The organism is Nocardia arthritidis (assembly GCF_011801145.1).
GTDB classification, from domain to species: Bacteria; Actinomycetota; Actinomycetes; order Mycobacteriales; family Mycobacteriaceae; genus Nocardia; species Nocardia arthritidis_A.
On sequence record NZ_CP046172.1, the window covers coordinates 2,988,676 to 3,440,919 of the forward strand.

The window sequence follows — 452,244 nt, forward strand, 5'->3', positions numbered from 1 at the left end:
GTGTCGAAGTCCCCGGTACGAACGGTTCGGTCTGGTCCAGCATGCCGCGCTGGCTTTACAATTCGCAGGTCGGATGCTCGCGAACTCCGCGGTGCAGCGGATTTCGGCTCCTGGATCGCGAGCGCGCGGGCCCGGCGCGAAGTAGGCTCGGTGTGTCGAATCATGCCGCGACAGCGAAGTATTGGTTTCCGTGAGGGGGAACAGTGGACACGCTGAAGCTCGACCCGGCGGCGATGGCCGCCTACACGAAGATCGCGGAGACGGTTTCGCAGCAGCTGGCATCGGCGGCGCAGGTCGCGGGCGGCGCGGTGAATCCGGAGCGATTGTCGGCCGATCTCGGATTGATCGGCGCCCAGTTCGCCCAGCGGTTCACGGCGGCGGTGACGGAACATCAGCAGGCGCTGTCCACCGCGGGCCGCCTGGTCGCCGCCTATGGTGCGGTGCTGCGCGGATACAGCGCGGATATGCACGCCTCCGATGTGGATACCGCCGCGAAGCTCGACCGGGCGAAAGGGGAACTGGCATGAGGAGATTGGCCACCCTGCGGCGGCGCCCCGCCGCGGCGCCCACCCGAGAACCGGTCCGCCGGACAACTTCCAGCGATCCCGAGGTGGATCCGCCGATCGTCGCCGCGCTCGTGCAGCCGATGCTGCGGCTGCGCGCATCGCTCGGCACCGGCGCGTCCACACCCGATCCGGCCATCACCCGAGCCCTTTCCGCCGCGTCGGCGCAGGCGGCCGATACCGAGGGCCCGCACCGCGACGGTCTGCACGCCCTGGAATCGACCTGGTCCTCGACCGGCGCCGACGCCGCCGTGCCCGCGCTGCGCACCACCCAGACCCAGATCGGCGACATCTCCGATCGCGGACCGGCCTACCTGTCGGTGCTTTCCGCTGCTCAGTCGACGAGTTCGCGTGCGGCGCAACGGGTCGACCAGATCATCGCCGACTTCCGCAGGGATGCCAAGCAAATTCTGGGCAATGCTTCGTCGGCGCCGGAGGCCGATGCCGTGATCGCGCGGGCCACCCAGGCGCTGCGCGATGCCGTCAGCACGGTGCGGGCCGCGCAGACCGAAATGGACACCCACACCCAGACCCTCGACGGTATGGGCCCGCTCACCGTCACCCAACCGGCGGGCATCGGTACGACGCCGTCCACCCAGTACGTCCCGGGCACCGGAATCGGCACGGGCGTCGGCACATACGGCACCGGCGTTCCCGGTCAGCAGCTCGATCCGGTGCAGGCCGCGCAGTTGCAGGTCCAGCAGCAGCTGATCTCGGCGGGCGTGCAGGTCGGCACCGCGGCCATCAATGCGGGCGTCAACATCGGCACCCACCTGATCGATAAGATCGTCGAAATCGGCACGCACGCCATGGATACCGTCGGCTCGTCGGTGGACAAGGTGATCGATAAGGCGATTCCGGAGTTGATTCATCCCGGTTCCACCCAGCCACAGGGTACGAGCGGCGACAATCCGAGCACCGGCACGCCGGGTACGCCCGGGGTTTTCGACTTCGGCAAGGGCACCGGGACCGGTAACGCCTCCGCGCCCGCGCCGTCGTCACCCCTTATCGCGCCGAACGCGCCGAAACCGGCCCCGAATCCGGCGCCGTCCCAACCGCCCTTCCAAACTCCCGCCGCCGCGGATCGACCACCCGCTCCCGCACCTGCCAAACCCGATCCGGCACCCGCGCCCGCGCCCAAACCGTCGGCCGACACTCAGGCCCAGCCCGCACCGACCGGCGGCATGGTGGTGCCGGCGGTGCCGGGCGGCGGCGATCAGGAACACAAACCGAAGGACGGTCAGCTCGGGGTGACCGTGCCCGCGGCGCAGGAGACGGTTCCGGTCGCCGTAATCGGCGACTTCGGCGATGACACGCTCTGATTCGAACGAGCCCGGCCAGGAACACAATCCGTTCGACACCGGTCTACCCATGCTGCGGTTGCCCGCCAAGTCGCAGCCGAAGCGCAAGGTGCGCCGCGGTTCCGGCCGGCGCGCGCCGCGACCGGAGCCGAACCAGGGAGTGAGAGCGGTGCGCGGCGACGAGGATTGGCAGCGCTGGCTCGATCCGGCGCCGGAAAAGCCGGTGATCGAGCCGGAGCCGGAGCCGGGCCGGTACCGACGCGACCCGGCCGACGCCGAACCGTATGAGGAGAACCGCACCGTCGTGCCGTCGATCATCGACCGCACCGGCGGCAATCCGGGGCTCGGGCTGCGGCGGCCGCGGCGGCGCGACGAACCGGCGAGCAGCGGGAATCGGTTGCTGCCGGTATTGATCGCGCTGGGCGTGACGGTGGCGATCGTCGCGGTGGTGCTGGTGGCGTTCAAGGCGTCCGGCAAGACGAAACATCCGTTGGCGCCGACCACCTCGTCGGTGGCCGCGCAGCCGACGGCGGGTTCGTCGGCCGCCGCGACGAGCGAGCCGGCGTCGGCGGTGGCGACGCCGGGCTGCGCGCAGCAGCGGACACCGGATGTGGTGTCCGGTACCGATCCCGGCGGCACCGGTGATGGACCGTCGGCGATCCTCGCCTTCGAACGCGCCTACTACGTGCAGCGTTCCGGATACGCGGCGCGCGCCGTCGTCGCCCCTGACGCCACCGTGCCCCCAGCCGAACAGATCCAGCGCGGGATCAATCAGATCGCGGACGGCACCCGCTACTGCGTGCGGATCACCCCGACACCCGGCGGCGACGGCGGACAGACGCGGTGGCAGGTGCAGCTCACCCAACAACAGCCGGGGCAGGATCCGCAGACCTTCACCCAGGTGATCACCACCCGCACCACCGCGGATCGCACGCTGATCACCGCGATCAGCGCCGGCTGACGCACAGCCCACAGAATTGGTTGTTGCGCAAGCCTTTCCGGCTGATTAATGTCGCCGGTGGACGCGCGAAGACACAGTTCGGTATGGGTTAGTCCGAACGGCGCTTGTCGCTCGAGCAGCGCACCCCCCACGGGTGCCACCTGTGCGTTCCTTCCATTGTTGCGTTATGTGAAGGGACGAATTCGTCATGCTCCATGTCATGATCGCCGGCGCCGGATTGGGCGGGATGGCGCTGGCCCAGGGGTTGCGCCGGGCCGGAATCGAGGTCACCGTCTTCGAACGGGATGCGACGCTCACCGCGCGGCGGCAGGGTTACCGGCTGCATATCGATGCGCTCGCCCACGCGGCGCTGCGCCGGCTGCTGCCCACCGAGAACTTCGAATTCCTCGACGCCACAGCCGGTTTGCCGAAACCTCGGTTCACGGTGCTGGACCGAGACAGCCTCGACGCGGTCTTCGTGCAGGACTCGACCGAGCCCATCGATCTGGCGGTGGACCGGCTGCTGCTGCGGCAGACCCTGCTCGCGGGCATCGAGGACCGGGTCGTCTTCGGAAAACAGCTGTGCGACTACGAGATCGGCTCCGACGGGCGGATAACCGCGCGATTCGCGGACGGCGACACGGTCACCGGTGACGTGCTGATCGGCGCCGACGGTGTGAATTCCGCTGTGCGCCAACAATATCTGCCGAACGCCAGGGTGGTCGACACCGGGCTGCGGGCACTGTACGGAGTGGTACCGCTGACGGCGGAGGTGCGAAACCTGTTGGACGACAACATGTTGGGCATCTTCACCATCGTTCCGGGGCCGGAGCGGACGCATTTGGGCGTCGCGCCGGTCGAATTCCGGGAATCGCCGGAAACCGCGGCGGCACGGTTGACGCCGACGCTGCGTCCGCTGTCCACCGCCGACTACCTGACCTGCTCCTTCGGCGCCCGCGCCGAATGGTTCGGCCTGCCGGACACCCGGCTCCTCCGCGAGCTCGACGGCCCGGCCCTGCATTCGATAGTCGTTGCCGCGGTAGCGAATTGGCATCCGCGGTTGCGCGCCGTCGTCGACCGGATCGATCGGTCGGCGATGTTCGCGCTACAGATCCGCTCCGCCGTCCCGATCGCCCCATGGCCGACAACCCCCATCACGCTGCTCGGCGACGCCATCCACGCGACAAGCCCCGCCGCGGGCGCGGGCGCCTGCGTGGCCCTGCGCGACGCCGCCAACCTCCGCGACGCACTCGTCGAGGCCGCCACGAACGGCAACCTCATTGCGGCCCTGCGCAATTACGAACACCAAATGATCGACTACGGATTCGCCGCCGTCCGCCTCGGCGCCACCAACGGCACCCGCTTCCTCGGCCAGGACCCCCTCCCGATCGACTGAGCGCGGCCCGTCGCGTCGGGGCCCTACTCCTCCGGCTGCTCGAATTCGGCTGCCCAGTCGGTATTCTCGGCCGCGACGATGGCCTCGACGCGCTCGGCCAGCAGCGTGCGGCGGTTGCCGCTTCGATAGGGGCCGCTGTGCGTCAGGTAGAGGTGCTTCTCCCGTTTGAGCGCCTCGGCGGTCAGGCGGTAGCGCAGCCAGTTGGACTGCCACTGATACAGCTGCTGCGCCCCCTCCGCGACGACGATCGAGGCCGCGATGATCGCGGTGAGCACGGCGGGCGCGGCGAGGGCCGCGACCGGCACCGCCGCCCCGACCACGATCTGCCCCAACTTCACCAGCTTGTACATTCGTTGCGCCGCAGCGCTTCTCGCGCTGTACCACTGCAATTGCTCAACAAGCCGTAACCACACCGGGTCGGTCTCGACGCCCGGTCCAGGTGTCTCCACACACCACTCATAGCACGGGAATCCGCCGCGCGGGTGCGAAAAACCATCCGGGCACTAGCATTGTTCGTACGACGCGGCTGAGGGGTGCGGGAGGTGCGTCAGCATGGGTGAGGAGATCGAGGCGGCCGACGGCATGTTGAATATCGCCGCGACTGCGCTCGCGACGAATTCGCTCGGCCCCGGTCGCCGGGCCGTCGTCTGGGTGCAGGGCTGCCCGTTCAGCTGCCGCGGATGTATTGCGCCGGAATGGATTCCGTTCCGGACGCAGCGGCTGGTCCGGCCCGGTGAGCTGGCGGCCGAACTGTTGCGCGGACCAGCGTTCGACGGGCTTACGCTCAGCGGTGGTGAGCCGATGGCGCAGGCCGCCGGGCTGGCCGAGTTGGTGCGGCACGTGCGCGGTGAAAAGGATGTCACCGTCGTCTGTTTCACCGGCTTCACGTTGCGGCGGCTGCGGCGCGACCCGCCACTGCCCGGGGTTGCGGAGCTGCTTTCGGTGGTCGACGTGCTGATCGACGGCCAGTACGTGGTCGCGCGAAACGACGGGCGCGGGCTGCGCGGCAGCACCAACCAGCGGGTGCACCGGCTGACCGATCGGCTCCGGGACTGCGGCTACGACTTCGAAAATCGGCCGAGGTCTGCCGAATTGCGAATAGACGAGCGGGCGGTGACGCTGATCGGTGTCCCGCCGCCCGGACTGTTGGAAACGCTGGACGAGGTGATCGACGGTTTGCCGGGCGGTGCGCGATGACCGGCGCGGTACGGGTGTTCATCTCATACGCCAAGGCGGATCGGGCGCACTCCGACGCGGTACGAAACCTGTGGAACTTCTTGCGGCAGAACGGAATCGACGCCAGGCTCGACCTTCCCGCCGCCGGTCGACGACAGGATTGGCCGGTCTGGATGCAGCGTGAGATCGAGGCCGCGGATTACGTGCTGGTGGCAGCTTCGGCCGCATATCGAGCCAGCTCCGACCGGCGGGCCGCGAACGGAGCGGGCCGGGGCGCGAACTACGAGGCCGCACTGCTGCGCGAATTGATCTACGCCGATCGGGAAAAATGGTACGGCCGCATTCTTCCGGTGCTGCTGCCCGGCGCGACGGCCGACGATATTCCGGTATTCCTCGGCCCGTACTCGGGCAGCAAGTACACGGTGCGGGATTTCACCGTCGCCGGCGCGGAGAAGCTGCTGCGGGTACTCACTCGGCAACCGGAGGATCCGGAACCGATGATGGCGAAAGGCGTTCCGAAACTGCCACCGCGTTCGAGCGGATTACCCGGGGCTACCGGAGAATTGGCCGTCGCGTTTCTCGGTGCGAGTCCCTTCGACATCGCGCTCGGCCGGGTGCGCGGCGATCGGGAATTCCAGGCGATTGCCCGGGTCGCGCGGCGGGGTGGTTTGCGGGTCGCGGCCCGAACATTGAGTACTGCGGGCGATATCGGGAAGCTGCTGGAGGAACGGCCGGATATCGTGCACTGCTGCGGCGCATTCCGCAGCGCGGACCGCGCGATCCTGCTCGCGGATCCGACCGCGCAGCCGCACGTCATCTCGATCGACGGGCTGGTCCAGCGGATCGGTCTGGCGAGGGAATATGGGCGGCCGCTACCGCGGGTGATCGTGTTCTCCATCGGTGCGAGTGCGGAATTCGCCACGGATTTCACGGATTTCGCCGAGACCGTGATCGCGTGGCGCGGTGCGATCGACGCCGACTGCGCTCGTTCCTTCGGTTCCGTGTTCTACGGGGCGCTCGCTCGCGATCCGCACTGCGATATCCGCGGCGCCGCGCGGTTGGCGGCCCGCGATACGGCGGCAGGTAACGGTTGCGACACTTTTGCCGACCAGATGGTTCTATTGGGTGACTGAGTCCCGTTCTCTCGCCGGATAATTCGCGGGAAGTGTAAAAGTCAACCCATCGGAAACCGGGGCGAACTCCCGTATACTCGCGCTGGCAACGAAGCGCGGAATTCGACCGCGCCGATCGCCGAAGTGGGGTGGGAGAGCTATGAGTGGCCGTAAGCGAATCTATGTCGCGGAAGCGGATTGGAATAGGTTGCAGGCCGATGCGCGCAAATTGGCGCAGGTGAACCGAGATCTGCCGAAGCTCGTCGATCAGCTACGCACGCAGACCGAGCGGGACCTCGCGCATTCCATGGCCGAGGTCGAGGCCAGACACGATCGCTTCGAGACGGCGCTCACCGACTTGAGCGATGCGACCCGGGCGGCCGAGGAGCGCACCGCGCGGCGGCTACGCGACACCTCGTCGGCGATCCTGTCCCGGGTGCGCGATCAGCATGCCCGCCTGCGCGGTGAAACCGCCGCGGCGCTTCGCAAGGACCGGGAAACCTGGCAGCGCGAACTCGCGGACGAACGGGCAAGGCGCACCGAACAATTGGCGGAATTGGATCGCAAGGTGACCGCGCTCGCGGACGATCGGTCGCGCGCCGCGCGGCTCACCGAAACCTATCTGAACGACGCAGCGATACTGCGCGCCCAAGTGGCCGAGTTGCCGCACGAACGGTACTTGCCCGGCAAATTGGCTGAACTGGATGCGAAACTGCGGTCCTTGCAGGCCGATCGGGACGGCGGCGGGTTGGATGCGTTCCTGCTCGCCAACGCGCGGGACTTCTGTCAGGAGATGGGCGCGCTGCGCTCCGAACTCGTGCTGCTCGACACCGAATGGCGCGCCTGCCGCATCGCGGCGGAGACCGAACTGCTCCGCCTGCAGGGCGTTATCGAAGGCAATGCGACGCTGGACCCGGAAATCATCTTCGAAACGGGCGAGGCGGTGGCGCGGCCCGATGTCGACTACTGGTCCAGGGGCGCACTGAAAAGGCTTGCCGCAGAAGTGACTACGCTGCTGGCGCAGGTGCGTGACGATGAGCTGCCGCTGACGACCGATGCGCTGCGGGAGCTACTCGCGAGCCGGGTGCCGGAATTGGACCGGCGGCTCGATTCGGTGGTGGAGCAGGCGGTTACCGGATTGCGCTCCTCGCAGCTGCGCGCGAATCTTGCCGACCTCATCGCCGATGCGCTGGACCGCCGCCACCATTATCAGGTGGTCGAGAGCGATGTCGGCTACGCGGACGCCGATCAGCGCGGGGCATTTCTGGCCAAGAGCGCCAACCACGTCACCGGCAGCGAGATCGTCATCGAGGTGGCGCCGGGGGAGACCGACGACCGCCCGCCGACGGTGCGGCTGCACAACTTCGACGGCGACGTCGCCGAGGAGGAGCGGACGGTGCGCACGGTATCGATCCATGACAGCGTCCTGGAACGTACGGGCATCGATCTGCGGTCCGCGGAGGAGGCGTCGGAGCCGGATGTTCGGGTGCGGGACGTCGCACAGTTGGTCCGACGGAAGGGCATGGCCACCGAGGCGGTGTGAACAGGGGCGAAGCGATGACCGAGTATCCACCGGGGCGACCGGCCGCGCCGATGGCGATGCCCGAGCGGCTGACCGGCGCCACCCGGCCGCTTCCCGGCGAACCGTTCTGGGTTCTGCACGGCTCCGGTTTGTCCGATCTGCTCGTCGGCGCCGATCTGCGGCCGCGGTCGGTGGAGGAAATGCTTTGGGAAATATTGCATTTCGAAGGCTACGAGCGGATCGTCTTCAGCGACTACCGACAGCCGGTGTACTTTCGGGATGCGCGCTCGCGCGGGCTGACCCGCGGCGCCGATCCACCGCCTTCCGAATCATCTAGGCGGACAAGTCGTTTCGCTGGACCACTCGGCAAAGCGATGCTGTTGGATACCCGGACGGCCGAGCGGGTCGCGCCCGCACTGCCGCGCGGCGCCGCCACCGACACCGAGCGGCTGCGGATGCTCGACGGTCTGATGACACAGCCCGCGCCGCGCACCGCCGTGGTGGTGCTCGCGGCCGAGACCTGGCTGCCCGATATGCCGCCGGAGGTGCAGCGCTCCGCCGCGGAAATGTTCGTCCGGTGGAGCTCGGGCCGGGCGGCGACGCGCAATACCTGTGTGCTGCTGTTCAATCGAACTGAATTCGCCGGCGTCGTAGAACTGCTGCATCAGCAGAGCTATGCGCCGCAACTGGCTGATCGAATGGCCGAATTGGCGAGCCGCCCTGTGCCGGTGATCGGCCGGATCGACGACCCGGCCGAGGCCGAACTCGGCAGGCTGGTGCACTACGTTCGACTGCTGAACGGATTGCGCATCGGCGATTGGGCCGGCCTCGGTCACCTTATGAGAGTGATGGCGGCACAACGGCTTCAGGTCCGGAACTGGTGGCCGGAGTTGGTGTCCTGTGCGGAACGGGATATACCGCTGACCGTCGCCGCGCTGGAACGGGACGGGCTGATCAAGGTGGTAGTGCCGGAGAGCCGGGATATCTGGCGCGAACTCGATGGCATGGTCGGGCTACGGCCGGTCAAGGAGTTCTTCGTCGCGCATCGCAGCGCGCTGGCGGCCGAGGCGGCGTTGCGAGTGGCCGGACGCGGCACCGGACGCGAACCGGTTTCGCCACATCTGATCTTCCGTGGCAGTCCCGGAACCGGAAAAACGATGGTGGCCAGGATGATCGGGGAACTCTACCGCGATCTCGGGCTGCTGCGCCGCGGGCACCTCGTCGAGGCGAAGGTTTCGGATCTGGTGTCGCCGTATGTCGGTGACACGCCGACCCGAACAGAAGCGGTGGTGCGGCGCGCGCTCGACGGCGTGCTGTTCATCGACGAGGCCTACCGGTTGAACAGCGACCGCGGTCTGGAAGCGGTGAACGTACTGCTCGCGGATATGGAGAATCTGCGGGACCGGCTGGTCGTCATCTTGGCGGGCTATCCGGACCGGATGGCCGACCTGCTCACCTGGAATGAGGGGCTGTCCAGCAGGATCCCGCCCGGCAATCGGGTCGAATTCCCGGATTTCGAACCGGATGAGCTGCTGACGATTCTGCGTCAGCAGATCGAGGACCGGATCGGGATTCCTTGTGCGCCTGAACTTCTCGAAGAATTGCGGGCGGTCACCCGCAATCTGTACCTCACCCGTGACGAGACATTCGGCAACGCACGCACGATGCGCGAACTCGCCGCGGACATCCTGCGGGGTTGGGCGGTGCGGACGCGCCCGACACCCGGCTGCGATATCGCACCGGCCACGATCGACGACATTCCGCCGCATTACGAGAAATACCGTAAGCACGCCGAATCGCTGGATCTGGTACTCGCCGAACTGGATCCGATGATCGGCCTGGGCGCGGTCAAGCAGGCCGTGCGCGAACTCGCGCTGGTGCTGCGGCTGCGCCAGCAGCAACCGCACCGCCGCAGTGAACTCGCCGCGCCGCACATGCTCTTCCTCGGTCCGCCGGGTACCGGCAAAACCACGGTCGCGCGGTTGATGGGCCGGATCTTCGTCGCGCTGGGTCTGCTGGTCAAGGGGCATGTCGTGAGCGTGACGCGGGCAGATCTGGTTGCCGGCTACGTCGGGCAGACCGCCGAGAAGACGCGGGCCAAGGCGATGGAGGCGCTCGACGGCGTGCTGTTCGTCGACGAGGCGTACGACCTCGCCGGACGCGGCGCCAACGATTTCGGGTCCGAGGCCATCACCGAACTGGTCGCTCTCATGGAGAACTATCGCGGCCGATTGTCGGTGATCGCGGCCGGTTACCCGCGGGAGATGATGTTGTTCGAACGAGCCAATTCGGGATTGGCGTCGCGGTTCACCCACCGCCTCGAGTTCGCGAATTACACGGTGCCGGAACTGCGCTCGATCTTCGAATACATGGCGCACCACGAACATTTCGAACTCGCCGAGGGGACGCAGGCCAGGGCGGTGCGCTGGCTGGAGGCGGAGCGCGAGGCCGAGGGCGAATACTTCGGCAACGGCCGGTCGGTGCGGAAATTGCTGGGCCTGGTCGAGACTCGGCTCGCGGTGCGCATCGGCGGACTGCCGCCGGATCAGCTGGCCGCGCACAGCACGCTGATTCTTCCCGTCGATGTGCCGGAGCCGGAATGACCTCGACCGTCATGACCTGTCCGGTATGTCTCGGCGCGATCGGCGACGAGGCGGCCTGCGCACGGTGCGGGTGGGTGCTGTCCGCCGGACCGTGGCTCGGCCCGATCGGCGACGCGGTGCGCGACCGGTTCGATCGGGAAATCGCAACGGTGGCACGGCGTTACGACCTGTCGGCGGTCGCGCGGGCAGGAGTGCTCGGTGTCGCGGATGAGTTGGTCGCCGAAATGTGTGCGCTGGTGCGTGGCGGCGAAGCCGCCGAGGACGAGCTGGCCGCGGTGCGGGTCGGGGTCGAAGTCCCTGCGCGGCAGTCGGTTTGGGAGGCATCGGTGCGGGCGCTGGTGTGGGTGAGCATGGAACCGTTGCGGCGCACGCTGGTTCTGATCGATATCGGATACGAGGACGTCCGGGTGCTCGAGTTGTCCATCGATCCGTTGGGTGCGCCCGTGACCGATGGTCCGCCGCACCGGATTCAGTGGGGGTCGCTGTTGACCGAGCGGCCCGAGTCGGATGCGGCGGCGATGCTGCTGCTGGCGGGCGGTATCGGGGAAGGCTATCCGCCCGGATACGGCATCGACGCCGCCGCATGCGCCCGGCTCCTGCCGACGGCATCCGGTTCTCATTCCAAAGTGCAAGTACTGCACCATCTTTCGGGATGGGCGATGCCGGACCGGATCGCCGCCCGGTTCGCTCCGACCGTTGCATGGGTGCATGGGCCGGTCGATGACCGGTTCGCCGCCGCCGGGGTGCGTGGGCGGCAGCTCGATGACCGGGTCGCGGTCGCCGAGGTGCACGGGCCGCGGCTCGACGAACGGTTCGCCGGGGTGCTCGCCGCGCAAATGCCGCTACTGACCCAGCACGGGCTCGTCGTCGTCGAGGTCGATGCGGCCGGGAATACCCGTCCACGGGTGCATCCGCTGTTCCGGGCGGGGGCCACCGCGGCATCCACGCGAGTCGCCTCGGCGGACATCGCTGTTCCGGGCGATGCGAGCGAACTCGTGCTCGCCGTTGTCGCCGGCGCCGTGGACACCCCGCCGCACCGGTGCACACCGATCGTCGTTGCCACCTGCCCGATGCCCGACGAGCCCACCGCCACACTGGAATTCATGCTAGGCGGGCCGGGCGAGGTGATCATCTCCAGACCACAAGGGAGCCGCACCGACTCGGTCGCGCTGTCCGGCTGGCCCGCCGTACTCGATGAGATCCCACCGGTCCACCGGCCGTTGCGACACGCATTGGATCTGGTCTTCGCCATCGAATTGGGTGGTACCGAAACAGCTTTGGCGCACCGCCGGAAGCTGATCACCGCGACGATCGATCTGCTCGCCGATCGGCGCCCCGGTCAGGGCGCGGTGCGGGTCGCGCTCATCGGCTATGCCGACCACGTGGGACACGGCAGGCAGCGAGTGCTGCGGATACATAACTTCGAAGCGCTCGACACCGCCCGGAGGGCCGCCGAAAACCTCAGCGCCACACCGCTGATCGAGCCATGGGCGGCCCCGCTGGAGGACGCCCTCGCGGCCGCGGCCCGGCTGGCCTGGCGGTCGTCGCCGGTCGAGCGGCGCATGGTGATCGTCGGCAGCCGTCCACCGCACCTGCCGACCCACGACGACGCGGCGCGCTGCCCCAACGGCCACGACTGGCGCGAACAACTGAAACGCGGAAAGGATTCGGGTGTGCGATATCTCGCGGTCTGGGATCCGCCGGCCGGGATGGATGCCGATAGCGCGACCACCAGGCGAGCCATCAAGGTGTGGCAGCAGCTCAGCGCGCCGCACCGGACGATTCGACTCAGCGGCGCCGTCGCCGAATTCGTCGCCATCCGCGCCGATCTACTAGGGCGAGTGGAACGCACCGCGCCCCTGCGATTTCCGATTGTGCCCGGGCGAACAGATCAGGAGAACATTCGATGACCGGCCCACAACAGCCACCGCCGCCCGCCCAGATGCGCCTGGGCATCTGGGGTCCGCCCGGCAGCGGGAAGACCACCTACCTCGCCGCGCTCAAACTCGCCACGCTACGCAGCGAACTGCCCGGGAACTGGATCATGAACGGCGCCGACGATGTTTCGACCGCCTTTCTCGAGGAGTCGATGCGCAAACTCACCGAGGATCGCACCTTTCCGACCGCCACCGAGAAACATAAACATATGCTCTTCCGCTTCACGGGTGAACAGCACATGGTGCGCGGAACCCTCATCAAGCGTGATGTAGTGGAGCGCAACGCGTTCGAGTTGGATGTGCTCGATGCGCCGGGCTGGCTCTTCGGCCTGCAGGAGGATCGGCCGCAGCACGACGCGGATGCGTCGGCGATGAAACTGCCGGATGACGGGGGCCTCGCCTTTCCGGACGAGCCGGAGAGTGAACTCGAATTACCGGATGCGGTGACCAACGATATCGAGGAGCTCGTCGATCACCTGCAAATGTGTCAGGGCATCATCTATCTGTTCGATCCGGAGCGTGACAGTCGCGAGGGCGACGCCTTCAAGTACTTCCACCCGATTCTGGAGAAACTGGCCGCACGGATCTTCCAGGGCGGCTATCCGGGTACTCGGCTGCCGCAATGGGTCGCCGTATGCATCACCAAATTCGACCAGCCGAATATCTATAAGCTGGCGCGCCACGGCGGGTTCACCGTGCAGAGCTCGCAGCCACCGTATCTGCCGATGGTGGAGAACTGGCGGGCTCCGCACTTCTTCGAATGGCTGTGTAAGGATGAGCAGACCAACACCGATCTGGTGGCGCGAGGGCTGCGAAACCACTTCGATCCGGCCCGTCTCGGCTATTTCGTCACCTCGTCCATCGGGTTCTACGTGACCAACGGCCGGTTTCGGTTGCATGATTTCCTCAATGTGGAGCGGGTCGGCTCCGGTACCGGCAGCGACTTCCGTATCCGGGGCAAGGTATATCCGATCAACGTGCTGGAGCCGCTGATCTGGTTACACGAAAGCCTGCGAGCGACGCGATGACGGATTCCGAGGCGCTGGCGGGTTGGGCGATCGTCAGCAAACCACCGGGGAGTTACGCCGACTATTCGGTGCTGGCCGCGAGTCGCGCTCCGTATTCGGAGCGCGATATCAAAGTGCTTGTGCTCGGCCGCAACCCGGGCAACAGCCCGTCGCCACAGGATCCGGAGCCCGCTGCGCTGCCATGGGTATGGTTTCAACCCGCGGCGATCAATGACATCAGCTATCTCGGCATCACCATCCGGAGCTGGACAAAGGAGGTGGACGCCACCAACCGGCCCATTGCGATCAATCACTTCTGCTGCTTACCGCTGGATGAATTCATCACCGCGGGTTGGGGTTTCATCGATTTCTATCAGGCCGCGATGCGCTTGCGACCGACAATCGACGCGATGCGGCCCGGCGACGACCAACAGATCCCGGTCCAGCTGTCCGCACCGCAACCACGTCCGACCGGGAGCTGGAACGAGGACGCGTTGCGTTATGCCGCCGCCGCGCTGCTCGACAAGGAGCGCAACGTCGCGTTACTCAGCGGCCCAACAAAGCTGGAATCGCGGCTGGCACTGTTGGATTCGATAGCGGAGTTGCTGCCGCGCGGGGCCAGAGGGTGGTTGACCGCCAGCGCATGGGCGGAGTTCGGCGGCAAATACCGGATCGCCCTCACCTTCGCCCAGGGGGGTCGAGCCGGTGACGTGACCGTCGATGTGCGGACCGCCGCGGTGACCGGACCGGTGCTCTCGCCGGCGGCCGCGAATTATCAGGCCGCGCTCGGATTGCTTTGCGCTAAGCACGGAACCGATGGGCTGGCGCACCGTCTCGCACAACTGACCGGATTGCGTGAGCGTGGCGCGGGATCGGCTCTGGCGGCCCTCGAAGATATGGACCTGCCCGATATCGTCCACAGCAGCGCGGTGAGACGGTGTCTGCGACTGGAACAACTGCGCAAGCTGTGGGCGCAGGGGAAGGCCGAAACACTCGGCGTGGACCGGCTCGGTGCGGTGCTGACAGCCTATCTCGACCGCGCGGGGGTGGTGGATATGGTGAACGACCGGGAAAACTTCACGAGGTCTTGGAATTTCGTTGTTCGAGAGGTCGGCACATCGACGTTACACGAGGCGCTGACGCGGGCGTTCGGACGACTGTTGCGCGCCACGCCTGGGGAGGAAACCCTCTGGCGGCTAGCCGATTTCGCGCGGAGACTGGATGCCGGGCGCGCATTCGCCGAAGTGCTGCGGACAGAATCGTCTTCTGATCTGTTCGGTCGCGACGAAGTAGCCGGTGCCATTGTCGACTTGGTGGCGGAATCGTATTGGACCACGCTGCTGGCGCCGACGATTGTCGCGGCACCGAGGTTGACGGCGGCGGCGATCCGAGCCGTCTTCGTGACGAAGCAGGGCGCTGGGGCGCAATGGCCGCACGAGCTGGACCAGGTGAGTAGTTCGGATGCGTTGTGGCAGCGGGCAAGTCGCCTTTTCCAAGGTCTCGCGCGCCGGACCGGCGGTCTGCAGCCCGCGGATATCGAGGAGCTGTGGCGGGCGGATCCGACGCTGGTCCACGAGCTGCTGAATATCGCCCGCGCCGAACGGTCGGACCAACTCGGCATTCTGGTGAGCGCGTTATTGCCACTCGCGGAAGGGAATTCGGCAATCGCACTACCACAGTCGTTGATCGACGCGCTTTGTTCGCTTCCGGTGTCCGACCCGGCCCAGCAGGCGCGGATCGACTTTCTCGCCTATCGCAATGGCGGGCACCCAAAGCGTGGGCTGGAAACCGGAGAGGCGTACCGCAGAGCACTGCTGGACATTTCACGCCGAGAACGGTTGACCACAGATGAGCGGGCGATCTTGCTCGACTTCGTGGCCGATCGGCTCCAACCGGGTTGGGCCACAGAGGATGGTGGGTCGATACTCGATCTGCTGTGGCAGCTCAGTCATCCGGATGGTGCGACGAGCGTCGTCACCCACCTCCTCCGGAGAGCGGTCGCGGAGGAGGTGGGGCGCTCCGGCGATCGCCTGATCGGCGAGCGTGCCATGCATTTGTGGATGACCGAAATCGATAAGGATCCGGAGTCGGCGCGGATCGCCGTACAACTGCGGGTGCGTCGGCTTTCGGCCGAAACGCCGCTCGACGACGTCGCCGCGATCGTGGCCGACCTCTACCGCCACGAAGTACGGGAGCATGAGCTGATCGCGATCCTCGAGCAACGCGGTTGCGTGTGGCATCCGACTCAGTGCCTCGAAATAGCCGCCAGAACGACCGCGATTCTGGCGTGGCAGCGGCTCGAGGAGCCGCCGCACACGCCGGGGATGTGGCTGATAGCCGCGCGCATGGAGGGCAGGCTCGGCGGCAGGCCGAGTTCGGACGACGTGCGGGCGCTGGATGCGGTGGCGCAGGCGAAACTCGATCTGTGCCGGGCAGTACTGGCGGCGACACGAAACTCGGGCGAGGCTACCCGCATTCGCCGGGCGGCCGATACAGTGCGTCAGTTCGTGCCCGGGCTGGGTAGCAAGGATTCCGGTGCGGATCGCTGAGCAGCCGTGCACGCCGATCGGAATCGACATCGGAACCGTGTATACAAAGATCGCGACCGATCCAGGAACACCACCGTGGCAAGAACCAACACCATGGCGCGACGCGGGGCCGGACGCCGCGATCGCTGACCTGCTGCGATTGCTGACCGGTCGCGGGCCCGGCACGCTGGAACTCGTTGTCGCGGTACCGGATCGGTGGACCTACGACGGTCCGGACGAGCCGCTTCGCGCACCGGAAGACACCGCCGTCGGCAATCGGTGGCGCACCGCGCTGCTGGCGGCGGGGTTCGCGAGGGTGCGGTTGGTCGCGCGCCTGCACGGCTTGGCGGCCGTGCTCGGCGGACCTGACGGTTGCCGCCTGCTGTGCGATATCGGATCCGGCAACATGTCCGCCGCCGTCGTCGAACGGTCCGGGTCGGCCGTACGACTCATCGATGTCGCGCACCGGGATATCGGTGAATTCGAGCCTGCGGCAGCCATGCTCGGCCCCGGCCGGACACCGGGGCTACTGGCCGCGCTGCACCGGGAGCGCCTGATCCGCAGCCGGCGGGCGCAGCTGGTGCTCGACCGGGCCGAGCGGATACCGCGCTATCTCGGCACGACGGTGTATCTGCCCGGCGCACATGGCGATTCGATCGACGCCGAATCGGCGGGTGCGGCGCTGCGCCCGATCGCCGACCTCGCTGCCGGGCTGCTGCGCGAGTTGCTGGCCGCGACCGGCGATCCGCTGGACGAACTGGTTTTGACCGGTGGAAACGCGCTCGGCTCCGTGGTTTCCAGTGCGGCGGCCGCCGTATCGGACCGGATCCACTCGGTCCGCGTGCTGCCACCGGGCACGAACGCCGAAGGCGCGCTGCGTATCGCGCGCGGAGAGGTCGTACCGATGACCGGATACCCGCATACGATCGGCCTGGTTTCGCACCGGATCCGGTACGGGCGGCTGGAATCGGTCATACTGCCGGTTCCGGCCGCGGGTGCGGCGTTGGAAGTGGAAGTCGTCGAGAGCCAGGGGGTTTCGCCGGTGATACGGATGCGACCGAACAATGCCGGGGCATGGGTCGATTGCGCGCCGAGCGAGCTACGGGTGCCGCCGGGGCGCTATCGGGTGCGGGTACTGACGCGGCGCTCGCGCGACGGGATGCTGAGTTTCGCGGACGCGCACGGGGACGCGGTGCTGGAACTGCCCATCGCGGCACAGCGGCGTCCGGCATGACCGATGACCCATGTGCCGCGATTCGCGCGATCGTCGGCAACGGCACGGATCCCCTTGCGGCGCTTCGGGTGCTGCGGCACGCCATCATATGGTCGGCGGCCACCGTCGCCGCGGCGCTCTCCGGATCCGGCGATGAGCCGGGAACCGACGATGCCGCACTGGAATTGGTGATCGCCGTCGACGACGCCGTGGCCGAGGCCGACCTGCTCGTCGACGTGGTCCCGAGACTCGCGGACCACGCGCTGGCCGGGGTCCGGGTCACCGAATATCTGCGGCGCCAGATCGACGCGCTGGTAAGTCTTTCCGACCAGGTCGCCGCCGCCGGGCATGAGTATGAGGCGGTGCGCGATGTGGAGGCCGAGCTGATAGCCAGTGGCGCCGAACACGATCGGCTCACCGCCCGGCTCGCGGAGCTGACCCGGCTGCGCGAACTCGCCGACTCGCTGCCCGAACTGCGGGACATGCATGATGAGCTCACCCGGCGGGAGTCGGCGATGCTGGCCGAGACCGACGCGGCCGAAGCGGCCCTGCTCGCCACCGCCGAACGGGTCGGCGCGCTGAGCGCCGAACGGCTTTCGCGGCTCGGGACCAGCACCGCCGAAGCGCTTACCCGACTGCGCGACACCGAATCGCGTTGGGCGGCGGTGGCCGCACAGTTCGCCGACGCCGAGCGCAAGGTAACCAAGCTGCGCGACGAATACCTGGTGCTGTCCGCCGCTTTGCGAGCGCATGCCGAGGTCGACGCCGATCTGACCGCCAGGCTCGACGGCGCTGAGCGCGGCTCGGTAACCGACCGGGTCCGCACCGTGCTGGCCGACGTCCAGTCGCTGCTGGATCAGGTAGACACCGCACTCGGCGATACGCTCGCCCGCTACGACCGGATCAATGCCGAGGCCCATCGGGAACTGCACTGGCGGGAGGATTCCTGAGTTCCGCCGCAATGATTTCGGCGTCCGCACGGCAGCGCGAATGGTCGGCGCCGCCCGTCCGTCGGTAGATCGCGACGGCGATCGCGATCTGCCCGTATGCCGCGGCGAGGAATCCGAGATCGCGCAACGCCAGCGCATAGCGGTGTCGAATCGCGGCCCGGTCGATATCCGAAACATTCGGATGGACAAGCAATTTCGCCATATCCCTGCGCAGGGTACGGGCGTCGCGCCGACCGGTTGTCGATGGGCGGCCGATCGCTGGGTACGGCAGTCGATTTGTCGGCTCGATCAGGGGATTGTTTTCGCCCGCAATTGCTTTCGAGTTCGAATCGGTCGCGGTCGGCCGCGCTTCGAGTAGATCGGCGGGCCGCGGATCCGCCGAGGAGTCAGGTGCATCGCCGCACGTCACAAGCGCATTCGACTCGGCCGATGTCGAATCCGATTCCCTCGTACCAGGTTCCGGAACCGGCTCGGCCGAGACGGGCCGGTCGCCATCGCCGCGCAGGTAGGCGGACCACGGATCATCCACGGAATCAGGCAGATCGACAGCCGGGCCGCTAGGGGATACCGGAGACGCATCCTCGGATTCGAGGTCGATGACAGGCGGCGTGGCGGGTTCTGCGGCGTTCAACTCCTGCGCGATCACGCTCAGCCCCCGGCGGATTCGGGCCGCGAGAGGACCGTCGCGGTCCTCGGGTGCGAGCTCGGCGAGGGCGAGTTGCAATTCCCGTTCCGCGTCCGCGTAGTTGCCGCACTCGTGCGACAACTCGCCGAGATCCATATGCGCGGCGGCCGAATCGACTCCCGTATCGCCTAATTCGGCGAGTCGCGCGGCGACGGAGGTGAGCAGTTCCAGTGCCTCGGCATGCCTGCCGCCCTGCGCGCGGATCGCATCGCAGAGTGCCCAGCGCACCACCTCGATGTCGTGCTCGGAGTCGGATAGTGAGCGCAGCGTGGACAGCACCTCACGTAGCTCCCGCTCGGCCTCGGCGGGCCGGCCAAGCGTCAAGTGGATCAGCGCGAGCATGACCTGAGCGGGCAATGGCCGTGCCGCGTCGCCGTCGAATCGCAGCGAGTCGATGAGCGAGATCAGGTCGCGCTCTGCATCCAGGAAGCGTCGCTGCTCACACAGCACTTGAACCAGCGTCGAGCGCAGCGACCAAATGGTCTCGTGATCCCTGCCGTACAGGCGTCCCTGGACATCAATCGTGTCCCGCAGCAGCTGCTCGCATTCGGCGAGATCGCCGTTGCGCCGCGTGATGTGCGCGAGCGCCGAGCGGGCGTACACGGTCTGCGGATGATCGGTGCCGAGCGCTGCGATCTGATCGCGCAGCAGTGCGCGCAGCATCGCCTCGGCCCGCGGATTGTCCCGATCGGATTCGATGATCAATTGGGCGTAGACCAGACGGTTGTTCAACACCATCAGATCGTTCGGCCCGAAGAGCCGGGTCTGCCGTTCGATCAGCTCCTCGATCGCCCCGGCACCGCCGACGGGATCGTAGCGAAAATGCCTGAAGGCCGCGCTCATCCGGATGTTGACCACGGCGCTGCTGTTCTCGCCGACGGATTTCGCCATCGCGTCGGCGATGGCGAGCACCCGTTGTTCGTCGCCGACCGGATCCTCGTCGGCGAGGTCAGCGCCTCTGGTGTTGATCAGGGCCGCCAACCCGAGCAGCGCCATCGGATGTTCCGGATTCAGCGCGTCGCGCTGAATCCGGAGCAGTTCGCTCAGCTGAATCTCGGCGCCGCCGGTATCGTTCAGCAGCCGCAGTATCGCGAGCAGCGCCATGCGGGTGGCGAGGGTGTGCGGACTGTCCGGTCCGTACCGCCGCTCCTGCACCCGCAGCACCGCACGCAGCTCGTCGCGCGCCTCGCCCAGCCTGCCCTGCCCCGCCGTGACCTCGGCGAGCACCGCACGGATGACCAGCACCGCCGGATGGTCGCGGTCCTGGTCGACCTCGGCGAGCCGGGCGTCCAGTGCTAGGCCCAATTCCCTTGCGGCCTCATCATATCGACCGGTCGTATTGAGCAGGCGGCCGTAGCCGAGGTGCGTTTCGGTCGCCGCCTCGGCGCAGATGCCGCGGGCATGATCGTCGAGCAGCTCGCGGTACATGGACTCGGCCTCCGCCGTGCCACTGGTCGCCAGGGCCTGCGCAAGTTGCAGTCGAACGCCTATCAGCAGTTTGTCGTCGGGTGGTAACAACGCGCGGGCATCGGCAAGCAGGGTGCGCAGTTCGCTGCACACCACGGTGGCATTGCCCTCGGCCCCGTTCACCACCGCGGCGCCGAGCCGGGATTCCAGGTGGACGCGGATATGGTCGACATCGTGCCCGAGCGCGAGTGCGGCCGACCGAAGCAGGGCGAGTTCGATCAGCGTGTGCGCATCGCGCAGCGCGCCGTCCACGAATAGATAGCCGGCACACGTGCTTGCCGCGTCGACCGCGCGGGCGAGTGTGTCGGCGGATTCGTCCGGCAGGCGCTCCAGCACGCCGCGATGCAGCGACGGCAGCGTCGACCAGCGTCGTTCACCATCGGATGGCTTTGTCACCGAAGTGAATTCGGCGAGCAGACCGACCGCGGTGGTCCACACGGCCGCGCGGTCTGGACCGCTGTCCCTGCTCGCCGCGACGACCTCGGCGAGCAACGGATGCAATGCGACGCAATCGCCGTGCGCGGTATCGTCCTCGGTTGCCGCCAACTGATCCAGCAGCGCGTGGGTTCGCATATTCCGGACGATCTGATCCAGGGCGGTCTGAGTGAGATCCGCGGCGGGCGGGCCGAGCGGGGCCAGCGGCGCACCGGCGACGAGCAGCCCGAGATCGATCGGATGCGGCGAGCCGTAACACGAAAGCAGTTGCAGCAGTTGGCGAGCGGCCGGCATACCGTGTTCGGCCAGCAGGCGCAGCGTCAGCTCCCAGGTCAGGCGGACGGAGCGGCGAGCGTCCGCCTCGTCGTCCGGGTCGGCCGGTGTCGGCTCGCCGGCATCGAGCAGTGCCAGATCGTCGCGGACCGCGGCGCCGTATGCGGCGAAGGTGCGGTATCTGGCGAGCGGATCGCAGAGATAGCCCCCCGCCAGGCGCAGGGCGAGCGGCAGTCCGCCCAACTGTGCCGAGAGCAGCGCCGCATCCGTCGGATCACCGGCGTTCGGGGCCCGCTCCAGCAAAAGTGCGGCGCCGTCGGCGTTTTCGAGCGGGTTCACCCGGTGCAGCCGCGCCGCGTCGCCCCACGGATGCTGGTCGCCGCGCCGCGTGGTCACCAGCACCAGACCGGCCCGGCCGGGCCGGATCCAACCGGTTCCGTCGTAGTGGTCGGCCGATGCGCCCAGCAGTTGACCGCGGCGCAGATCGTCGACATTGTCGAAGACGAGCAGCCAGCGCCGGTCCGCGGATTCGAGGCCGCGCCAGACCAATTCGCGCACCTGGCCGTAATCCGACTGTGCGGCACGCAGTTCGCGCGGTGGGACGCCGCATGCCGCGGCCACCGCGAGCATCGACCGCGCCACCTCGGCGCCGCGGACCCAGTACACATCGATGCCTTGATCCCTGGCTTGCACCGCGAGCCACAGCGCGAGCGAACTCTTTCCGCCGCCGGCGATTCCGTGCAGCACGATGATCGGCGCGCCGTCTTGTCCGAGCGCCGCGTTGAGCGTCCGTTTGAGGGTGTCGCGGCCGTGCAGGACGGGTGGTGTCAGGCCGAAGGGCGGCTCGGTAGTCGGTTGTCCAGCCGATGCCGGACCGTTCGCGAAGGCATCGGCGAGACCGCCCGCGGCGGTGTAATAGTCGAACAACCCGGGGCGGGCGGGCGCCACGGCACCCTCGTCGGTCATCCGAATCCCCCAATCGGTTGAGCGGCCGCGAATCGGCGATCGATTCGTCCGCTGTATTTCCTTGGACGACATCATGATTGTCCGCCTCGATCCGCCGAAAGATACCGGATCGGCGCGGTTCGGGCGTCGCTGAAACGGTGTATCCTGCTGATGTAGCGGGGAGTTCGTTCGAGATCTATTGGTGCTCGGCTATTTTCGGGGGCTATCCGCTGCGGCCTACTCCGCGACGTTATGAAAAATACTGTTTTACATGTCGAATGTGCTGCATTGCCGACAGTCGTCCGATTGCCGCGATCCACTGTGCCGAGATAGCGCGCGAATTACTCGGAGCGCAACGAACGGTCACGGCGGTCCACCGCCACCACGCGTGGTATTCGATATCGATTCCGCTGTCGTACCGGTCGGTGCGACGGTGACGGTTGGTTGGTCCGCCGATGAGCCACACCGGGTTCGGGTCATCGCGCCCGACGGCCAGCGGGCCGACACCGGGAGTTACGTCTGGGCTGGGCAGCACCAGATCGTCGTGCGACGGCCTGGTGTGCTTCGCGCCGAGGCGTATGCACCGACCGGTCGGATTACCTGCGCGTGTACCCGAATCGTGGTGTACGACAACGCTCCCGAGCGATTGCGTCCCCGGATCGGCCGGGCCGATGGGCCATCGACGACGATCGCGCGGTTGCCGGGTCTGACCGAACTCGCCGCGACCGAGACCGCGCCGCGGCCGCTGATGCCCGCCATCCATCCGCTGCCGGAATGGGCGAGTCCGCCACGCTTTTGGCGAATCTTGTTGTCCGGCAAACTCTTCACACCGGCATTCCGTCCGGCGGGGCGCTGCTGGCCGGAATCCGACCGCGCGTTCACCGACTTCATCGGAAAAGGCAGGGGGACACGATGATCCGGCGTTGGCTGGTCGGGCTGATCGGAGTACGCGCGGAGTTGCTGCGCGAAACCCCGGGCGACACGTTCCGCTACATCGCGATGGCAGGGGTGCTTTTGACCACCGCCGCGATAGCCGCTGTCTCTGCGACTTTCGCTCTGCAAATGGCGGTGCACGTGGCGTTGCCATGGGCGATATTGCTTGGAATTGCCTGGGGCATAGTCATTCTCAATCTCGACCGGCTGCTGGTCATCAGCATGACCAGGCACAGCGGCTGGAAGGCGAATCTGCTGGCCGCGGTGCCGCGGCTGGCGCTGGCCATCCTGCTAGGCGTGGTGATCTCGACGCCGCTGGTGCTGCGGATCTTCGAGCCCGAGATCAATACCGAGATCCAGGTGCTCAACAGCGCGAAGAAGGCGGACTTCGAGAAGCATCTCGACGGGGTGCAGCGCTACAACGAGATTCCCGGCCTGGAACAGGAGTTGGCGAAGCAGAACGCCGTCGCGGCAAAGGATCCGAATGCGGTCGAGCAGAACCCGGCGGTCGTCGACCAGCAGAAGCGCGTGGACGCGGCGCGTGCCGCGCACGATAAGGCGTTTGCCGACGCCTACGGTGAGATAGTCGGCACTTCGGGCACGCACGTGCCCGGTGTCGCCGAGGCGGCGCGCGAGGCGCAAGCGAAGGAGCAGCACGCCAAAGCGGAATTGGATCAGGCCGAGGCCGATCTCGCGGCGGTCAAGGCCGACGCCAAGAACGCGGCGCAGACGGATTCGGCGAATGCCAAAGCGGCCGCCGACCGGATCCAGCACGATATCGACCAGCGGAATTCCGAAAAGAACAGGGAGATCCAGGAGTTCTCTGCCTCGGTGAGCAACGATGACGGCCTGCTCGCCCGGTTGGAAGCGCTGAACGCGCTCAGCGACCAGCGCCCGGACCTCGGCACCGCACAGATGGCCCTGTTCCTGCTGTTCCTCTCCATCGAGGTCCTGCCGGTCTTCGTCAAACTGCTGCACCTGTTCGGCCCGCTCACCGAATACGAAAAGCTCAGTGCCAGAACCGAAGCGGCCGCGGAACGGGAAGCGGCGAAGTCGATGGCCCGCCGCGAGAACACCAATGATTTCCTGGAGAACCTGCGCATGGATCTCGAACAGGACCAGGCGCAACGGCAATTCGACGCGGGCGTGCAGGCGAACAAACTACTGGTCGATGAGCAATTGGCGATCGCTGAGCAGGAGATCCGCCGCTGGAGCGCCCGGGAATCGGAGCGCCGCAATTACCGTGCGCCACGGAGTTTCGATCCGCCGCCGGAATCGCCGATACCCGGCCGGGACGGAAGCACCTTCCGTCCCAATTGAATTCAGCGGCGGATGTGTTCGGTTTGGGCTTCGGCGATGTTGCCGGGCGGGCGGGGTGGGGGTGTGGTGGCGGAGCGGGCGTCGTGGGAGATGCGGATGAGTAGGGCGACGATGATGTAGTTGGCGAGTAGGGATGAGCCGCCGTAGGACATGAAGGGGGTGGTGAGGCCGGTGAGCGGGATGAGTTTGGTGACGCCGCCGACCACCACGAACAGCTGCCAGGCCAGGGTGAAGGCGAGTCCGCCGCCGAGCAGTTTGCCGAAGGCGTCGCGGGTGCTCAGGGCGGCGGTGAAACCGCGGATGGTGAGCACGAGGAAGACGGCGATGATCGCGGTGAGCCCGACCAGGCCGAGTTCTTCACCGATGGTGGAGATGATGAAGTCGGTTTTGGCGAATGGGACGATCTGCGGGCGGCCCGCCCCGATGCCGGTTCCGGGTATGCCGCCGGTGGCGAGGCCGAACAGGGCCTGCGCGATCTGATAGCCGGTGGTGTTGTAGGTGGCGAACGGGTCCTGCCACACCTGGACGCGCACCCGGACGTGCCCATATAGGTTGTAGGCCAGTATCGCGCCGACCGCGAACATGCCGATCCCGATGAACAGCCAGGACACCCGGCCGGTGCCGATATAGAGCATGGCCAGCACGGTGCCGAAAATCAGCAGCGAGAAACCCAGGTTCTTCTCGTAGACCAGCACGATCACCGCGACGAACGTCACCAGCAGCAGCGGCCCGAGATCCCGCAGTCGTGGCACGGTCATCCAGAGGAACCGTTTACCCGCGATGGTGAACAGATCCCGGTTCGCGACCAGGAAGGCGGCGATGAAGATCAGCAGCAGCACCTTGGCGAATTCGCCGGGCTGAATGGAGAACCCGCTCAGCAGAATCCAGCTTTTACCGCCATTGACCTCGCTGAACCTGCTCGGCAGCACGGCGGGTATGAGCAGCAGCACCACACCGGCCAACCCGCAGGTGTACCCGTATTTCGCCGGTTGGCCGTGATCCTTCACCACGATCAGCGTCGCCGCGAACAGGGCGACGCCGATCCCGGTCCAGATGAGCTGACGCATCGCATCGGACGACGAGCCGCCCGCCCCCGTATCGTCCGACAGCGCGGCGGCCCGGTCCAGCCGCTCGATCAGCACCAGACCGATCCCGTTCAATGCCACGACGCACGGCAGGATCACCGGATCCGCGCGCGGCGCCCAGAACCGCACCGCGAGGTGCGCGCACAGCGCGATCGCCGCGAATACGCCGAGCGCCGACACCATCGGACCCGCGCCGATGCTGGTGCTCAGCGTGAATCCGGCGAATGCGGTGAGCGCGACGGCGGCGACGCACAGCAGTAGTTCGGCGCGCCGTGGATGCGCCATTCCGGTCCGTTCCGGGACCCGGTCGCGAAAGATGGTTTCGGGGTGCATCGTTCACCACCCTGCCGGGTCGAGGTGCGGCCGGGGACACGGCCTTGCGCCGAACATCACCCCTCGACCCTAGCGTGCGCGCGCGGGCGGTGGCGTCCGCCGGGACACTCGCGCCCGATGGTCGCGCCGCGTGTGGATCGGCGCATACTGCTCGAGTGAGCTGGATCGAGACCCCGCTGACCGGCGGCTCCGCATTGACATCGTGGCATTGGGACACCTCGGCCGTACTGGTCACCGCGGTACTCGGCGCGGCCTACTGGGCGGCGTGGTCGGTGGCCCGCAGGCGCGGGACCGCGGTGCGCGGTGGGCGGGCCGCATCCTTCCTCGCGGTGGGGCTCGGCGTCTGGCTGCTCACCGGGATCAGCGTGATCGGCGTCTACTCGGACACGCTGTTCTGGGTGCGCGCGCTGCAGATGCTGCTACTGCTGTACGTGGTTCCGTTCGGGTTGGCCGCGGGCAAGCCGGTGACGGTGCTGCGTGATGCGCTCGGTCCCGCCGGACAGGCCCGCGTCGACCGCGTGCTCGCGAGCGGATTCGCCCGTGCCATCACTTATCCCGCGGTGTCCTCGCTGCTGATCCTGGCGACACCGTGGCTGTTCTACCTGTCGCCGTGGTTCGAGGCGGTGCTGCGTAACGGCTGGGCCGATGTGCTCACCAGGCTGCTGGTGGTGGTGATCGGATTCCTCTACTTCTATTCCCGGTTACAGGCCGATCCGGTGCCGCGCCGCTTCACCCAGTCGATTTCGCTGCTGATCACGGTGTTCGAATCGCTGGCCGACGGCGTGCTCGGCATCGTGCTGTGGCTGGGTCCGCTGCTGGCCGCCGGCTACTACGCGGAGGTCGGCCGCACCTGGGGGCCGGATGCCCGGATGGATCAGATCATCGGCGCGGGCGTCATCTGGCTGCTCGGCGATGTGCTCGGCCTACCCTTCCTGCTGGTGCTGATGCGATCGTTCGCGGCCGATGAGCGCCGCAAGGCCGCTCAGGTCGACGCCGAACTGGATGCGGCGGAAGCGAAGCGGCGGTCGCGGCGCACCGTGCGCGCCGCCGCGCCGGAACCGGAGGACGAGCCGCAGGCGTCCGGGCTCTGGTGGGAAAACGATCCGCAACTGCGCGAACGTTTCCGGCGTTGAGGGACCCGAATTCCGTTGCGGCGGTTCAGCCGAGGCCGACCAGCTGATAGCTGACCTCGACCAGGCGGCGGGTCAGCTCGTCGTCGCGTGCGCGGCGGGAGGGCGTTTTCGGTTGCCGCCGTTGGAAATAGCGGCCGGTGACATCGGCGAGGTCGGGGTCGGCGGCCAACTGGGTGAGCGCGCGCCCGCCCTCGTCGGCCGAGATCATGAAGATCCGTTCGGCGACGGCCAGGAACGGTTTGGCGAACCAGGGCATGGATTTCCAGATGCCGGTGGCGACCGCGCCCGGATGGAAGGCGTTGACCGTCACCCCCGAGCCGGCGAGCCGGTCCGCCAGCGCGCGTGCGTACAGGATGTTCGCCAATTTCGAACGGCTGTAAGCCTTTTCGCCGGAGTATCCGCGATGCATGCCGAGATCGGCGAAGTCGATGGCCGCGCCGTAGTGCATGACCGAGGAGGTGAACAGGATGCGCGCCGGTGCGCTGTCGCGCAACAGATCCACCAGCAGTTCGGTGAGCAGGAAGCCGCCGAGGTGATTGACCGCGAAGGTGGCCTCGATTCCGTCGGCGGTCTCGGTGCGGCTGCCGAAATAGCCGCCCGCGTTGTTGGCGAGCACATCGAGCCGGTCGTACGTGGCGAGCACCGTCTTCGCGAGCGCGCGCACCTCGGCCTGTATCGCGAGATCGCAGCCGATGGTGTCCACCGCGCCCGCGCCCGCCGCGCTCACCAGCGCGGCGGCGTCGGCCAGCTTCTCCGGATTGCGCCCCACCAGGACCAGTCGGTCGCCGTATGCGGCCAGCTGTCGCGCGGCGGCCAAGCCGATGCCCGAGGTCGCTCCGGTGATGAGGATCGTCCGCACGGGATTCACCATGGCACAGGGCGCGGCCGCAGAATGATCACGAATAGCACTGCTGTAGTGGGGATTCGGGGTGAATGCGCTGGTCGGTTCCACCTGCCCGGTGTGGCAGGCGGACCGGGACTCCGGCGGTAGGGGTGTGTTCAGGGGCCGCGACGGCTGTGTCGGATCACAGTCCAAATCACGAAAGTTGTTGCGGCGGATCGTATGCGGGACATACCCGGGTCCGGGTAGGGTGGTTGCACCCGGCAGCCGTGCCGAACCTGTTGCGTACCGGCTGGATTCAACGGGCTCAGATGCCCGCGCTGCGACGATGCTGCTCTTGCGCGCACCCCAGCTCCACCTTCCGGGGTGCCGTATACACCCAGTCGGCGCACCCGATCCACGAAGGACCGAGTATGTTGCAGCACAACGGTTTTACCGCCGAACTCCTGGTCGACGCCGACCGGCCCGAACCGGTCGGCGCACTGCTCAGCGACGCCGAGACGGCGGCGGCGCACGACGAGATCGACCGCGCCGTCGAATTGTTCGAACGGGCGTTCCGCGCGAGCGGACGCGAAGGTGGCCGCGCGGCGATCTGCACCCGGCTGGTCGCGCTCGAATGGCGGACGAATCCATCGACCCGCACCCGGAATTTCACCCGGCTCGCCGCCGCGCTGTCCGCCGGTGAGGTGCCGGACGCCGAACTGCCCCAGGTGCTTCCGCATCTGCTCTGGCACGGCTGCGGCGCCGAGGCCGACCGCGTCCTGCTGCGGTTGACGCGGCCGTCGGCCGCAATGCCCGCGCCGGAGCAACTCGAATTCCTGGGCCACTGGCTGCGTTACACCTATCCGGTGCATGCCGAACGACATCCGGCCCTGGTGAACCGCACCGCCAGATCGGTGGATATCGGCGCCGGCGACGATTCGCCGCACCGGCAGGCGGCGGCCATGCTCGGGGCGATGTTCACCGGTTCGGTGGAGCGGTCGGTCGCGCTCGCACAGCGGGTGCTCGCCGGGCACCGGCTCACCGAGCCCACCGTGGAACCCCTTGCCGCGGCGGTGTATTGCCTCATCTACGGCGGCAGGCTGGACCGCGCCGAGGCGTGGTGTGAGGCGCTCGCGGCGCAGGCGCAGGCCAGGCACGCGCCGACCTGGCGGGCCATCTTCACCGGGCTGCGTGCGGAAACCCTGGTGTGCAAGGGCAATCCGGGCGCGGCGGTGCGCTATGCGGCGCTGGCGCTGAATCAGGTGCCCGCCGAACATCTCGGCGTCTGGATCGGGACGCCGGTCGCCGCGCTGGTGCGGGCGCTCACCATGCTCGGCAGGTACGGCGAGGCCGATGCGCAACTGCGTAGGCCGGTGCCGCGGGCGATGTTCGAATCCCGTTTCGCCCTGCCGTATCTGCGGGCACGCGGACGGCACAGTTTGGCGACGGGGCGGATCGGGGAGTCGCTGCGCGCATTCCGGCGCTGCGGGCAGCTGATGCGGCGTTGGCGGATGGATTATCCGTGGCTGGTGCCGTGGCGCAACGAGATCGCGGCCGCCTACCTGAGCGCCGGAAATCACGACCAGGTACGGCGATTCGCGACCCTGCACCTGGATCTGCTCGGCGGTCCCGACGGGCATCCGACCGGCGGCACCTCGCTGCGGCTGCTGGCCGCGACCGCGGACCGGTGCAGGCGCATCGGCATGCTGCGGCGTTCGGTGGCGATCGCCCGCACCGGCGGCTGCGACCTCGAATTGGCAACGGCGCTCGGCGAACTCGGACGCGCCCACCGCGCTGTCGGCGACAACGAGAAGGCGTGGGCGTTGCTGCGCGAGGCCACCGGCCTTGCCGAATCTTGCGGCGCGGCAATGCTGTCGCGCGAGTTGACCGGTGAGCCGCAGCGGCCGACGCCGCCCGCCGAACCGCAGGCGCCCGCGAATCTGCTGACACCCGCCGAGCGTCGCGTCGCCGAACTCGCCGCCGTCGGCAGGCGCAACCGGGAAATAGCCGCCGCGCTCTCCATCACCACCAGTACCGTCGAACAACACCTCACCCGCGTGTACCGCAAACTGGCCGTCTCGCGCCGGGGCGAACTCCGCTTCGCGCTGCCCGCACAGCCGTATTGATCGAGCTCTGTACCAGCGGCGGGAGTTTTGTCCGTTAAGTCCTTGCCGGTTATGGGGACAAGACCGCGCGCAATGGATACTGTCCGAGGTCATTACGAGGCGACTCGCCGACACCCGATGGTTCCGCCATCGGCGTGCCGCACGGGTCTCCTCGCCATGCAGTATCGGGAGAGCATTTTGAGATTCACCAGAGTAAGTACCCTGGCCGCCATCACGGTGATGGTGGCGAGCTTCGGGTTGGCGGCCTGCTCGTCGAGCGACAGTGCCGAATCGGGCGTCGTCACCGTGAACGCGGGCGAACCGCAGAACCCGTTGGTGCCCACCAACACCAACGAGAATATGGGCGGCCGCGTCGTCGACCGGTTGTTCGCGGGCCTGAAGTACTACGACGCCGACGGCACGGCGCACGACGAGATGGCGCAGTCGATCGAGACCAGCGACCGGCAGCACTACAAGATCACCATCAAGCCGGACTGGAAGTTCTCCGACGGCACCCCGGTGACCGCCAAGTCCTTCGTCGACGCCTGGAACTACGGCGCACTCGGCACCAACGCCCAGCTGCAGAACTGGATATTCGCGCCGATCGTCGGCTTCGACGACGTGCAGGCGAATCCGCCCAAGGCGCAGACCATGTCGGGTCTGAAGGTGGTGGACGACAAGACCTTCACCGTCGATCTGACCCACCCGTCGATCGATTTCGTGCTCTCGCTCGGCTTCGCGCCGTTCTATCCGCTGCCCGATGTGGCGTTCAAGGATATGAAGGCATTCGGCGAGAACCCGGTCGGCAACGGCCCGTACAAGTTCCAGAAGTGGGACCACAACGTCAGGATCGAGTTGCGGCCCAATCCGAACTATCACGGCGGCCGCCCGCCGAAGAACAAGGGCCTGGACTTCGTGATGTACCAGACCTACGAGACCGCGTACGCGGATCTGCAGGCCGGTAACCTCGACGCGCTCGACACGATTCCGGACAACGCGCTGACCACCTTCAAGAAGGATCTCGGCGACCGCGCGATCAGCAAGCCGACCGCGCAGAACCAGCACATCGGCATCCAGTCCAACGTGCCGCACTTCGCGGGCGAGGAGGGTGCGCTGCGGCGCAAGGCGATCTCGATGGCGATCGATCGGGCGACCATCTGCGACAAGATCTGGAAGGGCACCAAGATCCCGGCCCGCGACTTCACCGCGAGCACGCTGCCCGGCTTCCAGGCCGATCTGCCCGGCTCGGAGGCGCTGAAGTTCGATCCGGAAGGGGCCAAGAAGCTGTGGGCCCAGGCCGATGCCATCTCGCCGTGGTCGGGCAAATTCGAGATCGCCTACAACTCCGACGGCGGCCACCAGGCCTGGATCGAAGCGGTGGCCAACAGCGTCAAGAACACCCTCGGCATCGACGCGGTCGCCACGCCGTACCCGACGTTCAAGACCATTCGTGATCTGATCAACAAGAAGTCGATCGGCAAGGCCTTCCGGTACGGCTGGCAGGGTGACTACCCGGCGATGATGGAATTCCTCACCGCCTTCTACCTCAGCAGCTCCGGCACCAACAACTCCGACTACAAGAACCCGCAGTTCGACCAGCTGCTGGCACAGGCGCAGGCCGCGCCCACCGAGGCGGAGTCGTACAAGGTGATCGGGCAGGCACAGACGCTGCTGTTCAAGGAGATGGCCGACATCCCGGTGCTCGACTACGTCGCGAACGCGGGCCGTTCCGACAAGGTGAAGAAGGCGCCGCTGGCCTGGTCCGGGCTGTTCGATTTCGAAAATATCGAGAAGTAACCGGTTCTCGGTGTGTCCGGCTCACCGAGCGGTGAGCCGGACACGGAATCGGTTGTCTACGGACAGGTTTCGCGCCAGGCGTCGAGTCCCCGATGTTTGTGTATCGAGGACAGACCCAGGCTCTTCGAGATCGGGCAGAACTCGTCGAGGCCCAGCTTGTACTCGGCGTGGAACACCGGTTTGTTCTGTGCGATAAAGGGTTTCAGCGCATCGCATTCGCCCTGCTCGGCGCATTCCTCGTTGACCTCGAAGTCGTAGCTGTCGACGAGATCGGTGATCTGTTCGAGGTCGTTCTTGAGGCCGATGGCCAGCCCGCGCTCATGAGCCAGGCCGACCAGCATCTTGTTGTAGGCCAGCTGGTCGTCGGAACTCAGCTGTTTGCCGCCGAACAGCGCGTCGGGTTGCGCGAAGACGTCCTGCAAATCGGGTTCGACACCGTCGAAACCCTTTGCCTTGCACTGATCCATGCGGGCCGCCATGATCGGCTGCAGCACGCTGATCTGGCGGATGTCCAGCCACTTCTCATCCGGCCAGTCCTTCAGGTTCGGGCCCTTCACCGAATCCGGGAACTTGTCGCTGTCCGGCCTTTTCGGCTCCCAGGAGCCCGCCGACATGTAGCAGATCGCTTTGCGTCCCCGCTGGTGCAGGGTCTGCACGGTATCGGCGGGGTTCTCGAACAGGTCGATGTCGTATACCTGTGCGTCGATGGACAGGTCGGTGACCTTGTCGTGCAGGTTCCACTGCCAGGTCAAACCCTTTGCCGGATGCCACCATCCGCCGGGGTCGGCGTTTGCCGCCGAAGCGCCACAGGTCGTGGCCACCGCCGCGACGGCGACGGCCGCGAACCGCAACCATTTTGTAGATCGAGTGAAAAGCATGGCGCGACAATAGTTCCGGAAATTTGCTGCCGCCTTCCCACATTTGGTGGGTCTTGGTATGGCGGGGCCCGCCGACTTGTGACTCACGGCGTCGCGCCGTCGGCTACCGTGACCGGGTGATGCTCTGTCGGATCCTCGGACCGGTCGCGGTCGAGGTGGACGGCGCGGCCGTCGAACTCGGTGGCCCGGTGCCGCGGCGGCTGCTCGCGGCGCTCTCGACGGGTATGGGCGCACCGCTGGACGGCGCCGAACTCGCCGAGCTGGTGTGGGGTGCGCAGCAGCCGAACGACGTCATGAAAACCATTCGGGTGGTGGTGCATCGGCTGCGGGCGGCGCTGGGGCCGCGCGGACGCGAATGGATCGCCCCGGCACCGGGCGGGTACCGGCTCGCGGCCGGGCCGGGCGGCGTCGATCACGAGCTGTTCGCCGACGGGGTGGCAACCGGTTTGCGGGCGCTCGCCGCGGGCCGGGCGGCCGAGGCGGCCGAAGCGCTGGAGTCGGCGCTGCGGCTGTGGCGCGGCAGGCCATGGCCGGAATTCGACGAATCGGCGGCGGTGGCGGCGAGCCGGGCCCGGCTGCTGGAATTGCGCGAGGTGGCGCTGGAGGAGTTGCAGGCGGCGCGGCTGGAATGCGGTGAAACCACCCAGGCCGTTGTCGCGTTGAGCGGTGCGATCACGGAGACGCCGTATCGCGAACGCCGGTGGGAATTACTGGCATTGGCGCTCTACCGCAGCGGGCGGCAGGCTCAGGCGCTCGCCGAACTGCGTCGGGTGCGCGACCTGCTCGTCGACGAGCTCGGCGTGGAACCGGGACCGGCGCTGCGCGAGCTGGAACGCCGAATGCTCGGGCACGATCCGGAGCTGTTGCTGGCCGGATCACCATCCCACCGCATCGAGACCACCGAAAGCGCTGGCGCGCAGCGTGTTCCGATGGTGCCGCGGCCGCTGTCCGCGCTGATCGGGCGGGGCGGCGAACTGCGCATGCTCGATGAGCTGCTCACCGCGCGGCGGTTGGTCACGGTGATCGGGCCCGCCGGCGTCGGCAAGACCCGCATCGCCGTGGAATACGCGGCCGAGCGGCCGGATGTCTGGCTGGTCCGGCTCGCCGACATTCACGGCTCGGCGGCCATCGCGCCGACGATCGCCGCCGCGATCGGATTGTCCGGCGTCGCGGGTGATCCGATGACGGCGGTATGCCGCGCGCTCACCGGGCAGCCGGGGCTGCTCGTGCTGGACAACTGTGAGCATCTGGTCGACGAGCTCGTCCCGATCGTCTCCGAATTACTCGCGCACGCAAGCGGTTCGCGCGTGCTGGCGACCAGCAGGCAAGCGCTCGGCATCGCCGGTGAACAGTTGATGCCGTTGCGGCCGTTGTCCGTCGACGCGGCGGACGGCCGGGCGGGTGCGGCCGTCGAGCTGCTGTTCGAGCGGGTGCGTGCCGGTCGCGCCGACTGGCGACACACCCCGGCCGACGCCGCGGCGGCCCGCACCATCTGTCGCGCGCTCGACGGTCTGCCGCTGGCCATCGAACTCGCCGCGGCGCGCGAGCGCGCACTCGGATTGTCAACTATCGCAACGCATCTGCACGACCGCGTCGACGTGCTCGCGCCGACCGCGCGCGGCTCGCTCTCACCGCACGATTCGCTCGGCGCCGCCATCGAATGGAGTATCGATCTGCTCGACTCCGCCGATCGCGCGCTGCTGCTGCGGCTCTGGCCGTTCGAGGGCGGATTCACCTGGCAGGCGGTCGAATCCGTGCGAACCGACCGCGGTGGCGCGGTGCTGGCCGGGCTGGCGGCGCTGGTGGACCGCTCGGTGCTCACGGTCGACCTCGGCAGCGGCCGATACCGGCTGCTGGAGACCATCCGGCGCCACTGCCGCGACGCCGATCCGGATCCGACGGCATCGCTTGCGGCGCACGCGGTTTGGGTGCGTGAGCTGGCGCGCGGGCAGGCGGCGTTGCTCACCGGGCCGCGGTCGAGCTCGGCGGCCGCGCTGCTAGCGGCCGAAATGGCCAATATCCGTGCGGGTTTCGACCACGACCTGACCCATCATCCGATCGAGGCGCTGCGCACGGCCGGTGCGCTCGGAAATATGTGGGTCACGATCGGGTCCGTGCCGGAGGGCATGCGGTGCATCCGGGCCGCGCTGGCCGCCTGCCCAGACGCGGCGGCCGTCGACCGGGCCGGTGCGATGATCGCGCTGTCCATATGCGAACTGCATGCGGGTGACGCGCGAACCGCGCTGCGGCTGGCCGAATCGGTGATCGAATCGCTCGACGAATCCGATCCCGCACATGAGATGCCGCTGCTGAAGGCCTATTCCCGCCAATGCAATGCGCTGGCCGACCTGGTCGATCTGGCGGCGCTGCGCCCGGCGCATCGGCGTTTCCGGATGGCCGCGGCGAGCCCGAACGCGCCCGACGATATGCGGGTCAATGCCGGGCTCGGTGTGGCCATCATGCGGTTCCACGACGGGGATGTCGACGGCGCGGCCGAAACCATGCGCGCCAACGGTGAATTCGCGCGCGAGTGCGGATATCTGTGGGGCGAGGGCATTTCCGAACTGCTGCTGGCCTGGCTGCTACTCGGCCGGGTCGTCGCCGAGCCGGACCGGATCCTCCGGGTATTCGCGCACCTCACCTCGGCGGTCGCGGCATTCGAACGCCAGCCCAACGCATCCGAGGTGCTGGTCTGTCTCTACGCGGGCGTGTGCGCCCTGATCCTGTCGGACCGCGCGGAGATCGCGCTGCGCCTCTACGCGGCGGTGCGCGCGCACGCCGCCCGGATCGGCATCGATCCGTGCCGCTATCTGCGCCTCGCCGGACCCGAGGTGGCGGCAAGGGTGAACGCGGTGCTCGACGCCGCCCAGCCCGCCGCCCGAACCCCGGCCTGGCAGACCATGATCGGACTCTTCCACGACGCGGTCGGCGAGCTCGAAACCCGCGGTACCTAGGCCGGGCGCCGCCCGACGACGGTGACGATCAGCTGCGGAATATCGTGCCAGCCGGGCGATCCGGCGATTTCGTAAAAGCGGGCGAGGTCTTCGGCACTGCCGCCGCTTCCGAGTCCGGTCATTCGCGCATCATCGCACGCCATTGCGTCGCAACGGGATTCAGACGTTGCTCACGGCGTGGGCCAGCAGGGCGCGCAGGATCGGTTCGGGTTCGGTCCACAGCAGCGCGCCGCCGATGCCCGCGACCAGGTGCCGGGTCGCGGACGGGATTCGTTGGGCGAGACCGGCGCCCAGGTCGGGGGAGTGGCTGGTGTCCTGTTCGCCATACCAGATGTCGACCGGGATCCGGATCGCCGCCAGGTCGATATTCCAGTGGTCCATGGCGAGCGCGGTATCGCGCGCATAGCCCGCTGGACCCTGCGCGAAGGCCTCGTCCAGCGCCGAACGGTATGCGGCGGCGAAGGTTTCGTCGCGGTAGACCGCGAGATCGCTGTCCGGGCTGCCCGCGAGCACCATGTCCACCATGGCCTGCGGCGTGAACTCGGCGAAAATCCGCTCGGCGGCAACGGGATCGGTGATCGCGGTATCGATCAGCTGTCGCAGCTGCTGCGGCAATACGTCGGCGAACCGCGGTTCGGCCACCTCGTCGGCGGGGGATACCAGCGCAAGCGCGGTGATGACCCCGGCAGCGGCGCAGGCCAGCGCGAACGGCGCGCCCTGCGAATTGCCCACCATCAGCGGCCTGCCGAGGTCCCTGCTCCGGGCGAATGCGGCGATATCGGTCGCGAAATCGGTGAACGTGCGGCCCGGATGCGGCGTCGACGCGCCGAGTCCCGGCCGGTCGACGGCGATCAGGCGGATATCGAGCGCATCGACCACCGCGGCGCCGAATCCGAGCCGCCTACTGGTCGCCGCGCCGGGCGAGAACAGCACCGGCGTACCGCCCGCCGGGCCCCATTCCGCCCAGCCGAGCGACCTTCCGTCCGGGAGGGATTCGGTACCGGTGCGGGCTGGCTCGACGACGAAGGTGCTCATGGCCCCCATTCTGTCGCCGACCTTTTCGACGAGTTCACCACGGGGCCGCACAGTATGACCGGCGCCACTGACCATCCGACGGCGGCATTGCGCCGCAACGGGATTCAGATCCGGTACGGCGGGAAGTAGTGGGCCCAGACCTGGCCGAGGGCGCGCAGTAGCTCCTCGGGGAGCAGGTGGGCGATCTCCGGGCAGAGGTGCGCGTGTGCGCCGCAGGTTTCGCACCAGACGCGGGTCATCCTCGGGTCGGCGGCGAGCGCCGCGGCGATCCAGTCGGGGCGCAATCGCTCGTTGGTGAGGGTGGCGACCCAGCGGTCACCGTGTCCGTCGGAGTCGCGGTGGGTCGCGTTGACAACCGTTACCGGAAAGAGCGGTTGGTTCCGCACGTTGATCATGGCGGATAACACCTTTCGGAAAAGGTATGGGTAATTCTGGCCGGTATGCGGTCTGGTCGATAACGGAAAAATTGCAGGTGGTAACCGCAATCAACGGTAACTCGCGCGGGTGCCCTGGACAAGGGGACAGCGAGGTGCCGGAATTGTCCTGAAATTCGGGGTTTCAGAGTGTGGAATGTCCGTAATTCATTGTCGGCCAGCGCGGCCCGGCCTCGGTCGGATAGCCGAGTTCGGCAAGGTAATCACGGTAGGCATCCTGTGTGGCCTGCAGCCGATCGAGGCGCAACCGCCCGGGATCCCGCGCATACATATCGAGGCCGAGCCGGGTCCACAGCCGCGTCGGCGGCAGTTCGGCGCCGCCCGGCGGTATGAATTTCCGCACCTCGTCGAGTGCGGCGATGGCGCTGGCCAGCCAGGTCGCCACCTGGTCGCGTTCGGCGCCGTCCAGCAGATACGGATTCGGCGGTACGGCGGCGGCGTATTCGTCGGCCACCCACAGCCAACCGCCCGCATCGATCAGCTGGGATGGCAGCGCGCCGCCGAATTCGAGATCGCCCGAAGGGGTTTCGGTGTCATCCGGCAGCAGGAAGGTGAATTCGCGAGGCTCGAAGCAGGTTTCGCAGGTTCCGGTGTATCGCCGGACGAATCTTCCGTCGGCCAGCGGATGGAGAGCATCGGCGCGTTCGAATCTGGTGTCGCCGCAGTCGCACGGCGTCATGTCCATGAAGACGTGCGCCTCGCGGGTGGTGCGGGAGATGGGCAGGTCGAGGTCGGGTTCGCCCGCGGCGTGATCGGAACCGGAGTCGAACCAATCCGGCTCGTCGGTCAGTAGTGGGTCGCGCCATTCTGATTCCGTGGCGGCGTGATTCGGTGGGGAGCTGAACCTATCCGGCTCATTGGTCAGTAGTGGGTCGCGCCATTCTGATTCCGTAGCGGCGTGATTCGGTTGCGAGTCGAACCTATCCGGCTCGGCCACCGGCAGTGGGTGGCGCGCTTCCGGTTCCGCCGCAACGGTATCCGGTTCCGGCGTGGGTGCGGCAGGTGGCAACCGTAGCGCCGCCGTCGCCGGGAATTCGGCTTCCGGCAGGCGCAGCGCCGCGGTCGCGTCCGGCGCGGGCCCAGCCGAATCAGCTTGCGCCGCATACGCGTTCGGCGGCTCTGCGGCGCCTGGCTGCCAGGTGCGGCGCTCCGCGAGCGTCAGCCCCATCGCGGTGGCCGCCGAGATCGCCCGGTCACCCCACCACGGCACCTCGGTGCCCGCGACCTTCATGGTGGTCGGCACGTCGATGCTGACGGCCCAACCGGCGCCGTCGCGCCACAGCTTCAGCGCCATCGAGTTCGTATTTCGTTCGGGGCTGCCGTGATCCGGGATCTCCCTGGAGCCGAACGCGCCCGCGGACTGTTCGGCGAGCCGGACATTGCCGCGCAGCCCGAGCCGCTGCCGTAATTCGTCCAACCGGGTTTGGTCGAGCTGACCGGAAAAGGTCAGCAGTAGGCGACGTTCCACCGTCATCGTTTCTCCGAGCTCCCGCACGCCATCCAGCATTACCATTCCATCCGGTCGGCGCGACTCGAGCATAGCGGGCAATACGTTGCGCGGACCGTAATTCGGCAATCCGAGTGACCCGAATCGTGCCGCTATGGCAGCCGAAAGTGGTTGTCGAGCACCGGAACCGGATCGAGTTCGGCGATCTCGTGGCCCGCGTCGCAATGTTCGGTGAAATCCTTGCCGTCCCGGGCCTGGAGGATCCGGATATCGCGGACCAGCGGACGCAGCGTCGCGGCGACCCGGGCGGCGTGCCGGTATCCGGGGGCGTCACGGTCCGCGACGATCAGCACCCGCCGCCCGCCGCGGAACCAACTCGCGTGCGCCGGTTGCCAATTGAGCGCGCCACCGGCGTTGCAAGTGGCGGTGAGCCCGGCGTGGTCGGCGGTGCGGACATCCTCCTCGCCCTCGCAGACATAGATGTCGACGCCGTTCGCGACGGCCGCGAGCAGGCCCGGCAACAGGAACGGTATGGGTGCGAATCCACCGGGCCGCCAACCGGATTCGGTCATCCTGGCCTGCCAGAAGGTTTTCGACCTGCCGGATTCGTGCGGCGTGTGCATGCGCACCACCATGCCGACGGGCCGCCCGCCGGGATCGCGGTAGAAGTACCGCGCCACCATGCGCGGCGGGCCGAGCGCCCGGCCGGGATCGGTCCGGTGGCTGGTGAGCGGCAGGCCCGCGGCGAGCAGCGCTCGATCGACCAGGGACCGCTCGCCGGTACGGGCCGAGGTACGAGCCACCGGATGCGCGCCCGGCTGGTCGTACAGGTCTCGTACCGTGAGCCCGAGCCGCTCCAGCACCATTTCGTCGGGGCATCCGGCGAAGCAGCGGACCACGGTCTTGCCGCGCTGCCGGTTGTAGATCACCCCGAGCGACGGATGATGCCTGCGGCCGTCGCCCTCGTGCACCGGGCACAGGTAGCGCAGCCAGTCGCCGCTGCGGGTACCTCGTCCGGCGATCCGATCCAGTGCGTCGGTAATCGTTTCCCAGGACATGGCGCTCCTCCTCGCCACCATCAATTGTCCAGGGAATGCGCGATCCCGGCCAGCCGCTTTATTTGAGCGCGGTGCCCGGGGATTCCGGCACGGTGCGGGTGATCTGGTCGATGCCGAGCACTCGGCCGTCGGGCGCCAGCCGCCCGAACATCCAGATCTCGGTCCGGATGACCGCATTGTCGCGCATGGTGCCGGAGAGTATGTAGTGCGCGGCGATGCGATCGCCGTCGACCAGCGCGTCGTGCACGTTGTCCGGCTGGTCCGCGAGCAGTGGCCTGGTCACCGTGCCGCACTCCATCTCGTGCCCGGACACCGTCGGGCACCGGTCGGCAGCCGCGGGTTCCGCGGTACCGCATCCGACGACCAGAAGCGCCGTCAGCAGCGCGGTGCACAGCGACCCCAGGATCTTCCTGCGCGTTCTCCGAACTCCTTTCACCACAACACCGGAAACCAGCCTCGGGCCCGGTTGTCGGGGCGGGTGCAAAGCAGTGGCAAAGGGAGGTCAGAACTGGATTCTTACCTGCCTTTGTCATTCGGCTAACCGGCCGTTGTCGCGGCGCGGACAGGGTTGCCCTATGACGAAAACGCAGCCGATGGTGACGGCGGTCACGAAATGAACGATCCGGTACCGGCATTATCGCTACCACCCGGCAACAATGACGCGGTGAGCACTCCGAACTCCCCGGCCTCGGTCCTCGTGGTCGAGGACGATCCGCATGTCCGCAGCACGCTGGACCAACTGCTGCGTTTCGAGGGCTACCGGGTACATCTCGCCGCCGACGGCATCGAGGCGCTGGAGCTGCTGGAAAAGCAGCGCCCGGATCTGGCCGTCGTCGATGTGGTGATGCCGCGCCTCGACGGCCTGTCGCTGTGCCGGAGTCTGCGCAGGCGCGGCGACCGGCTGCCGATTCTGGTGCTCACCGCGCGACATCAGGTCGGTGACCGAGTCGCCGGACTCGATGCGGGCGCCGACGACTATCTGGCCAAACCGTTCGCCGCCGACGAACTGCTGGCCCGGCTGCGGGCGCTGCTGCGGCGCAGCGTATTCGACGCCGATCCCGGCACGCTCGCGGTCGGCGATCTGGTCCTGGACCCGGCCACCAGACAGGTGCGCCGCGGCGAGCGGCCGATCGAACTCACCAGAACCGAATTCGACGTGCTGGAGCTGCTGCTGCGCAACGAGCGAATCGTGTTGAGCCGCAACGCGATCTACGAGCACATCTGGGGTTACGACTTCGCCACCGATTCGCGGTCGCTGGATGTGTACATCGGCTATCTGCGGCGCAAGACCGAGGCGGGCGGCGAGCCGAGGCTGATCCACACCATCCGCAACGTCGGCTACACCATCCGAGCCGAATGATGTTGCGCGCCAGGATAACCCTCGTCGTCATCGTCGTCGCCGTCGCGGCGATCGCGTTCACCATGGCCAGCTCCTATCGCGGCGTCCGCGACCTGGTCGCGGACCAACTCGATCGCGGACTGAACGACCGTCTCGACGCGGTGTCGGCGCTGCTCGATACCGGCCGGACGCTGCCGCCGCGCTCCGATATGACCGAACAACTGCTGCTGCCCGACGGCTCGGTCCGCCCGCTCACCCCGGGCGCGGCCGCGCTGCCGGTATCGGCCGCCGACCGCGCCGTCGCCGACACCGGAATCGGCACGGCCGCGGCCGATATCGAGCTGGACGGCGAGCCGTGGGGCACCCTGACCAAACCGCGCCAGGGCGGCGGCGCGATCATGGTCGGTCACCGGTATGCGATATCCGATCGGATCGAGAACGAATTCTTCTGGCGCACAGGCGGAATCACCGCACTCGCGGTCGCGGTGTCGGCGTTGCTGAGCTGGTTGGCGATCGGCCGCATCCTGCGCCCGGTGCGGCGACTGCTCACCGCGACCGAACACATCGCGGCCACCAACGATCTGACGACCCCGCTGCCGAAGGCGGGCCGTGACGAAATCGGCAGGCTCACCGGAAGTTTCGCGGCCATGCTGACCGCGCTGCGCCGGTCGCGGGACCAGCAGCACCGCCTGGTGCAGGACGCCAGCCACGAGCTGCGCACCCCGCTCACCTCCATCCGCGGCAGCGCCGAACTGCTGCAGCGCGCCCGCGGCAGGCTCGACCCTGCCGACGAGCGGCAGGTGCTTTCCGTGCTCGTCCAGGAGTCGGCCGCACTCGACACCCTGGTGGCCGAGCTCGTCGAGCTGGCCACCGACCAGCACACCGCCGAGGAGCCGGTGCCGGTGGATCTGCCGGAGCTGGCCGAGGACTGTGCCGCGAACCATCGCATGCGCACCGGCCGCACCATCACCGTCACCGCGGCGGAGCCGCTGCCGGTGCGGGCCCGGCCGCGCGCCATCGCCCGCTGCGTGGACAACCTGATCGGTAATGCCGCCAAGTTCAGCCCGGCGGATACGCCGGTTCGCATCGTCATCCGGGGCGCCGAACTCGCGGTGCACGACGACGGACCCGGTATCGCGGCCGCCGACACCACCGCCGTCTTCGACCGCTTCTACCGGTCCGCCGCCACCCAGGGCACCCCGGGATCCGGACTCGGGCTCGCCATCGTCGCCGATATCGTCGCGGCGCACGGCGGCAGCGTCTTCGCCGAGCCGGGGCCGGGCGGGCGGGTCGGTTTCCGGCTGCCACCGCAGGATCGACCGCGCCGCACCGGGCTGCTCCGGCGCACCTAGGGCGCGTCCTCGAAGTCCCATCCGGCGCATCCGGCCGAACTTCGAGGACGCAGCCTAGCCGGGGAGTGAATTTCTACAAGACCGATGCGAATCGCCGGGGCAGACTCTCGGCCATGCGGCGTCCACCGGGATGCCGTGCCTCGTCCCCGACCGATGAGAGTGGCGAAATGGCCGAAGAACTAGGTGTTGCCTCGGTGAACGGAATTCGCGTTCACTACCGGATCAGCGGATCCGGCCCCGCGCTGGTGCTGCTGCACGGCTGGCCGCAGACCGGACTGTGCTGGCACCGGATCGCGCCCGACCTGGCCGCGACGCATACGGTGATCGCGCCGGATCTGCGCGGCTACGGCCGCACCGACAAACCGGTCGGCGGCTACGACAAACGCACCATGGCCGCGGATATCGCGGGCCTGCTCGAACACCTCGGCGTGCGGACCGCGGCGGTGGTCGGGCACGATCGCGGTGCGCGAGTCGCGCACCGGTGGGCGCTCGATCGTCCCGATCAGGTCACCAAATTGGCGGTGCTGGATGTGATTCCCACCCGCGAGGTGTGGCGGCTGATGAACGCCGATATCGCGCGCCGCTATTTCCACTGGCTGTTCCACCTCCAGCCGGATCTGCCGGAACTGCTTGTGGGACAGAATATTTCCGGCTATCTGCGGTACTTCTTCGAACATTGGACGGTGAACAGGCACGGGTTGACCGAGGAAGCCGTCGACGAATACATCCGCGCCTTCAGCGTGCCGGGCGCGCTGCGCGCCGGATTCGACGACTACCGCGCCGCCGAACTGGACGCCGAACACGACGACGCCGATGCCGAGCGGTCGCTGCGGCAGCCGGTGCTGGCCCTCTGGGGTTCCGGCAGCTTCCTGGAAAAGCTTCCGGCACTGGATATCTGGCGCAAGTACGCCGACGACGTGCAGGGCGGCCCGATCCCGGACTGCGGCCACTTCATCGCCGAGGAGCGCCCGGAGGTGCTGGTGGACCGGTTGCGCGCCTTCCTCTGATCAGGACGGCGGCGCCCCGATCATCTGCACATGCGTTCCGTCCCAACGAAATTGGACGTGGGTGTAGGTGCCGTCGGGGCAGGCGTCGCAGCTGCCGGGCGTCTTGTAGGTGAGCCCGACCGTCTCGTCCGTGGTGTGTTCGGGGTCGAATGCGGTGAAGCCGTAGGCCTTCGGGGTCGCGGTGCCGATGTATTCGCCCTTGTGGAAGAGCAGTGCGTGTTCCGGTGAGCTGGCGGTGGCCTTCTCGATCGGCACGATGGCGACCGATAGCGTCGCGCATGTATCGAAATCGCCTGTATACGAGCGTGATTCGGTGGACCACCGGGCGCCGGTGACCGACTCGGCGGGTAGTCGGGAGACGGCGGATCTGACGATGGGCGAGCCGAGGTTCACCCCGCACTGCTGCCCCGGCTGCCCGGATTGCGATGCCGCGGCGGTGGATCCGGGCGGCGCGGCCACCGGAGCCTGTCTGTTGGTCTTGACCGGTTTCGCCGGTTCACCGGCCGAACCGCAACCGGCGAGTTGGCCGGCGCCGAGCAGAATCGCTGCCACGATCACCGTGCAACGCAACATGATTCGATAATCCCTTCCGCGGTTGCCGCCGACCTGATCGACCCCGCGTCATCGTGTTCGCAAGCAATGATCCGCCGGACGGGGGTTCCGTGCACGGTGGTCCGTTCCCGGGATGGAGGGGATTCCGGGAACGGGCCGGACGTTCAGTGAACAGAGCGGATCAATGCGCCGAGCCGCTGCTCGCCGAACCGGTATTCGTCGCGGGCCCGGTCGCCGGAACGACGCTGAAATCGGTGCACCAGCCGCCGGCGCCGCCGGTGGACTGGCAGGCCACGTACAGTGTGGGGCTCGTCGCGGTGAATGTGCCGCTGACCACCGTCGGCGTCGAAGAGCCGACCTGCTGACTGACGTAGGGGATGCCGTTCGGCCCGTCCAGTGCGATGGCGAGCACCGATCCGCCGCTCGGGTCGGCCCAGACCAGCACCGAGAAGATGTAGCGCCCGCCGGTGACCACCCCGACATCCTGGCCGACGTAGCCGTTGTCGCCGGTGCGCGCCGCGGTGCGGCCGTCGACGGAATCCGTTGTCGCATTGTAGATGTGGGCCGACCACCGGCCGAGGCCGTTCGCGAAGTCGGGATCGGCGACCAGATTGTCGGCCGGGCTCGCACCGCCCGCGACCGCGGCCGCCGCGCATAGATATCCGGCCGTGGCCAGTGCGGCCGCGCCGCGGGTTGCGCACCGGAACACCTCGAGCATCGGGTCCTCCTCGATTCGCACAAGCCAAACCGCAGGTCGCGGCAGTCTATCCCGCTGCGGGGCGGTGATCCGGTAAGCCGGCGCGCCCGGCGCGCCCGGCTCAGCCCAGTGATTCGGCGGCGGCCGCGGCGATGGCGGCGGCGACGCCGGTGAGCGCGGGGGAGTCCAACCGCCACTGCTGCCAGTACAGCGGAACGTCGATATGCGAATCCCCGTCGATCCGGACGAGGTCGGCGGTGAGTTGGGCGTCCGGCAGCATGCCCCAGCCGAGCCCGAGCCGCACCGCCGCGGCGAATCCGGCCGACGACGGCACATAGTGTCGCGGCGGATCGACGGGATGCCTTGTCCGCCTGCGGATTTGGCGATCCTGTAAATCGTCCTTGCGGTCGAACAGCACCACCGGCGCGGTGGCGTATGCCCGGGCGGCGGGCCGATCGGCGAACCAGGCGTCGGCGAATTCCCGGTTCGCCACCGGGCGGTAGCGCATCGCGCCGAGCCTGCGCACCCGGCAGCCCTGCACCGGCTCGGCCGTCGAGGTGATGGCCGCCATCACGGTGCCATCGCGCAGCAGCCGGGTGGTGTGCTCCTCGTCCTCGCGGTGGATTTCGAAGCACACCCCGGCGGGTGCGGCCGCCAGCGCGGGCAGCACCCAGGTCTCCAGCGAGTCGGCGTTCACGGCGATGGGGACGCGGACCGGCCGGTCGGTGGGGCGATCGTTATCGCCGAGCTCCCTCGCGGTGTCCTCGGCGAGCAGTGCGACCTGCCGGGCCATGCGCAGTACGGCGAGCCCGGATTCGGTGGCGCGCACCGGTTTCGTGCGCTGCACCAGGATGCGGCCCGCCGCGTCTTCCAGCGCCTTGATCCGCTGACTCAGCGCCGACGGGGTGATTCGCAGCCTGCGCGCCGCGGCCTCGAAGGTGCCCTCGGTGAGTGCGGCGTCGAGCGCGCGGAGCTGGTCGAATTGCAGATCCATATTCAGAGATTCTAATGATAGTTAAGAATATTTAGTTTGCCTGCCGATCGTTTACGGCCGTAGGTTCGATGGCATGACGGCTTCATCGGCGGTACTTGCGGCCGTCTCGGGTTTGGGTTTCGGGCTGTCGCTGATCGTGGCGATCGGCGCGCAGAACGCGTTCGTGCTGCGTCAGGGGTTGCGCGGGCAACACGTCTTCGCGGTGGTCGCGGTGTGCGCGGTATCGGATATCGTGCTGATCGCGGCGGGTATCGGCGGCTTCGGTGCGGTGGTCGCCGCCGTGCCCGCGGTGCTGGTGCTGGTGCGCTACGCGGGCTCGGCGTTCCTGGCCGGGTACGGATTCCTTGCCGCGCGAAGGGCTTTCGCGAATTCGGCGCTTATCGCCGACGCGGGGGCGACCATGGCGCTCGGTGCGACCGTGGCCACCTGCCTGGCGCTCACCTGGCTCAATCCGCATGTGTACCTGGACACCGTGCTGCTGCTCGGCTCCTTCGCCAACGGGCACGCGAGTCAGGACCGCTGGTTCATCGGTCTCGGGGCGATGGCCGCCAGCGTGCTGTGGTTCGCCGGCCTCGGTTACGGCGCGCGGCTGCTCGGCCCGCTGTTCGCCAGGCCGATCGCCTGGCGGATCCTCGATTCGCTCATCGCGCTGGTGATGCTCACCCTCGCCGTCGGTCTGCTGCTGTCGCGGTGAACATTCGGTGTGCGGCCCGCGGCGCGCTCACTTCGAACCTGTGAATCGCGTCGCGACAGTTTCGCCGCGGTGCGCTAGTTTCGTGCCCGACAACCGCATGCCCGTCCGTTCCGGATGGGTGACGGCAATGCTTTTGCCCGGGAGGAGCACGCTCAGTGGGGATCCATCGGATGATGGGATCGGTTCGGGGTTGGTTGATTCGGTGCGGGGTGGTCGCCGGTGAACAGTCGGTCGTTGGTGCTGTGCGTGGCCGTCATCGCGGTCATGGCGGCGTGGGTGATGCGCTCCCGGCGCAATAGCGAAATAGATTGCGAGCGTGACGATTTCGGTTCGGAACTACTTCTCGGGCGGTGACCTGCCCCGGGGTGGCCTACGGTGGGGCCATGGAATTTTGTTTGCCGCGAGCGGGTTTGGTGATCGCCGCGTCCGGCGCGCTCCTCGGCGGTTGCGCGGGTGAGGCGGCGCAACCGCCGAACCCGCCGCCCACCGGCGCGCCGTCCTCAACCGCCGGTGCGCCGTCGTTCACTCCGGTCGCCGCGCAGCGGGTTGTCGTGCTCGATCCCGGCCACAACGGCGGCAACGGCGCGAATCCGGCGGCGATCAATCGGCAGGTCCCCGACGGTCGCGGAAAAACCAAGGCGTGCAATACCACCGGCACCTCGGCCAGGGACGGCTATCCGGAGCACGCGTTCAACTGGGCGGTCGCCGAACAGGTGCGGGATCTGCTCACCGCGCGCGGCCTGCGCGTCGTCATGACCAGGAACGACGATTCCGGCGTCGGTCCATGCGTCGACGAGCGGGCCGCCATCGGCAACCGCGGCGACGCGGCGGCGGTGGTCGCCATTCACGCCGACGGCGCGGATGGCGCCGGTGCGCACGGCTTTCATATCGCCTATTCCGCGCCGCCGCTCAACGCGGCGCAGGGCGAACCGTCGGTCCGGCTGGCGAACACGCTGCGCGACACCATGGTCGGCGCGGGCTTCGCGACGTCGAGCTACGTCGGCTCGGCCGGACTCGATCCACGGGCCGATCTGGCCGGGCTGAATCTGTCGGAGCGACCCACCGCGCTGGTCGAATGCGGGAATATGCGCGATCCCGGTGATGCGGCGCTGCTCGAATCCCCGGATGGCCGCGCCCGCATCGCGGCGGCCATCGCCGCCGGTATCACCGCTTATCTGGGTTGACAAAAATCGGCCTTGTTAGCAAACTCTATAGTAATTATACGGACGACCAGTTTATTGCTGATCGTCAGCCTATATAACTGGGGAGAATTTCTCGAAGGTCCACTTCCCTGCCGGTCCGGCGCGGATTTTCCTCTGAAAATAGGGATTCTCACATCCTGTCCGCGCAAAGGATAGGCAACTCGGTCATGTAAGTAAAGCTTCTTTTACGCTTTCTGGCCGCCACGCACCCCTTCGTGGGCCAATTTGGACCGGCTGACCTGCGAATATGGTCGATTGTGATCTGCATTATGTTGACCAGGATTCTGGACAAATCCACGATTACTCCATGACCTTCGGCAAACTTTCAGCAAAAGTTGGACGCCGGGCCCCGCGCATCAGCGCGGGCGTTATCGGTGGAACCGGGCTGTTGTTGCTGTTCGCGGCCCAGGCCGATCTTCTGATCGCTGCGCCGAGCGCGGTCGCCGATCCGGAAATCCCGGGATGCTCCTCGGATTACTCGGTGTCCAACGAAATGACCATGAAGTGTGAGCCGGGCTCCGGACAGGGGCAGCACGCCTTCATCCGGTGCCGCGATCTCGTCGGCATCGCACACACCCACATCGGTCCGACCATCGGGTCGGATGGCGGTTGGTCCAGGGCGGTCTGTGCCCCGGGCGAAAACGGTCCGGCCTGAACATTTTCCGGACCCAGCTCTGCCTTTTCGCGCCGAATGCCCGTAATGCGGTAGCCCAGGGCGATGGCGCGTTCGCAGCCCAAAGAAAGGCTCGAATCATGCGCGTTGTGATGGAACGTTCGCGAGAAACCAAAGCATCGGCGAAATGCCGCAGGGACGCCAAGCGCGCCCGCCGCGGCATGTACGCCGCCGCCACCTTCGCCTCCATGGCCACGGTCATGATGGCCGGACAGGCCGCCGCGGAGGCGCCGGACGGCCAGCAGGCGCCGGTATCCCCGCAGGCGCCCGGTATGAACCGGGGCGCGGCCGTGGGCCAGACGCTTCCCGGCACCGCGGGCGCCGTCGCCGGACAGTTGCTCGATCCGTCCCAGCAGGCCGCGCTGAACGGCGCGCTCGGGGCGGCGGCCCAGGTCGTCGCGCCGACGCCCATCGGCTCCCAGGTCGGCGCGGCCATCGACGCCTTCCAGGCGGGTGGCGCGCCACAGGCGCCCGCACCGATGCAGCGGCCCGAACCGGCCCAGGCGGGCCAGCCCGCGACCACCCCGGTCGTCGGCGGCACACCCGCGCCCGCCGGTTCGCCCGCGGCGATCGCGAACCAGGTCGTCGGTATGGTCCCCACCCCGGTGGCCGAACTCGCCGCGACCGCCGCACAGATCGCCGTGGCCAAACTGCCGCTGGAACAGCTGGCGGGCTGGGCGAACACCACCTTCCCCGACGGTCCGATGCGCGGTCCGGTCGATGATCTGCTCGGCTTCGTCCAGCAGGCCACCGAACTCGCGGGCGCACGCCGCGAGCGCGCGAACCCGACCATCGACGATCTGATCGATCAGGCCCGCACGGTCTTCGGCTTCCCGAAGGACGGTCCCGACCCGACCCAGGCGCTGCGCGACCTGCTGGTCGGCCCGGCCGTCGGCAAGAACGACCCGATGGCGGGCATCGCGCCCGGACTGGCCGCGCTCGTCGCGCCGGTGCTCGGTTTCGCCGCGCCGCACCTCGACGGCCTCGCCCCGGTGCTCGGCTTCCTCGCGCCGCTGCTGGCCATCGCCTCGAATCCGGTCGGCGCGATCGGCGCGGTGCTGACCACGCTGCGCGATCAGGTGCAGGGTTTGCTCGGCGACAGTAGGCACAATGCGGCGCTGCCCCTGCTGACATTGCCGGTGGTCGGGCTGTTCGCGCTCGTGCCGCTGCTGTTCGCCGGCGGTATCGCGGTCGTCGGGGCGCTCGCCCTCGGCGCGGTGGTGCTCGGCGCGCTCCTGTTGGCGCCCTTGGTGATCGGTGCGCTCGTCATCGGCGGCGCGATCCTGGCCGTGCTGGCCATCCCGGTGCTGGTGGTGCTCGCGGTGATCGCGATACCGGTGCTGATCATCGCGCTTCCGGTCGCCTTCATCGCGTTCCAGGTGCTGGCACCGTTCATCCTGGCCGGTGGCCTCGCCCTGTTCGCGGCGGCGGTGGTCGGCGGCGCGGCGGTGGCGGTCGTCGTGCTGGCACTCGGGCTGGCGGTGCAGATCACCGGATTCGTTCTGTTGACCGTATTCGCCGCGCTGGCAACGATTTTCCTGCCGTTCCTGGGCCTGATCATCGCACCGCTCGCGTTTACCGCCGCGCTCGCCTGGCTGGTGCTCGGTGGAATCGGCGTCGCCGTCGCGTTCTTCGGCGTCCTCGGCATCGCCGCGCTGGTGAGCGCCGCGGTGTTCGCGGTGGTCGGTGTGCTGTCGCTGTTCACCCCGTTCGGGCTGATCGCGATTCCGATCCTGCTCGCGCTCGGTGCGGCCGCCGTGATCCTGATGGGTGCGGTCGGACTGGCCGGTGGTGCCATCTTGGCCGCGCTCGGCTTCGTCGAGCTCGTCGCGCTGGGCATTGTCGGCGGGGCCGCGGTGACCGTGCTGCTGGCACTGGTTCTGGTGGTCAGCACCATTCTGGCGGCGGCCGACGTGGTCGTTTGGGCCGCGTTGTCGGCCGCGACGCTGATCGTCGGCGCCCTCGGCATGGCGGCGACCGCGCTCGCCGTCGCCGGCGGGCTGATCGCCACGGTCGCGATCATGATCGGCGTGCCGATCATCGGGCCGCTGCTGGCACCGCTGCTGTTCATCGCACTGGTCGCCATCCCGGCCTCGTTGGGCCTGGTGTTCCTGTTCGGCGCGTTCACCTTCGGGGCGATGCTCACGTTCGTGTGCACGAGCCTGATCCTGTTCGGCATCGCGAACCTGGCCGGCGTCGCGCTGGTCGCCTCGCTGGTGTTCATGATCACCATGCCGTACGCGATTCCGATCATTCTGTTGGCCGACCTGGCCTTCGCGATCATCGTCGGTGCCGGGCTGGCCGCGCTCGCGGCGGCGAACGTGGTCTTCACCTGGTTCTTCGGCGGCGCGGCCGCGCTGGCGGTGCTCGCCTTCGGACTGGCCGCCGCGGCGACGGTGTTCGCCGGTGGGCTGGCCATCGGCGTGGCGTCGTTCGCCCTGCTGACCCTGGGTGCGTTCGCGTTGATCATCATGAACCCGCCGCTGGCCCTGCTGGCGCTGCCGGTGATCTTCGGCGGCCTGTTGCTGAGCGTGCTGGCCACCCTCGGCACGGTGGCCGTGGTCTCCAGCCTGGTGACCGGGCTCGTGGCCTTCCTCGGGTTCGGCCTCATCGCATCCTGGGTGGGCTTCGGCATCCTGCTGCTGGGCACCTTCATCGCGGTGTCGTCGGTGTTCCCGCCGTTCCTGCTGGTCAGCATCCCGGTGGCGGCCGTCGCGTTCGTGGCCATCATGGCTCTGGCCATCGCGACCGGCATTGTCTTCGGCGCCGGTATCGGGGCAATCCTGCTGGCGGGCAACGTGATCGCGATCGCCCTCGGCATCGCCGCGGTGATCGCCACCGCCGCGGTCGGGTTGGCGGGATTCGTCTTCGCCGCCGCGCTGACGCTGCCGTTCCTGATCTTCGGCCCGCTGGCGCCGGTGGTCTCGACGGCACTGATGCCGATCATCGCGCTGGCTCTCGCGGCCATCTGGTCGCCCGTGCTGGCGGCCGGACTCACGGTGGCCGCCGCCGCCATCGCGATCCAGCTGTTCGGTCTGATCGGCCTGCCGATCCTGGCGGCGATCGTGCTCGGCGGCCTCACCTTGGCGGCGAAGGGTCTTTTCCTGACCCTGCTCCTGGTCACCGCGCCGCTGAGCTTCGTATCGCTGTTCCTGCTCGCCGCGATCGCGCTGCCGATCCTCGGGCTGGCCGCGGTCGGTGCTCTTGCGCTGCTCGCGCTGCCGGTGCTCGCGGTGATCGGTATCCCGCTGCTCGGTTTGGCCGCGCTCGGTGCGCTCGCCGTGCTGGCGGTGGGTGCCGCGGTGGTGCTCGGCCCGCCGGTGCTCGCGGTCCTGGCGGCGATCGCGATCCCGCTGCTCGGTCTGGCCGCACTGGCCGCCGTCGCGGTGGTGGGCGGTGCGTTCGTGGCGGGCATCGTCGCGGCCGTCGGCGCCGCGCTCGTGGTCGGCGTTCCGCTGGCCCTGCTGATCGGCGTGCCGCTGCTGGCGCTGGCCGCGGTGGGAGCGCTTGCGCTGCTTGCCCTTCCGGTGCTCGCCATCGGCGCGGTCATCGCCGCGCTCGGTGCGGCCGCGCTCGCGGTCGCGGCATTCGTTGCCGGTGCCGTCGTCGCACTCGGTGTCGCCCTGGCTATCGGAATTCCGGTGGCGCTGGCGGCATTCGCGGCCGGTGCGGTGCTCGCGCTCGGTGCGGCGCTGGCGATCGGCATTCCGATCGCCATCGCGGTCGGGCTGCCGCTGCTGGCGCTCGCGGTGGCGGGCGGTGTCGCGCTGCTGGCCCTTCCGGTGCTGGCGCTGGCCGCCGCGGTCAGCGTTCCGGTGGCGCTCACGGCGGGCGCCGTGCTGCTGGGCCTGGCCCTGGCATTGCTGGTGCTGCTCACCCCGCCGGTGCGGGTGTGGCTCATCTCCGCCATCCGCGCCGCGGTGCCCGCGTTCGGCTCGGGCGGTGCGGCGGCGACCGGAACGCAATTCCTCGACAACATTCCCGACAACCCGAGCCTGGAGCAGCTCATCACCTCGCTCCAGCAGGCGCTGGGCCCGAAAGCCAGTGCGGCGCCTGCGAATCCGGTGGCTCACGCGGACATCCCGTACACCGGAAACGGTGCGGCCGACGGCGTCACACACGACGCCCGTCAACTGGTCAGCATCGCCGTCTGAACCGGATACCCACTGTTCCAACACATCTCAGGTAAAGGAGCACGATCATGACGCACGCGATGCAGGACGGTGTCGGCACCACCGAAGCGACCATGCACCTGGAGTACCTCTACGGCCCGCAGTGGCGCGACGTACTCGCCATCATCGAACGCTCGGGCCAACTGCGCCCCGGCGAGCGGGAGAAGTTGAACGCCGAGGCGTCGAAGTTCCTGCAGCAGCGCTATTCCGGGCTGCAGGGCGGCGCGGAGGGCGGATTGGCCGGGCTGCTGGCGGGTCTGCAGGGCGGGGCCCAGCAGACCGAACCGCTGAACATCGCCACCGCCACCGCCAAGTCGTTCGGCCGCTCCCGCAATGTGCAGGTCGCGGGAATGATTGCCGGACAGGCCGTTTCGCCCGGCGCTTCCGGACTGTCGAACGGCGATCTCAGCGGGCTGTTCGAATCGCTCGGCTCGCTCGGCGCCGTGACGGTGGTCGGGCAGGCGGTCACTGCGGCGGTGCTCGGTGATCTGGTCGGCCGCGGTGATTTCACCAAGGCGGTATACGACGAGCTGATGCGGCCCTGGCTGAACAGCATCGAAGCCTGACGAAAGGAGTTGGCGCCATGTTCGATTCACGCAACGTTGGTTCCGGGCTTCCGGTCGACTCGTTCGCCGGGCTGCTCGAGCTGGGTGACAACCAGATCGGGTACGGGTACTACGACAGCAATGAAATCGCCGCGGCGCCCGCGGTGGCCTGGAACACCCGTACCAGGACCGGTGCCATCGGTTGGTGGAACCGGCACCGCACGATTCAGGCCGCGGTCGGGATGACGATGGTGTTGACGATCGGCTTCCTGCCCGCAACGCAGAACGCGATCCTGTCGGTGATCACCCATGCGGGCTGACCGGATCGTGCGGCCGGGGCGCCGCGGACGACTCGTCCGCGGCGCGCCCGCCCTGGCCTTGGGTGTGCTCGGGCTCGCCCTGTTGACGGGCTGCGCGGGCACGGGGCCGTCGGCGCAGCAGAGCCGCGCGGGCGACCCGGACACCGTCGACTGCGCAGTGGGTGGCCGAGCCATCTCCGGGCTGCAGAACACCTTCCGCGGACTGTCCGATCAGCTCAACGGGATCGGGCCCGCATCGGCCCGCGGCGACCTCGCCGATGTGAAAAACCGTATCGGCCAAGGGATGCGGCTCGCGGCGCAGGTCCCGGCGAGTATCCAACCCGCGACGGCGACGATGAATTCGCCGCTCATCCGCAACACCTATCAGGATGTCGGGCAGGCGGGCGCGCGGCTGCACGACGCGCTCGGCGACCTGAACGCCGCGCTGGACAGCGGGCGGCCCGCGCAGGGCGTCACCGATTCGCTGTCCGCGGCGCTCGACTCGCTGAACGGTGCGATGAACCGCATGCGTGTGGCCTGTTCGTCTGTTTTCCCGGAACCGGCTGCCCGAATACAGACCGTGCAGCAAGTGGGTAGCTGAGTGCGGTCCGCCGGTCCCCGTGTCTCCCCCGTGGCACGGGGATCGCGCGTGCCCGCACCGAATCACGCTGTGCCGCAACCAACCACACCGGGCGGGGGAAACGCCTGGGAAACCGGTATGTTTGCGCTACCCTTCCCGCATGGCCAAGTCCAGGAAGGTGAGCGTCACCATGCCCGCGGAACTCGCGGACACGCTGACGCGCTGGGCCGAGGACGGCCGCATCCTCTCGGTATCGGGCTATATCGCCGAATCGGTGCGGGCCAGGATCGGCCGTGACGTGTCGCTGGCGCGATTGGAGGAGGTCTTCGGCGCCAAACCGCCCGCCGATGCGTTGGCCAAGGTATTGCGCAGGCTCGGGCGCCCCGACCTGATCGACGGCGCCGCGTGAAATACGCCGCGATCGGCGGATACGTACTCGACGTCGCCGCGCTCATCGGCGCGTGTCGCCGCAAACCGTATCCGGAATCGGTGATCTGGGGCACCGTCATCACGCACGGCGTGCTCGTCGTGCCCGCCGCGGTGCTCGGTGAGGCGAGGGCGCGCATCCCGCGCTCCGGCCTGGACATCCTGGATGTCGTACTGTCCCTGCCGAATACGGTGATCGCCGACCTCAACGACGTGGTCGCGGCCCGCTGCGGCACCCTGCTCGCCGCCGTCTCCGACGATGTGCGCGGGCAGCTCTCGGCCGCGCACGCCGCCATCGAGGGGGTGAACCGCGGCTGGCCCATCGCCACCGACCGGGCCGGACTGCTCACCCGGCTGCTACCGGCCGCCGACGTGGACCAGCTGCCCTGAATCCGCCCTGTATGTAACCGCTTCAGTCGGTGTACAGTGCGCGCAGCTGCCGCTTGTACACCTTGCCCGAATCGTCGCGGGGGAGTTCGGCGACCACGCGAATCTCCTTGGGCACCTTGTAGTCGGCGATCGATCCGGTCAGCGAGCCGCGCACGCCCGCGGCCGTCAGCTCGGCACCGGGTCGCGAAACAATATGGGCGGCAACGATTTCCCCGAGATCTCCGGAATCCGGTATCCCGAATACGGCGACGTCCTCCACCCCGTCGAGCGCGCCGATCGCCGCCTCGATCTCGGCCGGGTAGATATTGACCCCGCCGGAAATGATGATCTCGCTGGACCGGCCGGTCAGGTACAGGTAGCCGTCGGCGTCGAGATATCCGGTGTCCCCGACCGAAATGAAATCCGGTATCGGGCTTGTGTTTTCACCGTTGCGATGCAGGTAAGTGAACCGGGGCCAGTAGTCGGCCCCGCGCACGAACACCTGGCCGATCTCGCCGGGCGGCAACGGTTTTCCGTCCGCGGTGGCGACCACCGCCGCCGAACCGTCCGCCCCGCGCCCGACGCTGCCCGGATGCGCCAGCCACTCCGCCGCGCCGATCCAGGTGATGGTGCCCGCCTCCGTGCAGCCGTAGAACTCGGTGAGCGCGTCGCCGAACCAGTCGATGGCGGCCCGCTTCACCGACGGCGGGCACGGCGCGGCCGAATGCACCAGGTGGGTCAGGCTGGACACGTCGTAGCGGGCCCGCACCGGCGCGGGCAGGGACAGCAGCCGCGACAGCATCGTCGGCACCACCTTGGCCTGGGTGATGCGGTGCCGCTCGATCAACTGGAGAAAGCGTTCGGGACGCCAGCGCGGCATGATGGTGATCTCCGCACCCATCCGGAGGGCAAGTACCGCAACGGCATTCGGGCTCGTGTGATACAGCGGGCCCGCGACCAGAACCCGGCTGCCCGGCACGAGGCCCATCCGCTGTGCGGTGGCGCCCGCGATGGACAGCAGCTGCTGCGGCGTCATACGTTCGCGCAGTACGCCTTTCGGCGCGCCGGTGGTGCCGGAGGTGTAGATCAGGCCCATCGAATCGGCGATCGCGCCGTCGAGATGGCCGAGTGGTTCGGGCTGTCCGTCGATCCACTGCTCCAGCGTCGGGTATCGCCCCGTCGGGGTGGTCAGCTGCCGATCGAGGCCCGCCTCCTCGACCAGTTCGGCGGGCATGGCCACCTCGACCACCGCCGGATCGGCATCGGCGCGGCCGGCGGCCGTCTCGACGCGGTCGATGAATTCGGTGTGCGCGAAGACAATTCGCGCGCCGCTGTCCCGCAGCACATGCTCGATCTCGGCGGGCTGCCACCGGGTGTTCACCGGTACCGGGTTGCCGCCACAGGCGGCGATCGCGAGGGAGATCTCCAGGAATTCGATATCGTTGCGCAGCATCACCACGACGCGCGCACCCCGCGCGACGCCGGCGGCCGCGAGCGCCGCGGCCAACCGCCCGGCGCGATCCTGTGCCGCCGCGTGGGTGCGCGTCCGGCCGCCGCAGGTGATGGTCGGGGTAGTCACGCCCCGAAGGTAGCCATGGATGTGGCGCGGCGCAATTTCAGATCGTGAGGCCGAAGTACTCCGCGAAGACGGTCACCGTATCCGGTTCGGGCGCGACCGGCCCGCGCAGCCACGTGCCCGTCGTCGATACGCCTGGAATGTGATGTCCGCCACCGAATATCGAGTACAGCGTGACCGGAGGTCGGCCGGTGGCCCGGTATTCGGTTCGGCACACCCGTCCGCCCGGCAGCCAGTGGAAGGACGGCCCGGTGTCGATCCCGTTGCGCGCGGCGAAATATGCCGCGGTTTCCGCGGTGGCCAGGTGCCCGCCTTTCGGGAACAGACCGTAAAGGCTCACCGTGCCACCGGAATACGGTGACACCGGATCGGCGGTGCCGTGGAATATCAAGAGCGGCAATGGGACCGGCGGCTTGGTCGAGGCCGCGAGGTTGTCCGGCGCCGGTTGGTTGCAGGCGATCAAGGCCGCACCCGCCAGGAGTTCGGGCGCGTCGTGCAGCAGACGGATCGTCATCTGCCCGCCCAGCGAATAGCCGATCACGAAAACCCGCCGCGAATCGATCAGGCCGGATGTCGCGAGCTCATTGATCAGCGCGCGCAGAAAACCGACGTCGTCGACGGATTTCGCGCCGCGCCAGAACATCACGGCCTTGCGCGCGCCGTTCCATTCGCGCCGCACCGCACCCGGGTACGCGATGACGGCCGCGCCGGTGGCGGCCAACGTCTCGAAGGCCCGGTTGCTGAATTCCCTGATGGAATCGCCGGTTTCGCCGGTGCCGTGCAGCACCAGCACCAGTGCGGCGCCGGGTTTCGGGTCGGCGGCGTGCACCAGCCGGTAATCGCGGCGGCGACCATCGTGTGTGATGGCGCCGCGCCTGTCGACGAGCTCGGTGAGGGATCGCACGATATTCGAGTCTGCTACATCCCGATCATGATCGGCGCGCGGGCCGCCTGCCGCGCACGACCGTGTGGAATCGCTTGGTGATTCTGATATTTCGGAGGCAACCGATGGCGATGACAACTGTCCACAGCAGCAGGACGGCGAGCGCGAGACCGAGCGGATAGTTTCGGTCGAGCACGGTCGGGTTGTCCGGATGCGCGTGCGCGCGGTTCAGTACCGGGGCGGCGATCAGCACGAGCGTCACCGTGCCCACCGCGCCGGTGGCGGCGAGCGGCCACCACCGCGCGGGCAGCTCGCCTCGTCCGGCCAGTCCCACCGCGGCGGCCAGCGGCGCGAATACCGCGTCGTGCAGCAGGATTCCGGCGCCGAACCACAGCCCGATCGAGATGAGATCCGCTGTCCCGAAACCGGTGAACAGGTCGAGACCGTACGCGAGCGCAGCAAGGCCCGCCAGCAGCAGTACGGCGCGGATGACGATCACGACAGCACCTCGATTCCGGAAAGCCATTTGGTCTGTAGCACGCCGGGACGATTCGGCGCGATCAGGCGGCACGGGTAGCCGTGGTCGATATCGAGCGGTGCACCGTTGAGCGACAGCGCGATCAAGGTGTCCGGATCGGTCGCGTGGTGGTGCGGCAGCACCGAGGTGGCATAGAGACCGCCGCGTTCCAGCGAATCGAAGCGAATATCGCCGCCGCGGTATGTGCCCACCGCCGCGAGCAGTTCGGACAGCCGCACCCCCGACCAGTGCGCCCCGGCGGACCAGCCCTCGACGCAGGCGATCGGCAACTGCGCCGAAGTCTGTGGCAGCGCGAGCAATTCGGCCCGGCTGAACCGGCGGCGCAGCCCGCCGACCGTGACGGTCAGCCGGTATTCCGGATCGCGGGCGAGCTCGTCGACGCCCGCGGCGAGCGCGCTGCGATTCACCGGAACGCCCTGTGGCCCTTGACCGCTGCGCGGCGCCAGCACCGCGGCCCAGCGCAGGAACGGTACGGTCTGCCCGGCGACGGCCACCGCGGCGGCGCCCGCCGAGACCGAGGCCGCGGTCAGCACGGCCCGGCGAGAAACACCGTCTCGCGGGCCGATTTCATCCGTTTGCTCGCTGGAATCCTTGTCCCGCAACGCCGTTCGCACCACCGGCAGCTTCACTGCCAGATGTACCGCGAGCGCGCCGACCGCGACATAGGCCATGGCGTAATGCGTGGTGGTGAAGAAGAACTTCCAGGGGTAGTACTGCGCGATATTGATCAACCCGGTGCCGAGCTGAAATATCGTCGAACCCACCAGCAGCGCAATGGATCCGCGCTCCAGCATCCGCAACGGCGAGCCGAATACCGGGCGGTTGAACAGCCTCGGATACACCGCCCAAAGCTTCACCAGGAGTAGCGGAATCGCCGCGACTCCGGTGATGACGTGCGTGCCCTGAGTGACCCGATACAGCCACACCGGATGTGCGGGCCACTGGAACCAGGACGGTGGATGCTGAATCCAATGGCTCAGCAGCCCGGTGCCGAAACATATGAGAACGGCCGCGCCGAGGGCGATTCCGACCCGGCTGGCCACCTGCGGGCCGCGCGCCGACGAAGTGAGTGGCCGGTGTCTCGTGCTCGTGGTCGGTGGCGGCGTGTGGGATGCGCGTTGGGCCGACTCGCTCATGCCGCCCCCGCTCCGTCGCTCGGCGGCGTGTCGATGATCGGTTCGGAAGCTCGACCCAACCATGCGATATGCCGTCCGCTCACCGCGGCGGTCTCCAGCACCCGGAACCCGGCGGGATCCGCGATCGCACCGATCCGGTCGACGGCGACCTGAGCCCACGGGAACCATTCGCCGACTCGCCCGCGCGACTCCAGCCGAATGGGTCGCGATACGATACCGGATCCGGGGCGGGCACATTCGACGATGGCGATACCGTTGGGGGCCAACAATTCTCGAACTCTGGTCAATAGCCGCACCGGATCGCCGCCGATTCCGACATTGCCGTCGGCGAGTATCGCGTACGCCCACCGTCCGCTGCCGGGCAGCGGACCGAACAGGTCGCGCCGCAGCGCGGGCGCGCCGCGAAATCTGGTGATCGCCACCGCCATCGGCGAAATATCGACGCCGAGCGCGATCACGCCGCGCCGCAGCAGCGCCGCGACGAGCCGCCCCGGCCCGCAGCCGAGATCGAGCGTCGGCCCATCGCAACGCGCCGTGAGCGCGTGGTCGGCGGCCGGATCCACCTCGGCCAGGCCCAGCCAGCGCCCGGTCGGCAGCCGGTGCCGTCGTCCGTCGCCGGTGCGCGCCCAGCAGGCCGTTCCGGTCAGCGCCCAGTCGAATAGATCGGGCGAATGCTCCTTCATCGCAAGGCCATTCGCCGGTCGGACAACTCGGTGAGCACGTCCGTGAACCGCCCCCGGGTCTCTGCGGCGACGAGCAGGGCATCGTCGAAGGTGTCGACATCGCGATACAGCGGCAGATTCCGTACGCGTAATCCGCGGTCGCGCACCGCCTTACGTGTCAGCGCACCGGTGCGGTCGGTGGACATCGGCACCGTGACGAGCGCCCGCGCGGGCTGCGGCGACGGCAGGCCCAGCGCCCACCAGCCGCCGTCGGCGGCGGGCCCGAGCACGGCGTCGCCCGTTCCGGTCAGCAGACGGGCCGCCGCGGTCAGGGTGGCCGGGGCGAGTTGCGGTGTGTCCATGCCGATCTGCAATACGGGTGCACCCCAGCGGGCCGCGTCGGCGTGCGCGTTGGCCAGCCGCTCGCCGAAGGTGCTCCCGCGCTGCGGAACGATCTCGAATTCGCCGAGCATCCGTGATAATTCGGCACCGCTCTCGGCCGCGGCGATATCGCCGGTGAACGCGACGACGCGGTGCCGAATCCCACTGCGCCGCACCGTATCCAGGGTGTCGAGCAGCGAAGCCGCCGCCACCGTCGCCGCCTCGGCCGGGGTGAGCGGCGGAGTGAGACGGGTTTTCGCGAATCCGGCGACGGGCGCCTTGGCGATCACCAGTAGGGTCGCGGCGACGGTTTCACTCATGCCCGGCCCCCAGCACCGACCAGAAGTCCCGGACCGCACGCAGCGACCCGCGCAGCGATCCGGACACCTTCGACACGCCGCCCGCTCGCGGTCGGTAGCTGATATCTCGTTCCACCACTTGCCATTTCGCCCGGGCCGCGGCGATGAGCAGGGCCAGCGGATAGCCGTAGCGCGCATGCAGCGGGCCGAGCGCGAGCAGCGCATCCCGCCGCGCCACCCGCATGGCGGCGATATCGTGCACGGGCACACCGAATTCGCGGCGCAGCCTGCCCGCGATCAATCGATTGCCCAGCCGCGCGTGCCATGGCCAGGCGCCCCGGCCGACGGCCCGCCGCCTGCCGACCGCGAGATCGGCACCGCCGCGCACGAGCGCGACGAGCGTTGGCAATTCGGCGGGGTCCATGGATCCGTCGCCGTCCAGTACGGCGATCAGCTCGGTATCGGCGGCGGCGATACCCGCCTGCACGGCCGACCCGTAGCCGGGCCGCGGTTCGCCGACGACACGGGCGCCCGCGCGCCGGGCGACGGCCGCGGTGTCGTCGGTGGACCCGTTGTCGACAACCAGTGCGCGATAGCCGGGCGGAATTGCGGAGAGGACGTTCGGCAACGCCTCAGCTTCGTCGCGGCACGGGATAACGACCGTCACACTGCTCGGTTGGTTCACGGTTTCGGTCACCTGTCCGACCGTAGGCCGCACCGGCCGCGGCGGACCCGAAAAAACGGTGACGAAACGCTGACATCGTCAAGAGCCACCGCGTGACCGGGGCGGACCGGCTTAAGGTGAATTTCGTGCAACTCGGCACCGAAGTACTGCCCCGAACCTTCCGGACACACCGCTCCGGCCTGATCGCCGCCGCGCTGGCCGCAGCGTTGGTCGCCCTGGCCTTCATCGTTCCGCGAATTTCCGGCGAACATTTCCGGAGCTCGCTCTACGCGGGCGCAGCACCGATATTCGGCAACTGGCTGCCGCATATCGGCTGGGGGAGCGGGCCTGCGATCGTGATCGCGCTACTGGTCATCGGTTACGGCCCGGCGCTCGCCGCGCGCCTTTCGTGGCGACCTCTACTGGGCGCCGCCTATCTGACCTCGCTCGGGTGGGCCTTCGCGCTGGCCATGGTCGACGGCTGGCGGCGTGGCTTCACCGACCGCCTACTCGACCCCAACGAATATCTGAAGGAGGTGCGCGGCGTCACCGATATTCCGGCGATGCTGCGCGGTTTCACCGGCCGGATCCTCGACTTCCAGCCGGACTCCTGGACCACCCACGTCTCCGGTCATCCGCCGGGCGCGCTGCTGTTCTTCGTGCTGCTGGACCGGGTCGGCCTCGTCGGCGGCGCCTGGGCGGCCGTCGCCTGCCTGCTGATCGGCTGTAGCGCCGTGCTCGCGGTGGCGGTGACGCTGCGTGCGCTCGGCGCCGAGGATCGGGCCAGGGCTGCGCTGCCGTTCCTGGTGCTCGCGCCGGCCGCCATCTGGATCGCGGTATCGGCGGACGCCGTCTTCGCGGGCGTCACCGCGTGGGCGGTGGCGCTGCTCGCCTGCGCCACCAGCGAAAAGCCAAGGGTGGTAATGGCATTGGCGTCTGGAGCGCTCTTCGGGCTCGGTATCTACCTGAACTACGGCCTGGTGCTGATGGCGCTGCCCGCCGCCGCTGTGCTGTTGTCGCGCCGGGCGCTGTGGCCGGTATTCCCGGCGCTGGTGGGCGCGCTGCTGGTGGTGGCGGCCTTCACCATCGCCGGATTCTGGTGGCTCGACGGCTATCACCTTGTGGTGCAACGGTATTACCAGGGCATCGCGAGCGAGCGCCCGTTCGGGTACTGGTGGTGGGGCAATCTGGCCGCCACCGTGTGCGCGGTCGGGCTGGCGACACCGGCCGCGCTGCCCCGGGTGTTGACGCGGAATACGTTGCGCGCCTTGAATCCGGCGGCATTACTTGTCGCGGCGAGCCTCGCCGCCATCCTGGCCGCGGACGCGAGCGGGCTGAGCAAGGCGGAAACCGAACGGATCTGGCTGCCGTTCACCGTCTGGCTGCTCGCCGCCACCGCTTTCCTCCCCCGGCCCGCCGCCCGCGCCTGGCTGGCGGTGCAGGCGGCGGGCGCGCTGCTGCTCGTCCATCTCATCCTCACGAATTGGTAAGGGGCCATGGCCATTCTGGTTGCCGACGACGATCCGGTGGTACGCGAGGTCGTGCGCCGCTATCTGGAGCGCGACGGGCTTTCCGTCGTCGAAACCGGGGATGGGCCGACCACTTTGGCCGCCCTGGCGGAGCGCGGTGCGGAGGTCGAGCTGGCCGTGCTCGATGTGATGATGCCCGCGCCCGACGGCATCGAGATCTGCCGCGCGGTGCGCTCGGGCCCGCGCCCCGGCACGCCGATCATCCTGCTCACCGCGCTGGGGGAGGAGGACGATCGGGTGATCGGCCTGGAGGCGGGCGCCGACGATTACGTCACCAAACCGTTCAGCCCGCGCGAACTCGCGCTGCGGGTGGCCTCGGTGCTGCGGCGGTCGACACGGGCCGAACCGCCCGAGACGCCGCAACAGGTTCTGCGCGACGGCCCCATCGAGGTGCGCCCCGCGGCCCGGCTCGCGCTGATCGACGGTGCGCCCGCGGAATTGACGCCGCGCGAATTCGACCTGCTGATCTTCCTGCTGAATCATCCGGGGCAGGTGTTCAGCCGCGAGGACCTGCTCGCCCAGGTGTGGGGCTGGGAATTCGGCGACCTGTCCACGGTCACCGTGCACATCAAACGCCTGCGCGCCAAGCTGGGCGGGCGGCACCGCATCGAGACCGTGTGGGGCCGCGGTTATGTGTGGGCGCGCAACGGATCCGAGAAGGAAGCGTGAAATGGCCGAGAACAGTGCGGATCTGATCGCGTACACCCTGGCCGGATCGGTGCCGGTGGTCGCGGTGGGCGCGGTGCTGCTGCATATCAACCGGAATCGCTCGCTGGTGCTGAGCATGGTTGTGCTGGTGCTGATTCCGATCGTATCGGCACTGGTCGGCATGATCGTGGTGAGCGGGCTGATGTTCACCGACGCGCTGGAGCGCACCCTGATCGTGCTGGCCGTCGTCGCCGCCGTCACCGTGCCCGCCGCCGTATTCCTCGGTCGACAGCAGGCACGGAAGATGGTGTGGGAGAAGCAGATCCGCGAACAGGAACGCGCCGCGGAACGGTCGCGGCGCGAGCTGGTGGCCTGGGTGAGCCACGATCTGCGCACCCCGCTGGCCGGTATCAGGGCCATGGCCGAGGCGCTGTCCGACGGCGTTGTCACCGAGGGCGCCGATGTCGCCCGCTATGCCGAGCAGATCGGCCGCGAGACCAACCGGCTCTCCCATATGGTCGACGATCTGTTCGAGATGTCGAAGATCAGCGCGGGCGCGCTGCGCCTGCAATTGGAACCCGTCGACCTGCGCGAGCTCATCGACGAGGTGCTCGCCGCCAACCGCCCGACCGCCGAACGCGCGCATGTCGACCTGCACGTCGACCAGCCGGATGCGCGAATCATGGTGTCCGCCAACGACCAAGCCCTCGGCCGAGTGCTGACGAACCTGGTCTCCAACGCCATCGCGCACACCCCGCCGGGCGGGCGGGTCGACATCTCCGCGGGCGCCGCCGACGACCACGCCTGGGCCCGCGTCGACGACACCGGCCCCGGCATTTCGGCGGAGGACCTGCCGCGCATCTTCGAGGTGGCCTACCGCGGCACCGCGGCGCGATCCCCGGTCGCATCCGACGGCGTCCCCGCGGGCAGCGGTATGGGCCTCGCCATCGCGGCCGGTCTGGTCGCCGCGCACAACGGCGAGGTCACCGCCGAAAACCGGGACCGGGGTTGCCGTTTCGAGGTCAGGCTGCCACTGAGCACGGCAGGGGCCTAGAGCGCGGGCGCGCCGACACCCGCAGCGGAACGCAGTGGGGCGAAGGCGAATTCGGCGAGACCGGCCATCGGTGTGATCTGTGCGGTGAATCCGAGCGCGCTGCGGGCGCGTTCCGGGCTGGCCACGATATGCCGCACATCGCCAGCGCGATAGCGGCCGGTCACGATCGGCGCCGGGCCGCCGCGGGCGGCGGCGAGCAGCGCGGCCACCTCGCCGATGGTGATCGGGTGGCCCGAAGCGATATTGAGCGGTACGAATCCGTCCAGCGGCCGCTCGACCGCGGCGAGATTGGCCGCCGCGATATCGTCGACGTGCACGAAATCCCGCGCCTGCCGCCCATCCTCGAACACCTCGGGCGCCCGCCCGGACTCCAGCGCCGACCGGAAGATCGCCGCCACCCCGGAATACGGTGTATCCCTTGGCATTTCCGGCCCGTAGACGTTGTGGTAGCGCAGCGCCGTCACGCTGCCGCCGGTGGCCGCGGCCCAGGCGGCGGCGTAATTCTCCTGTGCCACCTTGCTCGCCGCGTACAGGCTGCGCGGCCGCGCGGGCGCGTCCTCGGACACCGGCGACCAGTCCAGCGCCGCACCGGTTTCCGGTGACCGGTACTCGAAAAATCCGGCGGCCAAATCACTTACGGTCCGCTTGGTCACCGTCGCGGGCACACCATCGGCGGTCACATAGCTGCCCTCGCCGTACACCACCATCGAGGAGGCGAGCACCAACCGGCCGCAGCCGGCCCGGTCCATCGCCGCGAGCAGCACTGCGGTGCCGAGATCGTTGTGTCCGGCGTAGGCCGGGGCGTCGCGCACGCTCACCCCGGCCCCGACCACCGCGGCCTGATGACACACCACATCGATGCCGCGCAGCAGCGGATCCAGTGCGTCGGCGTCGCGAATATCCCTGCGCAGCACGCCCATCGGCGTTTTCGCGGCGATACCGTGCGCGGCGGGCAGCATCACATCGATGGCCGTCACCTCGTGCCCCGCCGCGAGCAGCGCACGATGGATCCGGCCGCCGATGAATCCGGCGGCGCCGGTGAGCAATACGCGCATGGGGGCCGTCCTGTCGATGGGCATGGACCGATTCTGTCCATTCCGGCCCGCCGAGTCGCCCGGCGCGGCCGCTCCGTCACACTTTCGTCAGCAGTTGCTCGGCGCGGGCTCGCCGCGGAACCGCGCATCGATCCAGGCGACGGCGGTGGGCGCGCCCATCACCGCGGTGCTCAGATGGTCCGGGCTGGTGTAGAGGTCGGCCTCGACCGGAACTCCGGCCGCGCAGTAGCGGTGCATGGTGTTATCGATGGCATCGGTCGGGATGAGCGCGTCCTCCCGGGCCCGCCATTCGTAGACCGGAGCGTTCGGCACGCCGTCGTAGAGTTCGAGGCTGTTGTCCTCCAACACCTTTCGCGCGGTCGGGTCGTATGCCATCGATGTCTCGGTGGCCACGTCGAGTACGCCGTGGCCCGCGCCCGCGGCCAGGATCTCGTTGGTGCAGCCGTTGGCGATCTGGTTGCGCAGCACGATGCCCAGCCCATTGAGGTGATCGCTGATCGGCAGTTCCTTCGGGTATTCCCGCTCGAGGCCGATGGCGGCGGCCAGTGCGAGGCCGAATACCGGGTGGTGGTTGTAGCCGAGGCCCTCGACCATCTTCACCAGGTTCATCGGTACGCCGCCCTCGGCCGCCCCGACGATCGGCAGTTCCGGCGCGTAGGTCGGGGCCAGTGCCGCCGCCCAAGCGGTGGCCATGCCGCCGCCGGAGTAGCCGAGCATGGCCATCCGGCTGTTCGCGAGCCCGAGCTCGCCCACCTGCCGCACCGCGCGCAGGCCGTCCAGGGTGATCTGGCCGCCGAGTTTCGCGGCGCCGTAGGCGAAGTTCGGGCCGAGGTGGTCGGGCAGCGCGATGGACCAGCCGCGCATGAGCACGGCGTTGAGCACGGGCGCCTCGCGCACCTGCAGATTCGGGTCGGGGGTGTAGAGCACCCTGGATACCGCGCACTGCGCGCCGAGGCCGTTGATGATGTGCTGATAGGACAGCAGCGGCCCGTCGGGTTGGTGGCTGCGCGGGGTGAGCACCGTGGTGGTGGCCGCGATCGGCTGGCCCGTCGAACTCGTCGACCGGAACTTCACCAGGGTGACCGTGGTGTCCGGAAACGCGATGATCGGCGGCATGGGCCGCACCGCGAGCACCTCACCGGGTTTGGCGTTCTCCAGACCGGGCGGCGCGGCATAGAAAGGATCCGGATCGGGCATCGGATAGATCGGTTGCGCGGCCGCGATTCCCGGTATTCCGGCCAGCAGTGCCGCGAGCAATCCGGTCAACGCGAAACCTTTTGCCGCGCCCGTCCCGATGCGCACGATCATCGACCTCACGGGTACGCCTCCTCATTTGGTTTGACAATTAACTGGAATATTGCCGCGCAAATTCTCGAAGGATGAAGGGAAATTATCGACACGCGACACGCCGATGTTGCCGAGAATTCATCTCATTCGGCGAGTGCGGCGGCTATCGCGGGCCAGGACTCGTGCAGGTCGATCTGCCAGTACGGCCACGAGTGGGTGCCGACCTCGCGATAGACGAAGGTGGCCGGCACGCCGAGCAGGCCGAGCCTGCGCTGGAATTCCTCGGTGCACAGCCGGGCGGCGTATTCGAGCAGCGCGCCGAAGGTGACCGCGGCGGGCATCTGCGGATCGGACCAGGTCTCGGGTCCGGAGGCGCCGTTGCCGACGGATACGTAGATGGTCTTGCCGCGCAGCGCCTCGGCGTTGGCCAGCGGATCATGCGCCTGCCAGGCCGGATCGTTATCCGGGCCCCACATGTTGTCCGGATTGCCGCCCACCCAGCTGATCGATTCGCGGATGGCCAGTTTGGCGTTCGGCTCCAGGGTGTCGATGCAGCCGCTGAACGTCGCGAGCCCGCGGTACAGGTCCGGGTGGCGGGTGGCCAGGATCGCCGCGGAGGCCGCGCCCATGGACAGTCCGCCGATCGCGTTGCGGCCGTTGCCGTCGAATACCTTGTCGATGAGCGGCGGCAGCTCGTCGGTCAGGAATGTCTCCCACCTGAGCTGGCCGCCGAGGTGTGGGTCGGGGCGCTCCCAATCGGTGTAGTAGCTGCCCTCGCCGCCCACCGGCAGCACGACGTTGACCTGCTTGTCCGCGAAGAACCGCACGATATCGGTGTGCTGGGTCCAATTGGTCTCCGGCGGTTCGGAATCGACGCCGTCGAGCAGGTAGTAGGCCGGGCGCGGCTCGTCGTTGTCGGGATGCAGCACGTGCACCTCGACGACGCGCTGCATGGCGGGCGAGTCGATCAGCATCTTCGACCTGGTCGGGCCGAGTTGATCGATGCGAACGACCGCCGCGGCGGGTGTGGTGTCCGCGGTCGCGGCGCCGATGCCGGAGATCAGCGGTATGAGGGCGGCGCCGGCCGTCATCACTTTGCGTAGCACGATTTCGACTCCCATTCATCACAGCGTTTTCCGGATGTTTGCGGAGGTGAAGTCGATTAACCGTTCGCGACTTTACATACCGTTCAGTCGGTGCTCAACCGCGGCCCAGCGTATGGGCTCGGGAGAAATTTCGCCGCCCGCCGCGCCGAATTATGCCGAGTTGCGCATATCGGAATCGGTCGGGCGGCGTGGAATTCAGGAGAACTGCTTGTACGGGATACCGACGGTGAGACCGCCGTCGATGACGAATTCGGCGCCGGTGGAGTAGGACGACTCATCGCTGGCCAGGAAGGTGATCAGGGCCGAGACCTCCGTCGGCGCGGCGGCGCGCCCCAGCGGGATCTGCAGCAGATCGGCCGGGATCTTCTCGGTCATCGTCGTGGTGATCAGGCCGGGATGCACCGAGTTCACCCGAATTCCGTACTGCGCCAGTTCGAGTGCCGCCGATTTCGTCAGCCCACGCACCGCGAATTTGGTCGCGGTGTAGCCGTGCAGACCCGCGGTGCCGCGCAGGCCCTCCACCGAGGAGATGTTGATGATCGAACCGCCGTTGCCCGCCTCGATCATCGCCCGCGCCCCGGCCTGCATGCCGAGGAAGGTGCCGGTGAGGTTGATGTCGACGATCTGCTGCCACTTGTCGAGTTCGAAATCGGCGAGCAGGTTGCCGTTCGCGATGCCCGCGTTGTTCACCAGGACGTTCAGTGCGCCGAAGCGCTGCACCGCCTCCTCGACGGCGGCCCGCCACTGCTCGGGCTCGCGCACGTCGAGGTGCACGTAGGTGGCGTTGTCGCCGAGTTCCTTGGCGACCGCGGTGCCCTCCTCGTCGAGGACATCGCTCAGGACCACCCGGGCGTCCTCGGCCACCATGGCGCGTGCGTGCGCGGCGCCCATCCCGCGGGCCGCCCCGCTGATCAATGCCACCTTGCCGGTCAAACGCCCCATTGCGGGACCTCCTTGTCTCGTCACCGAATCCCCGTCAACCTACCTGCGAAATTCCCGGTGCGCGCCCGCCCGTGGTCGGATCCATTCCGGTGTGGCCGAACGGATTTCCCCGCTACCGTGGCGATATGAGTGAGCCGATCACCTTCACGATGGCGACGCTGCGGCAGGCCGCGGGCACCGATCTCGGCGTGAGCCGCTGGCTGACGGTGGCGCAGGAGCGCATCGACGCGTTCGCCGCGGCGACCGAGGACCGGCAGTGGATCCACGTGGATCCGGAGCGCGCCGCGGCCGGTCCGTTCGGCACCACCGTCGCACACGGCTATCTCACGCTCTCGCTGCTGCCGCCGCTGATGGCCGACCTGATCGCGATCACCGATGCCTCGGCGCGACTCAACTACGGGCTCAACAAGGTTCGCTTCCCGGCGCCGGTGCCCGCCGATTCCCGGATCAGGGCCCGGGCCGTGATCGTCGGCGTCGACGAGGTGGCGGGCGGGTTGCAGGTGGTCGTTCGGGCGAGCATCGAACGGGAGGGTGGCGAGAAACCGGTGTGTGTCGCGGAGTATCTGGTCCGCGCGCTGGATTGAGCGGTAGCATCCGTTGTAGAACCTGTTTCATTTTCGGGCCGGGTGAAGGAGGCGCCGGATGCGATCGAGCCGCCTGCGCGAACAATTCGGCGTACCCGGCAGCGGCGCGGTGCCCGGCGGCCGGCTCGTCGAATTGCCCGGCGGCCGAACCTATGTCGTCGACATACCGGGCCCGGACAATGCGCCGACGCTGCTGCTCCTGCACGGCGCCGGGTGCACCGCCTATCTCAACTGGTTTCCGGCGCTGACCGAGCTGGCCGCGCGTTTCCGCGTGGTGCTCTACGACCAGCGCTGGCACGGTCGCGGCATCCGCGCGGACCGGTTCCGCACCGCGGACTGTGCCGACGACGTGGTCGCGGTGCTCGACGCGCTCGGCGTCGACGGTGCGATCTGCGCCGGTTATTCGCTCGGCGGTGTCGTGGGATTGCTTGCCGCGCACCGTTATCCGGACCGGGTGCGCGGGCTGGTGCTCTGCGCGACGCCCTACCGTTTCCAGGAGAAGTGGCGGGAGCGGGCATTCCACGGGGCCTACGGTGCGCTCGCCGCCGCGTTCGGGCCGTACGCCTATCGCCGCGCGTCCGAGTACTGTGCGCGGTTACCTGAAATGCCCGAATGTTCTTGGGCCCCCGATGGATTCAATGCCTGGGCGCTCGGCGAGCTGCGCAGTACCAGCGGCTGGGCGGTGGCCCAGGTGATCGCCGAGGTCGGCCGGTTCGACGCCGGTCCGTGGCTCGGCGCACTCCGAGCGCCGACGGCCGTGGTGATCACCACCCGCGATCACGCGATTCCGGTGTACCGGCAATTGGAGATGGCGACCATGATTCCCGGTGCCACGATCCATTTGGTCAGCGCGGGGCATGCGGCATGCGTACTGCGCGCGGACCGCTTCGTGCCGGTGCTGGTTCGTGCCTGCGCCGATATCGCCGCGCGGCAGGCGGATTCGGTGGAGAGCCTGTCCGGCGCCGACGACGAACAGGACGTCCCGGACGTCAGTTGAAATGCCTTGCTGCATCGAGTAATTCATCGACAACCTCGGGTACCGCCGCGGCGAGCGCCGCGATATCGGGCACCAGTTCCTTACATGCGATGAACCCGAAATCGAGATCGCCGTTGTTCGACAGCACCGTGACGGTCAATCCGGCGCCGTGGAACACCGGCCCGAACGGATACATCCCGTCCACCTTGACGCCGAGGAAGTACAGCGGCATCGGCGGGCCGGGCACATTCGACACGACCAGGTTGTGCACCACCGGATGGTGTTCACACAGCTTCAGCGAGGAATACACCCGGGCGGCGAGTTGAAAGGCGTTGGGCGGAGCGTACTTCGACCAATCCTGTAGGAAATCGGCGCCGATCAGGTCGTGCTCCTCCTTGGCGCCGCGATTGGCCTCGGCCACCTGGCGCAACCGCTCCACCGGATCGGCGATATCGGTGCCGAGCCGACAGAACAGCGTCGACACCTTGTTGATACCCGCGGTGTGCCTGGTGGATTCGTGCACCGACACCGGCACCGAGGCGATGAGCGAGGTCTCCGGCAGCTCGCCGTGCTTTTCGAGATAGCTGCGCAGCACGCCGGCCACGATGGTCAGCACCACGTCGTTGACCTTCACCCCGAATGCCGTCTTGATCTCCTTGATGCCGGCGAGTTCGGTTTCGGTGAACGCGACCGAACGGTGCGGGGTGATCGCGAGATTGAACGGTGTGCGCGGTGCGGTGAACGGCAATGCCATGCCCGTCTTGTTGTTTCGCCGCCGCCGCGCGAAACCGGCCACCATGCCGAGAGTTCTAGGCACCATGCCGAGCATGCCCGCCTTGGCCGGGAAGCGAAGAGCGGCCTGTGCGAACAGCTTCCAGTCCTCGGGCGTCGATTCCGGTTGCCACGGTTCGGGTTCCGGCCTGCTCGTGCCGGGCTCCAGATCGCACAGGTGCATCATCATATTGGTGCCGGTGATCCCGTCCACCGTGGCGTGATGGTATTTGCAGATCACCGCGATCTTGCCGGATTCGAGGCCCTCGACCACCGTCATCTCCCACAGCGGCCGGTCCCGGTCCAGCGGTCTGCCCGCGATATCGCCGACCAGTTCGGCCAATTCGGCGCGCCCGGCCGAACCCGGCAGGCCGACTCGGCGCACGTGGTAGTCGAGGTCGAAATCGCCATCCGCCACCCAGACCGGATGGTCGAGGTTGAACGGCACCTCGTGCACCCGCCGCCGCATCTGCGGAATCAACGGCAGCCGCCTGGCGAGTTCGGCCTTGAACGTCTCGAAAGAATACTGCCCCGGTTCGGGATCCAAGATCAGCAGCGCACAGACGTGCAGATGCTGTGTCCCCGTTTCCAAATAAAGAAAGCTGGCATCAAGCCCGGTCAATCGCTCCATAGCGAAAGACTACTAGAACAGGTTCTAGAAATTCGCTTTGTGGCGAGAGCGGTTGCGGCGCGGGCGGTTTAAGCTCGATCCGTACAGTCCGATCAGGGGGCCGCGCGATGTTGCGGATACAGTGCACCGCCGATGATCTGCTTCGGGTGACGATCGCCGGGCAGCCGTTACCATTCGCCGAAGCGGCGATCGCGATGGCAATGATTCAGCGCCGGGATGCCCATCCGGTCTTCGCGCCGTGGCGGCAGCGGGTCCTGCGGGGATTGCCCAGCCAAGCGCGCCCGCTGCTGCAGCTGGTGTCGCCGCGCGGCGCGGGTCCCGACTTCCTGGAGCCGCCCAGCGTCGATTTCGACGAGGGTATCGATCGGATCATGTCGACGCCGCTCGCCACGGTGCGAGCCGAACTGCGGTGGATGTGCGCGATAGATCGTCCGGTCACCCCATGGGTTCGCCTGCTCGCGGAGCGGGACCGAGACGCCTGGCGCGAGCTCGAGCAGGCGCTGAAGAGCGGCTACCGTGCCGTTCTGGCCGAGCGGTGGCCCCGGCTGCGGACCGCCTTCAATGCTGAAACCGCCTGGCGGACAAGGGTTCTTGCTCGCGACGGCCTGCACGCCGTGCTCAGTGGTCTCGTCCCGTCGATCCGCTGGCGCGACAGCACAACCCTCGAAGCCGACTCGCCGAACGACAGCACCATCACGCTCACCGGACGTGGCATCATCCTCTATCCGACCCTGCTGTGGGCGGGGCATCTGCTCGCCGGGCAACACCCGGACGGCAGACTCCTCCTCTTCTATCCGGCTGCGACGCCACTGCCGCTGCTGGACGCGCCGGCGCCCGCCGAGCCGATCACGGCCCTGCTCGGCACCACCCGCGCCCGCGCGCTGCGGGCGCTGGTGCATCAGCGCACCACCAGCGAGCTCGCCCGCGATCTCGATGTCACCGTGCCTGTCGCATCCCTACAGGCCAAGACGCTTCGCGAGGCCGGTCTGGTCATCTCCCAGCGGGACGGCAAGGCGGTCCTGCATCAGTGCACGCCGCTCGGTTTGGACCTGCTCACCGCGGGCGCGTAGTCGTACCGCTGTCCCGGCGTCGCCGGAATGCTGCCATTCATTTATTCCGCTGTGGCGCAACGGAAGTCGCTTCTCCTACGGTTGAAGACCGAGTCTGCGGGAGTCAGCGATGAAGCGCGTTCTTTTTCTCGTGATGGCGGTTATCGTCGCCATATCGGCCTACGACTACGGCACAGCCGCGGACCACTACGTACTGGTCGTCGCCGGTGGATTTCTCACCGCGATGTTCCTGATCGGCAAGTTCATCGAATAGCCCTGCCGTACCGAATCATGAACCCTTGAAGAACCGCAGATAGAACGCCACGAACAGCAGGACGATCCCGATATTCGCGGCCAGCCGCGCCCAGAAATATCCTCTGAAGAACAGGATGTCCACGGCGACCACGACGGCCACCAGTGCGAGCACGAAGATCACGACACCTATCTGTCGTCCCATCCTCTATTTGTACTACGAGGCCTGCCTGCGCGATATCGATGCCGTGCTGGCCGCGCGCGGGGTAGACCGGCGATTCGTCGTGGCCTCGGGATCGGCCCTGGGCGCCGCATCACCGGATTACTCGGTGGCGTCGCGAATGGTCTGTTGCCATGATGGGCGAGTGGACACGGGTCTGGGGGAGCGGTTGGAGCGGATCGAGAGTCGGCTGGCGTATCTACGTGAGCTGGATGTGCCTCGGCCAGGCGCATCCAACCTCGTCGGTGACGACGGCCAGCGGCTCCCCGGCTATGTGATGTTCGGTGCCGATCTCCATCGCCACGAGAACCGAGCGGTACCGGAACATGCGCTGCAGCGTCTCGAGGCTGCGATGAAATGCCCGCTCCCCGAGGGCTTTCGAGGTTTCCTGAGTCGGATCGGCACCGGTAGTGGTCCGTACTACGGGATTCCGTGGTCGAAGTTGGAGCGTTGCGCGAGTCCGGCGTGCGCGCAGGCCTTTCCAGCGGGAAGCAGCGGCCCGATCTACCGCGACGAGGATGACGAAGGTATCGAGCATGGTTACCTGGTGATCACCGACATCGGCTGTGGGGACGTGGTGGCGGTGATCACCGCGGGACAGTCTCGCGGACACGTGGTGTCCCTGCTGTACAACAGCGCCGAATGGCAGCTGGGCCCGGAATTCCTCGACTTCTATGAGAGCTGGATCGAGCGCGGTATCGAGGGCCTGAGCCGGCAGCCGCGACCGCGGATGATCGTATAGCGGAACGCGGGCCCTAGCCGTGCTTCCCATAGCCGCAATACATTTCGAACGGCGCGAGCGCTCGTGCCATGGTGTCGGCGATGGCGTCTCGAGGAGTTGGCGGTACGAACGTTCTCGGCACTGGACCTGCCGACCTGCTCACCGACGCAGGCCGATTGGTGTCACGGTCGTGAGCAGCGGAATGATCTAAAAGTTAGGTCTGAGGGTAAACGGGTCACGCCCAGCCGCCTATGATACCGAGCGGTCTGAATCAGGGCCGAGAACCGTGTTCGAGCACCCCGAGGCTGTGATGACAGAGCAACCCACCAATTCCGCGCCGGATGAACAGGCGCAGGTAAAGCAGCCCGGTGCCCTTGGGGTGCTACGGCGGCGGATAGTTACCTTGATCGTGGTGGTGGCCTTGGCTGTGGGGGCGGTAGTGGGGGTTATCGCTATCCGGCTGCTGGTACCGCGGACGGGGTCACCGGCGGCGGCTGCTGAGTCCTCGCGCCCGATCGCCGGGTTGGCCGGCGGGCAATCCGGTCGGATCGGTCCGTGGCTGCTCACGCTCTCCGACTACGCAACGATGGGGGATCGCGAGGTGGTGACGGTGAGCGCCCAGAACATCGCGAACGCCGGGGTCATCGACAAGACGCCTGCGGATCTGGCCAAGCTGCGATTCTTCATGATGATCCGTGACGACCACGGTGACGGTGGCGGCTCCTCCTTGCCGCATATGATCGACTGCGCACCCGAGGATGGCAGTCCGCTGCCCCGTACCGGTTTCGTGGATCCCGGCGCCACCGTGACCGGACGCGTGTGTTTGCGCAAGGTGGGGGGAGGGCCGATCAACGTCCCGCTGTGGGCCCAGATCAGCGCCTACGTCGCCGACCCGGAATTGGTGCAGGGTAACGCTTATTTCCCGGCTGGCAAGGGCGACTCGAATAGCGGCAGTAGCCTGTTCTGGACGATCACCGACATCCGTAACGATGGTCCGGACACTCGAATCACCTCCGTCATCGCCGCCGCGCCCCCTATCGACCATCCTGACTGGCTACTCGCCTCCGCCGCTGTCGACTCCTTCGACACCGCCACACAGGAATGCCAACCCGGAACAGCAGTGGCACCGGTCCCGAAGATAGCGGAAACGTCACCACGGCTGATCGGAGTGACCTCCGAACTCTGCATTCGCGGCACGTTCAATGGTTACAAAGCCGGATTCTTCCCCCGGGTGTTCTGGGATTTCCCGCACCCGACGCTGAGGTAGGCGCGATGCGCATCTCGTTCTGCTCGGCCGGGGTGCGCGGCCGACGCCACATAATCGACATGGGCGTGCATTGGGAAGTCTTGCCGGACAATCGATCCGGAGTGACTCAGTGCTGCTGATCAACGCGCGCCAGTAGCATCACGGTGCGTCGGGCCCTGGTTTCGGTGCGACTGTTCGGGCAGGTTGGGTGCTGTTGTCTGAACAGCTGGTTGGTGGGTCGATCGGCGGTCCAGGCTGCCCGGACGGTTCACCCGGGCTCGACTTGGGGCCGAGAGTCGTGTTGTCGCACATCGTCGGGCACCGCGAGGAATAGCGGCCGTCGATCGATGTGGGCCGTGTCGGCGGGTGCGCTGTCGGAAGCCTTGTGCTCATGACTGAACAGCTGGGCCCGGGGTTGTTCGTCGCTCACAATTGTCTTTCTCGGTTGTTGTGACATGTGGGTTTCGCGTGGCCCCGGTTGTACTTCGCCCGCGCTACTTCAATTCGGACAAATCGAGGCCGAGCATGGCCAGCAGTTGCGCGCACTCGGCAGCGTCCTGTGCGTGGACGGCGGTCGTCCTCGCCGCCAGCGAGTTCCGCTCGAGATGCGCCGCCTTCTCAGCGGCACGAACGTCCGCGAACGGTATTGCCGGATCGATGAAACAGCTGCTTCGAGCCGATGCCATGAAGACTCCTTGCGGGTAGCCCCGACCGAACGCCTGATGCCCGCGATCGAGGGCCGATACTCGACCACGACCCGCCGCATCCTGCATGACGGCCGAAGATCGTGTTCGATTGATGTCGACGTTACCCGCTCGGCTGCCGCGGTACTCGGCTACCCCTTTACCGGCCCCGTAGCCCGTCCTGCTCGGCAGCGGGCAACCTACCCTCGCACTGACGGATCGCCGCCTCGAGCATCGGGTAATCAGCAATTGGCGGATATCGGAAAGCATTGTCAGCCAAGCGATCTGGATGATCGACCAACACTTGCTCGGCGGCATGACCGTGCAAACCGCCGAGTCGTCGTTGCCGCTGCGAGCAGCAGTGCAGCACATCCGGATGTGCTGCGCCGCAGTCGATCTCGTAGCGGAGCGCCCGATCGACGGGAGATGCGGAAGGAGGGTGTCACAGGCGACGGCATCGCCGGGGCGCGTATTCGAGCCGCCGGGCTCGCGTGATCGACGCCCGGCTACCGTCCGGCGAGCTCGGCGACGATCGGGGCGAATCTTTCGGCGAAGTCGGCGCCGAAGACGAAGTAGGAGAAGCCGATTTCCTCGCGGCGTCGCTGGATTTCCTCGGCGGCGGCCGCCGGGTCGTCGGGAAGTACGGTCAGTGCGTCCGCGGCGTGGAGTGCGGCGGTGTCGGTATCGGGGGGCGCCATATGCGGTGCGACGGTGTCGCCGATAACCGGGACGGCGAGCGCGAGCTCGACATCGGCGAGAGCGCGGAAATCGCTTGCCAGCCGCGCGACTTCGTGCCGAGGGTGATCGCCCAGCACGAAGGTGACGGTATCCGCGACCTCGGCCGCCAACGCCTGGGCCTTCGGGCCGAGTACGGCCATTGCCACGGGCGTGTGCAGGTCGGGGCCGTCGAGTTCGCGCAGTGTCCGGACGGTTTCACGGATCTGTGCCAGCCGCTCGTGCGGCGGCGGTACGGCGGGCATCCCCTTGTCGCGCAGCTCGTCCTCGATTCCCGGTCTGCCGGTGCCGATGCCCATCTCGAAGCGGCCCTCGGTCAGCAGCGACAGCGAATGCGCCTCCCACGCCGTCAGCCAGGCCGGACGCAGCGGAGAGGCGTACACCCACGTGCCGACGCGCAGGTCGGTCAGTGCCGCGACGGTGGCCAGCATGGGACCGGGCGCCGGTTGCAGCTGCGGGAAGTCGGGCACGAGCAGCGTCGAGTAGCCGCTGTCGGCGATGCGGCGCACGCGATCTCGCCACGTCGGCACGTCGGTTCTGAGCGGGGCGACGACCCCGAATCGAAACGGTCTCGTCATGACCGAATTCCTCTCCGCAATCGGTGAGACCAGCCACTCCTGACGGACCATGATCTCATTCGGTATTCAGAGACATCGACGGCTGATCCGCGCGAAATTCATCGGTGCGGCCGAGCGTGAATCCACCGCGGCGGTCGCGCGGACGGCTCAGCGCGGTGGCCGAAGTACCTTCATCGCGGCTTTCCTGACCGGTTCCGGCACATGGTCTTTCATCTTCAATGCCGCGGTCGCGGCCCTGGTCCGGATCTCGGTGCCGCGGCCGAACATCTTGTTCAGCGGGCCGCCCGACGGCTCGAGTCCGAAATGCATCGGCGGTTTGCCGCCCGCCGCTCCCAGGGCGCCGGAGATCACGATGCGCTGGATCTCGCTGGTGCCCTCGAAGATGGTGTACAGCTTCGCGTCTCGGTACCACTTTTCGACCGGATGATCGGTGATGTAACCCCATCCGCCCATCGTTTGGATGGCGCGTTCGGTGGTTTGCACCGCGACCTCGCTGGCCGCCAGTTTTGCCATCGAGCCTTCGCCGCGTTCGAAGGGCACGCCGTTGGCCGCCATCCAGGATGCCCGCCAGGTCAGCAGCCGCGCGGCATCGATTCGCGTCGCCAGATCCGCGATCGGGAAGCCGATGCCCTGATGGTCGATGATCGGCGCGCCGAACGCCTCCCGCCGGTTGGCGTAGTCGGTCATGTATTCCAGTGCGGCCCTGGCGATTCCGAGCGCTTGCGCGGCGACCATCGGGCGGGTCTGCGCGAAAGTGCCCATGGTGGCCGAGTCGCCGCGACCATCCTGGGCCGACGCATGCGCTCGGGCCAGCCTGTGCTCGAGTTTCTCCGGCCCACCGAGCAGGTGATCATTCGGCACCCGCACCTGATCGAATTTCAACTCGGCGGTGTGCGATGCCCGGCAACCCAGCTTGTCCAGCTTTCGCACCAGCTCCAAACCCGGTGTGCCGCCCGGTATGACGAACAGCGCCTGGCCGCGGTGCCCGAGCCGGGAGTCCACCACCGCGTTCACCACGTGCACATCGGCGATGCCGCCGTTGCCGATCCACATCTTGTGTCCGTCGATAACCCAATCGCCGCCGTCGCGGACGGCGCGCGTGCGCAGGTTGCGCACGTCGCTGCCGCCTTCGGGTTCGGATATCGCGAGCGCAGCGAGCTTCAAATCCCCTGGGGTGCCGAAACATTCGGGCGCCCAGCGCAGCATCTGCTCGGGGGTGGCGGCCTGGCCGATCGCCGAGAGGGCCAGCGCGGGCATCACGATCGCCAATCCGATACCGGCGCAGCCCCAGAACAGTTCTTCCATGAACATCGGGAGCGACAAACCGGTTCGGTCACCGATGAGGTCGCGGTAGAAAAGCGGGCTGTAGAACCCTCGCTCGGCGGCTTCCTCGAGCACCGGCCATGGGAACTCCTGGGTCCGGTCGTAGTGTGCGGCCACCGGCCTGATGCGGTCCTGCGCGAATTCATGTACGCGCGTCACCAAGTCGTGCTGCGCGACCGTCGGTGTCAAGTCGAACGTCACGATTTCTCGATACCCGGCCAGCGCCGGTCGACACCTCGCCCGGTCCGGCGCGGGCTCGATGTCGCGTGAACGCGGTTCTCGCCGGGGACCCGTTTTGGCGTTATCGCCGTGTATTCGCCACGGCGATAACGACATTCGGTATTAGCCCGAACCCTGGATGCCGTCCGTCGATACCGAACCACCACCGGTATCGAGGGTGACGGCCGAGGCGGTTATCGCGACCTGACGTAACAAGTTCGTACCGTGTCGAGCCGGGCCGTCGGGCGCCTCGGTCGGTACGCTCGCGCGTGGCCTGCGAAAGGAGCGTTCATGAGTGCCGCCACCGCCGTCGATCGGTTGGCCGACATCGCGTTTCCGTTGCCGCCGTGTCCGGACCTGAGCCGGGCCTTCCACGAGGAATGGCCGGTTCGGTTGGGAGACACCGACGGTGAGCAGCGGCTACGGCTCGACGCGGCGGCCAGATATCTCCAGGACATCGGGTACGACCATCTGAAGGTGGTCGAGGAGGGGGACCTGCATCCCGGCTGGATCGTGCGCCGCACCGTGATCGACGTGCTGCGGCCGATCGAGTTCGGCGACCGGGTGCATCTGCGGCGTTGGCCGTCGGCGCTGTCGAATCGGTGGTGCAACATGCGCATCCAGGTTCGCAGCGAGAACGGTGGCCTGATCGAGACCGAGATGTTCCTTATCCACGTCGATATCGAAGCCGGGCGCCCGGCCCGGATGAGCGACCGATTCATGGCGCCGATGCTCGCGGCGACCACGGAACACCGGCTGCGGTGGAAAGCCGCGTTGGCCGAACACACCCGCGCCGACGCCGAGACATGGCCCTTTCCGCTGCGGGTGACCGATGTCGACCACTACGGGCACGTCAACAACGCCGTGCACTGGGAAGCGGTGGAGGAGGCGCTCGCGCGATTCCCCGATGCGCACACGCCGCCGTACCGGGTGATCGTCGAGCACGTCGGCCCGGTGATGGCGGGTGACGACGTGCTCATCCGCGCCTGGCGGTCCGATTCCGCACTGCACGTGCAGCTCGAAGTCGACGGCGGCGCACGGACATTGGCGCGTGTCGAATCGCTTCGGTCCTGAGCGGTCCGCCGCAGGTTCGGGCGTCGAGTCAGCTGATGTCGATCGTGCCGTCGAACACCATCGGTGTCGGTCCGGGCTGGCAGTCCCGGAACATGTTGGTGGGCATGGGCAGTCCGTAGCCGATCATGTTGGGCGCACCGTCGCGGCCCTTGGCGACGGTGATCTGGATCGCCATCGAATCGGGTGCGAACACCATGACCGGTTCACTGGTGGTGATCGGGTAGATCAGCGAAACCGTGTCGCCTTCGACACGCAGGCAGGTCACGGGGCCGGTGACCCGCACCGGCAGCGGCATGCCGCCCAACTGTGCGGTGGCCAGGTAGGTGCCGGTGGCGGGACCGTCTCCCTGCCCCTGCGCGTCGACGTGCAGGATGCTCAGGCCCATCACCTGCATATTGCCGTTGATCGATACGCTCGCCGGCGCTGCCGCCGCCTGCCCAGTCGTCGCGACCGCCGCCGCCGCGACCATGGCGGTCGTTGCGGCGAAGCGGATAAGCCGAGTAGTCATACGAACTTCTCCTCCGGTGGATTTCGTCCGCCGGATACCCGATGCGGGACAGCTTATTCCGCGCCCGGGCGCGCCCTCGCCGATTCCTGATCGGAGGCGCGGTCTCACCGGTCCCGGTGGTTGTCGGTGACGTGCACGATCCGCCCCGTGGCCGCTGGTGGATCGCAGCGGCCGGAAGGGGGACGCAGCGCGCCGGTCGCCGCGAAGGCAATGGTCGACGCGACACCCAGCACGATGGCGAGCGCGGCGAGCAGGCCGATCGTCACGCCGCGCGGCAGCCTGGTCACCGGTGTTCTCGCAGCAGGCTCAGCCGTGCGCGGTATTCGTCCTCGTCGATCTCGCCGCGGGCGAAGCGCTCCGCGAGCAGTCGCTCGGCCGATCCGGTGATCGTTGGACCAGACCCTGTTGTCGCGGTGCGGTTTCCGCCGAAGTAGCGCACCGCGGCGACGATCGCCGCGATCACCACTCCCCAGAACAGCACCATCATCACGGCCATCATCATCCAGCCGCCCCAACCCCAGCTGTCGCCGTAGCCCCACATCATCGGCATGCACCTTCTCGCGTCGATCCGGACACCGTCAGGGTGCGCGTCACAGGTGCGTTGTGGGCAGGGGCGATGGTCCCCGACCGGATCGACTTTCCGCCCCGCAATGTCTCGTACGCGTGAGATGCGGCAGGCGACCTCGTGGATCCCGCCGCCGGGTCATTCGGCGAGCAGGGGGATGATTCCGCCCGCGAGCACCGCCTGGATTTGGCGTTCGGACAACCGGTGACGCAGCGGGATGTCGTCACCTCGGCCGCCGGTGATGTGCACCGAAATCGGGGTTGCCATCTGTAGTGCTTTGCGGAGCCCGTCGATATGCAGCACGTCGCCTTGGGCGATCCGGTCGTAGTCGTCGGGGTTGTCGAATTCGAACGCCAGGATGCCGAAGTTGGCCAGGTTCTGCCAGTGGATTCGTGCGAACGACTTGGCAATGACGGCCCGCAGCCCCAGATAGCGGGGTGTGATCGCGGCGTGCTCGCGGGAGGAGCCCTGGCCGTAATTCTCGCCGGCGACGATGAAATGCCCGGTGCTGGAAGCGATCTCGGCGGCCCGCGCCGGGTAGGTCTCGTCGATTTGGGTATAGGTGAACTCGGCCAGTTTCGGAATGTTCGACCGGAACGGCAAGGCATGGGCCCCGGCGGGTGAGATTTCATCGGTGGAGATGTTGTCGCCCACCTCGAGCAGCACCGGCGCCTCGATCACATCCGGCAGTGGCTCGAAGTCCGGCAGTGCGGAAATGTTCGGTCCTTTGACCAATGACACCTGGCGGGCCTGCTGCTCGGGTAGCGGCGGCACCAGCATGGCGGTGTTCACCGACGCGTGCGCGGGAAGGGCCAGCTCCGGGTAGGTCAGCTCGAGCTGCTCGGCGAGGTCTCGGGGATCGGTGATCACCCCGGTCAATGCCGAGGCCGCGGCGGTCTCCGGCGAGCACAGCCACACCGAGTCCTCCCGGGTGCCGGAGCGGCCAGGGAAGTTTCGCGGCATGGTGCGCAGCGAGTTTCGCCCGACCGCGGGTGCCTGCCCCATCCCGATACAGCCCATGCAGCCGGACTGATGGATGCGGGCCCCGGCGCGGATCAACTCGAACGTCGCACCCATCCTGGTCAGATCCTCGAAGATCTCCCGCGACGACGGGTTGATGTCGAAGCTGACGGCAGGATCGGTCTGGCGCCCGGAGACCATCGCGGCGGCGATCGCGAAGTCGCGCAGGCCGGGGTTGGCCGAGGATCCGATGACCACCTGGGCGACCGGTTCCCCGGCGACCTCGCGGACGGGCACCACATTGCCCGGTGAGGACGGCTTGGCGATGAGCGGTTCGATGGTCGTCAGGTCGATCTGCTCGTGGATGTCGTACGTCGCTCCCGCGTCGGCGATCAGTTCGGTGTAGTCGTCTTCGCGGTCCTCGCCTCGCAGAAACTCCCGCACCATGCCGTCGGCGGGGAACACGGTGGTGGTGGCGCCGAGCTCGGCGCCCATGTTCGCGATCACGTGTCGGTCCATCGCCGTCAAGGTCGCCAGGCCGGGGCCGTGGTATTCGACGATCCGGTTGAGCCCACCCTCGACTCCGTGGCGGCGAAGCATTTCCAGGATCACGTCCTTGGCCGAACACCATTGCGGCAGTTCACCGGTCAGCTCCACGCCCCAGATCTGCGGCATCCGGATGTAGAGCGGTCGTCCGGCGATCGCGAGGGCTACCTCGAGTCCGCCGACGCCGATCGCGAGCATGCCCAATGCCCCACCCGCGGGGGTGTGTGAGTCGGAGCCGACCATGGTGACACCGGGCCTGCCGAAACGCTGCATATGCGTTGGATGTGAGACACCGTTGCCCGGCTTGGAGAACCACAGGCCGTACCGGCGGCACGCCGACAGCAGGAACTCGTGGTCCTCGGCGTTCTTCTCGTCGGTCTGCAGCAGATTGTGGTCGATGTATTGCGCGCTGAGGTCGGTGCGGACCCGGTCGAGCCCGAGCGCCTCGAGTTCCTGCATCACCAGGGTGCCGGTCGCGTCCTGGGTCAGCGTCTGGTCGATCCGCAACCCGATCTCCTCACCGGGACTCATCACCCCGGACACCAGATGGGACCGGATCAACTTGCGCGCGACGTTCTGGGGACCATTTTCAGGGAGCTTGTCGATTGCCATCTGCACTCCTAGTCAGCGCCTGCTTGCCCCGCCGGGGTGAGGGCTGCCGTGGTCTGTGGGCCATCATGGAGGAAGTCCAACTCCCGGTCATGTATGACATACCCAGCCGCGATGACGTCACCAAGGTCGTCGTCACCAAGGAGACCGTGATGAACAACGTCATGCCCACCGTCGTCCCCCGCGGACCGCTGTGTCGAGAGCGCCGCGACACCGGTATAGCGGTATAGCGTGTTCATCGACCTGTCGCATCCCGTAACCAACGGGATGACAACCTATCCCGGGCTGCCGGAACCATTGATCACGACGCATACCTCGCGGCGGGATGGCCCACTGGTCGACATTTCATACGAGATTGCGCGAGTTGATCTGGTTGGTAACACCGGCACATATGTCGATTCCCCGTTCCACTTCGACGCGGACGGTGCCGACATGGCAGATCTGCCCGTGGAACGACTACTCAATGTGCCCATCGTGATGATCCGTGCGGCCGACGAACGCACGGTGGGACCAGACCTGCTCGGCGACCCTGCACGGTTGTGGGGCAAAGCCGTTCTCGTGCACACCGGGTGGTCCAGTCGCTGGGGATCACCCGCGTATAGCGAACCCGATCATCCCTATCTCGTCTCCGACCTGGCGGACGCGTTGGTCGCGGCCAATGTCGCCGTGGTCGGCATCGACTCGCTCGACATCGACGACACGTCTCGGCCCACGAGACCGGTTCATCACACCCTGCTCGGCGCCGGGATACCGATCATCGAGCATTTGACGAACCTGGACCGGGTGCCGGATATCGGTGCCCGGCTCACCGCGCTTCCCCCACCGATCCGTGGGATGACGTCCTTCCCGGTCCGCGCCATCGCCGCCGTGGGCTAGAACTGCGCCGCCCCCGCGCCCCAGCCGACGGGCACCGGGGGTCTACGCGCACATCGGCAATATCGCTCACTCTTGCTTGGTAGAGCCTGTGTGCTCGGCTACGTCTCGGGCGGTGATGATGGTGTGGTTGTTGAGTTTTCGCCAGGCTGCCAGGGTGAACACCACTGCGCAAGCGAGCCCCATCCAGAAGGGTGCGGCGAGACCGAATCGGCTGGCGAGCAGTCCGCCGAAAACTGCACCGACGAACAAGCCGGTAGCACCGACGAGGCGGTACGCGCTGTGCACTCGACCGAGAAGCTCCACTGGCACGAGGGTTTGGCGGAGTGAGGCTCCGATGGTGGTGAATACCGACAGGTGGATGGAGAAGGGGATGAGGATCGCCACGGCGACGGCGGCGCTGTGGGTCAGAGCCATTCCGACGTATGAGGCCATTTCGATGAGCAGTCCGAGACGCAGTGTGGTGCCTGGGCCGAGTGCGGCGATGATGCGGGGTGCGGTGAGGCCGCCGCAGACGCCGCCGACCGCGGCAGCGATGAGCAGCATCGCGTAACCGGTGTTGCCGACGCCGAGCCGTTCGCGGGCGATCAGGACCAGAAGCGAAAAGATGGCGCCGAGACCGATGTTGGACAGTCCCACGGTGAGAGTGAGGGTGCGGACCAGGGAATTACGCCACAACCATCGTGCGCCGTCGACGACCGCAGCAGCGAGGTGCTGCCGGGCAGCGACAGGGGCGCGGCGATTGACGCTGGCAGGCAGTGTGGTTGCCAGTACGGCGACGGCGGCAAGGCCCACGGTGTCAACGAGAAACGGTGTCCAGGCGGTGATTCCGAACAAGGCGACGCCGAGGGGCCGGGCGAGCACTTGTTCGGTGACCGAGCGGGTGGCCTGAAGCCGTCCGTTGGCGCGTTCGAGCTGGGTGGGTGCGACCAGACTGGGAATGGCTGTCGTGGAGGCGTTGTCGAAGACCAGACCAGCGCAGCCGACCACGAAGAAGGTGATGTAGAGCAGCGGCAGGCTCGTGTGGCCGGTGGCGACGGCGGCGCTGACGGTGGCGAGCATCGCGATGCGGACGAGGGTCGCGATGGTCATGAATCGTCGCCGGTCGAGCCGGTCCACGAGCGCTCCGCTGGGCAGGCCGAACAGCAGAAACGGGGTGATCTGGGCGATCATCAGTCCCGACACCGCTATCGGATCGCGGGTGATCGACACAGCCAGCAGGTTGGCGGCGATCTGGGTCACCCCGTCGCCGAATCCGGAAAGGGTTGCGGCCGACCATAATCTGGCGAATCCCGCACCGAGGCGTGTTGTCGCGGGGGTCGTGCGCTCCATCGGCACAACGTTATCGCTACCGGATGCTCTGTTGGCGAAGGAATCCGGACGGTCGACAGGCGGCTCGCCGACGCCCCGCTCATCGGCTACTTAAGACTTGAGGCAGGAAGACTTGAGGCAGGACCGGTTCCCGGCCAGGATCTGGTCCAGGTGCCCGGTGAGATGCTCTCGCAGCGGCTGCCCACTGTGGTTATTGGTGTGGCTCTCTAATGGCTTGCCTCTCATCGGGCATCGTGCCGGGAATGGCTGAAGAGGGGTCTGCCCAGCTCGAAGTAGCGGTGCCTTCCCGCGCGACACCAACGATGTCGAATTGGGGAAGGAAATGTGCTGGTGACGGTCATCATCGGGATGGACCCGCACAAACGCTCGGCCACGATCGAGGCCATCGACCCCGCCGGGAAGGTGCTGCGAACAGGCCAATACGGCACCGACACTGCGGGATACACCGAAATGCTCACCACGGCACGGCGATTGGGTGAGCGGGTGTGGGCAGTCGAGGGTTGCAATGGTGTCGGTCGGCACTTGGCCTATCGCTTGCTCCACGACGGCGAGGTCGTGGTCGATGTGCCTGCGAAACTGTCCGCGCAGGTGCGGGTGTTCGCTACCGGCAACGGCCGCAAAACCGATCCGGTCGACGCGCATTCGGTCGCGTTGGCGGCGCTGCGGTCGCCGAATCTACGCCGGGTGCAACTAGATTCGGACCTCGTCGCGTTGGGGATGCTGGCCGACCGTCGTGAGGAGCTCGGCCGGTCCCGAACCGATACCGTCAACCGGTTGCATCGGCTGTTGCTGGAATTGCTGCCCGGTGGGGCGAAGAAGTTTTTGTCGGCCATGCAGGCCCGCGAACTCGTCGCGACCGTGAAACCGCGGGATCCGGCGGGCAAGGTCCGCCGCCGCCTGACCGTCGAGTTGATCGAGGATCTGGAACGGATCGACCGCAAGATCAAGGCCGCGGACAAGGAACTGCGCGAGCTGGTCACCGAACGCGGTCCGGGCTTGATCGAGCTGAAAGGCATCGGACCGGCCGGCGCGGCGCGGCTGCTGGCCGATGTCGGTGATATCCACCGGTTTTCCGATCGGGGCCGGTTCGCGTCTTGGAACGGCACCGCACCGATCGATGCATCCTCCGGCGAGCAGAAACGACATCGGCTCTCCCGCGCGGGGAACCGCAAGATCAACCGTGTCCTGCACACCATGGCCATCGTCCAACTACGCAATCCCACCGCGGGACGGGTCTATTACGACGGCAAGAAAGCCGCGGGAAAGACGTCGATGGAAGCGATGCGGGCGTTGAAACGGCGCCTGTCGAACGTCGTCTACACAGCCATGCTCACCGACCAGCGCAATCGTGAAACGGCAAGCCCGGGAGGGCAATCGGGGGCGACTACCGACTCCTGCGCGACCGGCCTGACCCCGGACACCGGCCCTTCGGACAAGCCACACCCCGGACCTACCAACACCCACCATAGACCCGACCCGCACACCACGACTTGACAAGAGAGGGGAGCCAATACCGGACGTTCGTGAGGCGCCGAGCCGCTGTTCATCAAACGCGACAACACTGAGCTGCCGACAGCTCCTATCGTTCGTCGTGTTGTGCTCTGCCTCGAGCCAACTTCAGTGACCTGGTTTGATCGGGTTGCGGCGGCTGACGTTGTTGCCGCTGAGGGTGTGTCGTTGGTCCTCAGAGCTGGTCGGCCCGCTCCGAGGTCGGCATGCGTGGTCTCCCGTGTGGAAAATATGACACCGCCTATTGGGTGACACGTCCTGGTGTTGTGTCATTGCAACGCTAGCTCGTCGCGGGCTCACTCGTCTCGGGCCGGTGCTGCCGTTCACTCAGCACGAGCGCGCCCGCCGCCAGCAGGTAGACCGGCGACATGAACAGCCAACCCGATACCGCCGTGGTTCCCTGCTCGAGCACCGACATCTCGAGATATCCGCCTACCGCGCCGAGAACGGCCAGAATACCTGCGGCCCAGCGCGTTCCGACCCGGGCATACCTACGCGGCAGCACGAATACGACTGCGGGCAGCAGCACCACGAGGCCGGACTCCGCGACAAATTCGACCCATTGCTCGAGCAGCGGCGGCGACGACATGTACGACGCCACTGCGAAGTCCGTGACCTCGCTGTGGCTCGCCCCGGCGTCGCTGTCCGGCAGCTCCGGGAAGTGTGCATTGAGCACCTGTGGTAATACGACCAAGACCAAGGTCAACATGCGCCAGCAGGTGACGGAGCGCCACCACCGCCCCAGCGACACCATCATGCCTCCGTCCCGTCTGACCGACCTCTCCGCAGGCGACGCTACCCGCGCAGCCCATCCGCAGCGAAATCCCTGTACGAGCCCGCCGAGGCCCTGAAACAACCCCACTGTCATTCCGGCGTGCCTTCGGCCGAAACCCACAGGCCCACAAAGGATCCCGTCAGAAGGAATGCCGGATGACGAGATGGGTGCTGGAGACTGCGAACGCCCGGGACACCAGAGCTACGCCACCCGGAGAAGGTGCCGCCCGTGAGGCGGGTCAGCAGTACAGGGCGGCCGTGCGCGACGCGGCGGAGGAAGTAGGGCCGCGACTGGTCCGATTACGGTTGTTCGTTCGGGAACACATAGACGTCGCCGTCGTGTACCTCGACCCGGTGCGGGCGGGTGTCCTCGGTTGCGGGCGGGCATTGCACCGCACCGGTTTTCAGATCGAACATGCTCGAATGTCGCGGGCATTCGACGCATCCGCCCTCGACCCAGCCCTCCGAGAGGGAGGCGGTGTCGTGGGTACAGGTGTCATCGAGCGCCCACACGGTGCCGTCGTCGTCCCGCAGCAGGGCGATATCGTCGGCTGTGCCGGTGACGCTGCGATCGATCGCGATACCCTCACCGACCGGAATATCGTCGAGAGCAGCGACGCGGATGCCGTTGTCATTCATCGATCTTCACGCCCCTCCCGTGTAAAATCGGCTGCGCGGCAATGGTTTCGGCGTTCAGGTTGGGGGATGACGGTGATTTGGTCTCCGCCTCCGATGCCGGCGATGACCCCGCGGATCGAGTGATCGGCGATATCGGTGGCGGATACGGCAGAGCCATATGGTCGAGGCTACGACGGTCTCGCGATCACGGCGGTGAGCAATCTTTTCACGGAGCGGGCGGTTTCGAGGACACGGGATCGGGCATAGCGGGTGACGAGCGCACTCGCCCGTGGCGGAGTGTGATGCCTTCCGGTAAGGAGGAAGTCGTGGACTCGATTGCCGTGGTCGTCGTGGTCGTATTGATCGCGATCGTGGCGATACTCGTACTGCCCGCGTCGATTCGAGTGGTTCTGCAATATCAGAAGGGTGTGCTGTTCCGGTTGGGGCGTGTGATATCGGTGCGGGAGCCCGGGTTGAATGTGATCATTCCGGTGATCGATCGGCTGCAGCGGGTGTCGATGCGCATCGTCACCGTGCCGATCCAGTCGCAGGGCATCATCACTCGCGACAATGTCAGCGTCGATATCTCGGCGGTCGCCTACTACCGGGTGATCGACGCGCGGCAGTCGGTGGTAGCCATCGAGAACGTGCGTGCGGCCATCGATCAGATCGCCCAGACCACGCTGCGAAAGGTGGTCGGACAGCATCCGCTCGACCGGGTGCTCTCGGAAACCGACGCCATCAATGCCGACATCCGCAAGAGTCTGGATGCCACGACCGTGGAATGGGGCGTGGAGGTCACTTTGGTCGAACTCAAGGACATCCAGCTGCCCGGCACCATGAAACGGGCGATGGCCAAACAGGCCGAGGCCGAACGCGAGAAGCGCGCCAAAATCATTGCCGCAGAGGGCGAATCGATGGCCGCCGCGGCCCTCGGCGACGCCTCCGACACCATGATGGCCCACCCCCTGGCCTTGCAACTGCGCAACCTGCAGACCCTGGTCGAACTCGGCACCGACAAGAACAGCACGGTGGTGTTCCCCGCACCCCTGATGAGCGCCATCAGCGATATAGGAGCGTTCTTCGCCCGCGAAACCGCCGCGGTCCGCTCCGAATCCCCCGGCGACCGGCGGATATTCGGCCGGAGTACGGAGTAGCGGGTATCCGGGTCAGTAAACCGTCTCGTATTTGCCGGTCTGCTCGGATGTGGTGGCGGCCAAGCGTTGGTCGATGCGGTCGAGGGTGTCCGACAGCGATGCCACCGACCGTTCCAAGCATTCCAGTCGGTCGGTGATGGTGTGATCGGCGGCCGGGCGAGGCGGTGCCGGTTCGGCGGGCAGGAGTAGTTCGCGCAGTGCGGGTGGGAGTTGTCCGAGCGCGTGTTCGAGTGTGCCGGGGGCGAATCGGTTCCGCAGGGCGGTGCTCACGCAGGTCACCGCGTGTTCGACGTCGCTGAGGGAGATCATGGCTTCGGTGGCGTAGTGCTGCGTGAATTCGGTGGCGTCGTAGCGGATGGGCAGGTCGCTGGGCCGCCAGCCCTCGTAGTACATGCCGCGCAGCAGTTCGGGCAGTTGTGCGCCCAGATGTGCGGCGGAGTCCACCGTGAGGCGATCGCGCACCAGGTGCAGCCAGGCGCGCAAGACGCGGTGGGCGTAGTGATAGTCGCCGGTGTCCAGACATTGCATGATGGCGTCGAGCCAGGTTCGTGCGTTCTGTTCGGCGCGGGCGAATGGGTGACCGTTGCCTGTCATTGTCGCGTTCCTTTCGATGGTTCAGGAGGGGGCGCGTCCGGTCGCGGGTGCGGGGGCGAGGCGGGTGCGGAACCAGTCGCGCGCCAGTTCGGCGACCTGTTCGAGGGCGCCGGCCTCGGTGAACAGGTGGGATGCGCCGTGGACGACGCGGAGTTCGGTATCGACCGGGAGTGTGTGCTGGGCATGGCGATTGAGTTCCAGGACCACCGGGTCGCGGCCGCCGACGATTAGCAGGGTTGGGGCCCGCATCCGGTTCAGTGCGTCGCCGGCGAGGTCGGGACGGCCGCCGCGGGAGACGATCGCGGCGATGTCCAGGCGTGGGTCGGTGGCCGCGCGCAGGGCCGCCGCGGCACCGGTGCTGGCGCCGAAGTAGCCGATCGGCAGTCCGGCGGTGTGGGGCCGCTCGGCGAGGGTGCGGGTGGCGTCGACCAGGCGGCGGGCGAGCAGCGCGATGTCGAAGACGTTGTCGCGGTGGGCTTCCTCGGCGGGGGTGAGCAGATCGAACAGCAGCGTGCCCAGCCCGGCCTGCTCGAGCACCTCGGCGACGTAGCGGTTGCGCGGACTGTGGCGGCCGCTGCCGCTGCCGTGTGCGAACACGACCAACCCGATCGGATGCTCGGGAATGGTGAGATGTCCTGTCAGTTCCACGGTTTCGGCCAGGAAGGAGATCTCCTCGTCGTGCGGCGGCGGGTCGGCGGCTGAAACGGGGTGTGGCACCGTGGTTTCCGCCGCGGCGGCGCGCAGCAGTTCGGCCACCTCATGGTCGCTGGTCTGGCGGAAGTGGCGGTACCACTGCCCGACGGCGAGGAACACCGGCGGAGCGTGCAGGCAGATCACCTCGTCGGCGTCGTCGCGCAGGGTGGCGAGGGTGTCGCGAGCGGCGACGGGAACGGCGAGCAGGACCCGGGCCGCGCCGCGGGCGCGGGCGACGCGGCAGGCGACACGGACGGTGGCACCGGTGGCGATGCCGTCGTCGACGACGATCGCGGTGCGCCCGGTCAGGGGAATCGGCGGATCGGGTCCCCGCAGCCGTTCGACTCGACGGGAAAGCTCTTCACGTTCACGAGCTTCCACGTCCGCCTTCTCGGCGTCGGTGAGTTGCGCCGATATCCGCGGGTTGAGCACGCGGACCGCATGCTCACCGATCGCGCCGAAGGCCAGTTCGGGTTGGTGGGGCGCCCCGAGCTTGCGCACCACCAGCACATCGAGCGGCGCGCCCAGTGCCCGCGCGATCTCATAGGCCACCGGAACCCCACCGCGCGTCAACCCGAGCACCACCGCATCCTCGCCGCGCGGCAGCGACAGCCGTTCGGCCAACAGGCGCCCGGCCTCTCGGCGATCCTTGAACAATCGATCCTTGAACACGATGCGCTCCATTCCGACCCTCGGTTACGGCCTTCCCGTGTCGCGATGGCGGAAACATCCCCTCGCCGAACACTGTGAGCGGTTGCGGTTTTCGGCCCGATATTCGTGGTTAATCGCCTCATGACCGCACTGCGGTCGGGCGCGATATCAGTGCCCGGCCGGACCGGAGGGCGGAATCTACTCGGCGACCATCTCGCCCACACCCTCGGCCGCGGCACGGTGCCGTCATGATCGACGACCGGAACGAACGGAGGCTGACATGGCCGAAAGCATTGTGGATGACCGCTTGTGGACCGATTTCCACCACGCGGTGAATATGACCTCCCGCGAGCTGCGGGATTGGTTGCGCACCAATGCCGCGGGCCCCGAGACCGAGCCGCTACCCAACGGCAGAGCCACCGAGCTGGGCTATCGTGTGCTCGCGATTCTCGCCAAACGCCGCACCGATCTCGACGCCGACGATGCCGAGGTGATGCGAGCGGTGGTGTGGGAGGTGACCGACGAACACGGAGCTGAACCGGAATCCATTGCCGGACAACCACAGTGGCGGCATCGGTTGATGTCGATCGGACATGACCCGCTGCGCGCTCGCTGACCGGAACGGTCACCCTTCGTGGCGGAGAGCAGTGCCGTCGCATAGCTCAGGTCGAATCGGGGCGCAGCCGAGGCAGGCGCTGGCGGGGGCGGGTGAGTGAGCGCGCGTGCCGGGACAGGTCGGCCCAGGGGTCGCGGTGTTCGGCGAGGCGCTCGGCGATGTCGCGGATGGTGTAGCGATCGGATCGCAGTGCGCGATCATCGAGTTCGGCCCAGTGCAGTGGCGTGGCCACCGGTGCGCCGGGGCGGGCTCGCACCGCGTACGGGGCGACCGAGGTCTGCGCGTAGGCGTTGCGCATGACGTCGATGTACACGCGATCGCCGCGCTTGTTCTTGCGGATTTCCACTGTCCGATGCCGCGGATCGTCGGCGGCCACCACCTGGGCGACGCCGCGGGCGAACTCGCGCACGGTGTCGAAGTCGGCGTCGGCCCGCAGCGGTACCACGACGTGCAGTCCCCGTGAGCCGGTGGTCTGGACGAAGGCCGCCAGGCCGAGATCGCCGAGAACGTCGGCGCACGCGCGGGCGGTCGCCCGTACCGCGGAGAAGTCGTCGCCGGAGGGGTCGAGGTCGAACACCAGCCGATCGGGTTGGCGGCCCTGTCGGGACAGCCAGCTGTGCACGGTGATGCAGTCCTGGTTGGCCAGCCAGATGAGTGCTTCGCGGCGGTCGGCGACGGGATGTACGACGGTTCCATCCTGCTTGCCGACTTCGGCGCGGCTCATCCAGTCCGGCATCGTGTCAGCGAAATCCTGTTGGATGAAGCCCTGTTCGCCGATGCCTCGCGGAAACCGCTGCAGGGTCAGCGGCCTGTTCCGCAGGTGGGGCAGCATGACCGGCGCGATGTCGGAGTAGTAGTCGACGAGTTCGCCCTTAGTGATGCCGTCGTCGGGGAAGAGCTCCCGGTCGGCATGGGTGACCTCTACATCGATGCGAGCCATCAGGGTGCCCTGAAGGGGCCATTCCGGCCGGTCAACTCCTGCAAGCTGGTGATTCCCATACCGCGTGGTTACCCCCGGTCTTCGGCCCGAACCAGGAACCCGGCGGCACACATCACGGTCTGGGGCAGTACACCCGATGCCGAACGCAGCTCGGTCACGGTGATTTTTCGGCGACGATCATCGTGTAGCCGAGGCGGCCGTTGGCGACCGCTTGGCGAGCGGACCGCAGGTAGCGGGTGGTGGTTGCCCGGTCGAGTCCGGTATCGGCGAGTTGCTCGGGCGCGGTGGTGCGCAGCAGGGCCAGTCGTGCCTCGATATGGCCGAGCATTGTGGTGACGGCCCAGTCGTGATTCTCCGCCGTCATGACGCGCAGCCCGGCGGTGTCGAGCAGTTCGATGTAGGCGGATGCGGGGCGGGCGTCGGCAATGCATGCCACGTGGGCGGTCAGGTCGGTGAGTTCGGCGGGGAGGCCGGATTCGTCGATGGTGACGTCGGTGATGCCGATTCGGCCTCCTGGGCGTAGGACTCGAGCGAATTCTGCTGCCGCGCGGGCCTTGTCGGGGAACAGGCATAGTGCGCATTCGCAGACGAGTGTGTCGAAGGTGTTGTCGGGGAACGGGATTGATTCGGCGTCGCCGTGGTGGAATCGCACTCGATCGGCGAGCCCGGCCGCTGCGGTGCGCGCCCGGGTGAGAGTGGGCTCGCCCAGGTCGATTCCGTCGACCTGGGCGTCGTATTCGGTGGCGAGAATGCGTGCGGTGGTGCCGATACCACAGGCGACATCGAGGATGCGCCGGCCGGGATGCAGGCCGAGCCGGTCGGCCAGTCGCCGGGTCAGGGAGATGCCGCCGGGATGGTAGGAGCCGCCGAGCAGCAGAGCGACTACGTCACGCGAATACGCATCCGCGCAACAGGCTTTCATCGCATCGGGTGGTAGCGGCCCGACGACACGGTTATCGGGCACCGTCACGGTCTCGCTCCTCTGGCACAGCTCGGGCGCCCACATTGGTGGTGTTCGGTGCGAGCCGGGTGCTGCCGTCGCGGGCGATCATCGAGCCGCGCGCCGATCTGGTGAGCAGCGGTCGCAGTTCGGTGGCATTGGGAACCAGGTCGGGCGTTTCGACGCCGGTCATCTGTGCGCGCACCTGTTCGCGGTAGCCGACGCTGTTGTATGCGCAGAACGGGATCAGTCGTCCGTCCGGGGTGATCTCCTCCACGCAGCATTTCATGAGCTGTTTGACGTTGAGGGTGTAGGGATCCTGGAAGTCCTGCACCACGATCATGAAGGCGCGATCGGCGAGTTCGCGTGCGGCCGTTGGCAAGTCGATGCCGCAGCCGCCCGGCCCGCACACGATGGTCTCGGCGGCGGCCACCAGCTTTTCGTCGGTGGTGGCGGTGCCCATGGAAGCCGAAGCGCTCCACAGCTTTTCCAGCGCCTCCCGCACCGCGTAGTCGGGCACGACGCGGTTGGTCACATAGTCGAGGTAGTCCTCCACCTGCAGCAGCCGCGGAATCGGGACGACGGAGTAGTCGAACTCGCCGGGTTTGCCGTCGGTGATCACATAGGTGATCGATCGGCAGGTCGGAAAACAGCACGGCACCGGGAAGAAGTCTTGCGGCACAAACCATTCCGGCAGCTGCTCGGCGATCGCGGTGATGACGTCCGGATTCGTCAGCCGCTGTCGCGGATCGAATTCCAGATGCCTGCCCGCATGGGTGACCGGCTGAAAAGCCACCGCCCGCACCGCGGGGTGGGCCAGCCCGAATCGGACGATAGCGCCGATCTCGTGTTCGTTGACGCCGCGCTCGATCGCCGCGGCCAACGTCACCGTGAGTCCGGCGTCGGCGCAATTGTCCAGTGCGCGTTGCTTTATCGCACGCAGGTCGCGGCCGCGGATGCGCAGGTGGGTCCGCTCGTCGAAGCCGTCGAACTGTAGATAGAGGTTGACCACCTTGCCGTCGCGTCCGTTTCGTTCGGCCAGGGCGTCCACGAAATCACGGTCCGAGGCCAGCCGAATCCCATTGGTATTGACGGTGATCGTGCGGATCGGGCTGGCCTGTGCCATGTCGACGAAATCGAGCAGATGTTTGTGAATGGTCGGCTCGCCCCCGGAGAACATCACCACCTCCGGCTCGCCCTCGGCGGCGACGAAGGCATCGATCATCCGTTGACACTGCTCATGGGTGATCGAATACCCGTCCGGCTGGTGGCCGGAGTCGGCGAAGCAGATCGGGCAGTCCAGGTTGCAGCCGGTGTTCACCTCGATCAGCCCGAGGCAGGCGTGCTGTTTGTGGTCCGGGCACAGCCCGCAGTCCGACGGGCAGCCCTCGCGGATCTCGGTCTGAAACGTCAGCGGCAGCGTGCCGGGCTTGTTGAACCGCGCCATCGACAGGTACGCCTCGGCGTCGCTGTAGACCAATGCCTCGAACCAGCCGTGCTCGCGACAGCGTTTGCCCAGGTACACCTGGTTGTCGCGAATGTTGACCTGGGCGTCGACCACGACCTTGCACACCGGGCAGATGCTCTTGGTGTATTCGACGAACACCTCGTCCCGATCGGTCCGCACCGTACTCACACAGCCTCCGTTCGCCCGCGATCGACCCAGCTCATCGAGCTTGTGCACCCCTGTCATCGAGACTGTCGTCCAGGTGACACTGTTCAGTGTCCTGCTTCGCGGCCTATGTTCGGGCCGAACGTGTCACCCGGCTGACAATCGGCCGACCAGAGCCGCCGCCCAGCGGTTCAATCGGAGATAACCCCATCGAGGAGGTGGCAGAACACATGATGCGAGCGATCTGGAACGGCACGGTGATCGCCGAAGCGCCTCGGACGGTGCGGTTGGAAGGCAACCACTACTTTCCACCCGAATCGCTGCACCGAGAGTACTTCAGCGACAGCCCGAGCAAGAGTCTCTGCCCGTGGAAGGGCTTGGCCAGCTACTACAACGTGACGATCGGCGAGCAGGTCAATCCGGACGCGGCCTGGTACTACCCGAAACCGAGTCCACTGGCGCGGAAGATCAAGAACCATGTCGCCTTCTGGAACGGCGTGCGGGTCGAGGGCACACCCGAAAAGGACAGCACCGCAATCGAATACACCGACAACGACCGGCCCGGTTGGCTGGCCCGGCTGACCGGGCGATGAGCGTCGAGCCCACACCGGTGCGCCCCACTCGACGGACCGGATCCCGCTCCGATCGCCTGGCGGCGTGGCGGATCGGCCTCACCGCGGGGTTGGTCGGCATGCTCTGCTGCGTCGGTCCAACGGTGCTGGCACTGCTCGGAATCGTCAGCGGCGCTACCGCGCTGGCGTGGGCCGACAACCTGTACGACAACTACGCCTGGTGGTTCCGTCTCGGCGGCCTCGCCGTGCTGGCCGGCTTGGTGTGGTGGTCACTGCGCCGCCGCAACCAGTGCAGTATCGACGGTGTCCGCAAGCTGAAATGGCGATTGCTGACCATCGCGGCCATCGCGGTCGGCACCTACGCGGGGCTCCACGCCATCACCACCTGGCTGGGCACTTTCGCCTGACACCGCGAATCACCTGGCAGCCCCCAGGGCAGGCGCGCCATTGCCCCGAGCCAACCACATCACCTGACCTTGTCACCTCGCTGACATTTCCGCCGCCGACCCGTGCGCGCCGCAGGACGACGCAGGCTGGATCGGTGAGGCCGATTCGACTCCGAAACCCGGACTACCGCTGATCTATGGCGGCACCGGTTCAGTGCGCGCGCGGCTGTGTCCGTGCGCGGCGCTCGGCCTCGGATTTGACGCCGGCGAATGTGGCGGCGACGGCGTTTTCCCACGGCCCCACCACGATCCGCGCCCACCGTTGCCCCACCGGGCCCAGGTCGGTGCCCATCTCACCGTGATATTCCACGCGGGTACCGGAGCCGGTCTCGGCCAGCAGGAACTGTTCGACCACGTACGGGACCGGCCCACGGACCAGCCGGAAGTCGATCCGTTCCGGTGCGGTGAACCGGACGGTTTCGGTAGTGCGGGCGACCAGGCCACCAGGCAAAGGGGTGCGGTGCTCGGCCAACACCATATCGGCCCCCCGGTCCAGGATGGCGATCTTCTCGGCCATCGCCCGTGTCTGCCGATCCAGATACGGCTCGGACAACACCGCGAAGACCGTTTCACGTGGTGCGTCGATGTCGACGGTTCGCGGTCCGAGCGCGCGGGTGCGCCGACCGATACCGAGGTCGATCGGCACCGCGCCGGTGACCAGTCCGGCATAACTCGCGGCGGCGGCCGTCGCGGCCCCCGACAGCGCCAGAATGGTTGCGGTCCAACGATTCACGTGGCTCCCTCGATGCTTGGCCGGATTCAGGCTCGCCGCCGAATGTCACCGAGACGATCCGGATCCTTGACATCGATTGCGGCATAACCGATTCCGATGAGTCCGTCCCGCTCGAATTCCTTCAGGATCTTGTTCAGCGACGGGCGCTGCACACCCAGCATCGCCGCCAAAGTGCGCTGGGCCAACTGCACCGAACCGTCGACCGATTCGTCCAGCAGCAGCTGCGCCACCTGCGCGGTCAACGGGCGGCCGAGAATGCTGATCAACCGAGTCTGGGTGGCGGCCGTGCGCTGCGCGACACTCGACAGCCAACGCCGCGCGATCGTCGGGTATCCGGCCAACAGTTTCTCGAACGCCGCGCGTGAAAGATATAGACACGTCGCGTCGGTCAGCGTCCGCGCGGTGTACATCAACGGCATATCCAGCAGCAACGGAATATCGCCATCCACATCACCGGGCCGCAGCACGTCCACGACGGCACGGTGCCGCCCGGAACCGACGCTGAGCTCGAGCCGTCCCTGCCGCACGATCCACACCCCGTCGGCGGGCTTCCTCACGGTGAACACGGCCGAACCCGAAGGCAGCGACTGCGTTTCGAGCAAGTCCGCCAGCGCCACCAGGTCGTCGGGGCGCAGCGGTGCGGCATCACCGCGCCCCACGCAGCGGGCGATCCAGGCGGCCTGACGCAATTGATCCTCACTGAACGACTCGCCGCCGAACGCGCGCAGCAGATGAGTCAGCGGCCGCTCGGATCGATTCATCGCATCTCCAGAAGTCGGTCGATTCATCGTGTTCGACAATCGTGCGGCCATGCCGATCGTGGCGGAGCCGGGTACTCGGCCATGGCCACATCGGCTCCCGCACCCCGATGTATCACATCGCGGCCACGTTCATCATCCTCGACACGATGATGAAGGCGCCTCAGCTGACGGTGACGCGCGCGGTGAAGATCTCCTGGATGCCGGTGCGGGTGTCGGTCCAGAACGGGAAGTAGCCGAGTGAGCTGGCGGCCAGGCCGAAGTAGTCCCCGATGAAAGTGGTGGTCGGGCTTCCGTGCGAGAGCGGGGCGTCGACCGCGGGGTCCCAGGGGTGATCGGTCACGGTGACGCGATCGATGAACGTCTTTCCACCGTCGTGGGAGGCGACCATGACGACATTGATCAGGGGCGTGGTCGGCATCCGCCCGAATTCGTAGAAGGCGCAACCGATCGCCCCCGCCGGTGTGACGGCGAGCTGTGGATGGAAGTCGTGCAGGGTGGGATCGGAGACGGCTGCTCCCGTGAGCAGCGGATCGCCGGACGGCGAGCCGTCCCAGGTCCGGCCGCCGTCGCCCGAGCGACGGCAGTAGATCCGGGAGACATTCTCCCGATAGTCGGCCCAGGCCGCGACGAGGCTCCCGCCGGGTCCGGCGACCGCGGCCGGGATCGTATCCACTCGGAAGGTCCCACCGGGCAGTTCCGGGAAGCCGTCCGGTGCGTTCAGCCCAGCGGCATCCAAAGACGTTATGCCGCTGGCGATCACCGCGGGATCGGAGAACGTTTCACCGCCATCGGTGGACATGACGAACTTCAGCTCGAATTGGTTCGTCCAGACGATGTAGAGGGTGCCGTCAGGTGCGACCGTGAGGGACGGCGAGAAGGAGTCGTCGGCCAAACTGGTGCCGACGGCGTCGCTCCCGGCGCCACGCCAGGTCTGGCCCAGGTCGGTCGTGCGGGCGAAACGCAGTGCCGCCTGTGTCGGTGTGCCGTCGTCCCAGGCCCCATAGACATTGCCGTAGAAGGGACTGTTCGGATAGGTGTCGGAGGTGAGTTCCTGTTTGTCGTCGCCGCTGCTCTGGTGGATGAGTTGTGGTGCGCCCCAGGTGCGTCCGCTGTCGGTCGAGCGGTAGACGGCGATGCCGATGAGCGGCGCATTCGCGCCGGGGCCGAACGGCAGCGCGAGGAGATACGTATTTCCGCTCCGGTCGAAGGCGACGGCGGGATCGGAGGTACCGGCCCAATCCGACTGCACGGTCGGCATCGACTCCGTCCACGACAAGCCGCCGTCGAAGGTGTTGTAGGTGGACAGGGCGAACGCATACGTCGCGGGATCGGTGAATCGCTTCGAGGACCCCACCATATTGTTGGCATCGTTCGGGTTGACCGCGAGTGCGGACTCGCTCCGATCGTTATTCGGATTGCTGTCGTAGGTGACCTGGATATTGGCGCCAGGGGTGAGTGTCATGATCCGCGCCTCCTGAGTGGATGTATCTTTCACGATCCTCGCCCTCGAGGAGATATCAAAGGGCTGATTGCTGACCCGCCGATGATCCAGCGAGCACCTGGGCGGCTACGAAACATGTTCTCCCGCAACGCCCGCCGCCGACGCACCCGAGCGCCGGGCCAGCAGCGCGTCGACCGATCAGCGGCCGGGTCCTACCCACAGCAGAAAGATCAAGCCGAGCAGCATCGCGAAATCGGTCCGCGCGTCGTGCGCCGTGCCCCAGAAGCCCTGTACCCCTTGGAAACCACCGGGCCGCAACTCACGCAGTTTGGTCAGCGCGATCGCCAGCCCGATATCGATCAGCAACGGTACCGCCGCCAGCCGAGTCAGCAGCCCGGCCACTATCAATGCGCCACAAGCGATTTCGACTACACCGTCGAAGTCCGCGAAGAACGTCGGGGCCGGAATACCGATCTTGTCGAACCGGCCCGGCCCCAACTTGTCCGGATACAGGAACTTCTGCAGGGCAGCGCAATACTGTTGTATCCGACTGCCCACCACTGGTTTTGGCGCTTCGTATGAAGCGTGCCACGTCCGATCCGCTTTCGAAGATCGAAAATGCAAGGGCTACAGGGAAAGTCGCCATCGACATCGATCGGTCCCGGGCTTCTCGTGCTACCGTTGGCATCGGATGGGGTGTGGGGAAGGGGGCGTGATTCCTTGTCTTATCGGACACCGAATTGCAGGTCATGCCAACAACATCCGGCTCGCGCCGTGGCGATGAAGCTCGATATACGGCGGTGGTCGCCATGAGCCGCGCGAGAACTCGACTATATCCATATTCAGGAGGTGGTCATGAACGCAGGCGCGTTCTTTTGACCGGCCGGTCCATGAGGTGTTCGGCACTCATTCCGGGTATGCCTACGTAGGCAGTGGCGTACACGCCGCAACGGGCAACTTCACTCACACGGTAGGGGATCTGCCCACCCCGGAGGGTTTACTGAGCTGGGTCCGTACCTACAACTCGCGTGATGACAGGGTCAGTGCGCTGGGCCGCGGCTGGACGGCCGCGCATCTGGCTCGGATCGAGCCGGAACCGGACGGCGATGTGCTGTTCCACGACACGGACGGCCGGATCCTGAGGTTCGTCCGGGATCCGTCCGGCGGCTACCGGCGTCCCCAGGATCTGGACGCCGATCTCGCACGCAACGATGACGGTCGCTTCACGCTTCGGTATTTCTGCGGGGAGGTCTGGCTCTTCGACGGCGACGGCCGGGTGTTGTTCTGGTTGTACGAGGGCCGTCGAGTGGATTTCGAGCGCGACGGCGAACGGCTGACCGCCCTGATCTATTCGGCGGGTCGGCGGATCGACCTGGAGTACGGCCCTGAGGGATTCCTCTCCCGGGTGCGCACGGACGACGGTCGCGCGGTGACCTACGCCTACGACGGTCCGCTGCTGATATCGGTGACCGCAGCGGATGCCACGCAGACTCATTTCACCTATACGGACGCGGGGTTGCTGGCCACCGTGACCGATCCGGACCGAGTCGAGCTGTTGACGAACGACTATGACCAGGCCGGTCGCGTGGCACATCAGGAATTGGCCGGAAAGGGCGGCATAGCCATCGAATACGACGATCAGCGAACCCGGGTGCGCACGACGCCCGCTGGTGCGTTGACCGTCTTCGATCACGACACCACCGCGCGGGTCGTCGCCGTGACCGACCCGCTCGGAAACCGAACGATCTTCGCGTACAACGCGGACGGCCGATTGGTGGATGCGACGCTGCCGAGCGGGGCGCGGATCGAGCGCGGCTACGACGCTAACGGCGATCTGGTGTCCAGTTCGTGGGCCGGGGTCGCCGAGACGTGGACGTTCGACGATGCCCACCGCATCCTGAGCGACACCGACGGGGTAAGCGCGACAACACATTTCGAGTATTCGGGCGCAAGCCATCTCCCGGTCTCGGTGACGACCCAGTCGGGCGCGCGGACGGCCTATAGGTATTCGAACGGTCTGGTGGTCGCCAGCACGGATCCCGATGGCGACACGATCCGGTTCGACTACGACGAGCATCGGCTGTTGGTCGCGCGAATCGATGCGGAGGGTCAGCGCACCTCGTACCGCTACGATGCGGCCGGGCGGGTGATCGAGGTGACCACGCCGCGGCAGGAGACCACGACCTACGCCTATGACGACGCGGGCCGACCGGTGTCGGTGACCGATCCGATGGGCGGCGTGACCCGCTACACCTACTCCTCGGCCGGGCGGTTGACCGAAACGGTCTCACCCGGCGAGGCCACTACTCGGAACACCTATGACGAACTGGGCCGACTGGTGGCGACCACGAACGCGATGGATGGCACCACAACGTTCGCCTACGACGAGTCCGGGAATGTCTCGACGGTCCGTCGGCCGGACGGTGTCGAGGCGACGCTCCAACACGATTCGCTGGACCGGATCACCACCATGACCCAGCCCGACTTCGGGACCGTGAGCTACGAGTACGACGCCGACGGCAACAAAGCAGTGGAGACGACCCCGAAAGGCGCCACCCGCACCACCTGGAATCGTGGCAACCCGGTCGAGGTCACCGGCCCGGACGGCGCGGTGGTCCGATACGCCTACGACGGCATCAACCGGATCACCTCGGTGACCGCGCCGGACGGTGCGGTCTGGCAGACGAACTACGACGACGAGCGTCGGACGGTCACGTCGGTCGATCCGCTCGGTGCGGCCACGACGGAACACCTGACCGCCGCGGGTCACCGGCATACCGTGATCGATGCGCTGGGACGGCGCACATGCTACCGCTACGACAAGGCCGGCCGGGTGAGCGAGATCATCGATCCCGAAGGTGGGCGAACCCGGTTCACCTACGACGGCAACGGGCGTCAGCTCGCCGTGACCACACCGGCCGGGCTGGTTACCCGGCACGAGTACGAGAACGGCAGGCGGATCGCCGAGGTCGACCCGCGCGGCTGGATCACCCGCTACGAGTACGACGCGCGCGGCAACCTGCACCGGATCATCCAACCCACCGGTGCGACAACGACTTACGTGCACAGCGCGGATAATCGGCTGCTCCGGGTCATCGACCCGCGCGGTGGCATCACTCGCTACGAGCACGACGCGGCCGACAACATCCTGTCGATGACGGATGCCAAGGGCGCGGTCACGCGGTTCGAGCACGACCGGGCGGGGCGGCGCACCGCGATCACCGATCCGCTGGGCCGCACGACGCGGCGGGAGTACGACGGGTCCGGGCGGCTGGCCGCGTTGATCATGCCCTCCGGGAAGGCAATTCACTTCAGTTACGACGCGGCCGGTCGGCTCACCAGGATGGCCGGCGACGATGGCACCGAGGTGCGCTACGAATACGACCGGGCGGGGCGGCGGGTCGCGATGACCGATGCGACCGGCACCACCCGGTACGAATACGACAGGGCCGGGCGGCTGACCAAGGTGATCGAACCGGATGGCGGGGAAATCACCACGACCTACGACAAAGCCGGACAGCGGACCGAGCTGCGCTATCCCGACGGTGCGACGGTGCGCTACCGGTACGACCTGAACGGGCGGCTGGTCGGTCTGCGTGACTGCGCCGCCGGCGAGGCGGTGTACGCCGTGGATCCGGATGGGCGGCTGATCACCGAGCAATTGCCCGGCGGCTGGGAACGCCATTACGGCTACGACGGCGGATTGCTGGCTGCCTTCGAGGAGCGGCGCGCGAATGTCCGCGCCATCCGGACCCGGTTGGTGCGGGATCCGGACGGGCGGATCATCGAACAGCACGACCTCGACGCGGTGCTGGAGTATTCCTACGACTCTTCCGGTGAACTCGTCTCGATCGCCGAAAACCATGACGGCGACCGGGTTCGGCGGACCGAGATCGCCTATGACATCGTCGGGAACCGCACCGCGCTGGTCCGCGATGGGCAAGCAACCCGCTACCTGTACGACATCGCCGACCAACTGATCGCGGTGGAGTCGACCGGACGGCGGATCCGTTACCGCTACAACTCGGCGGGTCAGCTCAGCGAGGAGTCCGACGGCGATATCCGGCACCGCATCCACTACAACGGCCTCGGCCGGCCCAGCGAGCTCGAGCGCACCCGCGCGTGGGCGGCCGAACGGATCGTTCCGGTGTTCGACGGCGACGGTCTGCTGGTGCGGTTGGGTTTGCGGGCCGGAGACGACGACGCACCGGAAACCACGGTCCAGTATCGGTGGAACGTCGGCGAGTCGATCCCACCGATACTCACCCAGCAGGTGCACACCGCGGTGCCGCAGGCGAATGATCTTGCCCCGCTTGGCCGTTCGCTCGCGTCCGCGCGGTTCACCTACGGCTACGGCCGGACGTTCGCCACTACCTGCCACGGCTCGGTGAACTTCGCGCGGGACGCGTATGCCTCGGCGATCTCGACCGAGGCGACTCGGCCCTGGGTGCATGCGTCCGGCTACGACGCGTTCGGGCGGCCCGATGCGGTCGAGCCCGACCGGGCGCCGTTGCTCGCGCCGCGGATTCCGCGCTTCGGCTATCGCGGTGAGCTCGTGCTCGATTCGCTCACCGACCTGCGTGCCCGGCTCTACGACAGCGCGCTCGGACGGTTCACCACCCGTGACCCGTTGACCGTGCTGGGGCAGAGCGCGCTCGCCAACAACCCGTACGCCTATGTGCGCAACGATCCGCTGAACCGGGTCGATCCGGAAGGCACCTGGTCGTTCGGGTTCGCGGGCCTGCCGATCCTGCCGGTGTTGCAGCCGTCGTTCCTCGATCCGTGCAATGGAAATCCGAACCGGGACAACAGCATCGGCTCGCACCTGAAGTGCTTCCAGAACCAGCGGTTGCTGTACACCCGCGGCGTCTTCACCCAGGCCGCGCTCAACGGCGACAACGACGCGCTGAAGGATCTGGCCACCCGCCAGCCCCGGCAGATCGAGCGGGCAGGCCAGGCACTGGCCATCGCCCAACTCGACTGGAACCGCATCGGATTCTGGGATCTGCACCCGCTCATCGGAGTAATACCGGTCGACTACAACGTGGACTGGGAGGTCGGCGCGCCGCGCGGCATGCAGTACGGCTTCCGCATCGATATCATGACCGAGGAAAAGCACATGTTCGAGGTCAAGAAGTGGACGGGCATCGGCACCGTCCAGGATGTGCAGAACCAGCTCAACGATTATCAGAGCCTGCTGGCGTACTGGTCGATAATGACCGATTTCTCGACGGAACTGCAGAACTGGGCGGCCCGGTTCGACATCGGTAGCGGTATCGGCAACAAGCTCGGGTTCTCACACAAGTGGATCTATGTCTGGGGTCTCGGCAACCGGCCGGGGCACATCTATGTGGCCGCGGAGGAGGACGTACCGGACTGCAGCTACCAGACGGCCATGCTGCGTGAGCCCGGGCAGCGACCGGGACAAGTGGTGTAGCGCAACCGAATTCGAGGAGTTCCGATGGTGATCCGGGTGCGGCGTGAACTGCGCGGCAAGCTGCACTCGGATCAGACCGTGTTGTTCGTGGTGCGCTCACCCGACGCCGAGCGCCTGGCGGCGGGTATGGCGGCGGCGCGGGCGGCCGTCTACGAGATGGATGGTCCGTCCTACGTGTCCGAGCCGATCCCGATCCCCGACGGGCGGCTCGTCATGGTCGACTTCGGGGACGTGCCACCGCAACTGCGTCTCGAATTGCCCGAGGTGGTCTCGGCCGCGCTCACCTCGGCCGGAATCGAGGACGCGAGTATCGAACCGGCCCCTCGGATGGGCGAACGCTTTGCGGCACTGAACCGTTTCATGCCCGTGACCCGGGCGTGGTTACGGGGTCTCGACCCGCCCGGCCGTCCCCGGGTCCTGGCCCGGCCACCGGAGTCGCTGATATCCGCCGGACGGCAATGGTTGCGCGACGAATATCAGGACGGCGATGAACTGCTGACCCTGGCCATCTCCGCCGAAATCCCGCTGATCTGGGACCAATTCACCCCGATCGTCGGAGCCCTGCTCGGCTCGCGCGCGCCGTTGCCGCATCCGACTCCGGTGCTCACCACCGACTTCCGCACCCGCGCCGCAAGCGCCGAATTCGGGACGCTGTTCGGTTTCGGTGTCCTACTCACCGCCGGCGGCGCGAACTGGTCCACTGCGGACCTCGCCCCGCGCATGCTCCGACAGCGAGATCTGATCCGCGCCAACACCGAACACCTCGCGTGGGCCGCCATCGGAATCGACCCGCTCGACCGCGACCTGCTGATCCCGCAGACACAGGCCACCGAAATCGCCGACCCGGCGACCGCCGCCTGGTATCGGCTGTTTTCCCCCGAACAACTCGACGCCCTCGGCGGTCCGCCGCCCGGCGCCGTCGAATTGCCGGGCGGCCGGGTGGAATCGACCGTCGGTGAGCCCGGAGCCTCCGCATGATCAGTCCCGGCCGCGTAGGACGCCGGCTAGTCCACAGTGGCTGTCGCCTCGAGCAGGCTGTAGCGGGGCAACGCGCCTACCGCAACCGTGGGTGATCTCGGTAGCTCAGGCGGGGTCCGCGCGGAAGACCGCGATCCGGTCTGCCGCGGCCTCGAAGGAAGCCGGGTCGCCAGGTGCGGCAACGACTCCGGTCCGGAGGAAGAAGTCGACGCCACGCGGCACCTGCACCGGGAACTCCCGCACGATCGACCGCCGCTCCTCGGTCGCGATCTCGACCAGCTTCACGTGCTGTTCTCGCTTCCCGCGCGCGAGCACACCCCATCCCGACACGCGGGCATTCTTGACCCACCCGGTAGCGCCGACCGACAGGATGTACTGCTTGCCGCCCACGGTGATCGGCGATACGGGGGTGGTGATCATCTTCCCCGACTTCCGTCCCGGCACCGTGAGCAGATGGAACGTGAAGAAGGCGATTCCCCGCCGCTGCAAAAAGATGATCACCCGGTTGAGGTATTTCAGCCATCCCGGTAGACCGGTGACGGATTCCTTTTCACCACTTGCCATTTCGCTACATTCCTTCATTGCACGGGACGAACATTCCAACCGTACGTCGTCTATCACCGGTCATGGTTCGGGTTCGGGTGGTTGCGATGTCGCGCGACGGGAGCAGACCCGCACCCAGGTCGCGCATTCCGGCCAGCGCGACGGTGGCCGTCAGCACGGCGATGGTGGTGGCGATGGCGAGCAGTGTTGTCAGGTGGTGAGTGTCGCTATCGCGGTGCGCAGTCGAGCGGTGGCCTCGTCGGCGACCTTGCCGATCTCGGGGACGTCGACGGTTTCGGCCATCATGTGCGGGTCGACGGCCTCCACGGTCACGGTGTCGGTGCCGGTGCTGCGGACGACCACGTTGCACGGCAGCAGCAACCCGATCCTCGGTTCGGCTTGCAGTGCGCGGTGGGCCAAGGGCGGATTGCAGGCGCCGAGGATCAGGTAATCGTCCATCTCGGCGCCAAGCTTGGCTCGCATGGTCGCGCGCACGTCGATCTCGGTCAGAATGCCGAAACCCTGCTCCGCCAACGCCTTCCGTGTTCGGTCCACCGCATCGGCGAACGACGTGCGCAATATCGCCGATAACGGCTCGGACATCGATGAAGACTCGGGCATTGTCGATCGCCTTTCATTGCGGTTCGCTACGGCGAATGTCGGTGCGTAAGTGACACTCAGGCGGGTGTGCCGGTGCCGAGGGTTCGGAGGCGGCGGGTGTACTCCTCTCACCATGCGGGTACCGCGGCGACCGAGGATACGGCCGAATAGCACCACCGGCCGGGACCACGGACCCCAACTCACCGTCCTGGATCGGGCCGTGTCGGTCTCGATCAGTTGGGCTCACCGATCCGCGGTGCCGTCCAACCGGATTCGAGTAAACAGGTGACAGCGCAACCAGCCGGTACAGCGACGTGGTCGGCCCGTCCCTGTACCGGCAGCCGCAGCCGCTTCAGCGACAGCGCGTTGACCGCGACGATCAGGCTGGAACCCGACATCGATAGTGCGGCGATCTCCGGGCGCAGTGTCAGCCCGAACGCGGGCTCGTAATCTCGAGATTCGGGCGTATCGTCGGCGGCAACAACGCTCTCGAAGGAGATGCGGCACAGTGGGGAGAACGTTCAGGTCAGGCAAGGCATCTGCTGGTTATCGGATCGCCGAGGGAGTATTCGGGCTGCTCCTCTTTCTCCTGTGCGTGTTTGCCGGGTTCAGCGCCGGTTACGAGAGCGCTGGGCGCCTCGGGTGGATTGGTACTCCGGGCAGCGTCACCGTGTCCCAATGCCACCGCGACGACAAGAAAATCTGTGATGGCGCGTTCGTACCCGATAGCGGCGGCGCAGGTTCGACGCCTATCGTTGTCGGGGGCGGCCCTTACCACCGCGGTGCGATACTTTGTCGCCTGCCAGCCTGAAGGGACCATTGGGTTGCCATGAGCATGGGACCGGGTTGGGTCCGGTCGCGGGCCGTGTGCTGATGGTGGCCGACGATCGGGCTGTTGGTCAATCCGAGTGGGCCGGATCGGCTGGTTTGCCGCGGCGGGGCTTCTGCCGTTGCCGGTAGGATTCGCCCTCGACGACGAGTTCGTAGGCCGCGGACTGGAGCCGGTCCATCGCCGATTGCGCCAGCAGTGGGTCGGCCATCATGGTCAGGATCTCCGGAGGTTCCCGGTTGCTGGTGATCACCGTGGAGGCCTTGCGGTGGCGCTCGACGATCAGTTCGTAGAAGTCGTTGGTCTCGGGTGCTTCGAGTCGGTGCAGGGCCAGGTCATCGATGATCAGCAAGTCGACGCGGTGCAGTTTGCGCATCTCGTCTTCGTAGCTGCTGTCGAGGCGTGCTCCGCGCAGTCGTTTGAACAGTTTGTCGGCGCGTTCGGTGTGAACAGTGTGGTGGCGGCGGACCGCGATGTGTCCTAATGCGTTGGCCAGGAACGTCTTTCCGACCCCGACCGGCCCCATGATCAATACGTTGTAGGCGTCGGCGAGGAACCTCATCGAGGTGAGTTCGGCCCAGAGTTCGCGGTCGAAGGTGACCGCGGTCGAGTCGTCCCATGCCGCCAGGTGCATCTGCGGGTCCAGGTGGGCGGTCTTGGCGCGGCGTTGCTCGGATTGCCGGTCGCGGCGGGCGACCTCGTCGGCGAACAGCATTTCCAGGAAATCGTGGTGCGGCAGCCGATTCGACCGTGCCAACGCCAACCGCTCGGGGAGGGTGTCCAGGAGCTGGCCGAGCTTGAGCCTGCGCATCAGCGACTTCAGCTCCGGGGTGATCTCGATCGGTTTGACCGCCGGGTCGGCGGCGGGACGGCGAGTGGCGCTCATGACGGCCTCCTGACCGCGAAATCGGTGGTGGAACGGACGAACCGGGACGGAGCCGGTGGCGGCAGCAGCGTCAGCTGCTGACCGGTGGTGGCGCGGGTGAGCATGCGGTCGATGACGCCGACGTCGACGACCTCGGCGTCCAGTGCTCGGCGGCAGGCATCGTCGACGGCGTCGGCGCCGTGGCGGCGCACCAGCCCGAGCAGCCGGTAGACCTGCCGCATCTTCGTCCAGGGCAGTGGATGCTCGAGGACCGCCGCCGCATAGGAACCGACATGAGCGCCGTGATCGAATGCTTTGCGTTGCAACGTATTCAGGTCTCGCATCGCATAGGCGGTGAGCTCGCTGGGCAGGTCGGCCGGATCGGTTTGGCGGCGACCGGCTCCGACTCGGGGGTGGACCTTGATCAACTCGCCACGGAAGTAGAGCTTCACCGTCTGCGAGTCGACGCGGGCGGACAGGCGCTGCCCGACGAGATCACCGGGAATGCTGTAGAGCGCCTGACAAATCTGAACATGCCGGTCCGGGGCGACCTTCGGGTTCACCCAGGTCGGAATATCGAAGGCAGTGTCGGGCAACGGTTTCAGCTTCGGGTGCTCGTCGGTGGTGAACACTTCGGCCGGACGTAGTCGCGTGGTGCCATGTATTCTCATTCCCGCGGTCTCCCGGCACCACCGCTGCGCGCGTTCCCGGCAGTCGGCCAGGTCTCGGAATTGTTCTCCGGCAAAGAAATTCGACCGTGCGTAAGGAACACAGCGTTCGACGCGGGGCTTGTCCTGCGGGCTGCGGATCCGCGCCGGATCAACCACGAACCCACGAGACTCGGCATATTCGCGGAACGAATCGTTCAACCGGGGATCTGTCGCGTTCGCCCGGTCGACGATGGCTTTCATATTGTCCGGGATCGCGACAGCGAACACACCGTCGAAGAACACCCACGCCGCTTCGAATCCGGCGATGACGTCGTTGAGTGTTTCCCGGTAGGTCGGGAAGACGAACATGTGCCGCGAATACACCGCGGTGAAGATCAGACCCTTCACCACCCGGCGACGGCCCTCGACGTCGGTCAGCAACCCGAGCCGGCCGAAGTCGACCTGCACTTCCGCACCGGGTTCGCAGTCGGCCACCCGCACGGTCGTGCGCCGCTTCCCGAACCCCAATTCCGTTGTGGCGTAACGGTTCAACGTCCGATACGACACCACCACGCCACGGCGGGCCAGCAGAATATGAATCTTGGTCAGGGTCAGGCCCTGATCCAGCCATTGTTTGATCTGCTCGGACTGACCGGCGAGTGTCTCCCACACATCGCTCTTACCGTTCGGTCGAGACCTGCGAACCCCGGCGATCACCGCCGCCAGCAGCTCATCGGTCAACTGCTCCACACCCTCGTCGCGGTCCACGCCACACGACTGCGCTCGCTCGACATACCGGCGCACCGTCTTGCGGTCAGTGCCCGACAGCCGGGCCACCTCCCGCAAGCCGCGACCCTGCAGCCATAGCCGCAGCATCTCCCTGATCTCGATCACCGAAACCTCCCGGTAGCTCATCTGGCCAATACAGCGGCCGAGCGACCGGAAGCCCCGAAGCCACGCCGGGTGGTCCCATAACTGGCAAAACCGCTAGTCAGGTGGTCCCATCAGTGGCAAACAGGGTGGTCCCATACTCATGGCAAAACCGGCTCCGAAGTGGTCCCTTCCTCCTGGCAGCCGACATACTTCATGTCTTTCGTATCCCCACACCAGAATTGTCCGGGGTGACGATCTATCCTGCCGACACTGCTTACGCAACAGCAGAAATGATTGCGGGGGTAATATTCATCTTCGTCGCCCTCGGAATCTTCGCCCGCACAATCCATCCCTGGACACACGTGCGATCCATGGCGGATGAAATGCGCTAGGAAACCGGATCGGTGGTCGACCGAGTATTTCGGGACGCCCGATCTGTTCGGCCCGCGTGGCGAGAAGTTTCGCGAGCTGCCCGGTCTACAGCTTCGACCGCGCCTTCATCGACGCGGCCGTCGCCGCGTTCCGACGCCGCAACAATGTCACGGGTGTCGGTCATGGAGCGCCTGCTCTACCTCGACATCAAGAGCACCAGCCTGAGCACTCCTATCGAGGAGCATCGAATCGGGTGGTGCTGGGGGAATCCGTCGTCAGACGTCCCGCTCCCGGGTGTAGCCCACGCCTCCGATCACGCCGACCCACTCCTGCCTCTTCGGGAGGGCGCCTTTGTACGGGTCGAGCTTGATCGTCTGGTTCAGGGAATCGATCACACTGTCACTGGTCGACTCCGCCCTGAACCAGTGGTCGCCCGGCACTCCGGTCCACCTCTTATTCTCGTAGTCATCGAGGTCCACCACCCATACCCGTTCCAGATACCACGCGCTGCCGACCCCGCTGTCATCGCTTTGGATCTCGATCGATACGGGATCACCACCGAGGAACCCGAATTTTATGTTGTAGCCTTCGACGTCCCCCCGCTCGAAATCGTCACCGGAATTGTCCAAAGCGAACCAATCCGACTCCGTCGCAGCGCTATGCAATTTCGCCTTGATATTGGCGTCCGTCCCCGCACCCTGGACGTCTCCGGTCTTAGTGATGACTTTCATTCCTTCATGACACGGTGCCTTTCAGAATCGAAAGAATGAGACAGCCCCGACTGCTGCGGAAAATGGAAATGAACTCGCAGGTATTCCGTCGAGTGGCTCGTGATCTCCGCCCCTGCGTCGCCACGCTGCTCGCAGCCTGCCCACTTTCGAGGCTACTCGCAAAATTCGATTGCGGCCCAACCGATCTCACCCGCCACCACGACGTCCGATCACGTCTGGGCTCGGTCGAGATGACGACGCCGCCAATACCAAGCACGCCTATCCCACTCCCGACACCGCGGCCCACCCACTCACCTGAATGTCGTTGCAGTATCAAGCGATCTCGCATCCCGACCTTGCCGCCTGGCGAGGGTCGACCATCCTGAGACGGATCCACCTCAATCCGACCACTCAACCGGCAGTTGCGGGTGTTCGCGAGATCGCTTGGCGGCCAACGGCTATGGCTCACCCGAACGCCCGGAGCGCGGCATGAGGGGGCGTTCACGCAGCCTGGCCGTCAACCCATTGCCCCACAGGGCCGGGTGGAGTGGCAGCGGCGCTACACGATCAGGTCAGTTCGAAGCGGGCGGCGATCCCGTCGAGGACGGGTTCGTCAGTGTCCCAGTCGTAGCTACCCATGCCGAGGCAGAACACGACCGGGCCACGGAGGGCGAAGTATTCGCGTGAGCGGCGGTCGGGTCGGTCGCCTCCTCGGTAGACGAACTCCAGTCGAGTTCCCAGCTGTCCGGCGAAACGAACCTGGTCGGTGGCGAAGTCTTCGTAGCCGAGGCTGCTCAGCTTTTCGACGACTTTGCTCGCGACCTCTTCGGTGGAGCTACTACCTGTGCGCATCTTGAAGACAATGAGCTGTCGGCCGGGACCTCCGGTGGCTCGCAGGATCTCCGGGCCATTGGAGGGGACAGGCGGCAATGTTTCCCAGCCCGCCGGAAGATGAACAGCGCAGCCATATGGCGCGATCTCGATCCGGTTCCATCCAATAGTGTTCACGTTCATATCGATTCCTCCTTCACCGCAGCAGATACCGATACCGCTGACCTTCGCGAACCGGCGTGCGACCGGTATCCCACCTCCAGGAGGTACAAGGTGGGCGCTGATCGTGAGCAGCAGATCCTGCGATACCTGCCGCTGGTGCGGCGGGAAGCGGGACGCTATCGGGTCTGGCGGATGCAACGCGACGATCTGCTGCAGGCCGGGCTGGTGGGGCTGCTCGTGGCGTCGGATCGCTACGACCCGGCCCGAGGAGTGCCGTTCGGCGCCTACGCCCAACATTGGGTGCGCAAGGAGATTCAGCGGACGATCGCCGAACAAGAGTTCCCCTCGGTGATCCCGCCGGACCTGACCGGGCGGGCGGTGGCGTTACGGCAGGTGCTCGCCGACCGCTTCGGGAACGTGTCGGTGACGGCGGCCGTGCTGGGCATGTCCCCAGCGGTGGCGTTGGGCCTGTACCGACAGCTCGCCGCCACCGACCCGAGCGCAGACGATGTCGATGCCGCGGCGGCGGCCATTCCGGGCACGGTGTTCCCGCAGCCGGAGGACAGCGCTGTGACGCATTCACTGCTGGAGTTGATCGCTGCGGTGCTGGCCAGGCTGGAGGAACGACAGGCGGCAGCGCTGATACTTCGGTTCGGTCTCGATGGCGGTCCCGAACGTTCGTGGCGTGAGATCGGCCGGCTGCTCGGCATTTCCGATCACACCGCTAAAAAACTCGTCGAACGAGCCCAAACCGCACTGCGCAACGCCTATGAATAGGCATCGAAGTACTACTCGACCGGATAGACCAAGACTGCCGCTCTCTGGGGTTCACACTGTTTTCATTCGCCACCGACACTGACGACCTCGCCGTCACCTTTGTCCCCCGTCGATCAGGTAGACCTATTGTGCGCGTTGGGTTGCGGACTCGCACCGGATGGCGCCGGTGTCGACGGCGACGTCGACGCGATGGGGCATCAGCTGTTGCCTGCCGAATACGCCGACGTTGGTGATGCGGGTGCGGCCGTTCATTGCTGGGCCAATTCGGTGTGGTCTCATGCGGTCATCGCAACACTGGATTTCTCGTGGTGTACGGGGATGTGATGAGTGATGGCGTCGACGTGACCGTTGTCGGAGAAGCGAATTCCTTTGACCGAAGCCGAGGTCGAGGAGGTGTGGCGGCGGTGGCGATCGGGGCAGGCAGGGTTCACGCTGTGTAGTGGGGGGCGATTCGTGCGGTGAGGGAGTCGAGGATCAGGTCGAATCCGGCGACGAATTGCGCGTCCCGGGAGTGGGTTTCGGGTAACCAGATGCGCAGCGCGGCGGCCTCGTCGGCCGAACCCTCGGCCGGTGTGTCCGCGGCGCAGGGCGGATTGGCCTCCAGCATGCCGAAACCGAGGACGTAGGACAGCACCGCGGAGAACCCCCGCTCGGCATCGGCGGCACTCAGTCCGGCCGTGCGAAGTAGCCGCAGGATGGCTGCGGTGGCGGTCAGGGTCGCGGAGGTGATAGGAGCGCCGGTAATGATCGCGACCAGTTCGGGCCGGCGACGCACCAGGCTGCGCAGGCGGTCGGCGATCGTGCGGAGGGACTCTCGCCACTCGCCCTCGCCCGCGGTGTGGTCGATGACCTCGGCGAGGGCAGCGTCGGCCAGCGCGGCCAGCAGTGCGTCCTTGTTGCGGAAGTGGCGGTAGACCGCGGTGGGATCGGCGTCGAGCCGGGCGGCCAGCGATCGCATGGTCAGCCCCGGCACGCCGAGATCGTCGATGATCTGCTGGGCCGCATCGAGAATGCCGGTTCTGGACAGCCGCTGTTTGCCGCTGCGCTTGCGCTCACCTGTCGTTGTCCGCTCGCCCATGCGCCGAGCTTAACAGAGTGTCAACAGTGTTGACACTCTCTGTTGCTCGCCTTAGAGTCAACGGCGTTGACATCTTTGGGAGGCATCCATGACACAGGCAATGACCGACATCGACATCTCCGATGAGCAGATCCGCAGCTTCATGTACTGGCAGGGCATCCCGACACTGCTCGGCTGCCCCATCGAGACCGACCCGCGGCAGGTCGACATCGCTCTGGTCGGCCTGCCGCTGACCAGCAACCCCGTCGAGCGGACCCAATACCTCGCGCCCCGGGCCGTCCGGCATCGCTCCACCGCCTACCACCGCACCCACCGCGAGTTCGGCGTCAACCCGTTCGACCTCGCCCGTATCCGGGATATGGGCGACGTCCCGTTCGAGAATCACAGCAATGCCGACGCCGCCATGCCCGAGATCGAGCAGTTCTACCGCCACCTCGATGCCGCGGGCGCGCGCCCGTTCACCATCGGCGGCGATCACTCCATCACGCTTCCGGTGCTGCGGTCGATCGCGGGACCGAACTCGCGGCGTCACGAACCGGTGAGCGTGATCCATTTCGACTCGCACACCGATTCCTATCCCTCACCACTGGGCGGAGTGACACATCATCCCGGCGCCGGGTTCCGGATGGGCGTCGAGGAAGGTCTCATCGATCCCACCGCGTCGGTGCAGATCGGCATCAACGGTCCGCTCGCGCATCCCGCCCAGGATGCGTTCTCGCAGGAGAGCGGCTACCGGATCTTCCCGCTGACCGAATTGGAGGACAACGGGATTGCCGCCGCGGTCACCGAGACCCGCGAACTCATCGGTGACCGACCCGTCTTCATCAGCGTCGATCTCGACGTGCTGACCCTGGCCGACGCCCCGGCGGTCGCCGACCCGGAAGCCGGAGGTCTCACCGCCAATGAACTGTTCCGCATGGTGCGCGGTTTCCGCGGAATGAACGTCGTCGGCGGCGATATCGCCTGCTTCGTCCCGCACCTGGACCCGTCGATGGTGACCGCGATCAACGCCAGCGCGATCATGCACCACATCGTCACTCTGATGGCAGAGGCGGTCCGGTCATGATGAGGACCCTCGGGCTACCCGACCATCCGCTTTCGGGTCATGTGGATGCGGCGGAGGTGATTATGTCGGCCCACCGGTGGTTGGTTTGCGCAACGATGGTTACCAGTTCGATGTAGGGCTCGTCCCAGGGGTCTTTGAGGCCGAAGCCGCGGTGCGGGTTTTCCAGCCAGCTGCACCAGTGCCACCCCAGACACCATGAGCGTGCCGCGAAGGTGTCGGCGATCATCCGATATCCGAGGCCGCGCTCGGCCTGGTCGCGAGCCGAGCCGGCTCGGCCGGGGCTCATGATCGTCGGGCACCAGTTGCCGGTGTCGGCGACCAGTATTGGGAGCCCGGTGCGTTTGTGCCAGGTGTCGAATTGCTCGGCCACGGCGTCGATAGCGGTCTGATCGACGGCGGGAAAGGTCTGCAGGCTCAGTACGTCGACATGGTGGGCCGCTGCATCGAGCACCGGTGCCGGGATACCGGCGCGAGTTCCATAACGGTCGCCGAGTATCAGGTGATTCGGGTCGTGTCTGCGAATGGCCTCGACCGATGTCCGGTAGTAGGCCTCGGCGATTTCGGGTAGCTCGTCGGGTGGGTAGCCGCTGCCGGCCGGGTGTTGTGCCCATGCGGGTGCGTCGACGAGGAAGTATCCGATCAGGTTCGGGTCGTCGGGGCGGCATCGGGTGCGGGCCAGGTGGTCGCACCATTGTGCGAATGCCGGAGATCGGGGATCGCGGTAGGCGGGGTGGCCGTTCCAGTGTTCGATCTCGGCAACGCGCAGGGACAGGGTGTAGGGCAGACCGCAGTCGGCGACGTCGTCGTCGGGCAGGCCTTCGGAGTGACCGAGGTCGACGACATCGTGAGTGGCTGAAAGACCACTGCCGCTGACGTATTCGGAGGTCCAGCCGAGTGTGTTGAATCCCCACGCGGACAGTTCCGGCACGAGGCCTTCGTGCAGCCATCGCCGGCGAGAGGACCCGTAGCGCTCGGCGAAAAGGTCGGCGTTGTGCCGGTATCGCAGATTCGTGTCGTCGGCATGGACGACCCCGATGGACAGGAACGGTTCTCCACCGGGTGTCACGAACCGCCATCGGGTCGAGACATCAAGCCTGAAGTATCCGCCGGTGACCATGCCCATCCTTCCTCGAGCGGCGCGTTCAGCTAACCACCATGCCTTCGCGATCGCTTGCATGCCAACCGTTTCGGTGACGCCGAGTTCGGTGGTGTGATCGCGAATCAGCCGAAGGGGTTGTACTCCGTGCATCGGAACTGTTGTCATCAGCCGATGAACGAAGCTGTCTCGCAGGAACATTCGCTGGTGCGACCATCGCGCCGATTCAACTGGGTGGCTCACCTTGCCCTCGCCGTCGCTTGCCTGGCAATGGTGTGCGCCTGGGTTCCTAGCCCATTCGAGAACCCCAACCTCTTTGAGGTGCTGGGCTACGCCGTGTCTCGCATTGTGGTCAGTTGTACGGCATTCGCACTCGCCAAGCGGGGCACGATCCATGCCCTGGACACAGGGGACGGGCTACGCGCAGCCCGCGCAGCCCGCCTCATCGCGATCATCAGCTTCGCGATCAACGTCGTCTTTCTGGCGGCACTTCTGTTTTTCCTGATGCTGGTGGCGGGTAAGTAGCACCGCCGATATCTGGGTAGGTAGACTTCAGCAAGGCCTGTTGGTGATAAGGGGGAGACCTACCAATGTCGACTGTTGACGATTCGGTAACCGGTGACGAATATGCCGGCTTGGCACCGGAATATATCGAGATGATGCGCCGCTCCGTCCGTGAACGGGAATTGGCGGAGCAACGCGCCGAACCGGAGGCCGGTGCGGATCGACTTCCGGTGCATGGCGACTGGATCGAATTCACCGATTGGGAGGATCAGCAAGGTCCGACAGGGATCGTCGAAACATCCTGGTGATACCCGCCGCATGCCGATCCAGGCGCGATCGGCTATTTCCTGGTGGTGTCGTCGTATCCTTCCCGAATTGCGTTGCCGTGTCCATCCCGGTCACCGAGCTCGTTCAAGAGGGCGGTTAGTTGCCCCTCATCCCCGTGCCGCCTGATGTCCTGGAACGGTAATAGCTGGTCGCCGTTGAACAGTGCGTGGTACTTGGCGCGCAGACTTTCCGGGATAGCGGTTGTCTGAAGCACGTTGTAGCTTTCCCCTTCGAAATTCGGCGGATTCGAGGGGACATCGGTGCTGTGCGGAATCGGGGCGGGGCCGATGATCGCATCCTTGAGGGTGTCGCCACCAACGGAGAGAACCTTGGACACGGCATCCCCACCCGGAACCTGGACGGTGATCTTGCTATCGCCGTCGCCAATCGGAATACCCAGGCCGACAACGGCTTTGATGGTATCGAAGGCCGTTTTCTTGTGGTTGTAGATATCCTGCGCGATCTGGTCCTTATCCACTATCGAGGCGCCGACCTCACCGCGCAGCCCGCTGTCCACCAATCCCTGCAACTGCCCGGCGCGAAGCAGCGCCTGCCTGGCATCCGGGGCAGCGGGGTTCTGGCCGAATTCATGTTCGTGCTGCAACGATTTGGCCAGCGCGGCGGCATTGAAGTTCTTGCCCGCGGTTTCGTCGGTATCGAGCAACGAAAAAACATTCCTCGAGCCGGTGAAGGTGTTATTGCCGTGGGGATCGGTCCAGGATGTGTTGGGATTGTTGCCCACGGAGACCTTGAACCCGTCGCCATTATCCGCGGGATGAATGAGGTCGTCCACGTAGGGGGCCATGCTGGCCGATAGCGTTTGCACCAACTTCGGATTGACCTGACCGATGGATTTGTGATCGGTATTCGGGATGTCGTACAGGTGCAATGGATCGCCATCGTCCTTGTTGGCGACCCTGGGGCTGTCTTCGGACATGTACTGCGCGACAGCGCTCATGATCGCGCCTTGCCGATGTTCGACGGCGGTCACCTGTGGGCTGCCGAAGTTCTGATTGTTGTCGTGATACGGGGTGAACAGGGTCGAGACGGCTTCGCCGCCATCGGTCCACTTATGGGTGAGCGCGTCGTGGAGGAACTCTCGGTTGGGGGTACCGTCCGGGCCGGCTACCAGACCCAGCACGGCAGCCTTGTCGTTGCCGACCGCTTTGAACATATCCTCGGTAATGCGCTCGGGCCTGCTGTCGCCGCCATCGACATTGAACCCGATGAGTTTGTGGTTCGGAGCTTGTTCCCACTCGGTCTGTGCGTGCAGGTATCTCGCCGCCACGTCGAGTACTTTCTTGTCCAAATCGCTACCCGCACGATAGTTGGCCTCGGAGGAACCGGCGATTTTCGCGATGGCTTGGTTATCGGCTACGCCGTTCAGCCGTATCTCGCTGGTCCACGCGCCGCCCAGGTAGTCCCAATGGGAGGTGACCAGGTCGTTGCGGTTCAGTGACTCTTGAATCTTATTGGGCAGCAGGTTCAATCCGCCATGTTCCGGAATAATCTGACTATCCTTGACACCGGTCCTGACGCCGGCGTTGGAGACCAGCTGCAGTGAATTGGCGAGCGCGCTGCGAACATTCGCGGGCAGCTTATCCATGAGCTGTGCGATCTCTTGCGGACTCTTACCGTCCAATGCCCGGCTGATCGCCGTCAGGTAGCGCATCTGCGATGCCGAGATCTGCACCGGCTGTCCGGCCTGCAACGCGAAAATCTGCTCCCCTGTCAAATGGCCTGCCGCCATCAAACGGTCGATTTCGGCATCGGTCAGATGTTGCGGATCCTTCAGCAGATGCTCGATATCGGATTTGCCCTGATCCGCGCCTAGCGCCGCCGCGGAAGCGAAGGCGAGCGCCACCTCGGCCCTGGCCTTGTTCAACATGTCCCGGACATCGGTATCCGCCTGCATGGCTTCGCGGGCCGCGGCTTGCAGGTTGTTCTGTACATCGGCCAGTACTTTTGCGTCGGCATTGCCGGATACCCGCAGATCCGGTGTCACCGACCAGCAGTTGTGGGTGCACTGGTTGAGGTACCCCTTGGCCCGCTGCAGCGGCTCACTTATCAGGTGCTCGCCCTTACGCGCTTCATTGGCGAGCGCACCGAGTTTATCGGCGAGGAACTGCATCGTCTTCAGGTCGGCGGCCGCCCGGTTCTGCGCCGCTTCGGCGGCCTTACCCTCCCAATGTGTTCCGTTCACTCGAGCGACGGAATCGGAGTACCTCTCGAAGACCTTCTCCAGCCCGGTACCGATTTGGTCCCAGGAGTTCGCGAACCGAGACAGGATTCCAGGATCGGCGACCCGCAGCCACTCCAGTGCCGTCTGCGGGGTCATTTCGTGCCCCCGACCCAGTCGCCGGTCGCGCCGTTGTACATGGCGATGAACTGGTCGGCCGCGCTGTCATCCATATTCTGGAATTGTGTGGCGGCCTGACTCATCACATCGCCGGTCTCGTTCAGTCGCTCCTTGGCGGTGGGGATCAGCGAGTTGGTGATCAGGTCCCGGGTTATCTCACCTGCGGTCCTGCCGGACAGAATCGGGCTGTCGGCATTGGGATCCGGTGCGTTGTCCGCCTTGACGCCTGCGGCCTGTCCGGCGAGGTCGTGCAGCGTCGACGCCAACTTGGCGATGATGTCGAGGTCGGTTCGAAGACTCATGCGTGGGCCCCCCGAAGATTGAACTTTGACATGACAGAGTCGAGGAGGTCTCCCCGAACTCTTCAGTATCGCTGCACACGGTTTGTCGAGAATTAATGTGCGCTTAACGGTGCAGCTCAGCGGATAGAGCGGCACGGAAAGCCCCGCCACAACCCAATTGTGTTGGGGCGGCGAACTTGCAAGAGTTGCCACCCGGTTCGAACCTCATCGACACATGCTCGTCGACACGAGCAGGACGTTGCGCCGCAGTGGATTTCGGTCCGAAGACCGCGCCGCGGCATAGAAAGACGTTCAGTGCGTCAGATCGCCCGCCCCAGCGGCATTTTCGTGCGTTGGCGGACGAAGGCGTTACCAACCGAGGACACCGGAGGCGTCGAACAACTGCCCGGTGGCGCCGCCCTCGGCATCGAGGGCTAAAGCGATGATGGTCTGCGCGCTTTCGGCCGGTGATCGAGTTCCGGTGAAGTTGTTCAACGACGTTGCGGTGTACCCCGGGTCGACGGCGTTGACCCGGAAGGTCGGTAAAGCGCGCGCGTACTGGTAGGTGAGCATGTTCAACGCGGCCTTCGACACCGGATACACCAGCCCTTGCAGCTGAGACTCCATCCGTTCGGGATCGTTGTTGACCGTGAAAGAGCCACGGCCGCTGGTCACGTTGACGATTCGCGGGCTCGCGGACTTGTGCATCAACGGCAGCAAGGCATGGGTGAGGCGAACCGCGCCAAGCAGATTGATGTTCATGACCTCGGAAAAATCGCCGGCGACGGTGTCTTCGACGGCGGGCCGACTTCCTCCGGTCGCGGCGTTGTTGATCAAGATGTCCACCCGGCCGTCCCGCTCGATCACACCGGCCGCGGCCACCACGCTGTCGTCGTCAGCAATGTCCAGCTCCACGGCCGTCACCGCACCGCTGGCACCGAGCTCCGCCGCAACGGCCTCCCCGGCCGATAAGTCGCGGCAGCCCAACCACACTCGGCATCCCCGCGCCGCCAGACCGCGTGCCACTTCCTTTCCGATACCTCGAGTTGCTCCTGACACCACGGCCACTGGCATTTCCGTCATGATCACCATCGTGCCACCGTCACGGACCGGTGCGGGAATCCACACCCTACTGTCCGGAAACCCCTACTGATCAGCGAGCATTCGATTTCTAACGTGGCGGTCATGAGCAACGCGATAACCATTTACGCCGCCGAGTCCGGCGGTGTCGCGGGATGGGCTACGACGATCATGCACACCCTCGGGGGACCGGGCGCGGCGGTGGCCAATGCCGCCGACAGCGTGTTCCCGGCCATCCCGAGCGAAATAATCCTTCCGCTGGCCGGTTTCGCGGCCGCACGCGGAGAGATGCCGTTGGCCGGCGCGCTGGTGTGGACCACCATCGGTTCGGTGGTCGGTGCGCTGGTGCTGTACCTGCTCGGCGCGCTGGTCGGGAGGGAGCGTCTGTACGCCCTCGCGACCCGGTTACCGCTGATTCGGGCCGAAGACCTCGAGCGCAGCGAGCAATGGTTCGCCCGGCACGGCCGCAAGGCCGTGTTGTTCGGTCGGATGGTGCCGGTGGTGCGGTGTCTGGTCTCGGCGCCGGCCGGTGTCGAGCGGATGCCGGTCGGCCAGTTCATCGCGCTCACCGCTGTGGGCAGCGCGATCTGGAACACCCTGTTCGTGCTGGCCGGGTATCACCTGGGCGAAAACTGGGAATTGGTCCGCGATTACGCTGCGCGGTACCAACTGGCCGTCGGCATCGCGGCAGGCGTGGCAGTGATCTTCTGGTTGGTTCGCCGCGTGCGCGGTCGGTCTAGCCTGGGTTCGTGATCATGGTCGATGAGCCCTCGCTGCCGCGCCGGGCTTGCTACCCCGTCATCGGCGCGATAATCGGGACCTGCACGGCTTTACGTGGGCTCGCGGCACTCGTCAGCGGGAATAGTCTCGGCCTGCGCCGCCACGCCCGCCGGGAACGGCATCGACTCGCGCGCTGGTTCCGCGCCGCTGCCGTGGCCGAGCTACCCGACCGCGACCCCACCGGCTACGTGCTGCTGCGCGCACTCTACGCGGTCGTCGGTGGGGTCATGCTGATCGTGGCCGGCGCGGCCGCGCTGGGTTACTTCGGGTGGGCGCTGGAACTCACACTGGTGCACCGCATTCCACTGACGACCAGCGTGGTGTCGCTCGCTGTCGGGGCCGTGGGGATATACCTGTGCCGCCAGTTCGCGCTCGCCCTCGGTCAGGGCGACATCGCCGCGGCGATGCGGTATCTGGGCGAGGACGGCACCCAATCGCGGTTGCGGGAACTCGAACGCACTCGCGCCGATGTTATTCGTGCCGTCGACGACGAACGGCGCCGAATCGAACGCAGCCTCCACGACGGGGTGCAGCAGCGAACCGTCACGCTCGCACTGCAATTGGGCCGCATGCGCCGAAACATGCAGCGCCGGAACACGACCGCACTCGCCGACGAACTCGATCGCGCCGTCGAGCAGGCAACCGGATTGCTCGCCGACCTGCGCGAGGTGGCATGGCGGATCTACCCATCGATCCTCGACGAGCGCGGCCTCGCGGCGGCACTGCGGGGCCTGTCCGCACACACCATGATGCCGCTGCGGCTCGAGCTGAGCATCGAGTGCGAACCGCCGACCCCGGTCGCGGCGGCGGCGTACTTCGTGGTCGCCGAGGCCGCGACGAACGCTGCCAAACACTCTGGGGCAAAGGATATCTCGGTGACCGTGACGCACCTGGCGGATCGGATCGTCGCCGCGGTCCGAGACGACGGCATCGGCGGGGCCGACCCCGAGGGCGGCGGCCTGACCGGGCTGCGGCGCCGGGTGGCTGCCCTCGACGGCGTACTGCGGGTGCACAGCCCCACCGGGGGCCCGACCATCGTGACCGCGGAGCTGCCATGCGTATCGTGATCGCCGAGGATTCGGCGCTGCTGCGCGAGGGGCTGGTCCGCCTGCTCACCGACGAGGGCCACGACGTCGTCGCGGTCGGTACAGCGATCGAACTCGTCCACGAAACCGAGAGCAGCACACCCGATCTCGTCATCGTCGATGTCCGCATGCCGCCGACGCATACCACCGAGGGAATCGACGCGGCACGCGACCTGAAGTCCCGGTTCCCCGATCTGGGCGTGCTCGTACTGTCGCAATACGTCGAGCGGCACAACGCGATCGAGCTCCTCACATCCGGAATCGGCGGAGTCGGCTACCTTCTCAAAGACCGTGTCGCCAATGTCGACGCCTTCCTCGCCGACCTCGACCGAATCGCGGCCGGTGGCACCACATTCGATCCCGAGGTCGTCCGGCAACTATTCGCACAACAACGTCGCGCCGACCCACTCGCCTCCCTCACCTCCCGCGAACTCGATGTACTCCAGCTCCTCGCCCAAGGGCTCACCAATACCGGCATCGCCGACCGACTGTCGCTGTCCACCAGCGCGGTCGAGAAACATATCAACGCCATCTTCGCCAAGCTGCACCTCACCAAGGACCCCGCACACAGCCAACGCGTCCGTGCAATCCTGATCTACCTGGAACAAAGCACATAGCCCGCCTGCCACCGCCGTTCCCGCCATCGACGACGAGCCCTTCGGCCGATCCGCCATTCGACGATTCGGCCCACCGGCCCTTCCGGATGGGGACCTTGCCTCCCGAGTCCTCCGTTGCCCGAAAACCGGGTGCGGACGGTCGGCGCGGTGGTGTGTGATCGCGGGTATGGCGATTGTGTTGGGCACGCCCGGAGTCGACGGCCTGCGCGAGCCTGTGGGAGCGTTGCGGGAGTGGCAGTACGACGGGGCGCCGATGCAACTGCATCCGGGGGATCTGGGCTGGTTCTGGCGGTTCGGTGCACAGGCTACGGCCGCGGCGGTGCGGACTTGGCGCCGGGAGGGACAGATTCGCGCGGTCGGGCTGCTGGACGGGCCCACGTTGTTGCGGCTGGCGATCGCGCCGGATGCCGGGCGGGATGAGGAGCTGGCGCGGCAGCTGGTCGAGGACGTGACCGCCCCGGAGCGCGGCGTATTGATAGAGGGGCAGGCGTGCGTCGCCGCGCCGACGGGCGCACTGGTCCGCGATCTGCTGTCCGGGGACGGCTGGAACGCCGACGAGCCGTGGATGCCGCTTCGCCGCGACCTCACCGAGCCGGTGCCGGACCCGGGTGTGCGGATCGAGGTGATCGGGCCGGAGCAGGCGCACGTGCGGACCGCCGTACAGCGGGCATCGTTCGACGGGTCGTCGTTCACCGTCGAGCGCTGGCACGCGATGGCGGCCGGGTTGCCGTACGCCGACGCCCGGTGTCTGGTCGCCTACGACGACCAGGGCGAGGCGGTGGCGGCGGTGACGGTGTGGTCGGCCGGTCCTGCGAAGCCCGGGTTGCTCGAGCCGATGGGCGTGCATCGAAAACATCGCGGCCACGGCTACGGCAAGGCGATCACCGTCGCCGCGGCGGCCGCACTTCAGGAGCTCGGTTCGTCGAGCGCGATCGTCTGCACCCCGAGCTCCAATATCGGTGCGATCGTCACCTACAAGTCGGCCGGCTTCCAACAACTCCCCGAGATCCGGGACCAATGTCGGGTACTGGACTTGCTCGGCAAGCCGATCACGGTGAGCGAATAACCATGAGCCGCTATAGCTCAATAGTGATGTAACCCACAGCAAAATCTCAGCGATGGATGAGTACGAGGTGCGCACCTCCCACAGGTCGGGGACGGAACAAATTGTGCCCCACGGGCGCAGGAAGACAGGTGACATCATGCGCACCGCTACTCTCGGCCGGATCCTCACGGCCACCGGGCTCATGGTCGGCAGCGTGCTGGCCATTCCCGCTGTTTCGGGCTCATCGCCGGCGCCGTTGGTCGAGACCCAGATCCCCACGCAGCTGCCCGCGCTGTCCTGTGATGTGGGAGGACAAGCAGATCTTGTGCCTCCTAAAGCGCTGTACGCGGCGTCATATCGACACTGCACCGTTCCTGGTGCGCTCGTCGGTAGCCCGCCCCCGCAGTACAGTTCATGGCTGGCCACGACGCCGGCCAGCATGACCGGTTGCGACCCGGCGGGACCGATAGTCCTCACCGGATCGGCAAACCTCTACTGGGTCGACCGCAACGACACCTTCCAGAACGGCACCGCCGACTACACCATCACCCTGAATCTGAGTAATCCGAGCAACGGGGCGAATTTGGTCATCAACGTCAAGAACGGGCCGTACAAGGGTTACTCGATCAACGCCATCGTGGCCCTCACGACGGACAGCCCGATGACGTGCCCCGATGGCACAAAGTCGTTTGCCCGTGTCTTCATCGATGGTCCGCCCGATTCGGTCAACTTCTTCAAAACCTCCTGACCGGAGCCGATAAGTCACCGGCTGGATGTGGCATTGCCTTACCCGGCGATGCCACATCCAAGGCGGTATCGGGCGCAGGCATTCCGACGGGCGGCTTCGCTACCTAACCGGCATACCGGATATCTCGAGCCCCAGCACATTTACGCCACGCCTGGCCGCGGCTGCTCGAACGAGTACGCAGAAGCGGGCCGCTACGACTTCGGGGTGTCGGTGAGCGTGCCTGAGATCTTGCTGTCGTCGCTCGTGCCCTGAAATCCGTCCGGGCTACACGATCCCAGCTTCAGGCTCGTTACCTGACCGTCGAACGTTATCGTGCTTTTCTTTCCGAACACAGACAGAGTGCCCTCGACGTCAAGTTTTGCGTTACCGCCTTTCGAAGGAACGACTATCGAACCTTTCGTCAGCTTGAATATTTCTTCATCACCGTTGGCGTCCTTGTCGTCGGTTCCCACCTTGGAAAGCGAGATTTCACAGGCGCTACCGTTCGGATGGAACTCGAGGGCATCTTTGTTCACAGGATCATCGATGGGCAACTCGACGCAGCTGGAATCGCTGTCGGAGGTGTATTTGATGTCAGACTTGACGGTGAATCCCTTGTCGCCTTTGTTCCGTGTCACCGAGATCGGGGTGTTCTCGGCGATCGTGCATGTAGTCGTGTTCGTGTCCGACTTCTCCGCCATCGCGGCAGGGGCGGCGACCGCGCTGTAGCCGAGTGCCCAGACGCTCAGCAGCACTGCGGCGGCCGGGGCGAACCGGCCCGGTCCTGTGTGATGCGAACGCGGCGAACTCGCCGGTGCCTGTGCTTTCGATCGTTCGATTTCCATGCAAACCTTCCGTTGTTTGTGTGGCGCGTCGATACGACAACGCCGCGCCGCCAGGATGTTTCGGCACGGCCTCGCCACGACCCCGGGCTGAGGTCGGGTAGAACCGATCACCAGCTGGACCTCGTCTCCGCGTGCCGGATCGACGGGTTGCGCCGGACTGGGACAGACTGTTCCAGCCGGTAGCCAACCGATTCCGAAACCGCATTCGTTGCGGTGCGGGATACGGATGGGTCGAATTCGGCAAACTCGTCACGGGTCCCGGATCGGCGGCCAGGTGCCGCGCCGCCTCCCAGGACCGTTCCACGAACGTACGGAAATCGGCTGCTTCCGTGCGTTGGGGCGATCGAGATCAGCTCGGCGCGTTGATCTCCGGACCACGCGGTAATTGCGGATACTTGCATCGACTGGAGCCAGCTTGTGGGTGGGTGACTTGAATGGCTTGATACAGAACGCTTTACGCTGCTGACCGTGCGTTCGGACGACAGCGGCCTGCCCGCAGGTGGCGTTGTCATGCCGGATGTGGCTGTGGCGTTTCCGGACAACTAATTCTGACGATGCAGCGTGTCCGGGAAAGCCGGGGGCACAATCGTTTTCGCGTCGCAGTCGTGAGTGGAGTACTGGCGCTGCCTGGATCGCCGCCCTAAGATCGTTGCCAGTACCCGAGGGGGAGACGATGAGTATCACCGAGTTGTGCCGATGACGGCCCGGCGCCGCGGCTCCTACGGCGTGGATGGGCCACCGCAGCTCCTCGGCCTCGGAGTTTCCTCCTTGGCGTTCCTCGTCGCCGCCGTGGTTGTGCGCCAACGGATTTCCCGGTGGCTGCTGGCGATCGGTCTCAGTGGAGCTCTGCAATGGCTCCTGTATCTGTATGTCACCCGCCGAGGAAAATTCCAGGTCTGGGAAACCTTGCTCGACGACCTGCGCCTGCGAGGCGATGAATGCCTGCTGGATCTCGGGTGCGGTCGCGGTGCGGTACTGCTCGCCGCCGCTCGGAGACTGCCGAACGGTCGCGCCGTCGGTGTCGATCTGTGGCGCACGATCGACCAGTCCGGGAACGCACCGGAGGTCACCGAACGGAACGCTCGAGCCGAAGAAGTTGCCGACCGCATCGAACTCCGTACCGGTAACCTGACACGGCTTCCCTTCTCGGACAACACCTTCGATGTCGTTACCGCCAGCCTCGCCATTCACAACATTGCCGACGCCCAGCGTCGTGCCGATGCCCTGCGGGAAGCCGTGCGCGTGCTGCGCCCCGGAGGCCGCCTCGTCATCGTGGATGTCTTTCACACTCGCGAATACCAGACCGCCTTGGAACTACTCGGCGCCACCGCAGTCTCCTCCCGCTCCGCCGGTTGGCGCATGTGGTGGGGCGGTCCCTGGATCACCACCCGCATCGTAACCGCCACTGCGCCAGCCGTTTAGCCGTAGTTCGGCGTCAGCCTCGGCGTATCCATCCTTGGGTGATGTCGCCGAGGTTCCACCAGGAAACGTATTGTGTGTCTTGGGATTTCAATTCCCAGGATGTGTTGAGTCTGTCGAAGAAGGCGTCGTCTCCGGTTTTGCCGCCCTTGGGTTCTCCGATGAAGATCAGGCGTTGGCCGCCAGCCTCTTCGAAGGCGTGGAGTGCTCGGGACGCCATTGCGTCGCCCCATCCTGGTGGCCAGCACAGGAACAGCACGCTGTCCTTTTGATGCTCGGTGGTGAGGTTGTCGAGGGTGCTGACCGGGTACCAGACATCGAGTTGTCCTGCGGCAGAGGGGAAGGACACGTTCGTGGTCTGGTCCGGTGGTTCCGAGTCGAATGCCGACACTGCCACGTCGTGCTTTGCCAGTTGATCGGCCCAGTAGCCGCGGCCCGCGCCGAGTTCGAGAACACTCTGCCCTTCGGTGAATTCCTTTATCCACGACAGGGTTTCGGGGGATGGGATCGCGTATGCGTAGACGGCTTGCAGGATCATCTGTGCGTAGCCGAGTCGTGCGCTGCCGTTCGGCCGACCGCCGTCGACGACCCTTCGCTGTTCGGTGTCGGTGACCGATGGGCCGACGATGTCCCAGTACGGGTTCGCCGATGTCGTCGGACCGCCGGTCATGAAGTGCACGAATCGGAGATCGAACGCCGCATCGGCAACGTCATCGCCGGTTCTGGGTAGCTGGGGTGCCATGTCGAGATAGTCGGCGACCTTCGGGTACTCGGTTCGGAGTCGTTGCTCGTCTCCCAGCAGTGCGGCCAGTTCGTCCCGTCGCTCGGTCGTCAACGAAAGCCCAGTCATATGTCGATTCTCTTGGACCACTCGCAGGAAGTCCTGCGCCGAGGCCGGCTCGACCTCGTCTCACAACTGGGGTTCAGCGAAACACCGCCGGCCTATCCCGAAGACCAGTACATGGCGGCCTACCTCGAACGCGGGACCGAACCGATCTGGGCGACCTACTCGCTGCTCGGGGTCGAGCAGTGGACCCGAGACGGCTGGCAGATCTCCTATTTCCTCGACAGAGGCATCGAAATCTGTGGTATCGCAACCGATTTCATGCAACAGGCGTATCCGAAGGCAGTGAGCCTGTTGTGCGCGTTGGGTCGCTACAACGAATGCCCCGGAGCGTACCGGCCGTGCCGGTTGGTGCCGGTCGTGCGGGTACCGTGCCGCTGCGGGTGCGGCTGCCGAGAACGCTCACAGCGGCGGCGCACCGACGATCGAGGCGATCAGCCGACCGACGAACTGAATGATATTGATCCAAATGGGAAGAGCGGCAACGTAACTCACGACGAGCCTCCTGAAGCGGGATAGCGGAAAGGAAGAATTCGTCGTCCTCGTCCCAGTCGTCGGGCTCGGTATTCCGTTGCGGGCGTGGGGCAGTGGGCGGTGCCGGTGGTGGGGCCGCGCCCTGGAACGCAGTCGTCTTGCGGCCAGGGGTTGCCCACGGATCCGGTGCGTGGCGGATCCGCCGCGATTTCGAGATTCCGCTCTTTCTGCAGCGGGTCGTCGCGGCGTGGGATGTGCTTGCGGCGCAAAGGCTGAGGCGGGGGTAGGCAGGGTGGCTCCGGCGTACGACAGGACCAGCTATCGACGTCGCCTTTCCCGGTGCGCGATGAACCATTCCGCTGCGGTTTGCGCTGCCTCGAGTGGGGCGATGTTGTCGTGGCACAGACCATCCGGCGGCGAGGTGTCGATACCCGCACTGGTTGCCCTGACGCCGTCGTCCCAGTTGAGACCTGCTGGACTCCACCCGCCGCGGAGGGAGGTTCCGTCGTAGTCGACGCGCAGTGTGTCGTGGATATGGCCGTTCCTGTCTACGAGGTCCAGGGAGGCGATCACCCAGAGAGTGCCGTCGTCGTCTGCGTGGTACCAATCGTCTATGGCTGCCACCTGTGTTCTCAGCGCGGCAAAGAAACTCTGCTCATCCGGTGTCGGATCTTGATGGCGCACAGTGCCATTCTCCTCTCCTTACAGTGGCGGCCCAGCGCGCGCTCGACAACAATCGCCGTCACAGACCTTGGCCGCCAAGAACCTCCGCTCCCGCACAATGGGATTTCGCCCTGGACATCCGGCGCGCGCCACGGCCCGCTCGGATCGGACTGAAGTAGTGCCAGCAGCACGTTCGCGTCCGGTACAGGCCACCTAGCGCGACAATTTGACGGGTCGCGGGAGCAGAAGCTCCCGCGGTTCGTTCTGTTCAATCGCTTTGATCGCGGCACGAATCCCTGTGTACGCCTATCGAGTTCAACGCATACGCACTCTATCGGCGGTACGGATTCTCCACATTCGGAGCGTGCCCAGGTGCGGGCGGAAATGGGGGCGGTGGCAGCCTGTAACCGGGAACCGTCGATGCGCGTTCGGCTCGGATCCAGCGCCCCGTCGCGGGCAGCGCGGCCAGGGTTGCCCGGGCACAATCGAGTGGGCTGACTGCACTGCCGAACTGTTCAGGCGCAACGCCTTTCACAGTTCTTATTCGAGAATCCCTGCGGGCAACTCGCAGCCGAGTGCGGCGGCGAGGAGCCGGTAATGCGGTGGGGCCCAGCCGGTTCCGCAGGATTGGCAGATGCAGCCGTCGGCGGTGATCTGGAGGGTGGCTTGCCGCACGAGTTCGCCTGCCGTGTCGGGTCGGTGGACGGTACGCACGCCGCAGGCCGGGCAGGCGGCGACGAGTTCCCAGCGGTGCCCGGCGGTCCGATTCCGCGCAACCGTCTGCGTCGGGCTGTGGGTCTACCTGACGATCCGACGAGCTATCAGCGCACCACTACCCATCTTGGATCATTGCCGACCGGTCGCAGGGTATCCGATTGACGTTCTTCGGTCCGGTGCTCAGTCCGGCTTCCCGTGGGGAATTGGCCAGAGAGCTCTGGGACGGTTTCAGAACTATGGCGGCGACCGACGGTTTCTTCGAACTCGAACGCGTTCGTTCGCGCGAACCGATCCTCGACTGATTCCCGGATTCCGCGCTATCCGGGTCGCGTCGGTTGGTGACACGGCGGATGAGTCCGGGGCGTAACCGATCGGCTGTCAACGCGCCGAATGTATTGCATAGCCTGCCCCGATCACTGGTGGCTACATGATATTTCGAGGTACTGCTACCGTCTCGATACACAGTCGCCGGCGCGGCGCTGGATTCGAATGCACACGTGCCCCAGGGGGGGTGCATGTCTTTGTTGGATGGCATTGCCGACGCTGTCGATCGGGCAATCCTGGAACTTCAGCCATACGTATTGCCCGACTTAGCCGGTAAATTGCTGGGACATTCCAGTGTGGTGGGCGGCATCGATCCGCACATCGACGGTACGCAGGCGGCGACCGAGATGCCGGGCACCGCATTCGGTGCGGCGGCGGCGCGCATGGCCGAGCCGATCAAGAACGGCTACGACCAGCTGGCCCACGCGATGCTGGCCATGTCGGTGGCCTGTAGGCACGGCGCGGAAAGCTACCAGAAGATGGATAGCGAAATCGCCACGGCCATAGCGAAATACGACGGAGGCGCCATCTGATGGCCACCGTCGCAGAGATCATCGCGACCAATCCCGGCGCACTCGCCGCTATCGCGCAGTCGCTGACCGACAAGAACCGCAATGTCAGCAAAGCCATGGATCAGATGCGCCGCGACGTGGACACCGCCATGGACCTCTGGAGAGGTGACGCCGCTGCGAAAGCAAGCGCGAAAGGTATGGCGACACATCTGAAGGGCAGCCATATCACTACTGCCATCGATAGCCAGATCGAGGCGATCGACCTGGCATCGCGGACCTTGACCTCGGCACACGACACCGTTGTCGATTGGAACAAACAGGCAGGCACTGCCGGATGCGCTGTCGCGCCGGACGGCCACGTCACGCCACCGACCATTTTCCGGCCCACCGCCCTGGACACCTCGAAAATGAGTCCGACCGAGCTGAATATCGTCAGCGCTCTGCTCCTCGCGCAGGCGAGCGCCGACGAGAAGGCGCGCACCATCGAGTCGCACCTACTGCCCGCGGTCCGGGATTTCAACGATTCCGATACTGCGGCGGCCGCCGCGTTGAACAAGGCGACCGACACCGTGGCCGACCTGGTCCACGACCCCAAATCCGCCGATAACCTTCCACCGGATTTCCAGCCGATCCTCGATATGGCACGCGGCGGTCACCTGCCGTACCAAGACGATCCGCGGAAATTCCACGAGTGGTGGAGCGGACTCACTCCGGCGGAGAAGGACAAACTTGCCGAGATCAACCCGCAGATAGGCAATATCGACGGCATGCCCGCCGTCGACCGCGACCACTACAACCGGCTACTGCTCGCCGATCTGCGGGCCAAGGGTGGGCCGGGCAAAGCGGGCTACGACGCGGTCGCCGGGCAGCTCGACGGCAAGGATCGGTTCCTGCTGCACCTGGACGACAAGGGCCGCGCCGCGATTGCCATCAACAATCCGGATACCGCGGCCAACATCTCCACCTTCGTGCCGGGCACCGGGTCGAAGCTGGAGGGTATCGCCGGTGACATGGGGCGGTGCGAACGGATGCTGACCCAGGCCAAGCGCGCTGGGGCGCCGGACAATACGTCGGTGGTGTGCTGGTACGGCTACAACGCTCCACCCGAGATTCCCGATGCCCGCGATGCCGCTTACGCCAAAGCGGGGGCACCGGCGCTCGACAGTTTCCAGAATGGGCTGCGAGCCTCGCACGACGGCGCGCCCTCCTACAACACCGTCGTCGGGCACAGTTACGGCACCACGCTCATCGGTTGGGCCGCGAGCAAGGGAAACAGTCTCGATGCCGATAATGTCGCACTCGTGGCCAGTCCGGGTACCACCGTCTACCGCGCGTCGGATTTGAACCTGACCGGCGTTCCGCATGACCAGGTGGCTCAACATGTCTGGGCGACAACTTCCCGATTCGATCCGATTCACCTCGAGGCACACGAAAGAGGGACTCTCAAGGGTTTGGCGTGGGTGGCCCAGAATCCCGTTGCCGCGGTCGTGGCGCCACCGGTCGCGGCTTCGGAGGTGATCGATGACTATAAGAAGAACCCGGTCGGCCACTACGGCACGGATCCGGCGAATGCGGCGTACGGCGGCCGGACCTTCACCTCCGACACGGTTTCTCCCGACAAGGCACACAGCGCGTACTGGGATATCGACAACGAAGGTAAGCCGGATGAAAGACCGAACGAGGCACTGCGCAATCTGGGCTACCTGATCGCCAATAAGCCCGACCAGGTCCACTGACCGGACAGGGAGCCATGGTGGAATCCGCACTGACCGCCGATCTGGCGCAGGACCGGTTGCTCGCCTACCTTTCGGAGACGTTGGTGGCCCTGCCGAAGGAGTTCGGTTTGGCACTGCGCTCGGACAATCCGGAGTTGGCCGCCTTCCGCGAAATCGCCACCGCGGCTCCGTACGACGACAACGATCACAGCGGTCGGGGACCGGTCGACCTGACGGTGGACTACTGGGTGACCGGAGTGCCCGAGGGCCGAATTGCGGTCGCCCTCGGGATGATTCGCGATATCTGGACCGCCCGCGGATGGCGGGCCGTCGGCCGCCCCGACCATGTGACCGCACGAACAGCCGACCGATACACCTTCGATGTTCAGGGCGCGCTGACCGGCGACGGTGTTTTCATCGACGGTGGACTGAGTATCGAGGGCCGCTCACCGCAATATCCGGGTCCGATCCGAAACCCAAGGCACACACTGCCTTTCATACTGGAACGGCCATGATCCCCGAGGAACGACGATGACCGACACCGATGCGGCGCTGGAGCGACTCATGGTCAAGGCCGCGCACCTTCAGGATGAACTCGCTCAGATCTGCTGTCATGCCACGGCGGCCGACGGTCAGGTACAGGTGACCGTGGATGTGGCGGGGGCCATTGTCGAGTTGTCGCTCGCCGCCACGCTCTACGGCACCGACCTCGGTGACCTTGCCGCCGCCATCACCGCGGCACATACCGCCGCCCACGCCGAGGCCGCCCAGATCGCCACCGACCTGCAGCGCGAACTCCGCGACGACCCGTACACCGCTGCCATCGCCACCCGTCTGGCCGCCGCAGGCCGACAAACCCCACCCCAGCCCGCCTACGACGACAGCTGTCGAGCTCAGGCGAATGAGTCCGCGTGGTGAGTTGACCGAGAGTGCAGACACCACCGGCCGCGCCGGAGGATTGTGGGGCGGGCGGGGCTCGAACCCGCGACCAATGGATTATGAGATCAAATGGGCTCGACGCTGTTCTGACCAGCGAAAATACTGCTCAGAGACAAGCATATCGGGGAAATACATTGGTCTTCAATCACTCTCTTGGTGATCTTGTCAGGCTTGATTCATAAGCAGCTTACGATTTCACGCTGAACGACCCTCCACACACTCCGCAAATGATGGCACCGCGCCTAAAGATGCTCGGTGCGACTCGGATTCGTCGCTGGCATTGGCATATCGCGGTGATTCCGTTGTTGCTGTTGTTTCGTTGTGGGGGTTCGGGTTCTCGGCGCCGGTGGGCGATCAATGCCAGGTCGAGTTCATCGAGTTGAGGGCGGTACAGGCGCTGGGTTTTGGGTGGCACGGTGGTGATGGTCCATCCGTATTCGTCGTCCTGGTCGAGGTTGAGGCCGAGTTCTTCGCCGAGTTCGCGGTAGTGGTGGTTGTGGTAGCGCCCTTGCCGTGAGGTGTCTTTGATCTCGCGTACCACGGCAAGCCCGTGCGCGGCTTCGTGGAGCAGGGTGCCGAGCACATCGACCGGGCCGCGGTCGAGTCCTTCGCCACCGACGAACAGCTCGTGTATTTCGTAGTCGCCGCGGACCCACCGGAACGCCGCGAAGTGCCCGAGGTTCAGCCCGGCCGGCGTCGTGCCGGAGGCGATGGTTAATACGACTTCGGGGACATCCGGGCTGCGTCGGCGGATCGCCGCCCAGACAGATTCCAGGGCGGCGACCAACAGTCCGGTAACCGTCATCGGCACCGTCAACTCACTTGCTGCCCGAGCGCTTCGGCCACGGCCGAGATCAGATCCCGGGCGGCGGGCGGGGTGACCGCGTTTCCTGCCAGCCGGACCTGTTCGCGCCGGTTACCGTGCATCACGTAGTCGGGGTCAAAGGCCATGGCCTGTTTGATCTCCGACGGTTCCAGCATCCGGAACTCACAGTCCTCGATGCGTGGCGTTACCGGGTTGGCCAGGCCGTGGTGATTGCCCGCCGCCGCGACCGTATCCAATGGCTCAGCAGTGGATTTCGCGGTGTTGTGGTTCCGCAGCGGCACCACCACCGCCCACCGATCCCGCGTCGGCACTGTGCCGTGGGGATCCATCGTGCTGTGCGCGGTCTCGTGCCCGTAGTAGGACACCAGCACGCCGGTCTCCGAACGAGTGGTCATGGTCCGCATCGGCACCGTCACCGGCTGTGCTTGCTTGCCGTCGCGGCCTTCCACCGGCACCAGTAGTGCGTCGTTTTCCCGGGTCGTGCGGGTCGGCATCGGCTCGGCCACCGACACCGCCTGATCCCGCCACGTCCCACCGGTCGGCACTAGCAGAGCGTGATTGGAGCCATCCGCCACGACCGTCGCCAAAGTGTCCGTGGTCGAGAAGTTCCGCACCCGCCCCGACCGGAACAACGACAGGAACGACTCGTCCCCGAACCTCGCCAACCCGGCCTCGATCCGCGCCACCGTCTTCGCCGCCAGGGGCTTGTCGCGGTCCCCGATCCGCTGCCCCCGCAAACTCCAGTCGATCACCGTCGCCGCCGGTAACCAGTCCGGCTCCACGATCGTGTTACGGCAGGTGACATTCGGGCACCGCCACACATACTGTGCCCGGTACCGGCCCCAGCGGCGTACCGGATCCTTCCACGCCTGTACCGCCGAGATCACCCGATCACACTGCGGGCACCAGGCTTTCGGCCGCGTCCACGCCTCCAGATCCGGAGTCCGGTCTCCGCGTCGCCAGAACACCACATATACCCGATCCCGCGACTGCGGAGCCGGAGCCCCGGCCGCCTGGGCGTGCATCGAATTCAGATACACCGTGCGATGGGAATAGCCGAGTGCGTCCATCGCGTGCAGCCACGAGGAGAACAGCACCCATTTCGCGGCGTCGACGACGTTCTCCACGATGATCCCGCGATAGCGGTGAAACTCGGTGAACCGCACCACATCCCACATCGTCGCCCGTGACCGTTCGGCCGCCTCGTCGGGCAGGATCTCCCCGAAAAGGTCCGGTGTCGCGTCCACATTCCGCTTCCGCCCTCGGGCTTGGGAATGATTCGTGCACTCCGGTGACGCCCACAACAGATCCGTACGCGGATACCGACGCGGATCCACCTGCGAGATATCTGCGCAATCATGATCGGTCTCCGGATGGTTCTCGTTATGCGTCTCGATCGCCAACCGCCAATGATTCGCGGCCATCCGCACCCGCACCCCCGCCACCTGCACCGCACCCGAGGTGGAACCCCCAGCACCACAAAACAAATCGGTCACCGTCAACATCCGCCTGATCCCTCCGGCTCATTGACACGTACGTGTCAACCTGGAAACCCGGAGGGGCGCGATGATCTCCTCAGCGCGCGCCGCGCCCCTTCCGGGGCAGGCCCTCGGCCTGCCCGCACCGCCTGCCTTCGCGCCGTAGGAGCCGGGGGTGTGAGGGGACGCGCCATGGCGTGCACGGACGAATTCCGTTCCACTCCAGCCGAGTTGGTCCACGCCAGGTGACAAGGAATTCGTCCGTGCCGGGCGCGGACCCTCACACCCCCGGGGACGGCGCGATTACACTGCGGCGCGCGCTCAACCTAATCGCCGATAGACTAATATCTTTGTACGACGGAAATAATTTAAGACACCCCAAGACCGCCACACATGATCGCTTTAAGGTACCGTCTACGAAGTAAATCAATTAGGTCGGACGTAGATGTGAGAGATTTTATTTCAGCAGTCGTCAGAATCAATATTCTGATCTGCCGAGCCATGGCGCCGATTCCAAGCGCATGGGCGTTGGTCCCTCTAGATGCGCTTCCGGTAACTCCATTATTGGAAATCAGTATCCCTGTTTCGACTGCCCTGTTCGCAAGAATATTTATAAAGTATCCTAGAGTGCTACTGTCCACAGGCTTATTCCAGTACTTACACTCCACTAACATTACATGCGGAAAAGTCGGAAGCCCGTTTGGATGTTTTTCATTTCCAACACCCAAATCAATTTGTTCGGTTGCAAAATAGCTGGAGACATTGCGCTCCACAAAACATCCTGGAATGCATTCGAATAAGTAGGCCGCAAGAGCTTCGTATGCCTTACCTTGACTGTCGGGATCAGAGGCGGTCTCAGCTGCATAAAGAAGGCGTTGAACCTCGTTGGGATCCAGACTCATCGCAGTCCATGCACCAGAAGATTGCGAGCATGTCTAAGAAACGCCCCCAAGGGTTGAGATTCTAGGCTGGAAAACAGATCATCGATGGTCGTTGTAAGGACTAGATTTCCTCCGCCAAAGTCAGGAAGCATCGAGCTAATCGGTTCCACATATACCAATAATCCAAGGCTGCTTCCACTACTTCGAACGTACTCTGAAAGGCGATTCTCTTCTTGTAACAAGTCGTTACTTGACCGACTCCTAGTTTTGACACTGACTATTACAGTCCCATCCCCCCATGCCAAATCGAGGTTTGGGACTTGAGCCGCGAAATGATACTCGTCCACCCCGGACACTACATACGCACCGTTGTATGCAAACAGTGCTTTCAAAGAATCGACAGCTACTGCACCGGCTCGAGGACCTTTACGTGCTTTATCTATATGTTTACTTAATTCTGGAACACTGATTTCCACATTCAGCCCCGGAATTGTGAGAGCTTCAGATTCTAAACTCTGAAAAGAGGGCGCAGTTGGACTGTGTAGCCCTCTCAAAAAGATGCCAGTATGGAGATTGAGTGCACTTACATTTGTTGCCAACGAATTTGCTACCATCACCCCGGACAATGCCGGTGGGATATCTCCAGGCGGCTCGACAATTACAAGTAGTGGGAGTTCCTTACCTAAGCATATTCCAATCTCCATATAAATGGAGGTGACTGCGGAATCTCTGGTATTTTCTATTGTGGGGATTATCCCAATCCCGCAATCAAACTCTCCTAGGGGAACTCGGCTCAGCTCTGCGCCAGCACCAAGATCTGAACTAAGTACTGTTTCCAGGCCCTTGAGAGAAAGGATTTCCGTCAGCGACGTAAGGTCTACTCCGGAAGGGGACATTATTAAGCAACGCTTGTGATTAGTAGGGCGACTTGTGTGAGAAATCGCGGTGGCTACGGCGAAATCTTCGGCATTGGTAGCCTGCGTTCTCTGAAATGCTTGTAACCAGAGTTCAGGGTTATCAACTCCGATGAATTCAAGTATGAGAGGAAAGTGTTCCGGTAACGGATTTCGCCCCCCTTCGAAAAGCTTCGCAATATAGGATCGGGATACACCGAGATGGTGAGCAATCGCTTGTTGGGTCACTTTTGCTCGCCTTCGCTCACGATCGAGCGCATGCATCAACTGCTCAAGACCAGTGATCGTCCCAAGCTCTGTAACATTTCCCATAAATGTCACCTTCTAACTGTCCGTCAGACAGCCGAACTCTACGCCCTTGATCTGACACAGACACATCGAACTTCCGTTCAACCGCCCATATTGCAACGACCTCCACTGATGCCTCAATCCACCCGTATCGACTCCCGTCCTTGACATTCCACACTCAACCACTTCCGTCACTTTCATCACTCCCGTTACCGCTACCCTAACTGCCAGCAATCAACCTGCACCAACTCCCACGACCACGCCACGCAACATGTAGCCGAACCAACTTCCTTAACTCGACCCATCACACATCTCTCAACTGGACTCATCTCGCAACTTGGACCAACTTTCCCAACTTCACTTCTCTCTCCTTCTCATTTTCTCTGATCTTGAATATCTCTCCTTCCTCCTGACCTGACCTCCTCCACTTACTGTCCCTGTTCCCGAGGACACCAAACTCACACGAATGTGGGGGTTTGGTGTCCTCGGGAACGGGGACACCAAATCGACCAAACCGGCAGGTCGGGAGGAAGGTCACCCCTTAATTTGGATCACACGTCCAGTAAGAGGTTTGTCGGAGCGGAATCACGGGCGTTTATGGAGATCATTAAGACCCGATCCTCAACCATGATTCATATCGAAAAGTGGTGCGATGGTACAGAAATCCGCTGCGGTGCGTGATCCAGCTCGGCCTGCTGAATGGTCATGAGAGGGGGAAAGATGATGTGCCTCCGGCGGGCACCGCTGCGGGGAAGACGGGGCGCCAACTGGTGAGAACCGTTGCGGGGAGAGACGCGGTGTCGGTGCGGTCTTCCCCTTGCGGCGCATCAGGGTCTACCACACCCCGGGCCGGCGGCGGGAAATTCCTGGCAAGTTTTGAGAATCGGCTGCGGGGCCGCGGCCCGGGGTGTGGTTGGACGACCCTGCGCCGCAAGGGGAAGACCGCACTGGTCACCCCGCGTGACCGAAGAAGATGACGGACGGCACAATACAAAGGGCGGCGGTCGTGCCCACCTCCAATGGGCACGACCGCCGCCCTGATCTCAGGTGCGATCTAGGAACCTCGTTACTGCTGCATCTGCTGGTGCTGCCGAGTTACTTGCTGCTCGGTCACCTGTCCACCGTTCAACCAGCGCACCCGCTCAGCCGCTCGTTCCGAATCGTCATGCGAGGACTCGCTGATCCATTGACCGTCGGGTGCGTAGAACCCGACCGAGTACCAGGAGTCGTACTCCAGGTCTCCGGTTTCCTCGTTATAGCTCTCGCTGCCGAATCTTCGTTGGTAGACGTAACTCATCAGTTTTCCATTTCCTGTCGGGTTATGCAGTGGCTTGCATCTGCTGCTTACGGGCCGCTGGTTTCTTCGCCGGATCGGGTTTGAACTCGTTCAGCCCGCTGTCGTTGCCCTCCGTTGTCGCCTGCTGACGGCTCGAATTCGACTGCCCTTCACGTTGATTGGCTCGCTGTCGCTGTACCTGCACGCGGGCGAATTTCATCGAGGCGGCCACGTCGTCGGCTTGCAACTCCCAGACGCTGTGTTTCTGCTGGTTCTCATCGACCCAGCTGCGCTGAGCGAAGGTGCCGGTCACCACCACGCGGTCGCCTTTGTGCAGGGATTCGGCGACGTTCTCGGCCTGATTGCGCCAGACTTGGCAGCGCACGAAACTGGTTTCCCCGTCGTCCCACTGCTGGGTTTGCTGGTTGTAGACCCGTGGGGTCGAGGCGATGGTGAAGTGGGTGACCTGGTTGCTGTTGGGCGTGAATCGGGTTTCCGGGTCCGCGGTCAAGTTCCCGGCCACCGTCACCTGAATTTTGTCACTCATGAGCTGTTGTCTCCTTTATTTGGTGTTTCCGATTTCGGATCCCCCGGCCAGCGGCCGGAAGCTGTTGGGGGCGTGGGGATTTGGCATGTCGTCCCAGGTTCGGCCGTCGAGAGTCCGGCCACCGGCGGCTGGTGTTCGCCCGCCCCATTGCTTGAAGAAGAACGGCACCTGCGCTTGTTCGCAGATATCGCGGATATCTCGTACCCACTCGGCGCGCATCGGCCGATGCCCGGCGCCGGATTCACCGCCGGTGATGACCCAGCCGATGCCGTCGAGCCGTAACGGGTTCAACGGTCCCAGCAGCGGCTCACACGACAGAAACCGCACCGCAGCCGGTACTTCGCGCAAGTGGTCGACTCGCACCAGGTGTTCGGCGTTTTCCACCGACACCCCGATCCACGCGTTCGGTGGCCACTCCAGCCGAGTTGCCATACGTCGCAAACGAAGTGATCGTTTAGTCAGGATCTGATAGGTGTGTTGTGGAGTCTGACGGATGACCTCGAACACCTCGCGCACGAACTCGATCGGCACCGAGGCGTGGAACAGATCGCTCATCGAGTTGACGAACACCACCCGCGGGCGCCGCCACGTGTGCGGCACCGCCAAGGCCTGCGGGTGCACCCGCACACCGAAACCCGGTCCCGACGTACGCGGATCACCGTCGTGCTGGTACTTCGTCACACCCATCGACTTCAACCGGGCTGCCAACACCAGCGCGTAACAGTGCTCACATCCGGTCGAGACTCGATCACAACCCGTCACTGGATTCCACGTCGCCTGCGTCCACTCGATCGCCGACCTATCCGACATCGGACACCTCCGCGGTCTCGGTGATCAGCCGTAGTCCGTCTCGTCGTTGGCGTTCACGGATCTCGGCGAGAGCGGTGAGGATGTTGTTCACTGTCGAGTGGTGCATTTTGTGGCGCCGCACGATCGCGGTCGGAGACAACTTGGCGTCGGCGACGATCGCGGCCACTTCCTCCACCGTTTTCTTCATCCTCGGCCGCTGCCGCAGGACCTCCTCGGCCATCGCGCGATATTCGCGCCCCTGGTGCGTTACCTGCGCGGTCGTTGCCGTATCGGCCGCGTTCCCGCTGGCCTGTGGGGGTGCGGTGGCAGGTGGCTCGAGATGCGGTCGAGACTGCGGCACGACCACGGTCGCGGTGTCGATCAAAGTTGCGTAGCGGGCCGCGACCCATGCGTGAAGCCAGATCACGGCCCCGACCATGACCGGTGCCACCGCAAACTCGGCGGCGCGGCCGTATTCGCCGGCCGCCAGGTGCGGGCCGGTGTTCAACCCGATCGTGGTCGCCAGCAGAGCGGTCTCGAATATCACGACGGTGCCGCGGTTGAGCCACCCCGGTGAGTCCGGAGACTTCATCTCTTGGGAAGGATGGAGTCGTGTCGAGGAGGAAGTACCCGGACGAGCTGCGTGAGCGGGCCGTGCGGATGTTTGGTGAGATCCGTGATCAGCATGGGTCGGAGTGGGCGGCGATGCGGGCGGTCGCCGAGTTGTTGGGTGTGGGTCATCCGGAGACGGTTCGTGGGTGGGTGCGTCAAAGTGAGGTCGATACCGGTGCTCGCTCGGGGGTGACGACCGGGGAGTCCGAGGAGCTGAAACGGCTGCGGCGTGAGAACGCAGAACTCAAGCGCGCCAACGCAATTCTGAAAGCGGCGTCGGCTTTCTTCGCGGCCGAGATAGACCGGCCACAACGCTGATAATCCGGTTCATCACCGAACACCAGGGCCGCCGTGATGCCGACGGCCTGCGGTGGGGCATCGAGTCTATCTGCGCCGGGCTCACAGAGCTCGGCGTGAAAGTCGCCCCGTCGACCTATTACGAACACCGCCGTCGCACCGTCACCAAGCAGCAGCTGCGTGACGAGGAACTGGCCGTGGAGATAAGGCGTGTGCACCGCGAGAATTTCGGCGTGTATGGCGCGAGAAAGGTGTGGCTGCAATTGAACCGGGAAGACATCCCGGTGGCGCGCTGCACGGTGGAGCGGCTCATGCGCCGGCTCGGGTTACGAGGCGCGATGCGCGGCAAGGTCAAACGCACCACGATCCCGGACCCGAACGCGCAGCGGCCGGCGGATCTAGTGCAGCGTAAGTTCGCTCCGGCGGCGCCGAACCGGCTATGGGTTGCCGACATCACCTATGTGTCGACGTGGTCGGGGTGGGTGTATGTGGCATTCGTCGTGGACGCCTATGCGCGGCGCGTTATCGGCTGGCGCACATCCACGTCGATGACCGCCGCGTTGGTGCTCGACGCGATCGAGCATGCCATCTGGACTCGTGAACGCGAGGGCTGGAACGTGAAAGATGTTGTGCACCATAATGATCGAGGATCGCAATACACGTCGGTGAAATTCACCGAACGGCTTGCCGAAGCCGGGATCCAGCCCAGCGTAGGAGCGGTGGGATCGAGCTTCGACAACGCACTCGCCGAAACGATCAACGGCCTCTATAAAACCGAGTTGATCAAACCGCGGGCACCGTGGCGCACCGTGGATCACGTCGAGTTGGCCACCGCTGAATGGGTGGACTGGTTCAACCACCGGCGCCTCTACCAGCACTGCGGGGACATGCCACCCGCCCAGATGGAGACCGCCTACTACGCTCAGAACCCAGCCCAGCAACCTGCTGAGCTGTCACACCAGTAAGTCTCCGGACTCACCGGGGGGATTCAGGTTGATTTCGCGTCCCCATCGGGCGGCGGTGGTGGCCACGACCATGACCGTGATCAACGGGATGGAGATCATGGCTTCGATGCCGTAGCTCAACCAATACAGCGGATTGGTCATATCCGAGTTCGGGACGAGGTTGTGCTGCACGTTGACCCCGGCCCACACCATGCCCAGCACCACCACACCGATCAACGCCCGCGACGACCACTCCGCCCGCCGATACAGCTGCGCCAACCGCGCATCCGCACTCGCCGCCCGCCGCCGCGCCGCCAGCGCCCGCCGATGCCAGCGCGCGTCTCGTTCCGCTTCCCGCGTGATCGCGTCGGCGGTCTTGCGGTCACGGGTCTCGGTGGCGAGTTCCCGTTCCACCGCCCGGCGCCGCTGCGCGCGGCGTTGAGCGCGGATCCATTCCGCTAGTTCCCGTTCGGCGCCGAGTTCGGCCTCCGACAGCACCTCGGTCAATGCCGCGTCGTGTTGTAGCGGTAGCTTGCCGCGAGCGGTCGCGACCCGCTGCGCCAACACCGCCACCGCGTCATCGGTGTAGTCCTGATCGGTGGTCATTGCTGCATCACCATCCGCGCGACATGCTGGGTGTTTTCGGCGTGGGCAACTTCGGCCCGTAACCGGTCGTAGACCCGCCGCTCCTCGGCCGCCTGACGCAGCTGTTCCAACTCGGTATCGGCTTGTGCGCGTTCGGCTTTCAACCGATCCCGATCGTTGATGGTGGCGTCGAGCTCGATCGCCAACCGGTCCCGCTGCGCTTGCGCACGCACCACCGCGGCGTGTTCACCGGACTCACTGTCGCGTTGCCACAGTTCGCGCCATTCCGTGGCGAAATGACTCGATTCCCAGGGTTCGGCGACCAGCGCAGACTCATCCGAAAGCCTCTGCTGTTCAACGGGATTCGTAGCGGCGTCCATCCGCTCGTGCAGGGCTTTGATCCGGGTGAACGCCTGCCACATCCATTCCCGCGCACCCGGACCCGCGGCATCCAATCGTTGTGCCGTGGTCATGACCCGGCCTCCATCGTCGGCGGTTTCGGCGTCTCGATGTTTTCGGTTTCGGTTACCTGCCAATCGGATTCGAACACCTCCTGCTGTTCGTCCTCGACAACCTCGTCCATGGGGATGTCGTGTTCGTATTCGGGCGTGTACTGGGCGTTTTGGAACTCGGTGATCTCCTCGTACTCCCGTTCCCAGGTGGTATCGACGGCGCCGATCTGGTGGTCGTTGTCGAGTTCGGCTCGCGCACCCTCCAATTCGTGCGCGAGCTGATCACGTTCCCGAGTCACCTCCGTCAACTGCTTGGTCGCCGCCGCCAGATCGATCAGCGCCTGGTCACGGTCGGCAGTGACCCGACGAAGCTGTCTGGCCTGAACGAGGATCAGCTGCCGGTATTGGGCTTGCCGCGACTCGCGGTTGGCCAGCGATTGCCGTAGCTGCCACCACGCCCCGGCCACACGTTCGCCGAAACGCAATGTTTCCCTGTTGATTTCATCGACTTCGGACATGAGTCACTGGCCTTCCTGCATCCAGAACCGGTTCGCGGTGGGATCATCCGGCCGTATCTCGTAGGTGCGGGAGGTCTCCAGGTAGTCCCGCCAATCGATGAACAGCTCGGTTTCCTGGGCGCGGTCATGCCACTGGCGGTACGCGTCGGCGTCGGTCACCAGCGACCACGGGTCGGCGTCGAAATGAGTGTTCTGGCGGGCGTCACGGTCGATCCAGTCGACGACGACCCGCGCCCGCGCGGCTTCATCGGTGTCGAGAACCTGCAGGTTTTGGGCGAGGGTGTAGCGGATCCGGGCGGCATCGAAGGACCACCCCTGATCAGGCGCATCCTCCAACGCCGTATCCGGCAACCGGGTGAGCATGTCCCGCAATTCATCCCGGTTCATCACCGGTCCGAACCAACGCTGCTCATCGGTTTCGGTAGCCGCTGGTTCCGGTTCGTATTCGATATCCGGCACGCGCACCGGTTGGGGTGTGTGTCGCCGGAATGGGTTCTTCCACATGGGTTGTGCTCCTTACTATTTCGATGAGTTGTTCAGAACGGTGGTGCTTCGACGGCCGGTTTCGGGTAAGTGATGCGGCCCAGGTCGCGGGTTTGGGTGGTGCGCCAGGTCAGCCACCGCCACACCAGCACCGCGCCACGGCGCATCAGCCCGAGCGCGACGATCAGGGTGGGGGATCCGGCGGAAATCCATGCGCCGTAACCGATCCAGCCGATGCCCCAGACCGTGACCGGCACGACCGCGGTCATCGGGGCGCCCGAGATGGTCACCGTCACCAGCGTTGGTACGACGATGCCGGTCGCGGTGATCGCCGCCCGCGCTTTCTTGATCCGGCGGCCGAGTATCACCGCTTCGGAGGGGCGCCGCGCTGTGTCGGGGTCGATATCGCAGGCTTGCAACAGCTCTCGTAACGGCTCCCACAACTGCGCGTCCCAGTCGATCTCGACCTCCGCGTCGATGTTGTCGTCGTCGCTCATTCGGTGTCCTCCTTCCGGTTCCTGGGCCGTTCGATATCGGCACGTCGCGCGATCGGCCGGTTAGTGTGTGTTTTCCGTTGCGGCCCAGAGCTTTCCGGCTCACCATGTCCGGCCGTCGCGGTGGCGGGTTCGATGCGGGCCCAGTGGGGGTATTCCAGTTGCGGGATGTCGTCGGGGTCGACGGTCACGACCTGGCCCCAGTTCGCTTGTAGTCCTTTGACGTAGACGGCTTGTCCGGGTTCGAAACGCCGTAACTTGTTGGGGTGCACCAACATCGCGTCACCGGTGTTGAGCGTGCCCTCTTCACCCATCCGGCGGCCGTTCAGATGCCGGGATGCGGTGTAGACGGTGCGGGTGCCGAACTTCTCGCACAACGGGCCTTGGTCGTTGCCGCGCATCCCGATCCATCCCCCGGAGGTGGAGGCGACGATGCGGTGGCATTCGTCCTCGGTCTGCGCCAAACCCAAAAAGGATTGGGCGGCGTAGATGACCGAGCAGCGCAGTTTGCGGGCTCGTTCGACCAGATCGATCACATCGACATCGCCCTTGTCGTCCACCACCGCGGATTTCTCATCCATCGCGGTCCGGATGCGCCGGTTGTGCGGTGAGGCCGCGAACTGCAACAGCATCGTCTTGACCGCCGAGATCTGCGCCCGCGCGGTCTCCTTGCGGGTGGTGCCCTGCGCGCACACATACAGGGCGTCGAAACTGTCGAGCCCGCGGTCTCCCTCGAACGCCTCACCGAGGGTTTCGAACAGATCCCGCAGTTTCCCGGCCACATCCGCCACCGCCGGCGGCTTGGACTCGTTCAGCGCGTCGATCTCCTCACAGATCGCCAGATCGGCCGCGTACAGCTGCTTGAGCCGCTTGGTCGACAGCCGGTCGAACAACTCCGCCCGCGAGCGTGGTTTCGGTAGCACGACTCCGGCGTCCGAGAGCGCGGTCCCGATCACCAGCGACACGACCCGGCGCCGGTTGTTCTCGAAATGCACTTGCGAGGCATCGGTGGCCGGTGCCAGGCACAGCATCGATTGCAGGGTCTCGGTCAAGTCCGGCGCCGACATCGACCACAAATCCAGCTTCGTGGTGATCGGCCACAACCCGATCCGCCGCGGATCGACTCCCAACCGGGTCATCAACTGCACGAACCGGCGCCCGGTGTGCAGGTCTCCACCGCAATCGATGAACACCAGCAGCGGCCGATCCTTGCGGGTCGCCAGATAGCGCTGCCAGTCATAGGCATACAGGCCCGCGATCAACCGCAGCAGCATCGTGGTCTTGCCCGACCCGCTGTCCCCGGTGACCACCAAGTGCTCGTTGATGGCGCGGACCGGGATCATCAGCCAGCGATCCCGCCGCTTGCGCAACAGCCCCCACACCGAGTGCGAGCGAGACGACGCCACCGCGGCGGAGGGGCCGAGCACGATATTCCCGCGATAGGTCAACGGCACCGGATACCGTGCCGCCGTCCGCGCACCCGCGTCGCGGGCGTCTTCGAAACGGCGCGAGACACGGTCGGTCTTCTCCGGTGAGGTGTGCCCGACAGTGACCAGCTTGTGGTAGTAGCGGGCCCACCACCATGCCACCAGCCACCACGCCACCGGCACCGCCACCACCGCCATCCCCACCACACCACCGGGCACCCACCCCGCCCACGCCACCTGCACTCCCTGGGTGAACGTGTGCACCGGTCCCGTCCACGACCACTGCATCACCGCCGAGACCGTCGGCAACACCAGCGAACCGGCCGCGAAATTCTTCACCCGCCCCGGCTGCCACTTGCGCAGGTTCACCACCACCAGAAACCCGACACCACACACCACCGCGAACCCGCCCCCACCAACACCACCCGCGTCACCTCCGCCAGCACATGCCCGTCCAGGCCATGACCGACCCAATGGTTCGACCACCCCGACGGCACATCCGGCACCCCCTCCGGGACACCCGGCGGTTTCTGCACCCCGGTCGGCACCACCGGCGAACCGGTCGGCGGCGCCACCACCGCAGGTGTCGTGGGTACTGGCATCGGTGAGGTCGTGTCGCAGTCGGGTTGGAACGGAAAGCACGTACCCTCGCTCACTGCGGCTCACCTCCTCTCATCGGATCGGGACCGGGAACCCAATGGCACGGAATGCGTTGCCTGGACTGATGTTTCGGCACCGCATAGGTGCAGGTACAGCGCCCGGAATACGGCGTGCTTGCGGGGATCAGTGCTGCTGGTGTTGAAGTGGGCGAGCGCGGTGCGCAGGGTGGCCAGCTCGTCTGGGCTCCCGGTCGTGGTGATGTTGGTCAGCGAGGCGCCGCCGCATTCGACCTGGGCGCGCAGCACCTCACACCCGTACGGTGTACCGGTAACCAGCGCTTTTTCCAGGGCTTGTACGTTTTTGTCGTCGACGGGCGTGATGACCAGGCACATGTCGGCGCTGCGGACCGCGTCGACGCAGTGGCTGTCATACACCACGAACCAGTCGGCGACTCGCACGCCGTAGAGCTCCCGCACCGCGGCGAAGACGACACTCGACTCGTCCGAGTCCGGGATCAAGTCGATCCCAACATCGTTGGGCAACAACCGGTTTCGTGCCTGATCGGCTCCCCGCCCGGTGAACTCTGGTGTATTCATTTCGGCTCCGGGAAGTTCTCGATAGTCCAGATCCCACCTTTGGGGCCAGGGATGAAGCTCATCGATCGGCAGTCGCGGAATCCATTCCACGCCGAGACGAAATAGGCGATCATGTTGCGGTCACCGACACGCTGGCGCCTCTTCACGATCTGCTCCAGCCTGCTGCGCAACGCCCAGACCGGAGACCCCTCCGGCAACCCGAACGGTTTGAGCAGATTGTCGAAGAACTCATAACCCCATTCGGTGTCGATCTCGGCGAACCGGTAGGCCACCGCCAACGAGACCGACGGCGGGCATCCGCTGATCCGCCGGTAACCGCGAGCGGTGAGTTCCCGGAACCGTTCCATCCCACCCGGGTTCGCTTTCGCCCACGCCACGATGTCGCTGGTGGTGACATCGGCCTGCTTGTGATCACCGAACAACAGACCCTCACGCCAGCGGATCAGCACCCGCACCGCGGCGGCGACGGTCTTGTCCGACTCGATGCCCGCGATCGTCAGCTGCTCATACGCCTGACGCTTGGTCCCCTGATCCATCGTTTCCTGCGACTGCGCGTCAAGCCCGTACACCACCAGCGTGGGAAACGATGTGGGACTGTCGAGTTCGGTGATCGCCGCGCACCGATGCTGCCCATCGCGCATGGTGCCGTCCCGATCGAACTTGACCGCCTCCCCGTTGAACTGCCACTGTCCCGCACCCAGCACACGCACCAGCTCGGCGACCTTGCCCGGACGGATCGCGCGGTTGTGGGTGTTGTGCTTGAGCAGTCGTCGCGCCAAATCGGTATCGATATCCACGATCCCGGCATAGACGCCCACATACGGCGGGATCTCCGCCAGCTTCATACCTTCGAATTCCATTGCTACACTCCAGATTTCATTGATGACATTCGATCGATGACGCGCCCCAACGCGTCTCGTGCACGCACCAGATCCGCCAAACTCGTGCTGGTGATCTGCTCGGCGTTGCGGTCGAACCGGTCATCGGCGACAAGCCGCTCGACCCGCTCCACCGCCTTACGCGCGTCGATCCCCGCCTGCCAGAACGCATCCGGCAACGGCTTACGCCGTGACTTGCGCTCCACGTCGTCGCGTGACTCGTCGCCTTCGACCCGGCTCTGCCGCGGGTTCGGTGACGGATAGGTTTTTCCGTCCTCCCCAAGCACCGGAACAGGTCCGTCATCGCAGGCGCCCGGCCGGTCAGGTGCGAGGTTTCTCGCACCCGCCAAGTCCTGGCGGACAGTGAAGTCGCTGACACCCGTAGCCGCCGCGATCGCGCGGGTACTCATACCGATTTCTCGCAGGGACGCAACAACTTCCGGGCGTTCCTCCCTGGGAATACGGATCCGCGCCCGGTCGAATTCCTGGGCGCAATACTCATCCCAAGAGCCGTAATCCAGGACCACCCACACCCGCGAGACGTACGCCTGTTTGATCAACTCCCAGGCGGTGTCCACACAGATCCGGATACGGTCGGTCAGCTCGCGGGCCGCCTCCGCCGTCACCACCACCTCAACGACGGCGGTATCCACCTCAGCCACAGATCGATCTGCCATGTCAGCTCACCTCCTCCGAATCGGTTCTGCCGGAAAGGGTTCGGTCCAGATCACGGACATCCAAACTCGCCAGCAGGTCCGTCGCCCCGGCTTGTTCGAGGCTGCGGATCGCGGCATTCATGCCGGCGCGCACCGCGATACCCCGCGTGAAATACACGACCCCGGCCAACCCGCGTGCGCGTGCCGCCTCCAACGACGCGCGCAACACCTTCGCCGCCCGGCCATCGCCCTTCTTGCGGGTCAGCTCGACCTCGACCGCCCACCGATCCCCGGACCGGTCCCGGAACTCCGCGTCATGCACGTGTCCACGACCCGGGCCGGTCTCCCAGGAATCCGGATCCCGATGCCGCAGCAGTCGTTCGCTGGTCCACACCGACGGATCCACCGCGGTCCCGGTCAAGGTGAACCGCAACTCGGCCAACGCTCGCACATGCGCCGCCGTCGACACCCGCGGACGCCACGGACCCGGATCGAAACCCAAATACGCCCACGCGGTTTCACGGGTCAGCCACACCCACAACTCGTTAGACCACGAGAAATCCGGGCCCTCCGACGGCATCCGCTCGGCCACCACCAACCCCGACCGAACCCACGACCGCGTCAACTCATACGCACGCGGACGCGACACCTGACACAGTTCCGCCAACAAACTCACCGGAACCGCGCACTGCTGCGCAATCCACTCCAGCGCCAACGCATTACGTTCACTCGTCACTACTGAGCCTCCATTTCGTCGCGATGAACTTCCCGCGCGAAACAGCAAGCTCTCAGCACCAATTCCGGCGTATAGCCGATCAACCAGTTCATGGCGGACCGTTTCTGACGATCGGTGAGCGCGTCGAACAAAGCAGACGCCCGATCAACCAGACCCTCACCGCTATCAAGCTTTTCAATCACTGTTGCGCCTCCAGACATGTGAATTGGTTGTTGAGCCGGGTGATCTCGACCGCTGTCTTGGCCGCGGAGATCACGACCTCCGGCGCCGACGCCGCGACGACACCCATGGCGTAATCACGCTGTTCACGTCCCAGCGCCTGCCAGGACTCCAACGCACGCCGCACCCGGTGATCCAGACCCTCGAACGGGTCTCTTCCCGCGGTCATCGCCGCACCCCCGCAGTCGGTGAAACCGTCGGCGTCACATGCACGCAGTCGGTACGAGCCGTCTCATCAACGCGGCAGATGTTGCGCGACGGCGGATATTGCGGGCCGCTGATCCACGCGACCGTGCACCCGGCCGACGCCACCAACACCGCGGCCAGCAGCACCAGCAGACGCAGTTCCACCGGCAACCACACCAACGGCCGATACACCGTCGCCGGATCGAATTCCGGACCGGTCATCGCTATCCGGGGATCCATCACCGCACCCCCATCCGCCGCACCAACAACCACGCACCGCCACCGACACCGGCAACAACCAGGACCAGATCGACATTCGTCGACACCGTCCACAGCACCGACACCACCGCGGTGGGCCACCACATCGCGCGGATCATTGCTCACACCGCCAATTCCGTTGGTCCGCTTCCGGATCCGCGGCGACCCGCATCTCATCGGCCTGCCAGGATTCGGTATCGGCCCGTTCCTGGCCTTCCTCGAAAGCGCGAATCTCGGCCTGATGCCGAACGCAGGAATCCTTGTGGCCCTGCTCGTTATCACCCGGGTTCGCCGAGAACGGGCCATAATCGGCCACCAGCGCATCGCACGACGTGCACCGCCAACTCAGATACAAATCCCCGAAATTCTGCGGTGTCGTCGCGAACCGCTCGAACGCCGCCGATTCGGAATCCTCCGCAGAAGTCAGACCAGAGTTCTGCGCGATTTCCCGCCACGAACGACCCTCAGCACGCGCTCGACGCACATACTCCACCGACCTCCGACGGGCTTCACGCATCACCTGATCGGCAATAACCAAGCCCTGCAACGGATCCGCCGGCGCCGGAAGCTCCGCCGATACGCCCCCTCCAATAGGGCGCATCACCACCGCATCCCGACCATGCCGCTCACGCAACTCGTCGAACACCACACGCTCGACACCCCACCGCAACCGATACTCATTCGACGGGCTCACTCTGCACCTCCCCAGTGCGGATTTCGACAACGGCGACGACGCGCTTGGGCCGATCGCAAAGCCAAACGGGTGTAATGCGCTTTCCGAGCATGTTCGGCCCGGCGGGCACGCTCGTCGGGTGTTAGCACTCCGTCGGGATCGACATCTTGTTCAAATTTGCTCGCCATCGCTTTGCGTGCTGCTGCTGTTCGTGCAGCTCGGTCTTGCGTTTGTGCCCACGATTCATGGACGGCAATGCGAGCCTGAAGAACTCGATCATTCGGTGAGGTCATGCTGCACCACCCGAAGATTTAATAGGGCGGGCAAGCGCCAGTACTTCAGCGCGGTTGACGCGCCACATACGACCGTTCAACTTGTAGCCCTGTAGACGCCCGTCATTGATCCAGTTCCGAATCGTCTTGGGATCTACATCGATGAGCGTCGCGGCTTTCTGAAGACTGACGAGATCTCTCGCCTGGTCAACACCCAACGGGTTCCTACTGATCACTGAGCCTTCCTCCTATGTGCGGAAACATCTAGAAGGTCAGCGTATACGTAGTTGCGTATACGCACAAGGCTTACGTATACGAAGAAATGCACCATGGGACGGAAGTGACTTATGGTGCAATTGAGAAAGTGAAGCGTGCGTATACGTAGTTGGGTATACTGAATTTCGTTGTCAATACGGGCAGGTAAGACCGAAAGGACCGAACCCGAATGGCTGAACCGGCCTACGTCACGATCGCAGGCAACTACGCACGGCGTATCCGTTCAGGAGCGTTGCCTCCAGGGACACAGCTGCCGAGCTATGCCGAGCTGGCTGCACAGAACCACGTATCCGAAATCGTTGTCAGGAAGGCTCTCGAACTGCTGCAAAGTCAGGGGCTGGTGAGAAGTCAACGGCGCCGCGGCATTTTCGTGGCAGATCGGCCGAATCTTGTTCGGGTTGCTCCAGAACGCCAAATGGAGGATCCCGAAGTCACATACAGCCATGAGTCGGACAAGGCCGTCACCGTTGAACGCGAGGTGGAACGAGTCGCGGCGACCGAGGAGCTTGCGGAAGCCTTTGGTATCGCACCAGGCGAAGAGCTGACACATGTGATCACCAGAGCCGCAGAAGACAGTCGCCCGGTCTCTGTTTCGGACTCGTACCAGCCGACAAATATCAGCGACACATCTGGCGCGGTCATCCTCGAGGAGACCGTGGCTGATCGACTGCCGACGCCCATCCACGCCGATTGGTTGGGAACGCCGCCCGGAGACCTCGTCAAAACCGTGCACCAGAGGTTTCTTGCTGCTGACGGCGGTCTGGTGATGCTGTCGGATGTGTCGTATCCACGGGATCGCTACGACGCGATGCTGTTTCGAATGACCTTGTCCACTGGTGGAACGGCCGCAATTGGCGATTAAGTCGGACTGATGTACAGCTGATCGAGCCTCGTTGTCATTTGGCTCGATCAGCTGAACATCGCAGTCAGCTTCCGCGTACCCACCCTTGGGCGATATCGCCGAGGTTCCACCAGGAAACGTATTGTGTGTCTTGAGATTTCAATTCCCAGGATGTGTTGAGTCTGTCGAAGAACGCGTCGTCTCCGGTTTTGCCGCCCTTGGGTTCTCCGATGAAGATCAGGCGGTTGCCACCGGCCTCTTCGAAGGCATGGAGCGCTTGGGATGCCATCGCGTCACCCCAACCTGGTGGCCAGCACAGGAATAGCACGCAGTCTTTCTGTTCCTCCGCGGTGAGGTCATCGAGGGTGCCGACTGGGTACCAGATATCGAGTTGTCCTGCGGCAGAGGGGAAGGACACGTTCGTGGTCTGGTCCGGTGGCGCCGAATCGAACGCCGATACCGTCACATCGTGCCTGGCCAGTTGGTCGGCCCAGTAGCCGCGGCCAGCGCCGAGTTCGAGGACGTTTTGCCCTTCGGTGAATTCCTTTATCCAGGAAAGGGTTTCGGGAGACGGAACCGCGTATGCGTAGACGGCCTGCAAGATCATCTGTGCGTAGCCGAGTCGTGCGCTACCGTTCGGCCGACCACCGTTGACGACCCTTCGCCCCTCGTTGTCTGCGACCGACGGGCTGACGATGTCCCAGTACGGGTTCGTCGATACGGCCGAACCACCGGTCATGAAGTGCACGAATCGAAGATCGAACGCCGCGTCGGCAACGTCATCGCCGGTTCCTGGTAGCTGAGGTGCCATGTCGAGATAGTCGGCGACCTTCGGGTACTCGGTTCGGAGTCGTTGCTCGTCTCCCAGCAGTGCGGTTAGTTCGTCCCGTCGCTCGGTCGTCAACGAAAGCCCAGTCATGTATCAATTCTCGCTGACCAGTCGAGATCTTCGTGATCGTTCATCGAACACCAGCTCAACATGCCCGCAGGCTAGATCGAACCATCCAATGTCGCAACGGGTTCCAATGGGGGAGAGACACTACAGCTTGTCGCCGAGACGGGCTCGACGGTGCGCCGTCTTGGCACGCTGGTCAGCAACGGATTTCGCATATCTACCGATCATCTGCCGGGATCGCCATCCGGCGAGCATCATGAGGTCTTGCTCCTGACCGCCGTTCTCGAGCCAGGTGTGAGCGAACCAGTGCCGGAGCTGATGTGGGTGGATGTGGTCGATTTCGGCTGCTGCGGCTCGGCGCTCCAGCATTTGCCGTATGCCGTGGTCGGTCATCCGGCCGCGGTGTCCGAGCCAGAGTGCGGGTTCGTCGTTGCGGGCCTTCGGGTGCTTGGCGCGGGCGCGAAGGTATTTCCGTAGCGCGATCCGGGTTTTGTCCCCGAACGGACACGAGCGTGGCCGTCCTCCCTTCCCGGTGACCAGCATGCTGTTTTCTTCGAAGTCGAGATCATCGGTATCGGCTCCGGCCAGTTCGCCGACGCGGCAGCCGGTGTCAGTGAACATCCGGATGATGGCGGTGTCGCGCAAGTCCTCGAACGTGTTGCCCGCGCACTCGGCCAGAAGCGCACGGAGCTGGTCGTCAGGCGGAACTGGTACAAGCACCTCTGGTGCGTCGGGCAAGGTCATTTTGTCGAACGGATTTGAAAGGATGACCTCTTCTGCCGCAAGGTATTTGAAGAACTGCTGAAGTGCCCGGTAATGACCTCGCGCGTACTCGGCCGACAACGGCTTGCCTGTCCGCTTGTTCGGCCGCGTCAGCAAGGACTCGATGAACGACCCCAGATGGTCCCGCGTAACTGCGGGTGCCAACGTCGGCAAGTTGTTCTCGATCAGGTACTCAACGAGGTAGTCGATTCGGACCAGATAGCCATCGATGGTGTTCTTGCTGCGGTTCTTCCGACGTAGCTCGGTGGCGAAGTCCTCTTTCAGCTCCCGTAGGTCGTCAAGGTCGAAGCTCCCCATACCGACCGACGGTACGCCCAGAATACAAAGCTGTACATGCGCTGTTCTGGATTCGAAACCTCTGCAAGCTACCCGTTTGGGCAGCTCAGAGGGGGTTGGTGGGGCGGGCGGGGCTCGAACCCGCGACCAATGGATTATGAGTCCACGGCTCTAACCGACTGAGCTACCGCCCCTGGGCTGTGGTGGGTGCCGACAGCTTGGTGGATGCTACCGGGTGGGGTGCCGGTCACACCAGTTGGGCTGGTCGGGGGTGTCGTGTGTTGGGCGGCTCTGGGTTAGGGAGCGCATTCCGCGTTCGCTCCGTGCATGGGCTTCGGACGGTTTCGGCGGCAGCGCCACCTAGGCGTCCGTCCGCATTCGCTCCGGCCATGCGCGGGTTTGTGGACGGCTTCGCCGGCAGCGCCTATTAGGCTGGAGCGTACCGCCGAACATTCTGGAGGGTCCGTTATGTCGAACGTGTTCACGAATGTGTTGAAGGCGCATCAGTGGGTGTACGAGAACAGCGGTGGGCTGGTGGGGCATCGACTGTTGTTCGGTAATCCGACGTTGCTGTTGCGGACGGTTGGGCGCAGGTCGGGGCAGCCGCGGACTTCGGCGTTGACGTATGGGCGGGATGGTGACGCGTATCTGGTCACCGCGTCGAACGGTGGTTCGCCGCGCCCGCCGGGTTGGCTGGCGAATGTGAAGGCCGAGCCGAAGTGCGAGATTCAGGTGGGGCGGCGGCGAATTCCGGTGCTGGCCAAGGCCACTTACCCGGACGACCCGGATTACGCGCGGCGGTTCGCCATCGCCGACAAGGTGAACAAGGGGCGGTATACCGCCTATCAGAAGATGACGAAGCGGCCGATCGCGGTAGTGGTGTTGACGCCGGCCTGAGCGGTCAGCGGTCCTCGTCGCGGTCCCAGTGCTCCCAGTGGTGATCGTCGGGGTGGTCGTAATCGTCGCCGTCCCAGTGCTTTTCGCGGGGCGGGCGGCTGGCCAGCTGGACGACGACGGCCACGATTATGAGAATTACGATGACCACAATCACGGTAATCACGCACGCACCCTAGCGCCGACCTGGTTCGCGCGCAGGGCGAGACGGGTCGGCGCTAGGGTGAATGGCGTTGCGTGCCAGCCGTTTTTCAGATCGTCATAGCACGAGTACGGTCCGCCCGATCGCTTCGCGGTTTTCGATCGCGGCGTGTGCCCGGTCGGCCTCGTGCAGTGGGAAGCTTTGCCCTATCACCACTTCCAGCCGTCCCTCAGCCGCCTCGCGCAATGCCCGCTCGGCGAGTCCGTGCCAATCGGTTTCGCCCGCGGTGATTTCGCGCAGATCGATGACGGTGATCCCGCGCGCCGCCGCGGCTTCGCGGTTCATCGTCGCGAATTCGCCTGCGGAGGCACCGTATCCGAGGAACCGGCCGCCGTCGGCGATGGCGTCGAGCGCGGTCGCGCCGAGGTCGCCGCCCGCGCCGTCGAACACCACGTGCACACCGGACCCGCCGGTGATCGCGCGCGCCTTGTCGGCCCAGCCCGGTTCGGTGTAGTCGATGACGGCGTCGGCGCCGAGTCGTGTAACGAGTTCCAGTTTCGTCGTGCCGCGCGCGGCCGCGATGACCTGTGCGCCCGCGGCGCGGGCGAGCTGGATCAGCAGGATGCCGAGGCCGCCGCCCGCCGCGGTGATGAGCACCCATTCGCCCGGTTGTAGGGCGGCGCGATTGTGCACGCCGAGCGCGGTGCGCCCGTCGTGCGCGACGGCGACGGCCTGTGCCGGGCCGAGTTCATCCGGCACTTCGATCAGCGAATCCGCCTTGGCCAGCGCCTTTTCCGCGTAGCCGCCGGTGGGTGTGCCGCTGCCGATTCCGCTGGCCGCGGTAATGGTCGACACGCGCTTGCCGAGCCACGATTCGGCGACGCCCGGTCCGACGGCGGTGACGACGCCCGCCACCGCGCCGCCCGGCACATAGGGCGGTGTCAGCTTGAAGTATTGGGTGCCCCAACCGCCGCGCAGCCGGGTGTCGAGGAACATGACGTCCGCCGCCGCGACGTCGACCACCACCTCGCCGGGCCCCGGCGCCGGATCGGGCGTCTCGCGCACCCGCAGCACCTCGGGTCCGCCGAATTCCGTCGCGTAAACCGCTCGCATGACCGTTCTCCTCGTTCGCTGTGTCCTGTTCGAGGTCCAGGATGAAACCTGAATAAAGATTTAGGTCAAGTCGATTTCGCCGTGGGCGGAATGATTCAGGAACCGCTGCTACAACTGCTGCCGCCGCCACAGCTGCTGCTGCTACCGCCGCCGCAGGAACTTCCGCCCCCACAGGAACTTCCGCCCCCGCAACTGCTTGTCGAATCGTGCCCGCCATGGTGGTGATGCCCGCTGGAATGGCTCGATCCGGAGTCGGTTCCGGTATCGAACATGAACGGAGCGCTCGAACTCGAATCGGTGGACGTCCCCGTATCCCCGGCCGCCCAAGGTCCGGTCCCGTCGCGGCCACCCGCCGATGATGTGCCGCGGCGCATCATCGCGACGAGCCAGATGCCGAGTGCGAGCACGATCAGCACTATTACGAAACCCCCGAGTGGATCCATGTCCGCACACTAACCGCTCCCGGGCCGCCCCGCCGTACAGTTAACTGTGTCGCCATTCAACTTCCGCGAACTCACCCGCGTATTCCGCCCCCGGCAGTCCGAGATCGATCCGCGCCGGGTCGATGCCGCCGTCGCCGCGCTGGAATTGCCGGAGGCCGTCTTCAAAACCTGCCCCTGGCAACCCCGCGACCTGGTGGCGACCGGTCTGCGGCAGTGGCTGCGCTGCTGCGGCGCGGCCATGCGCGACGGCCAGGTGATCGGGATGCCGTCGCACGCGGTCGACGAGGCGTGGCACGGCCTGATCCTGTGCACCGAGCGCTACGCCGCCTTCTGCGCCGGCGCGTACGGCCGTTTCCTGCACCACTTCCCGGAGGGCGCGGGCGCGCCGAATCCGGCGCACGGTTCGATGGAGCAGCAGTTGGGCCGCACGGTGGTGGCCTGGTCGCTGGCGGCGCGGCCGGGGGAGGAGTGCGTGCTGTGGGATCTGGACCGGCGGGTCGGCGTCGAAAACCCTTGGGGCATCGGCGCCGACCGCGTCGCGGCGATCGAGGCGGAGCTGGCTACGTGAGCTTGACTCGCTCGGCGAAGAAGCGCACCGCGGCGGGCGCGAACCGGTTGACGTGATACTGCAACCGCGCCTCCGGCGTGACGGGGACGATGCTGCGGTCGCGTTCGACGGCCCGCACGATCAGCTCGGCCACCTTCGCGGGCCCGTAGCCGCGCCTGCGGTAGATCTTGTCGTAGCGCTGCTGCTTGCGCCGTTCCTCATCCGCGCCGATGCCCGAAAACCTGGTGTTGGCAACGATATTGGTGTGCACGATGCCCGGGCACACGGTGTGCACGGAGATCCCCTTGCCCGCCAGCTCGGCGCGCAGGCAGTCGGAGAACATGAATACCGCCGACTTGGAGGTGGCGTACGCGCTGAACCCGCGCTGCGGGCTGTATGCGGCCATACTCGACAGGTTCACGATATGCCCGCCCAGCCCGCGCTCGGCCATCGCCTTGCCGAAGGTGCGGCAGCCGTTGATCACCCCGCCCAGGTTCACCCGCATGACGCGATCGAATTCCGTTGCGGGCGTGTCGAAGAAATCGCCCGCCTGACCGATGCCCGCGTTGTTGATCAGAATGTCCGGCACGCCGTGCGCCGCGATGACGGCGTCGGCGTGCGCGGCCACCTCGGTCTCGTCGGATACGTCCAGCGAATACGCGTGTGCCACACCGCCCTCCGCGGCGATCAGCTCGGCCGTCTCCTTGGCGGCGACGAGATCGATATCGGAGAGCACGATTTCGGCGCCGCGCCGGGCGAAGGACAGCGCGGTATCCCGGCCGATACCGCTGCCGCCGCCGGTGATCACCACCAGCTGATCCGCGAAAGGCGCGCCGACTCGGCCGATCTCGGCCCGGCGCAGGCCGCGGGCGGCGGGCGCGCCCGCGAGTGAGTCGATGAGTTCGGTGGTCGCGGTGGCGAGCAGTTCCGGGTGCGAGAACGGAACCCAGTGTCCGGCGGCGATATTCCGCCGCCACAGCCGATCGGTCCAGTTGCGTTCGTCGTCGTAGCCCGCGGGCCGCACCGCGATATCGCGGCCTGCGACGATCAGCTGCACCGGGACGTCGGTGCGCCGCTCGCGCGGAGAAAGCAGGTGCTGCACGATATTCGCACGGTAGATCAGCAGGCCGTCGACAATGTCGCGCCGAAAACTGGGTCCCAGCTTGATATTCGACGGCGCGGTCTCGTTCATCAGGGCGACGAACAGCTGCCAGAGCCGTTCGCTGCCGATCAGTCCGAAGGTGGCCCTCGGCAGCACCGGCGTCATGAAGAAGAAGGTGTATGCCGAGGAGAGCAGCTGGGTGAACGGCTGCCAGATATTGCGCGGCGTCGGCCGGGACAGCCGCTCGCGCATCCATTTCGCGAGGTGGTCCAGATTCGGCCCGGACACCGAGGTGAACGATGCGACGCGCGCCGCGGCCCCGGGCTCACACACCGCCTCCCACACCTGCACCGAACCCCAGTCGTGCGCGAGCACATGCACCGGGCGGTCCGGGCTCACCGCGTCGATCACCGCGTAGAAATCCTTGGCCAGCTCCGCGAGCCGGAAGTCCGCGATGCGCCTGGTCCTGGTGGATTCGCCGTGGCCGCGGGTGTCGTAGGTGACCACCCGGAAGCGCCGGTTCAGCAGCGGGACCACCCGGTCCCACAGATGGTGGGTATCCGGCCAACCATGGACCAGCACAACGGTTTCCGCTGTCGGGTCGCCGGATTCGAAGACGGCGATGTCGAATTCGCCGCTGCGCACCGTCCGCCAGCTCGCCGGGGCGTCCGGGATGGCTTCTGTCATCGGATATCTCCTTGTCACAGGACGTATTTCACAGGTCGAGCACGAGACGTTGACCCGCCGAACGGGATACGCAGACGAGCATTTCGCCCGCCGCGTGCTCCTCGGCGGTGAGCACGGTCTCCCGGTGGTCCGGCGCGCCCGCCAGCACCCGCACCTTGCAGGTGCGGCAGAAGCCTTGGCGGCACGAGTACGGCCGGTCGGGGCGGCGCTCCAGGATGGCGTCGAGCGCCGATTTGTCCGCGGGCACCGCGACCACCTCGCCGGAGCGGGCGAATTCGATCTCGAAGGGCGCACCGTCCACGATCGGCGGCGGCGAGAACCGCTCGGAATGCAGTTCCACACCGCGCATTTCGCGGATCGCCTCGGTGATGACCGCGGTCATCGGGACGGGACCACAGCAGTAGACCGCGGTGCCCGCCGCGACACCGGGCAGCAGCGCCGCGGCGTCGGGCAGGCCGTGCGCGTCATCGGTGCGCACGGTGACGCGGCCGCCGAAGCTTTCCACCTCGTCCAGGAAGGGGATGGTGTCGCGGCTGCGGCCGGTGTACACCATGGACCAGTCGACGCCGAGCCGATCCGCCAGCCGCAGCATCGGCAGGATGGGCGTGATCCCGATCCCGCCCGCGACGAAATGCAAACGGGCCGAAGGTGATCCGTGCCCCGGCACGGCGAACGGGAAGGCGTTGCGCGGCCCGCGCAGCACCACCGGCGTGCCGACCGGCAGCGCGTCGTGCACCTCGATGGAGCCGCCCTTGCCATTCGGTATGCGGCGCACCGCGATTCGGTAGGCGCGGGTGTCGGCGGGGTCGCCGCACAGCGAATACTGGCGCAGACGCCCGGACGGCAGCTCGATATCGAGGTGCGCGCCGGGATGCCACGGCGGCAGCTCCCGGCCGTCCGGCGCCTCGAGCCGCAGGCTCACCACATCCTGGTCATAAGCCTCGACGCGGCGCTCGGTCACCACCACCGGTATCCGGCGATCGTCGACCCGCGGGTCGAGCTCGCGCCGATTCATCCGCGCGGTCCAGCGGATCCGGGCCGTCGCGACCGCGTCCACCACCCGGAACGCGCGGTCGGTAGCGCGCTTCCCGAACAGATCCGCGGGCATTTCGGTCGGGATATGCCTCACGAAGCCACCGCGCGCGCCGCGGGCGACTCGGCCAGGTAGGCGACGGCTTGCGCGGTCGACCCGACCGACTCGGGGTTGTAGCCGGGTTTATAGGTGGACAGCGCACTGCGCAGCAGTGAAGGCACGCCGGGCAGCGCGCCGCGCCACATCGAGCCGAAAATGCGCAGGACCAGCCGCGGGTAGCGGTGGTTCGGCAGCGTCGGGTCCTGGTGGACCAGGAATTTCGCGCCGCGGGCCACCAGCGTCACGAAGATCGGGAAGGTGAGCGCCATGACGGCGGCGCGCCGCACATAGCCGACCCCGAAGTACAGCGCGACATCGTGCGCGACGTGCCGGTGTTCGACCTCCTCGGCGCCGTGCCAGCGGAACAGATCGGCCATGCGAGGGTCGGCGCCGAATTTCTCCAGGTCCGCATTGAGCACCCAGTCGCCGAGGTAGGCGAAGAAATGTTCCAGTGCCGCGATGAAGGCGAGCCGGTCGACGAGCACCTGCCGCCCGGCGACGCCGTGCACATCCGTGGGTACGAGCGTCTTGCGGAAGAGGTATTCCGCTTGCCGCACATAGGGTTCCGGATCGATGCCGTGTACCGCGAGCACCTCGTGCAACACCTTGTCATGCGTTTCGGCGTGCATGGATTCCTGGCCGATGAAGCCGTGCATGGCCTCGCGCAGCTTCTCGTCCTTCACGTAGGGCAGTGCCTCGGCGTAGGTCGCGCAGAACATTCGTTCGCCCTCGGGCAGCAGCAGATTCAGCGCGTTGATCACATGGGATGCGATCGGTTCGTCCGGCATCCAGCGCAGCGGCGTATCGGTCCAGTCGAATCGCACATTGCGCGCATGCAGCGCGACCTCGCCCGGATCGATGCCGGGGCGTCTGCGAAGTAGCTTCATCGGTACTCCTATCCACGGATGTCGCCTCGTCGCGTCCGTTCCTGCATTGCTGTAGCAAACATCATACACGTATATGCAACGTCGAGTTACATACACATGCCGGTTCGAGCCGCCCTCGCCCGGCGGCGCGCCGTGGAATGCTGGTTGGCATGCTCGAATTCGTCGCAGCGGGTGCCGGTTATGTCTGAAGCGGAATTGGATCCCGCCGCGGTCGAGATCGGCAGTTTCTTCCCGCAATCGCCGAGCGCCGTCTGGCGGGCGTTGACCGAGCCGAGCCTGGTCGAGCAGTGGTTGATGCGGTCGATCGGCTTCACGACGGCGGTCGGCACCCATTTCATCTTCGCGGTGCCGACCCAGCCGGCCGGTGAGATCGCCTGCGAGGTGCTCGAGGTCCGGCCGGGCGAACAGCTGACCCTGAGCTGGGTGGATCTGCGCGCCGAATATCCGCGGCGCTGGGTGCTCGACTGGACGATCCGGCCGCAGGGCCGCGGCACCCGATTCCTGTTGACGCACACCGGATTCGATATCGCCGACCGGCGCCAGAAGATGGCCCGCAATGCCATGGAGCGGGGTTGGCGGACCACGATGACGCGCCTGCGTGAGGTGCTCGAACACGCCGAAGCGTGAGGTGACTGGTCGTGGGATGCCTAGGCAAAGCCGGGCACTGCCTGACTCAGCGCGTGGCGGCGAAAGTTGAATCCGCCGGAACGGTTCCGGCTTTCGATTCACAGGAGCACAGCACTCATGACTGTCATGCTTGGCCGCACCGGTATGGAGATCACCCGAATGGGCTTCGGTTCATGGGCGGTTTCGGGTTCGGGTTGGACCTTCAGCTGGGGTGCCACCGACGACGCCGAGTCGGTCGCCGCGATCCGCCACGCGCTCGACGCGGGCGTCAACTGGATCGACACCGCCGCGGTGTACGGCCTCGGTCATTCGGAGGAACTGGTCGGCAAGGCCGTCGCGGGCCTGCCGGAGGCGGATCGTCCATACATTTTCACCAAGGTCGGCCTGGTCTGGGATCCGGCGAATCCGTCGGCCGCGCCGCGGCGAATCATGAAGCCCGCCAGCGTGCGCCGCGAGATCGAGGATTCGCTGCGGCGGCTGGGCGTCGACCACATCGACCTGTACCAGGTGCACTACCCCGACACCGGCGAATCACTGGAATACGCGGGCGGCGGCTTCGGCGCCGTATCGCCGAACGCCACACCGCTGGAGGAATACTGGCAGGTCATGGCCGATTTGAAGGCCGAAGGCAAGGTGCGGGCCATCGGGCTGTCCAATCACACGCCCGATCTGCTCGAAGCCGCCGAGCGGATCGCCCACGTCGATGTCATCCAGCCGCCGTTCTCGGCGATCAACCGGTCGTCGGCCGCCGAGATCGCCTGGGCCCGTGCGAACGACACCGGCGTGATCGTCTACTCACCGCTGCAATCCGGCCTGCTCACCGGGGCTTTTTCGGTCGAGCGGGTCGCGGGTCTGCCCGCCGAGGATTGGCGGCGGGCCCACCACGATTTCACGACGGGCCTGTCCGCCAATCTCGAGCTCGCCGCGGCGCTGCGGCCGATCGCCGAACGCCATGGGCGCAGCGTCGCCGAGGTGGCCATCGCCTGGGTGCTCGCCTGGCCCGGCATCACCGGGGCGATCGTCGGCGCGCGCAAGGCGGCTCAGGTGGATGGCTGGATCGGCGCGGGATCGCTCGAACTGACCCCGGCCGATATCGAGGAGATCGCCACCGCGATCGAGGTCTCCGGCGCGGGCGTCGGTCCGGCCCGCCACGCATGAGAATCGCCGGGCCGCGCCCTCAGCCCAAGGCGTCGAAAACCGCCTCGGCACTATCCCTTTCGCGATAGAGACGCCAGGCGGTCTCGGCGATGACATCCGGGTCGAGGGTGCGGCCGGTGGGATCGCCGAATTGTTCCGGATGGGCGGTGACGTGGCGGTGGATATCGCCGCGTTCGACCAGGCCGCCGATGGTGAGGGTGCCCGCGTAGATATCGTGCTCGGCCAGCGCGGCGTGCAGGGTCACCGCGTAGTTGCGCATGGCTCCCGTGGCGATGGCGAGCGAGCCGAGCGCGGGCAGCGGTCGGACCGCGCTCAGTCCGCCTGCGAAAAGTAGTGCTCCGGAACGCCTTTCGAGCATTCCGGGCAGGACGTGGGCCACGGTGTCGACGGCGGGGTAGACCCAGGTCATCGCCCGCCGCACCTCGTCGGCATCGATGGTGGTGATCGGCTTCGGCAGCGCCGGGTCCATGGCGGTCGCGCCGTAATACATGACGTCGATCGCACCGATCGTGTCGAGCGCCGAGCGCAGGCGCGGCATATCCAGCACGTCGGCGGCGTACGCCTTCGCCTCGATACCCGCATCGTTCAGCGCCGCGATATATCCCGGGTGCCGTTCCGGGTTCCGGGATATCAGGGCGATGGCGAAGCCTTCCCGGCCGAAGCGGTGGGCGATCGACATGCCGAGCCCGGGGCCGACCCCGATGACGACGGCCGTTCGTCGTTCGTTCATGACAAACCTTTCTGGATGAAATCGAGGTAGCCCTCGACTTACCCGTCCACCGTAGCATCGATTCCGAGGGTGCCCTCGACTTTGTAGAATGGGTTCCATGGCGACCACATCGAAACCGCTGCGCGCCGACGCCGCGCGCAATCGCGACCGGCTGCTGGCCGCCGCCACCGCGGTATTCGCCGAGCGCGGCCTCGACGCCCCGCTGGAGCACATCGCGCGCCGGGCCGGGGTGAGCATCGGCACCCTCTATGCCCACTTCCCCTCCCGCGAAGCGTTTTTCGCGGCGATCTTCCCGGAGCGCCTCGCGGCGTTGGACCGAATCGGCGCAGCGGCGCTCGCCCAGCCCGACCCGTGGACCGGCTTCGTCCAATTCCTGACCGATCTGTTCGCGCTGCAGGCCGAGGATCGCGGCCTGAACGACGCACTGGCCCAACGTTTTCCGGATGGCGTCGATATCGGTGAGGCCTGTGCGCGCGGTGTCGTCTACGCCGAGCGCATCATCGAACGGGCGCAGCGCGGCGGCGTGCTGCGCGCCGATTTCGGCATGTCCGACCTGTCCGCGCTGACGTCGGCGATCGGTCAGATCATCCGGGAGACGATCGATACGCGACCGGATGCCTGGCGTCGCTTCCTCGAGCTGTACGTCACCGGACTGTCGGTTCAGGAAGCGTAAACCTGACCGGCCCAATCGATGTGGTAGTCGTAGGTCTGCCGCCACTGTTCGCCGTCGGCCATCCGGTTCAGGATCAGCGGCAGGAACAGCCGGATGAAGACGCGCGAGAGCGGACCCGCGGCCTTGTTCCGGTTGATCCGTGCCGCCTGCCTGATGATCCGCTCGACGCGGGGACGCCTTGTGGCGACGAACATTTCGAACGCCGCGCGCGGTGTCGCGTTGTCGCGCAGGCACTTCGCCAGCATCACCGCGTCCTCGACGGCCAGCGACGCGCCCTGTCCGGAACTGGGGGATGGGGCGTGCGCGGCATCGCCGATCACGATCATCCGGTCGCCGTGCCAGCGCGGTAGATGCGGCAGATAGTGAATCGGCGTGAGCGGCAAGATTTCTCGGCCGCCCGCGATAAGTGGCAGTGCGGGTCCGGCGTCGTCGGCGAAGAGTTCGGTGAGGTAGGCGCGGACCGCCGCATCGCCGTCGGCCAGGACTGCGCCGCGCGCCGGTTCGACGGGATGCGGACAGTTGGCGAACCACCACACCTCGTCGTCGGGCCCGGTGGCATAGCCGAAGAACGCTCGTTTGCCGAAGACGAATCGGTAATCGCCGGGCCTGCCGCCGATCTCGACGCCGCTCGTATATCCGCCGCTGCCGATGAGCCCGACATAGCCGGGTCGCGGCGCGGCCGAATCGATGCAGTAGCGCACCCTGGAATGGATTCCGTCGCAACCGATCAGAACCGCGCCCTCGGCCTGACTGCCGTCCTCGAATACGGCCCGCACGCCATGCCCGGATTCGTGCGCGTCCACCAGCCGCTTGCCGTATTCGAAGCGGATGCCGCGACGCAGCGCCTCATCGCGCAGGCCCCGGTACAGATCGGTGCGTTTCATAGTCCGGCTGGTGGTGCCGTCGGGCAGGGTCTGGCCGGTGGATACCGAGCCGAGAACCTTCCCGCCGGCGGTGACGATATGCATCTGCGGGGTCGGGAATCCCGCGGCCAGCACCCGGTCCGCGTCGAGCACGCGCAGCGCATCGATTCCGTTGGAGCCCAGCGTAAGAAAGCTGCCCACTCCGTCGGCGACATCCGAATGTGCCTCGTAGACAACGGAATCGATACCCGCTTTCTGTAGCGCCAACGCCGTGGCCGGACCCGCTATCCCGCCCCCGATGATCAGTGCGTTCGGCAGCATGAACACCTCCATTTAATTCATTCAATTGAATGAACGAAATGCTACGCTGACGGAGACACGCGGGCAACGGCGATAATTCGGGAGAATCGGCGACAGCAGTTACAGGAGATGCGGGTGAGCGCGGAACGCGACGAGTTGGTGCAGCGGATGATGGTCTTGGGTCGCGAGATGAGCACGGTCGCGGTCATGCACCATGCCGCGGTCGGTGAGCGGCTCGGCATCTCCGCCGCCGAGGGCAAGACGCTCGAACTGCTGCAGCGACTGGGCCCGCTCACCCCGGGCGAGCTGGCGAAGAGCTGCGGGCTGGCCGCCAATACCACGACGTATCTCGTTGCGCGCCTGGAGAAGAAGGGCTACATCCGGCGCAGCCCACATCCGCACGACAGCCGCAAGGTGCTGCTCGAGGTCGATCCGGCGACCTGGGCGGCGGGCACCGAGTTCTACGTCGATTTCAGCGCCAAAATGCAGCGGCTGCTCGCCGGCTACACCCCGGACCAGCTGCGGCTACTGCTGCATTTCTCGGAGGAGGTCATCCGGATCAACGAGGAGGCCATCGCGGACCTCGCCGAGGGCTGATCAGCGTGGCGCCTCGGTGAATTCGACATCGGAGCCGGTGAAGGCGAGTTCGCCCGCGGCATCGTGGTGCAGGGTCAGGAAGACGACGCAGCGCCCCGCGATCCAATTGGCCAGCTCGGCCGAGGCCACGCCATCGGCGACCCGCAGCGCGGCTTTGTTGAGCGGATCGGCGGAGGCGACGGTGGCGTAGACGGTGTATCCGGTGTTCGTCGGCGGCCCGGCGAATACGGCGACGACCTGATCGGCGCGAACCCAGCAGGTCCCGTGCGCGGCATGTCCACGCAACCACAACATTCCGCTCATTCCGCTCCCTCGCTTGCGCTCGGTCGCGTCATGAGCGGAGCGCGCTGTGCCCGTGATTCGCTCGCAAGCTCGCTCATGCCACTGCCTCGCTGGGCTCGTCCACCTGTTTCGTCTCCCCGACTCGCTGACATCTCAGATGAGGATGCTAACCAGGATCACCCGCGACGCAATCGGCATTGAGCGAGACATGATGTAGCGCACGCGTGATCGGTGATCACCCCTTGCCGGTCGGCGCCTTCCCGCGCGGCTCGGGCCTGCGCGAATCGATTTCGCCGAGCGCCCAGCGCGCCCACTCCCGATTCATCGCCCAGAATCGCTCGCCCCACTCCATGGCGATCCGGCCGTAGACCGAGAAGTCCTTGTCGTCCCAGTCGACGGTCGCCTTCAGTGCCGCCAGTTCGCCGAGCGCCTTGGCCGCGCCGTTCTCGACACCGGTGAGATACTCCATGGCCTGTTCCTTGCCGACCTCGCCGAGGAAGAAGACGCGCAGCAGCATCTCGTTGCGCGTCACGCGTTTCGGGCGTGTTCCGGTGAGCCAGTCGCGCAACTCGGCGCGGCCCACGCCGGTGACGGTGTACTCCTTGCGTCCGCGCGGACCCTCGTCGGTGACGGTGATGAGTTCGGCGTCGGCGAGTTTGGTGAGTTCGGTGTAGATCTGGCTCTGGGTGGCGGGCCAGACGTTGTCGAGTGATTCCCTGAATCGTCGCAGCAGGTCGTAGCCGCTCGCCGGACCGTCGGCGAGCAGCCCGAGCAGGGCATACCGGAGACTCATGACCAACATCGTACATTCCAGTATTGACATGTCGAAATAGGAGTCTCTATCTTCGACATGTCAGAAGTGGAATATTGAATATCGAGGATCTGGTCGACATGTCCTACCTGCGCACCTTCGCCCCGTGGATCGTCTACGCCGTCATCCCCTCCGGGTACTGGCAGTGGGCCGCCCTCATCGCCCTGATCCTGTCCGTCGTCGAGATCGTCAGGCAGACCCGTGCGGGCCGCAAGGCCGACGCCATGATCATCGATATCGGCTCGGCCCTGTTCTTCGCGGCGCTGACCGTGCTCGCCTTCGCCGATCCGGGCACCCCGCTGCACCCCTATAGCCCGGCATTGTCCAACGCGGTACTCGCGGTGATCGCGGGCGTATCGCTGGCCGTGCGTGCCCCGTTCACCATGGGCATCGCCAAACAGTCCGCGCCGCAGGAGGTTTGGGACCATCCGGTATTCATCCGGATGAACTACGTCATCACCTCGGTGTGGGCCGCGAGCTTCGCCATCGGATGCCCGCTGCTGGCCGTGCTCGCGCACCGGGACGCGCCGCGGATCGCGATTCAGGTCGCGGCGTTCGCGATTCCGGTGGTGTTCACCATTCGATACGTCGCGCGCATTCAGGCCCGGGCCAGGGCCGCGGGCGAGCTTGCCTGAAATCGGGCGTGCGCCAACGCTCTTGCGGGTATGACTCACTCAAGCCCAACGCGGACACTGCAATCGGCCGCGGTACGGATCCTTGACCGCCCGATGGATCCGGTACACCGGCGGATTGCCCGGCGCCGCAGCGGTTTCCGCAGGCTGGATCGATTCGGTCTCGCCGGCGGGCGAGATGCTGTGGTCGCCGGGTATTCCGGCGATGTGCGGACGGTGTCCGCGGCCTGGTGTCTGCATGGGCCACAGGGTAGGGGCGTGATCTTGGAAAGAGCTGAGGAAGCCGGGGCCGTGTCGTTACGCTCGACTCGGACCGTCTGGAAGGGGTTGACGAATGGGACACGTCGAGCACACCGCGACCGGGCTGGCGCCGGTCGATTTCGCGTTCGACTATGTCGAGGACTATCGCAACGTTCCGAAATGGATGTTCGGAATCAAGCATTTCACTCCGTTGACCGAACAGACCACCGGAGTGGGCGCGCGCTTCGACACCGCCCTGCACCTCGGCCCGACCACGCTGCACCTGCATGCCGAGGTGATCGAATTCGTGCGGCACGAGATGATCACGCTGCGCGCGGTCAAGGGTATCGAGGGCACCATTCGCTGGACCTTCGCGCCCATCGACGAGCGGTCGATGACGATCGGCGCGATCGCCGACTACCGGGTGCCCGGCGGGCTGGCCGGGCGCGCACTCGACCGCATCATCCAAGCGTTCATCGGGCCTGCCATCCGGCATACCGAAAAGAACCTGCGCCAGCAGATCGAATCCGCTTACGCCACGGCGAAGGAACGCGGCTGATCCGGACCGGCCCGCCACCCCTCATGGAATTCGCCACGCGTTACCCGCCATCCGCGGGCAACCGGCGGCGCGCTATGACCCGATGACGGCGTTCATGATGGTGCCCGCGCTGGTGGCCACCACGCCACCGATCATCGCGCCCGCCACCATCTTCGGTGATTCGAGGCCGCCGCCGGTCCACTTCTCCCAGGCGAAGCGGCCGCCGGCGTAGATGATTCCGCAGATTCCCGACAGCAGAACGAACCAGGTCAGGTAGCGGACGAGTTGGAGGAACTTGTCGGACACCGGGGGCGCCTGGGGCGTTGGATTGCCGATCTGCGCCAGCAGGATGTCGTGGGCGGTGGCGAGGATCATCGTGTGCTGCTCATTCCGGATTCGGGACGGGGTTCATTCGCTTATCGAATGGTATCGGTTTGCCAATTGTGACGCAGTCGCCTTGGTACGCAACAACAGAGCTTACCGGCCCTTGCCCGAGTTGCCGAAGCTCTGGATCATTGGTGGTGGCGGGTGTCCGGCCACCCGCGAGGCCGGGCGCGGCAACGGATTCCGCCCGTTCCGCACCGCCCGGGGATGAGTCGACCTACCCTTACCCGTATCCTCGACAACGGTCGAATTCACCGGTGGCCGAACGACTTTCGCCAGTTCTCCGGCAGACTCGACGGTAGGTGGCAGTAGCAGGAGAGGGAGTAGACGGTGAGCATCATCTTGACGTCGATCGGGGACACCTTTACGACGCTTGCGCAGATCGGCAACCCGACTCCACAGGCGCCGCCGCTAGCGGACAAGTTGACCCAGATGGTTCGCTACTTCACCTGGTTCGCGATTGCCTCCGGCGCCGTCAGCATCATTTACGCGGGCGGACGGTTCGCCTGGGAGAAGTGGAGCGGCGGCGCGCTGCAATCGCCGAAGATGGTGGCGGGCGCGATGATCGGCGGTGTGGTGGCCACCAGTGCGGGCACCATCATGAATTCGCTGATAGGTAGTTGATCCCGCCCCTGGGCGCTGCGCTGATCTATACTCCCTGATCTTCGAATCGGCTGCTACCAGGGAGAATCGGTGAACGACAACGGTGTCGGCGTTTCGCGCAGGGGGTTCGGGCTGGCTGCGGTATCGATCGCGGGGCTGGTGGCATGCGGCAAATCCTCGGATAATTCGACCGCTGCCACCGGCACCGCCGAGTCCGGCGATCCGCGCTCGATCGCCACCGACGCATACGTTTTCGGATATCCGCTGGTGCTGATGGATGTCACCCGGGCGGCGATGGAATCGGTGGTTCCGGTGAACCGTTTCCAGCACGCGGTGGCGCTGCCGACGCCCGCGCGCCGCGATGTGGTGCGGCTGAATCTGGATACCCTGTATTCGACGGCCTGGCTCGATCTCACGGCCGAACCGATGGTGTTCCAGGTGCCCGCCATGGATCTGGGTCGCTACTGGCTGATGCAGCTGATGGACGCCTGGACGAACACCGTGCACAACCCGAGTAGCGTTCGGCCGCAAGCCAAGTCGCGAACCGACCAGTCGGTCTTTACTTATGCGGTCACCGGTCCGGGATGGTCGGGCACGCTCCCCGCGGGCATTACCCAACTTGCCATGCCGACACCAATGGTCTGGCTCGTGGGCCGGATCCAGGTGAACGGCCCAGGAGATCTGCCCGCCGTGCGCGCCATTCAGGAACAGCTGAAGCTGGTCCCGCTGAGCGCCTGGGTGGCGGGCAAGGAGATGCCGCGGCCCGCCCCCGAGCAACCGTCCGGTCCGGGAACGCCTGCGCCGCAACAGGTCGCGCAACTGACGCCGCGCGCCTTCTTCGACCGGATGTGCGCGCTGCTGACCGCGAACCCGCCCGCCGCCGCCGACGCGCCCGCCATGGCGCGGTTCGCGAAACTCGGTATCCGCGCGGGCGGCGGCCTGACCGGCATCGCCGACGCGGATCTGGCCGCCGTCGTCGATACCGCGCGCCAGCGGATACCGAATTACCGGGATCCCAAGGGCAGGAACGAGAACGGCTGGATCTTCGATCCGAATATCGGCGCGTACGGCACCGACTATCCGCTGCGCGCCCTTGTCGCCTGGACCGGGCTCGGCGCCAACCTGCCGCAGGACGCCGTCTATCCGACCTACAACGGTGTCGCCGACGCCAACGGCGTACCGAACCGCTTCCGGCTGCACTTCCCGCCCGGGCAGACCCCGCCGGTGGACGCGTTCTGGTCGCTCACCGCCTACGACGCCGACAGCTACCTGGTGCCGAATCCGGCGAATATCTACGCCATCGGGCATCAGGTGCCGGTCGTCGCGAATCCGGATGGTTCGCTGGATCTGGTGATCCAGAACGCCGATCCGGGTCCGAGTGTTCCGGCGGGCAACTGGCTGCCCATTCCGGCGGCGGGCCGGTTCTCGCTGACGATGCGGCTGTACGCGCCGAAAGATGCCGTGCTACACGGTAATTGGCAGCCGCCGGGGCTCACTCCCGCGCCCTAGGGCCGGTGTCGAAGTCCCATCCGGCGCCTGCGCGGCCTAGTCGTCGCCGTCCCATGACCAACGCGGCACCGCGCGAAGCGGATGCAGCTCCGCATCGGTTCTGGCATGCGAATTCTGCTGTGCCACTTTGGAACCGAACTCCACATGGGAGCGAACCGCGGTGCGGAAGGCGGCATTGTCGAAAAGGCCCGCCGCCTCGAAGGTCTCCAGGTACAGCTCGACGAAGCGCTCCCGCTGTTCGTCGGTGATGGCCAGGCCGCGGTGCGCCGCGATGAGGTGGTCGAAACCCAGCCGCTCGGTGAATCTGCCGGGGCCGCCGAAGGATTCGGCGGTGAACCAGGTGAGGTGCTCGACGTGGTCCGGCCTGCGCTCGGTGAACAGGGTCTTGAGGATCGGGTCGGTGAGCACCTTCTCGTAGAAGGCCGCCTCCACCCGGTGCAGCGCCGCGTCGCCGCCGACGTGCTCGTAGAGACTGGGCATGGCGTTACCTCCGCGCGGAAGTGGGGCAGTGGCACCTATTAGAAGCCTTTCCAGGTCCGGCGTCCATGGGCGTCCAGGGCAATAGCAGGATCCAGTTGGTAAACGGGTTTTAGTAAATCGTGTTCACGAATCGGCGATCCGTGGTTTGATCTCCTTCTAGAACGTGTTCCACGCAGTGACGTGTGATCCGCGAGGTGGGTTGACACCTGTGCGGATCGTTTAGGAGTTAGCCGTGACCGTGACTACACCGGCACTTCCCGCTGGATTCGACTTCACCGACCCGAACCTGCTCGCGACTCGGCTGCCCGTTCGCGAATTCGCCGAACTGCGCCGCACCGCACCGGTCTGGTGGTGCGCCCAGCCCGACCGCGCGAGCGGCTTCGACGACGGCGGCTACTGGGTGGTGTCGAAACTCGAGCACATCAAAGAGATCTCGAAGAATCCCGAGGTGTTCTCCGCGCAGCGCAACACCGCGATCATCCGGTTCAACGAGGAGACCACCCGCGAACAGATCGACATGCTCGGCAATATGCTGCTGCTCAATCTGGACCCGCCCAAGCACACCAAGATCCGCCGCATCATCTCCAAGGGTTTCACCCCGCGCGCGGTGGAGAGCCTGCGCGCCGCGCTCACCGAACGCGCCGCCCGGATCGTGCACGAGGCCAAGAAATCCGGCAGCGGCGACTTCGTCGAACAGGTCGCCTGCGAGCTGCCGCTGCAGGCCATCGCCGAACTCATCGGGGTGCCGCAGGCCGATCGCAGGAAGATCTTCGACTGGTCGAATCAGATGATCTCCTACGACGATCCGGAATTCGAGGGCGACCATCACGCCGCCACCGCGGAGGTGATGGGATACGCCTGGAATATGGCGGAGCAGCGGCGTCGCTGCCCGGCCGACGATATCGTCACCCAGTTGGTCAACGCGGATATCGATGGTGAGCACCTCGGATCGGACGAGTTCGCGTTCTTCGTCATCCTGCTCTCGGTGGCGGGCAATGAAACCACCCGCAATTCGATCACCCACGGCATGAAGGCCTTCGTCGACCATCCCGAGCAGTGGGAGCTGTACAAGGCGCAGCGGCCGCGCACCGCACCCGACGAAATCGTCCGCTGGGCGACGCCGGTCACCGCCTTCCAGCGCACCGCCACCAGGGATACCGTCATCGGCGGGCAGGCCGTCGCGGCGGGGCAGCGGGTCGGATTGTTCTACAGCTCGGCGAATTTCGACGAGGACGCCTTCGACGATCCGTTCACCTTCGACGTGCTGCGCAATCCGAATCCGCACGTCGGATTCGGCGGCACCGGAACGCACTACTGCGTCGGCGCGAATCTGGCCAGGCTGCAGATCGACCTGATGTTCAACGCCATCGCCGACACCATGCCGAACCTGCGCCAGGTCGCGGATCCGGTGCGGTTGCGGTCGGGTTGGCTCAACGGCATCAAGCGATGGGATGTCGAATACGTTTGAATCGAGTCGTGAACGCCAGACCACGGGGCCGTGCGCCGGTTGTGCGCGAGGCCGATATCCGGCGCGTCGCCCGCGACCTGCTGACCGAACGCGGGCCCGGCGCGGTGACGCTGCGGGCCATCGCCCGTGAACTCGGGGTCACCGCGCCCGCGCTGTACCGGTACTACCGGTCGCTCGACGATCTGATGGAGCGGCTGCGCCGGGAATTCTGCGCCGACCTCGCGGCGGAGCTGTCCGCCGAGATCGCCTGCCTCCCCGAGGACGGCGCGGTGCGATTCTTCGCCATCTGCAAGGGTTTCCGGCGCTGGGCGCTCGCGCACCGCAGGGAGTACACCCTCGTATTCGCCTCACCCGGCGCGGGTGCGGACACCATGCGCCGGTTCGGCGAACCCTTCGGCCTGGTCTTCCTGGCCGCGGCGGGCCGCCTGCTGGCCACCCGCGAGATCATCACGCCGCCAACGGATGTCATACCGCCGGAGCTGCGCGACGACCTGACCCGTTTCCAAACCGAGCTGCTGGCAATGCTTTCCGAATCCGGGCAGAAGTTCCCCGCCGAAAAGCTGGACCTGGGCGTCACATATCTGATGATCCAGATCTGGGCGCGGCTGTACGGGCACGTGACCCTCGAGGTGTTCGGCAATTACCCGATCCCACTGGCGAACCCGGAGATTCTGTTCGACGCGATGCTGGCGGAGTTGGGGCGCGCGGTCGGTTTGTCGGCGGGGTCGGCCGATCCGGTCGAGGGGTAGCAGGCTCGTTCTCGGACCGAGCCGATGTGATCGCGGATCGCCGGGTGGGTCGACGCGGCCGCGGACTTAGCCGGTTCGGTCGTGGGGTTGTGCTGGTTCGGTCGTGGCTCAGCCCGATTCGACCATTCGGCCGTGGCTCAGCCGATTCGGCCGTGGGATTTGCCGATTCGCCGTAATGCTGGTCCGTGCGTCCGTGCGTCCGTGCGTCCGTGCGTCCGTGCGTCCGTGCGTCCGTGCGTCCGTGCGTCCGTGCGTCCGTGCGTCCGTGCGTCCGTGCGTCCGTGCGCCGGTGCGTCCGTGCGCCGGTGCGTCCGTGCGCCGGTGCGTCCGTGCGCCGGTGCGTCCGTGCGCCGGTGCGTCCGTGCCGATGCGGCCGGGTGTGCGGCTATCCGGCTGTGGCTGCGTTGTGCGGGTCCGGAACACGCCGTGGTGACCGAGCGCCGGGTGGTGACGACGGCGGGTGGCTACCCTCTGCTGCATGGGGCGGATCCTGCTCACCACCACCTGCGCCGCAGTCGCGGTGCTGGCGGTTGCGTGCGGCGGCAAAGACTCGGCGGACCGGACCGGGACGCCGACCACGGTCACCGCGGGTTCGTCCACCAGCTCGGCCGGTCCCAGTACCCCTGACGCCGAACTGCCGCTGTGCGGCGATGTCGCGACCCCGCCGGATTCACCGCGGGACTGCAAGCTCACCTCCACCGACAGCGCCGGTGAATCGTTCACGGTGCGCCACACCACCGAGAACGGTCAAGCCACGGTGACCATTCAGGTGATCGGGCGGGACGGCGCGCGTAGGCAGACCATCGTCGAGCACGACAATCGGATCGTCGGCGAACCCGTGCTCCGCGATCTCGACGCCGACGGCCGAGACGAGCTGGTGGTGCCGCTGTCCCAGGGCGTGGTGAACTCCCGCTTCGTCATCTATCACGCCACCGGCGGCGACCCGGAGTTCGTCAACTCGGGGGAGCTGTTCGGTCTCGGCCCGGAACGGACGCCTAGCGGGTATGTCGCGATCGACGCCAGAGACGGTGCGGCGCACTGGGATATCGATTTCGCGACCTTCCAGGGCGCCCAGCTGCGGCGTGTGGTCACCGCACGGGTCGACCTGAGCAAGGACGCCGCCGGAAAGGTCTCGGGCACCTGTACGGTCGCGGACGCGGGTGGTCTCGCCGCCACCGGGCTGACACCGGACGAGGCCACCAAGCGGTTCTGCGCCGAGCCGATGGTGTTGCGGCACCTGCCATCCTGAGTTCTCAAATCCGGGCGCCCTTGGCGCGGTTGCAGGATCGGCACAGGATCTGCAGATTGCTCGCGCTGGTCGCGCCGCCGCGGCTGAGCGGGATGATGTGGTCGAATTCGAGGTAGTGGCCGTCGCCGCATTCGACGCATTTGCCACCGTCGCGTTGCCACACTTCGGCTTTCACCTCCTGCGGGATGCTGCGGGTGTCCAGCTGGCGCGGGGTGAGCACCAGCCGCTTGGCCACCCGCAGCGTGCCCTCCAACGCGGCGGCGACATAGTCGGGGTCACCCACCTCGAAGGTGGCTCCGCCGCGCGCCGAGGTGGCCCCGAGCACAACGGTATTGGCCTCAGCATGTACCGAAACGATTCGGGACCAAGGGATTTCGGTGCCGGTACCGGCCCCGACGAAGCGCAGCTTCTTATTGCTCGCCAGCAGGCGGCCCTCGGTGAACTTCGGTCCGCGGGCCAGCTGCCGGACGTGGACGGCGGGCAGATCCAGGTGCACCTTCTCCTCCGGATCCAGGTGCAGGCCGCGGGTGCGCACCTGCGGCAGCTCGCCGCCGCGCAGCCGGGACAGCGTGCGGCCCCGGTGCATTCGCCTGCGCAGCTCCTCGATCTGCGGCCCGTACAGGCCCAATTCGGCGATCGCGTGCTCGAAGGCGTCCAGCTCCGCCTGTTCGATCTCGCCGTCCGCGAACGCGAAGGTCACCAGGCGCTCCACATAGGTGAGTCCCATGTCGCGCAACGCGTTACGGCCCGCGTCCGCCGAAATCCGCTGGTAGCGCAGCGAGGCCCACAGCTCCGCCCATTCGGGCCCGCGCGCGCCGGAGCCGGTCAGCACCCGCCAGGCGCGGGAATGCCAGTGGGTCAGGAACTCCTCGATCTCCGCAGCGCAGCTCTGACACGGCACGGTTCCGCCGAACAGTTTGCGCCGCAACGGATTACCGCACCTGGCGCAGTTCCCGGGGCGCAGTGGCGGGGGAGTGAACGTCGATCCGGTCCATTCCGTGCCATCCCACCAGCGCAGTCCGGGCCGACCCTCCGGATCCGGATGCCAGTCCGCCAGTTCGGGATTCGGCGGCGGCGCGGGCGGTATCTCGATCGTGCGCCGATCCAGTTCGACCCGCCGGACCGGATCGGTCCGACGGTGTTCGGCATCGCCGTGCCCGCTGGAGCGAGTGTGACCCTCGGCCGGACCGTGGCGCCGGCCGGATGCGGCCGACCCGCTGTCGGCTCGATGGGTGCCGTCGGATCGGTCCTCGGCCGCGCCGAGTCCGTCTGCCGCCGAGCCGGATTCATGGCGCGAGCCCGCCCGCGCGTTCGGCTCGTCGACCCGCACGCCGAATTCGGTGACCAATCCGGCGAGGCCGTTGTCCCAGCCCTGTGCGACGGCACGGAAGCGCCACCCGCCGTCGCGCCGGTAGAACTCGCCGAACACCATCGCCGTCACCGGATCGGGCGCATCGATCTCGAAGGTCAGCGCGGGACCGTCGGCATCGTGCACGGTGACGGCCAAACCCGCGAGATCGCCGAAGGTTCCGTCGTCCACCGAGCCTGCGATGACGATGCGCTCGACATCGGGTTCGGTGCGCGGCAGCGAGACGCTCAGCCGGGCGGTGCGCGGCGCGGGTTCCTGGTCGAGCGTCACCGCCTGCGAGATGTGCCGGGGCGCGTTGTAGAACACCAGATCCCGGTCGGCACGCACCCGGCCCGAACCGTCGAGCAACAGCGCGTTCGCATCGATGACCGGTCCGGACCGCCATGAAACAACCACGGCGAGAAGCGATGTCGGGATCGGTGCGTTGGCGCCTTTGCTGAGTTTCATCGTCCTCGAACTATGCCACGCGCCTCCGACACACCGATCGCGGCGGCGTGTTTGTTCGGCGATCCGTGCGATTACCGGGCGGTGGCCGCGCGATAGGTGGCCGCGGCCTTCAGCACCATCTCGCGGTACTCGTCCTCGGCGTCGGAGTCGAGCACGATGGCGCCGCCCGCGCCGATCCGCCAGCGCCCGGCGTAGCGCACCGCGGTGCGGATGACGATATTGAGGTCGGCGGTGCCGCCGAGCCCGAGGAATCCGATGGTGCCCGAATAGATCCCGCGCGCTTCGGTTTCCAGCTCGTCGATGATCTCCATGGTGCGCAGTTTCGGCGCGCCGGTCATCGAGCCGCCGGGGAAGCAGGCGCGCAGCAGATCGACCGCGTCCACGTCGCGGCGCAGGGTGCCGCGCACCGTCGAAACCAGTTGGTGCATGGTCGCGTACGCCTCGGTGGCCATCAGCTTCGGCACGTGCACGCTGCCGATCCGGCAGACCCGCCCGAGGTCGTTGCGCAGCAGGTCGACGATCATCAGGTTCTCGGCCCTGGTCTTGGGGCTGTCGGCGAGTTCGCGCCGTAGTCGCTCGTCCTCGTCCGGGGTCGCGCCGCGCGGCGCGGTGCCCTTGATCGGTTTGCTCTCCACCGTGCGGGCCCGGTCCACCTTGAGGAAGCGTTCCGGTGACGAGCAGGCGATGTCGAGGTCGGCGAAGCGCAGATACGCCGCGTACGGCGCCGGATTGCAGCGGCGCAGCGCGCGGTAGAAGGTGAGTCCGTCGGCGTCGATATCGGTGACGGCGCTGTCGGAGATGGTGATCTCGTACGATTCGCCCGCCCGTAATCGCCGCTGGCACACCGCGATATCGGTGAGGTAGCGCTGCTTGCCCCGGGTGAGCAGGGCCGCGACCTCCCCGGGATCGGTGACCGCCGCGAGCTCGGGCGGATTCGCCCATGTGGGCAGCGATTCCAGGATCTCCCTGGTGTCGCGCAGCCAATCCGCCCCCGCCCGAACGGCATCCGGCGCCGGTTCGGTGAGGGCCAGCAGATGGGTCCGGCGGGCGACGTGGTCGACGACGACCAACCGGTCCGCGAAGATCCACTGCGCGTCCGGTGTCGGCGCTCGGTGCGCGGCCCGCGCCCCGCAGTCGGCCTTCACCTCGTAGCCGAGGTATCCGACGTATCCGCCCGCGAAATCGAATGGCAGCTCCGGTATTTCGGCGCGCCGCAGCCGCAGTTGCGCACCCAGGTAATCCAGGATGCCGCCCTCGACGGTGCGCCGGTGGCCGTCCGCGGACTCCACCACCACCGCGCCGTCGCCGACCCGGTACCGCACCACCTCCGCGCCAGGGCCACTGGCGTCGCCGAGGAAGGAGAACCGGTCGAGGCCGGGTTCGACGTACTCGCTGTCGAGCCAGAACGCCGTCGGCGAATCCCCGTACAGCCGAACGAAAGCCGCCTCGGAATCGACGGCCCGCTCGATCACCTCGTGGCCGACGATCCACGGTCGCTCGAATCGCGCACTGTCGCGGGCGGTTTCGACCGGACGCCGGGCAGGCGCGCCCAGCACCGCGTAGCTTTCCTGCCGCGTGGCCCGGTTCGGCTGCGCCGCGGTGAGTTTCGCGAAGTTCCGGAACAGTGCCGCACCGTATTCACTGGCGACGGATTCGGGATGGAACTGCACCCCCCACTGCGGCCGGTGCCGGTGCCGCACGCCCATGATCACCCCGTCGGCCGCCTCGGCGGTTATCTCCAGGCAGTCCGGCAGCGGGCGCAGCGCGGCCAGCGAGTGGTAGCGCACCACGGTGAAATCCTGTGGCAGCCCCTCGAACAGATCGATTCCGTCGTGCTCGACCGTCTCCAGATATCCGTGCCGCGGCACCGGCGCGGGACCGACCCGGCCGCCCGCGGCGACCACGATGCCCTGATGCCCCAGGCATACCCCGAGCAACGGCAGCTCGGACTCCCGGATCACCGCCGCGGAGATCCCGATATCGCGCCGCACGTCCGGCCGCCCGGGACCCGGTGAGATCACCACATTGTCGAACCGCGCCAGCTCCAACCGCTCGACCGAGCCCGCCTCGTCATTGCGCACCACGGTCGGCTCGACGCCGTTCACCTCGCTGATCAGCTGATACAGGTTGTAGGTGAACGAGTCGTAATTGTCGATGAGCAACGTGCGCATGGTGCCCGCAGCGTACGCCCAGGCCCGTGCCGGAAACTGTGGTCACCTGACATCAGTTTACGGAGGCGGTGGTGCAGAATGTTGGGCATGTCTACTTCGCAACCGGTCGACGTCGACCAGGCCGTCGTCGATTTCGCCGCCGTCGGTCGGTGGATGGATGAGCAGGGCCTGCCAGCGGGCGAATTCGAGCGGGTGGTCGCGCTCGGCGGCGGCACCCAGAACGTCATGTTGCGCTTCACCAGGGGCGGCCGCGACTATGTGCTGCGTCGCGGCCCGAAACATCTGCGCGCCAAGAGCAATGACGTCATCGGACGCGAGGCCAAGGTGCTCGGGGCGCTCACCGGAACCGATGTGCTCGCGCCGCGGGTGATCGCGGCCTGCCTCGACGAATCGGTCATCGGCGCGGTCTTCTACCTGATGGAACCCATCAACGGCTTCAACCCGCAGAACGAACTGCCCGAGTTGTACGCGTCGGATCCGGAGGCGCGCAGGCAGATGGGTCTGTCCGCGGTCGAGGCCATCGCCCGGCTCGGCGCGGTCGACTACACCGCCATCGGCCTCGCCGATTTCGGTAAGCCGGAGGGTTTCCTGGAACGTCAGGTCCCGCGCTGGCTCGGTGAGCTGGAGTCGTACTCCGCCAACGCCGGATATCCGGGCCCGGAGATTCCCGGCGTGCAACGGGTCGGCGAATGGCTCGATCGCAACCGGCCCGCCACGTGGACGCCCGGCATCCTGCACGGCGACTGCCATCTGGCCAACATCCTCTTCTCCTATGACGAGCCGAAGGTGCTCGCGCTGGTCGACTGGGAGATGTCGACGATCGGCGATCCGCTGCTCGACCTCGGCTGGCAGATCGCGACCCGGCCGGAACCAGGCACCACCGGATCCGCGCTGATCGGCACGCTCGGCCCGGCGGGCGGGCTGCCGACGCCCGCGGAGATGGTCGCGCACTACGGCAAGTTCTCCGATCGCGATCTCAGCTCGATCACCTGGTACACCGTGCTCGCCTGCTTCAAGCTCGGAATCGTCTTGGAGGGCACGCACGCTCGCGCGTTCGCGGGCAAGGCGCCCAAGCAGGTCGGCGATTTCCTGCACGCGATCACCTTGGAGCTCTTCGAGCAGGCCCATCGTCTGATGGAGTGACCGGATCTCGCCGAATTCTGGCGTGATATCTATCGCCGATCAAATGCTGCCACGGATATCTTCGGCGGCATGCCGATCGTTCCCGATACGAAGAACTGGACCTGGGTACTCGAACGGGCCTGTCCCGAATGCGGTTTCGACGCGGGCGCCACCGCGTACGAGGCCGTGCCCGAGCTGACCCGCGATGTCGCGCGCCGCTTCGCGACGGTGCTGCGTCGTCCCGACGCCGCCGTGCGCCCCGACGAATCCACTTGGTCGGCCCTGGAATACGGCGCGCACGTGCGTGACGTGTGCCGTCTCTTCGATCAACGACTCGGTTTGATGCTGGCGGGCACCCCGGGCGGCGCGGTCCCGAAGTTCGCGAACTGGGATCAGGACGAGACCGCGATCGCCGACGGCTACGCCACCCAGGATCCGGCCGCGGTGTCGGCCGATTTGTCCGCAGCCGCCGAAATCGTCGCGCACAGCTTCGAGTCCGTGCCCGCCGCCGAGCGTGCCAAGCAGGGCGCCCGCAGCGATGGCGCGACTTTCACGGTGGACTCCTTCGCCCGCTACTTCATCCACGACCTGGTGCATCACGCATACGACGTCAAAGGATGAGGTTTCTGGAACGCGTTCAAGTCGGTAGGTGAGTGGTACGGACGAATTTTCGACGCAGTACTAGAACGCGTTCCACTTTTCTCGTAGTGTGGGTGCAGTCACATATAAGCACGTGCATGCGAGAGGGCCGACGGGAATGAAGACGAAGGGCGCGATCCTGTGGGGGATCGATCAGGAATGGTCGGTCGAGGAGATCGAGGTCGGTGATCCGGTCGCGGGCGAGGTGCAGATCCAGTTGGAGACCGCCGGAATGTGCCACTCCGACCACCACATCGTGACAGGTGCGACCCCGATGCCCGCCTTCCCGGTGATGGGAGGCCACGAGGGCGCGGGCGTGATCACCAAACTCGGCCCGAACGTGCCGTCGGACCTACAGGTCGGCGATCATGTGGTGCTGTCGTTCATACCCGCCTGCGGACGCTGCCCGGCCTGCGTCGCCGGGCATATGGCGCTGTGCGATCTGGGGATGGGGCTGCTGTCCGGCCTCGCCGTCAGCGACGGCACCTACCGGATCCAGGCGCGCGGCCAGAACGTCATCCCGATGTGCCTGCTCGGCACCTTCTCGCCCTATATGACCGTGCACCACACCTCCGTCGTGAAGATCGACCCCACCGTCCCGTTCGAGGTGGCCTGCCTCGTCGGCTGCGGCGTCCCAACGGGTTTCGGCTCGTCGACGCATGTGGCGAATGTGATGCCCGGCGATACCGTCGTCGTCGCGGGCATCGGCGGCGTCGGGATGAGCGCGCTGCAGGGCGCGGTACTGTCCGGCGCGGAGAAGGTCGTCGCGATCGATCCGAATCCGTGGAAACTCGAGCAGGCGCAGAAATTCGGTGCGACCCACACCTATCCGTCGATGGCCGAGGCGATCGTGCCGCTGATGGACGCCACCGAGGGCCGGATGGCGGAGAAGGTCATCCTCACCATGGGTGAGATGCACGGCGATTACATCGAGGAGGGCCTGCTGCTCACCGCCAAGGCGGGCACCCTCGTCGTCACCTCGATGGGCCGGATGGACGCCTTCGACGTGAAGATGAACAGCTTCCTGCTCTCGATGCTGCAGAAGACCGTCAAGGGCTGTATCTTCGGCGGCGGCAATGCGCGCCTTGACATTCCGCGCCTGCTGCGCATGTACAAGGCGGGCCAGCTGAACCTCGACGATATGGTCACCCGCTCCTACCGCCTGGAGGACATCAACCAGGGCTACCGGGACATGCTGGACGGCAAGAACATTCGCGGCATCATCAAGTACACCGACGCCGACCGGGCCTGACGCCCCGGCCGCTGCACGCCGAATCGGCGCGCTCGTAGGTGGTTGCGCCGCTACGACGTGCGGAATCGCCCGAGGTGGGCGAGTGGTGCGTTGCCATGCGGCGTCGCGTGTCGCACGACACGGAACGGTGCCGCACTCCGTCTTCGAACCTCACACTTGCTGTTTCGTGTGTGCGGTTCGAAGACGGGGTGCGGCACCGAATTATCTACTGACTCAAAGGTAGACGCGAGAAGCGAGCCGTTCACCGCAGCCGGCTCCCGCCACGCGTCGGCGTCGGGTCAGTTGGCCCGCAGGTGTGCGGCGCTGCTGCCGGTGATGTTCAGGTCGACGCACGAGTAGAAGGCGTTCGCGGTATCGGCGATGTTCCAGATGCCGATCAGCTTCTGCCGTCCGGTGAAGTTGCCGAGATCCACGGTGTGGGTGACGGTTTCGGGGGGCTGACTGTCGTTGCCGTCCTCGACGGCGACGCGGGTGTCGCCGATCCAGTACTCCCAGTTCAGCGTCCGGTGCCGGGCGGTGAAGGTCCAGGTGAAGGTTATCGAGTTGCCGGTCTGGTAGACCTGCCAGGGTTTGCTGTCGTCGTCCAGGTCGGCCCAGCGTGGATCGCCCGCGCTGCAGTTGAGTTGCCCTTTCGGTCCCTCGACGCTCTGTGGCTCCCATTTGATTGGGCCGCAAGGCAATTGGTCTCGAGCGCACTGGGCCTGACGGCTCGCGGGCGAGGAGATGTAGCCGTGCGCGCTCGCCGTTGCGGCGGGCAGGATGGCGACGATGAAGGGGGCGATACCGACGGCACCGACTAAGGACAGGATGCGGTGACGAAACATGTTCTATTCCTGAGATTGCTCGTATATCCGTTCCGGGACCGGCCCTGGGTTAATTGGAATCTGAACAATAAATCGCCGTCGCCGAGCCGGTCGAGCCTCCCAGGAGTGGGGAGGCTCGACTGGGGAGCGCGCAGGTGACGGCCCATGGCGGCGCCTCGGCCACGGATGCGTTGGGGCCGAGGCGGATTCCGCAAACGACCGGCACCTGGCTAATTACGACCATTCGGCCCGTTATCGTTGCCGCTCCATCTTCCATGTGAAACGATTGCGGTTCGTGCTGGACAATCACCGCCGACCCGGTACAGCGTCGTGCCCAATCATCTCCGCTTGATGCGGCGCTCGGATCGGCGTGGATTTGCTACGGAATCGGCTTCGCTGGCAGGGGAGTACCGCCGTGAGTGAACACACGTTGAACACGGATGACGACACGAGAGCGGGAGTTGTCGACATCGTCGTCGAAATCCCGATCGAGGCAATCGACAATGGAGGCGCGCTTCGGGTACGCGCCGAGAACTGTGCACACACGCGGGTGCTCGCCAATACCGAAACTGAGCTGCCACCGATCTTGGTGCACCGCGGCACCATGCAGCTCATCGACGGTGCCCATCGACTACAGGCGGCTAAATCGAAGGGCGCCAGGGTAATCCGGGCCCGGTTCTTCGACGGCACCGAACAGGAGGCGTTCGTGCTCGCGGTGCGGGCCAATATCGCCCACGGCATGCCGCTGACCACGGTGGATCGAAAGGCCGCCGCGCTGCGCATCATGCGCATGTATCCGCTGTGGTCGGACCGCAAGATCGCCGAGGTCACCGGATTGGACCACAAAACCGTCGGCGCGGTGCGCAGACAGTCCGCTGGGGACGTTCCCCAGACCGGACACCGGCTCGGCCGCGACGGCCGGATGCGCCGGGTGCGCGGCACCGCGGATCGTAAGGGCTGCAAGACAACTCGAAAACGCACCGGGGTGCCGCAACCAGCGCCGGAGCCGGAGCCGCTGCCCGCGCAGCCGGTGTGTTCCGCGGCGCTGCTGCAGAGCCTGCGCCGCGATCCGTCGCTGCGGCTCACCGAGACCGGCCGAATGCTGTTGCGCTGGCTGGACGCCAGTCCGCGCACGCCGACGCAGTCGGTGGACCTCGCCGACCGGATCCCGGAGCACTGTCTGAACGTCATCCTCGATATGGCCAGGCAGAACGCGGCCAACTGGCAGGGTTTCGCGGCCCGGATAGGTGACCGTTTGCAATCCAGGACCCGGAAAGGACCGCCGTCGGAATACGTGGCATAGCCGTCGAATTCGGATTTCTGCGCAGAGTGCGCAGAATCCGGGCGATCCCGGACGTCGCGAGTTGGCAATCGGGAACGGCGGTACCGTATTTCTCGGGTGCGCCGCTCGGCGTAGACCACGCTATGGTCTGCGCCGAGGGCGGGCTCGTCGGCAACTGCCCGACCTTTCATTATCGCACGGCTCCGGAATCGCAATACTGCATTCGCCGGAATCGCAAAGCATTTGGTGCCGAACCTATTCGGCGTAAATGCGGGTTTCGTTTCGGCAATTGAATTCTCGGCCGTCGCCGAGATGATTAGGATTCGCTCGGGCAAATCTCCGCGCACACCCCCGTCCCCACTAATCCCCACTCGAAAGTAACGGCCCGAGTGTGGTTCTACTTGGGCATGAATTCCGCACATCGAAGGGCATCTCGCTATACCGCGGCAGCGGTATCCGCGGTGCTGGCATCGTTTTTCGTGACCAGCTCCGCGATCGCGCAGCCGCCGACGACACCGACAACTCCACCGAGCTCACCGTCCGCGCCGGCCACGCCGACGACACCGGCCGCCCCGACGAAACCGACGACACCGGCCGCCCCGTCCACCTCCGCCCCCAAACCGCCCGCGCCGCGTCCGGTGCCACCGAGCAGCTCGACCCGGCCGTCCATTCCGGTGGTGCCCGCAACGCCGACCACTCCGTCCGTGCCGCAACCGATTCCGCCGAAGCCGCCCACCGGCTCGTACACCGGCTCCGAATTGGGCGCCGTGCCAAAGGATGTGCTGAAGGACCCGCAGGGCAGCGTCACCCAGGTGACGCCGAAGCAACCGCTGCCCGCGCCACCGGGTATCGCCACCGAACCGTCCGCCGCGGCGCAGGCGCAGGCCGACGGCGTCAAGAAGGTATTCGGTGACGTGCCAGGCGAACTCGTCGTCGACAAGGTGCTTCCGGTCGGCGACGGCTCCACCGTCCGGCTGCGGCAGGAAATCGATGGCATCCCGGTCTTCGGCGCCGCCGCCTCGGAGTCGCTGGCCGCCGACGGCTCGCTGCTCTCGGTGACCGGTGCGCTGGCGACCAAGTCGCAGGGCAGCTACCCGGCCGACGCGGCGACCCCGCCCGACGAGGTGGGCGCCACCGCGCTGCAGGCGCTCGTCGACCAGACCAAGGTATCGGCCGACAAGTTCTCCGTCGTCGAGACGAAGGCCAACTGGTACGCCCCGAAGCTGGCCGCCCTGCACGATGCGGCGAGCGTCGCGGTTCCCGCGTACAAGGTCGATATCAAGGGCGACGGCAAGAAGGGCGAGGAGCCGGGGCGGTGGATCGTCTTCGTCGACGCCAACGACACCGGCAAGGTGCTCGACAGTTGGAGCAACACAGAGCATCTCAACCGTGTGATCTGCGATGCGGCCGAGGCGCAGGTCGACCTGAATGGTGCGACCGACCCGACCATGTGCGGCACCCCCGACGGATTCCAGGCCACCAGGACCGAGGGGCAGGACCCGTCCGGCATCGATGATGTCGACGCCGTCTACAACTGGTTCGGCACGACGGAGAACTTCTACGCGACGTACACGCCGTTGAAAAGCCTGACCGACCTCATCGGCAGCGATACCGGTGACGGCAACGGAAGGGCGTTGCGCGGCACCGTTCGCATCTGCTCGCTCGATCAGTGCCCGTACCCGAACGCCTTCTGGAACGAGGGCCATATGGCCTACGGCGAGGGCGTCACCACCGAGGACATCACCGGCCACGAGCTCACCCACGGCGTGACCGAGAAGCTCAACGGCCTGATCTACCGCGACGATTCGGGGGCGATCAACGAGTCGATGTCGGATGTCTTCGGCGAGTTCACCTTCCTGACCGATACGGCCAACCCGTGCAACACCGATGCCAACCGGTGGCAGCTCGGCGCATGCAGCTCCCTCGGCGTGATCCGCGATATGCGCGACCCGCACGCACATCAGCAGCCCGACACCTACCAGGGCCAGTACTGGTACACCGACACCAGCAACCAGTCGCGGCTGGTCCACATCAACAGCGGTGTCGGCAACAAGGCGGCCGAGCTGATGGTGGACGGCGGCACGCTGAACGGCACCTCGGTCACCGGTATCGGCATTCCGAAGACGGCCGCGCTGTACTACACGACGCAGACGCTGCTGACCCCGAACGCCACCTACGGAACGCTGGGTAGCACGCTGCGTCAGGCGTGCAGCACCAACGTGCAGAACCATGTCGCCGGAACGACGGCCGAAGACTGCGTCCAGGTGGGTAATGCCGTGAAGGCCGTTGCCATGCCGAGTCTTCAGGTCAACACGTGAGCAGTTCGGCGTCGATCACGGATCGGGCGTTTCCCGCCGCCACCTCGGGCACGGAAACGTCCGATCTCGTCGCGTAATCACCCGTAATCCCTTGTGAGGTCCCCGATGTCAGCCAAGTCCACCCGATATCTGGTCACCACGATGACGGCCGTCGGCGTCGCCGCGGGCCTCGCCGCCGCGCCGGCCCCCGCACATGCGGGAACCGCCGGCTGCGCAACAACTTTCAACCTGTTCATCCCCGGCACCTGGGAGACCGACGAACACGCCGATCCCACCCGGCCCACCGGGATGCTCGGGCCGATCGCCGAGGCGCTCCAGCGCGCGCACGGCACCGACTCCGACATCTACTTCACCCCGTACATGGCGCGCGCCTTCGACAACGGCCATACGTATGCCGACAGCAAGTCCACCGCGCTGAGCAATGCGCGGACCGCGCTGCGTAACTACGAAACGCGGTGCCCAGCGGCGAGATTCACCATCACCGGATACAGTCAGGGCGCCGATGCGGCGGGTGATCTCGCCGCCGATATCGGCAACGGCCGCGGCCCGGTATCCGCCGACCGGGTGATCGCGGTGGGGCTGCTCGCCGATCCGGGCGCGGGGACCAACGGCGAATCGGAGGTCGGGCCGCGTTCGTCCGGCACCGGCATCGCCGATCCGCGGGCCGAGGGTATGGGCAAACTGTCCGGGCGGGTGGTCTCGATCTGCGATCCCGGTGACCTGTACTGCTCGATCGAGAAGGGCGACAACCCGTTTCTGGGATTGCTGGGTTCGGTGCTCAGCAAGACCCGCGCCGACGGCTCTCGCTTGGCGAGCGCGCTGACCTCGGATTTCTCCAAGGCCGATCTGCCCGGTCTGGTCGCGGCCCTCAATGATCTGACCGCGGCCCTCGACGCGCGCGACGGTCTCGATCTGACTCGGATACGAAGCAGCGCAGGGAAATTGGCGGGCACCATCGATCCGCTCGCGGATCTGCTCGGCTCCGGCGCGGTGAATCAGGCCGCCACCGCGCGGCTCGACGCGGCACCGGCCGGGTCGCCGGAGAACAGCGCGGGCCAGGTGCTCGCGGGCGCCGCGCAGTCCGATCTGACCGACGCCGCGTCGGCGCTGCGGTCGATCACCGCTACCGCCGACCGGCTGCTGAACGGCGGAACCGCAACGTTGCCAATGGATTCGCCCGACGCCACCGCATTGAACAGCGCGATCGATGCGCTGAGCGGCCAGCTCGCGCCGCTCACCGCGACGCCACCCGACGTGCTCGGCTCGGCGTCCGGAATCCTCCCGACGCTCAAGACCAGCGCGTTCGTCGATCAGACCCTGGATGCCGTATCCGCGGTGTCGACAATGGATTTCGCCGGAATCGGGTCGGATATCGCCCTGCTGGTGCAGCAGGTGGCGACGGGAGATGCGCAGAGCGCCAGCCAAACCGCCACCGATCTGAACAATCGGTTCCAGCCCTTGCTGAAGGGATCCGTCGACTTCGACTGGATTTCGAAAATGCTGTCGGCGGCGCCCGATACCCGCGGCTACGCGAGCTCGATCGCGCGGCTGACCGCCATTCTGTCCAAGGTCGATTTCAGCAAGCTGGCCAAGATCGTCGGCCAGATCCAGGATGTCGCCACCTCGGTGGTCGCGAAGCTGGCCCCGCCGCCGGGACAGCGGCCCGATGCCGACGGTGCGGCCGCGGCATTGGCCGGGCTGAAACCGGTGGGCCGCGATCTGGCCGCGATGTTGCAGCAGGTGGACACCCAGACTCTGGCCGACGCGCTCGGTGGCCTACTCGCATACGGCGCAGTGGATTTCGGCGCGCTGATCGGTGACGGGTTGAGCGCCGCGACCTTCGTCACCTCGGGAGCCCATATCAACTACAACTCGCTCGTCGTCGACGACACCGGCCGCACCGCCATCCAGTGGCTCGGCGATTGGTTGAACGGGCAGATCGGCTGAGACGCGGCGGGCTCCGTCGCGACGGATCAGCCGACGTCGCGGCGGAGCCAGGTCACCTCGGCGCCGGATTCGTAACCGTAGCGGTAGATTTCGAGGTCCTCGTCCCACGGGGTGCCGATGGCGCGGTCGATTTCGGCGGCCAGGTCGTAGCCGGAGTAGCGGCCGAGTTCGCGGGCGGCCTGCAGCATGGCGCGCAGCCGCATCTCGCCGAGGATGACATCGCCGTTGGCGCTGGTCGAACCGTGCCACAGCCCGAGTCCGGGTACGAAGGTGTAGCGTTCGCCGTCCACGCCGTCGCTCGGCTCCTCGGTGACCTCGAAACGCAGTACGGGCCAGGACCGCAGCGCCTGGGCGATGCGCGATGCGGTGCCGACGGGACCGATCCATTCGCTGGTCGCGCGTAGCTGGCCGTCGGCGGGTTGCGCGGTCCAGCGCAGTTTGGCGGGTGCGCTCAGGGCGGAGGCCAGCGCCCACTCGACGTGCGGGCACAGCGCGGCGGGCGACGAGTGGATGTAGACCACACCCGCCGTCGCGTCCGCGAACTGACTCGATGCGCGCACCACTAACACCTCCAGCTTCGACGAGGACCGTCTTCCCCAACGACCCGTCGTACTGGCTGTGGCCCGAGTGTACTGGAGTGTCCGAAGTTACACGTGTTACTTCGGAACCGTGTTGCCGGTATGTGATGTCTCGGCGATCACGGCATCGCTGAACGGCGGCCAGGCCGCACGCGCCCAGTCGCCGAAATTCTCGTCGGTGAGCGCGAGACACGCCAGCGCCGACTCGGGGTCGACCCACAGAAATGTTCCCGACTGCCCGAAATGCCCATAAGTTCGAGCCGAATTCGTGGCACCCGTCCAATGCGGGGATTTCCCGTCGCGGATTTCGAATCCGAGACCCCAGTCATTGGGGCGCTGCGAACCGAAACCCGGAAGTACGCCGTTGAGTCCGGGGAACTGTACCGAGGTGGCCGCCGCGTGCATTTCCGGCGACACCAGCCGAGGTGTGAGCAATTCTGTCGCAAAAGCAGTCAGATCGCGCACGGTCGAGCGCGCGCCATGTCCTGCCGAACCGACCAGTTCCGAGGATTTCATGCCGAGTGGTTCGAAGACGGCATCGTGCAGATACTCCTCGAACGCGATGCCGGTCTGCTCGGCGACGAATGCGGCCAGCAACTCGAATCCGGTGCTGGAGTAGATCCGCTTGGCGCCCGGCGCGGCCAGCAGATCGGCGCTGTCGAAGGCGACGCCGGAGGTGTGGGCCAGCAGATGACGCACGGTCGCGCCGGGCGCGCCCGCCGGTTGGTCGAGTTCGATCGCGCCCTCCTCGACGGCGATCAGCACCGCGTACGCGACCAGCGGCTTGGTGACGGAGGCCAGTGGGAAAACCAGATCGATATCGCCCTCGCTGGTCGCACCGCCGGAGGTGACGACCGCGGCGGCCGCATGCCGGGCCGGCCAATCGCGAATCTGCTCGAGAGAACGCACGCCGCGAGCCTACCGGCCGGAAGCCGATACCATCGGTACCACTATGAGCGCAGCACTCACCATCCACGGCGAGGTGGCCACCGGTTACGGTCCCGTCGCCGATGCCTTCCGGCGCAATTTCCAGCGGCACGGCGAGATCGGCGCGGCCGTCGCGGTTTTCGACGGCGACCGGCCCGTCGTCGATCTCTGGGCCGGTCATCGAGACCGGCGGCGCACAGTGCCGTGGGAGCGGGACACCATCGTTCCGGTGTTCTCCTCGACGAAGGGGATGGCGGCGTTCGTGCTCGCGACCCTGGTGTCGCGCGGCCTGCTGGATTACGAGCGGCCGGTGGCCGAATACTGGCCCGAATTCGCGGCGGAAGGCAAAGCCGCGGTGACGGTGCGGCAGTTGATCGACCACCAGGCCGGACTGTCCGGATTGGACACCGTAGTGAAGCTGCCGCAGATCGCCGACCTGGACGGACTGGCGAAGATCTTGGCCGCGCAGCGGCCCGCATGGCGGCCCGGCACCCGGCACGGCTATCACGCCATCACCCTCGGCCTGTATCAGGGCGAGTTGGTGCGCCGCGTCGACCCCGAGAAACGAACGCTCGGGCGGTTTTTCGCGGAGGAGATCGCGAAACCCCTAGGCCTGGACTTCTTCATCGGCTTGCCCGCCGACGAGCCGATGGACCGGATCGCGGTGCTCTCGGCCACCAAGGGCGTCGACATTCTCCGTTACGAGCGCGACCTGCCGCTGCGAATCGGTATCGATGTCTACCGTAAGCGCGGGCATTCGTATGCGGCGCTTACCAATCCACGCACCGGCGCACCTGCCCGGGCCACCCGTCGCGAATTCCTCGAAGTGGAGTTGCCGGGTTCCAACGGCGTCGGCAACGCCAGATCCCTCGCCCGGGTCTACGGTGCCGCCGCGGCGCGCACCGGTGCGCTGCCGATCGACAACGCGGTGCTCGACCGGCTCGCCGTCGGCGACACCGCGGACGACGTGCCCGCCGATGACCTTGTGTTGCATATGAAGAGCCGCTACCACCTCGGTTTCCGCAAGTCCCGCGGCACCTTCCGCTTCGGCTCGGACAAACGGGCCTACGGCACAACGGGACTCGGCGGCTCCTTCGGCTTCGCCGATCCGGCGACGGGTCTCGGCTTCGGCTATTCGATGAACCGCCTCGGCATGGCCGTACTCGACGACGTGCGCAGCAGGAATCTGCGCGCGGCGCTACTGCGCTGCCGGGGCTGATCGCTACTCGGCGAGCGCGTCGCGGATCAGCTCGACCGGATGCCATGCGGTGCGGCCCGCGCCGTGAAAGATCTGCTGGCGGCAGGAAACTCCGGTCGCGGCGACGACGGTGTCCGCGGGCTCGGCGGCCAGCGCCGGGAAGAGCCGGTCGCCGCCGACGTTCATCGACATCTGGTAGTGCTCCGATTCGAAGCCGAACGAGCCGGCCATACCGCAGCAACCGGAATCGATCTCCTCGACGCGCGCACCCGGAATCCGCCGCAGCAGCGCCATGGTCGCGGCCGTGCCCACCTCCGCCTTCTGATGGCAGTGGCCGTGGAAGACGATCCGCTTGCCCGCGAGCGGTGAATCGGCACGCAGGCGTAGCCGCCCGGCGTCGATCGCCTCGATCAGCAGTTCCTCCACCTGCCGCACCCGGTCCGCGACCGCTCGCACCGCCGCCGTGTCGGGCAGCAGCGCCGCGTGCTCGTCGCGCAGCATGAACAGGCATGAGGGTTCGCAGCCGACGATCGGTGAGCCTGGTTCGGTGTTCGCGAGCGAATCGATAAGTCCCGCAGCCTTTTTCCGCGCGTCATCGAGTAGGCCCTTGGACATGCTCGATCGGCCGCAGCAGCCGCCTGCGGCCAGATCGACCCGCCATCCGGCGCGCTCGAGCAGTTCGATGGCCGCGATGCCGATCCGCGGCTCGGTATAGGTGCTGAACGAATCGGCGAGCCAGTTGACGGTGCCCAGTGACGTTGCGGGCGCGGCACTTCGGTGGCGGAACCAGCGAATCAGGTTGCGCCGCTGGTAGACCGGCAATGGGCGGGCGTCCGTGATGCCGAGCGTGCGGTCCATGATGCGGCGCACCGGGCCGATCCGGCCGGGCAGGTTGGACAGCGGCGCGGTCGCCGAACCGAGCCGGTTGAGCAGCCGAATGGATCCGAAAACCTTTGCGCGCAAGGGTGTTCCGTGGATTTCGTGATGGTGCGCCAGAGCTTCGGCCTTCAGCGAAGCCATGTCTACGCTCATCGGGCATTCGCTCTTGCATGCCTTGCACATCAGGCACAGATCGAGGATGTCGTGCAGCCGCTCGTCGCCGAGCGCGGTATGCGGATCCGGTTCGGACAGCGCTTTCACCAGCGCGTTGGCTCGGCCGCGGGTGGCGTGCTCCTCGTTCTTCGTCGCGATATACGACGGGCACATCACGCCGGGACCGGCCTTGCGGCACAGGCCGATATTCATGCAGCGGTCCGCCGCGCCGCGCATACCGCCGACCACCTCGAACGTCAGCTTCGTCGCGATGGGCGGTGCGGGCGGCAGCGCGTCGCGGTCGCGCAGATGCTCGGTCATCGGCGGCGCGTCGACGATCTTGCCCGGATTCATGATGTTGCCGGGATCGAAGAGCCGCTTGACCTTTCGCATCGCCTCGTACAGTTCGTCGCCGAAGATGCCCGGATTGAATTCGCTGCGGGCCAGGCCGTCGCCGTGTTCGCTCGAGTTCACCCCGCCGTATTCGGCGACCAGATCCTTGATCGCCTCGGCGACCGTGCGCATCTTCACCACCTGATCCGGATCGGTGAGATCGACGAACGGTCGGATGTGCAGGCAGCCCACCGAACAGTGGCCGTAGAATCCGGCCGCCAGCTTGTGCGCGTCCAGAATCTCCTTGAACCGCTTGGTGTATTCGGCAAGGTGCCTCGGCTCGACGGCGGTGTCCTCCACGAAGGCGAGCGGGCGGCGGGTGCCCTCGCCCGCGGCCATCAGCAGGCCGAGGCTTGATTTACGGACCTTCAACAGTGCGGTCTGATCGGCAGGGGTCACCGCGCGCAGGGTGTGATACCCGTGCCCGTCGCGCCGCCACAGTTCATCGAGCCGGTCCAGTTTCGCGATCAGCTCGGTCTCGTCGTCGCCGGAGAACGAAACGAAAAGCAGCGCACCGGGATCGCCGACGAGAATTTCGCCGAGCGAGGCATATTCGATCTTCTGCCGGGACAGGTCGAGGATCGTTTTATCCATCAGCTCGACCTGATGCGGTTCGCAGCTCAGCGCATCGGTGGTGGCCTCGATGGCGCTGATGGCGTCGGCGAAATGGCCGACCGCGTACACCGTGTGCGCGGGCTTGGGCACCAGATCGACCAGCGCGTGCGTGACGATCAGCAGCGTGCCCTCCGCGCCGACCACGAACTTGGCCAGGTCGAACGGGCGGTCCGCGCCGAAACCCGCCAGCCTGTCGAGCCGGTAGCCGCCCGCCCGCCGCCAGAACACGGGCATCCCGGCTTCGATGATCTGTTCGTTCGCGCTGATCAGATCCGGAAGTGCTTGGTAGATACGGCCTTCCAAGGTCGGCCGGTGCGCGCGACGTTCAAGCTCGGCCTCGTCGACCGGCGCCAGCCGCACGCGCGAGCCGTCGGCGAGCACCGCGTCCAGCGCGCGGACATGATCGATGGTCATGCCGTAGGTGAGCGAGCCGCTGCCCGCGGAGTTGTTGCCGATCATCCCGCCGATGGTGGCCCGATTGCTGGTCGAGGTGTCCGGGCCGAACATCAGCCCGTGCGCGGCGGCGGCCCGGTTCAGCTGATCCTGCACCACCCCGGCCTCGACGAGCGCGGTGCGGGCCACCGGATCTATGTCGATGATCCGGTTCATGTGCCGGGACATATCGAGTACCAGCCCGGAGCCGACGGTCTGGCCCGCCAGGCTGGTGCCCGCGCCGCGCGCGACGATCGGCACGCCCTCGGTGCCCGCGGCCCGCACCGCCGCGGCGACATCGTCGGCATCGCGGGGAAATACCACGCCCATCGGCATGATCGAGTACATGCTGGCGTCGCGGGAGAAGAGGTGACGGGTGTATTCGTCGAAAGCGACCTCGCCGCTTATGGTTTCGCGGAGCGCCCGCTCCAGGCGCTCGGCGGTCGTATTCGATGTCATCGGATTCCTTGTGCTCCATTGGTTTTCGCGTCGGTGCCGAAAGTGGCGGCGCATCTCGCGCGGCTGCCAATCAGCCGAGCCGAGCGGCATCCGTTTCCGATTGGTCGTGCGGTACAACCGATTTGCTTTCAACAGTTGCGCCATCGGGGTAAGCGGATCGTTCGGCGGCCTCCGGTTGCGGCTGGGTCGCTGAAGTGCTTGTTGCCGCGCGCAATCGTTTTCGCAACGTCAGCACGAGGAGTGCGGCCACCCCGAATACCGCGCCGAAGAACGCTTGCGTGAGCGCGTAACCACCGCCGCTGAGGTCGCTGAGCCAACCGCCGAGATAGGGCCCGAAGAAACTGCCCAGGTTGCCGACCCCGTTGATCAGGCCCATGCCCGCGCCCGCGGCGGCGACCGGGGTGAGTTTGGTGACCGTGGCCCAGAACGGTCCGTACCAGGCGATCGACGCGGCGGTGCCGAAGATCATCGCCGCGAGCACCAGCCACTTCTGCTGTGCCGAAATCAAACTCGCGCCGCCGAGGATCGCCGCCGCGGTCGCGAGCACCAGCGACATGTGTGCGATATGTCCGCCCCGGCGGTCCGCCGAACGGCCGACGAGGATGATGGCGACGCCCGCGGCCAACTGCGGCAGTATCGCGACGAGACCCACCTTCATGTCGGTGTGGAATGCCTTTTTGAGCACGCTCGGCAGCCATAGCGTCAGGCCGAGCAGACCCATCTGCGTCAGGGTGTAGATCATCGCGAACTGCCAGACGATCGGGCTGGTCAGGGCCGCCTTGAAGGTGCCGCGATGCTGCAGCGGCTCACCCTCGGCCAGCCGGGATCGCTCGATGTAGTCGCGTTCGGCCTGGGAGAGCCAGCCCGCCTTGGCCGGGGTGTCGCGCACCACCGCAAGCCAGGCGATCAGCCCGACCACCAGCGGGGCGCCGCCCTGGATCAGGAACATCCAGCGCCAGTCCAGATAGGTGAGGATGACACCGGAGAACGGTGCCGCCACGATCGCCGCGATCGGCGTGTAGAGCTTGAAAATCGCGTAGGCCCTGCCCCTTTCGGCGAACGGGAACCACGACCGGATGGTCGTCATCAGCGCGGGCTGCACACCGCCCTCGGCGACGCCGAGCAGGAAGCGCGCGATCAGCAGCTGGCCGACGGAGTGGGTGAGGCCCGATGCCATGGCGGCGATGCTCCACAGCACCATCAGGATGGCGATCCACTGGCGCGCGCTCCAGCGTTCGGCGATGTAACCGCCGGGGATCTGCAGTAATAGGTAGCCCCAGAAGAAGATTCCGCTCGCCAGGCCCTGCTGGGACTTGCTGAGATGCAAATCGGTTTCGAGGTGGGGCAGCGCGAAACTGATATTGGTCCGGTCGATGTAACAGATGACGTAGATGAATACGACGATCGGCAAAATGTAGGTCCAGCGCTTCATTTCGGACAGGCGCCGGACGGGGGAAGTCCGCTCGATCAACGACCTACCTCCTCGTAGGTGACCGGCGCGATCGGCGCCGGGTATCGAATCCAGCTCTGCGAGCATGGGTGAGCCACTCGTTGCGGAGCATTTCTGAGTCGAAGATCGGATGCCGTCATCGGCGGACGTGCCCAGCAGGGAGCGAGAGAATTTGCGGGCCGAAAAACCTATCGGCCCAAGGTTATTCGGCGCGCAGCAGGTCGAGCGCGGCTTGCAGGCCCGCCGGGTCGACGGTGACGCCCGCCAGTTGCAGACCCATCTGGACGCCGGCGAGGGTTCCGGCCAGCATCAGGTCGTTGTAGGAACCGAGGTGGCCGATGCGGAACACCCGCCCGGCGAGTTTGCCGAGGCCCGCGCCGAGCGACATATCGAAGCGGTCCAAGATGATTCGGCGCACCTTGTCCGCGTCGTATTCGGGGCCGAGCAGTACGGCGGTGAGCACGCCGGAGTACTCGCGCGGGTCGGCGCAAAGGATTTCGAGTCCCCAGCCGTGGACGGCGGCCCGGGTAGCGGCGGCGTGGCGGCTGTGCCGCGCGAAAACATTAGGCAGACCCTCTTCTTCGAGGATCAGCAGGGCCTCGCGCAGTCCGTACAGCAGATTGGTGGTCGGGGTGTACGGGTAGAAACCGCGTTCGTTGGCGGTGAGGATGGGCGTCCAATCCCAGTAGGACTTCGGCAGCAGCGCGGATTGCCTTGCGGCGAGCGCTTTTTCGCTTATCGCATTGAAGCCCAGGCCCGGCGGCAGCATGAGGCCCTTCTGCGAGCAGCCGACCGTCACGTCGACACCCCACGCATCGTGGCGGTAGTCGATGGACCCGAGCGAGGAGATCGTGTCCACCAGCAGCAGCGCGGGATGGTCCGCGGCGTCGACGGCGGCCCGGATCTCCGGTATCCGGCTGGTCACTCCGGTCGATGTCTCGTTGTGCACCACCATCACCGCCGCGATGGTGTGCGCGGTATCCGCGGCGAGCCGATCGGCGACGGCGGCCGGATCGACGCCGCGTCGCCAGTCGCCGGGCACGAATTCGACTGCGAGCCCGAGGCGTTCGGCCATCTCCCGCCAAAGGCTCGCGAAGTGACCGGTTTCGAAGGCCAGCACCCGGTCGCCGGGGGAGAGGGTGTTCACCAGCGCCGCCTCCCATGCGCCGGTGCCGGAAGACGGATAGATGACCACCGGGCCGCCGGTGCCGAACACCGGTTTGAGCTTGTCCATCAAATGTATTGCGAGTTCGGCGAATTCGGGTCCGCGGTGGTCGATGGTCGGTCGCGCGATGGCCTGCAGCACGCGATCGGGGACGTTGGTGGGGCCGGGAATCTGCAGGAAATGCCGTCCACTGTGCGGGGTGATCACTATCGGGTTCCATTCTGTGCCGTGAGATGGCACACTGTTCCGCAAGAAGGTTCAGCAAGGGTAGGGATGCCCAATCGAGGAGTCAAGGCTTTGCGGAACGTGCTGAATACATTGCGGGTGCTGGAGGAGGTCGCGGCCCGGCAGCCGGTCGGGGTCGGTGAATTGGCGCGCGTCCTGGACATGCCGAAAAGTTCGGTGCAGCGCGCGCTGGTCACCCTCGATACGGCCGGGTGGATTCGTCCCGCATCCGGTGAGGTCACCCGGTGGGTGCTCACCACGAAGGCGCTCGCGGTGGGCGGCCGGGCCGGCGGCGATCTCGGGCTGCGCGGCGCCGCGCTGCCGATCATGGAGGATCTGCGCAGGCGCACCGGGGAGACGATCCATCTCACCGTGCCGGAGGACGGCAAGATGGTGCTCATCGAGCGACTGGAAACCGATAAGCCGGTCCGCACGAATATGGCTCTGGGACACTCACTTCCGTTACACGCCTCCGCCAACGGCAAGGCGGTGCTCGCCTACGCCGACCCGGAGACCGTCCGGCGCCTCCTCGCCGCCGAACTCCCGCGCTACACCGACACCACCGTCACCGACCCGGACCGACTGCGCGCCGAACTCGCTGCCATCCGCACCAGAGGCTTCGCCGTCAACCGCGGCGAATGGCGCTCCGACGTAGGCGCCGTCGCCGCCGCCGTCCGCACCCCCGACGCCACCCCCATCGCCAGCCTCAGCGTCAACCTCCCCATCGGCCGCCTGACCCCCGACTCCGAACCCACCTTCGGCACCGCCGTCCACGAAGCCGCCCAAACCCTCAGCACCCGACTGGGTTAGCGGCGTTACCTTTTCGAGCGCTCGAGGTGCGACGATGAGCGGCCGCTCGGCCGCGTTCAGCATCGCCAGCACCTTCTCCGCTTGCGCGCGGGTCGCGGCCGGACGCTGCACCGGCAACGGCTCGTAGGTGTCGATATCGAACTCGATCTCGGCCAGTTGCACATCGATCGGTAGGTCGATCAACACCGGGCCGGGACGGCCTTCGCGCATCAGCCGGAACGCCTTCTGGAAGGTGCCGGGCACTTGGGCGGCCTCCAACACCGTGACCGCCCACTTGGTCACCGGCGCCGCGATCGCGGCGATATCGACCGCCTGGAAATCCTCCTTATGCAGCTTGGCGACCGGCGCTTGCCCGGTGATGCACAGGATCGGGACCGAATCCGCGCTGGCCGAATACAATCCGGTGACCATATCGGTCCCCGCCGGACCCGAAGTCCCGACACAGACACCGATATTCCCCGCCGCCGCCCGCGTGTACCCCTCGGCCATATGCGAGGCCGCCTCCACATGCCGCGCCAGCACATGCCCGATCCCACCGTGGGCCTTCAACGCACTGTAGAACGGGTTGATCGCCGCCCCCGGCAACCCGAAAGCCTGTGTAGCCCCTTCCTTTTCCAGAATCAACACAGCAGCGTCAACCGCACGCATTCGAACCATCGTCAGTTCACCTTCGCCCGCCCGCTGAGCCGCTCCACCCCGCGCAGCAGCGCGCTGTGGTCGAGCGCCCCATCGCCGTTCGCCTTGGCGGCGGCCATCAATTGGGTGACCAGCGCGCCCACCGGCAGCACCACACCGGCCTGCCGCGCGGCGTCGGACACGATGCCCAAATCCTTGTGGTGCAGGTCGATTCGGAATCCGGGCTGGAAGGCGCGGGCCAGCATGGTGTCCTGCTTCAGCTCGAGCACCCGCGAACCGGCCAGCCCGCCGCCGAGCACCCGCAGCGCCGCCTCGGTGTCGACACCGTATGTCTCCAGGAACACGATGGCCTCGGCCAGCGCCTGGATATTGGCGGCGACGATCAGTTGGTTGGCCGCCTTGACGGTCTGACCGGAACCGCTGGGGCCAACGTGCACAACGGTTTTGCCCACCGCGTCGAAGATCGGCCGCGCCCGCTCGAAGTCGGCATCGGCGCCACCGACCGCGATGGACAGCGTCGCGCCGACCGCACCCGCCTCACCGCCGGAGACCGGCGCGTCCAGCATCCGGAGACCGGATTCGGCTGCCTGACGGGCGAATTCGGCCGCGACGTCGGGACGGATGGTGGAGAAGTCGATGATCAGCGCGCCCGCTTCGGCGCTGTCGAAGACGCCCTTCTCGCCGGTCAGCACCGCGCGCACGTCGGGCGAGTCGGGCACCATCACGCAGATCACCTCCGCGCCGCGAACCGCGTCGGCGATCGAGGTCGCGGCACGCCCGCCCGCCGCGACCAGCGGCGCGGCCTTCGCGGCCGTGCGGTTGTACCCGGTGACTCGGTGACCCGCATTGGCCAGGTGCACGGCCATCGGGCTGCCCATGATGCCCAATCCGATGAAGGCGATATCGGGCCCGCCCGTCGCCCGGCCACCGCCCCTCATCGAATCGCTTCGCGATGCTGTAGTCATTTCGTATCCCTAGAGTTATTGCTGGACAATGGTTTTCAGTCGCCATCGGCGGCGCGGCGGTCGCGCGGCAGCCAGTCGAAGCTGTCGGCGGTGGCGCCGGAGGGCCGGTATTCGAGTCCGACCCAGCCACGGTAGCCGCGAGTCCACAACTCGGTGAGCTGACGCGACAACGGCAGTTCGCCGCTGCCCGGTTCGTTCCGGCCCGGATGGTCGGCGATCTGGACGTGGGCGATCCGGCCGGTGTGTTCGGCGATGACCTTGTCGACGTCGTCGCCGTTGACCGCCAGGTGGTAGAGGTCGGCGAGCAGTCCGAGATTCGTTGCGCCCGTGGCGGTCTGCACCCGGTCCAGGACGGCGAGGGCGTGCGCGGCGGTGCGCAGCGGGTAGCGGTCGGCGCCGCTGACCGGCTCGACGAGGACGGTGCCGCCGATGCGGTCGGCGGCCGCGGCCGCGGCGGCGAGGTTTTCCGTCGCCAACTCGTCCTGCTCCTCCGCCGATACTCCGACGATCCGATTTCCGTAGAGCGCGTTGAAGTTCCGGCAACCGAGTCGCTCGCCGATCCCGATTGTGACGTCGATATTGTCGCGAAATTCCGCGGATCGGGCCGGCCAGGAGACCAATCCGCGATCGCCGCCCGGCATATCGCCCGCGGCGAAGTTCAGTCCGGCCAGCGCGACACCCGCATCGGCGACGGCGCCGACGAACGCGTCGATCTCCGCGTCGCCGGGGACCGCGCTGTCGAACGGCCACCAGAACTCGACCGCGTCGAAGCCGGCCTGCCGCGCCGCCGCCGGGCGCGCGAGCACGGGTAGTTCGGTGAACAGGATCGAACAGTTGACCTCGTAGCGAAGCGTATGCCGCACAGTAGCTCCTTATTCCATAATACGGAAGAAAGATTCTGATATACGGAATATGCTAGAAGCCGGACTCCGGCCTCGTCAAGGAATGCCGAAGGTGTCGAGCGGTTTCCGGCCGCATCCGGGGGAGTCGGTAAACTTCCACCATCCGGAAACATGGAAGAGGCGAGTTGGTGACCGAAACCAAGGGGCGCGGCGGCGTCCAGTCGATCGAGCGCGCGTTCGGGCTGCTCGAGACCATGGCCGATGGGGGAGGGATGATGGGCCTTTCCCAGCTCGCCGCGGCGTCCGGCCTGCCGCTGCCGACCATCCACCGGCTGGTGCGCACGCTCGTCGACCTCGGCTACCTGCGGCAGGAGCCCTCGCGTCAGTACGTGCTCGGCCCGAAGCTGATCAAACTGGGCGAAAGCTCGGCGCACATGCTCGGTGTGCGAGCCAGGCCGCAGCTGCAGCATCTCGTCGACGAACTGGGCGAATCCGCGAATATGGCCATGCTCGACGGCGACCAGGTGGTCTACGTCGCCCAGGTGCCGTCCCGGCATTCCATGCGCATGTTCACCGAGGTCGGCCGCAGGGTGCTGCCGCACTGCACCGCCGTCGGCAAGGTGCTGCTGGCGGGCATGCCCGCCGAGCAGGCCCGAGATCTGTTGCGGCGCACCGGCATGCCCCGCTACACCGAGCACACCGTCACCGACCCGGCCGAATTCGCCCGCCAGCTGGCGGCCGCGGCCCGCGACGGCTACGCCACCGACGACGGCGAACAGGAATTGGGTGTCCGCTGCGTCGCGGTGGCGATCCCGGACGCGCCCGCCAAACTGGCCGTCTCCATCTCCGGCCCGGTCGGCCGCATGTCCGAGGATCTGGTTCGCCGCGCGGTCCCGCTGCTCACCGAGGTGAGTCGCGCGCTGTCCGCCGACCTGAACTAGGCCCTGTGTCGAAGTCCCATCCGGCGCCTCCGTGGCCCAGCCGGACTTCGACACAGGGCCTGGCCGTCCCCGGTTCCGGACGCTTGCGCATCGGCGGCGCGGCTGCGATCCTCGTGCTCATGATCTTCGATGGAAAGGGCGTTTCGCGCCCGAGCCGGTGAGCCCCGACGAGGCCACGTTCGTGGCCCACGCACTATCGCTCGCCGCTCTGTACGGTCCCGGTCCCTGGCCGGGGGACGGGTATCCGCTTCCGGATGAAAAGCCCCGTGAGCACGGTCGATTCGTACTGCCGAGCGTCGTGCTCGACGGTATCAATACCCATCATCGCCGGGCCGCGGCACAGCCGGTGACCGAACTGGCCGACGGTGTGGTCGCCGGAATGGACGATCCGGCTCGGCTGCTGGAGCTCTTCGCGGGACTGTCGCCCGTGCGGATCGCCGACGATCTGGTGCGCGAGTTGCGATCTCGCGACCTACCGCGCGAAAAGCTGCGACGGGCGGCACGATTCGTCACCGAGAACGCCACCCGCAGGGAGGTGGCCAAGCTCGGTATCGTGCTGCTCGGCATCTGCGGTGACGAACGCGACCGCGAATTGCTGCAATTGCTGGGAACATTGGATGAGTTCGCGCTTTTCGCGGTCGTCGCGCTGCTGCGAACCCAAACCGACGGTCAGCGCGCGGTTTTCGAGCTGGCGCGCCAGCTCGTGGGCTGGGGCCGCATCCACGCGGTCGAACGGTTGGCGGGCTGTAGCGACCCCGATATTCGAGCCTGGTTGCTGCGCAGCGGTTTTCGCAACGATGTGATGGACGAGTATCTGGCCTATATCGCCGCGACGACCGGCGGCCTGTACGAGGCCCTGCTGGACGATACCGTCGACGACGAACTGCTCGACGGGGCCGCGGGCATCCTGCGGGCGCTGGCCTTCGGCGGCCCCGCCGAGGATATGCGCGACTACCCGGACGCTGTCGCGGCCATGCACCGCTTCGCCGAATTGGTCGACCGCGCCGACCCGGCCATCGTTCGGCTCGATGCGGCACTCACCATCGAAAAGTGGTTGTCCAACGCGGATTTCGACTGGCCGGACGGCGAACCCGGTCGGCTTCGGGTCCGCTACGCAGCGCTGTTGTTCAGCGGCTACCGGATTCCGCGACGACGGTGGCGCGAGTTGGTCACCGGTGTGCTCTCGGGTAATTCGGCCGTCACGGGCGAGGGGCATATCTTCGAGACCGCGCTGTCCTGCGCGGGCAGGCTCGGCATCGATGCGTTGCCGGACGCCATCGCACGATTGCGCATCGAGCCCGACAACGCCTATGTCTGGCAGTGGGCGATGCGGCACGCGGGCGCGGATCGGATCGGCGGGGTCGTCGAACTCGCCGAACAGCTGCTGCCGCTTGCCGAGCTGGCCCACGGCCCGTCCGAATCACTGGGCATCGGCCGGGAATTCGCGGCCGACCGGGTGCTGGAGATCGTCGTCGGACGGCTGCGCGTGCATCCGGGCATCGGCGCGGGCCTGCTGCCCGTTGCGCTCGCGAATCGGGTCATCCGCTGCCGCCGCGCCGCGCTCGCGACCCTCGCCGCCTGGCCGCCCGCGGTCCGCCCGGCCGCATCGGGCGAATGGGTCGCGGCCGCCGCGGAGTGGGAGATCGACCCCGAGCTGCGTCGGGAGATGCTGGCATTCCTGGCTGGGTGAGCCGGATCGACTGTGCGCCAGGCTATTCGGTGATTGCGGCGCACCGGCCGAGTCGTCTGGCCACGGCGTTCGACCGTCGCTATATGATATAACGTTTGCAGTTCGGGTGCGGATCCGCGCGCCGAAGGTTCATGCGCCGCCGTCGTGCCGGTGGTGCCGACAACAGGGAAATCATCGATGAGTCACGGGAATTCGCGCACCGCCGCAATCCTGGCGAGCTGTCTCGCCGTATTCGCCGCCGCAGCGCTCGGCGGCGGGCCCGCACACGCCGACCGGCCGGAGGTCCGGCCGTTCATCCTCGCGAATGGTGGTATGCAGCAGGCGTTTTCCACCGAGGGCCTGACGAATCAGACGTGTGTCGCCGATCGGATGCTGCCGCCGACGCACCCCTACCTCGAGAATACGATCGCATCGATGCGGGCCGCGTTCGAAATCGGTGCGGATATCGTCGAATTCGATATCCAGCCGACCGCCGACCGCCGATTCGCGGTCACCCACGAGTGGGATCTGGAATGTCGCACCGACGGAAAGGGAAAGACCAGCGATCATACGCTGGCGCAGCTGCAAACCCTCGACGTCGGCTACCGCTACACCGCCGACGGCGGAAAGACCTATCCGTTCCGCGGCAAGGGAATCGGCCTGATGCCCTCACTCGAGCAGGTGCTCGACACCTTTCCGGACAAGCGCCTGCTCATCGATATGAAGAGTAATGAACCGGCCGATGGGCAGCAGTTGGCGACCGCTTTGTCGACGCTGTCCGAGGGGCGCAGGAAGCTGCTCAGCGTTGAGGGCGGTGACAAGTCGATTGCCGCACTGCGGCAACAACTTCCGGATATGCGGGTCACCTCGCGGGCTATTATCGCGGACTGTGTCGCGACCTTCGCCGCAACCGGTTGGCACGGTGACGTCCCGCAGTCGTGCCGAAATATCGAGCTCCTGCTGCCCGATAAGTTCGCTCCCATGCTGTGGGGCTGGCCGAACGATTTCATCGAGCGCATGGCGGACAACGACACCGTCGTCGTCATCGAAAAGGGTGACGGCACCGAGGAATTCTCCAGCGGCTTCGACTCACCCGAAGATCTCCAGCGGCTGCCGCCGGGTTATCGGGGTGGGGTGTGGACCAATCACGTCGACCGAATCGCGCCGGTATTCAACCGCAACTGACACCGCCGAGAATGGCGCGCGCCTCCGCCGCGTTCTCCATGAGATGGATGCGCACCGCGGTGCGCACTCCGTAGGCATCGCGGTCGCACGCCGCGTCGACGATGGCTTGATGACGGCGCCGGTGCCGGTCGACATCGACCGCGGCGGCGTCGATCGGGTCGAAGGTGAGCCGGGTGAACCGATCCGCGGCGTCCCAGAGCGCGTGCACCGTGCGCAGATCCCATTCGGTCGCGGCGGGCCGCAGCGGCAGTTCGTGGAACTCCCGATCGTGTGCCCAGCTCCGCTCGGTGATCGGCGTGCGGAAGGTCGCGTCGAGCAGCCGTTGCAGGCGCGCGAGATCGGCGGGCGTGAGCAGCGGCACGGATTCGGCCGCCAGCTCCGGCTCGATCGAGATCCTGAGCCGGTAGATCGACTCCAGATCGTGCGCGTCGAGTGCGCACAGCACCGTGCCGCGCGCGGGGCGCGAACTGAGCAGTCCCTGAGTTCGCAACTGGCGCAACGCTTCTCGGACCGGTAGTTCGCCGACGCCGAGCTGCTCGGTCAGCGTTCGCGCCGCGATGGCCGCACCCGGCGCCAGCTCGCCGCCGATGACGCGGCGGCGGATCTCGTGCAGTACCTGATCGACCGCGGGCACCTGCCCTGCCGTGTCGTCCATTTCGCCTCCAGCACATCGCGACCGCGTCTATACGATATAGCGCAGCCTTGCCTCGATTCGCCGCCCACTAGGCGTACCTCCGCATTCGCTCCGGCCATGCGCGGGTCTGCGGACGGGCTGCGCCCGACAGCGCCCATTAGGCTGGTGGCAGCTACATCGCGATACCGGATCGGAGGACCATGGCCACCCGCGGGGAAGGCGCGGCGCTCGTTCGCCCGCTGGCGGATAAATCCCTGGCTCAGCAGGTCACCACCGAGATCCGGCGCTCGATCGTCTTCGGGGTGCTGCGGCCGGGCCAAGCCTTTTCGGTACGCGAGATCGCCGCGCAGCTGAACGTCAGCTTCATTCCGGTGCGAGAGGCGTTGCGCGAGTTGGAATCTCAGGGCCTGGTAATCAACCGGCCCGGCCGCAGCCCGCTCGTCGCGCCGCTGTCGGCGGCGGATCTGCGCGGAATCTTCCGGCTGCGCGGGCTGATCGAGCCGGAACTCGGATCGCGCGCCTGCCCGCTGCTCGACGTGGCGGCTCGGACCCGGCTGCACGAATTGATCGATCGGCTCACCGCACCGGCGGGCGCCGCCGACGAACGATACGACGCCGAGTTGGCGTTCCACCTCGAATTGATCCGGCCGGCCGCGACGGCATGGGATATCCGGACATTGGACAACCTGTGGCATGCCGCCAGCCGCTATCGCTTCAACGGTGCGCAGGGGCGCGGCGTCGAACCGCGCGCCGACTCCTTTCGCGCGCTGGCCGACGCGGCGGACCCGGAACGCGCGCGAGCGGCCGTGCAGGCGCATCTCGACGCGCTGGAGGCCGACCTGCGGCGCGGATTGGACGCGACCGACGCGTAATTCGGCTATTTTCCGTCGCGGTCCGGTCGCTGCCGGAATTTAATTGCCGCGCAAGGCTATTCGGTAGGCATAGTTCAATTATTGATCACCGGGCGGAGTTTGCCCAGGGAAGTGGTCGAAAACCGGCGGTGATCGAGTAGGCATTCGTCGAGCGATCCCCACTGATCCCCACTGCCGCATGCTATGGACTCGATCGCGGCGGATGGTCACCCTGTTATTGCTGCGGCATATAACCAGATCGTGTGTCCGGCAGCCTAATCCGATTCCGGCGCGCGTCGTCCGATTGCGCGCGTTCTCGGCTGCTTCAATCAGAGGTGTTGTGTTCCATGAGAATTCAGCTATTCAACGAACTCCATAGTCAGTTCCCCGACCGGCTCCCGCGCGAGTCGGCGCGGTAGCCGGTTCGAGCGCAGGAGAGACCCATGCGTACGGCAAGGATTACCGGGCTCGCCGCGGCGGTCGCGAGTCTGGCGCTCGGCGCGGCGATGGCGCTGGCGGCGCCCGGCACCGCACCGCAACAGGCCGCGGCGGCGTCGCCGACATCGGGCGGTATCAAGGTCGCCTACTACGACCAGTGGTCGGTGTACGAAAACGCCTTCTATCTCAAGAGTCTCGATACCGAAGGTATCGCGGGCAAACTCGATTACCTGATCTACGATTTCGAGAACATCGACCCGACGAATCTGACCTGTTTCGAGGCGAACAAGGCGGCCAGCCAGGACGAGAACAATCCGAATGCCGGTGACGGCGCGGGCGATTCGTTCGCCGACTACGGAAAGACGTTCGACGGCTCGATCAGCGTCGACGGCACCTCGGACGCCTGGAACGATCCGATCGTCGGAAACTTCAAGCAGCTCAAGGAATTGAGGGCGAAGTACCCCAATCTGAAGGTGCTGCTCTCGATCGGCGGTTGGACGTATTCGAAGTACTTCTCCGATGTTTCGGCCAGTGACGGCGCACGCAAGAAGTTCGTCTCCTCGTGTGTCGACATGTTCATGAAGGGAAATCTGCCCTCGCAGAACGGCTATGGCGGGCCGGGCACCGGCAAGGGGATCTTCGACGGCTTCGATCTCGACTGGGAGTACCCGGGCGGCGGCGGCCACCTGGGCAACCACGCGTCGAGCGCCGACAAGGCGAACTTCACCGCGCTGGCCGCCGAATTCCGCACCGAATTGGACGCGCAGGGCACCGCGGACAACAAGCATTACGCGCTGACCGCCGCCGTCTCGGCCGGGCAGGACAAGATCCGCAACTACGAGACCGAAAACCTCGGCAAATACCTGGATTTCGCCGATGTCATGACCTATGACATGCACGGCGGCTGGGAGGCGACCGGGCCCACCAACTTCCAGGATCCGATCTACAGCCGCCCGGACGACCCGATGAACCCGGTCCCGCCGGGCACCGCCAAGTACAACATCGACGAGGCGATCACCGCGTGGACGACCGGTGACAGCTCGTACGGGATAGCGGGCGGTTTCCCCGCGAATAAGCTGACCCTCGGCTTCCCGACCTACTACCGCGGCTGGACGGGTGTCGCCGACGCCGGAAAGCACGGGGTGTTCCAGCCCGCGTCCGGTCCGGCGGCGGGCGCACCGCTGTCCGGGAATGTGCCGGGCATACGGATGTACAAGGAGCTGTCGGGCGTGGTCGACAATCCGGCCGACACCTTCTACGACGCCACCGCGCAGGCCGCCTACTTCTACGACGGCACGAACTGGTGGGGTGGTGACTCCATTCAGTCCATCCAGGCCAAGGTGGACTATCTGCACTGCCACGGCCTCGCCGGGGCGATGACGTATTCGCTGGAGGATTTGGACCCGGGCACAACGCTTTTCAACAAGCTCGTCGACGCCGTGAACGGTTCGGCGGGTGGCTGCGTGCCGCCCACGAGCACGACGACGCCGCCGACCACCACCACGACAACGACGACAACAACGCCGCCGACCTCGACCACCACTACGACGACGACAACCACCACTACGACGACAACAACGCCCGGTGGCACCGGAATCGCCAACGGTGACTTCGAAACCGGCGCGTTGACCCCGTGGACCTGCACGGGCAACCTCGGCTCGGTCGTCGCCACCCCGGTGCACGGTGGCAAACACGCGCTCTCGGGTGCGCCGAGCGCGACCGATACAGCCGAGTGTTCGCAAACCATAACGGTCGCACCGAAACACACCTACACCCTGACGGGCTGGGTGAACGGCAACTACGTCTATCTGGGCGTCACCGGTACGGGAGCCACCGACACGTCCACCTGGACTCCGGGCACCGGCGGTGCGTACCAACAGCTTTCGACCCAGTTCAGCACCGGCGCCGGCACCACGAGCGTCACGGTCTGGGTGCACGGCTGGTACGCGCAGGGCCAGTACTACGTGGATGACCTCACGCTGAGTTAGCGTCTCCGAATGCGGATGTGGGCCCTACCCTGCGGGGGCCCACATTCGCGCGTCCGGATGCATTGGGGCACTTCAGGATTCGTGACCATCGACGGGAATGCCGAGATCGGTCAGGAAGGCCGTCGCCGCGGGCGTGCGGCCGGAGTTGTTCCAGACGGCGTATTCGACGCGCGCGAATTCGTCGTTCACCTCGATGGCGACGACGCCGGTCAGCTGCGGCACATACGCGGCGGGCAGCATGGCGACACCGAGGTTCTGCCGGACGAGCCGGACGATGTAGTCCCCGGTGCTCACCTCGAAGGTGACGTCGCGCTCCAGACCCGCGGCCGCGAACATCTGGTCGGATTCGGCGCGCCCGGCGGTCCCGGCAGGCAGGTCGACGAAGGGTTCGGCGGCGAGCCTGCGCAGATCCACCGCCGGTTCGGCGGCGAGCGGATGGTCCGGCGCGACCACCGCGACGAGCCGGTCGCAGGCGAGTTTGTGCGCCGCGACGCCCTCGGGCCGCGCCGTGATCGGCAGCCCGACGAAGGCCACGTCGATCGTGCCCTGCCTGACCTGTTCGAGCAGGTCCTCGCTCGGGCGCACCCGCAGGCCGATGCGCACCTGCGGATACCGCCGGCGGAACTCACGCAGCGCATTCGGGATATCGACGGCCGCGGCGGTGGAGATGACGCCGACCGCGAGCCGCCCGCGCACCTCGCCGACGGCCGCGGCCACCTCGGCGCTCGCCCGCTCGGCGGCGTCGAGGCATTGCCGGGCGGCGGGCAGGAAGGCCGCACCGGCCGGTGTCAGGCGCACCCGGCGGCTGGTGCGCTCGAACAGTTTCGCGCCGAGTTCCCTTTCCAGCCGTGCGATTTGGTGACTGAGCGCGGACTGCACGACCAGGCACCGCTCGGCCGCCCTGGTGAAGCTGTTCGTCTCGGCGACGGCCAGGACATAGCGCAACTGGTGAAGCTCCATCGGCCAATCTTGTATGGAGATCGATGAGCTGGCAAACATGTGTCGAGCTCATCAATCTCGACCGATCTGTCAGCTATCGAGTCAGCTCGGCGCACCCGTTGTCGAACTGGGCACCGTCGAAGCGCGCCTGCAGGAAGGCCATCGCGGCGGGGACGAACATGACACCTGCCGCCAAATGGTTCGCGCCGGAATATTCCGTGTAGCGAACCGCGACACCTCGGCGGCAGTAATCGGCGGCCAGTGCGCGCTCGTCACCCGCGACCATGACGCCATCGCCGATGCCGTCGACATTGCCGCCACCGAGGTACAGCGGCGTCTTCGGCGTGCCGGACCTGCCCATCCTGGTCTGTTCGATCATCGGCGCGAGCGCTGGAATGGTGCGGTAGTCCGGATATTCCGGCCGCAGCAGCTGCTGCATTCGCAGGCCGGGGAATGCGGGGCCGGTGGGTGGTACGCACTCATCGGCGACCTGTGCGAACAGCTGCTTGCCGTAATCCGACAGATACGGCGTCACATCGATGCCGAATCCACGCGCCGCACCCTGAAATACGTAGGGCAGCAGCGACGCCCACTCCTGGGTGCCGTCCACGTAGCTGACCACGTTGGTGAGATCGACCGGATAGCCGCCGAGCGCGGCGCCGACGATATTCAATTCGGGCGAATAGGCGGGCGCCAACTCCGCGGCGAATTCGGTCGCGATCGAACCGCCGGAGAAGCCGGACATGCCGACCGGAGTCGAGGATGGCGCACCGAGGGCGGTCAGCGCCGCGCGGATACCGTCCAGCGTGGCGTAACCCGACTTGTGCCCGGCCCCGTACGCGAGGTCGAGACCCTCGTAATCGGTTGAGACAACGGTGAATCCAGCCGCCAGATACGCGGCGTAGATCGGCGCGTCCATCAGCGTGCTCGTGCCGCCACCGCCGCGCAGCGTGTAGGACGGATCGCACTTGGCGCCGAGCGCGTCATATGCGGACTGGTACGACATGATCCGCAGCGGTCCCGAATTCGACGGTGGCCGAATGATTGTCGTCACGGTCGCAGTGGGTTCGCCGCGCTCACCGGTGGTTCGGTAGAGCACCTGCGTCGCTTCCATCGGCAGCCGCGCGCCGACCATCCCGATCGCGGTGGTCCTGGTGCGCAGCACGGTGCCCGGGGCGGCGTCGGCCAGCCGGTCGGGGGCGCGGTAGAAGGGGTCGTCCGTCGGCAGGGTCAATCCGGTCTCGGCGCGCGCGGTGGGTCCGTCTACGGTCGAAAACATCGGTAGCACAAGGAATGCCGCCAACATCGCCGCGGCCCGCAACCACGGCGAGCGCCGTGCGGTACCGCGTTCTGCATCACTCACTGCTGAGTATCCTCGTTCTGTTGTCCGGCAGGAGGTCCAAATCGATTGCCAGGCTAACGAATATTCGAAAATTTGCATGACCATATTTTCGCGGGCCTGTCCAAGTTGAACGGTCTTCCCTGATCCGTTGTGCGCGTGGAGCATTGGCGACATCGCGCAGGAATCCCCGGCCCGGTTCGATCGGTTGCCCACCGTGGCCGGTATCAATCGACAGGGGTAAGAGCTATGCGTCGTGTCACCGCAGTGGCATTCATCATGGGTTGCGCACTCGCCTCGGCAGGGGTTGCCTCGGCGAATCCGCCCGGAACCGGCCCCGCCGGTTCGGCAGGCGCGCCGCCGGCATCGTATTCGTTGCGGGACTACGCATTACCCGCCGGTAATCAGGGTGCGGTCGGTTGCGTCTCCGGTTGGGCCACCGGCTACACCGGATACGGGGTGCTGATGAACGAGCAGAACATTTCCGGCGGGCCGATGGCGCCGATGTACGTCTGCTCGCAGCTCCCGGACAGTCCCTGGCTGAGCGACGTACTGACCCTCGAACAGCAGCAGGGTATCGATACCGCGGAGGACTACGGGAATAGCGACAAGCCCACCGACGAGCAGCGGGCGAATGCCGCGCACTACAAGCTTTCCGGCTTCCGGGATTTGTCCAGCGGTGACCGGGCGGCCCAGGTGAAGGACGCGATCGCGGGCGGTCTGCCGGTCGTCATCGGATTCGAGGTCAGGGAAAGCTTCGAGAACCTGACCAAGGACAATTCCCGCTACGACCCGAAGCCCAGCGAACGGATCCTCGGCGGCCACGCCGTGACGATCGTCGCATACGACGAAAACTCCGTCACCATCGAGAACACCTGGGGGACCGGTTGGGGTGACAGCGGATTCTTCACCGCGCCTTGGACTTTCATCACCGGTGACGATGTCGACTCGCTTTACTCGATGGGCCCGATAGCCTACCCGTGATCCGGGCGTTCAACCGGAGATCCGCCCAGTCGAACATCCGCACCACAGCTTTTGGGGCGTTTGCCCGGTTCGCCGACCCTGTAGCGTCGCTACGGTTGGGTTGGACGAGAGAGTGTGTGATGGTGCGGGTGAGCGGTCGGCTGCGGCTGACGGTGGGTGTGTTACTGGCCGTTGTGGCCGCGCTGCTGGTGATGTCGGCGTGTTCGTCGAAGGAATCCAATTCGGGTGCGTCGGCGACGAGTTCGGCGAGTAAGACCTCGGTGACGGCGAGTCCTACCGTGCCGCAGGGGAATCCGAGCGGATCGCCGGACTCGGATAAACCGCGGTCCGGCAACGGTTCCGGTGCGGATGGCTGCGGTAACAGTTGCGGTACGGACAGCAATCGAACCGACGCGCCGCCGACGACCGTTTTGGATCACTGCGGTATCGAATACTGCGGCGCGCCCGGTGGGGATCCGAACCAGACCGCCGCACCCACCACGACCGTCATGGACCACTGCGGAGAGCAGTTCTGCGGCGAGCCCGGCGGTGACAAGTACGTGAAGTGCACGGACAAGATCAACTACGCGGGCGACCCGCGGTCGAATGCCGAGATCAACATTATCGGCGAACGAGATGGCAAGTGCCCGGAGCCGATTCGGATCACGACCGCCCCGGCGCGGCCGTCCGCGACGACATCCGCCGCGCCCAAGCCGACGTCCGTGGTCACGACGACGACGAAGTAGCTCGGGCCGGGAGCGGTCCTACTTGCGCCAGAAGAAGTGGTGCACCACCCCGCTCGGGCTGGGGATCTGCTCCAGGTGGAAGCGGTCGGTGAGCTCGTCGGGGCTCGTCCACAGCCTTTCGCCGCGGCCGAGCTCGATCTTCGATACCGCGACGTGCATGGTGTCGATCAGATCGGCGGCGAGGAATTCCCGGACCGTCGCGACCCCGCCGCCGATGCGCACATCCTTGCCGTCGGCGGCCTCGAAGGCCCGCGCCAGCGCGTCCTTCGCGGACATGTCGATGAAGTGGAATGTGGTCTGGCCCAGCGTGAACGAGGGCCGCACATGGTGGGTGAGGACGAAAACCGGTGTGCGGAACGGCGGTTCGTCGCCCCACCAGCCCTGCCAGTCGTAGTTCTCCCACGGCCCGCGCTGCGGGCCGAACTTGTTGCGCCCCATGATCTCCGCGCCGATGTTGTTGGCGAAGTCGCGGGTGCAGTAGTCGTCGAGGCCGTAGGTGCCGCCCGGATCTGTCCGGTTGACCCAGTGCGCGGTGGCGCCCGCCCAGGCGAACAGCGCACCCGGATCGGCGTGGCCGAACGGGCGGTCCAGGCTCTGCCCCTCGCCGGATCCGTATCCGTCGGCGGACACCATGAAGTTCTGTACGCGGACCAACTGTTTCATCGAAATCCCTTCTGATTGCAACTTGCAACCGGTTTCGAATATACCTAGACTGATCTCATGGCGCAACCAGTTGTTTACGACAAGTTGCCGGTGCCGCGTGGCAAGTCGGGCTGTCCGATCAATATGACGGTCGAACTGCTCGGGGACCGGTGGAGTCTGATCGTCTTGCGCGACATCATGTTCAGCGGCAACACCCATTTCCGGGAGCTGCTGGCCGGATCCATGGAGGGCATCGCGTCGAATATCCTGGCGGCCCGCCTCGCCAAGCTCGTCGCCGCGGGCCTGCTCACCCGCCGCGACGATCCGAGCCATCGGCAGAAGGTCGAATACCGCCTCACCGAGGCGGCGATCCAGCTTGTCCCGGTGCTGGCCCAGTTGGGCGCGTGGGGTGCGCGCTGGTTGGATACGACGCCGGAGCTGACGGTGCGGGCCGAACTGCTCGCGGCGGGCGGGCCGCCGCTCTGGGACCGATTCATGGACGAGCTCCGCGCCACCCACCTCGCGGGTGCGCCGTCGCCCACCGATGGTGTGCTCGCCGAGTTGACCGCCGCCTATCTCGCGGCCGTCGGCGGCGAAAAATAGGCGCTCGCAGCATATTTCGGTGTCACGATGTCTCTGGTTGTCGGCTCCCCACTGCTCCAACTGGGGTTTCATCACGGCGACGGCTCGGTTTACCTTCCGATCAGCGGGATTTTTCCGTCCCTTTGGAGGAGCCGATATGCCCCGTATTCTCAGCCGCGCCAGGGTGTTACCCGCCGTAGCCGCGGCAGTTGTTGCGCCCGTTGTCATTTCACTCGCATGCACGGGTTCGGTACTCGCCGACCCGGCCATAGCGCCCGAGCGGCAGCAGCTGGCCGACTCGATCCACGCGCCGAATATCAAGCGCCACTTGGAACAATTGCAGACCATCGCCGACGCCAACGGCGGCATCCGCGCGGCGGGCACCCCCGGTCAGGATGCCTCGCGCGACTATGTGGCCGAAAAACTGCGTGACGCGGGCTATTCGGTGACCGTGCAGGAGTTCGACTTCCCGTTCTTCCGGGAGCGGTCGACCGCGGCCATGGAACAGATCACACCCGACCCCAAGACCTATCGGCCGACCCCGCCGAACAGCAGTGAACCCGGAGATTTTGCCACGCTTACCTATTCGGGCTCCGGCGAGACTAAGGCGACCGTGCAGGCCGTCAACCTCACCCTGCCGCCCGGCTCGCAGCCGAACAGCTCGGTCTCCGGCTGCGCGGCCGCGGATTTCGCCGGATTCGGCAAGGGCAATATCGCCCTGGTTCAGCGCGGTACCTGCCCCTTCGGCGACAAGGCGCGAAATGCCCAGGCGGCGGGCGCATCCGGCGTGATCGTATTCAATGAGGGCCAGCCCGGCCGCACCGACGCGTTCACCGGAACCCTCGGCGGTCCCGGCATCACCATCCCGGTGGTCGGCGCGAGTTTCGCCGTCGGTCAGGAACTCGCCGCCGCGAAGGCGGTCATCCGGCTGAAGACCGATACCGAGAGCACCACCCGCAAGACGTCCAACGTGGTGGCCGAGACCGGACAGGGCGATGCCGACAAGGTCGTAATGGCCGGAGCCCACCTGGATTCCGTGCTCGCGGGTCCCGGCATCGACGACAACGGTTCGGGCAGTGCGGGTCTGCTCGAGGTCGCGCTGCGGCTGGCCGGGGTACCGACACCGAACAAGGTCCGGTTCGCTTGGTGGAGCGCCGAGGAACTCGGACTGCTCGGCTCCGATCACTACGTGAAGAGCCTGTCCGACGCTGATCGTAAGAAGATCGGGCTCTACCTCAATTTCGATATGATCGCGTCACCGAACTTCGCATACAAGATCCACGACGGCGCTGCGGGACCCGCCGGGTCCACCGAGATCGAGAAGACCTTCGCCGACTACTTCGATTTCCTCGGCCTGCCGCACGTCCCGGCGGCGCTCGACGGCCGCTCGGACTACGGGCCGTTCATGACGGCGGGAATTCCGGTCGGCGGGCTGTTCACCGGCGCCGAGGGCATCAAGACGCCCGAGGAGCAGCAGATGTTCGGCGGCGAGGCGGGCAAGCCGTACGACCCCTGCTACCACAGCGCTTGCGATACGGTCGCCAATATCGACGACACGGCGTTGACCGTGAATACCGCCGCCATCGCCTACTCGATCGCGACCTTCGCGTTCAGTGAGAACCTGCCCGGCGCCGGGGCCGCGCCGGAGGCCGCGTCACAGCGGCAGGAGACGGCCGCCGTCGAACCCGCCAACTGACGCGACCCATCGCCCCTCGTAACTCGCTGCCGCACAGCGAGTTACGAGGGGCATTGCCGTCGCCGATTCGCCCGGTCTCAGGCCGTTCATCGTCGGCGGTGGCGAAAGTGGTTGGGCCGTAGCTCGTTTGGTAGTGGATGGCCGATCCGGCAATGCTTGCCAGCCGTGGGGATGGCGGTGATCACATTTTCGCCAAATGCAAGAAGTTAGCCGGGCTGCTTACGCATGCCATGGCTGGCAACCTCCGATTGTGAACATCGCATCAAGGTGTGGGTGTTGTCCTTGTGATCCTCGGCGAAATGTGTGCGTGTGCCTCGGGATTGAATAAATACCAACGAGTTGGTTTTTGAAAAATTGCATATAGCCCGTGAATTCGGCATGAACTGCGGATTCTCGGCGAGGCGGCTGCGCCTGTGGAGATTGTTGATGTATCAGTAATTCGGAGATGATCGTCGCGTGTCGGCGGCAACTACGTGTTACGTTGTGTAACAAGGTGTTTCGTGGGTAGTTCGGACTTGGAATAGCCATCGGTTCGCCCTGGAACCGACCGGTCTTGCCCGGCGGGTCGGCGGATTGCGTTGCCTCCGAAGCAGGAGTACTGATGGCGTGGAGCCAAGCGGATCCGGTCGACGCTTGTGCGGCTGCACAAATCGAGAGACGCGACGGTCTCGATAGCTAGATTCTGGAGGACATGTGACCGCAGCTTTTGTCGTGGGGGAACGAGTAAGCGAAATGTTCCGGCGCGGGCTGCACGTCACCGAGATAGACGTCGATATCCCGTTGCTGGACTATGGACTGGACTCGGTGCGTTCGGCCGAACTGGTGATCGAGTTGGAGCGTGCGTTCGGCGTCGAGATCACCGATGCGGAGGCGGCGGAACTGTACACCGCGCGTGACGTAATCGACTGTGTGACAACGAAAATGGGACACACAGGGGTCGGTGCCTGAGCCGTGTTGCCATTGAATCCCGACTCGGGCGAGCCCTCGCCCGAGTCGATGGAACGCGAGCTGTTCGACGATTTCGCCCGGCACAACCGGCCGGGGCTGGCCCGGCTGCTGCGGGCCTGCCGCCTCGACGTGGTGTACACCGGCGCGGCGGGCGACCATCTGATCCGTGCCGACGGCACCCAGGTGCTCGACCTGGTCGGCGGATTCGGCGCCGCGCTGTTCGGGCACAACCACCCCGCGCTGGTGCGTACCGCGACCGCTCAACTGAATCGCTTGGCCCCCTTCGTATCCCAGGGCAGCGTGCGCCCCGGCGCGGCCCGGTTGGCGCGCCGGTTGTCGGAGCTGGTCGGCGCGAGCACCGGGCGCGAGTACACGGTGACCTTCGGCTGCACCGGCGCGGATGCGGTGGAGGCCGCCATTCGACACGCGGCGGTCGCGCACGCCCGCGCGCTGACCGAACTGGAGAACGAGCTGCGCCGTACCCTGCGGCGGGCCCGCCGCGACGAGTCACACGACATCCGGCCCGCGGGCGATTCGCGCACGGTGGCGGGCATACTCGCCGAATCGCTGCGGACGATCGATGAAATACGCGGCCGCGGACCGGTTTTCGTTTCGCTGTCCGGTGCGTTCCATGGGAAGACCACGGGCGCCTTCGCGCTCACCGAACAGGCCGACACACCGGCCGATCTGGTGGTCCCCGGACCCGAGCGGCGACGGCTCGAGACCTGGGATCCGGACCGGGTCGTCGCCGCGTTCGACGCCGAAGCGGCTGTGGTGGAACGCATTCTGTTCGACGGTGCGGGCAGGCCGACCTGTGCCCGGATCCAGATATCGCCGATCGCGGCGATATTCGCCGAACCGATCCAGGGCGAGGGCGGCGTGCACGAGGTGCCCGCCGAAACCCTGGTGGCCCTGCGTGAATTGGCCGATCGGCGCGGCGCGGCGCTGGTGTTCGACGAGATCCAGTCCGGAATGGGCCGCACCGGAACATTTCTGGCGTCCACGCCGTCGGGGGTGCGCGCCGATTATTACCTGCTGTCGAAATCGCTCGGCGGCGGGCTGGTGAAGATCTCGGCGCTGCTGGTCGAATCCGGGCGCTCGGTGGCCGATTTCGGGCGTTACCACACCTCGACCTTCGCCGACGACGAACTGTCCAGTACGGTGGCCGATGCTGCTCTGGATATGTTGCAGGCCAACAGCATTCGCGTAACCGATGCGGGTGCGCGGCTGCGCGGCCGACTCGACGCGGTGGCGCGGCGGTGGCCGGGGGCCATCGCCGCCGTGCGCGGACGGGGGTTGCTGCAGGGCATCGAACTGCGGGAGGTGCGGCCGGATTCGGCGCTGCTGCGCGAAATCCTCGACCCGGAGATGCTCGGCTATGTGGTGGCCGGATATCTGTTGCACACCCATCGGATCCGGATGCTGCCGACCTTGTCGGCGCCGACCACACTGCGGCTGCAACCATCGGCCTTCATCGCCGACACCGATCTGGACCGGGTCGAAGCCGCCCTCGACGACCTCGGGGCATTGCTCGACCGCGGAGACTACGCGCGGCTGCTGGCCCACGTCGCCGGCTATCCGTCCACGAATCCCACCGCACCGCAATGGAAACCGAAGGTCCGGCAGATGCGTGAGCCCGCGCGGGACCCGAATGCGCCCACCCGTGTCGCGTTTCTGGCCAATTTGCCCGAGGCGGCGGATCTGCGCCGCATCGCCCCGGAACTGGCCGCCTGGTCCGACGGCGAGTTCGCGGCGCTGCTCGAGCGCCTGCGCGGTGTCGCCGAACCGTTCGAATTATCAAGGCGGACAGTGACATCCCCGACCGGAGCCGAGGTCGAGATCTGCTTGATCGCCGTACCGGTCACCGCCGAGCAGATCATCGAAATCCAGCGCGGCGGGCACGGCGCCTGGCTGCGCGAGCTGGTGCTCGACGCGGTGGATCAGGCGATCGCGGCGGGCGCGACGGTGATCGGGCTCGGCGGTTACACCTCGATCGTCACCAACGCCGCCCGCGACGTTGTCGCCGACACCGTCAAGGTGACCTCCGGCAATTCGCTCACGGCCGCCTGCGCGTATGAGGTGGTGCGCGACGAACTCGCCCGGCTGGCCCCGGGACAGCGCCGCGTCGGCATACTCGGCGCGATCGGGAATATCGGCGCGGCGATGGCCGAACTCGTTGCCCCGCTTGCCGATTCGGTGACGTTGATCGGTCGTCCCGGCTCGGCGTCGCGGTTGCGGCGGGTCGCGGCGGCACTGCCGGGGACCATCGAGATCAGCGAGGATATCGCCGCGCTGCGTGACTGCCGCGTCGTGGTGACCGCGACCAATTCCCCGGCGCCGCTGATCACCGCCGATCGGCTCGCCGCCGACCATTCGGTGCTGATCTGCGATCTCGCCGTCCCAGGTGATGTGGACCCGGCGGTGGCCGAGCGCGACAACGTCACCCTGGTTTCCGGCGGCCGGATGGCGCTGCCGCTGGGCCAGACACCTTCGTTCCCCGAGACCGGGCTGCCCGCCGGGGTGGTCTACGCGTGTATGGCCGAGACCATTCTGCTCGGCTTCGAACCGCAGACGGCCAGCCCCTCCTACGGCGGTCTTTCGGTGTCCGGCGTGCTCGCCGCGCGCGAGCTGGCAGACCGGCACGAGCTGCGCCCGGTCCGTCTCCCGAAAGGAGAACCCACCATGTCTTACGTCCCGATGTTCTTGGGAGCGGCCGATTTCGACGACAATCGCGCCGGTGGCAAAGCGGCCGCCCTGCATGCGCTGTGCGCGGCCGGATTCGACGTGCCGCCCGGCTTCGTGCTCACCGCCGAGGTCGATCCGGCGGATATCACCGACGAGCAACTCGAACGCTGGGTGCGCGATATCGGCGGCTTCCCCGTCGCGGCCAGGTCCAGCGGTGTGCTGGAGGATCTCGACGACGCCAGCTTCGCGGGCCAGTACGAGTCGTATCTGAACATCCCCGACATCGCCACCCTGCGGACCCGGATCGAACAGTGCAGAGGGTCCGCGCGCAACGATCGCGTACGCGCCTACCTGTCCCGTGGCGGCTTCGCGGAAGCGAAAGCCGTTGTGGCGGTGTTGATCCAGCGCATGGTCGCGGCCGAGTACGCCGGTGTCGGATTCAGTATCGATCCGCTGACCGGTATCGAGGAGCACGCGGTGGTCGAATGCTGCCGCGGGCTCGGCGAACGACTCGTCTCCGGGCATGTCGCGCCGACCCGCTACACGCTGCGGCTGCGCGACGGCGGCGTGGTGGAGCGCGAATCCGGCGGCGAGGACGTCGAACTCGACGCCTCGGCACGCGCCGGGCTGGCGGCGCTCATGCTGGCGGTCCAGGCGCACCGGCACCGGCCACAGGACATCGAATGGGCCGTCGACGACACCGGCAAACTGTGGCTGCTGCAAGCCCGCGCGATCACCGCCATCGGCTGGCGCACCGATATCGACCAATTCTCCGACGCCGACCTGCGCGACGGCGGAATCTCCGCGCGAGTGTGCACGCCGATGATGTTCTCGTTGTACGACAACGCATTCCAGCACTCGATGCAGCGATTCTTCGAACGATTGCAGCTGATCGACTCCGGGGACGAACCGGATTGGCTCGCCATGTATTACGGGCGCGCCTACTGGAATGTGAGCGCGGTGAAGAACTGCTTTCGCCGCATTCCCGGATACGACGAACGGCATTTCGACGACGACCTCGGCGTGCTCAACGAGTACGGCCCCGCCGGGCCCGAACGCACACCGAACTCGCCGAGGACGATCGCCCGCGCGCTGCCGGTGGCACTCGCGGTGCAGCGCAGCTACCGCGACCAGCTCACCGAGGTGGACGCCTTCGCCGCGGCGTGGCCCGCGAAACACCTGGCCTGGCGCGAGCGGGTGCGCGAGCTGTCCCGCACCGACGAGGCAAGTTTCGTCGCCGATCTGGCCGATTGCCTGCTGACCTTTCACGCGGGCACCGAACGCGCCTACTTCACCACGATCTACCACAACTCCAGCGTGCAAAGCGATTTCAAGCAGCTGCTCGACAAGATCGACGCCGCCACCGGCGGGGAAACCTCGGCCGTCACGCTGATGGGAGGTCTGGCCGAGATCAGCCATATGAATCTGCAGCGCGGAATCGTCGAGCTCTACCGGGTGGCCGGGGAATTCGGTTTCGACGGTCGCGAATGGGATCGGGCGCTGACGGATTTCCTTGCCGCACAGGGCTTTCACGCCGACGCCGAACTCGATCTCACCTGCCCGCGCTGGTCCGAGGCGCCCGAGCGGGTGCGCTCGATGATCGCGGCGATGCTCGAACACGGCGCGGGCCCGGCCGATCCCGATGCGACGCTGATCGATCAGCGCAAGCGTTACGAGGACGAGCTGGCGGCGGTGCGCGCCAGGGTGCGGGCCAAACCGATGACGCGGCTGAAGTTCGCGAACGCGCTCGATCGGCAGGTGGACCGGATGCGCCGCTATCTCATCGCGCGCGAACGGATGCGGGAGTTCTCGCAGCAGTGCTACGCCATCGTGCGCGCGTATGTCGTCGAGGCCGGGATCCGGCTGGCCGCCGCGAAAGCGATCGCCAACGCCGATGACGTCTTCATGCTGTCGATACACGAACTGACCGACCTGGCGGCCGGGCGGGTCGACGCCGCCGCGCTGACACCCGAAATCAATTATCGCCGTGCGCTTTACGCCGGATACCGGGATCTCACGCCGCCACATGAACTCGGTCGCGGCGTCACCGTCGACGCGCCGCGCACCGCCGGAGCGGGTGAGCTCACCGGGCTCGGCTGTAGTCCCGGCATCGCCGAGGGCACCGCCAGGGTGATCACCGCACTCGCCGATATCGATCAGCTGCGCACCGGCGATATCCTCGTCACCCGGTTCACCGATCCGGGCTGGACGCCGGCGCTCGGACTGGTCGATGCCGTGGTCACCGAGGTCGGCGGCATGCTGTCGCACGCCGCGGTCATCGGGCGGGAGTACGGCATCCCCGCCGTACTCAATGTCGCGGGGGCCACGGCCGCGGTGCGCTCCGGGCAGCGGATCCGGGTGGACGGCGGCACTGGGGTGGTGACCATCCTCGATACCGCCGACGGGAGCGGGCTCTTCCGGCCGGTGCCGGATCGTGTGCCCGCCGAAAGCGTCACTGCCGCAACGGATTCACCGAAACAGAAAGCGAGCAACACCGTATCCCCATCGTTGCGCCGCTCGATGGAATCGACGCGCAAGCGCCTGATCTGCATCGCGGGCGGTGACGGCTCGGGTAAGACGACCCAGGTGGCCCGGATTGCCGCCGAATTCGAGGCGCAGGGTAAAACCGTTGCGGCGGTGACTATTTGGGATGCCTTCCTGGATCCGGCGATCTCCGCCGGATTGCCGTGGCGGAATCCGGACGAGGTATACGACTATCTGAAACTGCTCACCCCGCTGAGCCGCGCGCACTTCCTGTTCCACGCCATGCAACTGTCGTTCGATCTGGCCGCGGCCCGCGACGCGGACATCCTGCTGGCGAATGCCTACTGGTACAAGTACTTCGCGACCGAGGTCGCGCACGGCGGCGACCCGGCCGTGCTGCGCAGGCTCGCGGCGGGCTTCCCGGAGCCCGACCGCACCTTCTATCTCACGGTGAGTCCGCAGGATGCGCTGGGTCGCAAGCAGTTACGCAGCGACTACGAGAGCGGATACGGCGACGAGGCCGCCTTCCTGGAATTCCAGCGGCGCAGCCATCATGCGCTGGAGGAACTGGCCGATGAACTGGGCTGGGTGCGGCTGGACGGCACATCGACCCCGGCCGAACTCACCGAATCCATTGTGGGACAACTGGAGGCGGACCGGTGACCCGGCGCATCGCCATCGTCGGTATCGACGGCTCGGGTAAATCCTCGGTGCTGGCCCGGCTGCGTGCGCTCGCGCCCGGCGCGGCGGCGCCGACCGTCTTCGCGTCGATGACGTGTCCGGACTTCCACAACACCCGCGATGTCCCGCTCGCGGAGCTGTCCCGGCAGTTGAAGGCGTTCAGCGTCGGCTGCGACGAGGTCGGCAGCGTCGAGCTGAAGGCCATCGCGATGTATCTGCAGATGACGCTGTTCGGCCCGGTGGAACGCCACTTCGTCACCACCTTCGAACCGGATGTGCTTGTGTTCGAACGTCATCCGTTGATCGAGCTGCTGGTGTACGGCCCGCTCTACACCGCGCTCGCCCGCCCCGGCTGGCAGGAGCGGACCCGGCTCGACGAGATCGCCGAGGTGCTCGAGCGATACGCCCCGGGCACCTTCGACGACATTCTGGCCTGGCATCGGGCCGAGGCCGTTCGGCTCGGCGCGGCCCCGGATATCCGGTCGGTGCTCGGTGAGATCGCCGATCTGGTCGATCGCCCCGTGCCCGAGAGCATCGCGGGTTTCGCCGATCGGTTCCGCACCACGCTGCCGGACGCGGTGTTGTGGCTGGACACCCCGCCGGAGCAGGCGGCGGCGCGCTGTGCCGCACGGTCGGCCGACGGGCCGGTGGAGGCGCACGAGACGGCGGAACGGCTCGGCGCGTTGCGCGAAGGCTATGTGCGCGTGCGGCATACGCTCGCCCGCGCCTTTCCCGAGGTCGGTTTCCACCGCATCGACACCGGCGACGGCGTCGAGCTGGCGGAATCGGTGCTCGCCTGTGTTACGGAAGGAAAGTTGTTGTGACGGAAATCGAGCGCCGGGTGCGCTCCGTCGTCGCCGACGTGTTGTGGGTGGCGGCAGGGGATTTCGATCCGGACGGATCGCTCACCGATTACGGCCTTGATTCGCCCACCTCGATCGAGCTGACGATTCAGCTGGAACGGACCTTCGGCATCAGCATCCCCGAGGATGTCGCGGCCCGGCTGACCACCGTCGGCGCGATCGTGCGGTACGTGGAGGCGGCGGCATGACCCTGCTCCCGCGCCATCCGAGTATCGTGCACGCGCTGCTGGCGAACGCCACGCGCGGTGCGGACGCGCCGCGAACCGTCTTCGTTCCGGAACGGTCCGAGGCCGCGCTCGGCGAGGCGACCGAACTGCGGCACGACACGGTAGCCGTTGCCGCGTGCCGCGCCGCTCACGCCCTGTCCGAGGCAGGCGTCGCGGCGGGGGACCGGGTGCTGCTATGTCTGCCCACCGCACCGGAATTCGTGACGGCCTTTTTCGGTTCGCTGCTGCTCGGCGCGATTCCGACCGCCGTCGCCACCCCGGGCGGCTTCGGCTCGATGGAGCTGTTCCGTGACAAATTCGACCGTCTCACAAGGTATTTGGAGCCCACAGCGATCGTGGCGAGCTCGCTGGTATCGGCGGCGGTGCGACCAGGAACGACGATGATCGACGGCGCACACCTGCACGACCTCGTCACCACCCCGACGGGACCGATGCTCGAGCCGCGCCTGCCCGCGGGCGACGACGTGGCGTTCATCCAGGCGACCTCCGGATCGACCGGAACGCCGAAGGGCGTGCGGATCACCCATTCGGCATTGGCCGCCAACTGCGAGCAGATAAGCCGTGCCGCCGCACTGGAACTCGACGACACCTGGGTCGGCTGGCTGCCCCTGCACCACGATATGGGCCTGATCGGCGGATTCCTCACCCCGCTGTTCCGCGGCGGCGACGCGGTGGTGATGCCGCCGAGCCGGTTCCTGCGCAACCCGGCCGAGTGGCTGCGGGCGGTCACCCGCTACCGCGGATCCGTCACCGCCGCACCGAATTTCGCGTACGGATATGCGGCGGCGCGTATTTCGGACGCGGAGCTGGCCGGTGTCGATCTGTCGAGCTGGCGGTTCCTGTTCTGCGGCGCCGAGCCGATACATCCACCCACCGTCCAGGCCTTCGTCGATCGATTCGCGGCGTGGGGGTTGCCGCGCGACGCGGTCGTGCCCTGCTACGGCATGGCCGAGGCGGCCCTGGCCGTGACGGTGTCGTGGCCGCGCGCACCGATCGACTTCGATACGGTCTCGCGCCGCACGCTCGCCGAAAGCGGTGTGGCCGTAGACGTTTCGGCCGACGATCCGGATGCCACGCAGATCGTCGACTGTGGTGCGCCGGTGGAGGGCACCGAGGTACGCATCGTCGACGAGACCGGCGCCGTGCGGGAGGAGAGCATGGTGGGCCGGGTGCAGTTCCGCGGACCGTCCACCACCATCGGCTATTTCGGCATGCCCGAGGCCACCGCCGCGGCGCGGCACGAGGGCTGGTGGGATACCGGGGATCTCGGCTACCTGCGCGACGGATGTCTGCGCGTCACCGGTCGGCACAAGGATCTGATCATCATCCGCGGCGCGAATTATGCCCCGACCGATTTCGAGGTCGCGGCCCAGAGCGTCGATGGCGTGCGTCCCGGCGGTGTCGCGGCGGTGGGCCGCATCGGTGCCGACGGGTTGTCCGAGGAACTGCATCTGATTGTCGAATCCGCGGTTCCCGCAACAGAACACGATGCCCTGCGGCGCGCCGTGCGGGTCGCGGTGAGTAAACGCACCGGTATTCTGCCCGCGGGTATTCACCTCGTCGCGCCGCGCGCCATCCCGAAAACCACCAGCGGCAAGATCCAGCGTTCGGAGGCGGGCAGGCTCCTGCTGCCCGAGGATTCCCGCGCGGACCGTAATCCGGGGCAGGGCGATCTGGTCGGCACCGGGGGCGCCGCGTTATGAGCGTATCCGCGCGCCCGCTGGCCGGTCCGGTGAGCCGGAATCCGCTCGGCGCGTACCGCGATTACCGCGCCGACCCGCTCACCCTGTTCTACGAGCAGGCGGTGGCGCACGGCGGCAGCGTGCGGCTGCGGCTGGCGCATCAGCGGGTGCACCTGCTCGTCGAACCCGACCACATCAACCAGGTGCTGGTCACCAACGCGCACAAGTACGAAAAGGGCGTCAGCTACCGCAGTCTCAACCATCTGCTCGGCCCCGGTCTGCTCACCAGCGGCGGCGAACTCTGGAAACGCCAGCGCGCCTTGATCAAACCGGTGTTCGCGCGCCGCGTCGTCGACAACGAGATACCGCTGATGGTGCGGTGCGCGCGGCGCATGCTCGACCGGCTCGACGCGCGCGCCGACCGCGCCGAATCCTTCGACCTGGTGCCGGAACTGATGGGTTTCGCCGCCGACGTCGTATGCCGCGCGGTGCTCGGCACGGATATCGACGGTGTGCTGCCGCAGATCGAGGACGATGTGCGGCAGGGCACGTCATGGGTGATGCGGCATATGGCGGCGCCGCTCTCGCCGCGCATCCCGACACCGGCGAATCTGCGTTTCCGGCAGGTGGTTTCGCGTCTGCACCGGGTGGTGGACGAGATCATCGCGGGGCGGCGCGACGACGCGGACGCGGCGGCCCGTTCACTGCTCGACCGGTTGTCCGCAGCGCGCGACGACGCCGGGCACGCCATGGACGACGCGCAGCTGCGCCACGAGGTGCTGACCTTCCTGTTGGCGGGGCACGAAACAACCGGCGGCGCACTGGCCTGGACCATATACGAGCTGGGCCGCAATCCGGCGATTCTGGACCGGGTACGGGACGAGATCGACGCCATACCGGGTACTTCCACCGATATCGAACCGGCGCTGCCCGCGCTGGAACGGACCGGCCGCGCCATCGACGAGGCCATGCGCCTGCACCCGCCCGCCTGGGCGTTCAGCCGCACCGCACTGGTGCCCGACCGCTTCGACCGCTTCGATCTCGAACCGGGCGCCATCGTGGTGATCAGCCCGTTCGTGAACCATCGCTGGCCCGAATTCTGGGATTCGCCACTGACATTCGATCCGGAGCGGTTCACGAGGGATCGGGTGAAGGCCCGTCCGCCGTTCCGCTATTTCCCGTTCGGCTGGGGCGCGCACCTGTGCGTCGGTCAACACATGGCGCTGACCGAGATACGCATCGGCATCGCAATGCTGTTGGCGCGCTATGACATCGAACTCGTCAACGGGCTGCGGGTGCGTGCGAACCCGCAGATCTCCAACTTCCCCGATCCCGTGCTGGTCCGGCTGACCCGGCGTGATCGGCCCGATTCGAGCCCGAGGTGAATGTGCCGTGACCGATATCAAGACGACCCAGGTCGTTTCGGCGGAAGCCGTTGCGGGGCTGGAGATCGCAGAGGTGGGCGCGAAGGCGGCCGCGCTCGGCAGGCTGGTGGCCGCGGGCTATCGGGTACCGCCGTTCGTGGTGCTCACCACGGGTGCGTGCGCCCGCATCCTGGCGCCGGCGGCGGATGCCATCGCGCGGGCGATAGCCGACCTGGACCACACCGACCCGCTGTCCCTGCGATCGGTGGCGAACAGCATCCGCGAATTGATCGCCGGACTCGCCCTGCCCGATGACATCGCCGACGAAATACATACCGCTGTAGGAACATTCGGTGCAGACGCGCGTTTGGCGGTGCGATCCTCGGTCAGCGGCGAGGATTCGGCCGCCGACTCCTTCGCGGGCCAACTCGACACCATGCTGAACGTCGCCGCCGACGCGGTGGCGCCCGCGGTGCTGGCGGTGCTCGCCTCCGCCTACTCGGAACGCTCCCTCTTCTATCGAGCCCACCGCGGGCTGGACAACGCGCGCATCGACTGCGCCGTCGTACTCCAGGCGCTGATCGAATCCAGCGTCTCCGGCGTGGTTTTCAGCTGCAACCCGCAGACCGGCGACCCGGCCGAGGCGGTGGTTTCGGCCGGTCTCGGGCTGGGCGAGGGGATTGTGTCGGGCCTCGTCGAGTGCGATACCTACTTCGTCGACATGCGTTCCCGGACCGTCGTTTCCCGCGTGATCGCCGAGAAGCGGAGCCGGATCGTCGCATCGGCCGCGGGCACCGCGCTCGAGCGGATCGACCCGGTCACCGAGGCGGCGTTGACCGACGCGCAGGTCGCCGAATTGGCCGTCACCGCCACCGCGCTCGCCGAATCCGCGGGCGCACCACAGGATGTCGAGTGGGCCTACGACGGCGCGGGCACGCTGTATCTGTTGCAGTCCCGTCCGGTGACCGCGACCGGCCAGCGCGAAACGATCTTCGACAACGTCAATGTCGCGGAGTCCTATCCCGGCCTGTCCAGCCCGCTCACCTTCTCCGTGCTGCGGCGGGCCTATGAACAGGTGTTCCGGGTCTCGCACCGTGATTTCGGCGCGACCGGCTCGATCGTCGACCGCAATGCCGCGGCGCTGTATCCGTACCTCGTCGGCACCGCGCACGGTCGCATCTACTACAACATCAGCAACTGGTATCGGCTGTTCCTGCAAATCCCGGGAATGGAATTCGCCATCGAGGGCTGGGAGGCCGCGCTCAATATCGAGAACCGATACCGGCGTCCGGCCGCCCCGGCACGCGGCATCGCGCGCATCCGCACGTATCTGCTGCGCGCGCGGGTGATCGCGGTCGTCGGGGCCGGGTGGCTGCGCCTGCCGCGCAGATTGCGTTTCTTCGCCGCCGAGCTCGCGCGGTTCACCGCCGACCTCGAGCGCCGCCTCGCGCCGGAAACCCCGGACCGCGAACGGGATCCGCACGCCCTGCTGGATTGGCTGGAGCGCTGCTTCGCCGAACTGGTGCCCGCGTACTCGGTGCAGATCTTCAACGACTTCCTCGCACAGCAGCTCTTCCACCTCGTCGGCATTCTGCTGGAGCGTGCGGGCATCCCGGGAGCCGACACCCTGCGCAACGAATTGTTCTGCGGGGAGGAGGGTGTCGAGAGCGTCGACCCGGTCCGCTCGGCGCTCGCGCTGTCCGCGACCATCCGAGCCGACCGCGGGCTGCGCGAACTGTTCGAGAGCCCGGCCGATACCGATCAGGTGTGGAAGACGCTGGCGCAGCCGGAATTCGGCGGCTTCCGCCTGGCCTGCCTGCGGCATATCGCGCTGTTCGGCGATCGCACGGTCGATGAGCTGAAACTCGAGACCGATCCGCTCGGCGAACATCCCGAGCGACTGGTTCCGATGCTGCGCAACTACCTTCGCGGCGGGCAGAACATCGAGGAAATGCAGGCGCGCGAGCGGCGGATCCGGCGCAGTGCGGAAAAGACCGTGGCCCAAGCCTTTCGCGGCAAGCGGCTGGAACGACTCGTATTCCGTTTCGTGTTGGGCCGCGCACGGGAACACGTCAAACAGCGTGAGAACATGCGGTTGGGCCGCAGCCGCTCCTTCGGCCTGATGAAACGGGTGTTCCGGGAATACGGGCGGCAGTTGCACCGGGCCGGTGTGCTCGACGATCCGCGCGATGTCTTCTGGCTCACCTATGAGGAGATCGCCGGGCTCACCCGCGGTGCCGCCGTCGACACCGACGCCGCGCGCACGGTCGCCACCCGTAAGCGCGACCACGAACGCTGGCGCGCGGTGGCGCCGCCGTCGCGCATCGTCACCTCCGGCATCGCCGCAGCCACCCTCGCCGATCCCGTACCGCAATTTTCCGAGGCCGACGCGTCGGGCACGGTGCTCGTGGGCGTCGGCTGCGCGCCCGGCCGGGTGGAGGCGCCCGCCCTGTCCATCGCGACACCGGATCCGGATATCGAGATAGCGGGCCAGATCCTGGTCGCCGCGACAACGGATCCGGGCTGGGTGTTCCTGATGGTGGCCGCGGGCGGTCTGGTCAGCGAGAAGGGCAGCATTCTCTCGCACACCGCGATCATCGGCCGGGAGCTCGGCATTCCCACCGTGGTCGGCGTCAAGGACGCCACCCGTCTGATATCCACCGGCGACGTGCTGGCCCTGGACGGCAAGGCCGGGACAGTCACCCGCATAGCCCGGGAGGGCGAATGAGCGAAAACTTCAGCCTGGAGCACTATCTGGACGCCGCCGCGCCCACCTTCGAGCGGCGTTTCGACGAGTTCCGGCCCTATGTGACCAACGCCCGGGAAACCGGTTTCGTACTGCGCGAGATCGCCGGACCCGCCGGACCCGTTGTGCGGGTGCGTGATCCGAGCGGTGGCGGGGTCCGCGACCTGATCATGCTCGGCTCCAACAACTATCTGGGACTCGCCAGCGAACCCGAGATCGTCGCGGCGGCCATCGAGGCCACCCGCGAATACGGAATCGGTTGCGGCGGACCACCGCTGCTGAACGGCACCACCTCACTGCACCGCCGTCTGGAGGAACGGCTGGCCGAGACGAAGGGCTGCGAAAGCGCGCTCGTCTTCTCCTCGGGCTACGCCGCGAATATCGGTTGGGTGACCGGTCTGCTCCGGAAAGGCGATGTGCTGATCTACGACGAGCAGAGCCACGCCAGCCTCTACGACGGCATCCAGTTGGGCCGGGTGCGCTCGATGGCGTTCGGCCACAGCGATATCGACCAGCTGCGGCACCGGCTCCGGCAGGTGCGCTGGCGCAACCCGGGTGCGAATATCGTCGTCGCGGTCGAGGGCGTGTACTCGATGGACGGCGATATCGCGCCGCTGCCGGAGATCCGGGCGCTGTGCGATTCGTTCGGGGCCTGGCTGGCCATCGACGACGCGCACGGCACCGGTGTGCTCGGTGCGAAAGGCCATGGCACCGCCGAACATTTCGGCATGGACCCGGGCGCGGTGGACCTGTCCATGGGCACCTTCTCGAAGGTGTTCGCCACCACCGGCGGATTCGTCGCGGGTTCCCGGGATCTCATCGACACCCTGCGATTCTTCGCACGCTCCTATATGTTCTCGGCCGCGCTGTCGCCCGCGGTGGTGGCGTCGGTGCTCGCGTCGATCGATTTCATCGATGCCCACCCGGAACGCGTCGCCCAATTGCACGACAATTGCGCCTATTTCGTTCATGGACTGCGTGATATGGGGTTCAGCGTCGATCCGCAGACCGCGATCATCCCGCTGCTGGTGCCCCGGCGGCTGGCGGTGGCCGAGGTGGTTTCGGCCATGCACGAGGCGGGCGTATTCGTCAACGGCGTCGAATTCCCCGCCGTCCCACGCGAACTCCAGCGGTTGCGGATCTCGATGATGGCCACGCTCACCCTCGCCCAGCTGGATTTCGCGCTGGAGCAGATCTCGATCGTGGCTCGCCGCTTCGGATTTCACCCTGAGCAGGAAGGTGCCGCCTGATATGACCGATACGAATATCGCGGTGGGCGGCACCCCCGAGGAACGCGCGCTGGTGCACGCCGCCCTGGCTCGACCCAGCGAGCTGGAACGAATGCGGTTGCGCGAGTTGGTCGACGACATCGCGGACTGGCCGGAATTCCTCGCCCTGGCGAAGGTGAACGCCACGGTGCCGCTGGTGCGGCGGCGGCTGGAGCGCGAGAATCGTCTCGACCTCCTACCGCCACCGGTCGCGGCCGAATTCGCGGCGATCACCGACCACATCGCCGAGGTCAACGACCGGCGACTGCACGCGGCCATCGAACTATTGGCGCGCTGCCACGAACGCGGCATCCGCTGTGTGGTGCTCAAGGGCATGCTGTTCGCCACGGAGATCTATCGCGATCCGCGCTACAAGCGGATGAACGATCTGGACATCCTCGTCGAACTGGATCAGGTCGACGCCCTCATCGGCGTCTACCGGGAGCTCGGCCTGTTCGCCACCACCGAACTGCTCGGGAAGGCGCCGAAGATTCGCGCCGAGCGCTCACATCACCTCCCTTCGTTCGTTTCCCGTGACGGCGCGCTCGTCGTCGGCACGCACTGGGGTCTGATCACCCCGCTCGCGCCGTACACCGTTGACTACCGCGCTATCTGGAATCGGGTGCGCCGCATCGACTTCCACGGTGTTCCCGCATGGGCGATGGCGCACGAGGACAACCTGCACCACCTCGGCATCCACCTGCCCTACTACAAGACCGGTGTTCGTGAACTCGGCGATATCTGGAATCTGGCCCGCGGCGCCGAACTGGACTACGGCCTGTTGCGGTCCGAGATCGCCGCGGCGGGCACCGAACGGCTGATGTATCACGCGCTGTCGCTGGCGCACCGGCTCGTCCCCATACCCGAATTCGCCGAGCTGATCGCCTGGCTCGAACCGGACGTCGACCGGTTCACCCGCTACGACACTGCCCGCAAGACGGCCGATATCCATACCCTGCTGCGCAGCCGGTCCACCCACACCTCGCGAATCGAGAAGGCGTACACCGAGTTCAATATGACCGCGGTGGCGAGCGAGAAGCTCGCGTGCTTCGGCAGGCTGTGGTCGAATCTGCTGCTGGTACCCGGCGACGAGGCCGCGAAGATGAGCTCGCTGCGCGCACCGAGCGGGCTGCCCGCGCTGGGCGCGCGAATCGCCGCCCCCTACCGGCTGACTCGCGTCTTCCAGCGCGATCTCGGCCGATGGCTGTTCCCGGCGGCCCTGGCCAAAACCGTCTTCGACCTCGCGGCCAGTTACGGCGGCGAGCTGCGGGGCGGTGCCGAGAAGGCAAAGGGCATAGCCGAATTCGCCGCGGAACTCGGTCTCGATCGCGCCGAACTGCAAGCGGTGCTGGACAGTCAGGAATGAACGGCCCGAATTTCCGGACGGTGCTGTGGGATCTGGACGGCACGCTGATCGGATTGCGGCGGCGGACCTTCCGGATGTTGATGCCCGCGGTGGCCGCGTGGTGGTTCCGTGATCTCGTCGCGCCGCACCGATTCCTGCTGGCCTTCGGCGGTGCCCTGAAACCGGTGCGCGCCAACGACTCCACCGAGTCGAACACCGATCTGATGGTGCGGTTGCTCGCCGAACGTCTGCGGATCGACCGCGCCGTGGCCGGTATGCGATTCCACGACTTGGCGGTGCACGGATTCTCGCTGCTGCGGTGGTGTTTTCCACCGGTGCCCGCGGCGGTGCACACCGTCGGACTGCTGCGCGCGGCGCGCATCGGGCAGGTGATCGCTACCAACCCGCTGTGGCCGCGAGAGACGGTCGAAACCCGATTGCGCTGGGGCGGTTACGATCCGGCTGCTTTCGAGCTCATCACCAGCGGGGACACCATGCGCCGGTCCAAGCCCAGCATCGAGTTCTATCGCGAACTGCTCGACCGGCTCGGCGCGCGGCCGCGGGACTGCGTGATGATCGGCAACGACGCCGCCAACGATGCGCCCGCGGCCGAGCTCGGCATTCCGGTCTTTCTGGTCAATGTGCCAGAAAGTGATGTGCCACAACAGTATTCATCGACAGGTTTGGTCACCACGGGGGATTGGTCCCGGCTGCACGGGTGGCTGGGTATCGAGGAGAAGTCATGCTCGTCGTCCTGAATCCGCGGTCCAACGCGGGTACGGCACTGGCCAAATGGCAACCGGTGGAGCGGGAACTGCGCCTGCGCCACCCCGGCCTCGTCGTCGAAACGCCAACGGACCCACAGGCCGCCGTCGAACTGGTGCGCGGCGGGCTCGCCACCGGAACGATCGTGGCCGCGGGGGGCGACGGGATGGTGAATCTGGTGCTGAACGCGATCATGGATCCCGAAACCGATCGGCCGCGTTCGGAGCGCATCGTGCTCGGCGGTATCGGATTGGGCAGTTCCAACGACTTTCACAAACCGATGAGCACCAACGTCGGCGGCGTGCCCGTGCGCATCGATGCCGAACGCGCCGCACCGATCGACGTCGGCAAGGCCACCATGCTGCTGCCCGACGGCACCCGCACGGTGCGCTATTTCCTGCTCAATGCCAGCATGGGACTCGTTGCGGCGGGCAATCATTCGTTCAATCAGGCCAGGGGCGCGATCGGCTGGCTCAAATCGCGCAACGTCTCGGTGGCGATCGCCGCCACCGCGCTGTGGAATATCGCGACGCACAGCCCGCTGACGCTGCGACTGCACGGCACCGACTGGACGCATACCGCGCCCGTCACGAATGTGGGTGTGCTCAAGAGCGTGCACTTCGCCGGTGGCATGCGCTACGACACCCCCGTGACCAAGGCCGACGGCATGTTCGACGTGAATATCTGGGCGGCCGCCCCCCGGCTGCGGATCCTCGGCCTCATCGCAGGCCTCTACCGGGGCAGGTTCACCGGATCTCCGCTCGCCACCTGCCTTCGGGACACCGCCGTGGAACTGCGTCCGGCGAACCCGGCGCCGCTGGAACTCGACGGGGAGATCACCATCGTGGAATCGGCTCGCCTGCAAGTACTTCCGCGTGCGCTGCGGGTGTGCGCGGCATGACGGTCGTGCTGATCACCGGTGCCGCCAACGGTATGGGAGCGGCGACCGCACGGCATCTTTCGGGGCTCGGATACACCGTCGTCGGCAGCGATATCGTCGAGCGACCGGGCCTGGACCCGGTCGATGTCAGGGATGACGCGGCCGTGCGTGCGTGGGTGCGATCGGCGCACGACGCCTTCGGCCGCATCGACGCGGTGGTCACCTTCGCCGTCTCCGCCATCGTCGGTGCGGTCGAGGAGACCGAACCGGACGAGGCCGCAACGATTTTCGACATCAATGTGCTCGGCGCCCACCGGGTGCTGCGCGCGGTACTGCCGATCATGCGCGCACAGGGCAGCGGCCGGATCGTCCTCGTCAGCTCCGGCGCGGGCGCCATCGCCGAACCCTTCGGCGGGTGGTACTCGGCCACCAAGGCCGCCATCGAACGCCTCGGCGAGGCGGTGCGCATGGAGACGGCGCCCTTCGGCATCCATACCTCGGTGCTCGCCCCGGGCTGGACCGTCACCCCGATCATCGATTCGGCCGTGCGGGTATCCGAACCGATCGATGCGTACACCCCGGCCCGCACCGCCGTCGTCGAACGCGTCACCGGATATCTGGAGGCGGGCCAAACCGCCGAAGCGGTGGCCCGCACCGTCCAGCGCATCCTGGCGGCTACCACTCCGGAGCAGCTCTACCTGTGCGGATCCGATGTGCGCTCCTCGTTCTGGAGCCGCAGGCTGCTGCCCGCGCGCCTGTACCACCGCCTCGTCCGCCGCTACTACGGAGTCTGAATCGGCTACCGCCGCAGTCCATGGGCGCGGGCGATGAGGCTCTCCATCACCGTGCGCGGCAGCAGCCTGCGGACGGCGAACATCACCGGTGCGTTGCTGCCCACCGCGTAGAGCGGCCGCGGGCGGGGAGCCTCGATCGCGGTGACGATGGTCGCCGCGACCCGCTCCGGTGCGATGCCGTCCGCCTGATTCTTGTCGAGGCGATCCATGAAACGGTCGAAATCGGCACGGTGCGGGGAGTTTTCGCGCACGTACTTGGTGCGGCGCTCGCGGATGCTCGTCGCGATCTGGCCGGGTTCCACGGTGGTGAACCACACCCCGAACGGGGATTCCTCGAAGCGGGCGGCGGTGGCGAACCCGCGCAGCGCCGCCTTGGCCGCGACATACGACGAGCGGTAGGGCATCGGAAAACTGGCGAGCATGGAACCGACCATGACGATGCGCCCGAACCCGCGCTCCCGCATGCCGGGCAGCACCGCCTGGCCGAGCGTGATCGCGCCGAGCACGTTGAGCCGGAACAGCCGCTCGATCGCCTCGGTCGGCAACTCGGCCAGCGGCCCGGCCTGACTTTCGCCCGCATTGTTGACCAGCACATCGACGACGCCGAGCCCGGCCGTGAACTGCTCGATCGATGCGGTATCGGTGAGGTCGAGCGCGCGATAGTCGACACCGGCAATGCGGGCGTCCTCGGCGATCGTCGCCGGATCGCGGCTGGTGCCGATCACCTGGTAGCCGCGCGCCACCAGTGCGGTGGCGGTCGCCTTCCCGATACCGGACGACGCGCCGGTGACGACTGCGATACGGGCCATGGTGACTCCTGAGCTGTGGTCGACGGATCCCTGTGACGGTATCCCAGGCCCCAGCTCAGTGCGGGAGCGGTGAGGTCTCCGGTTCGCCGACGCAGCCGCGCCGGTCTCAGCTGCCCGCGGATCCGGTGTTCGGGCTCGGGTCGGTCAGCTGGTAGGTCGCCAGTACGGCTTTGTGGTCGGTGACCCACCGTTGCGGGCTGGCGATGAAATTGTCCTGGGTGTTCTCGTCGGTCCGCGTGCTGCGGACGATCGAGCCGCGCGGGCCGACCAGTCCGGCCGAGGTCAAGGTCAGCGCCGCACCGGGACCGGTGAAGATGTAATCGATGCGGTCCCGCTCGTCGGCCTCGGGGGCCCAGGTGAGTTTATTCACCGGCGCCTCGGGATTGCTTGCGGGCCAAGTGAATCCGGGGTGGGTCACCGGGTCGGGATAGCGGGAGCGGTAGGCGTCGGCGAAACCCGCCTGCTGTAGTCGGCGGGTGCTGCCCCACGGCAGCACGACGCCGTTGTGGTCGAACAACTGGGCCGTGGCCGGGGTCCAGTCCAGGGCGGAGGGCTCGTTGAAGTCGCCGCCGAGGATGACCGTGCGCCCGGCCGCCATTTCGGCCCGCGCGTCGTCGAGGAATTTCCCGATGGTGTCGGGACGGCCCGAGGCATCGTTGACCCGCTGGACCACCGCCGGATCGGTGACCGGGCCGCCGGGCAGCTTGTTCCAGCCGTACCGCGCGAATTCGTCACCGGAACTGCCGGGGGCATATCCGCGCGGCAAATAGGTTGCGTACCAGCGATATTCGAGGTGGGCTGCGTAGACGGAGAACGGTTTCCCATCGATGGTCAGCCGCGCCCGCGTCATCCAGCCGAGCTGCGCCGCGGATTCGATCGGGAAGATGGACAGCACCCCGGTGTCGTCGGAGGGGGCGTTCGCATAGGTTCGGCCCCTGCGTTGCAACGCGTCGGCGATGCGTCCGGTGGCGCCGCGGAACGCCTCGGTCAGCGTGACGATCGAGGCATCGAGCGAAACGATCAGATCGGCGACGAGATCGATACCGCCGGAGATGTTGTCACCGGCCTGCCAGATGTTGATGGCCAACACCCGGATCTCGCGGCCCGGCACGGCCCTGGCGATCGGCGGCACGAATTGCGCGGCGGCGGCAGCACCCGCCAATGCGCCCATGCCGAGGATGACATCGCGCCGTTTGATGGCGTCGGACATGCGGAGACTCCTAACGACTGGCGAAACCGGGAACAGGGTGATCGTCGAGCACCGCCGTGTCGCCCAGGTGGATCGAATGCTGCCGAGATCATTCGCCGACGTGAACCATCTTGTGCCGCAGCGCCGAATCCGCCGCGCGATGGGTGAATTCGGTATCGCCTACGCGGATCGGTCCGAGGCGGATCACGCGGCGCTGCCAGCGGCCATCGAGACCGGACGGGTTGCGGCGGACGATCGCGGCTAATGGACGAATCTCGGTTCGGACCAATCGAAATCGGCTCGTGCGTCGAAGCAGTTGGCGAGTGGTCTTGTTCGAGTAGAGGTTTGGCTATGCGATTTACGGCGGGTATTTCCGCGGAACGAACGATTGCGCGTGCGGTGCTCCTTCCGGACGCGACCGACGAGGCGGAACACCTCCGATTCATGGAGTTGCGCGGTCCCGGTGGTGTGGACAGGATCGGACCCCGATCCGTGCTCGACCAGCTAGCGGCCGAAATCGATGAGCCGGACACGATCGATGATGTCGGCGTCGTCTACCGGACCGCCGAGGAGCGGCGCGCCATGGTCGCCGAACTCGCCTCGGGCGCATGGCATTCGGCCTCGCTGGTGTCGGTGCGGTCCGCGCTGCTCGCCGCGATCGGGAATGCGCGGGAACTCGATGATTTCGGCACGGTCGCGGCATTCGACGTCGCCGAACATCAGGTGACCTTCGTTGTCGTCGGCGCCGATCGGGACCGCATCGTGGCGACCGGTTCGTGGCGGTCGACGGTCGCGGCCGCGGGTGTCGCCGACGCGATCACTCGCGCGTGGCGCTCGACGGATACCGCGGAACTGCGCCTCGACGCGGCCATCGTATGTGGTTCTCTGGCAGGGGAATCGGCCATGTCGGCGGTCCGCCGCCTGGGATCGCGACAGGCCCCGATCGAGGTGCGGTATCGCCCCGAGGCGGTGACGCGCGGCGCCGCGCTCGTCGCCGCCGGTCCGAGACATAGTGCGCCGGTGCCGATTTCCGGCACAAGATCACGCGGCCCGATGCTCGCCTTCGGCTGCGCGGCATTGGCCGTCGCGATCGGTCTGATCGCCATTCGCGTCGAAACCGGCCGGGCTTCGGTGGCGCACGCCGCGGGCGTCCCGGTCGCACTGCCGACGCCCGGCCTGCCGCACCCGCCGCCCGCGCCACCGCCGCCCGCGGTGACAATCGCCGCGCCGGCACCCGAAATCTCTTCGATACCAACACAACCCGTAGCAACCGATGCGCCGGGCCCGACGGAAACCCCAACGGCCACCACCCAGCCCCCGACAACCGTCGGCGCCCCGAACATCGTCGGCCTGTTCCCCAGCGAATCCCCGCCACCCCCCATCGGCGCGGGCCCAACCGAATGGCAGACCTGGTGGGACAACCATCTGAAGCTGAACCGCCAATGGCTGAACGGCGGCTGAGCGTCACGAACGCCTGCGCCGCGCGGGTATCGCGGGGTCGCCGACGGTGACGGCGTGGGTGCGCGGCCCGGGCGATTGGGGTTGGGCCAGCAGCGCGGCGCAGATGATCGCCAGAATTCCGATCAGCTGGAGTATCGACAGCGTCTGATGCAGGAACAGATATCCGAGCAGGGTCGCCACGATCGGGCTGCCGAGGGAAAGGAAGGAGACCGCCAGCGCGGGCAATTCACCGATGCCGCGGAACCAGATCGCGTAGCTGATGACGGCGCCGACGGAGATGAAATAGGCGAACCCGGCGATATTTGTTCCGGTGATGTCCGTCGGCAGGCCCTCGGCGCACAGCAGGAATGGCAGCAGTACGAGTCCGCCCGCCACGAGCTGCCAGCCGGTGAAGGTGAGCAAGCCGACCCCGTCCGGACGTCCCCATCGTTTGGTCAGCGTAATGCCGGTGGCCATGCAGACCGCGCCGCTGAGCGCCGCCGCGACACCGGCGAAGTTCAGTCCGACCGTTCCCTTGAATACGAGGAGTACGGCGCCGCCCGCGCCGAGGGCGCAGGCCACCACATGCGCAGGCCGAATTCTGTCGCCGATGAACAGCGCCGCCAAGATCAGGACGAACATCGGCTGCATCGACATGATCACCGCGATTATGCCGCCCGGCAGCTGAAAGGTCGCGACGAACAGCAGATAGAAGAACGCGCCGATATTGAGCGTCCCGAGTATCAGCGACCGCCACAGCCAGATTCCGCGCGGCAAGGTGCGAGTGCAGGCCAGCAGAATCAGGCCCGCGGGCAGTGCCCGGACGGTGGCGGCCAGCAGCGGCCGGTCTGGCGGCAACCATTCGGTTGTCGCCAGATACGTGGTGCCCCAGGACGCGGGCGCCAGCGCGGTCACGCCGGTGGTGCGAAGTCGCTGACCGGCTTTCACGCCATTTCGCCGAATCGCCGGCCGCGTGACATATCCGCGTTCACGTTGAATTGCTCCTTTAAGGTTGCGCCCAACCGGTGCCGGCGGCTCGGCGCACTGGCTGAAATCACCAGTGCGCCACCGATTTTCAATATTCGAGTGCGCTCGTCACACCCGGACGCCCAGTGCGTCGAGCGCCTTGGCCAGCTCCTGTTGGGCGTCCGCCGGAAGTTCGCGAAGGGGCCGGGGAAGGTTCGGCGCATTCAGGAATCCGAGCTGTGCGGCGCCGGCCGTGAGGACGCGCAGGCTCCCGTAGCGGCGGAACAGATCCCAGAACGGTTCCATCCGGTCCGACAACGCCATGGCCCGCTCGGTATCGCCATCCGCGATGGCTCGCACAATCGTCAGGCATTCCTCGGGCAGCAGGCCGCCGATGACGCTGAACCACATATCCGCACCCGCGATCAGGCCGCCCGCGCCGAATTCATCGAGGCTGAAGCCGATGGCCACATCGCTGCGCACCTTGCTACGCAGCGCGGCGATTCTGGCGGCCGCCTGATCGGCGGTGGCGCCGGGAGTTTTCACCGCGCCGACATTCGGCAATTCCGCGACCCGCCCGTGCAGTTCGTCGCTGAAGGTGAACTTCGTGGTACGCGGGTTCTCGTACACGCACAGCGGCACCGACAATTCCCGTGTGACGTCCTCGTACAGCCCGAATACCTCCTCATCGGTGAGCGGCTGGTAGGAGACGGGGGAGAGCAGCACCGCCGATGCGCCCGCCTTTTGCGCGTCCTCGGCCAGCGAGAGAACGTCCTTCGTGGTCAGTGCGCCGATGCTGATCATGACCGGAACGTCGCCCGCGGCATCGACGGCGATTTTCGCGATGCGTTCGCGCTGCGCGCGGGTGAGGTAGGCATAGTTTCCGGTCGAGCCGAGCGCACCGATCAAATCCACGCCCGCCGTGACCAGCCGGGTGACGAGGTGCCTGAATCGTTTCTCGTCGACGTCGTCGTCTTGGGTGGGGGTGAGGGGAAAGGCGCTGAAACCAGTGAACATGGAAATCCTTTCAATTCCCGACAATATGTGGCAGGTGAGCCGCCGAAAACACGTGCTCGTTCGCGGTCGATGGATCGCCGGGCCACAGCCGCAGCTCGCCCAGATCCGGCCGCAGCACCACGGCCGCGACGGTCCGCTCCCGGCGGATGTCTCCGCTATCCCGGACGCAGATCGGCGCCGCGGCGAGCAGCCGGTGATGTCCCCGGATGTCATCCGCGGCCGGAATGCCAACCGCGCGAACCGCTTCGAGCCGCCGCCGGGACGAGTTCCCGGCGAACACATTCAGCTCGTCGCGCGCCCCGAAATCCGGATGCAGGAAGTGGTTGGTGTGGAACAGCTTGTCTCCCTCCAGGATTCGCCGCTCGCAAGCCAATGCCTCGACGCATACGGTGCGGCTCGCGTCGCAGAGCAGGAAGGCCCGCGAACTCGCCAGCGGGAGGTCGTGCAGGATCGCGACGGCGTGCTCGACGCTGTCGGCGGTGTCGAGCAGATGCCGGATCGCCAGGTACGGCGGTACACCCGGCCCCCAATTCCCGCCGAGGACGAGATTGAGGCCGACGGCGAGCCCCGCGTCGTTGACGCCCAGATAGCCGAGGAGTCCGGCGAAGCTCAGCACCACCGAGCGGTGGCGCGGACCCGAGACGGCCAGCACCGCGATCTGATCGTCGAGATTGCCGTTCAGATCGATGGTTTGGCCGAGCACCGGCGCGCGGCGGCTCGTCGCGTAGCTGGTGCAGTCACCCGCGGTGATCCGGTTGTAGCCGAGTATTTCGCGACGCAGTTGCAGCAGCCACGCCTCGTCCCGGCCGATGCCCGCGCCGATCGCCAGCCCGTCGACCTCTTCGGCCAGATCCGGTAGCGCGGTGATCACCGCATCGCGATGGGCCGCGATGCGGGGCCGCACCGATTCGAGGCTCACCGGCCGATCGGTCAGGTGCCCGAGGCGGGCGAGCGAGTCGTCGAGGAAGTCGCGCAGTCGTCCGGCGATGGCCTGCCCGTGGGTGAGCCCGCGGGTGCGGGCGGAGCCGGAGATTTCGAGCAGCGGCGTCAATGGTCGTGCCCATTCGATCGGAGTGCGGTGACGACGTCGCCGAGGGTGCGCATCCGGGCGAGGTCGTCCTCGGTGAAGTGGTCGAGCCCGACCTCGGCCGCTCTACATAGCGATGTCAGGAACAAGATCTTGTTGAGCGAGGTGAGTCCGTAGGCCTCGACCAGGTCCAGGTCCGGGTCGAGCGCCGCGGGTTCCGGACCGTTACGCAGTACCTTCGCGAGCTGGTCCCGGGCCAGGGTGTCGAGATCGGCCGGCATGGATGCCCTCCTTCTGGTCGTCGAGTCGGTCGCGGTACCGTTCCCGGATCCGGTTCCTTATCGGCTTGAATTGGCCGGTGATCAGCCCGTTTTCGACGGTGAAAGGTTCGTCGGCGACGACGGCCCGCGCGATGCGCTCGTCGGGTTCGCCCGCGGCGTTGACCGCGTCCAGCGCCTCGGCGATGGCCGCGGCGCCGCCCGGGCCGGGTACGACGACGGCGACCAGTTCGGTCTGATTCGGGCAGAACACAACGCATTCGGTGACGGCGCCCGTGTCGCGGAATCGGGTCTCGATGGGCCGGACGACGATCTTCTTACCGTTGTCCAGGACGATGACGTCATCGGACCGGCCGAGGATATAGAGGTAGCCGTCCTCGTCGATTCGCCCGAGATCGCCGGTGCGGACCACGCCGCCGGGTTTGAACATCCGCTCGCTGTCGCCGGGCGCAGCATAGGCGTATGCGGTGTTGACGGGATGATCGCTGCGGACGCAGACCACGCCGTCGTCATCGATGACGATCTTCTTGCCCGGCAACGGTTTACCGACGCTGCCCGCGCGGTGCGCGCCGGGATGGTTCTTGGTGGCGATACAGGTTTCGTTGAGGCCGTAGCCCTCGAAGATCGGCAGCCCGGCGTCGTCGAAGAACCGCAGCACGGCGGGGTCGGCGGGCGCCGAACCCGTCCACAGGTAGCGGATGCGGTCGCCGAACAGTTCCTCGGCGGCCGCGGCCGGATCGAGCCCATCGCCCGAACGGCTTTCGATATGCCGTTTGGCGGCGTCGAAGAATCCGGGCACGCCCATGACGACGGTCGGCCGCACGGTGGGCAGCACCGCGAACACCGACTGGTAATTGGTGATGGTGATGTCGTGACCCCAGCGCAGCGCGGAATACAGCCAATAGCGTTGCTGGAGTAGCGAAAGCGGGAGGAAGACGAGCAGGTTGTCACCGGGGCGATGGTCGAAGATGCCCTGTACGGCTTCGATGCTGGAGTCGATGCTGCCGACGGTGGCCGCCAGCCCCTTCGGCACTCCGGTGGATCCGGAGGTGAACTTGACGGTGGTGCATTCCAGGGGGCCGTATCCGACCGGATCGAGTTCGGCGGGTGGTTCGTCGGCGTACGCGGAGATCTCGGCGATCGGCAGCACGCCGGACGCTGCGTCGATCACCTTGTCGCAGTAGAGCATTCGCAGCCCGTAGCGGTCGATCAGGTCGGCGCCCGCGGTGAACTTCCCCGGCTCGAAGCCCGCCGTCTGTACTTTGATCATCAGTGCCGCGACGTCGAGCAGCGCCCATTCGAGGCCGTTGGCGGCGAGCACCCCGATTCGATCGCCTTCGCCGATACCCAAGCGCCGCAAGGCATTCGCGACGGCTCGGGCGCGGTCGTGGAATTCGGTGAGCGGCATCGTCCGAGTTCCGCCGAGGCTTGCGACGGTGAGGACACCGGCGTGCTCGGGCCGGTGCGTGACGATGTGGTTGATGATGGATGTCACTGGCCTCCCTTCGTTCACAAGGCGTCGGCGATGATCATTTCGAGCACCTCGGACGGCCCCTCGTAGATGCGCAGGGATCGGACCTGGCGGTAGAGCCGCTCGACCGGGCTGTCCGCGACGAGCCCGGCGGCGCCGAAGATCTGCACCGCGGCGTCGGCGATCTCGCCCGCCGCCTCGGTGGCGTTGAGCTTCGCGACCGCAGCGTGTTTGGCGTATTCCTCGCCGTGGTCGGCGGACCAGGCGGCGCGGGCGGTCAGCAGTGTGGCGGCCGCGATCTTGACCTCCATCGCCGACAGTGCGGATTTGACGAGCTGTAGGTCGGCGAGGCGGCCGGAGTAGGCGCGTCGCCCGCGGGCCCGTTCGAGCGCGTATCGGTAGGCGCGCCGGGCGAATCCGATGGCGGCGGCGGCGACCGTGACGCGGGCCCGTTCGAGCACGTCCAGGGCGACTATGTAGCCGTGGCCGCGCTCGCCGAGTATCGCGTCCGGGCCGACGCGGCAGTCGGTGAAGGTCAGTTCGGCCCAGGAGCGTGGTGCGATCGCGTTGATCGGTGCGGCCTTCAGCCCGGGGGTGTCGCCGTCGACGAGGAAGGCGGTGAGCCCCAATGGGCCTGGCCCGTCGCCGGTTCGGGCGAGTACGACGCACAGGTCGGCGATATCGCCTTGGGCGATCCAGGTTTTGCTGCCGTTGAGGACGAATCCGGTTCCGTCCGTTGCGGCTTCGAGCGTTACCGCGCCGAGGTCGGAGCCGGCCGCCGGTTCGGACAGGGCCAGCGCCCCGGCGCTGGTTCCGGCGGCGAGACCGGGCAGATGTCTGCGGCGCTGTTCGGCGGTGCCGTGGCGGATGACGGCGGCGGCGCTGAGTTCCTGGATGGAGTAGACGAAATCCGCCAGGTCCTCGTGGAAGCTCAGGGCCTGGCGTCTGATGCACACCGAGCGGAGGTCCGAGCCGTCGCGGTGTTCGGGGTGTAGATGGTCGAGCCAACCGGACCGGCCGAGGTCGGTGAGTAGGGCGCGGCAGCGTTGCGCGGGGCCGACTTCGGTGGGATGCGCCCAGGTATCGGCTCGTTCGGCGCACCAGCGTTCGATCCGCTGGGCCAGTGCCCGGTGTTCGTCGTCGAACAGCGGGAGCTCGAGTATGCCGGGCTCGAACGTGGTCGGAAGGGGCACGGTTACAGACCATTTCTGATCGTCAATGGATTGTCATACTACGTGTTTCATCCGCGAGTTCGTCTTGATTCTCGACGGGTGGTAATCCTTATTTACCGCATCGACGATCGGGATGCACTCGACGACTCTGGAGCGAATCTCCGGAAATGACTCGGCGACGCGTGTCTAATTCGATTATCGTCCGCCGGAGATCTCGACGTCCCCCAATGCAAAGAAGTGCTACCGGCCTCGCCACCGGTCCCTCTCCGGAGGGCTGGTTCAGTGTATCACGATATGCAACCATCTGGAAGGGATTTAATTAGCCGCTGGGGCAGGGTGTTTCGTCTCCGGCCTCGATGACAGTGGATGGATGTGCCTGAAAGGTCTTGGTTACCAAGTTGATTCATGGATGCGCAGTTTCGTGGCCGCAACCATCGACTTCGGTGGAGGCTGGACCGGCTTGAACTGTACGGCCGTCCATCTCGTGTGGTCTACATGCTGAGAGTGGGTGTCTAATACATTGCACGCTACTGACTTTCGCTTGTTTCTGACCTCCGGATCGGCGGAGAGCATATCGTTCGCACAGCAAAGGAGTCGCGGTCGTCCGCGCGATCCCTGTCCCGGTCGGCGGGACACGGCTAGGGCCGAATCCGCCTGCGGCCAGCGGCATTTCCGGAAGCTGTCGGCATCCAGGATCGTGTCAACGGGTCCTGCCACGATGCCGAACTGCTGCCGCCAACCGGCATGGACCGTGAAACAAGTTGGGTGGCAACGGATATAACCCGGTAACCAGCTGGATCGAGCAATCATGGTATCGCGACCTCGCCGCATCCGGGGCGGTATCGACGCGGCTGTCGACCTCGTCCGGCGAGCAATCCTTTCGTGATCTTGAAATAGCACGAGGATGTCTATTCAAACGATCATTCTTTTACGGGTTGTGTAGCCCCGATAACTCGGGGCACCCGCACAGTGAACGTCTTGACTGATGTGGCACAACGGGATTGAATAGCATCGACGTGGATTAACCAAGAATCATCCCAACCCTGTGAAGGCGCAGATGACGAGACCTTCCGCGAATACGGGCGACGTGCCGAAAAATTGGTACAACATTCTCGCCGACATTCCGTTCGAGCTGCCACCCGATATTCCGCCGCCCGCCCGTTCCGGCCAGCCGGATGCGGTGAAACTACAGCTGCCGCTCGCGCTGGTCCGGCAGAGCATGACTCGCGAGCGGCTGATCCCCATTCCGGAGCCGGTTTTCGAGAAATATCTGTCCTGGCGTCCGACGCCGCTGCGGCGAGCGCGGGCGCTCGAACAGCACATCGGCACCCGGGCCCGCATCTACTACAAGTACGAGGGCGGCAACGCGAGCGGCAGCCATAAGCTCTGTTCGGCGGTGGCGCAGGCGCATTACTACGCGGCCGCGGGGGCGCAGCGCCTGGTGACCGGTACGGGCGCGGGCCAATGGGGTACCGCGCTGGCGGTGGCGTGTCAGCAGTTCGGGCTGGCCTGCAAGGTCTACATGGTCGCGAAGAGCTTCCGCGAAAAGCCCTACCGCCAGACCATCATGCGGCTCTACGACGCCGAGGTCGTCCCGAGCCCACCCCCGGATGCCGCGCCATCCGCGCGCCGGGGCGAGGTCCATGCGGAAAATATCGCCTACGCGGTGACCGAGGCCTTCGAGGACGCGCTGGCGCACCCGGGGACGCAGCTGAGCGTCGGCAGCGGGGAGGCGTACTCCATCCTCCATTCCACCGTGGTCGGCCAGGAGGCCCGTGACCAACTCGGGCCGGCGAACCAGCCCGATATCGTGATCGGATCACTCGGCGCCGGAAGCAATTTCGGCGGTATCGCCATGCCGTTCATCGGTGCGAAACTGCGCGGGGAGGCCGAGGTGCGCTGCATCGCCGTGGAGGCGCAGCGGTGCCCGAAGCTCACCCGCGGCCGGTACTGCTACGACTACACCGACGGCTCCGGCGTATCGCCGCTGCAGAAGATGTACACGCTCGGGTCGCGGTTCACCACGGCGGGTGGGCATGTCGGCGGCCTGCGCTATCACGCCTGTTCGAAGATCATCAGCGCGCTGTACCACCATCGCATCGTCGAGGCGCTGGCCTATCCCCAATTGGATGTCTTCGCCAGCGGAGTGCTCTTCAGCAGGCTCGAAGGCATACTGCCCGCACCGGAATCGGCGCACGCCATCCACGCGGCGATCGAAATGGCCAAACAGGCGGACGCGGAAGGCGCCGCCCCGGTGATCCTGTTCTGTCTCAGTGGTCACGGCCTGTTCGACCTGGCCTCCTACGAGGCGTACCTGAACGGAACCATGCAGGACACGCCGGTGTCCGACGAAGAGATTCGCCGGTCCCTGGCCCAGCTTCCGCAACTGAACGGATAAGGCAGTGGAACCGAAAACCCTCAGCAGACAAGAGATTCGGGCCACGGTGGTCTCGGCGCTGCTGGCGACCAAACCGGATCAGCAAGCCGGCGCGCTCGTCGACGACGAGACGGCCATCGGTGGCGCGGGCCTCGGCATCAGCTCGCTGAATATGTTGCAGGCGCTGGTGCGGATCGAGGACAGCCTGGGCATCGTCTTCGACGACCGAACCGTCGCCGACGCGGCGCTGCACTCGGTGGGCTCGGTAGTCGATCTCGTCGAACATGTGCTGGCGGAGCAGCGCAGGTGACGAACGTCCGGCAGTTGCACACGGGGCTCGCCGTCGCCGAGGAGCGGGTGGCGGGCGCGCCCGCCGTCGTGCTGTTGCACGGCTTCGGCAAGTATCACGGCCATCTGCTCGATCTGTGGCCGCGATCGGATATGGACTGGTCGGTGGCGGCGGTCCGAGCGGGTTTCCGGATGGGGCCCGCGGTTTACCGATGGTTCGGCTACGAGGATCTTCCGGACGGCAGCGTCGCGATAGCGATGGAGGAGGAACGCCGCAGCCGCGCGGCATTGATCGCCTATCTCGACGAAATCCGCAGGGACGAGCCACTTTTTCTGTTCGGCCACAGCCAGGGCGGGATGATGGCGTTGAGCGTCGCGCTGCTGCGACCCGACCTGATAGCCGGCTGCGCGGTGGTGAACGGGCGCATCCTTCCCGAAACGCTGGCCCTGCTGCCGGAACGTCCGGACCTGGACGGCATGCCCGTATTCGTCGGCCACGGCATCTCGGATCCCGTCGTGAAGATCGACAAAGGCAGGAACGCGCGAGACTTGCTGGAAGACATGGGAGCCGGCCTGACCTATCGCGAATACCGCGGCGGGCACGACATCACGCCGGACATGGTGGCCGATGTCGTCGCGTGGGTTCGAATCACGTTGGCGCAGGGGCTCGGAGGGAGGTGCCGTGAACGTCCGGGTATCGGTTCGGGGAGCGTCCTATGAACTCGGCGAGCATGCGGTCGGCTACCGCGGCGCCCATCGTTTCGCGGAGAAGATCGTCAGCTACGAGATGCTGGACGACGCCGAAACATGGGGCTGGGGGCGATATTTCAAATCCGACCGCGATCGCGCGGAACTCGCGGTGGCATCGGCGCGCCGCACGCTGTCGATGACGGGATGCGCCGGTGCGGATGTGGACGCCGTCATCCTCTGCGCCGCGGAGTTCCCGTCGAGCGTGGACTGCCATGCCAGCTACTGCCGAGTGGTGCTCGAAACGCTCGGCCTGGAGAACGCGTTCGTCATCGGCGTGACGCTGGGGCGATGCAATACCCTGCTGTCCGCGGTGCATCTCGCGGATCGGCTCGTCGCGTCCGGGACGTATGACAGCGTCCTCGTCATCGTCAGCGACCGAATCACGGACGAGGAGAGGCGGTTTCAGCAGTTCGCACTCTTCAGCGACGCTGCGGCCAGCTGCCTCGTCACCGCACAGCCCGGCGATCTGGCCATCGTCGCGACCGGATCCGCGCTCGACCCTTCCGCTTTCGACGCGATGGGGCGGTTCAGCGGGCGGCTCGGCCGCGTCGCCGCCGACGGGATCACCCGGCGATGCGGTGTCCGGCCGGACGAGATATCCGTTGTGCTGCCACCGAATCTGTTCGTGCCGATCGTCCGGATGAGCGAAGGCCAGTCCGGCTTCCGGCCCGATCAGCTGTATCTGCGGAATATCGCGAACCGCGGACACTGCTTCAGCGCGGACCCGCTGGTGAACCTCGTCGACCGGCAGCATGCGGACGGCACGCGGCCCGGCGAATACGTCCTGCTGACTTCGAGCGTGCCGGGATCGCGCGTGAGCATCCTGGCCCAGGTACTCGATCCTTGATCTCGGCTATTTCGATGTGCTGCCACGGAATTGGTGCGGATAGGCGAGGCGAACTCATACACCTTGTGTCACAAGATATTTGGAGGATGCCATGACACACGACGTCGGCATGCTGGATGGTTCGGCCACCCTCGCCGAACTCTGGGAGCGCACGGTTCGGGCCTACCCGGGCAATACCGCGATCGTGTCGGACGATGAAACCCTCACCTACGCCGAAGCCAACGAGCGGGCGAACCGCCTCGCCCGCTTGCTGATCGAGCGTGGCGCGGGCCCGGAACGCATGGTCGCGCTCGCGCTGCCCCGCTCGGTCCACATGGTGGTGGGCGTAATAGCCGTCGCGAAGGCCGACGCGGCCTTCCTGCCGATCGATATCCGGTACCCGGCCGAACGGGTGCACGCGATGCTGTCCGATGCCGCGCCCGCCCTGCTGTGCACGACGAGCGCCGCCACCAGGAACCTGCCCGACGACCCGCCGGTCCGCCGAATCGTGTTGGACGCCACCGAGGATGCCGCCGCGCTCGCCGCGCTGGACGCCGCCGATATCGTCGGCCGCAGGGGGTCCACCGCGAATCTCGCGTACGTGATCTACACCTCCGGATCGACCGGCCGGCCGAAAGGCGTCGCCGTCACGCACGCCGGGCTGGCCGGGCTCGCCGCGGTGAAAGTCGCGTCGCTGCAGGTCACTTCGGACAGTCGGGTGCTGCAATTCATGTCGCCGAGCTTCGACGCGTTCCTGACCGAGCTGCTGGGCACCTTCGCGGCCGGGGCCGCGCTCGTGGTGCCCGCCGGCGCCACCCTCGTCGGCCAACAGTTGACAAAAGCCTTGCGGGACAATGCGATCAGCCATGCGGTGCTGCCACCGGCCGCGGCCGCGACGGTATCGCCAGCGGATGTTCCCGACCTGCGGACGCTGGTACTGGCCGGTGAAGCGTGCCCGCCCGATCTGCTCGCCCGCTGGGCGCAGGGACGCAGGGTGATCAATTCGTACGGCCCGACCGAGGCCACGGTGTGCGCGTCGACGAGCGATGCGCTCGACGGCAAGGAGGAGGTCACCATCGGCCGCCCGATACCGGGCGCATCGGTGTACATCCTCGATGACCGGCTGCGCCCGGTGCCGCCCGGCGATGCGGGCGAAATGTACATCGGCGGAGTCGGATTGGCCCGAGGTTATCTCCGGCAGCCGGGCCGCACCGCGGAACGATTCGTGGCGAATCCGTTCGGCGGCGATGGCGCGCGAATGTACCGGACCGGTGATCTCGCGGCCTGGCGCGCGGACGGTGCCATCCGATTCCACGGCAGGCTGGACAACCAGGTCAAGCTGCGCGGATTCCGGATCGAACTCGGCGAGGTGGAGGCCGTGCTCGGCACGCACCCGGATGTCGGCCACGTGGTGGCCGTCGTGCGCGGAGACGGCGATAACGACGCTCGGCTCGTCGCCTACGTGGTACCGGCGAACGGCGCGGCGCCGACACCGGATGCGTTGCGCGAGCACGCCGTTCGCTATCTGCCCGCCTTCATGGTGCCCTCGGTCTATTCGATGATCGACGCCATTCCGCTCACCCCGAACGGGAAGGCCGATCGCGCCGCACTGCCCGATCCGACGGTTCCCGCGCCGCGGCCCGCCCGGCCGCCGCGCACACCCGCCGAGGAAGCGCTGTGCTCGATCTTCCGCCAATTGTTCGACGACGCCGAGATCACCGTGTACAGCAATTTCTACGAACTCGGCGGAACCAGCATCCGCGCAATGGATCTCATCCAGCTCGCCCGCGAACAGGCCGGTCTGAAGATCTTGCCGTGCGGGGTGGTCAACCACCCCACCGTCGAGGCGATGGCCGCGGCCGCCACCCCGATCGAGGTCGGTGAAGTCACCCGATGATCACTTCGCGACAGATTTTCGATGCCGCTCAGCGATCGAACCGAAGTCGTGGGCGGTTCAGCGGCCCGGCGGCGTAGGCTCCGGTGTCGTCGATGGGCCGGGTGCCCGCGCGTCGTCGAGGGAATCCAGCTCGCACTTGTCGTTCGGCGTCGTCTGCATGAAGACCGCGTCGACGGTGTCGGGGTAGATCTTGTGGAAGTCGACCTCGATGCTGTTCTGGCCCGCCGCAATATCTTTCGTGCGGACGGACACCCGGTCCGAATCGTGCAGCACCGTGACGGTGACCCGGCCCGGCGTCGCTATATTGCGCATGTTGACGCGAATGCCGCGGCCGTTCGGCGCGGAGGTCCACAGTGCCGTTTCGGGGCAGGCGTTCACCCCGGCGCGGGCGGCGGCCAGCGCCGAGCCGGCGGGCGCCTGCGCCCGGTGCGCCGTTGACGCGGAATAGGCGGACAGGCCGAATGCGAGCGCGATTCCGGGAACGGCGAGCAGGACGGCTACTGCGATGGTCACCCGGGAGGTGCTCTTCAGCCATTGGGGAATGGCTCGATCACTGGACATTCTGTTTCCTCAGACGGGTGGGGCGGATTGCAGTGGGATGAGGGCGGATTCGATGAGGTCGTGCCCGAGTTCGGGGTGGATCGCGCCCTCGGGGGAGAGCTCGGGCGGCTGGAACCAGGACTTGTCGGCCTCGGGATGGGGGCCGACGAGACCGAGCTGCCCCTTGCCGCAGGTGGTGACGAGTGCGGCGGGCTCGCCGGTGGTGTAGGTGGCCAGCCGTAACGCGGGGGCGGCCGCGTTGAGCCGGAAAGCCGGACCGTCCTGGAAGAACAGGCGGTAGCGCCGATCGCGCCAGTCGATCGGGATCACCGTGTCGCGGGTGGAGGTGACGATGGCGTGCGGTGTGCTGATGTATTGATCGACGTGACCGTCCAGCAGCCGGTACCCGAGTTTGCCCGCCAGATAGGCGCCGAGGCAGAACCCGAGGTAGATTCCGCCCGCGCGGACCCAATCCCGAACGGGTTCGGCGTGTGCGCGCAGGCTCGGCCACGCGTCCTCCACCTCACCGCCGCCGGGCTGCGCGAAAATCGTTGCGCTGGAGAGTGTTTCGGCAGTCAACGGAAGCCGCTCGCGCGGGCCGACATAGGCGACCCGCAGCGCGGTGGCGGTGGACGACAGCAGCGCGGCCACCGCTTCCGGGCAGCCGGGTTTACTTGCCGGGCCGCGATACACCAGCGCCAGCGGATCCGGCTCGCGGTGACGATAGGTTTCGTAGAACGCCGCGCCACCGCCCGCCGCCGTCCCGGTGACGGCGGCGGTGGCAATCAGGAAGGTGCGGCGGCGGATCACGATGCGGGCTCACTCGATCGCGTGCGGCGTACGGCCGCCGAAGCGCGTTGCGCCGCGGTGGTGACGAGGGATTCCAGCGGTCCGCGCCCCGCGGTCGTCGTCCAGGCCAATCCGAGGAAAAGTACTGCGGCGGTTTGGATTACGAAGCTGACGGGGCGCGAATAGCGGTCGTAATCGGAGTTGATGAACACCAGGTGCACTGTGTAGAGCGTCAGCGTGATCCGGCCCGCGGCGGCCAGCGGCACCTGGATGGCCTCGACCACGCGCTTCGCCGAGAGGTGTTCGGCGAGCAGCATCGCACCGATTACGGCGTAGGCCGCCCCGATGGTGGTGAGCAGATCCAGCGGTGCGCCGGTGTGCGGCAGATCGACGGCCAGCCACCACCAGGTGCTGTTCGGCACGGTGCCGTCGGCGCCGAAGTCGAGTAGTTCCTGGGTTTCGTCGAGGGTGCGACCGCTGCCGGGCTGGGCCGCCAGGATGTGGTCGATGCCGTGGTAGGTCCCGAGCAGTTCGAGCGAAAGTATATGCGCCGCAACAGCTATCGTGATGCCGATCGCGGTGAGCGCCACCGCGGTGCGCAACCGGGTGAGGGTCAGCCTGCCGATCACCAGCCCGGCGCACAGATAGGCCATCCACGTCAGCGCCGGAAACTCACCGGTGACGGTGATTTCGGAAAGCAGCTGCACGGGGCGGGTGATCAGATCGGTGAAACCGAAGTTGTCGCCGGTGGAGTCGGGGAGCCGGTCCAGGAGCAGGTGGGTGGCCACCGGCGCGCCCGCGACGAAGCCGAGCCCGGTCAGCGCGACCGCCCAGGTGGGCAGGAACACCAGCGGAATCGTCGCGAGGAACATCACGGCGTAGTACGGCAGGATGACCGTCGCGAGCGCGGGATCGGTGTAGCCCAGCAGCAATCCGATCACGGCGACGACACCCGCGCGCGCCGCGAGCCCGGCCGCCGTGCCCGCGCCGTCGGCGAGCCGGACTCGCCTTCTGCGGGTGATCAAGGCGATGGATACCCCGGCCAGCGTGGCGAACAGCGCGGAGGCGCGGCCGCCGAAAAGCGTGAAGCTCCAGGTCGGGTCGCCGTCCACGGTGGCGTCCGGCAGCACGTGCACGGCCATCATGCCGATCAGCGCGATACCGCGGGCGGCGTCGACACCGCGCAGCCGGATGGCGGAAGTGCCTGTGCGCGAGGGCGATTCGACCGGTGCGGGAATGGTCAGGGTCATCGGGTCAGCACCGTATCGACGAGATCGATGGCCAGGTCGTGCCCGTAGGCGATATGCGGATCGGCCGCACCCCGGCCCGGATCGCGCAGGCCCGCATCGGTGAACCAGTCACTGGTGGCCTCCGGATGCGGACCGCACACGCCGACCCGCCCCCGGCCGAATTCGGTGACCGCGGCGGCGATGGTTCCGTTGGTGTAGGTGGCCAGAACCTGTGTGCCGCCGTCGGTTTCGATATCGAAGATCGGGCCGTCCTGGAAGTACAGCTGCCTGCGGTGGCCGCGCCACCGCACCGAGACCACGGTGTCGTCGTCGTGGTCGACGGTGGCGCCCCTGGTATCGATATAGCGGTCGGTATCGCCGGGCAGTAGGTCGAATCCCGGTGTGGCGCCTGCCAAATAGCCGCCGAGGCAGAATCCGAGATAGCCGCCGCCGTCGTGCACGAAGCCGCGGATTTCGCCGCGATGCGACTTCAGGTGCCGATATGCGGGCTCGAGTTCGCCGCCGCCGGGCTGGACGTAGATCGCGGCTCCGGTCATGGCGGAATCGCCGAACCTGAGGTGTTCGCGCGGGCCGATGAACCGGATGTCGAAGTTCCATCGGGAGGTGGCCAGCACCGCGGCGGCCGCCTCCGGGCAGCCGGGCAGGGTGGCCGGGCCGCGGTAGACGAGTGCGATGGGCCTTGCGGATTCGGCGCCGGATCGGAAGTGTCGAAACAGATTCATGGATTGCTCGCAGTCGTCGGGTGTGGTCATCCGGCGGCCGCACCCGCGAGTTGCGGTGCGCCGCCGATGGTTTCGCGGATGTTCTGGATGACGGCCGCCCGCGGCTGCGCCGGAATGCCGCCCCAGCGGGTGGCCGGGGTGAGGTGTTCGCCCTTCATCAGCAGCGATAGCGAGTCGAGCACCACGTCATCGCCGACGACGGCGTCGTAGAGCACGATGGCGCGGGCGCCGACGGTCGCGCCGGGCCGGATGGTGACGGTGGACATCTTCATCACCCGGTCCTCGAAAAGGTGGGTTTGCAGCGACACTTCCAATCCGACGGCGGCGTCGTCGCCGATGACGCACAGGTCGAATTCGGTGAGATAGGTGGTGCCGATCCAGGTGCGCTTGCCGATATCCGCGCCGAACCAGCGCAGCATCATCGGTAGGAAAGGGGTCCCGGTGAGCAGGGCCAGGCAGGCGGGCACGGCCGCCGCCTCGTACAGACCGGTGACGAATTCGCTCTTGCGCACGAACGTATCCCACAGCGGCTCGACCCGCGGCCGGTAACGCCCGATGACGTTGCGCTTCACCGCCGCGCAGTAGCCCGCGATCGCGACCCCGACGGCCCCGGCGACCAGCGGCGACAGCACCGCGGGCAGACCGATGTCGTTGCCGTGCGCCAGCCCGGACAGCGTCCACAGATACAGGTAGAACCCGGTGCCGAGCACGGTCGCGGGCAGCGTCGCGCGGAAGAATTCGATGGCCAGCCGCTGACGCACCAACCGTGCCGGCGGATCATAGGTCGCCGCCTCCGGAAAATCGCCGGAATCCTGCCGCACCGGCAGGTGCATCGCGGGTGAGCCGAGCCACGAAGTCCCGTCCGGCACACCGGATTCCGGCGGCAGCGTGCCGACCCCGACGAGCGCGCCCGCGCCGATGGTCGACCCGGCGGCGACGACGGCCGCGTTGCCGATGAACGAGCGCAGTCCAACGGTGGTGGGCGCGAAGGCGATTCGGCCGTGTGCGAAGGTGGCCGCGCCCACGCTGGCCATATCGGCGACGAAGGTGCCCGCGTCGAGTTCCAGCAGATCCGGATCGAGGTGCGCGACGGTCGAGACCTCAGAGCCGCGGCCGATCCTGGCGCCGAGCAACCGCAGCCACGGCACCGTGTACAGGGTGGCGTACAGCGAGTTGGTGAACTCCAGGCTGTACTCGAACAACTTGTCCGCCACCCATTTCCTGATGCCCAATCCGGAACGCGCGGAATGGATTCCGATCGGCAGCCGGGGCAGGATCAGCAGTTTGCCCGCCGCCACCACCGCGCACACCGTCACCAGGAAGATCGGCCCGACGATCAGCGTGGACAGCAGCCCGACGAGGATGTCGAACCGCAGCAGCGCCCACCAGACGAAGGCCGTCGCGGGCACGATCATCGCGATCGCGGCCACTTCGACGACGAAGGCGGCGAATCCGATGGCCGCCAGCTGCGCCGCCGTCCACGGCGTACGGTCCGGCTCGATGGCCAGCAGCGTCTCGACCGTATCGGACAACCGATCGGTGACGGCCGCGGGCGAACCCGCCCAGCGGCTGCCCGCCGTCACGGTCTGTCCCGCGCCTAGCGCCGACTGCTCGCCGAGCGCGCCGCCCGCCTCGACCGTCGCGCCCGGATCCAGCATCGCGTGCGCGCCGACGAACGCGTCCGCGCCGACGGTGATCGGCGCGACCACCACCCATCCGTCCTCGACCCGCCACGGCAGCATGGTCACCCCGTAGCCGACGGCGGCGCCCGCGCCGATATCGAGCATCGTCGGCATGCTGACCGTCGCGGTGGCGATATGGGCGCCGCGCCCGATCCGCGCGCCGAGCAGCCGCAGATAGACATTGGCCAGCGGTGAACCCGAAAGCACCGGCAGCGGGCCGACCGAAAGCAGCAGGTGCAGCGTCCAAATGCGCAGATAGGTCAAGCCCCACAGCGGATATCGGCCCGGCCGGATACCCGCGACGAGCAGCCTGCCGAGCAGCACCGGGACCACCCAGCGCACGTTCAGGTACGCGACGAGGATCGCCACCAGCAGCTGCCCCAGCACCTCGAACGACACGTCACCGTCGTTGACGGTGTACACGTACACCACCGGCAGCGTGATCACGAACAGCAGCAGATACAGCGCCGCCGCCTGCGCCAGCCCGCCGCGGGCCACCGCGATATTGCTGTGCCGCAAGGGTTTCGACGCAACCTCGGCCGCGACCGGCTCGGCTTCGGGAAGTTGCCCGGCCATCGCGCGTACGTTGCGGTACCGGTAGAGGTCGCGCAGGGCGGCGTGCGGTGCGACCCCGCTCGACCGCAGCAACGTCACCGTGCGCGCCGCCAGCAGCGAATGCCCGCCTAGGTCGGTGAAGAAGTCGGCGGTCACCGAAACCGCCTCGGCGGGCAGGCCGAGCGCATCGGCCCAGATATCGCGGATGCTCTCCTCGGCCTGGCCCGCGGGCGCGACCACCGGCCCGGATCCGACGAAGCGGTGTCCGCTCGGCGCGGGCAGCTGTTTGCGGTCGACCTTGCCCGACGGCATCGTCGGCAGCGCGGGCAGCAGTTCGACATAGGACGCGACCATGTAGGCGGGCAGTCGGTCGCGCATGCGCTGGTGCAGTCGGGCCCGCAGATCGTCCTCGACCGGCGCGTCGTCCGCCAGCACCACATACGCCGCCAAGTCCGGGCCGCCGTCGCCCGCCGTCGTCGCCACCACCGCTTCGGCGATCGACTTGTCCTCCAGCAGCACCGATTCGATCTCGCCGAGATCGATGCGATGCCCGCGGATCTTGACCTCGGCGTCGGCGCGGCCGTGGTACTCGATCTCGCCGTCGGCGTCGATGCGGCCGAGATCGCCGGTGCGGTACAGCTTTCCGTCCCGCACCGCCGGGTGGTCGATGAACTTCTCGGCGGTAAGGTCGGGTCTGCCGACATAGCCGAGCGCCACCCCGGGCCCGCCGATGCAGATTTCCCCGATCTCCCCGTCCGGCACCGGATTTCGGTCGTCGTCGAGCAGCACCACCGAATAGGTCGGCAGCGGCCGTCCGATGGTCACCGTGCGGCCCGGCAGCAGCACGCCGACGGTCGCGGTGACGGTGGCCTCGGTCGGGCCGTAGGTGTTGAGCATGCGGCGGCCGGATCCGGCCCAGCGCTCGACCAATTGACCGGGGCAGGCCTCGCCGCCGACGAGAATGCTTCGGATGGCGGGCAATTCGCGCGGGAGGGTCGCCAGCAGCGTCGGCACGCAGTACAGCACCGTCACCCCGGACGACTCCAGGAAATCGGCGAGCTCGGCGCCGAGGCGGCGCGAATCCGTCGGTCCGACAACGAGCGTCGCGCCGCGGGCGAAGGTCGGCCAGATCTCCTCGATGGAGAAGTCGAACGAGATGGTCATGCCCTGGTACACCCGGTCGCCGGGGCGCACGTCGTACACCTCGGGCACCACGTCGAGGAAATTGCAGATGCTCGACTGGGCGATCAGCACACCCTTCGGCCTGCCGCTCGAACCCGAGGTGTACATGACATAGGCCACCGGATCCGCGACTTCGTCCGCCAACGGTTCGGGCCTGTCGCACGGCGCGGCCGCGATCCGCGCCGCATCCGCGTCGACCCGCACGACGACGCGGTCGAGCCCGGCCAGCGCGGAGTCCAATTCGGTCGAGGTCACCACCACCGCGACCGAGGCGTCCTCGATGATGTAGGCGACACGGTCGGGCGGCGCGCCCGGATCTATGGGTACGAATGTCGCGCCCGCCTTGCCGATGCCGAGCAACGCCACATAGGTCTGTTCCGAGCGCGGCAACAGGATCGCGACCCGGGTGCCGGAGGATACGCCCAGTTCGCGCAGGTGATGCGCCAATTTGTTCGCGCGTGCGTCCAATTCGGCGTAGCTGTAGGTCGCGCCGTCCCGGTCCACGGCGATCGCGTCCGGCGCCGCGTCACAGCTGGCCTCGAACAGATGATGCATTCGTCGCGCACGATGAGCCCCATTGTTGCCCGCGACCGCGATCCGTCTGTCGATCGGATCCATGTCCCCCAAACCAACCACCCAGTCCTTAACGGCCCTCACCCCTGCTGCGAAACGACTTATGTTTCAACGGGTTTCGCCTGGGCTGACGTTTGTGTTACGGAATCTAACAAAGAGCGCCATTGGGGAACCAGCTGTGTGGGGCAGATTTCCCTGTGCGGCAACCTATCTGGGGAGGTGTGGTTACCGCCGCTTCGGCGACAATTCAAGGAACGCACCGAGCCGAATTCTTGACAGTTTGTACGTTGTGATTACGTGCAATGGCGACCGAATGTGCGCGGTTGGTCCTCGTCTGCCTGGATGGTCCGACAATTCGGTCATGTTACCGTCTCATTCCGAAATGTCCGTTTGGTTTGTAATTTCTCGCATCCGGTAGCTGGGGAATCGCCGTAGGCCGCGGGGCGTCTCCAGCAACTTCGTGAGAGGGGAACCCCACCAAGGGAATTCGTTTCGATCACCCGGTGGGGAGGGGTTACGCTGCCGGGGTGGTGCCTGTTTCGCATGCGGCCGCCTTCGCGCTCGCCGCGTTCATCATCATCGTCATTCCGGGCCCGAATGTGCTGTTCGCCATCGGGCGGGCGCTGGCGCTGGGACGACGGTCCGCGATCCTGTCGGTGGCGGGCACCGTGGCCGGATCGCTCGTGCCGTTGCTGGCGGTGGCCCTGGGGCTGGGTGCGGTGTTGACCGCCTCGGCGGCGTTGTTCCTCATCGTGAAGATCGCAGGGGCCGCGTATCTGATCTATCTGGGCATCGCGACGATCCGGCACCGCAAGAAGTTGGTGGCGGCGCTGTCGGCCGAAGTCCCGGACGCCGACGCCAAGCGGGTCCTGCGGCAGGGTTTCGTGGTAGGCGCCACCAACCCGAAGACCATGGTCTTCTTCGGCGCCGTACTCCCGCAGTTCACGGCGCCCGAATCCGGTTCGCTGCCAGCCCAATTGCTGGTACTCGGCCTCATCTTCCTAGTGATCCAAGCACTTTCGGACGGACTGTGGGCGCTACTCGCCGCCACCGCCCGAACCTGGTTCGCGCGCTCGCCGCGCCGCCTCGAGGCGATCGGCAGCACCGGCGGACTGATGATCATCGGAGTCGGCACCAGCGTGGCATTCTCCGGAACCAACTGATCCTAGTTCCCGGTTGCCTTGATGGGCGGGTCGTCGGCGGGGCGGGCGAGGTAGCCGAACAGTAGGGTGATCAGCAGGTGTCGCATGGTCTCACCGAAATCGAGGCGCGCGAAGGCCAGGTTGGGGTCCTGCAGAGCGTCGGCGACTCGGGCAGGTGGGTGGGTCAGCGGCCAGACGGCGGTGGTGAGCACGAAGACCTCGGCCGCGAACCCCGTGGCCGACCCCTCGGTCAGTTCGGGCAGACATTGCCGGACTCGTGCGGCCGCGACCGTGGTGGCATCCAGCATTCGATATTTGAAACGAGTGATCGTCTCGGTGGCGACGTTGCGTTCCAAGACGCTGAAGGCGACACTGATCAGCTCGCACAGCAGCGGGGATGAGATCAGCTCGGCCACGACCCGCTCGACCACCTGATCGATCCGTTCGGTTACCGGAGCGGGGGAGTCGACCTCGGCCAGGGACTGCTCCATCCGGCCGAGCCAGTCCTGCCAGGCGTCGTCGAGGACTTGCAGCAGGATCGCCTCACGACTTTCGAAGTAGCGCAGGACATTCGATTTGGCCAGCCCGATACGGCGGCTCAATTCGTTCAGGCTGACCTCGGCCACGGGCATCTCCGCAAGCATGGCCGTCGCCGTTTCCAGGATCGCGGCCCGGCGGGCGGCGATCTGCTCGGGATGGCGAGCTCGCCGGAATCCGTCCGCCGCTTTCACCTCGAACCGCCATAAAAGACCATGAGTCTCTTATATCACAATGGCCGCTGACCTGGCCGAATCGGGTCAAGAGACCGGTGGTCTGTTGACATCAGACCGTCGGTCTCATAGTGTTCCGTCGCAAGGGACCGCTGGTCTCTTAAAAGGCTCCATCGGACAGCAAGGGAGGCCAGAAATGACAGATCACGCTCACCCCGAACCGGTTTGGGTCGGCGCCTGGCGCGCGAATCCCAGCGGTTCCCAGGGTCGAACCGAGACCGCGCCGGAAGGACCACGCACCCGGATCCGGGCCGGCTATCCGATGGCCCCGGCCCGCGAGATCGCCGACCAGAGCCTGCGGATGATCGCGACCGTGCGGGGCGCGGGCGCGGCGGTGCGGATAACCCTGAGCAACCGCTACGGCCGATCGCCGGTCACCTTCCGCGAGATCCACCTCGGTCGGCAGCGTTCCGGTGCGGATCTGGTGCCCGGCTCGAACACCCGGGTCACCTTCGCCGGTGCCGACGAGGTCACCGTGGCTGCCGGTGCCGAAGCCGTCAGCGATCCGGTGTCCTTCCCGGTGCAGCCGCTCGACCGGCTGGCGGTGAGTTTCCATCTGCCACAGCCGAAACCCGTAGGCGCCACCAACCACTGGCTGAGCACGAACACCTCGTATCTGTCCGCACCGCGCAGTGGTAACCATGCCGCTGCGGAGTCCGGCACCGCATTCACCGAGACGACTCGCTCGGTGTATCACCTCAGCGGCATTGACGTGCTCGCCGCCCCCGGCACCTCCGCGGTGGTCGTGCTCGGCGACTCGTTCACCGAAAGCAACGCGACCACCCTCGACGGTGACCAGATCTGGCCGGACCATCTCACGCGCAGACTGCAAACCGCCCCCGGCGGCGCAGGACTATCGGTGGTCAGCTCCGCGATCAGCTTCAACTTCGCGGCACCCGGCATCAGGCCCACCCTGATCGGACCCCGATTCTTCAACATCGGCGGACCGGCGGGCACCCAACGATTCGGCGCCGACGTCGCCGCCGTGCCCGGCGCCACCGCCGTCATCATCCTGCTCGGCATGAACGATCTCGGATTCTTCGCCAGCGCACACAAGGTGATCGACGCCTACCGAAATCTCGTCGACCAGGCACACGCCGCAGGACTGAAGGCGATCGGCGGCACCCTGACACCCACCGGCGGGGCGTTCGGACTCGAGCGCAACTACGGACTGCGACGCCCGCAGCGACAGCGAGACCACGTCAACGAATTCATCCGCACCGGCGGACTATTCGATGGCGTCATCGACTTCGCCGCCGCCACCGCCGACCCGACCAATCCGCGAAACTGGGCACCCGGACTATCCCCCGATGAGGTCCACCCCAACGATCAGGGAGCCCGGATTCAAGCCGACGCCGTCGACCTGACCACACTGCGGGTCCTGACCGCAGCCCGGCCCTCTACCAGCGCCTCGGTAGGCGGGTAGGCCACATGGGAAGGACGGACTTTCGTCGCACTCGCTGGAGTGTCCGAAACACTTCGGACACTCCAGCGAGGTATGTACCAGTACCGCCATTCGCGGTACTGGTACAGGAAGGGTCTATTTGCAACGCGCGGCCACATATCGATTATTCGTTCCCAATATGAGCGCGCTGATTTCGAAAAATGCACCCTGCGGACCGAATCCGAGCGAATTGAGGGCGATGTCGATTAGCGAGCTCCCTCGTCTGCAGCTACTACCTGCATCTCTGTTCGACAGAATCCAGGGACATGGATATCCCAGCAGAGGCCGGGCAATGGATAATTCACAGATCAGTCTCGGTGGCAAGGCGCTCGAGTCGCCCACCATCGCGGTTCGATCAGTTGAGACCCAACATATGACCTATACCGTTGAACAGGGCATACACCCCTCCTATAGCTATGAGCGGCGTGAGGATCACGAGCCAGATAAGGGCGCCTTCCGGATTATTGACATCCATTTGTCGTTCCTTCCGATGAGCTCGCAGATTGCATTGCAGACAATCAGGATATACATCTTATCAGATTCATTGCAGCAGATGTTACGGCCGATAGAAAATCGGCAGCAAATTGTCCGATTCGGCCGCCGCCGACAGGCCTGGACCATAACCGTAGGAGGTCCGGATCGCCCGACCGAGCGTTGCTGACGACCGGGGTGGCCACGTCCCGGTAGTGCAACACGGCGCCAGCACGCCGATGGTCCTGCGGCGACGCGAACGACCCTCGCGAGCGAAGTCGAAGCGGCGGACCCACGACGTCTGGAGCGTCGGCTGTTGAAGGCCATGATCGAGGAGTTGATCCTGGCGCACGGGGTGGCGCGGGCCGGTCTGGCCGTGCCGCAACGGCGCGACGACCCAGGCGATGAAGACGACGCCTCCCGGGGAATTGCCTATTTCGGTAGTTTGTCGCGGATGGCCCCGGCTTGCCGCGAGTAGAGCGGCCAGCGCATTGCGATCACATCGACAATGGTCTTGATGCGCGGCGAGTCTTCCTGCAGTGTCGGTGGTTGTGGGCTCCGCAGTAGATCTTCGATGTCGTTGAGGAGGCGGGCCGATTCGTCCTCGTCCAGTCGGCCCGCGTCGCCAGCGATCTCGTCGAGCTGCGTCTGATCGCCCAGCCGGTAGGCAGCGATGCGCAGTTGGGGCCCGATCTCCGGCTCGTATCCGAATTCAGCTACCAGAGCGGACATTTCAACACGGGCGAGGTCACCGGTGCGGGCGAGTGAGCCGATCGCATACCGCCGCACCTCCCCGAATTCTTCGACGTCGCGCACACGCTGAACCAGCCCTGCGGTCGCCTGTCCGGGATAGCTGCCCAACGCCTCGGCGATCGAGGCTCGAACCATCCACGATGGCTCGGCACCCAGCAGCGCCGCGAGTGCGTCACCCGCGGGCTGATACCGAACGATGCCGAGCGCCTCTGCCGCCTCGTTACGAACCATCTCGTCCGAATCCGACAGCATCCGCAGCAGCACCGGACCGACAACCGGCGCCTGCGCGATACCCAAATAGCCGATCGCACGCACCGCCTCGCTACGAACTGCGACATCACCCGAATCGACGAGTGGCAGAACCTTGGCAACCGCGGCGCCATCACCACGCTTGATCAGTTCGATCAACGCGTCGACCTGCTGATCCGGGTCGCCTGACACGAGCGCCGAATCGAGAGGGGAACCTCCGCCGTCCACCTGTCCTCACATTCTTCGATTTCGGCCGACGGACACGGGCTGTACCAACAATACATACACTATCGACCACCGCCCACTATCGACCACCGCCGCCACTGGAGTGACGACAATCGTACTTCTTCTGCGTCCGCTTGATCCGCTGCCGCCGCGCATTATCCCCTTTTGCTTCATCCCATAGTTTCGCCAGGGCCTCACAGTTGCCGATCGCCGCGCCGGCGGCAATCAGTGCGCGCATCTCATTCTCGATTCCCGTGTCGCCGACGTTCTGCTTTCCGCCCTTTGCCATTTCGGCGACAAAGACACCAGCGACGGTAGCGGCAACGAGCGAGGCAATCTCGTCCAATTTGGACTGGATATCGAGAGGGTTAACAGCATTGATGGCCTCGGCAATTCCCACCCCGACTTCGAGCGTCTGAAACAACCGACAGATGTTCCACAGATTCCGAATCCGCGTGGCAGCAGTCGCTACCGCGGCGGTTCCCGCGGCCGTCCCTGCGGCGGCCTCCGCCTCGGCTGGACCCAGAGTTGCCAAACCTGCGGTCAGAATCTCGGTCAACGCAACTGCGGCCACAGTACCGATAGCGATCCAGAACAGGTCTTTCATCAAGCTGTTGACGTGGCCGTCCAGATCAGACCTGAACGCCACCAGGTTCGTATGATGCTCACCGACCGCCCCGGAGAGAGACACCGATACCGACGCAACAGCGGCTGCACCGTTCGACAGAGTGGTCAGGTGCGTCTCGACGTCGGCTATATCCGGTGCAGCGGTGTTCGCCGAGTGGATATCGGTGATGATCGCTTTTATGCCGTCGGCGGCGTTCTTGATGGCCGGCGTTTCAGCGAATGTCTTCCATGCGTCGGCGGCGGATTTCAAGCGATCCGTATCGCCGTTCGGCACCGTGTAGCCGATCTGATCCAATAGTCCGGGCACGCTGGTATCAAGCCCTTTGGCCGAGCCGCCGAAAGCCGATGGAGGAGGCTTTATGTCATTTTGGAAAACCACACCCTGTGGGACATGGAACGGCCGGGACGGCGCCGGGCCCTTGGCTGGATCCGGATTTGCATTCCAATTCGAGTATGCCCAATTGTCTCCCGCAGTGTTCAAAATATTGGCGAAGTTGGCGAGGGCATTCGACAGCGAGGCGCAGGTGCTGAGCATATCGGCCGCGTTCTCGTCGTAGCCGGAAGCCCAACCGGCCGCCTTGTCATAACTACCTGCCATCTGACCGGAATTCTGCAGCGAGTTCCACAACGCCGATAAGGCGGAAAGGATCTCACTGTTTATCTTCGCGCATTTGGTGGAGGCATTGTAATATGTCTGCGGGTCGACAACGATGGCCACCCGATCACCTGCTCCGCATCATCTTCGAGTTGACGTCCGCGGCTTCGGAATACGCCCCATGGGCCGTCTTGGCCGCATCACTCATGTCGCGGATGCCCTGTGCGAATTCTCGCGCACCCGAGATCCACTGTTGATGAGCCGCCGAATACGCTTCTGCGGCAACACCGTCCCACCCGCTCCCACGCAGGGTCCCGACCCGCCTATCGATTTCATCGAGATGGTCCGCGACGAACGCGGCCAACCCGGACAGTCGAGCAATGATCTGCTCGAGTTCGTCCAGGTCGACGGTGAAAGGGTTCGTCACGACAGCGGTGGTAGGTCGAGGCTGGAGTTCGACAGGGAATCGGCGTTGGATCGGTCACGGCGCTGGTAAGTGTCGGCCGTAACTCCCAACTTCTCGGCCAGCCCTGTGAGAGCGGAGATGATTTGCCCGCCGCCGTCGCTGACCTCGTTCCATCCCGTGCTGAACCCGGTAGCGGCATCACCTGTCCAGCTACCTGTCGTCACGGATTCGACTTCACGACCAGCAGAGTCGAGCGCCGATTTGAGGGTATTGGCAAGATCATAAATGTAGGCGCCGACCTCTCGGACGCTATCTGGAACGACCGATAACGACTGGCTGGAGCGCGGCGTTCCCCCTGAAGTGCCCATGAATCGAACTCTACCGGCGGCAATCAGGCACCGTCCAACAGCAGCGGGCCACAAGGGGCGGAAGTGGCCTCGGGTACGCGACCCCGGGTGGGGTGTCCGGGGGCGTAGCGACGGCGCCGGGTAGGCGACCCAAGGGTGGGGGTCCGGGGCTCGCCCCCGGCTGGGGTGTGGGGGCTTGGCCCCCACAAAACACAACGATGATCGAAAACAGCGAAGGCGTGCCCGCCAAGCAGGACACGCCTTCGATCGAGTGGGCGCAGAGGGGTTCGAACCCCCGACCGCTGGTGTGTAAGACCAGTACGTTGGCAGTTTCTCGGAACGCCAGTAGAACGGCGTTTCGTGGCATTAATGACGTTGCAGCTCAGCGCAATATCGGCGTCAAAGTTGCGAACATTGAAGAACTTAGTTGGACACGATTAGACACTTGTCTGCCCCACAAATTGCCCCACGGAGAAGTAGCGTTGCCCCATGCTCAGGCTTCAAAAACTTGTCCACAAACACCACATGTGATCGGACCCATTTCGTAGACGCTTCGGGCCACTCGGATTTTGCGCCCGCAGTCGCATTCGGCGGATAGCCCGTTGTTGTTGGATTTGCGTCCGCCGCGTCGGTTGGGTTCGCGGCGGCGGTAGGCGACGAGCGCAAAGCTTAACTCCTCCAACTCGTTTCGGTACCGCTGCCGGGTTTGGTCCGGCACGGTGGTCAATGACCATCCGATTTTGGGGTGTTTGGTGATGACGAGGCCGAGTTCTTCGGCGAGTTGGCGGTATCGGTCGTTGTGCCAGCGTCCTTGTCGGCTGGTGTCCTTGATGTTCCGGGTGGCGGCGATGCCGTGGGCGGCTTCGTGGAGCAGGGTGCCGAGGACGTCGACGGGGCCGCGTTGGAGTCCTTCGCCGCCGATGAACAACTCGTGGAGTTCGTATTCGCCGCGAATCCACCGGTCCGGCGCGAAGTGTCCGAGGGTCAATTCGGTACCGGTGGAACCTGATCCCACGGTCAGGACGACCGCGGGGACGTCGGGGTGGTGGGATCTGATTACGGCCCAGGTGGTTTCGAGGGCGTCGACGAGTAGACCGGTGATGGTGTCGGAGTTGGTCATGATCTCCGGGCCTTTCCGAGGATCTTGACACGTACGTGTCAACCGGCTCACGCACGGTGTTGACACGTACGTGTCAATGGCTGGGATCCCGGACGGGGCGTGGATTCCCTGGGCGCGCGCCGCGCCCCTTCCGGGGCAGGCCCTCGGCCTGCCCGCACCGGCCGCCCAGGGCGTCGCGGAGGCTCGGCGCTCAAGGGCGCTGTCCGCACCAAACCGGTTGTGACGCACCGATGTGCGCCCTTGACGCCGAGTGCGACGCCCTTACACTGCGGCGCGCGCCCAGGGAATCCACTTACGCAGGATGTCAGCTCGACGACCCCCGGCACCGGACCGAAGACGCCGCGCGAAAGCACCGGACCAGACCACACGTGCGTCACTGTTCGCACCGGAAGTGACCACCGCGCAGCGCACCGGACCGCACCACGCACTGACCGCCTCGTTCGCACTGCTCGTTACCGGACGCCACTACGCACCCAACCGCAACGATCCGCACCCAACGCAACCCATTCCCCGCACTCTCGAAAGTTTTTGATTACCTACTGTTTTCCGTCGTCCCGCCCCTGACTTTTACTCACTGCTCCTCTCGCCAAGGACACCAAATATGCAGCGAAGCGTGTATTTGGTGTCCTTGGCGAGAGGAGCACACACCTCGGTGTCAGTGCTGGTCAGGGGCGGGACGACGGAAAATCGCGTTGCACAACTCGGACACTGATCTACACGGGTTTTGTGCACCTGGTGCAGCGATGTGCCCAGCGGTGCCGGGCTTGTGCCGGTGATGGGCGTTGTTATGCCTGCCGCGTGCCCGGCAGATGCATCGAATTATCGTGGCCCGCAACCATGTTCCGGTCCGATGGGGCGACGCCCGATTCGGTGCCTGGCCGGTTGATCGAGGGCCTGTCGCGTCCGGATGGCGGGGTATGGGCGCGCGAATTTTACCGGCGCCGCCTCGATGTCAAGGGCGACGCCAGGCTGGCCCGGATCGGTTGGTGCGGGTGCGCCCTTGACATCGAGGATCCGCGGCGCCGACCGCGGGCACGGTGCCGGGCAGGCGGGGCCTGCCCGCGGCACCGCGCGCCCCCACCCCGCCGCAATAGAGAAAATCGTCGGCGGTGCCAGTTCGAGAACACGGTCCGTTGACGCCGCTCTCGGCACCACAGCGTCCACCGTGTTCTGATAGGAACCGAATAGCGGCGGGGCGCGTCTTAACCCTTGAGCCGGTTTCGGGTGACGACTGATCGGAGGGCGCAGGTGCGACGGCAGGTAACGGCAACCATGGCGACGCTGGCAGGGGCGCTGCTGCTGGCATCCGGATGCGGCCCGGACAAGCAGGGCCAGCCGTCCCCCACCACGGCCAATACCTCGGCTGCGACCGCGGCCCTCTGGGATCCGTGCACGCAGATTCCGGAACAGAAACTTCGGCAGCTAGGACTGGATCCCTCGTCGAAGACCTCCGGCATAGCCGGAGTCGAAGAACCCGGCTACAAGGCGTGCGGGTGGTATGACCCAGAGCACCCGGTGAACTTCAACATCACCGTGTTCACCACGATCTATACCCTCGACGACGTCAAAAAGAAGAAAGACAACACCGGTTTCTCCGACGTATCTGTACAGGGCCGTAATGGGTTGACTTACCGCACCACTGGGTCCAACCCTTCCGAAGCTTGCACTATAGCCTTTCCGGCATCTCAGGGTTCAATTCAGATAATCGTATTCAATAGCTCGGCCAAGGGGCGTCAAATTCCATCCTGCGATAGGGCGAAGAACGCCGCCGATACGCTCTCGTCAATCTTTCCGAACTGATCAGGGGGAGTAATGGACTTGAAAGCAGAAAAGTCGCGATGGGACTATCTGAAAGGCGAAGCGGAAGCTGGCAGGCTTCTCCTGGACCCTGATGTGGCGAAAGATTGTCGCGCCGCATGCGATAAGCAGATCGAGTTGTACCAGAAATTGCGCACCGATTTGAACGCTATGGCGGTGGTGACCGGGCTCGGACGCTTCGATTGCGCCGATGAACTCGCAAAAATGTTGGGTGCCAAAGCAATTGGTGGTGACGGTGACGTCGACTCGGCACTACAGGCGCATATCGAGGTCGTGACCCTCATGCGCGACACGATCCAGAAGTCCATCGACAAGCTCCAAGCCCAGGACGAGCAGAACGCCCAGGGGTTCAAGCAGACCTGATCGCATCCAACGGGATCTGGTAGAAAGAGCACGGAGCCCGTGCCAGCTTCTACCTGGCACGGACTCCGCTTTTCAATGTTCAGTTGGTATTCGGTTGTGCCCGGAGTGGTTCAGCCGAGCAGGCTCAGCTGGTCGTGGTGGGCTTGCCAGTCGCGGTAGGCCCGGTAGACCTTCGCCAGCCGTTGCGCCTTCGACTTCGAGATCTCGAACTCGTCAGCGATCACCGCCCACGATCGGCCTTGGTCGTACTGCTGCTGGATCTGCTGACCGATCACCAACGCCTCCCGCCGCGCGTAGCCGTCATACGCATCGTCGCGTTGACACCTACCGTGGCCCGGAAGGCATCCGGCGTTTTCGCATCCGTTGCAGAGCACGGATGGTCGAACGATGCCGGTATCGGTGCAGTCGGGGCAGGCGCACTGCTGGGATTCCAGGAGTCCGGTCACGCCCCTCTCGCTGATTGCCGTCATCAGACACCTCCTACCGGCCACGACCACTCCAGTGCCCGTGGTGTGTGCGCCATGACCGCCAGTTCCCGCAATGCTGCGAAACTGAGCGTGAACGCCGCGGACCCCATGGTCACGAGGATTACCACCGCGCCGCGGCGCACCCACCGCATTTGCACCGCATTCCGGTCCCCGGTCATGCCGAGACCTCCGGGGAATCGGTGTAGACGGTCCAACGGGATTGGATCGCCGCCACGATCGACTCGTCGGCGGTGTCGATGTCACCGACGATGACCCCGACCTCGCGCAGATACTCCAGCACTGTCCCGATCACGGTGTAGAGCTGTGATCGGTCGATGACGTGCACCTCGGTGAACATCACCATCACGCCCCCTTACCTTGTGGTTCGGGTTCGTGGCAGCGGGCGTGCTGCGCTTGGAGGGCGCCGTAGTCCCACATGACCCCTTCGACCTGGCTGATCAGTTCGTCGCGTTCGTCCCGCAGGTCGTCACGTTCTTTGATCAGCTCGGCCAGATCGATGGCGACGTTGCCACCGTTGAGGGCCATCACTCGTTGTGCCGCAGCGTCTTTGCTGCTGTGATCGGATTCGGGTTCCCACTCCCCGTTGGGGGTGTAGTAGCCGACCGTCCACAACGAGTACTCGGTGTGCCGGTACACGTAACTCATCACGCCACCCCTTCAATCGGGCGTCCGGACACGACCGGTGTGCGGTCTATCCGGATCGGGGGCTGCCCCGCGGTGGCGGCGACGGCCTTCACGAACCCGGCTGTCGCACGGTGCGGCAGATGGATCGTGATAGCACCGAACCGGTCTCGACCGAGGTAGACGAACCATGCCGTGGCGTCCGTGGGCATCACGCGACCTCCCTCGGCGCAGCGTTGGCACCGTCGTCGTTGACGGTTGCCGTGTCATCGACGTCGTTGTCGATGGGTTCGGAGATCGTGCTGGCCGCCGCAAGCAAGTCCATAGCCAGGTTCCAGGCTTCCTCAGCAGTGAGGAATGCCATGACCGTCGCTTCGTAATCGTTTGTGACCCAGCGAATTTGAATCGGTTCGAGGTTCGAGTGCTCAGGGTCAACCAGCTTGACCTTTGCGTTCGCGTCGAACATAGTCAGGCTGATTTCGCCGCTCGCACCGCGGGCACTGTATCGGGCGGATGCGTGTGCCATGGCTAGTTCACCTCCGCCTTGAACGCGATCGCGTCGCCGATGGCGGCGTCGATCATGTCCCGCACACTGAGTGCTTGCCAGATCGATAATTCGATCGCCGGTCCACCGAGGGTGCCGTCTTCTTTGATTCCAACGACCACGATGTCGTTGCCGCTGTCATAGCGAGCCGAAAACACCAGTGTCACAGGGATTCTCGTGACACCTTCGCGGGTGAGGTATCGGCGAAGCAGAGCAAACAAGATGCTCATCACGCTTGTACCTCCCGGCGAGCCGCACACTGGGCCGCGATGACTTCGTCCTTGGCCAGGGCCTCGGACAAAGCGTCACGCAGCCGGTAGGCGTCAGCGATGTTGAGCCACACCGTGAAACCGTTACCGGCCCCGTTGAAATGCACTTCCACCGATGCCGGGTGGCTACCGATCGATTCGCAATAGTTGACCCGGTTCGGTGCCGCGTCCATCTCCAGCTGGATCCACGAGGTGAAGGTACGCATGGTCATGCCACCTCATCCGGTGTGAATTCCGACCTCGGGTCGTCGTCGGCTGGTGCCGAACGTCGTCCTCGGCCGGTACTGGGCGTGGATTTGCCGCCGCGGTTGGTGTTGTCGCCCCATGCGTTGTTCTTGCGTTTGATGGGTTTGGCGACGGCGTATTTCAGTGACACCCCGACCTCGTCGGCGACGACTTCCATGACGTAGCGGGTGACCCCGTCACGGTCTTCGTAGCTGCGCTGTTGAAGTTTGCCGGTTACCATCACCCGGGCGCCCTTGGTCAGGGACTCGGCGATGTTCTCGGCGGGCTCGCGCCACATCGTGACGCGAAGGAACAGTGCCGCACCGTCTTTCCACTTGTTCGACTCGCGGTCGAATATTCGTGGGGTGGACGCGACGGTGAAGTTGACCACCGCGGTGCCTTCGCCCTTGACGAAGGTCAGGCGCGGATCATCGGTCAGGTTACCGATCACGGTCAAGGTGGTTTCTCCGGACATTGTGGTTTCTCCTAGAAAGTGTTGTGTCAGTTGATGATTCGGAAATCCATGAATGGGTTCCGGTGAGGTTGTCCGGACCTCACTGGTGTGATGCGTTGGGCATCACGGGATTTCAGGTGTCGTAGCGGTTCCTGAATCCCCCCGGTGAGTCCGGAGACTTACTGGTGTGACAGCTCAGCAGGTTGCTGGGCTGGGTTCTGAGCGTAGTAGGCGGTCTCCATCTGGGCGGGTGGCATGTCCCCGCAGTGCTGGTAGAGGCGCCGGTGGTTGAACCAGTCCACCCATTCAGCGGTGGCCAACTCGACGTGATCCACGGTGCGCCACGGTGCCCGCGGTTTGATCAACTCGGTTTTATAGAGGCCGTTGATCGTTTCGGCGAGTGCGTTGTCGAAGCTCGATCCCACCGCTCCTACGCTGGGCTGGATCCCGGCTTCGGCAAGCCGTTCGGTGAATTTCACCGACGTGTATTGCGATCCTCGATCATTATGGTGCACAACATCTTTCACGTTCCAGCCCTCGCGTTCACGAGTCCAGATGGCATGCTCGATCGCGTCGAGCACCAACGCGGCGGTCATCGACGTGGATGTGCGCCAGCCGATAACGCGCCGCGCATAGGCGTCCACGACGAATGCCACATACACCCACCCCGACCACGTCGACACATAGGTGATGTCGGCAACCCATAGCCGGTTCGGCGCCGCCGGAGCGAACTTACGCTGCACTAGATCCGCCGGCCGCTGCGCGTTCGGGTCCGGGATCGTGGTGCGTTTGACCTTGCCGCGCATCGCGCCTCGTAACCCGAGCCGGCGCATGAGCCGCTCCACCGTGCAGCGCGCCACCGGGATGTCTTCCCGGTTCAATTGCAGCCACACCTTTCTCGCGCCATACACGCCGAAATTCTCGCGGTGCACACGCCTTATCTCCACGGCCAGTTCCTCGTCACGCAGCTGCTGCTTGGTGACGGTGCGACGGCGGTGTTCGTAATAGGTCGACGGGGCGACTTTCACGCCGAGCTCTGTGAGCCCGGCGCAGATAGACTCGATGCCCCACCGCAGGCCGTCGGCATCACGGCGGCCCTGGTGTTCGGTGATGAACCGGATTATCAGCGTTGTGGCCGGTCTATCTCGGCCGCGAAGAAAGCCGACGCCGCTTTCAGAATTGCGTTGGCGCGCTTGAGTTCTGCGTTCTCACGCCGCAGCCGTTTCAGCTCCTCGGACTCCCCGGTCGTCACCCCCGAGCGAGCACCGGTATCGACCTCACTTTGACGCACCCACCCACGAACCGTCTCCGGATGACCCACACCCAACAACTCGGCGACCGCCCGCATCGCCGCCCACTCCGACCCATGCTGATCACGGATCTCACCAAACATCCGCACGGCCCGCTCACGCAGCTCGTCCGGGTACTTCCTCCTCGACACGACTCCATCCTTCCCAAGAGATGAAGTCTCCGGACTCACCGGGGTGGCTCATCCTCCTTCCTGATGTTGTTATTTGAAAACCTTTGGCATGGAGCCGGTTTAGTCATGCTTCGGCTTCCATCTGCGCGGTATAGACCGTCTGCGGCGGTGTGGTATCGGACTGCTCGGCTTCGGCGTGCTCGGCCGACACCGGCTCGGCCTCGGCATACATGTGGTCGGCGTGCTGCTCAGCCTGCTGTTCCGCGGTCGCCGTCGCTGTGGCGTCTTGCTGGGCTGTGCGGGGTGCGTGGCCGTTGGATTCTGCTGCGGCCGTGGCTGTTTCCCGGATCTGGAGTTGCTCGATGCGTTGTTCCAAGCGTTGGATACGCCGTGCCACGTCGTTGTAGAGGTCGGCGTTGTCGCGCCGCAGCTGGATCAATTCGGCGTTGCTCACCGTTTGTTTCGGTTGTGCCCGCTCGTCGACGGTTTCGGTGGCGACGAGTTGTTGGTGGTGGCGCATCACGCGTTGCTCGGACTCGGCCGCGGCGTAGCGTGCCCGAACAGCCGTGGTGGCGTTGACGGGTTGGAAGACGTTGCGGGCCACCGGTTTCTCCGGTTCGGCTTCGATCTGGTCGAGGACTTGGACGATCTGGCCGCGCTGTTCGACCGAGAGCGGGGTGTCGTGCACGGTGTGCTCGATCCCGGCCCGCAGTCCGGACAGATACGCCCGCACCTGGGCGCGTTCGGCCGCGGTCGCACCTTCCTCGGCACGCGTTGCCGCAGTGGCCGATTCGCGCTGGTAGTCCTCCAGCCGGGCCTGGTACCACTGCTGGGTGATCGTGGTCTGATAGGCGAACATCCGCTGCACCTCACGGGCCTCGGTGAGCAGTTGCTGATGCTGGCGCCGCGTCAGCCGGATCGATCCATCACGGGTGTGGGCGCGGTAGTGCTGCATCAACTGCATGACCAGCTGCACCAGTTGCGCCCAGCTGCGGGCGGCTTCGTCGACTTCATTGCCCGACATGAGAATTCACTCCCCGTCGTCGTCGAAATCGATCGCCAGCAGGGCATCCAGGTCCGCGACGATCCCACGCAGAGCCTCGGCCCAGCCGACCGGGTTGGGTCCATACCAGTAGGAGGGAAAACCCGCGTCGGGATCGCGGTCCCGGTCGTGAGAGGCGTTGCTGCTCATAATGGTTGGTGTCCTTTCGAAGATTGATGGTCAGGCGGTGATCGGGCCGGACTCGGTGGCCTCGCGCTCGCGGGCGGCCCGCCACGCGCGCCAGCGGACACGTAGGGGGCGGGTGCGGGCGAATCCGAAGCGGGATCCGGCGTGGAAAACGGTGATACTGATCCGGCGCACGATGGTGGCGCTGATGGCCCAGTCCGGGCGGCCGAGACTGACCCAGCTGCTGACCGCGATCACCCCGGCCAGCCACACCAGGGCGGGTGTGATCGCGGCGGCCGGTGCGCCGCAGTGGGCCACGATCCACATCACCGGAACGACGACGCCCGTGGTGATCAAGGCGGCGCGGGCGCGGGATGCCTTACGCCGCAGTCGTTTCGCCCAGTGGGGGCGTTTGAGTTCGGTGGTGGTGATGCCGCTGGCTTCCATCAGCGTTTGCAGCTCGCCATCCCAGTCGAACCCGTTACCGTCGTTCATGTGAGGACTCCCTTCAAAGGCTGGTGGTGATTGGTTTCAACCCCGCCGCCGACTTCGGCAGTGGTTTCGGTGGGAAGAAGGCCGGCGGGATGTTCGGGCGCGGTGTCGGTGGGTGGGGTGGATAGGTAGCGGCGCACGGTGCGTTTGCTGACCCTCAACTCGGCCGCGATCTGCGCGTGTGTCCACCCCTGCGCGTGTAGGCGGCGTGCTGCCACGCGGCGCGTGTCTGCCCCGCCGTCCGAGTCGTTGACCGCGTCACCGGAAGCGGTGTCCCCGTGGGCCGTTGTGGTATCCGTGTTGGCCACCGGGGTGGCCAGCTGTTCCGTGACGGTGTCCGCTGCGGCCATGGCGGGGGTTCCTTGGCCAGTCTCAGCGGCGGTCAGCACATCAGGTTGCAGCCACGGTGGCAGCGGCGTCGAAACGTCGGCACCACGCAGGGTGTCCGCTGCGGTGACCGAGGCAGGCACAGTCGGTTCGGCCACCGAGACGGCCGTGGTGGTGCGGATGCGGACGAGGACGCCGAATCCGTGGACGTAGGCCAGCGAGCCCAAGGGTGCGAGGGCGGCGATGGTGGCGGCGAACCAGGCATCCAACACTCGGGTGGGGGAAATCGCTGCGTGGACAGCGTTTCCGGTGATGCTGATGGCTTCGCTGGCGACCAGTAGCGACCAGAAGTAGGCGTGCGCTGACCACGGCACTTGGACCGCGGGTTGGCGGGCGTGACGCATGAGCACGATTAGTGCGGCGGTGGCCAGGATGATCGCGCCGTCGATGATCAACGGCCAAATCCAGGACAGGCCACGGGGTTGTCCGGCCAGCTCGGCCATCGCCCGCAACGCCACGAAACTAGCGGTCATCGACAACACCACCCCAGTGGCCAACAACCCGAACGCGACACCCTCGACGAGGAAGAACTCGCGTCGCTCGGCCACCACCAGTCGCCGCAACCGATTCCAAACGGTCATCGTGTCCGCCCCCTGTCCGCCTCGCTGTCCGCGTTCTTGACTGGGGTGTCCGTGCTGGTGTCCGGGGTGACCGGTCGTGGCGGACGCTGATCTTTGGGGTGGTCATTGTGGGTGCGGTGGCCGCTTTGGCTGGCCACGTAGGCGGCGATGCTGCGGTAGTAGTCGGTCATCGCCCCTCCTTGTTCATGACTGCCGACATTTCGGTGTTGGTGATCTCGATGGCTCCGGCACGGATTGCGGCGGCGCGCTTGCCGGGGGTGAGGTCGTAGTGCCACATGCGGGCGTGTGGACTGCCCGGCTTGGCGGGCCATGGTTTGCCGGAAACGACGGGATCTTGGAACCAGGTGCGTCGCAACCCAATTCGTGCCGCAAACCTGTGCAATTCCTGGCGGGTATCGGCGGTCAGATGACACCACCGGGTGTCGGGTAGACGTCGTTTGCGGGCGGTCTCGCCGTAGTCGATGAGCTGGTCGACGTATACGCTCACGCCGCTTCACCGCCCTCCGGCTCGGTGAATCCGAGATCAGCACGCCGTGCCCGCCCGGAATCCAGATCCCGGACCGCCTTCAAAGGCACGCGGGGCAGGGTGCTTGCCGCCCACCGTTTCGGGTTCGGATCCGCGGGTAACGGGACAAGTTCGTCCTCGGCGACCGGGATCACGTGCCCCCATTGGGCTTTCAGCCCGTGCACCCAGACGACATCGCCGCGTTCGAACTCCGCGAGCCGGTCGGGATCGATGAAGAAGGTTTGCCGGTTCCCCAACGACCCTTCGTCACCGGGTTTGTTGTTCTTGGTGTGGCGGGTGTTCTCGCTGACCGGGCGGGAGCCGAAAACCTCGCTGACCTTGCCCGCGCCTTCCAACACCATCAGCAGGGCGCCGGAGGGGCAGGATTCGAGCAGGCGACGGCGTTCGTCGGGGGTTTGGCCGAGCCCGAACTGGTTCTGGGCGGCGAAGATCGCGACCACACCCATACCGAGCAGGCGTTCGGCGATATCGAACTGGTTGATACCGCCGGTCTTGTCCGCGACCGCCGACATCTCGTCAATAATCAGGACGATCTGGCGGTCGTGCTCACCACAGGCGAACTGCTCGATCAACGTCGTCAACGCGGCGACCTGGGCGCGGGCGTATTCCCCGCGGACGGTGCCGGGCACGGTCGCATAGATCACGTCGAAGGAATCCAGGGGCCGCCCGCCGTCGAAGCCCTCACCGATCGCGGCGAAGACGTTGCGGAACTTCCCGCTGACGTCTCCGATCGCGGGTGGCTTGTTCTTCTCCAATGCATCGATCTCGGCCAACACCGAGTCGTGCCCGGCCCACAGATTGGTGAGCGCGTCGACCGAAAGCCGGTTCAGGAACTCCTGTTTCGAGCGCGGCGGCCCGCACGGCGCGGTCACCGCGAGCTTGGTGACCCGGATCCGGTTCTGTTTGAAATGCTCCGCGCCCGCATCCGTCGCCTGAACCGGGTTGATCATCGATTCGAGGGTGGCGCACATATCGTCGACATCCATCGCCCACAAATCCAGACGATTAGTCTCCGGCCACAACGCGATCCGCCCAGGACGCACCCCCAACCGGGCCGCGATCTTCACCACCTGACGCCCCGTCTGCAATCCCGGCTTACCGCCCTTGCAATCCACGAAAATCAGCAACGGCCGCTTCTCACCGGTCCGCACATACCGATGCCAATAGGCCGAATACAGGCCGGTACCGAGGCGGACGAGCATGGTGGTCTTGCCAGCCTTCTGCGACTTACCCAGCACCACCAAATGGCCGAGATCATCGATCGGCAACTCCAAACGGGCACTGCGCCGGTCGGTCAACTCGGTGACCACATCCGACTGCGTCGCATCCGTGAACTCCGACAACGGCCCGAGAACAACCTTGGACTTCAGCCAGCCCGCGACCAGCGGGGCACCGTACTTCGCGGCACGCCGCGCGGCCCGCGCTTGCCCCTGCTGCTGACGGCGCCGCAACCGGCGTGTCTTCGCGGGCGACCCGACACCCTCGCTATCCAGGCGAGCCAAAAACCGGGCCCGATACAACGCCGCACCAGCCCACGCCAACGGCAGCGCGCCGACCGTCATCGCCACCACCGCGGCCAACGACGGACCCGAATGCGCCAACACGCTCGCGCCCTGCCACCACAACCGCAACGGCGCAACCCAGGAATTCGCCAGCCACATGGACCCACCGGTCAACACCAGCGACCCCAACGCATAGTTACGCACCTGCCGTGTCGACCAACGCCGTTTAGCCGCAAGCAAATTCAGCCCGAACAACAACACGACGACGAACCCGGCACCCAGCAGCGAGATACCGACATACGCCGACACCTCCGCCACACTCGCCACATGCGGATGCCAATCCGGAGCATGCCACCCATTCGGCAGCGACGGGTTCTCTATCCGATCCGGCGAATGCTCCTGCGCTGGAACGGGATTCACCGACGTAACCGGAGCGGATGACGCCGGGGTGGGAACCGGAACCGGGTGTTCGGTCGGCGGAGTGGCCGTGTTGCATTCGGGCCGGAAATCAATCAACGAGGCGCAATCGTTCACCGTCGTTCTCTCCTTTCCGCGTCAAAGTCGCGTCCAAGTCATGGATTTCGAGATTCGGAAGTCGCTCCATCCCGCGCTGATGCGCGATCCGGGTTGCGACACCGTTGACCGCGTGCAGCAATTCTGGGCTGCGCACGAAGTACAGGACTCCGGCCAGCTCATAACGGTCGGCGGCGTCCAGCGCGGCTGTCATCGCTCTCATCAACCGGCCTTCGCCACGTTTCCGGGTCAATTCGACTTCGATTGCCCACACCTTGTCCGGATCCGTGAAATCCTGGACCCACGCGTCATGGATATGCGGATTCGCTTGCCCGTTCTCAGATTTCACTCGACGGCGCAATAGCCGCTCGCTGGTCCATATCTCCGGATCGGTCTCCAGACCGGTCAGCGCGAGCCGCAACTCGGTAACCGCGGTCAGATGCGCGGCCGTCGACGGTTTCGGGTGCCACTCACCCGGATCGAAATCCAAGTAACCCCAAGCGATCTCGCGCGTCGGATATATCCACAACGGCCCCTGCGGCACTGTGCCCGGCTCGTCGAAATTTGTTGAACGTCGCCACGGACCAGGGGAACCGTAGTCCAAACGCACCACGTGCGCACGTCCAGCCTTATTGAGCCGTTCCGCGAGTTTGTACGCAGTGCGCGGTCGTCGCTCCATCGCCTTCACCAGCGACGCCAACGACATTCCGTACTGTTGGCAATAGAACTCCTCGATCCGTGTCTCACGAGGCTGCGGCACGCGCAACCCGGGCGTACTCATCGCCCACCTCCGGCGCAATCCGGATCCACCACACCGGTCGAACTCGGCCAACACACCGTGTGCGACGGCGGCTTGTGCGGACTTCCCAGTCCAACCCCGAGACACAAGCCCAAACCAAACACCAAGATGACGCCGCCGAAAACCAGCACCCACCGCAACGGCAGAAGACACGCAAGTTGTCCAACAAGCCCAATTACAGTGCCAGGATTGAACTCCGGCCCACTGAAGTTATGCAGCGGCGAATATTCGCGACTGCCATGGGGAGCAACAACATAGTGATCGCTCATCGCCGACCACCTCGTCGTCCTCCACCCCAGTGGTTCGCATGAATCCAAACGAAAGAACCAACGCCAAGCAGTATCAAGGTGCTCAGTAGAAATACGCCTAGTGGTGGATTGACCACTCCAACGAGAATCAGGAGCGCCAGAACCAGCGACCAAATGGCGATTGCGCGAATCATGCTGCACCGTCCGTCGCTCCGAGCGGTCGCGCTACCGACAGCAGTTCGCGTTTGCTGACGAACAACAGTCGTGGACCCTGCCGGTACCCTTCCAGGAGCCCAAGATTGATCCATCGCCGAATTGTTTTCGGATGTACTCCTTCACCGACTATCCGAGCTGCGGTTTGCAACTTGATCAAGTCGTTCGGCAGCTGTCGCGCTGGCCCAGCTGCTCTCTTCCTGCCCATGTGCCCTCCTCTTGGCTGACATGTCCGGATTGGTTGGGACACAGCAAGATTCGCTGAGACGCATAGGACGACATCACGACATAGAAGGACTTGTGGGGACGTCCGACAGACGTCTAGGATGTCCCTAGACGTCCCTAGGAGGGAATGGTGCCGAACGATCGGTTGCGAGATGCTTTGCTCCGCAGCGGGTTTACGCCCGAAAGTGCTGCGGAAGTTCTTGAAGTCAGCACGAAGACGGTGGAGCGGTGGATCACGCAAGGACGTGTGCCGTATCCACGGCACCGTCATGCGGTAGCTGTGTTGGTACACGAAACCGAGGGTTACCTCTGGCCCGGAGCCGTCTCGTTGGATCGGAAAGCTGAGATAGCAGAATCGGAGGTTATAAAGTTATATCCGCATCGCAACCTCATCCCGGTTGATCTCTGGACCAGGCTTTTGGATAACACAACGGAGCGGATAGATATCCTGGTGCTAGCTGGGTTATTCCTAGCGGAGGAACCCACGCTAGTGCGTACAGTTAGGAAGAAAACGCAAGCGGGCGTATCCATGCGGCTGTTGTTCGGCGATCCCGACGCAGACGAGGCGGCCAAACGCACAGCGGAAGAACGCTTAGCCGAGGGCGCCATGGCTTCTAGAATTAGAAATGCTCTTGCGTTAGTGCGACCGTTGACCAAATTCGATGGCGTCGAACTTCGCTTTCATTCGACAACCCTTTACACCTCGATTTTCCGGTTCGACGACGAGATGATTGTCAACATGCATGTGTATGGGCTTCCAGGTGCGTATGCACCTGCTATGCACTTACGTCAATTGCCTTCTGGGGATCTCTTCGAAACATACATGACCAGCTTTGAGCATGTTTGGGCTGGCTCCAAGACCGCGAATCTGTAGGAGTGAACGTGAGTCGAATCGACTACTACAACGATCCAGGGGCACCTAAAGCCAACAGTATCAGGGTGGCGGTGAGTGCCTTTGTGCAAGATTCTGCGGAGCGAGTTCTGATGATTCGCAGGACAGACAATGACAAGTATTCCATTCCGGGTGGTGGGCTGGAGGCTGGGGAATCTGTTGCGGATGCCGTCGTCCGGGAAGTCAAAGAGGAAACTGGAATCGATGTACGAGTGACGAAGGTTCTAGGTGTGTTCTCGGATCCGAATCATGTCATCGCTTACGATGATGGAGAGGTCTTGCAGGAGTTTTCGATTTGTTTCTACGCTGAACCGGTGGGTGGCAAATTGCGCACCAGTACCGAATCAAAGGAAGTTGATTGGATTAGTCCAGATAAGCTCGCAAAGTTGGACATCCATCCTTCGATAATGCTGCGAATTCAGCATGGCTTGGCGAACGATGGCGAGCCTTATTTTACGTGAACCTGAAGACGTGACTCGGTATTCAAGACTGCCTCAGCCAGTTCCGGGGTAGCCTCAGTTATCGACAATGTGACGATATGATTGGGTCCATACCGCTCACGAATTTCGGCAATACGACTATCAAAGTCGGTTTGGTCGCCGGTTGGACTAGTGGTTATATCTGCCCACCACAGAGCATCCCGAAGGGCGGAACGCTCATCGGGCCAATCCAACGCGATGCCTCGTCGTCGTGACTCGACATGCGCACACGAATGGTTCGCGACTAATGCACACAGGCGTTCATCCACACCATGGTCCGTAAGAAACTCGGCACCATCGACAGGATGAAAGCCTGTCCGGACCAACTCTGGCGCATAACCGACATCATGAAGCCATGCCGCGGCGATGAGGAGATCTGCGTCGTCAACGACGTTGGACGCGCAATCCGCACGGCGGGCGACACCCTGCACGTGAGCCCATCGGCGGGGTAACTCCCGCAAGTACCGGCCTGCGATCTGCTCGGCCCATCGACGAAGCTCAGCGGTCATACGGCCACCGTATCCGGGCGCAACCTATACGGCGAGTTCGGCGAGCGAGCTACGCTCTCGTCATGGGGTGGGCCGAGAAGCTTCCGAGCGGCCGATATCGCGGTGTCTACCGCGATAAGGACGGCCATAAGCAGAGCGCGGGCATCTTCACAACCAAGGACATCGCCCGACGCAAAGCAACCGCGAAAGAGGACGAGGTACGTGAGAGTCCCTCGCGGCCCGTGCCAGAACTGGAGTGGGGTAGGTGGTTGCCACGCTGGCAGGCACAGCGCACGGTCGAAGAGGGCACGAGCAAGATCGACAACCAGCGCATCAACAAGCATCTGGTTCCTCGTTGGAGCGGCACGTTATTAACCGAGATCACCCAACCCGACGTCCAAGAGTGGGTTGTCGATCTCTCGAAAACCTTGGCACCAACCAGTGTCGAGAAATGCTATCGCCTACTCAGCGGCTCGATGAAGGCCGCTCGCAAGGCCAAGCTGATCACGGAGAGTCCGTGCGTTGACATCGATTTGCCGAAACCCGGCCCGTCGCCGGAGCGCCACCTCGAAGACGAAGAGATTGCGGCACTGCGTGACCCTCTAGAGCCTTTCGATCAACTGATCGTCGACGTACTCCTCGGCACTGGCATGCGGATGGGCGAAGCCCAGGGCCTCCACAAGGAACACATCGACCTCAAACGTAAGACGATCTCGATCGAGTGGGCTTGGGACAAGGCTGCCAAGCGTATGAAGGCTCCGAAGGACCATGAGCGTCGCGTCGTACCCATCGGGCGGACATTGACCAAAACCCTCGCCGCGGTCATCGAGCGGGATGGACTCGGGATCCCTGCACCGGTCTCATACGTGAGCGGTCGAACAGTCCGGAGCGGTCTCCTCCTGGCCCATGTCGACAACCGCCCTTTCGATCAAGACAACTTCAGGGACCGATTCGAGGCAGCGTCCCGAGTTGCCTGGGTCGGTGAAGGCGATGGCCGGCGAAGGCTTGGAAAGGTTCGGCCGAACGATCTCAGGCACACCTACGCGAGCCGCCTGGTGCGTGCCAAGGTGCCCATTGACCAAGTCCAGCTGCTCCTCGGACACGCCTCGGTTCGTACAACCCAGCGGTACGCCCGGCTAGGGGAGAGTCAATGGCCAGATGTGCGGAAAACGCTCGGCTGACGAGCCGTGCCCCACGTTTGCCCCATGAAATCAGCAAGACCGTCAGACTTGCCCCACGAAAGCCGCCATCGACATGCATCTTCAAGAGTGGGCGCAGAGGGGTTCGAACCCCCGACCGCTGGTGTGTAAGACCAGAGCTCTACCGCTGAGCTATACGCCCGGAGTCCGCCGAATCCGGCGGGCAACGGTCTATGAATCTAGCGCGGCGAGCGCTTTCTCCCAAGCCGCCTGGTCACGGGGCTCTCCGGGGCCGTTCATTTCGGCGAATCGGATGATTCCGGACTTGTCGACGACGAAGGTGCCGCGGTTGGGGTAGCCGGATTTTTCGTTGAAGACGCCGTAGGACTGGGCGACGGCGCCGTGCGGCCAGAAGTCGGACAGGAGCGGGAACAGGTAGCCCTGTTCGGCGGCCCAGATTTTGTGGGTGGGTGGCGGGCCGACGGAGATGGCGAGGATTTCGGCGTTGTCGTTGTGGAACTTGGGCAGTTCGTCACGGACCTTGCACAGCTCGCCTTGGCAGATGCCGGTGAACGCGAGCGGGTAGAACACCAGCAGCACATTCTTCTGGCCGCGGAAGTCCGACAGTGTGACGTCCTGGTTGTTCTGGTCCTTCAACGTGAAATCCGGCGCGACCGTGCCAATTTCGAGCGGCATCGCGAATCCTCCATCGTGTCGGGCCTGCACCCGGCGGGGTGGGGTGAGCGCCGGGCGGCCGAAGCCGCCCGGCGACACCATAGCGAAAGGGTCAGCGCTGTTTCGTCGGCGTCTTCGGCTGGACGAGGCGGCTGCCGCTCCAACCTCCGAGTGTCACAGCCGACGTCGAGGTCAGTCCCGCGGTTTCGGCGGCTTCGGCGATTTCGCTCTGATCGACATAGCCAGGTTGTCCGGTCTTGGGGGTGAGGACCCAGACGAATCCGTCGTCGGCGAGCGGACTGACAATGTCCATCAGCTCGTCGGCGAGGTCGCCGTCGCCTTCGCGCCACCACAGCAGGATGGCGTCGACCACCTCGTCGGTTTCGTCGTCGACCATCTCCGCGCCGCTGGCGTCCTCGATGTCGGCCCGAATGTCGTCGTCGGTGTCCTCGTCCCAGCCCAGTTCCTGAACTACCATGTCGCGTGTAATGCCAAGCTTCTGAGCGTAGTTCTGCGCGTCCGCCGCGGCGACCACGGTGGTGTCCTCCTCAACTCCCGACAGTAGGTAGTTGCAAGCGAACATGGTTAAGCGCTCCAGCGCAAGCCGATCGGGCGAATTACCCACCGAATGTCGCGCGGGAGCGAGCTGTGAGTGTCGCTGAACACCATGTCAGCGCTGCTTACCGGCCTATTTTTTCGGGCAGGCATCGCGAACGGCGTTGCGCGCGTCGTTGACCCGGCGGCTGGCGGCGTTGAGCGGATCCACCGATGCGGTGTAGGTCATCTTCCTGGTTTCGGCGGCCAGGCCGCGCGCCGCGGCGACGTATTCCTTGAACTTGGCGGCGATATCCTCGGGAAGCGCATCGGCGGCGTCGTTCACTCCGGTTTCCACCTTCCTGGCCGCCTCGTCGAGGGTGCTCGCCGCCAGTTCCCGCTTGGGCAGGTAGTCGGCGGCGTTGGCGTCGTGCGCGTCGACGAACTCGTTGTATTTGGCCACCCCTACACCGGTGGTGGTGGGGAACTGATCGCAGTTGTCGCCGATCGCTTTCGCTTGTGCCGCCGCTTTTTTCGACGAGGTCGCGGCCTGCGACGAGGATGAGGCGTCGCTGCGGTACGCCACGAGATCCGCCGGACTCGGCCCGGCTATGCCGTCGACCTGTTTGGAACAACCCGCGACGATCACTCCGACGACGATCGCCCCGGCCGCGCACACCAACCCGAACCCGCGTGGGCTCAGCATGTATTCGTCCTCCCCGCTTCCATAGTTTTCGGCGGCTTGCTCTACGGTGGCTGACTCACGGTTGCGCGCGTCACGGTACTGCATTTCCGGGGGCACGTGATGACCTGGGCCACATCATCGGCAAGGATGGAGGGTGCGCCCGAACCTTTCGTAACGGATGATCCGCCAACCACGCGGGTAGTCCGGGGAAACAGACGCCATCAGCATGTCCGAACCCCCTTGTACGAGGAGCAGATTTGACCGACCTGATCCACTCTTCCGCTCCAGCGAAATCCGCTGCGTCCGATTCCGGCCCGGAGGCTCGTGATCCGAACGGATCGCCGCAGTCGGCCGGCCGGGTGCGGGTTATTCGCGAAGGGGTGGCGTCCTACCTACCGGATATCGATCCGGAGGAAACCAGCGAATGGCTCGAGTCGTTCGACGAGATGCTGGACCGGGAGGGTCCGGGTCGCGCGCGCTACCTCATGCTCCGTTTGTTGGAGCGGGCCGGTGAGCGCCGAGTCGCCATCCCCGCGTTGACATCCACCGACTATGTGAACACCATTCCGACCGAGAACGAGCCGTGGTTCCCCGGCGACGAGGAGGTGGAGCGGCGCTACCGGGCCTGGATCCGCTGGAACGCGGCGATCATGGTGCATCGCGCGCAGCGTCCGGGTATCGGTGTCGGCGGCCACATTTCGACCTATGCGTCCTCGGCGGCGCTGTACGAGGTCGGCTTCAACCACTTCTTCCGCGGTAAGGATCATTCCGGCGGCGGCGATCAGATCTACATTCAGGGTCACGCGTCGCCGGGTATCTACGCGCGCGCGTTCCTGGAGGGCAGGCTCGGCGAGGATCGCCTCGACGGGTTCCGCCAGGAGTACAGCAACGGCGGTCTCGGCCACGGTCTGCCGTCGTATCCGCATCCGCGTCTGATGCCCGATTTCTGGGAATTCCCAACGGTTTCCATGGGTCTGGGCCCGATGAACGCCATCTACCAGGCGCGGTTCAACCACTACCTGCACGATCGCGGTATCAAGGACACCTCGGATCAGCATGTGTGGGCGTTCCTCGGCGACGGCGAGATGGATGAGCCGGAGTCGCGCGGCCTCGCCCAGGTCGCGGCGATGGAGGGCCTGGACAATCTGACGTTCGTGATCAACTGCAACCTGCAGCGGCTCGATGGTCCGGTGCGCGGTAACGGCAAGATCATTCAGGAGTTGGAGTCGTTCTTCCGCGGCGCGGGCTGGAACGTGATCAAGGTCATCTGGGGCCGTGAGTGGGATGCGCTGCTCGGCGCGGATCGCGATGGGGCACTGGTGAATTTGATGAACACCACCCCCGACGGCGACTACCAGACCTACAAGGCCAACGACGGCGCGTACGTCCGCGAGCATTTCTTCGGGCGCGACCCGCGGACGAAGGCGCTGGTCCAGAACATGTCCGATCAGGAGATCTGGAATCTCAAGCGCGGCGGCCACGACTATCGCAAGGTGTATGCCGCGTACGCGGCCGCGATGGCGCACAAGGGCCAGCCGACGGTGATCCTGGCAAAAACCATCAAGGGCTACACCCTCGGCAAGCATTTCGAGGGCCGCAACGCCACGCATCAGATGAAGAAGTTGACGCTGCAGGACCTCAAGGATTTCCGTGACCTGCAACGGATTCCGATCACCGACGCCGAACTCGAGCGCGACCCGTACAAGCCGCCTTACTACCACCCCGGTAAGGACGCCAAGGAGATCCAGTACATGCTGGACCGGCGGCGAGCGCTCGGCGGATTCCTGCCCGAGCGGCGTTCCCCGGCAAAGCCGTTGCAATTGCCCGGCGACGAGGCGTACCGCTCGGTGCGCAAGGGTTCGGGCAAGCAGAACGTCGCCACCACCATGGCGCTGGTCCGCCTGATGAAGGAGCTGTTGCGGGACAAGGAGATCGGTAAGCGGATCGTCCCGATCATCCCGGACGAGGCCCGCACCTTCGGTATGGACTCCTGGTTCCCGTCGTTGAAGATCTACAACCGCAATGGGCAGTTGTACACCTCCGTCGACGCGGAATTGATGCTTGCCTACAAAGAGAGCACGGTCGGGCAGATCCTGCACGAGGGCATCAACGAGGCCGGTTCGACCGCGTCGTTCACCGCGGCGGGCACCTCGTACGCCACGCACGGCGAGCCGATGATCCCGCTGTACATCTTCTACTCGATGTTCGGTTTCCAGCGCACCGGTGACGGATTGTGGGCCGCCGCCGATCAATTGGCGCGTGGCTTCGTGCTCGGAGCGACCGCGGGGCGAACGACGCTCACCGGTGAGGGTCTGCAGCACAACGACGGTCATTCGCTGCTGCTCGCCTCGACCAATCCGGCGGTGGTGAGCTACGACCCGGCCTACGCCTACGAGATCGCGCATATCGTGCGGGACGGTCTGCGCCGGATGTACGGCGGCGGAACGCCAACCGGTGCGAACACCCTGCCGGGTGCGCATCCGCACGGGGAGCCGGGCGATTTCGGCGGCGAGGACGTCTTCTACTACATCACCCTCTACAACGAGCCGTATGTCCAGCCGGCCGAGCCGGACGATCTGGATGTCGCGGGTCTGTTGAAGGGCATCTACCTGCTGAAGCGCGGGGGAGAGGGCGCCGTACGCGCCCAGATCCTGGTCGCGGGCGTCACCGTGCCCGACGGTCTGCGCGCGCAGGCGCTGCTCGCCGAGGAGTGGGGTGTGCAGGCCGATGTCTGGTCGGTCACCTCGTGGGGTGAGTTGCGCAAGGACGCGCTGGCGAAGGAGATTGCGGCGCTGCGCGATCCGGGTGCCGATGTCGGGGTCCCCTATGTCACCCAGGCGCTTTCGCGGGTCGAGGGCCCCTATATCGCGGCCTCCGACTGGATGCGCGCGGTGCCGGATCAGATCGGCAAGTGGGTCCCCGGCGACTACACCACCCTCGGCACCGACGGATTCGGCTTCTCCGACACCAGGCCCGCGGCCCGGCGCGTATTCAACGTCGACGCGCAGTCGATCGCGGTCGCGGCGCTGTCCGGCCTGGCCAGGGCGGGCAAGATCGACCGGGCCAAGGTCGTCGAGGCGGCGGCGAAATACCGCATCGACGATGTGGACGCCGCGCCGAAGGCAGCGGTCGGTTCGGAAGACGACCTGGCGTAGCGGACTATTGGATGGTGGACCGTAAACCGCCGCGGCCGCGGAGGATCTCCGAAGGCTCGTCCGAGCACGAGGTGTATCTGCCGACCGGCGCGCTCTCCCCGAACCGGCAAACCCGCGACCCGCTCCCGGACACGCTGCTCAAACGCGTGAAGCAGTTCTCGGGCCGTCTGTCCACCGAGGCGGTCGGGTCGATGCAGGATCGGCTGCCGTTCTTCGCCGATCTGGACGCCGCGCAGCGTGCGGGCGTCCAGATGCTGGTGCAGACCGCGGTGGTGAACTTCCTGGAATGGCTGCAGGATCCGGAGAGCGATATCCGGTTCAGCCTGGATGCCTTCCAGGTGATTCCGCAGGATCTGGCGCGGCGGTTGACGCTGCGCCAGACCGTGGACATGGTCCGGGTGGCCATGGAGTTCTTCGAGCAGTGGCTACCGGCGTTGGCGCGCAACGACCGTCAGCTGGTCGCGCTCACCGAGGCGGTGTTGCGATACGGGCGCGAGCTCGGTTTCGCCGCCGCCTCGGTGTACGCCAGCGCGGCCGAATCCCGCGGTGCGTGGGATACCCGGCTGGAGGCGCTGGTCGTCGACGCGGTGGTGCGCGGCGACACCGGTCCGGACATGTTGTCCCGGGCCGCGACGTTGAACTGGGATGCCACCGCCCCGGCGACGGTGCTGGTCGGCACGCCGCCGCGGGAGGAGGGCGTCTCGGCGGTCGGCGCGGTGCACGCGATCGCGGCCCGGCACGGTCGCGCGGCGCTCGCGGTGGTGCAGGGAACCCGGCTGGTGATGGTGGTCAGCGGCCATCTCGGCGACGCCTCTTATATACAGCCGTTCCTGGCCGACCTGCTGGCCGAGGTGTTCTCGGACGGTCCGGTGGTGATCGGCCCGACCACCAGGACGCTGGGCGCCGCGCACGCCAGCGCGGTGGAGGCGCTGGCCGGTATGGAGGCGGTTGTCGGCTGGCGCGGGGCGCCGCGGCCGGTGCATGCGGCGGAGCTGTTGCCCGAACGCGCCTTGTTGGGAGATCGTGCTGCGATCGACGCGTTGAACGAGTACCTTGTCCTACCGTTGGCCGCTGCCGGTTCGGCGCTGGCGGACACGCTCGATGCCTATCTGGACTGTGGTGGCGCCGTCGAGACGTGTGCCCGCCAGCTGTACGTCCATCCAAATACGGTTCGGTACCGTCTCAAACGAATCGGTGAGATCACGGGCCGCGATCCGATGAATCCGCGTGATGCTTACGTGCTCCGGATTGCCGCCACAGTAGGTCGTCTGACACGAACCCGTAACGAAACGTCAACATCAGCCCCAGAAGCAACATATGTCCCATCGGGACATGAGGGGTTGTAACGCGATAGGCAATTGGGTCGATCGGGACAACCCACGTGGAGTTTTGTGGGGTTCACACAAAACGGGTCCGCAAACCTCATTCGCGTCGACATCTCATGAGTTCGACCTCACAGTGTTTTCTTAGAGGCGTGATCGCGTTGTTCGCCCCAGGACAGGGCTCCCAGACTCCCGGCATGCTCACGCCGTGGCTCGAAGTTGCCGGTGCAAGTGATCGCCTCACCATCTGGTCGAAGGCCTCGGGCCTCGACCTGGTTCGCCTCGGCACCACGGCAACCGCCGAGGAGATCGTCGATACCGCCGTCACCCAGCCGCTGGTGGTCGCCGCCGCGCTGCTGGCGTACGCGGAAATCGGGCAGGATTCACTTCCTGCCGATACCATCGTCGCCGGACACTCGGTCGGCGAGTTCGCCGCCGCCGCGGTCGCCGGGGTCATCTCACCCGATGACGCGGTGGCACTGGCCGCGATCCGCGGCGCGGAGATGGCCAAGGCGTGCGCGCTGGAGCCGACCGGTATGTCCGCGGTGCTCGGTGGCGATGAGGCCACCGTGCTCGCCCGGCTCGACGAGCTCGGCCTCGTTCCGGCCAACCGCAACGCGGTGGGTCAGATCGTGGCGGCGGGCACCCTGGACGCCCTGGCGGAGCTGGCGGCGAACCCACCCGAGAAGGCCCGGGTTCGCGCGCTGTCTGTCGCGGGGGCTTTCCATACGGCGTTCATGGCTCCGGCCCGGGACGCTGTGGCGAGCGCCATAGCCAAGATCGTGCCCAACGAGCCGACCCGGACCCTGCTCTCGAATTTCGACGGCAAGCCGGTCGCCTCGGGCCAGGACGCGATCGATAAGCTCGCCGCCCAGGTCACACGCCCCGTGCGCTGGGACCTGTGCACCGAAACCGTGCGTGCCGCAGGGGTTTCGGGCGTAGCGGAGTTGCCGCCGGCGGGCACCCTCGTCGGTATCGCGAAACGGGAGTTGAAGGGCACGCCGACGCTGGCCCTGAAAACGCCGGAAGACCTCCCCGCGTTGGCCGGACTCGGAATGTCCGGCTAGCTTTTCCATCCGCGGCCATGCATCGGACGCATGGTTGTGACCGGACGGACGTAACAGCGTCCGTCTCAACCCGAAAAACAGTAGAGCCCTACACAGTAACAAGAAGGGAGCCACCAAGTGGCCGCTCTGACCCAGGAAGAAATCGTCGAGGAACTCGGCAAGATCATCGAAGAGGTTACGGGTATCGAACCCTCCGAGGTCACCATCGAGAAGTCCTTCGTCGATGACCTGGACATCGACTCGCTGTCCATGGTCGAGATCGCGGTGCAGACCGAGGACAAGTACGGCGTGAAGATCCCCGACGAGGATCTGGCCAGCCTGAAGACGGTCGGCGACGCGGTGGCGTACATCCAGAAGCTCGAGTCCGAGAACGCCGAGGCCGCCGAGGCGCTCAAGGCCAAGTTCCAGAACGAAGCCGAGTAGGGCCGAACCTGTGACCACTCCTTCCACCTTGAACGGGAACTTCCCCAACGTCGTCGTAACTAGCCTGGCGGCGACCACGTCGATCGCGGGTGACGTCGATGCGACGTGGAAGGGACTCCTCAACGGCGAGAGCGGGATCGAGGCTCTCGAGGATTCCTTCATCGAGGAATACAACCTTCCGGTCCGCATCGGCGGACACCTGAAGGTGAACCCGGACACACTGCTCGATCGAGTCGAGATCCGTCGCATGGCATATGTCGAGCGGCTGGCGATCGTGCTCGGACGTGAGGTGTGGAAGAACGCGGGCAGCCCGGAGGTCGACCCCGAACGTTTGGGTGTGGCCATCGGTACCGGGCTGGGCGGCGCCGACGCGCTGATCGATTCGGTCGACAAACTGAAGAACGGTGGCTATCGCAAGATTTCGCCGCTTGCTGTTCAGATGGTCATGCCGAACGGCCCGTCGGCCGTCGTCGGTCTCGAACTGAAGGCCCGGGCGGGAGTGGTCACTCCGGTCTCGGCATGCTCGTCCGGCTCCGAGGCCATCGCCAACGCCTGGCGAATGATCGTCATGGGTGACGCCGATATGGTCGTCACCGGTGGCGTCGAGGGCTACATCGATTCGATTCCGATCGCGGCCTTCTCGATGATGCGGGCGATGAGCACCCGCAACGACGACCCGAAGAGCGCGTCGCGCCCGTTCGACAAGGATCGGGACGGCTTCGTCTTCGGCGAGGCGGGTGCGCTCATGGTCATCGAGACCGAGGAGCACGCCAAGGCGCGCGGTGCGACGATCCACGCGCGGCTGCTCGGTGCGGGCATCACCTCGGACGGATATCACCTTGTCGCGCCGGAGCCGTCGGGCGAGGGTGCGGCGCGGGCCATGACCAGGGCGATGCAGACCGCGGGTCTGACCAAGAAGGACATCACCCACATCAACGCGCACGCCACCGCGACGCCGATCGGCGACACCGCGGAGGCGAACGCGATCAACAAGGCCGTCGGCAATCACGCGTCGATCTACGCGCCGAAGTCGGCGCTCGGCCATTCGATCGGCGCCGTCGGTGCGCTCGAATCGGTTCTCACCGTGCTCAGCATCCGGGACGGGATCGTCCCGCCGACGCTGAACCTGGAGAACCAGGATCCAGAGATCGATCTGGACGTGGTTCACGGCGAGGCTCGCCGCCAGGAGATCGAGTACGCGATCAACAATTCCTTCGGGTTCGGTGGGCACAACGTCGCGCTTACCTTCGGTCGGGCTTAGGCCGTGTTTGATTCGGTCCACGCGGGAGCCCTACGTGGTTACGCAGGCTGCCGCCTCCGGGCTTGACCCGCGCGGACCGGGGCGACTCACCACAGATCCGGGGTGGGGTCGGACGCCAAAGGCGTTCGGCCCCACCGGGATTAGACTTTCGCAGCCGCCGTTGCGGCCTACTCAGTGAGGATGGAGAAGACGCGATGACGATCATTGCTCCCGCGTTTCATGCCGAAACTGCGACCGACCCGCGCGATCCACTCGGCCGGCTGCAGCGCTTCTTCGATCCCGGCACTGTTCTTCCGCTGCACCCCCGCGACAAGTCCGGTGTGCTGGCCGCCGTCGGCGAGGTGGACGGTGTGCGCACCGTCGCCTACTGCTCCGACGCCACCGTGATGGGCGGCGCTATGGGCGTCGAGGGTTGTAAGCACATCGTCGACGCCATCGACACCGCCATCGATTCCGGTATTCCGGTGGTCGGCATCTGGCATTCGGGTGGCGCCCGGCTCGCCGAGGGTGTCGAGGCCCTGCACGCGGTCGGCCTGGTATTCGAGGCGATGGTTCGCGCCTCCGGGCTGGTCCCGCAGATTTCCGTGGTGCTAGGTTTCGCCGCGGGTGGCGCCGCGTACGGTCCCGCGCTGACCGACATCGTGATCATGGCCCCGGAGGGCCGGGTCTTCGTGACCGGTCCGGACGTGGTGCGCTCGGTGACCGGTGAGAACGTCGATATGGAGACCCTCGGCGGCCCGGTCACGCACGGCAAGAAGTCGGGCGTATGCCATATCGTCGCCGACGACGAGGCCGATGCCGTACACCGCGCGCGTCGGCTGGTCTCGATGTTCGCCGAGCAGGGTGAATTCGACCTGGTGGCCGCCGAACACGGCGATGTCGACCTGAAGGCGATGCTGCCCGCCTCGGCCAAGCGCGCATACGACGTGAAGCCGATCGTGCACGAACTGCTCGACAACGTCGACGGCGAATCCACCTTCGAGGAGATGCAGGGCGGATACGCGCGCTCGATGGTGACCGGTCTCGGTCGCCTCGCCGGGCGCACCGTCGGTGTCCTCGCCAACAACCCGCTGCGGCTCGGCGGCTGCCTGAACTCCGAAAGTGCCGAGAAGGCAGCGCGTTTCGTGCGGCTGTGCAATTCGTTCGGCATCCCGCTGGTGGTGATCACCGACGTGCCCGGCTATCTGCCCGGTGTCGGCCAGGAGTGGGAGGGCGTTGTGCGCCGCGGCGCGAAGCTGCTGCACGCCTTTGCCGAGGCCCGCGTCCCGCGCGTCACCCTGGTGACCCGCAAGATCTACGGTGGCGCGTACATCGCGATGAACGCCCGCTCGCTCGGCGCGACCGCGGTGTACGCGTGGCCGGGTTCGGAGGTCGCGGTGATGGGCGCCAAGGCCGCGGTCGGCATTCTGCACAAGAAGGCACTGGCCGCCGCGCCGGAGGAGGAGCGGGAGGCGCTGCACGAGCGGTTGACCGCCGAGCACGAGCGCATCGCGGGCGGTGTCGAGCGGGCCATCGCGATCGGCGTCGTCGACGAGGTGATCGATCCGGCGAAGACGCGGTCCACCATCGCCGCCGCCCTGGCCGCCGCGCCCGCGCGCGCCAGCCACAACAAGAACATTCCGCTGTAGGGCTCGGCGGGAACGAAGTGGGCCCCGGGTACTCTCCGGGGCCCACTTCGTTATTCGGTAGGACTGGGCGTCAAGGCGTCGCGTTGATCGCGTCGCGGACGGTGGTCTCCTGGCGGCCGAGGAATTTCGGATCCGGATGGATCACCATGTCGAAGACCGCCTTGGTCGCCGCCAATTGGTCACGCAGCCAACACTTTTCGTAGGTGAAGTTATGTGGTTGGGTGTCGTCGCCGACGCCGGTGGTTTCGATGCCGGCATTCCGGCAGAGCGCGACGGTTCTGGGCAGGCTGAAGTCCTGGGTCACCACGATCGCCTGCCGGACGCCGAAGATCCGGTGGGCGCGTTCGCACGACTCATAGGTGCTGAAACCCGCGTAGTCCAGGGCTATCTTGTTGGCGGGCACGCCTTTTCGCACCAGGTATCCGCGCATCGCGGACGGCTCGTCATAGGTGCTGGTGCCGTTGTCGCCGGTCAGCAGCAGCGCCCGCACCTTGCCCGCCTCCAGTAGACGGCGGCCGAGGTCCAGCCGGGCCGCCAGATAGGGGGAGGGCTGACCGTTGCCGTAGACCTGCGCGCCGGGAATCAGCGCCACCTCGGCGGCGGGGACGTTGTCGAGCGAATATTCGGCGTCGCTCGCCTGATGACGCACCCACGCGATCGAGCCGAATCCGACGAGTGCGGCCGCGGCGATCGCGAAGACGGCCAGCCGAAGAACAGTGCGCAGTCGAAGCCAGGTCCGGATCCGCCCCCGACTTCGTGCCATGAGGTCACGAAATCCCATACGACGAGTGTGCCAGCTATCGCTGGACGGCGATACAAACAGAATATACATTCTGTTTGTGGTGAGTTTCACGGCACAGACCATGGCATTCCAGCGGGCGCTGGAATCCGCGCGGCCCACCGAATCCCGGCTCTTCACCGATCCTTTGGCCACGCGGTTCCTGTCCCCGCCGTTGCGAGCGCTGGCCGGGATGGCCCGGATCCCGGTGGCGGGTTCTCTGGTGGCGCGGCTGTACGACCTGGCCTTTCCCGGTCCGCGACCATCGGCGGTGGCGCGGACGCGGTTGATCGATGACACGATCGTCGAACTGGTCGCGGGCGGCGTGCGCGATATCGTGGTGCTGGGCGCCGGATTCGACAGCAGGCCTTGGCGATTGCCGGAACTGCGTGGGGCGCGGATCGTCGAGGTCGATCGGGCGGGCACACAGGCCGTGAAGGCGGCGGCCGTGCGCGCGGCGGGCGTCGACACCGGGCGCGTCGGATTCCTGCCGGTGGATTTCGAAACCGATGATCTGGCAACGGCATTGCGCGCGGGCGGCGTCGGCGAGCGGCGCACGCTGTTCGTGTGGGAGGGCGTCACCAACTATTTGACCGCGGCCGCGGTGGACCGGACGCTCGCCGTGCTGCGCCGGGTCGGCGGGCCGGACGGCATGCTGGTGTTCACCTATGTGCACGCCGGTGTAATCGACGGCACCGCAACGTTTCCCGAGGCCGAGCGGTGGCTGCGCGGCGTCGCGCGGGTCGGCGAGCCATGGACGTTCGGCCTGGACCCGGACCGGCTCGGCGCATTCCTGGCCGCCCGCGGATACGAGCTGATATGGGAGCAGTCGACGGCCGCGGCCGGAGATCGGTACTTTCGCCCGCGCGGTCGCGCCGACCGCGCCTCCGAGCTGTACCGGGTGGCGCTGGCGCGGATCGCATGCCCCGCCTGACGCCCGCGACAGAACGGGAGCGGCGCCGCCGCATCATCGACGCGGCCCTCGACTGTTTCGCCGAACGCGGGCTGCACGCGACCACCATGCAGGACATCTGCCGCCGATCCGGGCTGAGTCCGGGCGCGGTCTACTGCTGGTACCCGAGCAAGGAGGCGATCATCGATGCGGTCGCCGACGAACGGCATCGGCACGAACGCGAACTGCTGGAGACCGCGCTGCGGGCGGCCGATCCGCGCACCGCGCTGCGCACCTTCCTCGACGCCTATTTCGACTGGCTCGCCGATCCGGCCGAACAGCGACGGCGGCGGGTCAGCGTGCTGGTGTGGGCGGAATCGCTGGTGAACGAGCGGATGCGGCCCGGCGTAGACGAGGGCATCGCGCAGCGCACCATGGCGCTCGACGCGATCCGGTCCGGTCAGGCGGCGGGTGTGATAACCGGCCGGGCCGACGCCGACGCGATCACCCGCATCGCCCTGGCCCTCATCCAGGGCTTCATCCTGCAGCAGGCGTGGGAACCGGATATCGATATCGCCGGATACCGTCGCGCCCTCGATCTGGTTGTCGAAGCTGTCGCGCCGGCTGCCGGACAGTAGTCGGCAGTGGTTGCGCGGATCGGTCGTTTGCCCGGCTCAGATCGTGATGACATTGACGGCGAGGCTGACGAGAACCGCGATGGCGCGGGTTTGGTTGTAGCGGTGTAGATCTCGTGGTGGCCGCAGCGCGGCGTACAGCGAGAGCAGGACATAGGTGAGTACCGGGGCGAGCCAGTCGTTGGCGGAGAAGCCGGGTAGGCCGTCGGTATTGAGCTGGGGCAGGTTGGCGCTGGTGCGCCACAGCCAGGTGGCCGCCCCGGTGACGATGGTGACACCGACTGTATCGATCCATTCCGCACGGCCCAACCGCCAGACAGCGAAGGGTGCGGTGATCGCGGCGGTGACAACGGCCGTGAACAGGATGTGGGCGTGGCTGAAGACCGGGTCGGTTGCGCTCATCGCGGATCCTAGGTGGGCTGAGGCGAGGTTGGTGGCGTCCGGAGTCGCCCACAGTATTCTCCGGCCGCGTCGTAACGCGGAATAGGGGGCGGCCCGGCAGAATCCAGGGATGGCATCCGAGGCCTCGGGCGGGCGGGACCGGAAGCGGCACGGTCGGCATTACACGCCGCCCGCGCTTGCGCGGTTCCTGGCGCGGCGGTTGCTTGCGCATATTCCGGTGTTCGACCCGCGGCGGGCCGATGCGCTACGGGTGCTCGATCCGGCATGCGGTGATGGGGAACTGCTGCTCGCGGTGTGCGCGGAGGCGGCGGCCCGGCTGCCCCGGCTGCGGCTGGAATTGCTGGGCTGCGATCTCGATCCGGCGGCGGTCGCGGTCGCGCGGGCCCGTGCGGCCGAGGCTGGGATCGAAATCGATTGGCATACAGGTGATTTCCTGCTCGACTCAGCGGATCTCGCGGACGGCTCGTTCGATGCGATCATCACCAACCCGCCGTATGTCCGCACCCAGCAGCTGGGTGGCGCGACCGCGCAGTTGCTGGCCAAGCGCTTCGGGCTGCGCGGCCGGATCGATCTGACCCACCCGTTCGTCGCGACCATTCCCCGGCTGCTCGAACCGGGCGGTGTGCTCGGATTGCTTTGCGCCAACCGGTTTCTCACGACCAGGGCCGGTGCCAATATTCGCAGGCTGCTGCTCACCGAATTGGCGCCGGTCGAACTGTACGACCTCGGCGACACCAAACTGTTCGATGCGGCGGTGCTGCCAGCCGTGACCATCGCGACGCGCGGCGAGGTCACTCGCGCCTGCCGCTACGTCTCGGCATACGAGATTCCGGCTACCGGCAACGCCTGCGCGGCAGACCTTTTCGAGGCATTGGTTGCCGAGAGCAGCGGTGTCGTCGCGCACAACGGCCGGGTCTTCGCAGTTGAGGTCGGCCTGCTGGCCACCGGCGAGCTCGGGCGGATGAACGCTGCTGCTACGACCGATCTGACGTCTGCACAGTCTTGTTCGCAGGGCGGCGATGGGAATCTGCCCGCGACAACCGATTCGAGCGAGTCGCACGATAATGCCGCTGCCACAGGAGCTTCCGCCGGATTCACGGTGCCAGGGAGCGCGGCAGCCGAGCCGACCGGTGGCGCTGATGCGCTGGATTCGGCGGATCCGCGCGACGAAGCCGCTGGCACAGCGTTTTCGGCGATAGGGGCTAGGGCAGTGCCCGGGTGCGCGGCAGCATCGGCTGGCCGCGCCGACGCGGCAGTGTCGGCGGAGTCGGGCGGCACCGCTACCACCGGAGGTGCCGCGCCAGGGTCGATGGCGGGACCTGGGTCGATGGCCGGACCGGGGGCGATGGCCGGGCTGGGGAGTGTGACCCCGTCGGCTGGCCGCATGGATACGTTGGGAGCGGCTCGTCCGACCGACACTGCCGCTGCCGCAGGAGCTTCCGCCGGACTCGCGGTGCCGGGGAGCGCGGCAGAGCCGATCGGTGGCGCTGATGCGCTGGGTGCGGCGGATCCGGGCGACGAAGCCACTGCCGCAGCGTTTTCGGCGACAGAGTATAGGGCAGTGCCCGGATGCGTGGCAGCATCGGCTGGCCGCGCCGACGCGGCAGTGTCGGTGGAGTCGGGCGGCGTCGCTACCACCGGGGCTGCTGATGCACTGGATTCGGCGGATCCGAGCGATGAAGTCTCTGCCGCAGTGGTTTCCGGTCGTGGGCTCGTGCGGCCGGTTGATGCGTTGCTTCCCGCGGTTATGCGGGCCGGGGGTGAGGGGGCTTGGCGGATGTCGCGGCCGGAGGTGGATGCGTGGCTTGGGCGGATAGGTGCGCGGACGTGGCGGACGTTCGGGGAGGTGGGGCGGATTCGGGTGGGGATCAAGACGACCGCGGATCGGGTGTTCATCTCGGATCGGTGGGGGGAGCGGGTGCCGCGGCCGGAGGCCGCGCTACTGCTGGCGCTGATAACCCACGACGATGTGGCGGCGTGGCGGGTGCGCCGGGCCGGTGACACCAGGGTGCTGTATCCGTACGATACGGCGCGGCCGGTGCGCACGCCGATCGATCTGGCGGAATTCCCTTGTGCGGCAGAGTATTTGCGGACCCACAAGGATACGTTGGCGGCCCGCGGCTATGTGATCGCCGGCGGGCGGGAGTGGTTCGAGATCTGGGTGCCGCAGCGTCCGCATCTGTGGCGGGCGCCGAAGGTGGTGTTCCCGGATATCAGCGATCGGCCGCGGTTCGCGCTGGACCGTTCCGGTGCGGTGGTGAATGGGGACTGCTACTGGATATCGCTGACCGATCTGGCGCAGGCGGGCGATGCGGAACGGCTCGCGTATCTGCTGATGGGCGTGGCGAATTCGGCGCTCGGGCTGCGGTTCTACGACGCGGTGTGCGGCAACCGCCTCTATTCGGGGCGGCGCAGATGGATCACGCAATACGTTTCCCGGTTGCCGCTGCCGGATCCGGCGGCGTCGGCCGCGGCGGAAATCATCGCCCTCGCAAGGGATCTCGCCGATGGTTCGGCAGCGCCGGACGCGGACGCGCTCGGCGAACTCGACGAGCGGGTGTCGGCCGCCTTCGGTCTACGGTGAATCAGGCCGGGGCGCGCACCCCGACCATGGGCAGCAGGGTGCGCCGCGCGAAGTTCCGCCCGGCCTCGGCGTCCTCGATCGGGATGAGCCCGTCCGGGGTCAGCGCGAGCGAAAGCGCGAGGCGCGCCATGATTTCGGCGACCAGCTCGGCGTCGAAATCGTCGACGCCACCGGCGTCGCGCAATTCCCGCAGCTTTTCGGCCAGGTAGCCGCGGCCGACGGCCAGCACCGGCCCGGCGTCGGTGGTGAGCCGGGGCAGGATGAGTTCGGGTTCGGTGCGCAGCAGTCTGCGCAGCAGTTCGTTGCCCGCGATGGCGGTGATGAAGGCGACGAAGATCTCCACCAGCTGTTCGTCGCTGCCCTGGACGCCCTGTACCCGCTTGTCGATCTCGGCGACGAAGCGCTGCGCCTCGCGCACGCTGACCGCCTCGACGAGTTCGTTCTTGGATTCGAAGCGGCGGTACAGGGTGGCCGGGCTGATCCCGGCGCGGCGGGCGATCTCACCCATGCTGGTGCGTTTGATGCCGAAGTCCAGGAACGCCGACAGCGCGCTCTCCAACAGCTTTTCACCGTCGGCGACGGGTTTGTCAAGGATGCGCTGCAGCATGGACGGAACGGTCGGCATCGGCTCTCCAGTCATTCGGCGCGGCAGCCGATCCCCGGGGATGCGGCGCGCGACGGTGCGGATGATTGCCGTTCATTATTTCATCCGGGGGATGGCCGCAGCCGAGTTCCGGGCCGATCGGCCCGTCACGGACGCGGAAGATCCAGCGCCACCATTTCCTGCTCGATCGCATTGGCCGCGAAATCGACGCCGCGGGAACGCAATTCGTGAACCCTGCGCTGTAATGCCTCGATGCCACCAGGTTGGGCCGCGATATCGGCCACGCTGATCCGCCCCACCGGCCGGTGCATACTGTCCTGCCCGTACGCCACCGTGAAACCTCCTGCCCTGCACGCTCGCGTTCCCACCTCCCGGCGGATTCGGCGCAAGCCCCGTGGCCACCGGGAACGCTGGCAGCATGTTACCAATGATTCCGATGGGACGTCCGGCCTGTGTGTGCTGAGTCACACCGTCCGTGCGGCCCGGTGATTCGCCATGTTGTGCACGTATACCGCGCCGTTGAGCCGGATCCCGTCCTGCTCGGCCTCGCTCAGCTCGCGGCGCACCTTGCCCGGCACGCCCGCGACCAGGGATCCGGGCGGGATCTGCGCGCCCTCCGGAATCAGCGCATTGGCCGCGATGAGACTGCCCGCGCCGATCACCGCGCCGTTGAGAACGGTCGCGCCCATGCCGACCAGGACATCGTCGCCGACCGTGCAGCCGTGCAGGATCGCGTTGTGCCCCACCGAAACTCCGCTGCCGACGGTGAGCGGGAAGCCAGGGTCGGCGTGTAGTACGCAACCGTCCTGGATATTGGTGCGCTCGCCGATCGCGATGGCCTCCATATCGCCGCGGATCACCGCGCTGTACCACACGCTGACCTCGGCGGCGAGCGTCACGCGTCCGATCACCGTCGCATTGGGCGCGAGCCAGGCGCCCTCGTCAATTTCCGGCGTGAACCCGCCTACCTCGAGCTGCATAGCTAGAACCTAGCGGTACGGCCGGGTGCCCCGGTCATTCGGCTCCGCGAGATGGAACAGCGCGCGATGGGCGGCCGGGCTGGTGCCGAGGATGCGGTGGAAGTGGTGGCGCAGGCTGACGGCGGTGCCGAATCCGGTTTCCGCGGCGATGCGGTCGACGGTGTCGTCGGTGGATTCGAGCAGCAGGCGGGCGCGGTCGGCGCGCTGGTGCAGCAGCCACTGCTGCGGGCTGTCGCCGGTGCGTTCGCGGAACCGGCGGGTGAAGGTGCGCCGGGACATGAGCGCGACCGCCGCCCAGCCGTCGAGGTCGATGGGATCGCCGAGATGTGTTCTGGCCCAGACCATCGCGCGCTCGATCGGGTCGTCGTCCGCGGCGTCGGGCACCGCGACGGGAATGTATTGCGCCTGAGATCCGCTGCGGTGCGGCGCGGTGACCAGGGAGCGGGCCAGCTCCGTCGCGGCCCGGCTGCCGAGGTCGGCGCGCACCAGGTGCAGGCAGCAGTCGAGTGCGGCGGCGACGCCCGCGGAGGTGACCACGTCGCCGAGATCGGTCCACAGCGTGTCGGCGCGCACCCGGACCGCCGGGTAGGCGCGGGCCAATTCCGTCGCGGAGGCCCAGTGGGTGGTGATTTCGCGGCCGTCGGCCAGGCCGCTGGCCGCGATCACCCAGGCGCCGAGACACAGTCCGACGATGCGGGCGCCGCGGGCGTGTGCGCCGTGCAATGCGGCGCGCAGTTCGTCGGAGATATCTTGGCCGCGTGGCCAACTGGGGATCACCACGAGATCGGCGGTGGCGAAGCTCTCCAGCCCGTGATGCACGACGATCTCGAATCCGGCCGGGGTGGAAAGGCTTCCGGGGCGTTCGGCGCAGATTTCGATGCGGTAGGGGGCTTTTCCTTCCACGCCGATGCGTCCGAACACCAGCGCGGGCACGGACAGATGGAACGGGCTGTTGCCGTCGAAGGCGAGTACGGCCACGGTGCGCATGGCCTGATCTTAGCGTTACGCGGCCTGCGGGCCACTTTTGCCGAGGATTCGCCATGGCGCAGGATTCATGTCATGAGTACGAACAACGTCCAGCTGACGGCCCTGCACATCGGCGGGCCGACCCTGCGCTTCGAATACGGCGGGCTGACCTGGCTGACCGATCCCACCTTCGACGAGCCGCGCGACTACCAGGGCGGCGTCACGCTGCACAAGCTCACCGGGCCCGCGGTGCCGGTGGACGAGATCGGGCCGGTGGACGTGGTGCTGCTCTCGCACGACGAGCACGCCGACAACCTCGACGAATCCGGGCGGGAATTCCTGGGCACCGTCGAAACCGTGCTGTCCACACCGGAGGCCGCGGGACGGATGAACGGCGTTCGGGGACTGGCGAATTGGGAGTCGGTGAAGATCGGCGACGTCACGGTCACCTGGGTGCCCGCACTGCACGGGCCGGAAGGGTGCGAGCCTTTGACGGGCACGGTCACCGGATTCGTCCTGCAGGCCGACGGACAGCCCACCGTGTACTTCTCGGGCGACAATGCCTCGGTGGACCTGGTCCGGCAGATCGCCGAGCGGTTCGAGCGGATCGATGTCGCGATCCTGAACATCGGCGCGGCGAACGTCGGCCGGTTCGGCGATATCGATCTGACCCTCAACGGGCGCACCGCGGTCGAGGCCGCCGAACTGCTCGGCGACGCGGCGATCATCGCGATACACGCCGAGGGATGGGCGCACTTCAGCGAATCGCTCGACTACCTGGAACGGAACTTCGGCTACGCCGGACGCGCCACCCAACTGCACGTCCCGCCGCTGGGCAAGGTATTCGCTGTGTGATCCGAATCATCTGTCGTACAACAGTTTTCGTGTGGAATCGGCTGCCTCGGATATCACTTCGGTGATCGGTGTGCGGTCGGGGTATCGGGCTCCGGGGCGATCGTTCGTCCCCGGGGCGGTTGCGCGCCGGGCTCGCGGGTGAGTCGGGGCAATGCGTAGGTCGATGGCGAATCCGATTCCCGGGCACTGCGATACGAGCCCGGCGTGTGCCCGAGGGTGCGGCGGTAGACGTCGATGAATGCGCTCGGGGTCGCCCATCCGCAGCGGTGCGCGACCACAGTGACCGGTACCGCGTCGGCCAGCAGTTGGACGGCGCGGTGCAGGCGCAGTTGGGTGCGCCACTGCGGATAGGTCATCCCGAATTCGGTGCGGAACAGGCGGGACAGGGTGCGCTCGGCCGCGCCGACCCGGTGACCGAGCTCGGCGAGCGACCAGCCGACGGTGAGGTCGTCTTCGATCAATTCGCAAGCGCGGCGCAACCTTTCGTCGGTGGCGACGGGCAGGCGCAGCGGTTGTTCGGTGCTGCGCCTCAGCTGGTCGAGCAGCACCTGCCGCATCCGCCGCAGTTCTTCGTCCGGCAGCGGGCCCGGCATCGAGCACGCGATGATCAGCTCACGCAGCAGCGGATGCACCGCGAGCACCGAAGGCGTTGTGCCGCCTAGGGATTGGTCGAGCGGAAAGGCCACGGTGTGAAATCTGGTCGGGCCGTAGAAGTGGTGTTCGTGCCAGTAGCCCCCGGGAATCCAGATCGCCCGGTCCGTCGGCGCGAGCCAGCTGCCTCCTGCGGTGCGTATTTCGGCGACGCCGGAGCTGAGATAGACGAGCTGATGTTCGGGATGCCGATGCCGCTCGATGCGGTCGCCCGCCTGCACCGTGCGGGTCCGGGTCGCAGCGGGTAGCTCGCTGTTGAGCACCGGCTCGTGGCCGATTATCGACATGAATTGGCATTTTATCGGAAGCCCGCCCAGTCGTTGCCCACCTACGCTCCGATTCGTGGGACGAATGGAGGGTTGGTGATGGCAACACAGGTCGCGGTCACGCCTGCGGCGGGCCGCTGGGCGCTATTGCACCGGATGCGCTACTGGGTGGCCGCGCACGCGGTCGACGATTTCTATCAGGGACTGGTGCCTGCGAGCATTCCGTTCTTCGTGTTGGAGCGGCACTACAGCTACGTCGCCGCCTCCGGGCTCGCGTTGGCGGCGACACTGGGAAGTTCACTGCCGCAACCGATCCTGGGCGTGCTCGCCGATCGGCGTCGACTGCTCTGGCTGGCTCCCGCCGGGATGAGCCTGGCCGGGCTCGGGGCCGGGCTCGCGGGTTTGGCGCCCGGCTATTCGCTGGTGTGGATGTTGCTGCTGCTCTCGGGTGTCGGTGTCGCCGCATTCCATCCGGCGGCGGGCCGGGACGCGCGACGGGCGGCGGGTGCGAGCGCCACCGGAATGAGCCTTTTCGCGGTGGGCGGCAGCATCGGCTTCTTCCTCGCGCCGGCGCTCGCGACGCCAGCGCTGGTGGCCTGGGGTGTCGGCGCGACGGCGATATTCATACCGCCCGCGGTGCTGATGGGATTCCTGCTCTGGCGGCATCAGCTGCGGCAGGTGGAGCAGGCCGCCACGGGCAAAGCCGTCACCGGCCGGGATCGGTGGGTGCCGTTCCTGATGCTCAGCGCGCTCGCGGTGGTCCGGTCGGTCATCGCCTTCGGCGTGAACACCTTCATCGCGCTGTACTGGATCCGGCATCTGGGCGCATCGCAGTCGTTGGGCGGCGTCGCGCTGACGGCATTCCTGGTCGGCGGTGTGGGCGGAACCCTCGCCGGCGGCAGGCTCGCCGACCGGCTCGGCATGCTGCGCACCATTCAAATCGGCAGTGTCGCGGCGATTCCCGCGCTCGTCGCACTGCGCGTGATACCCAATCCGCAGCTGGGACTGGTGTTCGCGGTGCTCGCCGGTGTCGCGACCAATATTCCGTTCGCGGTGCTGGTCAAACTCGGGCAGGACTATCTGCCCAGCCGCCCGGGCACCGCCGCCGGGGTCACCCTCGGACTGGCCATCAGCATCGGCGGACTGGCCGCACCGGTGCTCGGCGCGATCGCCGACGCGCACGGCCCGCAGGCTGTGCTGACTGTGCTGTGCTGCCTCCCATTGGCCGCGATCGTGTTGGCGTGGGTGTTACCCCAGCCGGAACACTGAGGTGCTCGCATCGTGCGTTGCCGAGCTGTGCTGCCTCCCATTGGCCGCGATTGTGCTGGCGTGGGTGCTGCCCCAGCCGGAACGCTGAGGTGCTCGCATCGTGCATCGCCGATCGGGGCTTTGCGCGGTGCCCGCCGCGATGGGCCAGTGTTGTGTATCGCCTCGGGACTGCGATCGTGCTGGCGTGGTCGTCGCATCGGGAGCGCCGTGTCGCTCGCGGCGCGGCGACCCCGCCTGCGCGCGGTGCGCAGAAAAACATCGCTGATGGGACCGGGTGTTGGCAGGGTGCGACACCGGCGCGGCGGTCGTGGCGCGGGGTGGTCCGGTGGTCCACGATGACCGTATGAAAATCGGAGTGCCGCGGGAGGTCAAGGAGCAGGAGTTCCGGGTCGCGCTGACGCCCGCGGGTGCGGGTGAGCTGGTGGCGCTCGGGCACGAGGTTCTGGTCGAAACCGGGGCGGGCGTCGGATCCGGTTTCGCGGACTCGGATTACACCGCGAAGGGCGCGGCACTCGCGGCCGACGCGGATCGGGTCTGGTGGGCCGCGGATCTGGTGTTGAAGGTGAAAGAGCCTATCCCCGTTGAATATTCGCGTATGCGGTCGGAGCAGGTGCTGTTCACCTACCTGCATCTGGCCGCGTCGCGGGAATGCACCGACGCGATCCTGCGCTCCGGCATCACCGCGATCGCCTACGAGACGGTGCGGGCCGCCGATGGCTCGCTGCCGCTGCTCGCGCCGATGAGCGAGGTCGCGGGCAAGCTCGGCGCGCAAGTCGGCGCCTATCACCTGATGGCCCCGCTCGGCGGCTCCGGTGTACTGCTGGGCGGGGTGCCGGGGGTGCGGTCCGCCGATGTCGTGGTGATCGGCGGCGGTGTGGCGGGCGCGAACGCCGCCGCGGTGGCGGCGGGTATGGGCGCGCGAGTCACCGTGCTGGACACCAACCTGGCCCGTCTGCGCGAACTCGACGTCCGGTTCCGCGGCCGGGTGAGCACGCTGGCCTCCAATGCGGCCGAACTCGAAAAGGCGGTGCTGGCAGCCGATTTGGTGATCGGGTCGGTGCTGGTGCCGGGTGCGCGTGCGCCCAAACTGGTCTCGAACGAGCTGGTCGCCGCCATGCGCCCCGGTTCGGTGCTGGTGGACATCGCCATCGATCAGGGCGGCTGTTTTGCCGGATCGCATCCGACAACGCATGCGAATCCGACCTTCCGGGTGGCGGATTCGCTGTTCTACTGCGTGGCGAATATGCCGGGCGCGGTCCCGCACAGCTCCACCGTCGCGCTCACCAACGCGACCCTGCCCTATGTGAAAGCCATTGCGACGCAGGGCTGGAAGGTGGCGTGCTCGGCGAATCCCGAGCTGGCGCACGGGCTGACGGCCGACGCGGGCGTGCTGCGCTCGGTGGAGGTGGCCGCGGCGCACGGATATTCGGCGCCGCGGCCGGTCGGCCTGGTCGGCTGAGCTACCGCGCGTTGAGATACCAGTCGGGGTCGCCGTCGGTCGGCAGATCGCGCAGCTTCTCCGGATTGCGGATGACGTTGATGGCGACGATGCGGCCGCCGTCGACGGTGAACGAGAAAACGCCGGTATGCGTGCCGTCGAACACCACCAGGCCCGGTTCGCCGTTGACCAGCACCGCGCGGCCCCACGCACCCTGAGCGGACGGCGCGTGGTACCAACCGAGCAGCATCTTGGCCACCAGCTCGGCGCCGCGCACCGGCTGCCGGATGGCGGGCACCTTGCCGCCGCCGTCCGCGGCGAGGCTGACGTTCGAGTCGAGCACGCCGAGCAGCGCGCTCAAATCGCCTGAGCGCCAAGCGACCGCGAACGCCGAAACCACCTTCTGCTGTTCGTCCGCCGAGGCGGGGAAGCGCGGCGTGCCCTCCTCGACCCGCTTGCGGGCGCGGGAGGCGAGCTGCCGCACCGCGGCGGGGGTGCGGCCGACCACTTTGGCGACCTCCGGGCCGCTCATGCCGAACACATCCTGCAGCACGAACGCGGTGCGCTCGGCGGGGGACAGGGATTCGAGCACGACCAGCAGCGCGGTGGTGACCCGCTCGTCCTGGGTGACCCGGTCGGCCGGATCGTCGATGGTGGTCACCTCCGGTTCGGGCAGCCATTCGCCGACATATTGCTCGCGGCGGGCACGGGCGGAGCCGAGGTAGTCGAGGGCGAGCCGGCCGGTGACGGTGGTGAGCCAGGCGCGCAGGTTATCGATTTCGCCCGCCTTGCCCGCGTCCTGCTGGCGCTGTAGCCGAAGCCACGCCTCCTGTACGACGTCGTCGGCATCGGCGAGGCTGCCGAGCGTGCTGTAGGCGAGCCTGCGCAGGTAGGGGCGGTGCTCCTCGAACTGGCGGGCCAGTTCGGCCCGATCGGTCGAGTGCGGTCGTTGCTCGGAATTCACTGCTGTCGCCGTTCGTCGTGCCTGGCCTGTCGAGGCCGAGTTTAGGAGTGGGTCATCCGGGTGACGACGCGGGACGGTCCAGTGTGACATCGCGGCCGAAATTCGGTGCGCCGGGTCACATTCGGCCGGTGCGGCGGTTTCTGGTGTGGCATATCACAAAACGGTCGTACGGCTAATAAATCTGGCCATAACCGGCTGGGGAATGAAATGCCGCCCGGTTTGGGCAGCTCACCGGGCCTATCAATTGTTGCCAAATGATAGCCAGGGAAGTTTCACTTGATCCATCACCCTTTGAGGACGCAGCTGGGTTCATCAGCGCGTAGCGAGCGGAAAGTAGAAGAACACCCCCATGAACCTGGCTGGAATTCGCCGAGGAAGTATCGCCGTCGCAGGGCTGGCCACCCTGGTAACGACCGGATTGCTGATGGGCTCCGGCTCGGCCGCCGCCGAGGTGGCCGCCGATAAATCGCGCACGACACAGACCGATGACGGCTGGGATCTCACCGTCACCAAGACCGCCGAAACCCTCGACCGGTACCCCAACCTGGCCTCGACCCCGACCACCCGCGAAGGGTTCGTCTCGCTCAAGGGGATCGCCGAATACCACGGCGCGGGCAAGCACAAGGTGGACGCGGGCGATATCGCGTTCGGCTACCAACTCGGCTGTCAGGTGGATGTGTCGAGCGGCCTGCAACTCGGCCTCGGCTTCTCGTTCGGCCCGAATGTCGGCGTCACCGTCGGCGGGACGCCCGGCGTGACCGTCGGCGGCTCGGCCGCGGTGATCCCGACCATGCAGACCACGTTGAAGCCCGGCACTATCACCACCATTGTCTTCGGCACCAAACCCCTTGCCGGCCAGCGTGCTTCGATCGCGGCCGAACAGGTGGAGATCAAGGTCGACGCCTGCGCGGGGCCGGTGACGCTGCGCTCCTTCGCCACCGCGACCATCAAGACCTCCGCCGCCGACCACGCGGTCACCGTCTACGGTGACCCGATGACGCTCTGAGCGTCCAACCGACCACTCGCGACGCCGGGTAGGGGTACCCGCTACCCTCGCCCGGTGTCTACGGGGACCTCGACTGCCGCCGGGCTGCTGCTCGGCTTCGCGCTCGACCGCGCCTTCGGTGATCCGCGGCGCCGGCATCCGGTGGCCGGATTCGGCACGGCGGCAAGCAAACTCGAAGCCATAACATATGCCGACCGACGGTCGGCCGGCGTACTGCACGAGGCGATCGCGGTCGGCGCGGTCGCCGGACTCGGTGTGCTGCTGCGCCGCGGCGGCATCGCGGCCACCGCGCTGGCCACCTGGACCGTGCTCGGCGGGCATACGCTCGCGCGCACCGGCCGGGCGATGGCCGACCGGCTCGAAGCGGGCGATCTGGCCGGTGCGCGGGCGCTGTTGCCATCGCTGTGCGGACGCGATCCCGACGTGCTCGATGCCGACGGATTGGCCAGGGCCGCACTGGAATCCGTCGCCGAGAACACCTCGGACGCCGCCGTCGCACCGCTGTGGTGGGGTTCGGTGGCCGGGGTGCCAGGGCTGCTCGCATACCGCGCGATCAACACCCTCGACGCGATGATCGGCTACCGCAACGAGCGCTATCTGCGTTTCGGCTGGGCCGCCGCGCGGGTGGACGACCTGGCGAACCTGATTCCGGCCCGGATCACCGGCCTGCTCACTGCGGCACTCGCGCCGTTGATCGGCGGGCGGCCCGCCGATGCGCTGCGGGCGTGGCGGCGCGACGCGGTGAAACATCCGAGCCCGAACGCCGGTGTCGCGGAGGCCGCCATGGCCGGTGCGCTCGGCGTGCGGTTGGGCGGGCGCACCCAGTATCGGTACGGCACAGAACTGCGTCCGACGCTGGGCGACGGTCCCGCGCCCGGTATTTCGGATCTGCGCCGGGCTGTGCTGATTTCGGAGGGGGTGCAGGTGGCTGCTGTTCTCGGCGCGGCGCTTTGGGCGGCAGTTGGATTGTGTCCGTTAGGTGCTCGGATCAACAGGTGAGTGATCGATGCGCCTGATAGGTGGTTGCGCCGCGAAGATGTACGGATCGCCCGAGGTGGCTTGCGGCGTTCCGGTTTCGCATCCGAATGACGCTGTTCCGGCGCAGGTTTCAGCTTCCCGCGCGCGTGGTAGGTGGCGCGGGAAACCAATTGGTGTGCGCGATTCGCGACTTACTTCCGACCGTATCGATCAGCCAGCCGTGTTTCGGTGGCCGTCGGCGCCGGTTTCGGTTCGGGGGCTTGGGGTTCCGGCTTCGGGTTCACGGGTTCCGTTGACGCAGAGCCGGATTCGCCCTTCGCGCTGCCTTTTTCCTTGCGGCGCTCCCGGATCTCCGCGTAGACGAAATACCCGAGCCCGAGCGGTGCCATGATGCCGAAGGCGAGCCACTGCAACCCGTAGGAGAGGTAGGGGCCCGAATCGAGTTGGGGGAGCGGGTCGGGGGTGAAGGCGCCGGGTTGGCCCGATTCGAGTTGCAGGTAGCCGCCGCGGTCACCGCCGGGGAGCGCGGTGAGCGGTAGTTGCAGCGTCGTCATCTCCTGGGTGACGTCGATCGAGTACACCTGGCGGTACCCGTCCTGGACGCTCGGGTCCTTACCGGGAATCACGCCCTCCGCCACCCGGATTCGCCCCTCGATGCGTTGCGGACCCGAGGGCGGGGCGGCGATCTCCGGCGGGCGGGTGCCGTTGACGGCGGCGACGAGACCGCGGTCGACGAGCACGATGCGCCCGTCGTCGAGTTTGAACGCGCCGAGCACCGAGTAGGCGGGCTTGTCGTCGAGATGGCGCAGGCGGACCAGCACCGTGGAATCGGGCAGGTAGGCGCCGTTGGCGGTGACCCGCTGCCATTCGTGCACCTGAACCCTGCCGTCGGCGGCGGCGAGCACGTCGACCGGGTCGGCGTGCACCGAATCGGCGATGAGCTGGTTGCGGTGTGAGGTGGTGGTGTTCTTACCCAGCTGCCACGGCGCGAGCACGGTGAAACACAGGTAGGCGAAGGCGATCACGATGATCGCGAGGATCACCCAGCTGGGGCGCAGCAGGAAGGAGAGTCGGCGCAGCATCAGCGGTGCCCGCCCTTCGTGGTCTCGGGGGTGTCGCCGAGCGCGGCGCGGACCCAGGCGAGCAGGCCGGGCACGGCCGCCTCGATCTGTTCGCGCACCAGCTCGAAATCGGACAGGTCGCCGTAGTAGGGGTCGGGTACGTCGGGGCCGTCGGCGGACGGATCGAAGCTGCGCAGCAGCCGATGCCGGTCCGGCGGGACGCCGAGCCGGGCCAGATCCCGGTCGTGCCCGCGGTCGAGGGCGACGAGCAGGTCGGCGCTGAGATGGTCGACGTCGAGTTTCGCCGCGCTGTGCCCGGTGGGGTAACCGTGTTCGCGCAGGGTCGAATTCGTGCGCGGATCGGCCTCCTCGCCCGCATGCCATGCGGTGGTGCCCGCGCTGCTCACCCGCACCCGGTCGGCCAGACCGGCGCGGTGTAGTTGCGCGGCGAAGATTTTCTCCGCCATCGGAGAACGACAGATATTGCCGGTACACACGAATGACACGTGCAGCTCACCCACGACAGACATTCTGGCCGGTGCCTCTACTACAGCGCCACGTAGGGTGTGCTGTCATGGCAGGGAACAGCGCCGACCACGCGAAGCTGCGCTATCACGGCGATGTCGCGGCCCGGCCGGGACTGCTCGATTTCGCGGTGAACGTGCGCGCCGCCGCGCCGCCGGACTGGTTGCGCGCCCGGCTCGCGGCCCGGTTGGGCGAGCTGGGACGGTATCCCGACGCCGCCGAGGAACTCGCGGCGCGGACGGCGGTGGCGGCCAGGCACGGCCGGACGCCGGAGCAGGTGCTGCTGCTGGCCGGTGCGGCCGAGGGTTTCGCGATGCTGCCGCGGTTGGCGCCCAGGCTGGCCGCGGTGATCCATCCCTCGTTCACCGAACCGGAGCTGGCGCTGCGCGAGGCGGGCATTGCGGTCACCCGGGTGCTGCTCGACGCGCCGTACCTACTCGATCCCGCACTGGTTCCGGCGGACGCGGATCTGGTGGTGCTCGGCAACCCGACCAATCCGACCTCGGTACAGCATTGCGCCGCAACGATTCTCGCGTTACGCAGACCGGGCCGGGTGCTGGTGGTGGACGAGGCGTTCGCCGACGCGGTTGCCGGGGAGCCCGAATCGCTTGCCCGCCGGTCATTTCCGGATGTGCTCGTATTGCGCAGCCTGACCAAGACCTGGGCGCTGGCCGGATTGCGTTGCGGATACTGGTTGGGCGCACCGGAATTGCTCGCCCGGCTGGCACACGGCAGGGCGCACTGGCCGCTCGGCACACTGCAATTGGAGGCGATCGCGGCCACGGCGACGCCCTCGGCCGTCGCCGAGACCGAACGTTCCGCGAAAGTTATTGCGGCCGAACGTGCTTCGATGATCGAGCGCCTGCGTGAGCTGGGTGTCGCGGTGCACACGCCGGCCGAGGGGCCATTCCTCCTGCTGCGGGTGCCGGACGGTGAACTGCTGCGCAAACGATTGATCGACCTCGGTATCGCGGTGCGGCGGGCGGATACATTTCCAGGGCTGGATCAAAATCATCTGCGCGTCGCGGTACGGGACGCGCAGGCGGTGGACCGGTTGATTGCGGCGATCGCAGCGGTCGGTTTGTGATGGTTGTGTTGTCGGCGGCGTCAATCGGAAGGCGGTCGGTCGGAGGGTGTGCGGTCGGTCGGAGGGGTGTGCGGTCGGTCGGAGGGTGTGCGGTCGGTCGGAGGGTGTGCGGTCGGTCGGAGGGTGTGCGGTCGGTCGGAGGGTGTGCGGTCGGTCGGAGGGTGTGCGGTCGGTCGCGGATTGTGCGGTCGGTCGCGGATTGTGCGGTCGGTCGCGGATTGTGCGGTCGGTCGCGGATTGTGCGGTCGGTCGCGGATTGTGCCGTCGATCGGCGATGGTGCCGTCGATCGGAGGGCGGGTCGTCGACGTGGGTGGTGTCGTTGATCGCGGGTGTTGTTGTCGATCAGAGTTGTCGACCGAAATGAACGAAGGAGGCTGAGCGGTGACGACGTTGGGCGAGCTCATCGGCGTACTCGATGCGGCGTATCCGCCGCGGCTGGCCGAATCCTGGGATTCCGTCGGCCTGGTGTGCGGCGATCCGGCGGAGGAGGTGACCCGCGTGCTGTTCGCGGTCGACGCCACCGCGGGCGTGGTGGACGAGGCAGTCACGTGGGGCGCGCAGGCGCTGGTGGTGCATCATCCGCTGCTGCTGCGCGGCGTCGACACGGTGGCCGCCGATACGCCGAAGGGCGCGCTGCTGCACCGGCTCATCCGTGCGGGCTGCGCGCTGTTCACCGCGCATACGAACGCCGATTCCGCCGATCCGGGGGTCTCGGACGCGCTGGCCGGGGCGCTCGGGCTCACCGTCACCGGCCCGCTCGACGCGAAACCCGAGGCGCCCGTTGACAATTGGGTCGTCCAGGTACCCAGCTCGCACAGCGATGCGGTGCTGGCGGCCATGTTCGCCGCTGGTGCGGGCGGCAGCGGCGACTATCGGGACTGTGCGCTGCGGGTGCCCGCGGTCGGACAGTTCCGGCCGATGGCCGAGGCGAATCCGGCGATCGGCTCGCACGGCGAACTGCAGCGGGTGGACGAGGAGCGCCTGGAGGTGATCGCGCCGCCCTCGGTGCGCGCGGCCGTGCTCGGCGCCCTGCGCGCGGCGCACCCGTACGAATCTCCGGCCTATCACATCAGCGAACGCGCGCTACTACCTGCGCCGGTCGGCATCGGCCGAGTGGGCAACCTGCCGGAGCCGGAATCGTTGCGCACCTTCACCGAACGCGTCGCGGCCGCGCTGCCGCCCACCGTGTGGGGCGTGCGCGCCGCGGGCGACCCGGACCGCGCCGTCTACACGGTCGCGGTGTGCGGCGGTGCGGGTGACTCCTATCTCGACACCGTCGCGCGCCTCGGCGTCGACGCGTACGTCACCGCGGACCTACGCCACCATCCGGTCGACGAACGGCTTCGCAGGGGCGGCCCCGCCCTGGTCGACGCCGCCCACTGGGCTACTGAATTCCCATGGTGCGCCCAGGCGCAGAGCGTCGTCGGTAATGCCATGCCGGAGTTGGAGACGCGCGTTTCGAACGTGCGTACCGATCCGTGGACGGTCGGGGCGAAGAGCTGATACCGCGGCCCGGCCGGGTGAGCCCTGAGTTTCCTGGTGTGCGCAGGCGCAGGGTGGTCAGTAACGTGCTGCCGGAGCTGGAGACGCGCGTTTCGAGCGTGCGTACCGATCCGTGGACAGTTGGGGCGAAGAGCTGATGCCGCGGCCCGGCCGGGTGAGCCCTGAGTTTCCTGGTGTGCGCAGGCGCAGGGTGGTCAGTAACGTGCTGCCGGAGCTGGAGACGCGCGTTTCGAGCGTGCGTATCGATCCGGGGTCAGTCGGGCGTAGAGCTGATGCCGCGGCCCCGGCTGGGTGAGCTCGCTGAGTTTCCTTGGCGTGCGCAGGCGCAGCGCGTGGTCCGCAATGCCATGGCGGAGTTGTAGACCCGTGTTTCGAGCGTGCGTACTGGTCCGTGGACGGTTAGGGCGAAGGGCCGCGACCCTGGCCGGGTGAGCCCATTGGCGTGCGCACGCGCAGAAGCGTGGTCTGTAATGCGCTCCCGGAGTGGAGACCTATGGTTTCGAGCGTGCGTACTGATCCATAGACAGTCGGGGCGAAGAGCTGATGTCGCGGCTCCGGCCGGGTGGGTCCACCGAATTCCCTTGGTGCGCACAGGTGCAGCGCGTGGTCCGCAATGTCATCCCAGAGTTGGGGACGCGCGTCTCAACCTTGTGCACCGATCCGGGGGCGGTTGGCTCGAAAAGGTAGTGCGCGGCGTGTCTTGGCGTGTTCGGATCCGATCTGGCGGGTCTGCCGAGTGATGCCGCCGTACCGGGGTACAACTACCGCATGAATTTCCCGGTGGAATTCGGGTTCGTGCAAGTCGGCCTGATTCTCATCATCGTGGTCGGGCTCGCGCTGCTGGTGACGGCGATCCTGCGGGTGCGCAAGGTCGGGCTGCGGGTGCTCATCGGACGCGGCGCGAGCGGGCTGGTGCTGCTGCTCACCGCGGTGGTGCTGCTGTGGGTGGCCACGCTGATGCAGACCTATCTCGGTCTGACCGGCGAGATCAAGGCCGCGCACGTGGTGGCGAGCGCGGTGCCCGGCCAGGATCACCAGCTGAAGATAGACCTCACCCTGTACGGCGACGACGAGCATCCGGAACAGCGCAAGACCTATCAGGTCGAGGGCGATCTGTGGGTGCTGCAGGCCAATATCGTCGAGTTGGAGCCGTGGGTGAACGCGCTGGGTTTCCACTCCGGGTACAAGGTGTCGCGGCTGTACGGCCAGCGGCTGGACGGGGTGGCCACCAGCCAGCACCAGATCTTCCTGAACGGCGACGACCAGGACTTCTTCAGCGATATGCGGTCGGGCAAGTGGTGGACCGATCCGTTCGTCCGCTCGGCATACGGCAATGCGGTGATCTCGATGCCGGGCGATTACGACGTCTATATCTCGCGTGATGCGATCAAAACGCGCGGTGCTGGTCATTGAGCAACGCGTGGTGTCGGCCGTTGATCGGAGCGTCGGCCGTTGATCGGAGTTCCGGCCATTGAGCCCAGTGTCGACTGTTGAGCGCAGTGTCGACTGTTGAGCGCAATGCCGGCCATTGAAATTATGGGTGCCGGAAATTAACTACCGCCCGTGCCGGGTGGCCAGGAGCCGGACGGGTCGGTGCGCGAGGTACGGTTGAGGACCCGACCCGTCCATAGCGTGCAGGAGTTTGTCCGCGTTGAATGTCGAACCATCCGTCCAGGCCAAGCTGCTCCAGCTCGCCGCCGTCGACGCCGAACTGACGCGGATCGCGCACCGGCGCGCCGTGCTGCCCGAGCAGCAGGAGGTGGCGCGGCTGGAAGCCGAGCGCAATGCGCAGAAGGACGCCGCGGTCGCGGTGGAGATCGTGCTCGACGACCTGGACCGCGATATCCGCAAGCTGGAGGGCGAGGTGGACGCGGTGCGCAAGCGCGAGCAGCGCGACCGTGGCCTGCTCGACGCGGGATCGGTTGGCGCCAAACAGTATTCGGATATCCAGCACGAGCTCGGCAGTCTGGAGCGGCGCCGCTCGGTGCTGGAGGACGAACTGCTCGAGGTGATGGAGCGGCGCGAGGCGTCGGCCGCCGATCACGAGCACGCGGGCGCCCGGCTCAGCAAAGCCGAGGCCGATCTGGCCGACGCGGAACGCCAACGCGATGAGGCGCTCGCGGATCTCGAAGTGGCGCAGGGCCGTTGCGACGGCGAGCGGGCCGGCCTGATCGGGCTGTTCCCGGCCGAACTGCTCGCCATATACGACAAGCAGCGGGCCCAGCACGGTGTCGGCGCCGCGCTGCTGCAGGCCCGCAAATGCGGCGCGTGCCGGATCGAATTGGACCGCGGCGAGCTCGCCAGAATCGCCAAGACGGCGCCCGAGGTGATCGTGCGCTGCCCCGAATGCGGCGCGATCATGGTGCGCACCAGGGAATCCGGTCTGTGACTGATTTTTTGGTGGCTGTTGAGAAGAGTCCGGTTCGTGACTGAGCTGTCGGTGATTGCTGAGAAGGAATCTGGTCTGTGACTGAGCTGTCGGTGGTCGTCGAGAAGGAATCCGGTCTGTGACAGAAGTGTCGGTGATCGTCGAGAGGGAATCCGGTCTGTGACTGATTTTTCGGTGGTTGTTGAGAAGGAATCCGGTCTGTGACAGAACTTTCGGTGATCGTCGAGGCCGATGGCGGTTCGCGGGGTAATCCCGGGCCGGCGGGCTACGGTGCGGTGGTCTATGACGCCGACCATGTGCGGGTACTCGCCGAGCGCTGGGAGAGCCTGGGCGTCACGACCAACAATGTCGCCGAATACCGGGGCCTGATCGCGGGTTTGGCGGCCGCGGCCGAGTTGGGCGCCCGCACAGTCGCGGTGCGGATGGATTCCAAACTGGTGATCGAGCAGATGTCGGGGCGCTGGAAGGTCAAGCACGCGGCCATGATTCCGTTGGCCGATCAGGCACGGGCGCTGGTCGCCGGATTCGACCGCGTGACGTTCACCTGGATTCCGCGCGAACAGAATTCGCACGCCGACCGGCTGGCGAATCTGGCGATGGATGACGCGCCGCTGGTCGACGAGGTGCGCGCGGCGAACGGCGCGGACCTGCGCGCCCCGGCCGAAAACCCGCTCATGGCAAGGGAATCGGCCGCTGCGCCGGGTTGGACCGGTGCGACGGGTCGGCCGACCCGATTGCTGCTGCTGCGTCACGGCCAGACCGAATTGTCCATTCAGCGACGGTATTCCGGCCGCGGCAATCCGCCGCTCACCGAGCTGGGCCGGGAACAGGCCGTGCGTGCCGCGAAAATGCTTGCGGCGAAAGGGGATATCGCCGCGATCGTATCGTCGCCGCTGGATCGGGCCGTGGCGACCGCCGAGGCGGCGGGCGCGGCGCTCGACCTGCCGGTGCGGGTGGTGGACGGCCTGATCGAAACCGATTTCGGCGAATGGGAAGGGTTGACCTTTTCCGAGGCGGCGCAACGGGATCCGGAGTTGCACGCGCGCTGGCTCGGCGATCCCGCCGTGGCCGCGCCGGGCGGCGAGAGCTTCGACGCGGTCCGCGAGCGGGTGGAGGCGGTGCGCCGCGATCTGGTGGCGCTGCACCCGGGCACGAATGTCGTTGTGGTGAGCCACGTCACGCCGATCAAAACGTTGTTGCAGCTGGCACTGGGAGTCGGTCCCGCGCTGCTGTACCGTCTGCATCTGGACCTGGCGTCGCTATCCATCGCGGAGTTCTATCCGGATGGCGGGTCGTCGGTGCGATCGGTCAACGACACCTCGTACCTATAGAGCCGTGTGGCGCGCCCCACATTGCTGTAGCCCTGATTCACCAGAAAAACTGTGATAACTGAACACTAGCTGGTTCCGCGTTCCCGGGCTTTCACCTGCCGCTATTCCGCGACCGCGCCTATCTTTGATCTTGCAGGAGATAGCCGCGCGATTCGGGGGGACCGTCATAAGGAGAAGTTGTGGCTAGGACATTCAGGTGGGTCACCGCGGTGACCGCATCCTTCGCGGGTCTGGCCGTGGTGGGCGCCGGGGCCGCACAGGCCGATCCGAGCGCTGTGCTCGGCGGCAGCTCCGGCATCATCTTCGACACGGACGCCGCCTGCTCGCTCACCACGATCGGCCACGACAGGGCCGGCAGGCTGGTCGGGCTGACGGCGGGCCACTGCGCACCCGTCGGCGCGAACCTGATCGCCGAGCGGACCAGGGAGGCCGGGGTGGTCGGCCGGGTGGTCTATTCCGACAATGGCGACGGAATCGATTACGCCGTCATCGAATTCGATCCGGACCGGGTGATCCCGGTGCGCACCGTCGGCCCGACCACCATCGGCGGAATCGGCGCGGCGCCCGGATTCGGCGGCACCGTCTGCGCCAACGGGCGCAGCAGCGGATTCGGCTGCGGTGTGGTGTGGGGCGTGCTGGACGGCACCACGATCAACCAGGCATGTTCACGGCCCGGCGATTCCGGTGGCCCGGTCACCGTCGGCGACCGCCTCGTCGGCATGAACCAGGGCAGGCTGACCGGGCTCGGCCCGATCGGCTTCGACGTGCCGTGCACCATCGCCGCCATCCCGTACCACTCGCCCGCCTTCTTCGCCTCGATCGATCAGATCCTGGGTGATATCGATGCGCGCGGGGAGGTCGGCGCCGGATTCCAGCCGATCTGACGAAAACCGTTGTCCGGGTGGATGATCACCCTGCCGCCGTATTCGCCGCCGCCAGCCCGCGCAGGGCGGCGGCGGTGAATTCGTCCAGGGGATAGAACAATTCGATCGCCAACTCGGAGAGGGTGACATCGGCGGGCGCACCGAAGGTGGCCATCACGCTGAACATGGACAGCTCGCCGTGCGGCGTCCGGATGCGCACCGGCACCTCGAACGGACTCGGTTGCGCGTCGGCGTCTTCCGGACCAGTCGGCGGGGTGGGATACTCGGACACCTCGTCGAGCAGCGCGCGCAGTTCCGGATCGCCGGTGGCATCGGCCTGCCGGGTCAGCCGCTCCAGGAACAACTCTCGCACCTGAACCGGATTGGCAAGGCTGCGCGACAGACCCTCCGGATGCAACACCAGCCGATAGACATTCGGCCGCGGCAGCAGCAGGTGCTCCGGAATGCCCTGCATCAGTATGGACATCGCGGAATTGCCCAGGTGCACGTCCCACCGCCGGTCGACGACCACCGCCGGATACGGTTCGTGCGCGGCCAGCATGGTGTCCAGCGCGCGCCGGGCGGCGGCCAGACCCGCGTCACCCAAACCGGATTCGCGATAGGCGGGTGCGTAGTCGGCCGCCAGCAACAGCGTATTTCGTTCGCGCAGCGGCACATCCAGCGCCTCGGACAGCCGGAGCACCATCGCTCGGCTCGGCTTGGCCCGGCCGGTCTCCACATAGGACAGATGCCGCGCCGAGGTGTCCGCCGACAGCGCCAGATCCAGTTGGCTCAGCCTGCGCCGCTGCCGCCACTCGCGCAGCAGCGGGCCGATTCGCGACGGGTTCTGCATGGATGCCACCTCACCAGGCTAATCACCGGCAACGACGCCCGGCCATGACCTCCGAGGTTATTGAGACGCATACCGCACGGCGGCAGGGTGGATCACGGGCGGCTGATCTTTCAGGCCAACCCGGCCGAAGGAGAGTTCTGGGTGATTTCGACGCCCAGGGCTCGAACTCCCGCCAAGAAAGGTATGGAACCAGATGAGCACATCGACGATGCGGGCCCAGCCGCTTGCTATCCGCGGCGAGCAGGGGTTTCTGCGCATGGCGCTGCGGACGGACGGCTGGGGCACCGGCGCGTTCGGCGTGGTGCTGCTGGCTGGGGCGGTCGCGCTGCGTGATCCGCTCGGACTGCCGACGGCGTGGTCGATCCCGTTCGGCGTCGCCATGGTCGGCGGCGGTTTGGCGTTGCTGCTCATCGCCGGTTACCCGGTGATCGCGGTGCGGCAGGCGGCCACGGTCGTCGTGGTGAACGCGATATCCGCGGTCGGCATGGTGGCACTCGCGTACTCGGGCCTCATCGACCTGACCGGTCTCGGCGTCGCCTTCTGCTGGGTCGGTGCCGCCGTCGTCGGCGCCTTCGCCGCCCTCGAGTACACCGGTCTGCGCAAGCTGCGCGCCTGATTATCTGGAAGGTCGAAACATGATGTACGACAACACGATCGAATCCGGCGATCGCGCGGCGCTGCTAGCTCTGGAACGGGCTCAGGCGGCGGCATGGGCGGCGGGCGACGGCGCCGCCTTCGCCGCGACCTGCACCGAGGATGTCGACTTCGTCTCCGTTATCGGCGAATTCATCAGGGGCCGAAGCGAACTCGCAAAGGTGATGCAGGATGGCTTCGATGGCTTCATGAAGGGCACCCGCTGGTCGGAACCGCGCGAGGTGACAATCCGCTTCCCGGCACCCGATCTCGCGGTGATGGTGACCAACGGCGTCTGCGTGCTGCGTGATGGCGCCGAAACGTGCCGCCCGGAAGACCTTTCGATCCAGACGAGGACCGCCGTAAAGGCGGATGGCAGCTGGCTGTTCACTTCATTCCAGAACACACGCATCCGGCCATCGGGGCCCGCCTGATCCCTGTGCGCTGAAAACCGTTGGTGCACTGGCCTGGAACCGTCGTACGATCCAGTATTCCGAGAGCGAGGTGCGGTGGACAGTTCGGTGATCGGCATCAGGCGGCTCGGCCCGGACGAGTGGGCGACCTTTCGCCGGTTACGGCTGCTGTCCCTCGCCGATGCGCCACACGCCTTCGGTGCGACGCTGGCCGAGGCGCAGCGGCGCACCGAGGCGGGGTGGCGGGCGCTGTTGGCCGGGCGCGTCCAGTTCGTCGCGACCGTCGACGGTGCCGAGGTCGGCACGATCGGCGGCCTGGCCGATCCGGAACGCGATGGGGCACACCTGATTTCGATGTGGGTGGCGCCCGGGGCGCGGGGGACCGGTGTCGGTGACGTCCTGGTGCGCGCGCTGGTCGACTGGGCCAGGGGAGCGGGATATCGCAGGGTATGGCTGGAGGTTGCGGAGGGGAACGTTGTCGCCGAAAAGCTTTATCTGCGAAATGGTTTCGCGCGCACCGGGGTGCGATCAATCATCTCGCCCGCGAATCCGCGCCCGGAATTCGAGATGATGCTGGAGTTCTGAGCCGAGCTCGGGAGGATGTGGATTCGGCCGCGCTGACCGACGCCGATGCTCGGCGCGCCGCGGATCGGTTCAGTCGCCGCGGCGTTCGTGCAGCAGCAGGAGGGTGTAGGCGGCGACGGTGTGCGAGTCGGTGATTTCGCCGCTGGTCAGCATCGCCTCGACCGTCTCCCGCAGGAACCAGGCCGAGCGCATGTCCTGTTCGGAGTGTTCGCGTTCGGGTGCGCCGTCGGTGAGGTCGGTGGCTAGATAGATCCAGCCGCGCTGGCTGCTCATACTCGGCGCGCTGTCCACCGTGCCCAGGTGGATGAGGCGCCCGGCGCGCAACCCCGTCTCCTCGCGCAATTCGATGTGTGCCGCGGTGACCGGGTCGTCGGCGGGGCAGGAACCCGCCGGGAACTCCCAGCGCCGCAGCCCGAGCGGATATCTGAACTGTTCGACGAGATGAAACATGTTGTTCCGCAACGGGATGATCATGGCGAAGTCGGGGAGATCGACCACGCCGTATATCCCGGTCGAATCGTCGGCCCGGCGCACCACGTCCTCGCGCACCGAAATCCACGGATTCGAGTACATCGTCTGCGATCCGAGCGTCTCCATGGCTCGATACTGTCGGAGATCGCGCTGGTGCGGCGGCTCGTGCTGGATTCGCTGGTTGTGCGGCTCATGACTGATCGTCTGGTGGCTGGAGCAGGATTCGTTCGGTGGTCGCGGCGACGAAACTCAGCGCGTCGAGCGGTTCCAGATAGGGGAGTTGGGTGGGTAATTCCACTGCGCCGAACATCGCTCCCGGATAGAGCGCGAGATGATCGGGCAGGTACAGCCCCTCGAATCCGCACCGCTCGGCATGCCGTGCGACCGCGATGAGCCGGTCCGGATCCACGCCGTGGAACGGCGAACTATAGCTGATGGCGAAACGCATGTCGCTCAATGGAATTCACATTTCGGCGGCGCGGCGCGCAGCCGGGCGAGCAGTTGTTCGCGCAGTGCGGCGAGCTGGTCCATGGTCGCGTCGACCTGCCGAGCGGCGCGCTCGCACCAGGCCGTGCTGTTCGTAATACCGCAGGTGCGGGTGCCGATCCGCTCGGCCAGTTCGCCGATGAGCATGCGACCTCCTTCGATGCGTCGGCCGCAACGGTAAACGTTGTCACCGGCGTCAAGGCAAGATCGCGGCCTCCAGTTTGCCTAGGAAACGCCCGAAATGCGGATCGGATTCCGGGACGGCGAACCGGTCGATATCCCACCACCGGCCGTCGCCGAACTCTCTTGGATCCAGCCGATATTCGCGGGTGCGGTCGCCGCGGACGACGTACCAGAGGCTCACGTCCTCGTGCCCGGCGTCGATTCCGATCGTGGTGGTGATCGTCAGGAACAGCGGTGCGGTGCCGACGACGCCGAAATCGGGCTCGATGCCCAACTCCTCCAATGTCTCCCGGCGTGCGGCCGCGAGCGGATGTTCGCCGGGCTCGACATGGCCGCCGGTCGGCAGCCACAGCCCGGCCAGTCGATGCAGGCCGAGCAGTACGGCACGGCCGTCCGGGTCGACGAGCACCGCGTAGGTGACCAGATGTCGCGGTGGCGTCGCGGGTTTCGCGCGGCGGAAGACATCATCGGTCGCGTCCAGCCAGCGCAGCGTTTGGGCGATGTGTTCGCATTCGAGCGCGTCGAACGGTTCGATCCCCCGCACGATTTCGGCGATGACTGCGGTGGCAGGATGCATGGCGGGACTGTAACGCCGCCCACCGACAGGAAACTCGAGGTCAGCGCCGGTCGAAGTGGGTGCGCACCAGGTCGGTGTAGTAGGCGATGACACGCGCGGGCGGGAACTCGCCGGGTTCCGCGAGAGTGAGGCGTCCGGCGTTCCAGACGAGCGCGTCGATGGCGCGGGCGGTCATCGCGACGTCGAGGTCGGTGGTCGCGGCGCGGACGAAATCCTCCAGCGCGGTGACGAGTTCGCGTCGCCAGTGCTCCATCCGGCGGCGGAAGTACGGTGTCGCGCTGTCCACCAGTACGAAGGCGGCTCGCCAGCGGTCCGGGGCCTCGGTGACCGCGCGCAGGAACCCCGCCAGGTAGCGCAGTACGTCGGCGGCGGGGTCGCCGGTCGGGCGCAGCGGCACGATATCGGAAAGTTGTTGGCGGGCAAGTTGTTCCTCCCGCTCGAGCGAGCTGCGCAGTAGGTCGTCGGTGTCGGTGAACTGGCTGTACACCACCGGCCTGGTGACACCGGCCGAGCGCGCCACCGCATCCATCGAGACCTTGTGGATGCCCTGTTCGACGATGATCCGCAGCGCCGCGTCGAGTAGTTGGGCGCGCCGCTGCTCGGGGGCCATGCGCGGCGCGTAGGTGCGATTGCGCCGGGTCGCCGGTTCGGTCATCGCTGCTTCTCTGTTCTGTGTGGGGGCTGGAAAGTCATTTCGGGGCTCTTGACAGCGGGTGGCTCAGTCCAGGATGCTACAGGGACTGTAGCTACAGTAGATGTAGCATTTGTGGAGGACCGTGATGACCACGACGGACGAGCCGATCGGTATCGCCGACTACCTGAGCCTCATCGACCCGGCCAACCGGCCCGATCCGTACCCGTTGCTAGCGCGGATGCGTGCGGCCGGACCGTTCCGGCTCGGCTCCGCGCCCGTCGTCGTCTTTCCCGGGTACGCGGACTGCGCGACGGTGCTGCGGCATCCGGATGCCCGCGTCGACCGCAGGCTCAGCGCCTTCGAACTGTCGCAGTTCCCGGACCCCCGCACCGGCGACGACGAACGTGGGCCCGCATTCCTGTTCCGCGATCCGCCCGACCACACCCGGCTGCGGCGGCTGGTCGCGAAGGCGTTCACCCCGCGCGTCGTACAGACCATGGAACCCAGGATCACGGCGCTGGTGGACGGCATACTCGATCGGGTCTCCGGAACCGAATTCGACGTCGTCGCCGAGCTGGCCTATCCGCTGCCGGTCACCGTCATCTGCGAATTGCTCGGTGTCCCACTGGAAGGCGAGGCGCGGCTGGGTCGCTGGTCGGCGCTCATGTCGCGCAAACTGGATCCGACATCGCGCTCCACCGCCGAATTCGCCGCCGATCCCGCGGCCGTCGACCAGGCGAGCGACGAATTGTATGAATATTTCGAGGAATTGACGGTTCGCAGGCGCGCGGACCCCGGGCCGGACCTGCTGTCCGAACTCATCGCCGCCGAGGAGGCGGGCGACAAGCTCAGCCACGACGAATTGATAAGCACCTGTGGGCTTTTGCTCATCGCCGGGCACGAGACGACGGTCAACCTGATCGGCAATGCGGTGCTCGCGCTGCTGCGCAACCCCGAACAACTCGCCGCGCTGCGCGCCGACCCGGCTCTCGCCGCCGCCGTGGTGGAGGAGACGCTGCGCTACGACCCGCCGGTACAGCTCGCCCCGCGAATCGCCGCCGCGGACCTGCGGATCGGCGATTTCCCGGTGCGCCGCGGCGAGGTCATGATCATGCTGCTCGCCGCCGCACAGCGCGATCCGCGGCTGAATCCGGACCCGGACCGCTTCGACCCGCGGCGTGACATCCGGCACCTGGCCTTCGGTGCGGGGGCACACTTCTGCCTCGGGGCGCCGCTCGCGCGATTGGAGGCGCGAGTCGCGTTGACGCGCTTCGCATTACGGGTTCGCGAACCACGCCTGCTGCTGGACCCGCCGCCCTACCGCGACCATGTCACCCTGCGCGGTCCGGCCGCGCTGCCCGTCGGTTTCACTGAGATCGCACCCTGAGCGCGAAAATTCCTTCGCGACAGGAAGAATCGCTTGACTTCACCGGCGAGTGCGGGTCAGTATTTTCAGGTCAGCACCTCGCTAGGCGAGGCTCCTGTACGAACACAGGCCACTGATCCGACGACGTCGAGAGACGCCCAGGGTCAGGACAGATCTCCCCGGATTAAGGGGTTATCCGAAGTGGCTTCCCCGGCAACGGGATACGTCGTGCAGTGCCGAAGCTCTGACGAGAGGGGTGCCAGCCCGTCTTTCGGGTTCCCCTTTGTGCCTTCATAGTGATCAGCGCGGCGAGGAGGTGGGGGACGACATGATGTCCGGCGATAGTCCGTATCCCAGTCCGGTTCTGACATATACATTCCCAGCTCGCTGCGACACTCCGATCGCCTGACGAACGTCGGCGCGGTACCTCTTGCCGTGCCTGGAAACTGTTGCAGTGTGCGGGTTTTCGCAAAGGAAGTGCGATATGCGAATCCTCGTCTCCGGTGCCAGCATCGCCGGACCCGTCCTGTCCTACTGGCTCACGCGGTACGGATTCACCGTAACCGTCGTCGAAAAGGCGCCGACACTGCGCAAAACCGGTGGTCACGCGGTCGACCTGTTCCGGCCGTCCGTGGAGATCTCCGAACAAATGGGTGTGCTGCCGCGAATCATGGAGCACGCCACCGGAACCGACTACCTCACCGTGCACACGGGTAGCCGCCGGGTGCGATTGGACCAAGCCAAGCTCGCCCGGGCCGCCTCCGATCGGCATGTGGAGATCATGCGCGACGATCTCAGCGAAATCTATTACGACGCAACACGAAACGATGTGGAGTATCGGTTCGGCGATTCCATCACCGCGATCACCGCGGACGGCCGCGTCAGCTTCGAGCACAGCGAACCGCGGGAATTCGATCTCGTCGTCGGCGCCGACGGGCTGCGCTCGAATGTCCGGCGGCTGGTCTTCGGGCAGGTGCCGGAACGGTTTCTGGGCGGCTACCTCGCGGTGGCCTCGGCGCCGCGCGAACTCGCGGTGCCCGGCGAATTCAACGCGCGGTTGGCGGTCGGCCGAGTCGCGGGGATCTACACCGCCCAATGCCTGACCGACTCCCGGATCCTCTTCCTGTTCCGGCCGGAACAGGAACTCGATTACGACCACCGCGATATCGATCAGCAGAAGCGGTTGGTGCGCAAGGCATTCGCCGGCTCGGCGCCCGAGGTCGACCGGTGGCTGGCGGTGCTCGACGATACGCCCGCCTTCTATTTCGACTCCATCACCCAGCTTCGGCTCGACCGCTGGTCCCGGGATCGGGTCACGCTGGTCGGCGACGCCGCCTACTGCCCCGGCCCGGCGGTCGGTGGCAGCACCAGCCTGGCGATCGTCGGCGCCTACACCTTGGCCGGGGAACTCGCCGCGGCCGGTGGCGACCACACCGTCGCGCTGCCCGCCTACGAGGCGGTGATGGCGGAATCGGTCCGGCGTAGCCGGATATTCGCCGCGCGGGCGGCCGCGACGATCGTGCCCACCTCCCGCCTCGGCATGTGGGCACTCATCCAAGCCGGACGACTGGGCACGGCCCTGCCCACCGGGTTGGCTCGCGCCGCAACGAAACTCGGCGCCCGCGGCCTGCGGTTTTACGACTCGATGCCGGTCAAGGATTACGACACTCCGCTCGCGTCGGTCTAGCGGCGGGATCTCTGGGTACGCGAGAACTGACCGGCGGGAGATGGTCAGGAGGTGATGATTGTGATGTCACCGATGTTTATGCAGTTGATGGACATGTTGCGAGACTGGTGGAACATGATGTTCCCCGATATGCCCATGTAGTGACACCGATCGATCAGCCGGACAGCGCAGCCTCGGCCCGCCGCTGTCCGGCTGTATTTTTTTGGGATGGGGCCCGAGGTGTGCGGTGTGGGGTCCGGTATGTGATGTGCGGCGGGACATGCGATGTGGGGCCGGGCATGCGGTGTGCGGCGGGCGTGTGATGTGGGGCCGGGCATGCGATGTGGGGCCGGGCATGCGGTGTGCGGCGGGCGTGTGATGTGGGGCCGGGCGTGCGGTGTGCGGCGGGCGTGTGATGTGGGGCCGGGCGTGCGGTGTGGGGATCGGCGTGTGGTGTGCGGCCTGGGTATGTGGGTGTGTGGCGGGGCGTGTGGTGTGCGGCCGAGCATGCGGTGTGCAGCGGGGCCATGTGGTGTGTGGTCCGGCATGTGATGTGGGGCGGGGCATGTGATGTGCGGGCCGGGTGTGTGGTGTGGGGCGGGGTGTGTGGTGTGGGGCGTGTGGCGTGTGGTGTGGGGCCCGGTATGCGGTGTGGGGCTGGGCGTGCGATCTACGGCCGAGGCAGTGGGGCGGATCATGCCGGAAGGTTGTCAGGGCTGCCGAGTTCGACGGTTATGCGAACCGGATATGTAGCGGCGGGGTCGCTGGTTGATGCTCACGCGCCGCCGGCGCTTCGAGCCCGGCGGCGCCGCTGTCCGTTGTCAGAAGCCGCAGCGGGAGTTGACCGCGTCCCTCGCGTCTTTGGACTCCTGCTCGTGCAGGATGTTCATGACTTGGTCGTCGGGGGCCGTGGCCGCGCGGTTCAGTTGTGCCACATCCGCGTTGAGCGCGCTTTTCAGCGGACCTTCGTCGGCGGCGACCGCCGCGTCGGCCAATTTGGTCGCGACGTCGTGCAGCGCCTTCTTCACGTCCGCGATGCCGACATCGCCGTCGCCGAGCGCGGCAGCCATATCCGTGGCCGCCTGCGCGACGGCGCCGCACGTCACCTTATCGCTGACCGCGCCGGCCTGCCCGGATGCCCCGATGCCGACAACGGTTACGGCCGCCAGCGTCACCACCGCGAGAATTGTTCTCCACATTACTTTTTCCCAACTTCCCGAGCCGAGTTGCGTGCCCGCTGTCGCGTCCATTCGGATTATTTCCGAACGACATAAGCAGATACGATCCGCCGTCACCGAATTCTGTTGCCAAACCTGGGAATTGGGTCGATCCGGTGAGATATCGACTACCGCGAGCGGCAACGGGTCTTCGGGTGACATGCGCGGTGCGAAATGAGCGGGTGAGATGTCGACTACCGAGCGGCAACGGGTCCTCGGGTGACATGTGCGGTGCGAAATGAGCCGGTGTCTAGAGTTGTGGCATGGATGCCGCGTCGGACCGCTACGCCGGTGACCTCGCATCCGCGATGGCGGCGGTGTTCGGTTCGCGCCTGGTGGGTGTCTATCTGCACGGCTCCGCGGTGCTCGGCGGCTTCGATGCGCGGCGCAGCGATATCGATGTCCTTGTCGTGTGCGCGAATTCGCTGACGGTGGCCGAGCGATCGGCCGTCGCTGTGGGGTTGAGCGAGGAACGCCTGCCCTGTCCGGCGCACGGACTGGAATTGAGCGTCGTCACGCTTCCGGTCACCCGGCATCCGACGGCTCTTCCGCGATTCGAACTGCATGTGACAACGGCACCCGATGACAGCAAAGTAGTCGACGGCCATGAGCATGCGGGAGATCCGGATCTGGTACTGCATTTCGCCGTGTGCCGGCAGGCCGGACGCCGCATAGGTTCAGGCCGACCTGCGAGCGAGGTGTTCGCTCCGGTCGCCACCGAACTGGTCCTCGCCCAGTTGGTGCGCGAGCTGCGCTGGGCCGCCGAGCATGCCGCGGGCGAGTACGCGGTGCTGAATGCCTGCCGCGCTTGGCGATTCGCGGTGGACAGCACACTCGTATCCAAAATCGATGGCGGCCGGTGGGCAATGGATCGTGTGCCCCAGCCGGACCGCGAGCTGATCCGCACCGCGCTGAACCGTCAGCGCTGCCTACCCGCCGCCGAGCTGAGTCCCAGTGCCGTAGAGCAATTCGTGCATCAAACACTCGCCCGGGTCACCAGCGGATCGACGTGCGGTCCTATCGCATAAGCCGGACGCGCGGGTGGTCGTGCATCAGCTGGGGCGCGCGGGTAATCGGGCGAGGCCGGGCAGACGCGGATGATCTGGTTGTACCCCACGTGCGATGAGGCTCTTGGCCAGGTAACCCGGGACGACCGATGTCGACTAGGGCGTCGCGATCCTCGTAAGGGATCCAGCTGTGCTGACTCGAATCCCATTAGTGAGGTGACGGTGGTCAGCATCGGCCCGGTGTACGTGCCGCAGGCGGGGCACGGCTGTGGGTATGTGTCGGTGGTGCCTAGTTGATCCGGCCGGCCTTCTATCCCATGGGGGACGGGTGGTCGGTGCTGCTGCGGGGGATAAATGCTGTTATTGGGGTGCCGTGCCTGCGGAGTCATGCTCCTATTGGTTCGTGCGGCACCTCGTACCAGTCGCACCTCCGCCGGGGATGCGGCCGAGCGGGTGTGCCGCAGGCGGGGCACGGTTGTGGGTATGTGTCGGTGGTGGTCAGTTGATCCAGCTGCCCGCCTTCTATCCCGCGGGAGACAGGTAATCCGTGCTGCCACGGGGATGAATGCGGTCATTGGCCTCCCACTGCGGAGTCATGCTCCTGCTGGTTCGTGCGGCATCTCCTATCAGTGGCACGTCCGCCGGGGATGCGGCCGTGTTCGGTGCGTCCAGTTCTTGGGGCCGTCGCGGTGCGGCCGCGGCTCGGCCGTCGGTCCGCCGACGGAACTGTTCTGCGGCGAGGGATTTCCGGGGCGCGGGTGCAGCCGGGTCGCCGTGCGAGCGAACTGTGCCAGCGCAGGGAACACGGTCGCAGTATCGACCGGCTGGGGCGCGGTGGTGTAAGTCATGGGTCCTTCGGTGGGCAGAGATGTTCGATTCGTCGTGACAGTGATGCCGTCTCTGTGCCGCTGTCCGACCTCCAAGGCGACAATGACTGCGGTACCGGCGAATTCGCTATCGTCGCCGAGCTTATGGGTCCAGGCCAGCACCTCACGTGAGTGCGTGCGGCCCGCAATGGGAAGCGTGGCACGGCATTCGTCGTCGAGCGATCCGCATCGTCCGTCTGGTCTGGGCAAACGTTACCGGCCGGCCTGGCTGCGAAGTACGAGGCTGTTGTGAGATCGGATCTGCCGGTTCGGGATTCGGGGTCGAGCTTGCTGCGGCTGGGTGGATCGGTCCGCCTGGGATCGGTGCTGGGGCGGGCTCTGACTGAATAGTGCGGTGCGCAGGTTCGCCCGGAACTGTCGGTGGCTGTTGGGTTTTCGTCAGTCGCCGTTCGGTGGTCGGTCGGGGTGGTGGCGGTGGGACAGTGCTCATGGGGGTAACTCTTGGGTCGATGTCAGTGATTCGTTGCCGGGTTCCCCTGGCACGGGCTGTGCCCGCACACCGTTGTGGGTGTGCGGGTCAGTCCCGATCTGTTGGTGGTTGTTGGTCTTTGAGCCACTCGCGGTGGCGTTGCAGGTCGCGGTCGTTGCGGTGGTGGATCCGCGACAGCGCGCGGGCGAGTAGCTCACCGGGGTGGTGGCGGTGGTTGACTCGTGGTGTGCCGGTGGGGTCGATGTGTGGTGGTGCGATCCATCCGGTGCGGCCTGGGTAGGGTGAATCGTCGCCCAGGACAATGGTTTTCCAGCCGTTGGGGCCATCGTTGACCAATGCGTGGCAGTGGTCGCAGGCGAGGGTGAGGCTTTCGATATCTGTTGCGCCGCCCGCGTTCCATGCTGTGACATGGTGGACCGCGCACATGCTGGCGGGTGCATCGCAGCCCGGGCGGGTGCAGCCGCGCAGGGCGGCGGTCAGCGCCATCCGTTGTGGGGCGGAGGCCAGGCGGCGTTTGCGGGCGAAATGCAGTGGTAGGCCGTGTTTGTCGAATACGAGCAGGTAGGGGTCGGCGTGTTCGGCCAACCGGAGTGCTTCGCTGATGGGGATGGTGCCGCCGGTCGCGGTGGTCGCGAGACCGGTTTTGCGTTCGATATCCTCGATGCTGACGGTCATGATCATCGAGACGGGAAGCCCTCGGTGCGCGCCTAATTCGTCGACTCGGGTTTGCGGGTGTAGCAGGGCCAATAGGGCGTCGTGTTGGCGTTGGGCCTGAGTGCGGGTGTCGCGGGCCGCGGCCGCCACCATGGCCTCGCGGTCGACGAAATCGCAGGCTCCGCGTGGGGAGTTCGGGTCGTCGGGGTTGTTCATGCCAGGCCGGGCGTATTTGGCCATGAACGTATCCCACAGCGCTCGCAGGGTGGGGTCATCGCTCCGGTCAGAGCCGACATCCCATCCGGGCGTTGCCGACCCACGCTCACGCCACGCACCCTGGCACGGTCCCGGTCGTCGGTGAGCTTGCCGTCGGGGTCGAGGTAAGCCAGGACCTTGTCCCCGACCGCGGGAATATCGTCGGCGCACAGGGTGCGAGCGAGCCCGGCCAACAAAGTTTCGGTCGCTTCGAATTCGGGGTTGTGCACCGATCCAGGGACTCGTTTCAGCACCGCCGCGATCTTGCGTGCATGATCGGCGCTGATCGCGCCCTCGGCCAGGGCGGCGGCGGTCGCTGGAAGCAGGGGTGGGTGCACCTCACCCGCCATGTCGATGCGCGGCCCCAGTTCTTCGGCGGCTCGGGTGCGCGCCGACGCCTCGGCCCGCGAAATCAGCAGGGTTTCAGTCAGAAATCGGGTCAGGCCGCCCGCACCCGTCCGCGCCGGGATCGCCCGCTGGGTCAACTGTGCCGACAGTTCGTGTTCCCGAGCCGCGATCCGCCGCTTCAAACACTCGGTGTCACGCACCAATTGGATCAACTCGTCATCAGATAACGGCGTCAACGGCGCGTGCAGGATGCGATCCACGTCGACGGGCAACGGGTCGGCCACCCGTTGCGCCATGTCAGGATCGTCCGGAGTCATGCCCACATTCTATCGAATAAAGATTCGAAAACAAACAGAAATAGCCAACTGCAAAGTAAAAATCTTACTGCTCACAGAATCGTCAAACACAGTGCTGCACAGGCGAAGTCGCTGCTATTCCGAATCGGTCGACCGACTTCGTCTGCAAGCCAGAGCGGAATCGCAAGCGCACTAAGATGTCGGACAGACGCCGCGAACGGTGCCGCGGCCGAGTCCGATAACGGTGCCGAGGCCATCGCAGCAGCCGAAGCGCTAACAGCTGCCCTGGCCGCCGATTACTGCCGCCGCCGTGTCACGGTCCCTTACACGGAATACACCGGCATAAACCATTTGGTGGCGAGCTTCATGTTCGTCCCCGCTGGCCTTCCTGCAGGCACGCTTCGACGGCCGCCCGATCGACAACGGATGCGCCGAGCTGACCGGATACGACGAGAACGACGAAGCTCGCCGCAGGAGCATCGGCGCAGCACCTCGGAAACCGGCAAGGAGAACAGCGCCGTGCGATAACGCGGTGAGCATCGGCCATCCCGACGGACCGGGTCACCCCGGCCAAGATCCCAATCGCACGCGGATGCAACCAGATCGTCCGCATCTGCCTCGACCGACCACCCGCGCGTCCAGCTGATGCAATGAGGTCGAACCGCCGAGAGCTTCAGCGGAACCTCCAGCGGCCGAACCGATTCCGTGTCCTTCACGGGCGGCATCTCGGCCAGTAGCCGCAGATAATGCGCGACCGTGTCGCGCGCCTGCCCGATCTCGATGATGCCCTCGCCGAGGTAGTCGAGAATATGGATAATCGCCTGGCGACGCGCTGATGAAACCAGGAAGACCTCGATCGCTCCCGTTCCTCGATGCGCGAATCTCGCTGCGGGCTGGGACCTGATGAATCGCACGCGCATTACCGCGAAAGCCTTCTGCGCGAACGGTTTCGAGATCCGCTCAGTCGAAAACCACCGGACGCAAGCGTCCCGTGTATGTCGCGGCCCGGCCGAGCGCATCTCCAGCGGCGTCGAGTTCGAGCAGCGCCTCCTCGAAGACCTCGCGCGCCCCCGCGATGCAGTAACCGGGGGTGGTGAGCGCGCCGATCCCGTCGGTATCGATCAACAGACCCGAGGCGGGCAGCTCGCCATAGTCGTCGGCCAAATCCGCCAGCTCACCGCGCAATTCACGCAGCCGCGCCAGCAACTGTTCTCGACGCCCTTCCAGGGCAAGTGGATCGATCATCGCGGACTCCCGGATAGGTGATTGTCCGCAATCTACGCCCTCAGTATGCGACCGCAATCCGGTTGGCGCGCAACCGGATCAGCGTGATGCCGTAGACAACCAGCCACACCGTCCAGATGAGCCACCCGACCAGTCCGAGCAGCGACAGCGGACTCGGCCGGTCGAGCATCAAGGGTGTGAGCAGCGTCCAGGTGAATTGCAGTGCGGCGGCGACGAACCCGAGCGCCGCATGCCACGGTTGGATGAGCCGGGCGCGCAGGCCGCCCATCGAAAGTCCGATCATGGCCGTCGCGAGGAAGGTGCCGTTGAGATTGAACACGGCATTGTGCAGCGCGAATAGACCGGCCGCCGTGGCCGAGGTGTGTTCGGGAATCGTGGTGAGCGCCAGACGCAGCGCGCTCACCACCGTGAAGACCGCGGTTTGCAGGACCAGACCCGCGAGGCCGACCAGCGACCAGGCGGAGATGTCGGCGCGCTCGAATTCGCGCAGTGCCGCGAACGCGCCCGCGCCGAAGGCGACGACGGCGAAGAACGCGACCGGTGTCGCCGCGAGCGCCCACCGGACGATCTCGCCGTTGTCGTCGAAAAACCTTGTGGTATCGGCGATATCGGTGCGGCCCTCGGGCAGCCCGGCAGGGAAGAGGATGAGGTTGATGCCGATGATGGCGGTGGCGAAGACGATCGCTCCGATGCCGCCGATTCGAGTGAAGGGCCAGGTCGGCCCGCCAAGAGCTTTACTAACCATGTATTCAATATAGTAGACGTAAACCGAAAGGGGAACGATGAAGGAGCGGCGGCGCTACGACTCGTTACGTCGCGCGGCGCAGGCGCAGCAGACCAGCGCGGCGATCGCCGATGCCGCGCGCGAGTTATTTGTCACGCGCGGCTGGGCGGCCACGACCATTCGCGAGGTAGCCACGGCGGCAGGCGTTTCCGTCCCGACCGTCTACGCCGCATACGGCAACAAGGCAGGGCTCGCCCGTGCACTGGTCGACGCGGCCGATCTGTCCGCGGACGCGGATCGGATGCTCGGCGAATTGGATTCCGCCGCAGGCGATCCCGCGAAACAGTTGGCCGCGATGGCCGGTTACGACCGCAGGTTGTACGAACGCTCCGGGGATGTGATTGTGCTGCTGCGCGAGGCGGGGCGCGCCGAACCCGAACTGGCACACGCCTATCGGGAGGCACGCGACCGCGCCGACGACGCCCACCGTCAGGTGTTCGCCGCCTGGCCGAAAGGCACACTGCGCCAAGGGCTGGACCTCGACACCGCCTTGGATATCTATGCCGCGCTGTGCAATATCGATATCTACCGCACGTTCATCGACGAACGCGGCTGGACGCCGGAACGGGTGCAGCGATGGTGGGCCGCCGCGCTACCGAGGGAACTGCTGGCCGAATGACACACCAAAGCTCATGCGGCCGAGGCGGATTCAGCACAGACCGGCCAGCTTGTAGAGCACCAGCGAACCCGCCACCGCGACATTGAGGCTGTGGCCGGTGCCGACCATCGGGATCTCCACCGCGACGTCGAGCCTTTCCAGCCCCTCCGGCGGAATGCCATCGGATTCGTGGCCGAGCAACATGATCGTGCGGCGACGGGCCGGGGGCAGATCGGCCAGCCGGATCGACTCGTCGGTGAGTTCGACGCCGACCACGGCCGAACCGCCGTCGCGCTGACGATCCAGCCAGCGATCGACCCGGCCGTCGATCCAGTGCACGCATTGCCGGTGCCGCAGGGTGTTTCCGTGCGCGAGCGCGTCCGGAATCCATGGCCGCCGCGGCACCGCGAGACAGGCGCCGACGGCATCGCAGGTGCGCAGCAGGGTGCCCAGGTTCACGCCGTGCTTTGGCCACAGCGGTGCGGCGATCAGATGATTCCAGCAGCCGTGCGCCCGCCTGCGGCGCTGCTGACGCAGCTCCGGACGCGTCCGGAGGCGCGCCGCGGTCATCGGCGGACGGGAAAACCCTTCCCGAAAGGCTGGGGGACAACGAGATTCATGTACGGGATGCTTCGCGGCGCATCGGGCCATCGACGAGGTCCGCCGACGAACAGGCCGGACCGGTGGTCCCAGGATACCCGGCGCGCCGCGAGCCCGATCTCACGGGCGCAGCACCGAGACCAGGAATTCGATCTGGTCGTAGACCGCCCGCTCGAAATGATCGTCGAAGTAGACGTCGAAATGTCCCACGGGATAACGCTTCACGATCGCGTGTTTGGTGCGTTCGGCCGCCCGCAGCGCCGATTTGGCCGGCGCGATCGAATCATGGTCGGCCACCGCGTACAGCACCGGCATCTTCAGCGCCTTCGCCCGGCGGCCCGGCGCGTCGAAGAGCGCCGAAAACGCGATCCGCGCAGCGACTTTCGGCTCATACCTTGGGCTCTCCTCGGCCAGCCTGCCGTAACCCTCCGGCACATCCGACGCGCTCATCAGCGCCGCCGAACGTTTGCGCCCGGCCAGCCGGATGCGAACCGGCTTGCGCCGCAACGGCCCGACCAGCAGATCGGTGGCCGCGATCGTGGAAACCTTGGTCAGGCTGATCGGGCCCTTCGCCAGCGCCGACGCCCACCCGCTGGTGAACGGGACCTGCGCGACGACGGCGGCGATGTAGGCGTCGTCGGGTGCCACCGCTAGCACGTGCCCCCCGCCGAACGAGGTGCCCCACAATGCGATTCGGGTCGCGTCGATACCGCGCAGGGTGCGCGCGTACGCGATGGCCGCATGCCAGTCCTCACGCTGGCGCGCGATATGCACCAGCTGGCGCGGGGAACCCTGGCTGGCTCCGAAATGCCGGTAATCGAATACCAGCACGGCCATACCGGCGGCGGCGAACCGCCGTGCGTAACGATCCAAGCCCATTTCACGGTTGCCCCCGAGACCGTGCCCCATCACCACGAGTGGGCGGGGCTTGGGGACGCCGTCGGGTGGATACAGCCAAGCGGCGCACTGTTCGCCGCCCGACGGAAAACTGACCTCGACACGTTCCATGACGCCCGAGGGTAGCGGGTACCCTGTACCGGCGGACGAGTTGGCCGGGCGACCGCGGCGTTGGGAACGGGCACCTGTGTGCCGCCGCCCGCCGCCGAGGAAAGTCCGGACTCCACAGAGCAGGGCGGTTGCTAACGGCAACCCGGGGTGACCCGCGGGACAGTGCCACAGAGAACAGACCGCCCGCGGCGGCGGGCCTCGCGAGAGGTGCGGCGTCGCGCGGTGAGGGTGAAACGGTGCGGTAAGAGCGCACCAGCGCCCCGGGTGACCGGGGCGGCTAGGTAAACCCCGCCCGGAGCAAGGTCGAAGGTCGCATCGCTCGCGGTGCGGCTGCGCAGGCGTTCGAGGGCTGCTCGCCCGAGCCTGCGGGTGGGCCGCTCGAGGTACCCGGCGACGGTGTGCCCAGATGGATGGTCGCCACCCGGCTCAGCCGGGGACAGGATCCGGCTTACAGGCCAACTCGTCCGCCTGTAGTTCGCATCACGGGGAAGCGGATCTTGTTGCCGAGATCCGGTGTCGCCGCGCACGATCGAAATCATGATCGTGCGCAGACTGGCCGTCGACGAATGGAAGATCACGCGGGAGATCCGGCTGGACGCCTTGCGGGGTTCGCCGCGAGGCACCTTCGCCACCACCTACGACATCGCGGCGGAGTGGACCGACGAACAGTGGCGCGACTGGCATCGCGGCCGTGAGCTCTTCGTCGCCGAACTCGACCGATCCCCGGTCGGCTGTGCCGGATTGATCATCCAGGAGGGCCTACCGGTGCTCGTCTCGATGTGGGTGAATCCGGTCGCCCGCGGCACCGGCGCATCCGATCATCTCATCGACGCGGTGATCGCCCGCGCCCGCGAAACCGGCCACCGGGAACTGCGCCTGTGGGTGCTGAAGGACAACCGCCACGCCGAAAAGCTCTACGAGCGAAAGGGTTTCGTATTCACCGGCCGCGATCAACCATCCAGGATGAACAATCCGCGCCGCGAGCGGGAGATGATCATCGACGTGGCGTGAATCCCTATGGCAGCCATGGTCTCGGATTGGTTCCGGGGTGGGTGCGGCGGAGCTCGCCGATGAGGAAGACCCAGCGTTGCTGGGCGTCCTCGGGGGTCGGGTAGCCGAGGACCTCGGCGATGTGCCGCCAGGATTTGCCCTGGTCGCGGGCTGCCTCGAAGAAGGCGGCCTCGGATTGGTCGACGGTTCGCCGCTCTCTGACCAGCAGTGCCCGCCAAGCGGACAACACATCGTCGGGAATCGGTGGGGCGTCGCTGCGGCCGGCCAACAGAAGTATCGCCGTAAGAAGTGGCATCTGATCGACGAACTCGAAAGCGCTTTCGCTGAGATTGTCGCGAAACCATTGCGTGAGAGCCGGAAACGCTTGCCGCTCGTTCTGCGCCATATGCGTTATTGTCCGGCTCATTCGCGGCTGCCGCACCGCGGTTTCGGGCAGGTCGTCCGCTCTGCGGTGGATCGTGAAGATCGGTGGAGCTCGCGAAAGTCAGCGCCACGGAGCGTGTCTCGGTGCAATCATGAATTACAGCGAGATGGAAGTGACGCCATGGATATTTTGGAGTTTCTGGCGAGCATCGTGGGGATTGCCGCCGTTGGCGGCGGGATCGCGACGGCGGCGAGTGCGCGGGTGGTCGCGCAGTACGAGAAGGGGTTGATTTTTCGGTTCGGGCGGATGGTCGCGACGCGGGATCCCGGGCTGCGGTTGCTCATTCCGTTCGTGGACAAAATGCGGAAGGTGTCGACGCGGATCGTCACCATGCCGGTTCCGGCGCAGGAGGGCATCACCCGGGACAACGTCACGGTACGGGTGGACGCGGTGGTGTATTTCCGGGTGATCGACCCGGAGCGCGCGGTGCTGGAGGTGGAGAACTATCTGTTCGCGGTCGGGCAGGTGGCGCAGACCTCGCTGCGCTCGATCATCGGCAAGAGCGACCTGGACGACTTGCTGTCCAACCGCGAGGAACTGAACAAGGGCCTGGAGATCATGATCGACAGCCCGGCCCTGGCCTGGGGCGTGCACATCGACCGGGTGGAGATCAAGGATGTGGCGCTGCCGGATGCGATGAAGCGCTCGATGTCACGGCAGGCCGAGGCGGAGCGGGAGCGGCGCGCCCGGGTGATCTCCGCCGAGGGCGAACTGCAGGCGTCGGACATGCTGTCGCGGGCCGCCGCGCAGATGGCGGAGACACCGGCGGCGCTGCAGCTGCGTCTGCTGGAAACCGTGGTTCAGGTTGCGGCGGAAAAGAATTCGACGCTGGTGCTGCCGTTCCCGGTGGAGTTGCTTCGCTTCCTGGAACGTAGCAGCCTGCCCGCGGCCGACCCGAAACCCGAAGCGCCTCAGCCGAAATCCCCGGACGACACGCAGGCGACCGGCCCAACCGGAACACAGGCGTAACAGGGCCGGCGTATACCGATACGGGTGCGGCGCTCGCCGCACGTCGTATCGGCGACAACGTTAGGACCGGACCGATGTCCGTGCTGATTCCCGTGATCGCGATCGTGCTGATGATCACGATCGGATATGTGCTGAAGTACCTGCCGAACCGCTTGCCGCAGCGGCAAGAGATACCGTTCGATGACTGACGGTCAGCCGCACATGAGCTTGGCCATCTGGTAGATGGCCTGCGACTCTTCGGTCGTCGCGTCGGCGCTGGCCGACTTGACCCGCGTGCCGACGCCCTTGACCACGGCGTCCTCCGGCTTACCCGCCTTGATGTCGGTGCAGGTGTCCGACAGCACACCGGCGATCTTGGTGTCGTCCTTGCCGTCGGCCAACTTCGGGAAGGCGTTCTTGAAGGCGACGACGAACGCACCCGCCTTCACATTGTCGAGCCCGGCCGGGGCGGCGGGCTTGGCCGAGGTGGCCGCCGCGGACGCGGGGGCGGAACTGGACGCCTTGTCGCTGCCGCAGCCGGTGAGCAGCAGAGCAAAGGCGGTGGCGCAGGCCGCGATTGCGGCGGTGGTTCGTATCACGGAGCGCGATGCTAGCGGGCCGGAACGAAAGTCGCCTCCCGTGAGGTGAACGGGAGGCGACCGGAACCGGGACGGTGAAAGCGCCGAGCTACAGAGGTCCGATGAGTAGAACCGATGCCCAGTAGGCGGCCTGATCGGCGCCGAGCACGGGGAGAAGGAAGTCGTAAAGGAACGAGGACATCTGCGTGGAACTCCCAATTCGTCGACGTACGGGAACACTTCGGAATACGCGGGCCGCGAACGTATCCCGCGCCGTCCGGCCACACTAGCAACCGGCGCCCGCCCGTGTCCGGCGCGCCGGGCCGGCACCGTGATTCTCGGGTAACTGGCCTAGAACGTGAGCGACGTCATAAAGTATTCGCCGTTGGCAAGGCCCGTTGCCGGGCGGCAGCGGGCCACTCACATCTCGATCGCTCCGAAAGCAGGTCTCAACACATATGCGGGTAGTTCGCTCCTTGGTCGCCGGTGCGTTGATCGCCGGGGCCGCTTCGCTTTTCGGCATGCTGGGCGCCGGTTCCGCCGGTGCAGTCGCGGTTACTCCGCTACCGGGTGGGGTGCAGGTCGACCTCAGCCCGGCCGACACGGTTTGGGTGCACCAGACCCACTTCGGTCAGGTGATCGCGGGTCTGCCGCATCCGTCCGCCCCCTCGTTCGGGGCGGCTTTGGACGCGGCGGCCGATGTTTCGGCCTCGGTTCCCAACGGCCGGGTCACGTTCACCGTCTACGGTCCGTTCGATCAGTTGAACGGCACCATGCTGGCACTTCAGTAGTTCGGACTCCGTGGAACTACATCAGCGGATCGTCTCGGCGCCGGTGGATTTCGGCGCCATCCGTTCCGAATTCGGCCTCGCCTCGGCATATCCCGCCGAGGCGAGCGCCGAGGCCCGCGACGCGGTCGACGCGTTCGCGGGTGCCCGGATCGATCGCACGGACATCCCGTTCGTGACGATCGATCCGCCCGGCGCCATGGATTTGGACCAGGCGCTGTATCTCGAACGCACCGGCACCGGATTCCTGCTGCATTACGCGATCGCCGATGTGGGCGCGGTGATCGAACCCGGCGGCGCGCTGGCGAAGGAGTCGGGCGCGCGCGGCCAGACCTACTACCTGCCCGACGGCACGGTGCCGCTGCATCCGCCGGTGCTCTCGGAGGGTTCGGCGAGCCTGCTGCCCGATCAGGTGCGCCCGGCCGCGCTGTGGACCATCGAACTCGACGAAAATGCTGAGCCGCAACAGTTTTCGGTGATACGCGCCACCGTCCGATCGCGGGCTCGGCTCGATTATCAGCGGGTGCAGGCCGCCGCGGACGCCGGGCGGGCGCTGCATCCATCGATCGCGGCCCTGCCGGAATTCGGCAAGCGGCGCATCGAGGCCGGGCTGGCCCGCGGCGCGATCGGTTTGCGGTTGCCCGCGCAGAGCGTGGTGCGCGACGACTCGGCCGAGGGACATTGGCGGCTGGTGGTGGAACCGCGCACCGCCGCCGACGACTGGAACGAACAGGTCTCGCTGCTCACCGGCATGTGTGCGGCACGAATCATGTTGGACGGCAACGGTTCCGGTGAGCGCATCGGATTGCTGCGCACCATGCCGCCGCCCGCCGACGCGGCCATCGAATCGATGCGGCGGACCGCGCACGCGCTCGGCGTGCCATGGCCGGACGGTCAGCCGGTGGGGCGGATGCTGGCCGGGCTGGATCCGAATACCCCTGCGGCGCTTGTGCTCATGTCCGAGGCCACCGGCCTGCTGCGTGGCGCCGGCTACACCGTGTTCACCCACCCCGTCGGCTCCGCCTCCGATCGTGCGCTCGATGGGGTGGAGCCGGATGTGGTGCGGCACAGCGGGATCGGCGCGCCGTACGCGCACGTCACCGCGCCGCTGCGACGGCTGGCGGATCGATTCGCCACCGAGATCTGTATCGCGCACTGCGCGGGAACCGAAGTGCCGCAATGGGTTCGGGACGGTCTCGGGAACACCACGGAAAGTATGCGGCGCAGCGACGGTTTGGCGGGCAAGGTGGAGCGCGCGTGCATCGACCTCACCGAGGCGACGCTGCTCGCCTCCCGCGCGGGCGCCGAATTCGACGCGGTGGTGGTGCGGGAGGCCAACGGCAACCGTCCCGCGGAGATCTTCGTCGCCGATCCACCGGTGCTCGGCCCCTGCGTCGGCGGGCCACCGGAAGGGGAATCGGTTCGGGTGCGGTTGATTTCGGCTGATCCGACGGCGCGAAAGGTCACCTTCGCCTTTCCCGCGCAAGCGCCGGACCAGGACACTTAGCGCCCCGATACGAAGGCCGCGGCCGACGGATATCTGGCGAGCGCCTGCCCGGCGGCGAGATCCTCGGCGGCGGCCAGTATTTCGTAGATCGACGCCTCATCCCGCACATCGGTCCGCTCGGCCGTGGACAGCAGCGAATCGCGGGATTCGACGGCGTCGCGATGGTCGCCGAGCACGCCCTGCAGCTGTTTGGCCTGGCTGCCCAGCTTCTCGGCGTCGCGGCCGAGCACATGGGCGGCGGCATCGCAGGAATACCGTAACCTCTTGGCGCCCTTGCGGATATCGTGCAGCAGCTCGATGCGCTCGGCGGCCGGGGCGCTCGGCTCGGCATAGACCAGCCTGCGCAGCCGCTTCAGATCCTTGCGCAGCACCCGTTCGAAGGCCTCGTCGGCCGGTAGCCCGGCGCGGTCGGGACGCAGCGGCGGCGCGGTGCGCCAGGCCGAAAGTTCGCCGCGCAGTTTGTGGTAGCGGCCGCTGTGCAGGACGTCGCGGATCCGGTCGTGCGCCGAGGCGTACCTGGCCCGCTCGGCGTCGACGAGGTCGGCGGTGACATGCTCGATCGGCGCGGATTCCGCCGCACCGTCGGATGTGTTCTCGGCCAGTAGGGTCTCGAAGCGGTCCGCGCGCACCTCCGCGTCGCGCGCGACGCCGAGGACGCCCGCCAGCCACTTCAGCTCCTCCTGCACATCGGCGACCGGCGCGGGGTCGAAAAGACTTTTGTACGAGCGCAATACGCTGCGCAACCGGCGGGTGGCCACCCGCATCTGGTGCACGGAATCGGGGGCGTCGGCGCGCACGTCGGGTTCGGCGGCCAGCAGCCGGTCCACATCGTCGCGCAGTGCCTTGACGATCGCGGATCCGGCCGTGGCTGCCATCGTCAGCTCGCTTCCGCGAATCCGTCGGTGGCCTCGACGAGGCGGTCGACGATGCCGGGTTCGTTGGAGGCGTGCCCGGCGTCGGGCACGATATGCAACACCGACCCGGGCCAGGCCCGATGCAGATCCCATGCGCTGGTCGCCGGGCAGACCACGTCGTAGCGGCCCTGCACGATCACCGCCGGAATATGGGCGATCTTGCCGATATCGCGCAGCAGCTGGCCCTCCTCGAGAAAGCCGCCGTTGCGGAAATAGTGGTTCTCGATGCGGGCGAAGGCGAGTGCGAACCGCGGTTCGGCGGATTCGCTGACCCGGTTTGGTTTGGGCAGCAGCGAACTCGTCGAACCCTCGTAGACGGACCAGGTGACGGCGGCCTCCTGCGCTATCTCCGGGGCGGGGGAGTGCAGCAGGCGGTGGTACGCCTCGATGAGATCGCCGTCGCGCTCGGCGGCCGGTACGGGCGCGAGGTACTTCTCCCACTCGTCGGGGAACAGCGCGGCGATGCCGCCGTTGTAGAACCAGTCGAGTTCCTTGCGGCGCAACAGGAATATGCCGCGCAACACCAACTCGGTGACGCGCTCCGGATGGGTTTGCGCGTAGGCCAGGCCCAGCGTGGAACCCCAGGAGCCGCCGAATACCTGCCAGCGCTCGATGCCGAGGTGTTCGCGCAGCAGCTCCATATCGGCGATGAGATTCTGGGTGTTGTTGGCGTCCAGGCTCGCGCCGTCGGCGATGTGCGGGGTGGATCTGCCGCAGCCGCGCTGGTCGAACAGCACGATCCGGTAGCGCTTCGGATCGAAGAACCGCCGGTGGAACGGTTCGGTGCCGCCGCCGGGGCCGCCGTGCACGAAGATCACCGGTTTACCCGCCGGATTGCCGCTGACCTCCCAATACACCTTGTCGCCCGCGCCGACGTCGAGCATGCCGGTGTCGTACGGTTCGAGTTCCGGGTAGAGAATCCGCATCAAAACGCCAATCCCGAGGCCAGGTCCGGGATCTGCAGCGCGTCGATGGCCTGCGCCCGGACATCCGAACAGCTTTTGGTGGTGACCCGATCGATGATCGGTTTATCGGCGAGTACGGCACCGTTGATGGCGCCGTTGCGCAGCGCCCACTCGTGCACCGCCGCGTTCAGGCCGATCTTGCCGAGGGTCGGCCCCTGCACCCGCCAGTTGGACAGCTCTGGACGGATCATGTCGCACAGTTGCGCGGCCGCCTGGTCGGAGATCTCCGGGCCGGCCGGTTTGGACGGACTCGCCGAGGAGGTCGTCGAGCCGGAGCTGCCGGTCTGCGCGGGATTCGCGGAGTTGCCGCAGGCGGTGACGGCCACCGCGACCAATCCTCCCGCGAATAACAGCAGGCTGCGGGGCATCCAACGGCGTTGCGGCATAGGCACCTCATGCTCGAGTCGTGTTTGTCCGCATCTACTTTGCCACCTTTTCCCGGACGGGTCGCGGGCGAACTTTGGGGGCTGTACCTATTGCGGCGTTCGGGGCCCTACGTGGTCACGCTGCGCTACCGCCTCCGGGCCTGACCTCACGCCGCCGTCAGCCGAAGCCGCCGCGAACCTCGTCGAGCAACTCGCGCAGCACCCTGGCCCACTCCGGCGCCGACGCGTCGATCGTGCGCCAGGAATTGAGCACGACCAGCGGGGCGAGGCGATCGGCCAATGCCACCTCGGTGGACGAGACCGGGCCGTACTCGCGCCACCGGTCGAGATAGCGGTTCCGGTGCGGGCCGCGCAGGGTGCGATGGGACAGGAAGGGGTGGGTGAGCACCGCGTCGCCCCAGTCGAAGATCAGGCCGCGGCCCGCGAACACATTGCCGGTGTGCAGGTCGTTGTGTTCGACGCTCAGCCTGCCGAATTCGGCCAGGGCGGCGGCGGATTCGGCGATCCGCGGGCCGAGGCCGGGTATCCGGGATTCGAAGTGCCGGTAGACCGTGATCAGTTGTGGCGGCGGGAGATACGGAGTTCCGGTGGCGCGCAGCTCGTCCAGGTGGCTTGCGGCGGCGTGCTGCAGATCGACGTAGGAGTCGATCAGCGCGGCCCATTCGGCCGGGCTGTCGCGGGCCGTCGCGCCGCCATCCGGGCTGAGCAGCCAACCGCGATCGGGTTGTACGGCAAGAGGTTCCAGAACGCTGCCGGGACGCAACCGGGAAAGTGCGGACAGCAGCGGACCCTCGTGGGCGAAGGCGCGCGCGTTCGCCTTCACCCACACCTGGCCCGCATCGGTGGGGATGCGGGCCAGCAGCGACCAGTCGCGGCGGCGGATTTCCGTTGCGGGGCCGGTGATCTCGATGCCGAACCCCGCGAGTTCGGTTGCCGCCCAATCGATCAGCGGGTCGATCGGTTGGCCGAGCAGCGAAACGGGCGCATTCGCGGCCCGGCCGTACGTCATCGGATCAGAAACTGTGCTCGGGGCCGGGGAAGACGCCCCGGCGCACTTCGTCGGCGTAAAGCGCCGCCGCCGTGCGCAATTCGTCGCCGACGTTGCCGAACCGCTTGACGAACCTGGCGGTCTTGCCGCTGGTGTAGCCCGCCATGTCCTGCCAGACCAGCACCTGGGCATCGCAATCCCGGCCGGCGCCGATGCCGACGGTGGGAATGGTGAGCTTGCGGGTGATCTGACCGGCCAGCTCGGCCGGAACCATCTCCATCACCACCGAGAACGCACCGGCCTCCTGCACGGCGATGGCGTCGGCGATGAGCTGTTCGGCGGCGTCGCCGCGGCCCTGCACCCGGAACCCGCCGAGGGTGTTGACGCTCTGCGGTGTGAAGCCGAGATGCGCCATCACGGGGATGCCCGAGCTGGCGAGCAGCGCGATCTGCTCGGCGACCCGCTCGCCGCCCTCCAGCTTGATCGCGTGCGCCTGACCCTCCTTCATGAACCTGGTTGCGGTGGCCAGCGCCAGCTGTGCACCGCCTTCATAGGTGCCGAACGGCAGGTCGGCCACCACCAGCGCGTGCGGCGCGCCCCGAACCACACCGCGGACCAGCGGCAGCAGCTCGTCCACCGTGACCGGCACGGTGGTGTCGTAGCCGTACACCACATTGGCCGCCGAATCGCCGACCAGCAGCACCGGGATACCGGCCTCCTCGAACAGCCGCGCCGAGGAATAGTCGTAGGCCGTGAGCATGGCCCACTTCTCGCCCGCGGACTTCATCTCCTGCAGGTGGTGCACCCGGGTCTTGCGCCTGGCCGCCTTCGCGGTCGGACCGGCCGTACTGGGCGCCGCGCCGTAAGCAGGGGTTTCCGTATCGGATACGGACATCATCGTCCCTTTCGTCGAATGCCTCGGGGCCCGTAACGGGTCCCCGGGTTTGTCTGACGCATTCAGTCTGCCAGCCGGATGACGGCCGGATTAAGGGCCGTGACCGGTGCTATTGGTCACAGGGGGATGGTGCAATATCTTTGCCATGTCGTCGGTGCGGTTGGGTGTGTTCGGGGTCGCGGTGCTGGCGCTGGTCGCGGGTTGTGCGAGCACGGGCGATCCGATGCCGCCCGCACCCGCCGGACTGGAGAAGTTCTACGCGCAGACGGTGCACTGGGGTGATTGCGCCGGATTCAGCGACGGCTCGACCCGATTCGCACCCGCCACCGAATGCGCCCGGGTCGCGGTGCCGATCGACTACGCCGCACCGGACGGCCCGACCGCGCAGATCGCGGTGTCGCGGCTGCGGGCGACCGGCAAGAAGATCGGCTCGCTGCTGATGAATCCGGGTGGGCCGGGTGAGGCGGGGCTGGCGATGTCGGCGCTCGGCGGGCGCACGCCGCTGGCGGAACGTTTCGACCGGGTCGGCTTCGATCCGCGCGGCGTCGGCGCGTCCACCCCGGCGATCCTGTGCCAGACCGCGCAGGAGAACGACGCGGAGCGCACCGAACCGCCGAAGGACAATACGCCGCAGGGCATCGCCGATATCGAGGCCGAGAACAAGCGATACGCCGATCGCTGCGTGCAGCGCAGCGGCCTGAATTTCCTGGCCCATGTGGGGACCAAGGAGGTCGCGCAGGATATGGATGTGCTGCGGGCGGTGCTCGGTGATCCGAAACTCACCTACCTCGGCTATTCCTACGGAACCCGGCTCGGTTCGGCATATGCCGAGAAATTCCCGACGCGGGTGCGGGCGATGGTGCTGGACGGCGCGATCGATCCGACACAGGATCCGGTGGCCGAATCGCTGCGCCAGGCCGCGGGTTTCCAGACCGCCTTCAACGCCTACAGCGCCGACTGCGTCAAACGCGCGGACTGCCCGCTCGGTACCGACCCCGCCGCGGCGACCGCCCGATTCCGGGAACTGCTGAATCCGTTGTGGGACAAGCGGGTTCCGACGTCCGACCAGCGCGGGCTCGGCTACGACGACGCCATCACCGGCGTGCGGCAGGCGCTCTACTCCGACGAGCTGTGGCCCGGTCTCACCCTCGGGCTCGCGGAATTGCGCGACGGTCGCGGCGACACCCTGCTGCGATTCGCCGACATGTATCAGGCCCGTCGCGACGACGGCACCTACAGCAACCGGATCGACGCGTTCAACGCCATCCGCTGCGTCGACGATCCGCGCGTCACCGATCGGGCGGTGGTCGCCAGGCAGGACGCCGATGCGCGCCGCGCCGCGCCGTTCGCCGACGACGGACGCGGCACCGGCGCCTCGGCGCTGGAACTGTGCGCCACCTGGCCGGTGCCGAATACCACCGTGCCGCACCATGTTTCGGCGCCCGGCCTGCCGAAGACGGTGGTGGTGTCGACCACCGAGGATCCGGCGACGCCGTACCAGGCCGGTGTCGACCTGGCCGGGCAGTTGGGGGCCTCGCTCATCACCTACAAGGGGAGCAGGCATACCGTCGCGCTGGTGGCCGGCGAACAATGCGTCGACAGTGCGGTTTTCGACTATCTGGTGTCGCTGAAGGCCCCGGCCCCAAATCTCACGTGCGGATCGTGAAACGCGGTGCGGGTCCCGAGCTTGCGTGCGGATCTTGAAACACAGCCCGATTCACCGGATGAAACGCGCGGGCGTAATCCGGACTCCGTATGTAACACGGATTTAACGCCGCGCACCTACGCTCGCGGACATGGATCGCCAGAAGGAATTCGTGCTGCGGACGCTCGAAGAGCGGGATATCCGCTTCGTGCGGCTCTGGTTCACCGACGTGCTTGGTTACCTGAAGTCCGTTGCCATCGCCCCCGCCGAACTGGAGGGCGCCTTCGAAGAGGGTATCGGCTTCGACGGATCGGCCATCGAGGGCTTCGCCCGGGTCTCCGAGGCCGATATGGTCGCCCGTCCGGATCCGTCCACCTTCCAGGTGCTGCCGTGGGCCACCAGCAAGGGCCATCAGCACTCCGCGCGGATGTTCTGCGATATCACCATGCCCGACGGCTCCCCGTCCTGGGCCGACCCGCGCCACGTGCTGCGCCGTCAGCTGAACAAGGCGGGCGATGTGGGCTTCAGCTGCTACGTGCATCCGGAGATCGAATTCTTCCTGCTGGAGAACGGTCCGCTGGACGGCTCGCGGCCGACCCCGGCCGATAACGGCGGCTTCTTCGACCAGGCCGTGCACGACGCCGCGCCGAACTTCCGCCGCCACGCCATCGACGCGCTCGAATCGATGGGCATCTCGGTGGAGTTCAGCCATCATGAGGGCGCGCCCGGCCAGCAGGAGATCGATCTGCGCTACGCCGACGCGCTGTCCATGGCCGATAACGTGATGACCTTCCGCTACCTGATCAAGGAAGTGGCCATCGACGAGGGTGTGCGCGCGACGTTCATGCCCAAGCCGTTCGCCGAATATCCGGGTTCGGCCATGCACACGCATATGAGCCTGTTCGAGGGTGAGGCGAACGCCTTCCACGATCCGGACGATCCGATCAACCTGTCGGAGACGGCGCGCGCGTTCATCGCGGGCATTCTGGAGCACGCGCCGGAGATCAGCGCGATCACCAACCAGTGGGTGAACTCCTACAAGCGGTTGATCCACGGCGGCGAGGCGCCGACGGCCGCGTCGTGGGGTCGGTCGAACCGGTCGGCGCTGGTCCGGGTGCCGATGTACACGCCGAACAAGTCGTCCTCGCGCCGGGTCGAGATCCGCAGCCCAGATTCCGCGTGCAACCCGTACCTGACCTTCGCGGTGCTGCTCGCGGCCGGTCTGCGCGGTATCGAGAAGGGCTACACGCTGCCGCCGGAGGCCGAGGACGACGTATGGTCGCTCACCGCCGCCGAGCGGCGCGCCATGGGCTTCCGCGAGCTGCCCGGCACGCTGGACGAGGCGCTGCAGGCGATGGAGCGTTCGGAGCTGGTGGCCGAGACGCTCGGCGAGCACGTCTTCGACTTCTTCCTGCGCAACAAGCGCCGAGAGTGGGCCGATTACCGCAGCCAAGTGACGCCTTATGAGCTAAAGGAGTACCTGGGCCTCTGAGTATCGCGCTGCGATTCGATGAGGGTTGGTGGTCGGGCGGCGGGTGGGTCTGAGAGCAGAAGCGCATACCGCCCGCTTGGGCGGTATGCGCATAATGTCACAGTTGCGGGTGCCATTGGCATGTCGTTGGTCAATGACAGGTAATTTGAACTTTATGGTCCGGCCACCGTCTGCCCGCTCCGCTGTTCCAGGTGTCGGTCGGCTCGGATTGCTCGAGCCGTCGGCCGCCGATTCGTTACGCGAATTGGCCTGGGACAACGTCGAAAGCGTTCCCGTCCTCTGGGCGCTATCCCGCGCGCCCGACGCCGATCTGGCGCTGAACACGCTGGTCAAGCTGCGGGAAGGACTCGGAACCGACTGGGCGGCTTTGGATTCCGTGCTGCGCACCGATACGTCGTTACGTGGCAGGCTTTTCGCGCTGCTCGGTTCGTCGAGTGCGTTCGCCGATCATCTCGTTGCCACGCCCGGGTCCTGGGAACTGTTGCAGCGCTTGGGTTTGCCGACGCGTGACGAGGTATTCGCCGAACTGCTGGACGCGGTGGGCGCGGTTCCGGAGAACGGTCCGTACGCCGGGCCCAACCTGTTCCGCGCGACGGTCGCCGGGCCCGAGGCTGTTCCGTTGCTGCGCAAGCGGTATCGCGATCAGCTGATGCTGCTCGCCGCGCTCGACCTGGCGGCCACCGTGGAGAACGAGCCGGTGCTGCCCTATCAGGTCGTCGGCCGCCACCTGACCGACCTGGCCGATGCCGCGCTCACCGCGGCGCTCGCCGTCGCGATCGCGCGGGTGTGCAAGGGCGGGCCGTGCCCGGTGCGGCTCGCGGTGATCGCCATGGGCAAAAGCGGTGCGCGCGAGCTCAACTACGTCAGCGATGTCGACGTGGTGTTCGTCGCCGAACCCGCCGACGCCACCGCGACCCGGCTGGCCGCCGAGATGATGAGCGTGGCGAGCGCGGCCTTCTTCGAGGTGGACGCGGCGCTGCGGCCGGAGGGCAAGGCGGGTGCGCTGGTGCGCACGCTGGAATCGCATCTGGCGTACTACCGGCGATGGGCGCGGACCTGGGAGTTCCAGGCGCTGTTGAAGAACCGGCCGATGACCGGCGATATCGCGCTGGGCGAGCAGTACCGCGACGCGATCATGCCGATGGTGTGGGCCGCGTCCGAACGCCCGGACTTCGTCGCCGACGTGCAGGCCATGCGCAGGCGGGTGGAGGATCTGGTGCCCGCCGAATTGCGCGAGCGTGAGCTGAAACTCGGGCACGGCAGCCTGCGCGATGTCGAATTCGCGGTGCAGCTACTGCAATTGGTGCACGGCCGGGTCGACGAGACGCTGCATGTGCAGGGCACCGTCGAGGCGCTCACCGCGCTGGCCGCGGGCGGTTACGTCGGCCGCGACGACGCTGCGAACCTCACCGCCTCCTACGAATTCCTGCGCCTGCTCGAACACCGATTGCAGTTGCAGCGGCTGAAGAGAACGCACACACTGCCCGCCGCCGACGACGAGGAGGGCATGCGCTGGCTGGCCCGCGCCGCGCATATCCGGCCGGACGGCAGGCAGGACGCGGTCGGCGTGCTCACCGCCGAGATCCGCCGTAATGCGGTGCGGGTGCGGCGATTACACGCGAAGCTGTTCTACCGGCCGCTGCTGGAATCGGTGGTGCGGCTGGATCCGGACGCGCTGCGGCTCAGCCCCGACGCGGCCGTGCGTCAGCTGGCGGCGCTCGGCTATGCCGCGCCGGAAAACGCGCTCGGGCACCTGAAGGCGCTCACCGGCGGTGTCTCGCGCAAGGGGCGCATACAGGCGCTGCTGCTGCCGACCCTGCTCGAATGGCTCGGTGACACACCGAATCCCGATGCCGGGCTGCTCGCGTACCGCAGGGTGTCCGAGGGCCTCGACGACCAGATCTGGTTCCTGCGCGAACTGCGCGACGAGGGCGCCATCGCGCAGCGGCTGATGATCGTGCTCGGCTCCTCGGAGTACCTGCCGGATCTGCTGATCAACGCGCCCGACACCATCCGCATGTACGCCGACGGGCCCGGCGGCCCGCTGCTGCTGAGCCCGCGCCCGGAGGATGTCGCGAGCGGCATCCTCACCGCCGCCGCCCGCTACGAGGATCCGAATCGCGCTGTCGCGGCGGCCCGTTCGCTGCGCAGGCACGAACTGGCCCGGGTCGCCTCCGCGGATCTGCTCGGCATGCTCGACGTGCCCGCGGTGTGCGGGGCGCTGTCCTCGGTGTGGGTCGCGGTGCTGGAGGCGTCGCTGCAGGCGGTGATCCGGTCCACCGAGGCCGAACTGGGCGCGCAGGCGCCCGCCGATCTCGCGGTGATCGGCATGGGCAGGCTCGGCGGCATGGAACTCGGCTACGGTTCGGACGCCGACGTGCTGTTCGTCTGCGATCCGCGGCCCGGCGAGGACGAGACCAAGGCCGTCAAATGGGCGATCGGCGTCGCCGAGCGGGTGCAGCGGATGCTCGGCGCGCCGAGCACCGATCCGCCGCTGCACGTCGACGCCGGGCTGCGGCCCGAGGGCCGAAACGGTGCGCTGGTCCGGACTTTGGCCGCGTACCAGGTCTATTACGAGCAGTGGGCGCAGCCGTGGGAGGTGCAGGCGCTGCTGCGCGCGCACCAGGTGGCGGGCGATCAGCAGCTCGGGCTGCGCTTCCTGCACGTCATCGACAAGGTGCGCTATCCGGAGGGCGGCGTTTCGGCCGAGGCGGTGCGCGAGATCCGCCGGATCAAGGCCCGGGTGGATTCGGAACGCCTGCCGCGCGGGGCGAATCCGGCGACGCACACCAAACTGGGCCGCGGCGGGCTCGCCGATATCGAGTGGACCGTGCAGTTGCTGCAGCTGCGGCACGCGCACGATGTGCCCGCGCTGCACAATACGTCGACGCTGGAATCGCTGGATGTGATCGAGCGGACCGAGCTGCTCACCGCCGAGGATGTCGCGCTGCTGCGGGAATCCTGGCTCACCGCGACGAAGGCGCGCAACGCGCTGGTGCTGGTGCGCGGCAAACCGGCCGATCAATTGCCCGGCCCCGGGCGGCTGCTCTCGGCGGTCGCCAAGGTGGCGGGCTGGCCGAACGACGATGGCAGCGAATTCCTGGACAACTACATGCGGGTGACGCGCCGGGCGAAGGCGGTGGTGGAGCGGGTATTCGGGGCGTGAGCCGCGATATCCACACAAGATCGGCACAGCTCGGCCACCGCCGACACATATCGCCCGCTTAGGGTTTCGGACATGCGAATGTGGTTGCGGCGGTTGGTGCTCGGGGCGGGTTGGTGCGCGGTCTTCGCGGGAATCGCCGGAATCGCACTGCATTTCGGATCGGGGCGGCGGCAGTCGACGGTGCTGCTGGCGGCGGGCGCACCGTATCTGATGGCTGCGGCGCTGGCCGGATTCGTGTTGTGCGCGACGACGCGTGCCTGGCGCAGCGCGGTGCTCGCCGGTGGGGTAGTGGTGGCCGTGATAGGCACCTGCGTGCCGTGGTTCGTCGCCGACGGCAAGGCGGCCACCGGTATAGCGGTGAATGTCCTGCAATCGAATCTGCGGCACGGCAACGGGGATGCGGAGACGCTGGTGCGTGCGGTGCGTGCGGAATCGGTGGATCTGCTGACCCTGGAAGAACTGACCCAGGCCGAGGTGGACCGGCTGGCCGCGGCGGGCATCGAACAGGTGCTGCCCTACCGATATGCGCAGCCGACGGCGCAGGGCGGTGGCGGCAGCGGAATCTACAGCCGTTATCCGTTGCGGGACACCAGGAAATACGACGGCTTCGTGCTGAACAACCTATCCGCGACGATGGAACACCCTGAGCGCGGCCCGATTTCGGTATTCGCCTTCCACCCGGTACCGCCGACGGCCGATTTCACGATCTGGCGCACGGAATTGGGACGGATCCGGGAAATCCTCGACGCCGCGCCGGGTCCGGCGATAGTCGGCGCGGATTTCAATGCGACCCGCGATCATTCGCAATTCCGCGACCTACTGACCGGCCGGTTCGCCTCGGCCGCCGATCAGGCCGGCGCCGGTTGGTTGCCGACCTTTCCCGCGGACCGGCGCTGGGGTCCGGTGATCGGCATCGATCATGTGCTCGTCGCGGACGGTAATACGGAAGATATTCGGACACTGACGATTCCGCGTTCGGATCATCGGGCTCTGTTGGCGCGGCTGCGGATGACGCGTTGATCCAGCCCCGCCCGACGCGCCGATTCCGATACGTACACCAGCCCCGTCGCTATTACGATGAGACGGGCTCGGCGGCGGGCGGTACCGGGCGGGACTTGGGGAGGATTGAATGACAGCCTTGGGGCGGAATCCGATGATGACTACCAAGCGGTTGCGTTTCGCGGCACTCGCGGTGCTGCTCATGGTCACCGCGGCAGTGACGGGCTGCGGGCAAACCGCGACGGTCGGCACCCCGGCGCCCCCGTCCAGTGCCGAAAACCCGTGGCAGCTGGCCGCGGGCGCGGCATCGAACACGGGCGCCAAGGGCCCGAACGGCCCCCGCCCCGGCGTCCCGGACGCCAACCGCACCGCGGAGAACGGCGACGGCGGGCAATACGACAAGCTCTCGCTCAACGCCCTCGCCGATCTCGACGAATTCTGGACCACCGAATACGGCAAGAACTTCTCCGGCACGTTCACGCCGGTCACCCGCTACATCTCCTGGGACGCCAACGCGTCCAAGGAAAAATCGGTGACCTTCTGCCGCGCCAACACCTACCACGTGGTGAACGCCGCCTACTGCGACCTCGACCACACCATCGGCTGGGATCGCGGAGTGCTGCTGCCCGCGCTGGTGAAGCGGTACGGCCCGATGTCGGTGGTGATGGTGCTCGCCCACGAATACGGTCACTCGGTGCAGTCGCAGGCCAAACTCAACGGCTACCGCACCCCGACGCTGGTGCTCGAACAGCAGGCGGACTGCTTCGCCGGAGTGTTCATGCGCCAAGTGGCGGAAGGCAAGTCGAAGCATTTCACGCTGAACACCACCGACGGGCTCAATTCCGTACTGGCCACCACGGTCGCGGTGCGCGACAAGGATCCGAACAATCCGAGGAACGTGCACGGTTCGGCGTTCGAGCGGGTCACCGCGCTGCAGATCGGTTGGAACGACGGCGCTCCCGGCTGCAAGAAGATCGACAAGGCCGAGATCACCCAGCGCCGAGGCACTTTGCCGACCACCTTCGAACCGGGTGATCAGGATCAGCAGCTGCCGGTCGACCAGCCGTCGCTTACGCTCACCAGCCAGGCTCTCGCGAAGATCTTCCCGCTGAAAACTCCGCCTCAGTACGACTTTTCGGGTCTGGTGCGCAACTGCCCGCAGGTGACGCCGACGGATCCGGTGTCCTACTGCCCGAATTCGAACAAGATCGGCGTCGATCTGCCGACGCTGGCCAAGCGCGGCGCGTCGATGGTCGACAAGGATCCGCTCGGCGCGACGGTATCCGGCAACTACGCCGCATTCGTCGTCTTCATCTCCCGCTATGTCCTTGCGGTGGAACAGGATCGGAAGCTGTCGCTGACCGGCGCCGACACCGCGGGCCTGCGCACCGCGTGCCTGTCCGGCGTCGCCACCGCCAAACTCGCCGACCCGAGCAGTGATCCGCGCCTGACCGCGGGCGATCTGGATGCCGCGGTATCCGGGCTGCTCGCCGACGGCGCGGCGGCCGCCGACGTCGACGGTAAGGTCGCCGCCAGCGGCTACGAACGCCTGGAGGCGTTCCGCTCCGGCGTCCTCGACGGCGAATCCGCCTGCCTCAGCAAGTACAAATAGTCACAGGTGGGCCCGCCCGCAGCCAGGCGACAGTCACAGGTGGGCCTGCAGCCAGGCGGCAGTCATAGGTGGGCTCGCGGCCCGGCGGCAATCACAGGTCGGCCCGCAGCCCGGCGGCAATGACAGGTCGGCCCGCGGCCAGGTGACAGTCACAGGTGAGCCCGCGGCCCGGCGGCAATCAGAGATGCGCCTGTAGCCAGGCGACCACATCGCCGAGCACCTTGTCCTGTTCGGGTTCGTTGAAGATCTCGTGATAGAGGCCCTCGTACCGGATGACGGTGAGATCCTTTGCGGCGGCGCCACGTTCGATCATATCGGTGCTGGTCGGCGCGGCCAGCGCGTCGGCGGTGCCGTGCAGCACCAGCAGCGGCACCGTGAGCCGGTTCAGCCGCTGTTTGACCGTCGCCGTGGCATTGAGGATTTCGGTCGCGGTGCGGGCGGGCAGCGGGCCGCGGTAGACCAGCGGATCGCTGTCGTATGCCCGGACGACGGCGGGGTCCCGGCTGATCATCGACGAATCCAGGGTCAGCACACCGAGATTCGGGGTGAGGCGGCTCAGCACCGGAGCGAACAGGCGCTGCACCGGATTGCCGACCGGGATATCCAGCGGCGGCGCGGAGAGCACGATGCCCGCCACATCGATCGGTGCGCGGGTGGCCAGATACAGGATGACGAGGCTGCCCATCGAATGCCCGACGAGAAACCTTGGCACGCCGGGATGTTCGCGCCGGGCGATATCGAGCATGGCCGCGACATTGTCGGCGGCGCCGTCCATGGAACCGATATTGGCCTTACCGCCCGCCGACTTGCCGTGGCCGATGTGATCGAGCGCGTAGGTCGCGAAACCCGCATCGGCGAAACGCTTTCCGACGTGCGCGTAGCGGCCGGAATGTTCGGCGACGCCGTGCACAAGCACGATGGCGGCCGTTACCTCGGTATCCGGCAACCAGGCGCGCCAGGCGACACGGCTGCCTTTACCGTCGAAATCGCCGGTGCGTTCGCTTGCCCTCGGCTCGGTTGTCATGGCGCTCCTGCATCTGGAGTCATGGCGGTCAGTCCTGGTGCACGGTCACCGAATCGTGCGCCAGCCGGTCGATGAGCCGCCGGTTGAATTCGATGAGTCGAGCGTAGTTGACCAGCGAGATCCGCTCGTCGGTTCCGTGGATCGTCGCCAGGTCGGCGGCGGTGAGCACGATGGGGGCGAAGTTGCAGCGGGTCTCGGCCAGGTCGTCGTAGTACCGGGAATCGGTCGCGCCGGGGACGATGCCGGTGGTCACCGCGATGCCCGGGACGATGGCGGTGGTCAGCTCCGCGATCATCCCGAAAGACGGACCCGGCCCGGTGCGCCGCGACGGCTCGGACGACATGCCGACCAGATCGAGTTCGACGCCGGGATCGCGCACCACCCTGCGGCAGTGCTCCAGCACCCCGGCCACCGAATCTCCGGGCAGGATACGGAAATTCACCAGCGCCTCGGCATACTGGGGCAGCACGTTCGACTGCACGCCGCCGCGGATGACGGTCGGCGCGGTGGTGGTGCGCACCAGCGCCTCGGTCTGCGGCCGCGCCGCGAGCACCCGGGTGACCAGCGGCCCCGCGTAATCGGCGAAGCGCATCAGCTTGCGGCGGGCCTCCGGCATGTGGTCGCGCAACCGCAGCAGCATGTCCGTGACCACCGGCGTCATCCGCAGCGGCATCGGATGATCCTGGACGCGGGCGACGGCCCTGGCGATCCGGCCGACCGCGGTCTGCCCGCCCGGCATGGACGAATGCCCGCCCACCGCCGAAACACGCAATCGGACTGTGGCATAACCCTTCTCGCCCACCATGATGCCGGCGACCGGGATATCGATACCGTCGGCGATGCCCTCGGTGATCACCCCGCCCTCGTCGAGCAGGAGATCGGCGCGCACGCCCTCCGCCCGCAGGTGCGCGGCCATCGCGGCCGCGCCCGTACCGCCGAACGCCTCCTCGTCGTGCCCGAAGGCGAGATAGACGGTCTGCCGCGGCCGCACCCCGGCGGCCAGCGCGGCCTCCACCGCCTCCAGGATCGCGAGCACCCGGCTCTTGTCGTCGATCGCGCCACGGCCCCAAACGAATTCGTCGTCGACGACGCCCGCGAACGGCGGATGGGTCCAGCCGTCGCGATCGTCGGCGGGCACCACGTCGAGGTGCGCCAGCAGAATGGCCGAGACACCCGGCTCGGCGCCCGCCCAGCGGTACAGCCTGCTGTGGCCGAACATGCGCAGTTCCAGCTCGGTGTGCACCCGCGGAAAGGACCGCTCCAGATGCGCACCGAGCCGGACGAATTCGCGCTGTGATTCCGGAGATGTCTCGGCCTGCGCCGGGTGTGCGCTGGGGTGGCCGGACTCGTCCTGTGGTCCCGGAGACGCAGCCTGCGCCAGGTGCGCGCTGGGGTGGCCGGACTCGTCCTGTGGTCCTGAAGACACAGCCTGCGCCAGGTGCGGACCGAGCCCGACGGGTTCCTGCCTTGGCCCAATAGACACAGCCTGCGCGCTGACCCCCTGCTCAGCCGAGACAGTGGCGCAGCGCAGCGCGGCGGCCAGGCGCTCGGCTATCTCGCGGTCGGCAGGGTTCATCGGTCACCGGTACGGCTCGGCAGATTCATCGGCACCACTGCATTGTTCACCAGCGCGGGATCGATCGGGATCGTCTTCTCGGCGCGCCATTTCGTGATGCCCTCGCCGATTCCGCCCGGCAGGTCGCCGTGCCGGTAGGCGGACAGCAGCGGCAGTTCCGCGGTCGCCGCGGTGACGGTGACCCGCGCGTTGGTCGCCGCATGCGCCCACTGATCGTCGACGACATCGGTGATCCGGATGCCGATCCGGTGTCCGGCGGCGATCGGCCAATCCTGGGCGAGCAGCCGGATCTGCGGCTTACCATCGCCGACGGGTGCGATGCCGCGGGTGATGACGGTGGCGGTGCCCGCCGGATCGATGTCGTACACCTCGGCCGTAATGCTCGCCGCCGCAGGGCCGTTCACCTGCGCCGACACCGACGGCGCGCCCGCGATGTGCTGCTCCTGAGCCAAAGGTTCGGAGATGGACCAGATTTCGCGGTCCGGTCCGGGGATCAGGCCGCGGTCGGTGTATTCGCCGGTGCGCAGCGTGATCGGAACCCGCTGGGAATCCGCGGGTGGCCAGGCCGTTTCGGAGCGCCACGAGCCGTCGAAGGCGCCGACGGTGACGCGCGGGCCCGGCACCGTCACGTCCCGGCCGGCCACATGCTTGTCGAAGAAGGCGAGCACCTCGCCGTCGAAATTCGGTGTGCCGCATTTGTCGTGGCAGTCGCGGTGGCCCCATTCGCCGAACCAGGCTTTGTGGTCGCCCGGCCCCATCGCGTTCCAGGCATCGAACTGGCGGTTGGCCCTGGTGTTCGGATCGATGAAGCCCTGGATCAGGAAGGTCGGAATCGTGTTGCCGCGCAAGTCGTTCAACAGGTTGCGCTGCTGCCAGAACGAGGTGTCGGCGTTGTGATCGGCGATGCTCTGCGCGTAGCGCGCGTAGCAGTCGCGCGGGCGGCTGATGGCATTGTCCCGGTATTCGGGGAGGTCATCGGGGCGGGGCGGAGTGGACGCGATCAGCAGATGTTCGTATCCGGCCCAGTCACCGGGGCGAATTCCGCTCTCCGTCACCGGTTTTCCGCTGAACTTCCACGCGATGCCCTGCATGTACAGGTAGGAGTTGGGATCGACGACCGCACCGGCGGCCACCACCGCCGCCAAACCCCTTGGCTTGGCGGACAATCCGAGCATGCCGGTCCATGCCTCGTACGAGGTGCCCGCGAGCCCGACCTTGCCGGTGGACCACGGCTGATCCGCGGCCCATTCCACCGCCGTCTTCACATCGATCCGCTCGCTGGGGCCGCCGTAGTCCGGGCAGCCGGTGGAGCCGCCGAAGCCGCCGAGATCGACGATCACATAGGTGTAGCCGGCGTTCAGGAACATCTCGACATTGAGGTTGTCCACCGACGGGCCGCCCTCGGGTCGCGGCACGCTCAGGTACATCAGGTGTGCGCGGTACGGGCTCACCGTCATGATCACCGGTGTTCTGGCGTCGTCGGGAATGCCCGCCGGACGCAGGATGTCGGCGTGCAGCCGGGTGCCGTCAGGCGCGTCGAAGAAGGCCTGCTTCCACTGGTAGGGCACCTTTACCGGAGCCGCGGCCGCGGTGGCCGGGACGGTCGCACCGAGTACGAGCAACAGCCCGAGCAGTACGCGCGACAAGACGGTTCGATCGATCACCATAGGACCATCGAGTTTGCCTCGGACCCGGTCCAGCCCCCAGAACCGGGGGTGGGTTGGGGGTATCCGTTGCCGACTCGCCGGTCTTCGGCCACCCCGCGTTCACCCGGCCCGGCAAACATGGCGGTATGCCGCATGCCGTCGGGGCGCCCGGCCTCGAAAACGTCGACCTGCGTGCGGTGCCCGCGATCGCGCTAGCGCTGCTGGCCGCACTGCTGTTCGCGGTGTCGGCCGCGCTGCAGCAGGGCGCCGCCCGTCAGGCCGCCGCCGACGCCGGGCAGGCGCGTTGGCTGACCGTCGTCGCCATCATCCGCAGGTTGATCGCCGACCGTCGGTGGCTGATCGGGCAGGGCGCGCTGGTCGCCGGGTTCGCGCTGCACGCGGCCGCGCTGCGGCTCGGCGCGATCTCGGTGGTGCAGGCGCTGCTGGTGGTGCAGCTGCTGTTCGCGCTGCCGCTGGCCGCGGCCCGGCGGCGACGCGGGCTGCTGGTGCGGGACTGGGCGGGCACCGTACTGGTATGCACCGGGCTGATCCTGCTGGTGAGTCAGGGCGTACCGGAGCATTCGCAGGTGCGGACCGAGCTGCTGCCGAGGGCCGCGCTCATCGTCGTATTCGCCGTCGGCGGGCTGGTGCTGCTCGGCAGGCCCGCCCGGTCGACCCAACTGCGTTCGGCGATGTTCGCGATCGCGGCGGGCTGCTGCTTCGCCAGCACCGCGGTGCTTGTCGTCGTCGCGACCAACGCACTGCCGCATCCCAGTTGGGCGCTGCTCGGCATCCCCGTCACCACCACCCTCGGCGGCCTGCTCACCCAAGAGGCGTACGCCCGCGGTTCGCTACCCACCGCGCTCACCGCCATGACCATCACCGACCCGGTGCTCAGCTACACGGCGGGCGCAACGCTTTTCACAGTCGCGGTCCATCCGCAACCACTCTGGCTGGCCGGTGCGGCACTACCCGTGCTCGCGGGCATCGCGATGCTGGCGAATTCGCCGACACTACACGATGAGCGCGAGCCGACACCCGATCCGGAACCCGTTGTCCCAGCAGGGGTTTCCTAGCGGCGCGAAGCCGATCACGCGGTGCGCGACGGGCTCTCGTAATCTGCGTACAACGCCAACATCCCCGCGACGGTCGCCGACCACGGAAACCGCTCGGCCGCTGTCCGCGCCGCGATACGGCGTTGCGGCGCAGGCACTTCCAACAGCTCCCGGACCCCTGCGGCCAGCCCGCGCGGTGAACCGTCCGAGACGACACCCGATCCCGGCGCCCCGACGAGTTCACCGGCCGCCCCGGCCTCCGGCACGACGACCGGTGTCCCGCAGGCCAGCGCCTCCAGCACGGCGAGCCCGAAAGTTTCTGCGGGGGAGGGGAATACCGCGATATCGGCGTCGGCCACCAGGGCCGCCATGGTGGCGCGGTCGGTGAGATGCCCGCGGAAGTCGACCGGTAGCCCGGCGGCCAGGCGCTCCATGCGCGGACGCAGTGGACCGTCGCCGATGACGGTCAGCCTGCAGTGGATTCCGGCCGCTCGCAGCTCGCGGACCGCCTCGATGGCGCGTTCGGCGCGCTTCTCCCGTGAAAGCCTGCTCACCAGTACCAGCCGCACCACATCGGCGGCGGAATCGCTTTCGGTGGGCCGGAAGGTGGTCAGGTCGACGCCGAGCGGGATGCGCCGGACATTGGTCGCGCCGATCCTGTCGAATTCGGCGGTGGCGAAATTCGAGGTCACCACCACCTTTTCGGCGCGGACGCAGAGTCGGCGGTTGGCCAGGTCGGCGGCGGCGGCGAGCGGGAAGCCGCGCGGCACCCTGGAACGCAGGATGGCGTCGATGCGCTCGTGTGAGAACAGCACCAGCGGCACCCCGGTGCGTCGGGCCCATGGCGCGAGCCATCGGACGCTGAGCTTATCGCTGCATTCGAGGACATCCGGGTAGAGCCGGTCCAGCACGACGCGGGTGCGGCGCGCGGTCAGCACGTGGTATCCGGCGGCCCCGAATTTGGGGCTGCGCACCGTGATTCGGCGACCGGCCGGGGTCTGTTCGTCGTTGTCGGCGGGCCCCGGCACCACCAGCACCCGCTCGTGACCGGCGACCGTGTAACCGCGCCCGATCTCGTCGACGCAGGTGCGCAACCCGCCGGAAGCGGGGGTGTAGAAGTTGGCCAGTTGGACGATGCGCACTAGCCGACCGCCGATCCGACCAGGTCGGCATAGGTGCTCGCCTGCGCGCCCGCCGTGAGTGCCGCGTCCACGGCTCGCAGCGTAGTCTCCCGCAGCCCCGGACGGGTGAGGTCGTCGGGATGCAGGGCGAGCCGCACCAGCCCGCCGCGGACCGCGGTGCGCCGGGCGAGCCGCTCGAACAGATCGGCGCCGAGCCGCTCCGACCAACCGCCGCCGGGACGGTGCGAGAGCGCGAAGCCGCGGTGCAGTCGCCCGGTGCGCAGCTCCTTCGCGCCGAAGTGATTGGTGGTGTGGGTGAATCCGGCATCGCGCAGCGCGCGCTCCGCCGCGGGCGATGCCAGCCAGCCCGGTGGGGTGAAACCCGTTGTGGACAGCCCGAATTCGGACATGACCGCGGTGGCCGCGCGCAGCTTCGCCGCCGCGGTCGCGGCATCGAGCGCGGCGAATTCGGCCGCGCCTCGCGCGACGGCCCGGCCGACGGCGCGGCGGGCCAGCGGACCCTCCGATCCGGCGCGGTGGATCCAGCCGTGCACCATCAGCTCATCGCCTCCCGCCCGCCGCTCCCGGAGGAATGCCGCGTAATCCGGATGGTCGGCGAGCCGTTCGCCACGCCACGGACCCGGGATCACCAGCAGCGACACCGGAATGCCGAAGGCATCCGCGTCGTCGCACCAGCGCGCCGTCTGCGCCGCACTCGCCGGTGCGACGTCATGGATGCTCACCACCAACCGCGCACACACGCCCGGAAGGTAACACCGCCCGGTAGCCGCAACTTGAACACCAAGGTGGTGTCGTTTGAAGATCATCATTCGCGTCCACCCGATTACCGGACCTTCGCACTTGCCGAATTTCATTTGCCGCGGTGGCCGCCGATTACCCGGATCGGTGGCGAGAAGTTCATGCGAATCTGCTATGGCCGAAGGTGAACGGGGTAGGCGGGCAAGGGAATTCGAGTAGTGTCCCAGGCGGCGCGGCGTATGATCGGGCCAATGCGAGTTCCCGGGGGAAATATGAGTGAGCCGGTGACCGCGGACTGGGACGGGTTCGTGCGAGCACTGGCGCGCTGTTTGAACGAACTACCCAGCCGGGCGACCCTGATCATCGCGGCGCCCGGCAATCGCTATGTGCAATTCGTGCAGTACGACATCAAACTTTCCGCCGAACTCACCGGCAATCAGTATCTGGCTCGGCCGATTTCGGAAGACGCCGCCAAGGCGCTGCGCGATTACGGTTGGACCGAGCCCGCGGTGGATAATTGGACCCGCACCCTTTTCTGGCCGATTTCCGGCAAAGGCATGCTCGCGTTCGCCCGTTCGGTGGCATACGGCCTGCACGACGCGCTCGGCGTGCGGACCCCGGCCGAACTGCGCGCCATGGGCTGGACCGAGGCATCCGGTGATCTGGATCTCACCGTGCTCGGGCCCATCGGCCGGCGCGGACTGAACTGACCTGCCGCCGCTCGGCGGTTTCGCGCCGCTCACTAAGCTGGACGGTATGGCAGCAGGTAAGCCCACCAAGGAAGCGAAGGCCGCGGCGAAAGCGGCCCGCAAGCAGCAGTCGAAGGAACGCCGTCAGCAGCTGTGGCAAGCGTTCCAGATGCAGCGCAAGGAAGATAAGCTGCTGCTGCCGCTGATGATCGGCGCGCTGGTGGGCAGCATCGTGGTGTTCCTGGTGCTCGGCCTGATCTTCGGGCTGTCCTGGTTCCTGGTGCCGGTGGGTGTGCTGCTCGGCGTGCTGCTGGCGTTCATCATCTTCGGCCGCCGGGTGCAGAAGAACGTGTATGCCAAGGCGGAGGGCCAGGCGGGCGCCGCGGCATGGGTGCTGGACAACCTGCAGGGCAAGTGGCGGGTGAGCAACGGTATCGCCGCGACGACGCAGCTGGACGCGGTGCACCGGGTGATCGGCCTGCCCGGCGTCATCCTGGTCGCCGAGGGCGCCCCGCAGCGGGTGAAATCCCTGCTGGCACAGGAGAAGAAGCGGACGGCGCGGCTGGTCGGCGACACCCCGATCTACGACATCATCATCGGCAACGAGGAGGGCCAGGTCCCGCTCAAGGACCTGCAACGACACCTGACCAAGCTGCCGCGCAATATCGACGCCAAGCGGATCGATCTCATCGAAGGCCGTCTCGCCGCGCTCAACTCGCGCACCGGCCCGGCGCTGCCGAAGGGCCCGATGCCGACGGGCGCGAAGATGCGCGGCGTGCAGCGCACCATCCGCCGTCGCTGATCGGCGAACCCGTCAAGGCCCGTATCCCGCTTGGGAATACGGGCCTTCGCGCTATTCAGCCGCGGTAAGCGATTTCAGCGGGCACGGACCAGCGCGGTGCCGGTGGCCCTGTCGTGCATGCCACGCCCGTCCGCGTCGGTGAACAGCGCGGGCACCACGAACACCAGCAGCGCCTGGCGGGCCAGCGCGCGCACCAGGCCGACACCCACCGGCGCATCGATCCGAATGGTCCGCAGCCGCAGGAAGTACTGGCCCGGTGTGTAACCGAACAGCGTCACCGCGCCGACGCCGATCACGAACCACACCAGCAGCGTCAGGCTGGAGGTCGAGCCGCCGCGCACGAACAGCGCGGAAATGCCGAGCGCGATAAGCCAATCCACGAGCAGCGCGACCACCCGGCGACCCAGCCCGACCAGCGAACCGGCGCCCTCGCGCGGGAGACCGAGCAGTTCGCCCGGATAGTCGGAGGTCGGCGAATCACCGGATTCCGCGGAAGGTCCGGAAAGCCAGGAGCCGGTCGTACGTCCCATACCTTCAGGATAGGGGAGCGTCTCGCGCCGGAAATCCGGCCCGGCGCGGGCGGCCGGGGCACGACACACATCGAGCAACTACCCAGTGCCTGTTGCCCATTCATAGCCGGGTGGCAGGATCTAGCATGCTGTTCGCTCCGGGCGGGCAAACCCGCCCGGTCAGCCGCACGTGTAACACTGGCGAAACACAGTCTTGACTACTGGGAAACTTCGCGTCCATAGCGTCAGGTCGCGACGTGCCCATGCAATCGACACTCGCTGGGAACCGATCCGTTAAGGAGAACAAGTGACGTTCAGCACGGCCGACGAGGTCATCAAATACATCAAAGAAGAGGAGGTCGAATACGTCGACATCCGCTTCAGCGATCTTCCGGGTGTGCAGCAGCACTTCTCGATCCCGGCCAAGGCGTTCACCGCTGACCTCGCCGAAGAAGGACTAGCCTTCGACGGCTCCTCCGTTCGTGGTTTCCAGTCCATCGACGAGTCGGACATGCTGCTGCTGCCCGACTACGGCACCGCCCGCATCGACCCGTTCCGCGCGGCGAAGACGCTGAACCTCAACTTCTTCGTACACGATCCGTTCACTCGCGAGGCCTACAGCCGCGACCCGCGTAACGTCGCGCGCAAGGCGGAGGAGTACCTGAAGAGCACCGGCATCGCCGACACCGCGTACTTCGGGCCCGAGGCGGAGTTCTACATCTTCGACTCGATCCGCTACGACTCGGCCATGAACGGCGCCTTCTACGAGATCGAATCGATCTCCGGCTCCTGGAACACCGGCGCCGAATTCAACCCGGACGGCACGCTGAACCGCGGCTACAAGGTTCGTAACAAGGGCGGCTACTTCCCGGTCGCGCCGTACGACCACTATGTCGACCTGCGCGACAAGATCTCCACCAACCTGCAGAACGCCGGTTTCGAACTGGAGCGCGGCCACCACGAGGTCGGCACCGCGGGCCAGGCCGAGATCAACTACCGGTTCAACACCCTGCTCTCCGCCGCCGACGACCTGCAGCTGTTCAAGTACATCGTCAAGAACACCGCGTGGGCCGAGGGCAAGACCGTCACCTTCATGCCGAAGCCGCTGTTCGGTGACAACGGCTCGGGTATGCACGTGCACCAGTCGCTGTGGAAGGACGGCAAGCCGCTGTTCCACGACGAGGCCGGCTACGGCGGTCTTTCGGATCTGGCGCGCTGGTACATCGGCGGCATCTTGCATCACGCGCCGTCGCTGCTGGCGTTCACCAACCCGACCGTGAACTCCTACCACCGCCTGGTTCCCGGCTACGAGGCCCCGATCAACCTGGTGTACTCGCAGCGCAACCGCTCCGCGGCCGTGCGCATCCCGGTCACCGGCAACAACCCGAAGGCCAAGCGCATCGAGTTCCGCGCGCCGGACTCCTCGGGCAACCCGTACCTGGCGTTCGCCGCCATGATGATGGCGGGCCTGGACGGCATCAAGAAGAAGATCGAGCCGGCCGCCCCGGTCGACAAGGACCTCTACGAGCTGCCGCCCGAGGAGGCCAAGAACATCCCGCAGGCGCCCACCAGCCTGTCGTCCGTCATCGACCGGCTCGAGCAGGACCACGACTACCTCACCGAGGGTGGCGTCTTCACCGACGACCTGATCGAAACCTGGATCCAGCTCAAGCGCGACAACGAGATCGCCCCGGTGAACCTCCGTCCGCACCCGTACGAGTTCGAACTCTACTTCGACGTGTAAGTCGTTGTAGCACAAGACGCTACGGCCAAAGACCCTCCCGCAACGGCGCGGGAGGGTCTTTTTCTTTCTTGGTATCGGCGCGGGCCTTCTCGATCGGGCTCGTGCCCACGCACGCCGGGTGTCATCGGCGCGGAGATTGCGTTGGGGCGAGGGGCTTCGGATCCGAATAGGATTGGGTGGAAGCAATCTCGGGGAGGGTGCCGTGGTGCAGTTCTTGCGGCCGTATGCGATCGATCTGGGCGGGGTGCGATGCGTCGGGGCCTATGGGGGTGAGTTCGCGGATGTGGTTGCGGCCGAGGTGGGGAGTTGTTCGGTCCGCTGGACGGGTTGCTGCGCGAACGTGGTTCGGCGCTGACCGGGCGGGATGTGTTGCGGCAGTTGCTCTGTGGTGAAGCGCAGCAGGTCGATCTCGGGGCGTGCTACGGATATGCGCTGCATCTGCTGTGTGAGTACGGCGGGTGCGCGCTGTCCGGTTGGGCGGTGCGGGCGGGCTGGTCGGATGCGGTGCGGGACGGATTGGCCGCTGTGGGGGTGGATTTCGATCCGATGCTTTTGGTCGGCTCGGGTGCTCCGGTCGAATTGCCGCCCTACGATGGGCCGCCCCGGATCGGATCGCTTACTCGCGGCGAAATCTCCGCGTTATCAAACGAATTCGCTGGTTTGCGGTCGGCGCGCCTGCGCGACCGGCAGATTGCCGAAGCGGTGGACGAACTGCTCGACTGGTTGCAGATCTGCCTCGACCGGGATCTCGATCTGATGTGCTTTCTACTGTAGGCCTGATCGAAACCGGCTCCGGCGCAACAGTTCGAGGCGGGTCTCTACGCGACCGGGTACTCGGCGTGGGGTTGGACTGTGGCTCTCAAACGACCGGCACCCAAACGAGTTCGGCGGATCCGTCCCATCGGTCGGTGCTCCAAGCCCAGATCAAATCCGCCACCGTCCGCGGGTCACGCACCGTCGTGCCGACATGCTCGTCGTCACGAACCTCCAGGCGATAGTCGTCGGGTGCGTTGCGATAGGTCTGGATGAACGAGTCGGTCCCGGCTTTGTCGACGGTCAGGAACGGCGCCGACGCCAGTTCGGCCAAGCGCGGCAACCAGTTTCGCAATCGGCGGTGCGTCAGCGTCGAGAACGTCCTGACGCCGCCGAGGCTCACTCGCACGTCACGCCGCATCTCCACCGGACCGAGCGTGCCGTCCCCGGCGTCGTACAGCAGATATGCGGTATCCGCGAGCAATTCCTCCAGCGCCGCCAACATTCGCCACCCCGCGTGGTCCGGCACCGCCACCCGCAGACAATCCCCGACGATCTCGAATGTCGCGGGCGCGTTCCACACCGGCATCGCGGTATTCCAGTCACACACCCCGGCAGCGATCGGCGTGAGCGCAGGGTCTTCCGCCTGGCCCCGCTGCGAATCGATGTGTGCGGCAACGTCATCCGTCGTGGCCGCGACCCCCGGCGGCAACACCGCGAACTCGTAGCCCATGCAATCAACCTAACTGGTGTCCAGCTCGGTTCGGAGTTATCCGCGCCGACCCACTTCCCCGCCCGCCTCGGGGTCTCCCGCCCTCAGACCGGCTATTTGATTGTCCAGCCCGACGTCGCCGAGTTCCTTGCCACCCGCGACGGTGTCGAACGCATCGGGCTCGAGTCCGGTCAGCAGCTTGTCGGGGTTGTCGAACTTCATATCTTTCATTTCGTGAGCCAGATGACGATTGTGCAGAACGTGGTCCAGCATCTCCTTGAAGAGTTCCGCATTGTCCTCTTCGGTGTTCGTGTACATCTTCACGGCAAGTCCCAGATCGCCGAAAAGACCTCTGGCCCACCCGATGCATTCGTCGAGTTCGGTCAGGCGCTGGTCGCAGGCCGATTTCCAGGTTTGCACCACCTCATAGGCCTGTGCTGACGTTCCGAGCGCGTCATTGGGCAGGTCTCTCGCGTCGTGTATGAACTTCTTCACATCCGCGAGGGCGCCATCGGCTATCGTGCCGACGTATCTCTGCTCGCCTTCGAGCCCGAAGCGCAAGAGCCCTACCGCCTCGGGCTTTTCGGTTTCCGCCCCCTGCCCGGTCGGTTTCTTGAATTGGGCCGCTGCCGCCCAAGCCTTGACCAGCGGCAGGATCTCGGTCGTGATCCGGTTCTGCTGGCCGTACACGAAGCTCAGGAAATCCTGTTCGGCAGCACGGCATTTGCTCACGGCATTTCCGTACTCCACCTGTTCCTGTTGCTGCTGCGGTGTCAGCTCGCCCGTCAGCGGGCTTCCGCTCAGAACTTTCCGCGCAGCCGACTGCGTATCCGCGCCGACCGCGGCGGCCCGCTTGAATATGTCGCTGGTGATGGTGTCCATATGGTCGGATACCGCCGAGGAACCACCCACGATCGGCGGGCCCATCGGTGTATAACCGCTGGCGGCTTCCGGCAGCACGCCGGGCCTGTCTGGATAAGCTCGATCATCGGTGGTGGTGTCCAGCCGGTCCATCCGCAGGATCAAATCGGCCAGCGCAGCGTAATTATCGTGCACACCACGCGTTATGGCGATATAGGTGTCCGCCGCGCCGCCGCGCCAAGGAACCCCACAGCCGGGATGTGACTGCAGCCGTATCTGGCTGCCGCCGATAGCGTCTCGCGCGAAGAACATCCTCTGCTGCGCCTCCTGGACGGCGCTGCCTGCCGCCACCAGTGCCTGCTCGTTCCAGTCCATCGACGCGAGCACCTCGTCTATCGAGGTGTCCTTGCCCCAGCCGGGGTCGTGTCGCTCACCCGCGTTCCGCGGCGCCCGGGTGCTCTCTCGGGCGATCTTCGCCAGCGCCTGCCGCAATGTGGCGAGAGCATCGAAGGACTCGTTGATATACACGTTCTGAAAAGAACCCGTCCCCATCTTTGGACGCTACGTCGCCTTGTGCCATACAGAAATAGCAGAAACTTCGCATTGACATGCCGCCGATTCGACACCACGAAAACAAGCGGCATAAAGCCGAGACGACGAATATGAATGACAAGCTCGGTAAGACCATTGCGGCCCAAGATCATTCGCCCATAGCGTACCAGGATTCCGGCCGCCGCCGTCGGGATCGACGCAGCAGTGGTCACCGCGCGGGCGCCGTGCCACCCCGCCGCGCACCCGCGACCGCGAAGCCGAGTAGAACCACACCGGCGGCGACGCCCGTCCACGACGGCGCGGTCGACAGCACCGCTGACAGTCCGGCCCCAGCGATCGCGAGCACGATCAAACTCCAAGCGAGCCAACGGAACAGCGGCGCGCCGAAGGTCGCGGCGAACGGCAGGAAATGAACACCGACCACGAAAACCACCCACAGCACGGTGAGGTCGGCCTGATGAAAACCACGCGCCAGAACCTGCGCGCCGACCACGATGGCAAGCACCTCTGCGGCCACGGCCAGCCAGTAGATCCGCAGCGCGCGACGATCCGGTCGCCGGGCGTCGTCGGCGGGCCGCCGCATGATGTACCAGATCGCCGCGCCGAATCCGGCGACACCGAGCACCCGGACCACCGCGGCCACCGCGCCACCGAGCGGCCCGGCATTGACAACGATAAAGATCAGCCCGGCGATCGCGCCGATCAACGAGCCGGTCCGCCTGCTACCCACCGGCTAATTGAACACCGAGATGCGCACCCTGTCAGAGCGGATAACGCACCCCGGTCAGCCGCTCCGACACCTCCCACAGCCGAGCCTGGCGCGCCCGGTCGTGCGATCCGGCGCTGGACCGAACCGGCACCGGGTAGCCGCGGATCTCGAAAAGCCCTGCCGGACCGTAATATTCGCCGCTACGCGCGGCGGGGTCGGTGGCGGCCCGGAGAGTGGGCAGCGCACCCATGGCGGACGTGCGGCCGAGCACGCGGGCGATGGCCAGATTGGGCAGGCGAAACAGTGGTGACGAATATCGGAAGACCTCCGTGCTCGCGCCGCCGGGATGTGCGGCCAGTGATATCGCGCCGGTGCCTGCGAGCCTCCGGCCGAGTTCGTAGGCGAACAGCAGATTCGCGAGTTTCGATGTGGCATAGGGGCTGCCACGTACGACGGCCGGGTTCGCGGCGTCGATTCGTCCGAACCGATGGCCGATGCTGCTCACCGTGACGATTCGGGCGCCCGGCGTATCGACCAGTCGCTCCAGCAGCAGCCCGGTGAGCGCGAAGTGGCCCAGATGATTTGTGCCGAACTGGATTTCGAAACCATCGTCGGTAACCCCAGTGCGGCCGGTAACACCCGCGTTGTTGATCAGCAGATCGATTCGGCCGTACCTGGCCCGAATCTCCTTGGCGGCCTGGCCGATCGATGCGAGCGATGCGAGGTCCAGCCGCACCGTGTCGACGGTGGCGTGCGCTGTTTCGGCGATCCGCTGGGCGGCGCGTTCGGCTTTGTCCGGATTCCGGCAGGCGAGCACCACTGTCGCCCCGTGCTCGGCCAGCGCGCGGGCGGTTTCGAAGCCGAGGCCGGTGTTGGCCCCGGTGATCACCGCGATGCGGTCGCGTTGGTCGGGGATATTCGCTTCGGTCCAGTCGGGCATGGCATCGAGCTCCTAACATGAACTAGTGGTTCACATTAAAGTGAACCACTAGTTCACGTTCTCCGGCAAGGCGGTAGGGTTGGGCCCGAGATGACCGGACAACCCCGACGGGCCGATGCCCTACGTAATCGCGATGCCATCGTCGCCGCGGCGCGCGACCTGGTCGTCACGCGCGGGCCAGGCATCGGAATGGATGAAATCGCCTCGTCCGCAGGGGTTGCCGTCGGCACGCTGTACCGCCACTTCCCGGCCAAACAGGACCTGATCGCGGCGGTCGTCGCCGACCTCGACGCGTCTATCAGTGTCACGCTCCGGCAAGCGTCGGCGCGGGTCGAGCGTGGCGAAACCACCGCGCTCGACGAACTTGTCGCTCTGCTGCGCCGCGTGGTCCTGGAACCGCGGCACGAGCGCCTGCTCCGGCATGCGGTCACCGATATCGCCGCCGACGCCGTGCGTGATCTGCGCGACCGCGCCCGCATCTCGGTCGCCGACCTCGTTGCGGCCGCCCACCGATCGGGCGCGCTCTATCCCGACATCACCGTCGACGACATCACCCTCCTGCTGACCACCTCCCCGGATGCCGACGCACCGGAGCCGGACCAGATCCGCTGGCTCACCCTGGCTCGCCGCGCACTCGGTCCCGTCTGAGCCGTCGGCATCGCAAACCCGAGATGGGTGAGTGAGCTCATCGCGGTGCATACGTGCTCGAGACACCGACACCCGCGTCGGACCGGCACCCCGACATCTCGGCAAATAAATACAGCCCATACGGTATGCGTATTACCTATTTTTCTACGGCAGGAGGATCGATGGTGGCCAGGGCGTTCGCGGGGGTGGCGGCGGTGGTGCTGCTGGGCCTCGGGGCGGGCGGGTGTTCCGCGCATTCCGGTGACGATCGGATCCCGGTGCGGGCGATGGTCATCACCATGTTCGATCCGGAGGCGAAGCCGTGGGTGGAGCGGCAGCAGTGGACGCACGAGGTGCGGGTGGCGGGGGTGCGGACGCCGGTGCGCTGCAACGATTCCGGCCTGTGCCTGATGGTCACCGATATGGGCAAGGTGAATGCCGGGTTGTCGACCGAGGCCGTGCTCGCGAGCCCGAAGCTGAACCTCGACAAGGCGTACTTCATCACCGCGGGCGTCGCGGGCACCCCGCCGGCGGCGGGCACGCTCGGCTTCGGCGCCTGGGCGCGCTGGGTGGTGGATGTCGATCTCGGGCACCACGTGCTGGTGCAGGACGATCCGAGCATTCCGAACGGGTATCTCCCGCACGCCAAACCGAGCACCCAGGTCTACGAGTTGAACGGCGCGCTGGTCGACGCGGTGTACCGCAACACCAAGGATGTCGCACTGGCCGAAAGCCAGGAAGCCACCGTGGCGCGGGCCGCGTACCCGGGCCTCACCGAGATGAAACCCTATGTCGCGCAATGTGATACGGCGACCGGTGACAACTTCTACTCCGGCGCGCAGTCCTCGGCGCAGGCCGCCTACATCGTCGAGCTGCACACCGGCGGCAAGGGCAAGTACTGCACCACCCAGATGGAGGACAACGCCACGGCCGCCGCGCTGGCCCGCGCGGGCAAACTGGACCGGTACGTGAACCTGCGCACCGCAAGCAATTTCGACCAGCCCCCGCCGGGACGCACGGTGGCTCAGGCGATGGCCGATGTCGAATCCGGCGGCTTCTCACCGGGTTTCCCGCTGGCCATCGAGAACGCCTACCGGCTCGGCCTGGCGGCGGCGGACTACCTGACCAAACACCCGGACCTCAACTGAGTCACACCGCGCGCAGATACCAGTCGACGCGGCCGTCGTCGTCCTCGGTGGTGTGGCTGAAGGCGAATCCGGCGCGGCGGGCCACGCTCGCCGATGCGATATTCTCCGGATCCACCCGGATCACCGCGCATTTCGCGAGTTCCGATTCGGCCAGGTAGCGGCAGACGAGTTCGACGGCACGGGTGGCATACCCCCGCTTACGCCAGTCGGGGTACACGCCGTACGCCAGATTCGCTTGTCCGACAGCGAGATACGGCTGCCTGGTGTGGGCGTCGATGGTGCCCGCGAGCGTGCCGCTCACCGCGTCGACGATCGCGAAGGTGCGGCTGGCCCCATTGTTGCGCCACCGTAGCTCACATCGATCGAAGTGCGCCACAACGGATTCCAGCGTGCCCCGGCCGCCGTTGAGCCAGTGCGCCAACTCGTCGTCCTCACCGGCGAGATGCGCCTCGGCGTCCGCGATCACGATGGGCCGTAGCGTGACAACCCCGTCCGACACAACCACCCGCCCATCGTCGCGAGTCGTCCGACGGGTCCGCAAGCCCTTTATCCCGGTGGGCAGACGGGCGCCCCCGCGAGCGCCCGTCAAGCGATCCGCACTCCGGTTTCGAGATCGCCGTCGAGGAGTGCGGCGCCGAGGGTGGTGAGCTGGTGCCGCACCGAATTGCGGTGCCGCGTGCTCTCGATCAAGCCCGCATCGCGCAGGATCGAGGCATGCTCGCTGGCGGTCGCCGGTGAGATCGCCAGCTGCCCGGCCAATTGCGTGGTGGTGCAGCCGTCGGCGATGGCCTGGAGCGCGGCGGCGCGGGTGCGGCCGAGCAGCGCGGTGAGCGCCTCGTTGGGCGGCCGCGGACCCCATGCGGTCGCGAGATCGCCGATATCGCGCAGCACCGGAACGATCAGCGTGTACGGCCCGCCGGTTTCGATGCACGAACTCAGCAGCAGCGGCTCGGGCCAGACGAAAATCGAAGGGACGACGACCAATCCGCGTCCATTCAGCCGTACGTCGTGGCGGCCGCGCAGCCGCATCACCTCCAGCACCGGCGTACGCCATCGCACATGCGGCCGCAGCGCGGCGAACAGCCCGTACACACCTTCGGTCGCCATGACGCGGGCCATCCGGTCCGCCGCCGACTCCAGATACGACTGCACGTGTGCCCAGCGCCCGCCGAACGCCACGTCGTGGAACGCCTCCACCGCGGTCGCGAGCTCGCGCAGCGCGGTACCGTCGGCATCCGGCAGCTTGGCGGTCCAGCCGGGCAGCGGCCTGTCTCCGGATTCGGCCAAACGCCGTACCGTGCAACCGATTTCGCGCCGCAGCTCCTCCCTGGACACCAGCCGCAGCGCCTCCAGCCCCTCCGGCAGTGAGCGCGCGCCGCGGGTCGGGGTGATCAAATCGACGAAGTCGTAGATATTCGGCACCAGATCGGCGAGCATCCCGAAGTCGCAGGGGATCTCGCGCAGCACCGTGCTGCGCCACCCGTCGAATATGGCCGGGCGGGCCCGCCGCAGCATCCGCGACGCGAGCAGGGTTTCGCCGAGCGCACCGAGCGGCGCGCCGATGCGCACCCGCAGCAGATCCTCCGAGGTCAGCACCACCCGCTTCATAACCGCCCCTGAGGAGTCTTCATATGGGCAGCCTACGAACCGGTACGTCCGCCGCGCACCCTCTTTCGGCCACGGCCGAATCAGATGTTGCTGGGGAACACCGTGATCGAGGTCGCGGCGAACCGGATGCGCTGTCCCGGCCGCAGTTCGGGCATATCCTCGACGGGATCGACCACCGCGAGCCCGGGTTCGAGGTCCACCGCGAAAACATCCTCGTCGACGCTGGCCACCACGCCGCTGACCACGACGGCGCCGTTCACCCCGGCGATGCCCGACCACTCCGGCTCGGCGGGCAGCCACCGTGCGACACCGTCGATATCGACCTCGATGTCGTACTCCCGGCCGGGTTCGGCGGGATCGTCACCCTGCCATACCGCGGGCCACTCCCGCCCGCGCTCGCCGAGCAGCGCCGTGGAACCGGCCGCCGCGCCTTTCGCCACGAATACCCGCATGAGCAAGCAACTTTCGCTCCGACAGTCCGGATGAGCAGGGGCATACGACATCTCCGCCCCGCGCTCGACCATACTCGCAGGCCCGGGTCAGGTGTTGGCTTTGGTCTGTTCGCGCAGCGTCTCGGCCAGCTGGGGCGGCATCGATTCGTGCCGCAGATAGGCGCGGGTGAAGCGGCCGGTGCCGTGCGAGAGCGAGCGCAGATCTATTGCGTAGCGGGCGAGTTCGAGTTCGGGCACCTCGGCGCGGACCGTGGTGCGGCCGGTCCCGGACGGTTCGGTGCCGACGACGCGGCCGCGGCGCCCGGACAGATCGCTCATCACCGGGCCGAGATAGTCGTCCGAAACCTCGACGCTCACCTCGGCTATCGGCTCCAGCAGGCTGATCCGGGTGGCGGCGGCGGCCTCGCGCAGTGCGAGCGCACCCGCCATCTGGAAGGCCGCGTCGGAGGAGTCGACCGAATGCGCCTTCCCGTCGTAGAGCGTTATCCTGATGTCCACCAACGGATTTCCGGCGACCAGCCCGCGCGCCGCCTGTGCCCGCACACCCTTCTCCACCGACGGTATGAACTGCCGGGGCACCGCGCCGCCGACCACCTTGTCCACGAATTCGATACCGGATCCGCCGGGCAGCGGCTCCACCTCGATCTCGCAGATCGCGTACTGCCCGTGCCCGCCGGACTGTTTGACGTGCCGTCCGCGCCCGGTGGCCTTGCCCGCGAACGTCTCCCGCAGCGCCACCCGATGTTCCACCAGGTCCACCTGCACCCCGTAGCGGGTGCGCAGCCGCTCCAGCGCGACGTCGCGATGCGCCTCGCCGAGGCACCACAGCACGATCTGATGGGTTTGGCTGTTCTGCTCCAGACGTATGGTCGGATCCTCGGCGACGAGCCTGGTCAGGCTCTGGGACAGCTTGTCCTCATCGGCCTTGCTGTGCGCGTGCACCGCGACCGGCAGCAGCGGATCCGGCATGGTCCACGGCTCGATCAGCAGCGGGGTCGCCTTCGCGGAGACGGTGTCACCGGTCTCCGCGTGCCCGAGTTTGGTGACGTAGGCGATATCGCCCGCGATGGCCTGGCCGAGCGGCCGCTGCTGCTTGCCGAACGGCGCGCTCACCGCGCCGACGCGCTCGTCGATATCGTGATCGGCCTCCGGACGGTCCGTGCCGTGTCCGCACACATGCACCGTCTCGTCGGGGTGCAGCGTGCCGGAGAAGACACGGACCAACGACACTCTGCCGACGTACGGATCCGACATGGTCCGGATCACCTCCGCCGCAAGGGGTCCGGCCGGATCGCAGGTAAGGGGGGTGGTCGCGCCGCCGTCGATGGTGTGCGCCGACGGCGCGGGATGTTCGGTGGGCGTTGGGAATCCGCCGACGATCAGCTCCAGCAGTTCGACCGTGCCGAGGCCGTGTCGCGCGCCCTCCGGCGCGGGCGCCGCGATGAGCAGCGGGTGGAAGCTGCCTCGGGCGACGGCCCGCTCCAGATCGGAAATCAATGTGGCCGTGTCGATTTCGTCGCCACCGAGATAGCGCTCCATGAGCGTCTCGTCCTCGCTCTCGGCGATGATGCCCTCGATGAGGCGGTCGCGCGCGCCGTCGGCGTCGATGCCGTCGATGAGTTTGCGTTCGCCGGAGGAGTAGTCGACGGTCCGTTGCCCGAGCAGATCGATCAGCCCGGTGACGGTGCGGCTCTTCCCCTCGTAAATCGGAAGATGCAGCGGCAGCATACTTTCCGGGGAATCGGCGCCGAGTATGGTGCGGCAGGTCTGCACGACCTGTTCGAATTCGTCCTGCGCGGTGTCGAGGTGGGTGAGCACGATCGCCCGCGGCATACCGAGGTTCGCGCACTCCTGCCACAGCACATGCGTTGCGCCGCCGACGGTTTCGGTGGCCTCGGCGGCGTTCACCACGAACAGCGCCGCATCCGCCGCGCGCAGTCCGGCCCGCAGTTCGCCGACGAAATCGGCGTAGCCGGGGGTATCCAAGAGGTTGATCTTGATGCCGTCCCACAGCAGCGGGACCACCGAGAGCTGCACCGAGCGATGCTGGCGGTGCTCGATCTCGTCGTAGTCGGACAGCGATGTGCCGTCCTCGACGCGGCCCGCCCTGTTCAGCGCGCCCGTGGTCAGCGCAAGCGCCTCGACCAGCGTCGTCTTACCGGATCCGCTCGGGCCGACCAGGACAACATTGCGGATGGCCTCCGGCCGCTCCGCCGCCATCGCCTTGCCGTTCACCTCTGCGGGTGCACTCGTCTTCTCGACCATGGTGGTTCCGCTCCCGCTGTGTCGATTGGCGGTGCGCGCGACGGCCAGCGTGGTTTACGCTTCGCCGCCTCCTGACCGTCGTTCACACCGCAAACACCTGCTGTACTTCGAGCTTCCCACCAACGTTCACCCGGCGCACACGCTTCGCTCGAGATCGTTCCCCGCCCATGGCGCGCCTCGGGCCCCCGCATCCGATGCGAGGGCCCGACAGACGTGAAAATTCAGTTGCCGAAGCGGGCGAGTACCGCGCTGGCTTCCTGCGCCGCGGTGCCCTCCTCGGCGAGATGCGCCATGGTTTCCGGGATTTCGCGGCCGTGATGGCGCATCGCCTGCGCGTAGAGGCGTCCGGCGCGATACGACGAACGGACCAGCGGCCCGGCCATCACACCGGCGAAACCGATCTCCTCGGCCACCTTCGAATGCGCGACGAATTCCTCCGGCTTCACCCAGCGGTCCACCGGATGGTGCCGCGGCGACGGCCGCAGGTACTGGGTGATGGTGAGGATGTCGCAGCCCGCCTCGTGCAGGTCGCGCATCGCCTGGGTCACCTCGTCGGGGGTCTCGCCCATGCCGAGGATCAGATTGGACTTGGTCACCAGTCCGGCCGCGCGCGCCGCGGTGAGCACCGACAGCGAACGCTCGTAGCGGAAGGCGGGCCGGATCCGCTTGAAGATGCGCGGCACCGTTTCCAGATTGTGCGCCAACACTTCCGGACGCGCGTCGAACACCTCGGCCAACTGCGCGGGATCGGCGTTGAAATCCGGGATGAGCAGTTCGACGCCGGTGTTCGGGTTGAGTTTCTTGATGGCGCGCACGGTTTCGGCGTACAGCCAGGCGCCGCCGTCGGGGAGATCGTCGCGGGCGACGCCGGTGATGGTGGAGTAGCGCAGGCCCATCGCCTGCACGCTCTCGGCGACCCGGCGCGGCTCGTCGCGATCCAGCGCGGCGGGTTTACCGGTATCGATCTGGCAGAAGTCGCAGCGCCGCGTGCACTGCTCGCCGCCGATCAGGAAGGTCGCCTCGCGGTCCTCCCAGCATTCGAAGATGTTGGGACAGCCCGCCTCCTCGCACACCGTGTGCAGGCCCTCGCGTTTGACCAGGCCCTTGAGTTCGGAGTACTCGGGTCCCATGGTCGCGCGGGTGCGAATCCAGTTGGGTTTGCGCTCGATCGGGGTCTCCGCGTTGCGCGCCTCGATACGCAGAAGCTTGCGTCCTGCCGGTGCTGAAGCTGAGGTCACTTAACCGACCTTACGCCTAGCTGATCGCTTGCTGTCAGCGCGTCCTCGCCGGTGTGACGTGCGAGATATCGTGTGCGGTAACCGGAAGTTCGCCCTCCAGCGCGCGGACGATCGCGGCGGCCACCGGCCGCTTCACCTCGGCCACCGTCACCTCGCGGCCGAGTTCGCGCGACAGCGTGGTGACACCGGCGTCGCGGATACCGCACGGCACGATCGCCTGGAAGCCGTCCATCGCGGAATTGCAGTTCAGCGAGATGCCGTGCAGGGCGACGCCGCGCTGCACCCGCACGCCGATGGCGGCGATCTTGCGCTCGGAGTAGAGCTCGGTGGCCGGCAGCCACACGCCGGACCGGCCCTCGACCCGGCCGCAGACCACGCCCATCTCGGTGCAGACGGTGATCAGCGCCTCCTCGAGCCTGCGCACGTAATTCACCACGTCGACGGGTTCGGCCAGGCGCACGATCGGATAGCCGACCAGCTGCCCGGGCCCGTGCCAGGTGATCTTGCCGCCGCGGTCGACCTGGATGACCGGGCTGCCGTCGATCGGCATGTCCTCCGCCTCGGTGCGCCTGCCCGCGGTGTAGACGCTCGGGTGCTCGAGCAGCAGCAGATGATCGTTGCCCAGCCCGTCGGCCCGCTGTCCGGCGATCTCGCGCTGCAGGTCCCATGCGGCGTGATAGTCGATCAGTCCGAGATCCTCGACCACGACGGGTGTGCTGTCGAAGCGAGCGGACCAGGTGGTGCGCGAGTCGTTCACGGGATCGACGGTACGCTGAGGTCTTTACGATATTCCACTGGCCGGGTGTGTGGAGTGCCACACGGTTGCCGGGTTTACCGGATAAGCGGCCGGAAATGTCCAGGTGGAAGTATTTCGCGGACAATTCCTACCGGTTCGAACCGGTTGTGCGGCAATACTTATCGGACGTCGACCGGAATGGTCAGTTGCATCAGCGTCAGATCCAGCCAGCGGTCGAACTTGCGGCCCACCTCCGGGAAGCGGCCGACGGTGACGAAGCCGAAACGCTCGTGCAGCGCGATCGACGCGCTGTTGGTCGACTCGATCCCGGCGATCACCGCGTGCACGTCACCGGCTCGGCGCGCCCGGTCGAGCAATTCGGTGAGCAGCAGCGTCGCCACCCCGCGCCGCTGGAACCGCTCGTCGACATATACCGAATTCTCCACCGTGTACCGGTAGCCGACCTTCGGCCGCCACGGACCGTAACTCGCGTAACCCGCCAACTCGCCGTCGATTTCGGTGACGAGCACCGGCTGCCCCGCCGCGGTCCGGTTCGCGAACCAGGCCTCCCGGTCGGCGATGCCGACCTGCTCGATATCCCAAATCGCCGCCGAGGTGGCGATATTCGCGTTGTGGATCGCGAGAATCGCCGGTAGGTCGGCGGTTGTCGCGTCGCGCACTTTCATCGTGGATCTCCGCTTCGGCCCAGCGTCGCCGCCAGCGCGGCGCCGATGGTCGGGTGGTGGAACTGATAGCCCGCCTCTTCGAGCGCGGTCGGAATCGCCCTGGGGCCGTGCAGAATCGCCTCCTCCGCGAATTCGCCTACCAGGGCGCGCAAGGCGAAGGCGGGTACGACGAACGGGGTCGGGCGATGCAGCGCGCGGCCGAGGGCGCGGGTGAACTCGGCATTGGTCACCGGCGCCGGGCCGACCGAATTGATCGGTCCCGCAACGGTTTCGGTATCGAGTGCGAAGAGGATCGCACCGATCTCGTCGTCCAGCGAGATCCAGGGCGTGTACTGGCGCCCGTCACCGAGCCTGCCGCCGAGGCCGAGCGAATACAGCGGCCGCAGCATGCCGAGCATGCCGCCGCCGCCCGCGAGCACCACCGCACTGCGCAACAGCACCGTTCGCACGCCCGCGTCGGCGGCGGGCCGGGTGGCCGCCTCCCAGTCCTGGCACAGCGTCGCGAGGAAACCCGTTCCGGCGGAAGCGGATTCGTCGACCACCCGGTCGCCGGTGGCGCCGCCGTAGTAGTGCACGCCGCTGGCGTTCACCAGCACCGGCACCCCGGCGGCGGCCACCGCGTTGGCCAATACGTCGGTCGGGGTGATGCGGCTGTCCCGCAGCTCCTGTTTGAAGCTGCCGTTCCAGCGGCGTCGCCCGAGTCCGGCGCCGCACAGATTGACCGCCGCGTCCGCCCCGCGCAACGCCCGCTCGTCCAGCTCGGCCCGCGCGGGCTCCCAGCGGAACTCGTCGGGGGCCGCGGTGGGACGGCGCACCAGACGGGCCACCTCGTGCCCGTCGCGGCGCAGTGCCGCGACGAGCGCCGTCCCGATCAGGCCGGACGAGCCGGCGACCACGACCTTCATTCGGCTTACAGACCGAGGTCGGCCTCGAACGCCGCTTCCTCGAGCCGGTGCCGGATGGTGGTCAGGAAGCGACCGGCATCCGCACCGTCGATGAGGCGGTGATCGTAGGTGAGCGGCAGGTAGCACATCGAGCGGACGCCGATGGATTCGTTACCGGTCTCGTCGGTCACCACCACCGGGCGCTTGACGATCGCGCCCGTGCCGAGCATGCCCGCCTGCGGCGGCATCAGGATCGGGGTGTCGAACAGCGCGCCCTGGCTGCCGATATTGGTGATGGTGAAGGTGCCGCCGGCCAGCTCGTCCGGCTTCAGGCCGCCGTTGCGGGCCCGGTTGGCGATATCGGCGATGGCGCGGGCCAGACCGGCCAGCGACAGGTCGCTGGCGTTGTGGATGACCGGGGAGATCAGGCCCTGCTCGGTGTCGACGGCGATGCCGAGGTGCACCTTCGCGTGGTAGGTGATCTCCTTGGTGTCCTGGTTGTAGCTGGCGTTCACGTTCGGGTGCACGCCGAGCGCCTCGACGACGGCCTTGGCGAAGAACGGCAGGAACGTCAGGTTGACGCCCTCGCGCTCCTTGAACGCCGCCTTGGCCTGCGCGCGCAGGTGCGCGATCTTGGTGACATCGGCCTCGTGCACCTGGGTGAGCTGCGCGGTGGTCTGCAGCGATTCCAGGGTCTTGTTCGCGGTGATCTGCCGGATGCGGCTGGCCTTCTGGACCGTGCCGATCAGCTGCGCGAGCTGCGGGCGTTGCGCGGCGGGCGCGGCGGCCGGCGCCTTGGCGGCGGGGGCCGGTGCGGCGGCAGCGGCGGGCGCCTTCTTGGCCTCGACGGCGGCGAGCACGTCCTGCTTGCGGATGCGGCCGCCGACGCCGGAGCCGCTGACCGACGCCAGGTCGACGCCGTTCTCCTCGGCCAGCTTGCGCACCAGCGGGGTGACGTACGGGGTCGCACCGTTGCCGGACGGCGCGGTGGCCGGGGCGGGTGCGGTAGCGGCCGGAGCAGGCGCGGGGGCCGGAGCGGCGGCGGCCGGTGCGGGCGCAGGCGCCGGAGCAGGTGCGGGCGCGGGGGCCGGAGCCGGTGCGGGGGCCGGAGCCGGTGCCGGAGCAGCCGGTGCCGGGGCAGGAGCAGCCGGGGCCGGAGCCGCGGCAGCCGGTGCGCCGGAGCCGATCACGCCGAGCTGACCGCCGACGGCGACCACATCGTCTTCCTGCGCGGTGATCTCCAGCAGGGTGCCCGCGACCGGCGACGGGATCTCGGTGTCGACCTTGTCGGTGGAGACCTCGAGCAGCGGCTCGTCGACGGCCACCTGATCACCGACGGCCTTGAGCCAGCGGGTGACGGTGCCCTCGGTCACCGACTCGCCGAGCTCGGGCATCTTCACCGAGGTGCCGGACGCGGCGGCGGGGGCGGCGGCCGGTGCGGGCTCGGGCGCCGGGGCCTGAGCGGCCGGGGCGGGCGCGGGTTCCGGCGCGGCGGGCGCCGGTGCGGGGGCGGGCGCGGCCTCGGGGGCGGGCGCGGGCGACGCGGCGGGGGCTTCGTCCGCACCGCTGATCACACCCAGTTCGCCGCCGACCTCGACGGTGTCGTCCTCTTTGGCGACGATCTTCGACAGCACGCCCGCCGCGGGGGACGGGATCTCGGTGTCGACCTTGTCGGTGGAGACCTCGAGCAGGGGCTCGTCGACCTCGACCGTGTCTCCTTCCTGCTTCAGCCACCTGGTCACCGTTCCCTCGGTGACGCTCTCACCAAGAGCCGGCATCTGGACGGAGAAGGCCATGTCCGTTGACTCCTCTGACTGCTCGACGGGTTCTACAACAGTTGATCTCTCGGCGGACACCGCACCGCGGGTTTGCGGCGGGAGCCCGGAAGCCGCCGATCATTCTGCGCGGCACCGGAGATCCGTGTGGTTCTTGTACCGCGACCATCCTTGCACTCGTCCGGGTGCGGTGTAGCACAGGGCGGGGGAGAGTCGGCAGCTGGCAAGATGGAATAACCGGCGGGCAGTGCTTCTCCGGGATGGAAAGGAGGTCGGCGTCTATGGGTTTGCTGGATCGTTTCCGAGGCGCCGCGACCGGGGGCGGTGGGCCGCGTCCCGGTTTCCGGGGGAATGACGACGCCAGGTACCTCGCCGAGTGGGTGCGCACTCATGTCGGCGTGGAAGGCTTCGTCGAACCGAAGACGGCGGTGACCGATGTCACGGTCGTGCTGGTCGCGGCGGACGGTGAATGGACCCGCCGACTCGTCGGCGAGCAGGGTGCGCAGCGGCTTGCCCGTGATTTGCGGATCCCGGTCTACGACGTGAGTAAGACCGGATATCCACAACGGATGCGGGACTACGACGCGCGCAGACGGGCCGAGCGAAAGCGGGCCATGGAAGAGGATCTGCGCGATCTATAGTTTCCAGCTATCGATTCGGTTGTCGCCGAACGCCTTACGCATCGAAACGGCCCACCGGGATCCGATGGGCCGTCGCGTCACGGGACGAAACGATTATTCGGCCGCGATATCCTCGATCACCGCGATGAGCGTGCGCACCGGAACGCCGGTGCCGCCCTTGCCGATGTAGCCGAACGGCCCGCCGGTGTTGTACGCCGGACCCGCGACGTCCAGGTGCGCCCACTGCACGCCCTCGGGCACGAACTCCTTGAGGAACAGCCCGGCCAGCAGCATGCCGCCATTGCGGTGCGCGGCGACGTTGGCCAGGTCGGCGATCTTGGAGTTCAGATCGGGCCGCAGATCGGCCGGCAGCGGCATGGCCCAGCCGTTCTCGCCCACCTCGCGGGAGATCCTGGCGACCCGGTCGCGGAATTCCTCGGTGCCCATCACGCCGGGCGTGCGGGTGCCGAGCGCGACGAGCTGCGCGCCGGTCAGGGTCGCGACGTCGATCAGGTAGTCGGGGCCGTCCTCACCGGCCCGCACGATGGCGTCGGCTAGGATCAGCCGTCCCTCGGCATCGGTGTTGATCACCTCGACGGTGGTGCCGCCGTACTGGGTGAGCACATCGCCCGGCCGCTGCGCGGTGGCCGAGGGCATGTTCTCCGCCATCGGCACCGTCGCGGTGACCGTGACCGGCAGGCCGAGGCGCGCCACCAGCAGTGTGGTGGCCACGACGGCGGCCGCGCCCGCCATATCGGAGGTCATGTTCTCCATGTTCTGCGCGGGCTTGATGGAGATGCCGCCGGTGTCGAAGGTGATGCCCTTGCCGATCAGCGCGACCTTCTTCGGGCCGCCCTGGTAGGTGATCCGGATCAGCCGCGGCGGCCGCGACGAACCCTTGCCGACCCCGAGCACGCCGCCGTAACCGGCTGCCTCCAGGGCGTTTTCGTCGAGCACCTCGACCTCCAGCCCGGCGCCCTCGGCCAATGCCTGTGCGCGCGAGGCGAATTCGGCCGGGTAGAGGTGGCTGGGCGGGGTGTTCACGAAATCCCGTGCGGTGGCGACGGCCTCGGCGACCAACTGCGCGCGGGTGAGCGCGGCGTCACCGAATTCCGGTTCGGGAACGAGGAATTCGACCCGGGCCACCGGACGCTCGTCGGGCTTGGGCGCCGACTTGTCCGAGCGGAACGGGGTGAACGAGTACGCCCCCAGGTAGAAACCCTCCGCCGCCGCACCGAGATCCAGTCCGCCGAGGGTGGTCGCGACGAGTTCGGTGCCGGTCAGCGCGCGGGCCGCGGTACCGGCCGAGCGGCGGATCTGTTCGGCGTCGACCTTGTCGGGCGCGCCGAGGCCGACCGCGAGCACGCTGGTGACGCCGGCCAGTCCGGACGGCGCGGGGATCCGGTGCGATTCCTCCGCCTTGCCCTTGGCGCCGACCGCGCCCAGCTGGTCGAGCAGTTCGGCGCGCAGGTCGTCGGTGAGAATGTCGCCGAACAGGTCGGCGGGGGCGATCGCGGGACCGGCATCGGAGGAGGTGAGTCCGATGACGAGCACATCGGTATCGGGTCCGATGGTTTGGACACGGGCCAGTTCCGGTCCGAGTGGGCGATCTGCAACAGCTGTCATGGGCACAGGCTATGCGGTCGGTTCGCGGTGGACGGATCCGGTCGCACCGCCGATGCCCGGTTTCGTGCCATCCCGCCGATGCGCCGCTACGTTGGCGAGTGGTCGGCAACGAGCGAAAGGGTATGGATGGAAACCGGATTGACGGTGCGCCGGGCGGGCGCGGCCGATCGGGACGCGCTGATCGCCGCCTACACCGCCGCGAACGCCGACGAGGCGGTGTTCGAATGGATTTCGGCGGGCTATCCGGTCGAGGCGATTCAGGCCGGGTTCGTGCGGGAGCTGATCGACACCGCGCTGGCCGAGGACGAGATCTGGGTGGCCGGGCCCGGCGCCGAGATCTGGACGGTTTCGATCTGGCAGACGCTTACCGATCTCGATCGCGCGACCGCGGCGGCGGTCGAGACCCGGGCGCAGGCCGACGCGCTGCCGGACGTGCGTTCGGTACGCCGGGCGGCGGAGGTCATGGAGTTGCTGGCGCGTGAGCATCCGCGCGAATTCCCGCACGGCTATTTGCAGATCGTGGTCACCCGCCCGGAGCACCGGGGAAAGGGTTCGACCTCGGCGATACTGGCCGACCGGTTGAAGGCCGCGTCGGATCGCGGTCTGCCGGTATTCCTGGAGGCAAGCACCGAGAGGTCGGCCCGGCTGTACGCGCGGCACGGTTTCACCGCCGAGCCGGTCACCCATGAGCTGCCGGAGTCGGGACCGACCTTGCGCCCGATGTGGTTTCGCGGTTGAGTCCGGGTAATCCGCGGCCGAGATCTATCTCATCCCATGATCCGCCGGGTAGCGGCCCAGGCGCGGTATCGGGCGGTTAAGCTCGCCCCGTGACCGACTCGAACCTGCTGCAAGGCCCCATTCACGCCGTCCACGCCGAGCTGGGCGCCACATTCGCGCCGTTCGGCGGGTGGGAGATGCCCGTCTCGTACGCGGGCACGGTCGCCGAGCACCAGTCGGTGCGCACCGCGGTCGGGTTGTTCGACGTCAGCCACCTCGGCAAGGCGACGGTACGCGGTGCGGGCGCAGCCGAATTCGTGAACTCGGCGCTCACCAACGACCTCGGCCGGATCCGGCCGGGCAAGGCGCAGTACACGCTGTGCTGCACGCCGGACGGCGGCGTGATCGACGACTTGATCGCCTACTACGTCGCCGACGACGAGATCTTCCTGGTGCCCAACGCGGCCAACACCGCCGCCGTCGTCGCCGAATTGCAGAAGGCCGCGCCGGAGGGCATCACCATCACCGACGAACACCGCGACTACGCGGTATTCGCGGTGCAGGGCCCGAAATCGACCGAGGTGCTCACCGCGCTCGGCCTGCCGACCGACCAGGAGTACATGGCGTACGCCGACGCCGAATGGGAGGGCCGCCCGGTGCGCGTCTGCCGCACCGGCTACACCGGTGAACACGGCTACGAACTGCTGCCCCGCTGGGCCGACGCCGAACCGCTCTTCCGCGCGCTGACCGAACAGGTGCGGGCGGCGGGCGGCCAACCCGCCGGGCTCGGCGCCCGCGACACCCTGCGCACCGAAATGGGCTACCCGCTGCACGGCCACGAATTGTCGACGGAGATCTCGCCGGTGCAGGCGCGCTGCGGTTGGGCGGTCGGCTGGAAGAAGCCGCAGTTCTGGGGCAAGGCCGCGCTGGAACAGGAGAAGTCGGCGGGCCCCCGCCGAATCCTGTTGGGGCTGAAGGCACTCGACCGCGGCGTACTGCGCCAGGGTCAGGCCGTGCTGCGCGACGGCGAGACCGTGGGCGAGACCACCTCGGGTACCTTCTCGCCCACGTTGAAGATCGGTATCGCGCTCGCACTGCTCGACACCGCGGCGGGCATCGAGCCGGGCGCCGAAGTGGAGGTCGACGTCCGCGGTCGTCGGCTGCGTTGCGAGGTCGTCCGGCCGCCGTTCGTCGCGGCGCGTACCGCGTAAGTCGTAGCGGCGCAAGCTGATCGGCGCGTCGGGTGGGTGGTCGCGCCACTACGACAGGGCCACCCGGCTCGGAGGTGTCGGTGGGTTGGGTAGCTCGAGGAGTTGCCGCACCCCGTCTCTAAGGTGGACACCCCGTACAGACAATGCACGGTTCGAAGACGAGGTGCGGCTGCGAGCCGAACCGATGCCGCGTGTCGTATTCGGCGAGTCGTGTTCGGAATGGGGGATTTTCGGTGCACCGGGCAACCTGATGACCGCGTGCGGGCGGCACGTTTTGCTCACCGGGCACCAGGGATGAGCGAGCGTTGCTGTGCAAGCTGCTCAGGAATGGACGTATTGGGGGAATACGCTGGTCCACCTGGTGGGGGCAGCTTGGCAACCGGGTTAGCGGATCGGGCGCACCTGAGCGAATCCGCCCGGATAGGATCGGGGCTATGACCGTTGCCGCACAGTTCAGTCGTGTTCCGCATCCCGCCCCTACTCCGGCGCAGCGGGTACAGGAAATTCTGGCGGCACCCGGATTCGGGCGCTTCTTCACCGACCACATGGTGTCCGTCGACTACGTCGAGGGCGAGGGCTGGGGCAATGCGAAGGTCGCGCCGTACGGTCCGCTTCCGATGGATCCGGCCACCATGGTCTTCCACTACGGCCAGGCCATCTTCGAGGGTCTGAAGGCCTACCGCCAGCACGACGGCAGCATCTCCTGCTTCCGCATCGATGCCAATGCCGCCCGCTTCCGCCGGTCCGCGCGCCGGATGGCGATGGCCGAACTGCCCGACGAACTGTTCGTCGAATCCGTGCGCCAGCTGCTGGCCGTCGACGCCGACTGGGTGCCGCCCGCGGGTGGCGAGGAGTCGCTGTACCTGCGCCCGTTCATGTTCGCCACCGAGGCGGGCCTCGGCGTGAAACCCGCCTCCGCGTACAAGTACCTGCTACTCGGCTCGCCGGCGGGCGCCTACTTCCCGCGCGGCGTGAAGCCGGTGCGGGTGTGGCTGTCCACCGAGTACGTGCGCGCCGCACCCGGCGGCACCGGTGAGGCCAAGGTGGCAGGCAATTACGCCGCCTCGCTGCTGGCCCAGGCGCAGGCCACCGAGAAGGGCTGCGACCAGGTGGTCTGGCTGGACGCGTGCGAGCGCCGCTACGTCGAGGAGATGGGCACCAACAACCTGTTCTTCGTCTTCGGTTCGGGTTCGCAGGCGCGCCTGGTCACCCCCGAACTGTCCGGGTCGCTGCTGCCCGGCATCACCCGCGATTCGCTGCTCACCCTGGCCGCCGACTCCGGCTATGTGGTCGAGGAGCGCAAGATCTCCGTCGAGGAATGGCGCAAGGGCGCCGAATCCGGTGAGATCACCGAGGTTTTCGGCTGCGGAACCGCCGCCGTGATCACCCCGGTCGGCTGGGTGCGGACCGAGGAGGGCGAATTCGCCATCAACGGCGGCGAGCCCGGCGAGGTCACCATGGCCCTGCGCGACACCCTCACCGGCATCCAGCGCGGCACCTTCGCCGATATCCACGGCTGGATGACCCCGATGTGATCAGCCGGGCATGAACATATGCCACTGCTCGAGCGTCTGCGGCCGCATGACGTAGTTGTTGTCGCGGACGTAGGACAGGCTCGCGGACGGTTCGGCGGAGTACCAGTGCCCCGGGTACACCACCGGATCGCCCTGCAGTCCGGCGAGATAGCGGAGGCTGCGGAACATTTCGTCCGAGTCGCCGCCGGGAAAGTCGGTGCGGCCGCATCCGTCGACGAACAGGGTGTCGCCCGCGATGAGCCGGTTGTCGAACAGGAAGCACTGGCTGCCCGGTGTGTGGCCGGGGGTGTGCAGCAGTTCGATCTCGAAGGCGCCGACGGCGATCTTGTCGCCGTGCTCGTGCCCGGTGAGCTCGCTCGGCGCGATACCGGTGACATTGGCCACCCAGCCCAGCTCCTGAGCGTTGACATGCACTGGGACGCTGACATTTTCGAGTAGTTCCCGGACCCCGCCCAGCGTGAAGCCGAGCATGGTGCCGCCGACGTGGTCCGGGTGATGGTGGGTGGCGAGCACACCGGTCAACCGCAGCCCGTCCGCCGCGGCGGCGTCGACGAGGTCGCTCGCCGCGTACGCCGGATCGACCACGACACATTCGCCCGTCTCCCGATCGCCGATCAGGTAGGCGAAATTGCGCATCTGCGTCGCGATCGGATCGCCGACGGCGTAGTCGCGACCCGACAGCAACTGACGAAAATACAGGCGCTCAGAGGACATACGCCCACCCTATTGCCCGCGCCGCGGTCCCGGGCGCCGACATCCCATTAAGTGGTCAACAGTCCAGATATGCGACGGCGTCCTGTCAGCGTCGAATCCGCCGGTGCGCCGCTGTGCGGCCGGGTCACGGTCGGGGCCAGGACTTTTCGACCAGCCGGCGGCGGATGGTCTCGGGCCGATCCGGAGACTGGATAACGTGGGCGGATGCGGAGCCCTGAACTCCCTCGGCGGGTGATCTTTCTCAACGGCACATCGAGCGCCGGTAAGACCACCCTGGCCAAGGCCATCCAGGATGAGAGCGACATCCCGTTCGTCTACTGGGGGATCGACACCCTGTTCGGGTTGGTGCCGCCGAATTGGGGTGGTGGACGCGACGGTCCGCTGAGCCGCGACGGATTCTGGTACGACCGCACCGGTCGTGACGCGGACGGTCACCCGCTCGTGGTCATCCGCTACGGCCCCGTCGGGCGCCGAATGCTGCGGTCGGCCTGCGCCGCGGCCGCCGAATTCGCCCGCGGCGGCAATCATCTGGTAATCGACGAGATGCTGCTGACCCCGGACCTGCTGCCCATGTGGATGGACGCGCTGACCGGCCTGGATGTCCAGCTGGTCGGCGTCACCTGCCCGCTGGCCATCGCCGAGGAGCGAGAGCTGGCCCGTGGCAACGAAATTGGATTAGCCCGAGGCCACCTTCGCACGGTCCACGACCACGGCTACACCTACGACACGATCGTCGATACGACCACTGGAACGCCCGCCGAACTGGCCAGGGCCGTACTGCGGGCTGCATAGGGCAGGCCGAGTCCCGAAGTTAGGGTGAGAACTACCGATGGCGTCGCCGAGATGTCACCGTTATCGCGATGGCGATTTCGATGACGAGTGCGTCGCCGGACACCCGCCGCGATGAGGACTGCCGGACGGGCGCGGGGCCGTCCCGAACCGGCTCGGCGGTGGTTCTGGATCGCGAAGAACGAAGAATGTTGCGGCCGTGGCGAAGAAGGTCATCGGTCGCCGCCCGGTGCGTCTCGGTGGCCAGCGCGTCGATGCCCGTTACGACGGGCGGGATCACTGACCGGCGCGGTCAGGCGAGCGAACAGCCGAATGCCGTTATCGCGACGGCGATTTCGATCACGGCGCCGAGCACGTCGCCGGACAGTCCGCCGAACCGTCGCACGCAGTGCCGGACGATCACGACCGTCACCGCCAGTCCGGCGAGTACCGCGACCGGTCCGGCCCAGCGGTGCTCAGGTACCGCGAAAAAGGCTACGGCCGCGGCGAATACGGCCCAGAGCGTGCCTGTCGTCGCCCGCTGTGTTCCGGCGACCAGCGCGCCGAACCCGGCATCGGGTGCGGACTCGATGCCCCGGCGGCAGGCCAGCACCACCGCGACCCGTCCGGCCGTCACCGCGAGCGCCACCGCGAACCAGCGCCGCTCATCGGCCAACGCCGCGAACGAAAACGCTTGCACCCCAACGGCGAATACGATGGCCGCCACCCCGAACGGCCCGGCCCCACCGCTTTTCATGATCTCTCGCGCCCGCTCCGGCGGACCATACGACCCCAACCCGTCGGCGGTATCCGCGAGACCGTCCAAATGCATTCCGCGCGTGACCAAAGCCAGCGCCCCGACCACGAGCAACCCGGCCAACGACGCGGTCGCCCCACCCCACCGCAACAACCAAAGCAACCCCGCCGCCCCACCCCGAGCAACCCTCCAACCAAGGGCGCCAACGCAATAGCCCGCCCCGCCACCACCCGATCGACCTCGTCCGGCCCCCGCACCGGCAACACCGTCAGCCACGACAGCACCAACCGCACCCCGTTCACGCCGCCCCCTCGCGCGATGTTCCGGCCGATGGTGCCGAAGCAACCGCCCGCCCGGCCATCGCCGAATCTGTCTGCTCCGGTTCTTGTTCCGGTGATTCTGACGGCCGCGGCGGTGTCAGCCGGACCGCGTTCACGCTGTGTCCTCGCGCGGTGCTCGGGCCGGGTGCGCCGAGGCAATCGCTCGCCCGGCCATTGCCGAATCTGTCTGCTCCGGTTCCCGTCCCGGCGATCCTGACGGCCGCGGCAGTGCCAGGACGCACCGTGTTCACGCTGTGTCCTCGTGCGGTGCTCGGGCCGAGGGTGCCGAGGCAATCGCCCGCCCGGCTATCGTTCGAATTTGTTTGCTCCGGTTGCTGTCTCGGCGATTCTGGTGGCTGCGGCAGTGCCAGCCGCACGGCGTTCACGCTGTGTCCTTGCGCGTTGCTCGGGCCGAGGGTGCCGAGGCAATCGCCTGCCCGGCCAACTCTCGGGAACCGCTGGTAAGGAATTCACCGGTGTGGCCCGGCAGCGCGGCACAGTGAGTCATCGCCCTGTTGCTGTCTGGACGAGAGGAGCCGGCGCGCCGGTCATTTCTGGAGTTCGACGCCGGAGTCGGCTGGCTCGGTGGCGGCGGTGCTGACACCTGCTTCGGCGAAGGTGGCCATTTCGGTGAGGGTGGCGACGGCGGCGCGGAGGATGGGGAGGGCGGTGAGGGCGCCGGAGCCCTCGCCGAGGCGCATGCCGAGGTCGATGAGCGGTTCCAGGTCAAGGTGTTTCAGTGCCAGGGCGTGCGCGGGTTCGGTGGAGCGATGGCCGGCCAGCCACCAGGCCTGCGCGCCGGGCGCGAGATCCGCGGCGAGGACGGCGGCCGCGGCGACGACGACGCCGTCGAGGATCACCGGGGTGCGGCGGGTGGCGGCCTGTGCGAGAAATCCGGCCATGGCGGCGAAGTCGGCGCCGGCGGCGACCCGGAGCAGTTCTACCGGATCCTTGGCGACCGGGCGGGCGCGGCGCATCGCATCCCGGATCGCCGCGACCTTGCGGATCCAGCCCGCGTCGTCGATGCCGGTGCCGCGGCCGACGGCGGCGACCGGTTCGGTGCCGGTGCGGGTGGCGATGAGAACGGTGGCGGGTGTGGTGTTGCCGATGCCCATATCGCCTGCGATCAGCAGGTCTGCGCCCGCGTCGATCTCCTCGTCGGCGATGGCCCGGCCCGCGGCGATGGCGGCGTCGACCTCGTCGGCGCGCAATGCGTCCTCCCGATCGATCGAACCGCTCGACCGGCGCACCTTGTGCGCGCTGACCCGCGGGTCGGTGTCGGCGTCGACCGAGATATCGGCGACCCGCACGGTCGCGCCCGCCACCGCGGCCAGGGTGTTCACCGCGGCGCCGCCGCCGAGGAAGTTGGCGACCATCTGCGCGGTCACCTCGCTCGGGTACGCCGAAACCCCTTGGCGCGCAACGCCGTGATCCCCGGCGAAGACCACGACCCTGGCCCGGGCGAACTGCTTGGGCGGGCAAACGCCCTGACAGGCCGCGACCCAGTTGCCGAGCACCTCCAACCGCCCCAGCGACCCATCGGGTTTGGTCAGCTGCCCCTGCCGCTGTTCGGCCGCCACCCGCACCTGCGCGTCCGGTGGCGCAACCGGTCCGAATCCGCTTGTCACAATCGAGCCTTTCGGTAGAGGCATTCGCCGCTCATTCTCCGGCCCAATCTTGCCCGCCCCGCCCGCCGGTCCGCACACCACCCGCGCGGGTGGAGATTCGGTGATGCGCGCAGGTGCCCGGCCACCGCATGAATGCTTCGCTCCGGCCGACGCGCCGAACGGGTGAACGGCGAGTCGAGCGGTCGGCGATGGAACTGCCGCAAGAGCATCTCGGTAGAGCGATCTCTGCGGCTGCGCCGGACCGCGCTCACCCATCGGACGAGTTGCCTATGCGGCTACCGCGGCTTGTCGGCATCGCGTCGACGCAGTAATCAGCCTCGATCCAAGGCGGATGGATGGTGTCAACGGAAGTGCCCGCCCGGCATACACGTTCGCCTGATGAACTGTCGGGGTAGCTGTCTTCAGCCCGTGCATGGCCGGAGCGGAGCCGAGGCAGTCGGAGACGAATACGCACCGATACGAATCGAACTCGCGGTCGGCAGCCCAGCACGGACGAAACCGCAGGCGTTCCCGGCCGGTCGGGTGCAGTTGCTACCGTGCAGAACGTGTCGGACAGCTCCGTAATCCTGCGAACACTCGTCCTCGGTGGCGCGCGCTCGGGCAAGTCGGGATATGCCGAGCAGCTCGCGTCGGATGCGGGACGCCCGGTGCGCTATCTCGCCACATCGGTGCCCGATCCGGCCGATACGGATTTCGCCGAGCGCATCGCCGTGCATCGCGCGCGCCGCCCGGCGGATTGGACCGTGGTGGAAAGCGCCGATCCGGCAACGGTTCTCGCGGACGCTGCCCCGGTCACCCTGATCGACGATATCGGCACCTGGCTCACCGCCCGCATAGATGCGCGTGATGCTTGGGAGCTACCGCGCGGCACCGTCGCGCCCGAACTGGACGCGCTGGTGCGGGCGGTCGCCGACTACCGGGAACGCCTCATCATCGTCAGCCCGGAGGTCGGCATGGGTGTTATCCCATCGCATCGCTCTGGGCGGCTGTTCCGCGACGAGATCGGCGGGCTCAATCAGCAGCTTGCCCGGGTCTGTGACGAGGTCTTCCTGGTGGTCGCCGGAATTCCGATGCATGTCAAGTGAACTCGGCCCGGCCGGATGTTCCCGACTCGCGCCGGGCACCGTATAACGCGACCTGTCACCGCGTGGCGCGCGTCGACCAGCCGCGCGTACCGGAACGCCGATAGTGCGGGACTCGCGTCGGCCTGGACGGACAATTTCGGCCGTAAACAGCGAAAACTAGGCAAATAACAGCCGATACTGTCCGCTCAGGCCGGATACGGAACCTCGGCGTTCACCCCGAATCGCCGCCGATACTCCGTCGGCGCGATGCCGACGAGGCGCTGGAAGTGGTGGCGCAGCAGCGCGCCGGAGCCGAATCCGGAGCGTCCCGCGATCTGCTCCAGACCGAGGTCGGTGTCCTCCAGCAGGTGTTTGGCGAGCAGTACCCGCTGGTTGGTTAGCCATTTCACCGGTGTCGTCCCGGTTTCGGCGGCGAACCGGCGGGCGAAGGTGCGGGTGGACATGGCGGAGCGGGCGGCCAAATCCTCGATGGTGTGCGGGAGTTCGAGGTTCTCGCCCATCCATTCCAGGGTCTGCACCAGGCTGTCGGTTGTGCAGGCGGCGACCGGGCGTTCGATGAACTGCCGCTGCCCGCCGTCGCGCTGCGGCGGCACCACCATGCGCCGGGCGATGGCGTTGGCGACCGAACTGCCGAGTTCCCGGCGCACCAGGTGCAGCGCCGCGTCGATGCCCGCCGCGGTGCCCGCGCTGGTGATCAGGTTGCCGGAGTCGACGAAGAGCACATCGGGATCGACGGTGGCGAGCGGGAATTGTTCGGTGAGTTTGTCGACGTAGCGCCAGTGCGTGGTGACCTTCTGCCCGTCGAGCAGGCCGGCGTGCCCGGCCAGGAAGGCGCCGGAGCAGACGGTGAGCACGATGGCGCCCGCGTCGGCGGCGGCGCGTATCGCGTCGATCACCCGCTGATCGGGTGGCAGTCCGTCGTCGTAGTAGGCGGGGATGCCGATCAGATCGGCATCGGATAGTGCGTCCAGTCCGTATTCGGGGGTGACCGACACTCCGGGACTGGTACCCGGCAGCGGCACACCTGGTTCGGCGCCGCAGACCTTGAAATCGAATACCGGCAGGCCATCCGAGCTGCGGTCGAGACCGAACACCTCACAGAGGACCCCGAATTCGAACATGGCGACCCGTCGGGAGAGCACGACGGCGACCTTCGAGAGCATGCCAACAGTGTATATGGCAGCATATTTACGAAGTGTGGCATTCCTGCCACTTTCGGCGGGAACTCGACGGGCGCAAAATTACTGCCATGATTGCTTTCCTGCTCAGCTTCGCCGTCATCGTCGGATTCGCCGTCATCGTCACCCACTACACCGCGCGCTTCGGCTCCAGCGACATCGTCGACCGGGATGCCCAGCGCCGCGACCACGACCTCACCGTGCTGCTGGGCCGCACCTCGCACAGCTGATGTGTGACGCGTCCGCGTGCCGATGCGGACCGACGAGCGACCGACTACATCCACCGAATATGAAAAGATCCGTGCCCGAACGGCAACGATCACGCTTCGTGAGCGTCCCGCCGTTCGGGCACGGACTGTTTCGAGCTCGGTCGAGATGGCGAAACTACACGGCCTCGCCGGGGCTGACCCGGGGCTTGGGCGCCCGCATCTTCCTGATCTGCGAGGCCCGCACGAACGCGTACCAGCCGAGACCGAATCCGGCGTCGGTGGTGTCGGGGTAGCGCTCGCGCACCCGGTTGTTCACGATCCGGCCGAGGATGACGCCCTCGATGATCATGAACAGCATCATCACCAGCATGGCCAGCGTGACGATCGTCTGCAGCGCGGGCGCGACGAACATGGACAGGATCAGTACCAGCGCCATCGGCATGAACAACCCGACCAGGTTGCGCCGCGCGTCGACGAGGTCGCGCACATACGCCCGGACCGGACCCTGATCGCGCGGCAGCAGGTACTTGTCCTCGCCCGCGAGCATTCTGGCCCGGCGGTCCTGCGCCGCGGCGCGCCGCTCGGCGGAGGCGGCCTTGCGCTCCTCGCGGGTGCCGCGCACGGCCTTGCGCCGGGCCCGCGCCTCCTTGGCGGTCATCGGCGCCGGAGCGACCGGGCCGCGCCGTTTGCCTTGCGCCTCACGGCGTTTCGGGGTTGGGCGGCCCTTGCCCGGGGTGACGGTGGTGGTCCGACGAGTGGAGCCTGCGGCGGAATCATCGTCCACGACCGCCGTCGTCTCGGCGGTCGCGTCGGTGGTGCTGGACTCGCCGCGACGGAACAATTTCACGCGACCAGGCTATTCGATGCCGGACGAGCGACGAAATGCGCATCGCCCGCGCCCGGTGCGCGAGCTCACCCGGGCCGCTTCGTAACCCGCCCTCGGTGGTGGCAAGATGGGAATAGCAGCTCGCCGAGTGGTGTTGACCGACACGACCCGTGCGCTGTTCACGGGTTGACCACAGGTGTCCCTTTAGGAGAGTTCATGACTGTGCAGAACGAGACCGCCACCCACGGTGTGACTCTGACCGATGCCGCCGCCGCCAAGGCGAAGGCGCTGCTGGATCAGGAGGGTCGCGACGACCTGGCGCTGCGGATCGCCGTGCAGCCCGGTGGTTGTGCCGGCCTGCGCTACCAGCTCTTCTTCGACGATCGCACGCTGGATGGCGACCTCACCGTCGATTTCGGCGGCGTCAAGCTGGCCGTGGACCGGATGAGCGCCCCCTACGTGCAGGGCGCGTCGATCGATTTCGTCGACACGATCGAGAAGCAGGGTTTCACCATCGACAACCCGAACGCCACCGGTTCCTGCGCCTGCGGCGATTCGTTCAACTGATCCGCTGTCCTCGTGGGCGACCCGCTCTCCTCGTGGGTGACCCATGCTCATGGGGAGCATTCGCCTAGCTCGTTTCGCTCGTATCTTGTGGGGGCGAAGCCCCCACACCCCACCCGGCGGGGCTCCGCCCCCGGACCCCCAACCGGCCCTCGCCGTAGCGGTGATCGGGCCGGTATTGCTGTCCGGACCGCGCCGGGATCCCTTGACTGGCAGCTGGGATCTCTTGACTGGCAATAGCGTCGAGCCCGTGTCGAGTCCGGTGAGCTACGGTTAGGTCGGGATGTCAGTCCCTTTCTTCTGCCGTCTGTCGCCTACCGTTGAAGGGCTCAGCTCCGTGTCCATCGCCGTTTCCGCGTCCATCGCGACCGACCATCTCATGCGCTTTCCCGGCCGGTTCGCCGACGCATTGCTGGCTGACCAGCTCGACCATGTGTCCGTGAGCTTCCTCGTCGACGATCTGCAGATCCGGCGCGGTGGTGTCGCGGGAAATATCGCATTCGCCATGGGCGTGCTCAACCGTAACCCGCTGCTGGTCGGCGCGGTCGGCGCGGATTTCGCCGACTATCGCGCCTGGCTCGAGGAGCACGGTGTCGACTGCTCCGGCGTGCGCATTTCCACCAAGGCGCACACCGCGCGCTTCATCTGCACCACCGATGACGATATGGCGCAGATCGCGTCGTTCTATCCGGGCGCGATGAGCGAATCCCGCGATATCACCATCGGTGAACTGGCCCAGGCGCATTCGCTGGATCTGGTGCTGGTCGGCGCCAACGATCCGGATGCCATGCTGCTGCACACCGAGCAGGCGCGCGAGCTCGGCATCCCGTTCGCCGCCGACCCGTCCCAGCAGCTGGCCCGCCTCGACGGTGCGCAGGCGCTGCGGCTGATCGACGGCGCCGCATACCTTTTCACCAACAAGTACGAGCTCGGCCTGCTGCTGCAGAAGACCGGCCTGAGCGAGGCCGAGATCGCCCAGCGGGTCGGCATCCGGGTGACGACGCTCGGCAAGGACGGTGTCCGCATCGTCGACCGCGACGGCACCGAGGTGCACGTCGGCGTGGTGCCCGAGCGGGAGCGGGTGGAGCCCACCGGCGTCGGTGACGCCTTCCGCGCCGGCTTCCTCACCGGTCACACCGCGGGGCTGAGCCTGGAGCGGTCCGCGCAACTGGGTTCGCTCGTCGCGGTGCTGGTGCTGGAGACCATGGGCACCCAGGAGTGGACGCTCAACAAGGACGAGGCCCTGGAGCGCCTCACCGCCGCCTACGGCGCGGATGCCGCCGCCGACATCAAACCGCTGCTCTGATCCGAGCCGCTCCGATACGAACTGTGCCCCTGAGCCGAAAAGCTCAGGGGCACATTCATATCCGGGTCAGAGCGAGATCGGGTAGGTCGGCTCCTTGATATCCGGCTTGATCCGGTTCTCCACGAAGATCCCGTGCCACACCATGAACACCAGCAGCGTCCACAGCCTGCGGCTGTGATCGACGCGCCCGGCGCGGTGCTCGTCCAGCATGCCCTTGACGGCCGCCTTGTCGAGCAGGTGATCGGTCTGCGATTCGGCGATCTGCTGCTGGGCCCAGTCGTGCAATTCGCTGCCGCGCAGCCAATGCCGCAGCGGCACCGGGAATCCCAGCTTCGGCCGGTGCAGCACGTGGCCGGGGATGATCTCCTCCAGCGCCTGGCGCAGCGCGTATTTCGTGGTGTCCTTGGTGAGTTTCTGGTCGACGGGCAGTCGCTCGGCGACCTTCAGCACCTCGGAATCCAGGAACGGCACCCGCAGTTCGAGCGAGTTGGCCATGGTGATCTTGTCGGCCTTGACCAGGATGTCGCCGCGCAGCCAGGTGAACAGGTCCAGATGCTGCATGCGTGCCGTCGGGTCCCAGCCGCGCGACTGCTCGTAGATGGCGGCGGTGACGTCCCGGTGGGTCCATTCGGGCCGGAAATCGCGCAGCACGGCCCGCAATTGGGCGTCGTCGAAGTTGCGCGCGTTGCCGTAGTAGCGCTCCTCGAGGGTGAGCGAGCCGCGGCGCAGCAGGCTCTTACCCCTGGTGCCGTCCGGAATCCGGTCGGACAGCTTGCCCGCCAGCCGCCGCAACCCGCCGGGCAGGTATTCGAACGGCTTGAGCGACAACGGTTCCCGATAGATCGTGTACCCGCCGAACAATTCGTCCGCGCCCTCACCGGAGAGCACCACCTTGACGTGCTTGCGCGCCTCCTTGGCCACGAAGTACAGCGGGACCAGCGCCGGGTCGGCCACCGGATCGTCGAGGTACCAGACGATTTCGGGAATGGCCTCGGCGAATTCGGTGGGGGAGACCACCTTCACGACGTGCCGCGCGCCGATCGCCTCGGCGGTCTCGGCGGCCACATCGGCCTCCGAATAGCCCTCGCGCTCGAATGCGCTGGTGAAGGTGATGAGCTTCGGGTTGTGCCGGATGGCGAGCGCCGCCGTCGCGGTGGAATCGATGCCACCGGACAGGAATGCGCCGACGGTGACATCCGCGCGCATATGCTTGGCGACCGAATCCTCCAGTGCCGCGGTGATTTCCCGGATCCGTGCCCGCTCGGTGCCCGGCGCGAACGGACTCGAGCTGTACCGGGGCCGGAAGTAGCGCGAAATCTGCGGTGCGGCACCGGGTTTCACGGTGGCGTAGCTGCCCGATTCGAGGCGGCGAATATCCTTGTGCAGCGTCTCCGGCTCGGGCACGTACTGCAGCACCGCGTAGTGCTCCAGCGCGCGCGGATCGAGCTCCTCGCCGAGGCCGAGCGGGGCGAGCAGTTCCAGCAGGCTCTTCTTCTCGCTGCCGAACGCGGTGCCGCCGGGGCCGGTGGCCAGGAACAGCGGCTTGATCCCGAACGGGTCACGGGCCAGGAACAATTCGCCGGTCTCGGTATCCCAGATCGCGAACGCGAACATGCCGCGCAGCCGTGTCACCACCTCGGGACCCCAGTAGTGGAATCCGGCGACAACCGCCTCGCCGTCGCCCTCGGTCGAGAACATCGAGCCGTCCGGGAATTCCTGGCCGTGTGCCTCGGCCAGTTCCGCGCGCAGCTCCAAGTAGTTGTAGATCTCGCCGTTGAAGGTCAGCGCGTAGCGTTCGCGATTCGCCGCGGGACCCCAGCGCAGCGGCTGATGGGAATGCTCGATATCGATGATCGAGAGCCGGTTGAAGCCGAAGATCATATGTTCGTCGTGCCAGGTGCCGCGCTCGTCCGGGCCGCGATGCCGGACGCAGTGCAAGGCGTGATACACCCGCTCCACGACGTCATCGGTTGCCGCGTCAGATGTCAGGAATCCGAGCAGTCCACACACGGCGTCGGCAACCTCGCTTCTCCGGTCGAGCCCCGGGTCGGCGGGGCATCCAAATGTCTTGGTGAGTGCACATCGTTGTCGGCGCATGGGTGCGCGCGCCCGCGGGCCGAAATGCTGTGTCCGAGTATGCCGCACGCGCCGGATTCGTGCCCCGGAGGATGGCGTCGCGACGGCAAATCGCAGGTGGCCGCGTCGGGTTGCGGATCGGCGGAGTGTCGAATGCGACCCGACGTCAAACAGGGCGCCGGTTTGGTCTACGCTGCGTAGTACTCAGGTCATTCTTAGGAAGCGCATGTCTTCCGGAGGGCTGGCCTGAAACGTGCTTAGTACGTGTCGGCGGGCGTTCGCGGCCCGCCGATGCAATGTCGGAATGTGTGGCGACCAGGAAGGCGTGAGCGTGGCGCACAAGGCGAGCGAAGAGATCGGGGCACGACCCGTCAAGGGTCGGCGGGGCCGCATCCTTCGGCGGGCCGGGCTGGCGGTGTCCTTGGGGATCACCGCGGTGCTCGTCTCGGGCTGCTCGATCGACAATGTTTGGCTGCGGTTCGGCTGGCCCTCCGGTGTCACCCCGCAGGCCACCCGGATGCGGGAGCTGTGGACCTACTCGGTGCTCGCCGCGTTGGCCATGGGTGTGCTGGTGTGGGGTCTGACCTTCTGGACCGTCACCTTCCACCGCAAGAAGGCCGATTCGCCGGAGTTCCCGCGGCAGACCGGCTACAACGTGCCGCTGGAGCTGACCTACACGGCGATTCCGTTCGTGATCATCGCGGTGCTGTTCTACTTCACCGTCGTCGTGCAGAACTACGTGCACGAGAAGGTGTCGGACCCGGACGTGACGGTCGACGTCACCGCGTTCCAGTGGAACTGGAAGTTCGGCTACCGCAATGTTGACTTCAAGGACGGCTACAAGTTCGACGGCATCGACAAGGAAAAGGAAGCCGCGAACCAGGAGCAGCTCGAGAAGTACAAGGAGCGCACCGAGGACGGTCACCCTCAGCCGGGTCCCGTGCACGGCAAGCCGGCCAACGACATCCTGTCCTACCTGCACTACGACAAGGTCGAGACCGTCGGCTCCAGCACCGAGGTTCCGGTTCTGGTGCTGCCGACCAACCGGGTCATCGAGTTCCAGCTGGCCGCCGCCGACGTGATCCACGCCTTCTGGGTGCCGGAGTTCCTGTTCAAGCGTGACGTCATGCCGAACCCGAAGGAAAACCACTCGGACAACGTCTTCCAGATCACCAAGATCGAGAAGGAGGGCGCGTTCGTCGGCCGCTGCGCCGAGATGTGCGGCACCTTCCACTCGATGATGAACTTCGAGGTCCGCGCGGTCACTCCGGAGAAGTTCACCAAGTACCTCGACGCGCGCAAGGACGGCAAGACCAACGCCGAGGCGCTCGCGAGCATCGGTGAGTCGCCGGTCGCCACGTCCACCAGGCCGTTCAACACCGACCGCACCACCAAGACCGCGGCCGAGGCAAAGTAAGGACTGATCTGACATGAAGATCGAAGCGCGGATTTTCGAACTGCTCACGGTGTTCTTCGTCATTGTGGCGATCGTCTACGGCTTCTTCACCGGACAGTCGCGCACCGGCGTGGAGTGGGCGGGCACCACCGCCACCGTGCTCACCGCGGGGCTGTCGCTGATCATCGGCACCTACTTCCGATTCGTCGCCCGCCGCCTGGACCTGCGTCCGGAGGATTACGAGGACGCCGAAATCGTGGACGGTGCAGGCGATCTGGGCTTCTTCTCGCCCGGCAGCTTCTGGCCCATCACGCTGGCCGCGGCCGGCTCGGTGACCGCGCTGGGCCTGGCCTTCTTCCAGCTCTGGTTGATCGCCATCGGCGTGCTGTGCGTGCTCGGCGCCGCTGCGGGCCTGGTGTTCGAGTACTACCTCGGTCCCGAGAAGCACTGAGCGTCAGTTTCTTTCGAAGCGCCCCACCGGAACTCCGGTGGGGCGCTTCGTTTTTGCTGGAAATGGGCTTTTCGGCGCCGCGGCCGTCCGCGTTACGGCATGTCAAGGGAGCTGACGAGCAGTAGTATGATCATCCCTGCTCAACGGGGGTTCGGGGGCCGCGGAAAATTGGGGTCCGATTCGAGTGAGCGTGTCGCGCCGGGCTGTGGTTGGATTTCGTGCCATGAGCACGCCGCGTTCCGTTGCCGCCGAAGAGTATCTACCCCGCGACACCGCGGATGTCGTTCGCACCGTTCGGGATTCGCGGGGGCGGGCGGAACGGCTGACGATTGTCGGCGGCGACAACGTCGACGACGGGTTCGCGCTGCCCGATCAGCGCACGGTGGTGTCGCTGCGCCGGATGAATCAGGTGCTGGATATCAACCTGGGCCGTAAGACGGTGCGCGTGCAGGCCGGGGCCAAACTGTCCGATATCGATCGCAGGCTCGGCGCGCACGGGCTCGGGCTGCCGATCGTCGGCGACCACCGCGATATCACCGCAGGTGGTTTCGCCTCCGTCGGTGGGGTGAGCACCGCATCGCACAAGTACGGCCTGTTCATCGACCGGGTCGTCGATCTGGAATACGTCGACACCGACGGGCGGATCGGCACCTGCGGCCGCAACCACCACACCGAGCGATTCCACCGGATCCTCGGCGCGGGTGGGCGCGCGGGCATCATCACCGCGCTCACCCTCGACGTGGTCGAGGTCGACAAGGAGCACACCTGGTTGACCACCGACGCGGACCGCTTCCTCGACTTCGATTCGTTCGTCGAGCACGCGCACGCGCAGATCCTGCATCCGGGCACCGCCTCGCTGCAGGTGGGCCGCTGGGTGGACACCGCACCGCTCAAGGTTTCCCGCCCGGTCGGCACCGGCAATATCCAGCTGGGCACGGTGCGGTTCGGTCAGTGGTCCAGTCTGCACCCCACCACGCCGACCCGCGGTCTGCGGGCCCGGCGTGAGGCGGGCACCAGGACCCGTAAATCGTTGGGCGCCATCGCGTCCGCCGCGGGCGGCCGCGCGGGTATGCCGGTCCGCAACGCGGCGGCGGCCGCGCTGATGTTCGCGCCCAAGGTGCTCACGCTGCGCGATGCCGAATACCTCGCCGACACCCAGCTCAGCTCGTCCGAGCGTGGGCCCGCCTACCGGGTCGGCGTTTTCGCGCCGCTGTCCAACTACGCGTCGGTGTTCTACCGGCTACACGACCTGTTCTCCGGGCACCGGGAGCAGACCGGCTGCTTCACCGTCATCTCCGCGATGACCTACGGTGTGCGGTCGCCGTACCTGCGCGAGGAGGCCGCGGCGCGCGGGATTCCGGGCGAGGAGCACGGGCTCATCACCTTCACCTGCCGGTTGCGGCCGTCCGCGCTGCCCTCGGAGCTGTTGCGGGACATCGTTTCCGGGATCGATGAGATCTGCCGGTCCGAACACGCCATGCGGTACGAGTCCGGCGATTAGACTGCCATCGTCGCCGGAAGGTAGCGGCGGCGATTCGGCACTGTCGGCGGGGTGTCGATGCGTTTGTCTCAGCTCGTTCGTCCGTGAAGGTTGCTGTGCCGATGCTCGAATTCCGTACCTCGCCGAATCATCGCCGCATCGAACCCGTGGAATCCATTGCGGGTCTGCGCATTCTGCTCACCGACGCCTGCTCCGGCGTCGGCCGTGCCACCGCGGCGCTCCTCGCGTCGCGCGGTGCGCGGCTGTTGCTGGTGGGTCGGCGCGGGGACCGGCTCGTCCCGCTATCCGAGGAACTCGGTCGGGTCGGCGCGCAGGTGCACTGGTGTCGCTGCGATATCGCCGCACTGGGTGACGTCGATCAATTGACCGATTGGGTGCTGCGCGAATTCGGTTCGGTCGATGTGCTGATCAACAATGCCGGCCGGCCGCTGTGCCGCCCGCTCGCGCAATCCGTCGACCGCTTCCGCGACTACCAGCGCACCATGGCCGCCGAATATTTCGGCCCGCTGCGCCTCACCCTCGGCCTGCTACCCGCCATGCTCGCCGCGGGCTCCGGACAGGTGATCAATGTCGCCCCCGAAAATACCGGCCCCACACCGAATTTCGCGCCGTATATGAGCGCGCAGGCGGCGTGGACGGCATTCGCCGAATGCGCGGCCGCCGAACTGTCTGCGCAGGGTGTGCAGGTGACCTCGGTGCGGTATGCGGGCGTGTCCGCGGCTGAGGAGCCGGATTTCGGCTTCGACGCTGAAACGGTGGCACGTAAGGTCGCGGCGGTCATCCAAGTGCGGCAGTTGCGGCAGGAGGCGCGGATGCCGCCGGAAGCGGCGCGGGCGGGCGTGCGGTTGTCGCGTGCGTTCGGGTAGTGATCGGTTTGGAGTGGTCAGTGCGTTGAGTGCGTGGTCGCGTCGCTACGACGACGTAATCGCCCGAGCTGGGTGCGGGTCGAGTTGGCATGCGGGGGTGTCGGTTTCGCACCAAGGGTGACGCTGTCCCAGCTTGATCTCCACCGTCGCGTTCATTTTCGGTTTGGTAGCTGATTTCCTGGTGGCGACGTGCCCGGTTGCAGCCGCACCCCGGCTGCGAACCGAGCACACGATGTACGGGGTGTGCACCTTGGAGCCGGGGTGCGGCGTTATCGACGAACGGATAACGGCCGACCGGTCCCGTTTGGTTGGGATGAGACCCCGCTTGCCAGCGCACTGCGTGCCTATCTCTACTGGATCAAAGGTAAATGCAGGGCGGGTGCCGAGTCAGTCGGCCTAGGCGGACAAAATCAGCTGGGATATGCGGAAATCCCGCGGAAGTCGTCTGATTTTGTCCGTTCAGGCCGGATGCCACGGCGCCAGTATGGATATCGGCCTCACCCCGGATGCGAAACCGCACCGCCGCATGCCAACGCACTCCGCGCCTAGCTGGGGCGATTACGTCGTCGTAGCGGCGCGACCACGTTTCGACATGCCGATCCCTCCCGACCGGGACCGGAGCCCGAACCGCCGCGTCCCGTCGCCGAACCTCACATGGCAGGAGTGAGTTTCAGGATCGGGATGACTCGGTCGGTCTTCTCCTGGTACTCCAGATACCGACGGTGCTCGGTGGTGATTCGTTTCCAAGCAGCCTCGCGTTGTTCGCCGGTCAACTGTTCCGCGACGACCCGTAACTTCTTGCCGCCCACCTCGATCCACACTTGGTCCGGATGTTCGACGATGTTGTGGTACCAGCCCGGGTGCTGGAACGATCCGGCCATGGATGCGACGACGAGCCAGCCGTCGCCGTCGGCGAAGCGGGTGAGGGCGACCGTGCGGCGCCGGCCGGTCTTCGCGCCGACGGTGGTCAGGTAGAGCAGGTCCATGCCGAGGTAGCGGTCGCCGAGCAGGCGATGGTAGGGCCGTAGGGCCCGCATCATGACGCGGACGAAGCCATTGGATGAGAACGGGCGCGTACCCCTGGTGCCCGCCGGGGTTTTGCGGATGCTCATGGAGCCAAACCTTTCCGTCGGAACTCGTGCGATCAGCATGGCACCGCGAGATCCCGACGGGCGGAAAACGAAGGCCCCGAACAGGGGTGGTGTTCGGGGCCTTCGCGTCAACCCGGTGGGTGGTGAGAGGTGGCTGACCACCGGGTGACGGGTGCTGTCAGGCGGTATGGCTGCACAGCACCTCGTAGGCGCGTACGGCGTCTTCGGGAAACACCAGTACTCGCCACGGTTTCCGGCCGATCGGGCCCGGCGCCCCGGCCGGGCCGGTGGTCGCGCGGATCCCGTTGGCCCGCAAGAGGTCCCGCACGGTGCGTGCGGTGATCGGGTCGGGCACGGTCGCCGCGGCGGCCAGCAGACCGTAGTCGTCGGCCGGGGGCGCGGATCGGTTGGGCCGCAACATGATCAGTGCCCCTCGCTGTCGCGCCTCTGGTATTCCAGGAGTACGGCCAGCTGCTTGCGTTCCTCGGCATGTTCGATCTCGAAGTGCTTCTCGCTCTCCTGCCGCGGATCGGCCCGCAGGAAGCTGCCGAGACCGGGTTTGCCCGCCGAGCCCAGCTTGTTCATCTTCTTCGGCACCGGAGCCCCCTGGTATGCCAGCGGAATCGGATGCCCGTGCTCGTCGACGGGGCCGAGCGCCTGATGCACCTCGACGTACTCACCGTGCGGCAGCCGCTTGACGAGGCCGGTCTCGATGCCGTGCTCCAGCACCGCCCGGTCGCTGCGCTGCAAGCCGAGGCAGAACCGGTAGGTGATGAAATACGCGATCGGCGGGGCGATCAGCATGCCGATGCGGCCCATCCAGGTGGTGGCGTTGAGCGAAATATCGAACTTCATCGCGATGATGTCGTTCAAGCACGACAACGAGAGCACCAGATAGAAGGTGATCGCCATGGCGCCGATCGCCGTGCGCACCGGCACGTCGCGCGGCCGCTGCAGCAGGTTGTGGGGGGCGTCGTCCTTGGTCAGCTGCTTCTCGATCCACGGGTATATGACGAGCACCGTGAACACCAGACCCATGATCACCGCGACCCAGAAGGCCGAGGGGATCGTGTATCTGCCGAGATAGATCTCCCACGGCGGCACCAGCCGGGCTAGCCCGTCGGTCCACCACATGTAGAAATCCGGTGCCGATCCCGCCGACACCTGCGCCGGGTTGTACGGGCCCAACTGCCAGATCGGGTTGATCTGGAAGACGCCGCCCATCACCGCGAGCACACCGAGGGTGAACATGAAGAACGCCCCCTGGTCGGCGGCGAACACCGGGACGATGCGCGCACCGACCACATTGCGTTCGGACCGGCCGGGCCCCGGGAACTGCGTGTGCTTCTGGTACCAGACCAGCGCGATATGCGCCGCGATCAACGCGAGCATGATGCCGGGGAACAGCAGCACATGCGTGATGAACAGGCGCGGAATCAATACCGTCCCTGGGAATTCGCCACCGAACAGCGCCCAGTGGATCCAGGTGCCGATGATCGGGACGCTCATCGTGATACCGCCCAGCGGTGAACGCAGGCCGGTGCCGGACAGCAGATCGTCGGGCAGCGAGTAGCCGAAATAGCCTTCGAACAAGGCCAGGATCAGCAGCAGCGCGCCGATCACCCAGTTCGCCTCGCGTGGCTTGCGGAACGCGCCGGTGAAGAAGACCCGCAGGCAGTGCAGGATCATCCCGGCCACGAAAAGCAGTGCGGCCCAATGGTGTACCTGCCGCACGAACAGTCCGCCGCGCACCTCGAACGAGATGTTCAGCGAGCTGGCGTAGGCCGCGGACATGTGCACCCCGCGCATCGGCTGATACGCGCCGTCGTATACGACCTCCTTCATCGACGGATCGAAGAACAGCGTCAGGTAGATGCCGGAGATCAGCAGGATGATGAAGCTGTACAGGCAGATCTCGCCGAGCAGGAAGGCCCAGTGGGTCGGAAAGACCTTGTTGATCGAGCGTTTGAGGAATGCGGCGGCCCGGTAGCGCTCGTCGGCTGCGTCGGCGCGCGCGGCCACCTTCGCGCCCGCACTCATCGGTTGATCCCGTATGAACCCAGTAGTTCGAACGGGACCGGCGCGGGGGAGCCGACGGCCCATTTGCCGACCGTCGCCTGTAGGGCCCGTGCCGCCTCGATGGCCGGGAGCGGATTCTCCACACCCTCGTCGAGTTCCAGCAACGCGACGAAATCCTTTGTGCCAGTGACCCGGCCGTAGGTGAAGCGGACACCGGCGGGTGCGGCGGCGTGCAGCGCCTGGAACGCGGACTCGACGGCGGCGGCCACCTCCGCCGCCCCCGCGTCCTCGGTCACCGCGTAGCGGATGATCAGCTGAGGCATCGTCATCTCCTTGTCGATAGAAGTGCTACCGATCCCTTGACGCCCCGGCCGCCGAAAAGGTGACTTCGATTCGGTGTGGCGCCCGTCACCATCGAATTCGCGGTGCGGAAGCGGTACGGCTCGAGCTTGTCGCCGCGGCGATCATCGACAAAGAAATGTTGCTGGATCCGGGAATTCGCGTGTCTCAGCCGAGGCCGATCTGGATCCAGGTCACCGCGAGCCCGATCGCATAACCGGTGAATCCGACGCCGCCGAGCACGAATAACACTGTGCCGAACCGGCTTCCGGCCGAGAGCGCCGGATCGCCGCGCAGCAGCATGAGCAGCGGCACCTGGTATTCGTCGGGGTCACCGAAGTCCGGGAACAGCAGCGCGCCGAACAGTGCGAACCCGTCGGCGAGGAATAGCGCGGGATGGGTGATGTGGGTCGCCGCGAATCCGGCGCCGATCAACGGTCCGAGCACCAGTGCGGGCACCACCCCGAATGACAGCACCGACACCTTCAACAGCCATCCGGTGGCCAGCAGCCGCAGCGCCAGCACGATGGCCACCACCGCGACCTCGATCCAGCCCAAATTCATACCAAGCGTCCTACTCCCGTGTTCCGCGCGCCATACTCGCACAGCGACAGCGGTCCCGCAGGGCAGCATTCCCCGGAATGCGCACGTAGGCAAGGCCGTTCGAAACGAATCCGCCCCGCCGACGAGTGTCGGTGGGGGCGGGAAACTTCGGGGATCGCTAGCTGGCGGCGGTGTCGGGGATGCGGCTGGCCTCGGGGCGGGAGCCGCTCGGCACACCCTTCTTGAGGCTGGCGGCGTATACGTCGACGTACTCCTGGCCGCCCATCTGCATCAGCTCGTACATCACCTCGTCGGTGACCGCGCGCTCGACGAAGCGGTTGCCGCCCATGCCCTCGTAACGCGAGAAGTCGATGGGCTCACCGAATTTCACGGTGACCCGGCGGCGGCGCCAGCGGAACGGTCCGGGCGGGCTCACCTCGTCGGTGCCGATGACCGCGACCGGGATGACCGGAACACCGGTCTCCAGTGCGAGCCGGGCCAGGCCGGTCTTGCCCTTGTACAGGCGGCCGTCGGGGGAGCGGGTGCCTTCCGGGTACAGCCCGACGAGGCGGCCCTCGTCGAGCAGTTTGCGGGCGGCGTTCAGCGCGTCCTCGGCCGCGTCGGCACCGCTGCGGTCGATCGGGTACTGGCCGGTGGCGCTGAAGAAGAACTTCTGCAAACGGCCCTTGATGCCCGGGGTGTTGAAGTATTCGGCCTTGGCCAGATAGTTGATCCGGCGCGGGCTCATCAGCGGCGCGAACAACCAGTCCGCGAACGAGAGATGATTACCAGCCATAATCGCCGGTCCGTCCGCCGGAATGTGCTCCACACCTTCGACCGTCGGCCGATTGTAGAGATGGATGAACGGTCCCAGCAGCACGAACTTCAGCAGCCAGTAGAACATGACGTCCTTCCCCCGGGACCGGGATCGAAGCGGGCACCTGCGTCTGAGGCGACTTTACCGCTGGTTCCAGATCACATCCAACCTCAGGGGCGTATCTCACCACACCCGTCACCGGGAGGAACGCGCGACCCGGACCCGTCCGTCGTCCGCGCCGATCGCGGTGGCCCGCGCCAACTCCGCCGCGCCGATCATGCCGGCGGCCTCGCCGAGCTGAGTGGTCCGGATCCGGGCCAGCGGCCGGTGTCCGGCGCCGGTCACCGATTTGGCGTAGTGCTCTCGCGCGTCGTCCAGGAACAGCGGTGCGGAACTGCTCACGCCGCCCGCGATGACGATCAGGTCCGGGTCGAAGATATCGCTGACGAACGCCAGGCCGAGGCCCAGCCAGCGCGCGAAATCGGCGAGCACCAGGCAGGCCAGCGGATCGCCGTCCTGCGCCGCACCGGCCACCCGGCGCCCGGTAAGCGAACCCGGATCGCGGAAAACGTCCTTGGCCAGCACCGAACGCACCGGATCGGTGGCCAGCATCTCGATCGCGGTATCGGCGAGTGCCGTTCCGCTGCAATACCTTTCCCAGCAGCCGCGCTTACCGCACGGGCAGGCGCGCCCGTCCGGCACCACCTGTAGGTGGCCGAGTTCCGGTGCGACGCCGTGTGTTCCGCGATACAGCTGGCCGCCGATGAGCAGCGCGGCGCCGATGCCGGTGCCGATCGCGACCAGCACGACATTGTGGCCGCCCGCCGCGGCGCCGAACCGGTACTCGGCCCAGGCGGCGGCGTTGGCGTCGTGCTCCAGGATCACCGGTAGCTCCAGCCGCTCGGTGAGCCGCCGCGCCACCGGCGCGTCCTTCCACGGCAGATGCGGTGCGAAGCGGACGGTGGACCGGTCGCCGTTGATGAATCCGGCGACCGCGAGGCCCACCGCGCCGATCGGATGCCTGCGGCACAGTTCACGGACCGCGCGATCCAGCGCGTCCTCGAGTGCGCGCGCCGAATGCGGGGTCGGCGCCTGTACGGTGTCGAGCACCTCGCCGTCGGCGTCGACCACCGAGGCGCGAATGTTGGTGCCGCCGACGTCGATTCCGACCGTCAACGGTGGGCCACCTGCCATGCGCCGCGTCATGCCTTGATCGTCACGGGAATGTGAACGTATCCGGTGCGGCGCGGTGTCTCGTTCGATTCGGTCACCGAATGATCATGGGGTGCACCCGTTTCGGGATCGAATTCGGGCGGCAGGATCGGCTCGACCGGCACGCCCGCCAGCGCCTCGCGCAGGATGGTGACGATCGCGGTGCCGTGTTCGGCGATGGCCGCGGCCACGTCGTGATGTTCGCCGCGCACCAGCGCGGCGGCCGCGCACACCGGACACCACGAGCAGCTCGACCATTCGGTCTGCCCGTCCGCCGCGCCGCGCCGCAGCACCGGCTCGACCCGCTCCAGCACGGCCTCGGCGAGCAGGCGCAATTCCTCGGCGAATTCGGTGAGCCCGTCGGCCTGCGTCGACCCGGTCATTTCGGCCACACCTCCGGATCGGGCAGGAAACGCACCGTGAGATAACCGCTGTCGAGTTCGGCGCCCTCGACCGTGCACCGCCGCAACACCGGAGCAAGGCGCACCCGGCGCCGCACACCGTCCGCTCCCACGATCAAATCGTCCTCCACTCGTCCCAGTCGCAGCGTTGCCGGATCGACAACGGGCAGATGCATCCGCAGCGTGTACACCGCCTGCGGGCCGGCGCCCGACTCCCATCGAACCACCGGTTCGCCGGAACTCGCGCCAACCCCCGCCGGATTGTCGCCCGCCGCCGGATCCGCGTCCAGCGCGTAGGAGAAGGCCGACAGCGATTGCAGCCCGACCGGCTCGGATCCGGTGTGCTGGGCGATGACCACCGGGACCGGTCCGGCCGCGATCTCCAGCTCCGCGACCACGAGCAGCTGTTCGGCGCGCCGGTTCAGATACCAGTCCACCGCGGGATGCGCGACCGGTTCGGCGGGCGGCAGCGGCGGCAGCACCTTGTTCACCACGATCGCGTCCAACCGCAGCCCGAGCAGCGCGGCCGCCGAACGCACCCGCTCCGATTCGGCGACCGTCACCCGCTCGGCGACGGTGACCAGGCGCGCCCCGGTCCTGGTGTGATCGGCGAGCAGATCGCGAACCTCGGTGACCGCCTTGACGATTCGCTCCACCGTCGCGGCGAGCACGGCCCGGCGCAGATCGGTGCCCGCGCCGCTCATGGCCCGTGCGTGCGGCGGCCACACCCGCTCCAGATAGCCGAGCAGGGTGTCCGGCGCGGTGATGATGCGCAACATATCCGCGGTCGGCGGGCAGTCGACGACCAGCAGATCCCATTCGTCGTCGGTGGCGAAACCGGTGAGCTCCACCAGCATCAGCAGTTCCTGCACACCGGGCAGCCCGGTCAGCTCGGCCGGATCGAGCGCGCCGAGATCGATGCCGTGATCGATGCCGTGATCGTGGCCCGCCCCGGACAGCATCCGCGTCACCTCGCGGAACCGGTCCTCCAGCAGCGCTAGCGAATCCACCTCGATCACATCGAGATTCGGCAACACATGCGCGATACCGGTGACGGCGCCCGGATCGTGCGGGAAGCGGAAGCCGAGCGCGTCACCCAGCGAATGCGCCTGATCGAGCGATGCGATGAGCACCCGGCTGCCCGACCTGGCCGCGGCCAGCGCGGTGGCACAGGCCAGCGTCGTCTTGCCCACCCCGCCTTTGCCGATGAAGAGTTCGACGCGGGTTCGCTGCGTGGTCAGCCTTCGACCCGTTTCTTCAGTTCCTTGAGCGCGGTATCGGTGATGACCTTCTCCGCCTTGCGTTTGAACATGCCGATCATCGGGATGTTCAGGTCGACGGTCAACTCGTAGATCACCTGGGTGGTGCCGTCGGGCTGATCGATCAGTTCGTAGGTGCCGTCCTGTGCCTTCTGCAATTCGCCCTCGAGCAGTGTCCAGCTGACCGCCTTGTCGTCGGCGCGCCAGCGATAGGACAGCACGTAGGTGTCCTTGACGACGCCCGCGTCCAATACGAAGCGTGCGGTGCGGGCCCGGCCGTCGGGTCCCTTCTCCAACACTTCCACCGATTTCGCGGCCGAAACCCATTCCGGGTAGGACGCCAGATCGGCGATGACGGACATCACCTGCTGCGACGGGGCCTCGATGATGATCGACCTCTGGGTCCTGTCGGCCATGGCGGGCGGTATTCCTTTCGGGCGCGATGCGGTCGGCGCTGGTTTCAGGAGGCGTGGTTCGGCGGGACGCCCGCCGGACGGCCCGCCTCCAGCCGGGCCTTCAGTTCGAACGACATGTTCTTACCCGCCACCCGGCGCGCGCGGTTCGCCGCGAGCAACTGGCGCGGCGAGAGCTGTTGCGCGTCCGCCGGTTCGGCGTGCAGGAAGTAGTGCAGGATCACCCCGTCCAGCGCGGGCTGCAACCAGACCTCCATGGTGCCGTCCAACGCGCCGGTGACGGTCCAGCGGATTCCCTTGTCGCCACGGTCCTCCCGCACGTCGAGGGTCAGATCCGGCCACCAGCGGCGCCAATTGTTCGGTCCCGCCAGCACATCGGCGACGGCGTTCCCCGGCGCGGCGACGAACGTCTGATCAGCGACCTGGATAGTGCTCACGACCGCGCCTCGCTGGCGCTCGGCTCCGTCATGAGCAACGCCGCTGTGTTCATGGTTCGCTCCCTCACGTCCGGAAGCGTAGTAGATCGCGCCCGATTCACCGCAGTAGTGTGCGCAGCCGGGCGCCGAGGTCGTCCCAGCGCCACTGCCGCTCGACCCAGGCCCGGCCCGCGGCGCCCATTTCGGCCGCCGCGTCGCGGTCGCTCAGAATGTCGATGATGGCCGCGGCGATCTGCGGAATCTTGCGGCCGTCCACCACCCGGCCGGTGCTGCCCTCGACAACGGTCTCCGGCGCGCCGCCGGAATTCCCGGCCACCACCGGCACACCCGTCGCGGACGCCTCGAGGTAGACGATGCCGAGCCCCTCCACGTCCAGTCCCGCGCCGCGGGTGCGGCACGGCATCGCGAAGACGTCGGCGATGGTGTGGTGGGCGGCCAGTTCGGCGGAGGCGACCCGTCCGGTGAACACCACGCTGTCGGCGACGCCCGCGGCGGCCGCGAGCGCGTGCAGCTTCTCCTCGTACGGTCCGCCGCCCGCGATCACCAGCACCGCGCCGTCCACCCGCGCGCGAATTTCGCGCATCGCCATGATCAGCGCGTCCTGCCCCTTGCGCGGCACCAGCCGGGACAGGCACAGGATGGTCGGGCGGTCGCCGAGGCCGTACCGGGTGCGCAGCTCCGCGCGGGCCGCCGGATCGGGCCGGAAGACATCCGGATCGACGCCGGGCGGCAGATATTCGAGTCCGGCGGCGGGCCCGAAGGCCGATGCGAACCGATTGCGCGTGTACTTGCTGACGTAGGTGACCACATCGGTGTTGTCGCCGATCGCCCGCAGCGCCTGCCGCGCGCCGGGCAGCATCGACCAGCCGACCTCGTGCCCGTGCGTGCTGGCCAGGATGCGGTCGGCGCCGGCCCGGCGCAGCATGGGGGACAGCAGCGCCAGCGGTGCGGCCGCGCCGAACCACACCGTGTCGCAGTTCTCGCCGCGCAGCAGGCGGGTGGCCCGGCGCAGCACCAGCGGGGTCGGCAGCATCAGCGTGGTGGGGTGGCGGACCACCTGGAACTTCTGTTTGGCGTCGAACTTCAGATGGCTGTCGCCACGCCAGCGCGGGGCGTAGACCACCAGATCATCGGGCGGCAGCTGCGTCGCAAGGGCGTGCAGATACGACTGGATACCGCCCGGCCGCGGCGGGAAATCGTTGGTAACCAGCAAAGTTCGGGCCATGGGCAACAAAATACTGTGTCGTTGCCCGCCGCCGCCGAGCGCAGTCACCCGGCGCGGGCGCGATCAGCCGATCTGTCGCCGCAACCAGGCGCGCCAGTCGTTCACGAAGTCGGCGCGGCCGACGCCGAACGCATCGCGCAGTATCCGGTCCTCGCCCGCGGCGTCGACCTTGGCGGCGGCCACCCGGCGATACAGGTCCACCAGCTTCGGCTGGTCGTATTTCTCGGCCACGTATTCGCTCACCGACCAGGCGCGCTCATAGGCGTAAGCGGCCTGCGCGCCGCCGAATTCGCGGTCGGTGGGCAGGTCCGCGGGGGTATCGCCATCGCGCAACCGCGCGGTGAGCGTCGGCGCGATATCGACGAAGCGATGCCCCTGCCCGTGCTGTGCGACGTAGTCGGCGAAACCCTCCAGCATCCACAGCGGCGCGCCGTCAGCGGTTTTCGCGCGGGCCGCGACATGGGTGAGCTCGTGCCGCAGCAGCGTGCGCAGACCCTCCGGCCCGACCCGGCGGCCGGATTCGGGGCTGAACACCACCCGCTGGCCCGTCGGCGTCGTGCCGGGTGCGAACGGATCGGCCACCGAGGCCGCGGCGATCTCGGTCGGCATATCCGCGCCGGCATGTACCAGCGCGGCGAATTCGGATGGATTCGATGCGACGACCACCACCGTCGACTGAGCCCAGTCGGTGCCCCACACCTGGGTGACGGCATCGGTCGCGGCGCCGAGTTCGCCCTCCAGGACGGTCATCTCGCCGTCCTGCTGCGCATGCCCGACGACGATCGACTCCTTGCCGTCGCCGGTGGGCACCCGCCGGGCGACCAGCGCGCCGAACGGTTCCATGGTCCGGCGCACCGCGGCCAGCCGTGGATCGTCCGATTTGGCCTGCGCATAGCTTTCGACCGAGGCGGCCTGCGCCGCATTGGGTTTCGGCAGCACCGAATTCGGCAGCAGGATCAGCGCGCCGCAGACACCGGTCAGCGCGGTCACCATGCCGACGGTCAGACAGAACTGAAACCGTCCGCGGGCCGAAAGCCAGGCGCGAAACCTACCCATAGCCCACTAGTATCGCCGAGCGGAATGGAACGGCGTCGAACCCAGTGGCGCGACCGCCACCGGAACGCCGAAGGTCGAGGCGTGCACCATCAGGCCGTTGCCCGCGTAGATGCCGACATGCGAAATGTCGGAGTAGAAGAAGACCAGGTCGCCGGGTTGTAGTTGATCCCGCGGCACCGGGGTGCCGAAATTGGCCTGCTGCGAACTGGTTCGGGGCACATCCTTGCCGACCTGCTTGTACGCCCACTGGACCAGACCCGAGCAGTCGAACTGGTTCGGGCCGGTGGCGCCCCAGACGTACGGGTCGCCGATGCGGGTGAGCGCGGCGGCCAGCGCGCTGGTGCCGCTGCCGGGCACCAGACCCTGCAGCAGGGTGTCGCGGTCGAAGCCGGGCGGGAACGGCGATCCGGCCAGCGTCGCCTTGTCCTGAGTGGACAGGCCGGTCCACGCCTGCACCACATTGGTGATCGCGGCGGATAGGTCGGTGCGCTTGCGTTCCAGATCGGCGCGCACCTCGTCGGCCTTGGCCGCGGCGGCCTTGGCGGCGTCGTCGGCGGTGCGGGCGATGTTCTCCGCGGCGGCCGCGGCGTCGGTGGCCTTCTTGTACTTGTCGACCTGATCGGCGGTTTGCGCGGAAAGCACGTCCAGCGTTGACATTTGGTCGAGCAGCTGCTGCGGGGAGTCGCTGAGCAGGACGGCGAAGAGTTTGTTGGTGCGTGCGCCCTGATAGGTCGCGATCGCGGTGCGGTCGATGACCGGCTGGTACTTGCGGACCTCGTCCTTGGCGAGTTCGACCGCCTTGGTGGCCGAGGCGAGTCTGCCGTCGGCGTCGCGCTGGATGGCGAGTTTGGCGTCGAGGTCGGCCTGCGCGTTGAGCATCTGCTGGTTGAGCTGCTCGGATTGCCGGGACAGGTCGATCATTCGCTGGATGGCGTCACTCGCGCTGGCCGGGGCGGGCATGGCCGCCGGATCGGCCCCGGCCGGACCGCCACCGTAGAGGGTCGTGGCCAGCACCCCGGCCGCGAACATCGCTCCCACCAGACGATTCCTGCGCTGTCTTCGGTGACTCGTCACGGCCTGCCGTGCCCCGTTCTCTCGTGTAGCGAATGCGACTCGAGTGCGAGGTTTGACAACCCCGCAACCCGGGAAGGTCTCAGTTAGGTTACGGAACAGCGTCGGTCCGTGTCCAGAGGACAACCGTTTCGAGACGAAGATCGGGCCGCGATAGCTCGCGGCCCGATCGGAGATGATGTCAGAAGCGGCGCGCGCCCGCGAACGGCATCGAGGAAATGGGCGAGACGTGCACCGGGCTGCCCGCGGTGGACGCGTGCACGACGTTGCCGTCGCCCGCGTACAGCGCGGAGTGGCTGCCGCCGTAGAACGAGACCAGGTCGCCGGGCTGCAGATCGTCCAGCGAGATGGGGGTGCCGGTGGCCAGCTGCTCGTCGCTGGTGCGGGGGAGTTCGCGACCCGCCTGGCGGTAAGACCACTGGACGAGGCCCGAGCAGTCGAAGGCGTTCGGGCCCGCGGCGCCGTAGACGTACGGCGCGCCGACCTTGGTCATCGCGGCGTCGAGCGCGATCTGGCCGAGCGACTTCTTGGGCGCGGCGAACGGCGGCGGGGTGCCGGGCAGTTCGATGCCCGGGATGCCCTGCGGGATCTGGATCTCGTTCGGCACCTCGAAGGTTCCGACGCCGGGGATGGTCACCGGCTGGGCCGACGCGGGGGCTGCCGGAAGCAGGAACGCGCCGAGGGTGGCAGCGCCGACAGCTCCGAACGCAACGACTCGCTGCGCCTGTCGCTTGACGGTGTTGGTCGCCATGATGCGGTACTTCCAATCTGCCCCGCGACGCCGCACCCGGTGGTGCGTCGGACTCCGCGAGGTCTCGAAAAGATTACGAACGCATCACGGTCATTTGTAAAGTCGCCGACTTGCGAAATGCCGATGGGCAACAAATTTGCACCGGATTAAATGCGAGATATCTCACAACAAATAACGAAACGATAACTCCGGGTAACGAGCGCGGGCATCGGGGCGGCAACCGGGGCGGCGCGCCGAGCGATCCGGGGCCCGCGAATGATCATCGCGTGCGATGTTTCCCCAGCTCGTATCGCGCGTCATTGATGCTACCGGCCAGTTGGAAGGTATCCGTCCAGTCTGTTTTGTCGAGGCGCCGCAGCGGGCCGCTGGCACCGCCGTACCGGAATCCGGCGCATCCGGAGAATTGATGCATTTTCGACAATGATGTGAGCTGCGTCACTTTTGACAATGGAAGATCATTTCACGGGCAACGCGCGGAGAAACTCGTCGAACGATCCGGACAATCGTGGTGGCTTTTCCGTCGCCCGGTACCTGTCGTACCCGCGGCCTACGCTGCACGCCGTGTCCGTCCCCCATTCGGCCCGTCAGATGGCCTTCGACGATCTCGACACGCCCCTCTACGACACCACCTTCGTGGTCGTCGACCTGGAGACCACCGGGACCAGCCCGGGCGCCGACGCCATCACCGAGATCGGCGCCGTCAAGGTGCGCGGCGGCGAGGTGCTCGGCGAATTCGCCACCCTGGTGAACCCGGGACGGGCGATCCCGCCCGCGGTCGTGCACGTCACCGGCATCACCACCGCCATGGTGTGCGCGGCCCCGCGCATCGAGGCGGTGCTGCCCGGATTCCTGGAGTTCGCGTCCGGTGCGGTGCTCGTCGCGCACAACGCCCGCTTCGATATGGCCTTCCTGCGCGCCGCCGCGGCAGGCATGGATGCCGCATGGCCGAATCCGCAGGTGCTGTGCACCGTGAAGCTGGCCCGGCGGGTACTCGGCCGGGACGAGGCCCCGACGGTGCGGCTCGGCGTGCTGGCCAGGGTGCTCGGCGCGGCCACCCAGCCGACGCACCGCGCGCTCGACGACGCCAGGGCGACGGTCGACGTACTGCACGCGCTCATCGCGCGCGTCGGCAATCAGGGCGTGCACAGCCTGACCGAACTGCTCGACTATCTGCCCGGCGTCACCTCCGGCCAGCGCGCCAAACGTGTTTTCGCACAGGATCTGCCGAGCGCGCCCGGCGTCTACCTGTTCCGAGGTCCGGCGGACGAGGTCCTCTACATCGGCACCGCGGTGAACCTGCGCCGCCGAGTGCGCAACTACTTCACCGGATCCGAGACCAGGGGCCGGATGAAGGAGATGGTCGCCCTGGCCACCCGCGTCGACCATGTGGTCTGCGCACACGGGCTGGAGGCGGGGGTGCGTGAGCTGCGCCTGCTCGTCGCGCATGCCCCGCCGTACAACCGCCGCTCCAAATTTCCCAAGCGCGGCTGGTGGATCACGCTCACCGAGGAGGCGTTCCCGCGCTTCGCCATCGTCCGCGGCCCGACCCGGGATGCCGTCGGGCCCTTCCCGTCCCGGCTGGACGCCACCGAAATCGCCGTCGTCATCGCCGAATTCACCGGGCTGCGGACCTGCACCACCCGCCTGCCCCGCGGCGGGCGACACGTCTGCCCGCCCGCGGTGGTCGGCGGCTGCCCGGCCGCGTCACCCACCGCTATTAATAGGGAGACATACGCGCCGGCGCCCGCGCTGGTCCGTGCCCTGTTCGCCGGACGATCCGACGCGCCGCTGCGAGCCATGTTCGACCGCATCGAAACCCACTCGCGGGCCGAGCATTTCGAGGCGGCCGCCCGGCTGCGCGACCGCACCGCCGCCGTCGTCCGTGCCCTGTACCGCACCCAGCGACTCGCCGCGCTCGCCCGCATCGCCGAACTGATCGTCGCGCACCCGGACGGCGCGCGGGGCTGGGAGTTCTCCGTGATCCGATACGGACGGCTGGCGGGCGCTGGCGTCGCGCCGCGCGGCGTCCCGCCGATGGCCGTCGTCGAACAGATCGTCGCCGCGGCGGAAACGGTTGTCCCGGAAGGAGAGACATCGCTGCCCGATCTCGCGAGCGATCCGCCGGTGCGGACGGACTCGGCGACCGAGGATGCCTTCCGTCGTCGCGATGACGACAAGGGCCCCATAGATATAGGCCCTATAGATAAGGACGCGATAGATAACGCTCCACCCTTGCGCGGCGCGTCGCCGGAGGAGGTCGGCCTGATCGCCCGCTGGTTGACGAAGCCCGGAGTGCGGATCGTCCGGACCAGCGAGGGCTATCGCGAGCCGATCTTCGGTGCGGCCCGGTGGCTCGGCTGGGCGGAGGTGGCGGCGCGGGCGCGATCGGGGGAGGCCGAATATCTCGACCATTAGGCTGACACCCATGATTACCGCGATCGTCCTGATCCACGTCGAGAGTGCCCGCATCCCGGAGACCGCCCAGGAGGTCGCCGACACCGAGGGCGTCGCCGAGGTCTACTCCTGCGCCGGCGATGTCGATCTGATCGCGATCGTGCGGGTCCGCGACCATGCGGAGATCGCCGAGGTGGTGACCAACCGGATCGATCGGGTGAAGGGCGTTGTCCGCACCACCACCCACATCGCGTTCAAATCGTATTCACGATCGGATGTGGAGGCCGGATTCTCGTTGGGCGAGTGAACGATTCGGCCGCGGCGAACCCCTCCGGCCGCCGCGGCCGAGCGTTCAACCGCCGATCACCACCGATTTGCCGGTATAGCTGCCGGACGAACCGGCGGTGAGGATGCCGCTCGCGGAGCCGCCGCACTGACCGGTCGGATAGATGGTGATCACGCTGCCGGTGTCGTTCTGCATGAAATGCGTGCCGCCGCCGAGCAGAATGCATCCGGACGGGTCCGAATAGGTCACGCCGTCGATGATCAGATTTCCCTGAGCGGCCGCCGCGGCCGGTGCGCCGAGCACGATAGCGGCGAATACCGCTGGAAGGATCGGGATTCCGTACATCGCCGAGGAAGCCATCAGCCGACGAGCGCCGATTTGGCGGTGTATGAACCGGAATCGCCGGGGGAGAGGATGGCGGTGGAGTCGCCGTCGCACTCGGCCTTGGTGTACAGGGTGATGACGCTGCCGGTGTTGTTCTGGATGTTGTACACATCGTCCGCGCCGAGGAAGACGCAGCCGGCCGGATCGGAGAAGGGGCTGCCGTTGACGATCAGGTCGCCACCCGCCGCATGCGCACCGGGTGCACAGACCAGTGCCGCGACCGCGAAGCCGATCGGTACCGCATACATACTGCGCCGCATCTCGTGCTCCTCACTCGTCGATGGGGTCGGCGCACGCCGGACGTCGAGCGGGCGCGCCGGATAACAAGATCAGCTTACGCGCATCTGACCAGCTGTTATGTGGTGTTGGCAGCTGAAGGGTTCAGCTGTCCCCGAGGGTGTTCGTCAGCGCGACCCAGCGCTCCAGCAGCGCGGCGGCCGCACCCGTATCGATCGCGCCCGCCGCGCGCTCGATGCCGCGCGCCAGCGCCTCGTGCACATCCTGCTCGAATTCGCCTGCGCCGCGCGACAGGTCGTAGGCGACGATGGCCGCCGCCGAATTCAGCAGCACCGCGTCCCGCACCGGACCCGCCTTCCCGGCGAGGACGTCCCTGGCCACCTCCGCGTTGGTCGCCGCGTCCCCGCCGCGCAGCGCGGCCAACTCGACCCGGGGGATGCCGATGCGGGTCGGGTCGATGGTGGTCTCGCGGACCCGACCGCCGGAAACCACGAACGCGTCGGTGGTGGCGGAGGTGGTGATCTCGTCCAGCCCGTCGTTGCCGCGCACCACCAGCGCGCTGCTGCCGCGCTCGGCGAATACGCCCGCGATCACCGGAAGCAGTTCGGTGAACGCGCAGCCGATCAGCCCGGCCCTGGGCTGCGCCGGATTGGTCAGCGGGCCGAGCACATTGAAGACGGTGGGGATGCCGATCTCCTTGCGCGCCTGCCCCGCGTATCGCAGCGCCGGATGGAACAGCGGCGCGAAGCAGAACCCGATTCCGGTCTCGCGCACACATCGGGCAACCGATTCCGGACCGAGCGCGAGCCGCACCCCGAGCGCCTCCAGCACATCGGCGCCGCCGCTCTTCGACGAGGCGGCCCTGTTCCCGTGTTTGACCACCGGCACCCCGGCCGCGGCGACCACGATCGAGGACATGGTGGAGATATTCACCGAGCCGGAGCGGTCGCCGCCGGTGCCGACGATATCCACCGCGTCCCCGTCGATATGCACCAGCCTGGCGTGCCGCAGCATGCCGGTGGCCAGGCCGCGCAGTTCGGCCGGGGTCGGACCCTTGATCTTGATGGCGACGCCGAACGCGGCGATCTGCGCGGTGGTGGCGTTATCGGTGAAGATCTCGTTGATCACCCAGGCCGTATCCTCCGCGGCCAGATCGCGGCCGTCGGCCAGGGTCCCGAGCACCTGGGGCCAGCTGCGCACGCTCATTGTCCACTTCTCCCGTCACCACTGGTTCGCGCACCAGTTCGTTCGCGAAGCAGCCTAGTGCGCGCTGCCGGGCTGTAGCGCGTCCCAGCCGTCCGCGACGCCGTCGTTGCGCTGCGCCAGACCGACCATCCTGGACCGCTCCTGCGCGCAGTGCAGCGCATCGAGCAGCTGAACACGTTGCAGCAGAAGCCTTTTCAGTCCATCGCCGGCATCGGTAGGCGTCTCGGCCGCGGCGTAACCCTCCTGCGCGGCGATCGCGCACACCTGCCCGACCCGTTCCGCCGGGATCCGCAGATGGTGGCGCAGCACCGCCGGCTCGTCCCGATTGAGAGCCGTCGCGCGGTCGAGTGCCGTTGAACACGCCTCCGCGTCATCGAAACTCGCTACCACCACAACGAGATCGGCCCGGCCAGGATCGAGCGACACCTGATCGCTACGGCCGAGCAACCGTCGCAGCCAACCCGCCACCTTCGCCTCCTCATCTCAGCTTTTTCTCAACCTGGCCTGCCATGATCGCCTTCGGCCGCCCAACACGCCGACGCCCGAACGAGACCCCCTCTGTCCGTGGGTTTTCCGACACGGACGGACAAGTTTCGCACCCGGGTACTGCTGTCGTACTACGACGAGTCATACTTACCCCCGTGACGACCGCAGTAGGGACCCCAGGATCGGCCATTACCCAGCGTGTGCACTCGCTGAACCGGCCCAACATGGTCAGCGTCGGTACCATCATCTGGCTGTCCAGCGAGTTGATGTTCTTCGCCGGCCTCTTCGCGATGTACTTCGTCGCGCGCGCCCAGGCCCATGGCAACTGGCCGCCGGAACCGACCGAGCTGAATATGAAGCTCGCCGTGCCGGTTACCACCGTGCTGGTCGCATCGTCGTTCACCTGCCAGATGGGCGTGTTCGCCGCGGAGAAGGGCGACGTGTTCGGGCTGCGGCGCTGGTACGTCGTCACCCTGCTCATGGGTCTGTTCTTCGTCATCGGTCAGGGGACCGAATACCGCGCCCTGTACTCGGAGGGCACCTCGATCGCGAGCAGCTCGTACGGCTCGGTGTTCTTCATCACCACCGGCTTCCACGGCCTGCACGTCATCGGCGGTCTCATCGCGTTCGTGTTCCTGTTGATCCGCACCAAGGTCAGCAAGTTCACCCCGGCGCAGGCCACCGCGGCGATCGTCGTCTCCTACTACTGGCACTTCGTCGACATCGTGTGGATCGGGCTGTTCGCCACGATCTACTTCGTCCGCTGATTTCGCGCGGGCAACACACAGCACACAAGTCGGTTCCGTCTACTCCAAAGGGACACAGATGAGTTCATCTCCCCCGTCAGCGCCAGAGCCCGCCGGTGTCGGCAGTGTCGTTTCGAGCGACCTGCAAGCAGTCGCTAGCGGCGGTCAGGCCAGCAAGACGCGCAGGCAGCGGCGCGTCCGCCGTCGGATCGCGGGCGGTCTCGCGCTGCTGGTGGGCCTGGTCGGAGCCGGTTTTCTCGCCGCGGCGCTGACGCCGACCGCGCAGGTGGCGACGGCCAAGGACGATCAGTCCGCGCTGATCCGCGAGGGCCAGCAGCTCTACGAAACCTCCTGCATCACCTGCCACGGCGCGAACCTGCAGGGCGTGCAGGACCGCGGCCCCAGCCTGATCGGTGTCGGTGAGGCCGCCGTCTACTTCCAGGTGTCCTCCGGCCGTATGCCCATGGCGCGCAACGAGGCCCAGGCCACCCGCAAGGACCCGAAGTTCGACGCGCACCAGACCGACGCGCTCGGCGCGTACGTCGCGGCGAACGGCGGCGGCCCGACCGTCATCCGCGACGCCGACGGCAAGGTCGCCGAGGAGTCGCTGCGCGGTCCGGATATCGCCCGCGGTTCCGAGCTGTTCCGGATGAACTGCGCCTCCTGCCACAACTTCACCGGACGCGGCGGCGCGCTGTCCTCCGGTAAGTTCGCCCCGCCGCTGGAACCGGCGAGCGAGCAGCAGATCTACGACGCGATGGTCACCGGCCCACAGAACATGCCGAAGTTCTCCGACCGGCAGCTCAGCCCGGAGGAGAAGCGCGACATCATCGCCTACGTGAAGAACGCGACCGAGGAGAAGAGCCCGGGCGGCTGGGACCTCGGCGGGTTCGGACCGGCCACCGAGGGCCTGGCCATGTGGGTCGTCGGCATCGTGGCCGTCGTCGGCGCGGCGATGTGGATCGGATCCCGCTCATGAGCGACGACAAGGAGACCAACGACATGCGGCCGGAAGAGGGCCACGACGGCGGTGCGCCGAAGGAGTACACGGAGGCCGAGCTCGACGCGATGTCGCGGGACGAGCTGGTCAAGCTCGGCACCGAACGCGACGGAGTCGACGTCGCCTACCGGCGCGAGCGGTTCCCGGTTCCGGGCACCCGCGCCGAGAAGCGGGCCGAGCGCCAGGTGGCGTTCTGGTTCGCCATCTCCGGACTGGCGGCGGCCGTGCTGGTCGGCGTCTTCCTGTTCTGGCCGTGGGAGTGGAAGGGCAAGTCGGAGTCCGGGCACGGCGCCTACTCCCTCTACACCCCGCTGGTCGGTATCGGCCTCGGCATCTCGGTGCTCGCCATCGGCATCGCCGTCGTGCTGATCCGCAAGAAGTTCATCCCGGCCGAGCTGTCCATCCAGGTCCGCCACGACGGCCCGTCCGACGAGGTGGAGCGGCGCACGCTGGTCGCCGAGCTGTCCGACGCGCTGGAGACCTCGACGCTGGGCCGCCGCAAGCTGATCACCCGCACCGCGGGCGCGGGCGTCGGCGTGCTCGGCATCGGCGCGCTGCTGGTGTTCGTCGGCGGCCTGGTGAAGAACCCGTGGGCCAAGGGCGACAAGGCGCCGCTGTGGGTGTCCGGCTGGACCCCCGACTACCCGGGCGAGACCGTCTACATCCGCCGCGACACCGGTCGCCCGGAGGACATCGTGCTGGTCCGTCCCGAGGATCTGGACGCGGGCGCCATGGAGACCGTGTTCCCGTGGAAGGAGAAGTGGCGCGGCGACGAGCACGCGACCCTGCAGTCGCTGCGCGGTATCCGCAACGCCGTCATGCTGATCCGCCTGCGGACCGCCGACGCGCAGAAGGCGATCAAGCGCAAGGGCCAGGAGAGCTTCAACTTCGGCGACTACTTCGCCTACTCGAAGATCTGCACCCACCTCGGCTGCCCGACCTCGCTGTTCGAGCAGCAGACCAACCGGATTCTGTGCCCCTGCCACCAGTCGCAGTTCTCGGCGACCGAATGGGGTAAGCCGGTCTTCGGTCCCGCCGCTCGCGCACTGCCGCAGCTGCCGATCACCGTCAACTCCGAGGGCTACCTGGTCGCCAACGGCGACTTCATCGAGCCGCTCGGCCCGGCTTACTGGGAGCGTCGTTCATGAGTCGTGTGGCAACGCAAGCCAATGAGATGGACGAGCGGTATCGTGCCGCCGCGTTCGCGAAGCGGTCGATCAACAAGGTCTTCCCGACCCACTGGTCGTTCCTGCTCGGTGAGATCGCGCTGTACGCGTTCATCATCCTGCTGCTCTCGGGTATCTACCTGACCCTGTTCTTCGATCCGTCGATGACCGAGGTCGTCTACAACGGCGCCTACCAGCCGTTGCGTGGCGTCACCATGTCGCGGGCCTACGAGTCGGCGCTGAACATCTCCTTCGAGGTGCGCGGCGGTCTGTTCGTCCGGCAGGTACACCACTGGGCCGCACTGCTTTTCGCGTGCTCGATCATCATCCACCTGTTCCGCATCTTCTTCACCGGCGCGTTCCGCAAGCCGCGCGAGGCGAACTGGGTGATCGGCTCGCTGCTGTTGATCCTGGCCATGTTCGAGGGTTACTTCGGCTACTCGATCCCGGACGACCTGCTGTCCGGTACGGGTCTGCGGGCCGCCTTCGGCGGTATCACCATGTCGATCCCGATCATCGGCACCTGGATGCACTGGCTGATCTTCGGTGGCGACTTCCCCGGCGACATCATCATCCCGCGCCTGTACATCGCGCACGTGCTGCTGCTGCCCGGCATCATCCTGGCGCTGATCGCGGCGCACGTCGCGCTGGTCTGGTACCAGAAGCACACGCAGTTCCCCGGCCCCGGCCGCACCGAGAACAACGTGATCGGTGCCCGCATCATCCCGGTGTTCGCCGCCGACCAGGGTGCGTTCTTCATGTTCACCCTCGGCACCGTCGCGCTCATGGGTGGCGTGTTGCAGATCAACCCGATCTGGAACCTGGGCCCGTACAACCCGTCTCAGGTGTCCGCGGGTTCGCAGCCGGACTTCTACATGATGTGGACCGACGGCTTGGCCCGCCTCATGCCGCCGTGGGAGCTCTACCTGGGCCGCTACACCGTTCCCGCGGTGTTCTGGGTGGCGCTGATCATGGGTCTGGTGTTCACGGTGCTCATCGCCTACCCGTGGATCGAGAAGCGACTCACCGGTGACGACGTGCACCACAACCTGCTGCAGCGTCCGCGCGACGTCCCGGTGCGCACGGCGATCGGCGCCATGTCGATCGCGTTCTACCTGGTGCTGACCCTGTCGTGCGTCAACGACATCATCGCGCTGAAGTTCGATATCTCGCTGAACGCCACCACCTGGATGGGCCGCATCGGTCTGCTGGTCGCGCCGCCGATCGCGTACTTCCTGACCTACCGGTTCTGCATCGGCCTGCAGCGCAGCGACCGGGCGGTGCTCGAGCACGGCATCGAGACCGGCGTGATCAAGCGCCTGCCGCACGGTGAGTACATCGAGGTGCACCAGCCGCTCGGCCCGGTCGACGACCACGGCCACCCGGTGCCGCTGGAGTACCAGGGCGCCGCGATCCCGAAGAAGATGAACAAGCTGGGTTCGGCCGGTAAGCCGGGCACCGGCAGCTTCCTGCGGGCCGACCCGCCCGCGGAGAGCGAGAAGCACTTCGAGATCGAACACCAGGAAGAGCACAAGCAGCTCGCCGTCTTGCAGGAGGCCCAGGAGCGGGCCAAGAACGACAAGCACGGTCACTGACGCTCGATCTGAGCAGCGCGGGCCCCGAGTCGAAATCGACTCGGGGCCCGCGCTTTTCGGTCAGCTCCTGGCGGCCGCGCGGCGGGCCGCCTCGATGGCCTCGAATTTGGCGAGGTTGTGGCGGGCGTCGGCGAGGGCGTCGTGGGCGTCCGGCGGGACCGGGGGGAGTTCGGGTCGGCCGTGTGCGTCCCAGTGCTGGCGCAGTTCGTTCGTGTAGCGGGGCAGGGCGTTCGGTAGGTCGACCATCGAACCCCACAGCTGGCACAGGGCGACGTGGTCGTACGCGCCTACCCAGGCCCACAGTTCCGGCTGCACCGACGGGCGCGGGACCAGGAATTGGTAGAGGTCGTCGCGGATCTGCCTGCGGCCGCGCCACAACGGCGACGACGGCGGCGGCAGCTGCGGCAGCACGTACTTGCGCACCCACGGCCCCGCCTTGTCGGGATTGAATTCCGTTGAGACGGCGTAATATTCGCGACCGTCCTCGCAGACGACGCCGATCGAGACGAGATCGATCACCAGTCCGTCCTCGATGAATTCGCAGTCATAAAAATATCTCAACGAGATCGCTCTGTCCTCCGCGTTCCGGCCCATCGTTGTCGATGCGCTTTACGAATCACCCTAGGTGGGTGAATCTCACCCCTACCACCGGGTATCTCCGGCACCGGGTGCGTCCGTATTCTGATCTCGTGAACTGGACCGTCGACGTACCGATCGATCGCCTGCCGGAACTGCCGCCGTTGCCCGCCGAGCTGCGCAGGCGACTGGACGAGGCGCTCGCGCGGCCCGCGCTGCAGCAGCCGTCCTGGGATCCGGAGCAGGCGGCGATGATGCGCACCGTACTGGAGAGCGTGCCGCCGATCTGCGTGCCCGCCGAGGTCGAGGACCTGCGGTTGCGGCTCGCCGAGGTCGCGCGCGGTGAGGCGTTCCTGCTGCAGGGCGGCGACTGCGCGGAAACCTTCGCCGACAACACCGAACCGCATATCCGCGGCAATATCCGCACCCTGCTGCAGATGGCGGTGGTGCTCACCTACGGTGCGAGCCTGCCCGTCGTGAAGGTCGGCCGGATCGCCGGGCAGTACGCGAAGCCGCGTTCGGCCGACACCGATGCGCTCGGCCTGAAGTCCTACCGCGGCGACATGATCAATTCGCTGGTCCCGGATGCGGCTGTGCGCGAACACGATCCGTCGCGTCTGGTCCGCGCCTACGCCAACGCCAGCGCCGCGATGAACCTGGTTCGCGCGCTCACCGGCGCTGGCATGGCCGATCTACACAAGGTGCACGACTGGAACCGCGATTTCGTCGCCCAGTCGCCCGCGGGCGCCCGCTACGAGGCGCTGGCCGAGGAGATCGACCGCGGCCTGCGGTTCATGACCGCCTGCCGGGTGAACGATCCGAGCCTGCAGTCCGCGCGTATCTACTGCAGCCATGAGGCGCTCGTCCTCGACTACGAGCGGGCCATGCTGCGGCTCAGCGAGAACGCGATGGGCGAGCCGGTGCTCTACGACCTGTCCGCGCACTTCCTGTGGATCGGCGAGCGCACCCGGCACCTGGACGGCGCGCATATCGCGTTCGCCGAATTGCTCGCCAACCCGATCGGCCTCAAGATCGGCCCCGGCACCACCCCGGAGCTGGCCGTCGAATATGTCGAACGCCTCGACCCGAACAATGAACCGGGCCGGTTGACGCTGGTGTCCCGCATGGGCAACGGCAAGGTCCGCGACGTGCTGCCGCCCATCATCGAGAAGGTGCAGGCCACCGGCCATCAGGTGATCTGGCAGTGCGATCCGATGCACGGCAACACCCACGAGGCGTCCACCGGCTTCAAGACCCGCCACTTCGACCGCATCGTCGACGAGGTGCAGGGCTTCTTCGAGGTGCACCACGCTCTGGGCACCCACCCCGGCGGCCTGCACATCGAACTCACCGGCGAAGACGTCACCGAATGTCTCGGTGGCGCCCAAGACATTTCGGATCTCGACCTGAACGACCGCTACGAAACCGCCTGCGACCCGAGGCTCAACACCCAGCAGTCCTTGGAACTGGCCTTCCTGGTCGCCGAAATGCTCCGCTGAATCGCCGAACCGTCGTAGCCTCGGCCGGGCTGTGTAATCGCCACAGCCCGTTCGGGTTCGGCTAGGGGAGAGCGATGATGGTGACGGTGTCGCCGGGTTCGACGCTGGCGCCGACGGCGGGGGTTTGCGAGACGACGACCGAACTGTCCAGTGGCGCAAACTGTCTGACGTCTACATCGAGGCCGAGGGCCTCGAGTTTGGTGCGGGCGGCGGAGACGCTGAGGCTGCGCACGTCCGGCATCTTCAGCGCGTTCGAGACCAGTAGGACGACCTGGTCGCCGGTCTGGATCGTGGTGCCCGCGGCGGGCTGGGTGCCGATGGCGGCGTCGGCGTCGACATTGCGGTCGAACTGAGATTTGGTCTCGCGGATGATGATTCCGGCATCGGTGAGGATCTTGGTCGCCTCGGCCGTCGGCTTGTTGCGCACATTCGGCACCTTCACCGGCTGAGATCCCTTGCTGCGGTAGACCTTTACCTGCGCGTTGGCGGGGAGGACGGTGTCGGCGCCCGGATCCACCTTGGCCAGTGTGCCTTTCGGCGCCGGATTGGAGATCTCGCCCCCGTCGACGGGTATCAGGCCCGCGTCGCGAATCAGTTGGTTGACCTTCGAGATGTCATCGCCCGGTTTGACATCGGGCACCTTCGGTTTGCCGCTGGAGACCAGTACGGCGACGGTGGAACCCTTGGTGAGTTTGCTCCCCGCCGACGGATCGCTGCCGACGACGCCGCCGACGGGGATGGTATCCGAGGCCTTCTGCCGGATCTCGGTCGAGAAGCCCGCGTTCTTCAGCGCGGCCACCGCGTGATCGGTGTCCAGGCCGGCGACCGGTGGTACCGCCGCGTAGCGGCCGACCCCGACCCACCAGCCGCCGACCCCGACGATCAATGTCACGATCGCCACAACGGCTATCCAGATCCACGTGGTGCGCCGCGAACGTCTGCGATCGTCGAACCCGTTGTACGGCTGTTGGCGCAGGCTCTGCGGCGGCGCGTAGTCCTCCGGCGGGTAATCGTCGCGGTATTCGTCGGGCTCGTAGTCGATCCTGGGTCTCGGTGCGGTCACCACCCTGGTGTGCTGGGTCGACGACGGGGTGTACGGCTCCGGCGCCGGTCTCGGCGGGGCCGGAGCCACCGCGCGATAGCTTGCGCTCAGGTGTTCGGCCGAATCCTGCGGCGCCGGAACGCGATACACGGGTAGGTTCAGCGTGGTGGCGATCGAGCGCAGCGCGGCGGCCATCTCGTTGGCGTCGGCGTACCGATGCGCGGGTTCACGCGCCGTCGCCTTGGCGACCAGCTCGTCGAATTCCGGCGGCACGCCCGCGATGAACCGGCTCGGGCTCGGCACGTCGTTCTCGATGCGCTGATACGCCACCGAGAGTGAGTTGTCGCCGCTGAACGGCACCCGTCCGGTCAACAGTTCGAAGATCAGGATGCCGAAGGAGTAGACATCGCTGCGCGCGTCGGCCGTGCCGCTCGTCACCTGTTCGGGGGACAGGTACGCGGCCGTGCCGAGAATCACGCTGGCCGAGGTGGTGGTGGACGCGGCGACCGCGCGCACCAGACCGAAATCCGCGATCTTCACCTCACCCGCGTCGGAGATGAGCACGTTCTCCGGTTTCACATCGCGGTGCACCAGGCCCGCGTCGTGCGCGACGCCGATGGCGGCCAGCACCGGCTCGGCGACCGCGTGCACCGCATGCGGCGGCATCGGCCCGCGTTCGCGCAGCAACTCGCGCAGCGTGCCGCCCTCGACCAGCTCCATGATCAGGAACGGGTAGTCGCCGTCGATGCCCTGGTCGTACACCGCGACCAGGGACGGATGCTTGAGCCTGGCCACCGCGCGCGCCTCGAATTCGAACCGCGAGAGGAATTGCGGGTCACCGGCGAACTTGGGATCCATCACCTTGATGGCGACCGGCCGGTCCAGGCGGGTGTCCACCCCACGGAAGACCATCGACATGCCGCCACGCGCGATCGGCGCATCTATGCGATAGCGCCCTTCCAGCATCTGGCCGATCAATTGATGTCCTCCGGTTTTCACAAAGTTCTCACCCCTCGCTGCGCGCGCGACAAGCGATCGACCGCCCCGTGCGGCCCCCACGATGGTAACTGTGTTCGATGGCCTCGCCTGGCGGCTCGGCGTGTCCGCGGCCCCTTGTGGCTCGCGGCCGACCAGCCGAGACTCGCGCCTGCGGCGCATGCGCTTCGGCTGGTCGGCCGCGAGCCGGCCGCGGACGGCGCTCGAAAGCCTCGCGCGGCCGGGTCGAGTTTCGTTCGATGGGTACGTCAAGGGTGTCTCACGACGTGCGGCGCGCAACCGTCTACCGTTATCCCGGTGAGTGCATTTCCCTGCAGTGATGATGTCCTTCCGCAGTCGGTGGAGCTGCTGCCGCTGCCGGACGTGGCCGACAAGCTCGGGATCGTGGTGACCCGGGTGCATCAGATGCTGCGCGACCATCAGCTCATCGCGGTGCGTCGCGATGGTGTTGCGGGCGTACCCGAGGTGTTCTTCGACGATGCCGGCGCGGTCGTGAAGCCGCTGCCCGGCCTGATCACCGTGATGCGGGACGCCAAGTACACCGATGAGGAGATCCTGGAGTGGATCTTCACCGATGACGAGACCCTGCCGGGCAAACCCGTCGAGGCCCTGCACGGCCCGCTGGCCAGGGAGGTGCTGCGCAGAGCAGCCGCGGATCCCTTCTGAGATTGATCATCAGTTCCAGCCCGTGGCCCCGGTACGCGACCGGGGCCACGGGGGCTACTGCCGCCTGCCGCTCAGCGCGGCGCTCGCGAATTCCGTTGCGGCGACCCGCAATCGGCGGTGTCCGGGAACGACGGCCCGCCGCTCGAACACCGCGTAATCGGCGCGTTCGATTTCGGTGAGGATATCGGCGTAGAGGGTGGCGGCGGTGCGGATGGCCGGGCGCACCCGCGGCAGCAGCAGGTCGATGCCGGGGACGGCGCGGCGGTAGATATCCCGATTCAGCGCGATCAGGTGGGTCAGCGCGCGACGCACCCGCCGATGGGTGTGACCGGTGTCATGGCAGTGGGTGAGTAATTCGGCGTCGACACCGAATGTGGCGAGTTCGTCGGCGGGCAGGTAGATCCGGCCGCGGTCGAGGTCCTCGGCGATATCGCGCAGAAAGTTGGTGAGCTGGAAGGCCTCGCCGAGCGCGGCCGCCGCGGGTTCGGCCGCCTCGATCTCGACCACCGTGCCGAGTACGGGCAGCAGTTGCAGGCCGATGGCGGCGGCGGAACCGCGCATGTAGTCCCGCAATTCGGCCATGGTGGCATAGTGCGCGCGGAAGCGCGGGCTGCCCGGGACATCCATCCGCATGGAGTCCAGGAAGATCCAGAAGTGTTCGGGCGCTATGTCATAGCGCAGGATGGTGTCGGAAACGGCGGCCAGCACGCGCGAACGGGATTGTCCGCCTTGCCGATTCGGATCCGGCTCGCCTTCCAGCAGCAATCGGAGCCGCTTCTCGATCAGGTCGAGTTCACCGGCGGGGCCGTGTTCGGGCGCGAAATCGGTTGGCGAGTAGCCGTTGTCGACGATGTCGTCGACGGTTCTGGCGAAGGCGTACAGCGCGTGCACGGCGGGCCGGTGTTCGGGTGCGAGCAGGCGGGTCGCCAGGAAGTAGGTGCGCCCGTGCGCCGCGGCGATCCGTCGGCATTCCCGGTACGCCAGTTCTAGGCCACTCATGAGCGCGTGGACGTGGCCGACCCCGCCGAGGTGGCGCGCAGGCGCAGCGGATCGACCGTGCGCAGCGAGATCGCGGCCACCACGGCCGCGAAGGTCGCCGCGGCCACATGCCAGGTGGTGTACAGCCCGTTCGAACCGTCCGGCTGGAAGACCAGCATCAGCCAGGTGCATATGCCGACCAGGACCATCAGCGCCCTCGGGGACAGCGCGAAACCCGCGGCCAGCGCGAGCGGCCACGAGTAGTACCAGGGCAGTGCGGCGGGCGAGAGCACGACGATGCCGACGAAGGCGATGAGGATGCCGAGCACCGCCTCGCGTTCGCTGTGCCTGCACCGCCACCAGGTCCACACCAGCACGACGACGAGCGCGGCGGCGCACAACATCCTGGTGGTCTGCAGTGCCGCCGAATCCGGCCCGATGACCTGCAGCGGGGTGACCCAGCTGACCGCGTACGCCATGATCGTCGGCAGCGAAAGCCAGTTGATGATGTTCTTGGAACCCGACAGCGCCGACAGCCAGCCGAGGCCGACGCCGGCGACCGCCGACGCGACGGCGAGCACCGCCCCGAATACCGCGAGCCCGAGCCCGGCGATCTTGACGAAGGTGATGGCCGGATGCGGCATATCCTCGCTCGGCCGCGCCGCGTCGGGGTGATCGTCCGGAATGGCCGCGCTGTCATCGCGTTCGGCGCGCTGGGCGGCCCGGCGCTCGCGCTCGTGCAGCATCCAGATCCACACCAGGAACGGCAGCGCCACACCGGCGGTGGCCTTGATGGCGACGCCGATGGCCACCACGACGATGCCCGCGACATGATGGCGTTCCAGCACCAGCGCGATGCCCGCGGCCATCAGGCCGACCATCAGCATCTCGTTGTGCACGCCGCCGATCAGGTGGATGAGCACCAGCGGGTTGAGCACCGCGAGCCACAGCGCGACGGTCGGTTTGCCGCCGAGGTGTTTGGTCAGATACGGCACCGCCCACATCATTAGCGCGAGGCCGGGCAGCATCACCAGCCGCAGCGCGATGGTGCCCGCGACGACGTTGTCCCCGGTGATGACGGTGATCGCGCGGCCGAGCAGCAGGAAGATCGGGCCGTACGGCGCCGTGGTATGCGTCCAGACCTGGCTGACGTTGTCGAACAGCACGCCGGGATTGATGTAGGGCCCCACCTTGTAGGGGTCGAAGCCGTCGCGCAGCAGCGCGCCCTGCGCCAGGTAGGAGTAGGCGTCGCGGCTGAACATCGGGACCGCGAAAAGCAGCGGGAAGATCCAGATTCCGACGATGCCGCGTAGCTCGTTGAGCGTGACGCCCGCGCCGGGACGGTTGTCCCGCCCGATCGTGGTGCGGCCCAACCGGACCCACGCGGTGATCATCATCAGCACGCCGATCCAGATGACGATCGTGCTGAGCACGTAGCCGTGCCCGTAGCGCAGCCAGGACAGGTGCATGGATTCCAGCAGCGGGTCGCGGACCCGGGTGCTGCCCGCGCCGAAGCCGCCGAAGGTGATCAGGATCGCGCCGACGAAGCCGAGCAGCGCGGCGTGACCCTCCGGGGTGCGCAGGAAATCGCCGATGGTGCGCAGCCAATGGTGCGGTGCGTCGCCGACGACACCGACGGGTGCGCGATCGGTGGTCGGAGTGTTTTCGGTGGTAGGCGCTGCCGGGGCGTGCGTTTCGGGGGAAGCCATCGTGGTGTCGGTCCCCCGGGAGTGGTCGGCGGTCGCAACCGCGAGCGAATAGGTCGGCGCTTAGTTTACGGCGTTGCGGGGAACACTATGCCGCTGGTAGGTGGGGTTTCGATCGCCCCGGCGCCCGGAACGCCCGTTATCCGGTTTGCCGCCAGTTTTCCGGAGAGCAGTGCGGTCGGCACGCCGATCCCCGGAGTTGTGCCGCAACCTGCGATAACCACATTGTCGCTGGTGCGTGGGAAATTGCCGGTTCTGAACGGTCCGGTCTGCCGGAAGACGTGCGCGGCGGAGAACGGCGTGCCGGCCAGCATGCCCTGCGCCCGCCAGGTGAGCGGGGTGTCCAGGTGATCGACGGCGAAATGTTCGGCGATGCCGTGATAGCCGCGTTCTTTCAGCACGTTCAGCAGTTCCCGCAGGTAGGCCGGGCCGAGGCGCGCCCAATCCAGCGGCGCGGACCGGAGATTCGGGCACGGGGCGAGCAGGGAGAGCGGCTCGTGACGGCCGCCGGGGCGGTCCAGATAGAGACTCGGATCGGTGAGTGCGGGCCGGGTGAGCAGCAGGGAGGGGTCGCTCATCAGGCGGCCCCGGCGGCGGGCGGTGATCTCCCGGAACGTCCGATCCCATGCCGCGCCGAAATCGATGGTGTGATGCGCCCGCACCGGCCAGGCGTCGGCGACCGCCGCGGGGACGGTGCCGTGCGCGACGAATGCGGAGGGCGCGGCGCGCAGGCCCCGGCGCGGACGCACCCCGAACCGGTCCAGCGAGCCGAGATCGGCGGTGAGCACTACGGCGTCGCAGTCGACCGTTTCGCCGCCGGCCAGCCGGATGCGGTGGGCGCGCCGGTCGCGGTAGTCGATGCCGGTCACCTCGGTGCCGAGGGCCAGGGTGCCGCCCGCGCCGGTGAACGCCTCGGCCATGGCCGCCGCGATCGCCCGCATACCGCCCTCGGGAAAGTAGACGCCGAGCGAGGTGTCCATATGCGGGATGGCGCCGTAGACGGCGAGCGCGTCGGCGGGCGGCATGCCCGCGTACAGCGCCTGAAAGGTGAACAGCCGGGCCAACTTCGGGTCGCGCAGCAACCGGCCGACCTTGCCGCCGAGCCGGCCGAATCCGCCGAGGCGCACCAAATCGACCAGGGCCCTGCGCTTTTCGGGTGTGCGCAGCATATCCAGCGGCGAATCGAAGTTGGTGTCCATGAATTCGGTGAATTCGGCCCGGTAGATCCCCGCCAGCCAGCCGCGCAGCTTCAGGTAGCGGCGGGCGGTTTCCGGGCCGCAGGTGCGGCGCACCTCGTCGGCCATGGCCTCCGGGTCGGCGAATACCCGGATGGTCGAGCCGTCGGCGTATCTGGCGTGGTAGGCGGGCGCGAGCTGGTGAATCCGCAGCGGCGGATGCAGCGTCGCCGGCTCCCGCCCCACCGCGGCCAGTGCCTGATAGATCTGTTCGGGCAGGGTCAAAACCGTTGCGCCGTTGTCGATTTCGTAATCCGGCCCGCGATAGCGGCCGACCCGGCCGCCCGGATGGTCGGCGCGCTCGAATACCGTCACCCGGCGGCCTGCGCCGGTGAGATAGAGCGCGGCGGATAGCCCGGACAGCCCGGCGCCGATGACGACAACGTGATCCGCCGGTCCCGCGACGGTTTTCATGCGGCACTCCGAATCATGCTGCGGTGTAAAAGAATCGATTTATTCGGCGGAATCCTGCGCCGGTGCCTGCGCATACACCAGACTGTCGAACACCGATGCCGCGGTTCGCCTGCGCCGCTTGGGTATACCGATCGCGCGGCGCGTCGGGAAGGCGCCGCCGATCACCACCCGGCGCTCGAACGCCGCCATCTGGCCCGCGTTCTGCTCGTCCTCCGCGGGCGGACATGCTCCGACTACGACCACCCGGTCGCTCGGTCCTACAACGGCCCTCATGCGGCCCTCCTTGTCGCGGCCAGTGCCATGGCTCGCAATCGTTCCTTGGCGGCCGGGGTCGCCGAGCTGGCTTCCATTGCGGCCAAACCTTTTTCGGTGAGTTCGGAAATGCGCAGCTCCACCTCGTCGACCGCGCCGAGGTCGACGAGCACCGCGCGCAGGCGCTCGACCTGCTCCTGATTCAGATCGGTGCCGATACTGGTCCGCAGCAGCGTCGCCGCGGCCGGATCGCGCGCGTCGGCGCGGCGCAGCGCCTCCGCGAGCAGTACGGTGCGCTTGCCCTCGCGCAGATCGTCACCTGACGGTTTTCCGGTGACCTCCGGATCCCCGAAGACGCCGAGCAGGTCATCGCGTAGCTGGAACGCGATGCCGATATCGGTGCCGAAGGTGCGGTAGGCGGCGATCAGGTCCGCGTCCGCGTCGGCGATCGCGGCACCGAGGTGCAGCGGGCGTTCGACGGTGTACGCGGCGGTTTTGTAGCGGTTGATGCGCAGAGCGGCCTCGACCGATTCATCGCCGCCCGCCTCGCCGAATATATCGAGCAGCTGCCCGCCCAGCACCTCGGTGCGCATCGCCGCCCACACCCGGGCGAACCGGCCGAGCGCCGCCGGATCCAGCCCGGCGGTGTGCAGCATGTCGTCGGCCCAGGCCAGCGCCAGATCGCCGACCAGGATGCCGACGCTGGTGCCGTAGTGCGCCGCGGTGCCGGTGAGCCCGCGTTCCCGGTGCCGTCGCTCGAAATCGACGTGCACGGTGGGGAATCCGCGACGGGTGCGCGAGGAATCGATGATGTCGTCGTGGATCAGCGCACACGCCTGCACCAGTTCCAGTGCGGCGCAGGCGGTGAGCACCGACTGCGCCTGCGGCCCCGCCGGATCGCCGCCCGCACCGAGCCACCCGGTCCAGGCGAAGGCGGGCCGGGTGCGCTTACCGCCGCGCAGCACGAACATCTCGAGTTCGGCGGCCGCCTCCTCGAACACCGGACCGAGTTCGCGCACGAGTTCGCGCCTGGTGGTGAAGAAGGCGGTGAGCGCGTCCGCGACGGCGGCGACGAATTCCGGGGTGCCGGGAATCGGCCCCGGGGCTGCGGGGCCGGTCGTAGGGATCCGAGTCGGTGTTTCGGGTCCGGCGGACAGTGGAGCCTCCATGATCGTATGGCTGTCGGCGGCGCGCGACGTTCCAAAGGTGCGGATGTTTTGGGTAGGGCGAAAGACTGCCCGCTCGAAGGATACGCGTACCACGCGGACGGCTCGACGGTGCGCCGACCTGTTCCCACTACACTGGTTTGGTGACATTCGACAACGTGCGGGGACGTGCGACCCCAGGCCTGCCGTCCACGGCGCGGCCGAACGTCTCCCACACGCCCTCGGTGGTGCAGAGCCTGCGCACCCATGCGAGCCGGTCCGTGCCGTTCTCGGTGGAATTCAACCCGCCGCGCGACGCCGCGGGCGAGGCGCGGCTGTGGCGCGCGGTGCGCCAGTTCGAACGCATGCATCCGGCGTTCGTCTCGATGACATACGGCGCGGGCGGGTCCACCAGCGACCGCACCGTCCGGGTCACCGGTGAGCTCGCGCAGGAGACCACCCTGCTGCCGGTGGCGCATCTCACCGCGGTCGGGCACAGCGTCGCGGAGTTGCGTTCGCTGGTGGGCGGTTACGCCGACTGCGGGATCCGCAACGTGCTGGTGCTGCGCGGGGATCCGCCCGGCGATCCGCTCGGCGAGTGGCGCAAACATCCGGAGGGCGTCGCCTACGCCGAGGAACTGGTGCGGATCGTGCGCGATCTCGGCGATTTCCATGTCGGTGTCGCCTCGTTCCCGCAGGGCCATCACCGCTCGCCGGACCTGGATCACGACACCAGGTACCTGGCCGCGAAACTCCGCGCGGGTGCGGAGTATTCGATCACCCAGATGTTCTTCGAGGTGGACCACTATCTGCGGCTGCGCGACCGGATCGCCGCATTCGATCCGGTGGAGGGCGCCAAGCCGATCATCCCGGAGCTGATGCCGATCACCTCGCTGCGCACCGTATCGCGCGCCGAGGAGCTGTGCGGGCGGCCGCTGCCCGCGGCCGTGATGGAGCGGCTGCACCGGGCGGCGGGCGAGGATCCGGAGGCGAATCAGGCCGCGGTGCGCGAGGTCGGCATCGAGATCGCGACCGAGATGGGTCAGCGACTGATCGCCGAGGGCGCGCCCTGCCTGCACTTCATCACGTTGAACTTCGCCAAGGCGACCAGCGAGGTGCTGACCAACCTCGGCTACGGAGTCACCGCGGCCCCGCTCAGCGCCTGACGGGACCTGTTGGGGCGCTGCGGTTTACCAGCCGGGGTCACCGGCCAGCGGCACGTTGACGTAGCTGGGTGCGGCCGGATCCAATTGCAGGTGTTGCGGTTTCAGCTCGGTGGCATCGAGGAACGGCCGGATCGGGACGCCCTTGGGCAGGTTGCTGGCGAAGATGTCGACCCGCAGCCGGTGGCCGGGTTGCAGTATCGCGTCGGTGGGCGCGATACCGATGTCGACGGTCGTCGGTTCGCCGGGGGTGACCGGTTGCCTGCTGTCCAACGACAGGATGGGGTACGGGTCGGTGAGATCGCCGTTTTCCGAACGCGCACTGCGTGATTCGTCGATGGCGCGCAGTGAGGCCAGCAGTTGGCCGGTGCTGAGGGTTGCCGAACGTCCGTCCGGGGCAACATCGTTCACGGTCACTGCCCAGTAGCCGTCGGTTGCGTCGAGCACAGTGTTCAGGTGGATATCGATCGGACCGGACAGGGTGGTCGGCCCGGTGACGGGTGCGCTGGTGAAGGTCAGTGCGTCGCGTTCGGCAATGCGGGCGTCCTTGCCGCAGCCGGTGAACACGAGCATTCCCACGGTCCCCTGCTCCGCATCGGCGGAGCAGAAAGTGGCCAGGCCGGGGGCGACGGCCAGACTGGCGGAATCCTGGTTCGGCTCGGTGGTGAGGCTACCGTCGAACACACTGGTGGCGGTGCCGCTTGCTGTTGCTGAGAAATACATGCGTCGATGCGTTGCCTCCGGCCTGGGAAATTGATCGGCCGTGGTCCAGCCGCCGCCCTGCTGCCACATGGTGATCGGGCCATAGCGGTCGATGCCGTTGTCAATACCCTTGAGCCACTTGTCGAACCACGCCCGCTGCAATACATCCATCCGAGGTGGCTCGCCCGGTTTACCGCGCATGTCGAAACCTACGGTGATGTGATAGCTGTTGCCCATGATGAGTTGCTTCTGGCCGGGCGGCAGCGGGATATCGCGGTAGACCCGGGGTTCGCCATCGGCGAAGTTGTCGTGCCAGCCGCCGATCACCATGGTGGGCACCGTGATTCGTTCCGGATGTCCCTCCCATGCCTTGCGGAGCGGGCTGTCCGGGTTCAGCACCTCCGCGAGTTGCGGCGGGATAGCGTCGAATGACGTGGTGGTGAGTGTCTGGAGCACGACATCGAGGAACGACATCGGGCTGGCGAGTCGGTCCGCCAGCCATTTGCTGTCCAGTCGGCCCAAAGCGATGGACACCATGTCTGGTGTCAGCTTGAGCAGGTTCACTTGGATCACATAAGGCAGTAGCAGTCCGATGGCGGCACCGCCCGGCGCGATCGCGTTGCGCACGACATCGCTGCCCGAGATCACCGGGACGATGGCTTTCAAAGCGGGCGGGCGCTTTTCGGCGGCTTCGAGCTGATTGACGCCCGAGTACGAGGCGCCCGACATGCCGATATTGCCGTCGGACCACGGCTGTGCGGCCGCCCAAGCGATGATCTCGGGGGTATCGCGCTGCTCGGTCGGTCCCCACGGCTCCCAAAATCCTTGGGAGAAACCTGTTCCGCGAGTATCGACGACGATCTGCGTATATCCGCTGCGCACCAGGACGGGGTCGACGAGGGCGGTGCGTGCGAAACCGCCGCCGAGGAAACGGGTCGCGTCGGTCAGGCCCTCGAGCGGCGTGCCGTCGAGTTGGAAGTCGCGGAAGAAGTTGATCACCGCGTCGGACAGGATCGGAATCGACGCCGCGGTCTGCCCGATCATTGTGACCAGCTTCGTGTACGGGGTGACGTTCACGATCGTCGGCAATGGGGTGGTGATCGGACCGTTCGCGTCCGCCGGGCGGTACACATTCGCTTTGAGGACTGTGCCGTCGCTCATGGTGATCGGGATATCCCAGTCGATGTGGATCGACGGATATCGCTGTGGCCCATCGTGTTCGGCTGTCCAGTCCGGCTCGCCCTCCGGCGTCGCCGTCGCAGGCGGCGCTGCCAGGAATCCCGAAACCAGCAGCGGCACAAGCAGGTCGACGCACCGGCTGATGACTGAGTTCCGCATCGATATTCCCTTCGCCGCGATCCGTGTTGGCAGAACGATACGTTCAGGAATGTATGTTTCTGTGGGAATGGCTGGATTCCGTCGAGCGCACAGCGAAAGCGTGCTGGTTCCGGCGCTTGCCCAATGTCGCTGGGCGAGTTCGGTATGCGCCGTCACGGTTCGCGTCGGTTGCGGTGATTCGCGCACGCCCTCCCGCGCTCGCGATCGCAAACGCGGGAGGCTGTTCGGTGTGCGGGACTTCGAGTTATGCGGCGCGGGCGGCGCGCAGGCCCCAGGCGTCGGCGAGGAGGCGGTGCGACTCCAGGCGGTCCGCGTGGCGGTGGGTGACGCTGGTGACCAGGAGTTCGTCCGCGGCGGTGACTCGTTGGAGTGCGGCGAGGCGCTCGACGACGGTGGCGGGGGAGCCGACGAACTGGGTGGCCAGGCGGTCGTCGACGAGCCGCAGCTGTTCCGGGGTGAGCGGTGCGGCCGTATCGGGGTCGAGGTATTCCGCCGCGCCCGCGCCGGTCCGGATGCTGTGCACCCAGTGGCCGTAGCTGGAGGCGAGGTGCTGCGCTGTCGAATCATCCTGCGCCACAACGACATCCGCTGACACCACGACATACGGACGATCCAGCCGCGCGGATGGCTGGAAGGCGGCGCGATAGGCGTCCACCGCGTCGAGCGCGGTGCCCGGCGATACGTGATACGCCGCGGCGAACGGCAGACCGAGACGTCCGGCGAGTTCGGCGCTCTCGCCCGCCGAACTGCCGAACAGCCACAGTTCGACCTGTGCGCCCTCACCCGGAACCGCATGCAGCGCAATGTCGTTCGTCGCGACGTAACTGCCGTCGAGCAGGGCGCGCACCTCGTCGAGCTGCTCGGCGAAATCGAGCGATTGCGCGCCCGGCTGTTGCAGAGCCTCCAGTGAGGCGATGAATTTGGATCGGTCCGTGATACGCGCCGGATCGAATGGCGGCGGCACCACGACACCGTCCCGGACCCTGGTGCGCCCGGTATCCGCAACGGGCCGAGCGGCTTTCGGGCGGCCGCCCTCGGCGCCGAATTGGGTGCGCCGGTGCCCCGACCGGCCGAGGCCGAGATCGAGCCGCCCCGGATACAGCGCATCGATGGTGCCGAACGCCTCGACGATGGACGCGGAGGTGTGATGGCCGACCTGCACCGCGGCCGAACCGACCCGGATCCGCGAGGTGGCCGCCGCGACCAGCCCGATCAGCGTGATCGATGATGAACTGGCCACCGCGACGAAATGGTGCTCGGCCAGCCAATAGCGGCGGTAGCCCCACTGCTCGGTGTGCCGCGCCAGATCGATGGTGTTGCGAATCGCCTCTCGCGCGGTGGATCCCGCGCTGATCGGCGACAGATCGAGGATGGATAGCGGAACGGTCATGCCTGCGGCCCCCGCGGATTCCGTTCGCCCGCCTCGATCGCGACCCGCAGCCGGTTCTCCGGGGGCGCCAGCGGGCAGGTCGCGAAATCGGTGAAGGCGCAGGGCAGATTGGCGGCCCGGTTGAAGTCGAGCAGTACGGTGCCGTCCGCCTCCGGCGCGCCGATCGCCAGCGACCGCGCCGCGGGATAGGTGGTGACCCCGCTCGTCGCATCGGTGAACAGCAGCCGCAGATCGTCGGCGGAACCGAAGGCGAGCACTCGCTCGCTGGCCCCACCGACCGTGAAAACGACGGTGCCCGAGGCGATGTGGTGATGTTCCAACCCGTCGACGACGGCGCCGGTGGTCACCGTATGCGCCTCGGCGAACGGTTCGAAGCGCCCGCGTATCACCCAGCGCGGATCCGGTGCGTACGCCGGAATACCGTCGAAGGTGAGCAGGCCGGGCGCGGCCGGATCGTGCACCCGAACCGCGTGGCGGCCGGTGCGGCGGATCACCTCCAGCACCCGATTCTCGTGCAGCACACTGAGTCCCGGCGCGCCCTCGGCGGGCTGGATGATGCGCACGCCCGCGATACCGACCCCGTCGTACTCCAGCCGGTCGGCGGGGCGGGCGGTGATGAACACCTTGTCATCGGTGACCCACCAGGTGCCCGGCACATCGGGCAGCTGTTCCGGTTGATCGGTGAGCCAATGTAATCCGGTGAGGCTCAGGAAGCCGAGCGGGTCGCGCAGCTGATCCTCGCGCGCATGATGCCAATTCGCCCACTCGGTCTCGAAAAGGGTTGTGGTGCTTGCGGTCATGACGCTCGTGCTCCTTCGTGGACGGATTTGCGGTGGTGGGGATGCGGTAGACCGAGGTGGTCGCGCAGCGTGCTGCCGGTGTATTCGGTGCGGAAGCTGCCGCGCTCCTGCAGTTCCGGGACGACGCGGTCGACGAATTCGTCCAACCCGCCCGGGGTGAGGTGCGGCACCAGGATGAAACCGTCGCTGGCGTCGGACTGGACGTAGTCGTCGATCTGCCCGGCCACCTGGGCCGGGGTGCCGATGAACTGCTGGCGTGCGGTGACCTCGATGATCAGCTCACGGATGGACAGGTTTTCGGCCGTTGCCTTGGCCCGCCACGCCTCGGCGACCGCGCGCGGATCCTTGGCGTGCCGGACCCGGCCCCTGGTGATGTTCACGTTGTCCTCGGGCTCCAGCTCGGGCAGCGGGCCGTCCGGGTCGTAGCCGGAAAGGTCACGGCCCCAGACCTGTTCGAGGAAGGCGAGCGCGGTCTGCGGACCCACCTGCTGCAACCGGATGTGCCGCGCCCGTTCCTGCGCCTCCTCGGCGGTGTCGCCGAGGACGAAGGTGGCGGCGGGCAGGATCTTCAGATCGTCGGCGCTGCGGCCGTATTTGGCGAGGCGGCCCTTCATATCGGCGTAGAAGCGCTGTCCGGCCTCGAGGGTGCCGTGTCCGGTGAAGATGGCATCGGCGGTGGCGGCGCCGAATTCGCGGCCGTCATCGGAATCGCCCGCCTGCAACAGTACCGGATGTCCCTGCGGGCTCGGCGGTAGCACGAAGCGCCCGGCGATATCGAATTGTGAACTGTGGTAACGGGTTTCGGGCACCTCCCGGGCGAAGACGCCGCGCTCGCGGTCGACGACGAGCGCGTCGGCGGGCCAGCTGTCCCACAGCGTGCGCGCGGCGTCGACGATCTCGGCGGCCCGGCGGTAGCGCTGATCGTGCTCCAGATAGCCGCCCCGGCGGAAGTTCTCACCGGTGAACGCGTCGGACGAGGTGACGACATTCCACGCGGCGCGCCCGCCGGACAGGTGATCGAGGGAGGCGAATTGCTTTGCCACCTCGAATGGTTCGTTGAAGGTGCTGTTGATGGTGCCCGCGAGACCGAGCTTGTCGGTGACCCCGGCCAGCGCGTTGAGCACGGTGAAGGTGTCCGGCCTGCCGACCACGTCGAGATCGTGGATGCGGCCGCGGTGTTCGCGCAGGCGCAATCCCTCGGCCAGGAAGAAGAAGTCGAACAGTCCGCGTTCGGCGGTGCGGGCCAGATGTACGAAGGATTCGAAATCGATCTGGCTGCCGGATTCCGGATCGCTCCACACGGTGGTGTTGTTCACGCCGGGGAAATGGGCGGCCAGGTGCACGGTTTTACGCGGTTTCGCGGTCACGAAAGGGCTCCTCGCTGGCTGGTCGCGTAGCGGCTGACCGGTCGGGGTAGGCCGAGCCGGGTACGCAGGGTGTTGGCGGACAAGGGTTTCCGGGCCAGGGCGGGCAGGTGGTGCAGCGCCGCGGCGAGTGCCAGCGGGCGCAGCGTCACGCCGTCGACCGGTACGGCCGCGAGCAACTCGCCGAGCTCGGCGGGGGTTCCTATGTGCCGCAAGGTATTCGGGTGGGGTTCGGCCGTCCACAGGTCGAGTTCGGCGACCTCGGCCCGCGCCTGTGCGGCCGTTTCGGCGAGGTGGATGTCGAGGTCGAGCAGCACTTGGACGGTGTCGGGGTCGCGGCCCGCGGCGGACAGTGCCGTGCGCAAAGCCGTGCGCCGGGTGCGGGCGTCGTCGAGATCCGTTGCGGCGATGCGGATCAGATCCGCCCGGTGCACCGCGACCCCGGTGCTGTGCGGGCCTTCGGCGCGGATCGCGACGATCGACTGCCCCTGCGGGGAGCGCGGGGTGATGGACGGACCCTTCACCGAGAAGTTGTCTCCGGCGAAGTCGATGTAGTGCAGCCGGTCCCGGTCGATGAATCGGCCGGTGGACAGCTCGCGGATCTCCGCGTCGTCCTCCCAGCTGTCCCAGAGCCGGGTGACCACCTCGATCGCCTCGTCGGCCTCGTGCCACAGCGACGGTTCGTCCTGAACGCCCTTGCGGCCGAAGGCCTTCGCCTGCTCGGCGCCCGTCGAGACGGTGACCTCCCACCCCGCCCGGCCCAGCGTGGCGAAATCCAGGCTCTGGATGGCCTTGGCGAGATGGAACGGCTCGGTGTGCGTCACCGGCGCCTGCGGCAGCAGCCCGATGTGGTTGGTGGCGGCCGCGACTCGCGCCGCGATGGCCACCGCGTCGAGCCTGCCCTTGGCGACGCCGGGCCCGCCGGGCTGCAGCCCGAACGAATCGGGCAGGAAAACCGCGTCGACGCCCGCGTTTTCGGCGGCGGTGACCGCGGCGACCCAGTAGCCGCCGGTGAACAGATCCTCGGCGCGCGAATCGGCGCGACGCCAGGATGCCGGATGGCCGCCGGTCCCGGCGAGCTCCACCGCCAGGAATAGATCGGAATCTGCCATCAGTAGCGTCCTTTCCAAGGGAGATCGGCCTCGCCGGGATGACCCCAGACGAGCTGCCGCAGCGCGGCGGGGTCGGCGGTCCCGGCGAGATCGGGTGCGAACAGCGCCGCGCGCTGCCACAGCGCCAGGCCGGAGGTGTCCGCGCGTGCGGACCGGGCCGAATGCCAACGGTTCCGGATGCGGGCGAGCAGTGAATTCGGCATCAGGAAGGTCCTTTCGCGACGACGGGGACCGCCGCGAGCAGTTCCCGGGTGTACGGGTGGCCGGGCCGGTCGAAAATGTCGGCCGTGCGCCCGGATTCGACGATCCGGCCGTGCCGCATGACCGCGACGCGGTCGCTTATCCGGCGCACCACCGCCAGATCGTGCGAGATGAACAGATAGCTCAGCGACAGTTCGCGCTGTAGCCGATCGAGCAGGTCGAGGATCTGCGCCTGGACCGAGGCGTCGAGGGCGGAGACCGGTTCGTCGAGCACCAGCAGGTCCGGCCGCAGCGCGAGCGCCCGCGCGATGGCGACGCGCTGGCGTTGCCCGCCGGACAGTTCCGCAGGTCGCCGCGCCGCGAATTCGCTTGGCAGCGCGACCTGTTCGAGCAAGTCGCGCACGCGCGCCCGCCGGGCCGTCCGATCGCCGACCTGGTAGGCGCGCAGCGGCTCGGCGATGATCGTCTCGACCCGCCAGCGCGGATCCAGTGCGGCATAGGGATTCTGCTGCACCACCTGGAACCGGCGGCGCAGTCGACGCAGCCGCGCACCGCGCAGCCGGGTCAGGTCCCGGCCGTCGAAGCCGACGCTGCCCGCGTCGGGGTCGGTGAGCCGCAACGCGATTCGCGCCGTCGTCGATTTACCGGACCCGGATTCGCCCACCAGCGCCAAGGTTTCGCCGCGATCCAGCTCGAGGCCGATGCCGTCGACCGCGGTAACCGCGCTCGCGTGGTAACGCTTGTGCACGTCCCGAAGAGTGAGCAGGGGTGCGGCCGAGCGGTCGCGCGCCGGGCGATACCCGCCGGGCGCGAGCCCGGGCGAGGCCGCGAGCAGCCGCCTGGTGTACGGATGCCGCGGTTCGGCGAGAATCCGTGCGGTCGGCCCGGATTCGACGATCTCACCCTTGTTCAGGACGACCAGCCGGTCGGCCCGCTCGGCGGCGACGGCCAGATCGTGCGTGATGAGCAGGACCGCCGCGCCGCGGGTGCCGGTCTGTTCGGTGAGCCGGTCCAGCACGCGGCGGGCGACGGTGGCGTCGAGTGCGCTGGTGGGTTCGTCGGCGATCACCAGATCGGGGGAGCAGGCGAGGGCGGCGGCGATCAGCACGCGCTGCCGCTGCCCGCCCGACAGCTCGTGCGGATACTGCGCGGCCCGCAGCTCCGGCCGGTCCAGTCCGGCGTCGGCGAGCAGTTCGAGCGCGCGCAGCCGAGCCGTTCGCTTGTCCGCGCGCCGGTGCACCAGCAGTGCCTCCGCCACCTGATCGCCGACGCGCCGAACGGGATTGAGTGACAGTCCGGGATCCTGCGGCACGAATCCGATGCGGGCGCCGCGCAGTTCGCGCATGGCGCGCTCGGATCCGGTGTCGACCACCGTGCCGTCGAAGGTGATTGTGCCGCCGTGGATTTCGGCATTCGACCCGAGCAGGCCGAGCACCGACTGCGCGAGCGTCGACTTGCCGGAACCGGATTCGCCGATCAGCGCGACGATCTCACCGCGCGCCAGCGTCATGGATACGCCGGTGAGTGCGGGCACCGGTCCTCGGTCGGTGTGATAGCGGACCTCGAGTCGCTCGATCCGCAGCAGCGCGGGGTCGGGCGCGTCGGTCCGGGATCCGTTGTGGTGCTGTGCGGCCGATGCACTCGCAGGCCCGCTCACGGCGGACGCGTCGGCTGCGGGCGGCTCCATGGCCGCTGCTTCGATCGCGAGTTCGCTCATGCCGACCCGCGCTTTCCCGCTGCGCGGCCCAGGCGCTGGGCGGCCAGCACGACCGCGACGATCACCAGGCCGGGCAGTGCGGTCAGCCACCATGCGGTCGCCAGGTAGTTCCGGCCGTCGGAGATCAGCGAACCCCATTCGGGCGTCGGCGGTTTGGCGCCGTAGCCGAGGAAGCTCAGCGCCGATACCGAGAGCACCGCCATACCGAATTCGACGGCGGCCAGGGCGAGCACGGGCTGATACGAATTGGGCAGCACATGCCGGAAAAGCACCGCGTACCAGCGCACTCCCGCCGCGTGCGCGGCCTCGACGAACGGCGCTCGACGCACCCGCAACACCTCCGATCGCATCACCCGCGCGAAATTGGCGATCAGCGAAATACCGACGGCGAGAGCGACTTTCCCGGTACCGAAGCCGAGCGCCGTCACCAGCGCCAGCGACAGCAGCAGCTGCGGAATGGACAGCAGCACGTCGACGAACCGCATGATGGCGGAATCGATGACGCCGCCGATCGCGCCGGACAGCAACCCCAGGATCGATCCGGCCACCAGCGCGAGCCCGACGGCGGTGAGCGTCGCGGTGAGCGAAAGCCCCGCCCCGTGCACCATGCGCGTGTAGAGATCGCGCCCGAGATTGTCCGTGCCGAACCAGTGCCGCGCGCTGGGCGCCTGGAACTTCTCCCGAGGCACACCGACCAGCGGGTCGCCGCTCGCGAAAAACGAAGGGAACAGTGCCCAGCCGACCGCGAGCAGGGCCACGATCCCGGCCAGAACGGGACCGGCCTTGGCGCGCGCGGTCTTCCGGCGCAGCGCAGGCCGGCGCAGGCTCGGCAGTGTGACGCGCGGTCGCTCGATCACGTCAACCATGTGAGCGCACCTGCTCGGTCGCCGCCGGGAATGCGGCCGCGGCCCTGCGGAATCGGACGCCGATGCGCGGATCCAGCAGCGGATAGGCCAGGTCCACCACGAGATTCACCGTGACGAACACCGCCGCGGTGAGCAGCACGATGCCCTGCACCACCGGAATGTCCTGGGCGAGTACGGCGGTCTGGGTGAGCCGCCCGACGCCGTACCTGGCGAAAACCGTCTCCACCACAACGGATCCCGCGAGCATATTGCCGACGAGCACGCCCGCGATGGTGAGCGCGGGCACGCCGGCCGGACGCAGCACATGCCTGCGCTGCACCCATCGCCGCGATCCGCCCTTGGCCAGCGCCACTTCGGTGAACGGTTGCCGCCACGTGGTTTCCAGCCCGGCGGTGAGCACCTGCGCGATCACCGCGCCGATCGGGATGGCGAGCGTGATCGCGGGCAGTACGGTCGCGGCCAGACCGTGTCCGCCGAATGCGGGCGCGAGGCGCAGCCGGAACGAGAACACCTGCAGGAGCAGCAGTCCGGTCCAGAAGGTCGGCACCGCGACGCCGAGGGACGGCAGCGCCTTCAGCGCTTCGCGCGGCAACGGCCACCGGATGCGGTCGGCCAACAGCGCCAGCGCGACACCGCCGACGAGCGCGAAAAGCAATGCCAGCCCGGTCAATTCGAGAGTCGACGGCAGCGCGTCGCCGATGGCGGCGGATACCGGCTGCCCGGTGGTGATGGAGTGCCCGAGATCGCCGCGCAGCGCGTGGCCGAGCGCGCTCGTGTACTGCTCCCAGAGCGGGCGGTCCAGACCGTAGCGGGCCTGCAGTTCGGCGATCGCGGCCTTGTCCACCGGGGTGCCCGCCCCGCCGCCCTGCGCGGCGATGGAGATCGGATCCGACGGCAGCAGGTACAGCACGACGAACGAGACGGTGAACGCCGCCCACAGCACCCAGATCGCCTGCGAGATCCGCAGTGTCACGTATCGCACCATGGTCAGCGTCCGCTCAGCCAGGTGTCGAAGAACTGTAGCCGCGCCGAGGCCTCGAACTTCACGTCCCGCGCGTTCGGGCCCGCGCCGATGGCCTGCGACAGTTCGACGGTCGGGATCCAGAGCCCGTTGTCGAGGACCTGCCGCTGGGCGGTGTGGATCCGGTCGACGCGTGCGGCCGGATCCACCGTGCCGAGCTGTTCGTCCAGCACATCGTCCAGCGCCGGAATGCGCTCGCGCGCATTGAGATTGCGATCCAGGCCGAAGGTGGTGCGCAGGATGTCACCGTCGGCCCTTGTCGAGTTGTAGTAGGCGGAGTCGAAGTCCTGTTTGTTCTCCCGGGCGATGCTCTCCGGCGCCGAAACGAGATCCAGCTTCAGCTCGACACCCACCTGCCGCAGCTGCTGCTGCACCAGTTCGATAATCGCCTGATTGCCCGCGAACACCTGGCTGAACAGCACCGAGAACGACAGGCGCACACCGTTTTTGGCGCGAATGCCGTCACCGCCGGGCAGCCAGCCCGCGCCGTCGAGTATCCGGCGGGTCGCGGCCGGATCATAGGCGAGGACGGCGGACAGATCCTGGTATCCGGGCGTGGTACTGGCCAGAGAACTTGTCGCCGGTTTGAATTGGGGACCGAGCACGGTATCCACCAGCTGTTTGCGATCGATCGCCGAGAGCAGTGCCTGCCGCACCACCGGATCGCGCAGCGGCCCGCGGGTGACATTGGTCTGGAAGCCGAACGGCACACCGGGATTGGCGGTGGTCAGCAAGCGGCCACCCGCGGCCTCCAGCTGCGGGGCGTCCTGCGGCAGCGCGTCGCTGATCGCGTCCAGCTGTCCGGAGGCGAGGCTGCCGGTGCGCACCCCCGACTCGGGCACCACGGTGAATTCGATCCGGTCCAGGTACGCCTCACCCTGATGCGCGAAAACCGCCGACCCCCAGTGGTATCCGGCGCGCTTGGCCAGGGTCGCCGAGGCGTCCTGGCGGTATCCGGCATAGGTGAACGGTCCGCTGCCGATATTGTCGCCGAGGCAGCGCTGTTCGGCCGGTTTCGCGGTGGTCGCGTCGGCCAGGATGCCCAGCTGCGGGGTCGAACTCGCCTGGAGGAACTGGGCATTCGGCTTGCTGAAGGACACCCGCGCGGTCAGCCGGTCGACCACCGTCGTGCCCGCGTAGTTGGTGAGGTAGCTGGCGGCGAGCGTCGCCTTCGCCCCGCCGAGCCGGATGATCGAATCGAAGGTGTTCTTCACCGAATCCGCGGTGAGCGGCGTGCCGTCGCTGAAGGTGACGCCGTCGGCGAGATGGAAGGTGAAGGTTTGGGCCGAGGGCCCGACCTCCCAGCTGCGGGCCAGCCACGGCCTCAGCTCGCCGGTCTTCGGATCCTGATCGGTCAGCGAATCGACGATTTGCCTTGTCACATAGATGGTTTGGTTGGTGCCGCTCTGCGCGGGATCCGAGCAGGTCGGCGCCTGTGACAGCCCATAGCGCAGGGTGCCGCCGGGTTTGGGCGGCCCCGCGTCGGGACCGGGCGCGGCTGGACTGCCGCCGCACCCGGCCAGGGTCGCCGACGTGACGAAAGCGCCTGCGAGAGCGATGATTCGGTGACGGGCACGGATCACGAGACGACTCCGGCCAATTCGGCGCCCGCCAGCGGCCTGCTGGGGATGCGGCGGCGCAGCTCCGGCGCCACCTCGGCCTGGAACAGTTCGAGGCTGCCCCGATAGCGGTCCTCGGTGCGGCCGTCGCGCTCGGCGGACAGGTGGATGATTTCGTGGCCGAACCGTTCGTGGTAGCGGCCGACCTTGTCGATCACCTGTTCCGGACTGCCGACGAGTGCCGAACTGCGCGTGACGAAGTCGTCCAGCGTCTCGAAGACGATCGGCAGCCCGTGTGCGCGCGCCAGCGCCAGTTTCGACTCGAAGATCGGGCGGTAGACGGCAAGCGCCTCCTGTGAGGTGCGGGCCACGTGGAAGCCCGCGGTGCCCGCACCGACCAGTGCGTCGGCCGGGTTGTGCCCATAGTGTTCCCACCGCTCCCGGTAGTGGCGCACCAGCTCGGCGTACGGCTCGATCGGATTGGTGACGTTCGCCGAGAACAGCGGATCACCGTGCCGTGCGGCCAGTTCCACCGAATCCCGGCTCGTGGCGCTGCCGTGCCAGATCCGGATCTTCGGTTGCAGCGGCCGTGGTAATGCCTTGGCCCGCAGCAATTCCGGCCGGAACCGCCCCGACCAGGTCACCTCGGCGCTGTCCCACAGTCGCCGGAACAGTTCGTAGCCTTCGCGATTGCGGTCCCACTGGTCCTCGGTGGTGACGTGGTACAGCTGGGCCTGCGCCGCGCCGTTGCCCTTGCCGATGATGAGCTCGAGCCGTCCGCCCGCGAGGTTGTCCAGCGTCGAGTAATCCTCGAAGGCGCGCACCGGATCCAGCAGGCTCAGCGTGGTGACCGCGGTGAACAGGGTGATCCGCGAGGTCACCGCGGCGATATGGGACAGGATCACCGGCGGCGCGGCGGACAGGAACGGATCCTCGTGCCGCTCACCGACGGCGAATCCGTCGTAGCCGAATTCCTCTGCCAGCCTTGCCTGTTCGACGACGGCGCGGAGCCTTTCCCTGGTGCCGGGCAATTCGCCGGTCACCGGATCGGGCACCCGGGTGACGAGGGTGAACAACAGGAACTTCATGCGAGGGCCCTTACGGATAACAGCTTTTCGAACGGGTGCGGGCCGATTTCCTCGGCGGGAACGGACGGGTCGTACAGCGGGGTGTAACCCGCGGCGCGATACAGCGCGACGGCCTCCGGCTGGCGCGGCCCGGTGGTCAGGTAGATGCGCCGATAGCCGCGCCGCGCGATCTCGGCCTCCAGCCGCTCGAGCACGAAGCGCCCGAGCCCCTGCCTGCGTCGTTCGCGCGCGGTCCAGATCCGTTTCAGCTCGGCGGTTTCCGCGTCGTAGCGCTGGAAGGCGCCGCCCGCGACGGCCGTGCCGTCATGAGTGACCACCAGCAGTGCGCCGTGCGGCGGCGCGAACGCCTCGATGGGGTGCTCCACCAGCGCCGCGTACTGCTCGCCCGCGCTGCGCCCGTAGCGGCTGCTGTACTCCACGGCCAGTTCGGCCAGCAGCGGCGCGGCGAGCGGATCGTCCTGCGGCACCGTGTGCACCCGCAGGTCGTCTCTCGAAAGTTGTTGAGTCATCACAGTTTCTTGGGTAGGCCGGGCGGGTTGATCCTGGACGCGGACAGCGCTTCGCTCTGCAGTCCCCACCGGTCGATGACCTTCTGGTAGAGACCCTGCTGGATGGCGTATTCGATGGCTTTGTGGATCGGGCCGATCAGTCCGTTGTCCTTCTTGGTGAGCACCGCGATTTCGCCCTGCATCGCATCGCCCGCACCGGAAAAGGTGGCCAGTACCTTGGTCTCCTTGGAAACCGTCGAGTGATAGATCGCGGCCGGATTCGGGCCGATGTATCCGTCGATCCGCTGCGACGCCAACGCCAGGTAGTAGTCGCTGGTCTGCTTGTAGTAGGCGATATCGATCGGCGGGAGACCATCCGCGACGTTCTGCTGGTTCCACTTGACCAGCAGCTCCTCCTGATTCGTCCCGGTGCCGACGCCGATTCGCTTGCCCGCCAGGCTCTTGCGGTCCTTGTAGTCGAGCGTGCTCTGCTTGGGCACCTCCAGCGCGACGGTGTCGTTGCGGTAGGTGGCGAAGTCGTACTTCTCCTTGCGTTCCTCGGTCACCGTGACGTTGGAGATGAACGCGTCCGACGCGCCGGAATCGATGCCGACGAAGTTCTGCGTCCAATCGGCCACCTGCGGTTGCGGTTTCAGGCCGAGGATGTCGGCGATCAGCACGGCGAAATCGACCTCGGAGCCGATGACGGTCTTGTCGTCGGTGGCGTAGAAACGCAGCGGCGGCGCGGTGCCGGACGAACCGGTGATGTTGAGCGTGCCGCGATCCCGGATCGCCTGCGGCACTTCGGCGGCGATCGCATCCACCCGCTGTGCGTGCACCCGTCCCGGCTGAGCGGCGGACAGGTCGAAGGTGACCGAGCCCGCGGTCTGCGTTTTGGTGTCCGCGTCGGGATCGTTGGCGCAGCCGGCGATCAGCACGGAGATCGCGGCGGCGACACCGATCAGGGCGGGGAGTTTCATGTGGTACCTGTTCATCGATCAGCGGACACGGGACAGAAAGGCCTGGGTGCGTGGATGTTCCGGGCGGTCGAGCACCGCATCGGGCGGGCCCTGCTCGACGATCGCGCCGTCGTCGAGGAAGACGACCGTGTCGGCGACCTCGCGGGCGAACCCGATCTCGTGGGTGACGATCACCAGCGCGGTGCCGTGGTGGGCCAGCCCGCGGATGACCTCCAGCACCTCGCCGACCAGCTCCGGGTCGAGCGCGGAAGTCGGTTCGTCGAAAAGGATTACCGGCGGCCGCAGCGCCAGCGCCCTGGCGATGGCCACCCGCTGCTGCTGCCCGCCGGACAGCGTGCGCGGGTAGGCGCCGGCCAATTCGCCGATGCCGACCCGATCCAGCAGTTCGCGGGCCTGCGCCTCGACCTCGGCACGCGGCCGTCCCTGCGCGGAAATCGGTGCCAGCGCGACATTTTCGAGCGCGGTGAGATGCGGGAAGAGGTTGAACTGCTGGAAGACGAATCCGATCCGGGAGCGCTGCCTACGCACCTCGCGATCGGACAGCGCGTGTAACTTGTTGCCCCGCAGTCGGTATCCGATCAGTTCGCCGTCGATGCGCACGGTGCCCGCGTCCAGCGGCTCCAGGTGGTTGAGCACTCGCAGGAAGGTGGACTTGCCCGAACCGGACGGCCCGATCACCGCGACCACCTCACCGGGGCGGACCGTGAGATCGATACCGCGCAGAACCTGGTGTGCCCCATACGATTTGTGGATTCCGCGCACCTCGACCGCGGGTATCCGCGCGCCGGTCACCGGGTCGCCCCGCGCGGCACGGCCGAAATGGCGGCGATATCCTGGAATTTGCGCCGCAACCGCTGCAGCGGCGTCGGCGGCGGGGTGCGGTGCGCACCCTTGGCGAAGTGCCGCTCGATGTAGTACTGCGCGATCGACAGCAGCGTGGTGAGCACGATGTACCAGACGGTGGCCACCATGAGCAGCGGCACCACCCGCCCGTTGCGCCCGTAGATCACCTGCACCTGGTAGAAGAGTTCGGCGATGGCCATCACCGAGACGATCGAGGTGCCCTTGAACAGGCTGATCACCTCGTTCGCGGCATTCGGCAGGACCGAGCGCATGGCCTGCGGCAGCACGATGGTGCGGAATTGGCGCAGGCGCGGAAGACCAAGCGCCGCAGCGGCTTCCAGCTGGCCCGCGTCGACGGAGAGGAATCCGGCCCGGATGATCTCGGCCGAGTACGCGGCCTGATGCAGCGCCAGCCCGAGCACCGCCGCGCTGAACCCGCTGATCACCCCGTTCACCTCGAAGCTGAAAAACGAAGGGCCGAACGGGATTCCGACCGAGAGCCGGTGATACAGGTAGGCGATGTTGAACCAGAACAGCAACTGCACGATCAGCGGTATCGACCGGAACGCCCAGACGTAGACCCAGGCGATCACCCGCAGCACCGGATTGTCCGAGAGCCGGGCCACCGCCAACGCGATGCCGAGCAGGAAGCCGAGCACCGTGCCGAGCGCGGTCAGTTCCAGCGTCACCTTCAGCGCCAGCAGCACCGAGCGGGCGGTGAAGTATTTCGCGAAAGTCGGCCAGTCCCAACCGGGATTGGTGATCAGGCCGTGCGCGAACTGGGCGACCAGCAGCAGCGCGACGGCACTGCCGACCCAGCGCCATGGATGCCTGGTGCGCGCGACCGTCGGCGCGTCCGGCCGGTCGGGCGCCTCGGGTCTGCCGTCGGATTCCCCCAATTGCGCGGGGGCGGCGGAGACTGTCATTCGGATCCTCCATCGTTCCTGGCGGAAGCACCCGCACCCGGTGAGCCGGGGGGTTGCTGCGACGTCGGCGAGCCAGGTCTCTCGATCGCTCTGGATGGTGTTACCGACCCCCCGGTACGGTCGCAGGGTCGAGCCCAATGATGATGCGCGGCAACGCAACCCCCGGACAACGGTAGGAATCACGGTGAATCTGGCCCTTGTCCGGGCCGCGCGCCTGCCCGATGATGTGGCAGGCTCGGCCACTCTGTGGGCGGCGACGCGCCGTCGGTAATAGCGGTCGGCTACCGCGGGCGGCGGTACGGTGTGACCGTGTTGCGCCGTTGTCTCGCCCTTGCCGCCGTGCTGGCCGCGCCGCTGATCGCGCTGCCCAGCGCCGCCGCGGACCCGGCCGTCGCGCCGGACGCACGTCAGGAAGCGGCCGCGCCGGGCGATCTGCTGGCCGCCTACCAGGCGTCCATGGACCGGCTGCGCGCCTTCGGCATGGACCCGTTCATCTATCCCACCGCCGCCGCGTTCTGCACCAGCGGCAGCGTGCTCGGCATGTCACCGGCCGTCGGCGTCGCCATGCCGGGCCCGTGGCCGAGGACAACGCTCACCGTGCCCGGCCTCGACCTTTCCGCGGCCAAGGCGGGCCAAACCCTTTTCACCTTCGTGCCGTACGGCATCGGCCGCGACTCCGCGCAGCCGGAGGGGATGCGGGTGGCCTGGATCAATCTCGGCAACGGTCGCAGCGGCATCGCCGACATGGGTCCGCTGTCCGATATCTTCCGCGCCATGGTCCCGGCCTCGGTGCCCGCCGCCGTTCGCCCCGCCGCCGAACGCGCCGTCCGCGACTTCTTCTTCGCGGCCCTGCCCGCGGGCGGCGTTCGAGCGGTCCCGGTCGACACCGGCTCCGGCACCGTCCTCGCGGCCATGTTCGGCACGGTCGACAACGGCGGCGTGCCGTGCTTCTTCCTGCCGACGATCGGCGTGGTCGCCGTGCCCTGACCGTCGTCAGCGGGTTTGGTTCACCTGATCCATCTTGCTCACCAGCCACCGGCCGTCGGACTGCTTCTCCACCGTGACGATGGCGTTGATCTGCTGCGTCGGCTGCGCGCCGGTCGCGTTGGTCACCGCCTGGGCGATGCTGACCAGCACGGTTGCCCGATCACCGTCGAACGATTCGACACCGCAGTGCTTCGCCGCGAGCGTGCTGCTCGTTTTGGCCTGCGTCATCGTCTCCTGCAGCGCCTTCGCGGCGTCCGCGAACGTCTGGCGGAACTCACCCGTCGTCGCCTTTTTCACCGCGGCGAGATACGCGTCGAGCTTGGTGTAGTCGTACGTGCTGATCGCGGTGGCGAAATCACATGTCGCGGTGCGTGCCGCATCCACATCGGCGGCCCGCGCGCGCAACTGATCGGCCGTTCGGTCCGCCGAATCACGTTTGCTCGAGCTCTGCGCCGAGAGCACGACTCCGACCACCACCGCGCCGATAGCGACGACCACCGCCACCGCGGTGGCGACGATCCAACCGATCGGCCGCTTACCCGCCCCAGCAGTCTGCGGGTAACCGGGCATCGGGAACTGACCGTAACCCGGCTGCCCGAATCCGGCCGCCTGCGGACCGTATCCGGGCGCACCCGGCCAACTCCCGGCCGCGGGGGCCGGTGGTTGCGGAATCGTTTGCGGCGGTTGGTTGTCGCCGCCCGCCCACGGCGGCGTCGCGGACGGCCCATGGTTCGGCTGCGCGGCATTCGGATCGGATCCGATCCCGCCCGGATTCTCCGGTGTCGACATGGTTTCCCCTCCCGCGAAGTCCAAAGTTCGCCCATGATATCCACGGCCTCCGGCATCGAGTCACCGGCCATGACCCCTCGGCGAGTCGCCGCCCGATGGGTGCTGTCCGCCATCTGCGCCGGAGTCGCCATCACCGACCGAGCGTCCCTGCCCGCATCGAAAACCCGTTGGTCCAACGGCTTTTTACTGATTGGCTCGACGATATGGATTGGGTGCGCGAGTTCTACTCGACAACCGGCGACTGGTGGGCCGAGGCCGATGCCAGGATCACCGATCGCGACCGGCGTCGCGTCCGTCTTCTGCGCGAATATGGCGCCGCATCGGGCCGGATCCTCGAACTCGGATCCGGATACGGCACCACCGCGCTGGCGACGGCGCGGGCCGGATACGCGGTGACCGCGATCGAGATCAGCGACCGCGCCGACCACACCGACATCTCCGCCCCAGGCCCCGGATCGCTGACGATCCACAAAGCCGACTTCTACACCGTCGATCTCGACGGGTCGTTCGACAGCGTCTGCTACTGGAATGGCTTCGGTGTCGGATCCGATGCCGACCAGCGCAGGCTGTTCGCGCGCCTTGCGGGGGAGTGGTTGCGGCCCAACGGAAAAGCGCTGATCGATGTGTTCAACCCGTTCGTGTGGGCCGCCTGGGACGGTGACGAGGAGGAGCGGAAACCGGACCCCGCCGCGGGCTACCGCCACGAACTGCGCGAGCTCACGCAATTCGATCCGGTCACCTGCACCGCGATCGATACCTGGTGGGAGCCCGCCGATCCGGAGCGCAGGATCAGTCAGCGGCTGCGCTGCTACACGCCCGCCGATTTCGAATTATTGCTCAGCGGAACGGGTTTGACATTGACCGCGATCGTGATCGGCGACCGAGTGCTGCCGCCGGGTCCGCATCCGAGCCTGCGCGCGCTCCTGCACGAGGAGCACGAATATCTCGCGGTGTGCCGAAGGAGCTGATCCGCCGCGAATCTCGACCGTGCCGCCCACGGCCCGGAGACGTTCCAGGACGCTGCCGGTAATCGCCGCAGCACTGGACATCAGGAGGCGAGTCGACGGCCCTTCCACTGCAACCGACCCTGGCGACGGGCTTGCCGGGAGCGGATCCACAGCCGCAGGTAGGCGGCGATCGAGAGTGGATGGGCCAGGGCGGCGAGTACGTCGGCGCGGGTGGGGGTGGCCGCGGATTCGGTGGTGCGGGCCAGGATTCGGCTCGTCACCGCCGCGGCGTAGCCGACGATTCCGGCGCGCCGCACCGAGCCGCGTCCGAAGATCATTGCCAATGGCGGTACCCAATACGCAAGGGCGGCAACCGCGCCGACGGCGATACCGCCGAATACCGTTCCGCCGTACGCGGACCACAACCAGCGCGTGTACCCGTCGTCCACTTCCGCCGCGCCGCGATACATCCGGGTGCGCGCCAACCGTCCGGCCGCGAACAGCTCGGTGCGCAGGCCCGAACGCCGCAGTGCGCGTGCGATATCCAGATCCTCGGTCGGGCTGCCAGCCACCACGGCATGGCCGCCGACGGACCGATAGGCGGAGCCGTCGAACACCAGGAACTGCCCGCAGGCCACCGCGGTCGACGGTCGTAAGCTCCGGTTGGCGAGCGCGATGGGCAGCGTCGACGCCCACGACCAGCACAGCAGCGGCTGCGTCAGCGCCTCGCTGAAGGAGCCGAATTCCTGTCGGGGCCAAGGGGATATCAGCGCGGCACCGCTGCGGCGCAGCGCGCCCGCCGCGCTCGCGACGGCGCCGGGCGCCAGCCGGACATCGGCGTCCAGAAAAATCAGCACCGAGGTATCGGCCGCGGCGGCCAGCCGGGCGCACGCCGCCGCCTTGCCGGTCCAGCCGGGTGGGGGCTCGCCGCCAGCGCGAATCACGGTGAACCGCACGTCATCTCCGATTGAGGTGACGGCGGCGTCCGAGGTGCCGTCGGTGGACCCGTCGTCGAGGATCAGCACCCGCATGCGCGCGACGTCGACCTGCGCGCGCAGATCCGCGATCAAGCCGGGCAGCCGGGTCGCCTCGTCGCG

General features: G+C 66.8%; 445 protein-coding genes, 2 tRNA genes, 1 other RNA gene, 7 pseudogenes and 2 riboswitches (1 of these 457 only partly in view). Of the genes and pseudogenes, 196 read left to right on the top strand and 259 right to left on the bottom strand.

Going from position 1 to position 452,244, the window contains the following annotated elements; all coding sequences use genetic code 11:
* The first annotated feature begins 203 nt into the window (after window positions 1-203).
* The 4 genes from F5544_RS13165 to F5544_RS13180 all read left to right on the top strand — a co-directional run bounded on the left by F5544_RS13165 (window position 204) and on the right by F5544_RS13180 (window position 4,200).
* A complete protein-coding gene (locus F5544_RS13165; protein ID WP_167473462.1) occupies window positions 204-527 on the top strand; it encodes a hypothetical protein in 324 nt (107 codons plus the stop codon).
* On the top strand, window positions 524-1,885 hold the full coding sequence (locus F5544_RS13170) for a hypothetical protein (RefSeq protein ID WP_167473463.1): 1,362 nt from the start codon (window positions 524-526) through the stop codon (window positions 1,883-1,885). The genes F5544_RS13165 and F5544_RS13170 overlap by 4 nt, the downstream gene beginning before the upstream one ends.
* Entirely contained in the window at window positions 1,872-2,825 is a 954-nt protein-coding gene (locus F5544_RS13175; RefSeq protein WP_167473464.1) for a hypothetical protein, read from the top strand. Before F5544_RS13170 ends, F5544_RS13175 begins: the two co-directional genes overlap by 14 nt.
* Window positions 2,826-3,024: 199 nt before the next feature.
* Entirely contained in the window at window positions 3,025-4,200 is a 1,176-nt protein-coding gene (locus tag F5544_RS13180; RefSeq protein ID WP_203217551.1) for an FAD-dependent oxidoreductase, read from the top strand.
* 23 nt (window positions 4,201-4,223) lie between these two features.
* On the opposite strand, the gene F5544_RS13185 is transcribed toward F5544_RS13180, so the two are convergent.
* Complete coding sequence (locus tag F5544_RS13185) at window positions 4,224-4,649, bottom strand: DUF4231 domain-containing protein (RefSeq protein ID WP_167473466.1); 426 nt, start codon at window positions 4,647-4,649, stop codon at window positions 4,224-4,226.
* A 103-nt stretch (window positions 4,650-4,752) separates the two neighbouring features.
* Between F5544_RS13185 and F5544_RS13190 the strand changes: the two genes are divergently transcribed.
* The 9 genes from F5544_RS13190 to F5544_RS13230 all read left to right on the top strand — a co-directional run bounded on the left by F5544_RS13190 (window position 4,753) and on the right by F5544_RS13230 (window position 18,248).
* Window positions 4,753-5,397, top strand: a complete 645-nt coding sequence (locus F5544_RS13190; RefSeq protein WP_203217552.1) for a 4Fe-4S single cluster domain-containing protein — start codon at window positions 4,753-4,755, stop codon at window positions 5,395-5,397.
* The gene (locus tag F5544_RS13195; RefSeq protein WP_167473467.1) at window positions 5,394-6,509 is read left to right on the top strand and encodes a toll/interleukin-1 receptor domain-containing protein; all 1,116 of its coding nucleotides are present in this window, start codon (window positions 5,394-5,396) and stop codon (window positions 6,507-6,509) included. Before F5544_RS13190 ends, F5544_RS13195 begins: the two co-directional genes overlap by 4 nt.
* Window positions 6,510-6,648: 139 nt before the next feature.
* On the top strand, window positions 6,649-8,031 hold the full coding sequence (locus F5544_RS13200; RefSeq protein ID WP_167473468.1) for a hypothetical protein: 1,383 nt from the start codon (window positions 6,649-6,651) through the stop codon (window positions 8,029-8,031).
* A 14-nt stretch (window positions 8,032-8,045) separates the two neighbouring features.
* The gene (locus F5544_RS13205; RefSeq protein ID WP_167473469.1) at window positions 8,046-10,613 is read left to right on the top strand and encodes an AAA family ATPase; all 2,568 of its coding nucleotides are present in this window, start codon (window positions 8,046-8,048) and stop codon (window positions 10,611-10,613) included.
* Window positions 10,610-12,523, top strand: coding sequence for a hypothetical protein (locus F5544_RS13210; RefSeq protein ID WP_167473470.1), 1,914 nt, complete (start codon window positions 10,610-10,612; stop codon window positions 12,521-12,523). The genes F5544_RS13205 and F5544_RS13210 overlap by 4 nt, the downstream gene beginning before the upstream one ends.
* Window positions 12,520-13,578: a hypothetical protein gene (locus tag F5544_RS13215; RefSeq protein ID WP_167473471.1), complete on the top strand. Its 1,059-nt coding sequence runs from the start codon at window positions 12,520-12,522 to the stop codon at window positions 13,576-13,578. The genes F5544_RS13210 and F5544_RS13215 overlap by 4 nt, the downstream gene beginning before the upstream one ends.
* Entirely contained in the window at window positions 13,575-16,106 is a 2,532-nt protein-coding gene (locus F5544_RS13220; RefSeq protein ID WP_167473472.1) for a hypothetical protein, read from the top strand. Before F5544_RS13215 ends, F5544_RS13220 begins: the two co-directional genes overlap by 4 nt.
* Window positions 16,093-17,319 carry a hypothetical protein gene (locus F5544_RS13225; protein WP_167473473.1) on the top strand — a complete coding sequence of 409 codons (1,227 nt, stop codon included), beginning with the start codon at window positions 16,093-16,095 and terminating at the stop codon, window positions 17,317-17,319. The genes F5544_RS13220 and F5544_RS13225 overlap by 14 nt, the downstream gene beginning before the upstream one ends.
* Window positions 17,316-18,248, top strand: coding sequence for a hypothetical protein (locus F5544_RS13230; protein WP_167473474.1), 933 nt, complete (start codon window positions 17,316-17,318; stop codon window positions 18,246-18,248). The genes F5544_RS13225 and F5544_RS13230 overlap by 4 nt, the downstream gene beginning before the upstream one ends.
* Here the strand turns inward: F5544_RS13230 and F5544_RS13235 are convergent.
* Window positions 18,202-22,074 (bottom strand): tetratricopeptide repeat protein, encoded by a 3,873-nt coding sequence (locus F5544_RS13235; protein ID WP_167473475.1) that lies wholly within the window; start codon window positions 22,072-22,074, stop codon window positions 18,202-18,204. The genes F5544_RS13230 and F5544_RS13235 overlap by 47 nt on opposite strands.
* A 412-nt stretch (window positions 22,075-22,486) precedes the next feature.
* Here F5544_RS13235 and F5544_RS13240 point away from each other — a divergent pair, with 412 nt between their 5' ends.
* Complete coding sequence (locus F5544_RS13240; RefSeq protein ID WP_167473476.1) at window positions 22,487-22,969, top strand: hypothetical protein; 483 nt, start codon at window positions 22,487-22,489, stop codon at window positions 22,967-22,969.
* Entirely contained in the window at window positions 22,966-24,306 is a 1,341-nt protein-coding gene (locus tag F5544_RS13245) for a DUF4407 domain-containing protein (protein ID WP_167473477.1), read from the top strand. The genes F5544_RS13240 and F5544_RS13245 overlap by 4 nt, the downstream gene beginning before the upstream one ends.
* Window positions 24,307-24,308: 2 nt before the next feature.
* On the opposite strand, the gene F5544_RS13250 is transcribed toward F5544_RS13245, so the two are convergent.
* The gene (locus F5544_RS13250; RefSeq protein ID WP_428847140.1) at window positions 24,309-25,724 is read right to left on the bottom strand and encodes an FtsW/RodA/SpoVE family cell cycle protein; all 1,416 of its coding nucleotides are present in this window, start codon (window positions 25,722-25,724) and stop codon (window positions 24,309-24,311) included.
* Between the two features lie 164 nt (window positions 25,725-25,888).
* On the opposite strand from F5544_RS13250, the gene F5544_RS13255 reads away from it, so the two are divergent.
* A complete protein-coding gene (locus F5544_RS13255; protein ID WP_167479164.1) occupies window positions 25,889-26,857 on the top strand; it encodes a cytochrome c oxidase assembly protein in 969 nt (322 codons plus the stop codon).
* Window positions 26,858-26,882: 25 nt separating this feature from the next.
* On the opposite strand, the gene F5544_RS13260 is transcribed toward F5544_RS13255, so the two are convergent.
* On the bottom strand, window positions 26,883-27,716 hold the full coding sequence (locus tag F5544_RS13260) for an SDR family NAD(P)-dependent oxidoreductase (protein WP_194252466.1): 834 nt from the start codon (window positions 27,714-27,716) through the stop codon (window positions 26,883-26,885).
* A gap of 395 nt (window positions 27,717-28,111) precedes the next feature.
* On the opposite strand from F5544_RS13260, the gene F5544_RS13265 reads away from it, so the two are divergent.
* Both F5544_RS13265 and F5544_RS13270 read left to right on the top strand, forming a co-directional pair.
* Window positions 28,112-29,806 carry a helix-turn-helix transcriptional regulator gene (locus F5544_RS13265; protein WP_167473479.1) on the top strand — a complete coding sequence of 565 codons (1,695 nt, stop codon included), beginning with the start codon at window positions 28,112-28,114 and terminating at the stop codon, window positions 29,804-29,806.
* A 177-nt stretch (window positions 29,807-29,983) separates the two neighbouring features.
* Window positions 29,984-31,582, top strand: coding sequence for an ABC transporter substrate-binding protein (locus tag F5544_RS13270; protein WP_342760418.1), 1,599 nt, complete (start codon window positions 29,984-29,986; stop codon window positions 31,580-31,582).
* 56 nt (window positions 31,583-31,638) lie between these two features.
* Here the strand turns inward: F5544_RS13270 and F5544_RS13275 are convergent, their stop codons facing one another.
* Entirely contained in the window at window positions 31,639-32,460 is an 822-nt protein-coding gene (locus F5544_RS13275) for an endo alpha-1,4 polygalactosaminidase (protein WP_167473480.1), read from the bottom strand.
* A 119-nt stretch (window positions 32,461-32,579) separates the two neighbouring features.
* On the opposite strand from F5544_RS13275, the gene F5544_RS13280 reads away from it, so the two are divergent.
* Entirely contained in the window at window positions 32,580-35,414 is a 2,835-nt protein-coding gene (locus F5544_RS13280) for an AfsR/SARP family transcriptional regulator (protein WP_238847442.1), read from the top strand.
* Here the strand turns inward: F5544_RS13280 and F5544_RS47040 are convergent.
* From F5544_RS47040 to F5544_RS13305, 6 genes are all read right to left on the bottom strand, one after another.
* Window positions 35,411-35,536, bottom strand: coding sequence for a hypothetical protein (locus F5544_RS47040; protein WP_275107026.1), 126 nt, complete (start codon window positions 35,534-35,536; stop codon window positions 35,411-35,413). The two genes, F5544_RS13280 and F5544_RS47040, sit on opposite strands and share 4 nt — an antisense overlap.
* A gap of 37 nt (window positions 35,537-35,573) precedes the next feature.
* Complete coding sequence (locus F5544_RS13285) at window positions 35,574-36,449, bottom strand: alpha/beta fold hydrolase (RefSeq protein ID WP_167473482.1); 876 nt, start codon at window positions 36,447-36,449, stop codon at window positions 35,574-35,576.
* A 104-nt stretch (window positions 36,450-36,553) separates the two neighbouring features.
* Complete coding sequence (locus F5544_RS13290; RefSeq protein WP_167473483.1) at window positions 36,554-36,844, bottom strand: hypothetical protein; 291 nt, start codon at window positions 36,842-36,844, stop codon at window positions 36,554-36,556.
* Window positions 36,845-37,007: 163 nt separating this feature from the next.
* Window positions 37,008-38,357: a hypothetical protein gene (locus F5544_RS13295; RefSeq protein WP_167473484.1), complete on the bottom strand. Its 1,350-nt coding sequence runs from the start codon at window positions 38,355-38,357 to the stop codon at window positions 37,008-37,010.
* A 125-nt stretch (window positions 38,358-38,482) separates the two neighbouring features.
* On the bottom strand, window positions 38,483-39,388 hold the full coding sequence (locus tag F5544_RS13300; protein WP_167473485.1) for a hypothetical protein: 906 nt from the start codon (window positions 39,386-39,388) through the stop codon (window positions 38,483-38,485).
* Between the two features lie 58 nt (window positions 39,389-39,446).
* Window positions 39,447-39,824 carry a hypothetical protein gene (locus F5544_RS13305; RefSeq protein ID WP_167473486.1) on the bottom strand — a complete coding sequence of 126 codons (378 nt, stop codon included), beginning with the start codon at window positions 39,822-39,824 and terminating at the stop codon, window positions 39,447-39,449.
* Window positions 39,825-40,052: 228 nt separating this feature from the next.
* On the opposite strand from F5544_RS13305, the gene F5544_RS13310 reads away from it, so the two are divergent.
* The 3 genes from F5544_RS13310 to F5544_RS13320 all read left to right on the top strand — a co-directional run bounded on the left by F5544_RS13310 (window position 40,053) and on the right by F5544_RS13320 (window position 43,086).
* Window positions 40,053-40,748, top strand: a complete 696-nt coding sequence (locus tag F5544_RS13310) for a response regulator transcription factor (RefSeq protein ID WP_238847226.1) — start codon at window positions 40,053-40,055, stop codon at window positions 40,746-40,748.
* Entirely contained in the window at window positions 40,745-42,079 is a 1,335-nt protein-coding gene (locus tag F5544_RS13315; protein WP_167473488.1) for a HAMP domain-containing sensor histidine kinase, read from the top strand. Before F5544_RS13310 ends, F5544_RS13315 begins: the two co-directional genes overlap by 4 nt.
* Before the next feature lie 167 nt (window positions 42,080-42,246).
* Window positions 42,247-43,086 carry an alpha/beta fold hydrolase gene (locus F5544_RS13320; RefSeq protein WP_167473489.1) on the top strand — a complete coding sequence of 280 codons (840 nt, stop codon included), beginning with the start codon at window positions 42,247-42,249 and terminating at the stop codon, window positions 43,084-43,086.
* Here the strand turns inward: F5544_RS13320 and F5544_RS13325 are convergent, their stop codons facing one another.
* From F5544_RS13325 to F5544_RS13335, 3 genes are all read right to left on the bottom strand, one after another.
* On the bottom strand, window positions 43,087-43,659 hold the full coding sequence (locus F5544_RS13325) for an LppP/LprE family lipoprotein (RefSeq protein ID WP_167473490.1): 573 nt from the start codon (window positions 43,657-43,659) through the stop codon (window positions 43,087-43,089).
* Window positions 43,660-43,819: 160 nt separating this feature from the next.
* Window positions 43,820-44,356, bottom strand: a complete 537-nt coding sequence (locus F5544_RS13330) for a hypothetical protein (protein ID WP_167473491.1) — start codon at window positions 44,354-44,356, stop codon at window positions 43,820-43,822.
* Window positions 44,357-44,456: 100 nt separating this feature from the next.
* The gene (locus F5544_RS13335; protein WP_167473492.1) at window positions 44,457-45,329 is read right to left on the bottom strand and encodes a LysR family transcriptional regulator ArgP; all 873 of its coding nucleotides are present in this window, start codon (window positions 45,327-45,329) and stop codon (window positions 44,457-44,459) included.
* Between the two features lie 73 nt (window positions 45,330-45,402).
* Here F5544_RS13335 and F5544_RS13340 point away from each other — a divergent pair, with 73 nt between their 5' ends.
* The 10 genes from F5544_RS13340 (at window position 45,403) to F5544_RS13380 (ending at window position 54,310) form a co-directional block, all read left to right on the top strand.
* Entirely contained in the window at window positions 45,403-46,023 is a 621-nt protein-coding gene (locus F5544_RS13340) for a LysE/ArgO family amino acid transporter (protein WP_167473493.1), read from the top strand.
* Between the two features lie 219 nt (window positions 46,024-46,242).
* Window positions 46,243-46,377 carry a hypothetical protein gene (locus F5544_RS47045; protein ID WP_275107027.1) on the top strand — a complete coding sequence of 45 codons (135 nt, stop codon included), beginning with the start codon at window positions 46,243-46,245 and terminating at the stop codon, window positions 46,375-46,377.
* Window positions 46,378-46,406: 29 nt separating this feature from the next.
* On the top strand, window positions 46,407-47,207 hold the full coding sequence (locus tag F5544_RS13345; protein ID WP_167473494.1) for an N-acetylmuramoyl-L-alanine amidase: 801 nt from the start codon (window positions 46,407-46,409) through the stop codon (window positions 47,205-47,207).
* Between the two features lie 325 nt (window positions 47,208-47,532).
* The gene (locus F5544_RS13350; protein ID WP_238847227.1) at window positions 47,533-47,880 is read left to right on the top strand and encodes a hypothetical protein; all 348 of its coding nucleotides are present in this window, start codon (window positions 47,533-47,535) and stop codon (window positions 47,878-47,880) included.
* 98 nt (window positions 47,881-47,978) lie between these two features.
* Complete coding sequence (locus F5544_RS13355; protein ID WP_167473495.1) at window positions 47,979-52,052, top strand: MFS transporter; 4,074 nt, start codon at window positions 47,979-47,981, stop codon at window positions 52,050-52,052.
* A 47-nt stretch (window positions 52,053-52,099) separates the two neighbouring features.
* Complete coding sequence (locus tag F5544_RS13360; RefSeq protein ID WP_238847228.1) at window positions 52,100-52,636, top strand: hypothetical protein; 537 nt, start codon at window positions 52,100-52,102, stop codon at window positions 52,634-52,636.
* A 17-nt stretch (window positions 52,637-52,653) separates the two neighbouring features.
* Window positions 52,654-52,935, top strand: coding sequence for a hypothetical protein (locus F5544_RS13365; protein WP_167473496.1), 282 nt, complete (start codon window positions 52,654-52,656; stop codon window positions 52,933-52,935).
* Window positions 52,925-53,515 (top strand): hypothetical protein, encoded by a 591-nt coding sequence (locus F5544_RS13370; protein ID WP_167473497.1) that lies wholly within the window; start codon window positions 52,925-52,927, stop codon window positions 53,513-53,515. The genes F5544_RS13365 and F5544_RS13370 overlap by 11 nt, the downstream gene beginning before the upstream one ends.
* 139 nt (window positions 53,516-53,654) lie before the next feature.
* Window positions 53,655-53,903, top strand: coding sequence for a hypothetical protein (locus F5544_RS13375; RefSeq protein WP_167473498.1), 249 nt, complete (start codon window positions 53,655-53,657; stop codon window positions 53,901-53,903).
* Window positions 53,900-54,310: a hypothetical protein gene (locus F5544_RS13380; RefSeq protein ID WP_167473499.1), complete on the top strand. Its 411-nt coding sequence runs from the start codon at window positions 53,900-53,902 to the stop codon at window positions 54,308-54,310. The genes F5544_RS13375 and F5544_RS13380 overlap by 4 nt, the downstream gene beginning before the upstream one ends.
* 22 nt (window positions 54,311-54,332) lie before the next feature.
* Here F5544_RS13380 and F5544_RS13385 read toward each other — a convergent pair whose 3' ends face one another.
* The 7 genes from F5544_RS13385 to F5544_RS13415 are packed head-to-tail and all read right to left on the bottom strand — an operon-like array spanning window position 54,333 to window position 60,461.
* Complete coding sequence (locus F5544_RS13385) at window positions 54,333-55,868, bottom strand: AMP-binding protein (protein ID WP_167473500.1); 1,536 nt, start codon at window positions 55,866-55,868, stop codon at window positions 54,333-54,335.
* A gap of 37 nt (window positions 55,869-55,905) precedes the next feature.
* A complete protein-coding gene (locus F5544_RS13390) occupies window positions 55,906-56,769 on the bottom strand; it encodes an alpha/beta hydrolase family esterase (protein ID WP_167473501.1) in 864 nt (287 codons plus the stop codon).
* A gap of 25 nt (window positions 56,770-56,794) precedes the next feature.
* Complete coding sequence (locus F5544_RS13395; RefSeq protein WP_174867331.1) at window positions 56,795-57,247, bottom strand: hypothetical protein; 453 nt, start codon at window positions 57,245-57,247, stop codon at window positions 56,795-56,797.
* The gene (locus F5544_RS13400) at window positions 57,244-58,422 is read right to left on the bottom strand and encodes a molybdopterin-dependent oxidoreductase (protein WP_167473502.1); all 1,179 of its coding nucleotides are present in this window, start codon (window positions 58,420-58,422) and stop codon (window positions 57,244-57,246) included. Before F5544_RS13400 ends, F5544_RS13395 begins: the two co-directional genes overlap by 4 nt.
* Window positions 58,419-59,105, bottom strand: coding sequence for a class I SAM-dependent methyltransferase (locus tag F5544_RS13405; RefSeq protein WP_167473503.1), 687 nt, complete (start codon window positions 59,103-59,105; stop codon window positions 58,419-58,421). Before F5544_RS13405 ends, F5544_RS13400 begins: the two co-directional genes overlap by 4 nt.
* On the bottom strand, window positions 59,102-59,785 hold the full coding sequence (locus F5544_RS13410) for a TIGR04282 family arsenosugar biosynthesis glycosyltransferase (protein WP_167473504.1): 684 nt from the start codon (window positions 59,783-59,785) through the stop codon (window positions 59,102-59,104). The genes F5544_RS13405 and F5544_RS13410 overlap by 4 nt, the downstream gene beginning before the upstream one ends.
* Entirely contained in the window at window positions 59,778-60,461 is a 684-nt protein-coding gene (locus F5544_RS13415; protein WP_238847229.1) for a glycosyltransferase family 2 protein, read from the bottom strand. The genes F5544_RS13410 and F5544_RS13415 overlap by 8 nt, the downstream gene beginning before the upstream one ends.
* A 134-nt stretch (window positions 60,462-60,595) precedes the next feature.
* Between F5544_RS13415 and F5544_RS13420 the strand changes: the two genes are divergently transcribed.
* Genes F5544_RS13420 through F5544_RS13430 form a run of 3 tightly spaced genes read left to right on the top strand, consistent with a single transcriptional unit; the run spans window position 60,596 to window position 63,659 of the window.
* Entirely contained in the window at window positions 60,596-61,918 is a 1,323-nt protein-coding gene (locus tag F5544_RS13420) for a hypothetical protein (RefSeq protein WP_174867587.1), read from the top strand.
* A 6-nt stretch (window positions 61,919-61,924) separates the two neighbouring features.
* Window positions 61,925-62,626, top strand: coding sequence for a response regulator transcription factor (locus F5544_RS13425; protein WP_167473505.1), 702 nt, complete (start codon window positions 61,925-61,927; stop codon window positions 62,624-62,626).
* 1 nt (window position 62,627) lies between these two features.
* The gene (locus F5544_RS13430) at window positions 62,628-63,659 is read left to right on the top strand and encodes a sensor histidine kinase (protein ID WP_167473506.1); all 1,032 of its coding nucleotides are present in this window, start codon (window positions 62,628-62,630) and stop codon (window positions 63,657-63,659) included.
* Here F5544_RS13430 and F5544_RS13435 read toward each other — a convergent pair.
* The 4 genes from F5544_RS13435 to F5544_RS13450 form a co-directional block, all read right to left on the bottom strand.
* Complete coding sequence (locus tag F5544_RS13435) at window positions 63,656-64,714, bottom strand: NAD-dependent epimerase/dehydratase family protein (RefSeq protein ID WP_167479170.1); 1,059 nt, start codon at window positions 64,712-64,714, stop codon at window positions 63,656-63,658. The genes F5544_RS13430 and F5544_RS13435 overlap by 4 nt on opposite strands.
* 87 nt (window positions 64,715-64,801) lie before the next feature.
* Entirely contained in the window at window positions 64,802-66,022 is a 1,221-nt protein-coding gene (locus tag F5544_RS13440; protein WP_167479171.1) for a lipase family protein, read from the bottom strand.
* Between the two features lie 122 nt (window positions 66,023-66,144).
* A complete protein-coding gene (locus tag F5544_RS13445) occupies window positions 66,145-67,122 on the bottom strand; it encodes an alpha/beta hydrolase (RefSeq protein ID WP_174867333.1) in 978 nt (325 codons plus the stop codon).
* A gap of 180 nt (window positions 67,123-67,302) precedes the next feature.
* On the bottom strand, window positions 67,303-68,049 hold the full coding sequence (locus F5544_RS13450; protein WP_167473507.1) for a glucose 1-dehydrogenase: 747 nt from the start codon (window positions 68,047-68,049) through the stop codon (window positions 67,303-67,305).
* Window positions 68,050-68,174: 125 nt separating this feature from the next.
* On the opposite strand from F5544_RS13450, the gene F5544_RS13455 reads away from it, so the two are divergent.
* The gene (locus F5544_RS13455) at window positions 68,175-68,633 is read left to right on the top strand and encodes a MaoC family dehydratase (protein WP_167473508.1); all 459 of its coding nucleotides are present in this window, start codon (window positions 68,175-68,177) and stop codon (window positions 68,631-68,633) included.
* Between the two features lie 58 nt (window positions 68,634-68,691).
* Entirely contained in the window at window positions 68,692-69,630 is a 939-nt protein-coding gene (locus F5544_RS13460; protein ID WP_167473509.1) for an alpha/beta fold hydrolase, read from the top strand.
* Here F5544_RS13460 and F5544_RS13465 read toward each other — a convergent pair.
* Window positions 69,623-71,011, bottom strand: coding sequence for a WS/DGAT/MGAT family O-acyltransferase (locus F5544_RS13465; RefSeq protein ID WP_167473510.1), 1,389 nt, complete (start codon window positions 71,009-71,011; stop codon window positions 69,623-69,625). The genes F5544_RS13460 and F5544_RS13465 overlap by 8 nt on opposite strands.
* 107 nt (window positions 71,012-71,118) lie before the next feature.
* Between F5544_RS13465 and F5544_RS13470 the strand changes: the two genes are divergently transcribed.
* Both F5544_RS13470 and F5544_RS13475 read left to right on the top strand, forming a co-directional pair.
* On the top strand, window positions 71,119-72,081 hold the full coding sequence (locus tag F5544_RS13470) for an ArsR/SmtB family transcription factor (RefSeq protein WP_167473511.1): 963 nt from the start codon (window positions 71,119-71,121) through the stop codon (window positions 72,079-72,081).
* Window positions 72,082-72,190: 109 nt separating this feature from the next.
* Window positions 72,191-72,334, top strand: a complete 144-nt coding sequence (locus F5544_RS13475; RefSeq protein ID WP_167473512.1) for a hypothetical protein — start codon at window positions 72,191-72,193, stop codon at window positions 72,332-72,334.
* A gap of 15 nt (window positions 72,335-72,349) precedes the next feature.
* Here the strand turns inward: F5544_RS13475 and F5544_RS13480 are convergent, their stop codons facing one another.
* Complete coding sequence (locus F5544_RS13480) at window positions 72,350-72,517, bottom strand: hypothetical protein (protein WP_167473513.1); 168 nt, start codon at window positions 72,515-72,517, stop codon at window positions 72,350-72,352.
* A gap of 160 nt (window positions 72,518-72,677) precedes the next feature.
* Here F5544_RS13480 and F5544_RS13485 point away from each other — a divergent pair, with 160 nt between their 5' ends.
* Window positions 72,678-73,274 (top strand): SMI1/KNR4 family protein, encoded by a 597-nt coding sequence (locus tag F5544_RS13485; protein WP_167473514.1) that lies wholly within the window; start codon window positions 72,678-72,680, stop codon window positions 73,272-73,274.
* 289 nt (window positions 73,275-73,563) lie between these two features.
* Window positions 73,564-74,520, top strand: coding sequence for a hypothetical protein (locus tag F5544_RS13490; protein ID WP_167473515.1), 957 nt, complete (start codon window positions 73,564-73,566; stop codon window positions 74,518-74,520).
* Between the two features lie 473 nt (window positions 74,521-74,993).
* Here F5544_RS13490 and F5544_RS13495 read toward each other — a convergent pair whose 3' ends face one another.
* The 3 genes from F5544_RS13495 to F5544_RS13505 all read right to left on the bottom strand — a co-directional run bounded on the left by F5544_RS13495 (window position 74,994) and on the right by F5544_RS13505 (window position 78,019).
* Window positions 74,994-75,185 (bottom strand): hypothetical protein, encoded by a 192-nt coding sequence (locus F5544_RS13495; RefSeq protein ID WP_167471227.1) that lies wholly within the window; start codon window positions 75,183-75,185, stop codon window positions 74,994-74,996.
* 503 nt (window positions 75,186-75,688) lie between these two features.
* Complete coding sequence (locus tag F5544_RS13500) at window positions 75,689-76,495, bottom strand: LLM class flavin-dependent oxidoreductase (protein ID WP_167473516.1); 807 nt, start codon at window positions 76,493-76,495, stop codon at window positions 75,689-75,691.
* A gap of 147 nt (window positions 76,496-76,642) precedes the next feature.
* On the bottom strand, window positions 76,643-78,019 hold the full coding sequence (locus tag F5544_RS13505) for an acyl-CoA dehydrogenase family protein (RefSeq protein ID WP_167473517.1): 1,377 nt from the start codon (window positions 78,017-78,019) through the stop codon (window positions 76,643-76,645).
* 309 nt (window positions 78,020-78,328) lie between these two features.
* Here F5544_RS13505 and F5544_RS13510 point away from each other — a divergent pair, with 309 nt between their 5' ends.
* Window positions 78,329-79,111 (top strand): acyl-[acyl-carrier-protein] thioesterase, encoded by a 783-nt coding sequence (locus tag F5544_RS13510; RefSeq protein ID WP_167473518.1) that lies wholly within the window; start codon window positions 78,329-78,331, stop codon window positions 79,109-79,111.
* Between the two features lie 28 nt (window positions 79,112-79,139).
* On the opposite strand, the gene F5544_RS46325 is transcribed toward F5544_RS13510, so the two are convergent.
* From F5544_RS46325 to F5544_RS13530, 4 genes are all read right to left on the bottom strand, one after another.
* The gene (locus F5544_RS46325; RefSeq protein WP_238847230.1) at window positions 79,140-79,619 is read right to left on the bottom strand and encodes a hypothetical protein; all 480 of its coding nucleotides are present in this window, start codon (window positions 79,617-79,619) and stop codon (window positions 79,140-79,142) included.
* A gap of 104 nt (window positions 79,620-79,723) precedes the next feature.
* Window positions 79,724-79,906 (bottom strand): hypothetical protein, encoded by a 183-nt coding sequence (locus F5544_RS13520; RefSeq protein ID WP_167473519.1) that lies wholly within the window; start codon window positions 79,904-79,906, stop codon window positions 79,724-79,726.
* The gene (locus F5544_RS13525; protein WP_174867335.1) at window positions 79,903-80,163 is read right to left on the bottom strand and encodes an SHOCT domain-containing protein; all 261 of its coding nucleotides are present in this window, start codon (window positions 80,161-80,163) and stop codon (window positions 79,903-79,905) included. Before F5544_RS13525 ends, F5544_RS13520 begins: the two co-directional genes overlap by 4 nt.
* A gap of 159 nt (window positions 80,164-80,322) precedes the next feature.
* Entirely contained in the window at window positions 80,323-82,302 is a 1,980-nt protein-coding gene (locus tag F5544_RS13530) for an aconitate hydratase (protein ID WP_167473520.1), read from the bottom strand.
* Window positions 82,303-82,334: 32 nt separating this feature from the next.
* On the opposite strand from F5544_RS13530, the pseudogene F5544_RS13535 reads away from it, so the two are divergent.
* Both F5544_RS13535 and F5544_RS13540 read left to right on the top strand, forming a co-directional pair.
* A pseudogene (locus F5544_RS13535) lies at window positions 82,335-82,529 on the top strand (ATP-dependent Clp protease ATP-binding subunit ClpX); the annotation flags it as partial.
* A 1-nt stretch (window position 82,530) separates the two neighbouring features.
* Window positions 82,531-83,175, top strand: a complete 645-nt coding sequence (locus F5544_RS13540) for a cyclase family protein (protein ID WP_203217553.1) — start codon at window positions 82,531-82,533, stop codon at window positions 83,173-83,175.
* A 66-nt stretch (window positions 83,176-83,241) separates the two neighbouring features.
* Here F5544_RS13540 and F5544_RS13545 read toward each other — a convergent pair whose 3' ends face one another.
* Complete coding sequence (locus tag F5544_RS13545; protein ID WP_167473521.1) at window positions 83,242-84,504, bottom strand: MFS transporter; 1,263 nt, start codon at window positions 84,502-84,504, stop codon at window positions 83,242-83,244.
* Window positions 84,505-84,834: 330 nt separating this feature from the next.
* Between F5544_RS13545 and F5544_RS13550 the strand changes: the two genes are divergently transcribed.
* Entirely contained in the window at window positions 84,835-85,998 is a 1,164-nt protein-coding gene (locus F5544_RS13550) for an IS110 family transposase (protein WP_167473522.1), read from the top strand.
* A 295-nt stretch (window positions 85,999-86,293) separates the two neighbouring features.
* On the opposite strand, the gene F5544_RS13555 is transcribed toward F5544_RS13550, so the two are convergent.
* Both F5544_RS13555 and F5544_RS13560 read right to left on the bottom strand, forming a co-directional pair.
* Window positions 86,294-86,770: a hypothetical protein gene (locus F5544_RS13555; RefSeq protein WP_167473523.1), complete on the bottom strand. Its 477-nt coding sequence runs from the start codon at window positions 86,768-86,770 to the stop codon at window positions 86,294-86,296.
* Between the two features lie 317 nt (window positions 86,771-87,087).
* The gene (locus tag F5544_RS13560) at window positions 87,088-87,426 is read right to left on the bottom strand and encodes a non-heme iron oxygenase ferredoxin subunit (protein ID WP_167473524.1); all 339 of its coding nucleotides are present in this window, start codon (window positions 87,424-87,426) and stop codon (window positions 87,088-87,090) included.
* Between the two features lie 320 nt (window positions 87,427-87,746).
* Between F5544_RS13560 and F5544_RS13565 the strand changes: the two genes are divergently transcribed.
* A complete protein-coding gene (locus F5544_RS13565; protein ID WP_428847169.1) occupies window positions 87,747-88,562 on the top strand; it encodes a slipin family protein in 816 nt (271 codons plus the stop codon).
* Between the two features lie 12 nt (window positions 88,563-88,574).
* On the opposite strand, the gene F5544_RS13570 is transcribed toward F5544_RS13565, so the two are convergent.
* Window positions 88,575-89,156 (bottom strand): DUF2267 domain-containing protein, encoded by a 582-nt coding sequence (locus tag F5544_RS13570; protein ID WP_167473526.1) that lies wholly within the window; start codon window positions 89,154-89,156, stop codon window positions 88,575-88,577.
* 21 nt (window positions 89,157-89,177) lie between these two features.
* Window positions 89,178-90,533 carry an alpha/beta family hydrolase gene (locus F5544_RS13575; RefSeq protein WP_167473527.1) on the bottom strand — a complete coding sequence of 452 codons (1,356 nt, stop codon included), beginning with the start codon at window positions 90,531-90,533 and terminating at the stop codon, window positions 89,178-89,180.
* 247 nt (window positions 90,534-90,780) lie between these two features.
* Between F5544_RS13575 and F5544_RS13580 the strand changes: the two genes are divergently transcribed.
* Window positions 90,781-91,116, top strand: a complete 336-nt coding sequence (locus F5544_RS13580) for a DUF3140 domain-containing protein (RefSeq protein WP_167473528.1) — start codon at window positions 90,781-90,783, stop codon at window positions 91,114-91,116.
* A gap of 46 nt (window positions 91,117-91,162) precedes the next feature.
* Here the strand turns inward: F5544_RS13580 and ligD are convergent, their stop codons facing one another.
* From ligD to F5544_RS46335, 3 genes are all read right to left on the bottom strand, one after another.
* Complete coding sequence (ligD, locus tag F5544_RS13585; protein ID WP_167473529.1) at window positions 91,163-92,056, bottom strand: non-homologous end-joining DNA ligase; 894 nt, start codon at window positions 92,054-92,056, stop codon at window positions 91,163-91,165.
* A gap of 154 nt (window positions 92,057-92,210) precedes the next feature.
* On the bottom strand, window positions 92,211-93,026 hold the full coding sequence (trsM, locus tag F5544_RS46330; protein WP_238847233.1) for a DVU_1556 family methyltransferase: 816 nt from the start codon (window positions 93,024-93,026) through the stop codon (window positions 92,211-92,213).
* The gene (locus F5544_RS46335; RefSeq protein WP_238847234.1) at window positions 93,010-94,632 is read right to left on the bottom strand and encodes a radical SAM protein; all 1,623 of its coding nucleotides are present in this window, start codon (window positions 94,630-94,632) and stop codon (window positions 93,010-93,012) included. The genes trsM and F5544_RS46335 overlap by 17 nt, the downstream gene beginning before the upstream one ends.
* A 206-nt stretch (window positions 94,633-94,838) precedes the next feature.
* On the opposite strand from F5544_RS46335, the gene F5544_RS13600 reads away from it, so the two are divergent.
* Together F5544_RS13600 and F5544_RS13605 are read left to right on the top strand one after the other, a co-directional pair.
* Complete coding sequence (locus F5544_RS13600) at window positions 94,839-95,201, top strand: DUF427 domain-containing protein (RefSeq protein WP_167473531.1); 363 nt, start codon at window positions 94,839-94,841, stop codon at window positions 95,199-95,201.
* Window positions 95,198-95,587 carry a hypothetical protein gene (locus tag F5544_RS13605; protein ID WP_167473532.1) on the top strand — a complete coding sequence of 130 codons (390 nt, stop codon included), beginning with the start codon at window positions 95,198-95,200 and terminating at the stop codon, window positions 95,585-95,587. The genes F5544_RS13600 and F5544_RS13605 overlap by 4 nt, the downstream gene beginning before the upstream one ends.
* A gap of 190 nt (window positions 95,588-95,777) precedes the next feature.
* Here the strand turns inward: F5544_RS13605 and F5544_RS13610 are convergent, their stop codons facing one another.
* The 4 genes from F5544_RS13610 to F5544_RS13625 all read right to left on the bottom strand — a co-directional run bounded on the left by F5544_RS13610 (window position 95,778) and on the right by F5544_RS13625 (window position 99,122).
* Window positions 95,778-96,359, bottom strand: a complete 582-nt coding sequence (locus tag F5544_RS13610) for an SRPBCC family protein (RefSeq protein WP_203217554.1) — start codon at window positions 96,357-96,359, stop codon at window positions 95,778-95,780.
* Between the two features lie 26 nt (window positions 96,360-96,385).
* Window positions 96,386-97,120 carry a Crp/Fnr family transcriptional regulator gene (locus F5544_RS13615; RefSeq protein WP_167473533.1) on the bottom strand — a complete coding sequence of 245 codons (735 nt, stop codon included), beginning with the start codon at window positions 97,118-97,120 and terminating at the stop codon, window positions 96,386-96,388.
* Between the two features lie 160 nt (window positions 97,121-97,280).
* Window positions 97,281-98,582 (bottom strand): sialidase family protein, encoded by a 1,302-nt coding sequence (locus tag F5544_RS13620; protein ID WP_167473534.1) that lies wholly within the window; start codon window positions 98,580-98,582, stop codon window positions 97,281-97,283.
* Window positions 98,583-98,759: 177 nt separating this feature from the next.
* Entirely contained in the window at window positions 98,760-99,122 is a 363-nt protein-coding gene (locus F5544_RS13625; RefSeq protein ID WP_167473535.1) for a DoxX family protein, read from the bottom strand.
* Between the two features lie 334 nt (window positions 99,123-99,456).
* On the opposite strand from F5544_RS13625, the gene F5544_RS13630 reads away from it, so the two are divergent.
* Together F5544_RS13630 and F5544_RS13635 are read left to right on the top strand one after the other, a co-directional pair.
* Window positions 99,457-103,998, top strand: coding sequence for a DUF6531 domain-containing protein (locus F5544_RS13630; protein WP_167473536.1), 4,542 nt, complete (start codon window positions 99,457-99,459; stop codon window positions 103,996-103,998).
* Between the two features lie 24 nt (window positions 103,999-104,022).
* A complete protein-coding gene (locus tag F5544_RS13635) occupies window positions 104,023-104,976 on the top strand; it encodes a hypothetical protein (protein WP_167473537.1) in 954 nt (317 codons plus the stop codon).
* 105 nt (window positions 104,977-105,081) lie between these two features.
* On the opposite strand, the gene F5544_RS13640 is transcribed toward F5544_RS13635, so the two are convergent.
* From F5544_RS13640 to F5544_RS13665, 7 genes and pseudogenes are all read right to left on the bottom strand, one after another.
* On the bottom strand, window positions 105,082-105,540 hold the full coding sequence (locus F5544_RS13640; RefSeq protein WP_167473538.1) for a deazaflavin-dependent nitroreductase: 459 nt from the start codon (window positions 105,538-105,540) through the stop codon (window positions 105,082-105,084).
* Window positions 105,541-105,729: 189 nt separating this feature from the next.
* Window positions 105,730-106,122 carry a DUF302 domain-containing protein gene (locus F5544_RS13645; protein ID WP_167473539.1) on the bottom strand — a complete coding sequence of 131 codons (393 nt, stop codon included), beginning with the start codon at window positions 106,120-106,122 and terminating at the stop codon, window positions 105,730-105,732.
* A gap of 230 nt (window positions 106,123-106,352) precedes the next feature.
* Window positions 106,353-106,568 (bottom strand): annotated as a pseudogene (locus F5544_RS47525) (hypothetical protein); the annotation flags it as partial.
* Window positions 106,569-107,018: 450 nt separating this feature from the next.
* Window positions 107,019-107,834 (bottom strand): ATP-binding protein, encoded by an 816-nt coding sequence (locus F5544_RS13650; RefSeq protein WP_167472021.1) that lies wholly within the window; start codon window positions 107,832-107,834, stop codon window positions 107,019-107,021.
* Window positions 107,831-109,378, bottom strand: a complete 1,548-nt coding sequence (gene istA, locus F5544_RS13655; protein ID WP_167472022.1) for an IS21 family transposase — start codon at window positions 109,376-109,378, stop codon at window positions 107,831-107,833. The genes F5544_RS13650 and istA overlap by 4 nt, the downstream gene beginning before the upstream one ends.
* A 605-nt stretch (window positions 109,379-109,983) precedes the next feature.
* On the bottom strand, window positions 109,984-110,439 hold the full coding sequence (locus tag F5544_RS13660) for a PLAT/LH2 domain-containing protein (RefSeq protein ID WP_167473540.1): 456 nt from the start codon (window positions 110,437-110,439) through the stop codon (window positions 109,984-109,986).
* A gap of 546 nt (window positions 110,440-110,985) precedes the next feature.
* The gene (locus F5544_RS13665) at window positions 110,986-111,270 is read right to left on the bottom strand and encodes a hypothetical protein (RefSeq protein ID WP_167473541.1); all 285 of its coding nucleotides are present in this window, start codon (window positions 111,268-111,270) and stop codon (window positions 110,986-110,988) included.
* 252 nt (window positions 111,271-111,522) lie between these two features.
* Here F5544_RS13665 and F5544_RS13670 point away from each other — a divergent pair, with 252 nt between their 5' ends.
* Entirely contained in the window at window positions 111,523-112,188 is a 666-nt protein-coding gene (locus F5544_RS13670; protein WP_167473542.1) for a sigma-70 family RNA polymerase sigma factor, read from the top strand.
* 123 nt (window positions 112,189-112,311) lie between these two features.
* Here F5544_RS13670 and F5544_RS47050 read toward each other — a convergent pair whose 3' ends face one another.
* Together F5544_RS47050 and F5544_RS13675 are read right to left on the bottom strand one after the other, a co-directional pair.
* Window positions 112,312-112,440, bottom strand: a complete 129-nt coding sequence (locus tag F5544_RS47050) for a hypothetical protein (protein ID WP_275107028.1) — start codon at window positions 112,438-112,440, stop codon at window positions 112,312-112,314.
* Window positions 112,441-112,615: 175 nt separating this feature from the next.
* Complete coding sequence (locus F5544_RS13675) at window positions 112,616-113,266, bottom strand: TetR/AcrR family transcriptional regulator (RefSeq protein ID WP_167473543.1); 651 nt, start codon at window positions 113,264-113,266, stop codon at window positions 112,616-112,618.
* Window positions 113,267-113,354: 88 nt separating this feature from the next.
* On the opposite strand from F5544_RS13675, the gene F5544_RS13680 reads away from it, so the two are divergent.
* Complete coding sequence (locus F5544_RS13680; RefSeq protein WP_238847235.1) at window positions 113,355-114,332, top strand: arginase family protein; 978 nt, start codon at window positions 113,355-113,357, stop codon at window positions 114,330-114,332.
* A 37-nt stretch (window positions 114,333-114,369) separates the two neighbouring features.
* Here F5544_RS13680 and F5544_RS13685 read toward each other — a convergent pair whose 3' ends face one another.
* Window positions 114,370-115,398, bottom strand: a complete 1,029-nt coding sequence (locus F5544_RS13685; protein ID WP_238847236.1) for an agarase — start codon at window positions 115,396-115,398, stop codon at window positions 114,370-114,372.
* Window positions 115,399-115,602: 204 nt separating this feature from the next.
* Here F5544_RS13685 and F5544_RS13690 point away from each other — a divergent pair, with 204 nt between their 5' ends.
* On the top strand, window positions 115,603-115,953 hold the full coding sequence (locus F5544_RS13690) for a hypothetical protein (RefSeq protein WP_167473545.1): 351 nt from the start codon (window positions 115,603-115,605) through the stop codon (window positions 115,951-115,953).
* A 65-nt stretch (window positions 115,954-116,018) separates the two neighbouring features.
* Window positions 116,019-116,240 (top strand): hypothetical protein, encoded by a 222-nt coding sequence (locus tag F5544_RS13695; RefSeq protein ID WP_167473546.1) that lies wholly within the window; start codon window positions 116,019-116,021, stop codon window positions 116,238-116,240.
* A 32-nt stretch (window positions 116,241-116,272) separates the two neighbouring features.
* On the opposite strand, the gene F5544_RS13700 is transcribed toward F5544_RS13695, so the two are convergent.
* The 3 genes from F5544_RS13700 to F5544_RS13710 form a co-directional block, all read right to left on the bottom strand.
* A complete protein-coding gene (locus F5544_RS13700) occupies window positions 116,273-118,597 on the bottom strand; it encodes a hypothetical protein (RefSeq protein ID WP_167473547.1) in 2,325 nt (774 codons plus the stop codon).
* Window positions 118,594-118,920, bottom strand: coding sequence for a hypothetical protein (locus F5544_RS13705; RefSeq protein WP_167473548.1), 327 nt, complete (start codon window positions 118,918-118,920; stop codon window positions 118,594-118,596). Before F5544_RS13705 ends, F5544_RS13700 begins: the two co-directional genes overlap by 4 nt.
* A 348-nt stretch (window positions 118,921-119,268) precedes the next feature.
* Complete coding sequence (locus F5544_RS13710) at window positions 119,269-119,991, bottom strand: SDR family NAD(P)-dependent oxidoreductase (RefSeq protein WP_203217555.1); 723 nt, start codon at window positions 119,989-119,991, stop codon at window positions 119,269-119,271.
* Window positions 119,992-120,084: 93 nt separating this feature from the next.
* Between F5544_RS13710 and F5544_RS13715 the strand changes: the two genes are divergently transcribed.
* The 5 genes from F5544_RS13715 to F5544_RS13735 all read left to right on the top strand — a co-directional run bounded on the left by F5544_RS13715 (window position 120,085) and on the right by F5544_RS13735 (window position 124,254).
* Window positions 120,085-120,732: a DedA family protein gene (locus F5544_RS13715; RefSeq protein ID WP_167473549.1), complete on the top strand. Its 648-nt coding sequence runs from the start codon at window positions 120,085-120,087 to the stop codon at window positions 120,730-120,732.
* Window positions 120,733-120,734: 2 nt separating this feature from the next.
* Window positions 120,735-121,826, top strand: a complete 1,092-nt coding sequence (locus F5544_RS13720) for a sensor histidine kinase (RefSeq protein WP_167479180.1) — start codon at window positions 120,735-120,737, stop codon at window positions 121,824-121,826.
* Complete coding sequence (locus F5544_RS13725) at window positions 121,814-122,461, top strand: response regulator transcription factor (RefSeq protein ID WP_167473550.1); 648 nt, start codon at window positions 121,814-121,816, stop codon at window positions 122,459-122,461. Before F5544_RS13720 ends, F5544_RS13725 begins: the two co-directional genes overlap by 13 nt.
* Window positions 122,462-122,627: 166 nt before the next feature.
* Entirely contained in the window at window positions 122,628-123,527 is a 900-nt protein-coding gene (locus tag F5544_RS13730; RefSeq protein ID WP_167473551.1) for a GNAT family N-acetyltransferase, read from the top strand.
* 52 nt (window positions 123,528-123,579) lie between these two features.
* A complete protein-coding gene (locus F5544_RS13735) occupies window positions 123,580-124,254 on the top strand; it encodes a hypothetical protein (RefSeq protein WP_167473552.1) in 675 nt (224 codons plus the stop codon).
* A 191-nt stretch (window positions 124,255-124,445) separates the two neighbouring features.
* Here F5544_RS13735 and F5544_RS13740 read toward each other — a convergent pair whose 3' ends face one another.
* Entirely contained in the window at window positions 124,446-125,078 is a 633-nt protein-coding gene (locus tag F5544_RS13740) for a hypothetical protein (RefSeq protein WP_167473553.1), read from the bottom strand.
* A 696-nt stretch (window positions 125,079-125,774) separates the two neighbouring features.
* Between F5544_RS13740 and F5544_RS13745 the strand changes: the two genes are divergently transcribed.
* Complete coding sequence (locus F5544_RS13745; RefSeq protein WP_167473554.1) at window positions 125,775-126,500, top strand: class I SAM-dependent methyltransferase; 726 nt, start codon at window positions 125,775-125,777, stop codon at window positions 126,498-126,500.
* A gap of 13 nt (window positions 126,501-126,513) precedes the next feature.
* Here the strand turns inward: F5544_RS13745 and F5544_RS13750 are convergent, their stop codons facing one another.
* Complete coding sequence (locus tag F5544_RS13750) at window positions 126,514-127,347, bottom strand: hypothetical protein (RefSeq protein WP_167473555.1); 834 nt, start codon at window positions 127,345-127,347, stop codon at window positions 126,514-126,516.
* Between F5544_RS13750 and F5544_RS13755 the strand changes: the two genes are divergently transcribed.
* Entirely contained in the window at window positions 127,348-127,860 is a 513-nt protein-coding gene (locus F5544_RS13755; protein ID WP_167473556.1) for a hypothetical protein, read from the top strand.
* A gap of 273 nt (window positions 127,861-128,133) precedes the next feature.
* Here F5544_RS13755 and F5544_RS13760 read toward each other — a convergent pair whose 3' ends face one another.
* A complete protein-coding gene (locus F5544_RS13760; RefSeq protein ID WP_167473557.1) occupies window positions 128,134-128,499 on the bottom strand; it encodes a hypothetical protein in 366 nt (121 codons plus the stop codon).
* Window positions 128,500-129,018: 519 nt separating this feature from the next.
* Window positions 129,019-129,219, bottom strand: a pseudogene (locus F5544_RS47530) (DUF7340 domain-containing protein); the annotation flags it as partial.
* Between the two features lie 134 nt (window positions 129,220-129,353).
* On the opposite strand from F5544_RS47530, the gene F5544_RS47535 reads away from it, so the two are divergent.
* The 5 genes from F5544_RS47535 to F5544_RS13780 all read left to right on the top strand — a co-directional run bounded on the left by F5544_RS47535 (window position 129,354) and on the right by F5544_RS13780 (window position 132,664).
* A complete protein-coding gene (locus F5544_RS47535) occupies window positions 129,354-129,497 on the top strand; it encodes a hypothetical protein (RefSeq protein ID WP_428847141.1) in 144 nt (47 codons plus the stop codon).
* Window positions 129,498-129,719: 222 nt separating this feature from the next.
* Window positions 129,720-130,052 carry a hypothetical protein gene (locus F5544_RS13765; RefSeq protein ID WP_167473558.1) on the top strand — a complete coding sequence of 111 codons (333 nt, stop codon included), beginning with the start codon at window positions 129,720-129,722 and terminating at the stop codon, window positions 130,050-130,052.
* Window positions 130,052-131,767, top strand: coding sequence for an alpha/beta hydrolase (locus tag F5544_RS13770; RefSeq protein ID WP_167473559.1), 1,716 nt, complete (start codon window positions 130,052-130,054; stop codon window positions 131,765-131,767). Before F5544_RS13765 ends, F5544_RS13770 begins: the two co-directional genes overlap by 1 nt.
* A 14-nt stretch (window positions 131,768-131,781) precedes the next feature.
* Entirely contained in the window at window positions 131,782-132,261 is a 480-nt protein-coding gene (locus F5544_RS13775; protein ID WP_167473560.1) for a hypothetical protein, read from the top strand.
* Window positions 132,262-132,277: 16 nt separating this feature from the next.
* Window positions 132,278-132,664 (top strand): YbaB/EbfC family nucleoid-associated protein, encoded by a 387-nt coding sequence (locus F5544_RS13780; RefSeq protein ID WP_167473561.1) that lies wholly within the window; start codon window positions 132,278-132,280, stop codon window positions 132,662-132,664.
* 208 nt (window positions 132,665-132,872) lie between these two features.
* Here F5544_RS13780 and F5544_RS13785 read toward each other — a convergent pair whose 3' ends face one another.
* The 8 genes from F5544_RS13785 to F5544_RS13820 form a co-directional block, all read right to left on the bottom strand.
* Window positions 132,873-133,490 carry a hypothetical protein gene (locus F5544_RS13785; RefSeq protein ID WP_167473562.1) on the bottom strand — a complete coding sequence of 206 codons (618 nt, stop codon included), beginning with the start codon at window positions 133,488-133,490 and terminating at the stop codon, window positions 132,873-132,875.
* A gap of 8 nt (window positions 133,491-133,498) precedes the next feature.
* Window positions 133,499-135,016: a DNA cytosine methyltransferase gene (locus F5544_RS13790; protein WP_167473563.1), complete on the bottom strand. Its 1,518-nt coding sequence runs from the start codon at window positions 135,014-135,016 to the stop codon at window positions 133,499-133,501.
* Window positions 135,017-135,357: 341 nt separating this feature from the next.
* Window positions 135,358-135,891: a restriction endonuclease gene (locus tag F5544_RS13795; protein WP_167473564.1), complete on the bottom strand. Its 534-nt coding sequence runs from the start codon at window positions 135,889-135,891 to the stop codon at window positions 135,358-135,360.
* Window positions 135,888-137,096: a helix-turn-helix domain-containing protein gene (locus F5544_RS13800; RefSeq protein WP_167473565.1), complete on the bottom strand. Its 1,209-nt coding sequence runs from the start codon at window positions 137,094-137,096 to the stop codon at window positions 135,888-135,890. The genes F5544_RS13795 and F5544_RS13800 overlap by 4 nt, the downstream gene beginning before the upstream one ends.
* Window positions 137,097-138,138: 1,042 nt before the next feature.
* Window positions 138,139-138,369 (bottom strand): hypothetical protein, encoded by a 231-nt coding sequence (locus tag F5544_RS13805; RefSeq protein WP_167471228.1) that lies wholly within the window; start codon window positions 138,367-138,369, stop codon window positions 138,139-138,141.
* A gap of 22 nt (window positions 138,370-138,391) precedes the next feature.
* Window positions 138,392-138,877, bottom strand: a complete 486-nt coding sequence (gene ssb / locus F5544_RS13810) for a single-stranded DNA-binding protein (RefSeq protein WP_167473566.1) — start codon at window positions 138,875-138,877, stop codon at window positions 138,392-138,394.
* A 33-nt stretch (window positions 138,878-138,910) separates the two neighbouring features.
* Window positions 138,911-139,705, bottom strand: a complete 795-nt coding sequence (locus F5544_RS13815) for a DUF5131 family protein (protein ID WP_167473567.1) — start codon at window positions 139,703-139,705, stop codon at window positions 138,911-138,913.
* On the bottom strand, window positions 139,695-140,276 hold the full coding sequence (locus tag F5544_RS13820) for a hypothetical protein (protein WP_167473568.1): 582 nt from the start codon (window positions 140,274-140,276) through the stop codon (window positions 139,695-139,697). The genes F5544_RS13815 and F5544_RS13820 overlap by 11 nt, the downstream gene beginning before the upstream one ends.
* 68 nt (window positions 140,277-140,344) lie before the next feature.
* Here F5544_RS13820 and F5544_RS13825 point away from each other — a divergent pair.
* Window positions 140,345-141,558 (top strand): IS3 family transposase gene (locus tag F5544_RS13825; RefSeq protein WP_238847414.1). Its coding sequence is split into 2 segments (ribosomal slippage): window positions 140,345-140,576 and window positions 140,576-141,558, totalling 1,215 coding nucleotides; the frame shifts between segments, so codons are not numbered across the junction.
* Here F5544_RS13825 and F5544_RS13830 read toward each other — a convergent pair.
* The 17 genes from F5544_RS13830 to F5544_RS13905 form a co-directional block, all read right to left on the bottom strand.
* On the bottom strand, window positions 141,547-142,143 hold the full coding sequence (locus F5544_RS13830) for a hypothetical protein (RefSeq protein ID WP_167473569.1): 597 nt from the start codon (window positions 142,141-142,143) through the stop codon (window positions 141,547-141,549). The two genes, F5544_RS13825 and F5544_RS13830, sit on opposite strands and share 12 nt — an antisense overlap.
* Entirely contained in the window at window positions 142,140-142,595 is a 456-nt protein-coding gene (locus tag F5544_RS13835; RefSeq protein ID WP_167473570.1) for a hypothetical protein, read from the bottom strand. The genes F5544_RS13830 and F5544_RS13835 overlap by 4 nt, the downstream gene beginning before the upstream one ends.
* The gene (locus tag F5544_RS13840; protein WP_167473571.1) at window positions 142,592-143,092 is read right to left on the bottom strand and encodes a hypothetical protein; all 501 of its coding nucleotides are present in this window, start codon (window positions 143,090-143,092) and stop codon (window positions 142,592-142,594) included. The genes F5544_RS13835 and F5544_RS13840 overlap by 4 nt, the downstream gene beginning before the upstream one ends.
* 3 nt (window positions 143,093-143,095) lie before the next feature.
* Entirely contained in the window at window positions 143,096-143,596 is a 501-nt protein-coding gene (locus tag F5544_RS13845; RefSeq protein WP_167473572.1) for a hypothetical protein, read from the bottom strand.
* Between the two features lie 32 nt (window positions 143,597-143,628).
* Window positions 143,629-144,072 (bottom strand): hypothetical protein, encoded by a 444-nt coding sequence (locus F5544_RS13850; RefSeq protein ID WP_167473573.1) that lies wholly within the window; start codon window positions 144,070-144,072, stop codon window positions 143,629-143,631.
* Window positions 144,069-145,892 carry a hypothetical protein gene (locus F5544_RS13855; protein WP_167473574.1) on the bottom strand — a complete coding sequence of 608 codons (1,824 nt, stop codon included), beginning with the start codon at window positions 145,890-145,892 and terminating at the stop codon, window positions 144,069-144,071. The genes F5544_RS13850 and F5544_RS13855 overlap by 4 nt, the downstream gene beginning before the upstream one ends.
* Complete coding sequence (locus tag F5544_RS13860) at window positions 145,862-146,098, bottom strand: hypothetical protein (protein WP_167473575.1); 237 nt, start codon at window positions 146,096-146,098, stop codon at window positions 145,862-145,864. Before F5544_RS13860 ends, F5544_RS13855 begins: the two co-directional genes overlap by 31 nt.
* Before the next feature lie 60 nt (window positions 146,099-146,158).
* Window positions 146,159-146,692 (bottom strand): hypothetical protein, encoded by a 534-nt coding sequence (locus F5544_RS13865; RefSeq protein ID WP_167473576.1) that lies wholly within the window; start codon window positions 146,690-146,692, stop codon window positions 146,159-146,161.
* Entirely contained in the window at window positions 146,689-147,552 is an 864-nt protein-coding gene (locus F5544_RS13870; protein ID WP_167473577.1) for a hypothetical protein, read from the bottom strand. The genes F5544_RS13865 and F5544_RS13870 overlap by 4 nt, the downstream gene beginning before the upstream one ends.
* Before the next feature lie 2 nt (window positions 147,553-147,554).
* Window positions 147,555-148,247 (bottom strand): hypothetical protein, encoded by a 693-nt coding sequence (locus tag F5544_RS13875; RefSeq protein WP_167473578.1) that lies wholly within the window; start codon window positions 148,245-148,247, stop codon window positions 147,555-147,557.
* A 1-nt stretch (window position 148,248) separates the two neighbouring features.
* Window positions 148,249-148,962, bottom strand: coding sequence for a hypothetical protein (locus F5544_RS13880; protein ID WP_167473579.1), 714 nt, complete (start codon window positions 148,960-148,962; stop codon window positions 148,249-148,251).
* Window positions 148,962-149,144 carry a hypothetical protein gene (locus tag F5544_RS13885; RefSeq protein WP_167473580.1) on the bottom strand — a complete coding sequence of 61 codons (183 nt, stop codon included), beginning with the start codon at window positions 149,142-149,144 and terminating at the stop codon, window positions 148,962-148,964. The genes F5544_RS13880 and F5544_RS13885 overlap by 1 nt, the downstream gene beginning before the upstream one ends.
* A complete protein-coding gene (locus F5544_RS13890; protein ID WP_167473581.1) occupies window positions 149,141-149,350 on the bottom strand; it encodes a hypothetical protein in 210 nt (69 codons plus the stop codon). Before F5544_RS13890 ends, F5544_RS13885 begins: the two co-directional genes overlap by 4 nt.
* Entirely contained in the window at window positions 149,347-149,607 is a 261-nt protein-coding gene (locus F5544_RS13895) for a hypothetical protein (protein WP_167473582.1), read from the bottom strand. The genes F5544_RS13890 and F5544_RS13895 overlap by 4 nt, the downstream gene beginning before the upstream one ends.
* Window positions 149,607-149,732 carry a hypothetical protein gene (locus tag F5544_RS47055; RefSeq protein WP_275107029.1) on the bottom strand — a complete coding sequence of 42 codons (126 nt, stop codon included), beginning with the start codon at window positions 149,730-149,732 and terminating at the stop codon, window positions 149,607-149,609. The genes F5544_RS13895 and F5544_RS47055 overlap by 1 nt, the downstream gene beginning before the upstream one ends.
* A gap of 8 nt (window positions 149,733-149,740) precedes the next feature.
* The gene (locus tag F5544_RS13900) at window positions 149,741-150,274 is read right to left on the bottom strand and encodes a hypothetical protein (protein ID WP_167473583.1); all 534 of its coding nucleotides are present in this window, start codon (window positions 150,272-150,274) and stop codon (window positions 149,741-149,743) included.
* 313 nt (window positions 150,275-150,587) lie between these two features.
* Entirely contained in the window at window positions 150,588-150,806 is a 219-nt protein-coding gene (locus F5544_RS13905; RefSeq protein ID WP_167473584.1) for a helix-turn-helix domain-containing protein, read from the bottom strand.
* A 209-nt stretch (window positions 150,807-151,015) separates the two neighbouring features.
* Between F5544_RS13905 and F5544_RS13910 the strand changes: the two genes are divergently transcribed.
* Window positions 151,016-151,708: a GntR family transcriptional regulator gene (locus F5544_RS13910; RefSeq protein WP_167473585.1), complete on the top strand. Its 693-nt coding sequence runs from the start codon at window positions 151,016-151,018 to the stop codon at window positions 151,706-151,708.
* Window positions 151,709-151,772: 64 nt separating this feature from the next.
* On the opposite strand, the gene F5544_RS13915 is transcribed toward F5544_RS13910, so the two are convergent.
* The 3 genes from F5544_RS13915 to F5544_RS13925 all read right to left on the bottom strand — a co-directional run bounded on the left by F5544_RS13915 (window position 151,773) and on the right by F5544_RS13925 (window position 153,835).
* Complete coding sequence (locus F5544_RS13915; RefSeq protein WP_167473586.1) at window positions 151,773-152,606, bottom strand: hypothetical protein; 834 nt, start codon at window positions 152,604-152,606, stop codon at window positions 151,773-151,775.
* Window positions 152,607-152,726: 120 nt separating this feature from the next.
* The gene (locus F5544_RS13920) at window positions 152,727-153,662 is read right to left on the bottom strand and encodes a tyrosine-type recombinase/integrase (RefSeq protein ID WP_167473587.1); all 936 of its coding nucleotides are present in this window, start codon (window positions 153,660-153,662) and stop codon (window positions 152,727-152,729) included.
* 96 nt (window positions 153,663-153,758) lie between these two features.
* Window positions 153,759-153,835, bottom strand: a tRNA-Ile gene (locus F5544_RS13925).
* A 274-nt stretch (window positions 153,836-154,109) separates the two neighbouring features.
* On the opposite strand from F5544_RS13925, the gene F5544_RS13930 reads away from it, so the two are divergent.
* A complete protein-coding gene (locus F5544_RS13930) occupies window positions 154,110-154,538 on the top strand; it encodes a nitroreductase family deazaflavin-dependent oxidoreductase (protein ID WP_167473588.1) in 429 nt (142 codons plus the stop codon).
* A 4-nt stretch (window positions 154,539-154,542) separates the two neighbouring features.
* On the opposite strand, the gene F5544_RS13935 is transcribed toward F5544_RS13930, so the two are convergent.
* Both F5544_RS13935 and F5544_RS13940 read right to left on the bottom strand, forming a co-directional pair.
* On the bottom strand, window positions 154,543-154,701 hold the full coding sequence (locus tag F5544_RS13935) for a hypothetical protein (RefSeq protein WP_167473589.1): 159 nt from the start codon (window positions 154,699-154,701) through the stop codon (window positions 154,543-154,545).
* A gap of 93 nt (window positions 154,702-154,794) precedes the next feature.
* The gene (locus tag F5544_RS13940; RefSeq protein ID WP_167473590.1) at window positions 154,795-155,790 is read right to left on the bottom strand and encodes a zinc-binding dehydrogenase; all 996 of its coding nucleotides are present in this window, start codon (window positions 155,788-155,790) and stop codon (window positions 154,795-154,797) included.
* Between the two features lie 90 nt (window positions 155,791-155,880).
* On the opposite strand from F5544_RS13940, the gene F5544_RS47060 reads away from it, so the two are divergent.
* Window positions 155,881-156,015, top strand: a complete 135-nt coding sequence (locus F5544_RS47060) for a hypothetical protein (protein ID WP_275107030.1) — start codon at window positions 155,881-155,883, stop codon at window positions 156,013-156,015.
* 264 nt (window positions 156,016-156,279) lie between these two features.
* Window positions 156,280-156,801: a hypothetical protein gene (locus tag F5544_RS13950; protein WP_428847142.1), complete on the top strand. Its 522-nt coding sequence runs from the start codon at window positions 156,280-156,282 to the stop codon at window positions 156,799-156,801.
* On the opposite strand, the gene F5544_RS13955 is transcribed toward F5544_RS13950, so the two are convergent.
* The 3 genes from F5544_RS13955 to F5544_RS13965 are packed head-to-tail and all read right to left on the bottom strand — an operon-like array spanning window position 156,794 to window position 160,588.
* Window positions 156,794-158,569 (bottom strand): SDR family oxidoreductase, encoded by a 1,776-nt coding sequence (locus F5544_RS13955; protein ID WP_167473592.1) that lies wholly within the window; start codon window positions 158,567-158,569, stop codon window positions 156,794-156,796. The two genes, F5544_RS13950 and F5544_RS13955, sit on opposite strands and share 8 nt — an antisense overlap.
* A 28-nt stretch (window positions 158,570-158,597) precedes the next feature.
* The gene (locus F5544_RS13960) at window positions 158,598-159,677 is read right to left on the bottom strand and encodes a PDR/VanB family oxidoreductase (RefSeq protein ID WP_167479182.1); all 1,080 of its coding nucleotides are present in this window, start codon (window positions 159,675-159,677) and stop codon (window positions 158,598-158,600) included.
* Between the two features lie 17 nt (window positions 159,678-159,694).
* Window positions 159,695-160,588 (bottom strand): metal-dependent hydrolase, encoded by an 894-nt coding sequence (locus tag F5544_RS13965; protein ID WP_167473593.1) that lies wholly within the window; start codon window positions 160,586-160,588, stop codon window positions 159,695-159,697.
* Between the two features lie 180 nt (window positions 160,589-160,768).
* On the opposite strand from F5544_RS13965, the gene F5544_RS13970 reads away from it, so the two are divergent.
* Together F5544_RS13970 and F5544_RS13975 are read left to right on the top strand one after the other, a co-directional pair.
* A complete protein-coding gene (locus tag F5544_RS13970; RefSeq protein ID WP_167473594.1) occupies window positions 160,769-161,215 on the top strand; it encodes an SRPBCC family protein in 447 nt (148 codons plus the stop codon).
* Window positions 161,216-161,332: 117 nt separating this feature from the next.
* Window positions 161,333-162,373 (top strand): aldo/keto reductase, encoded by a 1,041-nt coding sequence (locus F5544_RS13975; protein WP_167473595.1) that lies wholly within the window; start codon window positions 161,333-161,335, stop codon window positions 162,371-162,373.
* 19 nt (window positions 162,374-162,392) lie between these two features.
* On the opposite strand, the gene F5544_RS13980 is transcribed toward F5544_RS13975, so the two are convergent.
* The gene (locus F5544_RS13980) at window positions 162,393-163,103 is read right to left on the bottom strand and encodes an SDR family NAD(P)-dependent oxidoreductase (protein ID WP_167473596.1); all 711 of its coding nucleotides are present in this window, start codon (window positions 163,101-163,103) and stop codon (window positions 162,393-162,395) included.
* A 97-nt stretch (window positions 163,104-163,200) separates the two neighbouring features.
* On the opposite strand from F5544_RS13980, the gene F5544_RS13985 reads away from it, so the two are divergent.
* On the top strand, window positions 163,201-163,776 hold the full coding sequence (locus F5544_RS13985) for a TetR/AcrR family transcriptional regulator (protein ID WP_203217556.1): 576 nt from the start codon (window positions 163,201-163,203) through the stop codon (window positions 163,774-163,776).
* Here F5544_RS13985 and F5544_RS13990 read toward each other — a convergent pair.
* A complete protein-coding gene (locus F5544_RS13990) occupies window positions 163,764-164,960 on the bottom strand; it encodes an FAD-dependent oxidoreductase (RefSeq protein ID WP_238847237.1) in 1,197 nt (398 codons plus the stop codon). The genes F5544_RS13985 and F5544_RS13990 overlap by 13 nt on opposite strands.
* 114 nt (window positions 164,961-165,074) lie before the next feature.
* On the opposite strand from F5544_RS13990, the gene F5544_RS13995 reads away from it, so the two are divergent.
* Complete coding sequence (locus tag F5544_RS13995; RefSeq protein ID WP_167473599.1) at window positions 165,075-165,536, top strand: MarR family winged helix-turn-helix transcriptional regulator; 462 nt, start codon at window positions 165,075-165,077, stop codon at window positions 165,534-165,536.
* Here the strand turns inward: F5544_RS13995 and F5544_RS14000 are convergent, their stop codons facing one another.
* Together F5544_RS14000 and F5544_RS14005 are read right to left on the bottom strand one after the other, a co-directional pair.
* Window positions 165,537-165,839 (bottom strand): hypothetical protein, encoded by a 303-nt coding sequence (locus F5544_RS14000; RefSeq protein ID WP_167473600.1) that lies wholly within the window; start codon window positions 165,837-165,839, stop codon window positions 165,537-165,539.
* A 214-nt stretch (window positions 165,840-166,053) separates the two neighbouring features.
* The gene (locus tag F5544_RS14005; RefSeq protein ID WP_167473601.1) at window positions 166,054-166,611 is read right to left on the bottom strand and encodes a PadR family transcriptional regulator; all 558 of its coding nucleotides are present in this window, start codon (window positions 166,609-166,611) and stop codon (window positions 166,054-166,056) included.
* A 74-nt stretch (window positions 166,612-166,685) separates the two neighbouring features.
* On the opposite strand from F5544_RS14005, the gene F5544_RS14010 reads away from it, so the two are divergent.
* Complete coding sequence (locus F5544_RS14010; protein WP_203217557.1) at window positions 166,686-167,264, top strand: hypothetical protein; 579 nt, start codon at window positions 166,686-166,688, stop codon at window positions 167,262-167,264.
* 39 nt (window positions 167,265-167,303) lie between these two features.
* Here F5544_RS14010 and F5544_RS14015 read toward each other — a convergent pair whose 3' ends face one another.
* A complete protein-coding gene (locus tag F5544_RS14015; RefSeq protein WP_167473602.1) occupies window positions 167,304-167,501 on the bottom strand; it encodes a hypothetical protein in 198 nt (65 codons plus the stop codon).
* 94 nt (window positions 167,502-167,595) lie between these two features.
* Between F5544_RS14015 and F5544_RS14020 the strand changes: the two genes are divergently transcribed.
* On the top strand, window positions 167,596-168,060 hold the full coding sequence (locus tag F5544_RS14020) for an SRPBCC family protein (protein ID WP_167473603.1): 465 nt from the start codon (window positions 167,596-167,598) through the stop codon (window positions 168,058-168,060).
* A 72-nt stretch (window positions 168,061-168,132) separates the two neighbouring features.
* Here the strand turns inward: F5544_RS14020 and F5544_RS14025 are convergent, their stop codons facing one another.
* On the bottom strand, window positions 168,133-168,414 hold the full coding sequence (locus F5544_RS14025) for a hypothetical protein (RefSeq protein ID WP_167473604.1): 282 nt from the start codon (window positions 168,412-168,414) through the stop codon (window positions 168,133-168,135).
* Between the two features lie 339 nt (window positions 168,415-168,753).
* Between F5544_RS14025 and F5544_RS14030 the strand changes: the two genes are divergently transcribed.
* Entirely contained in the window at window positions 168,754-169,047 is a 294-nt protein-coding gene (locus F5544_RS14030; RefSeq protein ID WP_167473605.1) for a hypothetical protein, read from the top strand.
* Window positions 169,048-169,116: 69 nt separating this feature from the next.
* The gene (locus tag F5544_RS14035) at window positions 169,117-170,535 is read left to right on the top strand and encodes a DUF1254 domain-containing protein (RefSeq protein ID WP_167473606.1); all 1,419 of its coding nucleotides are present in this window, start codon (window positions 169,117-169,119) and stop codon (window positions 170,533-170,535) included.
* 36 nt (window positions 170,536-170,571) lie between these two features.
* On the opposite strand, the gene F5544_RS14040 is transcribed toward F5544_RS14035, so the two are convergent.
* The gene (locus F5544_RS14040; protein ID WP_167473607.1) at window positions 170,572-171,015 is read right to left on the bottom strand and encodes a group II truncated hemoglobin; all 444 of its coding nucleotides are present in this window, start codon (window positions 171,013-171,015) and stop codon (window positions 170,572-170,574) included.
* 238 nt (window positions 171,016-171,253) lie between these two features.
* On the opposite strand from F5544_RS14040, the gene F5544_RS14045 reads away from it, so the two are divergent.
* From F5544_RS14045 to F5544_RS14055, 3 genes are all read left to right on the top strand, one after another.
* Window positions 171,254-172,483, top strand: coding sequence for a cytochrome P450 (locus tag F5544_RS14045; protein WP_167479184.1), 1,230 nt, complete (start codon window positions 171,254-171,256; stop codon window positions 172,481-172,483).
* A gap of 8 nt (window positions 172,484-172,491) precedes the next feature.
* Window positions 172,492-173,232, top strand: coding sequence for a TetR/AcrR family transcriptional regulator (locus tag F5544_RS14050; RefSeq protein WP_238847238.1), 741 nt, complete (start codon window positions 172,492-172,494; stop codon window positions 173,230-173,232).
* 478 nt (window positions 173,233-173,710) lie between these two features.
* A complete protein-coding gene (locus F5544_RS14055; RefSeq protein ID WP_167473609.1) occupies window positions 173,711-174,481 on the top strand; it encodes a hypothetical protein in 771 nt (256 codons plus the stop codon).
* 4 nt (window positions 174,482-174,485) lie between these two features.
* On the opposite strand, the gene F5544_RS14060 is transcribed toward F5544_RS14055, so the two are convergent.
* Window positions 174,486-176,297 (bottom strand): TerD family protein, encoded by a 1,812-nt coding sequence (locus tag F5544_RS14060; protein ID WP_167473610.1) that lies wholly within the window; start codon window positions 176,295-176,297, stop codon window positions 174,486-174,488.
* 71 nt (window positions 176,298-176,368) lie between these two features.
* Window positions 176,369-178,468 (bottom strand): aminodeoxychorismate synthase component I, encoded by a 2,100-nt coding sequence (pabB, locus tag F5544_RS14065; protein WP_167473611.1) that lies wholly within the window; start codon window positions 178,466-178,468, stop codon window positions 176,369-176,371.
* A gap of 78 nt (window positions 178,469-178,546) precedes the next feature.
* Here pabB and F5544_RS14070 point away from each other — a divergent pair, with 78 nt between their 5' ends.
* The 3 genes from F5544_RS14070 (at window position 178,547) to F5544_RS14080 (ending at window position 181,481) form a co-directional block, all read left to right on the top strand.
* Window positions 178,547-179,611, top strand: coding sequence for a phosphotransferase family protein (locus F5544_RS14070; RefSeq protein ID WP_167473612.1), 1,065 nt, complete (start codon window positions 178,547-178,549; stop codon window positions 179,609-179,611).
* Window positions 179,612-179,680: 69 nt separating this feature from the next.
* The gene (locus tag F5544_RS14075; protein ID WP_167473613.1) at window positions 179,681-180,211 is read left to right on the top strand and encodes a DinB family protein; all 531 of its coding nucleotides are present in this window, start codon (window positions 179,681-179,683) and stop codon (window positions 180,209-180,211) included.
* 136 nt (window positions 180,212-180,347) lie between these two features.
* Window positions 180,348-181,481 (top strand): NDMA-dependent alcohol dehydrogenase, encoded by a 1,134-nt coding sequence (locus F5544_RS14080; protein ID WP_167473614.1) that lies wholly within the window; start codon window positions 180,348-180,350, stop codon window positions 181,479-181,481.
* 278 nt (window positions 181,482-181,759) lie between these two features.
* Here the strand turns inward: F5544_RS14080 and F5544_RS14085 are convergent, their stop codons facing one another.
* Window positions 181,760-182,305 (bottom strand): lytic polysaccharide monooxygenase auxiliary activity family 9 protein, encoded by a 546-nt coding sequence (locus tag F5544_RS14085; RefSeq protein WP_167473615.1) that lies wholly within the window; start codon window positions 182,303-182,305, stop codon window positions 181,760-181,762.
* Window positions 182,306-182,699: 394 nt separating this feature from the next.
* Here F5544_RS14085 and F5544_RS14090 point away from each other — a divergent pair, with 394 nt between their 5' ends.
* A complete protein-coding gene (locus tag F5544_RS14090; protein WP_167473616.1) occupies window positions 182,700-183,587 on the top strand; it encodes a ParB/RepB/Spo0J family partition protein in 888 nt (295 codons plus the stop codon).
* 415 nt (window positions 183,588-184,002) lie between these two features.
* On the opposite strand, the gene F5544_RS14095 is transcribed toward F5544_RS14090, so the two are convergent.
* Window positions 184,003-184,314 (bottom strand): hypothetical protein, encoded by a 312-nt coding sequence (locus F5544_RS14095; protein WP_167473617.1) that lies wholly within the window; start codon window positions 184,312-184,314, stop codon window positions 184,003-184,005.
* Between the two features lie 31 nt (window positions 184,315-184,345).
* On the opposite strand from F5544_RS14095, the gene F5544_RS14100 reads away from it, so the two are divergent.
* Window positions 184,346-185,884, top strand: coding sequence for a M4 family metallopeptidase (locus F5544_RS14100; RefSeq protein ID WP_167473618.1), 1,539 nt, complete (start codon window positions 184,346-184,348; stop codon window positions 185,882-185,884).
* A gap of 105 nt (window positions 185,885-185,989) precedes the next feature.
* Window positions 185,990-187,831, top strand: a complete 1,842-nt coding sequence (locus tag F5544_RS14105) for a cutinase family protein (RefSeq protein WP_167473619.1) — start codon at window positions 185,990-185,992, stop codon at window positions 187,829-187,831.
* A gap of 26 nt (window positions 187,832-187,857) precedes the next feature.
* On the opposite strand, the gene F5544_RS14110 is transcribed toward F5544_RS14105, so the two are convergent.
* Window positions 187,858-188,391: a DUF3145 domain-containing protein gene (locus F5544_RS14110; RefSeq protein WP_167473620.1), complete on the bottom strand. Its 534-nt coding sequence runs from the start codon at window positions 188,389-188,391 to the stop codon at window positions 187,858-187,860.
* Between the two features lie 96 nt (window positions 188,392-188,487).
* Complete coding sequence (locus F5544_RS14115) at window positions 188,488-189,318, bottom strand: serine hydrolase domain-containing protein (RefSeq protein WP_167473621.1); 831 nt, start codon at window positions 189,316-189,318, stop codon at window positions 188,488-188,490.
* Between the two features lie 43 nt (window positions 189,319-189,361).
* On the opposite strand from F5544_RS14115, the gene F5544_RS14120 reads away from it, so the two are divergent.
* Window positions 189,362-190,555, top strand: a complete 1,194-nt coding sequence (locus tag F5544_RS14120) for a serine hydrolase domain-containing protein (RefSeq protein WP_167473622.1) — start codon at window positions 189,362-189,364, stop codon at window positions 190,553-190,555.
* A 3-nt stretch (window positions 190,556-190,558) separates the two neighbouring features.
* On the opposite strand, the gene F5544_RS14125 is transcribed toward F5544_RS14120, so the two are convergent.
* From F5544_RS14125 to F5544_RS14135, 3 genes are all read right to left on the bottom strand, one after another.
* Window positions 190,559-193,465: an FAD-binding and (Fe-S)-binding domain-containing protein gene (locus F5544_RS14125; protein WP_174867336.1), complete on the bottom strand. Its 2,907-nt coding sequence runs from the start codon at window positions 193,463-193,465 to the stop codon at window positions 190,559-190,561.
* A gap of 70 nt (window positions 193,466-193,535) precedes the next feature.
* Window positions 193,536-194,936 (bottom strand): MFS transporter, encoded by a 1,401-nt coding sequence (locus F5544_RS14130; protein ID WP_167473623.1) that lies wholly within the window; start codon window positions 194,934-194,936, stop codon window positions 193,536-193,538.
* Window positions 194,937-195,117: 181 nt separating this feature from the next.
* Entirely contained in the window at window positions 195,118-196,287 is a 1,170-nt protein-coding gene (locus F5544_RS14135; RefSeq protein WP_238847239.1) for a pyridoxal-phosphate-dependent aminotransferase family protein, read from the bottom strand.
* A gap of 99 nt (window positions 196,288-196,386) precedes the next feature.
* On the opposite strand from F5544_RS14135, the gene F5544_RS14140 reads away from it, so the two are divergent.
* Window positions 196,387-197,115 carry an IclR family transcriptional regulator gene (locus tag F5544_RS14140; RefSeq protein WP_238847445.1) on the top strand — a complete coding sequence of 243 codons (729 nt, stop codon included), beginning with the start codon at window positions 196,387-196,389 and terminating at the stop codon, window positions 197,113-197,115.
* 27 nt (window positions 197,116-197,142) lie between these two features.
* Here the strand turns inward: F5544_RS14140 and F5544_RS14145 are convergent.
* The 3 genes and pseudogenes from F5544_RS14145 to F5544_RS14155 all read right to left on the bottom strand — a co-directional run.
* Window positions 197,143-197,772: pseudogene (locus tag F5544_RS14145) on the bottom strand (thiamine pyrophosphate-binding protein); the annotation flags it as partial.
* Window positions 197,773-197,774: 2 nt separating this feature from the next.
* Entirely contained in the window at window positions 197,775-198,689 is a 915-nt protein-coding gene (locus tag F5544_RS14150) for a 2-hydroxy-3-oxopropionate reductase (RefSeq protein ID WP_167479187.1), read from the bottom strand.
* A gap of 62 nt (window positions 198,690-198,751) precedes the next feature.
* Window positions 198,752-199,579 (bottom strand): hydroxypyruvate isomerase family protein, encoded by an 828-nt coding sequence (locus F5544_RS14155; RefSeq protein ID WP_167473625.1) that lies wholly within the window; start codon window positions 199,577-199,579, stop codon window positions 198,752-198,754.
* Window positions 199,580-199,746: 167 nt separating this feature from the next.
* Here F5544_RS14155 and F5544_RS14160 point away from each other — a divergent pair, with 167 nt between their 5' ends.
* The 3 genes from F5544_RS14160 to F5544_RS14170 all read left to right on the top strand — a co-directional run bounded on the left by F5544_RS14160 (window position 199,747) and on the right by F5544_RS14170 (window position 203,353).
* Window positions 199,747-200,499, top strand: coding sequence for an IclR family transcriptional regulator (locus F5544_RS14160; protein WP_167473626.1), 753 nt, complete (start codon window positions 199,747-199,749; stop codon window positions 200,497-200,499).
* A gap of 181 nt (window positions 200,500-200,680) precedes the next feature.
* Complete coding sequence (locus tag F5544_RS14165) at window positions 200,681-202,189, top strand: hypothetical protein (RefSeq protein WP_167473627.1); 1,509 nt, start codon at window positions 200,681-200,683, stop codon at window positions 202,187-202,189.
* Window positions 202,190-202,366: 177 nt separating this feature from the next.
* A complete protein-coding gene (locus F5544_RS14170) occupies window positions 202,367-203,353 on the top strand; it encodes a glycerophosphodiester phosphodiesterase family protein (protein WP_167473628.1) in 987 nt (328 codons plus the stop codon).
* Here F5544_RS14170 and F5544_RS14175 read toward each other — a convergent pair.
* A complete protein-coding gene (locus F5544_RS14175; protein ID WP_167473629.1) occupies window positions 203,340-204,008 on the bottom strand; it encodes a GntR family transcriptional regulator in 669 nt (222 codons plus the stop codon). The genes F5544_RS14170 and F5544_RS14175 overlap by 14 nt on opposite strands.
* Window positions 204,009-204,187: 179 nt before the next feature.
* Between F5544_RS14175 and F5544_RS14180 the strand changes: the two genes are divergently transcribed.
* Both F5544_RS14180 and F5544_RS14185 read left to right on the top strand, forming a co-directional pair.
* Complete coding sequence (locus F5544_RS14180; RefSeq protein WP_167473630.1) at window positions 204,188-204,859, top strand: GntR family transcriptional regulator; 672 nt, start codon at window positions 204,188-204,190, stop codon at window positions 204,857-204,859.
* Between the two features lie 422 nt (window positions 204,860-205,281).
* Entirely contained in the window at window positions 205,282-207,264 is a 1,983-nt protein-coding gene (locus tag F5544_RS14185) for a glycosyl hydrolase family 18 protein (protein WP_167473631.1), read from the top strand.
* A gap of 72 nt (window positions 207,265-207,336) precedes the next feature.
* On the opposite strand, the gene F5544_RS14190 is transcribed toward F5544_RS14185, so the two are convergent.
* Window positions 207,337-208,224, bottom strand: coding sequence for a LysR family transcriptional regulator (locus tag F5544_RS14190; RefSeq protein ID WP_167473632.1), 888 nt, complete (start codon window positions 208,222-208,224; stop codon window positions 207,337-207,339).
* Window positions 208,225-208,297: 73 nt separating this feature from the next.
* Window positions 208,298-209,566, bottom strand: coding sequence for a lipase family protein (locus tag F5544_RS14195; RefSeq protein ID WP_167473633.1), 1,269 nt, complete (start codon window positions 209,564-209,566; stop codon window positions 208,298-208,300).
* Window positions 209,567-209,791: 225 nt separating this feature from the next.
* On the opposite strand from F5544_RS14195, the gene F5544_RS14200 reads away from it, so the two are divergent.
* Together F5544_RS14200 and F5544_RS14205 are read left to right on the top strand one after the other, a co-directional pair.
* Window positions 209,792-210,526, top strand: coding sequence for a C1 family peptidase (locus F5544_RS14200; RefSeq protein WP_167473634.1), 735 nt, complete (start codon window positions 209,792-209,794; stop codon window positions 210,524-210,526).
* Between the two features lie 119 nt (window positions 210,527-210,645).
* Window positions 210,646-211,251, top strand: a complete 606-nt coding sequence (locus F5544_RS14205) for a hypothetical protein (protein WP_167471229.1) — start codon at window positions 210,646-210,648, stop codon at window positions 211,249-211,251.
* An 18-nt stretch (window positions 211,252-211,269) separates the two neighbouring features.
* On the opposite strand, the gene F5544_RS14210 is transcribed toward F5544_RS14205, so the two are convergent.
* A complete protein-coding gene (locus tag F5544_RS14210) occupies window positions 211,270-211,914 on the bottom strand; it encodes a dihydrofolate reductase family protein (RefSeq protein ID WP_167473635.1) in 645 nt (214 codons plus the stop codon).
* 57 nt (window positions 211,915-211,971) lie between these two features.
* On the opposite strand from F5544_RS14210, the gene F5544_RS14215 reads away from it, so the two are divergent.
* From F5544_RS14215 to F5544_RS14280, 14 genes are all read left to right on the top strand, one after another.
* A complete protein-coding gene (locus F5544_RS14215; RefSeq protein WP_174867338.1) occupies window positions 211,972-212,496 on the top strand; it encodes a winged helix-turn-helix transcriptional regulator in 525 nt (174 codons plus the stop codon).
* Window positions 212,497-212,632: 136 nt separating this feature from the next.
* Entirely contained in the window at window positions 212,633-214,171 is a 1,539-nt protein-coding gene (locus F5544_RS14220; protein ID WP_167473636.1) for a M28 family metallopeptidase, read from the top strand.
* Window positions 214,172-214,864: 693 nt separating this feature from the next.
* The gene (locus F5544_RS14225) at window positions 214,865-215,119 is read left to right on the top strand and encodes an acyl carrier protein (protein ID WP_167473637.1); all 255 of its coding nucleotides are present in this window, start codon (window positions 214,865-214,867) and stop codon (window positions 215,117-215,119) included.
* Window positions 215,120-215,122: 3 nt separating this feature from the next.
* Window positions 215,123-220,951: an aminotransferase class III-fold pyridoxal phosphate-dependent enzyme gene (locus tag F5544_RS14230; protein WP_167473638.1), complete on the top strand. Its 5,829-nt coding sequence runs from the start codon at window positions 215,123-215,125 to the stop codon at window positions 220,949-220,951.
* Window positions 220,948-221,793: a hypothetical protein gene (locus tag F5544_RS14235; protein WP_167473639.1), complete on the top strand. Its 846-nt coding sequence runs from the start codon at window positions 220,948-220,950 to the stop codon at window positions 221,791-221,793. The genes F5544_RS14230 and F5544_RS14235 overlap by 4 nt, the downstream gene beginning before the upstream one ends.
* The gene (locus F5544_RS14240) at window positions 221,790-222,020 is read left to right on the top strand and encodes an acyl carrier protein (RefSeq protein ID WP_167473640.1); all 231 of its coding nucleotides are present in this window, start codon (window positions 221,790-221,792) and stop codon (window positions 222,018-222,020) included. The genes F5544_RS14235 and F5544_RS14240 overlap by 4 nt, the downstream gene beginning before the upstream one ends.
* A complete protein-coding gene (locus tag F5544_RS14245) occupies window positions 222,017-223,762 on the top strand; it encodes a fatty acyl-AMP ligase (RefSeq protein WP_167473641.1) in 1,746 nt (581 codons plus the stop codon). The genes F5544_RS14240 and F5544_RS14245 overlap by 4 nt, the downstream gene beginning before the upstream one ends.
* Entirely contained in the window at window positions 223,759-225,126 is a 1,368-nt protein-coding gene (locus tag F5544_RS14250) for a cytochrome P450 (RefSeq protein ID WP_167473642.1), read from the top strand. Before F5544_RS14245 ends, F5544_RS14250 begins: the two co-directional genes overlap by 4 nt.
* A gap of 7 nt (window positions 225,127-225,133) precedes the next feature.
* Complete coding sequence (locus F5544_RS14255) at window positions 225,134-227,833, top strand: PEP/pyruvate-binding domain-containing protein (RefSeq protein WP_167473643.1); 2,700 nt, start codon at window positions 225,134-225,136, stop codon at window positions 227,831-227,833.
* Window positions 227,830-229,101, top strand: coding sequence for an aminotransferase class I/II-fold pyridoxal phosphate-dependent enzyme (locus tag F5544_RS14260; protein WP_167473644.1), 1,272 nt, complete (start codon window positions 227,830-227,832; stop codon window positions 229,099-229,101). The genes F5544_RS14255 and F5544_RS14260 overlap by 4 nt, the downstream gene beginning before the upstream one ends.
* A gap of 1 nt (window position 229,102) precedes the next feature.
* Window positions 229,103-230,485: a nucleotidyltransferase family protein gene (locus F5544_RS14265; protein WP_167473645.1), complete on the top strand. Its 1,383-nt coding sequence runs from the start codon at window positions 229,103-229,105 to the stop codon at window positions 230,483-230,485.
* Window positions 230,482-231,222 (top strand): HAD family hydrolase, encoded by a 741-nt coding sequence (locus F5544_RS14270; protein WP_167473646.1) that lies wholly within the window; start codon window positions 230,482-230,484, stop codon window positions 231,220-231,222. The genes F5544_RS14265 and F5544_RS14270 overlap by 4 nt, the downstream gene beginning before the upstream one ends.
* The gene (locus F5544_RS14275; protein ID WP_167473647.1) at window positions 231,207-232,130 is read left to right on the top strand and encodes a diacylglycerol/lipid kinase family protein; all 924 of its coding nucleotides are present in this window, start codon (window positions 231,207-231,209) and stop codon (window positions 232,128-232,130) included. Before F5544_RS14270 ends, F5544_RS14275 begins: the two co-directional genes overlap by 16 nt.
* On the top strand, window positions 232,127-232,903 hold the full coding sequence (locus F5544_RS14280; RefSeq protein ID WP_167473648.1) for an SDR family NAD(P)-dependent oxidoreductase: 777 nt from the start codon (window positions 232,127-232,129) through the stop codon (window positions 232,901-232,903). The genes F5544_RS14275 and F5544_RS14280 overlap by 4 nt, the downstream gene beginning before the upstream one ends.
* Before the next feature lie 5 nt (window positions 232,904-232,908).
* Here the strand turns inward: F5544_RS14280 and F5544_RS14285 are convergent, their stop codons facing one another.
* Both F5544_RS14285 and F5544_RS14290 read right to left on the bottom strand, forming a co-directional pair.
* Complete coding sequence (locus F5544_RS14285) at window positions 232,909-233,712, bottom strand: SDR family oxidoreductase (protein WP_167473649.1); 804 nt, start codon at window positions 233,710-233,712, stop codon at window positions 232,909-232,911.
* Window positions 233,713-233,818: 106 nt separating this feature from the next.
* Window positions 233,819-234,922: an endonuclease/exonuclease/phosphatase family protein gene (locus tag F5544_RS14290; protein ID WP_167473650.1), complete on the bottom strand. Its 1,104-nt coding sequence runs from the start codon at window positions 234,920-234,922 to the stop codon at window positions 233,819-233,821.
* 76 nt (window positions 234,923-234,998) lie between these two features.
* On the opposite strand from F5544_RS14290, the gene F5544_RS14295 reads away from it, so the two are divergent.
* Both F5544_RS14295 and F5544_RS14300 read left to right on the top strand, forming a co-directional pair.
* Complete coding sequence (locus F5544_RS14295; protein WP_167471230.1) at window positions 234,999-235,166, top strand: hypothetical protein; 168 nt, start codon at window positions 234,999-235,001, stop codon at window positions 235,164-235,166.
* Window positions 235,167-235,252: 86 nt separating this feature from the next.
* Window positions 235,253-236,362, top strand: coding sequence for a hypothetical protein (locus tag F5544_RS14300; RefSeq protein ID WP_167473651.1), 1,110 nt, complete (start codon window positions 235,253-235,255; stop codon window positions 236,360-236,362).
* 3 nt (window positions 236,363-236,365) lie between these two features.
* On the opposite strand, the gene F5544_RS14305 is transcribed toward F5544_RS14300, so the two are convergent.
* The 6 genes from F5544_RS14305 to F5544_RS14330 all read right to left on the bottom strand — a co-directional run bounded on the left by F5544_RS14305 (window position 236,366) and on the right by F5544_RS14330 (window position 242,293).
* Window positions 236,366-237,289 carry an EamA family transporter gene (locus tag F5544_RS14305; protein ID WP_167473652.1) on the bottom strand — a complete coding sequence of 308 codons (924 nt, stop codon included), beginning with the start codon at window positions 237,287-237,289 and terminating at the stop codon, window positions 236,366-236,368.
* A gap of 147 nt (window positions 237,290-237,436) precedes the next feature.
* Complete coding sequence (locus F5544_RS14310) at window positions 237,437-238,324, bottom strand: dihydrodipicolinate synthase family protein (protein WP_167473653.1); 888 nt, start codon at window positions 238,322-238,324, stop codon at window positions 237,437-237,439.
* Between the two features lie 10 nt (window positions 238,325-238,334).
* Window positions 238,335-239,375, bottom strand: coding sequence for a C45 family autoproteolytic acyltransferase/hydolase (locus F5544_RS14315; RefSeq protein ID WP_167473654.1), 1,041 nt, complete (start codon window positions 239,373-239,375; stop codon window positions 238,335-238,337).
* Complete coding sequence (locus tag F5544_RS14320) at window positions 239,372-239,632, bottom strand: acyl carrier protein (RefSeq protein WP_167473655.1); 261 nt, start codon at window positions 239,630-239,632, stop codon at window positions 239,372-239,374. The genes F5544_RS14315 and F5544_RS14320 overlap by 4 nt, the downstream gene beginning before the upstream one ends.
* A complete protein-coding gene (locus F5544_RS14325; protein ID WP_203217559.1) occupies window positions 239,577-241,124 on the bottom strand; it encodes an AMP-binding protein in 1,548 nt (515 codons plus the stop codon). Before F5544_RS14325 ends, F5544_RS14320 begins: the two co-directional genes overlap by 56 nt.
* Window positions 241,125-241,138: 14 nt before the next feature.
* A complete protein-coding gene (locus F5544_RS14330; RefSeq protein ID WP_167473656.1) occupies window positions 241,139-242,293 on the bottom strand; it encodes an acyl-CoA dehydrogenase family protein in 1,155 nt (384 codons plus the stop codon).
* A 1,036-nt stretch (window positions 242,294-243,329) separates the two neighbouring features.
* On the opposite strand from F5544_RS14330, the gene F5544_RS14335 reads away from it, so the two are divergent.
* The 5 genes from F5544_RS14335 (at window position 243,330) to F5544_RS14355 (ending at window position 248,410) form a co-directional block, all read left to right on the top strand.
* Complete coding sequence (locus F5544_RS14335; protein ID WP_167473657.1) at window positions 243,330-244,670, top strand: TrpB-like pyridoxal phosphate-dependent enzyme; 1,341 nt, start codon at window positions 243,330-243,332, stop codon at window positions 244,668-244,670.
* 4 nt (window positions 244,671-244,674) lie between these two features.
* Complete coding sequence (locus F5544_RS14340) at window positions 244,675-244,959, top strand: acyl carrier protein (protein WP_167473658.1); 285 nt, start codon at window positions 244,675-244,677, stop codon at window positions 244,957-244,959.
* Window positions 244,956-245,657, top strand: coding sequence for an alpha/beta hydrolase (locus F5544_RS14345; RefSeq protein WP_167473659.1), 702 nt, complete (start codon window positions 244,956-244,958; stop codon window positions 245,655-245,657). The genes F5544_RS14340 and F5544_RS14345 overlap by 4 nt, the downstream gene beginning before the upstream one ends.
* Window positions 245,620-246,534 (top strand): 3-oxoacyl-ACP synthase, encoded by a 915-nt coding sequence (locus F5544_RS14350; protein ID WP_167473660.1) that lies wholly within the window; start codon window positions 245,620-245,622, stop codon window positions 246,532-246,534. Before F5544_RS14345 ends, F5544_RS14350 begins: the two co-directional genes overlap by 38 nt.
* Before the next feature lie 91 nt (window positions 246,535-246,625).
* The gene (locus F5544_RS14355; RefSeq protein ID WP_203217560.1) at window positions 246,626-248,410 is read left to right on the top strand and encodes an amino acid adenylation domain-containing protein; all 1,785 of its coding nucleotides are present in this window, start codon (window positions 246,626-246,628) and stop codon (window positions 248,408-248,410) included.
* A 57-nt stretch (window positions 248,411-248,467) separates the two neighbouring features.
* Here the strand turns inward: F5544_RS14355 and F5544_RS14360 are convergent, their stop codons facing one another.
* From F5544_RS14360 to F5544_RS14380, 5 genes are read right to left on the bottom strand one after another with little or no spacing between them, the layout of a single operon-like run.
* On the bottom strand, window positions 248,468-248,971 hold the full coding sequence (locus F5544_RS14360; RefSeq protein ID WP_167473661.1) for a hypothetical protein: 504 nt from the start codon (window positions 248,969-248,971) through the stop codon (window positions 248,468-248,470).
* A 9-nt stretch (window positions 248,972-248,980) separates the two neighbouring features.
* The gene (locus tag F5544_RS14365; RefSeq protein ID WP_167473662.1) at window positions 248,981-249,760 is read right to left on the bottom strand and encodes a BPL-N domain-containing protein; all 780 of its coding nucleotides are present in this window, start codon (window positions 249,758-249,760) and stop codon (window positions 248,981-248,983) included.
* Complete coding sequence (locus F5544_RS14370; RefSeq protein WP_167473663.1) at window positions 249,757-250,989, bottom strand: heparan-alpha-glucosaminide N-acetyltransferase domain-containing protein; 1,233 nt, start codon at window positions 250,987-250,989, stop codon at window positions 249,757-249,759. Before F5544_RS14370 ends, F5544_RS14365 begins: the two co-directional genes overlap by 4 nt.
* Window positions 250,986-251,711, bottom strand: coding sequence for a BPL-N domain-containing protein (locus F5544_RS14375; protein WP_167473664.1), 726 nt, complete (start codon window positions 251,709-251,711; stop codon window positions 250,986-250,988). Before F5544_RS14375 ends, F5544_RS14370 begins: the two co-directional genes overlap by 4 nt.
* 26 nt (window positions 251,712-251,737) lie before the next feature.
* Complete coding sequence (locus F5544_RS14380) at window positions 251,738-255,685, bottom strand: Pls/PosA family non-ribosomal peptide synthetase (RefSeq protein WP_167473665.1); 3,948 nt, start codon at window positions 255,683-255,685, stop codon at window positions 251,738-251,740.
* A 545-nt stretch (window positions 255,686-256,230) separates the two neighbouring features.
* On the opposite strand from F5544_RS14380, the gene F5544_RS14385 reads away from it, so the two are divergent.
* On the top strand, window positions 256,231-256,866 hold the full coding sequence (locus F5544_RS14385) for a LysE family translocator (RefSeq protein WP_167473666.1): 636 nt from the start codon (window positions 256,231-256,233) through the stop codon (window positions 256,864-256,866).
* A 2-nt stretch (window positions 256,867-256,868) separates the two neighbouring features.
* On the opposite strand, the gene F5544_RS14390 is transcribed toward F5544_RS14385, so the two are convergent.
* Window positions 256,869-257,576 (bottom strand): TetR/AcrR family transcriptional regulator, encoded by a 708-nt coding sequence (locus tag F5544_RS14390; protein ID WP_203217561.1) that lies wholly within the window; start codon window positions 257,574-257,576, stop codon window positions 256,869-256,871.
* A 175-nt stretch (window positions 257,577-257,751) separates the two neighbouring features.
* Between F5544_RS14390 and F5544_RS14395 the strand changes: the two genes are divergently transcribed.
* Both F5544_RS14395 and F5544_RS14400 read left to right on the top strand, forming a co-directional pair.
* A complete protein-coding gene (locus tag F5544_RS14395; protein WP_167473667.1) occupies window positions 257,752-259,041 on the top strand; it encodes a GDSL-type esterase/lipase family protein in 1,290 nt (429 codons plus the stop codon).
* 157 nt (window positions 259,042-259,198) lie between these two features.
* On the top strand, window positions 259,199-259,720 hold the full coding sequence (locus F5544_RS14400) for a hypothetical protein (RefSeq protein WP_167473668.1): 522 nt from the start codon (window positions 259,199-259,201) through the stop codon (window positions 259,718-259,720).
* 242 nt (window positions 259,721-259,962) lie between these two features.
* Here F5544_RS14400 and F5544_RS14405 read toward each other — a convergent pair whose 3' ends face one another.
* The 5 genes from F5544_RS14405 to F5544_RS14425 all read right to left on the bottom strand — a co-directional run bounded on the left by F5544_RS14405 (window position 259,963) and on the right by F5544_RS14425 (window position 263,852).
* Complete coding sequence (locus tag F5544_RS14405) at window positions 259,963-260,760, bottom strand: HEAT repeat domain-containing protein (RefSeq protein ID WP_167473669.1); 798 nt, start codon at window positions 260,758-260,760, stop codon at window positions 259,963-259,965.
* A 76-nt stretch (window positions 260,761-260,836) separates the two neighbouring features.
* On the bottom strand, window positions 260,837-262,102 hold the full coding sequence (locus tag F5544_RS14410; RefSeq protein ID WP_167473670.1) for a polymorphic toxin type 34 domain-containing protein: 1,266 nt from the start codon (window positions 262,100-262,102) through the stop codon (window positions 260,837-260,839).
* A 4-nt stretch (window positions 262,103-262,106) separates the two neighbouring features.
* Window positions 262,107-262,406 carry a WXG100 family type VII secretion target gene (locus F5544_RS14415; RefSeq protein ID WP_167473671.1) on the bottom strand — a complete coding sequence of 100 codons (300 nt, stop codon included), beginning with the start codon at window positions 262,404-262,406 and terminating at the stop codon, window positions 262,107-262,109.
* A complete protein-coding gene (locus F5544_RS14420; RefSeq protein ID WP_167473672.1) occupies window positions 262,403-262,753 on the bottom strand; it encodes an ESX-1 secretion-associated protein in 351 nt (116 codons plus the stop codon). The genes F5544_RS14415 and F5544_RS14420 overlap by 4 nt, the downstream gene beginning before the upstream one ends.
* Before the next feature lie 472 nt (window positions 262,754-263,225).
* Window positions 263,226-263,852: a hypothetical protein gene (locus tag F5544_RS14425; protein WP_167473673.1), complete on the bottom strand. Its 627-nt coding sequence runs from the start codon at window positions 263,850-263,852 to the stop codon at window positions 263,226-263,228.
* A gap of 1,272 nt (window positions 263,853-265,124) precedes the next feature.
* Here F5544_RS14425 and F5544_RS14430 point away from each other — a divergent pair.
* Together F5544_RS14430 and F5544_RS14435 are read left to right on the top strand one after the other, a co-directional pair.
* On the top strand, window positions 265,125-265,652 hold the full coding sequence (locus F5544_RS14430; RefSeq protein ID WP_167473674.1) for a DUF3558 domain-containing protein: 528 nt from the start codon (window positions 265,125-265,127) through the stop codon (window positions 265,650-265,652).
* 12 nt (window positions 265,653-265,664) lie between these two features.
* Window positions 265,665-266,033 (top strand): hypothetical protein, encoded by a 369-nt coding sequence (locus tag F5544_RS14435; RefSeq protein WP_167473675.1) that lies wholly within the window; start codon window positions 265,665-265,667, stop codon window positions 266,031-266,033.
* A gap of 110 nt (window positions 266,034-266,143) precedes the next feature.
* Here the strand turns inward: F5544_RS14435 and F5544_RS14440 are convergent, their stop codons facing one another.
* The 17 genes from F5544_RS14440 to F5544_RS14520 form a co-directional block, all read right to left on the bottom strand.
* Window positions 266,144-266,503: a hypothetical protein gene (locus F5544_RS14440; RefSeq protein ID WP_167473676.1), complete on the bottom strand. Its 360-nt coding sequence runs from the start codon at window positions 266,501-266,503 to the stop codon at window positions 266,144-266,146.
* The gene (locus F5544_RS14445) at window positions 266,503-266,679 is read right to left on the bottom strand and encodes a DUF2637 domain-containing protein (protein ID WP_167473677.1); all 177 of its coding nucleotides are present in this window, start codon (window positions 266,677-266,679) and stop codon (window positions 266,503-266,505) included. Before F5544_RS14445 ends, F5544_RS14440 begins: the two co-directional genes overlap by 1 nt.
* Window positions 266,676-266,864 (bottom strand): hypothetical protein, encoded by a 189-nt coding sequence (locus tag F5544_RS14450; RefSeq protein WP_167473678.1) that lies wholly within the window; start codon window positions 266,862-266,864, stop codon window positions 266,676-266,678. The genes F5544_RS14445 and F5544_RS14450 overlap by 4 nt, the downstream gene beginning before the upstream one ends.
* Complete coding sequence (locus F5544_RS14455; RefSeq protein ID WP_167471231.1) at window positions 266,864-267,166, bottom strand: hypothetical protein; 303 nt, start codon at window positions 267,164-267,166, stop codon at window positions 266,864-266,866. Before F5544_RS14455 ends, F5544_RS14450 begins: the two co-directional genes overlap by 1 nt.
* Window positions 267,167-267,353: 187 nt before the next feature.
* On the bottom strand, window positions 267,354-267,668 hold the full coding sequence (locus F5544_RS14460) for a hypothetical protein (RefSeq protein WP_167473679.1): 315 nt from the start codon (window positions 267,666-267,668) through the stop codon (window positions 267,354-267,356).
* 2 nt (window positions 267,669-267,670) lie between these two features.
* Complete coding sequence (locus F5544_RS14465; RefSeq protein ID WP_167473680.1) at window positions 267,671-267,919, bottom strand: hypothetical protein; 249 nt, start codon at window positions 267,917-267,919, stop codon at window positions 267,671-267,673.
* A complete protein-coding gene (locus F5544_RS14470) occupies window positions 267,916-268,161 on the bottom strand; it encodes a hypothetical protein (RefSeq protein ID WP_167473681.1) in 246 nt (81 codons plus the stop codon). Before F5544_RS14470 ends, F5544_RS14465 begins: the two co-directional genes overlap by 4 nt.
* Window positions 268,162-268,163: 2 nt before the next feature.
* A complete protein-coding gene (ssb, locus tag F5544_RS14475) occupies window positions 268,164-268,655 on the bottom strand; it encodes a single-stranded DNA-binding protein (RefSeq protein ID WP_167473682.1) in 492 nt (163 codons plus the stop codon).
* 158 nt (window positions 268,656-268,813) lie between these two features.
* Window positions 268,814-270,027, bottom strand: a protein-coding gene (locus F5544_RS14480) for an IS3 family transposase (protein WP_238847414.1) whose coding sequence is annotated in 2 segments (ribosomal slippage) — window positions 268,814-269,796 and window positions 269,796-270,027 — 1,215 coding nt in all. Because the reading frame shifts where the segments join, the coding sequence is not laid out codon by codon here.
* A 151-nt stretch (window positions 270,028-270,178) separates the two neighbouring features.
* Window positions 270,179-271,078, bottom strand: coding sequence for a hypothetical protein (locus F5544_RS14485; RefSeq protein WP_167473683.1), 900 nt, complete (start codon window positions 271,076-271,078; stop codon window positions 270,179-270,181).
* A 6-nt stretch (window positions 271,079-271,084) separates the two neighbouring features.
* Complete coding sequence (locus F5544_RS14490) at window positions 271,085-271,246, bottom strand: hypothetical protein (RefSeq protein ID WP_167473684.1); 162 nt, start codon at window positions 271,244-271,246, stop codon at window positions 271,085-271,087.
* A gap of 30 nt (window positions 271,247-271,276) precedes the next feature.
* Window positions 271,277-271,717: a hypothetical protein gene (locus tag F5544_RS14495; RefSeq protein WP_167473685.1), complete on the bottom strand. Its 441-nt coding sequence runs from the start codon at window positions 271,715-271,717 to the stop codon at window positions 271,277-271,279.
* Window positions 271,714-272,682, bottom strand: a complete 969-nt coding sequence (locus F5544_RS14500) for a helix-turn-helix domain-containing protein (protein ID WP_167473686.1) — start codon at window positions 272,680-272,682, stop codon at window positions 271,714-271,716. Before F5544_RS14500 ends, F5544_RS14495 begins: the two co-directional genes overlap by 4 nt.
* Entirely contained in the window at window positions 272,679-272,852 is a 174-nt protein-coding gene (locus F5544_RS14505; RefSeq protein ID WP_167473687.1) for a hypothetical protein, read from the bottom strand. Before F5544_RS14505 ends, F5544_RS14500 begins: the two co-directional genes overlap by 4 nt.
* Complete coding sequence (locus tag F5544_RS14510; protein ID WP_167473688.1) at window positions 272,849-273,169, bottom strand: DUF4031 domain-containing protein; 321 nt, start codon at window positions 273,167-273,169, stop codon at window positions 272,849-272,851. The genes F5544_RS14505 and F5544_RS14510 overlap by 4 nt, the downstream gene beginning before the upstream one ends.
* Window positions 273,166-275,037 (bottom strand): hypothetical protein, encoded by a 1,872-nt coding sequence (locus tag F5544_RS14515; RefSeq protein ID WP_167473689.1) that lies wholly within the window; start codon window positions 275,035-275,037, stop codon window positions 273,166-273,168. Before F5544_RS14515 ends, F5544_RS14510 begins: the two co-directional genes overlap by 4 nt.
* A 181-nt stretch (window positions 275,038-275,218) precedes the next feature.
* Window positions 275,219-276,004 carry a hypothetical protein gene (locus F5544_RS14520; protein WP_167473690.1) on the bottom strand — a complete coding sequence of 262 codons (786 nt, stop codon included), beginning with the start codon at window positions 276,002-276,004 and terminating at the stop codon, window positions 275,219-275,221.
* An 831-nt stretch (window positions 276,005-276,835) separates the two neighbouring features.
* On the opposite strand from F5544_RS14520, the gene F5544_RS14525 reads away from it, so the two are divergent.
* Together F5544_RS14525 and F5544_RS14530 are read left to right on the top strand one after the other, a co-directional pair.
* Window positions 276,836-277,582, top strand: a complete 747-nt coding sequence (locus F5544_RS14525; protein ID WP_238847240.1) for an XRE family transcriptional regulator — start codon at window positions 276,836-276,838, stop codon at window positions 277,580-277,582.
* 8 nt (window positions 277,583-277,590) lie between these two features.
* Window positions 277,591-278,061, top strand: a complete 471-nt coding sequence (locus F5544_RS14530; protein ID WP_167473691.1) for an NUDIX hydrolase — start codon at window positions 277,591-277,593, stop codon at window positions 278,059-278,061.
* Here the strand turns inward: F5544_RS14530 and F5544_RS47540 are convergent.
* A complete protein-coding gene (locus tag F5544_RS47540; protein WP_167473692.1) occupies window positions 278,049-278,588 on the bottom strand; it encodes an HD domain-containing protein in 540 nt (179 codons plus the stop codon). The two genes, F5544_RS14530 and F5544_RS47540, sit on opposite strands and share 13 nt — an antisense overlap.
* Window positions 278,589-278,650: 62 nt before the next feature.
* On the opposite strand from F5544_RS47540, the gene F5544_RS14540 reads away from it, so the two are divergent.
* On the top strand, window positions 278,651-279,748 hold the full coding sequence (locus F5544_RS14540) for a tyrosine-type recombinase/integrase (RefSeq protein ID WP_167473693.1): 1,098 nt from the start codon (window positions 278,651-278,653) through the stop codon (window positions 279,746-279,748).
* A gap of 88 nt (window positions 279,749-279,836) precedes the next feature.
* Here the strand turns inward: F5544_RS14540 and F5544_RS14545 are convergent.
* The 4 genes from F5544_RS14545 to F5544_RS14560 all read right to left on the bottom strand — a co-directional run bounded on the left by F5544_RS14545 (window position 279,837) and on the right by F5544_RS14560 (window position 281,621).
* Window positions 279,837-279,908: transfer RNA gene (locus F5544_RS14545), tRNA-Val, on the bottom strand.
* Window positions 279,909-279,937: 29 nt separating this feature from the next.
* On the bottom strand, window positions 279,938-280,402 hold the full coding sequence (locus tag F5544_RS14550; RefSeq protein WP_167473694.1) for a peroxiredoxin: 465 nt from the start codon (window positions 280,400-280,402) through the stop codon (window positions 279,938-279,940).
* A gap of 91 nt (window positions 280,403-280,493) precedes the next feature.
* Window positions 280,494-280,916 carry a DUF3052 domain-containing protein gene (locus F5544_RS14555; RefSeq protein WP_167473695.1) on the bottom strand — a complete coding sequence of 141 codons (423 nt, stop codon included), beginning with the start codon at window positions 280,914-280,916 and terminating at the stop codon, window positions 280,494-280,496.
* A gap of 153 nt (window positions 280,917-281,069) precedes the next feature.
* Window positions 281,070-281,621 (bottom strand): hypothetical protein, encoded by a 552-nt coding sequence (locus tag F5544_RS14560; protein ID WP_225728771.1) that lies wholly within the window; start codon window positions 281,619-281,621, stop codon window positions 281,070-281,072.
* Window positions 281,622-281,959: 338 nt separating this feature from the next.
* Between F5544_RS14560 and aceE the strand changes: the two genes are divergently transcribed.
* The 6 genes from aceE (at window position 281,960) to F5544_RS14590 (ending at window position 290,456) form a co-directional block, all read left to right on the top strand.
* Entirely contained in the window at window positions 281,960-284,755 is a 2,796-nt protein-coding gene (gene aceE, locus F5544_RS14565; RefSeq protein WP_238847447.1) for a pyruvate dehydrogenase (acetyl-transferring), homodimeric type, read from the top strand.
* An 11-nt stretch (window positions 284,756-284,766) separates the two neighbouring features.
* Entirely contained in the window at window positions 284,767-286,101 is a 1,335-nt protein-coding gene (locus F5544_RS14570) for a PucR family transcriptional regulator (protein ID WP_225728769.1), read from the top strand.
* 128 nt (window positions 286,102-286,229) lie between these two features.
* Window positions 286,230-287,144, top strand: coding sequence for an ACP S-malonyltransferase (locus tag F5544_RS14575; protein ID WP_167473697.1), 915 nt, complete (start codon window positions 286,230-286,232; stop codon window positions 287,142-287,144).
* 117 nt (window positions 287,145-287,261) lie between these two features.
* Window positions 287,262-287,567, top strand: a complete 306-nt coding sequence (gene acpM, locus F5544_RS14580; RefSeq protein WP_167473698.1) for a meromycolate extension acyl carrier protein AcpM — start codon at window positions 287,262-287,264, stop codon at window positions 287,565-287,567.
* Between the two features lie 10 nt (window positions 287,568-287,577).
* Window positions 287,578-288,828, top strand: a complete 1,251-nt coding sequence (locus F5544_RS14585) for a KasA/KasB family beta-ketoacyl-ACP synthase (RefSeq protein ID WP_167473699.1) — start codon at window positions 287,578-287,580, stop codon at window positions 288,826-288,828.
* Window positions 288,829-289,022: 194 nt separating this feature from the next.
* Window positions 289,023-290,456, top strand: a complete 1,434-nt coding sequence (locus F5544_RS14590) for an acyl-CoA carboxylase subunit beta (protein WP_167473700.1) — start codon at window positions 289,023-289,025, stop codon at window positions 290,454-290,456.
* A 70-nt stretch (window positions 290,457-290,526) separates the two neighbouring features.
* On the opposite strand, the gene F5544_RS14595 is transcribed toward F5544_RS14590, so the two are convergent.
* Window positions 290,527-291,219: a SanA/YdcF family protein gene (locus F5544_RS14595; RefSeq protein WP_167473701.1), complete on the bottom strand. Its 693-nt coding sequence runs from the start codon at window positions 291,217-291,219 to the stop codon at window positions 290,527-290,529.
* 79 nt (window positions 291,220-291,298) lie between these two features.
* Between F5544_RS14595 and F5544_RS14600 the strand changes: the two genes are divergently transcribed.
* Window positions 291,299-292,168 carry a class I SAM-dependent methyltransferase gene (locus F5544_RS14600; protein WP_203217562.1) on the top strand — a complete coding sequence of 290 codons (870 nt, stop codon included), beginning with the start codon at window positions 291,299-291,301 and terminating at the stop codon, window positions 292,166-292,168.
* Window positions 292,156-292,764: a TetR/AcrR family transcriptional regulator gene (locus tag F5544_RS14605; RefSeq protein ID WP_167473703.1), complete on the top strand. Its 609-nt coding sequence runs from the start codon at window positions 292,156-292,158 to the stop codon at window positions 292,762-292,764. The genes F5544_RS14600 and F5544_RS14605 overlap by 13 nt, the downstream gene beginning before the upstream one ends.
* Before the next feature lie 36 nt (window positions 292,765-292,800).
* Here F5544_RS14605 and F5544_RS14610 read toward each other — a convergent pair whose 3' ends face one another.
* Window positions 292,801-293,163 carry a hypothetical protein gene (locus tag F5544_RS14610; protein WP_167473704.1) on the bottom strand — a complete coding sequence of 121 codons (363 nt, stop codon included), beginning with the start codon at window positions 293,161-293,163 and terminating at the stop codon, window positions 292,801-292,803.
* A 109-nt stretch (window positions 293,164-293,272) separates the two neighbouring features.
* Here F5544_RS14610 and F5544_RS14620 point away from each other — a divergent pair, with 109 nt between their 5' ends.
* Window positions 293,273-295,747, top strand: a complete 2,475-nt coding sequence (locus F5544_RS14620) for an Eco57I restriction-modification methylase domain-containing protein (RefSeq protein ID WP_238847241.1) — start codon at window positions 293,273-293,275, stop codon at window positions 295,745-295,747.
* 1 nt (window position 295,748) lies between these two features.
* On the opposite strand, the gene F5544_RS14625 is transcribed toward F5544_RS14620, so the two are convergent.
* The 4 genes from F5544_RS14625 to F5544_RS14640 form a co-directional block, all read right to left on the bottom strand.
* Entirely contained in the window at window positions 295,749-296,372 is a 624-nt protein-coding gene (locus tag F5544_RS14625) for a TetR/AcrR family transcriptional regulator (RefSeq protein WP_167473705.1), read from the bottom strand.
* 125 nt (window positions 296,373-296,497) lie between these two features.
* Complete coding sequence (locus F5544_RS14630) at window positions 296,498-296,683, bottom strand: hypothetical protein (RefSeq protein WP_167473706.1); 186 nt, start codon at window positions 296,681-296,683, stop codon at window positions 296,498-296,500.
* A 132-nt stretch (window positions 296,684-296,815) separates the two neighbouring features.
* Window positions 296,816-297,331 (bottom strand): gamma carbonic anhydrase family protein, encoded by a 516-nt coding sequence (locus F5544_RS14635; RefSeq protein WP_167473707.1) that lies wholly within the window; start codon window positions 297,329-297,331, stop codon window positions 296,816-296,818.
* 9 nt (window positions 297,332-297,340) lie between these two features.
* On the bottom strand, window positions 297,341-298,318 hold the full coding sequence (locus F5544_RS14640) for a GlxA family transcriptional regulator (RefSeq protein ID WP_167473708.1): 978 nt from the start codon (window positions 298,316-298,318) through the stop codon (window positions 297,341-297,343).
* A gap of 72 nt (window positions 298,319-298,390) precedes the next feature.
* Between F5544_RS14640 and F5544_RS14645 the strand changes: the two genes are divergently transcribed.
* Complete coding sequence (locus tag F5544_RS14645) at window positions 298,391-299,152, top strand: MBL fold metallo-hydrolase (protein ID WP_167473709.1); 762 nt, start codon at window positions 298,391-298,393, stop codon at window positions 299,150-299,152.
* A gap of 53 nt (window positions 299,153-299,205) precedes the next feature.
* Here F5544_RS14645 and F5544_RS14650 read toward each other — a convergent pair whose 3' ends face one another.
* Complete coding sequence (locus tag F5544_RS14650; RefSeq protein ID WP_167473710.1) at window positions 299,206-300,090, bottom strand: AraC family transcriptional regulator; 885 nt, start codon at window positions 300,088-300,090, stop codon at window positions 299,206-299,208.
* 78 nt (window positions 300,091-300,168) lie between these two features.
* On the opposite strand from F5544_RS14650, the gene F5544_RS14655 reads away from it, so the two are divergent.
* Both F5544_RS14655 and ald read left to right on the top strand, forming a co-directional pair.
* Entirely contained in the window at window positions 300,169-301,338 is a 1,170-nt protein-coding gene (locus F5544_RS14655; RefSeq protein WP_238847242.1) for an MFS transporter, read from the top strand.
* A gap of 343 nt (window positions 301,339-301,681) precedes the next feature.
* Window positions 301,682-302,797 carry an alanine dehydrogenase gene (gene ald, locus F5544_RS14660; protein WP_167473711.1) on the top strand — a complete coding sequence of 372 codons (1,116 nt, stop codon included), beginning with the start codon at window positions 301,682-301,684 and terminating at the stop codon, window positions 302,795-302,797.
* Window position 302,798: 1 nt separating this feature from the next.
* Here ald and sigJ read toward each other — a convergent pair whose 3' ends face one another.
* Complete coding sequence (sigJ, locus tag F5544_RS14665; protein ID WP_238847243.1) at window positions 302,799-303,740, bottom strand: RNA polymerase sigma factor SigJ; 942 nt, start codon at window positions 303,738-303,740, stop codon at window positions 302,799-302,801.
* 349 nt (window positions 303,741-304,089) lie between these two features.
* On the opposite strand from sigJ, the gene F5544_RS14670 reads away from it, so the two are divergent.
* Together F5544_RS14670 and F5544_RS14675 are read left to right on the top strand one after the other, a co-directional pair.
* Window positions 304,090-304,746, top strand: coding sequence for an MspA family porin (locus tag F5544_RS14670; protein WP_238847244.1), 657 nt, complete (start codon window positions 304,090-304,092; stop codon window positions 304,744-304,746).
* A gap of 54 nt (window positions 304,747-304,800) precedes the next feature.
* Window positions 304,801-305,745 (top strand): cobalamin biosynthesis protein, encoded by a 945-nt coding sequence (locus F5544_RS14675; protein WP_167473713.1) that lies wholly within the window; start codon window positions 304,801-304,803, stop codon window positions 305,743-305,745.
* Window positions 305,746-305,915: 170 nt separating this feature from the next.
* Here F5544_RS14675 and F5544_RS14680 read toward each other — a convergent pair whose 3' ends face one another.
* Window positions 305,916-306,803, bottom strand: a complete 888-nt coding sequence (locus tag F5544_RS14680; protein ID WP_167479198.1) for an SURF1 family cytochrome oxidase biogenesis protein — start codon at window positions 306,801-306,803, stop codon at window positions 305,916-305,918.
* Between the two features lie 2 nt (window positions 306,804-306,805).
* Entirely contained in the window at window positions 306,806-307,315 is a 510-nt protein-coding gene (locus F5544_RS14685; protein ID WP_167473714.1) for a low molecular weight protein-tyrosine-phosphatase, read from the bottom strand.
* On the opposite strand from F5544_RS14685, the gene cobC reads away from it, so the two are divergent.
* The 6 genes from cobC to F5544_RS14715 all read left to right on the top strand — a co-directional run bounded on the left by cobC (window position 307,285) and on the right by F5544_RS14715 (window position 314,505).
* A complete protein-coding gene (gene cobC / locus F5544_RS14690) occupies window positions 307,285-308,397 on the top strand; it encodes an Rv2231c family pyridoxal phosphate-dependent protein CobC (protein WP_275107032.1) in 1,113 nt (370 codons plus the stop codon). The two genes, F5544_RS14685 and cobC, sit on opposite strands and share 31 nt — an antisense overlap.
* 382 nt (window positions 308,398-308,779) lie before the next feature.
* Complete coding sequence (locus F5544_RS14695) at window positions 308,780-309,901, top strand: Nif3-like dinuclear metal center hexameric protein (RefSeq protein ID WP_167473716.1); 1,122 nt, start codon at window positions 308,780-308,782, stop codon at window positions 309,899-309,901.
* A gap of 768 nt (window positions 309,902-310,669) precedes the next feature.
* Window positions 310,670-311,314, top strand: coding sequence for a hypothetical protein (locus tag F5544_RS14700; protein WP_167479199.1), 645 nt, complete (start codon window positions 310,670-310,672; stop codon window positions 311,312-311,314).
* A 238-nt stretch (window positions 311,315-311,552) separates the two neighbouring features.
* Complete coding sequence (locus tag F5544_RS14705) at window positions 311,553-312,290, top strand: zinc ribbon domain-containing protein (protein ID WP_167479200.1); 738 nt, start codon at window positions 311,553-311,555, stop codon at window positions 312,288-312,290.
* A 200-nt stretch (window positions 312,291-312,490) separates the two neighbouring features.
* Window positions 312,491-313,621 carry a bifunctional RNase H/acid phosphatase gene (locus tag F5544_RS14710; RefSeq protein ID WP_167473717.1) on the top strand — a complete coding sequence of 377 codons (1,131 nt, stop codon included), beginning with the start codon at window positions 312,491-312,493 and terminating at the stop codon, window positions 313,619-313,621.
* Window positions 313,622-313,800: 179 nt separating this feature from the next.
* Window positions 313,801-314,505 carry a S1 family peptidase gene (locus F5544_RS14715; protein WP_238847245.1) on the top strand — a complete coding sequence of 235 codons (705 nt, stop codon included), beginning with the start codon at window positions 313,801-313,803 and terminating at the stop codon, window positions 314,503-314,505.
* Between the two features lie 25 nt (window positions 314,506-314,530).
* Here the strand turns inward: F5544_RS14715 and F5544_RS14720 are convergent, their stop codons facing one another.
* Window positions 314,531-315,337, bottom strand: a complete 807-nt coding sequence (locus F5544_RS14720) for a helix-turn-helix domain-containing protein (protein WP_167479202.1) — start codon at window positions 315,335-315,337, stop codon at window positions 314,531-314,533.
* A 193-nt stretch (window positions 315,338-315,530) separates the two neighbouring features.
* On the opposite strand from F5544_RS14720, the gene F5544_RS14725 reads away from it, so the two are divergent.
* From F5544_RS14725 to F5544_RS14735, 3 genes are all read left to right on the top strand, one after another.
* A complete protein-coding gene (locus F5544_RS14725; RefSeq protein ID WP_167473718.1) occupies window positions 315,531-315,953 on the top strand; it encodes a hypothetical protein in 423 nt (140 codons plus the stop codon).
* Entirely contained in the window at window positions 315,889-316,404 is a 516-nt protein-coding gene (locus F5544_RS14730) for an SgcJ/EcaC family oxidoreductase (RefSeq protein ID WP_238847246.1), read from the top strand. Before F5544_RS14725 ends, F5544_RS14730 begins: the two co-directional genes overlap by 65 nt.
* 75 nt (window positions 316,405-316,479) lie before the next feature.
* Window positions 316,480-316,968 carry a GNAT family N-acetyltransferase gene (locus F5544_RS14735; RefSeq protein WP_203217563.1) on the top strand — a complete coding sequence of 163 codons (489 nt, stop codon included), beginning with the start codon at window positions 316,480-316,482 and terminating at the stop codon, window positions 316,966-316,968.
* 69 nt (window positions 316,969-317,037) lie between these two features.
* Here the strand turns inward: F5544_RS14735 and F5544_RS14740 are convergent, their stop codons facing one another.
* From F5544_RS14740 to F5544_RS14760, 5 genes are all read right to left on the bottom strand, one after another.
* Complete coding sequence (locus F5544_RS14740; RefSeq protein ID WP_167473719.1) at window positions 317,038-317,565, bottom strand: NUDIX domain-containing protein; 528 nt, start codon at window positions 317,563-317,565, stop codon at window positions 317,038-317,040.
* Window positions 317,566-317,629: 64 nt separating this feature from the next.
* The gene (locus F5544_RS14745; protein ID WP_428847143.1) at window positions 317,630-317,896 is read right to left on the bottom strand and encodes a hypothetical protein; all 267 of its coding nucleotides are present in this window, start codon (window positions 317,894-317,896) and stop codon (window positions 317,630-317,632) included.
* Window positions 317,893-318,072, bottom strand: coding sequence for a hypothetical protein (locus F5544_RS14750; protein WP_167473720.1), 180 nt, complete (start codon window positions 318,070-318,072; stop codon window positions 317,893-317,895). The genes F5544_RS14745 and F5544_RS14750 overlap by 4 nt, the downstream gene beginning before the upstream one ends.
* 49 nt (window positions 318,073-318,121) lie before the next feature.
* The gene (locus tag F5544_RS14755; protein ID WP_167473721.1) at window positions 318,122-318,685 is read right to left on the bottom strand and encodes an NUDIX hydrolase; all 564 of its coding nucleotides are present in this window, start codon (window positions 318,683-318,685) and stop codon (window positions 318,122-318,124) included.
* Between the two features lie 40 nt (window positions 318,686-318,725).
* Window positions 318,726-319,340, bottom strand: coding sequence for a TetR/AcrR family transcriptional regulator (locus tag F5544_RS14760; protein ID WP_238847247.1), 615 nt, complete (start codon window positions 319,338-319,340; stop codon window positions 318,726-318,728).
* Window positions 319,341-319,464: 124 nt separating this feature from the next.
* On the opposite strand from F5544_RS14760, the gene F5544_RS14765 reads away from it, so the two are divergent.
* Together F5544_RS14765 and F5544_RS14770 are read left to right on the top strand one after the other, a co-directional pair.
* Window positions 319,465-320,706 (top strand): cytochrome P450, encoded by a 1,242-nt coding sequence (locus tag F5544_RS14765; RefSeq protein ID WP_167473722.1) that lies wholly within the window; start codon window positions 319,465-319,467, stop codon window positions 320,704-320,706.
* 70 nt (window positions 320,707-320,776) lie between these two features.
* Window positions 320,777-320,948, top strand: a riboswitch (M-box (ykoK) riboswitch).
* A gap of 221 nt (window positions 320,949-321,169) precedes the next feature.
* Window positions 321,170-322,372 (top strand): FAD-dependent monooxygenase, encoded by a 1,203-nt coding sequence (locus F5544_RS14770; protein ID WP_167473723.1) that lies wholly within the window; start codon window positions 321,170-321,172, stop codon window positions 322,370-322,372.
* Between the two features lie 800 nt (window positions 322,373-323,172).
* Here F5544_RS14770 and F5544_RS14775 read toward each other — a convergent pair.
* Window positions 323,173-323,550: a hypothetical protein gene (locus tag F5544_RS14775; RefSeq protein WP_167473724.1), complete on the bottom strand. Its 378-nt coding sequence runs from the start codon at window positions 323,548-323,550 to the stop codon at window positions 323,173-323,175.
* A gap of 335 nt (window positions 323,551-323,885) precedes the next feature.
* Here F5544_RS14775 and F5544_RS47545 point away from each other — a divergent pair.
* Window positions 323,886-323,996 (top strand): annotated as a pseudogene (locus tag F5544_RS47545) (nucleotidyltransferase domain-containing protein); the annotation flags it as partial.
* A 270-nt stretch (window positions 323,997-324,266) separates the two neighbouring features.
* On the top strand, window positions 324,267-324,596 hold the full coding sequence (locus F5544_RS47550) for an aminoglycoside adenylyltransferase domain-containing protein (RefSeq protein ID WP_428847170.1): 330 nt from the start codon (window positions 324,267-324,269) through the stop codon (window positions 324,594-324,596).
* Between the two features lie 1,383 nt (window positions 324,597-325,979).
* Here F5544_RS47550 and F5544_RS47555 read toward each other — a convergent pair.
* The 5 genes and pseudogenes from F5544_RS47555 to F5544_RS14800 all read right to left on the bottom strand — a co-directional run bounded on the left by F5544_RS47555 (window position 325,980) and on the right by F5544_RS14800 (window position 329,435).
* Window positions 325,980-326,378 carry an HNH endonuclease signature motif containing protein gene (locus tag F5544_RS47555; protein WP_428847171.1) on the bottom strand — a complete coding sequence of 133 codons (399 nt, stop codon included), beginning with the start codon at window positions 326,376-326,378 and terminating at the stop codon, window positions 325,980-325,982.
* Window positions 326,379-326,423: 45 nt separating this feature from the next.
* Window positions 326,424-327,466 (bottom strand): annotated as a pseudogene (locus F5544_RS46345) (DUF222 domain-containing protein); the annotation flags it as partial.
* Between the two features lie 302 nt (window positions 327,467-327,768).
* Entirely contained in the window at window positions 327,769-328,365 is a 597-nt protein-coding gene (locus F5544_RS14790) for a hypothetical protein (RefSeq protein WP_167473726.1), read from the bottom strand.
* A gap of 40 nt (window positions 328,366-328,405) precedes the next feature.
* On the bottom strand, window positions 328,406-328,690 hold the full coding sequence (locus tag F5544_RS14795) for a hypothetical protein (protein WP_167473727.1): 285 nt from the start codon (window positions 328,688-328,690) through the stop codon (window positions 328,406-328,408).
* 40 nt (window positions 328,691-328,730) lie between these two features.
* Window positions 328,731-329,435: a DUF4386 family protein gene (locus F5544_RS14800; RefSeq protein WP_167473728.1), complete on the bottom strand. Its 705-nt coding sequence runs from the start codon at window positions 329,433-329,435 to the stop codon at window positions 328,731-328,733.
* A gap of 37 nt (window positions 329,436-329,472) precedes the next feature.
* Between F5544_RS14800 and F5544_RS14805 the strand changes: the two genes are divergently transcribed.
* Window positions 329,473-330,093, top strand: coding sequence for a TetR/AcrR family transcriptional regulator (locus tag F5544_RS14805; RefSeq protein WP_167473729.1), 621 nt, complete (start codon window positions 329,473-329,475; stop codon window positions 330,091-330,093).
* Between the two features lie 30 nt (window positions 330,094-330,123).
* Here the strand turns inward: F5544_RS14805 and F5544_RS14810 are convergent, their stop codons facing one another.
* Window positions 330,124-330,642, bottom strand: a complete 519-nt coding sequence (locus F5544_RS14810) for an RNA methyltransferase (protein ID WP_167473730.1) — start codon at window positions 330,640-330,642, stop codon at window positions 330,124-330,126.
* Window positions 330,643-330,792: 150 nt separating this feature from the next.
* Window positions 330,793-331,680 (bottom strand): alpha/beta hydrolase, encoded by an 888-nt coding sequence (locus F5544_RS14815; protein ID WP_167473731.1) that lies wholly within the window; start codon window positions 331,678-331,680, stop codon window positions 330,793-330,795.
* 36 nt (window positions 331,681-331,716) lie between these two features.
* Here F5544_RS14815 and rnpB point away from each other — a divergent pair.
* From rnpB to F5544_RS14830, 3 genes are all read left to right on the top strand, one after another.
* Window positions 331,717-332,147, top strand: an RNA gene (rnpB, locus tag F5544_RS14820) — RNase P RNA component class A.
* 70 nt (window positions 332,148-332,217) lie between these two features.
* Complete coding sequence (locus tag F5544_RS14825; RefSeq protein WP_167473732.1) at window positions 332,218-332,691, top strand: GNAT family N-acetyltransferase; 474 nt, start codon at window positions 332,218-332,220, stop codon at window positions 332,689-332,691.
* A 544-nt stretch (window positions 332,692-333,235) separates the two neighbouring features.
* Complete coding sequence (locus tag F5544_RS14830; protein WP_167479207.1) at window positions 333,236-334,084, top strand: slipin family protein; 849 nt, start codon at window positions 333,236-333,238, stop codon at window positions 334,082-334,084.
* 191 nt (window positions 334,085-334,275) lie between these two features.
* Here F5544_RS14830 and F5544_RS14835 read toward each other — a convergent pair whose 3' ends face one another.
* Window positions 334,276-334,662, bottom strand: coding sequence for a hypothetical protein (locus tag F5544_RS14835; protein ID WP_167473733.1), 387 nt, complete (start codon window positions 334,660-334,662; stop codon window positions 334,276-334,278).
* 437 nt (window positions 334,663-335,099) lie between these two features.
* Between F5544_RS14835 and F5544_RS14840 the strand changes: the two genes are divergently transcribed.
* Both F5544_RS14840 and F5544_RS14845 read left to right on the top strand, forming a co-directional pair.
* Window positions 335,100-335,432, top strand: coding sequence for a hypothetical protein (locus tag F5544_RS14840; RefSeq protein WP_167473734.1), 333 nt, complete (start codon window positions 335,100-335,102; stop codon window positions 335,430-335,432).
* A gap of 10 nt (window positions 335,433-335,442) precedes the next feature.
* Window positions 335,443-336,936, top strand: a complete 1,494-nt coding sequence (locus F5544_RS14845) for an RNB domain-containing ribonuclease (RefSeq protein ID WP_174867339.1) — start codon at window positions 335,443-335,445, stop codon at window positions 336,934-336,936.
* Here F5544_RS14845 and F5544_RS14850 read toward each other — a convergent pair.
* From F5544_RS14850 to panB, 5 genes are all read right to left on the bottom strand, one after another.
* Window positions 336,933-337,811, bottom strand: coding sequence for a CHAD domain-containing protein (locus tag F5544_RS14850; RefSeq protein ID WP_167473735.1), 879 nt, complete (start codon window positions 337,809-337,811; stop codon window positions 336,933-336,935). The genes F5544_RS14845 and F5544_RS14850 overlap by 4 nt on opposite strands.
* Before the next feature lie 2 nt (window positions 337,812-337,813).
* Window positions 337,814-338,776: a prolyl aminopeptidase gene (gene pip, locus F5544_RS14855; protein WP_167473736.1), complete on the bottom strand. Its 963-nt coding sequence runs from the start codon at window positions 338,774-338,776 to the stop codon at window positions 337,814-337,816.
* Window positions 338,776-339,201, bottom strand: coding sequence for a hypothetical protein (locus tag F5544_RS14860; RefSeq protein ID WP_167473737.1), 426 nt, complete (start codon window positions 339,199-339,201; stop codon window positions 338,776-338,778). The genes pip and F5544_RS14860 overlap by 1 nt, the downstream gene beginning before the upstream one ends.
* Before the next feature lie 157 nt (window positions 339,202-339,358).
* A complete protein-coding gene (locus tag F5544_RS14865; RefSeq protein ID WP_167473738.1) occupies window positions 339,359-340,210 on the bottom strand; it encodes a phosphotransferase in 852 nt (283 codons plus the stop codon).
* A 4-nt stretch (window positions 340,211-340,214) separates the two neighbouring features.
* A complete protein-coding gene (gene panB, locus F5544_RS14870) occupies window positions 340,215-341,084 on the bottom strand; it encodes a 3-methyl-2-oxobutanoate hydroxymethyltransferase (protein WP_167479209.1) in 870 nt (289 codons plus the stop codon).
* Between the two features lie 145 nt (window positions 341,085-341,229).
* On the opposite strand from panB, the gene F5544_RS14875 reads away from it, so the two are divergent.
* From F5544_RS14875 to F5544_RS14895, 5 genes are all read left to right on the top strand, one after another.
* Window positions 341,230-342,750, top strand: a complete 1,521-nt coding sequence (locus tag F5544_RS14875; RefSeq protein WP_167473739.1) for an alpha/beta hydrolase — start codon at window positions 341,230-341,232, stop codon at window positions 342,748-342,750.
* 130 nt (window positions 342,751-342,880) lie between these two features.
* Window positions 342,881-344,221, top strand: a complete 1,341-nt coding sequence (locus tag F5544_RS14880; RefSeq protein ID WP_167473740.1) for a glutamine synthetase family protein — start codon at window positions 342,881-342,883, stop codon at window positions 344,219-344,221.
* Between the two features lie 154 nt (window positions 344,222-344,375).
* Window positions 344,376-347,387 carry a bifunctional [glutamine synthetase] adenylyltransferase/[glutamine synthetase]-adenylyl-L-tyrosine phosphorylase gene (locus tag F5544_RS14885; RefSeq protein ID WP_167473741.1) on the top strand — a complete coding sequence of 1,004 codons (3,012 nt, stop codon included), beginning with the start codon at window positions 344,376-344,378 and terminating at the stop codon, window positions 347,385-347,387.
* 72 nt (window positions 347,388-347,459) lie between these two features.
* Window positions 347,460-348,407, top strand: coding sequence for an endonuclease/exonuclease/phosphatase family protein (locus tag F5544_RS14890; protein WP_167473742.1), 948 nt, complete (start codon window positions 347,460-347,462; stop codon window positions 348,405-348,407).
* Window positions 348,408-348,516: 109 nt separating this feature from the next.
* Window positions 348,517-349,998 (top strand): metallopeptidase, encoded by a 1,482-nt coding sequence (locus tag F5544_RS14895; RefSeq protein ID WP_238847250.1) that lies wholly within the window; start codon window positions 348,517-348,519, stop codon window positions 349,996-349,998.
* Between the two features lie 178 nt (window positions 349,999-350,176).
* Here the strand turns inward: F5544_RS14895 and F5544_RS14900 are convergent, their stop codons facing one another.
* The 3 genes from F5544_RS14900 to F5544_RS14910 are packed head-to-tail and all read right to left on the bottom strand — an operon-like array spanning window position 350,177 to window position 354,265.
* Window positions 350,177-351,022, bottom strand: coding sequence for an alpha/beta hydrolase (locus F5544_RS14900; protein ID WP_167473743.1), 846 nt, complete (start codon window positions 351,020-351,022; stop codon window positions 350,177-350,179).
* Between the two features lie 28 nt (window positions 351,023-351,050).
* Window positions 351,051-352,598 carry a M20/M25/M40 family metallo-hydrolase gene (locus F5544_RS14905; RefSeq protein WP_167473744.1) on the bottom strand — a complete coding sequence of 516 codons (1,548 nt, stop codon included), beginning with the start codon at window positions 352,596-352,598 and terminating at the stop codon, window positions 351,051-351,053.
* Window positions 352,595-354,265 carry a CocE/NonD family hydrolase gene (locus F5544_RS14910; RefSeq protein ID WP_167473745.1) on the bottom strand — a complete coding sequence of 557 codons (1,671 nt, stop codon included), beginning with the start codon at window positions 354,263-354,265 and terminating at the stop codon, window positions 352,595-352,597. The genes F5544_RS14905 and F5544_RS14910 overlap by 4 nt, the downstream gene beginning before the upstream one ends.
* A 53-nt stretch (window positions 354,266-354,318) precedes the next feature.
* Here F5544_RS14910 and F5544_RS14915 point away from each other — a divergent pair, with 53 nt between their 5' ends.
* Window positions 354,319-355,320, top strand: a complete 1,002-nt coding sequence (locus F5544_RS14915) for a DMT family transporter (protein WP_238847251.1) — start codon at window positions 354,319-354,321, stop codon at window positions 355,318-355,320.
* A gap of 14 nt (window positions 355,321-355,334) precedes the next feature.
* Here F5544_RS14915 and F5544_RS14920 read toward each other — a convergent pair whose 3' ends face one another.
* Both F5544_RS14920 and F5544_RS14925 read right to left on the bottom strand, forming a co-directional pair.
* Window positions 355,335-356,441 carry a glycosyltransferase gene (locus F5544_RS14920; protein WP_167473746.1) on the bottom strand — a complete coding sequence of 369 codons (1,107 nt, stop codon included), beginning with the start codon at window positions 356,439-356,441 and terminating at the stop codon, window positions 355,335-355,337.
* On the bottom strand, window positions 356,441-357,181 hold the full coding sequence (locus tag F5544_RS14925; RefSeq protein WP_167473747.1) for a DUF2334 domain-containing protein: 741 nt from the start codon (window positions 357,179-357,181) through the stop codon (window positions 356,441-356,443). Before F5544_RS14925 ends, F5544_RS14920 begins: the two co-directional genes overlap by 1 nt.
* Window positions 357,182-357,430: 249 nt before the next feature.
* Between F5544_RS14925 and F5544_RS14930 the strand changes: the two genes are divergently transcribed.
* Both F5544_RS14930 and F5544_RS14935 read left to right on the top strand, forming a co-directional pair.
* Window positions 357,431-357,889, top strand: coding sequence for a TY-Chap domain-containing protein (locus F5544_RS14930; RefSeq protein ID WP_167473748.1), 459 nt, complete (start codon window positions 357,431-357,433; stop codon window positions 357,887-357,889).
* Between the two features lie 46 nt (window positions 357,890-357,935).
* Complete coding sequence (locus F5544_RS14935; RefSeq protein WP_167473749.1) at window positions 357,936-358,670, top strand: DUF4191 domain-containing protein; 735 nt, start codon at window positions 357,936-357,938, stop codon at window positions 358,668-358,670.
* Between the two features lie 74 nt (window positions 358,671-358,744).
* Here the strand turns inward: F5544_RS14935 and F5544_RS14940 are convergent, their stop codons facing one another.
* Entirely contained in the window at window positions 358,745-359,200 is a 456-nt protein-coding gene (locus F5544_RS14940) for an RDD family protein (protein WP_167473750.1), read from the bottom strand.
* Between the two features lie 286 nt (window positions 359,201-359,486).
* Here F5544_RS14940 and glnA point away from each other — a divergent pair, with 286 nt between their 5' ends.
* The gene (glnA, locus tag F5544_RS14945) at window positions 359,487-360,923 is read left to right on the top strand and encodes a type I glutamate--ammonia ligase (RefSeq protein ID WP_167473751.1); all 1,437 of its coding nucleotides are present in this window, start codon (window positions 359,487-359,489) and stop codon (window positions 360,921-360,923) included.
* 306 nt (window positions 360,924-361,229) lie between these two features.
* Window positions 361,230-361,697: a DUF7691 family protein gene (locus F5544_RS14950; RefSeq protein ID WP_167473752.1), complete on the top strand. Its 468-nt coding sequence runs from the start codon at window positions 361,230-361,232 to the stop codon at window positions 361,695-361,697.
* Window positions 361,698-361,782: 85 nt separating this feature from the next.
* Here F5544_RS14950 and F5544_RS14955 read toward each other — a convergent pair whose 3' ends face one another.
* From F5544_RS14955 to F5544_RS14970, 4 genes are all read right to left on the bottom strand, one after another.
* Entirely contained in the window at window positions 361,783-362,409 is a 627-nt protein-coding gene (locus F5544_RS14955) for a hypothetical protein (RefSeq protein WP_167473753.1), read from the bottom strand.
* 36 nt (window positions 362,410-362,445) lie between these two features.
* The gene (locus F5544_RS14960) at window positions 362,446-363,801 is read right to left on the bottom strand and encodes a hypothetical protein (protein ID WP_167473754.1); all 1,356 of its coding nucleotides are present in this window, start codon (window positions 363,799-363,801) and stop codon (window positions 362,446-362,448) included.
* 208 nt (window positions 363,802-364,009) lie between these two features.
* The gene (locus tag F5544_RS14965; protein WP_167473755.1) at window positions 364,010-364,531 is read right to left on the bottom strand and encodes a hypothetical protein; all 522 of its coding nucleotides are present in this window, start codon (window positions 364,529-364,531) and stop codon (window positions 364,010-364,012) included.
* Between the two features lie 31 nt (window positions 364,532-364,562).
* Window positions 364,563-365,450 (bottom strand): oxidoreductase, encoded by an 888-nt coding sequence (locus F5544_RS14970; protein WP_167473756.1) that lies wholly within the window; start codon window positions 365,448-365,450, stop codon window positions 364,563-364,565.
* A 90-nt stretch (window positions 365,451-365,540) separates the two neighbouring features.
* Here F5544_RS14970 and F5544_RS14975 point away from each other — a divergent pair, with 90 nt between their 5' ends.
* Complete coding sequence (locus F5544_RS14975; RefSeq protein WP_167473757.1) at window positions 365,541-366,098, top strand: TetR/AcrR family transcriptional regulator; 558 nt, start codon at window positions 365,541-365,543, stop codon at window positions 366,096-366,098.
* Window positions 366,099-366,259: 161 nt separating this feature from the next.
* A complete protein-coding gene (locus F5544_RS14980) occupies window positions 366,260-367,225 on the top strand; it encodes a purine nucleoside permease (RefSeq protein ID WP_167473758.1) in 966 nt (321 codons plus the stop codon).
* Between the two features lies 1 nt (window position 367,226).
* On the opposite strand, the gene F5544_RS14985 is transcribed toward F5544_RS14980, so the two are convergent.
* The 9 genes from F5544_RS14985 to sucB all read right to left on the bottom strand — a co-directional run bounded on the left by F5544_RS14985 (window position 367,227) and on the right by sucB (window position 376,890).
* Entirely contained in the window at window positions 367,227-367,730 is a 504-nt protein-coding gene (locus tag F5544_RS14985) for a GNAT family N-acetyltransferase (protein WP_167473759.1), read from the bottom strand.
* An 80-nt stretch (window positions 367,731-367,810) separates the two neighbouring features.
* The gene (locus tag F5544_RS14990; RefSeq protein ID WP_167473760.1) at window positions 367,811-368,833 is read right to left on the bottom strand and encodes an ArsR/SmtB family transcription factor; all 1,023 of its coding nucleotides are present in this window, start codon (window positions 368,831-368,833) and stop codon (window positions 367,811-367,813) included.
* An 80-nt stretch (window positions 368,834-368,913) separates the two neighbouring features.
* Window positions 368,914-369,285: a hypothetical protein gene (locus F5544_RS14995; protein WP_167473761.1), complete on the bottom strand. Its 372-nt coding sequence runs from the start codon at window positions 369,283-369,285 to the stop codon at window positions 368,914-368,916.
* Window positions 369,286-369,372: 87 nt separating this feature from the next.
* Entirely contained in the window at window positions 369,373-371,550 is a 2,178-nt protein-coding gene (locus F5544_RS15000) for an elongation factor G-like protein EF-G2 (RefSeq protein ID WP_167473762.1), read from the bottom strand.
* Between the two features lie 221 nt (window positions 371,551-371,771).
* Window positions 371,772-372,788, bottom strand: coding sequence for a lipoyl synthase (gene lipA, locus F5544_RS15005; RefSeq protein WP_167473763.1), 1,017 nt, complete (start codon window positions 372,786-372,788; stop codon window positions 371,772-371,774).
* A 34-nt stretch (window positions 372,789-372,822) separates the two neighbouring features.
* On the bottom strand, window positions 372,823-373,545 hold the full coding sequence (gene lipB / locus F5544_RS15010; protein ID WP_167473764.1) for a lipoyl(octanoyl) transferase LipB: 723 nt from the start codon (window positions 373,543-373,545) through the stop codon (window positions 372,823-372,825).
* A gap of 158 nt (window positions 373,546-373,703) precedes the next feature.
* The gene (locus tag F5544_RS15015) at window positions 373,704-374,210 is read right to left on the bottom strand and encodes a GNAT family N-acetyltransferase (protein WP_167473765.1); all 507 of its coding nucleotides are present in this window, start codon (window positions 374,208-374,210) and stop codon (window positions 373,704-373,706) included.
* Entirely contained in the window at window positions 374,207-375,115 is a 909-nt protein-coding gene (locus F5544_RS15020; protein WP_167473766.1) for a TIGR01777 family oxidoreductase, read from the bottom strand. The genes F5544_RS15015 and F5544_RS15020 overlap by 4 nt, the downstream gene beginning before the upstream one ends.
* A gap of 5 nt (window positions 375,116-375,120) precedes the next feature.
* A complete protein-coding gene (gene sucB / locus F5544_RS15025; protein ID WP_167473767.1) occupies window positions 375,121-376,890 on the bottom strand; it encodes a 2-oxoglutarate dehydrogenase, E2 component, dihydrolipoamide succinyltransferase in 1,770 nt (589 codons plus the stop codon).
* 260 nt (window positions 376,891-377,150) lie between these two features.
* Between sucB and F5544_RS15030 the strand changes: the two genes are divergently transcribed.
* Window positions 377,151-377,510 carry an oxidoreductase gene (locus tag F5544_RS15030; RefSeq protein ID WP_167473768.1) on the top strand — a complete coding sequence of 120 codons (360 nt, stop codon included), beginning with the start codon at window positions 377,151-377,153 and terminating at the stop codon, window positions 377,508-377,510.
* A gap of 93 nt (window positions 377,511-377,603) precedes the next feature.
* Here the strand turns inward: F5544_RS15030 and F5544_RS15035 are convergent, their stop codons facing one another.
* Window positions 377,604-379,115, bottom strand: a complete 1,512-nt coding sequence (locus F5544_RS15035) for a leucyl aminopeptidase (RefSeq protein WP_167473769.1) — start codon at window positions 379,113-379,115, stop codon at window positions 377,604-377,606.
* Between the two features lie 126 nt (window positions 379,116-379,241).
* Here F5544_RS15035 and F5544_RS15040 point away from each other — a divergent pair, with 126 nt between their 5' ends.
* The 3 genes from F5544_RS15040 (at window position 379,242) to F5544_RS15050 (ending at window position 382,578) form a co-directional block, all read left to right on the top strand.
* Complete coding sequence (locus F5544_RS15040; protein WP_167473770.1) at window positions 379,242-379,853, top strand: GNAT family N-acetyltransferase; 612 nt, start codon at window positions 379,242-379,244, stop codon at window positions 379,851-379,853.
* An 89-nt stretch (window positions 379,854-379,942) separates the two neighbouring features.
* Entirely contained in the window at window positions 379,943-381,043 is a 1,101-nt protein-coding gene (gene gcvT, locus F5544_RS15045) for a glycine cleavage system aminomethyltransferase GcvT (RefSeq protein WP_167473771.1), read from the top strand.
* A 434-nt stretch (window positions 381,044-381,477) separates the two neighbouring features.
* Window positions 381,478-382,578: a branched-chain amino acid aminotransferase gene (locus tag F5544_RS15050; protein ID WP_167473772.1), complete on the top strand. Its 1,101-nt coding sequence runs from the start codon at window positions 381,478-381,480 to the stop codon at window positions 382,576-382,578.
* Here the strand turns inward: F5544_RS15050 and F5544_RS15055 are convergent, their stop codons facing one another.
* Complete coding sequence (locus tag F5544_RS15055; protein WP_167473773.1) at window positions 382,579-383,292, bottom strand: MBL fold metallo-hydrolase; 714 nt, start codon at window positions 383,290-383,292, stop codon at window positions 382,579-382,581.
* A 204-nt stretch (window positions 383,293-383,496) separates the two neighbouring features.
* Here F5544_RS15055 and F5544_RS15060 point away from each other — a divergent pair, with 204 nt between their 5' ends.
* Window positions 383,497-384,084 carry a chloramphenicol phosphotransferase CPT family protein gene (locus F5544_RS15060; protein WP_167473774.1) on the top strand — a complete coding sequence of 196 codons (588 nt, stop codon included), beginning with the start codon at window positions 383,497-383,499 and terminating at the stop codon, window positions 384,082-384,084.
* A 289-nt stretch (window positions 384,085-384,373) separates the two neighbouring features.
* Here F5544_RS15060 and F5544_RS15065 read toward each other — a convergent pair.
* Together F5544_RS15065 and cobT are read right to left on the bottom strand one after the other, a co-directional pair.
* A pseudogene (locus F5544_RS15065) lies at window positions 384,374-385,119 on the bottom strand (adenosylcobinamide-GDP ribazoletransferase).
* A gap of 566 nt (window positions 385,120-385,685) precedes the next feature.
* Window positions 385,686-386,765, bottom strand: a complete 1,080-nt coding sequence (gene cobT, locus F5544_RS15070) for a nicotinate-nucleotide--dimethylbenzimidazole phosphoribosyltransferase (protein WP_428847144.1) — start codon at window positions 386,763-386,765, stop codon at window positions 385,686-385,688.
* A gap of 545 nt (window positions 386,766-387,310) precedes the next feature.
* Here cobT and cobU point away from each other — a divergent pair.
* Window positions 387,311-387,850, top strand: coding sequence for a bifunctional adenosylcobinamide kinase/adenosylcobinamide-phosphate guanylyltransferase (gene cobU, locus F5544_RS15075; RefSeq protein ID WP_238847252.1), 540 nt, complete (start codon window positions 387,311-387,313; stop codon window positions 387,848-387,850).
* 185 nt (window positions 387,851-388,035) lie between these two features.
* Here the strand turns inward: cobU and F5544_RS15080 are convergent, their stop codons facing one another.
* Window positions 388,036-389,013, bottom strand: a complete 978-nt coding sequence (locus tag F5544_RS15080) for a helix-turn-helix domain-containing protein (protein ID WP_167473776.1) — start codon at window positions 389,011-389,013, stop codon at window positions 388,036-388,038.
* Between the two features lie 86 nt (window positions 389,014-389,099).
* Here F5544_RS15080 and F5544_RS15085 point away from each other — a divergent pair, with 86 nt between their 5' ends.
* Complete coding sequence (locus tag F5544_RS15085) at window positions 389,100-389,258, top strand: hypothetical protein (protein ID WP_167473777.1); 159 nt, start codon at window positions 389,100-389,102, stop codon at window positions 389,256-389,258.
* A gap of 154 nt (window positions 389,259-389,412) precedes the next feature.
* Here F5544_RS15085 and F5544_RS15090 read toward each other — a convergent pair whose 3' ends face one another.
* On the bottom strand, window positions 389,413-390,021 hold the full coding sequence (locus F5544_RS15090; protein ID WP_238847448.1) for a DUF3043 domain-containing protein: 609 nt from the start codon (window positions 390,019-390,021) through the stop codon (window positions 389,413-389,415).
* A gap of 258 nt (window positions 390,022-390,279) precedes the next feature.
* Between F5544_RS15090 and F5544_RS15095 the strand changes: the two genes are divergently transcribed.
* Window positions 390,280-390,630, top strand: coding sequence for a HesB/IscA family protein (locus F5544_RS15095; RefSeq protein WP_167473779.1), 351 nt, complete (start codon window positions 390,280-390,282; stop codon window positions 390,628-390,630).
* Between the two features lie 334 nt (window positions 390,631-390,964).
* Window positions 390,965-391,933 (top strand): carbohydrate kinase family protein, encoded by a 969-nt coding sequence (locus F5544_RS15100; protein WP_167473780.1) that lies wholly within the window; start codon window positions 390,965-390,967, stop codon window positions 391,931-391,933.
* Window positions 391,934-391,999: 66 nt separating this feature from the next.
* Here the strand turns inward: F5544_RS15100 and asnB are convergent, their stop codons facing one another.
* On the bottom strand, window positions 392,000-393,943 hold the full coding sequence (gene asnB / locus F5544_RS15105; RefSeq protein WP_167473781.1) for an asparagine synthase (glutamine-hydrolyzing): 1,944 nt from the start codon (window positions 393,941-393,943) through the stop codon (window positions 392,000-392,002).
* Window positions 393,944-394,340: 397 nt separating this feature from the next.
* Between asnB and ctaC the strand changes: the two genes are divergently transcribed.
* From ctaC to F5544_RS15125, 4 genes are all read left to right on the top strand, one after another.
* Window positions 394,341-395,426, top strand: coding sequence for an aa3-type cytochrome oxidase subunit II (ctaC, locus tag F5544_RS15110; RefSeq protein ID WP_167473782.1), 1,086 nt, complete (start codon window positions 394,341-394,343; stop codon window positions 395,424-395,426).
* Between the two features lie 13 nt (window positions 395,427-395,439).
* The gene (locus F5544_RS15115) at window positions 395,440-395,856 is read left to right on the top strand and encodes a cytochrome c oxidase subunit 4 (protein ID WP_167473783.1); all 417 of its coding nucleotides are present in this window, start codon (window positions 395,440-395,442) and stop codon (window positions 395,854-395,856) included.
* Window positions 395,857-396,079: 223 nt separating this feature from the next.
* Entirely contained in the window at window positions 396,080-397,357 is a 1,278-nt protein-coding gene (locus F5544_RS15120) for an FAD-binding oxidoreductase (protein ID WP_167473784.1), read from the top strand.
* Between the two features lie 101 nt (window positions 397,358-397,458).
* A complete protein-coding gene (locus tag F5544_RS15125; protein ID WP_167473785.1) occupies window positions 397,459-398,223 on the top strand; it encodes an SDR family NAD(P)-dependent oxidoreductase in 765 nt (254 codons plus the stop codon).
* A 650-nt stretch (window positions 398,224-398,873) separates the two neighbouring features.
* Here F5544_RS15125 and F5544_RS15130 read toward each other — a convergent pair.
* The 15 genes from F5544_RS15130 to F5544_RS15200 all read right to left on the bottom strand — a co-directional run bounded on the left by F5544_RS15130 (window position 398,874) and on the right by F5544_RS15200 (window position 410,857).
* The gene (locus F5544_RS15130; RefSeq protein WP_167473786.1) at window positions 398,874-399,335 is read right to left on the bottom strand and encodes a nitroreductase/quinone reductase family protein; all 462 of its coding nucleotides are present in this window, start codon (window positions 399,333-399,335) and stop codon (window positions 398,874-398,876) included.
* 157 nt (window positions 399,336-399,492) lie between these two features.
* Window positions 399,493-399,735 (bottom strand): DUF2007 domain-containing protein, encoded by a 243-nt coding sequence (locus tag F5544_RS15135; protein WP_167473787.1) that lies wholly within the window; start codon window positions 399,733-399,735, stop codon window positions 399,493-399,495.
* A 2-nt stretch (window positions 399,736-399,737) separates the two neighbouring features.
* A complete protein-coding gene (qcrB, locus tag F5544_RS15140) occupies window positions 399,738-401,354 on the bottom strand; it encodes a cytochrome bc1 complex cytochrome b subunit (protein ID WP_167473788.1) in 1,617 nt (538 codons plus the stop codon).
* Window positions 401,351-401,656, bottom strand: coding sequence for a hypothetical protein (locus tag F5544_RS15145; RefSeq protein ID WP_167473789.1), 306 nt, complete (start codon window positions 401,654-401,656; stop codon window positions 401,351-401,353). Before F5544_RS15145 ends, qcrB (F5544_RS15140) begins: the two co-directional genes overlap by 4 nt.
* Before the next feature lie 184 nt (window positions 401,657-401,840).
* Entirely contained in the window at window positions 401,841-402,236 is a 396-nt protein-coding gene (locus F5544_RS15150; RefSeq protein ID WP_167473790.1) for a hypothetical protein, read from the bottom strand.
* A 157-nt stretch (window positions 402,237-402,393) separates the two neighbouring features.
* A complete protein-coding gene (locus tag F5544_RS15155; protein WP_167473791.1) occupies window positions 402,394-403,119 on the bottom strand; it encodes a lysophospholipid acyltransferase family protein in 726 nt (241 codons plus the stop codon).
* A gap of 108 nt (window positions 403,120-403,227) precedes the next feature.
* On the bottom strand, window positions 403,228-404,238 hold the full coding sequence (locus F5544_RS15160) for an ROK family protein (RefSeq protein WP_167473792.1): 1,011 nt from the start codon (window positions 404,236-404,238) through the stop codon (window positions 403,228-403,230).
* Window positions 404,235-404,627: a hypothetical protein gene (locus tag F5544_RS15165; RefSeq protein ID WP_238847253.1), complete on the bottom strand. Its 393-nt coding sequence runs from the start codon at window positions 404,625-404,627 to the stop codon at window positions 404,235-404,237. Before F5544_RS15165 ends, F5544_RS15160 begins: the two co-directional genes overlap by 4 nt.
* Window positions 404,624-405,886, bottom strand: a complete 1,263-nt coding sequence (locus F5544_RS15170) for an ArsA family ATPase (RefSeq protein WP_275107057.1) — start codon at window positions 405,884-405,886, stop codon at window positions 404,624-404,626. The genes F5544_RS15165 and F5544_RS15170 overlap by 4 nt, the downstream gene beginning before the upstream one ends.
* Window positions 405,883-406,320 (bottom strand): SRPBCC family protein, encoded by a 438-nt coding sequence (locus F5544_RS15175; protein WP_167473793.1) that lies wholly within the window; start codon window positions 406,318-406,320, stop codon window positions 405,883-405,885. Before F5544_RS15175 ends, F5544_RS15170 begins: the two co-directional genes overlap by 4 nt.
* Before the next feature lie 44 nt (window positions 406,321-406,364).
* The gene (locus tag F5544_RS15180; RefSeq protein WP_167473794.1) at window positions 406,365-406,754 is read right to left on the bottom strand and encodes a polyketide cyclase / dehydrase and lipid transport; all 390 of its coding nucleotides are present in this window, start codon (window positions 406,752-406,754) and stop codon (window positions 406,365-406,367) included.
* A 97-nt stretch (window positions 406,755-406,851) separates the two neighbouring features.
* Window positions 406,852-407,979 (bottom strand): glycosyltransferase family 4 protein, encoded by a 1,128-nt coding sequence (locus tag F5544_RS15185; RefSeq protein ID WP_167473795.1) that lies wholly within the window; start codon window positions 407,977-407,979, stop codon window positions 406,852-406,854.
* A gap of 63 nt (window positions 407,980-408,042) precedes the next feature.
* Window positions 408,043-409,035: a hypothetical protein gene (locus F5544_RS15190; protein WP_167473796.1), complete on the bottom strand. Its 993-nt coding sequence runs from the start codon at window positions 409,033-409,035 to the stop codon at window positions 408,043-408,045.
* Window positions 409,036-409,041: 6 nt separating this feature from the next.
* Window positions 409,042-410,064 (bottom strand): C40 family peptidase, encoded by a 1,023-nt coding sequence (locus F5544_RS15195; RefSeq protein WP_174867592.1) that lies wholly within the window; start codon window positions 410,062-410,064, stop codon window positions 409,042-409,044.
* A 223-nt stretch (window positions 410,065-410,287) separates the two neighbouring features.
* The gene (locus F5544_RS15200; protein WP_167473798.1) at window positions 410,288-410,857 is read right to left on the bottom strand and encodes a C40 family peptidase; all 570 of its coding nucleotides are present in this window, start codon (window positions 410,855-410,857) and stop codon (window positions 410,288-410,290) included.
* Between the two features lie 561 nt (window positions 410,858-411,418).
* Here F5544_RS15200 and F5544_RS15205 point away from each other — a divergent pair.
* Window positions 411,419-413,272, top strand: coding sequence for a DEDD exonuclease domain-containing protein (locus F5544_RS15205; protein ID WP_275107033.1), 1,854 nt, complete (start codon window positions 411,419-411,421; stop codon window positions 413,270-413,272).
* A gap of 10 nt (window positions 413,273-413,282) precedes the next feature.
* Entirely contained in the window at window positions 413,283-413,558 is a 276-nt protein-coding gene (locus tag F5544_RS15210) for an Lrp/AsnC family transcriptional regulator (RefSeq protein WP_167473800.1), read from the top strand.
* A gap of 45 nt (window positions 413,559-413,603) precedes the next feature.
* Here the strand turns inward: F5544_RS15210 and F5544_RS15215 are convergent, their stop codons facing one another.
* The 4 genes from F5544_RS15215 to F5544_RS15230 all read right to left on the bottom strand — a co-directional run bounded on the left by F5544_RS15215 (window position 413,604) and on the right by F5544_RS15230 (window position 415,832).
* Window positions 413,604-413,897, bottom strand: coding sequence for a hypothetical protein (locus F5544_RS15215; protein WP_167473801.1), 294 nt, complete (start codon window positions 413,895-413,897; stop codon window positions 413,604-413,606).
* Window positions 413,897-414,181: a hypothetical protein gene (locus tag F5544_RS15220; protein ID WP_167473802.1), complete on the bottom strand. Its 285-nt coding sequence runs from the start codon at window positions 414,179-414,181 to the stop codon at window positions 413,897-413,899. The genes F5544_RS15215 and F5544_RS15220 overlap by 1 nt, the downstream gene beginning before the upstream one ends.
* A 121-nt stretch (window positions 414,182-414,302) precedes the next feature.
* Complete coding sequence (trpD, locus tag F5544_RS15225; protein WP_167473803.1) at window positions 414,303-415,364, bottom strand: anthranilate phosphoribosyltransferase; 1,062 nt, start codon at window positions 415,362-415,364, stop codon at window positions 414,303-414,305.
* Window positions 415,365-415,418: 54 nt separating this feature from the next.
* Entirely contained in the window at window positions 415,419-415,832 is a 414-nt protein-coding gene (locus F5544_RS15230) for a hypothetical protein (RefSeq protein ID WP_167473804.1), read from the bottom strand.
* Between the two features lie 173 nt (window positions 415,833-416,005).
* Between F5544_RS15230 and ctaE the strand changes: the two genes are divergently transcribed.
* Genes ctaE through qcrB (F5544_RS15250) form a run of 4 tightly spaced genes read left to right on the top strand, consistent with a single transcriptional unit; the run spans window position 416,006 to window position 420,357 of the window.
* A complete protein-coding gene (gene ctaE / locus F5544_RS15235; protein ID WP_167473805.1) occupies window positions 416,006-416,617 on the top strand; it encodes an aa3-type cytochrome oxidase subunit III in 612 nt (203 codons plus the stop codon).
* A gap of 58 nt (window positions 416,618-416,675) precedes the next feature.
* Window positions 416,676-417,575: a cytochrome bc1 complex diheme cytochrome c subunit gene (qcrC, locus tag F5544_RS15240; protein ID WP_167473806.1), complete on the top strand. Its 900-nt coding sequence runs from the start codon at window positions 416,676-416,678 to the stop codon at window positions 417,573-417,575.
* 23 nt (window positions 417,576-417,598) lie between these two features.
* A complete protein-coding gene (gene qcrA / locus F5544_RS15245) occupies window positions 417,599-418,744 on the top strand; it encodes a cytochrome bc1 complex Rieske iron-sulfur subunit (protein ID WP_167479214.1) in 1,146 nt (381 codons plus the stop codon).
* Window positions 418,741-420,357, top strand: a complete 1,617-nt coding sequence (qcrB, locus tag F5544_RS15250) for a cytochrome bc1 complex cytochrome b subunit (protein ID WP_167473807.1) — start codon at window positions 418,741-418,743, stop codon at window positions 420,355-420,357. The genes qcrA and qcrB (F5544_RS15250) overlap by 4 nt, the downstream gene beginning before the upstream one ends.
* Window positions 420,358-420,417: 60 nt before the next feature.
* On the opposite strand, the gene F5544_RS15255 is transcribed toward qcrB (F5544_RS15250), so the two are convergent.
* Window positions 420,418-420,918: a polyadenylate-specific 3'-exoribonuclease AS gene (locus F5544_RS15255; RefSeq protein ID WP_167473808.1), complete on the bottom strand. Its 501-nt coding sequence runs from the start codon at window positions 420,916-420,918 to the stop codon at window positions 420,418-420,420.
* Window positions 420,919-421,046: 128 nt separating this feature from the next.
* Here F5544_RS15255 and F5544_RS15260 point away from each other — a divergent pair, with 128 nt between their 5' ends.
* Window positions 421,047-422,432, top strand: coding sequence for a class II 3-deoxy-7-phosphoheptulonate synthase (locus F5544_RS15260; protein ID WP_167473809.1), 1,386 nt, complete (start codon window positions 421,047-421,049; stop codon window positions 422,430-422,432).
* A gap of 61 nt (window positions 422,433-422,493) precedes the next feature.
* Here the strand turns inward: F5544_RS15260 and pknB are convergent, their stop codons facing one another.
* A complete protein-coding gene (gene pknB / locus F5544_RS15265) occupies window positions 422,494-424,440 on the bottom strand; it encodes a Stk1 family PASTA domain-containing Ser/Thr kinase (protein WP_174867593.1) in 1,947 nt (648 codons plus the stop codon).
* 327 nt (window positions 424,441-424,767) lie between these two features.
* On the opposite strand from pknB, the gene F5544_RS15270 reads away from it, so the two are divergent.
* Window positions 424,768-425,136 (top strand): Rv2175c family DNA-binding protein, encoded by a 369-nt coding sequence (locus F5544_RS15270; RefSeq protein ID WP_167473811.1) that lies wholly within the window; start codon window positions 424,768-424,770, stop codon window positions 425,134-425,136.
* 54 nt (window positions 425,137-425,190) lie between these two features.
* Here F5544_RS15270 and F5544_RS15275 read toward each other — a convergent pair whose 3' ends face one another.
* The 5 genes from F5544_RS15275 to F5544_RS15295 form a co-directional block, all read right to left on the bottom strand.
* Window positions 425,191-426,135, bottom strand: coding sequence for a phytoene/squalene synthase family protein (locus F5544_RS15275; RefSeq protein WP_167473812.1), 945 nt, complete (start codon window positions 426,133-426,135; stop codon window positions 425,191-425,193).
* A complete protein-coding gene (locus tag F5544_RS15280) occupies window positions 426,132-427,823 on the bottom strand; it encodes an alpha-(1->6)-mannopyranosyltransferase A (RefSeq protein WP_167473813.1) in 1,692 nt (563 codons plus the stop codon). Before F5544_RS15280 ends, F5544_RS15275 begins: the two co-directional genes overlap by 4 nt.
* A gap of 65 nt (window positions 427,824-427,888) precedes the next feature.
* Complete coding sequence (gene crtI / locus F5544_RS15285) at window positions 427,889-429,469, bottom strand: phytoene desaturase family protein (protein WP_167473814.1); 1,581 nt, start codon at window positions 429,467-429,469, stop codon at window positions 427,889-427,891.
* Window positions 429,470-429,508: 39 nt separating this feature from the next.
* The gene (locus F5544_RS15290) at window positions 429,509-429,742 is read right to left on the bottom strand and encodes a hypothetical protein (RefSeq protein WP_167473815.1); all 234 of its coding nucleotides are present in this window, start codon (window positions 429,740-429,742) and stop codon (window positions 429,509-429,511) included.
* The gene (locus F5544_RS15295) at window positions 429,739-430,890 is read right to left on the bottom strand and encodes a polyprenyl synthetase family protein (RefSeq protein ID WP_167473816.1); all 1,152 of its coding nucleotides are present in this window, start codon (window positions 430,888-430,890) and stop codon (window positions 429,739-429,741) included. The genes F5544_RS15290 and F5544_RS15295 overlap by 4 nt, the downstream gene beginning before the upstream one ends.
* Before the next feature lie 140 nt (window positions 430,891-431,030).
* Between F5544_RS15295 and F5544_RS15300 the strand changes: the two genes are divergently transcribed.
* Window positions 431,031-432,032, top strand: coding sequence for a methylenetetrahydrofolate reductase (locus tag F5544_RS15300; protein WP_167473817.1), 1,002 nt, complete (start codon window positions 431,031-431,033; stop codon window positions 432,030-432,032).
* A 24-nt stretch (window positions 432,033-432,056) separates the two neighbouring features.
* Here F5544_RS15300 and F5544_RS15305 read toward each other — a convergent pair whose 3' ends face one another.
* The 15 genes from F5544_RS15305 to F5544_RS15375 all read right to left on the bottom strand — a co-directional run bounded on the left by F5544_RS15305 (window position 432,057) and on the right by F5544_RS15375 (window position 448,424).
* The gene (locus F5544_RS15305) at window positions 432,057-434,069 is read right to left on the bottom strand and encodes a CocE/NonD family hydrolase (protein ID WP_167473818.1); all 2,013 of its coding nucleotides are present in this window, start codon (window positions 434,067-434,069) and stop codon (window positions 432,057-432,059) included.
* Between the two features lie 244 nt (window positions 434,070-434,313).
* On the bottom strand, window positions 434,314-435,459 hold the full coding sequence (locus tag F5544_RS15310; RefSeq protein ID WP_167473819.1) for an LLM class flavin-dependent oxidoreductase: 1,146 nt from the start codon (window positions 435,457-435,459) through the stop codon (window positions 434,314-434,316).
* Window positions 435,456-436,259 (bottom strand): DUF1684 domain-containing protein, encoded by an 804-nt coding sequence (locus F5544_RS15315; RefSeq protein WP_167473820.1) that lies wholly within the window; start codon window positions 436,257-436,259, stop codon window positions 435,456-435,458. Before F5544_RS15315 ends, F5544_RS15310 begins: the two co-directional genes overlap by 4 nt.
* Window positions 436,256-437,626 (bottom strand): NtaA/DmoA family FMN-dependent monooxygenase, encoded by a 1,371-nt coding sequence (locus tag F5544_RS15320; RefSeq protein ID WP_167473821.1) that lies wholly within the window; start codon window positions 437,624-437,626, stop codon window positions 436,256-436,258. Before F5544_RS15320 ends, F5544_RS15315 begins: the two co-directional genes overlap by 4 nt.
* Window positions 437,623-438,735, bottom strand: coding sequence for an LLM class flavin-dependent oxidoreductase (locus F5544_RS15325; protein ID WP_167473822.1), 1,113 nt, complete (start codon window positions 438,733-438,735; stop codon window positions 437,623-437,625). Before F5544_RS15325 ends, F5544_RS15320 begins: the two co-directional genes overlap by 4 nt.
* Window positions 438,735-438,938: a hypothetical protein gene (locus F5544_RS15330; RefSeq protein WP_167473823.1), complete on the bottom strand. Its 204-nt coding sequence runs from the start codon at window positions 438,936-438,938 to the stop codon at window positions 438,735-438,737. Before F5544_RS15330 ends, F5544_RS15325 begins: the two co-directional genes overlap by 1 nt.
* On the bottom strand, window positions 438,938-440,623 hold the full coding sequence (locus tag F5544_RS15335) for a dipeptide ABC transporter ATP-binding protein (RefSeq protein WP_167473824.1): 1,686 nt from the start codon (window positions 440,621-440,623) through the stop codon (window positions 438,938-438,940). Before F5544_RS15335 ends, F5544_RS15330 begins: the two co-directional genes overlap by 1 nt.
* A gap of 26 nt (window positions 440,624-440,649) precedes the next feature.
* The gene (locus F5544_RS15340) at window positions 440,650-441,519 is read right to left on the bottom strand and encodes an ABC transporter permease (RefSeq protein ID WP_167473825.1); all 870 of its coding nucleotides are present in this window, start codon (window positions 441,517-441,519) and stop codon (window positions 440,650-440,652) included.
* Entirely contained in the window at window positions 441,512-442,504 is a 993-nt protein-coding gene (locus tag F5544_RS15345) for an ABC transporter permease (RefSeq protein WP_167473826.1), read from the bottom strand. Before F5544_RS15345 ends, F5544_RS15340 begins: the two co-directional genes overlap by 8 nt.
* A 2-nt stretch (window positions 442,505-442,506) precedes the next feature.
* Complete coding sequence (locus F5544_RS15350; protein WP_167473827.1) at window positions 442,507-444,123, bottom strand: ABC transporter substrate-binding protein; 1,617 nt, start codon at window positions 444,121-444,123, stop codon at window positions 442,507-442,509.
* On the bottom strand, window positions 444,120-445,187 hold the full coding sequence (locus F5544_RS15355; RefSeq protein WP_167473828.1) for an LLM class flavin-dependent oxidoreductase: 1,068 nt from the start codon (window positions 445,185-445,187) through the stop codon (window positions 444,120-444,122). Before F5544_RS15355 ends, F5544_RS15350 begins: the two co-directional genes overlap by 4 nt.
* A complete protein-coding gene (locus F5544_RS15360; RefSeq protein WP_167473829.1) occupies window positions 445,184-445,696 on the bottom strand; it encodes a GNAT family N-acetyltransferase in 513 nt (170 codons plus the stop codon). The genes F5544_RS15355 and F5544_RS15360 overlap by 4 nt, the downstream gene beginning before the upstream one ends.
* The gene (locus tag F5544_RS15365; RefSeq protein ID WP_238847255.1) at window positions 445,696-446,655 is read right to left on the bottom strand and encodes a transporter substrate-binding domain-containing protein; all 960 of its coding nucleotides are present in this window, start codon (window positions 446,653-446,655) and stop codon (window positions 445,696-445,698) included. Before F5544_RS15365 ends, F5544_RS15360 begins: the two co-directional genes overlap by 1 nt.
* Before the next feature lie 18 nt (window positions 446,656-446,673).
* Entirely contained in the window at window positions 446,674-447,447 is a 774-nt protein-coding gene (locus F5544_RS15370) for an amino acid ABC transporter ATP-binding protein (RefSeq protein ID WP_167473831.1), read from the bottom strand.
* Entirely contained in the window at window positions 447,444-448,424 is a 981-nt protein-coding gene (locus tag F5544_RS15375; protein WP_167473832.1) for an amino acid ABC transporter permease, read from the bottom strand. The genes F5544_RS15370 and F5544_RS15375 overlap by 4 nt, the downstream gene beginning before the upstream one ends.
* A 6-nt stretch (window positions 448,425-448,430) precedes the next feature.
* A riboswitch (SAM riboswitch) is annotated at window positions 448,431-448,525 on the bottom strand.
* Between the two features lie 208 nt (window positions 448,526-448,733).
* Here F5544_RS15375 and F5544_RS15380 point away from each other — a divergent pair.
* Complete coding sequence (locus F5544_RS15380; RefSeq protein ID WP_238847256.1) at window positions 448,734-449,411, top strand: hypothetical protein; 678 nt, start codon at window positions 448,734-448,736, stop codon at window positions 449,409-449,411.
* Window positions 449,412-449,417: 6 nt separating this feature from the next.
* On the opposite strand, the gene F5544_RS15385 is transcribed toward F5544_RS15380, so the two are convergent.
* A complete protein-coding gene (locus tag F5544_RS15385; protein WP_167473834.1) occupies window positions 449,418-450,200 on the bottom strand; it encodes a VirB8/TrbF family protein in 783 nt (260 codons plus the stop codon).
* A gap of 203 nt (window positions 450,201-450,403) precedes the next feature.
* On the opposite strand from F5544_RS15385, the gene F5544_RS15390 reads away from it, so the two are divergent.
* Window positions 450,404-451,168, top strand: a complete 765-nt coding sequence (locus tag F5544_RS15390) for a class I SAM-dependent methyltransferase (RefSeq protein ID WP_167473835.1) — start codon at window positions 450,404-450,406, stop codon at window positions 451,166-451,168.
* A gap of 80 nt (window positions 451,169-451,248) precedes the next feature.
* Here F5544_RS15390 and F5544_RS15395 read toward each other — a convergent pair whose 3' ends face one another.
* On the bottom strand, window positions 451,249-452,244 hold the 3' portion of the coding sequence (locus tag F5544_RS15395) for a glycosyltransferase (RefSeq protein ID WP_167479215.1). Its footprint extends 138 nt past the window's final position; 996 of the gene's 1,134 nt are visible here — the last part of the coding sequence; the start codon falls outside the window, past its right edge; its stop codon occupies window positions 451,249-451,251.

What these genes read in the sequence shown, in the direction of transcription:
- F5544_RS13170 (WP_167473463.1), top strand. Translation starts at nt 524, where the DNA reads ATGAGGAGATTGGCCACCCTGCGGCGGCGCCCCGCCGCGGCGCCCACC.
- F5544_RS13175 (WP_167473464.1), top strand. Translation starts at nt 1,872, where the DNA reads ATGACACGCTCTGATTCGAACGAGCCCGGCCAGGAACACAATCCGTTC.
- F5544_RS13180 (WP_203217551.1), top strand. Translation starts at nt 3,025, where the DNA reads ATGATCGCCGGCGCCGGATTGGGCGGGATGGCGCTGGCCCAGGGGTTG.
- F5544_RS13190 (WP_203217552.1), top strand. Translation starts at nt 4,753, where the DNA reads ATGGGTGAGGAGATCGAGGCGGCCGACGGCATGTTGAATATCGCCGCG.
- F5544_RS13195 (WP_167473467.1), top strand. Translation starts at nt 5,394, where the DNA reads ATGACCGGCGCGGTACGGGTGTTCATCTCATACGCCAAGGCGGATCGG.
- F5544_RS13200 (WP_167473468.1), top strand. Translation starts at nt 6,649, where the DNA reads ATGAGTGGCCGTAAGCGAATCTATGTCGCGGAAGCGGATTGGAATAGG.
- F5544_RS13205 (WP_167473469.1), top strand. Translation starts at nt 8,046, where the DNA reads ATGACCGAGTATCCACCGGGGCGACCGGCCGCGCCGATGGCGATGCCC.
- F5544_RS13210 (WP_167473470.1), top strand. Translation starts at nt 10,610, where the DNA reads ATGACCTCGACCGTCATGACCTGTCCGGTATGTCTCGGCGCGATCGGC.
- F5544_RS13215 (WP_167473471.1), top strand. Translation starts at nt 12,520, where the DNA reads ATGACCGGCCCACAACAGCCACCGCCGCCCGCCCAGATGCGCCTGGGC.
- F5544_RS13220 (WP_167473472.1), top strand. Translation starts at nt 13,575, where the DNA reads ATGACGGATTCCGAGGCGCTGGCGGGTTGGGCGATCGTCAGCAAACCA.
- F5544_RS13230 (WP_167473474.1), top strand. Translation starts at nt 17,316, where the DNA reads ATGACCGATGACCCATGTGCCGCGATTCGCGCGATCGTCGGCAACGGC.
- F5544_RS13235 (WP_167473475.1), bottom strand. Translation starts at nt 22,074, where the DNA reads ATGACCGACGAGGGTGCCGTGGCGCCCGCCCGCCCCGGGTTGTTCGAC.
- F5544_RS13245 (WP_167473477.1), top strand. Translation starts at nt 22,966, where the DNA reads ATGATCCGGCGTTGGCTGGTCGGGCTGATCGGAGTACGCGCGGAGTTG.
- F5544_RS13250 (WP_428847140.1), bottom strand. Translation starts at nt 25,724, where the DNA reads ATGCACCCCGAAACCATCTTTCGCGACCGGGTCCCGGAACGGACCGGA.
- F5544_RS13265 (WP_167473479.1), top strand. Translation starts at nt 28,112, where the DNA reads ATGTTGCAGCACAACGGTTTTACCGCCGAACTCCTGGTCGACGCCGAC.
- F5544_RS13275 (WP_167473480.1), bottom strand. Translation starts at nt 32,460, where the DNA reads ATGCTTTTCACTCGATCTACAAAATGGTTGCGGTTCGCGGCCGTCGCC.
- F5544_RS13280 (WP_238847442.1), top strand. Translation starts at nt 32,580, where the DNA reads ATGCTCTGTCGGATCCTCGGACCGGTCGCGGTCGAGGTGGACGGCGCG.
- F5544_RS47040 (WP_275107026.1), bottom strand. Translation starts at nt 35,536, where the DNA reads ATGACCGGACTCGGAAGCGGCGGCAGTGCCGAAGACCTCGCCCGCTTT.
- F5544_RS13285 (WP_167473482.1), bottom strand. Translation starts at nt 36,449, where the DNA reads ATGAGCACCTTCGTCGTCGAGCCAGCCCGCACCGGTACCGAATCCCTC.
- F5544_RS13290 (WP_167473483.1), bottom strand. Translation starts at nt 36,844, where the DNA reads ATGATCAACGTGCGGAACCAACCGCTCTTTCCGGTAACGGTTGTCAAC.
- F5544_RS13295 (WP_167473484.1), bottom strand. Translation starts at nt 38,357, where the DNA reads ATGACGGTGGAACGTCGCCTACTGCTGACCTTTTCCGGTCAGCTCGAC.
- F5544_RS13300 (WP_167473485.1), bottom strand. Translation starts at nt 39,388, where the DNA reads ATGTCCTGGGAAACGATTACCGACGCACTGGATCGGATCGCCGGACGA.
- F5544_RS13315 (WP_167473488.1), top strand. Translation starts at nt 40,745, where the DNA reads ATGATGTTGCGCGCCAGGATAACCCTCGTCGTCATCGTCGTCGCCGTC.
- F5544_RS13320 (WP_167473489.1), top strand. Translation starts at nt 42,247, where the DNA reads ATGGCCGAAGAACTAGGTGTTGCCTCGGTGAACGGAATTCGCGTTCAC.
- F5544_RS13325 (WP_167473490.1), bottom strand. Translation starts at nt 43,659, where the DNA reads ATGTTGCGTTGCACGGTGATCGTGGCAGCGATTCTGCTCGGCGCCGGC.
- F5544_RS13330 (WP_167473491.1), bottom strand. Translation starts at nt 44,356, where the DNA reads ATGCTCGAGGTGTTCCGGTGCGCAACCCGCGGCGCGGCCGCACTGGCC.
- F5544_RS13335 (WP_167473492.1), bottom strand. Translation starts at nt 45,329, where the DNA reads ATGGATCTGCAATTCGACCAGCTCCGCGCGCTCGACGCCGCACTCACC.
- F5544_RS13340 (WP_167473493.1), top strand. Translation starts at nt 45,403, where the DNA reads ATGACGGCTTCATCGGCGGTACTTGCGGCCGTCTCGGGTTTGGGTTTC.
- F5544_RS13345 (WP_167473494.1), top strand. Translation starts at nt 46,407, where the DNA reads ATGGAATTTTGTTTGCCGCGAGCGGGTTTGGTGATCGCCGCGTCCGGC.
- F5544_RS13350 (WP_238847227.1), top strand. Translation starts at nt 47,533, where the DNA reads ATGACCTTCGGCAAACTTTCAGCAAAAGTTGGACGCCGGGCCCCGCGC.
- F5544_RS13355 (WP_167473495.1), top strand. Translation starts at nt 47,979, where the DNA reads ATGCGCGTTGTGATGGAACGTTCGCGAGAAACCAAAGCATCGGCGAAA.
- F5544_RS13360 (WP_238847228.1), top strand. Translation starts at nt 52,100, where the DNA reads ATGACGCACGCGATGCAGGACGGTGTCGGCACCACCGAAGCGACCATG.
- F5544_RS13365 (WP_167473496.1), top strand. Translation starts at nt 52,654, where the DNA reads ATGTTCGATTCACGCAACGTTGGTTCCGGGCTTCCGGTCGACTCGTTC.
- F5544_RS13370 (WP_167473497.1), top strand. Translation starts at nt 52,925, where the DNA reads ATGCGGGCTGACCGGATCGTGCGGCCGGGGCGCCGCGGACGACTCGTC.
- F5544_RS13375 (WP_167473498.1), top strand. Translation starts at nt 53,655, where the DNA reads ATGGCCAAGTCCAGGAAGGTGAGCGTCACCATGCCCGCGGAACTCGCG.
- F5544_RS13400 (WP_167473502.1), bottom strand. Translation starts at nt 58,422, where the DNA reads ATGAGCGAGTCGGCCCAACGCGCATCCCACACGCCGCCACCGACCACG.
- F5544_RS13405 (WP_167473503.1), bottom strand. Translation starts at nt 59,105, where the DNA reads ATGAAGGAGCATTCGCCCGATCTATTCGACTGGGCGCTGACCGGAACG.
- F5544_RS13410 (WP_167473504.1), bottom strand. Translation starts at nt 59,785, where the DNA reads ATGAGTGAAACCGTCGCCGCGACCCTACTGGTGATCGCCAAGGCGCCC.
- F5544_RS13425 (WP_167473505.1), top strand. Translation starts at nt 61,925, where the DNA reads ATGGCCATTCTGGTTGCCGACGACGATCCGGTGGTACGCGAGGTCGTG.
- F5544_RS13430 (WP_167473506.1), top strand. Translation starts at nt 62,628, where the DNA reads ATGGCCGAGAACAGTGCGGATCTGATCGCGTACACCCTGGCCGGATCG.
- F5544_RS13435 (WP_167479170.1), bottom strand. Translation starts at nt 64,714, where the DNA reads ATGCGCGTATTGCTCACCGGCGCCGCCGGATTCATCGGCGGCCGGATC.
- F5544_RS13440 (WP_167479171.1), bottom strand. Translation starts at nt 66,022, where the DNA reads ATGATCGTGCGCATCGGGACGGGCGCGGCAAAAGGTTTCGCGTTGACC.
- F5544_RS13445 (WP_174867333.1), bottom strand. Translation starts at nt 67,122, where the DNA reads ATGGGAGTCGAAATCGTGCTACGCAAAGTGATGACGGCCGGCGCCGCC.
- F5544_RS13450 (WP_167473507.1), bottom strand. Translation starts at nt 68,049, where the DNA reads ATGGGGCGTTTGACCGGCAAGGTGGCATTGATCAGCGGGGCGGCCCGC.
- F5544_RS13455 (WP_167473508.1), top strand. Translation starts at nt 68,175, where the DNA reads ATGAGTGAGCCGATCACCTTCACGATGGCGACGCTGCGGCAGGCCGCG.
- F5544_RS13460 (WP_167473509.1), top strand. Translation starts at nt 68,692, where the DNA reads ATGCGATCGAGCCGCCTGCGCGAACAATTCGGCGTACCCGGCAGCGGC.
- F5544_RS13465 (WP_167473510.1), bottom strand. Translation starts at nt 71,011, where the DNA reads ATGGAGCGATTGACCGGGCTTGATGCCAGCTTTCTTTATTTGGAAACG.
- F5544_RS13470 (WP_167473511.1), top strand. Translation starts at nt 71,119, where the DNA reads ATGTTGCGGATACAGTGCACCGCCGATGATCTGCTTCGGGTGACGATC.
- F5544_RS13475 (WP_167473512.1), top strand. Translation starts at nt 72,191, where the DNA reads ATGAAGCGCGTTCTTTTTCTCGTGATGGCGGTTATCGTCGCCATATCG.
- F5544_RS13480 (WP_167473513.1), bottom strand. Translation starts at nt 72,517, where the DNA reads ATGGGACGACAGATAGGTGTCGTGATCTTCGTGCTCGCACTGGTGGCC.
- F5544_RS13490 (WP_167473515.1), top strand. Translation starts at nt 73,564, where the DNA reads ATGACAGAGCAACCCACCAATTCCGCGCCGGATGAACAGGCGCAGGTA.
- F5544_RS13495 (WP_167471227.1), bottom strand. Translation starts at nt 75,185, where the DNA reads ATGGCATCGGCTCGAAGCAGCTGTTTCATCGATCCGGCAATACCGTTC.
- F5544_RS13500 (WP_167473516.1), bottom strand. Translation starts at nt 76,495, where the DNA reads ATGACGAGACCGTTTCGATTCGGGGTCGTCGCCCCGCTCAGAACCGAC.
- F5544_RS13510 (WP_167473518.1), top strand. Translation starts at nt 78,329, where the DNA reads ATGAGTGCCGCCACCGCCGTCGATCGGTTGGCCGACATCGCGTTTCCG.
- F5544_RS46325 (WP_238847230.1), bottom strand. Translation starts at nt 79,619, where the DNA reads ATGACTACTCGGCTTATCCGCTTCGCCGCAACGACCGCCATGGTCGCG.
- F5544_RS13525 (WP_174867335.1), bottom strand. Translation starts at nt 80,163, where the DNA reads ATGATGTGGGGCTACGGCGACAGCTGGGGTTGGGGCGGCTGGATGATG.
- F5544_RS13530 (WP_167473520.1), bottom strand. Translation starts at nt 82,302, where the DNA reads ATGGCAATCGACAAGCTCCCTGAAAATGGTCCCCAGAACGTCGCGCGC.
- F5544_RS13545 (WP_167473521.1), bottom strand. Translation starts at nt 84,504, where the DNA reads ATGGAGCGCACGACCCCCGCGACAACACGCCTCGGTGCGGGATTCGCC.
- F5544_RS13555 (WP_167473523.1), bottom strand. Translation starts at nt 86,770, where the DNA reads ATGATGGTGTCGCTGGGGCGGTGGTGGCGCTCCGTCACCTGCTGGCGC.
- F5544_RS13560 (WP_167473524.1), bottom strand. Translation starts at nt 87,426, where the DNA reads ATGAATGACAACGGCATCCGCGTCGCTGCTCTCGACGATATTCCGGTC.
- F5544_RS13570 (WP_167473526.1), bottom strand. Translation starts at nt 89,156, where the DNA reads ATGACAGGCAACGGTCACCCATTCGCCCGCGCCGAACAGAACGCACGA.
- F5544_RS13575 (WP_167473527.1), bottom strand. Translation starts at nt 90,533, where the DNA reads ATGGAGCGCATCGTGTTCAAGGATCGATTGTTCAAGGATCGCCGAGAG.
- F5544_RS13580 (WP_167473528.1), top strand. Translation starts at nt 90,781, where the DNA reads ATGGCCGAAAGCATTGTGGATGACCGCTTGTGGACCGATTTCCACCAC.
- ligD (WP_167473529.1), bottom strand. Translation starts at nt 92,056, where the DNA reads ATGGCTCGCATCGATGTAGAGGTCACCCATGCCGACCGGGAGCTCTTC.
- F5544_RS13600 (WP_167473531.1), top strand. Translation starts at nt 94,839, where the DNA reads ATGATGCGAGCGATCTGGAACGGCACGGTGATCGCCGAAGCGCCTCGG.
- F5544_RS13605 (WP_167473532.1), top strand. Translation starts at nt 95,198, where the DNA reads ATGAGCGTCGAGCCCACACCGGTGCGCCCCACTCGACGGACCGGATCC.
- F5544_RS13615 (WP_167473533.1), bottom strand. Translation starts at nt 97,120, where the DNA reads ATGAATCGATCCGAGCGGCCGCTGACTCATCTGCTGCGCGCGTTCGGC.
- F5544_RS13620 (WP_167473534.1), bottom strand. Translation starts at nt 98,582, where the DNA reads ATGACACTCACCCCTGGCGCCAATATCCAGGTCACCTACGACAGCAAT.
- F5544_RS13635 (WP_167473537.1), top strand. Translation starts at nt 104,023, where the DNA reads ATGGTGATCCGGGTGCGGCGTGAACTGCGCGGCAAGCTGCACTCGGAT.
- F5544_RS13640 (WP_167473538.1), bottom strand. Translation starts at nt 105,540, where the DNA reads ATGGCAAGTGGTGAAAAGGAATCCGTCACCGGTCTACCGGGATGGCTG.
- F5544_RS13645 (WP_167473539.1), bottom strand. Translation starts at nt 106,122, where the DNA reads ATGTCCGAGCCGTTATCGGCGATATTGCGCACGTCGTTCGCCGATGCG.
- F5544_RS13650 (WP_167472021.1), bottom strand. Translation starts at nt 107,834, where the DNA reads ATGAGCGCCACTCGCCGTCCCGCCGCCGACCCGGCGGTCAAACCGATC.
- istA (WP_167472022.1), bottom strand. Translation starts at nt 109,378, where the DNA reads ATGAGCTACCGGGAGGTTTCGGTGATCGAGATCAGGGAGATGCTGCGG.
- F5544_RS13660 (WP_167473540.1), bottom strand. Translation starts at nt 110,439, where the DNA reads ATGAAAGTCATCACTAAGACCGGAGACGTCCAGGGTGCGGGGACGGAC.
- F5544_RS13665 (WP_167473541.1), bottom strand. Translation starts at nt 111,270, where the DNA reads ATGCGCACAGGTAGTAGCTCCACCGAAGAGGTCGCGAGCAAAGTCGTC.
- F5544_RS47050 (WP_275107028.1), bottom strand. Translation starts at nt 112,440, where the DNA reads ATGAACGGCCGCACCCGCATCACCAACGTCGGCGTATTCGGCAGGCAA.
- F5544_RS13675 (WP_167473543.1), bottom strand. Translation starts at nt 113,266, where the DNA reads ATGGGCGAGCGGACAACGACAGGTGAGCGCAAGCGCAGCGGCAAACAG.
- F5544_RS13680 (WP_238847235.1), top strand. Translation starts at nt 113,355, where the DNA reads ATGACACAGGCAATGACCGACATCGACATCTCCGATGAGCAGATCCGC.
- F5544_RS13690 (WP_167473545.1), top strand. Translation starts at nt 115,603, where the DNA reads ATGAACGAAGCTGTCTCGCAGGAACATTCGCTGGTGCGACCATCGCGC.
- F5544_RS13695 (WP_167473546.1), top strand. Translation starts at nt 116,019, where the DNA reads ATGTCGACTGTTGACGATTCGGTAACCGGTGACGAATATGCCGGCTTG.
- F5544_RS13700 (WP_167473547.1), bottom strand. Translation starts at nt 118,597, where the DNA reads ATGACCCCGCAGACGGCACTGGAGTGGCTGCGGGTCGCCGATCCTGGA.
- F5544_RS13705 (WP_167473548.1), bottom strand. Translation starts at nt 118,920, where the DNA reads ATGAGTCTTCGAACCGACCTCGACATCATCGCCAAGTTGGCGTCGACG.
- F5544_RS13710 (WP_203217555.1), bottom strand. Translation starts at nt 119,991, where the DNA reads ATGGTGATCATGACGGAAATGCCAGTGGCCGTGGTGTCAGGAGCAACT.
- F5544_RS13715 (WP_167473549.1), top strand. Translation starts at nt 120,085, where the DNA reads ATGAGCAACGCGATAACCATTTACGCCGCCGAGTCCGGCGGTGTCGCG.
- F5544_RS13720 (WP_167479180.1), top strand. Translation starts at nt 120,735, where the DNA reads ATGGTCGATGAGCCCTCGCTGCCGCGCCGGGCTTGCTACCCCGTCATC.
- F5544_RS13725 (WP_167473550.1), top strand. Translation starts at nt 121,814, where the DNA reads ATGCGTATCGTGATCGCCGAGGATTCGGCGCTGCTGCGCGAGGGGCTG.
- F5544_RS13730 (WP_167473551.1), top strand. Translation starts at nt 122,628, where the DNA reads ATGGCGATTGTGTTGGGCACGCCCGGAGTCGACGGCCTGCGCGAGCCT.
- F5544_RS13735 (WP_167473552.1), top strand. Translation starts at nt 123,580, where the DNA reads ATGGATGAGTACGAGGTGCGCACCTCCCACAGGTCGGGGACGGAACAA.
- F5544_RS13740 (WP_167473553.1), bottom strand. Translation starts at nt 125,078, where the DNA reads ATGGAAATCGAACGATCGAAAGCACAGGCACCGGCGAGTTCGCCGCGT.
- F5544_RS13745 (WP_167473554.1), top strand. Translation starts at nt 125,775, where the DNA reads ATGACGGCCCGGCGCCGCGGCTCCTACGGCGTGGATGGGCCACCGCAG.
- F5544_RS13750 (WP_167473555.1), bottom strand. Translation starts at nt 127,347, where the DNA reads ATGACTGGGCTTTCGTTGACGACCGAGCGACGGGACGAACTGGCCGCA.
- F5544_RS13755 (WP_167473556.1), top strand. Translation starts at nt 127,348, where the DNA reads ATGTCGATTCTCTTGGACCACTCGCAGGAAGTCCTGCGCCGAGGCCGG.
- F5544_RS13770 (WP_167473559.1), top strand. Translation starts at nt 130,052, where the DNA reads ATGGCCACCGTCGCAGAGATCATCGCGACCAATCCCGGCGCACTCGCC.
- F5544_RS13775 (WP_167473560.1), top strand. Translation starts at nt 131,782, where the DNA reads ATGGTGGAATCCGCACTGACCGCCGATCTGGCGCAGGACCGGTTGCTC.
- F5544_RS13780 (WP_167473561.1), top strand. Translation starts at nt 132,278, where the DNA reads ATGACCGACACCGATGCGGCGCTGGAGCGACTCATGGTCAAGGCCGCG.
- F5544_RS13785 (WP_167473562.1), bottom strand. Translation starts at nt 133,490, where the DNA reads ATGACGGTTACCGGACTGTTGGTCGCCGCCCTGGAATCTGTCTGGGCG.
- F5544_RS13790 (WP_167473563.1), bottom strand. Translation starts at nt 135,016, where the DNA reads ATGTTGACGGTGACCGATTTGTTTTGTGGTGCTGGGGGTTCCACCTCG.
- F5544_RS13795 (WP_167473564.1), bottom strand. Translation starts at nt 135,891, where the DNA reads ATGAGTCTGGATCCCAACGAGGTTCAACGCCTTCTTTATGCAGCTGAG.
- F5544_RS13800 (WP_167473565.1), bottom strand. Translation starts at nt 137,096, where the DNA reads ATGGGAAATGTTACAGAGCTTGGGACGATCACTGGTCTTGAGCAGTTG.
- F5544_RS13805 (WP_167471228.1), bottom strand. Translation starts at nt 138,369, where the DNA reads ATGAGTTACGTCTACCAACGAAGATTCGGCAGCGAGAGCTATAACGAG.
- F5544_RS13815 (WP_167473567.1), bottom strand. Translation starts at nt 139,705, where the DNA reads ATGTCGGATAGGTCGGCGATCGAGTGGACGCAGGCGACGTGGAATCCA.
- F5544_RS13820 (WP_167473568.1), bottom strand. Translation starts at nt 140,276, where the DNA reads ATGAAGTCTCCGGACTCACCGGGGTGGCTCAACCGCGGCACCGTCGTG.
- F5544_RS13830 (WP_167473569.1), bottom strand. Translation starts at nt 142,143, where the DNA reads ATGACCACCGATCAGGACTACACCGATGACGCGGTGGCGGTGTTGGCG.
- F5544_RS13835 (WP_167473570.1), bottom strand. Translation starts at nt 142,595, where the DNA reads ATGACCACGGCACAACGATTGGATGCCGCGGGTCCGGGTGCGCGGGAA.
- F5544_RS13840 (WP_167473571.1), bottom strand. Translation starts at nt 143,092, where the DNA reads ATGTCCGAAGTCGATGAAATCAACAGGGAAACATTGCGTTTCGGCGAA.
- F5544_RS13845 (WP_167473572.1), bottom strand. Translation starts at nt 143,596, where the DNA reads ATGTGGAAGAACCCATTCCGGCGACACACACCCCAACCGGTGCGCGTG.
- F5544_RS13850 (WP_167473573.1), bottom strand. Translation starts at nt 144,072, where the DNA reads ATGAGCGACGACGACAACATCGACGCGGAGGTCGAGATCGACTGGGAC.
- F5544_RS13860 (WP_167473575.1), bottom strand. Translation starts at nt 146,098, where the DNA reads ATGCCAGTACCCACGACACCTGCGGTGGTGGCGCCGCCGACCGGTTCG.
- F5544_RS13865 (WP_167473576.1), bottom strand. Translation starts at nt 146,692, where the DNA reads ATGAATACACCAGAGTTCACCGGGCGGGGAGCCGATCAGGCACGAAAC.
- F5544_RS13870 (WP_167473577.1), bottom strand. Translation starts at nt 147,552, where the DNA reads ATGGAATTCGAAGGTATGAAGCTGGCGGAGATCCCGCCGTATGTGGGC.
- F5544_RS13875 (WP_167473578.1), bottom strand. Translation starts at nt 148,247, where the DNA reads ATGGCAGATCGATCTGTGGCTGAGGTGGATACCGCCGTCGTTGAGGTG.
- F5544_RS13890 (WP_167473581.1), bottom strand. Translation starts at nt 149,350, where the DNA reads ATGACCGCGGGAAGAGACCCGTTCGAGGGTCTGGATCACCGGGTGCGG.
- F5544_RS13895 (WP_167473582.1), bottom strand. Translation starts at nt 149,607, where the DNA reads ATGGATCCCCGGATAGCGATGACCGGTCCGGAATTCGATCCGGCGACG.
- F5544_RS47055 (WP_275107029.1), bottom strand. Translation starts at nt 149,732, where the DNA reads ATGTGGTGGCCCACCGCGGTGGTGTCGGTGCTGTGGACGGTGTCGACG.
- F5544_RS13910 (WP_167473585.1), top strand. Translation starts at nt 151,016, where the DNA reads ATGGCTGAACCGGCCTACGTCACGATCGCAGGCAACTACGCACGGCGT.
- F5544_RS13915 (WP_167473586.1), bottom strand. Translation starts at nt 152,606, where the DNA reads ATGACTGGGCTTTCGTTGACGACCGAGCGACGGGACGAACTAACCGCA.
- F5544_RS13920 (WP_167473587.1), bottom strand. Translation starts at nt 153,662, where the DNA reads ATGGGGAGCTTCGACCTTGACGACCTACGGGAGCTGAAAGAGGACTTC.
- F5544_RS13930 (WP_167473588.1), top strand. Translation starts at nt 154,110, where the DNA reads ATGTCGAACGTGTTCACGAATGTGTTGAAGGCGCATCAGTGGGTGTAC.
- F5544_RS13940 (WP_167473590.1), bottom strand. Translation starts at nt 155,790, where the DNA reads ATGCGAGCGGTTTACGCGACGGAATTCGGCGGACCCGAGGTGCTGCGG.
- F5544_RS47060 (WP_275107030.1), top strand. Translation starts at nt 155,881, where the DNA reads ATGATTCAGGAACCGCTGCTACAACTGCTGCCGCCGCCACAGCTGCTG.
- F5544_RS13955 (WP_167473592.1), bottom strand. Translation starts at nt 158,569, where the DNA reads ATGACAGAAGCCATCCCGGACGCCCCGGCGAGCTGGCGGACGGTGCGC.
- F5544_RS13960 (WP_167479182.1), bottom strand. Translation starts at nt 159,677, where the DNA reads ATGCCCGCGGATCTGTTCGGGAAGCGCGCTACCGACCGCGCGTTCCGG.
- F5544_RS13965 (WP_167473593.1), bottom strand. Translation starts at nt 160,588, where the DNA reads ATGAAGCTACTTCGCAGACGCCCCGGCATCGATCCGGGCGAGGTCGCG.
- F5544_RS13970 (WP_167473594.1), top strand. Translation starts at nt 160,769, where the DNA reads ATGTCTGAAGCGGAATTGGATCCCGCCGCGGTCGAGATCGGCAGTTTC.
- F5544_RS13975 (WP_167473595.1), top strand. Translation starts at nt 161,333, where the DNA reads ATGACTGTCATGCTTGGCCGCACCGGTATGGAGATCACCCGAATGGGC.
- F5544_RS13980 (WP_167473596.1), bottom strand. Translation starts at nt 163,103, where the DNA reads ATGAACGAACGACGAACGGCCGTCGTCATCGGGGTCGGCCCCGGGCTC.
- F5544_RS13985 (WP_203217556.1), top strand. Translation starts at nt 163,201, where the DNA reads ATGGCGACCACATCGAAACCGCTGCGCGCCGACGCCGCGCGCAATCGC.
- F5544_RS13990 (WP_238847237.1), bottom strand. Translation starts at nt 164,960, where the DNA reads ATGCTGCCGAACGCACTGATCATCGGGGGCGGGATAGCGGGTCCGGCC.
- F5544_RS14000 (WP_167473600.1), bottom strand. Translation starts at nt 165,839, where the DNA reads ATGAGCGGAATGTTGTGGTTGCGTGGACATGCCGCGCACGGGACCTGC.
- F5544_RS14005 (WP_167473601.1), bottom strand. Translation starts at nt 166,611, where the DNA reads ATGAGTCTCCGGTATGCCCTGCTCGGGCTGCTCGCCGACGGTCCGGCG.
- F5544_RS14015 (WP_167473602.1), bottom strand. Translation starts at nt 167,501, where the DNA reads ATGCAGACACCAGGCCGCGGACACCGTCCGCACATCGCCGGAATACCC.
- F5544_RS14020 (WP_167473603.1), top strand. Translation starts at nt 167,596, where the DNA reads ATGGGACACGTCGAGCACACCGCGACCGGGCTGGCGCCGGTCGATTTC.
- F5544_RS14025 (WP_167473604.1), bottom strand. Translation starts at nt 168,414, where the DNA reads ATGATCCTCGCCACCGCCCACGACATCCTGCTGGCGCAGATCGGCAAT.
- F5544_RS14040 (WP_167473607.1), bottom strand. Translation starts at nt 171,015, where the DNA reads ATGCCCAGTCTCTACGAGCACGTCGGCGGCGACGCGGCGCTGCACCGG.
- F5544_RS14055 (WP_167473609.1), top strand. Translation starts at nt 173,711, where the DNA reads ATGGGGCGGATCCTGCTCACCACCACCTGCGCCGCAGTCGCGGTGCTG.
- F5544_RS14060 (WP_167473610.1), bottom strand. Translation starts at nt 176,297, where the DNA reads ATGAAACTCAGCAAAGGCGCCAACGCACCGATCCCGACATCGCTTCTC.
- pabB (WP_167473611.1), bottom strand. Translation starts at nt 178,468, where the DNA reads ATGCGCACGTTGCTCATCGACAATTACGACTCGTTCACCTACAACCTG.
- F5544_RS14070 (WP_167473612.1), top strand. Translation starts at nt 178,547, where the DNA reads ATGTTGGGCATGTCTACTTCGCAACCGGTCGACGTCGACCAGGCCGTC.
- F5544_RS14075 (WP_167473613.1), top strand. Translation starts at nt 179,681, where the DNA reads ATGCCGATCGTTCCCGATACGAAGAACTGGACCTGGGTACTCGAACGG.
- F5544_RS14080 (WP_167473614.1), top strand. Translation starts at nt 180,348, where the DNA reads ATGAAGACGAAGGGCGCGATCCTGTGGGGGATCGATCAGGAATGGTCG.
- F5544_RS14085 (WP_167473615.1), bottom strand. Translation starts at nt 182,305, where the DNA reads ATGTTTCGTCACCGCATCCTGTCCTTAGTCGGTGCCGTCGGTATCGCC.
- F5544_RS14105 (WP_167473619.1), top strand. Translation starts at nt 185,990, where the DNA reads ATGTCAGCCAAGTCCACCCGATATCTGGTCACCACGATGACGGCCGTC.
- F5544_RS14120 (WP_167473622.1), top strand. Translation starts at nt 189,362, where the DNA reads ATGAGCGCAGCACTCACCATCCACGGCGAGGTGGCCACCGGTTACGGT.
- F5544_RS14125 (WP_174867336.1), bottom strand. Translation starts at nt 193,465, where the DNA reads ATGACATCGAATACGACCGCCGAGCGCCTGGAGCGGGCGCTCCGCGAA.
- F5544_RS14150 (WP_167479187.1), bottom strand. Translation starts at nt 198,689, where the DNA reads ATGAGGGGCGGTGGCCGGGCGACGGGCGGGCCCGATATCGCCTTCATC.
- F5544_RS14170 (WP_167473628.1), top strand. Translation starts at nt 202,367, where the DNA reads ATGAGTCACGGGAATTCGCGCACCGCCGCAATCCTGGCGAGCTGTCTC.
- F5544_RS14175 (WP_167473629.1), bottom strand. Translation starts at nt 204,008, where the DNA reads ATGGACGACACGGCAGGGCAGGTGCCCGCGGTCGATCAGGTACTGCAC.
- F5544_RS14180 (WP_167473630.1), top strand. Translation starts at nt 204,188, where the DNA reads ATGGCCACCCGCGGGGAAGGCGCGGCGCTCGTTCGCCCGCTGGCGGAT.
- F5544_RS14185 (WP_167473631.1), top strand. Translation starts at nt 205,282, where the DNA reads ATGCGTACGGCAAGGATTACCGGGCTCGCCGCGGCGGTCGCGAGTCTG.
- F5544_RS14190 (WP_167473632.1), bottom strand. Translation starts at nt 208,224, where the DNA reads ATGGAGCTTCACCAGTTGCGCTATGTCCTGGCCGTCGCCGAGACGAAC.
- F5544_RS14200 (WP_167473634.1), top strand. Translation starts at nt 209,792, where the DNA reads ATGCGTCGTGTCACCGCAGTGGCATTCATCATGGGTTGCGCACTCGCC.
- F5544_RS14205 (WP_167471229.1), top strand. Translation starts at nt 210,646, where the DNA reads ATGGTGCGGGTGAGCGGTCGGCTGCGGCTGACGGTGGGTGTGTTACTG.
- F5544_RS14210 (WP_167473635.1), bottom strand. Translation starts at nt 211,914, where the DNA reads ATGAAACAGTTGGTCCGCGTACAGAACTTCATGGTGTCCGCCGACGGA.
- F5544_RS14215 (WP_174867338.1), top strand. Translation starts at nt 211,972, where the DNA reads ATGGCGCAACCAGTTGTTTACGACAAGTTGCCGGTGCCGCGTGGCAAG.
- F5544_RS14220 (WP_167473636.1), top strand. Translation starts at nt 212,633, where the DNA reads ATGCCCCGTATTCTCAGCCGCGCCAGGGTGTTACCCGCCGTAGCCGCG.
- F5544_RS14245 (WP_167473641.1), top strand. Translation starts at nt 222,017, where the DNA reads ATGACCCTGCTCCCGCGCCATCCGAGTATCGTGCACGCGCTGCTGGCG.
- F5544_RS14250 (WP_167473642.1), top strand. Translation starts at nt 223,759, where the DNA reads ATGAGCGTATCCGCGCGCCCGCTGGCCGGTCCGGTGAGCCGGAATCCG.
- F5544_RS14260 (WP_167473644.1), top strand. Translation starts at nt 227,830, where the DNA reads ATGAGCGAAAACTTCAGCCTGGAGCACTATCTGGACGCCGCCGCGCCC.
- F5544_RS14265 (WP_167473645.1), top strand. Translation starts at nt 229,103, where the DNA reads ATGACCGATACGAATATCGCGGTGGGCGGCACCCCCGAGGAACGCGCG.
- F5544_RS14270 (WP_167473646.1), top strand. Translation starts at nt 230,482, where the DNA reads ATGAACGGCCCGAATTTCCGGACGGTGCTGTGGGATCTGGACGGCACG.
- F5544_RS14275 (WP_167473647.1), top strand. Translation starts at nt 231,207, where the DNA reads ATGCTCGTCGTCCTGAATCCGCGGTCCAACGCGGGTACGGCACTGGCC.
- F5544_RS14280 (WP_167473648.1), top strand. Translation starts at nt 232,127, where the DNA reads ATGACGGTCGTGCTGATCACCGGTGCCGCCAACGGTATGGGAGCGGCG.
- F5544_RS14285 (WP_167473649.1), bottom strand. Translation starts at nt 233,712, where the DNA reads ATGGCCCGTATCGCAGTCGTCACCGGCGCGTCGTCCGGTATCGGGAAG.
- F5544_RS14290 (WP_167473650.1), bottom strand. Translation starts at nt 234,922, where the DNA reads ATGTCCGACGCCATCAAACGGCGCGATGTCATCCTCGGCATGGGCGCA.
- F5544_RS14295 (WP_167471230.1), top strand. Translation starts at nt 234,999, where the DNA reads ATGCTGCCGAGATCATTCGCCGACGTGAACCATCTTGTGCCGCAGCGC.
- F5544_RS14300 (WP_167473651.1), top strand. Translation starts at nt 235,253, where the DNA reads ATGCGATTTACGGCGGGTATTTCCGCGGAACGAACGATTGCGCGTGCG.
- F5544_RS14310 (WP_167473653.1), bottom strand. Translation starts at nt 238,324, where the DNA reads ATGTTCACTGGTTTCAGCGCCTTTCCCCTCACCCCCACCCAAGACGAC.
- F5544_RS14320 (WP_167473655.1), bottom strand. Translation starts at nt 239,632, where the DNA reads ATGCCGGCCGATCTCGACACCCTGGCCCGGGACCAGCTCGCGAAGGTA.
- F5544_RS14335 (WP_167473657.1), top strand. Translation starts at nt 243,330, where the DNA reads ATGACGAGACCTTCCGCGAATACGGGCGACGTGCCGAAAAATTGGTAC.
- F5544_RS14355 (WP_203217560.1), top strand. Translation starts at nt 246,626, where the DNA reads ATGACACACGACGTCGGCATGCTGGATGGTTCGGCCACCCTCGCCGAA.
- F5544_RS14360 (WP_167473661.1), bottom strand. Translation starts at nt 248,971, where the DNA reads ATGTCCAGTGATCGAGCCATTCCCCAATGGCTGAAGAGCACCTCCCGG.
- F5544_RS14370 (WP_167473663.1), bottom strand. Translation starts at nt 250,989, where the DNA reads ATGACCCTGACCATTCCCGCACCGGTCGAATCGCCCTCGCGCACAGGC.
- F5544_RS14375 (WP_167473664.1), bottom strand. Translation starts at nt 251,711, where the DNA reads ATGAATCTGTTTCGACACTTCCGATCCGGCGCCGAATCCGCAAGGCCC.
- F5544_RS14380 (WP_167473665.1), bottom strand. Translation starts at nt 255,685, where the DNA reads ATGCATCATCTGTTCGAGGCCAGCTGTGACGCGGCGCCGGACGCGATC.
- F5544_RS14395 (WP_167473667.1), top strand. Translation starts at nt 257,752, where the DNA reads ATGACAGATCACGCTCACCCCGAACCGGTTTGGGTCGGCGCCTGGCGC.
- F5544_RS14400 (WP_167473668.1), top strand. Translation starts at nt 259,199, where the DNA reads ATGAGCGCGCTGATTTCGAAAAATGCACCCTGCGGACCGAATCCGAGC.
- F5544_RS14420 (WP_167473672.1), bottom strand. Translation starts at nt 262,753, where the DNA reads ATGGGCACTTCAGGGGGAACGCCGCGCTCCAGCCAGTCGTTATCGGTC.
- F5544_RS14425 (WP_167473673.1), bottom strand. Translation starts at nt 263,852, where the DNA reads ATGACCAACTCCGACACCATCACCGGTCTACTCGTCGACGCCCTCGAA.
- F5544_RS14430 (WP_167473674.1), top strand. Translation starts at nt 265,125, where the DNA reads ATGGCGACGCTGGCAGGGGCGCTGCTGCTGGCATCCGGATGCGGCCCG.
- F5544_RS14435 (WP_167473675.1), top strand. Translation starts at nt 265,665, where the DNA reads ATGGACTTGAAAGCAGAAAAGTCGCGATGGGACTATCTGAAAGGCGAA.
- F5544_RS14440 (WP_167473676.1), bottom strand. Translation starts at nt 266,503, where the DNA reads ATGACGGCAATCAGCGAGAGGGGCGTGACCGGACTCCTGGAATCCCAG.
- F5544_RS14445 (WP_167473677.1), bottom strand. Translation starts at nt 266,679, where the DNA reads ATGACCGGGGACCGGAATGCGGTGCAAATGCGGTGGGTGCGCCGCGGC.
- F5544_RS14450 (WP_167473678.1), bottom strand. Translation starts at nt 266,864, where the DNA reads ATGGTGATGTTCACCGAGGTGCACGTCATCGACCGATCACAGCTCTAC.
- F5544_RS14455 (WP_167471231.1), bottom strand. Translation starts at nt 267,166, where the DNA reads ATGAGTTACGTGTACCGGCACACCGAGTACTCGTTGTGGACGGTCGGC.
- F5544_RS14460 (WP_167473679.1), bottom strand. Translation starts at nt 267,668, where the DNA reads ATGGCACACGCATCCGCCCGATACAGTGCCCGCGGTGCGAGCGGCGAA.
- F5544_RS14470 (WP_167473681.1), bottom strand. Translation starts at nt 268,161, where the DNA reads ATGCGTACCTTCACCTCGTGGATCCAGCTGGAGATGGACGCGGCACCG.
- ssb (WP_167473682.1), bottom strand. Translation starts at nt 268,655, where the DNA reads ATGTCCGGAGAAACCACCTTGACCGTGATCGGTAACCTGACCGATGAT.
- F5544_RS14485 (WP_167473683.1), bottom strand. Translation starts at nt 271,078, where the DNA reads ATGTCGGGCAATGAAGTCGACGAAGCCGCCCGCAGCTGGGCGCAACTG.
- F5544_RS14490 (WP_167473684.1), bottom strand. Translation starts at nt 271,246, where the DNA reads ATGAGCAGCAACGCCTCTCACGACCGGGACCGCGATCCCGACGCGGGT.
- F5544_RS14495 (WP_167473685.1), bottom strand. Translation starts at nt 271,717, where the DNA reads ATGAACGACGGTAACGGGTTCGACTGGGATGGCGAGCTGCAAACGCTG.
- F5544_RS14500 (WP_167473686.1), bottom strand. Translation starts at nt 272,682, where the DNA reads ATGACCGTTTGGAATCGGTTGCGGCGACTGGTGGTGGCCGAGCGACGC.
- F5544_RS14505 (WP_167473687.1), bottom strand. Translation starts at nt 272,852, where the DNA reads ATGACCGACTACTACCGCAGCATCGCCGCCTACGTGGCCAGCCAAAGC.
- F5544_RS14520 (WP_167473690.1), bottom strand. Translation starts at nt 276,004, where the DNA reads ATGAGTACGCCCGGGTTGCGCGTGCCGCAGCCTCGTGAGACACGGATC.
- F5544_RS14525 (WP_238847240.1), top strand. Translation starts at nt 276,836, where the DNA reads ATGGTGCCGAACGATCGGTTGCGAGATGCTTTGCTCCGCAGCGGGTTT.
- F5544_RS47540 (WP_167473692.1), bottom strand. Translation starts at nt 278,588, where the DNA reads ATGACCGCTGAGCTTCGTCGATGGGCCGAGCAGATCGCAGGCCGGTAC.
- F5544_RS14540 (WP_167473693.1), top strand. Translation starts at nt 278,651, where the DNA reads ATGGGGTGGGCCGAGAAGCTTCCGAGCGGCCGATATCGCGGTGTCTAC.
- F5544_RS14550 (WP_167473694.1), bottom strand. Translation starts at nt 280,402, where the DNA reads ATGCCGCTCGAAATTGGCACGGTCGCGCCGGATTTCACGTTGAAGGAC.
- F5544_RS14560 (WP_225728771.1), bottom strand. Translation starts at nt 281,621, where the DNA reads ATGCTGAGCCCACGCGGGTTCGGGTTGGTGTGCGCGGCCGGGGCGATC.
- F5544_RS14570 (WP_225728769.1), top strand. Translation starts at nt 284,767, where the DNA reads ATGGTGGACCGTAAACCGCCGCGGCCGCGGAGGATCTCCGAAGGCTCG.
- F5544_RS14590 (WP_167473700.1), top strand. Translation starts at nt 289,023, where the DNA reads ATGACGATCATTGCTCCCGCGTTTCATGCCGAAACTGCGACCGACCCG.
- F5544_RS14595 (WP_167473701.1), bottom strand. Translation starts at nt 291,219, where the DNA reads ATGGCACGAAGTCGGGGGCGGATCCGGACCTGGCTTCGACTGCGCACT.
- F5544_RS14605 (WP_167473703.1), top strand. Translation starts at nt 292,156, where the DNA reads ATGCCCCGCCTGACGCCCGCGACAGAACGGGAGCGGCGCCGCCGCATC.
- F5544_RS14610 (WP_167473704.1), bottom strand. Translation starts at nt 293,163, where the DNA reads ATGAGCGCAACCGACCCGGTCTTCAGCCACGCCCACATCCTGTTCACG.
- F5544_RS14620 (WP_238847241.1), top strand. Translation starts at nt 293,273, where the DNA reads ATGGCATCCGAGGCCTCGGGCGGGCGGGACCGGAAGCGGCACGGTCGG.
- F5544_RS14625 (WP_167473705.1), bottom strand. Translation starts at nt 296,372, where the DNA reads ATGCCGACCGTTCCGTCCATGCTGCAGCGCATCCTTGACAAACCCGTC.
- F5544_RS14635 (WP_167473707.1), bottom strand. Translation starts at nt 297,331, where the DNA reads ATGCAGCTCGAGGTAGGCGGGTTCACGCCGGAAATTGACGAGGGCGCC.
- F5544_RS14640 (WP_167473708.1), bottom strand. Translation starts at nt 298,318, where the DNA reads ATGCGCACCGTGGCCGTACTCGCCTTCGACGGCAACAGCCCGTTCCAT.
- F5544_RS14645 (WP_167473709.1), top strand. Translation starts at nt 298,391, where the DNA reads ATGAGTACGAACAACGTCCAGCTGACGGCCCTGCACATCGGCGGGCCG.
- F5544_RS14650 (WP_167473710.1), bottom strand. Translation starts at nt 300,090, where the DNA reads ATGTCGATAATCGGCCACGAGCCGGTGCTCAACAGCGAGCTACCCGCT.
- F5544_RS14655 (WP_238847242.1), top strand. Translation starts at nt 300,169, where the DNA reads ATGGCAACACAGGTCGCGGTCACGCCTGCGGCGGGCCGCTGGGCGCTA.
- ald (WP_167473711.1), top strand. Translation starts at nt 301,682, where the DNA reads ATGAAAATCGGAGTGCCGCGGGAGGTCAAGGAGCAGGAGTTCCGGGTC.
- F5544_RS14670 (WP_238847244.1), top strand. Translation starts at nt 304,090, where the DNA reads ATGAACCTGGCTGGAATTCGCCGAGGAAGTATCGCCGTCGCAGGGCTG.
- cobC (WP_275107032.1), top strand. Translation starts at nt 307,285, where the DNA reads ATGACACGTGCAGCTCACCCACGACAGACATTCTGGCCGGTGCCTCTA.
- F5544_RS14685 (WP_167473714.1), bottom strand. Translation starts at nt 307,315, where the DNA reads ATGTCTGTCGTGGGTGAGCTGCACGTGTCATTCGTGTGTACCGGCAAT.
- F5544_RS14700 (WP_167479199.1), top strand. Translation starts at nt 310,670, where the DNA reads ATGAATTTCCCGGTGGAATTCGGGTTCGTGCAAGTCGGCCTGATTCTC.
- F5544_RS14720 (WP_167479202.1), bottom strand. Translation starts at nt 315,337, where the DNA reads ATGCAGAACCCGTCGCGAATCGGCCCGCTGCTGCGCGAGTGGCGGCAG.
- F5544_RS14725 (WP_167473718.1), top strand. Translation starts at nt 315,531, where the DNA reads ATGAGCACATCGACGATGCGGGCCCAGCCGCTTGCTATCCGCGGCGAG.
- F5544_RS14740 (WP_167473719.1), bottom strand. Translation starts at nt 317,565, where the DNA reads ATGGAGACGCTCGGATCGCAGACGATGTACTCGAATCCGTGGATTTCG.
- F5544_RS14750 (WP_167473720.1), bottom strand. Translation starts at nt 318,072, where the DNA reads ATGCTCATCGGCGAACTGGCCGAGCGGATCGGCACCCGCACCTGCGGT.
- F5544_RS14755 (WP_167473721.1), bottom strand. Translation starts at nt 318,685, where the DNA reads ATGCATCCTGCCACCGCAGTCATCGCCGAAATCGTGCGGGGGATCGAA.
- F5544_RS14760 (WP_238847247.1), bottom strand. Translation starts at nt 319,340, where the DNA reads ATGACCGAACCGGCGACCCGGCGCAATCGCACCTACGCGCCGCGCATG.
- F5544_RS14765 (WP_167473722.1), top strand. Translation starts at nt 319,465, where the DNA reads ATGACCACGACGGACGAGCCGATCGGTATCGCCGACTACCTGAGCCTC.
- F5544_RS14770 (WP_167473723.1), top strand. Translation starts at nt 321,170, where the DNA reads ATGCGAATCCTCGTCTCCGGTGCCAGCATCGCCGGACCCGTCCTGTCC.
- F5544_RS14775 (WP_167473724.1), bottom strand. Translation starts at nt 323,550, where the DNA reads ATGTGGAGAACAATTCTCGCGGTGGTGACGCTGGCGGCCGTAACCGTT.
- F5544_RS47555 (WP_428847171.1), bottom strand. Translation starts at nt 326,378, where the DNA reads ATGGCGCTGACCGCCGCCCTGCGCGGCTGCACCCGCCCGGGCTGCGAT.
- F5544_RS14790 (WP_167473726.1), bottom strand. Translation starts at nt 328,365, where the DNA reads ATGCGCGTGCGATTCATCAGGTCCCAGCCCGCAGCGAGATTCGCGCAT.
- F5544_RS14795 (WP_167473727.1), bottom strand. Translation starts at nt 328,690, where the DNA reads ATGATCGATCCACTTGCCCTGGAAGGGCGTCGAGAACAGTTGCTGGCG.
- F5544_RS14800 (WP_167473728.1), bottom strand. Translation starts at nt 329,435, where the DNA reads ATGGTTAGTAAAGCTCTTGGCGGGCCGACCTGGCCCTTCACTCGAATC.
- F5544_RS14805 (WP_167473729.1), top strand. Translation starts at nt 329,473, where the DNA reads ATGAAGGAGCGGCGGCGCTACGACTCGTTACGTCGCGCGGCGCAGGCG.
- F5544_RS14810 (WP_167473730.1), bottom strand. Translation starts at nt 330,642, where the DNA reads ATGACCGCGGCGCGCCTCCGGACGCGTCCGGAGCTGCGTCAGCAGCGC.
- F5544_RS14815 (WP_167473731.1), bottom strand. Translation starts at nt 331,680, where the DNA reads ATGGAACGTGTCGAGGTCAGTTTTCCGTCGGGCGGCGAACAGTGCGCC.
- F5544_RS14825 (WP_167473732.1), top strand. Translation starts at nt 332,218, where the DNA reads ATGATCGTGCGCAGACTGGCCGTCGACGAATGGAAGATCACGCGGGAG.
- F5544_RS14830 (WP_167479207.1), top strand. Translation starts at nt 333,236, where the DNA reads ATGGATATTTTGGAGTTTCTGGCGAGCATCGTGGGGATTGCCGCCGTT.
- F5544_RS14840 (WP_167473734.1), top strand. Translation starts at nt 335,100, where the DNA reads ATGCGGGTAGTTCGCTCCTTGGTCGCCGGTGCGTTGATCGCCGGGGCC.
- F5544_RS14850 (WP_167473735.1), bottom strand. Translation starts at nt 337,811, where the DNA reads ATGGCAGCCACGGCCGGATCCGCGATCGTCAAGGCACTGCGCGACGAT.
- pip (WP_167473736.1), bottom strand. Translation starts at nt 338,776, where the DNA reads ATGCGGATTCTCTACCCGGAACTCGAACCGTACGACACCGGCATGCTC.
- F5544_RS14860 (WP_167473737.1), bottom strand. Translation starts at nt 339,201, where the DNA reads ATGCCGCAACGCCGTTGGATGCCCCGCAGCCTGCTGTTATTCGCGGGA.
- F5544_RS14865 (WP_167473738.1), bottom strand. Translation starts at nt 340,210, where the DNA reads ATGACGTACGGCCGGGCCGCGAATGCGCCCGTTTCGCTGCTCGGCCAA.
- panB (WP_167479209.1), bottom strand. Translation starts at nt 341,084, where the DNA reads ATGTCCGTATCCGATACGGAAACCCCTGCTTACGGCGCGGCGCCCAGT.
- F5544_RS14875 (WP_167473739.1), top strand. Translation starts at nt 341,230, where the DNA reads ATGTCGTCGGTGCGGTTGGGTGTGTTCGGGGTCGCGGTGCTGGCGCTG.
- F5544_RS14880 (WP_167473740.1), top strand. Translation starts at nt 342,881, where the DNA reads ATGGATCGCCAGAAGGAATTCGTGCTGCGGACGCTCGAAGAGCGGGAT.
- F5544_RS14885 (WP_167473741.1), top strand. Translation starts at nt 344,376, where the DNA reads ATGGTCCGGCCACCGTCTGCCCGCTCCGCTGTTCCAGGTGTCGGTCGG.
- F5544_RS14890 (WP_167473742.1), top strand. Translation starts at nt 347,460, where the DNA reads ATGCGAATGTGGTTGCGGCGGTTGGTGCTCGGGGCGGGTTGGTGCGCG.
- F5544_RS14895 (WP_238847250.1), top strand. Translation starts at nt 348,517, where the DNA reads ATGACAGCCTTGGGGCGGAATCCGATGATGACTACCAAGCGGTTGCGT.
- F5544_RS14900 (WP_167473743.1), bottom strand. Translation starts at nt 351,022, where the DNA reads ATGACAACCGAGCCGAGGGCAAGCGAACGCACCGGCGATTTCGACGGT.
- F5544_RS14905 (WP_167473744.1), bottom strand. Translation starts at nt 352,598, where the DNA reads ATGAACCCTGCCGACCGCGAGATAGCCGAGCGCCTGGCCGCCGCGCTG.
- F5544_RS14910 (WP_167473745.1), bottom strand. Translation starts at nt 354,265, where the DNA reads ATGGTGATCGATCGAACCGTCTTGTCGCGCGTACTGCTCGGGCTGTTG.
- F5544_RS14930 (WP_167473748.1), top strand. Translation starts at nt 357,431, where the DNA reads ATGCGAGTTCCCGGGGGAAATATGAGTGAGCCGGTGACCGCGGACTGG.
- F5544_RS14935 (WP_167473749.1), top strand. Translation starts at nt 357,936, where the DNA reads ATGGCAGCAGGTAAGCCCACCAAGGAAGCGAAGGCCGCGGCGAAAGCG.
- F5544_RS14940 (WP_167473750.1), bottom strand. Translation starts at nt 359,200, where the DNA reads ATGGGACGTACGACCGGCTCCTGGCTTTCCGGACCTTCCGCGGAATCC.
- F5544_RS14955 (WP_167473753.1), bottom strand. Translation starts at nt 362,409, where the DNA reads ATGGGCTACGAGTTCGCGGTGTTGCCGCCGGGGGTCGCGGCCACGACG.
- F5544_RS14960 (WP_167473754.1), bottom strand. Translation starts at nt 363,801, where the DNA reads ATGGGGACGGGTTCTTTTCAGAACGTGTATATCAACGAGTCCTTCGAT.
- F5544_RS14970 (WP_167473756.1), bottom strand. Translation starts at nt 365,450, where the DNA reads ATGCCCGACTGGACCGAAGCGAATATCCCCGACCAACGCGACCGCATC.
- F5544_RS14975 (WP_167473757.1), top strand. Translation starts at nt 365,541, where the DNA reads ATGACCGGACAACCCCGACGGGCCGATGCCCTACGTAATCGCGATGCC.
- F5544_RS14980 (WP_167473758.1), top strand. Translation starts at nt 366,260, where the DNA reads ATGGTGGCCAGGGCGTTCGCGGGGGTGGCGGCGGTGGTGCTGCTGGGC.
- F5544_RS14990 (WP_167473760.1), bottom strand. Translation starts at nt 368,833, where the DNA reads ATGAAGCGGGTGGTGCTGACCTCGGAGGATCTGCTGCGGGTGCGCATC.
- F5544_RS14995 (WP_167473761.1), bottom strand. Translation starts at nt 369,285, where the DNA reads ATGCGGGTATTCGTGGCGAAAGGCGCGGCGGCCGGTTCCACGGCGCTG.
- F5544_RS15000 (WP_167473762.1), bottom strand. Translation starts at nt 371,550, where the DNA reads ATGGTCGAGAAGACGAGTGCACCCGCAGAGGTGAACGGCAAGGCGATG.
- F5544_RS15015 (WP_167473765.1), bottom strand. Translation starts at nt 374,210, where the DNA reads ATGAAAGTGCGCGACGCGACAACCGCCGACCTACCGGCGATTCTCGCG.
- F5544_RS15020 (WP_167473766.1), bottom strand. Translation starts at nt 375,115, where the DNA reads ATGAAGGTCGTGGTCGCCGGCTCGTCCGGCCTGATCGGGACGGCGCTC.
- sucB (WP_167473767.1), bottom strand. Translation starts at nt 376,890, where the DNA reads ATGGCCTTCTCCGTCCAGATGCCGGCTCTTGGTGAGAGCGTCACCGAG.
- F5544_RS15030 (WP_167473768.1), top strand. Translation starts at nt 377,151, where the DNA reads ATGGGTTTGCTGGATCGTTTCCGAGGCGCCGCGACCGGGGGCGGTGGG.
- F5544_RS15035 (WP_167473769.1), bottom strand. Translation starts at nt 379,115, where the DNA reads ATGACAGCTGTTGCAGATCGCCCACTCGGACCGGAACTGGCCCGTGTC.
- F5544_RS15040 (WP_167473770.1), top strand. Translation starts at nt 379,242, where the DNA reads ATGGAAACCGGATTGACGGTGCGCCGGGCGGGCGCGGCCGATCGGGAC.
- F5544_RS15050 (WP_167473772.1), top strand. Translation starts at nt 381,478, where the DNA reads ATGACCGTTGCCGCACAGTTCAGTCGTGTTCCGCATCCCGCCCCTACT.
- F5544_RS15055 (WP_167473773.1), bottom strand. Translation starts at nt 383,292, where the DNA reads ATGTCCTCTGAGCGCCTGTATTTTCGTCAGTTGCTGTCGGGTCGCGAC.
- F5544_RS15060 (WP_167473774.1), top strand. Translation starts at nt 383,497, where the DNA reads ATGCGGAGCCCTGAACTCCCTCGGCGGGTGATCTTTCTCAACGGCACA.
- F5544_RS15080 (WP_167473776.1), bottom strand. Translation starts at nt 389,013, where the DNA reads ATGCTCTCGAAGGTCGCCGTCGTGCTCTCCCGACGGGTCGCCATGTTC.
- F5544_RS15085 (WP_167473777.1), top strand. Translation starts at nt 389,100, where the DNA reads ATGATTGCTTTCCTGCTCAGCTTCGCCGTCATCGTCGGATTCGCCGTC.
- F5544_RS15095 (WP_167473779.1), top strand. Translation starts at nt 390,280, where the DNA reads ATGACTGTGCAGAACGAGACCGCCACCCACGGTGTGACTCTGACCGAT.
- F5544_RS15115 (WP_167473783.1), top strand. Translation starts at nt 395,440, where the DNA reads ATGAAGATCGAAGCGCGGATTTTCGAACTGCTCACGGTGTTCTTCGTC.
- F5544_RS15120 (WP_167473784.1), top strand. Translation starts at nt 396,080, where the DNA reads ATGAGCACGCCGCGTTCCGTTGCCGCCGAAGAGTATCTACCCCGCGAC.
- F5544_RS15125 (WP_167473785.1), top strand. Translation starts at nt 397,459, where the DNA reads ATGCTCGAATTCCGTACCTCGCCGAATCATCGCCGCATCGAACCCGTG.
- F5544_RS15130 (WP_167473786.1), bottom strand. Translation starts at nt 399,335, where the DNA reads ATGAGCATCCGCAAAACCCCGGCGGGCACCAGGGGTACGCGCCCGTTC.
- F5544_RS15135 (WP_167473787.1), bottom strand. Translation starts at nt 399,735, where the DNA reads ATGTTGCGGCCCAACCGATCCGCGCCCCCGGCCGACGACTACGGTCTG.
- qcrB (WP_167473788.1), bottom strand. Translation starts at nt 401,354, where the DNA reads ATGAGTGCGGGCGCGAAGGTGGCCGCGCGCGCCGACGCAGCCGACGAG.
- F5544_RS15145 (WP_167473789.1), bottom strand. Translation starts at nt 401,656, where the DNA reads ATGCCTCAGCTGATCATCCGCTACGCGGTGACCGAGGACGCGGGGGCG.
- F5544_RS15150 (WP_167473790.1), bottom strand. Translation starts at nt 402,236, where the DNA reads ATGAATTTGGGCTGGATCGAGGTCGCGGTGGTGGCCATCGTGCTGGCG.
- F5544_RS15155 (WP_167473791.1), bottom strand. Translation starts at nt 403,119, where the DNA reads ATGTTCTACTGGCTGCTGAAGTTCGTGCTGCTGGGACCGTTCATCCAT.
- F5544_RS15160 (WP_167473792.1), bottom strand. Translation starts at nt 404,238, where the DNA reads ATGACGCGGCGCATGGCAGGTGGCCCACCGTTGACGGTCGGAATCGAC.
- F5544_RS15165 (WP_238847253.1), bottom strand. Translation starts at nt 404,627, where the DNA reads ATGACCGGGTCGACGCAGGCCGACGGGCTCACCGAATTCGCCGAGGAA.
- F5544_RS15175 (WP_167473793.1), bottom strand. Translation starts at nt 406,320, where the DNA reads ATGGCCGACAGGACCCAGAGGTCGATCATCATCGAGGCCCCGTCGCAG.
- F5544_RS15185 (WP_167473795.1), bottom strand. Translation starts at nt 407,979, where the DNA reads ATGGCCCGAACTTTGCTGGTTACCAACGATTTCCCGCCGCGGCCGGGC.
- F5544_RS15190 (WP_167473796.1), bottom strand. Translation starts at nt 409,035, where the DNA reads ATGGGTAGGTTTCGCGCCTGGCTTTCGGCCCGCGGACGGTTTCAGTTC.
- F5544_RS15195 (WP_174867592.1), bottom strand. Translation starts at nt 410,064, where the DNA reads ATGTTCGCGGCCGGGGTGCTGGCCACGACCCTCTACGGTGGCGGTCCG.
- F5544_RS15200 (WP_167473798.1), bottom strand. Translation starts at nt 410,857, where the DNA reads ATGGCGACCAACACCGTCAAGCGACAGGCGCAGCGAGTCGTTGCGTTC.
- F5544_RS15210 (WP_167473800.1), top strand. Translation starts at nt 413,283, where the DNA reads ATGATTACCGCGATCGTCCTGATCCACGTCGAGAGTGCCCGCATCCCG.
- F5544_RS15215 (WP_167473801.1), bottom strand. Translation starts at nt 413,897, where the DNA reads ATGGCTTCCTCGGCGATGTACGGAATCCCGATCCTTCCAGCGGTATTC.
- F5544_RS15220 (WP_167473802.1), bottom strand. Translation starts at nt 414,181, where the DNA reads ATGCGGCGCAGTATGTATGCGGTACCGATCGGCTTCGCGGTCGCGGCA.
- trpD (WP_167473803.1), bottom strand. Translation starts at nt 415,364, where the DNA reads ATGAGCGTGCGCAGCTGGCCCCAGGTGCTCGGGACCCTGGCCGACGGC.
- qcrC (WP_167473806.1), top strand. Translation starts at nt 416,676, where the DNA reads ATGAGTTCATCTCCCCCGTCAGCGCCAGAGCCCGCCGGTGTCGGCAGT.
- qcrA (WP_167479214.1), top strand. Translation starts at nt 417,599, where the DNA reads ATGCGGCCGGAAGAGGGCCACGACGGCGGTGCGCCGAAGGAGTACACG.
- qcrB (WP_167473807.1), top strand. Translation starts at nt 418,741, where the DNA reads ATGAGTCGTGTGGCAACGCAAGCCAATGAGATGGACGAGCGGTATCGT.
- pknB (WP_174867593.1), bottom strand. Translation starts at nt 424,440, where the DNA reads ATGCTGGAAGGGCGCTATCGCATAGATGCGCCGATCGCGCGTGGCGGC.
- F5544_RS15275 (WP_167473812.1), bottom strand. Translation starts at nt 426,135, where the DNA reads ATGAGTGGCCTAGAACTGGCGTACCGGGAATGCCGACGGATCGCCGCG.
- F5544_RS15280 (WP_167473813.1), bottom strand. Translation starts at nt 427,823, where the DNA reads ATGGCTTCCCCCGAAACGCACGCCCCGGCAGCGCCTACCACCGAAAAC.
- crtI (WP_167473814.1), bottom strand. Translation starts at nt 429,469, where the DNA reads ATGAAAACCGTCGCGGGACCGGCGGATCACGTTGTCGTCATCGGCGCC.
- F5544_RS15290 (WP_167473815.1), bottom strand. Translation starts at nt 429,742, where the DNA reads ATGAGGGCCGTTGTAGGACCGAGCGACCGGGTGGTCGTAGTCGGAGCA.
- F5544_RS15295 (WP_167473816.1), bottom strand. Translation starts at nt 430,890, where the DNA reads ATGGAGGCTCCACTGTCCGCCGGACCCGAAACACCGACTCGGATCCCT.
- F5544_RS15305 (WP_167473818.1), bottom strand. Translation starts at nt 434,069, where the DNA reads ATGCGGAACTCAGTCATCAGCCGGTGCGTCGACCTGCTTGTGCCGCTG.
- F5544_RS15310 (WP_167473819.1), bottom strand. Translation starts at nt 435,459, where the DNA reads ATGACCGTTCCGCTATCCATCCTCGATCTGTCGCCGATCAGCGCGGGA.
- F5544_RS15315 (WP_167473820.1), bottom strand. Translation starts at nt 436,259, where the DNA reads ATGACCGCAAGCACCACAACCCTTTTCGAGACCGAGTGGGCGAATTGG.
- F5544_RS15325 (WP_167473822.1), bottom strand. Translation starts at nt 438,735, where the DNA reads ATGGCAGATTCCGATCTATTCCTGGCGGTGGAGCTCGCCGGGACCGGC.
- F5544_RS15330 (WP_167473823.1), bottom strand. Translation starts at nt 438,938, where the DNA reads ATGCCGAATTCACTGCTCGCCCGCATCCGGAACCGTTGGCATTCGGCC.
- F5544_RS15335 (WP_167473824.1), bottom strand. Translation starts at nt 440,623, where the DNA reads ATGGAGCCGCCCGCAGCCGACGCGTCCGCCGTGAGCGGGCCTGCGAGT.
- F5544_RS15340 (WP_167473825.1), bottom strand. Translation starts at nt 441,519, where the DNA reads ATGGTTGACGTGATCGAGCGACCGCGCGTCACACTGCCGAGCCTGCGC.
- F5544_RS15345 (WP_167473826.1), bottom strand. Translation starts at nt 442,504, where the DNA reads ATGGTGCGATACGTGACACTGCGGATCTCGCAGGCGATCTGGGTGCTG.
- F5544_RS15355 (WP_167473828.1), bottom strand. Translation starts at nt 445,187, where the DNA reads ATGAAGTTCCTGTTGTTCACCCTCGTCACCCGGGTGCCCGATCCGGTG.
- F5544_RS15360 (WP_167473829.1), bottom strand. Translation starts at nt 445,696, where the DNA reads ATGACTCAACAACTTTCGAGAGACGACCTGCGGGTGCACACGGTGCCG.
- F5544_RS15365 (WP_238847255.1), bottom strand. Translation starts at nt 446,655, where the DNA reads ATGAAACTCCCCGCCCTGATCGGTGTCGCCGCCGCGATCTCCGTGCTG.
- F5544_RS15375 (WP_167473832.1), bottom strand. Translation starts at nt 448,424, where the DNA reads ATGACAGTCTCCGCCGCCCCCGCGCAATTGGGGGAATCCGACGGCAGA.
- F5544_RS15385 (WP_167473834.1), bottom strand. Translation starts at nt 450,200, where the DNA reads ATGTCGACACCGGAGAATCCGGGCGGGATCGGATCCGATCCGAATGCC.
- F5544_RS15390 (WP_167473835.1), top strand. Translation starts at nt 450,404, where the DNA reads ATGGATTGGGTGCGCGAGTTCTACTCGACAACCGGCGACTGGTGGGCC.